The organism is Limnohabitans sp. TEGF005 (assembly GCF_055394835.1).
In genome coordinates this window covers 2,476,142-2,913,846 of sequence record NZ_AP029226.1, presented here as the reverse complement: position 1 = coordinate 2,913,846, position 437,705 = coordinate 2,476,142, and the positions used below count along the sequence as shown (strand labels likewise).

Below are 437,705 nucleotides of genomic sequence, written 5' to 3'. Positions count from 1 at the left end.
CACGGTTTGCAAGGTGGTGGTGTCAAAGCGCTTGAAGCGAAATTTGAATTCCCAGGTCAGAAAGGCCTGCACACCCTCCACCAGTTGTCCGGTGATGACGAAATGCGGCTGGTCCAGCGCCACGTACATGTGGCGAAAAATTCGCTCGATCTCGGTCAAGCCTTGTACCTCGTTGAACGGGTCTTTGAACGTGGCTTGCGCGTCATAAAGCGTGTGCAACTGCGACACGCTTTGCGGTGACAACGATTCAAAAAATGTGGCCAGATGGTGTGTGGCTTGTCGGGTGTCCATGAGAGGCTTTCAATGCAGGCTTACAGGCCCGTGAACTTGCGCACCAGCGGAAAGTACAGGCGGTAGGGCAACAAACGCAGCAGCTTGAGCCACAGCGTGAAGCGTTTGGGAAAGTGAATATCGAACTGGCCTTGTGCCCAGCCCTGGAGCATCTCGCGTGCAGCTTGCTCAGGGCTGATGAGCGCGGGCATGGTGAACTGGTTTTGCGCCGTGAGCGGCGTGGCCACAAAACCGGGGTTGACCACGCTCACGCCGATGCCTTGGTCTTGCAGGTCCAAGTAAAGCGTCTCGGCCAGGTGGGTGAGTGCTGCCTTGGTCGGGCCGTAGGCCAAGCCGTTGGGCAAGCCGCGCCAGCCCGCCACGCTGCTGAGCAAGCTGATGTGCCCGCTTTGCCGCGCCAACATGCTGGGCAGCACCGCATGGATGACCTGCAACGCACCTTGGTAGTTGACCTTGTCGTGCTGCAACAAGTTATCAATGTCCATGGCTGTGGCGCGTTGCGCTTGGTAATAACCAGCGGCATAGACCACCAGGTCAAGCGGGCCTTGAGCCAAGATAGCGCGGGCTGTGGCTTGCACTTGTAAAGGCTCACCCACATCGAGCGCATGCCACTGCACACCCGCATCTTGTGCGGCCCAGTCTTGCACGCCTTGCGCGTTGCGGGCCGACACCACCACCTGCGCCCCGGCCGCTCGCAGGGCCTGTGCACAAGCCAAGCCAATGCCGGTAGACGCCCCCACCAACCAGACCCGACGGCCTTGCCAATCGGTGATGGGCGTGTTCAATTGCAGCCAGCTGCGCACGGCGGCGGCAGGTGCGGGCTGCGGGTTGATTTTGGGCATCACCGCGGGGACAGCGGCGGCGATGCCCGCCTTGCCGGTCAGCGTGCCTGCTGTGTTTAACGTGTTGGGACTCATGCGCATCAAACCGATTGGGCCGCCAAAGGCGTGCGGCGCGTGAACGACAAAGTGACTTCGCCCAGCTTCACGCCCCACTTGCTCATGGTGGCTTTGTTCAGCATGACGCGCTCGTCCATCAGGTACATCCAGTCGTCAAAGTCGACATGCCAGACACGGCCATCGACCGGCAGCGCCAGCGTGTAGCCCCAGCGGAACGCGTTGCCGCTGACTTGGCCCCTGGCCTCGCCCACCACATCATCGGCATGGCCGGTGTACGTGCCGTTGGGCCCGGCTTTGAGCCGCCAAATGCGCCGTTGTTTCGTCCCGTCGGCGTACACAAAGGCTTCGTCCAAAACACCTTCGTCTCCTTGCCATGTGCAAGTCATGACCACCGTGAAGCGCTTGACCACCTGGCCACCGCGGTCGGTGAAAACGCCCCAAGCGTCCAGCGTGCCATTGAAGTAAGTGCGCAGGTCCAACTGTGGCTTTTCTTGCGCATAACTTTGCACCTGAGGCCCGGCACAACTGGCCAAAAAAGGTGTGGCCGCTACCGCTGGCAAAACGGCCAGGCGGGTCAAGGCGGCGCGGCGGTGGATCATGGCGTTGTTGTGGCTCATGGAGGGCTCCCGTTGTCGAATGTCAAAGCGGCTTCATGCCGAAGGGTGGGCCGTTTCAGGCCCCAAAATCAAATCCGGGCGACGCATCAAGCCCCCGTACAAAGCCAGCCCGGCCAAGAGCTTGAGCACGCAGGGCAGCAAGCCATAGGCTAAGCCCAGCGCCAGCACGGCATTGGCACCCTGCTGACCCGGTGCATAGCCCCACAAGCCCAAAAGGGGCAAGGACAAGCCTGCTGCCAGTGCCAGATTGAGTTTGGTGGCCAGATTCCACCAGCCCATGAAAGCGCCGTCCGTGCGGCCACGCTCACCGCAGCGATCAATCAACTGGTTGAGCAAGGCGCCGGGCACCGTGAGGTCTGCGCCCAAGGCCATCCCCGACACCGCGCAAACCACCAAAAAGCCTGTGGTGTCGCCTGCGCCCAGCGTGACCACGCTGACAAAGGCCAAGACAGACAAGGCCATGCCAGTGGCCCAAGTGCGCAACAGCCCAATGCGATCAATCACCTTGAGCCACAACGGAAAAGACAAGGCACCAGCGGCAAAGTACAAGCCCAAAAACAGGGGCTCCATGGCCTTGGGGGCCTGCAAGCTGTCTTGCACAAAAAACAGCACCAGGGTGGCAGGCACTGCACTGGCCAAGCCATTGAGCATGAACACCAGCAACAGACGGCGAAAGCCCGCGTGCTTCCAGGGTTGCCACAGGCTCGTGGCTTCGTGGGCACCGTGATCGTGAGCGTGGGCGTGGGCGTGGGCGACACGCCCTGCCGGGGTTGCGGCCAAACTGGCCGCCTGCTGTGCCGTGCGTTGCCAGCTGAGCAAGCCCAGCGCCAGCATGAAAACCAGCAAGGCGGTCGTCAACGTCCAACCCCAAAGGGCAGGCAAAGCCGAGGCCAGCAACACGCCGACCAAAGCAAAGCCTTCGCGCCAGGCGACCCAGCGGCTCTGCGCCACGCCACCGCCACCCTGGCGTGCGGCCCACGCTTGGTGCAAGATGCCCAAGCCGCTGTAGGCCAAGTGGCTGAGGGTGAGCGCTGCGGCCACCCAGACCAGCAAGCCTGTAGGCGACAGCGTCGCTGCAGGTGGAAAAAACAAGGCAGCAAAACCCAGTGCCACGGCCAAGGCCAACAACACCGCCGTCAGCCAAACGGCACGCCATGAATGGCGATACAAGCGGTCACCCCAACGACCCAGCCACGGGTCAACCACGGCATCAATGCTGCGGCTGAGCAGCAGCACCGCCCCCAAAGCCGCCAGCGGTACGCCGTGTTGTTGGGCATACAAATTGGGCAAATGCACATAAACCGGCAAGGCCACAAAGGCCAACGGCAAGCCCAGCAAACCGTAGGCTGCCGCGGCATGGCGCTGCGCAGCACCATGCCCGATTGCGCTTGCTGTGCTCATGGCTGCAGGCCTTGCAGCAGCTGCGCGCGCATCTTGGGCTCTGAAGTGCGTTCATCGAGCCAGATGCCAAAAAACAAGCGCGCAAAGGCGGGGTCTTTCACCGCGCCCACACGCTGGCCATTGACCCAAAATTCTGCCCCTTCGCCCGGCAAGTTCACGCCCGTGATGCGTTCCCCGGCACTCACGTTGGGGAAAAACTCGCGCATGGCCATCAACCAGTTTTGCGCCTGTGCATCGGTGAAGAGGCCCACACGCCGCATTTCATCAATCGAGCGGCTGGCGATGGCCGCGCCTTCGAGGCGGCGCAGGTATTGCAGCTCCAGAGCAAACGGAAACTGCGCGGCTTGGCTGTGCCGAAAACCCAGTGGTGTCCACAAGCGGGCGTCATAGACCTCGAACCCCCAGACGCGCAAACGCACAGGTGCTGTGGGCACGGCACCCCGCAGTGCCGCAACTTCGGGGCGGCTGTACTGGGCATTCGGGTTGCCCAAGGGGGTGGCTTGGGCCTCGGCCATGTTGGCGTTGGCATGGACGTTGGCGGGGGCTTGCGCCTGCGCAACACCTGACACCATCGCCCACACAAAGGCACACCCACAACAACGCAGCCACAGCGCTTGCCTGTGCAGCATCGCTTTAAAGGGTGTGGTTTGCGCGCGCGAGTGCATGTGCATCAGCCCGGTTTGACCAGGGTGAACTGAATCACGTCGATGTTGGCCTCATCAAAAGCGGCTTCGCAATACGCCAGATAAAACGCCCACAAGCGGATAAAACGTTCGTCAAAATTGAGCGTTCGCACCGTATCAAGCTGCGCCATGAAACCCTCGCGCCAGCGGCGCAAAGTCTCGGCGTAATCGGGGCCGAAGTTCAGCTCATCGACCACCTGCAAACCCGCGGCCTGCGCCTGCTTGCGAAACTCGCTCGGGCTGGGCAGGCAACCGCCCGGAAAAATGTACTGCTGGATGAAATCGGTGGAGTGCACATAGCGCTCAAACAGCGCGTCGTCGATGGTGATGCTCTGGATACAGGCCCGGCCACCGGGCTTGAGCAAACGAGACACCGTCTGAAAGTAGGTGGGCCAATACGCTTGCCCGACCGCCTCGATCATCTCGATCGAGCAGACCGCGTCATATGGGCCGTCGCTGATGTCGCGGTAGTCCTGCAAACGCAAGTCAGCTTGGGGCTGAACGCCATGGGCTTGCATGCGGGCTTGGGCAAAGGCCAGCTGCTCGGTCGACAAGGTCACACCGGTGATGTGCGCGCCAAACTCGGTGGTAGCCGACTCGGCCAATGCACCCCAGCCGCAGCCGATCTCCAGCACGCGGTCACCCGGCTGCGCGTTGACCATGCGCAAAGCGCGGCGCACTTTGGCCTTTTGCGCAGCGGCCATGTCTTGCGTGTGGTCACCGTCGAACCAGGCCGACGAGTAGTTCATCGTGCCGTCCAGCCACAGCTCGTAAAACGCATTGCCCAGGTCGTAATGGGCGTGGATGTTTTTACGGCTGTTGGTCCGGTTGTTGCGGTTGAGCAGGTGCTTGATGCGGTAAGCCAAGCGCCCCAGCCAATGGCCATAAATAGCGCCCTCGATTTGCGTGCGGTTGGCGATCAACAAGCGCAGCAACGCGGCCAGATCGGGCGTGTCCCAATCGCCCGCCATATAGCCTTCGGCAAAACCAATGTCGCCCGACTTGAGCACCTCGGCACACAGGTCCCAGCGGTGGATGTGCAAGGCCGCAAACGGGGCTTCGTGGGTGCCAAAGACCTGAAAGTTGCCGTCGGGCGCATGCAGGGTGAGCGTGCCGATTTTCAGGCGGGTCAGCAGGCCCAGCAAACGCGTGGCGGCTTTGGGCAAACTGGCGTGCGAAATCTGCGCAGCGGCGCTCAGGGCGCTAGGGCCGCTCAAGTCTCGTTGTGCAGTGGCGGGGTCAGCGGTCTTCATGGTGGGCATCCGGTGGGGTCCAGTGTTCATCGGGTCACAAAATCACGGGGAAGTTCGGGCTTGCGCCAGAACGGTACTTTTTTCAGCCAGAGCAACAGCGCATGCCAGTGGATGCGTGCCACCACGCCAAAAGTCAGCAGTGGAAAGCGCCACATCACGCGGCGCAAAGCGGCTGCGGTGGCGGGCTCGAGCACACCGCTCCAGCTGGTGTCTATCAAGGGGCCGTCGGCATCGGCGTGGTCCACGCGGGCCACGATGCGGTCTTGCCCAGCGTGGTGCGTGCGCATGAAGCGAAAGCGGTACTCGCCCTGTACGTCGCAAAAGGGCGAGACATGGAAAACCTTGTGGGCCAACAGCGTGTGGCCATATTGCGGATCGGGCAGCAGGTAGCAATGGCGCTCGCCAAAGGTGTTGTTCACCTCGGCCACGATGGCTGCCAAGCTGCCATCGGCGCGGTGCGCGTACCAAAAACTCACGGGCTTGAAGGCATGGCCCAGCACGCGGGGAAAGGCCTGCAGCCAGACCTCGCCTGTGGCATCGTGAATGCCTTCATGCTGCAGCAGCTCATCGAGCCAAGACAATGCACCGCCTTGTTCGACTGAACGGCCATCGCCATGGTCTGCGTCATGGAAAGCGAACCAAGCGCGGCGGTTGATGGCCAAGTCCTGGGCGCCCTGGCCTGCTTGCAAACAGCGCATCGGCAACATCAAAAATGCCGTGGGGTAAACAAAGGCGTGGTGCGCCGGGCGATGGCGCGTGTGGCGCACCTGGCCCCAGCCGATGAGCGCGGTGGCAGGCTTCATGCGGTCAACTGGTCCGGGTCAACTTGGGCTTGCTCGTGGATTTGCTTGAGCAAGGCGCACCCGACTTGCAGGCCCGACTTGAGGCCGTCTTCGTGAAAGCCATAGCCTGTCCAGGCCCCGGCGTACCAGGTGTGTTGCTGGCCTTGCAACAAAGGCAAACGCTTTTGCGCCTCGATGGCGGCCACGTCAAAAACGGGGTGCGCGTAGTCGTATTCGCCCACGATGGTGGCCGGGTCAATCGCTTGCAGCGGGTTGAGCGACACCACCACGGGCTGCGCAAACGGGATGCGCTGCAAGCGGTTGAGCAAGTAATGCAAACACACCCGTGAAGATTCGCGCTCGCTGCTGGCGGCGCGTTCGTAGTTCCATGCGGCCCAGGTCTTGGCGTTGGCGGGCAGCACGCTGGCGTCGGTGTGCAGCACAGCGCGGTTGTCCTGGTAGCGGATCGCACCCAACAAGCTGCGCTCATAGGTGCTGGGCTCGCGCAACAAACCCAGTGCCTGGTCGGTGTGGGTGGCGATGACGACTTGGTCAAAACGTTCGGCATGGCCGTCGGTGACGATGCGCACACCCTGCGCGTCGCGCTCGATCAGGCGCACGGGCGTGTTCAGGCGTTTGTCGTGCACGCCCGCCAAAATTTTCTCGACATAGTGGCGTGCACCGCCCACCACGCTGAACCACTGCGGGCGGTTCGTCACCTGAATCAGGCCGTGGTTGTGGCAAAAGCGGATCATGGTCGCCACCGGAAACTGCAACATCTGGTCGGTCGGGCAACTCCAGATGCAGCCCAGCATGGGCAAGAAATACCAATCGCGAAACGGTTCGCTGAACTTGTGGCTGCGCAAAAATTCAGACAGCGGTTGCTGCAACTGAGCTTCGCGCTGCTCTTGGGCAATGCGGGTGCACAAAGCGTTGAAGCGCATCACATCGGCCAGCATGCGCCAAAAGCGCGGGTTGATCAGGTTGCGCCGCTGGGCGAACACGCTGTTCAAGTCGGTGCCGCTCCACTCCAGATTTTTGCCATTCAATGCGCCCGGCACCTTGACCGAAAACGACATGTCCGACGGCGCCGTCTCAACGTTGAGATCGGCAAACAGTTGGATCAGGTTGGGGTAGGTGCGTTCGTTGAACACCAAAAAACCCGTGTCCACCCCATGCGTAACCATGCCCTGCGGCGTGGGCAACGTGACATCCACCGTGTGGGTGTGGCCGCCAAAATAATCGCCCGCCTCGAACACGGTGATGTCGGCGTGGTCTTTCAGGGTGTAGGCCACGGCCAGGCCTGAAATGCCCGAGCCCACAATGGCCAGTTTCATGCGTCGGCTCATGGCTTGGCTTTCAGGGCTTTGTCGATGGCCGAGAGCAGCGTTTTGCTGTCCGGGCCGGTCATGCTGCTGTACTGGTCAATGACTTTGCCGTCACGGCCGATCAGGTATTTGTGAAAATTCCAACGAGGCTTCTGACCTGTTTGTGCGGTCAATTGTTTGTACAGCGGCGCAGCACCCTCGCCCGTGACTTGGGTTTTGGTGAACATCGGAAACTTCACACCAAAGGTGCTTTCGCAAAAATCGGCAATGTCTTTGTTGCTGCCTTTTTCTTGCGCAAAGTCGTTGGACGGAAAGCCCAACACCACCAAGCCTTGGTCTTTGTATTGGGTGTTCAAAGCCTCCAAGCCTTTGTATTGCGAGGTGAAACCGCAAAAACTGGCGGTGTTGACCACCAACACCACCTTGCCAGCGTATTGGCACAGCGACTGGGGTTTTTCGTCTTGCAACCGCTCAACGGTGTGGCTGAGGATGGCAGGGCAGGCCGCTGTTTTTGTGGCTGTTTGTGTCGCTGTTTGTGGGCTGGCCTGCGCTGCGTCCAGGCCCAAGCCCAGCACAGCGGCCAAAACGGCCATCAGCAGGCTGCCGCCCCATTGTTTTACCCAAGAGTGATTCATTTGCACTTTGAAATCTATTTTGTGACTGGTTAGTTTAAACTTGTTTCTACAGCTTGTCACGCCAGCCCCGTTTTCATTGGAGAAGCGCATGCCCAAACCCTCCGGTTTTAAAGGGAACAAACAGGATTTACCGCAAAAACCCTGCGCGGTGTGTGGCCGCGCCATGAGCTGGCGCAAAAGCTGGGCCAAGAACTGGGACAGCGTGCTGTATTGCAGCGACCGCTGCCGCGCCGCCAAAGGCACGGCCCCAGCCAAGGCCTGAGGCGTCACCAGCTGAAACACGAGCGGCTCAAGCTGCCGCGCCATTCCACAAAAAGACACCGCATGACACGCCACCTGATTTTGGTGCTGGGCGACCAGCTGGGCTGGGACAACCCGGCTTTTGAAAACTTTGACCCAGCGCAAGACCGGCTTTTGATGATCGAGGCCGACAGCGAAGCGGACGAGGTCTGGAACCACCAGGCCCGCATCGCGCTGTTTTTGTCGGGCATGCGCCACTTTGCCAACGAGGCGCACCGCCGCCGCTGGCCCTGTACCTACCTGCGGCTGGACGACGACAACTTGCCCGCCGACTTCGCCGGACGGCTGATCGATGCGCTGCAAAGCCACACACCCAAGGCCCTGGTGGTGATGGAAACCGGGGCTTGGCGCATGGACAGTCTGATCGAAGCAGCGGCCGAACAAGCCCAGGTGCTGCTGCGCTGGGTGGGCGACACCCATTTCATGTGCAGCCGCGCCGAGTTTGCCCGTTGGGCCGGCGACAAAAAAGAGCTGCGCATGGAGTTCTTTTACCGCGAGATGCGCAAACGCCATGGCGTGCTGATGGAGGGCAAAGAGCCGATCGGGGGCCAATGGAATTTTGATGCCGAGAACCGAAAAGGCTTTGGCGCCAAAGGCCCCGGCACGGTGCCACCGCCGGCCCGCTTTGCCCCCGACCGCGTCACGCAAGACGTGATCGCGGTGGTGCGCCAACGCTTTGCAGGGCACCCCGGCACGCTGGACCACTTTGCCTGGCCCGTGACCCGTGAAGATGCCTTGGTGGCGCTGCAACACTTCATCGACCAACGCCTTGAAAATTTTGGGGCCTGGCAAGACGCCATGTGGACCACGCTGCCTTTTGGCTGGCACGCATTGGTGGGCAGCAGCCTGAACCTGCATTTGTTGAACCCACGCGAAGTGATCACCGCCGCCGAACAGGCTTATCACGCACGCGGCCTGCCACTGGCCAGCGTGGAAGGCTTCATTCGCCAGGTGCTGGGCTGGCGCGAGTTCATTCGCGGCGTGTACTGGCTCGACATGCCACACATGGCCGACGCCAACCACTACGGCCACACGCGCGACCTGCCGCATTGGTATTGGACGGGCGACACGCACATGGCCTGCATGCAAGCCACCATCGGCCAAACCCTGCAACACGGCTACGCGCACCACATCCAGCGGCTCATGGTCACCGGGCAATTTGCGGTGCTGGCCGGACTGTCACCGCAGCAGGTCAGCGCCTGGTACCGCGCCATGTATGTGGACGCGGTGGAATGGGTGGAAACACCCAACACGCTGGGCATGGCGCTGCACGCCAACGGCGGGCGTTTCACCAGCAAACCCTATGTGGCCAGCGGCCAGTACATCAGCCGCATGAGCAACTACTGCAAAGGCTGCCGCTACCAGCCCGATGTGCGCACCGGACCCACCGCCTGCCCCATGACCACGCTGTACTGGGATTTTTTGATCCGCCATGAAAAGGACTTTTCAGGCAACCCCCGCACCGCGCTCATGGTCAAGCATGTGGGCAAGATGAACGAAGAGAACAAGTTGCAGATTCGCGCGCAGGCCGAGGCCACGCGAGAGGGACTAGAGGCGGTTTGAAACGGGCTCGTCATTCCCGCTCATCTGTCATTCCAGCTTCTTCATTTGTCAAACCCGTTTCTTCATTTGTCATTCCCGCGAAGGCGGGAATCCATGGTCGTCGCAGGCATGGATCCCCGCGTTCGCGAGGATGACGGTCATGGAGGGCATGGATCCCCGCTTTCGCGGGGATGACGCAAGGGGTTTCGATCGTCTTTGCCAGATGACGAACAGGCCCCAGGCTCAGTGGGTACGCCATTTGCGCAACACCCGCCCGGCCCACAGCCCCAAATCATCGAGGTAAGTGAACACCACCGGGATCACCAGCAAGCTCAGCACGGTGCTGGTGAGCAGGCCGCCAATCACGGCAATCGCCATGGGCGAGCGGAAACTCACATCGGCTGCGCCCCAACCCACGGCAATGGGCAACATGCCCGCGCCCATGGCGATGGTGGTCATCACAATCGGGCGCGCACGCTTGTGGCAAGCGTCCAAGATGGCGTCCCAGCGGCTCATGCCGGGCACGGCGGGGTGGGCGTCGGTGGCGGGGCGACCACGCCGCGCTTCAATCGCGTATTCCACCAGCAAGATGGAGTTTTTGGTGGCGATGCCCATGAGCATGATCAGCCCGATGAGCGAAGGCATGGAAAAACTCTTTTGCGCGATCAGCAAGCCCACGAAGGCCCCGCCGAGCGACAGCGGCAAGGCCGCCAAAATCGTGACGGGCTGCAAAAAGCCTTTGAACAGCAAAACCAGCACGATGTAGATGCACAGCACACCGATCAGCATGGCCAGGCCAAAACTGGCAAACAGCTCGCCCATGACTTCGGCATCGCCCACTTCCACCACCTTCACGCCCGGCGGCAGGCTTTGCAGGGCGGGCAGTTTTTGCACCGCCGCGGTCACATCGCCCAACGGCATGCCCGACAGCTCGATCTCAAAGTTGATGTTGCGCTGGCGGTCGTAGCGGTCGATCACAGCGGGGCCACCGGCCACCTCTACGCTAGCGACCTGGCTGAGCATGACGGGGCCACGGCTGCCCGGCACCATCAAGCGCTCAAGCGTGCTCAGGTCTTGCCGAACCTCGTCGCCCAACTTGACGACGATGGGCAACTGGCGCTCCGACAAATTGAGTTTGGGCAGCGCCGCGTCGTAGTCGCCCAAGGTGGCCACGCGCAAGGTGTCGCTGATGGCCGCAGTGGTCACGCCCAAATCGGCCGCTTTGGCAAAGTCAGGGCGCACCGCGATCTCGGGTCGCACCAAGCTGGCCGTCGAGGCGATGGAGCCCAAGCCTTGGATGGTGCGCAAGTCGCGCTCGACCGCCATGGCGGCGGTTTGCAGGGCCTGCGGGTCATCGCCCGTGAGCACCAGCAGGTACTTCTCACCCGAGCCCCCCAAACCGACCTTGGTGCGCACACCGGGCACTGCCTGCAAAGCGGTGCGGATGTCGTTTTCAATCACTTGCTTGCGCGGGCGCGTGCCGCGCTCGGTCAGCTGGATGGTGAGTGTGGCTTTGCGCACCTCGGCTGCACCGCCACCCGCAAAGGGGTCGGTGCCCGCACTGCCGCCACCGATGGTGGTGTAGATGCTTTTCACGTCTTTGACCGTCATCAAAAGCTGGCGGGCGTGTTCGGCGCTGGCTTGCGTTTGGGCCAAATTCGAGCCGGGGGGCAACTCCACATACACCTGGGTTTGCGAGTTGTCGTCGGGCGGAATAAAGCCCTTGGGCAGCAAAGGCACCAGCATGATGGAGCCGATGAAAAACAAGGTGGCCAGCACCATGGTGACGAAGCGGTGCTTCATGCACCAAGTGGCCCAAACCATGTAGCGCTTGAGCCAAGCCGGCTCGTGCGCCGCAGTGACGATGGGCTTCAAGATGTAGGCCGCCATCATGGGCGTGAGCACCCGCGCCACCACCAGCGAGGCAAACACCGCCAGCGAAGCTGTCCAGCCAAACTGCTTGAAGAACTTGCCCGGAATGCCGCTCATGAAGGCCGTGGGCAAAAACACCGCGATCAAGGTGAAGGTGGTGGCGATCACGGCCAAGCCGATCTCGTCTGCCGCTTCCATGGCCGCTTGATAGGGCGACTTGCCCATGCGCAAATGGCGCACGATGTTTTCCACCTCGACAATCGCATCGTCCACCAACACACCAATCACCAAAGACAGCGCCAGCAAAGTCACCACGTTGATGGAAAACCCCAAATAAGCCATGCCAATGAAGGCCGGAACGACCGACAGCGGCAAAGCCACCGCCGAGACAAAGGTGGCCCGCCAGTCGCGCAAAAACAGCCACACCACCAGCACCGCCAAAATCGCGCCTTCGTACAGCAGCGTCAATGAGCCGTCGTATTCCTCTTGCACCGGGGTCACAAAGTCAAACGCCTCGGTGATCTCGATGTCTGGGTTTTGCAGGCGGTAGTCGGCCAGCGCTTGGCGCACCAAGCGGCCCACGGCCACTTCGCTCTCGCCCTTGCTGCGCACCACCTCAAAGCCCACCACGGGCTTGCCATCCAAGCTGGCCGCCGAGCGCGGATTGGCCAGCGCGTCGCTGATGCTGGCCACCTGGTCCAAGCGCACGCGTGCGCCGCGCGAAGTGGCCAGCTCAATTTGCCCCACCTCTTGCGCCGTCTTCACGGTGGCCAAGGTGCGCACCGGCTGCTCGCCCGCGCCCAAGTCCATGCGGCCACCGGCACCTTCTTGCTGCACCTGTTTGAGTTGGCGCGACACTTCAGCGGCTGTGATGCCCAGCGACTGCAAACGGTTCACATCGAGCGAGACCTGCACCTCACGCGTCACGCCGCCCACGCGGTTGACCGCCCCCACACCGCGCAGCGACAAGAGCTTGCGGGTGATCTCTTTGTCAACCAACCAAGACAGGGCTTCATCGTCCATGCGCTCAGAGCGCACGGTGTAGGCCAGCACCGGGGTGCCCGCCAAATTGATTTTTTGCACCACCGGGTCGCGCAAGTCACCGGGCAAATCGGCCCGCACCCCTTGAATGGCCGAGCGCACATCGTCCACCGCTTCTTGCGTGGGCTTTTCCATGCGGAACTCGGCGGTGATCGACACCACGCCGTCTTGCACTTTGGTGGTGATGTGCTTGAGACCTTGCAGCGGGGCCAGCGCGTTTTCGAGCTTGCGGGCCACATCGGTTTCGAGCTGCGAGGGCGCCGCGCCTGGCAAGCTGGCGGTCACGCTGATGGTGGGCACATCCAGGTCTGGAAAGTTCTGCACTTTCATAGACCCAAAGGCGATAAAACCGGCCAGCGTCAGCAGCACAAACAGCATGACGGCCGGGATCGGGTTGCGGATCGACCAAGAAGAGACGTTGAGCATGGCGTCCCTTTGTTTATTGGGCGGGTTTGGCCGCAGCATCGACCACACGCACGGTGTCACCGTGGTTCAAGAATGCACCGCCACCGGTCACCACACGGGCATCGGCCTTCAGGCCCGCCATCACCTCCACACGGTCTGCACTTTGGCGACCGGTTTGCACCTTGATCTGGCTGACTTTTTGGTCAGCACCCACGCTGTAGACGTAGCTGAAACCATCACGCACCACCACCGCGCTTTGCGGCAAAGTCAGGGCCTGGCTTTGGCCCAGCGTGATCTCGCCTTGGGCAAACATGCCGGCGCGGGCGCTGCCAGTTTGGGCGGGCAAATCGACATAGACCAAGGCGTTGCGGGTTTGCGCATCGACCGAGGGCGCCACCATGCGCACCTTGCCTTGCAGCACCTGGCCACTGGCGGCCTTGAGTTGCACCGGCGCGCCCAGCTGGATGCGGCCCAACTCGGTGGCCGTCACTTCGGCACGCCACTCGATGCGGCCTTGCCGGATCAAGCGAAAGAGTTCAGTGCCCGCGCCCACCACGCTGCCCACGGTGGCTTGCCGCGCCGAGATCACGCCCGCATCGGGCGCTCGCACCTGGGTTTGCGCCAAGCGCACGTTTTGCAACTGCACCACGGCACGGGCGGACTGCACGCGGGCGGCAGCAGACGCCTCGGCGGCCAAAGCTTGGCTCAGTTGTGCGTTGCTGAAAAAGCCTTGCTGCTGCAAGCTGCGGGCGCGCTCGGCCTGAGCCTTGGCTTCTTGTGCACTGGCGGTGGCTTCGGCCAGCGCGGCTTCGGCCTGTGCCAACTCGGCCCGCAAGGCATCGGCCTGCAAGAGCGCCAGCACATCGCCGCGCTGCACCCGGTCGCCCACATTGACACGCACTTCGGTGATGCTCAGCCCATTGGCCTGCGCCCCCACCACGGCTTCTTGCCAAGCGGCCAAAGAGCCGTTGGCCTTGATTTTTTGGGCCATGTTGACCGTTTGCGGGGTGGTCACGGTGACCGTGAGAGAGGGTTTGCTGGCCGTCGGGGCTTTGCCGTCATCGGCAGCACAAACCGCACTGGCCATACCCGCCAAAACCCAAGATCCTGCCCACACCCAAACACCGCTTTTTTTCATGACGCTTCTCTTTGCTGCACGCCTGGCTGGCGCGCAATGAGTTTAGCGGTTGACCCCGCTTAAAAAAGCCGTGTCATTGCATGACGAACTGCCACACCGCCAAAACCGCGTCACGCTCGGTGGCCAATGCCTCCATAAGCACATCGGTGGGCTCTTCGTTCAGACGGGCGCGGTGCTGAACCCGGCGCATTTCGCGGTAGGCGTTGGCGGCAGCTTGCACCATGCCCAAAGGCAACAAACCCACCTCTTCGGCGCGGATCAGCAAGGCGATGTTGCCCACGTTGTCGGCCAGCTTAGGGTGCGCAGCGGTGTGCAGCAGCACCAGGTATTGCACGGCAAACTCGGCATCGACCATCGCACCGGGGCTGTGCTTGACGTCAAAGCGATCGGCTTTGACCGGGTGGCCCTGGCGCACACGCTCGCGCATGGCCACGATTTCGGCCTTGAGGCTGGCGGCGTCTCGTGGGGCGCTGATGACGGCGCAACGCACCGCGTCAAAACGCGGGGCCAAGGCAGGCAGGCCCATCACAAAGCGGGCACGCGTCATGGCCTGGTGTTCCCAAGTCCAGGCGGTGTTGCTGCCGCGCTGTTGCTGGTAATCGGCATAGGCTTCAAAGCGGGTGACCAACAGGCCCGAGTTGCCGTTGGGGCGCAAAGCGGTGTCGATTTCGTACAAATCGCCGTCAGCGGTTTTGACGGTCATCCAATTGATCATTTTGCGCACGTAAGCCGCATAGATTTCCTGGGCGCGTTCGTCCTCGTCGTCGTAGACAAACACAATGTCCAGGTCGCTGCCGTAACCCAGCTCTTTGCCGCCCAGCTTGCCGTAGCCAATGATGGCAATCGCCGGTTCTTCGCGGTGACGGGTCTTCAGGCGGTCCCAGCACCAGCGGGCGGTCACGCGCAGCACGGCGTCGGCCAAGGCGCTCAAGTCATCTGCCACTTGCTCCACCGTGAGCACCCCCTCCACGTCCCTGGCCAGCGTGCGGAACTGCTCGGCGTGGTGGGCACGGCGCAGCAAGTTGAGCAGGCTTTCTTCGTCGTCTTCGCCGGTGCGCTGCAGGGCCTGCCGCCGAGCCTGCAACTCGGCCTCAAATTCGACGGCATCGAAACGGCTGTCAAACAAATTGCCCCCGGCCAACTCGTCGATCACACCGGGGTGTTGCAACAAATAACGTGCAGGCCATTTGGCTGCGCCCAACAAACGCAGCAGCCGTTCATGCACAGACGGGCGCTCCAGCATCAGTGCCAAATAACTCTCGCGGCGCAGCAGGGGTTCGATCCAGTCGACCATGCGCAACACGGCCTCTTCGCTCACGCGGCCGTTTTGCAACCATTGGGCGGTGCGCTGCAGCAGGCGCATCAGGCGGCCGCGTGCATCGTCGCGCAAAGCCTGCACGCGCGGGTTGGCTGGCCATTGCGCCAAGCGCTCGCCGATGCGGCCCGAGAAAATCCCGGCCATATCGTCCAGTTCGGTCGGCTCGCGTTGGCCATTTTTGCCGTTGCAGCCTTTGCATTCACGGTCACCGCCAAGCAAGGTGTCGAACTCTTGTGCCACCACTTCTCGGTGTGCGTCCAGATCGGTCAAAAATGTACAGCTGCCGGAATAACCCAAGGTCCGGGCAATCCAGGCCAAGTCGTCGTCGCGGGTGGGCAACACATGGGTTTGCTGGTCGTCGAGGTACTGGATGCGGTGCTCAACCTGGCGCAAAAACACATAGGCCGCAGCCAAAGCATCGGCTGTGGCCTGGGGCATGAGCCCTGCCTTGGCCACGCGTTGCAGCGCGTTCAGCGTGGGGCGCGTGCGCAACTCAGGAAACTGCCCACCGCGCACCACCTGCAGCAGTTGCACAGTGAATTCGATCTCGCGGATGCCACCACGCGACAACTTGACGTCATTGGCGCGTTCGGGGTGACCCGCGCTGCGTTTGGCCGCATGGTCGCGGATTTGCTGGTGCAGTGTGCGCAGCGATTCAAAAACGTTGTAGTCGAGGTAGCGGCGAAACACAAAGGGCAACACCACGCCACGCAAAGCCTGCGCCGAGCCGTTAACCACGGTGCTGCGCGGGGCCACGACCCGGCTTTTCATCCAGGCAAAGCGCTCCCACTCGCGGCCTTGCACCTGCAAATACTCTTCCAACGCATCGAGCGAGACCACGCTCGGGCCCGAGTTGCCGTTGGGCCGCAGGGCCAAATCGACCCGGAACACAAAGCCGTGCTCAGTGGTGTCACCGATCAAGGCGTACATGCGCTTGACGGCGCGGGTGAAGTAGTCCTGGCAAGAGACTTTGTTGCGGCCTTCACTGTTGCCCAAGGTTTCGCCGTCCTGGTCGTACACATAAATCAGGTCGATGTCACTGGACACGTTCAATTCACGGGCACCCAGCTTGCCCATGCCGATGATCCACATTTCAGCGCGCTGCCCATCTGCCTTGGTGGGCACGCCATGCAGCACATCCAGATCGGCCATGACCTGTTGCCAGGCGATGTCGAGGGTGACCTCAGCCAGCCAGGTCATGCCGTGGGTCACCACCTCCAGCGAGGCCTGCCGGGTGCAATCCAACTGGGCCAGGCGCTCTAGGGTGAGCTGTCGCAGCACGCGCAAGGCGGCGCTGGTGTCCAGGCCCCGGGCCTGCAAGGCGGCATAAGCGGCACTCAGGCTGTCGCGGTTGGGCTCGCCGGGCGGCAAAAGGGGCAGGACGTCGGCATAACGGCGGTGCAAACGTTGCAAGAAACGTGAATACAGGGGCCCATCGGCGGGGTTGACATCATTTGCGGCGGGTGCCTCGTCCATCGGCTGGCTGCGGGTCATAATTCCTGCTGACTTTCTGATTCAAATGTTTGTGCCCACTTTGCCCACTTTTCCCCGCCTGACCCTTGTGCTGTCCCGTTTGATGCGGGTCATGGCATGGGTCTTACTGGTGCTGGGCATTTTGTTGGGCTTGGCCTGGGGCACCTTGCATTTTTGGATTGTGCCGCGAATCGGCGATTTCCGTCCCACCCTGGAACGCTTGGCCCAGCAAACCATCGGGGTTCCAGTGCGCATTGCCCACATCTCGGCCGAGTCAACGGGTTGGGCACCTTCGTTCGAGCTGCGCGAGATTGAATTGCTCGACCCCGAAGGCCACACGGCTTTGCGACTGCCCAAGGTCTTGGTCGCCATCAGTGTGCGCTCGGTGTTGGGCCTGAAACTGGAACAGCTGGTGCTGGACGCCCCCGAACTCGACATCCGGCTCAACGCCGATGGCAGCTGGCGCGTGGCAGGGCTCGATTGGGCGCAAAGCGGTGGTGGTCACAGTGCCGCCGCCGATTGGTTGTTTGGACAACGCGAAGTCATCGTGCGGGGCGGCACGTTGCGCTGGACCCACGAGCGCGCCCTGAACGCGCCCTTGAAAGGCTTGCTGCCACCGCTGTCAGCCCAAACAGCGTCTGATTTGCCCCATGACAATCCTGAGCCGCTGACACTGGCCTTGCGTGATGTGGACCTGCTGCTGCGCAATTCTGCTCGGCACCACGATGTGCGCCTGGATGCCACGCCTCCCGATGAATGGGGACAGCGCTTCGTGACGATGGGGCGTTTTAAACGCAGCCTGTTGTCCATGCACCCCGGCGCGTGGCCCGACTGGACGGGCCAGGTTTATGCCTACTTTCCACAGGTCGATGTGGCGCAATTGAGTCAGCACATCCCTTTGGGCGTGAACATCGCCAAGGGACAAGGTGGCCTGCGTTTGTGGAACGATGTCACCAACGGGCAGTGGATCGGCGGCCTGGCCGACATCCAACTGACCGGGGTCCAAACCAGTGGGACCACGGATGCGCCCCCGCTGGCGTTCGAGCAGTTGTCAGGCCGTTTAGGGGCCAAAATCAACGCCCTCGGTTTTGAGGTTTCCACCCAACATCTGGCGTTCACCAGCGACCAGGGCTTGGCCTGGCCTGGCGGCAACCTCTCACTGGCCTACACCTACCCCCAAGGCAAAAACACGGCACGCGGCCACCTTCAGGCCGATCATCTGGACCTGTTGGCGCTGCGAGAGGTGGGTTTGCGCATGCCCTTGCCCGACGCTTTGCGCCAGCGCCTGCACGACCAAGAAGTCAGCGGGCAAGTCGAAAATTTGCAGTGGCGCTGGCAAGGCGATTGGCAATCGCCCGACAAATTCGATGCGCAGGTCACCGTGAATGGACTCACGCTGCCGCCACAAGCCAGGCCCGCTGCCGACACCCGCGCCCGCTGGCCCGGCATAAAAAGCGCGCAAACCAAACTGAACCTCAACCAGGACGGCGGCCGAATTGACGTGGACATGGGCGCTGACGGTGCCCTGTTTTTACCGGGCATTCTGGAAGATGCTGAGGTGCGTGTGCAGGCATTGCGGGCGCATGCCGTTTTCAAGCGCGAGGCCAAACAATGGCAGGTGCCCGAATGGAAGCTCAAACTGAGCAATGCAGATGTGCAGGGCGAATGGCAGGGCCAATGGCGTGCAGCAGCCAACGGGAGCGGTCCCGGCGTGCTGGATTTGCAGGGTCAAATCAAACAACTCAACGCATCGCGCGCTTACCGATACCTGCCCATAACGCTGCCTGCTGGCGTGCGTCAATATGTGCGCGATGCCGTGGCCAAAGGCGTCTATTCAGACGTGCAGGTCAAGATCAAGGGCGATCTTGCAAAAATGCCTTTTGCCGATCCCAAAGAGGGTGATTTCAGGTTCGCCGGACGGGTGCGGGATATTGAGCTGGATTACATCCCCGCTGCCTTGCTGCCATCGAAAAGCCTGCCTTGGCCACGCCTGCACAAGCTGACAGGTCAACTGGTCTTTGACCGTCTGGGCATGCAGTTGACCGATGCCTCTGCGCGGGTGGGCGATGCACGCACAGGTCTGAGCCTGACGGCGGGCCAGGTCGACATGGCAGACATGGCGCACAACCCGGTGCTGAATGTCAGCGCCGAAAACAAAGGCCCTGCCACGCAAGTGCTGACACTGGTGCAAAAGTCCCCCCTGGACGCACTGCTGTCGGGGGCTTTGCGCCAGACGCAAGCCACGGGCAGCGTGCAAACCCGGTTCAAACTGACCGTGCCACTGCTGACGCCGCAGGACACCAAAGTGCAAGGGCTTGTCGTACTGGCGGGGAACGATTTGCGCATGACGGCCGCAACCCCTTTGTTGGAAAAAGCCCAGGGCACGCTGCAATTTACAGAGTCGGGTTTCGCCTTGAACGGCATGCAAGCGCGTTTGCTGGGCGGCCCTGTTCGGATCGAAGGCGGCCTGTCTGCAGCGGCGGGCACAACAAACGGCACCAAAGCAGAGGCGGGCCTGCAATTGCGAGCCCAAGGCCAAGTCACCGCTGAAGGCCTGCGCCAAGCCAAAGAGTTGGCGCCGCTCAATGCACTGGCGCAACACGCCAGCGGTGCCACCGTTTACAGTGCGCAGCTGGGCTGGCGGCAAGGCCAACCCGAGCTGTCTGTGCAAAGCCAACTGGACGGTCTGGCATTGAAGTTGCCGACGCCATTGGGCAAGCCCGCAAGCACCAGCACCCCTTTGTCTCTTCGGATGCGCGTGCAAAACACAGGCGGCGGTTTGCGTGATCAGCTTCAGCTGGAATGGGGCAACATCGCTTCGGCCAACTATGTGCGGGATTTGGCAGGCCCGGTGCCTGTCGTTTTGCGCGGCAGCCTGACCCTGGGCTTGCCCAGCACACAGGCGCCGACTTTGCCCGCCACAGGCGTTTCGGCCTCGGTGGCGCTGGACCATTTCTCTGTGGACGAATGGCAAGCCTTGTTGCCAGCCAACGTGGTGTCGGACGCCGAAAAAGCCACCCCAGGCCAAGCCGCTTGGCAAGCCTATTTGCCCACGCGCATCGGCCTGCAGGCCAACACCATCACCGCCGATGGCCGCACTTTGCACCAAGTAGTGGCAGGTGCCGTGCGCGAAGGGGCGACGTGGCGCGTCAATGTCGATGCCCGAGAGCTCAACGGGCATGTGGTCTATCGCCAACCCGGCAGCGAGCAATTGGGTCATCTTTATGCACGGCTGTCGCGCTTGAACTTGCCACCCTCCAGCGTGGCCGAGGTCGAAGGCCTGCTCGAAGCGCCCCCGGTCAATTTGCCGTCACTGGACATCGTGGTCGAACAGCTGGAGCTGCGTGGCAAAAAACTCGGCCGCATTGAAATCGAGGCCCTCAACACAGAGCAACAAAAAACACGGCTCAAAACCTCACCTGAGTGGCAGCTGAACAAGTTCAACATCGTCTTGCCCGAAGCCACATTGCGCAGCACGGGGCGTTGGCTCACCGCAGCCGACGGCGGGCAGCAACGCAAAACCGAAATGAACTTCAAGCTGGATGTCACCGATGCCGGCGCTCTGCTCACGCGCCTGGGCACACCCGACGCCTTGCGCGGTGGCACCGGGCAACTCGAAGGATTGGTACGCTGGCAAGGCTCTCCTTTGGCACTGCACTACCCCAGTATGTCGGGGCAGTTCAGCGTCAAGATGGGGCGCGGCCAGTTTCTCAAAGCCGATGCAGGTGCCGCCAAATTGCTGGGGGTTTTGAGCCTGCAAGCCTTGCCGCGCCGTTTGTTGCTGGACTTCCGTGACGTGTTTTACGAGGGCTTTGCCTTTGACTCGGTGCTCGGTGATGTCACCATCACACAGGGCATCGCCAACACCCGCAACATGCAAATCAAGGGCGTGAATGCGCTGGTCCAACTCGATGGTTCGGCCGATATCGCTCATGAAACCCAAAAGCTGCGGGTGGTGATTTTGCCCGCACTGGACGCCGGAACAGCTTCTTTGGTCGCAGGCATCGCGCTCAACCCGGTGGTGGGTCTGACGGCGTTTTTGGCCCAGCTGTTTTTACAAAACCCTTTGGCCAAAGCCAATACGCAAGAATTCTTGATCGACGGCAGCTGGGCTGAACCACGGGTCACCAAAGTGAACAGCAGCAACGGGGACAGCAAAAAACCGTCCGGCCCTGACGCACCATGAAACGCACAGGCACATCGCATATCGCTTCGGCGTGGCACAACATCTGGTCACGTTGGCGTTCAAAACTCGATGAAGTGCTGCCCTGGGGTTCAGGACGGCGATCCTTGTGGGCCGCCCTGATCGCCTTGGTGTTAGCGGTGCTGGTCACACTGGTCTGGCTGGCTGGCCGCTATGAGACCAGCCAGGTGCAAGCCGAGCTGGAGCGCGACACCGCCGATGCCGTGGCCGACTTGCGCAACAGCCTGTCACGCCACGTCCAGGCCTTGCAGGCACTGCAATCGGGGCACTACATGCCCGCCACCTGGCAGCCCGAGGCCCAAGCTTTGTTGCGCGACAACCGAGATTGGCTGCGCCTGGAATGGCGTGACAAAAATTGGCAGCTGCTGTCTTTTTCCGACTCGCCTTTGCGTGCGCCCGCGTTTGAGCGAATCGCACGCGCCGAGGTGCTGAACGAAGCCGCCCAAGCCTGCCAGCGCGCCAAGCGCTTGAATGGCCCGGCTTACTCCAGCACCTATTTTTTGCCCCAAGCCGATGGCTTGGGTGTGGAGGTGATGGAGCTGTGTTTGCCCGTGACCCAGGCTGGCGAATTCATGGGCTATACGGTGGTGACGTACAGCCTGCAAGAGCTGCTGACGGAACGACTGGGCCCCACATTTGGCCGTCGCAACGAGCTGTCTTTTGTCGAGCCTGACGGGACACGGTTGGCCATTGCCGGCACCCAACGCCGGGAAAGGCGCGTTTTCACCACGCAACAACTGGTGGACTTGCCCGGCAACACCTTGCTGCTGCGCATGGACGGGCGGCGGGGTGAGCCCGATTTGTTCCCCAATGTGCTCACGGCCTTGGTCACGGGCATGTCGATTGCGCTGATCACGGTGATGGTTTTGCTGGCCAAAGATGCCCGAAGACGCCTCAAGGCCGAACGCGACCTGGCCGATGCCCTGGCATTTCGCAAAGCCATGGAGGACTCGCTGGTCACCGGTTTGAGAGCCCGCGATCTGCAAGGGCACATCACTTATGTGAACCCCGCGTTTTGCCAAATGGTGGGCTGGGAGGCCGAGGCGCTGATTGGTCAAAACGCCCCGATGCCTTATTGGCCACCCGAAATGGTGGACGAATACCAGCAACGCCAGGCCATTCGTCTGGCCGGCAACGCCCCGCCCCGGGAAGGTTTTGAATCGGTCTTCATGCGGCAAGACGGCACGCGCTTTCCGGTACTGATCATCGAAGCGCCGCTGATCAGCGTGCGAGGTGAACAGACGGGCTGGATGGGCGCGGTGATCGACATCAGCGAGCAGCGCCGCATCGAAGAGCTGTCACGCGCCAGCCAGGAACGCCTGCAGGCCACCGCCCGACTCGCCACCGTGGGCGAGATGGCGTCCTTGCTCAGCCACGAATTGAACCAGCCTCTGGCCGCCATTTCGAGCTATGCCAACGGCTCGCTCAACCTGCTGAAAGACCCACAGGCCGAACCGCAAACCCTGGACGATGTGCACATGGCGTTGCGGCGCATTGCCGAACAGGCCGAGCGGGCGGGGCGAGTCATCAACAGCGTGCATGACTTTGTGCGCCGCCGTGACCAAGCCCGCGAGGCGGTGGCACCGCAAGCCCTGCTCGACGCCATATCGCCACTGGTGAGTCTGCAAGCACGCAAACTGCATGTTCGGGTGCACATTCGGGTGGAGGGGCGCTTGCCCCTGGTGTGGTGCGACCGCACCATGGTCGAACAGGTTTTGCTCAACTTGGCGCGCAACGGCATGCAAGCCATGGACCTGCCGGAGTGCCGCGACCGGGTGCTGGTCTTGCACGTCAAACGCGCCGCGTCCAACCCGGAAAGCGCTTGGGTCGAATTTGCGGTGACCGATGTCGGTGCTGGCATCGCGCCCGAGATCGAAACCCAGTTGTTCAACCCCTTCTTCACCACCAAAGTCGAAGGCATGGGCTTGGGCTTGAGCCTGTGCCGCACAGTGGTCGAGCAACATGGGGGGCATCTGGCCTTCGAGCCACATGCGCCCAAAGGCACTGTTTTCCGCTTTACCCTGCCGGCCGCTGACGGCAATGCCGCCACAGGCACCGCCTAGAATCGCCCCATGCACCTTCCTTTTGACAGCATGGTCTACATCGTTGACGACGACATTGGCGTGCGCGAAGGCATGGCCTGGTTGCTGCGCACGCGGCGCTTGCTGAGCGAGCCTTACGACAGCGCAGAAGCCTTTTTGGACATGCTGCAACAAGCCGCCCAAGTGCCCCATGCCACGCCATTGCCCCAACAAGCCGGGTGCATCCTGCTCGACGTGCGCATGCCGGGCCTGAGCGGACTGGCCTTGTTCGAACAATTGCAAGCCAACGGGCTCGCGCAGGCCTGGCCTGTGATTTTTCTGACCGGGCACGCCGACGTGCCCACAGCGGTGGACAGCGTCAAGCGCGGGGCTTTTGATTTTTGCGAAAAACCGTTTTCTGACAACGCCCTGGTGGACCGCGTGGAACAGGCCTTGTTGCTGTCGCAAGAGCGCTTGGTGGCACGCACGCAGCAAAATTTTTTGCAATCGCGCCTGGGCGAACTGACCGACCGCGAACGCGACGTGATGCGCCTGGTGGTCGAAGGCCTGCCCAACAAGCTGATCGCGGACCAACTGGACATCAGCGTGCGCACGGTCGAGGTGCACCGCTCTCGCGTGTTCGACAAGATGGAAGTCAAGTCAGCCGTGGAATTGGCCAACCTGATGCGGGCCTTGACATGAGCCAAGCGCCAGGCTCGTCGGCAGGATGGGCGTGCGGCGTGCGGCACACCCTCGCGCTGGGAGGGCTGGGCTTGGCACTGGTGTTGACGGGTTGCTCATCGCCGGGCCCGCAATCGGCCACGGCGTCGCAATGGCCCAGCACAGCGCCGGCGAGCGATCCTGTCACAGGCCACACCGCCTACGACCCCAAACGCAACGACTTGGCCTTGTTTGCCTTGTCCTTGCTGGACACCCCTTACACCTGGGGCGGCAGAGGCCCTGCCACCGGTTTCGATTGTTCCGGGCTGGTCTCGCATGTTTACCGCGAAGCGGCGGGGCTGCCGGTCAAGGGCACATCAGCCGACCTGGGCCAAAAATCTCGCCCCATTGACCGCACACGCCTGCAACCCGGCGATCTGGTGTTTTTCAATACCCTGGGCGCACGTCACTCGCATGTGGGCATTTATGTCGGCGATGGCCGCTTTGTGCATGCCAGCAACCCCCGCACTGGCGTGCGCGTGGACCAGCTGAACAACCGTTACTACGCACAGCGGTTTGAAGGGGCGGGAACGCTGCTGGACTGAGAACGGCCGACGACCGGGGTCAAGGCGTTTTGTCGTCCTGCTCGGGGTTTTTGGGGGTTTCGGGGTTTGCGGGCGGCGGCAACTCGCCTTTGGATCGACCCGAAAACATGGTCCACCACACAATCAAGACGAAGACCGCCAAGGCCAGCAAGGCTTCCAGCAAAATAAGGGCCATGAGCACAATTCCGTTTCTTTTGACAACCCAGCTGCGTTCGGGCTGGGCGTTGGCTGCGATTGTAGGCAGCCTGGTCGGCTGCTCGGTCGCCCCAGTGCGCGATGAACCTGGCCAAGCCAGCCCATCGGCCACGCCACAAACACGCGAGACCGGGCCCTTGCCGCCCGCGATCATGCAAGCAAAAAGCCGATGGGTGCCGGTGCCTTGGTCGGATCTGCCCGGTCTGGACACTGACGCACTGCACGAAGCTTGGCCCGCCTGGCTGCAAAGCTGTTCGCGCCCAAGCAAACCCTGGGTCGCCCTGTGCCCACAAGTGCGGCAACTGGCCAGTGCCTCGGCACCCGTTCAGCGCAACTGGATACGGCAAAACTTGCAAGCCTACCGGGTGGAATCGCTCAGCCAACAAACCGAAGGCTTGCTGACCGCTTATTACGAACCCGTGCTGAATGCCGAGCGCCAGCCGCGACCCGGCTTCCAGGTGCCGCTGTATGCCCCCCCCGCCGACTTGAACAAGCGCAAGCCCTGGTACACCCGGCAAGAGATGGAAACCACGCCAGCGGCACGCGCGGCACTGCGGGGCAAAGAACTGGTTTATCTGGCCGACCCGGTTGACGCGATGGTGCTGCACATTCAGGGCTCGGGGCTGGTGAATGTGACCGAAGCCGATGGCCGCCAGCGCATGGTGCGTCTTGCCTTCGCAGGAACAAATGATCAGCCCTACAAAAGCATTGGTCGCTGGCTGCTCGACCAAAACCTGATCCGCGACGCCTCCTGGCCCGGCATCAAGGCCTGGATTGAGCGCAACCCGACACGCGTCAACACCTTGTTGTGGCAAAACCCGCGCGTGGTGTTTTTCAAGGAAGAAGCCTTGCCGGTCGGTGCCGTGCCGCCCGGCCCCAAAGGCGCACAAGGTGTGCCGCTGACCGCCGAACGCTCGATCGCGGTGGACCGCAGCAGCATTCCGTATGGCACACCCGTCTGGCTCAAGTCCGTCGGCACACAAACCACGCTCGACCGCCTGGTGTTGGCCCAAGACACCGGCACGGCCATCGTGGGTGCGGTGCGCGCCGACTACTACGCCGGATCCGGCCCCGCAGCGGGCGAGCTGGCTGGCCGCATGAAGCAGCCTTTGCAGCTCTGGGCGCTCTGGCCCCGATGAACTCACCCCACACCCAGACGGTGCACTGCCGCCCCGGCTGCGCAGCCTGCTGCATTGCGCCATCCATCTCATCGCCCATACCGGGCATGCCGGACGGCAAACCTGCGGGCGTGCCCTGCGTGCAGCTGGACGACCAACGGCGTTGCAAGATCTTCGGCCAGCCGGGTCGCCCGGCGGTATGCGGACAACTGCAGGCCTCTTGGGAAATGTGCGGGCCGCAGGACGACGGCGGACAATTTGCGCTCAGGTTTTTGACGCGACTGGAACTGCTGACACGGCCAGAGTGAAGGCGGTGAAATTCAAAACGCAGTCAAAGCGTGGCGCAGCAGCATCACCGACAGCGCGCACATCGTCACACCAATCAGGCCATCCAGCACCTGCCACGCGCGGGGCCTTGCAAACCAAGGGGCCAGCCAACGCGCGCCAAAACCCAACAAGCCAAACCAAAGTGCGCTGGCCACGCTGGCACCCGCCACAAATGCGCTGCGCAGACCCGGCGGTTGCTGCGCCCCAATGCTGCCCACCAGCAAAACCGTGTCCAGATAAACGTGCGGGTTGAGCAAGGTGAAGGCCGCCGCCTGCAACACAACGGCACGCAAGCTCAGGCCCTGCGTGCCCTCTGCGGCAATCAATTGCTGCGCCTGCCTGGCCCGGCGCAAGGCCTGCCAGCCGTACACAGCCAAAAAGGCGGCCCCTGCCAGCGCCAAGGCGCGGGCCAAGCCGGGGCGCTCGCCCAAGGCCTGCGCCATGCCCCAGACGCCTGCCGCGATCAGCAAAGCATCGGCCAGCGCACAAAACACCACCACCGCACCCACATGCTCGCGGCGAAGGCCTTGGCGCAGCACAAACGCGTTTTGCGCACCAATGGCAACGATGAGGCCCAGGCTCAAGGCCAGGCCCTGGGCAAAAACGGGCCAAGCGGGGGAAGAGGTGACAAACAGGTTCATAGCGCACCAGCTTGCCACCCACCACACATGAAGGCAAACTGTCTTTTCTTCATCCGCATTAGAAAAACTGATTTCATGCTCGATTACTCTGCGCTTTCCGCTCTTTATGCTGTTGTTAGGGAGGGCAGTTTTGAACGCGCGGCACGCGCATTGCATGTCACGCCCTCAGCGGTCTCTCAACGCATCCGGCTGCTGGAAGAGCGCGTGGGCGGCGCCCTGGTGGTGCGGGGCCAACCTTGCCTGGCCACCGACATGGGGCGGCGCTTGTGCCAGCACGTCGACCGGGTGCAGTTGCTGGAGCAGGCGCTTCAAGGCGCGCTGCCCGCACTGGCCCCCGATGGCACGGCCCGGGTGAACTTGCCGATTGCGGTGAATGCCGACAGTTTGGCCACCTGGTTTGCACCAGCCCTGTCGGCCTTTGCCGCTCAAGCCCCCGTGCTGATGGACGTGTCCGTGGACAACGAAGACCACACCACCGAGTGGCTGCGCAGCGGCGCGGTGCTGGCCGCCGTCACGGCCACCGCCCGCCCGGCCACAGGCTGCAACAGCCAGGCACTGGGCGCCATGCGCTACATCGCCGCGGCCAGTCCGGCGTTTTTGGCACGCCATTTTTCGGATGGCGTAACGCCTGGCAGCTTGGCCCTCGCACCCAGCTTGGTGTTCAACAACAAAGACGAGTTGCAGGCCCGCTGGGTACGGCGGCTGTGCCATCGTCATGTCGACTTGCCCCGACACACCCTGCCATCGTCCCAGGCCTTCGTTACCGCGGCCTTGGCGGGCATGGGCTGGGGCTTGCATCCACAGGCGCTGATTGCGCCGCTGCTGGCCAATGGCACGCTGGCCGAACTGGTGCCCGGCACCCCACTGGACGTGCCGCTGTACTGGCAAGAGACGCGTGTGGCTTCTGTGCTGCTCGATGGCTTGAGTCGCAGGGTGCTGCAAGCGGCGCAGGCCCAACTGCAAGCCCTTTGACGCGGGTCGACGCCATGGCACAAAGGGCGTTCACGCGCGCCACAGTCACCAAGACGTCAATCCATTGCGCGGCCTGTGGTTAAGCTGAAGCTTCCTTTTTTATGCTCCGGAGCACGTTCATGGCGTTTGAAATTCCCTCCCTGAAAGACAGCGTTCACCCCGATGAATGGCAGTTGCGCCTGGACCTCGCAGCTTGCTACCGGCTGGTGGCGCTGTATGGCTGGAGCGATCTGGTGTTCACCCACATCAGCGCCAAGCTGCCGCACTCGGTGGCAGGCGATGCGCACCAGTTTCTGATCAATCCCTATGGCCTGATGTTTGACGAGATCACCGCCTCCAGCCTGGTCAAGGTGGACATGCAGTGCAACAAATTGCATGACAGCCCCTTCCCAGTGAACCCAGCGGGCTTTGTGATCCACAGCGCAGTGCACGAGGCTAGGCCCGATGCGGGCTGCGTGCTGCACACACACACACGTGCCGGCGTGGCCGTGAGCGCGCAACAGCATGGTGTGCTGCCCATCAGTCAGCAAAGCACCTTTGTGCTGGCATCGCTGGCCTATCACGGCTATGAAGGCGTGGCGATTCGCGACGACGAAAAAACGCGGCTGCAAACCGATCTGGGCGAGGCCAATTTTTTGATGCTGCGCAACCACGGCCTGCTGACGGTGGGCAAGACCATTGCCGATGCTTTCTTGTCGATGTACACGTTTGAAAACACCTGCCGCATTCAGGTGGATGCGCTGGCGGGCCAGTCCGGCCCGGCGGACCTGACGGCCGTGGACCCGCAAATCCTGACGGGGGTGGCCCATGCCTCACGCGTGCAAACCGGCGGCCTGGGCGGTGCGTTTGTCTGGCCGTCGTTGCTGCGAAAGTTGCAACGCGAGAGCCCGGATTACGCTCACTGAAACAGGCCCTCAATGTCCTTTTTTGTTTGAACCGCACACATGACCTCTTTGTTTGAACCCTGCCAAGTCGGTGCCATGCACTTAGCCTCACGCATTGTGATGGCCCCCTTGACGCGCAACCGCGCACCCGGCGCACTGGCCAACGCACGAATGGCCACCTATTACCGCCAACGCGCCAACCCGGTCACGGGCGCGGGCCTCATCGTCACCGAGGCCACGGCCATCAGCCACCAAGGCCAAGGCTATGCCGATGTGCCCGGCATCTGGAGCGAAGCGCAAGTCGCTTCTTGGAAACAGGTCACAGACGGCGTGCACGCAGAGGGCGGCAAGATCGTGATGCAGCTGTGGCATGTGGACCGCGTGTCGCACACGAGTTTGCAGCCGGGCGGCGCCGCGCCTGTGGCGCCGTCAGCCATCACGGCAAAAACCAAAACCGTGTTGCTGGTCGATGGCCAGGCCAAGTTCATGGACACATCAACCCCTCGTGCGCTTGATGCAAGCGAATTGCCCGGCATCGTGCAGGATTACCGCCGCGCTGCGGCCAACGCCATCGCCGCCGGTTTTGACGGGGTCGAGGTGCATGCCGCCAACGGTTATCTGATCGACCAGTTTTTGCGCTCTGGCAGCAACCAGCGAACGGATGCTTACGGCGGCACGGTTGAAAACCGCGCCCGTTTTTTGAACGAAGTCATGACGGCGGTGGTTGCCGAAATTGGCGGAGACCGAACAGGCATCCGCCTGTCACCCGTCACGCCCGCCAACGACGCCTGCGATGAACAGCCTCAGCCCTTGTTTGAGCACGTGGCCGGTTTGCTGGGCCCGATGGGCCTGGCCTATGTGCATGTGATCGAAGGATCGACGGGTGGGCCTCGTGACCACCAGCAAGGGCCCCTTGCTTTTGATTACGCGGCACTGCGCCGCGCCTACGCGTCTGCAGGTGGCCAAGGCGCCTGGATGCTCAACAATGGCTACGACTTGCCGCTGGCCGAACAAGCCCTGTCGCAAGGTGCCGATTTACTGGCGTTCGGCCGACCCTTTATAGCCAACCCCGATCTGGGTCTGCGCTTGCGTCAGGGCGGGCCGTTCAACACAGCAGACCGCGCCACGTTTTACGGCGGAAGGGACGCGGGCTACACCGATTACCCGCATTTGTCACCGCCCTGACAGTTGCGCGCAGCACCTCAACCCAAACCAATCGGTGAAGGTGCGCGGGTCACGATCAAGCTGAAAAGTTTTTCGTATTCTTGAGCAGGCGGGTAATGCCCTGTAAGAGGATCGGCGTTTTCTGCAAACGCCGCATTCAGCACACGCCAATCGTCTTCTGAAAAACACCGCTCTGCCTCGGGCAGGATCACTGTTTCTTCCAGGTTCATGTGCTCCAGATAAAAGTTGACGTATTTTTCAAACGCTTCTTCAAATGCCTGGCGGCGGCCTGCCCCCAGCAGCTCCCAAGCCAGCAGCAAATGCTGCATGTCGCGAGCGGCTTTTTCACTGGCCATGTGATCGCGTTCCAGCTTGTCAATGGCCCCCATGACTTTGGGGGCCAGCTTCACGACTTTGGGAAACAACAGGTTGGATTCTTTAGGGTGATGCAAGCGCTCTGGAAATTCGTCGATGTAAAACAGCATGCCGCGCACGACGTCAAAAAAGTTACGCCGATCTTCTGCAGGACCGCGCTTGACCATCATGCGCATGGACTGGAGCATGGCCGCCAATGAGGCGTGTTCGTCTCGAATGATTTGAAGCGCACTGTGCTGTGTCATGAAAACAACCTCCGGGTTCTGAATGGATTCAGTCTGCCGGTTTGTGCACAAACGCACCATGACGAATGTCAAAAACAGGTGATCTGGCCCTGCTCACATTTGGCCGAAGGGCTTGCCTGCCGCAAACTCAACGAGCCGTCTGTGTGCATCCCATGCTCAGGGTTTCCAGCGCTTGAGCAGCAGGGCATTGGCCATCACACTCACCGAGCTCAGCGCCATGGCCCCCCCGGCAATCACCGGGTTCAGATAGCCCAGCGCCGCCAGCGGTATGCCCGCCACGTTGTAGGCAAAGGCCCAAAACAGGTTTTGCCTGATCTTGGCCACGGTGTGGGCCGAGATGTCGAGCGCGGCGCCCACCAATGCCACATCGCCGCGCATGAGGGTGATGCCCGCCGCGTGCATGGCCACGTCGGTGCCATTGCCCATGGCCATGCCCACATCAGCGGCTGCCAGCGCCGGTGCGTCGTTCACACCATCGCCGACCATGGCCACGATGCGCCCGCCCTCGCGCAGTTTTTGCACCTGCGCAGCCTTGTCGCCGGGCAACACGTCGGCCAGCACTTCGCCCTCTTCGGGGCGCAAACCCAAACGACGCGCCATGGCTTCGGCGGCGGCTTGGTTGTCGCCGGAGATCATCACCAGTTTCAAGCCGCGCCCGCGCAACGCCAGAAGGGCCTCGGCAGCCCCCACCTTGGGCTCGTCGCCGAAGGCCAGCAGCAGCAGGCCTTGCACACCCGCAGCGGTGCGTTCGGCCAATGCGGACAAAGTAGCGCCTTGCGCTTGCAAGGTGGCCACCTCGCTGGCCCACAAAGCGGTGTCCAGGCCTTCTTGCTGCAGCCACCGCAGACTGCCTAAAAGCAAGTGGTGCCCATCGACTGTGGCCTGCACACCCCGACCCGGCACAGCGGCCAAGTCGGCAGGGGTCAACAACTTCAGACCTTGTGCCTGTGTTTGAGCTTGCGCTGCCGCTAAAACGGCACGGGCCAGCGGGTGTTCGCTGCCGCTTTGCACGCAGGCAGCCCAGTGCAGGGCGATGCTTTCGTCTTGCCCCGGGGCGGGTACTTGGTGTGTCAGCCGTGGTTGCCCCACCGTGAGCGTGCCGGTTTTGTCAAAGGCCACTGTTTGCACGCGGTGGGCCATCTCGAGCGCCTGCGCGTCTTTGATCAAAATGCCGTGTTTGGCCGCCACACCCGTGCCCGCCATGATGGCCACAGGCGTGGCCAGGCCCAGCGCGCACGGGCAAGCAATCACCAGTACCGCCACTGCGTGGATCAAGGCGGTTTCAAATTGCGCGCCTTGCAGCATCCAAACACCCAAGGTGACCAGCGCCACCAACAGCACCACAGGCACAAAGATTTCAGCCACTTTGTCAACCAGCCGCTGAATCGGTGCTTTGGCGGCTTGCGCATCCTCGACCAATCGGATGATGTGTGAGAGCACCGTCTCATGGCCCACCGCCGTCACGCGCATCAACACGCGTCCGTCACCGTTGATTGATCCCCCGGTGAGCTGTGCGCCTGCGGTTTTGGACACGGGCAAAGGCTCACCTGTCAGCATGGACTCATCGACCTGCGTCTGGCCTTCAATCAGTTCGCCATCAAGTGGAAAACTCTCGCCTGGCCGCACCACGATCAGATCGCCCTTCAAAATTTCATCCACCGGCACATCGACTTCGCCGTCTTCGCTGATCCAGTGCGCCTTGTCGGGCCGCAACGCGTGCAAGGCGCGAATGGCTTCGGTGGTTTGCCGCTTGGCTCGGGCTTCGAGCCACTTGCCCAGCAACACCAAAGTGATGACCACGGCCGAGCCTTCGAAATACAAATGGGGTGTGTGACCTTCATGCGCAGTCAGCCACAGCCACACCGACAACAACCATCCCGCCGTGGTGCCCAAAGACACCAGCAAGTCCATATTGCCGGTCAAAGCCTTGAGGGCGTGCCAGCCTGCTTTGTAAAAACGCGCGCCCAAAATGAATTGCACGGGCGTGGCCAACGCAAACTGCACCCAAGCGGGCAGCATCCAGTGCTGGCCCCACAGATCGCCCAACATGGGCAGCACCAAAGGCGCGGACAACACCAAACCCAAGCCGACGGGCGCAAAACCTGTCCAAGGCGAGTTGTTGTTGGCCTGCGCCTCGGCTGCTTCCACTGAACGGGGTTCGTAACCGGCATCGCGCACCACTCGGCGCAAGCGGGCGTCGGTCAACGCCGGATCGGTTACGACAATGCGTGCTGTTTCGGTGGCCAGATTGACCGAGGCCGACGCCACGCCGGGCACTTTGTTGAGTGCTTTTTCGACCCGTGCCACACACGAGGCGCAGGTCATGCCACCAATGCCGATGTCCATCACGGTGTTGCTGGCAACGGGTTCGGTCTTGATCTGTGTCATGTTGTGCGATTTGTTTTGAACTATGCTTCAACAAACCCCTAAGGGCTTGTCTGAAAGGTACATCATGAACCAGATTTTCACCGTTGAAGGCATGACATGTGGCCACTGCGAAAAGGCCGTGACCAAGGCATTGTTGGCACTGGATGCCCAAGCCAAAGTCACGATTGACCGCACACAAAACAAAGTGCAAGTTGAATCTGACCAACCCCGCGCTGCGCTCGCCAAGGCGGTTGCCGATGAAGGCTACCGCGTCATCACCTGATTTTTTAACCCAAGGGAGAACTCACCATGAACAAAAATATCGGCAGTATCGAACGCATCATCCGCATCCTTGCAGGACTGGTTCTGATCGCATTGGCTGCCACCAGCACCGTTGGCTGGTGGGGTTGGTTGGGCTTGGTACCACTTGCCACAGGGCTGATGGGCTGGTGTCCACCTTACAGCTTGCTGGGCATTAACACTTGCAAAAACCGCAACGTCTGACTTATCCGTTCTGACTCGGCACCCTGTTTCCGAAACAGGCTCACCCCCGACTGGATCGGGGGGTTTTTTGGCCTGACAAATCAGCCCACGGCACAAAGCTTCATCTGTCTTTACAAATCACTGCATAAACCGCACTGCACAGCAACACAGGCCACGCACACTGACGACATCCCATCACTGAAAGGATGTTTTCCATGAAATCGATTCGTACCACCTTGATTGCTGCCAGTTTGTTGGCTGGCCTGAGCGGTTTGACCTTGGCGCAGACCGCCCCTGAGATCAAAACCAACAACCCCCGCGCTGAACGCATGGACAAAATGCACGCCAAAATGGGCGAACGCCATGCCAAACACTTGGCCGATTTGAAAGGCAAACTGAAACTCGAAGCCGGTCAAGCATCTGCTTGGACTGCTTTCGAACAAGCCATGCAGCCCCCCACTCAGCCCATGGCGCATCCTGACCGGGCCGCCATGGAAAAAATGACGACTCCTGAGCGCATCGACCAAATGCAAGCCCATAAAGGTCAACGCGATGCACAAATGCAAAAGCACGCCAACGCCACCAAAACCTTTTATGCCGCGTTAAGCGACACACAAAAGAAAGTGTTCGATGCAGAAACCGCACGCGGCATGAAAAAAATGGGTGAAGGCATGCGCGGTGGCAAGGAGCATGGCGGGCACCACGGCCAACATTGACAACACTGGCAAGCCCGACTTGTCATAAGCACCAGGCCGCTCCATGAGCGGCCTTTTTGTTGCATTTTTTGACTTGACCCACATCAAGGTGCAGACCGCCTTGTCTGGTTAAGCTTTGTGCATGCCTCAAAAGTTCCATTCCGATACCACGCAGACACGCTCTGGCGTTTTTTTACCGCCCATTCGGCCCATCGCAGCCGATCAGCCCATGCAATGGTTGGCCTTGGGGTTCAAGGACATGGCTCGAGCGCCTTTGCTGAGCACCATGCACGGCCTTGTGCTGGCCGGTTTCGGTGGCTTTATCGCTTTACTGGCGCACGACCAATTTTGGTTGTTGGTGGGTTATTTGTCGGGTTTCATGGTGGTGGCACCCGTGCTGGCCACCAGCCTGTATGCCATGAGTCGCGCCATGGAACGGGGGGAAAAGGTCGATTTTGATTTGCTGGTGCAAACCTGGACGCAGTGGCAAATGCGCTTGCAACACCAACCTGACAGCTACTGGAGCCTGATTCGCTTTGGCTTGTTACTGGGCCTGGCTGCCACTGGCTGGGTCATCACCTCAGCCGCCCTGATCACCCTGTTGGCACCCAGCCCCATTCACACGCCTGTCGACTTCATACGCCATGTGGTGTTGGCCAAAGAGGGCTATTTATTTGAACTTTGGATCGGCCTGGGCGGCATGATGGCCGTGCCCGTGTTTGCCTCCAGTGTGGTGTCCATGCCCTTGTTGTTGGACCGCCGAGTCACCGTGTTGCAAGCGGTACTGACAAGCTGGAAAACCGTGCTGACCCACCCTTTGCAGATGACTTTGTGGGCTTTTTTGATCATTGGCTTTTGCATGCTGGGCATTTTTTCACTCTTTTTGGGCCTCATCCTGGTCATTCCCATGCTGGGGCATGGCAGCTGGCATGCTTATCGGCACCTTGTGGATGTCTCTGATCTGGAAGAACGCATCACCGAGCAAGGTGAACGGTGATGTTGGGCTTCAACGAAGAACAATTCGCCTGGTTTGGCCTGACGATCGGTGTCGGAGCTTTCATGCTCTACATGCTGTTCATCATTGGTCAATTGGCGTGGGAATCCAAAGCCGGGAAATTTGGCACATTTGTTATTTTTCTGGGACTGGCATTTGGCATGCTGGGTTTCGTGGCCAAAGGCGTCATCCAATGGCTGCTCGAAACATGACATCCTGTTCTGGATAAGCCTGTGGATAAAAAAATAACAAACCCTAGGTTATCCACAGCTTGAAGTCCGATCTAAAAGTTGTTCATTTTGGCGAAACACCAAAAAAGCGCTGCGGTGCACACCTTCACATGCGACGCAAGTTGTTGTCATTGCTGAGAAAAAACAGCTTGTCCACACACAAGTGGCTTCCTTATCTACTACCACTATTTAAAGATATAAATCTATAGAGAAAGAACAAAGAACAACTGCGCTGTTAAGATTTGCCCCTTTCCTCCCCCTGATGGCACCATGGCGATCGTTTCAGAAGCACCTCTTTCAAACTGTTACGACATCAAAAGCGCTGATTTGTCTTTGGTCGCCTTGGTACTCAAAACCACAGACATACAGGCCATTTCGCAGTCTTTGAAGCAACAACTGGATGACAGTCCCGGGTTTTTTGACCAGGATCCTGTGATCATTGATGTCAGTTTTTTGAATTTGGAAGAAAACGACGCTTCAATTGATCTTTCCAGCTTGCTCCCCCTTTTGCGTGAACAAGCTTTGTGGCCTTTGGCCATCAAAGGCGCTCAAGGACCTCTTTTGGAGCAAGCCAAGGCCCTGGGCTTGGTCGATGCCAGTGATGCGCGCATTCGGCGTTCTGTCCAGCTTGCTGCGGTTGTGCAAGAGTCACCTAAGCCTGAACCAGTGACCACACCCACCGCACCTTCTGCCGCATTGGGCCCGATGGTGATCGACAAACCATTGCGTTCAGGTCAGCAGGTGTATGCCAAAGGGCGTGATCTGATTGTTTTGGCCATCGTGAATGCGGGCGCAGAAGTGATTGCCGATGGCAATATTCACATTTATGCTGCTTTGCGTGGCAAGGCCATCGCAGGCGCACGTGGCAACACAGAGGCACGCATCTTTGCGCAGGCCATGGAGCCTGAATTGATTTCCATCGCTGGCATTTACCGCACCAGCGAAAATGCATTGCCCAAAGACGTTTGGGGGCAAGCCGCCCAAGTTTCTCTGCAATCAGGTCCGGAGGGTGACAAGTTGTTGGTGTCGCCCCTGAAGCTCTGATCATCGAATTTATATTGATATCTTGTCAAAGAAAGAAAATCCCATGGCAAAAATCGTTGTTGTGACTTCTGGCAAAGGCGGCGTGGGCAAAACCACGACCAGCGCCAGTTTCGCCACTGGCCTGGCGCTCAAAGGCTTCAAGACCGCCGTCATCGACTTTGATGTGGGCCTGCGCAACCTGGACCTGATCATGGGCTGTGAGCGCCGTGTGGTGTATGACCTGATCAATGTGATCCAGGGCGAAGCCAACCTGAACCAGGCCTTGATCAAGGACAAACAGTGTTCCAACCTGTTTGTGTTGGCGGCATCGCAGACCCGCGACAAAGATGCTTTGTCGCAAGAAGGCGTTGAAAAAGTGCTCAAAGACCTGAACGACATGGGTTTTGAGTACATCGTCTGCGATTCACCTGCGGGCATTGAAACTGGCGCTTTGATGGCCATGCACTTTGCCGACGAGGCTTTGGTGGTGACCAACCCTGAAGTGTCTTCGGTGCGCGACTCTGACCGCATTTTGGGCATGCTGGGCAGCAAGACCAAACGCGCCATTGAAGGCCTTGAGCCCATCAAAGAGCATTTGCTGATCACGCGTTACAACCCGAACCGGGTCGAGGACGGCCAGATGCTGTCGCTGCAAGACATTCAAGATATCTTGCGCATCAAATTGCTGGGTGTGATCCCTGAAAGCGATAACGTTTTGCAAGCGTCTAACCAAGGGACACCTGCCATTCACATGGCTGAAAGCGATGTGTCCGAGGCTTACAAAGACGTGATTGACCGCTTTTTGGGTGAAGACAAACCCATGCGTTTCACTGAAGCCGTGAAGCCCGGTTTTTTCAAACGCATGTTCGGAGGCAAGTGAACCATGTCGTTTCTTTCCTTCCTCTTGGGCGAAAAGAAGAAAACCGCCAGCGTAGCCAAAGAACGCCTGCAAATCATCTTGGCGCACGAGCGCAGTGGTCGCAATGCCGCTGAGCCCGATTACCTGCCTGATTTGCAACGCGAGCTGGTCGCCGTCATCAGCAAATACATCAAGATCAATCCGGATGACATCAAGGTGAACCTGGAACGTCAGGACAACCTGGAAGTGCTGGAAGTCAAGATCGAGTTGCCCGACGCACGTTGACCTGATGTGACCTTGTCACACCCTGCTTGATCGGGTGTCTATCAATTCGCAAGAGATAGATACCCGCATGCGCGGGTATGACGGGGCGGAAATTTGTCGCGGCTCATTGGGTTCCCAATGAAGCCCACAAAGTCCGCGCTGCCTTGATGTTGCGTTCTTTGACATGGCCAAAGCCTTTGATGGTTTCTGGCACGTTGGCTACGCTGACGGCGTGGACGTGGTTTTCAGGGCTCAGGTTTTGAATCGCCTGTTCGATGTGTTGCATGTATTCACCGATCAAGGCTTGTTCTGTCCTGCGCTCTTGGGTGCGACCGAATACATCGAATGCGGTTCCACGCAAGCCTTTCAATTGGGCTAAAAGTTTGAAGACCGTGAGCACGGCGGGACCGAATTTTTGCTTGAGCAGCTCGCCTTTGTTGTTGCGTTTGGCCAAAAGGGGCGGGGCCAGGTGGTAATGCACTTTGAAGTCCCCTTCAAAGCTGTTGGCGATGCGGTCTAAAAAAGCCGATTGGGTGTGCAAACGGGCCACTTCGTACTCGTCCTTGTAGGCCATCAATTTGTACAGATGGCGTGCCACAGTGGTCGTCAAGATGGTTTTGCCCAAGGGGGCTTCAGCCTCTTGGATACGCTGCACAAACACCTGATACCGAGTTGCGTAGGCCGCGTTTTGGTAATCGGTCAAACGTGTGATGCGGTCTGCGATAAGGCTTTCGAGTGTTTCGCGTTTCTTGAACTGCATCACTTGCACGGGCTGGATCATCTGCATCAGCGCATCCAACTGGTGAGCGGCATGTCGACCCCATTCAAAAGCAGCCAGGTTGTTTTTCACCTGCACATTATTGAGCTCGATCGCCCGCACCAGCGATTCGTGCCGCAAAGGCACCCAGCCCTTTTGCCAGGCGTAACCCAAGATCATGGGATTGACGTAAATGGTGTCGCCCATCAGTTGTTTGGCCAAAGAATCAGCGTCAAAACTCCCCACGCCTTCAACACCCACTTGCGCGGTGATCTCGGCCACGCATTGTTCGGCGGGGTTTTGCCAATTGCCGTTCTTCACGAACGCGGCTGTGGGGGTGCTGTTGCTGTTCAGTGCCACACGGGTGCGGCCAGCGCGCATGCGCAGGGTGGTTTCCTTGGAGGCGCTGACGATGGGGTCGCAGCCCATGATCAGGTCAGCGGCGGCCATGCTGACGCGGGTGGTGCGGATCTCGTCTTGTGTATTGGCCACCAGGACGTGGCTCCAGGTGGCTCCGCCTTTTTGCGCCAACCCAGCCGAGTCTTGCGTGACGATGCCTTTGCCTTCCATGTGCGCGGCCATGCCCAGCAATTGGCCAATGGTGATCACGCCTGTCCCGCCGACCCCCGCCACCACCATGCCCCAAGGCTGTGTGATGACGGGCAGTTCAGGCTCCGGCAATGCGCCCAGGTTATCTGGACGCCATGCGGCGGTGCTGGACGATGACTTTTTCTTGAAGGTGCCGCCTTCGACCGTGACAAAACTGGGGCAAAAGCCTTTGAGGCAGCTGGTGTCTTTGTTGCACGTGCTTTGGTTGATGGTGCGTTTGCGACCCAGCTCGGTTTCGAGAGGTTCGACCGACAAGCAATTGGATTGCACGCCGCAGTCGCCACAGCCTTCGCACACCTCTTCGTTGATCATCACGCGCACAGCAGGGTCGACCATGGTGCCGCGCTTGCGGCGGCGGCGTTTTTCGGTGGCGCAGGTTTGGTCGTAAATGATGACCGTCGTGCCCTTGATCTCACGCATTTCGCGCTGGATGCGGTCCAGTTCGTCGCGGTGGAACACGCTCACCCCTTCGGCCAAAGCCACGCCATCGTATTTTTCGGGCTCATCGGTCACCACGTCGATGCGTTGTGCGCCTTCGGCCCGCATGCTCATGGCGATTTGCACCACGCTGTGGCCTTCAGGGCGCTCGCCCACTTGCTGGCCACCGGTCATGGCCACTGCGTCGTTGTACAAAACCTTGTAGGTGATGTTGACGCCCGCCGCAATGCTTTGGCGGATTGCCAAAATGCCGCTGTGAAAGTAGGTGCCGTCACCCAGGTTGGCAAAGACGTGCTGCTCGTGGCTGAACGGTTGTTGACCTGTCCAGGGCACGCCCTCGCCGCCCATTTGCGTGAAGCCGATGGTGCTGCGGTCCATCCAGATGCTCATGAAGTGGCAGCCAATGCCCGCCATGGCACGCGAGCCTTCAGGCACCTTGGTGGAGGTGTTGTGTGGGCAGCCCGAGCAGAACCAAGGCTGTCGGTCTGCCGCTGCCCCCAGCGTCAATGTCTGCATGGCCTTTTCCTTGCCATCGAGCACGGCCAGGTGGGCGTCGATCTGAGCGGCGGTATCTGCATCAACCCCCAGTTTCTTCAGGCGCTTGGCAATCGCCCGCGCAATGATGGCGGGCGTCAAATCGGCGTTGGCGCGCAGCAAGGTGCGCTCAGTGGGGTTGGGGATGGACCATTCACCACCCGACACATCGCCGTCGGCTTCGTCGAACTTACCTAGGATGTTGGGTCGCACATCGTCACGCCAGTTGTAGAGCTCTTCCTTGAGCTGGTATTCGATGATCTGGCGTTTTTCCTCGACCACCAAAATTTCGCGCAGACCCGTGGCAAATTCGCGCGTTGCTTGCGCTTCCAGCGGCCAGACCACCGCCACTTTGTGCAAACGGATGCCCAATTGTCGGCAACGGTTGTCATCTAGCCCTAAATCGATCAAGGCTTGGCGTGTGTCGTTGTAGGCCTTGCCGCTGGCGATCAGGCCGAATCGGTCATTCGGCCCTTCGATCACGTTGTGGTTGAGTTTGTTGGCCCGGATATAGGCCAGCGCCGCATACCATTTGTAATCGAACAAACGCGCTTCTTGTTCCAGCGCGGTGTCGGGCCAGCGGATGTGTACGCCACCAGGTGGCATCACGAATTCGGGCAAAACAATTTGCACGCGCTCGGGGTCGATGTGCGCGGTGGCGCTGGATTCGACAATCTCCTGGATGGTTTTCATGCCCGACCATATGCCGGCAAAACGGCTCATGGCGATGGCGTGCAAGCCTTGATCCAGGATGTCTTGCACATTGGCCGGAAAGAACACCGGTAGGCCACAGGCCTTGAAGATGTGGTCGCTCTGGTGCGCGGCCGTCGAGCTTTTGGCCACATGGTCGTCACCAGCCACGGCCAGCACGCCGCCCCAGGGCGTGGTGCCGGCCATGTTGGCGTGCTTGAACACATCGGAGCAGCGGTCCACGCCAGGGCCTTTGCCGTACCAGATGCCAAAAACGCCGTCAAACTTATTGGTGCCCGCGGGCGCAAAGCCCAGCTGCTGCGTGCCCCACAAGGCGGTGGCGGCCAGTTCTTCGTTGACGCCGGGCTGGAAGACGATGTTTTGTGCCTTCAGGTGGTCTTTGGCTTTCCACAAGGATTGGTCGTAGCTGCCCAATGGCGAGCCCCGGTAACCGCTGATGAAGCCCGCTGTGTTCTTGCCCTGCAGGGCATCGCGCTGGCGTTGCAGCATGGGCAGTTTGACCAAGGCTTGCACGCCGCTCATGAAGGCACGGCCCACATCGAGGCTGTATTTGTCGTCCAAGGTCACCGTTTCTAAAGCCTGGCGAATCGATTCTGGCAAGGGGGCGTTCATGGTCTGTCCTGCGGCTGAAATTGAATGCACAGTGTAGGACGGTGCAGCGGACAGGTGCTTGCTTTCGGTGACAGGATTTGCCCTATGATTTGAAAGAATATTGCTTAAAGAGGGTTGTTTTGGAAACAATGGATAAATTCGACTGGGCCATATTGAATGAACTGCAGCGCAATGGGCGATTGACCAACGCCGAGTTGGCGCAACGTGTGGGCTTGTCGGCAGCACCTTGCTGGCGGCGCGTGCGGGCCTTGGAGGACTCGGGTGTCATCAAAGGTTACCGCGCTGAAATCGACCGTCAAAAGGTGGGGCTAGACGTGTTTGCTTTTGTGCGTCTGGATGCGGAACGCAACCGGGGCGATGTGACGCGCCAGTTGGAAGAAGCGATCCTTAAGATCCCGGAAGTGATTTCTTGCCACTACATCAGCGGCACTGGCACGTTTGAGTTGCAGGTGGTGTGCCGTGACCTCAATGCTTTCAGCGTGTTTGCCCGTGATGTGCTGTTGAATTTGCCCAATGTGAAAGACCTGCACACCAGTTTTTCGCTGGGTGAGGTCAAGGCCGCAGGGGCGCTGCCTTTGCAGCCTTGAGCGAGCTTGGGCGGGGTTGGGTGTATTGGGTGAAGCCCAAACCCACCCGCGTCTGGCCGCTTCAGGGGTAGAGGCCGCGCAATTCACGCGCATGCAAAATGCGTGAGCAAGCCACAATGAACGTGGCCGTGCGCAGACTGATTTTGTGCTCGTCTGCCACTTGCCAGATGGCGGCAAAGGCCTCGCGCATGATGCGCACCAAGCGGGTGTTGATGTCGTCTTCGCTCCAGAAGAAGCTGGAGAAATCCTGCACCCACTCAAAATAACTGACCGTCACGCCCCCGGCATTGGCGATCACGTCGGGCACGACCAGAATACCCCGCTCGTGCAGGATGTCATCGGCCTCGGGCGTGGTCGGTCCATTGGCCCCTTCGATCACCATGCGGGCTTTGATTTGCTGGGCGTTGGCGGCGGTGATTTGCTGCTCCAGCGCTGCGGGAATTAGGATGTCGCAATCCACGCCCCAGAACTGCGCGTCGGGCAGGGTCTCTGCGGGCGTAAAGCCCTTGACGCTGCCGTGTTCGCTGACGTGGCGCAGCAGGGCTGGCACATCCAGTCCGGCGGCTTTGTAGACTGTGCCGCCATGGTCTTGCACCGCGACCACCGTGGCCCCAGCCTGCGCAAACAGCTTGGCTGCGATGCCGCCCACATTGCCAAAGCCTTGCACGGCGATTTTGGCTTTTGAGACGTCCATGCCAATGTGCTGCGCGGCCTCTTGGCCCACGGTGAACACGCCGCGCCCAGTGGCTTCGCGTCGGCCCAATGAACCGCCCAAGGCAATCGGTTTGCCCGTGACCACGCCCGAGGCGGTGGCGCCTTCGTTCATGGAATAAGTGTCCATCATCCAGGCCATGATTTGCTCGTTGGTGTTCACGTCAGGGGCCGGAATGTCTTTGGTTGGGCCGATGATGATGCCGATTTCGCTGGTGTAGCGGCGTGTCAGGCGTTCCAGTTCACCGCGCGAAAGTGTCTTGGGGTCGACCCTGATGCCGCCTTTGGCTCCGCCAAAAGGCAGGTTGACGGCAGCGTTTTTCACCGACATCCAGGCCGACAAGGCCATGACTTCGGACAGCGTGACGTCTTGGTGAAAACGCACACCCCCTTTGCCGGGTCCTCGGCTGGTGTTGTGTTGCACGCGGTAGCCCTCAAAGTGGGCCATGGTGCCGTTGTCCAGCTCGATCGGCACGTCGACGATCAAGGCGCGTTTGGGTCGCTTGAGCGTCTCGACCCAGCGCGACAATGAACCCAGATACGGCGTGACGCGGTCGACTTGTTGCAGGTAAATGCCCCAAGGGCCGAGATGCTCAGGGTTCAAATAGGAGGGCAAGGCATGGGCGCTTGTGGCTTGGCTGCCTGCGGGTGAATTGGACATGTTTCGTCGCCTTTCTTGAACCTGACGGGTTGTCAGTGCTGCTGATGGTAGAGCGGGCATGCGCTGCCGTCCAAGGCCGCTTGGCTCTTGGGCTATGCGTTTTTTGCATAAATTGGTGTGCGTGGTCAACGGGTGCGCTTGCTTGCTACAGCCTTGTCCGCAATAAGCACGGGGCGGACCCCCTGCCTGTAAAATAAGCAGCTTCAGCCAACCCCGTGGCAGGGCGGTTCACGGCGCAGGCAGCGCCTATTTTTGGCCTTCATTCTAGGCGGACTTTTCATGCTTTACCCTCAAGAATTCGATGTGATCGTGGTCGGCGGCGGCCATGCCGGAACAGAAGCCGCACTGGCTTCAGCACGCATGGGCTGCAAAACGCTCTTGCTCAGCCACAACATCGAAACGCTGGGGCAGATGAGCTGCAACCCCTCGATTGGTGGCATCGGCAAGGGCCATTTGGTCAAAGAGGTGGACGCATTGGGCGGTGCCATGGCGCTGGCCACCGACGAAGGCGGCATCCAGTTCCGCATCCTCAACAGTTCCAAGGGGCCGGCTGTGCGGGCCACGCGGGCGCAGGCCGACCGCATTTTGTACAAAGCCGCCATCCGCCGCATGCTGGAAAACCAGCCCAATTTGTGGTTGTTTCAGCAGGCAGTGGACGACCTGATGGTGGAGGGTGACCGGGTGGTGGGGGCGGTCACGCAGGTGGGCATCCGTTTCCGTTCGCGCACCGTGGTGCTGACCGCTGGCACCTTTTTGGACGGCAAGATTCATGTGGGTCTGCAAAACTACGCGGCGGGCAGGGCAGGTGATCCACCCGCTGTCAGCCTGTCAGCCCGGTTGAAAGAGCTCAAGTTGCCGCAAGGGCGTCTGAAGACCGGCACGCCGCCGCGCCTGGACGGCCGCACCATCGACTTCAGCCAGTGCACCGAGCAACCCGGCGACGGCATGCCCGGCGGCATGAACGAAACCGATGGCGTGCCGGTGTTCAGTTTCATGGGCCGGACCGAGATGCACCCGCAGCAAATGCCGTGCTGGATCACCCACACCAACGAGCGCACGCACGAGATCATCCGCTCCGGCTTTGACCGCAGCCCCATGTTCACCGGCAAGATCGAGGGCGTGGGCCCACGTTATTGCCCCAGCGTGGAAGACAAGATCAACCGCTTCGCCGACAAAGACAGCCACCAGATTTTTTTGGAGCCCGAAGGCCTGACGACGAACGAGTACTACCCCAACGGCATCTCGACCAGCCTGCCGTTTGACATTCAGTACGACCTGGTGCGCTCGATGAAGGGCCTTGAAAACTGCCATATCTTGCGTCCAGGCTACGCCATCGAGTACGACTATTTTGACCCGCGAGCCTTGAAAAACAGCTTTGAAACCCGCCAGATCAACGGCCTGTTTTTCGCCGGCCAGATCAATGGCACCACCGGCTACGAAGAGGCCGCCGCGCAAGGCTTGTTTGCTGGCATCAACGCCGCGCTGCAATGCCGTGGCGAAGCCTCCTGGACGCCTGCGCGTGACCAAGCCTATTTGGGCGTTTTGGTGGATGACCTGGTGACCCAGGGCGTGACCGAGCCTTACCGCATGTTCACCAGCCGGGCCGAGTTCCGCTTGCAGCTGCGCGAAGACAATGCCGACGCCCGATTGACTGAAGTGGGCCGCCAGATGGGCTTGGTCGACGATGCGCGTTGGGATGCTTTTAGCCGCAAGCGCGACGCTGTTTCACGTGAAACAGAGCGTCTCAAGTCTGTGTGGGTGAACCCGCGCAATTTGCCAGCCGAAGAATCGGTGCGTGTACTTGGCAAAGCCATTGAACACGAACACAAGCTGTTTGATTTGTTGCGCCGACCCAATGTGTCTTACCAAGCGCTGATGTCTTTGGACGAGGGGCGCATGGCCAGCCCTGATGTTTCACGTGAAACATTGGGTGAGCTGAGTGCCACGGTCATTGAGCAAGTCGAGATTGCCGCCAAGTATTCTGGCTACATCGACCGCCAAAAGGGTGAGGTCGAAAGGGCTGCGTTTTACGAACACTTGCGCTTGCCCGAAACCCTGGACTACATGCAGGTCTCGGCTTTGTCGATCGAAGCCCGGCAAAAGCTGGCCAAGCACCGACCTGAAACCCTCGGTCAGGCTTCGCGCATTTCGGGCATCACGCCCGCCAGCGTGTCCTTGCTGTTGATCCACCTGAAAAAGGGCGGGTTCAAGGGTTTCATGCAGCCGACTGAAGAAGGTCAATCCGCATGAGTGTGAATTTGGCCTCCGGCCTGAGCGCCGGCATCCAGGCCTTGGGCCTGAACTTGTCTGATGATCGGCAAAAGCTTTTGCTGGACTATGTGGCCTTGATCCAGAAATGGAACAAGGTCTACAACCTGACGGCGTTGCGCGACCCGGCAGACATGCTCTCGCACCATCTGCTGGACAGCTTGACGGCGGTGGCACCCTTGGCTCGGCATACCCAAGGTCAAGCCATTCGGGTGTTGGATGTCGGTTCGGGTGGCGGCTTGCCTGGCGTGGTGTTGGCCATTTGCATGCCTGAGCTGAATGTCACTTGCGTAGACACTGTCGCCAAGAAAGCCGCATTTGTGCAGCAGGTGGCGGTGAGCCTGAAGTTGCCCAACTTGCGTGGCATTCATGCGCGTGTCGAGTCTTTGACCGATCCATATCAGGTGATTTGCTCCCGCGCTTTTGCATCGCTGCCAGACTTTGTAAGCTGGTCACGTTCGGCTTTGGCGGAGGGCGGTGTCTGGATGGCCATGAAGGGCAAGCATCCGCAGGATGAAATCAAGGCATTGCCCTCTGATGTGAAAGTGTTTCACGTGGAACCATTGGCTGTGCCGGGGTTGGACGTTGAGCGCTGCATGGTCTGGATGAAGCCCGAGGCTGCCAGCCCGGTCTGATTCGGGGCTATGTCCTTTGGGGAGGTGTCGCCCTTTGTGTGTCGCCTGAGCACCCCGCACGCACGGCACTTTGCCACGCCTGAACAGCTGTTTCACGTGAAACACATGGTCGCCTTGGCTGCCTTGGGTGTGGCCGGTCGGGCATCACTTACACTCAGCCCATTCCCTTTAAAGAAAACCCATGTTTGGCATCTCGGATTACGGTGCATTTGCCGCAGCTTTTGTCTTGCTTTTGTTCTTGCCTGGCCCCGGTAACTTGGCCTTGATCAGTTCGGCCAGCAAAGGTGGTTTGTCGGGCGGTTTGGCCTCGGTGTTGGGCTTGCTTGTGGGTGATCAGATTTTGTTGTGGCTCACGGTGGCGGGTGTGGCTGCGGTGCTCAAAAGCTTCCCGACGTTGTTCCTGGTTTTGCAGTGGTTGGGCGCTGCGTATCTGGCCTGGTTGGGTTACAAAATGATCACGGCCAAAGCGGGTGAGGGCCCCAGCATCCAGATCACCCCCGGGCATTACTTTCGTGAAACCATGTTCATCACCTTGCTCAACCCCAAGGCGATCATGTTTTATTTCGCGTTCTTTCCGCAGTTCATTGATCCGGTGAATCACCAAGGCTGGATCACCTTTGCGGTGATGGCCCTGACGATTGCGGCACTGGGCTTTACCTATTGCTTGGGTGTGGTCGTGGTCACCCATTTCATGGCCGAGCGCATCCGGGCCAATCCCCGGTTTTCGGGTTTTTTGCAAAAGCTGGCGGGCCTGTGCCTGATCGGCTTTGGCCTCAAGATGGTGCTTGCCAAATGAGCGATCGCTTGGCCCTCCTTTTTACCCATGAAAGTTGCTGATGTTCTTTGGTATCTCTGATTACGGCTCGTTCGTGGCCGCCATTGTGTTGTTTCTGGCCATTCCCGGCCCTGGCAATTTGGCGCTCATCACCTCCACCAGCAAGGGCGGCGTGGCGGGCGGCTTGATGGCCACCTTGGGCGTGATCGTGGGTGATCAAGTGCTCATGTGGTTGGCTGTGGCTGGTGTGGCCGCGGTGCTGGCCACTTACCCGACCGCATTTGCCGCCATCCAGTGGTCGGGCGCTGTGTATTTGGCTTGGCTGGGCTGGAAGATGCTGTCGGCCAAAGCGGGTGATGCCCCGGTGATGAACATCCGGCCGCGTCAATATGGGCAGCAAGCCTTTGCCATCACCTTGCTCAACCCGAAAGCGATTGTGTTTTACATGGCGTTTTTTCCCTTGTTCGTGGACCCTCAAACCCATTTGGGTTTGCTCAGCTTTGGCGTCATGGCCGCCACCATTGCGGCCTTGACCTTGCTTTACGGCGTGGGCATGACCTTGCTCACCCACCACCTGGCCGAACGCATGCGCGCGAACCCCGTGATCGGGCGCGTGCTGGAGAAATTGGCGGGCGTGTTTCTCATCGGCTTTGGCATCAAGTTGGCCATTTCCAAATAACCTGGGCAGATCCTCATGGCCAAAATTTTCTGCGTTGCAAACCAAAAAGGCGGGGTGGGCAAAACCACCACCACCGTGAACCTGGCCGCTGGTTTGGCCAAAGTCGGGCAGCGTGTGCTGTTGGTGGACTTGGACCCGCAAGGCAACGCCACGATGGGCTCGGGCATCGACAAACGTGCTGTTGAGTTGAGTGTTTACGATGTTCTGCTGGAGTCAGCCACCATTGCTGAAGCCGTGATCAAGGCCGATAAATGCGGTTATGACGTGCTGAGCGCCAACCGTGAGCTGGCCGGGGCCGAGGTGGAGTTGGTGCAGTTGGAGCACCGCGACCAGCGCCTGAAAAACGCCTTGGCGCTGGCCGATGCCGATTACGACTTTGTGCTGATCGATTGCCCGCCTTCTTTGTCCATGCTCACGCTCAATGGCCTGTGTTCGGCCCATGGTGTGATCGTGCCCATGCAGTGCGAGTACTTTGCACTCGAAGGCCTGACCGACTTGGTCAACACCATCAAGCAGGTGCACGCCAACCTGAACAAAGACCTCAAGATCATTGGCCTGTTGCGCGTCATGTTTGATCCGCGCATCACCTTGCAAATGCAGGTCAGCGAGCAGCTCAAGGCCCATTTTGGCGACAAGGTTTTTGACACCGTGATTCCGCGCAACGTGCGTCTGGCCGAAGCGCCCAGCTATGGCTTGCCCGGCGTGGTGTTTGACGCCTCGGCCAAAGGCAGTCAGGCCTATGTCGATTTTGCGCAAGAGCTGGTGCGGCGCGCGCCCACGCTCTGAGCCGCCACAAGCCTCCACATCACAGAGATAACCGTTTTGGCCCCATCTGCGAACTTTGACGCCACATTGGCTCAGCCCGCAACGGTGTTGATCCTGCCGGGCTGGCAAGGCAGCGGCGCGGACCATTGGCAAATGCAATGGGCGCGTCTGCACGGTTATGCCGTGGTCGAGCAAAACGACTGGATGCGGCCCTTGCGTGGCGATTGGTTGGCGCGCTTGGATGACACCGTGATCGACGCCCCCGGCCCGGTGGTTTTTGCGGCGCACAGTTTGGGCTGTATTTTGGTGGCCGCTTGGGCCACCGTGTCCCGGCACACAACCCGTGTGCGCGGGGCCTTGCTGGTGGCGCCGGGTGACACCGAAGACCCCGAGCTGAACAACCGCTTGCCCGGTTGGTCGCCCATCGTGCGCCAAGCCTTGCCGTTCAAAAGCATTCTGGTGGGCAGCCAGAATGACCCTTATTGCACATTGACTCGGGCGCAAGGGTTGGCCCAAGACTGGGGTGCACGCTGGGTAGATCTGGGCGCTGCCGGGCACATCAATGCCGATTCATCGCTGGGCGATTGGCCTATGGGCCATGCGCTGTTGCAAACATTACTGAAGGATTGACCATGGTCACCAAAAAACCCAAAGGCCTTGGCCGTGGACTCGAAGCCCTGCTGGGCCCCAAAGTGCAGGACGCCCCTGCGGCCGACATGACCGCAGATACGGGCGTGTCCACCCAGCTCCCACTCGACCAAATGGTGGCCGGCATGTACCAGCCGCGCACCCGCATGGACGAGGGCGCTTTGTACGAGTTGGCCGAATCCATCAAAGCGCAAGGCATCATGCAGCCGATCCTGGTGCGCCAGCTCACGGAGGGCGACAACGCGGGCAAATACGAGATCATCGCGGGCGAGCGGCGTTTTCGGGCCAGCAAGTTGGCGGGCCTGACATCGGTTCCGGTCTTGGTTCGCGATGTGCCCAACGAGGCCGCTGCGGCGATGGCCCTCATCGAGAACATCCAACGCGAAGACCTCAACCCGCTCGAAGAAGCGCAAGGCTTGCAACGCCTGATCAAAGAGTTTGGGCTCACTCACGAAACGGCGGCCCAAGCGGTTGGCCGCTCGCGCAGCGCTGCCAGCAACCTGTTGCGTTTGTTGAATCTGGCCGACCCGGTGCAGACCATGTTGATGGCGGGCGACCTGGACATGGGCCACGCCCGCGCTTTGCTGTCGCTCGACAAAGCGGCGCAAATCACCGCAGCCAACCAAATCGCCGCCAAAAAACTGTCGGTGCGCGAGGCCGAAAGTCTGGCCAAAAAGCTCGGTGCCGAATTCAACCTGGTCACGCAAAAGCCCAAGAAAGAAAAGTCGCGCGACGTGCGCCGGGTCGAAGAGGAGTTGTCTGATCTGTTGATGGCACAAGTTGAGGTGCGTGTCAAAAAACGCGTCAAACGTCTGGGCAAGATGGAAGAGATGGGCGAACTCAGCATCCAGTTCGGCTCGCTGGACGAGCTCAACGGCCTGATCGACAAGCTGCGCGGTTGACCTGAGAGCTGCCATCATGCCGCTTTTCGTCACGGCTTCCCATCGCCCTAAGCAGAAGCGTTTTCTGGGCCTGATCCTGACCCATCGGCTGATTTTGTCCATTTACGTGGGTTTGCTGGGGCTCCTCTCGCTGTTTTATTGGCTGTTTCCAGCGGGGGCTTATGACACGCGGGTCAACCTGGTCGTGACCGCATTGGCCTGGTCCATGTGGTTGGGCTTGGGTGTTCCACGGTGGTATCCGGTGATCGTGCACACGACCACCGCCTTGGCCGTGGGCTCGGCGCTGCACATTGCGTGGCACACCGGGGGCCTGAACTCGGGTGCCATGGAGTGGTTGGGCGTGCTGTCTGTGCCGGTGTTGCTGATATTGGGGCCACGGGCGGCGTTTGCCTGGATTGGGATCAACCTGCTGTGTTTGTTGGGCATGTACGTGGCCGCCAACGCGGGCGGACCGACGCCTTTGCCGGACGATTTGAGCACCATTTTTGTACAAACGCTGGTCAACCATTTGTTGGCCTTGAGTAGTCTGATGCTGGGGGTTTTCGTGGGTGAAAATATGCACGCCAGCCAGCTGTGGGATGTGGAAAACCGCAACCGTGAATTGCGCGATATCCATGACGCCTTGATGCAGGCGCAAGCCCAAAAGGACGAGTTCACTGCGGCGGTGGGCCACGAGTTGCGCACGCCCATGAATGCCATTCTGGGTTTGAATGGCGTTTTGCGCCAAGAGTTGGCCGATCGGCCCGAGCACACCGAGGTGGTGGACCACATCCGCCATTCCACCACGCACCTGTTGCAAGTGGTCAACGACATTCTGGATTTCTCGCAATTGCAGGCGGGCCAGCTGCAGCTGGTGCCCGCAGACGTGGATTTGCGCCAACTGCTGGAAGAGGCCGTTGCCTCGCCTCGCAAGCTGGCCGCAGAAAAAGGGCTGAGTTGCGAGCTGTTGCTGCATTCGGCCATGCCCGCCCAGGTGCGTGTGGACCGTCAGCGTTTGTTGCAAATCTTGGGCAATTTGCTGGGCAATGCCATCAAGTTCACGGACAAAGGCCACGTCATTTTGCGGGTCATGCCCGCGTTACCGCGTTGGCGCTTTGAAGTCGAGGACACGGGTCGTGGCATTGCGCCCGAGCAGCAAGCCCATGTGTTTCGGCAGTTCGAACATGCCGACGTGCAAACCAACCGGGCGTTTGGCGGCACAGGGCTGGGCTTGACCATTTGCGAGCGGCTGGTGGCCCTGCAAGGGGGCGAGATTGGTGTGCGCAGCAGCTTGGGCCAAGGCTCGGTGTTCTGGTTTGAGTTGCCTCTGGAAGACGTGTTGCCTGACCGTCCTGCCACGGTACCGGTGCCAGCTTTGTTGGCCAGTGAGCCGTTGCGCATCTTGCTGGTGGATGACAACACGGTCAACCTGATGGTGGCGCGGCTGCAGTTGCAAAAAATTTGGCCCAAAGCCAGCATCACCCAGTGCACCGATGGCGCTCAGGCCTTGCGACGCCTAGAGGCCCAGGTCTTCGACGTGGCACTGATCGACATGGTCATGCCCGAGATGGATGGCATGCAGTTGACCGGCCAAATCCGGCGCCACTTTCCGACGCAGACCGCGCACATGCCGATCCTGGCCTTGACGGCCAATACCCATTCGCACGAGCGCCAGCAGTGTCTGGATGCCGGCATGAACGACGTGCTGAGCAAGCCCATGGACACCGCCAAATTAGTGGCCGCAGTGAGCACGCATGTGCGCCGAGCACGGGGGTTGCTGGCATGAACACGCCCAAGCTGTTCAGAGACCTTGCGGACCGCGTGGTGGCCTGCCTGCCCTCGCGTTTTCGACCGGGGCGCATGCCCTACGCCTTCTTTTTTGTGGCGCTGATCATTGGGGTGTTGCTTGGGTATTCCTTGTACCCGGCGCTGCCCGTGTTCCGGTGGATGTACCTGATCATGGTGGTTTTTTTGGTGGCCTTGTTGGCCGCGTTCCAGAAAGGCTTGCCATTGCCGTGGGCCGTGAACCTGGGCACATCGATCGGCACGCTTTTGCTGATCGTTTTGGTGTGGTTCACGGGCGGCATCTATTCAAGGAACATCGCATGGTTGATGATTTTGCCTTTGACGCCGCTCTACATGGTCAGTTGGCGGGCGGGTGCGGCTTGGTACGTGGTGATGTTGCTGGTCATTTCCGGCTTGGGGCTGGGCAGCTACATGCAGTGGTCGCCAGCGTACGACGTGCAGCAGTTCAGAGTCGGACAGGCTTACACCACGTACAGCATTTTGACGATGGTCATGATTGTCGTGCCCATGATCTACGACCGCATGTACGTCAATGCCTTGCGTGTCATCCGGGCCTACCAGCAAGAGCTGGAAACCAAGCGCCTTGAGCTGGAGCATGCGCTGCGCATGCGCGAGCACTTCATTGGCATCGTCAGCCACGAATTGCGCACCCCCATGAACGCCATTGTGGGCTTCAATGCTTTGCTTCTATCGCGTGTGCAAGACCGGCCCGAGGCAGTCAAGGCCTTGCAACACACCGGGCGTGCGGCCGATCACCTGATGACCGTGATCAACGACATCCTGGACTATTCGCAATTGCAGGCTGGGCAATTGATGGTGCAGCGCGAAACCTTTGTCTTGCGCGATGTGGCCTTGCATGCGTTTGAGTTGTTTTTGTCGCGCGTGCGCGGCACGTCACTGGACTACCGCATCGAGCAAGACGATGCCTTGCCGACTTGGGTGAGCACCGACCGTCACCGCCTGATGCAGGTGTTGGTGAACCTGTTGGGCAATGCCCTCAAGTTCACCCACCAGGGTTCGGTGGTTTTGCGGGTGCAATGGGAAAACCCGGGCGTGCTGTTTTCGGTGCAGGACACCGGAATCGGTATTCCCAAAGAGCAGCAAGACCGCATCTTCCGCCGCTTTGCGCAGGCCGACGCTAACATCCAGGCCCGTTATGGCGGCAATGGTTTGGGCTTGGCGATTTCGCGTCAGTTGGTCGAGTTGCTGGGCGGTGAGATGGGTTTTGAAAGTGCGCCTGGTCAGGGCTCGCGTTTCTGGTTTCGTCTGACTTTACCCGCGTGCGAATCGCCAGAGCGCTCATTGCAGGCAGAACAGACGCTGGGCCCCACGCAAACCGCGCAGGTGGCTTGGCGTTTCTTGGTGGTGGACGATCACCCGATCAACCGCTTGCTGGTCAAGCAGGTCCTGAAAAACGCCTGGCCCAAGGCGCAGGTGCTTGAAGCCGTGAATGGCCAGCAGGCCCTCGACTTGCTGGCGCAGTCCAGCGTGGACCTGGTGCTGATGGACATGGTGATGCCCGAGATGGACGGCATCGAAGCCACCCGTCGCCTGCGCCAAAACGACGCTTGGCGAACATTGCCGGTGATGGGCCTGACGGCCAATGTCAACCCGGTAGACCTGGAGACCTTTCGGCAAGCGGGGCTGAACACCGTCATGCTCAAACCGTTTGAGCCCGTCCAGCTTTGCAACCGCGTCGAGCAGTTGTTGCTGCAGCGCTTGTGAGCCTTTAGGGGCGCATCACATCGAGAAAATCTTCCCTGGGTTCATGATGTTGTGCGGGTCCAGCGCCCGCTTGATGGTGCGCATCATGTCGACCGCACCCTCGCCGGTTTCGGTGCGCAAAAAATCCATCTTGTGCAAACCAATGCCGTGTTCGCCGGTGCAGGTGCCGCCTAGGCGCAGGGCGCGGTGCACCAGCTGCTGGTTCAGCGCCTCGGCGGTTTCGCACTCTTGCGGGTTGTTCGGATCGATCAGGTAGCCAAAGTGGAAGTTGCCGTCGCCCACATGGCCCACCAAAAAGTAGGGCAGGCCGCTGGCGTCGGTTTCTGTGATGGAGTCCAGCAGGCAATCGGCCAGCTTGCTGATCGGCACGCAGGTGTCGGTGCTGATGGCGCGGCAGCCGGGCTTGCTCTGGATGGCAGCAAAGTAAGCGTTGTGCCGCGCTGTCCACAGGCGGGTGCGCTCTTCGGGCGTGACCGCCCATTCAAAGGCGTTGCCACCGAACTCGCTGGCGATCTCTTGCACGGTCTCGGCCTGCTCTTTCACGCCCGCAGGCGAGCCGTGAAACTCCATGAGCAACATGGGCTCTTCGCGCAGGCCCAGCTTGGCGTAAGCGTTGACCATGCGCACGGTGTTGTGGTCGATCAACTCCACACGGGCAATCGGCACGCCCAGCTGGATGGTCTGGATCACGGTGTGCACGGCCGCTTCGATGCTCGGGAAAGAACAGATGGCCGCTGAAATGGCCTCGGGCAAAGGGTACAAACGCACCGTGATTTCGGTGATCACGCCCAGCGTGCCTTCGCTGCCCACCATCAGGCGCGTCAGGTCGTAACCGGCGCTCGACTTCTTGGCGCGGGTGCCGGTGCGGATGACCTCACCCGCCGAGGTGACCACTTCCATGGCCAGCACGTTTTCGCGCATGGTGCCGTAGCGCACGGCGTTGGTGCCGCTGGCCCGCGTGGCGCTCATGCCGCCGATGGTCGCGTCCGCGCCCGGATCAATCGGGAAGAACAGGCCGGTGGACTTGATCTCTTCATTGAGCTGCTTGCGCGTCACGCCCGGTTGTACCGTCACCGTCAGGTCTTCGGCGTTGATCGACAACACCTGGTTCATGCGCATCAGGTCGATGCTGATGCCGCCTTGCACCGCCAACAAATGCCCTTCGAGCGAAGAGCCCACGCCAAATGGAATGACGGGCACTTTGTATTCGGCGCACAGTGCCACCGCATCGGCCACGTCTTGTGTGCATTCGGCAAACACCACGGCGGCGGGTGGCGGCACATGGGTGAAGGCCGACTCGTCACGCCCATGCTGCTCGCGCACCACCAAAGCGGTGGAACAGTTGTCTTTGAAGCGCGTTTTCAGGGCGGTCAAAAAGGCTTCGGGCACATCGCGTTGGGCGATTTCGGGAGCCAGATGGGCTGCGGGTGTGGGGGCGTTCATGGGAGTCTCCTGAGGTGGCGAGCAGACCCCGCCAAACATGCGAAAACGCAGTTTACGCCGCAAACCCGGGGCTTGTTGTCCGGTGTCAGACAAGCAAAGGGGTCTTGCTCGACAATCTGGACGCAAAATCTGCGCTGCAAAAAGGACAACACCATGGGCAACCGACTCACACAAATCGCCACCCGCACCGGCGACAACGGCACCACCGGCTTGGGCAACAACCAGCGTGTGTCCAAAAACAGCTTGCGCGTGCATGCCATGGGCGAGGTGGACGAACTGAATTCCCACATCGGCTTGTTGCTGTGCGAAGACATGGCGCAGGGCGTGCGCGATGTATTGGTGGAAGTGCAGCACCAGTTGTTCAATCTGGGGGGTGAGTTGTCCATTCCTGATTTTGAGCTGTTGAAAGCCGAGGCCGTGGCCGCGCTCGACGAGGCCTTGGCCACTTACAACGCGCAGCTGCCCAAGCTCGAAGAGTTCATCTTGCCCGCAGGCACACGCGGGGCCTCTCAAGCGCACGTTTGCCGCACCGTGGCCCGCCGCGCCGAACGCGCTTGCGTGGCCTTGGGCAACGAAGAAGCCATCAACGAAATGCCTCGGCAATACCTCAACCGCTTGTCTGACCTGATGTTTGTCTTGGCCCGCGTGCTCAACCGCATGAACGGTGGCGATGACGTGTACTGGAAAAGCCAGCGCATGAACCAGAGCGACAAACCAGACGCGTCGGTCTGAGCTGCCATGTCTTGGTGCCGACGCATTGCTGGCCTGCGGACGCTGACGGGTCTGGGGCTTGCCCTCGCAGCGCTTGGCCCGGCTTGGGCGTCACCGTCTTCGGTGGTCTTGAGCTGCGCCGTGGTGTACATGCCGCAGCGCAGCACTTGGGTGCGTGAGGTGCGCATTGACTGGGACCGCAAAGCCGTTCGCCGTTTGCGCATTGACGGAGTTGAGCCGTATGGTTTTTCGCTTTTGCCGGGCGGTGTCATGACGGCGGTAGACAACGAGCGCATCCAGATCGACTGGGTGACGCTGCAATGGCAAAGTGATTTTCGGGGACAAGCCTCGGGCCAGGGCCGCTGCGAAACGGCCCCGGGATGACGGTGGTGGATGCTGTCACCTAGGTGCATGTTTGAGGGTTGTTGCGCGTGACAGCGCAGCATGGCCGCTGCTACGCTGCACAGCATGAACACAGCGACACAACCCTCAGGCCCTGCCCCCTATCTGCCCCAAATCAGGCTGTACCAAAACTGGTTGCGTGACCAACGCGGCCTGAGTTTTGCCACCTACAACGACCTGTGGCGATGGTCTGTGACCGACCTCAATGCCTTTTGGCAGAGCATTTGGGACTACTTTGAGTTGGTGTCGCCCACCCCGCACACCGCTGTGCTGGCGAACAACGTGATGCCCGGGGCGCAGTGGTTTCCGGGTGCCAAAACCAACTATGCCCATCAGGTGCTGCGGCATGTCAAGCCAGCGCATGAGGCGGGGTTGCTGGCCGTCATCAGCCACAACGAAAAAGGCCTGCGCCGTGAGATGAGTTGGCCCGAGCTGCGCCGCCAAGTGGCCGCTTTGGCCTTGCACCTGCAAGCCCAGGGTGTGCAGCCGGGCGACAGGGTGGCCGCGTATTTGCCCAACATTCCCGAAGCCATGGTGGCTTTTTTGGCCACGGCCAGCGTGGGGGGTGTCTGGAGCATTTGTGCGCCCGACATGGGCACCCACGCCGTGCTGGACCGCTTTAAACAAATTGAGCCCAAAGTGTTGATTGCGGTGGATGGCGTGAGCTACGGCGGGCGCGACTTTGACCGCATGAGCGTGGTGCAGGAGCTCAAGGACGCGTTGCCCAGCGTGCAGCACGTCATCGTCCATGAAAACCTGGGCACGCTCGACCTGGCCAGCTGCGACGTGGCAGCCAGCGTGCAAATGTCGGCCATCACCGCGCGTGACGATGCCGAGGTGCAAGCCTTTGAGCCGCTCAGTTTGCCTTTTGATCACCCCTTGTGGATCGTCTATTCCAGCGGCACCACCGGCCTGCCCAAACCTATCGTGCATGGCCACGGCGGCACCGTGATCGTCGCCCTGGCCAACAAGATATTGCACAACGACGTGGGCTGCAGCTACCACCCCAACAGCTTTGGCGAGCGCTTTCATTGGTACAGCTCTACTGGCTGGGTCATGTGGAATGCCCAAGTGGCTGGCTTGCTCAATGGCGTGACCTGTGTGATTTATGACGGCAACCCTGGTGGCAGCAAAGACAAGCCCGACTGGGGCATTTTGTGGCGCATGGCGGCGCAAGAAAAAGTCACCTTCTTTGGCGCGGGCGCAGCTTACTTTGCCAATTGCCAAAAGGCCAATCTGGACATTGGCCGCTGCGGCGACCTGTCGCGGGTGCGTGCTTTGGGCACCACCGGCTCGCCTTTGTCGCCCGAGACCCAAAGCTGGGGTACAGCACAGTTTGAAAAAATCGGCACCGACATCTGGTGGTGCAACATTTCAGGTGGCACCGACTTTGCGGGCGCCTTTGTGGGCGGCCACCGCGAGCTGCCGCAAGAGCCCGGCGTCATGCAATGTCGCATGCTGGGCGCGGCGGTCGAGTCGTGGAACGAAGCCGGTGAGCCGGTCAAGGGCGAAGTGGGCGAGCTGGTCTGCACGCAGCCCATCCCGTCGATGCCGCTGTTCTTCTGGGGTGACAAAGAGAACGCCCGTTACCTGAGCAGTTATTTTGAGATGTACCCCGCAGGCCACGGCCGCCAGCCCGGTGGCGGCGACGGCCCGGCCAGCATGGGCGGCGTCTGGCGGCATGGCGACTGGCTGCGCATCGGCAGCGGCAATCCCGAAAAAAAAGGTGATGGCGAAGGCTGCGTGATCTTTGGCCGCAGCGACGCCACCATCAACCGTTATGGCCTGCGCATGGGCACCAGCGAGCTGTACAGCGCCGTCGAAGCCCTGCCCGAAGTCATGGACTCGATGGTCGTGGACTTGGAGTACCTGGGCAAAGAAAGCTACATGCCGCTGTTTGTGGTGTTGCGCCCCGGCACGGTGTTGGACGATGCGATTAAGGCCAAGCTCAACAACGCCATCAAAGTGGCGCTGAGCCCGCGCTTCATTCCCAACGAGATCTTTCAGGTCGACGAAATCCCGCGCACCTTGTCCGGCAAAAAGCAGGAGCTGCCGATCAAGAAACTCATGCTGGGTCAGCCCCTCGAAAAAGTGGTCAACAAGGATGCGATGGCCAACCCGGCTTGTCTGGACTGGTATGTGGAACTGGCCAAACAGCATCTGTGCAAGGCCGTGTCCGTTTGACAACAGTCAGGCAAGCAGCGGGCAGTCAACCACTGAAAACCTAAGGTCACACGTTAAAACTTCAGTGGTGATTTGTGTCGTTTAACGTTCTTACGATGAGACGCCAATGGCTTCGTCCAACAACTCCACCCAATGCCGCACCGGGAGGCCGCTGCCGCTTTGCAGGTGGGAGATGCAGCCGATGTTGGCGCTGAGCACGCCTTGGGGTTCTAGCGCGTTCAGGTGGCCCAGCTTGCGGTCACGCAGTTGTTTGGACAGCTCGGGGTTGAGCACGCTGTAGGTGCCCGCCGAGCCGCAGCACAGGTGCGATTCATTGGCGGTGACCTTGATCTGGAAACCCAGATCGCCCAAGTGCTTTTCGACACCGCCTTTGAGTTGTTGGCCGTGTTGCAGTGTGCAGGGCGGGTGGTAGGCCTGCAGGCCTGCAGCCTCCAAGGCTTCGGGCTTTAAACGAGGTTGCAGCAGGGGCACCAGTTCGGGCAGCAGCTCGCTCAGGTCTTTCGTCAAGCCGCCGATGCGGGCGGCCTTGTCGGCATAAGCCGGGTCGTCTTTCAGCACATGGCCGTAGTCTTTGACCATCACGCCGCAGCCCGAGGCATTCATGACGATGGCTTCAACCTCGCCTGATTCAAGCAGCGGCCACCACGCATCGATGTTGGCACGCATGTGGTCTTTGCCGCCGTCGTGGTCGTTCAGGTGGAACTTGACCGCGCCACAGCAACCGGCTTTCGGGGCGGTCACGGTTTGGATGCCTGCCGCATCGAGCACGCGGGCGGTGGCGGTGTTGATGTTGGGGCTCATGCTCGGCTGCACGCAACCGGCCAGCATCAGCACCTTGCGGGCATGCTGCGCGGTGGGCCATGCGCCCGCGTTTTGCGGCGCAGGCACTTTGGCCTTGAGGCTGGCGGGCAGCAGGCCACGCACCATCTGGCCCATCTTCATGGCAGGCGCGAACAGGGGCGAAGGTAAGCCTTCTTTCAGTGCCCAGCGCAGCATTTTTTCGCCTGCGGGGCGTTCCACTTTGGCGTCGACCAGCTTGCGGCCTATGTCGACCAAGTGGCCGTATTGCACGCCGCTGGGGCAAGTGCTTTCGCAGTTGCGGCAGGTCAAGCAGCGGTCCAGGTGCAGCTGGGTTTTGCGCGTGGGCGTTTCGCCTTCGAGCACCTGCTTCATCAAATAGATGCGGCCACGCGGGCCGTCCAGCTCGTCGCCCAGCAATTGGTAGGTGGGGCAGGTGGCGGTGCAAAACCCGCAGTGCACGCACTTGCGCAAGATGGCTTCGGCCTCTTGGCCTTCGGGGGTGTTTTGGTATTCGGGGGCGAGCTGGGTTTGCATGGTTTTCGTCCCGGATCAAATGGCTGACGTGTGGGGGTGCATACGACCTGTGGCGAACACACCTTTGGGGTCGAACTGCTTTTGCAGTTGCTGCTGAATGCGTTGTTGCACTGCATCGAGCGGGGTGTTGACGCCAGCGGCTTTGTCTACATCGGCATGGGCGGCACTGGCGCGAAACAAGGTGGCATGACCCCCCACCGTTTGTGCCAACTCACGCAAAGCCACTGCTGCCGAGGCCGGTGCCCACAACCAGCGCTGCGCACCTTGCCATTCAATGTAAGCGGGGTAAGGCAAATCCAGTGCGGGTGCAGTTTGTGGCACCGACAAACGCCACAGACAGGCGTCGGGGCTCGGGGCGTCAAAGAACGGCAACGTTTGCTCGCCGCTGGCGCGCCAGTCTTGCGCGGCTTCGGCGTTGTCCATCTGCTGCACTTGGGCACCCAAGGCCACCGCATCGGCGCTCATCTTGCTAATGGCCGATTGCACAGCCGCCACCGCACCGCGCAAGCGCACAAACAAATAGTCGGCCACAGGCTGGGCCGTGGTGTCGCGCACCCAGGCGCTGGCGTTCAGCGGCAGCGGTTGACCGCCCCAGCGGTGCAACAAATCCAGTGCCCCTTTTTGCGCCAAGCCCGCGACCATCAAAGTTGCTTCAGCCGGGGCCACAGGCAGCACTTTCAGGCTGACCTCGGTGATCAAGCCCAGCGTGCCCCAGCTGCCCGCCATCAGGCGGCTCACGTCGTACCCGGCTACGTTTTTCATGACCTGACCGCCAAAAGTCAGGTGTTCGCCCAAGCCGTTGATGAAGCGTGCGCCCAGCACATAGTCGCGCACAGCGCCTGCGGTGGCGCGGGCCGGGCCGCTCAGGCCCGCGGCGACCATGCCGCCGACAGTGGCCACAGTGGCCGTATCTTGGCCAAAGTGCGGCGGCTCAAACGCCAGGCATTGGCCTTTTTCTGCCAATGCGGCTTCCAGCTCGGCCAGTGGCGTGCCACCGCGCACGGTGACGACCAGTTCACTGGGCTCGTAGCTCACGATGCCCCGGTAAGCGCGGGTGTCGAGCACATCGCCTGTGAGGCTTTGGCCCCAAAAGTCTTTGGTGCCACCGCCGCGCAAGCGCAGCACGCGGCCATCTGCACCCGCCTGGCGTACGGCGTCGATCAGGGTATTGAGTTGAACTTCCATGGGAAAGGATGGTAACCCCCACCCTTTGGCGGCTGCGTGAATTTTTTGAACGGGGGGGTTGTGGGAAATTCGCGAACGGTCAACGGTAAAAGTTCACAGGCAACCCTGCTACTTCTACCCGTACCGCAAAGATGCAGCCTGACAGCGGGTACAGCCCCAGCTCTGCGGCACTGCGCCCTTGGCGCGAGCTGGTGATGAACAGGGTTTTGAGGTCTGCGCCCCCAAAACAGGGCATGGTCGGGCATTGCACAGGCGTTTCGACCACGGCCAGCACCTCGCCCGCAGGCGACAAGCGCACCAGGCGCTTGCCTTCGTATTGGGCCGACCAGTAAGCGCCTTCACTGTCCACCGTGGCGCCGTCGGGGCGTCCGCCATAGGCGGAGGCCGCCGCATCGCCCCAGACCCAGCCTGCGGGTTTGATCGGAAACTGCTGGAACACGCGCTCGTGCGACAAACTGGCCGTGGCCGGGTCAAAGTTCCAGGCGCGCACGCAGTGCGACGCGGTGTCAGACCAATAAAGTGTGTGGCCGTCGGGTGACCACGCCAGGCCATTGGCAGTGGTGGCGCCGTGGGCTTTGTCGTGCAAAGCTTGGTCTTGCAACGCATACAAAACGCCCAGCGCCTGATCGCGGGGCTCGTACATGCTGCCCGCCCAAAAGCGCCCTTGCGCATCGCATTTGCCATCGTTAAAGCGCAGTTTGCTGGTGTCGTAGGGCGCGGCTGCCAGCGCTTGCAAAGGCCCGCCCCATTCACGTGCCAGGTAGATGCCGTCGCGCAAGGCCATGACCAAACCACCGCCTTGCACAGGCGCGATGCAGCCCGGCTCTTGCGTGAGGGGCCAGTATTCAACCGCCCCTTGGGGCTGCACGCCTTGCACCCGCACGCGCCCGATGCGTCGCCCCGGAATGTCGACCCAGTACAGCCGGTTTTCTTCGGGGTGCCAAAAGGGCGATTCGCTCAGGCCGTCGGGTTCGGTGGTCAAGGCTTGCCACTCAGGGGCCAGGGTGTGGGTCATGCGGAACTCGGGCTGAAAAAGATGTCTTGGATTGTGCCCCCGCAGGTGATGTCCATGGTTCGAAATGCGCCAATTGGTAACCCGAAAGAACCCGTCGTTTTCGCTTGCATGACCCGCGCTGCGTTTTCAGGCGTTGACGGTTGGCACACAGGTGACAGATTTCAAGAAAAAGAGGGCGCGAAACCGATCACATCAGGGTTTACACGAAGCACGGAACAAGGGCCTTTCGCCGAAGGTATGCGTATCCGTTACAAACCCGCTTTGAGGAGACTTTGATGAGCGTGAATTTCCAAGTCAATGGCAAGCCTGCACAGGCCAACGCCGAAACCGATACCCCCCTGTTGTGGGTCTTGCGCGATGAACTCGGCATGACCGGCACCAAATTTGGCTGCGGCGCGGCCTTGTGCGGCGCCTGCACCGTGCACGTCAACGGTGAGGCTGTGCGCTCTTGCCAAACGCCCCTGAATGCGGTCGCCGGCAAAAAAGTGGCCACCGTTGAAGGGTTGTCCAAGAACAACACCCACCCCTTGCAAGTGGCCTGGATCAAACACGACGTGCCTCAGTGCGGCTATTGCCAGTCGGGCCAGCTCATGAGCGCTGCGGCCTTGCTGAGCAAAAATAAAAACCCGAGCGACACCGACATTGACAACGCCATGAGCGGCAACATCTGCCGTTGTGGCACCTATCCCCGTATCCGTGCGGCCATCAAAGATGCCGCCACCATGATGCGCAAAGCCTGATCCGCCGGAGAACACACATGAACGAAATCCAAACCTCCCGCCGTTCCTTCCTCAAAACCAGTGCAGCGGCTTCTGGCGGCTTGCTGATGGCGCTGCATTTGCCCGGCTCCTTGGGTCAAGCCATGGCCGCTGGCACCGTGCACACACCCAATGCATGGGTTCACATTGCCGACAACAACACCATCACCATCTTGAGCGCGCACTCCGAGATGGGCCAAGGCGTGCACACCGCCATGCCCATGCTAGTGGCCGAAGAACTCAACGTTGAACTCAGCCAAATCAGGGTCGTGGATGCACCTCCTGGCGCGGTGTATGTGAACGCCCTGTTGGGTGCTCAGATCACTGGCGGCTCGACCTCTGTTCGCGGCAGCTGGGAAAAGCTGCGCATCGCTGGTGCCCAGGTTCGTGAAATGCTGATCACCGCCGCCGCAGCTCACTGGGGCGTGGACCGCGACTTGGTTAAAGCTGAAAAAGGCATGCTGTTGGGCCCCAAAGGCCTTAAGGCTACCTACGGTGAGTTCGCAGAATCGGCATCGCGCATACCCATGCCCGAAAAGCCACCGATTAAAGACCCCAAGAATTTCCGCATCGTTGGCAAACGCACCAAGCGCGTCGACACGCCGGCCAAAACCAACGGCACTGCTGAATTCGGCATCGACGTCAAGTTGCCGGGCATGGTTTACGCCACCGTTCAGCAGTGCCCGGTGATTGGCGGCAAGGTCAAGAGCTTTGATGCCGCACAAGCCAAAGGCATGCCCGGTGTGCAGGCCGTGGTGCAGATCAGCGACGGCGTGGCCGTGGTGGCCGACTCGTGGTGGCGCGCCAAGAAGGCCAGCGAGACCGTCAAGGTGCAGTGGGACGAAGGGGCAGGTGCCGCTTTGAGCGATGCCGGCGTCATCGAGGGCACGCGCCAAGCCGCCAAGTCCGGCAAAGTGATCGAGATCATCAAACCGCAAGGCGATGTGGCCGCGGCACTCAAAGGGGCCGCCAAAGTACTCGAAGCCGAATACGTCTCGCCCATGCAGTCGCATTCACCTTTGGAGCCCATGAACTTCACCGCCCATGTGCAAGGCAACAAGGTGCTGCTGATCGGGCCAACGCAGTTTCAGCAAGGCGCTCAAGGTGCCGTGGCTGCCGCCCTGAAGGTCAAGCCCGAAGACATCACCCTGAAAACCACGTACCTCGGCGGTGGTTTTGGTCGTCGCCTGGAGTTGGATTTCATTGTGCAAGCGGCCGAAATTTCCAAAGCCGTGGGCAAACCCGTCAAGCTGTTGTGGACACGCGAAGAAGACATGATGCATGACTACTACCGTCCTGCCGGCGTCAACCAGCTCAAGGCCGGACTGGATGCCAACGGCATGCCGACCGCCCTGCACTTCAAGGTGGCTTCGCAATCGGTCACGCAACGCGCATTCGGCTTGCCCAAAGACACGCTGGACCCCTTCATGGCCGAAGCCGCCGTGATGGGCTACAACATCCCCAACACCCAACACGATCTGGTGATTCACGACACCGGCGTGCGTGTGGGTTACTGGCGCGCTGTGAGCCACAGCATGAACGCCTTCGCCAACGAAAGTTTTGTGGACGAGATGGCCAAGGCAGCAGGGCAAGACCCATACGCCTACCGCATGAAGATGCTGGCGGGCAAACCCCGTTTTGCCAATGTGCTCAAGCTCGCAGCCGACAAGGCCGGTTGGGGCAAGGCATTGCCCAAAGGCCGTGCCCATGGCATCGCGCTGATGGAGGGTTACGACAGTTACTTGGCCCAGGTGGCCGAGGTCAGTCTGAATCCTGACGGCAGCGTCAAGGTGCACAAGGTCACCGTGGCGGCAGATGTGGGCCACATGGTCAACCCTGACACTGTCGAGGCCCAGTTGCAGTCGAGCATCGTCTTCGGTGTGGGCGCTGTGCTCAAGCACCAGATCACCATGAAGAATGGCCGCGTGCAAGAGACCAACTACAACAGCTACGAGCCTGTGCGCATGCACGAGTCGCCGCAAATCGACATCGTGCTGGTCAAGAGCACCGAAAAGCCCGGCGGCATTGGCGAGCCAGGCACCGCGGTGGCCGCACCTGCGATTGCCAACGCGGTGGCGGCACTGACCGGCAAGCGCGTACGCCGTCTGCCCATCACCGCCGACGCTTTGCGCGCAGCCTGAACGCGCGGATTTTCAGATGAAAACTCTGGACATCGGCGACTTGCGTGTGACGGCTTGCGCCTTGGGCTGAGCACACATTCGCTCCCAAAGAAAAACCCCGCAGTGTTTTCACACTGCGGGGTTTTTTGTGGGTGGTGATTTTCATCACCACCCAGCGATCACATGGGATCAACCGTGGTAGGCCGACTCGCCGTGCGAGGAGATGTCCAGACCTTCGCGCTCTTCTTCTTCGGTGACACGCAGACCGATGGTCAGGTCAACGATCTTGAAGGCGACCACCGAGACCACGCCCGACCACACAATGGTCAGCAATACGGCCTTGGCCTGGGTCCACACTTGTGTTGCGATGGAGTACGCGTCAGGTGTGATCATGGTCACAGTCACCCAGTCGCCGACGGCGCTGGGGCCACCCAAGGCAGGCGAGTTGAACACGCCGGTCAACAAGGCACCGACGATACCGCCAACACCGTGCACACCGAACACATCCAGCGAGTCGTCCGCGCCGAGCATTTTCTTCAGGCCATTCACACCCCACAGGCAAGCGAAGCCGCCGATGAAGCCGATGATCAAAGCACCACCCAGACCCACGTTGCCCGCAGCTGGCGTGATGGCGACCAAGCCTGCCACAGCACCCGAAGCGGCACCCAGCATGGAAGCTTTGCCACGCATCAGCGCTTCACCCACACACCAGGCCAACACAGCACCGGCTGTCGCGATCAAGGTGTTGATGAAGGCCAGTGCAGCGAAACCGTTGGCTTCGAGTGCAGAACCGGCGTTGAAACCGAACCAACCCACCCACAGCAAGGAGGCACCCACCATGGTCAACGTCAGGCTGTGAGGGGCCATCGATTCACGGCCATAACCCACACGCTTGCCGACCATGAAAGCACCGACCAAGCCAGCCACAGCGGCGTTGATGTGCACCACGGTACCGCCAGCGAAGTCCAGCGCGCCCCACTGCCACAACAAACCGGCTTTGCTGGTCATCTCATCGGCCACTTCTTTCGAGGCGTAAGCGTCAGGACCCATCCAGAACCAGACCATGTGCGCCACAGGCAGGTAGCTGAAGGTGAACCACAGCACCATGAAGGCGAGCACGGCAGAGAACTTGATGCGCTCAGCAAAAGCACCGACGATCAGGGCGCAAGTGATGCCTGCGAACGTGGCCTGGAAGGCTGCGAACGAGATCTCAGGGATGTAAACACCCTTGCTGAAGGTGGCGGCGTTGGCAAAAGTGCCCGCGACGTTGTCCCAGATGCCCTTCATGAACAAGCGGTCAAAACCACCGATGTAGGCATTGCCTTCGGTGAACGCCAGGCTGTAGCCGTAAACGAACCACAACACAGTGATCAGCGAGAACGTGACCACGACTTGCATCAGCACCGACAGCATGTTTTTGCTGCGCACCAAACCGCCGTAGAACAAGGCCAGGCCCGGAATCACCATCAAGATGACCAAGATGGTGGACAGCATCATCCAGCCGGTGTCGGCCTTGTTGGGCACGGGCGCTGGAGCTGCTTCTGCCGCAGCAGGGGCTGCGGCCGCAGGGGCCGTAGCCGGAGCGGCTGCATCGGCTGGTTTGGCTTCGGCAGCAGGTGCCGTCACGGCGGCGGGCGCGGTTTGCGCGGTGGCGACAGAGGCCGCTCCGAACACACCCCAACCCAGACTCAGGCCCAAGGCCAAAGTAGCGAGTAGCTTTTTCATTTTTTGACTCTCTTTCTTGTCTGTCAAAGGGCTTCGCCGCCGGTTTCACCGGTGCGGATGCGAACCACTTGCTCGAGGTCGTACACAAAGATCTTGCCGTCGCCGATCTTGCCGGTGCGGGCACCGGATTCGATGGCTTCGATCACGCGCTCGACCAGGTCGTCAGACACGGCCGCTTCGATCTTCACCTTGGGCAAAAAATCGACCACGTATTCAGCGCCACGGTACAGCTCGGTGTGGCCCTTTTGACGACCAAAGCCTTTGACTTCGGTCACGGTAATGCCCTGAACGCCGATGCCCGAAAGTGCTTCACGCACTTCGTCCAGCTTGAAGGGTTTGATGATGGCGGTCACCAGTTTCATGATGGCTCCTTGTGTTGTTGTGTGGGAATCAGAAGGCGTATTTCAGGCCAACCGTCACGCCGGACTTGCCGTTGAACTTGTCTTTCAAGGTGTAGAAGCCTTTATCGGCATCGGTGCCAACTAATGCAGCCGAGGCAGACAGACCATTACCCAAATCTTTAGCGAGCGTTAGTGAGTAGTCGGTATAAGTTGCAACTGCAAGGTTCTTGAATTTTTGATAGCCGACGTGAGGCGTTAAAGAGTATCCATTGCCCAAATCAAACAAGGCACTCAGATCCAAGTAGTAGCTGTTTTTGGTATCTGCATTGCCGAATAAATCGCTGTAAGCATGTGAATACTTGGCGGTCACTGGCCCCAGGGTCAATGCCGCATAAGCTTCATTGGTGTTGGCATTTTTCGTACCGCCCGCACTGGCATCACCATAGTTGTTGCCCGAGTAAACATAACTCAACAAACCGACGTCATAAGCTACATCACCCACAGCGCCTTTGTAACCTGCATACAGATCCAATTCGGTGGTGCCTTTGGTCACGCCAGGGGTGTCCTTAATCCACTTGATCGTCGAACCCCAAGCACCCACATAAAAACCGCTCTTGTCTGCGTAATCCATGCCACCTTGCAGCGCTGGCTGCAAACGTGACTGGGACAAACCGCGGTAACGGTAATCGCTCACAGCACCTACGTTGAAAGACAGGCTGCTCTCAGGGGCTACTGCTTGGGCTTGTGCCAAACCGCTCACGGAACCCAAAGCCAGGGCGATCAGGGAAGGAACGAGGATTTTTTTCATGAGTAACTCCAATAAAGTGAAGAAAGGACAAGCCACTTAAGCAGAGAGCGTGCCAACCATGCGTTCACACCGCCTCTGCGGGCATTTACCAGTGCTTTATGACTCTGTGCATGGTTGAATGGCATTCAAACAAGTTCTGTATGGCGTGTCTGCGTGCAAGAACACCCACCATGCACCAGCATGGGGCATGGAGGAAATATGAGTCTCAGTTTGGTGCGCAGTCGCGCCTTGATTGGTCTGCAGGCGCCGCCAGTCACCGTTGAAGTGCATCTGGCCAATGGCCTGCCCAGCTTCACCTTGGTGGGGCTGGCCGATGTTGAGGTCAAGGAAGCGCGCGAACGGGTGCGTTCCGCCTTGCAAAACAGCGGCCTCGACTTTCCCCACAACAAACGCATCACCGTCAACCTGGCCCCGGCCGACTTGCCCAAAGACTCAGGCCGCTTGGATTTGCCCATTGCATTGGGCATCCTGGCGGCCAGTGGACAAATAGACGCCAGCAAACTGTCCGACTACGAGTTTGCTGGTGAATTGTCTTTGTCGGGCGAGCTGCGGCCCATTCGCGGTGCGCTGGCCATGAGCCTGGTGCTGCGCCAGCAGCAGGTGCGCACCCGTTTGGTGTTGCCGCCGGGCAGCGCCGAAGAAGCGGCTTTGGTGCCCGATGCCGAAGTTTTCCGGGCGCGGCATCTGTTGGATGTGGTGCAACAGTTTCTGCCACCGTCGAACGAGCCCCCGCTCGACCCCAGTGGCGGCTGGGCGCGAATGGCTCCCAGCACACCGTCTTCGCCACCGCTTTACGCCAATCTGGCAGATGTCAAAGGCCAAGCGGGCGTGAAACGGGTGCTCGAGATCGCGGCCGCTGGTGGGCACTCGCTCTTGATGGTCGGCCCTCCGGGTTCGGGCAAGTCGATGCTGGCCCAACGTTTTGCGGGTTTGCTGCCGCCCATGGGCATTGAAGCCGCATTGGAGTCGGCCGCCATCGCCAGCTTGGCCGGGCGCTTTGACCTTGCCCGCTGGGCGCAACGCCCCACGAGCCAGCCGCACCACTCGGCAAGCGCCGTGGCGCTGGTGGGCGGCGGCTCTCCGCCCCGGCCGGGTGAAATCTCGTTGGCGCACCACGGCGTGCTTTTTTTGGATGAGCTTCCGGAATTCCCAAGAGCCGCATTGGAGGCCCTTCGCGAACCGCTGGAAACAGGCACCATCACCATCGCCCGGGCGGCAAGGCGGGCCGAGTTTCCGGCGCGGTTTCAGCTGATCGCGGCCATGAACCCCTGTCCTTGCGGTTATTTGGGCAGCGCCACGCGCAGCTGCCGTTGCTCGCCCGATCAGGTCAGCCGATACCAGGGCAAGCTCAGCGGCCCACTGCTTGACAGGATTGATTTGCACATCGAAGTGCCCAGCCTGCCAGCACAAGACCTGCTGAATGCCCCACCCGGTGAAAGCACCGAAACCATGGCGGCCCGCTGCTTGGTCGCCCGTGAACGAGCCCTGGCTCGCCAAGGCTGTGCCAATGCCGACTTGCAAGGCCAAGCCATTGACGCCCATGCCCGATTGGACGCCAGCGCCACGGCTTTGCTGCAAAAAGCGGCGGCCAAGCTGGGCTGGAGCGGCCGCAGTGTGCACCGCAGCCTGAAGGTCGCCCGCACCATTGCCGACTTGGCCGGCAGCGACACCATCGAGGCCATGCATGTGGCCGAAGCGGTGCAATACCGGCGGGTGCTCAAAGAGCAATGACGCCACTCACAGCCGGTTACACCTGAGCGTCGTGTTGCCGAAGCATTGTCAACTTTGACGGCAAGATGGCGTTAAAGGTGGACTTTGTCCGTTATGAGGTTTTTGATGAAAAAAATGATCGGTACTTTGGTGATGGCGCTTTCGCTGGGTGCCGTGAGCACGCAGGCACTGGCTGGTGGCCCCCATGGCCATCATCAACGCCCTTCCGTCGTCTACCAACAGCGCTCGTCTGACTGGCTGGGCCCGCTGATCGTTTTGGGCATTGCAGGCGCGGCCATCAGCGCTGCTGCCAGCCAGCCCAGCTACACACCAGCGCCGCAGGTGACTTATGTGACGCCTCCCGTCACCTACTTGCCGCCACCCCAACCCGCAGGCGGCAGTTACTTTTGCAGCTCCGTCGGGCAGTTTTATCCGAACACGTCTTATTGCCCTGAAGGCTGGCAATTGGTTTATCCGGTGCGTTAAAGGTCACGGACAAAACACGGCTGTTCAACAGCCCGACTCCAAGATAAAAACGTCACCCTTCAAGTCGGTAAATGCGGCGCGCATTGCCACCTAAAACAGCGTTTTTTTCTTGTTCAGGCAAGTGGGCCAAGACGCTCAATGACAGCTCTCGCCAGGCGGCGTAGCTGCCAGCCAGCTCCAGCACAGGCCAGTCGCTGCCCCAGAGCAGTCGCTGCGGCCCCCAGATGGTCAGCAGCGCTTCGCACCAGGGGCGCACCACCTCCACCGGCTGCCCCGCCGGGGCTTCGGTCCATAAGCCCGACATTTTGCAAACCACTTTGGCCGGATCTGTCTCGCGTGCCAGCTGTGTCATTGCCTGAGCCCAGTCATCCATTGCCGCTGTATCGATCACTGGCTTGGCACCATGGTCCACCACCACGGTCAAATCCGGGTGGGCTTGGGTGAGCGCCAGGATGCGCGGGATGTGAACAGTTTTGATCAAGGCGTCGAACACCAGACCGCAGCGCGCCATGGCCGACAACAAGGGTTGGACAGCAGGCTGCAGGATCCAGTCGGGATCGCTCAGGTCTTGCAACATGGGGCGCAGGCCCTTGAGCATGGGCTGTTCAGCGCAATGCGCAAGCTGCTGTGCCGCGTCCGGGGCCAGCATGTCGATCCAGCCGACCACGCCGAGCACCGTTGGGTTGGTCCGCGCTTGTTGCAACAAAAACTGCGTTTCTTGTGCTGTGGGTGCGGCTTGCACCACGATGCCACCGCCCACGCCCCAAGCCTCGGCTTGTTGCTGCCAGTCGGCCACCGCCACATCGCGGTAAATCGGTGTCAGATCGGGCGTGAGCCAGCCGTAGTCGGCCCGCGACAATTGCCAGCAGTGAAAGTGCGCGTCAATCATGCCGCCTCTCCCGGGATCGGCGCCTCGGCGGGAATCAAGCCTTCGTGGCGCAATTGCTGCCAAAAATCGGACGGAATCACTTCACGATCGACTTGCCGGGCCGCTTGCCACTGAGCGGCACTGCGCACACCCAGCATGACGATTTGCGTTGCCGGGTGCGCCAGGGCGAACTGCAAGGCGGCAGCTGGCAAACTCACACCATGTTGGTCGCACACGGCCTGCATGCCCAAAGCCTTGTCGACCCAGGCTTTTGCGGCGGGGGCATAGTTGAAGGTCATGGGCCGATCCGCCGACACGCGCGTGGCCAGGATGCCGGAGTTGAACACCCCGCCCAGCGCCAGCGCCACTTGCCGTTTGACCAATTGCGGCATGAGCGTGGGCAAGGCCGTCTGGTCGAGCAAGGTGTAGCGGCCCGCGAGCATGAGCACATCCAGATCGGCGTGGCGCAGCACCTGCTCGACGATCTGGTGGTCATTCACACCCAGGCCGATGTGGCTGATCAAACCCGCTTGTTTGAGCCTGGTCAGCTCGGGCAAGGTTTCGTTTAACACCTGGCGCAGCACACTGGCAGCGCCGGGGCCATGCGTCGCGGCATCGATGTCATGGATGTAGACCGCATCAAGCTGGGCCAGGCCCAGGCGCTGAAGGCTGTCCTCGACACTGCGGCGAACGCCGCTGGCCGAAAAATCCCAATGCTGAATAAAGGGCAGGGTGTTCACATAGCTGTGTTGCTCGCGTGGCACCTGGGCCTGCGGCGTGAGCAAACGCCCTACCTTGCTGGACAGCCGCCAGGTGTTGCGGGGATGGCCGCGCAAGGCATCGCCCAGACGCCGCTCCGACAGGCCGTGACCGTAATGCGGTGCGGTGTCAAAGCTGCGGCAGCCGTCGGCCCAGGCGGCATCGACCACGGCGCGTGCTTGCGCATCGTCCATGGCTTCAAAAAGATTGCCCAGCGGTGCGCCGCCCAATCCCAGGCGCGCGCCGTCGGTGCAAGGCAAAAAAGCAGGTGTTTTCATAAATGGTGATCACTGGACATGGCGGCCATCGTAGAGGGCAAAGAACCCGCTGACCAGTGCTGTGGGCAAAACGCCAAAACACGGGTAATCACGGGGGCCGTTCTTTTTAATCATCGCTAACATGTTAGTCAGTCATGCTAAAAAACATCTCACCCCTCCTGACCCCAGAGCTGCTGTATGGCCTGGCCAAACTGGGCCATGGCGACGACGTGGTGCTGGTCGATGCCAACTTTCCGGCCGACCGCATTGCCGAGCAAGCCCACGCGCGGCTGGTGCAGTTACCGGGTTTGACCACCACGCAGGTTTTGCAGGCCGTGCTCAGCGTGTTGCCACTGGACAGCTTTGACAGCCCCTGCGCCTGGACCATGCAGGTGGTCGGCGATGCGCAAGCGGTGCCCACGCCGGTGGCCGAATTCAGGCAAGCCCTGCAAGAAGCGGGCGAAGCCGCACCGGGCAGCCTGGAGCGTTTTGCGTTTTACGACCAGGCGAGCGCGGCCCGCTTGGTGGTTCAAACTGGCGACTTGCGCAAATACGCCAACATCATGCTGCGCAAGGGCGTGGTCTCGACCGACTGACACCATGGCCATCTCGCCCAACCCCCAGTCTTTGCGCGCCCGCGCTTATGAAAATTTCCGCCAGCAGATCTTGCAGGCCAATGTGCAGCCGGGCCAGTTTGTCTCGCAGCGAGAGCTGATGCAATTGCTCGACATGCCGCTGGGCGCGGTACGCGAGCTGATCCCGCGCCTGGAGGCCGAAGGGCTGCTGCGCACCGTGCCGCAACGCGGCCTGCAAATTGCGCATGTGGACCTTAAGCTGATCCACAACGCCTTCCAGTTGCGCAGCATGCTGGAGCGCGAAGCCGCGCTGCATTTTGTGCAGGCGGTCAGCGACGCGGAGCTGGCCAGCATCGAACAAGCGCATCTGAGCATCGTGCAGCGTGCCGTGCAAGGACCCATTACCGATGAACTGTTGACCGAAGCCACCTCGGTGGATTGGGGCTTGCACGACCTGATGATCGACACACTGGGCAACGACCTGATTTCGCAGACCTACCGCATCAACAGCCTGCGTGTGCGATTGATTCATCTGGAGCGCTCGACCTTGTCGGCCGAAGTTTTGCTGCCGGCCATGCAGGAGCACCTGAACCTGATCGCTGCGCTGAAATTGCGTGACCCTTTGGCGGTGGCCGAGCATGTGGCCTTCCACATCCACAGTGCCCACCAGCGGGTGCTGGGTCAGGACCGCCGCGTGCTCTCAACACTTGCCCGTCTGGACAGCCCCTCGCCTTCCACATCAGTGACTTCTATCACCACCCTCACGGAGTTCTCTTGACACACTCGCTCACCAACAGCCGCAATGGTTTTCAGGGCATCTGGCCCGCGATGCTCACGCCACTCGATGCACAACTGAACATCGATCACCCCAAACTGGCCGCACACGCGCTGTCGCTGATTGGCGCAGGCTGTGGTGGCGTGACCATTTTTGGCACCACGGGCGAAGGCCCCTCGTTCTCGTTCCAAGAGCGCAAGCAAGCCGTTGAACAACTGATCGCCAACGGCGTTCCCGCCGAACGCATCATGGTCTCCACCAGCTGCGCTGCCGTGACCGAAACCCTCGAACTCACCCGCCACGCGGTGGATTTGGGCGTGCACGGCTGCCTGGTGCTGCCGCCCTTCTTTTTCAAGGGCATCAGCGACGAAGGCATCCTGAACGGCTATGTGCAGATCATCGAGGGCGTCAACAGAAAAGACTGGCGCCTGTACCTGTATCACATTCCGCAGGTCATCGGCGTGAACCTGTCGCACGGCGTGATCGCTGAATTGCTCAAGCGCTACCCCGGCATCATCGCGGGCATCAAGGACAGCAGCTGCGACCGGACGCACTCGGTTGCACTCGCCCAAGCCTTCATGCCGCCGCTCACGGTGTATGTGGGTTTTGAACCTGATTTGCCCACCATGGGACCGCTGGGCAGCACAGGCGCCATCAGCGGATTGGCCAACTTCATGCCGCGCATCGTGCACCGCATGGTGCTGGAATCCACTGCCCCCGGCACGGCACACGATGCACAGCGCGTGCAAACCATTCTTGACTTACTCAAACCTCATTCGCTGATGCCTGCCCTCAAAAGCGTCATGGCCACCTTGCACAACGACCCTAGCTGGTTGCGCGTGCGCGCACCACTGGTGGCCATGACGCCCGAGGCCCATGCGGCCTTTGCCCAACAAGTGCAGCAGTTCAGCATTGACCGCACGCGCGAATAAGCCGTTTCACACTTTTCCTTTCACCCACCACAACTCCAGGAGACAAGCATGAAAAACACATCCACCCTGCGTCGCGGCCTGTTGGCCGCCAGCGTTTCGGCTCTGGCCATTGGCAGCATGCTCGGCATGAGCACGCAAGCCTTGGCACAAGCCAAAATTCCGATGCGCATTTCTACGCCCGCAGTGCCCGACGACTGGCACGCCAAGATGTGGACGGTGTTCAAGGACGCGCTCGACAAATCCTCGCCCAACCAGTTCGACACTCAGATCAACCTGAATGCCTCCTTGTTCAAGCAAGGCACCGAACCGGCCGCCATGGCCCGTGGCAACCTGGAACTGTCGGCCATCTCAGCTTTCGACATGGCCAAACTGGTGCCCGAGTTTTCGATCTTCACCGCCGGTTATGTGGTGCGCGATCCGGCCCACCAGCAAAAGGTGTTCAACGGCCCCATTGGTGAAGGCTTGTTCAAATCCGTCTCTGAAAAAATGGACGTGACCGTGTTGTCCACCGCCTATCTGGGCACCCGCCAGGTCAACTTGCGCGAAGCGCGCAACGTCAAAACGCCTGCCGACCTCAAAGGCATCAAATTGCGCATGCCTGGCACCAAAGAATGGTTGTTCTTGGGTGAAGCCCTGGGCGCAACCGCCACACCGCTGGCTTTTGGCGAGGTGTATCTGGGCCTGAAAACCGGAACCATCGACGGTCAAGACAACCCACTGCCGACAGTGCGCGCCGCCAAGTTCTATGAAGTGACCAAGCAACTGGTGCTGACCAACCACCTGGTGGACAGCATCTTCATTGCGATCTCGAACAAAACCTGGAATGCCCTGACGCCTGCGCAAAAGCAAAACGTCAAGGCTGCTGCGCAAGCTGCTGCCCAGTTCAACAACGAGAACCGCATCAAGGAAGAAGCCCAGATCGTGGACTTCTTCAAGCAGCAAGGTTTGCAGGTGACCACGCCCGATCTGGAGGCTTTCCGCAAGTCGGTGCAGGACACCTATGCCAAGTCGGATTACGCCAAGGTCTGGCCCGCAGGCATGCTTGAGCGCATCAACAACACCCGCTGAACATGCGCTGGTTCAAAAAAGCTGCCGACACGTTCGGCGGCCTTGTTTTCCTCTGCCTGTTCCTGACCTTTTTGGTGCAGATCACGGCCCGCTTCGGCTTTAACAAGCCGCTGCCGTGGTCTGACGAGCTGGCTGTGATCCTCTACCTCTGGGCCATCTTGTGGGCTGCGGCCTTCATGGTGCCTGAGCGGGAGCAGGTGGTGTTTGATCTGCTTTGGAACAGCGCCAGTGTGGGCACCCGCCGTGTCATGCGCATCGTGGGCAACCTCATGATCGGCGGCTTGGCCTTGGTGGCCATTCCTGCCAGCTGGGACTATGTGCACTTCATGGCGCGTGAGTCATCGCCTGTGCTGGACATCTCGTTTCAGTGGGTGTTTTTACCGTTTGTACTGCTGCTGGTGGCGCTGGTGTTGCGCAGTGCCTTTGGCATCTGGCAAGCCATCAAAGGACAGGGCCTTGAAGCCCAAGGACTTCCGACATGACTTTGGCTTTGTGGGCCCTTGTGGGCGTGGTGGTGATCGGCATGCTGCTGCGCATGCCGATCGGGTTTTCAATGCTCATGGCGGGTGTGGCCTATCTGTTGGTCAAGGGGCAAGACCTGGGTCTGGTGGCCGAGCAGGTGAGCAACGGTCTGTACAACAGTTACGTGCTGTTGGCGGTGCCGCTGTTTGTGTTTGCCGCCAACATCATGAACGCGGGCACGGTGAGTGAGCGTATTTTTGACTTTTGCCGCATCCTGGTGGGCCGCATGCGCGGTGGCTTGGCGCAAGTGGATATTTTGGTCAGCGTGATTTTTTCAGGCATGAGCGGCAGTGCCATTGCCGACGCCGCAGGGCCGGGCTTGGTCACCATCAAGCAAATGCTCAAAAAGCCCGAATACACGCCCGGCTTTGCCGGTGCGGTGGTGGTCGCCAGCGCCACGCTGGGGCCGATCATTCCGCCATCCATCCCGATGGTGATTTATGCCTTGGTCTCCGGCGCTTCGGTCGGTGCCTTGTTTTTGGGCGGCGTGGTGCCTGGTGTGTGCATGACCATCTTGATGATGAGTGTGGTGCATTACATCGCGTGCAAACGCAACATGCCGCGTGAAGAACCGATTCCATTCAAGGAATGGCCTGCCATCTTGTTTCGTGGCGCTTTGCCTTTGTCCATGCCCATTGTCTTGTTGGGCGGCATTTATTCGGGGGCCTTTACCCCGACCGAAGCCGCTGCCGTGGCGGCCTTGCATGCCTTGGTGTTGGCGGCCTTCGTTTTTCGCGCTTTGAGCTGGAAGGCATTTTGGGGCGTGGTGCTCGAATCGACCCGCTCCAGTGCAGTGATCACCATCATCCTGGCAGGCTCGTTCATGTTGAACTACGCCTTCACCTCCGAAGGCGTGCCTCAGGCCATGGCCGCATGGGTCGACAACTTGCACCTGAGCCGCCTGCAGTTTTTGTTCATGGTCAACGCCTTGTTCCTGATTTTGGGTTGCTTTCTCGATGTGTCGGTGCTGCTGCTGGTGTTTGTGCCCATGCTGTTGCCTGCGGCCAAACTGCTGGGGGTGGACTTGGTGCACTTTGGCGTGTTGGTCGTGCTGAACATGATGATCGGCTTGATCCACCCGCCTTTTGGCATGCTGCTGTTTGTGACCAAGGCGCTGACCGGCATCCCGATTGGCGACATGATGCGCGAAGGTTGGATGTTCTTGGTCATGCTGCTGGGCCTGTTGGTGGCCATGACCATCTTCCCCGAAATTGTGTTGTGGTTGCCGCGCACCATGGGTTACGGCACGCCAGGAGCCACCTGATGGCCGTTGACGTCGTTTGCGTGGCCAGCTGGAATGTGGACCTGATTGCCCACATTCCTCAACCGCTTGAACGTGGCCAAACCCGCATGGCGCAGGCGTTTGATCGCCTGCCAGGCGGCAAGGGCAGTAACGCGGCAATAGCCGCTGCGCGCCAGGGCGCACAGGTGGGCCTGATCGCGCGCATTGGCGGTGACGATTTTGGGCAGATGGGCCTGGACCTTTGGGCCCGTGAAAGCATTGACAGCCAGCATGTGCTGCGCGGCGCAGGCGAAACCAACGGCACCGCACTGATCTTGGTGTACGAAGATGGTGACAACTCGATTGCCGTTTACCCCGGTGCAGGTGCTGGCCTGACCGCCACCCATGTGCAGGCGGCTACGGGCATGCTGGCCCATGCGCGGGTGGTCATGGCCTCGTGCGAAGTCCCGTTGGCGGCCACACTCGCGGCATTTGAAATCGCCCGCGCGCATGGCGTGTTGACGCTTTTAAACCCGGCACCGGCCACGCCCTTGCCCGATGCCCTGTGGCCTTTGGTCGATGTGCTCACCCCCAACGAAGGCGAGTTGCTGATGCTGGCCGATGCACCAGACATCGAGACTGCGGCACTGCGTCTGTTGCAACGCGGCGTGGGCGCGCTGGTGGTCACGCTGGGTGAACGGGGCTGTGCCCTGTTCCGCCCCGACGCCGTGCCCTTGTGGGTGCCCGGTCATGCCATGCAAGTGGTGGATACCATTGGTGCAGGCGACACCTTCACGGGTACTTTGGCTGCGCAATTGGCGCAGCAAAGCCCTTGGCCTCAGGCCTTGCGATGGGCCAATGCGGCAGCAGCGTTGTCTACACAAGCACAGGGTGCGGTGACGGCCATGCCTGCACGTTCCCAAGTTCAGGCGTGGCTGCATTCTGGCTAAAGGCGGTGCTCAAAAGGGTGCCGCGATAATGCGTTGATGCGTTTTTTTCGCCCGCCTTCTCCCAATGCCCCTGGGGCCTTCAGTTTCTGGCTGTCCCTGCCCCAGCTCATCACCTGGGGCAGTGTTTTTTATACCTTCTCGCTGCTCATGGCACCGCTGGAGGCCGAGCTGGGCATGAGCCGGGCCGAGTCGTCGCTGGCCTTCAGCTTAGCGCTGCTGGCCGAGGGCTTGATGGCTTATCTGGTGGGCCGCTGGATTGACGCAGGGCATGAGCGCTGGGTGATGAGCGTGGGCTCGGTTTGGGTGGGTTTGGGTTTGCTGGGGCACAGCTTTGTGCAATCCATTGCGGGGTTTTATGCCGCCTGGATCTGGCTGGGCTTGGGTCTGGCGGCCACGCTTTACACCCCGGCATTTGCGGTGGTCACACGCCGTTTTCCACAAGACTTTCGCCGCGCCATCATCACATTGACTTTTTTGGGCGGACTGGCCAGCACGGTGTTCATCCCGCTGTTTGCCTGGTGGATGGACTTGTGGGGCTGGCGGCATGCGCTGTGGGCTTTGGCGGTGCTGCAGTTTGCAGTGTGTTTGCCCTTGCACGCTGGGTTGTTGCGTGGCGCACCGCGCTCGCCAAGCCGCCTGAAGCACGCCCACACCTCTGCTGACCTGGTGCCTCCGGTGTCGGTGCGCGAACACCTGCGACGTGCGCCGTTTTGGCTGCTGGCCCTGTTCATGGTGCTGATGATGTCGGTGACTTCGGCCTTGCCCGCGCACATGATCGCTTTGTTGCAAGAGGCGGGTTTGTCACCGACCTGGGTGATTGCCGTGCCCGCAGCCATTGGCGTGATCCAGGTGGTCGGGCGCTTGGTGTTGTTTGTGTTTGAACGCCACTGGGACGTGCACACCGCCAACCGCTGGATTCCGGGCTTTATTCCCTTGGGTTTGCTGGCGCTGTTGCTGGGCGGCTTTCACCCTTTGGGGGCCTTGGTGTTTGTGCTGCTGTTCGGTTTGGGCAACGGCATGATCACCATCGTCAAGGGCACCGCCTTGGCGCAGTACGTGAGCCGTGACCATGTCGGTCAACTCAACGGTTTGCTGGGCATGCCGATCGCGCTGGCCCGCGCCGCCGCACCCTTGACTGTGGGTTTGCTGTGGTCACCGGCCACAGGCTACCGTGTGGCGCTGGGTTGGCTGCTGTTGGCCAGCGTGCTGAGCACGGCAGCGCTGTGGGCTGCGCAACGACAAGCCCTAGAAACGCGTGATTGAAACGTGGCATTTAAAAAGCATTGAGTCCGCGCCTGATGGCCTGTCGTCAAGCCTTTCGGCACGCAAGTTCAGGCATGCAAGTTCAGGTTGTTGCACTCTTCACACTCTTCTTGCAGCCAGCCCAGCTTGACGAAAAGCGCGTGCAGTTTGCAGCCCACGCAAAAGCCCAAAATAGCCTCCAGCCACATGAAGCCCAAGCACACCCAAACCATCAGCAAGGGCAACCAGCGCGGCAAATACTGCTCGGTGGTGGGCAGCAGCGGCAAAGTGGTCACGGTGTTGACCGCAGCGGCAAATTTTTCGGGGTGAAAAAACACCAGGCACAGCGAGATCATGCTGGCCCCGATGCCCCATGCAAAACGCTTGGGGGCCAATGGCTTCCAGACCGCAGGCGAACGCCGGGCCAGCCAGGTAGACAACCATATTGTGGGGGAAAGGTAAGAGGTCTTGACGCTCATGCCCGCCAGCATCTCGAACAGGGCATAGAACAAAAACCAGGTCTGCACCGTGTAATCGTAGGTGCGTCGCACCGCTTCCACCATGTACAGAATCCGGCCATCAAAATCGGTCTCAAACGTGTCGGTGATGACATCGCCTGTGACGTTCCAACGCCCACCAAACACCACATCGACCAAGGTAAAGGCCATGTAAATCGGAATGGCCAACATGATGCCTGCACGGATGCGCACGGCCGTTTCGTTCAAATACGGCTGCACATCATCGCGGCTGCGGAACCACACATAACGGGTGTCTGGCGGGCTGACTGCGGCGGCTGCAGAAACGGTTGCGGTATTCATGGGGCATCTCCTTGGCACTGTGCGAGGTCTGATGAATATCAGAGTGCGCTTATAAAGCGGTCATTATGCGAACAAAGCGGGCTTTTGTGGCGTTGGCACCCACCATTTTTTGGCCACACTGGCGGCGAGCGTTCGTCATTCCAGCGCACGCCCTTCGCCGGCCTCTTCCACCGTCTGCCCATCGCGGATGTGGTAAATCCGCCGAAAGGTCGGGATGATTTTTTCATCGTGGGTGACCACGATGATGGCGGTCTGTGCCTGACGGGCCATGTTGTTCAAAATGCGCATCACGCCCAATGCACGTTCACTGTCCAAGGGCGCGGTGGGCTCGTCAGCCAAGATCACCGGGGGCTTGTTGGCCAGGGCGCGGGCAATCGACACCCGCTGCTGTTCACCGCCCGACAGCTCAGACGGTTGCGCCTTGGCCCGGTGTGCCACATCCAGCGAATGCAGCAAGGTCAGCGCCTGCTGCCGTGCCTGCGCGTTGGGCACACCCGCCAGCATAGGCAGCAAGGCCACGTTGTCGGTCACGTCGAGGAACGGAATCAGGTAGGGGGCCTGAAACACAAAACCAATGCGGTCGCGGCGCAGGGCGCGCAAGTCGGGGGTTTTCCACCCGTTGTCGTAGATGATTTCCTTGCCCAAGGTCATGCGACCCGAGGTGGGCTCGATGATGGCTCCGAGGCATTTGAGCAAGGTGCTCTTGCCCGAGCCGGACGGCCCAACCAGGCCCACCACCTCGCCCGGTGCCACCTGCATATTGACATTTTTAAGGGCCTCTACGGCGGTGTCGCCATGGCCATAAACTTTGCGCAGGTTCTCGATCAGGATGCCGCCTTGAGATGTGCTCATGCCAATTCCTTGCTTAACTGATGGCCTGTGCAGGATCGACCTGCAACGCCACCCGGATGGCCAGGGTGCTGGCCAATGCGCAAATGACCAGCGTGGCCACAAAACCCAACACCGCATCTTGTGTGAGCAGCAAAACAAATTTAGGGAATACCGGTGCCCACAAGGTGGCGGCCACTTTGCCGACCACAAAACCGATCACGCCCAAGCCCAGCGCCTGCTGCAAGATCATGCTGGCGATGGTGATGTTGCGCGTGCCGATGAGCTTGAGCACCGCGATTTCTCGGATTTTGCCCAGCGTCATGGTGTAAATGATGAACGCCACAATGGCCGCGCTCACCACCGCCAGGATGACCAGGAACATGCCGATTTGGCGGGCTGAGGTGGCGATCAGTTTTTGCACCAAAATTTCTTCCATCCCGTTGCGGGTGAAGACCGTCAGATGCTTCCAGCGTCGGATGGGCTCGGCCACTTGCTCGGCACCCCAGCCTGCTTGCGTTTGGACCAGCACCGCGTTCACGTTGCGGCTGCTGGTCTGGAGGTTTTGCACCGCTTCCAGCAGGCCCGGCACGCCGGGCCGGTTAAAGCCTGGGTTGGCCGCCGTGCGAATGCGGTCGTTCACGATGGCGTCGTTGTCCTTGAGAAACTGCGCTTCTTGCGCGTCTTTCAGGGGAATAAAAACCATCGGGTCACCGCCCGAAGAAACCATGCGCTGCGTCAGGCCCACCACCTCGTAGCTGTGGCGGCGAATCTGTACCCGGTCGCCTATGGCCAAGCCGGTTTTGATGTCGGCCACCGCCTCGTAGTGGCTGCGCGTGAGGTGGCGGCCCGCCAACAGGTGCCCCGGTTGTCCCGGCAAGCCGCCCGCACCAGGCTCCACGCCCACCACCATGGCCCGCGTTTCGCGCCCGGCGGTTTGCACCTGCATGGTGAAGTATGTGATGTTGGCCGCCTGCGCCACGCCGGGCATGCCCCGGATGCTTCGCACCACATCGTCTTTGAGGCTGGACGATTCCGCGTAAGGGCCTTGGGTGTCTTTTTGTACCACCCAAAGATCGGCGCCGCTGTTGTTCAACAGCGCTTGCGCATCGTCCACCATGCCCCTGAACACACCGGCCATGGTCAAGGTCACGCCGATCAGCAAACCCAGGCCCACCCCCGTGAGGATGAATTTGGCCCAGCTGTGCTGGATGTCGCGGGCGGCCAGGCTGATCATGGCTTTGACTGACCCACCAAGGCCTCGACCACCCGGACCCGCGCACCCGGTTGCAGGGGTTTTTCGCTGTAAACGACCACCCGGTCCTGCGCCTTCAAGCCGGTAAGGGCTTGCACATGGCCGTCCAGGCTGACCGCGCCCCATTGCACGGGTGCAAATTCAACAGCGCCGCTGGCCGACAGTCGCCACACCCCTGTTTGGCCTTGGTGTTTTTGCATGCTGGCTTGTGGCACCACGGGGCCTTCGGCGCTGGCCGGCAAGTCAAGCGTCACTTCGGCCATTTCCCCCATCGACACAGCCGGTTGCACTTGCCCGGCTTCGAGGCGGAAGCCCACTTGGGCAATGCGCTCTTCGGTCACGCTGTCGGCCTGCCACTCCACCCGCTCCACCACGCCAGACCAAACTTGTTGCGGTTGAGACCGCACCACGATGCGTGCAGCCAGACCCGTTGCCAGGCCTGCCGAGCGGCCTTGGTCCACGCGCATGCGCACCCATAGGCTTTGCGGGTTGACCAGCTTGAGCACGGGCTGACCGGCCACCACGGTGCTGCCCGCTTCGGCATCGCGGCTGGTGACCACGGCGTCGGCTGGGGCCAGCATGCGAATGCTCTGGCGCTGAAATGCCACCCCCGCACTTTCGGCTTGTACCCGGGCCATGTCCTGCGCGGCGGCCTGGGCGTTGGCTTGGGCCACTTGCAGCGCCGCCTCGGCCGATCGCCAAGCTTGCTGCTGCGCTTCCAAAGCGGTGGCACTGATGAAGTTCTGGCTAGCCAGGTCTTGCTGCCGTCGCCAGCTCGACTGGGCCAGCTCGCGCCTGGCCTGTGCATCGGCCACTTGTGCCCTGGCCGCGGCTTGCACGCTGACGGCCTTGGCCATGGCGGCCTCTTGTGCTTTTTGGCGTTGCTCCAGATCGATCGGGTCCATCTCGGCCAGCCACTGGCCCGCCTTGACCTTGTCGCCCACATCCACCAGCACGCGCAAAACACGCCCCGCCGTCATCGGCCCTATCAACCAGCTTTGGCGTGCCTCGACACTGCCAATGCCAAACACGGCGGGCGTGATGCGCTCGCTCTTGACGGTTGCGACAGTGACGCGGTTGGGTGCCAAAGGCCCGATCCGAAAAGCCACCAAGCCGATGATGGCCAACACCGCCAATGCGGCCCCGCCCGTGAGCCAACGCCGTTTGTTTTGCACTGTCCAGTTCATGCTTTTGTCCTTGTCGATGAGGGCATGGGCTGCACCAGGCCCTGCTCGTAAATGTCATAAACCGTGGTCGCCTGTTCGGCGATATCGCTCAAGTGCCCGGCCATCAGGGCCTGCATGACCAAGCCCTGAATGGCCCCGACAAACAGCACCGTGGCGGCGTTCAGATCCATGTTTTTTGCCAACTGCTTGCGTGCTTGCGCCTGCAACAGCAAACCGTGCACCAATTGGCGGTAATTCACCATGAGCTGCTGCACACTGGCCTTGAGGGGTGAGGGCTGCGGGTGTTGCAGTTCCTGAAAGACCAGCCGAGGCACGCCCGGCTGAGCCTGCACAAATTGCACATGCGCCATGAACACAGCCCGCATGGCCGCCAAGGTCTGGCCTTGGTCGAGGGGTGCTTGTGCTGCGGCTTGCAGCTGCGTCATCAACTCCGCATGCACCCACTGCATCACGGCCAGCCAGATGGCCTCTTTGCTCTCAAAGTGCTTGAAAACCGCCCCTTGGGTGATGCCCACCGCCGCCGCCAACGCGCCGGTGGTGATCTGTGCCGGGCTTTTTTGGGCGGCCAGTTGCAAAGCCGCCGCCACCAAGGCCAGCTGCCGGTCTTCGGTTTTTTGCTTGGTTTGGGATGGCATGTTTATTTAATTAAGTAATTGCTTAATTACTTTAGCACACCCTGTTTACATTTCTGTTTGCGTTGGCGCAAGCTCTTGGTTTTGAGGGTTGCGCACTCAAACAAGCACACACGTTGGTGGCTGCACTAACATCTGCCGCATGTCCGAGCCACAATTTATCCAGCTGTACCAGCACAACGCCACTGCCGTGGCACAAGAACTCTTGCTGGGCCTGAGTGCCCCGCAGGCCTTTACATCCCCTAAATACCTTTACGACGCGCTGGGTTCGCGTTTGTTCGAGGCCATCACCGAACTGCCCGAATACGACCTGACCCGTACCGAAGCTCAGCTGATGCGTCTGCACAGCGCCGACATGGCAAAGCATTTGCCGTCAGGCGCTTGCTGGATCGACCTGGGTGCGGGCAATTGCGAAAAAGCCGGGCGCCTGCTGGGCCCCATGCAGGCCGGACGTTATGTGGCGGTGGACATTTCGGTGGACTTTGTACGACAAGCCTTAGACAGTCTGCAGCGTCAGCACCCCGGCCTGCGCATGGCGGGCTTGGGGACCGATTTTTCGGGCGGCCTTGAATTACCAGAGGCACTGGCGCTGGCCCCTGCTCAGCCGCGTGTGCTGTTTTACCCCGGCTCCAGCATCGGCAACTTCACGCCCGAGCAAGCCTTGGACTTTTTGCAAAGTCTGCACCGAGCTTGCGGCACGGCGACAGGCAGCGGTTTGCTGATCGGGGTGGACTTGATCAAGGACGCGGCCGAGCTGGAAGCCGCCTACGACGACATGTTGGGCGTGACGGCGGCCTTTGACCTGAACTTGCTGCTGCACATCAACCGCTTGGTGGGCAGCGACTTTTCGGTGCGCGACTGGCGGCACCTGTCACGTTTCAATGCCGACCAATCGCGTGTGGAAATGCACTTGCAGGCGCGCCAAACGGTGCGGGTGCAATGGCCGGGCGGCGAGCGCTTGTTTGCGCAGGGCGAGACCATCCACACCGAAAACGCCTGCAAATGGAGGGTGCCTGGCTTTGAGGCCTTGTTGTTGTCCGCAGGCTTTGCTTCGACCCGTGTCTGGACCGATCCGGCCCAACGATTTGCGGTGCTGTGGGCAGCCGCTTGATGGCGCTTTAGACCGCCACCGAGCGAAAGCCCGCAAAAATATCGCGCCGGTCGGGCACAAAGAAGTTGCGGTAGCGTACATCCACCACATGCACCGAGGTGGCGGCGCAGGCCCCGCGCAGCACGCGGTGGCCATGCCACCAGGGCTCTGAATAATCGCGGTAGGGGTGCACCTCAAACCCAGGGTATGGCAAGAAATTGCTGGCCGTCCATTCCCACACTTGGCCCCACGCAAAACGGGGTTGCTGCGCGGCACATTCCCATTCGGCCTCGGTCGGCAAGCGCCGGCCAGCCCATTGGCACCACGCCTGGGCGTCGAGCGCGTTCAGGTGCACCGCCGGAGCCTGCAGATCCAGGGCTTGCCATTGGCCAAACTGCCGCACTTGCCAAGTCTCTTGCTCGCCGCACGCAAACCGCACATGGGGCGGCAGTGCGTGGCCTGTGTCTTGCACAAAAGGCAGGTAACGTGCCCAGCTGACGGCCGCTGCGTCAATCTCGAACGCAGCAACCGTGACAGGGTGGGCCTGGCGTTCGTTGTCAAAGGCGAAACCCGGCCCCGAGTGGCCCAAGGTGTGAACTTGTGCAGGCACCTGGATGGACCCATTCAGCCCCATGGCGCTTTCTTGGGTGCCCGCATGAATCGCCGCACCTTCACGCCAGCAAAGCGTGTGTGGCAAAGCCAGCCCCAAGTCTTGCGCCATGTAGACCGAGGCTTCGTTGTGCATGTCTTCGTGTTGCAGCACCAAGCGCCAAAAATACAAGTCGTCATCGCTCGTGGCCCGCCCGGCGTCGTGCAAGGCCTGCAAGTGGTCCAGACTGCGCTGCAGTGTCTGCGCTAAATAAGCCTGCGTCTCGGCCAGGTCTGGCAGCGCCAGAGTCCAGCGGCTGTCATGTGCGACTTCGCTGGAGTTGAAAAGCGCATCGGCATTGGGCCAGTGCGATGCATCAAACACAGCGCCGCTAAGGGCACTGTGCGTGCCCAGGTGGCGCTGGCGGTTGCGCACCGTCCACCACTCCTGAAACCAGGCGATGTGGCCCCATTCCCACAGCGGTGGGTTCATGCTGGGCAAGGGGGGCACTGACAAATCAGGCAAGGCCATTTGCCAAGCCTGCATCAAGCCCAGGGTGCGGGTACGGCTGGTTTTCAGGGCCTGGGCCAAAGCCTCAAGTCCAGCGGTGCGCACCGCACTGTGCACAGGACCCAGGCAGCCGCCAAAAGAACGGCCCAAAGCCATGCCTGAAGGGCTCGGCCCTGCCACTGCCCCGGTACTGTCATTCATGTATAAACCGCCCATGCAAAAACTTCGTGTGGTCATTGTCAGTCCCGCTTTGGCCGACGCCAACAACGGCAACTGGCAAACCGCGCGTCGCTGGCAACAAATGTTGTCGGGGCATTTTGCCCGCATCGTGCGGCAGTGGCCCGATGCGCAAGCCGAAGACGACGATGTGATGCTGGCCTTGCATGCCCGTCGCTCGGCCGATTCGGTTGAGGCTTGGCACGCACGGCACGGCAAGCGCGGCCTGGGTGTGGTGCTCACGGGCACCGATCTTTACCGCGACATCGCGCATGACCCAATGGCCCAGCGTTCCTTGGCCCTGGCGCAGTCACTGGTGGTGCTGCAAGGGCTGGGCATCGCAAGCTTGCCGCACGCACACCAAGCCAAGGCCCGCGTGATCTTCCAGTCCACTGGCACGCGCCAGACCTTGCCCAAAACCGCACGCCATTTGCGCGTGGTGATGGTGGGGCATTTGCGTGAAGAAAAAGACCCGCTCACCCTCATGGCGGCTGCGCGCTTGTTGCCCCAAGGCAGCGGCGTGTTCATCGACCACATCGGCGCAGCGCTGGACCCTGCGTTGGGCCAGGCTGCGCAAGCCACACAAGCCCAGTGCCCGCAATACCGCTGGTTGGGCGCTTTGTCGCACGCCCAAACCCTGCAACGCATCCAGCGTGCCCACCTGCTGGTGCACACCAGCCGCATGGAAGGCGGCGCGCATGTGCTGATGGAAGCGATTTGCAGCGGCACGCCCGTGTTGGCCTCGCGCATCGACGGCAATTTGGGCTTGCTGGGCGAGGACTATGCGGGCATTTTTGAGACTGGCGACGCACAAGGCCTGGCCGATTTGTTGCTGGCTTGCCGGGATCAACAAAGCAGCGCGGGCCTGGTGGCACACTTGGGCCATCAGTGCGCCTTGCGCGCACCCTTGTTTGAACCCCAGGCCGAACGCGCCGCCTTGTACCGTTGGGTGCAAGACCTCTGGACAACTCGATGAAACCCTTAGATCAACCCGTGCTGCGCGACCTGGTGCTGGTCGGCGGCGGCCACAGCCATGTGGGCGTGCTGCGCATGTTTGCCATGAAGCCCGAACCCGGCGTGCGCATCACCGTGATCTGCACCGACATTGACACGCCTTACTCCGGCATGTTGCCGGGCTACATTTCTGGCCACTACAGCTTTGACGAGGTGCACATCGATCTGGGCCGCCTGTGTGCCTTTGCCGGGGCACGCCTGTACCACGATGCGGTGGTGAGCATCGACCGCAAAAACCAGAAAGTGATTTGCAAGAACCGACCCGCCGTGGCTTACGACCTGTTGTCGATCAACATCGGTTCGACCCCCCAGGTGCAACAGGTTGAAGGTGCGCAAACGCTGGTGGTGCCGGTCAAGCCGATTGCACAGTTCAACCAGCGCTGGCTGGCGCTGCTGGACAAAGCTCGCCAGTGGCCGATGCACCGGGGCCGCATGACGATCGCGGTGGTGGGTGGTGGCGCGGGCGGGGTGGAGCTGCTGCTGTCCATGCAATACCGTTTGCGCAACGAATTCAAGGCGCTGGGGCGCAGCCCCGAAGATTTGAAGTTTGTGCTGCTGACCTCGGGCGAGACGATCTTGCCCACGCACAACCCGGGCGTGCGCAAGCGCTTTGTCCAGGTGCTGCAAGCGCGCAACGTCGAGGTCTACAACCAGGCCGAGGTGGTGCAGATCTCGCCCGGCTGTCTGCACACACGCGATGGCCGCACTTTCGATGCCGACGAAACCATGTGGGTCACGCAGGCCGGTGGCCCCGCCTGGCTGCAAAGCACGGGCCTTGCACTCGATGACAAAGGCTTCATCCTCGTCCATCCACAGTTGCAATCCCTGAACGACCCGCTGGTGTTCGCGGCGGGAGACATCGCCTCGTTTGCAGAGCGCCCGCTGGAAAAAGCCGGTGTGTTTGCGGTGCGCATGGCCAAGCCTCTGGCCGACAATTTGCGACGCAGTCTGCGTGGTCAAAAGTGTGTGGCTTACCAACCGCAGCGCCATTGGCTGGCCTTGATTTCGACGGGCAACCGCCACGCGGTGGCATCGCGCGGCCCTCTCGGTTTTGCAGGCGATTGGGTGTGGCGCTGGAAAGACCGGATCGACCGCCAATTCATGCGCCGCTTCACCGAGTTGCCCGACATGGTGAATGCCCGCGCTGCGCTGCAACCCGGTGCCAACCTGCGCGAGGCCCTGCGGGCCATGGGCCAGTTGCTCAAAGACATCCGGGCCAAAGGCCAAGCGCCCACAACCCGCTTGACGCTGACCGCTGAAGAGTCCTTGCAAGCCATCTCGGCCATTGCCATGCGCTGCGGCGGTTGCGGCGCCAAAGTGGGTGCCAATATTTTGTCTCGCGCTTTGGGCAGCTTGCAGCCAGTCGAGCGGCCTGATGTGCTGATCGGTTTGCATTCGCCAGATGACGCGGCCGTGGTGCGCGTGCCGCCGGGCATGGCCGTGGTGCAGACGGTGGACTTTTTCCGGGCCTTCATCGACGACCCCTATCTGTTTGGCAAGGTGGCGGCCAACCATGCTTTGGGCGATATTTTTGCCATGGGTGCCGAGCCACAAACGGCCACCGCCGTGGTCACCGTGCCGCCTGGCCTGGAAAGCAAAGTCGAGGACTTGCTCACACAAATGATGGGCGGCGCGATCGAAGTGCTGAACGCCGCAGGCTGCGCCCTGGTGGGCGGCCACACGGGCGAGGGCGCAGAGCTGGCCCTGGGCTTTGCCATCAACGGCCTGATCGACGAAAACATGACGGGCGTGATGCGCAAGGGTGGCATGCAGCCTGGCGATGTGCTGCTCTTGACCAAGCCCATGGGCACCGGCACGCTGTTTGCTGCGCACGCGCGCCATGCCGCCAAGGGCCGTTGGATCGCTGCGGCACTGCAGTCGATGCAGCAGTCCAACCAAGCGGGCGCGCAGATTTTGCGCACGCATGGCGCCACCGCCTGCACCGACCTGACCGGCTTCGGCCTGCTGGGTCACCTGGTCGAGATGACCCGTCCGTCCGGCGTGGATGCCGAACTGCAACTGAGCACGCTGCCCCTGCTGGACGGCGCGGTGGATTGCGTTCAGGCGGGCATTGTCAGCTCTTTGCAGCCGGCCAATGTGCGGCTGCGCCGCGCTCTGCGCAACGCCGATGAATTCATCAACGACCCACGCTACCCCCTGCTGTTTGACCCGCAAACCGCAGGCGGTCTGTTGGCCAGCGTGCCTGCAGCGCAAGCGGCCGCCTGTGTGCAGGCCTTGCAGGCAGCGGGCTACACGCACACCGCTGTCATCGGGTGCATCACCGCACAAGGCGAAGCCATCGAGCCCGTGCTGTTGAAAACCTGAACACCATGAACACAACCCCTGTTGCAAGCACCACGCTCAACGCCGACCTGACCCAGCGCTGCGTCATTCACAGCCCCTCGCTCGATTGGGTGGATTCACCCGCTTCGGGCGTCTCGCGTCGTTTGCTTGAACGCGATGGCGGCGAAGTGGCGCGGGCCACGTCCATCGTGCGCTACGCACCGGGTTCGGCCTTTGCCGCCCACACACACGGTGGGGGCGAAGAAATTCTGGTGCTCGAAGGCACGTCTGCACGACGAGCATGGGGTGTACGGCCCCGGCACCTACATCAAGAACCCGGTGGGCACATCGCACGCGCCGTCCTCACCCGATGGTTGCACCTTGTTCGTCAAGCTGCGCCATCTGGACCCGCGTGATGACGAACGCGTGGTCATCGACACGCGCCGCAGTGCATGGCATCAAGGCATGGTGGATGGCTTGCAGGTGTTGCCGCTGGGCACCTTTGAGAGCCAAAACACCGCCTTGGTGCGTTGGGCCCCGCAGACGTTTTTCAACCCGCACCGGCATTGGGGCGGCGAAGAGATCTTGGTGGTCGAAGGCGTTTTTTCGGACGAGCACGGCGACTACCCTGCAGGCAGCTGGCTGCGCAGCCCACACATGAGCCAGCACCAGCCTTTCAGCCGCGAAGGCTGTTTGATTCTGGTGAAGACCGGGCACTTGGTGTGAACACGAAACCCCACACCCGCCACGAGCCGCTGTCTGCGGACATCACGCGTGCCTCGCTGCGTGAGCTGCTTCGTGTTGCGTTGCAGCGCCAAGATCACCGGCGCTTGTAAGCCGCTTGCACGGCACGGGTTTTTAAAATGGCGCTTTGTTGACTTGTCCATTTTGGGAACCCCATGAGCACTTCATTTGCCCCGTCTTTGTCATCTTTGGCCGCCCCTCTTGTCGCGCCTCACGGCGTTTTGCGTGTGGCCATCAACTTGGGTAACCCGGTGTTGGCCAAGCTCGACGCTACGGGCGAGCCCTCCGGTATCTCCGCTGATCTGTCACGCATATTGGCCGACCAGTTGGGTGTGGGCATTGCGTGGCGTATCTTCAAAAAAGCCGATGAATCGGTGCAGTGTGTGCGCGCAGACGAGGCCGACATCGGCTTTTTTGCCATCGACCCGGTGCGCGGCGAAGGCCTGCATTTTTCGCCACCCTATGTCGATATCGAAGGCGCCTATATGGTGCGAAGCGACTCACCGCTTCAAAGCAACGAGCAAGTCGACCAAGCAGGCAACCGCGTCACCGTGGGCGCAGGCAGCGCCTATGACCTGTTTTTGACGCGTCACCTGAAACATGCCCCCATCGTGCGCGCGCCCAGTTCGCCCGCTGTGGTCGATGTCTTCATGGCCCAGCAACTCGAAGTGGCCGCAGGCGTCAAACAACAACTGCAAGCCGATGCCCAACGCCTGCCGGGCGTGCGCTTGCTGCCCGGTCGCTTCATGGTCATCCACCAGGCCATGGGCATGCCTGCCCAACGCAGCGCGCAGGCCCGCGAACACCTGAATGCGTTTGTTGAAGACGTCAAACGCTCAGGCTGGGTGGCCGAGGCGTTTGTCCGGCACGGCATTCAGGGGGCTTCGGTGGCACCAGCAGGCTATCCTGCACACGACTGAACAAGACACGGGTCGGTGCTAAATTGCGACGGAACTTCTTTTCCGCCATCCACAACGAGACACCCCATGAGCATGCCCAAAAACGACCGTTTGCCCGAAATCCCCCGCGATCAAATGACAGACGCCCAACGGGCCGCAGTGGATGAGTTGATCAGCGGGCCACGAGGCAAACTGAGCGGCCCCTTTGTGCCGCTGATGCGAAGCCCCGAGCTGATGCGTCGCCTGCAAAAAGTGGGCGAATACCTGCGCTATGACAACACCGTGGGTTTGCAGAATTCTGAATTTGCCGTGCTGGTGGTGGCCCGCCATTGGTCTCAGCCTGTCGAGTGGCATATCCACAAACCGATTGCCATGAAAGCGGGCGTGAGCGAAGAAACCTGCAACGCGATTGCCGAAGGCCGTCGCCCGCCGCACATGACGCCGGAAGAAACCGTGGTGTACGACTTTCTGCAAGAGCTGTTGCACAACCAATCGGTCAGCGATATGACGTGGGCCGCTGCGCAAAAAATGTTTGGTGACCAGGGCGTCATCGACATGACGGCGCACTGCGGTTACTACAGCTTGCTGGCCATGGTGATGAACACCACACGCCGGGGCTTGCCCGACAATGCCGCGCCTGGCCTTGCCCCGTTTCCGCATTGAGGCCGCCGTTACGGAACTGACCCTTTCAGACCCGATACCCAGCCCACGCTGTGGCTCGCCGTGTTGTCGCTGTCGGCACCGATCAGCACCGCACGCACTTTGGGCACGGGCTCTCCAACGGGCGTTTCGTCTGCAAACACACGGGCAAAGTCGGCGGCCACATCGCGGCTCTCGGCTTGCCATTGCCCCAGCGGCGCACCCTGGCCTTGCAGCGTGATGAAGCGCACACGCCGGGTGTAGGGGTTGGCCCCTTGCAAGCCTGCGGGGTGCACGCTGTCCCACACATAGCACAGCGTGGCGGCAGGCAGGTCTTCGGCACTGACCTTTCGGGCAATGCGCAGCAAGGTGCGCTCGACAAAAGGCACGCGGTCCAGTGGGTGGTCAAACATCACACACACCTTGAGCGCGGCGTCGTCACCGGCTTTGGTCAAAATATCGGCCACCGCTTTGCCGCCTGTCAGCGGCTGGTCCAGACGCCAGCGCCATTGCAGACGCATGGCATTGACCTTGGGCAGATCGTGTACCCAAGTGCCATACGAAGCCTCGGTGCTGACCTTCAAAGCCCGCTCGCCTTGCACCTCGTCTAACTCAAAGCGCGTGGCCGGGATAGCGGCTTTGGACTTGGGGAAACCCACAAAACGCCAAGTGCTGGCCGCTGCGCCATCGGCAGGCACCAAGGGCACCAGGCCCTGCGCCAAGGCAGACGCGGTGCCACTGACCATGACCCACTCCAACAGCGCCAGCCGTGCCCAAGCGGTTTTTCCCAGCCGCTTCATCCGCGCCGCCAGTCGTGAAACTTCTCAACCCAAGCCAGCAGCTTTTGCGGCGCGTGCGCCCGCTTCCATTCGCCTGCCGCGTATTTGTTGGCCTCGGCCAGCGTGGGGTAGGTGTGGATGGTGCCCAAGATTTTGTTCAGGCCCAAGCCGTGCTTCATGGCCAGCACGTATTCGGCCAACAAGTCGCCCGCGTGCGTGCCCACGATCGTGACACCCAAAATGCGGTCTTTGCCCGGCACGGTGAGCACCTTCACAAATCCGTGGGCCTCGCTGTCGGCAATGGCCCGGTCCAGGTCGTCGATGCCGTATTTCGTCACCTCATACGCAATGCCCTGGGCTTGGGCCTCTTGTTCGTTCAGGCCCACACGCGCCACCTCGGGGTCGATGAAGGTGGCCCACGGGATCACGCGGTAGTCGACCTTGAAGGATTTGAAGTCGCCAAACAGCGGATTCACCGCCGCATACCAAGCCTGGTGCGCGGCAGTGTGTGTGAACTGGTAAGGCCCCGCCACATCGCCTGCGGCGTAGATGTTGGGATACAGCGTTTGCAGGTACTCATTGGTCTCCACCGTGCGGTGCGTGGGCACGCCAATGTCTTCAAGCCCATAGCCTTGCAAGCGGGCCACGCGGCCCACGGCGCAGACCAAGGCGTCAAACGCCAACTCAAGCTCGTGCCCTTGCGTGCCCAGCACCAGAATTTTGTCTTCTCCTCGGCGCTCGCAGCGCAAGGCCTGGTGCCCGGTGAGCACCTGCACACCGTCGGCATGCAAGGCTTCACGCGCCAGAGCCGAGACTTCTTCGTCCTCGCGCAGCATGATGCGCTCGGCCATTTCGACCTGTGTGACCTGCGCACCCAAGCGGGCAAAGCTTTGCGACAGCTCGCAGCCAATCGGCCCGCCGCCCAGCACCACGATGCGCTTCGGAATGTCATCGAGCTTGGCAAACGCGTCCCACAGCGTGTCGCTGGTCACATAGCCAACCTCGTGCAGGCCGGGCAAGGGCGGCACGATGGGCTGTGCGCCCGCCGCGATCACAATGCTTCGTGCGGTCAGCCGCTGCACTTGGCCATCGTTCATGGCCACCTCCACCGTCCACGGGTTCACCAACTTGCCGTAGCCCTGCAACACTTCGACGCCCAAGCCGGTGTAGCGTTCCACGCTGTCGTGCGGCGCGATGGCTTTGATCACATCGTGCACACGCTGCATTACCGCCTTGAAGCTGAAACTGGGCGCGGTGTCGCTCAGGCCATATCGCGCACCGTGGCGCATCTGGTGCGCCAGCTTGGCGCTTTTGATCAAAGCCTTGCTCGGCACGCAACCGTAATTCAAACAGTCGCCGCCCATTTTGTGCGCCTCGATCAAGGTCACTTTGGCTTTGACAGCCGCAGCGATGTAGGCCGACACCAAGCCCGCCGCACCACCACCGATGACGATCAAATTGCGGTCAAAGCGCTTGGGGCGCACGCTGGCCCAGCGCGCATAAACCTGCCGCTTTTGAATGGCCGCCACCCCGCGCCGCGCCAACAAGGGAAAGATGCCCAACAACACAAAACTGCCCAAGAGCGCCGGGCTCAAGATGCCCTGCACCGAATCGAGTTGCGCCAACTGCGTGCCCGCATTCACATACACCGCTGTGCCCGCCAGCATGCCGATTTGACTCACCCAGTAATACGTCCAGGTCTTCATGCGCGTCAGGCCCATGAGCAGGTTGATCAGAAAAAAAGGCACCACCGGGATCAGGCGCAAAGTGAAGAGGTAAAACGCGCCTTCTTTGTCCACACCCGCGTTGATGTCGGCCAAGCGCTGGCCAAAACGGGATTCCACCCAGTCGCGCAACACAAAGCGCGAGGCCCAAAATGCCAAGGTGGCACCGAGGGTGGACGCGAACGACACGATCAACAAGCCCCAGCCCAAACCAAACACCGCCCCACCGGCCAGCGTGATGATGACCGCGCCCGGAAACGACAGCGCCGTGGCCAGCACATAAACCCCAAAGTAAACAGCCGCCACCGTGAACGGTTGCTGTGCGTAGAGCTGGTTAAAACTGGCCTGGCTGGCCTTGAGTTGCTCAAAGCTCAAGTAGCGCCCCAAGTCCAGCACCACAAAAGCGCCGATGACCAAGGCCAACAAGAGCAACAACATGATTTGACGAAGGCGCATGAAACGGGAACTCCTGATGGGGCGATGACTTGGCGGATGGTGCGAGATGTGCGCTGCCCAAGGCCATGAACGATAACGCCGATTAACTTGCAGTTCGTTGCGGCGCGGCAGAAAGTGACAGGTGATCGTCACCACCCGAGCAAACCAACTGCCAAGCCAGGTATTCCGAGCGACGCAGCCGGTAACGGGTCACGCTGCCTTCGTGCAACTGCTGCAGCGCCTCGGCCAGCATGCGGGTGAACGCGTCCTGGTCGGCTGTGGGCACAGGCATTCGCGCCACCACAGTGGCCAGCGCGTCTGGGCTGGGCGCTTGCAGGTCCTTGACCACCGCCTGCACGGCCTGAATCAGCGCCTCGCGGTATTTGATTTTGAGGGGGTCCGGCTCGACCATGGTTTGGGTGATGGCCAGATAACGCTGGCACGAGCGTTCATACGCCCACACAAACACGTCGCGCAACAAATCGACCTCGTTGAGTTCATACACCCCCAAAGTCCCTTCGATGTAAGCCCGTTCGGGCACATCGATGAACGACAAAGGGCACAGCTTGTGCTGGATCAGCGGCATGTTGGCGGCAATGCGCGACACGCGTTTGTTCACATCTTCAAACGGCTGCAAATACGGCAGCTGCACCATGAGGAAAAACGCCTGCTCAAACGGGTCGGGAATGGCGGCAGCTTTGATCAGCAGCAGCTCAAAACAGTCCTCAATCACCTGGGGCATGGCCACGGGGTGAAACACCGTGCCAGAAATCTCTACCAAGCGCCGACGCAGACGGCCACTGGCCTGCGGGTCGCGCATCAAATCTTGCGACAACACGGCATGCAAGTTTTTGAATGTGAAGGCATCAAAGCCCACCTCGTTCGTGTCCTCGTCCGCATCCTCAATGAGCATCTCTATGGCGGCTTTGTGGTTCAGGATCATCTGCGTTTCGATGGCGTCCTTGCCCTGCGCAGCCTGACCATGCTCGATCAGGTTTTGCGTGTCCAAGCGGCTGTAGGTGTTGCCCTCCAGCCGCGATGAAGCCCACGACAAATCCACCAACAAACGGCTCAAGATGTCGCGGGCGTAGGTGCCTGCGGGTCGCTCATGGGCAGGCGTGCGGCCCATCTCGTGCAATTGGCTTCGCAAGTCGGCTGGCAAATAAAACGTGACGCCCGGCTGATACGACTCCAAAAACTCACGCCGATAACCCACCGGGCGGCGGTGCATCAGCGGCTGGCGGACCCGATCACGGATGCTGGCGCCTGCGGGCGAAACCGGCAGATCGGGCTCCGCCTGGGCCACAGGGGCCATGACGCCCCCGACACAGCTACCGCCCGCAAGCTGCGCCCAAGCCTGCGCCACCGGCTTGTAAACCAGCGCAATGCTCTGCCCCTCAGACGCGATCCGCTGCGCATCGATGAGTTTGAGCAAGCGGCGCTGCAAAGTGCGGCGGTTCAGCGCCCCGCCCTTACGCTGCGCCATGGCCAGCTCGATCTCGGCAATACCGATCCCGCCGGGGTGCGCGACCACGATGGATTCGATCATTTGCAATTCGTGAGCGGGGGTGATGCGGGGCATGGGGTGGCCTTTTCGGGCAATTTGTCGCGCTTAACGGGTAAAGTGCGGCTTAGAGCGACAGTATTGATGGTCATTATGTCGCTCAATGTGTCGCGCTTGCAAGTCATAGTGTCGTGGCAGCTGATGGGGCTATGGGGTGTGACCCAGCTGTCGGGCGTCTGAACGCATCCGAATGAATGCAGACATGCTGTTTTTATCTCGGGTCTTTTGATCTCACCAAACCATAAGCCGTGTTGCGCCCGCCACCCTCCAAGCGGCGCAATACGCCTCGCGCTAACAAATCATTGATATCGCGCAGCGCCGTGTCGGCCGAACATTTTCCGATGGCGGCCCATTTGGCGTTGGTCAACTGGCCGTCCATGCCATCGAGCACGCGGTTGAGCACCGAAATCTGGCGTGCGTTCAGGGGTGTGCCAGACCAGCGTTGCCAGAACTGGGCCTTGTCCAACACACCCGCCAGCAAGCCATCAGCACCCTGCACCGCGCGTAGCAAGCAGGCCAAAAACCACTGCAGCCATGGCGTCACGTCCATCGTGCCGCGTTGGGTGGCTTCGAGTTGTTCGTAATACTGTTTGCGCTCACGCTGAATTTGCGCACTCAGGCTGTAAAACCGTTGTGCAGAGCCTTCAGCTCGGGCCAAGGCCATGTCGCCCACGGCTCGGCTGATGCGGCCATTGCCGTCGTCAAACGGGTGCAATGTCACCAGCCACAAATGCGCCAGCCCAGCGTGCACCAGCGCATCACCCAAAGGCCCGGCATTGAACCACTCTAAAAACACAGCTGTTTGTGCGGACAGTGCGTGGGCGGGCGGTGCCTCAAAGTGCACTTTTTCGCGACCCACCGGGCCTGAGACCACTTGCATCGGCCCCGTGGCGTCGTTGCGCCAGTTGCCCACCTGAATCCGCAGACGGCCACTGAAGCCTGTGGGAAACAGCGCCGCATGCCAACCAAACAAGCGCTCGGCCGTGAGCGGTTGGGCGTGTTGCTGCGTGGCGTCCAACACCATGTCCACCACACCATCCACATGGCGGTCAGCGGGCGCGAGGGCGCCAATGTCCACCCCCAACTTACGGGCAATGGACGAGCGCACAGCCTCCAAGTTGAGCGTTTCGCCCTCAATGGCGCTGGTGGTGATGACCTCTTGCGTCAAAACCTGCAAAGTCGCCAGATCGCGCTCCGCCAAGCCCAAATGCGCCATTCGGCCGACCAACTCACCTTGCGCACGGTGCAACTGTGCCAACGGCCCTGCCAGCGCAGTCGCGTCATATCGCCACTGCGGCCAGTCGGGGCGCTGCCACAGATAAGTGCGTTTGCGGGGGGGCTTGTCGGCGAACATGCGGTGATTATGCGCTTTATTCACCGCGTATATTACGGCGAATAAGTGGCGTATTCACCGCAATCGCCCATAACCTCAACCAACTCGCAAGCAAGTGGGAGGCGCAAACAAAGAGCCTAGAAGTATTCAAGATCGCATCGAGGACCAGCAGGTCCGAGCAGCAAATTATCTCAAACATGCTATATTTCTCGCATGAAGTGGGACATCAAATATCACGATGAAAAGTTACAGGCTGATGTGCTGGCTTTACCGCCCGGCATTTTGGCAAGGTACTTTCATTGCACTGATCGAATGATGGAATTTGGCCCGGATTTGGGAATGCCCCACACGCGGGCCATGAGTTCAGGTCTTTTTGAGCTGCGATTGAAGTCCCGAGAAGGTATTGGACGCGTATTTTTCTGTACGGTGGTGAATCGCAAAATTGTCATGCTCCATCAGTTTGTGAAGAAGACCGACAGAACACCGCCCAAAGAATTGGCACTTGCGCGCAAGCGTATGAAGGAGTGGAAAGATGCTGACGCATAAACAACTGCGCACCCAGGCACTGGTCGATGCGGTTGTCAAAGCAGAATTTGACAAGCTGAGCGACGAGTTTTCTCTTTTAGATGAGTTCTTGAAGGCCCGCACATCGCAAGGCCTGACCCAAGCGCAAGTGGCCGAAAAAATCGGGACCACCCAATCTGCTGTTGCACGCATGGAGTCCGGCAGTGGCAAGCACTCGCCATCGCTGGCAACGCTGACCAAGTACGCAGATGCCTTGGGTTGCAAGCTGGAGATTCGGCTGGTTCGCAGGCCTCGGGAAACTGGTAATTTAGCTAGCCGCAGTAATCGGTTTTCGCTCAAACAAGCATAAATAAGCGATACGTAAGCTCTGTGCATCGCTTTCGCAAATCTCCAAATTCTTGACCTCGGAAATAAAATGAAACTCCTATATTTACTGGTTATCGTGCTCGCTGGCTGCGCCAGCACTGGCATCATTCCAATGGACCAAGACTCATATTTAATCGGGAAGAAAGACGGAACCCCAGGACTGGGTGTCTCGCTCAGCAACAAAGCTGCTGTTTATCAAGAGGCAAACGATTTTTGCAGGGGTAAGGGACTTCAAGTCAAAACGCTTCAAGTCACAACAACACCTGCACGGCCTGCTCAGCTAGGTTCTACTGAGTTGCATTTTCGTTGTGTCGCACCTGGTGGAGAGGCAACTCCTGCACCACGTGAGCCAGATCAGGTAATCGAAAGGCGAACTCGATAATCAGCCTAGGCGCCGATACCCCCACCCCACCCGCATCCCCGTCGTCACCGCACACAAGCCCGCAAACCCATAAGCCAACACCGCAAAGTGTTCAGGCCAGATGCACATCGCCGCAAACACCGCAATGGTCTCGGTGGCTTCGGTCAGGCCGCCCAAGAAATAAAAGCTTTTGCCCGGTAAGGCGGTGTCCGTCAGGCCGTGTTTTTCAGCCAGTGCGGCAAACGCCAAAAAGCTGCTGCCGGTGCCGATGAAGCTGGCCAGCAAGGCGGCGGCGGGCAGTGCGTTGGCGCTGGGGTTGGCCACCGCAAAGGCCAGGGGAATGACGGCATAGAACACGAAATCCAGCGCGATGTCCAAGAAGCCGCCCGCGTCGGTGGGCTGGGTCAGGCGGGCCACGCTGCCGTCCAGCCCGTCGAGCAATCGCGAGGCCAGCAGCAGCGCCAAGCCCCACCACCACGCTTGCAGCGCAATGGCCACGGCGGCGGCCATGCCGATGGCAAAGCCCAGCCAGGTCAGCGCGTCAGCACTGATGCCTGCGCGCACCAAGCCGCGTGCAGCGGCGTTCAGCACGGGGCGCAAAAGCGCTTGGGCTTGGCGGTCAAACATGTGCCACTGCGCCCATGTCGGTGCCCTTAGGGCTGAGTTGCACCACGCGCTGCGGGTCGGCCACATCCTGTTCGTCGTGCGTGACCAGCACCACCGGGATGCCGCGTTCGCGCACATGCGCAAACACCCAAGGGCGCAACTGGGCGCGCAAGGCCGCGTCGAGTTTGGAAAAAGGCTCATCGAGCAGCAGCGCTTGTGGCTCGGCCAAAAGCGCCCGCATGAGCGCCACACGCGCCCGCTGCCCACCCGAGAGTGTGGACGGATCGCGTTCACCCAAACCGCTCAAGTCGGCCTCTTTGAGGGCCTGCGTGACACGCGCTTGGCGTTCGACTTGTGGCCAATGGCCTGGCACAGCAAACAGCAAGTTGCCGGCCACGCTCAGGTGCGGAAACAGCAGCGCATCTTGAAACACCAAGCCCACCCCGCGTTGGTGCGTGGGCAGGTGCGTGAGATCACGGCCATTCAGCTGCACGCGGCCCGCCATCTGCAAGGGCTGCAGGCCTTCGGGCACGCAGGCCAAGGTGCCCGCTATGGCGGCCAGCACCGAGCTTTTGCCGCAGCCGCTGGGGCCCATCAACGTGAGGATTTCACCCGCAGGCACCGCCAAGCGAAGGCCCTGCACCAGCGTGTGGCTGGCACTGCCTAGGCGGTCGATGGTGACGTGCAAACTTGTGTTCATGGCGCGGATGTCATGTGCGATCTTTCATGGCCCCGATCTTCTCAAATTGTCGGGGCCTGCCCAAAGCTGCTGCGACCGCGAAGGCCAGCAAGGGCAAGAGCATTTGCAAAACCGCATAAGCGCTCATGAGCGTGCGCTGCCCACCGGCCGCCAATGTGACGGCTTCGGTGGTGACGGTGGCAAAGCGGCCTGCGCCCACATATTGCGTGGGCAGATACTGCGCCACACTGACCGCAAAGCCCACCGCCCAAGCCGAGGCGATGGCGCGTTTGAGCAGCGGCCATTTGATGCGCACCAGATACCGCCAGCGGCCATGACCCAAGCTGGCCACCACGGCCGCTTGGCGCGGGTCTACCGCGCGGTAAGCGGGCTCCAGTGCCAGCAGCACATAGGGCAAGACCATGACCGCGTGCGCCAAGCACAAGCCCAGCCATTGCCCCTCTTGCCGCCACTGCAGCGCCAAGCTGTACAGCCCCAGCACCCACAGCACCGAGGGCAGCACCAAGGGCAGCAACCAGGCAGGGCGCAGCCGCTGTTGCCAGCGGTGGTTGGCACATTCAAGCCAGGCCATTGACCAAACCAGACACAGGCTGGCCGACGCCACGGCCAAGCCCAAAGTGGTCCACACCGTGCGGGCGCTGGCCATCACCTGTGCCCAGGCATCGCCCGTCCAAAGCGATGGCCACACTTGGGGAAACGGCCACACCCCCGACACACTGCCCACGGCCAGCGCAAACCAAACGGCGCAATAGGCCATGCCCACGGCGCTCCAAATCCAAGACATTCGCCCGGGCCAAGGCAAGCCCACTCGCAAAACAACCACAGCACCCAGCGCCAAAACCGCCACGCTCAAAGTGAGCAAGCCCGCAGCCGCCACCCCTTTGGACAGCACCGCCAAGTCGGCATCGCCCAGCCATTGCCAAGCCAGCACCGCCAAAGTGGGCGGCGATGCCGGGCCGATGATGAGGGCCATGTCGACCACCGTCAGGCCATAGGCCAACACCGCGAGCAAGGGCCAGCGCAAGCGCGGCGCCAACTGGGGCCAGACCACTTGGGCAAAGGCTTGCATGGGCGTGTGGCCCAAGGTTTGGGCCAAGGTGTATTCGGTCTGCCAACGGCGGCGCAGGTCTTCGCGCTGCATTTGTGTGGCAGCCACCCACAGCAAAAACGGCAACTCTTTGAGCCACAGTGCCAAGATCAAACCCAAGCCCCACGGGTCTTGCGTGGTGGGCCAAGGCGGCGGCGATTCAAACCCTGTGAGGCCCGGCGAGACCCAGCGCAATGCCCAACCGCTGGGCGAGAGCCACAGCACCAAACCCACGGCCATGGCCGCGTGCGGTGTGGCCAACAAAGCGGGCACATGGCTCAAGCACTTGGCCAATTTTTGGCGGATGAAACCATGGGCCAACACACGCGCCATCGACCACCACACCAGCCATGTCGAAGCCAAGCCAGTCCAGAGCGTCATGCCCCAAGCACGCCAGGTTTGGGGGTCGGCCCACAGGGCTTGCCAGGCAGCGGCATCGGCCATTTGCACCAGTGCGGCCCACAATGCCCAGCCCATGGGCACGGCGGCGACCAGCGCCAGCAGCGCAGGCCACACAAAGCTCACGGCCTGTCGGTCGGTGGCGGGTGCCCCGACTTGCAAAGACACAGGGCAGGCATCTCACACGCCGTAGCGGCGAACCCACTCTTTTTCGAGCGCATCGACCCACGATGCATGCGGCTCCGGCAAGGCGGGCGACGACTGCACCAATTGCCCGGCACGCGGGGCCGACTGAAACATGGCCCGCTCGTGCGCGGGCAAACGCGCCACATCGAGCACCGTGGGGTCGCCCCACACGTCGATGTCGGCTTTGCGTGCTTGTGCGGCAGGTGACAGTAAAAAGTTGGCCACCACTTGCGCAGCGGCTTTGCTGGGCGCGTTGTAGGGGATGGCGACAAAGTGGGTGTTGCCGATCGTGCCCTTGGCAAACTGCCAGCTGTACACCGTGGCGGGCAGGCGCTTGGCCGCGATCTCGTTGGCCGCTTCGTTGGGGTTGAAGGTGAGGGCCAGCAACAACTCACCGTCGGCCATCATCTGGCGCACCGCCGCCGAATTTTGCGGGAACTGCTTGCCCCCACGCCACAAGTGCGGGTGCAGCGCATCTAAAAATCGCCACAGCGGTGCCGCTTGCAGCTGCAAGGCCTCGGGTGTCACCGGCTGGGCCAGCGCTTTCACATCGGGGGCATGCTCCAGCAAGGCCTGCTTCATGAAGGTCGTGCCATGGAACTCGGGCGGGCGGGGGTAGGTGATGCGCCCCGGCTGCGTGCGGGCCAGCGCCAACAACTCGGCCATGCTTTGCGGTGGCTTGGGCAAGCGCTGGCGGTCAGCCAAGAAGGTGAGCTGGGCCATGCCCCAAGGCGATTCAAGGCCCTCGGTGGGCACCGAAAAATCCACCAAGGTGGTGGGCTTGCCCACCGTGTCCACCCACTGAAAGTGGGGCAGTGTCTTGGCAAACGGTGCCGACAACAAACCCTCGCGCTTCATGGCGGCAAAGTTTTCGCCGTTGATCCAAATCAGGTCTACCGTGCCCTCGCTGTCCTGACGGCCCGCCTGCTTTTCGGTGCGCACACGCTTGACCACATCGGCCGCGTCACTGATCTTGACGTGCTGCAACTTGACACCAAAGTCACGCTGCAACTCGCCTGCCGCCCATTGCAAATAGGTGTTGATGCGCTCGCTGCCCGCCCAGGCATTGAAGTAAACGGTTTGGCCCCGCGCGGTGCGCAAGGTGTCGGCCCAGGTCGCGGGAATGGGTGTGGCGGCCTGCACAGGGCACACCGCTGTGGCAGCGAACAAACCAAAAGCGCGGCGGCGCGTGATTGAAATCAAGGATGTCATTAAAAATCCGATCGAATACTCACCTGGGCCAACAAAACTCAGACCTGACTGGCCAAGGGCAAATTGAGCAACAGGTTTTGTGGTTTGAGCTTGAGCAGGCCTTGCGCATTCATGGCCAGCCCCAAATAAACAGGCTTGCCCTGCACATCGGCACGCATGTCTTGCGGGTTTTCAAAGCGCAGCTTGAAGAGGCTGATGAGTTGCTGTTGGCGTTGGGTGTCCAGTTCGTGGCCCTGATACAGGTCGTTGAGCAAGGCCGTGGCCGTGACGTCCAGGCCCACATGCCAGCGCCAGGCCGGATCGTCCACTTTTTGAACCGGCTCGATCTGCACCGACACGCCCAGAAAGTGCTGCACCCAGCGGGCCAGCACCACCGACAAGGCTTTCAGGCCCGATCGCGCATTGACCATATTCAAAATCAAACCGTGCGGCAGTTCGTTTTGAATTTCGTGCGTCATGTCGAGTAAAAAAGCAAAACGGCCCAGGCCTTCACGCTGCGCAAAGTAGCGCTCGGCGTTGTCCTTGTGCAGCACTTTCACATCGACCGCCTTGAGCGGCGCACCCCCTTCGATCAGCAACCGGCCCATCTCGCCCAAGCCACCCGTGGCTTGCAAACTGTCCAGCGTGTCGCTGTCGCCTGACAGCACGCGGCCACCCTCGACGGTGATGCGCTGACGGCGAAACAGCAACTCGGCGGCACGCCAAACCCAGGCGTCTTGTTCATCGCGCAGCACATGGCACACGATGGCCTGCACCACCAGATCAATGAACAGCGGAGGCCATGGGTTATGGCCGCTTCGCATCCAGCCGATGTAGGCCGACTCGAGCGAACCCGCCGTTTGCACATCGTCACGAAAGCTTAAAAATAGCGCGTAGTTGGCCCGTGCATCCGCGTCTTTGACAGCTTTCAAATCACCGGGCCCGACTTGCAGCAAAGGCGCGTCCAACAAGGCCTGATGCAAACGCTTTTCGGCTTTGCACGATTCGGGCACCAGCGCCAACTCGGGGCGTTGCAACCACAGACGCCAGTAATCGGGTGTGGGGCTCAGCCAGCCGCGTTCGTTGCAGGTCAGGTGTTGGTGGCCGCACGCGGTCCAGAAGTTGTGCATGGTGTTTACAGGTTGGGGGCCAGCAAGCGCTGCAAGGCTTTGACCTCAACGCCGCTGCGTTGCGCCAAGTCTTGCACCTGGTCGTCGCCCACTTTGCCCACGTTGAAGTACTGCGCCTCTGGGTGCGCGATGTAAAAACCACTCACGCTGGCCGCAGGGGTCATGGCCAGACTTTCGGTCAGGCCCATGCCAATGTCTTCGCATTGCAACAAATCAAACATGGCTTTTTTGGCGCTGTGGTCGGGGCAAGCAGGGTAGCCGGGTGCGGGGCGGATGCCTTGGTACTTTTCAGCAATCAGATCTTCGTGGCTCAAGCCTTCTGAGGCGGCGTAGCCCCACAGGTCGGTGCGCACTTTCTTGTGCAGGCATTCGGCCAGCGCTTCGGCCAGGCGGTCTGCCAGCGACTTGAGCATGATGGCGCTGTAGTCGTCGTGCGCGGCCTCAAAAGCCTCGGCGCGTTTGTCGGCACCAATGCCTGCGGTGACGGCGAACACGCCGACGTAATCCTGGGCTGTACCTTGCGGCGCGACAAAGTCGGCCAGGCAGCGGCTGGGGCGCATCACGCCATCGATCTTGTGTTTTTCGGTTTGCTGACGCAGGCCGCGCCAGGTCATGGCGACTTGGCTGCGCGATTCGTCGGCATACAGCGCGATGTCGTCGTCATTCACTGTGTTGGCGGGGTACAGGCCCAGCACCGCGTTGGCCGTCACCCAACGGCCTTCGATGATTTTTTGCAGCATGGCCTTGCCGTCGGCCAGCACCTTGCGGGCTTGTTCACCCACGATCTCGTCATCCAGGATGGCGGGGTAAGGCCCGGCCAAATCCCAGGTCTGAAAGAACGGGCCCCAGTCGATGTACTGTGCGATTTCGGCCAAGTCGTAGTTCTTGAACACGCGGCGGCCAATGAACTTGGGCGCGGCAGGCACGCCTTGGGTCCAGTCGATTAGCGTTTTGTTGGCGCGGGCCTGCGCCAGCGTCCACATTGGGGTTTGTTTTTTGTTGGCGTGCTGCTCTCGCACCTTGGCGTAGTCGGCGTTCAGTTCGCTGATGTATTTGGCCGCCTGATCTGACAGCAAACCCTGCGCTACGCTCACGCTGCGCGAAGCGTCGGGCACATAGACCACCGGGCCGCTGTAGTTGGGCGCGATTTTCACGGCGGTGTGCACGCGGCTGCAGGTGGCACCGCCAATCAACAGCGGCATCTGGCGCTCACGGAAGTACGGGTCTTTTTCCATCTCGGCCGCCACGTACTGCATCTCTTCGAGGCTGGGTGTGATCAGGCCCGACAGGCCGATGATGTCGGCGTTTTCTTCTTTGGCTTTGGCCAAAATTTCGTGGCAAGGCACCATCACGCCCATGTTGACCACTTCGTAGTTGTTGCACTGCAAGACCACGGTGACGATGTTTTTGCCAATGTCGTGCACATCGCCCTTGACGGTGGCGATCACCATCTTGCCCTTGGCCTTCACGTCTTGGCCTGCAGCCTCTTGGGCGAGTTTTTCGGCCTCGATGTAGGGCAACAAATGCGCCACGGCCTGCTTCATCACGCGGGCGCTCTTGACCACTTGCGGCAAGAACATCTTGCCCTGGCCAAACAGGTCACCGACCACGTTCATGCCGTCCATCAGTGGGCCTTCAATCACATGCAAGGGGCGGCCACCTTGGGCCAACACGTCTTGGTAAGCGGCTTCGGTGTCTTCGTTGATGAAGTCGGTGATGCCGTGCACCAGTGCGTGACTCAAGCGCTGCGCCACGCTCACCGGCGCTTCGGGCGTGCCGCGCCAAGCCAACTTGGTGCTCTCGTCTTTGGCCGCACCTTTGGCGCTGTCGGCAATTTCGACCAAGCGCTCACCCGCATCAGGGCGGCGGTTCAGCACCACATCTTCCACGCGCTCACGCAGCACAGGCTCCAGGTCGTCGTACACCCCGACCATGCCCGCATTGACGATGCCCATGTCCATGCCCGCCTGAATGGCGTGGTACAAAAAAACGGTGTGGATGGCCTCGCGCACCGGGTCGTTGCCCCGGAAGCTGAACGAGACGTTGGACACGCCGCCCGACACCTTGGCGCCCGGCAGGTTTTGCTTGATCCAGCGCGTGGCGTTGATGAAATCCACCGCGTAGTTGTTGTGCTCTTCGATGCCGGTGGCGATGGCAAAAATGTTGGGGTCAAAAATGATGTCTTCGGGTGGGAAACCCACCTCATCAACCAGTACCCGGTAAGCGCGTTCGCAAATCTCGACCTTACGCTCGTAGGTGTCGGCCTGGCCTTTTTCATCGAAGGCCATGACCACAGCAGCCGCCCCATAGCGCTTGACCAGCTTGGCTTGGCGCTTGAATTCGCCCGCGCCCTCTTTCATGCTGATCGAGTTCACGATGCCCTTGCCCTGAATGCAGCGCAGACCGGCCTCGATCACCGACCATTTGCTCGAATCCACCATCACCGGCACACGCGCGATGTCGGGCTCACCGGCCATCAGGTTCAAAAAACGCACCATGGCCGCCTGGCTGTCGAGCATGGCTTCGTCCATGTTCACGTCGATCACCTGCGCACCGTTTTCGACCTGCTGACGCGCCACGGCCAAAGCCTGCTCGTACTCGCCGTTCAAAATCATGCGGGCAAAGGCCTTGGAGCCGGTCACGTTGGTGCGTTCGCCGACGTTGACGAACAGTGAATCGGTGCCGATCAGGACAGGCTCCAGACCGGACAATTTCATGGGGGGAACAACAATGGATTTGGACGCGACAACGGACACAGGCTCACCTTGGGCTTACAGGTGAGCGTCGTTGTGCAAAAACAATCAGAAATTGAATACCCCAAGCCTGACCTGCTGCACCTGGACGGTGGCGGGCTGCAACGCTCCTTGGGGAAGGTGGATTTTAATACTAGTAGGGTTCGTGGCCTATTACAGATTAGGCAGACCACAAGTTAAAGAGGCCTCTGATATCAGAGGCCCCAAAATAAACTGAACAATCTTTTAATGAACAGACGCTAAGAACTGCTCGGAGCGGTCTGTTGCCACAAATTTGACAATTCCACGCGTCTGCTCAGAGCAACCTTTAAGTATCAAGCGCTGCATAATTTGCGGCCCATCTCGAAGAATGAGAGCACCCAACAGCTCATCTACAAAAGACTGTGTGACCTCCACTCCTGTGAAATTAACCACCACATCTTGCCCATCCCGGAGAGCCGATTCAATGGAGTGACGGATGGGAACCGCAGATGAGCGCATACCAATCATGCGGCCCAAGGCGTGCTGCTGAAGTGCGATTTGCGTAGTCATGAGGCGTCCTCAAAAGTTAGGGGGAGCTAACGAGGTCATTGGATATCAGGGTTGAATCATACTATTACTCGTCAAACCTCAACACAACTGGTACTTTTACTTGTTTTGCCTCCCCAACCGGAGGCAACAAGTCAGAAATTTTGACAGAAGGTAATTTTGCGCCGGTGAAAGTCACCGAAATCGCAACGCCATCCCAACAACCCGGCAAAACCTTGATCTGATCACTGCGTTTTGTTGCTATCGCTAAGTTTTCAGCGAACAAGGCGTCACCGCTGACGATGTGAACCGTACCTCCGGTCTCTTTGGAAATTCGAACGGTAGTCGTCAAGCCAACGCCCTCATTCACACTCTCCCCAAATGGCCCCATGTCACGATTGCAGCTAACTTTGGGTTTGAGCGCAGTTTTGATCGCTGCGCCATGCGTATTTTCTGGCAGTTCTGCATGGTTCTTTAATGTCGCCAAAAAGCCACAACCATTGTCCACCACCGCAACCTCTACACGCCCACCAACTAGTGCATCCTTGTAAAACTGGGCAGCTACCCATACTGATGCATCATGAGCACCTTCGCGACGAGCGTGGGTCAGTGAGTTTTCGATCAACTCGGAAAGTGCATAACGCAAGGGTCGGTAATACTGGTCGTACTCCAAATCTATAGCTTGATCATTGTTTGTTTTCTCAGCGCGCCCAATGATCATGAACACAATAGCTGCAGCCAATTGATCGGCCACTGCCTCTGATGTCCCACTATCAACGATATGAGTGATTTCTAACAACTTGCTCCTCAAATCATTTCGTTGACGATTTACCGGAACATCTACTGCGTCAATGTCGTTATCGACGAAGAAATTCATGCGCTCTAGATAACTGACAGTCTTTGCGTCTAACCATGTCAATGCAACACGTCGCTTCTGAGCTTGAACCTCACTGATCGCCGCAGACAACGCTGTCATCCCAAAAGGATCAATGAAACGAACCTTAGAACAATCCAGCTCTACATTGCCTTGAGCAGCACGCGCTTCACTGAGAGCAGAAATCAATGGCGCAATATCTCTCACACCGACGACCTCCGGCAAGGTCAGACTGATGTCATCACGGTTTTTGTAAAAATTCATTTTTATATTTGAAAAATCAGCGAAACAAATCCCGGACCCTTGCAAACGCCTGCCCAGTTTCCGCCATGTATCGAGCCTTGACAGACAGCACATGGTCTAGTGGCAACTCACGCGCAAGGCAATCAGCGATATCTAGGCCATCCATACAAAGGACACGCTTGCCTCGCCCAAACGCTATAAGTCCTTCATCAGAGAAACCGCTGTCACTCACAAACAGGCCACGCGTCCATGCTGCCTTCTGCTCAAGCTTGCCGTGGAATGTGTGCAGTTCTGCAACGCCAATTTTTTGAGCGTGCCATTTGGCTTCCAGCAAGTAGGTTTGGCCTTCCAACTGAAAGCTACCGTCGATTTGTTCGCCATGCAGACTGAATGGCTCACGCGCTGACAAACCGAACGCATCAAATAGTTTTTTGAGAAAGATTTCAAATGCATAACCACGCGCATGCGGAGCCAGTGTTGCGATTTGAAGCAACTCTGCTTTGAGCAACTGAAACTTGGGTCGGTCTGTCGCGGGCGTTGGTTGATGTGACGATTGAGTACTGACCGTCTGTCCTGCCAACTTATTAATCAGACCTAAAAAACGACCTTCAGCATTAGGCACTGCTTCGCTTTGCCCGCGTCGTTGGCGAACCGCCTCGCGGTATTCCCACAGTGCTTGCAAAGTACGGATGAGCAGTGGCTTGTCTACCGTGCGAAGAAAGCAGCGCAGGCGCTTGGCTTTAGAGCGGCCATCTAAAGCATAAGCAGGGTTATCAATGTCAATATTCAGCTCTTCGGCAAAGAAGATGGCGAATGTTCGATCAGAAAAGTCCAAAACATAGCCAGCACCCATATCGAACAATTCTTCAATCAGCAGCATGTCAACGCTGCGGATATGCGAGCTCACAGGAGCAATCATTCTCAAACCTCAGCCACAAGTGATTTGGACAGGTTTGCCACCACGACACGTGCTTTGACGATCTGGCGCCGTAAATCAGCGCAAAGGCTGCGGAGTTCGTTGACTCGGGTAACGATGCGAGATTGCTCGGTCATTGGCGGCAAGCCAACAATCAACTCACCAACTTGCTTGGTCGATATGTGCGGAACGCCGTTGCTTCGCCCTGGATCAATCGTCCCAACAAACAAATCCGACTGCAGCCAAAGTTCCAAAAATTCAAGGGACATTGCAATTGGATGGGGTGTCAGACGTGCCACCCGCTGAAGCAACAAGCAAGGCAAATCAGCCTGTTGGATCACTGCGTACTTCAATCCCGTGGAGATGATTGGACGATCAAGCGATAAGACGACATCACCAACTTTAAGATCGAACTGCGAAAACTCATTTGCCGCATTGGTATCAATGCAAGCTGGTTGTGACCAATCGACATACCCATGGCTGATGTTCAAGTTTCTCAACAACCGTGTACCGGTTGGTTTAAACCATTCGCTTTTAAACGCGTAACCATTCAGCATCTCGACCAACTCACTGATGCGAGCGAAAGACCACCCCTGCGGCAACTCAAACGGTTTTTCTTCGTCGGTGATGGGTGGCAGGGGTTTGTCGCGTTTGATCTTGCCTTGGGCAATGAGGTGATCTTTTTCGGTGCGGATTTTTTGCAGGAGGACGCTGGCGGGTTCGTCGGTGGGGTCTTGGGGGACGAGGAGGCCGCGCACTGCCAGCTGGAGGATGGTTTGTTCGAGGGCGTCCACGGCTTCGGGGCGATCGAGCAGCAGGTCGAAGTGGGTGGCGATGCGTTGCCAGTTGTCGGCCAGTGCCTCGGGCGTTTCGCTTTGGGTGAGCGTGCCCAGCAGGGTGTTCACGAGTTGGGCGTGTTGCTGCGCTTCGAGCTGGCCGCTGGCTTCGAGGGCGTCGCACAACGACATCAAACGGTCTAGCTTTTCCTGCGCTTCATAGGTAATCAGCGGTACAGGCACTTCGGCAATTTTCCCAACCGTCAAGCTCACGTTCGCTGTCCCCGACATTCGTGAGACAAGCAGTTCATCTTTAAAAGTGGAAAGGTATTCGTAAAGATAGCGCGGATGAACCACCTCTGGAAACCGGGATTGGACAGTGCAAAGAATGCTGCCAACCGCATACTTGCCGTCTTGGTAATGGATGCGTTTCAGACTTGCATCGCCATGCCCCGTTGATGAGACCAATGGGATGATGACGGAAGGACCTTCGAAATCAAAATGGTCTGCCGTTAAGCGGCCTTCCGCCGTCACTACAAGCGGATACCCCCCTGGAACTGCATCCTTGATTCCAGTTTTACCTTTTTCTATGGTTGCTATCGCCCCAAGCTCAACGACAAATTCATTGCCAACGGAAAGTAGGTCTTCAGACGGATTAATTTCTGATGCGCTTTTACGCAATCGAACCTTGTTAGTTTTATTCGAAGCGGCAAGCGCATGTATTGAATTCAATGCTTCGGAAAGTTGTCGCTGCCGTTCATTTTGATCATCAAAGTCACCGCGAAGGGCTGATGCCAACACAAGTTTTCTGAGACCTGAAACTGATTCGCTGGTCCGCGCATCTAAGAGCAATTCCTGAAATGCAACTTCGTTCATCGGACAAACGCCTCAGTGAGCGTCTTTTTAATTTGATCTCGCAAGCCTTGGGCTTCAGCTCTCAACACTCGGTACTGGTCTAACAAATCGTCAGGGTCGTGGCTCACCACTTCGGCGGCGTGCGGGTTCTTTTGGTCGAGGTTGTAGTTGGCGGCTTTGATCTGGTCAATGCTCACCTTCCAAGCGCGTTCGTTTTCCACACGGGCGGCAAAGCCATCGGCCTCGGTGCCCCACCAGGCTTTTTCGGCATCGAACTCTTCGATGCGAATGGGCTTGGTTTTGTTGTAGTTCTTCACGCCCGCTGGGTAGGGGTGCTCGTAGTACCAAACGTGTTCGGTGGGCTTGCCCTTGGTGAAGAACAGCAGGTTGGTTTTAATGCCGGTGTAGGGCGCAAACACGCCGTTGGGCAGGCGCACGATGGTGTGCAGGTTGCATTCGGCCAGCAGTTGTTCTTTGATGCGGGTCTTCACGCCTTCGCCAAACAACGTGCCATCGGGCAGCACCAGCGCGGCGCGGCCATTGGTTTTGAGGATGTGCTTGATGAGCACCAAAAACAGATCCGCTGTTTCTTTGGTGCGCACATCGGCCGGAAAGCCGTGCTCGATGCCCGGCTCTTCGATGCCGCCAAAGGGCGGGTTGGTCAAGATCACGTCCACCCGGTCAGCCGGGGTGTAGTCGCGCAGCGGGCGGCTCAGGGTGTTGTCGTGGCGGACCAGGCTGGGCACCTCGATGCCGTGCAGCATGAGGTTGGTCACGCACAGCATGTGGGGCATCTGCTTTTTTTCAACGCCGAGGATGCTGTTTTGCAGCGTGGCTTCTTCTTCGGTGTTGTGCACTTGTTTGCGCAGGTGCTCGATGGCGCAGACCAAAAAACCGCCCGTGCCGGTGGCTGGGTCCATCACGCGTTCGCCCAGCTGGGGGTTGACCATGTCCACCATGAACTGCGTCACAGCGCGGGGCGTGTAGAACTCGCCCGCGTTACCGGCGCTTTGCAGGTCTTTGAGGACTTTTTCGTAGAGGTCGTTGAACTGGTGGCGCTCGGCTTGGCGGTTGAAGTCAATCGCGTTGAGCTTGTTGATGACTTGGCGCAGCAGCTGGCCGCTTTTCATGTAGTTGTAGGCGTCTTCAAACACACCGCGTACCACATAGCCACGGGGGTTGCGCTGGGCGTCGCCGCTGAGGCTTTTGAGGGTGGCAAAGAGCTGGTTGTTCACAAAGTCCAGCAGGGCATCGCCCGTGATGCCTTCGGCGTCCGTGGCCCAGTTGCGCCAGCGCATGGCTTCGGGGATGGGGCTTTTGTAGTCGTCGCGGGTCAGCTCCAGCTCTTCTTCGAGTGCGTCAAACACCTTGAGGAACAAGAGCCAAGTGAGCTGCGAGATGCGCTGTGCGTCGCCATCCACGCCAGAGTCCTGGCGCATGATGTCTTGGATGGATTTGATGACTGAGGAGAGGTTGGACATGGTTTTCTTTACTTGCTCAAAGTCATTCAACGGGCCAAGACTTTTTTCTTTTCAGCGGCGAATTCTTCTTCGGTCAAGACACCTTTGACTTTCAAATCATGCAACTTGCTGAGCTCTTCGAATTTATCGACCGATGGAACAATTTTGCTTTCCGCTTCAATGACGTTTGAAGATGTGTCGTTCGGCAAAGCAACCGGGCGTTCGGTCTTCGGGCCTTGCTTGATATTTTTGTAAACACCCAAGCCTGCCCCAACAACTGCACCAGCGATAGGCCCAACCAGGGGAATGGGTACAGCCACAGCCGCACCAATCGCGGCTCCTGCCGCCGCGTCTTTGGTCATATCGGTCTTAAGTGCATCTTTTCCAAGACGCCCGACTTCTGTTGCTGTCTTGGTTGCAGCATCCACCAGAAAGTCGGCTGCACGTTTGATGTCTCCCGCATCAGGCCCCACATCTTTTGCGGATCTCACCAAATCACCAGCTTTGGATTTGGCTTTGTTGAATAGATCTTTCATTGTCTTTGTGTACCCGTGTTCGTTATGTAGATGTGTTGTACAGCTCGCGCTCCAGCGTTTGGAGTGCGCCCAGGTATTGGGGGCGACCGCCAAAGCTTTTGATGAGTTCCACGGGGCTTCCAAAGTCGGTGAAGGGTTGGACCTTCAGGACTTCGTTGCTTTCGATGGTGGCGATGCCTTCGTCGGCGTATTTGTCGATGAGTGCATCAATCACTTTGCGGGCCACCGGGCCGTATTGGGTGAAGGCGTTGCGCTTTTTGACGCGATTGGCGCGCTCGTGGCGGGTCAGGGGCGGCATGTTGTAGGCCACATGCAATAGCAAGTCGAAGGGGTCAAGGTCTTTGCCAATTTCTTCGGCCAGTGCTTCGATCAGTACGCCTTGTTTTTCGAGTTCTTCCACCAGGGCAGCTTTGCGCTCGGCATCGTTCCAGGCTTGCAAAAATTTGTCGAGCGAGTCGTATTGCTTGGTGAGGTTGATGCGGGTGTAATCGCGCAGGCTTTCGGTGATGAGCTTGCCGTCAGCGCTCAGGTATTGCACGCGCTCACGGGCCACCGCCACGATGACCATGCCGCCGAGGACGTATTTTTTGGGTTCGCTGTTGTTATCACCGCCACCTGCGCCGGGTGCGGTGTAGCCACCGGGAGTGGCGCCAAAGGGGTCAGCCAGCGGATCGGGTTGGCCCGTCACCAGGTGGCCATCAACGCCCGATGCACCTGCCAGCTCGTCGGGCGGGGTCACAGGGTCGCCCTCATTGGGCTGGTAAATCTGCACAGGTTCACCGTCAAACTTGGGGTCGGCAAACAGTTCGGTGGCGCGTTTGAAGTCGAGGATGGTGAACCAGGTTTTGCCCAGGTCTTCGCGCAGGCGGGTGCCCCGGCCAATGATCTGCTTGAAAAGCGTCATGGACTTGATGTTTTGGTCCAGCACGATGAGCTTGCAGGTTTGCGCATCCACCCCGGTGCTCATGAGCTTGGAGGTGGTGGCGATCACGGGGTAGGGCTTTTCTGGGTCGATGAAGTTGTCAAGCTCCAGCTTGCCCTCGGCGTTGTCGCCCGTGATTTGCACCACGTATTTGGGGTGGTCTTTGCAAATGTCGGTATTGGCATTGGCCAGCGCTTGGCGCATGCGGGCGGCGTGGTCGATGTCTTCGCAAAACACGATGGTCTTGGCGTAGCGGTCGGTGGCCTTGAGGTATTCGGTGATCTTGGCGGCCACCACTTGGTCGCGCTGTTCCAGAACCAGTTTGCGGTTCATGTCGGTGGCGTTGTAGATGCGGTCTTCGATCAGGTGGCCGTGTTTGTCGGTCATGCCCTGCGTGGGCCGCCAGCCAAAGGTGTCTTTGTCCAAGTCCACCCGCACCACTTTGTAGGGCGACAAAAACCCGTCTTCAATGCCTTGCTTGAGGCTGTAGGTGTAGATGGGTTCGCCAAAGTAGTCGCTGTTGGAGGTGTCCAGCGTTTCTTTGGGTGTGGCCGTCAAGCCCACCTGCGCGGCGTTGCCGAAATACGTGAGGATTTCACGCCAAGCTGAGTCTTCGTTGGCGCTGCCACGGTGGCACTCGTCCACCACGATCAGGTCAAAGAAGTCGGGGCTGAACTGTTTGTAGATGTTGCGCTCTTCTTCGGTGCCGGTGACGGCTTGGTAGAGCGAGAGGTAAATTTCGTAGCTTTTGTCGACCAACTTGGTGGTTTTATGGACTGCGAGGTCGACGTTTTCCAATGTGACTTGACCTTGGGCGTTGACCGTCTCGATGCCCTTGGCGTTGGGACTGAGCTTGGCCATCGCGCCCTTGAAGGGCCGAAAGTCATTGACCATGGTTTGGTCGATCAAGATGTTGCGGTCGGCCAAGAACAGGATGCGTTTTTTGGCACCGCTTTTCCACAAGCGCCAGATGATCTGGAACGCGGTGTAGGTTTTGCCGGTGCCAGTGGCCATGACCAGCATGGCGCGGTTATGGCCTTGGGCAATGGCCTCGACGGTGCGGTTGATGGCGTTGATTTGGTAGTAACGCGGCGTTTTGCTGGGGGCGTAGTCAAACTCGGCCACTTGGCGCACGGCAGGCGTCCAGCCTTTCCAAGTGCAATAGCGCTCCCACAGGTCTTGCGGCGAGGGGAATTCGTCCAGAGTGAGGTTTTTCTCCAGCACGCCATCGGCCAGCGTCGCATCGCGGAACACAAAGCCATCGCCATTACTGGCAAAGCAAAAGGGCACGCCCAGCAGCTCGGCGTAGTTGATGGCTTGGGCCATGCCTGAGCCCATGGGTTTGTTGTTGTCTTTGGCCTCGACTACCGCGATGGGGATGTTGGCTTTGTAAAACAAGGCGTAGTCGGCCCGCAGCACAGTGCTTTGGTCGCGGTGGGCCTTGTTGCCGCGCACGCTGACGCGCCCTGCCCGCAAGGGAAACTCACGGTAAATCTGGTCGAGCCCGTGCCACCCGGCCTGCTCCATAGCGGGGCGGATGAACTTGTCGCAGATGTCGCTTTCGGAGAGTTTTGTCTTGTCCAAGCTGGTTGCTCACGTGGGCTGGGGGCGTGTGGTGGGGCAGTGTGTTCTATTTTTAATCAATTTGTGGCCTTTTCTTGGCCGTGACAGACATTTAGCGCCATATGGGCACAATGAAAGTCGTTGTTCTGCCCATGCTTCTCATGACATCACCCACTATCGCATCCTCCATCCTCCAAGGCGCTTCCAACTTCCGTGACATCGGCGGCTACCGCAACACCGACGGCCGTCAGGTGCGGCGTGGTCAGGTGTTCCGTTCGGACCATCTGGCGGGGCTGACGACCGATGATGTGGCACGTCTGCAGTCGCTGGGTATTGCCCACAGCCTGGACTTTCGGGGCGTGGCCGAATACACCGCAACGCCCTATGCGATTCCCGGCGTGCAACGTGTGGCGTTGACGATCGAGCCCACCGTGATTGCCCGCATGCGGACGTTGGTGGCGCAAGGCGTGGTGCCCACCACCGAAGAAACGGTGGAGTTGATGCGCGAAACTTACCGCGATTTTGTGAACCGCAATGCCGAAATTTACGGGCAGTTTTTGAAGCATTTGTTGGAACAGCCCACGCCACAGGTGTTTCACTGCACGGCGGGCAAAGACCGCACAGGCTTTGCGGCGGCGCTGCTGCTGTCTGCGCTGGGCGTAGATCGCACCACCATTGAGCACGACTACTTGTTGACCAACCAGCTCTACAAGCGCGATGCGCGCCTGGAAGGCCAGGGGCACCCGCATGTGATGAAAGTGCTGTGGCAGGTGCAGCCCGAGTTTTTGCAGGCGGCGTTTGACGAGGTCGACGCGCAGCATGGCGGCATGACCGATTACCTGCATGGCGCGATTGGCCTGAGTCCGCAAGAACTGGCCGAGCTGCAGCGGATGCTGCTGGAGAATTAAGGGCTGCTTGTCGGCGCTGAAGCCCCGACATGGCTTGAAAGCCTCAGGCCGCTTCTTTGTAGAAAAACCCGCCATGCACATTGCGCGGAGCCAGCGGGGCAACTGCCTTGCTGATCGCACCGATGTGATCGGGCGTGGTGCCGCAGCAACCGCCCACGATGTTGACCAGGCCTTCGGCCGCAAATTCGTGCAGCAAGCGGCTGGTCACGTCGGGGGTTTCGTCAAAGCCGGTGTCGCTCATGGGGTTGGGCAGACCGGCGTTGGGGTAGCAGCTGATGAAGGTGTCACCCGCGACCTTGTTCAGCTCTTGGATATAGGGGCGCATCAACGTTGCGCCCAAGGCGCAGTTCAGGCCAATCGCCAGTGGCTGTGCGTGGCGCACGCTGTGCCAGAAAGCGGTGACCGTCTGGCCACTCAAAATGCGGCCTGAGGCGTCGGTTACGGTGCCACTGATGATCAGGGGCAAGCGCTCGCCGCTGAATTCGAAGAATTCTTCGATGGCAAACAAGGCGGCTTTGGCGTTGAGGGTGTCAAAAATCGTTTCAACCAGCAACACATCTGAGCCGCCTTCGACCAAAGCTTCGACCTGTTCGTAATAGGCGGCGCGCAGTTCTTCAAACGTCACGTTGCGGGCACCGGCGTCGTTCACGTCGGGGCTGATGCTGGCGGTCTTGGGTGTGGGCCCCAGGGCGCCCACTACATAGCGGGGCTTGTCGGGGGTGGAAAACTTGTCGCAGGCGGCGCGGGCCAGTTTGGCCGATTGCAGGTTCATCTCGCGGGCCAGGTGCTGCATGTCGTAGTCGGCCTGGGCCACGGTGGTCGCGCCAAAGGTGTTGGTCTCGATCAGGTCGGCCCCGGCGGCCAGGTAGCCTTCGTGAATGTCGCGGATCACGTCGGGGCGGGTCAGGCTGAGCAACTCGTTGTTGCCCTTGACGTCTTTGGGAAAGTCCTTGAAACGCTCACCCCGGTAGTCGGCCTCGGTCAACTTGAAGCGCTGGATCATGGTGCCCATGGCCCCGTCGAGGATGGCGATGCGGGTTTTCAGGATCTCGGGCAGCGCCTGGGCGCGGGTGTAAGCAAGGGTCGTCATGGGCTGTATTGTAGAAAGAGAGCGTCATGGTTTTTGGTAACGCGCAAATCCCGATGCCCTGAGTTGGCACGCCGGGCATTGGCCGCAGCCATAGCCCCAGTCGTGGCGCTGTGTGCGGTCACCCAGATAGCAGGTGTGGGTGTGTTCTACGATCAAATCGACCAAGGCCTGGCCGCCTTGGGCCTGGTCGGCCTGTTGGCCCAGATCATGGGCCAACTGCCAGGTTTGGGCCTTGTCGATCCACATCAACGGCGTTTCGATCAGCAGTTTGCGGTCCATGCCCAGCGACAGGGCCACTTGCATGGCTTTCATGGTGTCGTCGCGGCAGTCGGGATAGCCCGAAAAATCGGTCTCGCACACGCCGGTGACGATGACCTGCAAACCCCGGCGATAAGCCAAAGCGGCCGCCAGGGTGAGGAACAGCAGGTTGCGCCCCGGCACAAAGGTGTTGGGCAGGCCAGTGCTTTCCATTTCGATGGCGGTGTCGCGGGTCAAAGACGTTTCGCTGATCTGACCCAGGATGCCTGCGTCGAGCAGATGGTCTTGGCCCATCTTGGAAGCCCAAGCCGGAAAGCGCGCCTTGATCGCCGCCAACACGTTCAGGCGGGCGGTCAGCTCCACTTTGTGTCGTTGGCCGTAGTCAAAAGCCAGGGTTTCGACACGGTCGTACTTGGCCAAAGCATGAGCCAGGCAGGTGGTGGAGTCCTGACCACCAGAAAACAGGACAAGGGCGGAGGTGTGCATGGGGTGGGATGGTAACGCTGGTGGTGATCTTCAGCCTTGCTGGCAATCACAGTTGTCCTGACTGCGGATACATGTTGGCCTTGGTGTTTTTGGCCGCGCAGCCCATGGCTTTGTGTGGGTGGGCGAGGGCGGGCTCGGGGTGACGATTTTGGCGTACCCCCGGATCGATTTGAATTTCTCGCCCGGAACTATTTGGATTTGTCACCCGGAATGATTTGAATTTGTCACCCCCGACTTGATCGGGGGTCCATGGCTTCGTTTGTCATGGATACCCGCGTTCGCGGGTATGACAGGCCAAAAGTGTCTTCATTCAACCTTCAATGATCCACGTCTCAATAGCGGACAATCACCACTTCAAAAAGCCATCCAACCACAGTGTCTCCCCACCTCCCCATCCTGCGCGAAGTTTTTGGCTACGACGCCTTTCGCGGCCCGCAGCAAGCCATCATCGACCATGTGGCGGCTGGGGGCGATGCGCTGGTGCTGATGCCCACGGGTGGAGGCAAATCGCTGTGCTACCAAATCCCGGCCATCGCACGCCAGCGCGCTGGCCTTGGCATCACCGTCGTGGTCTCGCCGCTGATCGCGCTGATGCACGACCAAGTGGGTGCACTGCACGAGGCGGGTGTGAATGCCGCCTTCCTCAACTCCACCCTCACCAGCGAAGAAGCCAGCGACATCGAGCGGCGTTTGCTGCGCGGCGAAATTACCTTGTTGTACGCGGCCCCCGAGCGCGTGACCAATGGCCGTTTTTTGGCGCAGATGGATTCGCTGCTCGAGCGCGGACTGCTCAGCCTGTTTGCGATCGACGAAGCGCATTGCGTGAGCCAGTGGGGCCACGACTTCCGGCCCGAATACCGTGGCCTTTCTGTGCTGCACGAGCGCTACCCCAGCGTGCCGCGTGTGGCACTCACGGCCACGGCCGATGCGCTGACCCGCGCCGACATCGTCGAGCGGCTGCAACTGGAAAGCGCCCAGCTGTTCATCAGCAGCTTTGACCGGCCCAACATCCGCTACACCATCATCGAGAAAAAAGACGCCAGCACCCAGCTGTTGCGTTTCATTGAACGCGAGCACCCTGAGGAAGCGGGCGTGGTGTACTGCCAGTCGCGCAAGCGCGTCGAAGAGATCGCGGCCATGTTGGTCGAGTCGGGCATTCATGCTCTGCCCTACCACGCAGGGCTGGATGCTGGCATACGCCAGCGCCACCAAAATGAATTTTTGCGCGAAGACGGTGTGGTCATGGTGGCCACCGTGGCCTTTGGCATGGGCATCGACAAGCCCGATGTGCGCTTTGTGGCGCACCTGGACATGCCCAAGAACATCGAAGGCTATTACCAAGAAACAGGCCGCGCAGGGCGCGATGGCTTGGCCTCTGACGCGTGGATGGCCTATGGCCTGCAAGACGTGGTGAACCAGCGCCGCATGATCGACGAGAGCCCGGCGGGCGAAGAATTCAAGCAGGTCATGCGCGGCAAGCTTGATGCGCTGCTGGGCTTGGCCGAAGCAACCGATTGCCGACGGGTGCGTCTGCTGGCTTATTTTGACGAGACCTACAACAGCCCATCGGCCAACCCATCCGACAGTGCGCAAGGCGTTTACATGCCGTTTTGCGGCAATTGCGACAACTGCCTGAACCCGCCTGAGGTGTGGGACGGCACCGACGCGGCCCGCAAACTGCTGTCCACGGTGTACCGCTGCCAGCAAAGCAGCGGCCACAGCTTTGGCGCGGGCCACACCATGGACATCGTGCGCGGTAAGAAAACCGAAAAAGTCGTGCAGCGCGGCCACGAGAGCATCAGCACCTTTGGCCTGGGCGCCGATTACAGCGAACAACAATTGCGCGCCGTGATGCGGCAGTTGATCGCCATTGGCGCACTGCATGTGCACACCGAAGACGGTTTCAGCACCCTGCACCTGACCGAAGCCTCACGCGCCGTGCTCAAAGGCGATGTGCCTGTGCAGCTGCGCGAAAGCACGGGCCAGCGCGCGGACAAGCGCACACGCAGTCGCAGCACGCCCAGCCCAGCTGCCGCCAATCTGGGACAAGACGCGATGGTGCGTTACATCAACCTCAAGGCCTGGCGTGCCGAGGTGGCCAAAGAACACAACCTGCCCGCGTATGTGATCTTCCACGACGCCACGTTGGCGGCGATTGCCGAAGCCGCACCGCAAAGCCTGGGTGATCTGCAAGGCATCAGCGGCCTGGGCGTGAAAAAGCTCGAAGCCTATGGCGCTCAGGTGCTGCGGGTGTGCAATGGGGCGGGTTGAAACGCATCAAACCTCTCCGTCTTGATACCCGGCTTCTCGCTGGTGGCGAATGCGCGCCACCATGACCCGGTTCACGGCATCGTCCCACGCATAGCGCGCCAAATAACCGCTGCGCCTGCGGGAAATGATCAGTTCACGCAAACCACCTTCTACCGGACGACCAATGCCGGGTTGGTGTGTCAAGACTTGCAAGGCATCCAAGATGAAATCAAGCAGATCCCCAGCCAAAGGATCTCCAGACTCATGCAAAAACGTTTCCAGCCGAATCAAATCCTGAAATGCTGCTGAGCTTAGAAATACGGTGCTCACACCTCAGCCCATTTTTTTCGGTTTTAAGGATGCAGGCTCCGCGCTGTGCCCCTGACGATGTTCTTTCAGTTGAGAAAAATAGCTTCGAACATCGTCCAATGCGTGGCCTGTTCCCGTGGACTTCATATCGACCAGAGCATCGACCGCGTCTTGTGCAAATGTTTGCCGCAAGCGCTTGCGCTGCGCCGCATCGGCCAGCGTACTCACCATGAAAGCGTGCAAGCTCATGCCCATTTGCTTGGCATCTTCCTCAAGTTGCAGCTTGAGCGCACCGGGCAATTTGAGGCTAGTGGGGATGGTGGCTGAAGTAGCGGCAGATGTAGCGGTCATGACAGATTCCGTTTCTTTGGGTAGTCATAAGTGACTACCCGGGACGATTTTACACAGCCTGGGTGATCTGCAAGGCATCAGCGGCTTGGGCGTGAAAAAGCTCGAAGCCTATGGCGCTCAGGTGCTGCGGGTGTGCAAGGGCAGTTAAGCCTCCGTTTCAGCACGGGCGTGGTAACGCCACTCTTGGGTGTGTCCACCATAGCCGTATGCCGTGGCCCGCACATCTTCCACGTGCACATAACTTTCTGAATGCAGCGCTCCCAACAGGGATTTGAAAAACTCAAACACCGCGGCGATGTACTGCGCCTTCTGCGCTTTGGTGTTGGTTTCATCGGTGATCTTGATGCCCAAGAAAAAGCTGTGCAGACCTTGTGCGGCCAATGTTTGACCTCCAACCACCCAGTCTTGAGGGGACACACAGGTGATCACCGTCGAGATCAATTCGGCTTTTTTGTGCAGCAACTGCACCGTCAACTCTGCAACACCGTCTGCGATTTGTTGTGTCAATGCGGCAGAGGCTTGTGCGCTGACTTGGATCTGAATGATGGGCATGGGGTTTCCTTTTTCAGTGATGGGGTTTTCTAACGGGCTTGAACACCTTGCCCTTCAACAGGTTCGTGGCGCAAATACATTGGTTGATGACTCGCACCAACCCGAACCACACAAGGTCAATGCACGCATTGATGGCCTTGCGGCGCAAGCGGTGAGCTTGTGCTTTGGCCAAGTCGTGCAACCGTGCCCTTTGTGCGTCGGTGAGTGATGTGTTCATGGCTGCTCCTGAATAAATCGCTGATGTTTTGCACTTTATGGATTTACAAACCCCTTGGAAACCGGCTAAATTGCAAATTCATATTTCACTTATTGCAAAACAACGCCATGGAACTGGACGATTTACGGGTCTTTGTGCGGGTCACCGAGTTGGGCACCTTGTCGGCTGTGGCACGCGAGCGGCAAGTCCCGGTCAGCCAAATCACGCGGGCCATGACCCGTTTAGAGTCGGCGCTGCAAACGCGGCTGTTGCACCGGAGCACGCACGGCTTGAGCCTGACCGACGAAGGCGATATTTGCCTGGCGCAAGCACGCAGCATGTTGGACAGCGCCGATACGCTGGAAGGTGAATTGGGACGTCACCGGCAAGGGGTCCAAGGTTGGGTGCGTGTGGGCGTCAGTGCCTTGATGGCACAGTGTGTGGTCATTCCCCATTTGCCCACGCTGTATGCGCAGCACCCTGGGCTGCACCTCGACATCCGAGCCGATGACCGCATGGTGGACATGGCACGCGATGGCATCGACATTGCCATTCGTTCGGGGCATGTGGGCCATGATGGCTTGGTCGCACGCCAAATCGGACTGGCCAGCCGTTCTTTGTATGCCGCGCCCAGTTATTTGGCGCGACACGGCACGCCAGCACACCCCGATGACTTGTCCCATCACCACCTGATTGGCCTGAGCCATGTGCCGGCCATGAACCATTGGCAGCGACTGGATGCGCCCCATTCTTTGCATGTGCAGGGTGCCAGTCGCGTGGACCATACGGCTTTGTTGCTGAGCATGGTGCAACATGGGGTGGGCATTTCGCGTTTGCTGGATGTCGCGGCCCGCCCCTTGGTGGCCAATGGTCAACTGGTGCCTTTGTTGCAAGGCTGTTTTGAGCAAGACGCCATTGCCATTTACGCCGTGATGTTGCCCGAGCGACACCGACTGCCCAAAATCCGTGCCTGCGTCGACCATTGGGCAGCCGTGTTGCAAGCCCCTTGACTCAGGGTGTGTCCACCTGAATCGCCCCACGCCGGATCTGGTCGCGCTCGAGTGATTCGAACAGCGCTTTGAAGTTGCCTTCGCCAAAACCTTCGTCGGCCTTGCGCTGGATGAACTCGAAGAACACGGGGCCGAGCAGCGTTTGGCTGAAGATTTGCAGCAGCAAACGCTTTTCGCCATTGGCGGTGGAGCCATCCATCAAAATGCCGCGTGCTTGTAACTCGGGCACGGGCTCGCCATGGCCCTTGAGGCGTTCTTCGAGCATCGCGTAATAGATGTCGTTGGGCGCGGTCATGAGGGGGATGCCGGCCATCTGCAAGGCATCGACGCTTTTCAAAATGTCGTCGGTCAAGAGCGCGATGTGCTGGATGCCTTCGCCGTTGAATTGCATCAAGAACTCTTCGATCTGGCCACCGGTCTTGCCCGACTCTTCGTTGAGCGGGATGCGGATCATGCCGTCGGGCGCGGTCATGGCGCGGCTGGTCAGGCCGGTGTGTGTGCCCTTGATGTCGAAGTAGCGGATCTCGCGGAAGTTGAAAATCTTTTCATAGAACTGGCCCCAAAACGCCATGCGGCCCTTGTACACGTTGTGCGTGAGGTGGTCGATGATCTTGAAGCCGTGGCCTTCGGGGTGGCGGTCAACGCCATCGATTAATTCAAAGTCGATGTCGTAGATGCTTTTGCCGTCTTCAAAGCGGTCGATCAAATACAAAGGCGCACCGCCAATGCCCTTGATGGCGGGCAGACGCAGCTCCATCGGGCCGGTGGGGATTTCCACCGGTTGTGCGCCCATGGCCAAAGCACGTTCATAGGCTTTGTGCGAATCCTTCACCCGAAAAGCCAAGGCGCACGCGCAAGGGCCGTGCTCGGCGGCAAAGTAGCCCGCCAGGCTTTTGGGTTCGCGGTTGACGATGAAGTTGATGTCGCCTTGGCGGTAAAGCACCACGTCTTTGGAGCGGTGTTTTGCCACCAGCGTGAAGCCCATTTTTTCAAACAAGGGCTCTAGGGTGTGGGCGATGGGGGAGGCGAACTCGACGAACTCGAAGCCGCACAGGCCCATGGGGTTGTCAAACAAATCGGTCATGTGAATCTCCAGCGGTGAACGGGACCGCACTGCACTTTGGAGCACGGCCCGAATTGAAATCGGTCAAACAAAAAGAGGGGGATGTTTAATAACCCTGCGGTGGTGCGCAGGGCTTGCCCCGCGTGCTGCGCGCGAGGTGGATACCGAAAATCAAAACCTGGATGGACATGGACCGATGGTCGCTGCCGGACTGCCAAATGTCAAGCGACTGCGCGTGACGCCCGCAGACGCTGAATTTCCAACGCGTCCATCCCCAGCTCTGTCAACAACGCATCGGTGTTTTCACCTTGAAAAGGCGGCTCAAGCCGAACCCCCAAACGCTGACCATCCATGGTGAAGGGCAACAAGGCAGCAGGTGCGCTTTGCCCTGCTTTGTGGCCATCGGTCAGGCGCACATCAGCCAAACCACCCGTGGCTTGCAAGTGCGGATCGTCAAACAATTCTTCGGGCTTGACGATGGGCGCGAAGGGCAGACCGGCCTTTTCAAAAATGGTGGTCAACTCGGCCGCGGTGAATGCCGCAAGGCGGCTGCGCAATTCGGGCAGCAACACGGCACGCAGCGAAACACGGGCGTTGTTGTCGCTGTAACGCGAATCTGCTTTCAGGTCGGAAAAGCCCAGCACATCACAAAAGGTGGCCCACTGCGCATCGCTCACAGCGGCCAAGAAAATCTGCTCACCGTTTTTGACGGTGAACACGTCGTAAACCGCCCAAGCCGAGATGCGGTTGGGCATGGGCTCGGCCGCTTGGCCGGTGATGGCGTATTGCAGCATGTGCTGGCCCACCAAAAACACGTTGTTCTCAAACAGCGCCGACTGGATCTCTTGCCCACGCCCGGTGATGCCGCGCTGGATGAGCGCACCCAGCACGCCGATGGCGCCAAACATCCCGCCCATGATGTCGTTGACGCTGGTGCCTGCACGCAGCGGATCGCCCGGGCGGCCAGTCATATAGGCCAGCCCCCCCATCATTTGCACCACTTCGTCCAAGGCCGTGCGGTGGTCGTATGGGCCGGGCAAAAAGCCTTTGAGGCTGGCGTAAATGAGTTGCGGGTGTTTGGCCGACAGGCTGGCGTAGTCCAGGCCGTACTTGGCCATGGAGCCGGGCTTGAAGTTCTCGGCCACCACGTCGGCGGTGGCGCACAGGCGGCGTGCTGTCTCGGCCCCTTCGGGGCTTTGCAGGTTGATTTGGATGCTCTTCTTGTTGCGGTTGAACATGGGGAAAAACCCCGCGCCTGAACCCAGCAAATGGCGTGTGCGATCGCCCTCGATGGGTTCGACCTTGATGACTTCGGCCCCCATGTCGGCCAGCACCATGCCGCAGGTGGGGCCCATGACCATGTGGGTGAACTCGACGACGCGCAGGCCTTCGAGCGGGAGTTTGCGTGCCGGGGCGTTCATGCGAAGACTCAGCGGTAAAACGCCTCGACTTGGCCCTTGAGTTTGATCAGCAGGGGCTGGCCTTTGCGGTCCAGCGTTTTGCCAGCGGGCACGCGCACCCAGCCTTCGCTGACGCAGTATTCCTCGACATCGTTGCGCTCTTTGCCATTGAAGCGGATGCCAATGTCATGCTCAAACACGGCCCGGATGTGGAAAGGACTGCGTGGGTCGATCGACAGGTGATCGGGCAATTCAGGGCGCGAAGTGGCAGAGGTGACGGGCTTATTGGTTTCGGTCATGGTGGTTTTGGCAGATATTTGAAACAGCTGTTGATTCTGCACGAATTGGCGCGACACACAGTGGCAGAATCCCGGGTCGTCCAATGCTAACCCTGCGTGCTTTTATATGCACTACCGGAGCCAGTGCCTCTGGTTCTGGCTCTGGCTCTGATCTCCCACTGTTATGACTTCTCTTTGCGCCGGCACGCTCGGCATCGATTTCGGCACTTCTAACTCGGCCATGGCCTGGCTCGGCCCGCAAGGCAGCGCCCGCCTGATACCGCTGGAAGGTGAGGCGCTGGCCATGCCGACAGCCGTGTTTTACAACGCCGAAGACCACAGCACCCACTTCGGGCGCGATGCCCTCAAACACTATCTGGAAGGCACCGAAGGCCGCTTGATGCGCTCGCTCAAAAGCCTGCTCGGCAGCCCGTTGTTGATGGAAACCACGCAGATCGGCCACCAGCAGATCAGCTTTCAGGACATCATCGGCACCTTTTTGGCCACCCTGCGCGAACGCGCCACCCAAAACCTGGGCACCGCCCCCCGTCGCGTGGTCATGGGTCGGCCCGTTCACTTTGTGGACGACGATGCGGCGCGCGATGCGCAAGCCGAGGCCTCGTTGCGCCAGGCGGTGCAGTCGGTGGGTTTTGACGAAGTGTCCTTCCAGCTGGAGCCGATCGCCGCTGCGCTGGATTACGAGCAACGCCTGACCCAAGAAAGCACCGTGCTGGTGGTCGACTTGGGCGGCGGCACATCGGACTTCACCGTGGTGCGCCTGGGGCCAGACCGCATGCAGTGTGCCGACCGCAGCGTCGACATTTTGGCCACAACAGGCGTGCACATTGGCGGCACCGACTACGACCGCCAACTCAATCTGGCCCAGGTCATGCCCTTGCTGGGCTACAAGCACATTGGGCCCGAGCAGCGTGAAGTGCCCAGTCGCGTGTTTTTTGACTTGGCCACTTGGCACCTGATTCACTGGCAATACCAGCCCAAGGCTATCAGCCACGCCAAAACCCTGCGCAGCAACTACAACGAGCTGCGCCTGCACGAACGCCTGATGCGCGTGTTGACCGAGCGCCACGGACACCACATGGCGCACGAGGTTGAGCAAGCCAAAATTCGCTGCTCGGTGCAAGGGGCCGATACCGGCATTGATCTGTCGGTGATCGAGCGTGATCTGCAAGCTACTTTGGGCGTGAGCGACATGCAAGCCCATCTGCACGACCTGTTGGCCCGCACGGTGGCTTGTGCGCGTGATTGTGTGCAGCGCGCAGGCTTGACCGACGCTTCGCTGGATGCCATTTACCTCACGGGCGGTTCATCGGCCTTGCGTACCTTTCAGAAAGCTTTGCAGGCCGAGTTTGTGGGCGTGAAACTGGTCGAAGGTGATTTGTTTGGTGGCGTGGCTTTGGGGCTGGCCTACAGCCGCTGAGCGGGCTGGACGCTTCCAGTAACGCACTTCAGTCAACCCGCACTGCAGTTCGTGAACGAATGCAAAAAAGCCACTCAGGCAATACCTGAGTGGCTTTGTAAGAGCGCTCGTTCAACGCAAACTCAACGGTCCATCAACCGTTGAACCGCGAGTAGATCAGGCCTTCACAGCAGCCAGCGCGGCATTGAAGGTGGCACTGGGGCGCATGATGGCGGCCAGCTTGGCTTGGTCAGGCATGTAGTAACCACCAATGTCCACAGGCTTGCCCTGCACGGCATTGAGTTCTTCCACGATCTTCTTCTCGTTGTCGGTCAGTTGCTTGGCCAAAGGCGCGAACTGGGCGGCCAGCGCGGCGTCTTCGGTTTGCGCTGCCAACTCCTGGGCCCAGTACATGGCCAAATAGAACTGGCTGCCACGGTTGTCCAACTGACCTGTCTTGGGGGACGGGTTCTTGTTGTTGTCGAGCAGTTTGCCTGTGGCGGCATCCAGTGTCTTGGACAGCACGGTCGCCTTTTTATTGCCGGTCTTCAAACCCAGGTCTTCCAGCGAAACGGCCAGCGCCAGGAATTCGCCCAGCGAGTCCCAACGCAGGTGGTTTTCTTCCACCAACTGCTGCACATGCTTGGGCGCAGAGCCGCCGGCACCGGTTTCGTACATGCCGCCACCGGCCATCAAAGGCACCACAGACAGCATCTTGGCCGAGGTGCCCAGTTCCATGATCGGGAACAGGTCGGTCAGGTAGTCGCGCAGAATGTTGCCGGTCGCGCTGATGGTGTCCAGGCCGCGCACGACGCGCTCCAGGGTGTAACGCATGGCACGCACTTGGCTCATGATCTGGATTTCCAGACCCGAGGTGTTGTGCTCGTGCAGGTACATCTTGACCTTGGTGATCAGCTGAGCCTCGTGTGGGCGGTAGGCATCGAGCCAGAACACCACGGGCATGCCGGAGTTGCGGGCACGCGTGACGGCCAGCTTGACCCAGTCACGGATGGCGGCATCCTTGACCTGGCACATGCGCCAGATGTCACCGGTTTCCACGTTTTGCGACAGCAGCACTTCACCGGTGTTGATGTCGGTGATGTTGGCCACGCCGTCTTCGGCGATCTCAAAAGTTTTGTCGTGCGAGCCGTACTCTTCGGCTTGCTGAGCCATCAGGCCGACGTTGGGCACGGTGCCCATGGTCTTGGGATCGAACGCGCCATGCCACTTGCAGAAGTTGATCATCTCCTGGTAGATACGGGCAAAAGTCGACTCGGGCATCACGGCCTTGACGTCTTTCAGTCGGCCGTCGGCACCCCACATCTTGCCGCCGTTGCGGATCATGGCAGGCATGGACGCGTCCACGATCACGTCGTTGGGCGAATGGAAGTTGGTGATGCCCTTGGCCGAGTCCACCATGGCCAGCTCAGGGCGGTGCTCATGGCAAGCGTGCAGGTCGCGCTTGATTTCGTCTTGCTTGGACTGGGGCAGCGCGGTGATCTTGTTGTACAGATCGGCCATGCCGTTGTTCACGTTCACGCCCAATTCTTCAAACAATTTGGCATGCTTGGCAAACGCCTCTTTGTAGAAGATCTTGACGCAGTGACCGAACACGATGGGGTGCGACACCTTCATCATGGTGGCCTTGACGTGCAGCGAGAACATCACGCCGGTCTTGTGTGCGTCTTCGATTTCTTGTTCGTAGAAAGCTTCCAGCGCTTTCTTGCTCATGAACATGCTGTCGATGACTTCGCGGTCGAGCAAGGCCACTTTGGGCTTCAGGACGATGGTCTTGCCGCTCTTGGTGATCAACTCCATCTTCACTTCACGGGCGCGGTCCAGGGTCATGGATTTTTCGCCATGGTAGAAGTCGCCAGCGTGCATGTGCGAGACGTGTGAACGCGAAGCCTGGCTCCATTCGGCCATGCTGTGCGGGTTCTTGCGGGCAAATTCTTTCACGGCGCGGGGCGCGCGGCGGTCTGAATTGCCTTCGCGCAGCACAGGGTTCACGGCAGAACCGGTGCACTTGGCGTAGCGTGCCTTGAGGGCTTTTTCTTCGTCGGTCTTGGCGTTCTCAGGGTAGTCAGGCAGGGCGTAGCCCTTGGACTGCAATTCCTTGATGGCCGCAGTCAACTGGCCCACCGAAGCGCTGATGTTGGGCAGCTTGATGATGTTGGCAGAGGGGTTCAGCGTCAGCTTGCCCAACTCAGCGAGGTTGTTGGGCGCGCGCTGTTCGGCAGGCAGAAAATCCGAAAACTCACCCAAAACCCGGGCGGCGACTGAAATATCGCTTTCGGCCACTTCGATGTCGGCAGGTGCCGTGAAGGTGCGGATGATGGGCAAAAACGAGGCAGTCGCCAACAAAGGGGCTTCGTCTGTGAGGGTGTAAATGATCTTGGATTTGTCTGTAGCCATGGGTACTCTCGTTTCTCGTTATCAGGATGTGTCAAAAAGAACACGGCGTTCGGCGATGTGTCGAACAGATTCGAAAAACCGCCCTTTTAAGGTGGTTTAGCCCGTGACTTTATCTCAAAAGCGCCCCTGTTTGACTGACAAAAGGGCGTGCCCAGCCTATCCCGGTCAGGCCATGAGAGGCTAGCTGCACACGGGCGATTAAACTGAGGCCCCTTCTGAGTTGCGTCAAGCCCCTGTGTTTGGCGCTTGATTGACCCGGCCCGTGCCTTGAATGCACCGGCCAAAACCTAGGAAATTCCCATGGGCGCGCAATGGAAAGCAAAAGGCAAGGCACAGGCAGCAGACGCCCGAGGCAAATTGTTTGGCCGACTGGCCAAGGACATCATGATTGCGGCGCGCAACGGCCCAGACCCGGCCGCTAACTCGCGCTTGCGCCTGGTGGTCGAGCAGGCCCGAAAAGTCTCCATGCCCAAGGAAACACTGGAGCGCGCCATCAAGAAAGGCGCTGGCCTTTTGGGCGATGCCGTCAGCTTTGAGCGTGTGATTTATGAGGGCTTTGCTCCGCACCAAGTGCCCGTGATGATCGAGGTGCTGACGGACAACGTGAACCGCAGCGCGTCCGAGATGCGTGTGCTGTTCCGAAAAGGCCAGCAAGGCTCATCGGGTTCCGTGTCGTGGGATTTTGACCATGTCGGCCTGATCGAAGCCGAACCCGCCCAGACGGGTGCTGATCCTGAATTGGCCGCCATCGAAGCTGGCGCACAAGACTTTGAGCCTGCCGACGAAGACGGCATGACCGTGTTCATCACCGAAGCCGCCGACCTGGACCTGGTCAGCCGGGCCCTGCCCGCGCACGGCTTTACGGTGGTCGCGGCCAAACTGGGCTACAAGCCTAAGAACCCGGTCGACCCGACCAATCTGAGCGCCGAGCAGTTGGAAGAGGTAGAGGCCTTTTTGGGCGCTATCGACAACAACGACGACGTGCAAAACGTGTTTGTGGGTCTGGCAGGCTAAATTCACCTACGCCTCAACAAAAAAGCCTGACAGGTCGAGACCTGTCAGGCTTTTTTAGCTTGGAGCGGCTGTCTGTGCGGCTTAAATTGGTGCACATCCACGCACCAAGCCGGGGAAGTCCAAGGCCTTAAGGAAGAGTTGCGCACACCAATGATGCGCAACTCTTGCATACAAGATGCCAAAACAAGTGGCACGGTATTCGCTAGAGATTCAAACAAAGGAATCCCTGGTTGTGAACTCCAAAGACATTGCCGATCGGATCGTGGAAGCGATCCTGGCCCAAAAGTTGATGCCCGGTGCGCGCCTGGGAGAGCAGGCTTTGTCGATGCTGTTTGACTGCAGTCGAACCCTGGTGCGCGAAGCGCTGATGCAACTGGCCGCGCGTGGCATCGTCCAGGTCAGCTCCCGCCGGGGCTGGTTTGTGGTGCAGCCCTCCAAGACCGAAGCGCGCGATGCCTTCGAAGCGCGCAAGGTGATTGAAACCGGCCTGATCCGCAGTGCCGGGACCATGGACAAGGCGACGCTCAAGCGTTTGAAGCAGCATATTCAGCAGGAAAAAACTGCGCTCAAACAAGACGACGTCGGCCGCCGCAGCTTTTTGCTCGGCGACTTTCATGTCTGCCTGGCCGAGTGCCTGGGCAACCAACTGTTGGCCGACACGCTGCGCGACTTCACGGCGCGCACTACGCTGATCGCCATGCTCTATCAGTCCAGCCATGACGCGGTGAAGTCATGCCAGGAACACATCGAGATCGTTCAAGCCTTGGAGAGTGGCGACAAGGAGACCGCCGAACGCCTCATGGCCGAGCACATCGGCCAGGTGCAATCGGCCTTGCAGATCAACGCGTCCCCCGCCGACCCGCTGGCCGAGTTGCGGCTGGCCTTGGCTCCCATGAGCGCCGTCAGAGCAGTGGCCAAAAAACAAGCCAAGAGCCCAACCGGCAGCCCCTTTTCTTCCACCGCTTTATCCACCTCACCGTCCACTTACCTAGGAGCCTTGTTATGAAAATCTCGAAACGCCTCATCCTGTCCACCGTCGTCGTCGCCAGCCTGTTGACTGTGGCCGGGGCTAGCCACGCCCAAGCTGCACTGGACAACATCCAGAAAGCCAAGCTGATCAAGATCGCCATTCCGACCGACTTTCCGCCCTATGGCTTTGTGGGCATTGACCTCAAGCCCCAGGGCTTGGACATCGACATGGCCAATTTCATTGCTGCCAAGATGGGCGTGAAAATCGAGCTGCTCTCCGTGACCAGTGCTAACCGCATTGCTTACCTGCAGACAAAGAAGGCTGATCTGGTCATCTCCACGCTGGGCAAGAATGCCGAGCGCGAGAAAGTCATCGACTTCACATCGGCTTATTCCCCTTTCTTCCAGGGCATTTATGGCCCTAAAACCATCAGCGTCAAATCGATGGGTGACTTGGCCGGCAAAACCGTGGCTGCCACGCGCGGCGCTTTGGAAGATCAAGAGTTGACCAAAGTCGCCCCTGCGGGCACTGAGATCAAACGCTTTGAAGACAACAATGCCACGGTCTCTGCATTCGTGGCGGGCCAAACCCAATTGCTGGCTACGGGTGTGTCGGTGGCGGGCGTGATGATGCAAAAAAATCCACAGCTCAATACCGAATACAAGCTGCTGCTGAAAGACAGCCCCAACTTCATTGGCGTGGGCAAGGGCGAAGACGCGCTGCGCACCAAGGTCAACGCCATCATTGCCGATGCTAAGAAGTCGGGCGACATCGACAAGATGGCGCAAAAGTGGTTGGGCCGCCCCGCTGGCCAGTTGCCTGAATAAGCGCCTGGAGGGCTGAGACCATGGCCATCGAGCTGGACTTCGCAGCGGTTTTGACCGAGTGGCCCTTGTTGGTCAAGGGGGTGGCCTGGACTCTGGGCCTCACGGCCGTGTCTGCGGTCCTGGGCGTGCTGCTGGGCGTGGGCTGCGCCTGGGTGCGCACCCAGGGGCCGGGCTGGAGTCGTCCCGGTGTGGCCGCTTATGTGGAGCTGATTCGCAATACGCCCTTCATCGTCCAGCTCTTTTTCCTCTTCTTTGGTTTACCCGCCATGGGCGTGCGGCTGAGCCCCGAATGGTCCTCAGTGATCGCCATGGTGATCAACCTGGGTGCTTATTCGGCCGAGATCGTGCGGGCGGGCATTCAGACCACGCCTGTCGGGCAGATCGAAGCGGCCATGAGCTTGGCGCTGTCGCGCATGCAGACCTTCATCTGGGTGGTGCTGCCGCCCGCCTTGCAACGCGTTTGGCCTGCGCTGGTCAGTCAGATCATCATCGTGATGCTGGGCTCGGCGGTATGCGGGCAGATCTCGACCGAAGAACTGAGCTTTGCCGCTAATCTGATCCAGAGTCGCAATTTCCGCGCCTTTGAAGCCTTCATCGTGGCCACAGCCATTTACCTTTTGCTGTCGATCGCCACACGCGCCACGCTGAATTGGTTCGGCCAGCGCTTCTTGTTCGGAGGCCGCCGTGGTTGAGTTCTCTCTCTGGGACATCGTCAGTAATCTGCTGTTGGCTGCGCGCTGGACGATCGTGTTGTCGTTGATCGCTTTTGTTGGCGGCGGCTTGGTGGGCCTGGCATTGCTGATTGCCCGCACCACGCCCATCCGCAGCCTGCAAAAGGCGGTGGCGATTTACGTTCAAATTTTCCAGGGCACACCTTTGCTAATGCAGCTGTTCTTGGCCTACTTCGGCATGGCCATGCTGGGTGTGGAAACCTCGGCCTGGGCCTCTGCCGCCGTGGCCTTGACGCTGTATAACAGCGCCTTCCTCACCGAAATCTGGCACGGCTGCGTCAAGTCCATCGCCAAGGGCCAGTGGGAGGCGGCCCAAAGCCTGGCGCTGAACTTTGGCGAGCAGTTGCGCTACGTGATTTTTCCGCAGGCCGCACGCATTGCAGTCGCGCCTACGGTGGGCTTTTTGGTCCAGGTGGTCAAGGGCACAGCGCTGGCTTCGGTGATTGGGTTCATTGAACTGACCAAAGCCGGCACCATGATTACCAACGCCACCTTCAAGCCCTTTGTGGTCTACAGCTGTGTGGCCGTTTTGTATTTTTTGATCTGTTACCCAATCAGCCTGTATGCCCGCTCTCTTGAAGGTCGATTCCATGTTCAACGCTAATTCTTCTGTTCCAGTTGCCGTCGCCATTGCAGGGCTGCGCAAGTCCTACGGCACCAACGAGGTGCTGAAAGGCATCGACTTGCAGGTGCAAACCGGCGAGGTGATCGCCATCATCGGCAAAAGCGGTTCGGGCAAAAGCACGTTGCTGCGCTGCATCAACGGGCTGGAGACATTCCAGCATGGCAGCCTGACCGTGCAGGGCCAGCCACTGGTTTACACGGACCCTGCGGCCATGCGCAACCTGCGCCAGCAAGTGGGCATGATCTTCCAGTCGTTCAATCTGTTTCCGCACCTCACGGTGGGCAAGAACATCCAGCTCGCGCCCGCGCTGGTGAAGCAGTTGCCTTCGGCTGAGACCGAAGCCACGGCGCGTCGTTTGCTGGCCCGCGTGGGCCTGGCCGAAAAGTACGAGGCCTTTCCGGATCAGTTGTCTGGCGGACAGCAACAGCGCGTGGCTATTGCCCGGGCGCTGGCCATGTCACCTGGCATCTTGCTGTGCGATGAAATCACCTCGGCGCTCGACCCCGAACTGGTGGGCGAGGTGCTGGCCGTAGTCGAGTCGCTAGTGCAAGAAGGCATGACGCTCTTGATGGTCACGCACGAGATGAACTTTGCCCGCAAGGTGAGCGACCGCGTGATCTTCATGCACCAGGGTCTTGTGCACGAGCAGGGCACCCCCGCCGAGCTGTTTGCGAATCCGAAAACGCCTGAGTTGCAGCAGTTTCTGTCTTCTTTGCACTGAGGCCTTTCTGCGCAGCACCCCTTGAGTGAATCAGCACACTGAAAACAACAGTCCGCCCGATTACGGTCGCTGCTGAACTTTCCAGGAGCGTTTTTCATGAACCTGTCCGAACTGTGCCAGCGTGACATCCTCACCCTGAGCGCCGAGGCCTCTGTCCGCAAAGCCGCCGAGATGATGCGGACCCACCATGTGGGCGCGCTTGCCCTGACCGACCCTGAAGACCCGACGTGTGTGGTGGGCGTTGTGACCGACCGGGACCTGGTCATCAACTTGCTGGCGCAAGATCGATCGCCTGAAGAGCAAAACATCGGCGCGTTCAGTACCGTTCATTTGATCCGGGTGCCTGGTACGGCCACCGTCCACGAGGCTGTGCAGGCCATGAACCAGCATGGGGTGCGGCGCTTGTTCATCACCGAGCCCAACGGTCGACTCATGGGCTTGTTGTCCATCGACGATTTGCTGGTCACGCTGGCCGATGAACTCAGCGGTTTGTCGCAGGCATTGCGCATTGGCATTGACCTGGAAAGCAGCCGCACTTCACCCATGTTCAACCCCACTGAGCTGTCTGGCGGCATGTACTTGGCGCAGCACGAGCCTTGAGCCCGCGCCTTGCGCTTTGACGGCTGGGGCATAGGACGCTTTTATGAATGTGTCTGGGCGCGGCCCCGTGGCTGGCCGCCAAGAAAACGGTTTCCCAAATGACAAGCCCGACCAGCGAACTGGTCGGGCTGATGGGTCGTCACGAGAGGATCGTCCCAAAGTTTGCCCAAAAGAAGCTTCATCGTTCTGATGGGCGGGGCGCATGAATGCGCCCCAGAGGATGCTTCGGTCAGTCGCCCAACGTCAGCGATGCCACTTTAATCCTGCCCAGCAATTTCGGTCAAGCCACTGTTACATTTTTGGCGTTGAATCAAGCCCGGCCGCGCCGCTGTTGCACCGCCAGCGCCAGCGCATCCAACAGCGGCACTGTCTGTGCAAAGCCGATGCAGGCATCGGTGATGGACACACCGTGCGCCAACGGCTGGCCTTCTTTCAGGTCTTGCCGGCCCTCGTTCAAATGGCTTTCGATCATCAGTCCCATGATGCGGCGGTCGCCTGCGGCCACTTGCGCGGCCACGTCGTGTGACACCTCGATTTGTTTGCTGTGCTGCTTGCTGCTGTTGGCGTGCGACACGTCCACCATCACTTGCGGCGCAATGCCTGAAGCTTCCAGCGCCTTGCAGGCCGCGTCGACATCGGCAGCCGAGTAGTTGGGCAACTTGCCACCGCGCAGGATGATGTGAACGTCCTGGTTGCCACGGGTCTCGAAAATCGCGGCCTGGCCCATCTTGGTCATGCCCATGAAGGCGTGCGGTGCCTTGGACGCGACCACCGCATCGGCCGCCACTTTGACGCCGCCGTCGGTGCCGTTTTTGAAGCCCACTGGGCACGACAGGCCACTGGCCAGCTGGCGGTGGCTCTGGCTTTCGGTGGTGCGCGCCCCGATCGCGCCCCAAGTCACGAGGTCGCTGATGTACTGCGGGCTGAGCAAATCCAAAAACTCGGTGGCCACGGGCAAACCCAAGTCGAGGATGTCCAGCAAGAGCTTGCGCGCCATCTCCAGCCCTTGGTTCATGGCAAAGCTGCCGTCCAGGTGCGGGTCGTTGATGTAGCCCTTCCAGCCCACCGTGGTGCGGGGCTTTTCAAAATACACACGCATCACGATCTGCAGGTCTTTGGCGTGCTGGTCCGCTTCGGCCTTGAGCAGCTTGGCATAGGCGATGGCCTGATCGTGGTCATGGATCGAGCAAGGCCCGACCACCACGACCAAGCGGTCGTCTTTGCCTTGCAGCACATTCGAAATGTCTTGCCTTGAACGTTCCACCAGCGCCAAGTGCGCTGAAGATGCGGGCAGCCGCTCTTCGAGCAAAGCCGGGGTCATGAGCGGGCGCACCGAAGCTATGCGGGTGTCGTCGATTCGGGTTTTGTCTTGGGTAGAAAGCATTTGTAAAGTCACCTGATAATTCACAACCAGTTTAAAGGGATCCTCCATGACGCTACCGCCACCGCAACTTGAACACCTGTGCGACTTGGCTGTGACCATCGCTGCACCCGTTGAAGTGGGCCAAACGCCTGCGGGCTTGCGCCGCATGATCCCGATCACGGGCGGCACTGTGAGTGGCCCTCGGGTGAATGGCAAAGTGTTGGCGGGTGGTGCTGACTTTCAGCTGATTCTGGGCGGCGGCACACAAGCGCACCTGGACGCGCGTTATGTGATCGAGCTCGACGACGGCAGCAGGGTGTTTGTGCAAAACACCGCCTTGCGCGTGGCCTCGCTGGAAAACTCGCAGCGCATCATGAACGGCCAACCGGTCAATCCCGACGACATTTACTTTCGCTGCCAACCCAAGCTCGAGGCCACAGCACCGCAGTGGGCCTGGCTGAGCGAGAGCCAGTTCATTGGCACCGGGCGGCGTGCGCCCGATGGGGTTTTCTTGAGTTTTTACCGGGTGCTGTGAGCGGTCTGACCATGACGACAAACACTGTTTCCCAAGAGACTCTGCAACAAGCCCTGTCCGACTTGTTCGCCCCCTGGGTGCAAGCGCTGAACCTACAAGTTGAGCGCTTTGACGCCGACAGCGTGACGCTGCGCCTGCCGCAAAGCGATCAGCTCGCGCGCGTGGGCGGCATGCTGTGCGGTCAGGCCATGATGGCGGCGGCCGACACGGCCATGGTGTTGGCCCTGATCAACCACTTCGGCCAGTTTCGGCCTTGCAGCACCGTGCAGTTGTCCAGCAGCTTCATGAAGCCCTTGTCGGGGCAGGATGCACTTGTCACGGCCCGCGTCTTGCGGGCGGGCAAAGCCATGGCGTTTGGAGAGATCGACCTGGCCGGAGCCAGCGACGGCAAAAGCGTTTTCAGGGCCAGCACGACCTACGCTTTAATGTGATCCAGGGCCGTCAGGCCCATGCCAGTCCAGCTTGGCTACAATACGGCCATTCTTGTTTTGAGGTTCCCCATGTCTGCTCACAACGACACACACACATCTGACGATCCCGTTGAAAACGTGGTCAAACACATTCCCGTGGTCATTCCGGCCGCTGGCGCCGTGTTGATTTTCTTGCTGGCCTTCATCGCCGTGTTCATGGCCTGAGGCGTTTTCGCAGTTTGAGTGCCTGCCTTTTGTGGCGGCACCCCGCCCTAACCCGCAACAGCCTTGGCTTTGCGGGTTTTGTTTTTTGCGCGTGGTTTTGTCTGGTCGGCACACTCGGGAGCCGCGGGACGTTGTCGGTCAGCCGACTTCGCGCACCGGCATGATGTGCAACGCGCCCGGCGCAATCAAAAGCTGGACCCAGCCTCCGGCCTTGACGTCCAAACGACCCAATAACCGCGTGGTCAGGTTCAGGGTGATGGTTTGGCTGGTCAATGCCTCTGGCGTGAGCGTGCACAAACTTATTTCACCCAATGCCAGGACTTCGACCAGTCGGCAACGCAAAAGCGTTGCGCCCGTTTCTGGCTGATTGGTCGTGCTCCCATCGGCCAGCACATCCACCTGCTTGCCGTTGAGGACCCAGGTCACGGGCGTGTCGTCGTCGATCTTGTTTTTGTCGACCACGGTCAAATCAATGGCCTCTTGGCTGGCGCCTGATTCTGTCCAGCGCAGGCGTGCCCAACCTGGCTGGTCTTTAAAGAATCGACCCGCAAAGTGGTTCTGAATGCCCACCAACGCGGCCACGCGGGCGTTGCGTGGGCTGGCAAATACCCTTGAGGGCTCGCCTGTTTGCAAGGTATGGCCTGCATCCACAATGACCACCCGGTCAGCCAGGCGACGGGCTTCAGCCAGGTCGTGCGTCACCAGGACCATGGGGACAGACACTTTTTGACGCAAAGCGGCGAGCTCGCGGTAAAGCGTTTGCCGCGTAGGGGCATCGACGGCAGAAAATGGTTCGTCGAGCAGCAAAACACCTGGCAAAGGGTTTGGGATGTCTGGCACATCGGAGGCGGATTGCGGCGTGGGCATGACGCGCACCAAAGCCCGAGCCAAGGCCACGCGCTGTTGTTGACCGCCTGAGAGCTGAACCGGTCTGCGTTGGCTGAGCGCTGCCAAACCCAATCGACTGAGCAAGTTCTGCACATCGGCAGCCGTCCAGCCGGGGCCCGCGGCCAGCGCCACATTCGCGTGTGCCGTCATGTGGGGGAACAAGGCGTAATGCTGGAACACCAGGCCCGCCCGGCGCTGCTGCGGACTGAGCTGAACGCCTGTTGCCGTATTCAGCCAGTCTTGCCCTGCCACACGGATGTGGCCTCGCACATCGGCTGGCGTCCATAACCCTGCAATGGCACGCAGCATGCTGGTTTTGCCGCTGCCCGAGGGGCCCACCAAAGCCACCAGCTCACCCGCACCACAGTCGAATTCGGCGTCCAACCGAATCGGGGTCACTGACTGCAATTGCACTTGCAAGCCCGACATCAGCGCTCCTGCAGGGCTCGGCCGCGCTGGCCCACCCGGTCAAAAGCCAGCACCAGACTCAGCGCCAGCAAGGACACGCCCACCAGTGCCAGCGCCATCACATGGGCCGACTGCAAATCCATGCCTTGCACCTTGTCGTAAAGCGACACCGACAGGGTGCGGGTCTCGCCCTCGATGTTGCCGCCCACCATGAGCACCACACCAAACTCGCCCAGCGTGTGTGCGACCGTGAGCGCCATGCCCGCCAACAGACCTGGCCATGCCAAGGGCAGTTCAATGCGCCAAAAGGTTTGCCACGGCGACAAGCCCGAGACCCAGGCGGCCTCTCGCAAACTGTGCGGCACTGCTGCAAAAGCGCGCTGAATGGGCTGAACCATGAAGGGCAGATTGACCAGCACGCTCACCAGCAAGAGGCCTTCCAGCGTGAACACCAAGCGCACACCCGAAGCCGCCAGCCAGGTTCCCAGCGGGCTGCCCTGGCCAAAAGCCACCAAAAAGTAAAACCCGATCACGGTGGGCGGCAAGAGCAAAGGCAACAACAACAAGGCCTCGATCAAAGGGCGTCCGCCCCAAGCGGTGACCGCCAGCCAGCGTGCCAGCGCCAAGCCCAGTGGCAGCAAAACCAAAGTGGTCAAAGCCGCCAAAGTCAGCGATACGGTGAATGCGGGCCAATCCATGGGGTTGTCGCTGGGTCTGCCGGTATGGGCATGTTGGAGTAAGAGGTCTCGATTATTACGGCAAGGCGTAGCCGTGCCGCACAAACACCGCCTGCGCCTGCGGGCTTAGCAAAAAACGGTGCCAGGCCATGGCGGCCGGGCTGGCCTCTTTCAACAAAACCATGCGTTGGTGCAAGGGTCCGTGCAAGTGCTCTGGCAAAGGCAATACCTGCAGGGTTTGGGCGATTTCGGGTGCCGTGGTCAATGCCAATGCGGTGATGCCCGCCTGTGCAGCCCCTGTCGCCACAAACTGTGTTGCTTGGCCAATGTTGTCACCCAGCACTTTTTGCCGTGCAGCAAGTGCGCCCACGCCCGAGCGTTGCAATGCCTCTTCGGCGGCCAATCCATAGGGAGCCAATGCGGGGTTGGCAATGGCCAGTTTGTCGCCCGGTTTCATGGCCTGCACCACCGCGGCCAGCCCTTGCGCCAACGGCAATGCTGAATTTTTAGGCACGATCAGCGCCAAGCGCCCGGTTGCATACCGTTGCCCGGCATCCCGTGTGAGGCCCGCTTTGGCCAGTTCGGCCACGCGCTCTTCGTCCGCCGAGATGAATTGCTCGACGGGAAGCCCTTGCAGGATCTGCCTGGCCAAATTACCGGAAGCCCCCAGATTCACATCCACCTGGACCCCTGTTTGTTGCTTGTACAGGCTTGTCAAGTCAGCCAGTACAAACTTCAAATTGCTGGCAGCCGCAATTTTGATGTGCACGGGTCCCTGTGCCTTGGCCGCGAAGGGGGCGATGACCAGCACGGCCAAAGTCGCCACCAACCATTTGCGGCGGCAGGCAGTCAATGTCGACAGACAAGCGTTCTGCATAACGTCATGCATTTTTTGCATATATTTAAAGAGGTTTTGGACTGAATCGACAGGCACGGGTCCGGCTGGCTCCCTAAAATCAAAGCCCTTGGTTACCAAGCGGTTACGGCCACCGATTTCAGCCCATCAAGCTTGCCAGTATCTCAGCCCATCAACCGTTTTTTCAAAGCCTCTGTTCAGGGGTTTTGAAAAAACGATTTTTAAACTTGGAGCTAGTCATGAACTCACCCGTGATGCAGGGCCTGAACCTGAACACCCCCGCGTACGTCAAGAACGCGAAACTGATCGCCTGGGTCGCCGAAATGGCCGCCCTGTGCAAGCCGGCCAACATTTACTGGTGCGACGGCTCTCAAGAAGAATACGACCGCCTGTGCGCAGAGCTGGTCGCCGCAGGCACCTTCAAAAAGCTGAACCCCGCCAAGCGTGCCAACTCATTCCTGGCCTGTTCTGACCCGTCTGATGTGGCCCGCGTGGAAGACCGCACCTACATCTGCTCGGCCCAAAAAGAAAACGCTGGCCCGACCAACAACTGGATGGAACCCGCGCAAATGCGCGCCACCCTGAACCCGCTGTTTGACGGGTGCATGGCAGGCCGCACGATGTATGTGGTGCCGTTCTCGATGGGCCCTCTGGGTTCGCACATCAGCCACATCGGCATCGAGCTGACCGACAGCGCTTACGTCGCCGTCAACCAAAAAATCATGACCCGCATGGGCAAGGCCGTGTTTGATGTGCTGGGCACTCAGGGCGAGTTCGTGCCTTGCATGCACACCGTGGGCGCACCTTTGGCTGCCGGCCAAAAGGACACGACCAGCTGGCCTTGCAACCCGACCACCAAATACATCGTGCACTTTCCTGAGACCCGTGAAATCTGGTCTTATGGTTCGGGCTACGGCGGCAACGCGCTGTTGGGCAAGAAGTGCTTTGCACTGCGCATCGCCTCCAACATGGGCAAAGAACAAGGCTGGCTGGCCGAACACATGCTCATCCTGGGCGTGACCAACCCCCAAGGCAAGAAGTACCACATCGCAGCGGCCTTCCCCAGCGCTTGCGGCAAGACCAACTTCTCGATGCTGGTGCCCCCCAAAGCCTTCGAAGGCTGGAGCGTGACCACCATCGGTGACGACATCGCCTGGGTCAAGCCCCACGACGACGGCAAGATGTACGCCATCAACCCCGAAGCCGGTTACTTTGGCGTTGCCCCCGGCACCAACATGAAGACCAACCCCAACTGCATGCTGAGCCTGCACAAGGACGTGATCTTCACCAACGTGGCCCTGACCGACGACGGCGACGTGTGGTGGGAAGGCATGGAAAAAGACACCGGCAAGCTGCCCGATCACCTGATCGACTGGCAAGGCAAAGACTGGACGCCTCAGATCGCCAAAGAAACCGGTGCCAAAGCCGCCCACCCCAACGCCCGCTTCACCGTGGCCGCTGCCAACAACCCCGCGCTCGACCCTGCATGGGACGACGCTGCCGGTGTGCCGATCGACGCCTTCATGTTTGGTGGCCGCCGCTCGACCACCGTGCCCTTGGTCACCGAAGCGCGCAGCTGGACCGAAGGCGTTTACATGGCCGCGACCATGGGGTCAGAGACCACCGCTGCCGCCTTTGGCGCGCAAGGCGTGGTGCGCCGCGACCCCTTCGCCATGCTGCCGTTTTGCGGCTACAACATGAGCGACTACTTCCAGCACTGGCTGGACACCGGTGCCAAGGCACAGGCCGCTGGCCACAAGCTGCCCGCCATGTACTGCGTCAACTGGTTCCGCAAGGGCGAGGACGGCTCGTTTGTCTGGCCCGGCTACGGCGACAACATGCGCGTGCTCAAGTGGATGATCGACCGCCTCGAAGGCAAGGCCACAGGCGAAGAAACCATGTTCGGCGTGGCCCCCACTTATGCCGAAATCACTTGGACTGGCCTTGACTTCAGCGCCGAGCAGTTCAAAGCAGTGACCAGCATCGATAAAGCCGCATGGCAAGCCGAATTCAAGCTGCACGACACGCACTTTGAGCAACTGGCTTTCCACCTGCCCAAAGCGCTGCTGGACACCAAGGCCGGACTGGAAGCACGCTTGGCTGCGTAAGTCATGGCTGCCCGATCAAGTCGGGCATGACTGACATCCCCACCGCCCCGGCCGCAAACCGGGGCGGTTTTTTTTGGCCTGCACAATGGGCACATGTCTACCCTCGCTGTTTCTGAATCCCGCGAACGTCGCGCCCTCTGGCTCCTTTGGATCACGCCCGCCCTGTGGTCCGTCAACTACATCGTGGCACGCACCGCGCCCGGCGTGGTGGAGCCCCACATGCTGGCCCTGGGGCGCTGGGCTTTGGCCGGCGTGATCTTGAGCTTCATCGCCCGCAGCGAACTGTGGCGCGAGCGCCGCAGCACCTTGCGCGCGGCTTGGCAATACCTGGCCTTGGGGGCTTTGGGCATGCTGGTCTGTGGCGCTTGGGTCTATCAAGGCGCGCAAACCACCACCGCCATGAACATCGCATTGATTTACGCGGCTTCGCCCGTGCTGATTGCGCTGGGTGCCGTGCTTTGGCTGGGCGAGCGGTTTTCGTGGCGACAAGGCTTGGGCGTCCTCGTTGCCATGTCGGGCGTGTTCCATGTGGTGGTCAAAGGGCAATGGGGGGCGCTGGGCCAGGTGCAATGGGTGGTTGGTGACGGCTGGATTGTGCTGGCCATGGTGTCTTGGGCAGGATTTGCTTTGTTGCAAAAGAAATGGCCCACACCCTTGGGCTCAACGGCGCGGCTGGCTGCCATTTGCACGGGCGGTGTGCTGGTCTTGTTGCCTTTTGCCACATGGGAATGGCTGCAGGCCGACACCCCGCCGTGGAGCGCCCAAGCCACCTGGCTCGTGCTGGGTGCGGGCTTGGTGCCGGGCATTGGCGCTTATTGGGCGTATGGTTTTTGCCAGAAAGTGCTTGGGGCCAGCCGGGTGGCAGCCAGCTTGTACCTGGGGCCTTTGTATGGCGGCTTGACCGCCTGGCTTGTGTTGGACGAGTCTTTGGGCTGGCACCACGTCATGGGCGCGTGCCTGATCTTGCCGGGCATTTACCTGGCTTCGCGCAAAACGCCTGCAACAACCTAGCCCGCAGCGGGGCACCAAAAGCAAAAGGCCTCCCGAAGGAGGCCTTGTGTTTTGGCAGGGGCCAGCGCCCCACGCACAAGCGATCAGATGTAGTACATGCGGCTTTGCAGCATGCGGGCCGTGCGGCGGGTCATCAGCGTGGCGATGTCTTTGGCAGGCTGAGTCTCGTTGCTTGCGCGGTCCATGGCCGTTTGCAGGTCGTTCATCAGACGGCTGTCGGTCTGGGCCATCGCCCAAAGACGCTCGTCGGCGCGGCGACGCGCCACATGGGCAGACCAGGCATCCAGGCCGCTCATCAGGTTTTGCGCCAGAGCACGGGTCACGCCGCGCAGCACACCAATCGCCACAGCAGCCACGGCCCACAGAGCCAGCCAAGCGGCCACAACATGAGATTCGGCCCAGCTGTCGATCATTTGATCGGTCAGCACAACCAAGGCAGCCACGCCAGCTGCCAGCATGAGTGTGGCCAAGGCTTTGGTTGAGGTCGCGGGAGCAGCCGCAACAGCTGTTTGAGTGGGCATTTGACCCAGAATCGATGTGGTAGCTGTGTTCATTGTGTGTTCCCTTGAATTGATTTTGGTTAATTTGGCAACCCAAATAATCAAAACCATGGGTGGATCATAGGGTTATTACTGATGATGTTCAACTTTATATTCATGATGTTTATCATTCACAATGGTGATACAAAAGGGATATTTGCATGCCTCACGTCATTCCAGCCGCCTTTCGCACCTTGGACCTGAACCTGCTTCGGGTCTTTGACGAAGTCATGGCCGAGCGCAGCCTGACCCGTGCTGCGCGCAACCTGTCGCTGACCCAGCCGGCCGTCAGCAACGCTTTGCGCCGCTTGCGCGATGCACTGGACGACGAACTGGTGCGTCGACACGGCCACGGCATCGAGCCCACGCCCCGCGCACTGGCGCTGTGGCCCAACGTGCGCGAGGCGCTGCGCCAGTTGCAAGAAGCCATCGTGCCCAGCACCTTTGTGCCCCACGACGCCACCAACACCTTCATCTTGGCCATGGCCGATGCCACGGCCGCCGAACTGATGGGCGGGCTGGCCCGGCAACTGCAAACCGACGCGCCGGGCATTTCGTTGCGCGTGGTGCCCCTGACCACCCGCGATCCGCGCAGCCTGCTGAGCGATGGCATGGCCGACATGGCGATGGGCTACTTTCCTGCTGTATTGACCGATTTGACCGGGCGTGCTCAAGCTGGCGAAGCGGTGTCTTTTGAACACCAGCGCCTGTATGCGGGTGAATACGTCTGTGTGATGCGCCAAGGCCACCCCTTGGCCGAGCAGCCCATGACGCTCGATACCTACTGCGCAGCCCGCCACTTGCTGGTGAGTTTTTCGGGGCGGCCTTATGGCTTTGTCGATGAGGCCCTGGCCTCCATTGGGCGGCAGCGGCGGATCGTCCTCACGGTGAACCAGTTTTTCACCGCAGGGCAGGTGGTGGTCAATTCCGACTTGCTCACCGTGTTGCCACGCCACTTTGTACCCACCACAGGCATGGGCGACCAACTCGTGCTGCGCGAACTGCCCTTGGACGTGCCGCCTGTGCACGTCGAAGCTTTGTGGCATCGGCGGCTGCAACACGACAGTGCGCACCAGTGGTTGCGCGGCCAGTTGTTGCAAGTGGCCCAAGCCGCTTTTGCCAAAGAGGACATGGCATGAAGATTCAATTGCTCTCGGACCTGCACCTAGAGGCCAACCCCGGCTTTGTGCCCACGCCCGCGCCCGGTGCCGACTTGTTGGTGCTGGCAGGCGACATCGGCTCCTACCAAGCGAACTCGGCACTGGCCGCTGCAGGCGACACCGACTTTGGCCTGAAGCGCTTTTCACCGCTGCACGGCTGGCCCACCCCGGTGCTGTTTGTGCCGGGCAACCACGAATACGACGGCCTCGACTTTGACGAAGCCCACACCCGCCTGCACGAAACCTGCACGCGGCTGGGCATCACCTGGCTGGAGCGCGAAGTGCTGCACCTGAACGGGGTGCGCTTTGTGGGCACCACGCTGTGGGCCGACTTCGATGCCATGGGGCCATTGGCGGGCAAGCCACTGCCCGAGAAAATTCCCGCCCACTTCAGCCACCCCAACAGCCAATACACACGCCAACTCAAGGCCCGCGACAAAGCCTTCCGCGCCGCCAACTATTACCTGCGCAAAACCGGCACCACCCGAGGCACACAAGCCTGGCTGGCAGAGCCCGTGCGCGAACAAGCCTTGCTGTGCCAAAGTTGGTTGAGCGCCGCGCTCGACATCCCGTTTGATGGCCCCACCGTGGTGGTGACGCACTTTGCCCCCAGCCTGCGCAGCGCCGATCCGCGCTATGGGCTGGTGCCGGGCACTGCCGGGTTTTGCAACGCCCTTGATGCTTTGCTGCCCCAAGCCCAACTGTGGCTGCACGGCCATCTGCACTGCCCGGTGGACTACACCCACAACGGCTGCCGCGTGGTGGCCAACCCGCTAGGTTATGCCCACAAAAAAGAGCAGCTCACGTTTCAGGCGCAGCAGGTGATCAGCGTGGATGGCGCTTCTGCGCGGGACTGAAGCCAACAAGCTACAGGCCGTGCTGGCACGGCAAAGCTGCAGCACCAGCACAGATCGCATGCATGCCCATCAGCGTCGGTGTTCGCTTGTCAAAAGAGCGGCGACAGCGCCCGGTAAAGCGCCTGAAAACGCGCATGGCGCAAGATCAGTGTCGCGTGCTGCGTGGCGTCTGGCTCAAAACTGCGGCTGACAGGGGGCGTGGTGCACACCGCCTCGACAGAACCACCACAGGCCAACCAAGCCAGACGCGCCGCGCCCAAAGCCGCGCCGGTTTCAGCGCCTGCGTGCAAGGTCAGGGTCAAGCCCAAGGTGTTGGCCAACAACTGCGCCCACCAAGCGTCACGTGCGCCGCCGCCCACCAAGGACAGGCTTTGCAAAGTCGACTCGGGCGAACTCAAGGTCTGCAAACCATCAAGCAGGCCCAAAGCCACACCCTCGGCCACGGCATAGGCCATGGCCTCGCGCCCATGCGCCGCCGTCAGGCCAAACCAGCAGGCGGTGGCCAGCGGCTGGTTGTGTGGGGTCCGCTCACCACTGAGATAGGGCAAAAACAAGGGGGCTGTGCGCCGCTCGGCCTCACTCAGTTTTGCAGCAGCGGCCAGCAAACTGGCCTCGTCGGCAAACGCCAGTTGTCGGGCGGCCCAAGTGAGCGCACTGGCCGCACTGAGCATGACCGACATCTGGTGCCAGCGGCCCGGCAGTGCGTGGCAAAACGCGTGCAAGCCCTGCGCCGGTTTGGGCGCAAAACGCGCACCACTGACAAACACCACCCCAGAAGTGCCCAGCGACACAAAGCCCTGCCCTGGCCGCACCAAACCCATGCCGACCGCGCTGGCTGCGTTGTCGCCTGCGCCACCGGCCACCGGCACCCGCTCGGGCAGGCCCCAGCGGCGGCACAGTTCGGGTTTCAAAAAGGCCGACACGGCGCTGCCCTCCACCAAGCGCGGCATGTGGCTGCGGTCCAAGCCACAAGCGGCCAGCAAGGTGTCTGACCAATCGCGCAAACCCGTGTCCAGCCACAGCGTGCCTGCGGCGTCCGACATCTCGCTCACGGCTTCACCCGTGAGCTGCCAGCGCAGCCAGTCTTTGGGCAACAACACGCGGCGCGTGCGGGCAAACAGTTCAGGCTCGTGCGCACGCACCCACAGCAACTTGGGCGCGGTAAAGCCCGGCATGGCCAAGTTGCCCGTGATGCTGGCCAACTCGGGCTCCTGCGCCATGAGTTGTTCGCACTGCGCACCGCTGCGCCCGTCGTTCCACAAAATGGCCGGGCGCAAGACATCGCCTTGCGCGTCCATCAAGACCGCCCCGTGCATTTGCCCTGACAAGCCCACGCCTTGCAAACGCGCCAAAGCCTCGGGCTGCGTGCCTTGCAGTTGTGCCATGACCTCCTGCAAAGCCTGCCACCAACTGGCCGGATCTTGCTCTGACCACAGTGCTTGCGAGCGTTGTACCGTCAAAGGCGAACGCGCCGTGGCCAACACCTGGTGCTGGTCATTGAGCAGCAGGGCTTTGAGTTCGGAGGTGCCCAAGTCCAGACCCAGAAACATGTCAAATGCTTTCAAAAAATGCCTGGCCAACACATGGGGCGCTGCGCACTCACGCCACCTTGAGGCGGGCAGAAAAAATCAATGCGCCCCGCTGAAACGCGTGAGCGATTGGCGACGGAAATCGGAGGGCTTCATGCCCTTGATTTCAAGGAATCGGCGGTTGAAATTGGCCACACTGTTGAAGCCAACGTCGTAACAGATGTGGGTGATTTGCTGGTCGGTGTCCATCAGCAACTGGCAAGCACGGCTGATGCGCACGCGGTTGACAAAGTCGGTGAAGGTGTTGCCCGTGGCCTTGCGGAAAAACCGGCTGAATCGGCTCTCGCTCATGCCCAACTCGGCGGCCCATGCCGCGGCTGAATGGGCTTGCCCCAACTGCTCGGTGATGCGGCTGACCACGTCGTTGATGCGGTCCAACGAATTGTCATCGTCGTCGCTTTGCAACTGGACACTGGACAGCAAACGGTAATCGTTGCACGCGGCCAGGTCGGTCAAAAATTCGCAAAAGGCGGTGAAGCGGCGCAGGCCATGGGCGCCCTTGACCTTGTGCCAGTGCGCGTGGGCCACTTCGGACATGCCAAAAAACTCGATGCCGTGGCGGGCCCGCTCCAACAAGGGCAAAAGTTCGGCCAACTCAGGTATGGTTTGGCTGGCCTGCACGAGCGGGTCGTGCGCAAACTGGATCACCAGATCGCGTTCGGCCACACCGCCTTCGGGCAAATCCATGGTGACCCAGTTGTGCGGCAAGCGCGGGCCTGTGAGCACCAGTTGCCCGGGCTGAAAGGGTCCGATCCAATCGCCCACAAAAACTTTGCCCGAGGTGGCCGTGATGAGGTGCAGCTCGTATTCGTCGTGGTAATGCCAACGCGCCAGCGGCGTGGGAAAGCCATGCGCCAAGCAGCGCACAAAACCCACATCACTGGACGCCTCGTAGCCCATATTGGGCGAGCGCACCAGTTCATGCTCCAACTCGGGCTTGATTTGACGGGGCACAGTGCGGGTTCGGACGGTCATGGTTTGGCGCAAAGGTGGACGAGTGGGGTTGTCAGTTTGGCACAGCCGTTTGCGCCCCCATGTGGGCCTGTACAAAGCGCCCAGCGCGATCGTGCGCGCGGCGCACGGCATCCAGCAATCGGGTGTCGGCTGCCAACTCGCCCCACAAAGTGGGATCGGCGCAAAAGGCGGCCACCGGGTCGGCGGCGGCACACATGGCGTGCGCCACCTCGGGCTGCATGGCTTGGTCTTGGTAGGTGTAGGGAATTTGCCCAAGATGCCAGCGCTGCAAATACGTCAAAAACAGGGCTGGCAACATGGCCACGCTGTCGATGCTCTGGCCACGCACCAGCCGTTCGCGGATGGTGGGTGCAATAAAGCCCGGCACCTTGCTGAAGCCGTCCATGGCCACGCGCTGGTTGGTGTCGCAAATCGCAGGGTTGCCAAAGCGGTCGAGCACCACGTCGCGGTAACGCGGTAAATCGAGGGGGCAGGGATTTTCGGGTGTGTCCAGCACAGGGATCACGTCGTCGGTCACGTAGTCGTAGGCCATGCCGCGGATCTGCGCGTCGTGCGTGCCTTCGTGGATGTATTGGTAACCCACCAGCGTGCCCGCCCACGCGATGCAGCTGTGTGTGGCATTGAGCAAACGGATTTTGGCTTCTTCATAGGCGTCCACCGACTGCACCATCTCCACGCCCACGCGCTCCCAAGCGGGTCGGCCAGCGATGAATCGGTCTTCAATCACCCATTGGATGAAGCTCTCGGCCATCAGGGCTGCTGCATCATGCTGGCCGGTCGCGGCCTTGACCCGCTCGGCCACGTCGGGCGTGGGCCGGGGCGTGATGCGATCGACCATGGCATTGGGGCTGGTGGTGTGGGCCTGTACCCATTGCAGCAAAGCGCTGTCGCCCAGCGCTTCGATGAATTGCAACAAGCCGCTGCGCGAACGCTCCCCGTTGTGCCGCAGGTTGTCGCAGTTCATGAGCGTGACCGGGCCGCTACCTGCGTCCATGCGTGCTCGCAAGATGCTGGCCAGTGCGCCATAAATGGTGTGCCCTGCTTGGGCCGCCTTGACCATCTGGAGGTCATTGCGCAAATCTGCAAAAGTTTCCCAGTCAAGCCGGTTGTGTGCGTCCAGGTAATAACCGGCCTCGGTCACTGTGAAACTGATGATGCGCGTGGCCGCGTCCATGCCCACGGCCACCAGGGGTGCCAAGTCGTCCTGGTAGGGGATGACGCGCTGGATCGAGGTGATGCGGGCGTAGCTTTTTTCGCCTTGCGGCGTCACGGTTTCCAGCGTGTAGGCCCCGCCTTGCGCTTGCAGGGCGGCAATGGTGTCGGGCATGTCGGGACGTAAATTGCCTGCGGTGATGCCCCAACTCGAATCGCCCAACTGCTGCAGTTGGTGCACATAGACGGCTTGGTGTGCGCGGTGAAAAGAGCCCAAGCCCAGGTGCAAGATGGTGTTCATGGTCAACAAAGGATGAATGGTTTTTGAACGCGGGTGTGCGGCCGTTTGTGCTCGAACGTGCCGGGCTCAGAGGTCGAAATTCGTGGGCATCATGACCACGTCGCGGATGGTCATGCCACGCGGGCGCGTGAGCATGAACAACACGACCTGCGCCACTTCGTCCGCTTCAAGCAAGCTGCCACTGGCCTTGGCCTCGGCCAATTTGTCTGCTGGCCAGTCGGCCAACAGCCCGGTGATGACCGGTCCTGGCGAGATCGCGCCCATGCGTATGCCGTGCTTGAACACTTGGCGGCGCGTGGTCTGCACAAAGCAGTCGATGGCCCATTTGCTGGAGGCATAGACCGGCTCCCATGGGGTGGGGAAATGCGCGGCCAGCGAGCTGGTAACGATGACGTCGCCCGCGCCTCGCGCGATCATGTGCGGCAGCACGCCACGCACATTCTTCATCACCACATTCACGTTCAGGTTGAGCATGCGGTCAATGGCCTCGTCTTTCGCGTCCACCAAGTCGCCGCCCACATACAGACCGGCATTGGCGTGGAAGATGTTCAGCTGACCGGTCAGCGCCAAGATGCGCTCGGGCATGGCGGCGCATTGCGCCGGGTCCAGCAAGTCCAGCACCAGCGGTACCGCCTGCGCTCCCAAAGTTGCGCAGGCCTTGTCCAGCGCCTGATGGTCACGGTCGACCAGCACCACCGTAGCGCCCGCATTGATCATGACCTTGGCACTGGCAAAACCGATGCCCGATGCCGCGCCAGTGACGGCGGCCACTTGGCCATTCAAAGGATGTGAGTTGTTCATGGTGTCGTGGTTTTGAATGAAACAAGGACTCAGGCTTGCGCGGCTGCGGCGTTGGTGTTGTGCGTGCGGTGCACCACACGGCCACGGGCGTCAAACCAATGGGCGTGCTCGGTCGCCACATCCAGTGTGACGCTCTGGCCTGCGACCAGCGCGGTGCGTTCGCTCAGGCGGGCCACCAGCGTGGCGCCTTCGCTGGTGCTGACATAGACCAGGGTTTCGGCACCCAGCGCCTCGACCAAGTCCACACGGCCCGACATGGCGCCTTGCCCGCCCTGGCGCAGCAAGACGTTTTCTGGGCGCAGACCCATCGCCCCCCCTGCTGCAAGGGCAGGGGCCATGTGCTGCACCACGGGAGGCAGTTGCGCCAGCGGCACCACATTCATCTGCGGTGTGCCGATGAACTGCGCCACAAATTGGTTGGCTGGGTGGTCGTACAGTTCCAGCGGCGTGCCCACCTGCTCGATCTGGCCGTCGCGTAAAACCACCACGCGGTCGGCCAAGGTCATGGCCTCTACCTGGTCGTGCGTCACATAGATAGTGGTCGCGCCCAGGTCGCGGTGCAGCTTGGCGATTTCCACACGGGTCTGGCCACGCAAGGCCGCGTCGAGGTTGGACAGCGGCTCGTCAAACAAAAACACCTTGGGCGCACGCACGATGGCGCGGCCAATGGCCACGCGCTGGCGTTGCCCACCCGACAGGTCTTTGGGCGTGCGGTTCAGGTAAGCACTCAGGTTCAAGATCGCCGCAGCACGATCGACTTTTTCCTTGATCACCTCGCTGGCCACTTTGGCCAGTTTGAGTGCAAAGCTCATGTTCTCGAACACGCTCATGTGCGGGTACAGCGCGTAGCTTTGGAACACCATGGCCAGATCACGTTGGCTGGAAGGCAAGTGCGTGATGTCGCGGCCTTCGAGACTGAGCTTGCCACCGTCGATCTGCTCTAAGCCCGCGATCAAGCGCAGCAAAGTGGATTTGCCGCAGCCCGAGGGGCCGACAAAAACAATGAACTCACCCGGCTCGATGGCCAAGTCGATGCCTTTGATGGCGCGGTGCTCGCCAAAGAATTTTTCAATGCCCTGAAGTTGAAGGTAAGCCATGGTGTGTGATCGCAATAAAGGGTTTATTTGACGGCGCCAAAGGTCAGCCCTTGCACCAGTTGTTTTTGGCTGAACCAGCCGAAGATGACGATGGGCGCAATGGCCATGAGCGAGGCGGCTGACAACTTGGCCCAAAACAAGCCCTCGGGGCTGGAGTAACTGGCAATCAAGGTGGCCAGCGTGCCGCCCTTGGCTGCCGTGAGGTTGAGTGACCAGAAGGCTTCGTTCCAGCTGAGCACCAGACACAGCAAGCCGGTGGAAGCCAAACCCCCCATGGCCAAAGGCAAGAGCACCAAGCGCAGTTCTTGCCAAAGCGTTGCGCCGTCCATGCGAGCGGCTTCCAGAATTTCGTGCGGAATGTCTTTGAAGTGCGAATACAGCATCCACACCATGATGGGCAAGTTGCTCAGCGTGAACACGATGATCAGCGCCAGCTGGGTGTCGAGCAGCTGGGCTTTTTGCGCCATCACATACACCGGCACCAAGGCGCCCACGGCGGGCATCATCTTGGTCGAGAGCATCCACATCAAGATGTCTTTGGTGTATTTGCCTTTGAAAAAGGCCATGGCGTAGGCCGCAGGCGCGGCGATCATCAAGCCCAGCAAAGTGGAGACCACGCTGGTGATGACCGAGTTTTTGGCGTACAGCAAATAGTCACTGCGTTCTTGCACTTCGTGGAAGTTTTCCAGCGTCGGTGTGAAGAAAAGCTCAGGCGGGACGGCAATGGCTTGCAGCTCTGTTTTGAATGCTGTCAGCAGCAGCCAACCCAGCGGAAAAAACAGCAGCAAGGCCACGCCCCATGCGGCCACAGTGCGCACGGCATAGGCGAGGGTCAGGGTAGAAGTTCGGGACATGGTTCAGGCCTTATCAATTGGTCTTATTTGTCGAGGTTTTTGCCGACCAGGCGGATCATGAAGATCGCTGCAATATTGGCCAGCACGACGGCAAACAAAGCACCCGCCGAGGCCACGCCCGCGTCAAAATTGAGCAGCGCTTGTTTGAAAATCAAAAAAGCCACGTTGGTGCTGGCGTCGCCCGGACCGCCCCCGGTGGTGGTGTAAATCTCGGCGAACACGCTGAGCAAAAAGATCAACTCGATCATGACGACCACAGCCACCGATCGCGCCAAATGAGGCAGGTACAAGTAGCGCAATTGCTGGCCATAGTGGGCACCATCCATGCGCGAGGCTTCGAGTTGTTCGCGGTCCATGCTTTGCAGCGCGGTCATGAAAATCAAGGTGGCAAACGGCAACCATTGCCAAGCCACCATGATGATGACGCTCAGCAGCGGTAAGTCGGTTAACCAGTCGACGGGCGTCAAACCGAAGAAGATCCAGACCTGCGCCAGCACGCCATAAATCGGGTTCATCATCATGTTTTTCCACAGCAGCGCATTGACCGTGGGCATGACAAAGAAAGGCGAAATCAGCAGCACGCGCACCAAGCCGCGTCCGGCAAATGGCTCGTTGATGAGCAAGGCAATCGCCACGCCCAGCACCACGGTGATGGCGATCACACTGCCCAAGAGCAGCAAGGTGTTGCTCACCGCCGAGCCAAAGGATGGGTCGGTGATGAAGTATTCGAAGTTTTCCAGCCCAACAAAACCACTCTGGTCAGGCTGCAGCAGGTTGAATCGGATGACGCTGAAGTAAATCGTCATCACCAAGGGCACGATCATCCACAAAAACAGCGTGGCGATGGCGGGCGTTAGCAGCAAACGGGGTAGCAGGCGATTCATAAGGGGTATCTCTCAACAGGTGCGAAGGCGGTAACTTGACGTCGGGTCTGACGGCCCCTTGCACACAAGGCTTAAGCAGTAAGGGTTTGAGGAAAAACGGGCAGGCCCACCGCTGTGGTGCCTGCCCGTGGTCCGCATCGGCCGCTTACTTGTAGTAACCAGCTTTCTTCATTTCACGATCGGCAGCCACTTGGCTGGCTTTGAGGGCTGCGTCCACGGTGGACTTGCCCGCCAAGGCCGCGCTCATTTGCTGACCCACTGCGATGCCAATGGCCTGGAACTCGGGGATGGCAGCGAACTGCACACCCACATACGGGCTCTTGGGCAAGGTGGAATCGTTCGGGTTGGCCGAGTCGATGGCGGTCTTCTCAGCCTTGGCAAAACGCGCAGCCTTCAAGAAGTCGGCGTTGGCATAAGTGCTTTTGCGGGTGCCGGTGGGCACAGCGCCCCAGCCGTTGGTCTTGCCCACCAGGTTGATGTAGTCCTTGGAGGTGGCCCAGGTCACGAACTTCTGTGCAGCGGCCACATTTTTGGAACCCGCAGGAATGGCCAGCGACCAAGCCCACAGCCAGTTGGCACCTTTGGGGGTGGCCATGGTGGGTGCTTGTGCAAACGCCATTTGGTCAGCCACTTTGGACTGCTTGGGGTCGCTCACGAACGAGGCTGCGATGGTGGCGTCGATCCACATGCCGCACTTGCCGGAGTTGGTCAGTGCCAGGATTTCGTTGAAGCTGTTGGCCGAGGAGCCGGGTGGGCCGTAGTTCTTGAGCAAATCAACGTAGAAGTTGATCGCGTCTTTCCAAGGCTTGGATTCGAGCTGCGGCTTCCAGTTCATGTCAAACCACTGACCGCCAAAGGTGTTGACGAGAGTGGACAGGAAGGCCATGTTGTCGCCCCAACCTGGCTTGCCACGCAAGCAGATGCCGTACACGCCGTTTTTGGGGTCATGCATTTTGGCAGCCAAGTCTTTGATTTGTGGCCAGGTGGGACGCTCGGGCACTTGCACACCGGCTTTGTCGGCCAGGTCTTTGCGGTACATCAGCATCGAGCTTTCGCCATAAAAGGGGGCTGCAAACAGCTTGCCGTCCACGCTCAAGCCATTGCGCATGGCGGGCAGCAAGTCGTCCACGTCATAGGCGGCGTCGGTTTTGAGTTCTTGTAACCAGCCTTTTTTGCCCCAGATCGGAGTTTCGTACATGCCGATGGTCATCACGTCGAACTGGCCGCCTTTGGTGGCGATGTCGGTGGTCACGCGTTGACGCAGCACGCCTTCTTCAAGGGTGACCCACTTGAGTTTGATGTCGGGGTTGGCGGCTTCAAAGTTTTTGCCGAGTTTTTGCATTTCGATCATGTGGCCGTTGTTGACGGTGGCAATCACGAGTTCGGTGGCCGCTTGGGCCATGCCGGCGCTGAACAGCGCGGCGCAGAGAGTGGAAGCGAGGCGGAATTTCACGGTTGTCTCCTGAATGATGAATGTTGTTGGCACACGGCTGTACTCACCGTGGGATGAATTTTGATGATGTCTTGCCTCGGCATTTATACAAATTCGCCTCAAACCTGTACTTATTTGCAAGATATGCCTAGGACTTTCCCCTGTATCTGCTTGAAAGTTTGTGAAAACCGACATTTCGCCTGCACAGTTCGCTCAGTTTTCCAAACCGCCATCGATGAGCGCTCGTCCTTCGGTGCGGCGGGCTTGTTCGTGAACTTCATGACCTAAGTCAAAAACCGTATCCAAGAGCTGACTACATTCAAAGCTTGTTTGATCTCAATAAGGAGCACCCCATGAAAATCTTATTGGCCGTTGACGGCAGCGACTACACCAAAAAAATGCTGGCTTACTTGAGCACTCACGACGAGTTGTTCAGTGCCAACAACAGCTACACCCTGGTCACGGTGCAGCCCCAATTGCCGCCCCGCGCTCGCGCCGTGGTGGGCAAAGAAATGGTCGACAGCTACCACCGCGACGAAGCAGAAAAAGTGCTCAGCCCGGTCACCAAATTCTTGCTGCGCCACGGCATTGATGCCAAAACCGTGTCCAAAGTGGGTCACGCAGGCGAAATCATCTCCAAAACCGCCGACAGCGGCAAATTTGACTTGGTGGTGATGGGTTCGCACGGCCACGGCACCCTGGGCAATCTGGTCATGGGCTCGGTGGCCACTCAAGTGCTGGCGCACTGCAAAGTGCCGGTGCTGTTGGTGCGCTGAACATCCAAACAGCTTGAGCGCTTTGGGTGGGAGGGCGTCCCTGCAAGTCAGGGTGCGCCTCAGGGTCAGCGGGCGCTCAGCCCGTCAAAACAGGTGCTCATCACCAAATCCAGGATTTGCTCATCGGTGTGCTGCTCGCCCATCTTGAGGAACTCCAGCACCGGGTCGCAGGCCCGCGCAAACAAGGTGTAGAGCACCGCCACCGCGGGCAGGGCCTGGTTGATCTGGCCTTGGGCTTGGGCTTTTTCGATCCAGCCCCCCAGCGCATCGCTGACTTCCATCAAGCCGTCCATGTAATCCTTGTTGGTCATCAAGGTGGCCCGCAAACTGGAGTTCTGGCTGGGCAAGGACGGCATCAGGCCTTCCAGCTTGAGGGTCATGGTCCAGCGGGTCACCGCCTTGAGCTGGTCGATGGCCGCTTGCTCCGCTGGCAAAGACTGGATAAACGCTTGCGCCTTGCGCATGGCGGCCACCATGGCCGCACAAGCCAGCTCTTCTTTGCTGGTGAAATGCTTGTACAGACTGGCTTTGGCAATGCCCACCTCGGCAGCCACTTCGTCCACCGTCATCGCGTCAAACCCTTTTTCGGCCAGCAGGCGGTTGACCGACTGGATGATCGCCGTCTCTCGGGCGGCCAACATCTGGATCTTGAACGACTTTTTGGGCGGGGTCTGGGCGTGAGTGGTCATGGCCAGATTCTAGTCCCGCATATCGGAAAAATGACTACTTGGTCACTCCCAAGCCTGAAGAATGCAAAAGCTGGGAGCTGCGCTTGTTTTGGCGCCTCGGGTGTCCATCAGGCTTTTTGCAGACCCGCCACGCCAGCGCGAACAAGCCATTGCGCCTGTGCCTTGAACACACCCTGGGCCTGAGCCGGGTTGGGCGTGGTCATGAACTCGGCACGCATGCCCTCGGGCTTGATGTCCAGCAAGGTGTAGCCGCGTTCGTCCGAACGGGCATGCAAGATGTCCGGGTTGCTGTCGCGGATTTGGGCCAACAACTTCTCACCCAAGCCGCGTGAGGTGACCGATGTGGTCACGATCTCGCTGGCCACCACGGGCGAGCGCTCGTCGTTGGGCTGCACCCGCAACTGGGCCGCCACGTTCATGTGCACATCACCACCCAGCACCACCACGTTTTGCAGCCCGGCTTGGGCCACGGTGTCCAGCCACCTGGCCCTGGCTTGCGGGTAGCCGTCCCAGCCATCGGTGAACGCACTTCGCCCCAAAGGCGTGTTCACCCCACTCGAACTCATTTGGGTGGACTGCGCCACCAGCTTCCAGCGCTTGGTGCTGCGCGTCAGGCCCTCGGTGAACCACTGCTCTTGCGCCGCGCCCAGCATGCTGCGCGACGGATCGGCCAAGGCGTCACAACCCACCACCACACGGCCACCGCCACGCATCGGGTCAGGGCAGGCGTGGTGGTCGCGGTATTGGCGGCAATCCAGCGTCCACAAATCAGCCAGCTGCCCCCAAGCCATGCGGTCGTGGATGCGCATCTGGCTGGGCTTGGCCGCATCAGGCCCCAAGCGCACCGGCATGTGTTCAAAGTACGCCTGATAGGCGGCAGCCCGGCGGCGCAAAAATACCTGAGGGTCGGTGAAGTTTCGGTCCACGTCGTTGGCGTAATCGTTCACCACCTCGTGGTCGTCCCAAGTCATCAGCCAGGTGTGGGCGGCGTGGCATGCCCGCAAATCGGCATCGCTCTTGTACTGGGCGTGACGGTCCCGGTATTCGTCCAGCGACTTGGGCACGCCGCCCAAGTGCTGGCGCAGCATGTACTGCGGGTTGGAGCTTTCATAAATGTAGTCACCCACAAACAGCACCAGATCCAGATCGCGCTGGGCCATCTCGCGGTGGGCCGCAAAGTAGCCCTGCTCGTAATGCTGGCACGAAGCCAAAGCGATGCGCAGGCGGTCCACCGCGTCGTTGACGCCCGGGCTGGTGCGGGCGCGGCCCACCGGGCTGCTGGCGCTGCCGCACACAAATCGGTACCAATAAGGCCGCCCCGGCTGCAAACCAGTCGCCACCACATGCACGCTGTGGGCGCGGGCTGCGTCGGTCTGCACGCGCCATTGGCGCACGGGGTGACGCAAGGCGGCATCGGCAAACACCTCGCACACCACGCTGATGGCCTGTGCCTTGAGCGGCGCGTCGGCCTCTGCCATGTGCAAGCGCGTCCACAGCACCACGCTGTCCGGCTGCGGCTGGCCACTGGCCACGCCCAGGCTAAACGGGTCGACTTGCCAACGCGGCCCTTGCGCAGCGCCCGACGCGCTGTTCAGCGTTTGCGCTTGGGTGGCAGGCGCCAGCCAAGGTGACAAAGCCAACGCCAAAGCCATGCGGTGCCAGTCGCGCCGGGTCAGCGCAGACCGAGGATCTTTGCGCGTCAAAGTTGCAAGGTGTTCAAGTGGCTTCATGGCAAGTCGGTGCGCTGCAGGGCATGCGTTGTTGGCATGTTAACTGCCGCATGCCACGGCGCACGGCGCAGTCACTGGCGACAGCTGAGCGCACTGGCGCACGGCACAATGCGGGCATGAATTTGCGCAAAGACAATCTGGACGGTTTGGCCGTGGGCATGCTGCTGGCGTGCTGCATGTTTTGGGGGCTGCAGCAGGTGCTGGTCAAGGCCATCATGTCGGAGGTGGCACCGCTGTTTCAGGCCAGCCTGCGCTGCATCGGAGCCTGTGCACTGCTGCTGATCTGGTGCCGCGTGCGCGGCGTGCGCCTGTTTGATCGGGACGGCAGCCTGTGGCCCGGTCTGCTGGCGGGCGGGCTGTTTGCCGCCGAATTTGCCTGCATCTATTTGGGCCTGCGCTACACCTCGGCATCGCGTCTGACGGTCTTTCTCTACACCTCGCCGTTTTGGGTGGCCGCGCTGGTGCCACTGTTCGTCAAGTCGGAGCGTCTGCGCCCGCTGCAATGGCTGGGCATGGCCTGCGCCTTTGTGGCGGTGGCCTTTGCCATGCGCGAAGGCTTGTGGGCTGGCAGCAACGGCAGTGGCAACAACAGCCTGAACAACAGCGCGACCCACAGTGCTTTGGGCGACCTGCTGGGCCTGGCCGCCGGGGCCTTGTGGGGCCTGACCACGGTGACCATCCGCGCCAAAAACCTGACCCGCATCGCCCCCGAAAAACTGCTCTTCTACCAAATCGCCACCACCGCAGTGGCGGTGCCCTGGATCTCGCTGGCCCTGGGCGAAAGCTGGAACCTGCAGTGGAGCGCCCTGGCCTGGGGCTCGATGTTGGCGCAAACCGTGATCGGTGCGTTTGCCAGCTACCTGGCCTGGATGTGGATGCTGGGCCGCTACCCCGCCACCAAAATCTCGGTATTCGTATTTTTGACGCCCCTGTTTGCCCTGCTGTTTGGCACCTGGCTGCTGGGCGAAGCCGCCACCCCCACACTGCTGGCCACCCTGGGGCTGGTGGCGGTGGGCATTGTGCTGGTCAACCGCAAACCCACTTAAGGAAAAACCCATGACCTACCAAGCTCTGCAAATCAACAAAGACGACAACGGTTACCACTGCACGGTGCAAACGCTGGACGACAGCCCCTTGCCCGAAGGCGATGTGACGGTGCAAGTGGACTACTCCACCGTCAACTACAAGGACGGCCTGGCCATGACAGGCAAATCGCCCGTTGTGCGCAAGTTCCCGCTCACACCCGGTATTGACCTTGCAGGCACGGTGACCGACAGCCAGCACCCGCTGTTCAAAGCGGGCGACAAAGTGGTGTTGAACGGCTGGGGCGTGGGCGAAAGCCACAGCGGCGGGCTGGCGCAAAAAGCCCGCCTGAAAGGCGACTGGCTGATCCACCTGCCCAGTGCCTTCACCCCCCGCCAAGCCATGGCCATTGGCACCGCAGGCTACACCGCCATGCTTTGCGTGATGGCGCTGCAAAAGCACGGCGTCACACCCGACAAAGGCGACATTTTGGTCACCGGCGCGGGCGGTGGCGTGGGCAGCGTGGCCATTGCCTTGCTGGCCAAGCTCGGTTATCGCGTCGTGGCCAGCACCGGCCGCCAGCATGAAGCCGACTACCTGCGCCAGTTGGGTGCGGCCGACATCATGGACCGGTCAGAGTTGAGTGCTCCGGGCAAACCGCTGGCCAAAGAGCGCTGGGCGGGCGTGGTCGACACCGTGGGCAGCCACACCCTGGCCAATGCCTGCGCCAGCACGAAATACGGCGGCGTGGTCACGGCCTGTGGCTTGGCCCAGGGCATGGACTTTCCCAGCTCAGTTGCGCCCTTTATCTTGCGTGGCGTGACGCTGGCGGGCATCGACAGTGTCATGGCACCGCGTGCCCTGCGTGAAGCCGCCTGGGCACGTCTGGCCAAAGACCTTGACCCTGCGCAACTGGAGCGCATGACCCGCGAAGTGGGTCTGGCCGATGCCCTGGCGCTGGGCAGCGAGATCCTGGCAGGGCAGGTGCGCGGGCGGGTGGTGGTGAATGTGAACGCCTGAAACGGCGGCCCGGTCAGCGCAAACGGACAAAAGGGCCAATCGCTGTTGCTGGATGAACGATGGGTCAATAAAAGAGAACTTATTAGCTTAAATAAAAGACAATGTTGAATTATTTATTCAACATGGTCTGACGTGAGCCTCTACACCCAACTGCAAACCGCCAAGAGCGAAGAGGACGTCAAGGACGCTTACATCAAGGCCCTGGGCCTCAAGCAATACACCAAAGGGCTGATCGACATCCAGACCCGCGAGATCTGGTTCGAGGCCAAAGACACCGACCGCAACTCGAGTTACGCCATGTTCACCCAGCTGCTGCACTACGTGCAGGTGGCGCTGAACAAAGGCGAGCCGGTACCGCCATTCCTGGCGGTGATCGACACCGAAAAAGCCGCGATCATGAAAAGTGCGGATGTGCTGCCCTTTTTGGACAAAAAAACCATCACTTGGGGCAAGTCGGCCAGCCAGTTCACCCAAGAGGCGCTGGACGAAATCTCGGCCTACATTGGCACTTACTTTGTGTCGTTCCGCATCAAGACGCACGAAGACGAGTTCATCAGCACCGTCAAGGCGGCCATCAAGTCGGGCGACATCATCCGCACGCAAATCACGCCGGACAACCTGAAACAGGTGTTCGACAAATGGGTGGCCATGGTGGGCCGCGAGATCGTGGGGGTGAGCGAAGAAGATTACGCGCTGCTGTTTTTTGCCGACATCATGCACGACGGCACCGTGTCCACCCACGCCAATTTGCCTGCCGAGTTGATGCACAAAAACGGCGCTCCGGTGTTCTCGCTGGGCGGCAAAAACTTTGACCTGGGCAACAAAGAAGGCTACCGCCAGTTTTGGGCCATCTACCACCGCCCGCCCAAAAGCGAATACCGCGACTACCTGCTCGAGCGCCGCGACAGCCTGATCCCGTACGACGAGCGCAGCTTCAAGGGCGCGTATTACACGCCCCTGCATGTGGTCGACAAAGCCTATGACAAGCTGACCGAAACGCTCGGGGCCAACTGGCAAAAAGACTACATCGTCTGGGACATGTGCTGCGGCGTGGGCAACCTCGAAGTCAAGCACAGCAACCCGCGCAACCTCTACATGAGCACGCTGGACCAGGCCGACATTGACGTGATGAAAGCCACCAAAACCTGCGTGTCGGCCACGCGCTTTCAGTACGACTATTTGAATGACGACATCACCGAGGACGGCAAGATTGATTACAGCCTGAGCAACAAGGTGCCGCAGGGTCTGCGCGATGCGGTTGCGGCGGGGAAGAAGATTTTGGTGTTGATCAATCCGCCTTATGCGGAGGCGGCGAATCGCGGGAATACCGAGGTCAAACTTGGTACCGAAAACAAAACCGGTGTGGCCACCACAAAAGTCGGTGAAAGCATGGCCAATTATGGTTATGCGTCTCGTGAGTTGTTTGCACAATTCCTGGCAAGAATTGGCATCGAAATGCCCACAGCGACTGTGGCCATGTTCAGCACCATGAAATACATCAACGCGCCCAACTTTGAGAAGTTTCGACAAGAGTGGAATGCCGAATACCAAGGGGGTTTTGTGTTGCACAACAAAGCATTTGATGGGTTGAACGGTAAATTCCCCATCGGCTTCTTGATTTGGAAAACAAACCAACTCAGCACCATCAAAACACCCATCACTGAAATTGCTGTGGACGTCTTAGATAAAACGGCACACCCCATTGGCGAAAAAATTTATTGCAACGTTCCCAACTCGAAGTTGTTGACCAACTGGATAGGTCGGCAAAAAGCTAACGATACGGACGCATTGCCGCTAATCAATGCCATCACGCCAACTACAAAGACAACGGGCGTTCGTCGTACCAAATGGTCAGACAACGCCATTGGACACATGCTTTGCGACAGCAATGATGTTCAACATGCAGAACAAGAGACGGCGATTTTTTCCTCGGTGCACAGCATCGGCCACGCAGGTGGATTTTTCATTACGCCAGAGAATCTGCTGCACGCGGTCACCATTTTTGCGGTTCGCAAACTTGTTCGCCCAACTTGGCTCAACGACCGCGATCAATTCCTACAACCCACTGAGCCGCTCACGGACGAATTCCAATTCGATTGCTTGATTTGGAGTTTGCTCAACCGAGGCAACCTGACCGCCAGCGCCAACGACCTCGAATGGAACGGCAAGAAGTGGTCCATCGTCAACCACTTCATTCCTTTCACCGAAGCCGAAGTCAACGCCCCCGACCGCTTTGAATCGGACTTCATGGTCCAGTACCTCGCGGGCATGACCTTATCGGCCGAAGCCACGGCGGTGCTGGATGCCGGGCGACCCCTGTGGAAAGCCTACTTTGCCCACACCGACGTGCGCACCGTGCGTGACCAATACAAGCTCAACCGCGCCGATGTGGGTTGGTACCAGATCCGCAACGCCCTGGCCGAGCGCAACAAAAGTGGCGACACCGCCCCCGTCAACTTCTCACCCTTCGAGGCGGCCTACCAAGCCCTGACCGCCAAGCTGCGCCCGCAAGTGTTTAGTTTGGGGTTTTTGCGGTGAGGCGTTGATTTTTGGTAGCTACACAAATACAATGCATATCGAGTTCGACCTGCCTAAAGACGCCGCCAATCAGATCAAACATGGTCTGTCGTTGGGAATGGCCGGTGAACTCGATTGGGAATCCGCGCTGGTATGGGTTGACGATCGGTTTGAGTACAACGAGATGCGAATGATCGCGCTTGCACCAAAAACCGACATCCTGTACTTCGTGGCATTTGTTGATCGGGCACCAGCGCGAAGAGTCATCTCTCTTCGCCGAGCCAATCGACGCGAGGTAAAGCACTATGTCGAAAATTTCTAAACGCCCAAAAGTTCGCATGCCCAGCGTCCAAGAGGACCAGGCCATCACCGCAGCAGCTCGCAGTGATCCAGATGCGCAGCCGCTTACGCCTGCGCAATTGAAGGCCATGGTGCCACTCCAAAGTTTGCGTGGCCGCCCCAAGTCCGCGAACAAAAAACTCTTGGTTTCGGTGCGCTACAGCCCCGAGGTGCTGGCTTATTTCAAGTCCACGGGCGACGGCTGGCAGTCACGCATGGACAGCGTGCTGCGCCAATATGTGGCCAATTATTCGTGACCATAAGCGCAAAAAAAGCGGCGACACCGCCCCCGTCAACTTCTCACCCTTCGAGGCGCCCTATCAAGCCCTGACCGCCAAGCTGCGCCCGCAAGTGTTCAGTTTGGGGTTTTTGCGGTAAGTGCCGCGCCGTCATGCTGTGACTTCTACACAAGCCTGGCCAGCGTTGAATGCGGCTTATTGGACTGCCAGCGTATAAACCTTGTGCTCACGTTCATTTTGGCTTCATGTCTGATGCGCTCATTGCCTAATTTTGTCGTTCTCTCTGGTGCCATACACGCAGGACCGTCACCGTATCGGCTTCCTGGTCAAAGAGATAGCGCTGGTTTTGGGTGAAGTTCAGTTTATCCAGGGACTACTTCTGGTCAAGTTTGACAACACGTATTGCGACCGGGCATGCCCGCACAGCATTTGCAGCAATGAACAAAAGCCGACTCAATGTGTCTGCGCTTTGTATGGACAGCACACGTGGGCCTGGGCACCTGATCGTCGATAATCATGCCTTCAGATTTCCCACAGCCCGTACGCACTGCGGGCCTTCTTTTGCGGAGCAACACATGAGCACTTTCCAAACCACAGGCGCACGCGCCACGGGCCTGGCCACCATCGCCGCTGACGGCACCGTGCTGGACACCTGGTTTCCTGCCCCCGAACTGGCGGGCGACGTGGCCGCCAGCGGCAGCACCCACCTGACCGAAGCCGAAGCGGTGGCCGCTCTGGGCGCTGATGTGGCCCACGCAATGACCGCCTGCGCCGTGCGCGGCACTTTCGTGGTGGCTGTGCGCACCGAGATCAAAAGTCTGGCCGACGCCCCCGCTGACACGCACGACGCTTACCTGCGCCTGCACCTGCTGAGCCACCGCCTGGTCTTGCCACACGGTGCCAACGTGACCGGTATCTTTGGCTTGCTGGCCAACGTGGCCTGGACCAACTTTGGCCCTTGCGCCGTGAGCGAAGTGCCCGCCGCCCGCCTGAAGGCCCGTGCTGCTGGCCGCATGCTTGAGGTCAAAGGCGTGGACAAGTTCCCACAAATGACCGACTACGTGATCCCGTCGGGCGTGCGCATTGCCAACGCCGACCGCGTGCGCTTGGGCGCACACCTGGCCAGTGGCACCACCGTCATGCACGAGGGCTTTTGCAACTTCAACGCGGGCACGTTGGGTGCCAGCATGGTCGAAGGCCGTATCAGCGCAGGCGTGGTTGTGGACGATGCCAGCGACATTGGTGGCGGCGCGTCCATCATGGGCACGCTGTCCGGTGGCGGCAAAGAAGTCATCAAGGTCGGCAAGCGCTGCTTGCTGGGCGCGAACGCTGGCATCGGCATCTCGCTGGGCGACGACTGCGTGGTCGAAGCGGGCTGCTACATCACCGGCGGCAGCCGCGTGCAGCTGCCCGACGGCAGCCTGATGAAGGCCAAAGAGTTGTCTGGCAAAAACGGCATTTTGTTCCGCCGCGATTCACAGTCGGGCGCCTTGCACGCCATTCCGCGCAACAAGAGCTGGGGCGAGTTGAACGCTGAGCTGCACAAGAACTGATTGCGGGTTTTCTAATAGAAACGGCGTGCCTGCGTAAGCGGGCACGCCGTTTTGTTGTTCTAAGCCAGCCCAAAGGCAAAGCCCTTCAGTTCAACGACATGGGGCGACGAGCGCCGTGTTAGGCCGAAACAAGCGGAAATGCGGATGGGTTGCGAATCGATTGCACCGATATGTCGATGTCCAAACCCGGCCAATAGAGGTGGTCGGGGGTCAGCCACTGAACTTCGGAGATCTGTTCGATTGTCCCCTTCCGAAACCATGGGAATTGATCGAAGGGCACGAGCAGCTCCTCGTCGGCAAGCAGAAGCCAAAAACCATGCTTCGAAATATGGGTCACTTCAGCGGCCAAAGTGGTAGTTCCAGGCATCTTGGATCTCCTTCAAGTGGACATTCACAACTGCTTGCGCTTGTCGAAGTTGCGAAGCAGATAGACCAGTATGGTTGGCTAAATCCACCATTGGGGTAAGCCAGAACTTCGCTTCACCGTCCACATGCGACACATGCACATGAATGCGTGTCTCTTCCCGCGAAAAAAAGAAGAGACGGAATTGACCGTCGCGAACAATGGTGGGTACCGTGACTGTAACCAACTTGTCCGCCGGCAGATCACTCCGCCAGCGCCGCTTCAATGTCTTTGGCGATTTTTTCGGGCGCATCCTGCGGCGCGTAGCGCTTGATCACGCGCCCGTCTTTGCCGACCAAGAACTTGGTGAAGTTCCATTTGATGGCTTTGCTGCCCAAAATGCCGGGGGCTTCTGCCGTGAGCCATTGGTACAGCGGGTGAGCATCGGCCCCGTTGACCTTGACCTTGCGCATCATCTGAAAGCTCACGCCGTAGTTCTTTTGGCAGAAGTTGGCGATTTGGGTGTCGTCACCCGGGTCTTGGCTGGCGAACTGGTTGCACGGAAAACCGAGCACGGCCAAGCCTTTGTCGCCGTAGGTTTGGTGCAGTTTTTCAAGCCCGGTGAACTGGGGCGTGAAGCCGCAGGCGCTGGCGGTGTTGACGATCAACATCACTTGGCCCTTGAAACGCGACAGCGCCACGGTTTGCTTGTCGATGCTCCGGGCTTCAAAGTCATAAAGGCTCATGGGGTGGCTCCAGTTCAGTCGTGTTGTGCGGGGCCGACCACCGACAGCAAAGCCGCCAGCAAGATCAAGGCACCGCCGATCAGTGTGCGGCTTTCCCAGTCGGACGCACCCAGCATGACGGAGGATACGCTGGCAAACAGCACCTCGGAAAGCATGACCAAGGCCGTGGTGTGGGCCGCCAGTCGGGCTGCGCCGTATTGCAAGGCCAGGTTGCCGAGCAAGAACGACAGGCACAGCAGGCCCACATAAGGCAGCCAGCCCCAGCTGAAGGCCTGCCCGGCATGAATGACCCCGATGGCCAGACCAATCAGGGCCGCCAAGGTGGCCATGATGGCGCCACCGCCAAACATGGCCAGGGTGCGTGATGAAGCGGGCGTGTCTTTGAGTTTGAGCAGCAGGGCGTTGGTCACGGCAAAGGTGAAGCCGCTCATGAGCGCCAGCACATCGGCCAGGCTTTCGGGCACGGGCCAGGGGGTTTCAGGGGTTTTGAGCACGATGAACAAACCCGTCAGGGCCAGCAGCAAACGCAGCAGCGCCATGCGGCTGGGTTTTTCGCCCAAAAGCCACCAGGCCACCAGCACAGACCAGGCGGGCATCAGGTAAAACAGCAGCACCACGCGCACCACATCGCCTACCGTGACGGCCCAGTTGAAGCCCACATTGGTCAGGCCCGAGGCCAGCAAAAGTACCCACAAACCAGGATGCGGCCCCCAGCCGACCAGTCGGCCCGTGCGCCAGAGCCACAAGGCGATCGACACAAATACAAAGCCATAGACCAGCGCAGTGGCCCACAAGGGGTGCAGGCCTTGGGCTTCGAGTTGTTTGAAGGGCCACCAACACACGCCCCAAACCAAAGCATTGAACAGCAGCCCGGCCACGGCCAGACTTTTGGGAGAGGTTTGGCCCATGGGTGGGCGTGTCAGGACGGGTCGCTGGGCGCGTCAGTGGCTGCTGTGCTGTGGCGTTTGCGCCACCAGCGCCAGCCCAGCCAGACCACGCCCAGGCCCAGCAGAGCAAAGATGCCGTGCTGGAATTGGCGCAGCACGGCGAACATCCAGTCCCAGTTTTGGGCACCAAAGTAACCCAGGTACACCCAGATCGGCACGCTGATCAGGGCGGCAAAGCCGTCCATCAAAAACCAGGTCGGGAAAGTCACGCGGTGGCTCATGCCCGCCGAAAAGAACACGGGGGTGCGCAGACCCGGCAGAAATCGGGCCACAAACATGACCCATTTGCCGTATTTGTGAAAAGCGTCTTGTGCGCTGGCAAAGCGCTCGGGGGTCAGGATTTTGCGGAAACCGGGCAATTGGGAGATGCGTTGGCCGTACAGACGGCCCAAGGTGAACATCAGGCCGTCACCCAGCAGCACGCCCGCCATGCCCACGGCAAACATGGTGTGCACATCGGCGTGGCCCAGCCCGGCGATCACGCCGCCAGTGACCAGGGTCACGTCTTCTGGAACGGGAATGCCAAAACCGCAGATCAAAAGCATCACGAAAACGGCCAAGTAGCCGTATTCGGTGAAGATGGGCATCAAAAACTGAAAAACTTCCATGGATTACAAGGTTCAGCCAGTGCCTGAACGGTTCAGGCGGAATGCGCGGGGTTAACAGGCAGCGGGCCAGTGTAAAGCATTTGTAAGCCCCCTTTTGGGCATGGTCAGCCGGGTATTCCCGAGGAGAGAAGTCGGCTTTTTTCGGGTGCCGGAGCGGCGTGATTTGCTGTCACACTTGCTGGGTCTTATTTTGTTTGCAGGCGTTTTATGCCCCGTCCGATCCAGGCCACCATCCACACCACCGCACTGCGTCACAACCTCGCGGTTGCTCGGCAAGCCGCGCCCGATGCCCAAGCTTGGGCCGTGGTCAAGGCCAATGCCTATGGGCACGGCATTGAGCGGGTGTTTGAGGGCCTGCGCGGGGCCGATGGCTTTGCGCTGTTGGACCTGAACGAAGCCGAGCGGGTGCGTGCGCTGGGCTGGCGCGGCCCGATCTTGTTGCTCGAGGGTGCTTTTGAGGCCCGCGATCTGGAGCTGTGCTCGCGTCTGCACCTTTGGCACACGGTGCATTGCGATGAGCAGATCGACATGCTGGCGCTGCACAAGACGCACGAGCCGCACCGGGTCTTCCTCAAGATGAACTCGGGCATGAACCGGTTGGGCTTTGCGCCGCAGCGCTACCGTTCAGCTTGGACCCGGCTGAATGCTTTGCCCCAAGTGGACGAAATCTCATTGATCACCCATTTCAGCGATGCCGATGGCCCCAAGGGCATTGCCGCGCAAATGGCCTTGTTTGAAGAAGCCACCCGCGACCTGCCTGGCGAACGCAGTGTGAGCAACAGCGCCGCCACCTTGCGCCATGCGCAGGATGCGGCTGTCAAAGCCGACTGGATTCGCCCCGGCATTGCCGTCTACGGCAGCGCGCCCGATTTTCCGGAGCACAGCGCCGCGCATTGGGGCTTGCAGCCTGCCATGAGCTTGAACGCCCAAATCATCGCCGTGCAGCAGCTGCAAGCCGGCGACAGCGTGGGCTATGGCTCCCGTTTTGTGGCCGACAAGGCGATGCGCATGGGGGTGGTGGCTTGCGGCTATGCCGATGGTTATCCCCGCGTTTGCCCCACGGGCACCCCCGTGCTGGTGGACGGTGTGCGGGGCCGCACTTTGGGGCGGGTCAGCATGGACATGCTGACGGTGGACCTGACAGACTTGCCGCAAGCCGGAATGGGCAGCCAAGTCACGCTGTGGGGGCAGTCGGCCCATGGCACCGTGCTGAGCATCGACGAGGTGGCCCAAGCCGCTGACACTGTGGGTTACGAGCTGATGTGCGCGCTGGCGCAGCGCGTGCCCGTGGTGCTGCAAGACTGAAGACTTGCTGCGAGCGTGACAAGGCCGTGGGACGTGTGAGCCCACAATCAGCCCCATGCCTTCCCGCACCCCCTTGCACCGATACGACCACCGTGCCTTGCTCGTCGCTTTGGTTTTGGTGGTCATCTGGGGAGGCAACTTCACACTGCAAAAGTACCTGTTTGGCCTGATTTCGCCGGGTGGATTTTTGTGGGCCCGCTACTTGATCATGCCGGTGTGCGCCTTGTTTTTGATGCGCTGGCGTTTTGGCCGTTGCTTGCCGCCTTTGCCGCGCAAGGACTGGATGCACATGGCCTGGTTGGGGTTCATTGGCCATTCTTTGCATGTCGGGCTGGTGACCTACGGTATCCATTGGTCGACTGCGTTTTCCAGCTCGGTCATTCTGGCTTGCGGGCCGATTTTCACCCTGCTGATCTTGCGGGTGCAGGGTCTGGAGCGACTCAGTTTGCCGCAAATGGCCGGAGTGACTTTGGCTTTTGGCGGGGTCTTGGTGTTCTTGTCAGACAAATTGCTGGGCGGCCATTGGCGGGCGGGCGGGGGCGATTTGGTCTTGTTGATCGCAGCAGGGCTGTTCTCTTATTACACCGTGGCGGTCAAACCCGTGATGCAGCGCCACGGCCCGGTACTGACCATGGGTTACGCCACGTTGCTGGGGGGCTTGCCTGTGATGCTGCTGTCGGTGCCTGCGGGGCTAGAGGCCAATTGGTCCTCGCTCGACTTTTGGGCCTGGGTGGGCTTGCTCTGGTCGGTCATGGTGTCGGCCTTCATCGGCTGGTTGGCTTGGGGCTGGATCAACAATGTGCGCGGTGTGGCCCGCACCGCTCCTTTGATGTACCTGATGCCGCCCATGGCCGGTTTGTTTGCTTGGGCCTTGTCGGGCGAGCATTACACCTGGGTCAAGATCGCCGGGGCCGGGGTGACCTTGCTGGGTGTGGCGCTGGCGCAGTTCGCCGGACAAATCAAATGGCGCTTGCGTTGACGGCGTTGGCGTGCAAGCCTGCGCGAGCAGAGGCGCGCGCCCGCAACAGGTGCATCAGGCTTTGAGCCAGGTGTCGTAGGCGGTTTTGCAGATCAGGGCCAGCACCACGAAGATGAACACATGGCGCACAAAGCCTGCGCCGTGTTTCAGGGCCAGCCGCGTGCCGATCAGGCTGCCCACGATATTGGCCAGCGCCATGGGCAGCGCCAGATGCCACCAGACATGGCCCTTGAACGTGAACAGGGCCAGCGCGGCCAGGTTGGTCGCCACGTTGATCATCTTGGCCGCAGCCGATGCGTTCAAAAAGTCGTAACCCAGCACCCGCACATAGGCAAACACCAAAAAGCTGCCGGTGCCGGGGCCAAAAAATCCGTCGTAAAAACCAATCAGCAGCCCGATGCCTGCGGCGATCCAAGCCTCTTGCGCCCCGGCAAAGCGCGGCGCATGGCTGCGGCCCAGGTCTTTTTTGATCAAGGTGTAAAGCAAAAGCACCGCCAGCAGCACGGGCAGCAATTTGCGAAACAGACTGGGGTCGACCTGCGTGACGAACCAGGCACCGGCCAGCGAACCCAACAACCCGGCACCCGCTGCAGGCAACAAAGAGCGCCAGGGCATGTTCACCTTGCGGCTGTATTGCGCGGTGGCAAAAGCCGTGCCCCAGATAGAAGCGCTTTTGTTGGTGCCAAACAAGGTGGCAGGTGCTGCGCCGGGGAAGGTGGCAAACAAGGCGGGCAGCAAGATCAGGCCACCGCCGCCCACGATCGCGTCCACCAAGCCGGCCAGCAGCGAGGCCAGCGAAACAATCAGTAATTCCATGCGGGCGATTGTGGCATTGAGGCTTTTGATGCCCAGAACACAGCGGGCAAAAAAAAGCGCCGCTTGCGCGACGCTTTGGAAAGTTACACCTCGTTCGGATGTTGGTTCATATTCGAGTTCTTAGGCTTGAATGTCTCCTCGGCCCTCGGGATGCAGATACTGCTTTGCATCGAGTGGGTGAAATGTAATGGAACAAATCACCGCTTTCTCTCAGGGATTTCCCGATTCCGGGGGAAATCCCTGCCTCGAACTGAACGTGAATTGGCAATAAAGAATGATTTGGATTGCTTGCGGTCGTTCAGGCCGCCATGCGACGCGCGGCATCTTCGCCAATCCACTGCGCCGCTTTCTCGGCAATCATCAAGGTCGGGCTGTTGGTGTTGCCGCTGGTGATGGTGGGCATCACGCCCGCATCGACCACGCGCAGGCCCGCCACGCCACGCACTTGCAAGCGCGAGTTGACCACCGCCATCGGGTCGTCATCGCGGCCCATGCGGGTGGTGCCCACGGGGTGAAAGATGGTGCTGGCAATGTCGCCAGCCAACTTGGCCAGTTCTTCATCGGTTTGGTACTGCACGCCGGGCTTGAATTCTTCGGGTGCAAAGGGCTTCATCGCGTCTTGCGCCATGATGCGGCGCGTCACGCGCAGGCTGTCGGCGGCCACCTTGCGGTCTTCGTCGGTGGCCAGGTAGTTGGGCGCAATCGCGGGGGCGACTTCAAAGCTGGGGCTGGTGATGTTGACCGTGCCCCGGCTGGTCGGGTTCAGGTTGCACACGCTGGCCGTGATGGCCGGGAAGCTGTGTAGCGGCTCGCCAAATGCATCCAAGCTGAGCGGCTGTACGTGGTATTCCAGATTGGCGTGTGGCTGCGACGGATCGCTCTTGGTGAAAGCCCCCAGCTGGCTGGGTGCCATGCTCATGGGGCCGGAGCGTTTGAGCGCGTATTCGAGGCCGATTTTGGCCTTGCCCCACCAGCTGTTGGCCAAGGTGTTGAGGGTTTTGGCCCCTTTGACTTTGTAGACCGAGCGGATTTGCAAATGGTCTTGCAAGTTGGCCCCCACGCCCGGTAAGTCGTGCAGCACGTCGACGCCTTTGTCTTGCAGCAAAGCCGCTGGACCAACGCCTGAGAGCTGCAAAATTTGCGCCGAGCCAATGCTGCCAGCGCTCAAAATCACCTCGCCTATGGCTTTGACTTCAACCATCTCTTCACCCGTCCACACCTGTGCCCCGGTGCAGCGCTTTTCGCCATTGGCTTGGGTTTCAATCGTCAGCTTGGCCACTTGGGCCTTGTTCCACAACTCGAAGTTGGGGCGTGAATAGCTGGTGGGGCGCAAAAACGCCTTGGCCGTGTTCCAGCGCCAGCCGTTTTTTTGGTTCACATCGAAATAGCTCACGCCTTCGTTGTCGCCCCGGTTGAAGTCGTCGGTGGCCGGGATGCCCGCTTGCTGCGCGGCCTGCGAAAACGCGTCCAGCACGTCCCAGCGCAGGCGCTGCTTTTCGATGCGCCATTCGCCGCCGGTGTTGCGACCACGCAGGGTGTGCAAATAGCTGCCCTTGGGCAAATCGGTCGGGGCCAGCAATTCGGACTTGGCGCCTTTGGCACCATGAAATTCGTTGGCACCGTTGTAATGGTCTTCGTGCAGCTTGAAGTAGGGCAGGGCCTGGTCCCAACGCCATTCGTCGTTGCCGGTGATCTGAGCCCACTGGTCGTAGTCACGCGACTGGCCACGCATGTAAATCATGCCGTTGATGCTGGAGCACCCGCCCAGCACCTTGCCACGCGGGTAACGCAGGCTGCGGCCATTCAGGCCTGCAGCAGGTTCGGTTTGGTAAAGCCAGTCGGTGCGCGGGTTGCCGATGCAATGCAGGTAGCCGACCGGAATGTGCACCCAGTGGTAATCGTCTTTTCTGCCCGCCTCGATCAGCAGCACGCGCTTGCTCGCGTCGGCCGACAAGCGGTTGGCCAGCAAGCAGCCCGCTGTGCCGCCGCCGACGATGATGTAGTCAAAGGTGTTTTCGTTCATGTTGTGCACTGTCTCCTGAGCAGGCGATTGTGCCTGTGGATTCTTGGCGGTCAGACCTTTAGCGTCGACATGGCTGGCTTCGGCAGCGGGCCATGTTGGGGCTGAAGCCACCGATCTGCAGTTTGAACGTCTTCGAGATTGGGTCCAGCCAGCGCAGCGAGGGTGACTGGCCGGGGCCATCGGGCCGATTTGCTGGCGCGAAGCGACTGATGAGGCCCGGTGGCCCCGGCCAGTCGACTTCGCGGAAAACGCCAACGGCGTTCTCAAAGGCCAATCACTTGGCCGTTGGCATCACAAATTCTGCACCCTTGCCGATGCTCTCAGGCCAGCGCTGCATGATGGACTTTTGCTTGGTGTAAAAACGCACGCCTTCTTCGCCATACGCGTGCATGTCGCCAAACAGCGAGCGCTTCCAGCCGCCAAAGCCGTGCCAGGCCATGGGCACCGGAATCGGCACGTTGATGCCGACCATGCCCACCTGGATGCGACGTGAAAACTCGCGGGCCACATTGCCGTCACGGGTGAAGCAGCTCACGCCGTTGCCGAACTCGTGGTCGTTGATGATCTGCACCGCGGTGCCAAAGTCGGGCACGCGCACACACGACAACACCGGACCAAAGATTTCTTCCTTGTAAATCTTCATGTCGGTGGTCACGTTGTCAAACAAGGTGCCACCCATCCAGAAGCCATTTTCACAACCGGCACCGGCTTTAGCGCCGTCAAACTCGCGGCCATCGACCAGCAGTTGTGCGCCTTCGGCCACGCCCGCATCGATGTAGCCCTTGATGCGTTGGCGTGCGGCATCGGTCACGATGGGGCCCATCTCGGCGGCCAGGTTTTCGCCATTGAGCACTTGCAGGGCTTTGGTGCGCTCGATCAGCTTGGGCAAGATTTTGTCGGCCACATCGCCCACCAACACGGCCACGCTGATCGCCATGCAGCGCTCGCCCGCCGAGCCGTAGCCTGCACCAATCAACGCGTCCACGGTTTGGTCGATGTCGGCATCGGGCATGACGACCAAGTGGTTTTTTGCGCCGCCCAGGGCTTGCACGCGCTTGCCGTGGTGCGCACCTGTTTCGTAGATGTAATTGGCAATCGGCGTAGAGCCCACAAAGCTGATGGCTTTCACATCGGGGTGTTCCAGCAACGCGTCCACGGCTTCTTTGTCGCCTTGCACGACGTTGAACACGCCGTCGGGCAGACCGGCTTTTTTGAGCAATTCGGCCATGAACAGCGCGGGTGTCGGGTCGGTCGGGCTGGGTTTGAGGATGAAGGTGTTGCCCGCCGCAATGGCGACCGGGAACATCCACATGGGCACCATCACGGGAAAGTTGAAAGGCGTGATGCCTGCGACCACGCCCAAAGGCTGGCGCATCGTCCAGTTGTCGATGCCGGTGGAGACCTGGTCGGTGAAATCGCCCTTGAGCAGCTGTGGGATGCCGGTGGCAAATTCCACGATGTCGATGCCGCGCGAGACTTCGCCCTGCGCGTCGGTGAACACTTTGCCGTGCTCGGCGGTGATCATGTGGGCCAGCTCGTCCTTGTGCTGGTTGAGCAACTCCAGGAACTTGAACATCACGCGGGCGCGGCGCAGCGGCGGGGTGTCGGCCCATGCGGGGAAGGCGGCCTGTGCAGCGGCCACGGCCTTGGCCACTTCGGCGCTGTTGGCCAGCGCGACGCTGCCCGTCACCGCGCCGGTGGCGGGGTTGGTCACGGTTTGGCTGCGGCCCGAAGCGCCTGCGGCGACTTGGCCGCCGATGTAATGACCGATGTTCGTGATGCTCATGGGGTGCTCCTTGTGGCTTGCGCCTGTTGCTCGTGAATTTGTCTTTTGTAGGAGCCCACCCTGTGGGCGATTCCCAGCTGATCAGTCGATCAAAGAATCGCCCACAGGGTGAGCTCCTACATTGCGCATTGCAGTGTAGGCACCCCCGCCACCTCCCGCAATGCCCCAAAACTGAATTGATTGTTCAAAATAGTGAACAATGCTTGCATGGAAGAGCAAAAAATCAACACCCTCTGGACCCACCTTCACTGGCTGAGCGTGCTGGCCCAGCAAGGCAGTTACACCGCCGCTGCTGCCCGGTTGGGCGTGAGCAAGGCCGCCATGAGCCAGCGCATTGCCGAGCTGGAGCGTGCGGCCAAAGTCACGCTGGTGCAGCGCACCACACGCAGCCTGCGCCTGACCGAAGCGGGGCAAAGGCTGGTGGATGACACCCGTGCCTCGTTTGAGCAGATCGAGCAAAGCTTTGCCCAAGTGCGCGATCTGGCCGAGCAGCCCAGTGGCCTGCTGCGCGTGACCGCACCCGTGGCGCTGGCGCGTCAGCAGCTGGTGCCCTTGTTCACCGATTTTTTGAAAAACTTTCCCGATGTGCGGATCGAATTGGACTTATCCGATCGCCTGAGCGCCTTAGCCACCGAAGGCTTTGACCTGGCCATCCGCCACACCGCTCGCCCGCCCGACACCCATGTGGCTTGGGCGCTGTGCGATACCGAGTCGGTGCTGGTGGCTACCCGCGCCTATTTGCGCAAACAAGGTGAGCCAAAGACACCCGCTGACCTGCAAGCCCACAACTGCCTGCATTACCCGCGCTCGCAAGACACGTCGGCCTGGACTTTTGAGCCGCGCCAGCCCTCAGAAGCGGGGGAGCGCATCACCGTGCCCGTGACCGGCAATTTTGCCGCCAACAACAGCGAAGCCCTGCGCGAAGCCGCGCTCATGGGCGCAGGCATCGCCCTCATGCCCGACTTCAGTGCCCAAGCCACCCTGCGCCAAGGCAAGTTGGTGCGCGTGCTGCCCGAGTGGAAGCCTGTCGGTGCGTTTGCTGAAACCATTTATGCCATTCGCCCGTATGCGCCACATGTGCCCCGTGCCGTAGCGGCGTTGGTGGGGCATTTGAGGGTGGGTTTGGCAGGTGGGTTTGGGGTTTGAGCCCAGCGTGTCAAACGCTGAGCTGTATCAGGCCATCAAAAAATCAGGGCTTGCATGCCTTTTGAGGGGGCGGGCTCGATGCGTTGGGTGGATGGCGATGCTGCTCAGTCCGGACCTTGGTCTTTCAGCAGCATCTGACGGGAATACGCCAGAAACTCATCCAGATGCGATTGGATGATGTTGACTGTGATGGGCAGTTGCAGGGTCTGGTATTCGTGCACGGCAATGTTTCGGAAACCGACCATGTGTTTCATGGCTTGAGCCAGTTCGGGTTCGAGCCAGTGGGCGGTGACCAGCAGGGCAAAGACATCGCGTGAGCTTTGTGGCAGACCCAGACTTTCCCTGCGGATGATGTGGTGGCCCATGTCAAGCGCTGCTTCGCAAGCCCGCTGAATGTTCAGGATGGCCGCATCTTGTCTGGTGAAGTTGGTCGCAAAGGTTTTTGGGTCGGCGGTGTACTCTTCCCGCGCGCGGGTAACGCAGCGCTCGATCGTGGCTGCTTTGTTCAGCAAAACGTCATCGGCCATACACGCTTCCTCTTTGTGACACATCACGGATCAAGCCAGCGCGGGCTTCGTTGAGCGCCATTTTTTCGCTGAGCATGGCCGCTTCAAACAAGCCAGCTTGGACATCTTTGCGCCACCAGGCAGTGCCCAGGGTCAGAATTTGGTATTGCATCACGGTGGACGCCGCACGGATGTCCAGCAGATCCACCGGGCAGCCTGCCATGTCTGCCAATGAACCTGACAGATGGAACAGTGTCACGGGGTCCCCATAGCCTTCGAGCAAAACGGCCAGATCGAGGTCGCTGTCAGCGCGCGCGGCTTGCCCTTGATTCTGAATGCGGCTGCCAAAAGCATAGACCGCCAGCAGACCGGGCAGGTTTTGCTGAAGCAGGGCGATCAACGATTCTTTACGCATGTCGGGATTGTGCCTTGACGGCTTTACACCCCTCTTGCCAGCACCGGAAACAGCTTGTGCAGTCCGTCGGCCATGACTTCCACCGCCAGCGCGGCCAAGATCAAACCCATCAGCCGGGTCATGACGTTGATGCCGGTTTTACCCAAAATGCGGGCGATGGGCGTGGCCAGTGAAAAGCACAAGGCCGTGGCCAATGCGATGACCACGCCGTAGCCGACCAAGGTGCCCAGTTGGGCGAAGTTTTTGGCTTTTTCGGCGTAAATCACCACCGTGGACATGGTTGCCGGGCCGGTGAGCAGCGGGATGGTCAGCGGGACCACGGCGATGCTGGCGCCCATGGCCGCTTTGGCTTCGGCGTCGTGCACCTCTTCGGCATTGGCGCGGGCTTCGGCGGGTTGCGCGTTCAGCATCGACAGGGCCGACGTCAGCAGCAGCATGCCACCACCGACTTGGAAGCTGGCCAGCGAGATGCCGAAAAATTCCAGAATTTGCAGGCCCAACAAGGCGCTCGCAGCGATCACCACAAAGGCCGAAAAAGACGACACCCAAATGGTGCGTTGGCGCTGGGCGCGGCTGAAGCCCTGGGTGTAGTGAATGAAGAACGGGACGATCGCCAAGGGGTTGACGATGGCCAGCAGGGTGATGAGTGGTTTGAAATCCATCGCCCGATTGTGCCCCGCCTCAGGCGGCCGGGGCGCGGCGCCTGAACATGCCCCAGCCGTCCATGTGCAGCACTTTGTCGCCGTGTTGGTTGAACATTTCCCACAGATTGCGCGTCATGCCCACGTCGGGGCGTTTGCCCATGGGTTTGGTCTCGAGCAGGGTGGATTGCAAGCGCAAGGTGTCGCCCGGGTAAACGGGTTTGAGCCATTTGATGTTTTCGAGGCCAGGCGAGCCCAGGCTGGATGTCTCGTGCAAAAAGTTCGTCACCATCAGCCGCATGGCCATCGAGCAGGTGTGCCAGCCGCTGGCCGACAGGGCACCAAACACCGAGGCTTTGGCGGCTTCGTCGTCCAGGTGAAAGGGTTGAGGGTCGAACTGGTTGGCAAAAGCGATGATCTCTTCGCGTGTGGGCGTGATGGTGCCCAGATCGCGCACTTGGCCAACGGCAAAGTCTTCCCAGTAATACGTGATGTGTTTGGGCGTGTGTGGCATCAGCGGCCTCCGGAAACGTCCAAGAAACTCATGGTGGTGTAGCTGGCGCTGTCACTCAGCAACCAGACAATCGCCTCGGCCACCTCTTCGGCCGTGCCGCCGCGTTGGGCGGGCACCAGGTGTTGCAGGTCTTTCACGCGGTTGGGCAGGCCGCCCGAAGCGTGGATGTCGGTCTCGATCAGGCCCGGGCGCACCGCATTGACGCGGATGCCCTCGCCCGCCACTTCTTTGGACAAGCCGATGGTGAAGGCGTCGATCGCGCCTTTCGCGGCGGCGTAGTCCACGTACTGGCCGGGTGAGCCCAATCGCGCCGCAGCGCTGGACACGTTGACGATGCTGCCGCCTTCGCCGCCATGGCGTGTGCTCATGCGGCGCACCGCTTCGCGGGCGCAGATCAGGCTGCCGATGACGTTGATGTCGAACATGCGTTTCCATCGGGCCACGCTCATCTCGTCCACGCGGGCAGAGGCATCGACCACGCCCGCGTTGTTGACCAGCCCGGTCAGTCGGCCCATCTTGGCGTCGATGTGCGCGAACATGCGCAGCACCTGTGCTTCGTCGGCCACATCGGCCTGCACCGACATGGCTTGCCCGCCCGATGCGCGAATTTGGCGCACCACTTCATCGGCGGCCAGCGAGTTGGCGGTGTAGTTCACGGCCACCGACCAGCCTTTTTGGGCTGCCAGCAGAGCCGTTGCGGCCCCGATACCTCTGCTGCTGCCGGTCACCAACAAGACCTTGTTCATCGTGTGTCTCCTGCAAAAATCGCGCACTGCGGTTACAACCGCTGACTCGTTCAAATATTAGACAACACACAAGGAGACAGCATGGGTCGCACAGTGGACTATTACTTCGCCCCGCAAAGCCCCTGGGCTTATTTGGGCCACCAGCGGCTGGCTGACATCGTGCAGCGCACTGGCGCCACCGTGCGCGTGATGCCGATCGATTTGGGTGGCAAGGTGTTTCCGATTTCGGGGGGCTTGCCTTTGGGCCAACGTGCGCCCCAGCGTCTGGCCTATCGCTTGGTGGAGTTGCAGCGCTTTAGCCAGCACTTGAACGTGCCATTGAACCTGAAGCCCAAATACTTTCCGGTCGGCGGCGATGACGCAGCCCGCCTGATCATCGCGGCTGACATCGCGCAAGGTGCCGCGGCGGCCATGGCGATTGCCGGGGCGATTTTGGCGGCCTGCTGGGCGCAAGAGCGCAATATGGCCGACGACAAGGTGCTGGCCGAGTTGCTCAGCGAGCAGGGTTTGCCGGCCCAGTTGATGGACGCTTCGCGCAGCCAGGCGGTGCAAGAGCGCTATGAAGCCTGCACCCAAGCGGCCATTGATGCCGGGGTGTTTGGTGCGCCCAGTTACGGGGTCGATGGCGAACTTTTCTGGGGCCAGGACAGACTCGACTTTGTCGAGCGTGCGCTGGCCCGCTGAGCCGTCAATGTATTTTTGTGCCACTTGAATTTGCAACACATGCGAAGGAAAAACCATGGGAACGATGATTGAACTCCAGGCTGCCGATGGCACGCGTGTGCCCGCCTACGAAGCCCGCCCAGCAGGTACGCCCAAAGGGGCGGTGGTGGTGATTCAGGAGATTTTTGGCGTCAACAGCCACATCCGTGCTGTGGCCGACGGCTATGCCGCCGAGGGCTATCTGGCCGTGGCGCCGGCCGCGTTTCACCGCGTCAAGCCCGGTGTGGAGCTCGGTTATGCCGAGGCCGACATGGGCGAGGGCTTTGGCTACAAAACGGTGGTAGAGGCTTTGCCCGCATCTGGCGTGATGCAAGACATCCAGGCGGCCATCGACCATGCAGCGCAGGCGTCTGCAGGCAAGGTGGGCATCGTGGGCTATTGCTGGGGCGGTTTGCTGACTTGGCGTTCAGCTTGCATGCTGACGGGCCTGAGTGCGGCCGCGCCGTATTACGGCGGTGGCATGACGACCGAATCCGAAATCGCCCGCCAGCCGAAAGTGCCGGTGCTGGCGCACTTTGCCGAAGACGACAAGTGGATTCCACTGGACACGGTCGAGGCTTTCAAGAAAGCCCATCCTGAAGTGGCCCTTCATACCTATGCGGCGCACCACGGTTTCAATTGCGATCAGCGCGGCGCATGGCACGCACCATCGGCCCAGCTGGCCCGTGAGCGGACCTTGGCGTTCTTTGCCAAACACCTGGCCTGAACCGGGCGACGCTGTGACGCCGGACGCCACAGCTTTGCGCCATCCCAGCTTCTGATGTCGCACTCGCTCCTCTTGTCATGCCCGCGCATGCGGGTATCCATTCTGGGCGAAGGCAGTAGGCATAGACCCCCGATCGGGTCGGGGGTGACAAATGTCTGTCATGCCCGCGCATGCGGGTATCCATGGTGGACGAAGGCAGAAGGCATAGACCCCCGATCAGGTCTGGGGTGACAAATGTCTGTCATGCCCGCGCATGCGGGTATCCATGGTGGACGAAGGCAGAAGGCATAGACCCCCGATCGGGTCGGGGGTGACAAATGTCTGTCATGCCCGCGCATGCGGGTATCCATGGTGGGCGAAGGCAGAAGGCATAGACCCCCGATCGGGTCGGGGGTGACAAAGGTAGTTGAAGTACGCGGCAAAAGAGCCAACTGTGCCCGGGGCGAAAAAAGCGGATCGAGCCAGGGTGATGGCCCAAGGATGCTCAGTGCTTATTCGCCGGTCCTTGCCAGGTAGCGCTTGCGCCAAAACACCAGGCCCATGACCAGCGCGATGGTGCCCATGCTGCCCAATGTCCACCAAAAGCCCGAGGCCTGGTGCAGCCAAGGCATGAACTCGAAGTTCATGCCGAAGATGCCTGCGATCAGGTTCAGGGGCAAAAAGATCGCGGTCAGCGCGGTCAGGGTGCGCATGATGTCGTTGGTCCTGTTGCTCTGCACGTTGAAGTGCATTTGCACAGCGGTCTCGGTGTTGTGCTCTAGCCGGCGCACATGTTGCACCACCCGGTCGATGTGTTCCAGCACGTCGCGGCTGCGGATCTTGAGCAGTTCATGCTCCCGTTCGGCCGCGCTGTCTTGGCTCACACCCCAGGTGTCCAGCGACTCGGTCCACGTTTGCACGGCGGTGTGTTGGTCGTCGCACAGGGCTTCGAGTTGGTGCAGTGCCAGTCGCGCTTGCAGCAGCGCGTCCCAACGGTTAAAGCGCGTGCGTGGGTTGAGCAGTTCGGCTTGCCAGTGGTCCAGTTGGCGGCTCAGTTCGCGGCGCAAGTCCAGGTAACTGTCGACCATGTGGCTGATGATGCGCAGCATCATGTCGGCCGGGCTGGCGGGTACGCCCCGTGCGCCTGCCGAGCGCAAATCGGCTGTTTCGGTGGTTTGCGCAGAGGCGTGTGTGTCGGCCAGCAAGCGGCTGGCGTAGGCTTCCCGCACGGCGCAGTCGGTGGGGTGAACGCTCAGCAGAACCCGGTCAAACACGGCAAAGCCGACAGGGCTCGTGTCGATGCGGTTCAGCACGGGTGGGCCAGGGCGTTTGCCTTGAGCGCCCATGCCCGCTGCATCGGGGCTGCGTTGAGCCAGCCGCCTGAACACCATCAGGTCGTAGTGCGAACTGTAGTCAAAACGCGAGGGCAGCTGGGGGTTCAGCAGGTCAGACACATGCAAGTCCACCAGGCCGCGCCCGGTGAGTTGTTCGAGTGTGTTTTGAATCGATGCCAACTCGGTCTGAAACCACTCGCGTGAGCAAGCGATCCAGACAAAGCCGTTTTCAGGCAAAGCTTGCGGCAGGTCGCGCCCGTCGTGAACCTGTGTACCGGAGACGCTAAAAACCCGCATGGACGGGCTCAGCCTTGGCGGATCAAACGGGCCGCGTCGCGTGCGAAGTAGGTCAGCACGCCGTCGGCGCCCGCCCGCTTGAAGGCCAGCAGGCTTTCCATCATGACCAAGTCGTGGTCCAGCCAACCGTTTTGCGCGGCCGCTTTGAGCATGGCGTATTCGCCCGACACTTGGTAGGCAAAGGTGGGCACCTTGAATTCGTCTTTCACGCGGCGCACGATGTCCAGATAAGGCATGCCGGGTTTGACCATGACCATGTCAGCACCCTCGGCCAGGTCCATGGCCACTTCGCGCAGGGCTTCGTCGCTGTTGCCCGGGTCCATTTGGTAGACCTTTTTGTTGCTCTTGCCCAAGTTGCCTGCCGAGCCCACCGCGTCGCGGAAGGGGCCATAAAAGGCGCTGGCGTACTTGGCGCTGTAGGCCATGATGCGGGTGTGGATCAGGCCGCGCGCTTCGAGCGCCTGACGGATCGCGCCGATGCGCCCGTCCATCATGTCGCTGGGCGCCACCATGTCCACGCCAGCTTCGGCTTGTGTCAGGGCTTGCTGCACCAGCACGGCGGTGGTTTCGTCGTTCAGGATGTAGCCGGTTTCGTCCAGCAAGCCGTCTTGGCCGTGGCTGGTGAAAGGGTCCAGCGCCACGTCGGTCATCACGCCCAGTTCGGGAAAGCGTTTCTTGAGCTCACGCACCACACGCGGCACCAGGCCATCCGGGTTCATGGCTTCTTGGCCTGTGGGGTCTTTGAGGTTGGCGTCGATCACCGGGAACAGCGCCATGACCGGGATGCCCAGCTTGACGCAGTCTTCGGCCACCGGCAACAGCAGGTCCAGGCTCAGGCGTTCGACGCCGGGCATGGAGCCCACGGGCTGGCGCTGGTTCTGGCCGTCCAGCACAAACACCGGGTAAATCAGGTCGTGCGGCGTGACCTGGTGTTCGCGCACCAGATTGCGGGTGAATTCGTCACGGCGCAGGCGGCGTGGGCGGCTCAAGGGGAAAGGTGCAACGGGGTTCATGTTGAAAATTGTGCCTGAAGTCCAGGCCAAGCCAAAAGAGGTCTGTTCGCCAGCGCTGGGGTCAGGGCTTACAAGCGACAAATAGCAAAAACAACATAAAAACCAAAATTGAACTTGTTAATGGTTTTGTTATTTGATAAATTAAACCTCGGACAGCTTGCTGTCTCCCGCTTTTCCTCCCTGAGCGGGGCCTTGATGCGGTAACGCGTAAGGGCTTGCCACCCTCGGCCTCTGGCCGGGGGTTTTTTTTGCTCATTGCACCCAGTTTGTGCCCTGCCGGCGCGGTCTGACTACACTTGCACCATGCTCTGGATCAAAGCCCTTCACATTGTCTTCATCGCCAGCTGGTTTGCCGGCTTGTTTTATTTGCCGCGCATCTTTGTCAATCTGGCCATGGTGGAACCTGGTTCGGTGGCTGAGCGGGCGCGCTTGCTGCTGATGGCGCGCAAGCTTTATCGCTTCATGACCATTTTGGCGATCCCGGCATTGGCGCTGGGTTTGTGGCTGTGGCTTTATTACGGTATTGGCCGAGGCCCCGGACAGGGCTGGATGCATGCCAAATTGGCCATTGTGGTGGCCTTGATGGGGTACCACCATGGCTGCGGTATTTTGTTGCGCAAGTTCGAAAACGGTCAGATGCAGCGCAGCCATGTCTGGTTTCGCTGGTTCAATGAAGCCCCTGTCCTGATGATGCTGGCGGCGGTCATTTTGGTGGTGGTCAAGCCGTTTTAAGGGTCGGCATGCGCACAACCCACTTGCGCAAAACGGCCGCCTGGCCTTTGGTTTGGATTTACGCGATCCTGATCGTCTATGCCAGCCTGTACCCTTTTGACAATTGGCGCGTTCAAGGCATCGCCCCCTGGGCTTTTCTGACCGCGCCTTTGCCGCGCTACTGGACGGGGTTTGATGTCTTGTCCAACGTGGTGGGCTATGCGCCACTCGGCTTTTTGCTGGCTTTGGCGCTGCACCGAACGCACCGCAACTGGCCCGCGATCGCATTGACCACCTTGGTCGCTGCGGCGCTGTCCTTGACGATGGAGTCTTTGCAAATGTTTTTGCCGGTGCGTGTGCCCTCCAATGTGGACGCAGCGCTGAACATTTTGGGGGCTTTGGCCGGGGCCGCTACCGCGCGTGCGTTGGAATGGGTGGGTTTGCTGGACCGCTGGAGCCGGTTTCGTGACCGTTGGTTTGTGCCCGATGCCAGCGGTGCGCTGGCTTTGCTGGCCGTGTGGCCCTTTGCGTTGTTGTTTCCGGCACCCGTGACCTTGGGTTTGGGCCAGGTGTTGGAGCGGGTGGAGGCGGCTTTGGCCCACGTGCTGGAAGACTCCACCTTGCTGGAATGGTTGCCTTTGCGTGAGGTGGAGCTGCAGCCTTTGTTGCCCATCAGCGAAATCCTGTGTGTCGCCATCGGCTTGCTGCTGCCCTGCTTGTTGGCCTTTGGGGTGCTGCGTGAATGGCGTCAACGCATCATCGCGGCGGTGCTGTTGGTGTTGGTGGGCTTCATGGCCAGCGCCTTGTCGGCTGCGCTCACTTATGGGCCAGCGCACGCCTGGGACTGGGTCAGCACCGAGGTGTTGGCGGGCTTGGTGTTGGCGACAGTAGGCATCGTGGGGATGTCTTTTAGCCCAGCGCGGGTCGGCTGGGTACTGGCACTGGCCGCCTTGGTGTGGCAGCTCAGCTTGCTCAACAACGCTTCGGCTGATGCTTACTTTGCCTTGACCTTGCAGACTTGGGAGCAAGGCCAGTTCATTCGTTTTCATGGCCTCATTCAGTGGCTGGGATGGTTGTGGCCTTATGCCTTGCTGCTGTATTTGGTCAACCGTTTATCGTCGTCCAGCCTTGCGGCCGATGCGTGATCAGGTCCCGACCTAAAATTCGGGCATGACCATTGAAAATTCCAGCCCCTACTTCAAGCAGCACATCTTTTTTTGCCTGAATGAGCGCAAAAACAACGAGGCCTGCTGTGCCCAGCAAGGCGCTCAAGCCGCCTTTGACCACTGCAAAAACCGAATCAAGGAATTGGGGCTGTCCGGGCCGGGCCAGGTGCGCGTCAACAAGGCCGGTTGCCTGGACCGTTGTTCAGGTGGCCCTGTGGCAGTGGTCTACCCAGAAGGCGTTTGGTACACCTACGTGGACAATGCCGACATCGACGAAATCGTCGAGTCGCATTTGAAGAATGGCCAGGTCGTTGAGCGGCTGCTCACGCCAGCACACCTGGGGCGCTGATGAACGCCGCCACCCAGTCCTTGACATTGCAAGGGTCGGCCGGGGTCATTGAGGCCTTGCTCGACACACCTTCTGGCGGTGTCTTCAAAGGCACGGCGGTTATTGCGCACCCGCACCCCTTGTTTGGCGGCACGATGCAAAACAAAGTGGTACAAACTTTGGCCCGGGCATTCGTGCAGTGCGGCTGGCAGGCTGTGCGGTTCAATTTTCGGGGCGTGGGTGCCAGTGCCGGCACGTACGATGAAGGCCTTGGCGAAGCCGCCGATATGCTGTCCGTGATCGAGCAAGTGGCCCCCGCTGGCTCATTGGCCTTGGCCGGTTTTTCCTTTGGTGCTTTTGTCACCAGCCATGTGGCCCAGACCGTGGCACCTGTACGCAGTCTGGACAAGCTGGTGCTGGTGGGAACGGCGGCTTCGCGTTTTGCAGTCGCTCCGGTCGCCCCCGACTTGCACGAGCAAACCTTGGTGTTGCATGGCGAGCAAGACGATACGGTGCCGCTGACCAGCGTGCTGGACTGGGCCAGGCCCCAATACCTGCCCGTCACGGTGATTCCGGGTGTCGAGCATTTCTTTCACGGCCAATTGCCACTGCTCAGAAGCTTGGTGGCGCGCCACCTTCGCACCTGATTCCAGCCCGCCCCTGAACAGAGGGCACGACGAAAAGACAGCCATGAGCGCAACATTGAAAACCCTGACCATGATCTTCTGGGGGGCCCTCGCTTTGAGTGCCCAGGCGCAAATGCCCCAGCCTCCCGAAGTGGCAGCCAAAGCCTATTTGCTGATCGATGTCACGGCCAACCAGGTGTTGGCGGCCAAAGACCCGGACATGGCGGTCGAGCCGGCATCGCTGACGAAGTTGATGACGGCTTATCTGGTGTTCGACGCCCTGAAGTCACGCAAAATTGACCTCAAACAAACGCTGCCGGTCTCGGAGAGGGCCTGGAAGATGCCGGGTTCTCGCATGTTCATCGACCCCAAAATGAGGGTGCCTGTCGAAGACCTGATCAAAGGCATGGTTGTTCAGTCGGGCAACGATGCCACAGTGGCTTTGGCCGAAGGGGTGGGCGGCAGTGTCGAGCGTTTTGTTCAGATGATGAACGACCAGGCCAGAGTTTTGGGCATGAAAAACTCCAGTTACCGCAATCCTGAGGGCTTGCCGGAGACGGGACACACCACCACAGCGCGTGACTTGGGGGTTTTGGCCGCCCGTTTGATGAGGGACTTTCCGGAGTTTGTTCCTTATTACGCCATCAAGAAGTACCGTTATGAAGGCACGCCCGCTGCCAATGACAGCAACCGCAATTTGCTGTTGTTCCGAGACCCCTCTGTCGACGGCCTGAAAACAGGGCAAACCAATTCAGCGGGTTATTGTTTGGTGGCTACCGCCAAGCGAGATTTCGCCAATATCGGCTCGCGCCGTCTTTTGTCGGTTGTTTTGGGCGCGGACAGTGAAAACGCCCGTGCCAACGAAAGCCAGAAGCTGCTGAACTGGGGTTACACCGCTTTTGACGCGGTCAAACTCTTTGAAGCCGGGCAGCCGGTGTTGAGTCCTGTGGTCTGGAAGGGCAAGACGCCCGTGTTGAAGCTGGGGTCTTTTCAGCCCTTGATTGTGTCAGTGCCTGCAGGCACCGCTGCGCAAATCAAAACCCAAGTGGCCCGTCCGGACCCCTTGGTGGCACCTTTCAGCAAAGGGCAGTCCGTGGGCTCACTGAAAGTATTGCGCGGGGACCAACCCTTGTTCGAAGTCCCCTTGGTGGCGCTTGAGGCGGTGGAACAAGCGGGCGTCTTGGGGCGGGCATGGGATGCTCTGCGCTTGTGGATCAAGTGACGGCGGGCCGCTTGGCCTGGCCGATTTACCGATAATTTGCCACCAGCCCGCCAGGCGGTTATACTGGCGGGCTTTTCCGCTTTTGGGGCGGAGAAGTTTCTTTTGTCAAATTCAAACGTTTAGGGACGTTACAAACAATGCCAACCATCAATCAATTGGTGCGTCAGGGGCGCGAGGTCGAAACGATCAAGTCCAAAAGCCCTGCGATGCAAAACTCTCCACAGCGTCGTGGTGTCTGCACCCGTGTGTACACCACAACGCCTAAAAAGCCTAACTCCGCTCTGCGTAAAGTTGCCAAAGTGCGCTTGACCAACGGTTTTGAGGTCATCTCCTACATCGGCGGTGAAGGCCACAACCTGCAAGAGCACTCTGTTGTTCTGGTGCGCGGTGGTCGTGTCAAAGACTTGCCAGGTGTGCGTTACCACATTGTTCGTGGTTCGCTCGACTTGCAAGGCGTGAAAGACCGCAAGCAGTCTCGCTCCAAGTACGGCGCGAAGAAGCCAAAGGCCAAGTAAGCCCTTTCGGGTTGAAATTTTTCGGTGCTGTTTCCCGCGTGGCGCGGTGATTCAGCGAAGTGACCCGAAGCCCGGAATTGTCCTGGTGGGTCGAGTAAGTGAGTTGTTTTGAATAACGCTCGCGGTGTCTGAAAAGACGCCAACTGAAGCAATATGAGGTGAAATATGCCACGTCGTCGCGAAGTCCCTAAACGTGAAATCCTGCCGGATCCCAAGTTCGGTAATGTCGAATTGTCCAAGTTCATGAACGTGATCATGGAAGGCGGCAAAAAAGCTGTTGCCGAGCGCATCATTTATGGTGCCCTCGAAAACATGGAAAAGAAAACAGGCAAAGACCCTGTGGAACTCTTCTCCATCGCTATCAACAACGTCAAGCCCATGGTGGAAGTGAAATCCCGCCGCGTGGGTGGTGCGAACTACCAGGTGCCTGTCGAAGTGCGCCCTGTTCGCCGCTTGGCCCTGTCGATGCGCTGGATCAAGGAAGCCGCTCGCAAGCGCGGTGAGAAGTCCATGGCTCTGCGTTTGGCCAACGAGTTGCTCGAAGCCAACGAAGGCCGTGGCGGTGCCATGAAAAAGCGTGACGAAGTTCACCGCATGGCCGAAGCCAACAAGGCGTTCTCGCACTTCCGCTTCTGATGCACAAGGGTTTCACAAAGAAGCCCGACACTGCCAGAAGCCAGCCCGCTGGCCCCATAAGGGGTGGCGGGCTTTAGTACATCATCATCGGAGAAATTTATGGCTCGCATCACCCCCATCGAGCGGTACCGCAACATTGGCATCTCGGCGCACATTGACGCCGGTAAGACCACCACGACTGAACGTATTCTTTTTTATACCGGCGTGAACCACAAAATTGGTGAAGTGCACGACGGTGCTGCCACCATGGACTGGATGGAGCAAGAGCAAGAGCGTGGCATCACGATCACTTCTGCTGCGACCACCTGTTTCTGGAAGGGCATGGACGGCTCTTTCGAAGACCACCGCATCAACATCATCGACACCCCCGGCCACGTTGACTTCACGATTGAAGTTGAGCGTTCCATGCGTGTTCTGGACGGTGCTTGCATGGTTTACTGTGCTGTGGGTGGCGTGCAGCCCCAGTCTGAAACCGTGTGGCGTCAGGCTAACAAATACAAAGTGCCACGTTTGGCCTTTGTGAACAAGATGGACCGTACCGGTGCCAACTTCTTCAAAGTCGTCGAGCAAATGAAGTTGCGCCTGAAGGCCAACCCTGTGCCAATCGTGATCCCAATCGGCGCTGAAGAAAACTTCACTGGCGTGGTTGACCTGCGCAAGATGAAAGCCATCATCTGGGACGAGGCTTCTCAGGGCATGAAGTTCACTTTTGAAGAGATCCCGGCCGACCTGGTCGAGGTGGCTAAAGAGTGGCGCGAGAAAATGGTTGAAGCTGCGGCTGAAGCCTCTGAAGAACTGATGAACAAGTACCTTGAAGAAGGCGACTTGACAGAAGAAGAAATCACGCAAGGTCTGCGCGTTCGCACCATCAACAGCGAAATCCAGCCCATGTTGTGCGGCACGGCCTTCAAGAACAAAGGCGTTCAGCGCATGCTGGATGCGGTTCTCGAGTTGATGCCTTCGCCATTGGATGTGAAAGCCATTAAAGGCTTTGACGAAGACGAAAAAGAAATCATCCGCAAAGCCGACGACAACGAAAAGTTTTCTGCGCTGGCTTTCAAGTTGATGACCGATCCGTTTGTGGGTCAATTGACTTTCGTGCGCGTGTATTCCGGCGTGCTCAAAAAAGGCGACACCGTGTTCAACTCGGTGCGCGGCAAGAAAGAGCGCATTGGCCGTATCGTTCAGATGCACGCCAACAACCGTGAAGAAGTCGATGAAATCCGTGCGGGCGACATCGCTGCTTGCGTGGGCTTGAAAGACGTGACCACAGGCGAAACCTTGTGCGATCCAAACGCAGTCATCACATTGGAACGCATGGTGTTCCCTGACTCGGTGATTCGCCAGGCTGTGGAACCAAAGACCAAAGCCGACCAGGAAAAAATGGGCATCGCTTTGTCCCGTCTGGCTGCCGAAGATCCATCTTTCCGCGTGCAAACCGACGAAGAATCGGGTCAGACCATCATTGGTGGCCAGGGCGAATTGCACCTGGAAATCATCGTGGACCGCATGAAGCGCGAATTCGGTGTGGAAGCCAACGTGGGCAAGCCTCAAGTGGCTTACCGCGAAACCATCCGCAAGACCGTCGAAGAAGCCGAAGGCAAGTTCGTGCGTCAGTCCGGTGGTAAGGGCCAGTATGGTCACGTGGTTCTGAAGGTTGAGCCTCAAGAGCCAGGTAAGGGCTTTGAATTCGTCGACGCCATCAAGGGCGGTGTGGTTCCTCGCGAATACATCCCTGCAGTGGAAAAAGGCGTGATCGAAGCTTTGGGCCAAGGCGTGTTGGCTGGCTACCCGGTCGTTGACGTCAAAGTCACACTGCACTTCGGTTCGTACCACGATGTGGACTCGAACGAAATGGCCTTTAAGATGGCCGCCATCTTTGGTTTCAAAGAAGGTTGCCGTAAAGCTCAGCCCGTGATTCTGGAGCCCATGATGGCTGTGGAAGTCGAAACACCTGAAGACTACGCTGGTAACGTGATGGGCGACTTGTCCTCACGCCGAGGCATGGTCCAGGGTATGGACGACATGGTCGGTGGCGGCAAGGCCATCAAGGCCGAAGTGCCATTGTCCGAAATGTTTGGTTACTCGACCACATTGCGCTCCATGTCGCAAGGCCGTGCAACGTACACGATGGAATTCAAGCACTACGCTGAAGCCCCACGTAACGTGGCCGAGGCCATCGTCGCTTCACGCGCAAAATAAAAACCTGTGTGTCGGACCAAATTCGCTCCAGCGAATTTGCCCGGGCACTTCTGACTGGAAACGGTCAGATCTGAAAGTTCAGAAACTGTCTGCGATCAAGTGCCACTCTGTGCCCGTGCTGAGTGATCAAGCAACCTGATGCAAACATTAAACCAACACACGGGCATTGCTCTTTTTAAGGATTTGAAAAATGGCTAAAGAAAAATTCGAACGGACCAAACCCCACGTCAACGTGGGCACCATCGGTCACGTTGACCACGGCAAAACCACACTGACAGCTGCTATCACGACCGTGTTGGCAGTCAAATTCGGTGGTTCGGCCAAGGCGTACGACCAGATCGACGCAGCACCCGAAGAAAAAGCCCGTGGTATCACGATCAACACTGCGCACGTCGAGTACGAAACCGCAAATCGTCACTACGCTCACGTTGACTGCCCAGGCCACGCTGACTATGTGAAAAACATGATCACTGGTGCTGCTCAGATGGACGGCGCTATTTTGGTTTGCTCCGCTGCTGACGGCCCAATGCCTCAGACCCGTGAGCACATCTTGTTGGCTCGTCAGGTGGGCGTGCCTTACATCATCGTGTTCCTGAACAAGTGCGACATGGTGGACGACGCTGAATTGTTGGAATTGGTCGAGATGGAAGTTCGCGAACTCCTGTCCAAGTACGATTTCCCAGGCGACGACACACCGATCATCCAGGGTTCTGCCAAGTTGGCTCTCGAAGGCGACAAAGGCCCATTGGGTGAAGAAGCCATCATGAAGTTGGCTGATGCACTGGACAACTACATCCCTACGCCTGAGCGTGCCGTGGACGGCGCCTTCTTGATGCCTGTGGAAGACGTGTTCTCCATCTCTGGTCGCGGCACTGTGGTGACTGGCCGTATCGAGCGCGGTATTGTCAAAGTTGGCGAAGAAATCGAAATCGTGGGTATCAAAGACACTGTCAAGACCACTTGCACAGGCGTTGAGATGTTCCGCAAGCTGTTGGACCAAGGTCAAGCTGGCGACAACGTCGGTATCTTGTTGCGCGGCACCAAGCGCGAAGACGTCGAGCGCGGCCAAGTGCTGTGCAAGCCAGGCTCGATCAAGCCACACACCCACTTCACGGGCGAGATCTATGTCTTGTCCAAAGACGAAGGTGGCCGTCACACGCCTTTCTTCAACAACTACCGTCCTCAGTTTTACTTCCGTACGACTGACGTGACCGGTGCGATCGAATTGCCAGAAGGCAAAGAGATGGTGATGCCTGGTGACAACGTGTCGATCACTGTGAAGTTGATCAACCCCATTGCGATGGAAGAAGGCTTGCGCTTCGCCATCCGCGAAGGTGGCCGCACAGTTGGCGCCGGCGTCGTTGCCAAGATCATCGCTTAATTCTTTTGTGGCGCAGCAGTGCAAAGGCTTGGCCTTTGCGCTGTAGCAAGCAGAAAACTCACCACAAGGAATTGACATGTCATCCAAGCAAAAAATCCGCATCCGCCTGAAGGCGTTTGACTACAAACTGATCGACCAGTCCGCTGCCGAGATCGTTGACACTGCCAAGCGCACCGGCGCGATTGTCAAGGGCCCAGTGCCTTTGCCAACACGCATGAAGCGTTTTGACATCCTGCGTTCACCGCACGTCAACAAGACCAGCCGTGACCAGTTGGAAATCCGTACACACCAGCGTTTGATGGACATCGTGGACCCTACTGATAAAACAGTCGACGCCCTGATGAAACTCGATCTGCCTGCTGGCGTGGACGTCGAAATCAAGCTGCAGTAATGCGGTTTGGGCTGGCTGAAAGGCCAGCCAAAAACTTGAAATAGTGCCCGATTTGCCAGTCATGGCAAGTCGGGCTATAATTTCAGGCTCACCTCTTTTTGGGGTGAGATTTATTAACAGTCTTTCACATACCAAACGTGGCTGCCAATTGAAGTGGCTGCGGTGGAAGTTTTGGAGAAAACAATGAGTCTGAGCAACTCCCTCGGGTTGCTGGGTCGCAAGGTGGGCATGATGCGTCTGTTCACTGATGATGGGGATTCAGTTCCTGTCACAGTGCTGGATGTGTCTAACAACCGCGTATCCCAGGTCAAAACCCAAGAGAACGATGGCTATGTCGCTTTGCAAGTGACATTTGGTGCCCGCAAGGCATCGCGCGTGACCAAGCCTATCGCTGGTCACTTGGCCAAAGCCGGTGTTGAAGCCGGTGAAATCATTCAAGAATTCCGCGTGACCTCTGACGCAGCCGCCCAGTACGCCCCAGGCGCCACTGTGCCTGTGGCAGCCGTGTTTGCTGTGGGCCAGAAAGTGGACGTGCAAGGCACATCCATCGGTAAAGGCTTCACCGGCACGATCAAGCGTCACAACTTCAAATCGCAGCGCGCTTCGCACGGTAACAGCCGTTCGCACAACGTGCCCGGTTCGATCTCCATGGCCCAAGATCCAGGCCGCGTGTTTCCAGGCAAGAAAATGTCGGGTCACCGTGGTGATGTGACTTGCACCACGCAGAATCTGGCCGTCATTCGCGTTGACGAAGTCCGTGGCCTGTTGATGGTCAAGGGTGCCATTCCTGGTTCCAAGGGTGGTTTTGTGACTGTGCGTCACGCCATCAAAGCTAAAGGAGCGATCTGATGCAGCTCGAACTCCTGAACGACCAAGGTCAAGCCGCTTCCAAAGTGGATGCGCCAGAAACCGTGTTCGGTCGTGAATACAACGAAGCCCTGATCCACCAAATCGTGGTGGCTTATCAGGCAAACGCCCGTCAAGGCACCCGCGCCCAAAAGGACCGTGAACAAGTTCACCACTCCACCAAGAAGCCTTTTAAACAAAAAGGCACTGGTCGCGCTCGTGCTGGTATGACTTCCTCGCCTTTGTGGCGTGGCGGTGGTCGGATTTTCCCGAACATGCCCGACGAAAACTTCACACAGAAGATCAACAAGAAGATGTACCGTGCTGGTATGGCTTCGATCTTCTCGCAGTTGGCCCGCGAAGGCCGTCTGGCTGTGGTGGATTCCTTCAAGGTCGAAACGCCAAAAACAAAGCAGCTCGCTGCCAAGTTCAAGGCCATGAGCCTCGATAACGTGCTGGTGATCGCTGACGAAGTCGACGAAAACCTGTACCTGGCATCGCGCAACCTGATCAACATCCTGATTGTTGAGCCGCGTTACGCTGATCCCGTGTCTTTGGTGAACTTCAAGAAAGTCCTCGTGACCAAAGGCGCCATGGACAAACTCAAGGAGATGTTTGCATGAGCGCCGTGAAGTTTGACGAAGGTCGTCTGATGTCGGTGTTGGTTGCGCCTATCGTGTCCGAAAAGGCCACCATGGTTGCTGAAAAGTCCAACGCTGTGACATTCAAAGTGCTGCAGGACGCTACCAAGCCTGAAATCAAAGCCGCTGTGGAATTGATGTTCAAGGTCGAGGTCAAAGGCGTGTCTGTGGTGAATACCAAGGGCAAGACCAAGCGTTTTGGCAAGACCATTGGCCGTCGCGACAACATTCGCAAGGCTTATGTCACGCTGCAACCAGGTCAAGAGCTGAACCTGTCCGGGGAGGCTGCGTAATCATGGCTGTCATCAAGATCAAACCGACATCCCCAGGCCGTCGTGGCGTGGTGAAGGTCACCCGTGACCACCTGCACAAAGGTGAAGGCTACGCTCCGTTGCTGGAACCCCAGCACCAGAAGTCGGGCCGTAACAACAACGGTCACATCACAACTCGCCATAAAGGCGGTGGTCACAAGCACCACTACCGCGTGGTCGATTTCAAGCGCAACAAAGATGCGATCCCGGCGAAAGTCGAGCGCATTGAGTACGATCCAAACCGTACTGCGCACATTGCTTTGCTGTGCTACGCCGATGGCGAGCGCCGTTACATCATTGCCCCACGTGGCATTGAAGCCGGTGCAACCCTGTTGTCGGGCCCAGAGGCGCCTATCCGCGCTGGCAACACTTTGCCTATCCGTAACATCCCAGTGGGCTCGACCATCCATTGCATCGAGCTCAAGCCCGGTGCTGGTGCTCAGATCGCCCGCTCGGCTGGTGCCTCGGCAACCTTGCTCGCTCGTGAAGGCATCTACGCTCAAGTGCGCATGCGCTCCGGTGAGGTTCGCAAGATCCACATCGAGTGCCGCGCAACGATTGGTGAAGTCGCCAACGAAGAACACAGCCTGCGCCAATTGGGCAAGGCCGGTGTCAAGCGCTGGATGGGTATCCGCCCAACAGTTCGTGGCGTTGCCATGAACCCGGTGGATCACCCGCACGGTGGTGGCGAAGGCCGTACCGGCGAAGGCCGTCATGCAGTAGACCCGTGGGGCAACCTCACTAAGGGCTACCGTACCCGTAACAACAAGCGCACACAGGTCATGATCGTGTCGCGTCGCAAGAAGTAAGGGTTAGACAATGACACGCTCTCTCAAAAAGGGTCCATTCGTTGACCACCATTTGTTGGCCAAGGTTGAAAAAGCCGTTGCCACCAAAGATAAAAAGCCCGTCAAGACATGGTCGCGTCGCTCCATGGTTTTGCCCGATTTCATCGGTCTGACCATCGCCGTTCACAACGGCAAGCAACACGTTCCTGTTTATGTGACCGACCAGATGGTTGGCCACAAATTGGGCGAATTCGCACTGACCCGGACATTCAAGGGTCACCCTGCGGACAAAAAAGTCCAGAAGAAATAAGGAAAGACCATGGAAACACGTGCAGTCCTCCGGGGCGTCCGTTTGTCGGTCGATAAAGGCCGCTTGGTCGCCGATTTGATTCGCGGTAAAAAAGTGGATCAAGCTCTGAACATTTTGACTTTCACGCAGAAAAAAGCTGCTGGCATTGTCAAAAAGGTTTTGGAGTCCGCCATCGCCAACGCTGAGCACAATGACGGTGCTGACATCGACGAGTTGAAGGTGAAAACCATCTACGTCGAACAAGGCACCACGCTCAAGCGTTTCACCGCCCGCGCCAAAGGCCGTGGCAACCGCATCAGCAAGCCCACATGCCATGTGTATGTGACGGTTGGCAACTAAGCAGGAAGAAACATGGGACAAAAAATCCATCCTACCGGCTTCCGTTTGGCCATCAGCCGTAACTGGGCAAGCCGCTGGTACGCAAGCAACAAAGACTTCGCCGGCATGCTGGCTGAAGACATCAAGGTGCGTGAGTACCTCAAGGCCAAGCTCAAGAACGCCGCGGTTTCCCGCGTGCTGATCGAGCGTCCAGCCAAGAGCGCCCGCATCACCATCTTCTCGGCTCGTCCAGGTGTGGTGATCGGCAAAAAAGGCGAAGACATCGAGTTGCTCAAGAAAGAACTCGCTGCTCGTTTGGGTGTGCCAGTGGCAGTGAACATCGAAGAAGTGCGCAAGCCTGAAATCGATGCGCAATTGATCGCTGACAGCATCACGCAACAGCTCGAAAAGCGGATCATGTTCCGCCGCGCCATGAAGCGCGCCATGCAAAACGCCATGCGTCTGGGTGCCCAAGGCATCAAGATCATGTCGGCTGGCCGTTTGAACGGTATCGAAATTGCGCGTACCGAGTGGTATCGCGAAGGTCGTGTGCCATTGCACACCCTGCGCGCTGACATCGACTACGCCACTTCCGAAGCCAAGACCACCTACGGCATCATTGGTGTCAAGGTCTGGGTCTACAAAGGTGACACTTTGGGTCGCAACGATGCTCCTGCACTGGCTGAGCCACGTGCCGAAGAAGAGCGCCGCCCACGTGGTCCACGTCGTGACGCCCGTCCTGGTGATCGCCCAACAGGTGATCGTCGTGGTGGCCCACGTCGCCCCGCTGGCACCAACACAGCCCCCACTGACGGTAGCGACAAGCCCGCCGGTGCAGGTGGTGATGCCAAACCCGCCGTTAAGCGCGTACGCACAGTCGCCGCGCCAGCTGCAGCAGCTGACGGTCAATAAGGAGTAACAACATGCTGCAACCTGCTCGCAGAAAGTTCCGCAAGGAACAGAAAGGCCGCAACACCGGCGTCGCTACCCGTGGTAACACGGTGGCGTTTGGTGACTTCGGCCTGAAGTCCACAGACCGTGGCCGTTTGACGGCCCGTCAGATCGAAGCCGCACGTCGTGCGATTTCCCGTCACGTCAAACGTGGTGGTCGTATCTGGATTCGTGTGTTCCCTGACAAGCCGATTTCCACCAAGCCTGCTGAAGTGCGTATGGGTAACGGTAAAGGTAACCCCGAATACTACGTGGCCGAGATCCAACCCGGAAAGGTGCTCTACGAAATCGTAGGCGTGCCAGAAGAGTTGGCCCGCGAAGCCTTCAAATTGGCCGCTGCCAAGTTGCCTCTGCGTACCACTTTTGTGGCACGTATGATCGGCCAGTAATTCAGGAGAAACAAGAAATGAAAGCTGCTGAACTGCGCCAAAAAGACGTTGCTGGTGTGAAAGACGAAATCAAAGCGCTGCAAAAAGCCCACTTTGGTCTGCGTATGCAAAAAGCCACGCAACAACTCGGCAATACCGGAACGTTGAGCGAAACCCGTCGTTCCATCGCTCGTGCCAAAACCATCCTTGCCCAAAAGCAAGCCGCCAAGTAAGGAGTGACCATGACGGAAGCTAAAACATCCCTCAAGCGCACCTTGATTGGCAAGGTGGTCAGCGACAAGCGCGCCAAGACCGTGACCGTGCTGGTTGAGCGTCGTGTTAAACACGCGCTCTACGGCAAGATCGTGGCCAAGTCGAGCAAATACCATGCGCACGACGAAACAGGTGAATTTCACTTGGGCGACACTATTGAAATCACGGAAAGCCGTCCGATTTCGAAGACCAAAAACTGGGTGGCTACTCGCCTGGTTCAGAAAGCTGCAGCCGTCTAAGCCCAAAAGCCTGACTTCTGCAAACTTTCAGAAAACGACCCACAATGGTGGGTCGTTTTTTTTTACCTCGGCGTTATTGCCTTTTCAAAAATTGGAGCACAACTTGATCAAAGTCGGAGACACCCTGCCTGCGGGCACCCTGATGGAATTCATCGAAGTAGAAGGCAACGGCTGCAGCATTGGCCCGAACCCTGTTGACGTGGCCAAAGCCAGCGCCGGGAAAACCATCGCCTTGTTCGCTTTGCCAGGTGCTTTTACGCCAACCTGCTCGGCCAAGCATGTTCCTGGCTATGTTGAAAATCATGACGCCTTGAAGGCTGCAGGCGTTGATGAAATCTGGTGTGTGAGCGTGAACGACGCATTCGTGATGGGTGCGTGGGCTCGTGATCAGAATACTGGCACCAAGGTTCGCATGCTGGGCGACGGCAGTGCCGATTTCAGCAAAGCCACTGGTTTGACGCTGGACCTGACCAGCCGTGGCATGGGCGTGCGCAGTAACCGTTACTCGATGTTGGTCAAAGATGGCAAAGTCGCCAGCTTGAACGTCGAGGGTCCTGGAAAATTCGAAGTCAGTGATGCCGCCACTTTGCTGGCGCAAGCAAAAGGCTGATCACGGGTGATCAAAATAAAAAAAGGGACCTTGGGTCCCTTTTTTATTGCATCACTGACAACATCAATCGATGTCGACTTTGAGGTAATGCGCTCCGGCATGGGGATTGTGATAGTAGGGGGGAATCTCTTCGAACCCGAGGTCTTCATACAGTGCTCTGGCCGACTCCATCTCGTCGAGTGTGTCGAGCAACACGCAGCTGTAGCCGGCCTTGCGCGCAGCATCGAGAATGGCTTCTGTTAACTGCCGACCCAAGCCCAAACCTCTAAATGCTTGGCGAACATACAAGCGTTTCATCTCGCTGGCATTGGTGTAATCCGATGCATCAAGCGGCCTTAAGGCGCAGCAACCAGCAACAGCGCCGTCAACCCAAGCCAGCAAGACTGTTCCACGTGGCTCGGCGTAATCGCCAGGCAAACCCGCAAGTTCATCCTGAAAGCCCTGAAAGCCCTGAAAGCACAGATCTACATCCAGGCTGGCCGCATATTCCTGAAAGATAGCGCGTGTTTCCATCCAGTCTTTGACACTGGATGGCGGCAGGAGTTGTGCAGTGAGTTTGTGCAATGTAAACATCAAATAAAACAGCGACAGTGTAGCTTGTGCCAAAGGCGCATCACTTGTACTTGTGTCACCCACCTAACGACACGACGGCTGCCACGGTCAATGCCGCCGAGGCCAATAAGATCAGTGCCAGCACGCGGCTCTTCCAGTTATCGGCAGAGTCAGGGACAGGTTCGGGCAGTGTTTTGTTGCCGTGCAACATGGCCGGAACGAGTGGTGGATGTTTGCGAAAACGGTACCAAACCAGCGCCAGCAAATGCATCGCAATCAATGCGATCAAAAGGAGTTTGCCAACATTTTTATGCCAACTGCTAGCCCAAGTCACCACCGTGCCAGAAACCAAAGTGGACAGTGGACCCATGTTGGAGATTTCATCGTCACTGACCAAGCCGGTCCCCACTTGGAGCAGCAAAACACAAAGGAGTGCCATCACCGACAAAGACCCCAAGGGGTTATGGCCAGCAAGATGTCGGATGTCAGAGTGCCCTTTCAGGTAGGCCCCTACATGACGTGGGCTTATGGGCAGTTGTGCCCAGCGTGACCAAAAGCCACCACAAAGGCCCCAGGCCAAGCGAAAAAACACAAGCGTTAAAACGGCATATCCAAAGCGGAAATGCCAAGCCATGGCGTCCCCACCCACATTGCCGGTGATGAGCAGGGCGACGATGCAGGCTACCAAAGCCCAGTGAAAAAGGCGAGTGGGTAAATCCCATATGCGGACGGTAAACATCATCAATGACACCTGTGCGAATAAGCAAAATTATGCGAGACTGAAACAGTTTAAAAGCATAAGGCTTTGCGCACCGTTTAAATTGATTGGAGTCACACATGAAAACGATATTGAACCTGTTGGCCGCCGCAATGGCATTGACCTTGGCTGTACCCGCCCAAGCCCAGTTTGCCAAACCCGACGATGCCATCAAATACCGAAAAGCCAGCTTTACCGTCATGGCGACGCATTTTGGTCGACTTGGTGCCATGGCCAATGGGCGCTTGCCCTACGATGCAAAAGTCGCAGCTGACAATGCCGAGCTGGTCACCACAATGTCCAAGTTGCCGTGGGCCGCATTTGGGGAAGGCACGGACAAAGGAGAAACACGCGCCAAGCCTGAAATCTGGAAAGAGTCAGCCAAATACAAAGAGGCGGCTGACAAGATGCAAGCCGAAATGGCGAAATTGAACATGGCTGCCAAGGCCGGTAATGTGGAGGCATTGAAGGCGGCTTTTGGTCCGGCAGCGGCGTCATGCAAAGCTTGTCACGATAACTTCCGCAAAGATTGAAAGTGTTTTGAGCCTGAGCCGCGAGCCGCTGTGGAGCAACCGGCTCAGGATTGTGTCAGTAACTTTTCGATCAGTTGGTGCAGCTCAACAAAGTTGGGTGCACCTACATAGCGCTTGACGATCTCGCCGCGCTTGTTCACCAAGAAGGTGGTTGGGGTGAGTTGGATATCACCCCATTCGCGCGCCACGGCTCCGGTGTTGTCAATTGCGACCTTGAACGGCAATTGGCGCGTTTGCGCGAAATTCACAACATAACTGGGCGGGTCGTAGCGCATGGCCACGGCCACTGTTTCATAGCCCTTGTCTTTGAACTTGTTGTATGTGGCCACAAGTTCGGGCATTTCGGCCACACATGTGGTGCAGCTGGTCGCCCAAAAATTCACCAAAGATACTTTTCCTTGCAATTGCTGTGACGTGACTGTGGAGCCGTCGAGCAAAACGAAGGAAGATTCGGGCGCACGTTCAGAAGAGCAGCCCCCAAGGGCCAATGACAAACCAAGGGCGCAGGCCCAATTCAACACAGACCGGCTAATTGGCTGGCGCTTCAAAGGAGTTTTCAAATGCATCTTCATCGTCGAAAGTTTAATACGTTCGTGATGTCCGCGGGTTGTTTGGTGATTGCGCCAGCACACGCCATCGGATTGGCTGACTTGTCTTCGGGCGATGCGTCTAAGGGGCTCAAGTTGGCGCTCGAGAAAGGCAGCGAGATGGCAGTGCAGTTGTTGGGTGTGCAAGATGGTTTCTGGGGCAATGACAAGGTGCGCATTGGCCTGCCAGACTCGGTGAACAAAGGTGCCAAGTTGTTGAAAACTTTGGGGATGGGTAAACAACTGGATGAACTGAACTTGCAGATGAACCGTGCGGCCGAAGCTGCGGTGCCGCTGTCTAAAAAGCTGCTGACCCAAGCCATTCAGAAAATGTCGGTCCAGGATGCCAAGGGCATTTTGCAAGGAGGCGAGAATGCAGTGACGCAATTTTTTGCCGGCAAGACGCGAACACCCTTGGCTGTGGAGTTCATGCCAACAGTCAGGCAATCGCTCGAAAAACTCGGCGTGGTGGATCAGTTCAACGCCGTGGCGGTCAAGCTGTCGGGTATCGGCTTGTTGGACAAAGACAAAGCCAAACTGGAGTCGTATGTCACAGACAAAACACTCGATGGTCTGTATTTCATGATCGGCGAAGAGGAAAAGAAAATTCGACAAAACCCAGCCCAGGCAGGCAGTGCCTTGCTGAGCAAAGTGTTTGGTGCTTTGCGCTAAACGCTCGCTGGATAAGAGGTTGGCGTGCCGCGCGACGCGGCAAATGACGCGCTGTCAAATCACCCCTTTGCCGCGCAATGGGCCTTGTTGTTCTGCGGTCCAGCCCAACACTTCGGTCAGAACTTCGGCTGTGTGCTGACCCAGCATGGGCGGCGGCAGATCTTGGCGAACGGGGGTGAGGCTCATCTTGATGGGACTGGACACCAGTTTTAAGGCCGGTTGGATCGGGTGTGACCAAGTGCTGACCATGCCGCGCTCTTGCACTTGTGGGTCGGCAAAGACTTCCCCTAATGTGTTGATGGCACCACAGGGCACTTTGGCGGCCTCCAGTGCGCCCAGCCAATTGGCCTTGGTCCGGGTTTTCATGATCGCCTCGAGCTGGGGCACCAACTCTGCGCGGTGGCGTACGCGGTCAGCGTTCAATGCATAGCGCGGGTCCTTTGCCAATTCAGGATGGCCTGCAACGGCACAAAATTTGGCAAATTGACCGTCGTTGCCCACGGCCAAAATCAGGTGGTCGCGCGTGCCTGGTGCTGTGTCGTCGGGTGCCATGACCTCAAACACTTGGTAGGGCACGATGTTCTGGTGCGCATTGCCCGCTCTGCCTGGTACTTTGCCGCTGACGAGGTAGTTGGAGCCCAAATTGGCCAGCATGGCAACCTGGGTGTCCAGCAAGGCCATGTCCACTTGCTGGCCTTCTCCGGTGCGTTCGGCGTGACGCAGTGCCGCCAAAATGGCGACTGTGGCGTACATGCCAGTGAACAAATCGGCCACGGCCACCCCCACTTTTTGGGGGCCGCCACCCAGATCATCGCGTTCTCCGGTGACGCTCATCAGGCCACCAATGCCTTGCACGGCGTAATCGTAGCCTGCGCGTTCGCGGTAAGGGCCGGTCTGGCCAAAGCCCGTCACGCTGCAATAAACCAGCTTGGGGTTGAGGGCGCTCAGGCTGGGGTAGTCTAGGCCGTAACGGGCCATGTCGCCCACCTTGAAGTTTTCAACGAACACGTGGCAATGCTTCACCAACTCGCGAATCAGCGCCTGACCTTCAGGCTGGGCGATGTCGCAGGTCACAGACCGTTTGTTGCGGTTGGCACCCAAGTAATACGCCGCCTCGGCGGTGTCCTGACCTTCGGCGTCTTTCAGAAAAGGCGGCCCCCAGGTACGGGTGTCGTCGCCGCTGCCGGGACGTTCGATTTTGATGACATCGGCCCCCAGGTCGGCCAATGTCTGGGTACACCATGGGCCCGCCAATACGCGGGAGAGGTCAAGAACGCGGATACCGTCAAGTGAATTCATGCATTCATTGTCGCGAAAAATCCAGCCTGTCGCTGATCAGGATAATCACCCCATGCAAAACCATTTCATGGCCGTCACGGCCAGCCTGATATTTAGCGTTGCTTTGAGCGCCTGCAGCCCCGACCAGAACTGGCGTGAAGTCACGTTGGACGGCAGCACGCTCAAAGCCCAGTTGCCTTGTAAACCCGACCGCACCACGCGCTCTGTGCCATTGGGGGGCGTGGCTGTGGACTTGCAAGTCGTCGGTTGCGACAGTGGCACGGCCATCGTGGCGGTCATGACCGCACCTTTGCAGGCGGGTGCCGATGCCAATGCCGTGATGTCCGGGTGGCAAAAAGCCACGCTGGACAACGCCCGGATCAAGCAGCCTTTGGCGCTTGAGCAGCTGCAGAACTGGCACCGTCCAGGGCAATTGCCACTGGCTTCGTCTGTTCGAATTCAGGCCCAAGGTCTGCGGGCCAATGGGGATGCGGTGACCATGGCCGCCGTCTGGGGTGCTGTGGCCGATGGCGACCATGTGCGGCTGATCCATGCGGTGGTGTATGACCGCCAAATTTCGCCCGAAATGGCCAATACCTTGTTTGACGGGCTGAAACCATGACCGCTGCGACTTTGGCTCAGCCCGCTCAATTGCCACGCCGGATGGCCGTGGTGGTCTTTTTGGCGTTTGCGCTGGCGTATTTTTTCTCGGCTTTGGTGCGTGCCATTACCGCCACTTTGTCGCCCACGCTCCTCACGGAGTTCAGCCTGAATGCGCAAGACCTGGGCCTGTTGGCGGGCGGGTACTTTTTGGGCTTTTCGCTGACCCAGTTGCCTTTGGGTCGCTTGCTGGACAGGCATGGCCCCAAAAAAGTGGTGCTGGCTTTTTTGTCGTTTGCCGTGTTGGGGTGCCTGGCGTTTTCGTGGGCTGACAGTTTTCATGGCCTGCTGGCAGCTCGTGTGCTGTGCGGCATGGGCGTGAGCGCCTGTCTGATGGCGCCTTTGACCGGGTATCGGCGCTGGTTTGACGCCAGTACCCAATTGCGCACCAATTCGTGGATGCTGATGACCGGTTCGCTGGGCATGTTGGCGGCGACCTTGCCTGTGCAATGGCTCATGCCCATTTGGGGTTGGCGCGCCCTGTTTGTCATGCTGGGGGTGATGATTGCTCTGGCCATGGTGCTGATCGCGTTGGTGGTGCCGCAGTGGCAAAAAGCCATGCCCATGGGTGTTGCCCATGCAATGCCCGTTTTGGATGATGACGGCAGTTACCGTCAAATTTGGCGCAGCCCTTATTTTTGGCGCATGACGCCCATCGGCTTTTTCAGTTACGGGGGCATGGTCGCCATTCAAACACTGTGGGCGGGCCCTTGGATGACACAAGTGGCCGGGTGGACGGCCAATGAAGCGGCAACAGGTTTGTTCTTCATCAACCTCAGCATGCTGGTGGCATTTTGGCTTTGGGGGATGGTCACTCCGCGTCTGGCACGCCGGGGCATTCCGGTTGAGCGCTTGATCGCCTGGGGTTTGCCCCTGACTTTCGTGGTGCTCGCTGCGCTGGTGGGCTTGGGTGCTGCCATCGGCGGCTTGGCGGCGGCAGCCCTGGCGTTGTATTGCGTATGCAGCACTTTTGTGGCCTTGGCCCAGCCTGCCGTAGGCATGGCTTTTCCGGCGCATTTGGCTGGGCGTGCCTTATCGGCTTACAACCTGGTGATCTTCGCGGGCATCTTTGTGGTGCAGTGGGGCATTGGCTTGGCGGTGGATGCCGGGCGCAGCCTGGGCTTGCCTTCGGTCATGGCCTATCAGGTGGCTTTGGCGGGTTTTGCGGTGTGTTCATGCCTGTCATGGGTGTATTTCCTCCTGAGCAAGCCGGATCAGACCTGATAATGAAGTCCTCATGATCGGTATCCTCATCATCGCCCACGCCCCGCTGGCCAATGCCTTGCGTGAATGTGCATTGCACGTGTTCCCCGATTGCGCTTCGGGTGTCTTGGCTGTCGATGTGCGGCCAAACGACGCGCCTGAAGTCACGCTGGCTGAAGCTCGTCGCGCCATGACGGCGCTGGGTACAGACCAAGTCTTGTTGCTCAGCGATGTGTTCGGCGCCACACCGTGCAACGTGGCTCAGCAGCTCAATGATGGGCAGCACACCCGACTGGTGGCAGGTGCCAACTTACCCATGCTGCTGCGCAGCGTGTGTTACCGCCATGAAAGTCTGGAGGCGCTGGCCGCCCGTGCCCACGCTGGCGGCACCCAAGGCGTCATGCCCGTGGGCAGCACTGCGCCCCAAAATCAAACAGGAAAGAGACATGCCCCAAGCCACAACGACCATCAGCAATAAACTGGGTTTGCATGCCCGCGCATCGGCCAAGCTGACCAAGCTGGCGGGTAGTTTCCCGTGCGAAGTCTGGCTCAGCAAGGGTGAGCGTCGCATCAATGCCAAAAGCATCATGGGCGTGATGATGTTGGCGGCAGGTTTGGGTAGCGAAGTGCTGGTGGAGACCCATGGTGAGCGCGATCAGGAGGCGTTGGATGCACTGCTCGCGTTGATGGCCGACAAGTTTGGCGAGGGCGAATGAGCATGTCGTGGCGTAAATCCTTGACGGGTGCTGAGGGGATGTCATGACTTTCAGCATCCACGGTTTGGCGGTCGCCCGGGGCATTGCGATTGGGCGCGCTGTGCTGGTTGCTTCCAGCCGGGTCGATGTGGCGCACTATTTCATCCAGCCTGATCAGGTGACGCTGGAAATCAAACGCCTGCGCAAGGCCCGTGATGACGTGGTGGACGAGTTGCAGCGGCTGCAAAAAGACATGCCCAAAGACGCGCCGCATGAACTCACGGCCCTGCTCGATGTGCACCTGATGCTTTTGCAAGATGAAGAGCTGACGGCGGGTGTGCGTCAATGGATTGAAGAGCGTCTGTACAACGCCGAGTGGGCGCTGACCAGTCAGCTCGAGATCATTGCCCGCCAGTTCGACGAGATGGAAGACCCCTATTTGCGGGAACGCAAAGCCGATATGGAGCAGGTGGCCGAGCGGGTGTTGCATTGCCTCAAAGGCACAGGCTCGCTGGTCACGCAAGCGCGCAGGCCCGCACGGCCCCAACAAGAGCTGCAGTTGGGCGACACCATGGATGTGCCTCTGGTGTTGGTGGCGCACGATTTGTCGCCAGCCGACATGCTGCAATTCAAGCAAAGCGTTTTTACAGGCTTTGTCACGGATGTGGGTGGCAAGACGTCTCATACCGCCATCGTCGCCCGCAGCCTGGACATTCCGGCGGTGGTGGGCGCACGCAGTGCCAGCCAGCTGGTCAAGCAAGACGATTGGGTCATCATCGACGGCGATGCCGGTGTGGTCATCGTGGACCCTTCGCCCATCATCCTGGCCGATTACGGCTTCAAGCAGCGCCAGGGCGATCTGGAGCGCCAGCGTCTGGCACGCCTGCGGCACACCCCGGCGGTCACGCTGGATGGCCAAAAAATCGAATTGCTGGCCAACATCGAGATGCCTGAAGACACCCAAGCCGCCATCACCGCAGGTGCGGTTGGCGTTGGCCTGTTTCGCAGCGAATTTTTGTTCATGGGCCGCCAAGGCAACTTGCCCGGTGAGGAGGAGCAGTACGAGGCCTACCGCCGTGCTGTGGATGGCATGAACGGATTGCCCGTCACAGTTCGCACAGTGGATGTGGGCGCAGACAAACCGCTCGATGAAGCACGGCACGATGCCGCGCATTTGAACCCGGCTTTGGGCTTGCGGGCCATCCGCTGGAGCCTCGCTGATCCTTCCATGTTTTTGACCCAGCTGCGCGCCATCTTGCGTGCTGCTGCCCACGGCAAAGTCAACTTGTTGATTCCCATGCTCGCGCATGGCAGCGAGATTCGCCAGACCTTGGCCTTGATCGAGCAAGCACGGCACGAGCTGGACCGCCGAGGTGCAGCCTATGGCCCGGTGCGCCTGGGTGCGATGATCGAAATTCCTGCGGCCGCTTTGTCGTTGCGCTTGTTCCTCAAGTACTTTGACTTTTTGTCCATTGGCACCAACGACCTGATTCAGTACACGCTGGCCATTGACCGGGCTGATGAATCGGTGGCGCACTTGTACGACCCCTTACATCCGGCCGTCTTGCGTCTGGTAGCCGACACCATTGCCGAATGCCATGCCCAAGGCAAAGGCGTTTCGGTGTGTGGAGAGATGGCGGGCGACGTGGCCATGACCCGGCTGCTGCTGGGTCTGGGTTTGCGCAGTTTTTCCATGCACCCGTCGCAGATCTTGTCCGTCAAGCAACAGGTCTTGCGATCGGATACGACCAAGTTGGCGTTGTGGGCCAGCCAAGTGCTGGATTCAGACGAGCCATCGGGTTTGATGGCGAACTGAGTCAGGATTTTTCGAGTTTGTCCTGCGTGCGGGTGTCGAAATCACCTGCGTCGTGGCGCTCATGCAGCTGCATTTCGGGCGGCCCGATGACCCGGTTGACCATGCGACCGCGTTGCACGGCAGGGCGCTTGGCCAACTCGTCGGCCCAGCGGTTGACGTGTTCGTATTCGTGCACTTGCAAAAATTCGCCTGCCTCGTACATCGTGCCCTTGGCCATGCCGCCATACCAAGGCCAGATGGCCATGTCGGCGATGGTGTAGTCATCGCCCGCAATGAAGCGGCTTTCTGCCAATCGCCGGTTCAACACATCCATCTCGCGCTTGACCTCCATGGCAAAGCGGTCAATGGCGTACTCGATCTTGATGGGGGCATAGGCATAAAAATGACCGAAGCCACCGCCCAGGTAAGGCGCGCTGCCCATTTGCCAGAACAGCCAAGACAGGCACTCGGCCCGCCGCACCGGGTCGGTGGGCACAAAGGCACCAAACTTTTCAGCCAAGTACAACAAGATGGCACCCGATTCAAACACCCGTACAGGCTCAGTGCCACTGCAGTCCAGCAAGGCAGGGATCTTGGAGTTTGGGTTAACGCCGACAAAGCCGCTGCTGAACTGTTGCCCTTCTTGGATGCGGATCAGCCAGGCGTCGTATTCAGCGCCCACATGGCCCAAGGCCAGCAGCTCTTCGAGCATCACCGTGACTTTGACGCCATTGGGCGTGGCCAGCGAATACAGTTGCAGCGGGTGCTTGCCGCGGGGCAGTTCTTGCTCGTGTGTTGGCCCTGCAATGGGGCGATTGATGTTGGCAAAGCGTCCGCCATTGGCCTTGTTCCAAGTCCAGATGGGGGGCGGCGTGTAAGGGCTGGAATCGGTCATGACGGCCTTGAGTAGGATGGGTTGAGCGGGGTCAGGGTTTGTCGGCCAGATTCAGCTGCGCCGAATGTGCCTGCTGGTCTGCGTGGTAGCTGCTGCGCACCATCGCGCCCACTGCCGCATGCGAAAAGCCCATTTCGTAGGCTTTGGCCTCGAACATCTTGAAGGTGTCGGGGTGCACATAACGGCGCACGGGCAGGTGGCTGTTGCTGGGTGCCAAGTACTGGCCAATGGTCAGCATCTCGATGTTGTGTGCCCGCATGTCGCGCATGACGTCCAGAATTTCTTCGTCTGTTTCGCCCAAGCCGACCATCAAGCCACTCTTGGTGGGCACGTTCGGAAACAGCGCTTTGAATTTCTTCAACAAGCTCAACGAGAACTGGTAGTCCGAGCCGGGACGCGCTTCTTTGTAAAGGCGCGGCACGGTTTCCATGTTGTGGTTCATCACATCGGGTGGTGCGGCTTTGAGAATTTCCAATGCGCGGTCATCGCGTCCACGGAAGTCGGGCACCAGCACTTCGATCTGGGTGGTGGGTGACAGCTCACGTGTTTTGCGGATGCACTCCACAAAATGCCCCGCACCGCCATCGCGCAGGTCGTCGCGGTCCACGCTGGTGATCACCACGTATTTCAGCTTGAGTTGTGCAATGGTCTTGGCCAGGTTGTCGGGCTCGTTCACATCCAGTGGGTCGGGTCGGCCATGGCCCACATCGCAAAACGGGCAGCGGCGGGTGCACTTGTCGCCCATGATCATGAAGGTGGCGGTGCCTTTGCCAAAGCACTCACCGATATTGGGGCAGCTGGCTTCCTCGCACACGGTTACCAGTTTGTTGGCGCGCAGCACGTCTTTGATTTCGTAAAAGCGGGTGGTGGGGGAGCCCGCTTTGACGCGGATCCACTCGGGTTTTTTGAGCACTTCACCGGCTTCGACTTTGACCGGAATGCGAGACAGCTTGGCCGCTGCTTTTTGCTTGGCCATGGGGTCGTAGTTTTCAACGCTTTGGGCTTCGCGAACCACGTTGCGTTCGGTGGGGGTGTTGCTCATCTTGTTCTTTCAGTCACTGCAGCCACATCGCGTGCGCAGGCAGGGGTTCATAAACGGGCCGCCAATTGCTGGGCCAGCACATGGGCGGCTTCGTCCCAAGTGGTTTCTACGCCGATTGTAGAAAGGTCCACGGTTTTCAGGCCGGCATAGCCACAGGGGTTGATGCGGTTAAAGGGCTCGAGGTCCATCGCCACGTTGAGTGCGGCACCGTGGTAGGTGCAATGGCGGCTGACTTTGATGCCCAGTGCGCTGATTTTGCCCAGGCCTTTGAATGGGTCACTGGCTGGCGCAGGCCCCACCAGCGCGCTGTGGCTGAAGGGGTCTTCTAGGCGCACATAAATGCCCGGTGCACCGGCCACACGGTGGCCCGTGACACCAAAATGCGCCAGCGTGCGGATGACCGATTCTTCAAGCTTGTAAACGTATTCTTTGACGAAATAACCAGCGCGTTGCAAGTTGACCAATGGGTACGCCATCACTTGGCCCGGGCCATGAAAGGTGACTTGCCCGCCCCGGTTGGTCTGCACCACCGGAATGTCGCCAGGCATCAACACATGGCCTGCTTGTCCAGCCAGGCCTTGTGTAAACACAGGCGGGTGTTCGCAAATCCAGAGTTCGTTGGGTGTCTCGGGCGTACGCTCGTGGGTGAAGACCTGCATGGCCTCGTAAGTTGGCAGGTAGTCGACCCGCCCCAGAAGCCGGATGTCCATGTTCAGAGGACGATTTTGACCATCGGGTGCGAGGTCAGCGCACGGTACAAATCGTCAAGTTGTTCGCGGCTTGTGGCGGTGATGTTGAGCGTCACGCCAAGGTAGTTGCCGCCTTTGCTGGGGCGCAGCTCGATGGTGGCTGCATCAAAGCCTGGGTCAAATTGCAGGGCCACCTGGCATAAAGCTTCAGCAAAACCATCGACCATGGCCCCCATGACTTTGATGGGGAAGATCGAGGGGTATTCGATCAGGGTTTCTTTGCGCGGATCAATGCCGGCAGGAGGTGTAATGGACGCGCTCATGAAAAAATTCCGTTGGGGTTGCAAGCTTAACGCCAGACCACGACGGCCAAAACCGCCAGCCAGCCCAGCACGAAATTGGTCACCACCAAGGGGTGAATTTGCCCAAGGGCTTTGCCTGCAGCGGGCCAGTCAGCGGCCAGCACGGCGGCCTTCAGCTTGCGAAATGGCGCGAACCAGATGTGCGCAAAAATCAGACACATCAACAGGCCAAGTCCGGACATGGCATGCCAACCTTTGGGGGCCAGTTTCATATCGGTCATGGACAGCATCCAGAAGCCAGAAGCAAGGAGCAGGGCGATCGAAATCCACACCATCACAAAAAAGCGGGACAGCACACCAGACATCAGGGCCAAGCGCTCAGGTGGCGCCATCTGTGCCACGACCATCGGGCGCAAAGCCAAAATGACCAAAGCCATGCCGCCGAGCCACACGATGCCAGCGCCAAGGTGAAAAAATTTAAACCATTCGTACATATAAAGGACCTATCAACAAGCTTTAAAACGAGTCCTCGAATGGGGACTGACCATGCAATTGTCGCTGTTGGGGCCTGGCACATAGAGCATGTGGGAATTTGTCGTCAATCAAAAGCTGAAGACGCACGGGTTTCTACGTATAATCAAAGGCTTTGCTGGATTTGACGTGTTGTACGTAACTTCGGTGTAATTTGAGATGGTCAAAATCGCCTCATCCCCAGAAACGGGCATCCCGGTCAGTGCGTCAGATGATGCAGATGAAGGTCTTGAGCTCGAATTCAAGCCCTTGACTGCTGAACAGGCCCAGGCTTGGCGCCAACAAAACCCGGTGGTTTCACCTTGGCGCGTGTTGGCTTTGCAGGTGGTCGTGGGTGCGTTGGTGGCTGTGTTGACTGGTTTGGTCAGCGGGCAGTTCCGATTGGCGGCATCGGCGGCATGGGGTTCTGTGGCGGTGGTGATTCCGGCTGTTGTATTTGTCAGGGCTTTGAGTCGGCAAATGCGACGAACCCAATCAGGCTCTGCCTTGGCGGGTTTGTTTGTTTGGGAGTTGGTCAAGATCATCTTGACCGTGGCGTTGCTTCTGGTGGCGCCTAAAGTGATTTCAGATCTGAGCTGGTTTGCCTTGGTGGCCGGTTTTGTGGTGACGATGAAGGTGTATTGGCTGGCCATGGCGCTGGGCTGGATGCAAACCAAGTCGAAGCCGAAATTTTTATGAACTGATTGGTGATTTATGTCTGCTGAAAACGCTGGCGCGCATGCCCCAACGGCTGGAGAGTACATCCAGCACCACCTGCAACACCTGCAAATGAACTTTTCATTTGAAGGCGTCAAGCAAACGAGCATCGTTGACTTCAGTCTGTTCAACTTGGACTCGGTCGTTTTCTCACTCGTTTTGGGTGTTATCGGTTGTTTGGTCATGTGGGCGGCTGCCCGCAAAGCCACTTCGGGCGTTCCTGGTCGTTTCCAGGCCGGTTTCGAGCTGCTGGCCGAGATGGTTGAAAACCAGGCCAAAGGTGTTATTCACAACGCCAAGAGCCGCAAACTCATTTCTCCTCTGGCGCTGACCGTGTTTGTCTGGATTTTCCTGATGAACGCAATGGACATGCTGCCTGTCGACCTGATCCCCGGTGCTTGGCATGCAGCCGGCCCTGCTTTGGGTTTCAAAGACTATTTGCGCGTCGTGCCAACAGCCGACTTGTCCTCCACATTGGGCCTGTCTTGCTCGGTGCTGTTCATTTGCCTGGTCTACAACATCAAGATCAAAGGCTTGGGCGGCTGGGCTCACGAACTGATTGCTGCGCCCTTTGGTGACCATTGGGCTCTGTATCCGATTAACTTCTTGATGCAGATGATTGAATATTTGGCCAAGACGGTTTCGCATGGCATGCGACTGTTTGGCAACATGTTTGCGGGTGAGTTGGTGTTCATGTTGATTGCCCTCATGGGTGGCGGCTGGGCATTGTCGGCAACCGGTGTGGGTCTGGCTATTGGCCATATCCTTGCTGGTACCGTGTGGACTTTGTTCCACATCCTGGTCATCACCTTGCAAGCCTTCATCTTTATGATGTTGACGCTGATCTACACAGGTCAAGCGCACGACGCACATTGATGACACTTTTTCTCTCGTTTCCTGTTTCTTTTTTCCACTAACTTTTAGGAGCTTCTCATGGAAAACATTCTCGGCCTGGTGGCATTGGCATGTGGTTTGATCGTTGGTCTGGGTGCTATCGGCGCTTCTATCGGCATCGCTTTGATGGGCAGTAAATTCCTCGAGTCCTCTGCTCGTCAACCTGAATTGATGAACGAACTCCAAACCAAGATGTTCATCTTGGCTGGTCTGATCGACGCTGCGTTCCTGATTGGTGTGGCCATCGCTTTGCTGTTTGCCTTCGCCAACCCCTTCGTTCTGAAGTAATCCACGTACCTCTTCCAACAGAAGAAGGACTGAACCGTGAACATTAACGCTACTCTGTTCATTCAGATGATCGTTTTTGCGATTCTGGTGTGGTTCACGATGAAATTCGTGTGGCCCCCGATCACAAAAGCGCTCGACGAACGGGCACAGAAAATCGCTGACGGCCTCGCTGCCGCAGACAAAGCCAAAGCCGAACTCTCCAGCGCCAATGCGCGTGTCGAGTCCGAGTTGGCCCAGTCGCGCAACGAGACGGCTTCGCGCTTGGCTGATGCCGAGCGCCGTGCAAATGGCATCGTTGACGAAGCCAAAGCACGTGCCACCGAAGAAGGCAACAAGATCATCGCCGCTGCAAAAGCTGAAGCTGAGCAGCAGGCTGTCAAAGTCCGCGAAACCCTGCGTGAGCAGGTCGCAGCTTTGGCCGTCAAAGGCGCCGAGCAGATTCTCCGCAAGGAAGTCAACGCCGGCGTCCACGCTGATCTGCTGAGCCGCCTCAAGACCGAGCTGTAAGAAGCTCCAGCCAGAGAAGACCATGGCAGAACTTGCTACCATCGCCCGCCCTTATGCCGATGCGCTTTTCAAAGCGCAGGCATCCGATCTCGCTGGCACGGCCGCTTGGCTGGACGAACTGGCTGTGATTGCCGACAACGCGCAATTGCAACAGTTCGCCGATAGCCCCAAAGTGTCCGACGAGCAGGCATTCGAGCTGATCTCTGGCGTGGTGCGCACAGCACTGCCCGAGGCTGGCAAGAATTTCCTGCGCCTGGTGATCGAAAACCGCCGTCTCAGTGCGCTGCCTGTCGTTGCACAGCAGTACCGGGCCCTCATGAATGCGCAAGCTGGCACCGCTGACGCGGTGGTTTACAGCGCATTTCCCATCGACGCTTCGGCTTTGGCCGATTTGTCGTCCACGCTCGAAAAACGCTTTGCGCGCAAGCTCAATGTGAGCGTCGAGCTGGATGCTGCCCTGATCGGTGGCATTCGTGTGGTGGTGGGCGACGAGGTGCTCGATACCTCTGTCAAGGCCCGACTGGAACAAATGAAATCGGCCCTCACCGCTTGATGCGGATTGAGACCGGACATATTTAAAGAAAGAAGGAAAGAGTCATGCAACTCAATCCCGCAGAAATTTCTGAACTGATCAAGAGCCGCATCGAAGGGCTGTCCGCCAGCGCCGATATCCGCAACCAAGGCACTGTGGTGTCTGTGACCGACGGTATCGTTCGCGTCCATGGCTTGTCTGATGTGATGCAGGGCGAAATGCTCGAATTCCCATCCACAGCCGATGGCACTGCCACTTTTGGTCTGGCCCTGAACCTCGAGCGTGACTCGGTTGGCGCCGTGATCTTGGGTGAGTACGAGCACATCTCCGAAGGCGACACTGTCAAGTGCACAGGCCGCATTTTGGAAGTGCCCGTGGGCCCCGAACTGATTGGCCGTGTGGTGAACGCTTTGGGTCAGCCAATTGACGGTAAAGGCCCGATCAACGCCAAGATGACCGACGTGATCGAAAAAGTCGCCCCTGGCGTGATCGCACGTAAATCGGTTGATCAGCCTATGCAAACTGGCCTGAAGTCGATCGACTCCATGGTGCCCGTGGGCCGTGGTCAGCGCGAACTGATCATTGGCGACCGTCAGACCGGCAAGACTGCCGTCGCGATCGACGCCATCATCAACCAAAAGGGTCAGAACATGACCTGCGTTTACGTCGCGATTGGCCAAAAAGCCTCGTCGATCAAGAACGTGGTGCGCGCTCTGGAACAAGCTGGCGCGATGGAATACACCATCGTCGTGGCCGCTTCTGCCTCTGAATCTGCTGCCATGCAGTACGTGTCGGCCTACTCTGGCTGCACCATGGGCGAATACTTCCGTGACCGTGGCGAAGACGCTTTGATCGTTTATGACGATCTGTCCAAGCAAGCCGTGGCTTACCGTCAGGTGTCGCTGCTGTTGCGCCGTCCACCAGGCCGCGAAGCTTACCCTGGCGACGTGTTCTATCTCCACAGCCGTTTGCTCGAACGTGCAGCCCGCGTGAACGCCGACTATGTCGAAGCCTTCACCAAAGGCGCTGTCAAAGGCAAAACAGGTTCCTTGACGGCTTTGCCCATCATCGAAACCCAAGCCGGTGACGTGTCTGCATTCGTGCCCACCAACGTGATTTCGATCACCGACGGTCAGATCTTCTTGGAAACCAGCTTGTTCAACGCCGGTATCCGTCCAGCGATCAACGCCGGTATCTCGGTGTCGCGCGTCGGTAGCTCGGCTCAAACCAAGATCATCAAAGGTCAATCCGGCGGTATCCGTACCGACTTGGCCCAGTACCGTGAATTGGCCGCTTTCGCCCAGTTCGCTTCCGATCTGGACGAGTCGACACGCAAGCAGCTGGACCGCGGTGCCCGCGTGACTGAATTGCTCAAGCAAGCCCAATACAGCCCTCTGTCGATCAGCTTGATGGGCGCCAGCCTGTTTGCGGTGAACAAAGGCTTCATGGACGACATCGACGTCAAGAAAGTCCTGGCTTTCGAACACGGTTTGCACGCTTACCTCAAAGACAAGAGCGCAGCCCTGTTGGCCAAGATGGAAAGCACGCAAGCACTGGACAAAGAAGCTGAGGCTGAATTGACCACTGCTGTCGCCGCTTTCAAGAAAAGCTTTGCTTAATTTCTACCTGATCAAAAGGAGCCGCTGATGGCATCGGGCAAGGAACTACGCACCAAGATCAAATCGGTGGAAAACACCAAGAAGATCACCAAGGCCATGGAGATGATTTCCGTCTCCAAAATGCGCAAGGCGCAGGAGCGTATGCGCACGGCCCGGCCTTACAGCGAGAAGATTCGCACCATTGCGACTCATCTCGGGCAGGCCAACCCTGAGTACGTGCACGCCTTCATGAAGCAAAACGACGGCAAGTCCGTCGGCTTCATTGTGGTGACCACGGACAAAGGTTTGTGCGGTGGCTTGAACACCAACCTGCTGCGTGCCGTGACAGGTAAATTGCGTGAAACGCAGGCTGCAGGCAAGACGCCTCTGGCCGTGGCCATTGGCGGCAAAGGTTTGGGTTTCCTGAACCGCGTCAATGCCAAAGTGGTGGCGCATGTGACCCATCTGGGCGACAAGCCTCATCTGGAAAAGCTGATTGGCCCCGTCAAGGTGCTGCTCGACGCTTATGCCGCTGGTGAGGTGAGCGCTGTGTACCTGTGCTACAACAAGTTTGTCAGCACCATGGCACAAGTGCCCACCATCGACCAGTTGCTGCCACTGTCTTCTTCCAAGATGGAAGCAGACACCAAGGCAGCAGGTGCCGTGGCCCATGGATGGGATTACATCTATGAGCCCGATGCCCAGTCGGTCATTGACGATTTGTTGATCCGTTATGCAGAAGCCCTGGCTTACCAAGCCGTGGCCGAAAACATGGCCTCAGAGCACGCTGCTCGCATGGTGGCCATGAAGGCCGCCACGGACAACGCTGGCAATGTGATTGGCGAGCTCAAACTCGTCTACAACAAGACCCGTCAAGCAGCCATCACCAAAGAACTGTCGGAAATCGTCTCTGGCGCAGCCGCGATCAGCGGCTGATCCCCAGTTCAGCAAATTCAAATTATTTGGAGCGAAAAATGCAAGCCCAAGGAAAAATTGTTCAGTGTATTGGCGCTGTGGTCGACGTGGAATTTCCACGTAACCAGATGCCCAAGGTTTATGACGCACTCAAAATGGAAGGCTCCGCGCTGACCCTGGAAGTGCAGCAGCAACTCGGCGACGGCATCGTGCGCACCATTGCGCTCGGTTCTTCTGACGGTTTGCGTCGTGGCCTGATGGTGTACAACACAGGCAAGGCGATCACCGTGCCTGTGGGCAAAGCCACACTGGGCCGCATCATGGACGTGTTGGGTGCGCCCATCGACGAACGTGGTCCTGTCAGCCAGGAACTCACTGCTTCCATTCACCGCAAAGCACCTGCTTACGACGAACTGAGCCCTTCACAAGAACTGCTGGAAACCGGCATCAAGGTGATTGACTTGGTTTGCCCGTTCGCCAAAGGCGGCAAGGTCGGCTTGTTCGGTGGTGCCGGTGTGGGCAAGACCGTGAACATGATGGAACTCATCAACAACATCGCCAAGGCGCACAGCGGCTTGTCCGTGTTCGCTGGTGTGGGTGAGCGTACCCGTGAAGGCAACGACTTCTATCACGAGATGGCCGACTCCGGCGTCGTGAACCTCGAGAACCTGCCTGAGTCCAAAGTGGCCATGGTTTACGGCCAGATGAACGAGCCACCAGGCAACCGTTTGCGCGTCGCCTTGACCGGTCTGACCATTGCTGAATCCTTCCGTGACGAAGGCAAAGACGTGTTGTTCTTCGTGGACAACATCTACCGCTACACCTTGGCCGGTACCGAAGTGTCCGCCTTGTTGGGCCGTATGCCTTCTGCTGTGGGTTACCAGCCAACCCTGGCCGAAGAAATGGGCCGTTTGCAAGAACGTATCACGTCGACCAAAGTCGGCTCGATCACATCGATTCAGGCCGTTTACGTGCCAGCCGATGACTTGACCGACCCATCGCCTGCGACCACGTTTGCTCACTTGGACTCCACCGTGGTGTTGTCTCGTGACATCGCTTCGCTCGGTATCTACCCAGCTGTGGATCCTCTGGACTCCACCAGCCGTCAGCTCGATCCTTTGGTTGTGGGCCAAGACCACTACGAAACCGCTCGCGCTGTGCAAGGTACTTTGCAGCGTTACCGCGAACTGCGCGACATCATCGCCATCATGGGCATGGACGACTTGGCGCCTGAAGACAAGTTGGCCGTGGCCCGTGCCCGCAAGATCCAGCGTTTCCTGTCGCAGCCTTTCCACGTGGCTGAAGTGTTTACCGGTTCCCCCGGCAAGTACGTCACATTGGCTGAAACCATCCGTGGCTTCAAGATGATTGTGTCCGGCGAGTGCGATCACCTGCCAGAGCAAGCTTTCTACATGGTCGGTACCATCGACGAAGCTTTCGAAAAGGCCAAAAAGGCCGCGTAAAGCAGAACCCCGGGGCGGCTATCCAGTCTCCCCGTAGTCCGCTTCAACGCACCTTTTTAAGGAGTAAACATGAACACCATCCACGTTGATGTGGTCAGTGCAGAAGAGTCCATCTATTCGGGCGAAGCCCGATTCGTGGCCTTGCCTGGCGAGTCTGGCGAACTGGGCATTTACCCACGTCACACCCCGCTGATCACCCGCATCAAAGCCGGTTCGGTTCGCATCGAGACGGCTGACGGCGGCGAGGAATTTGTTTTCGTTGCGGGTGGCATTCTGGAAGTGCAGCCCGACTGCGTGACCGTGCTGTCTGACACCGCGATCCGCGGCAAAGACCTCGACGAAGAGAAAGCCAATGCGGCCAAAGCAGCAGCAGAAGAAGCTTTGAAAAACGCCAAAAGCGAAATCGACTTGGCCCGTGCCCAGTCCGAGTTGGCTGTCTTGGCGGCTCAGTTGTCGGCCTTGCGGAAATACCGCAAAAAATAAGACGCTGAACAAGAGCAGTACCTGTACTTGTGCAGGCATTTTCAAAAAACCCGACGCAGCAATGCGGTCGGGTTTTTTGTTGCCCGGCGCACCATGGGCGCGTGTAGACTTGGTCGGATCATGAAAAGAGCCAAATTGCAAGCAGCCATCGTGGGTGGAACACCCGACGACATCGAACAAAGCTTTTACGAAGCGCTTCACAACGCTGACATTGAGCAGCTCATGGCGTGTTGGGCGGAAGAAGATGACATCGTCTGTGTACATCCTGGTGGGCCGCGCATGATCGGGCCGGGTGCCATACGTGCCACATTTGAGGGCATGTTTGCCAACGGCAGTGTGCAAGCGCACCCAGAAAGAGTCCACAAAATCGTTTCACTCGCGTGCGCGGTTCATCACCTTGTGGAGCGAGTGGAGGTGATCACACCGCAGGGCGCCAAACAGGCATTTGTGATTGCCACCAATGTGTACCAAAAAATGCCACAGGGTTGGCGCATGGTGGCCCACCATGCAAGCCCTGGCACCCCGAATGATTCGGCCGATGTGGGGGTCAAGCCCACGGTGCTGCACTGAGGCTTATGCATTATCGAGCACCCGTATGGCTGCCCGGTGGGCATGCCCAGACCATTTGGTCAGCCCTGTATGCACGCAGACGGTGGGGCCCGGCATTGCCCATACAGCGTGAGCGCTGGCTCACACCGGACGATGACTTCATCGATGTCGATCGACAAAATGCCAGTCGACATGACAGGCCCATGTTGGTGTTGTTTCACGGACTTGAGGGTTCATCAGACAGCCATTACGCGCAGTCCTTTGCCGATTGGGCGGCTGCGCACGACCTCAACTTTGCTTTGCCCCACTTTCGCGGCTGCAGCGGCGAACTCAATCGTGCACCGCGTGCCTACCATTCAGGTGATCACCAGGAAATCGACTGGGTATTGAGTCGTCTGCGCAAGCAGCATCAATCGCAGGGTGGTCAAACACTGATCGCAGCAGGCGTGTCCCTAGGCGGCAATGCCTTGATGCGGTGGGCCGCCGAACACGGCACCGCAGCCTTGCAAAGTGCAGATGCCATCGCTTCGATTTGTTCGCCGCTTGATTTGATGCAAAGTGGGCACGCCATAGGGCGTGGTTTGAACCGACAAATTTATACGCGCATGTTTTTGCGCAGCATGAAGCCAAAGGCGTTGGCCAAGTTGGCGCAGCACCCAGGCCTGTTTGATCGGCAGCGGCTCATGGCTGCGCGAGACCTGTACGAGTTTGACAATGTGTTCACGGCACCCTTGCATGGGTTCAAAAATACAGACGATTACTGGGCCAAAGCATCGGCCAAACCGTTGATGCAGAACATCCGCCTGCCGGCCTTGGCATTGAATGCCCGGAACGACCCCTTCGTACCGGCGAGCAGTTTGCCCCAAAAGAACGATGTATCGAGGTCGGTCACGCTTTGGCAGCCCGAGCACGGGGGGCATGTTGGATTCGCCCAAGGCAGTTGGCCCAGCCATGTGCGTGGCTTGCCCGATGCCGTGGGGAGCTGGCTTTTGGGTGCATCTGGGCAGCCGTTTCACGAAGGGATTACAGCCCATGGATGACATCGTTCGCCAAGCCATGACCAAGTGGCCGAATGTGCCCGACTGCTTTGGCTGGCTGGGTTTGGACAGTCGCGGGCAGTGGCACATGCGAGATGACCGGGTGCAGCACTTGGGTGCGTTTCAAAGTGGTCAAGCAGGCGCCAAAGGCTCTGTGCTGAGGCATGAAAAGTTGATTGATTTCATTCATCGCAACTACGATGCCGATGTGCAGGGGCGTTGGTTTTTTCAGAACGGACCCCAGCGGGTCTACATCGAGCTGGAAGTTGCGCCCTACATCTGGCGATTGAGCGAAAGCTTTGAGCCGACCGCGCACACAGGGCAAGCCGCGCAAGTCATCGCATGCCTGGTTGACGAAGCCGGGCGTGTTTACCTGAAGACCACAGCGGGTTTTGGCTTGGTTCACACCCTGGATGTCGCCTTGGTCGCCGAAGCCATAGAAAAAAATCTTTGGATCCCTGAAGACTGTTTGTCTCGGGAACTGCCTGAGCGCTTTGGATTTGTCATCAGCCCACAGCAAGGCTGAGGTTGACCATCAGCGAGCGGGCATAAAAAAACCGACCACGAGGGTCGGTTCATTCAAGAGGCCGCAGCCGCTTTACTTCTTCTCGCCTTCGGCAGCAGGTGCCTTGGGTTCATCAAATTTGGCACCGGCATTGTTGGCCATATAGACCACAGCGCGGGCAATTTCGGTGTCGTTGAAATCACCGCCACCTTGTGCACCCATGGCACCTTTGCCTTTGAGGGCCGAAGTCACCAAAGTCTCCAGGCCTTGCTTGATGCGCGCACCCCAAGCGCCAGCGTCGGCAAACTTGGGTGCACCGGCTGCGCCTGCAGCGTGGCAGGCAGAACACTGCGCTTTGTAAACTTCTTCACCGGCTTTCAAAGGACGATTGGCGTCGCGTACTTCAACGGTGCCGATTTTCTGAATGCGCTGGGCGACCGATCTTTCGGAGTCGCTGGCACCCGGAGCCGTCTTGTTGGCCGAAGTCACATAAAAGACCAAACCGATGATGATGAACACCGGGATGATGAAAGAAGCAAGGCTCAGCAAAAGCATTTGCTTGGGCGTTTTCACCGGGCCGGTGTGTGCTTCGTGTTGATCGTGGCTGTTGTCGCTCATGAGATCCTCTTGTTGGGCTTGGCCTTTGGGCCTGGGTGTTGACCGTAATCAACCCAAGATTATAGCGGCCCACCCTTCACCGGACTTGCAAGCCCCGGCCAGAAAGACAAGCCGTGACATAATCCGTGCAGCACCAAGTGCGGCTGTAGCTCAGTGGATAGAGTATTGGCCTCCGAAGCCAAGGGTCGTGGGTTCGATCCCCGCCAGCCGCACCAAACTCAATTTCGCCACCCTTTGCGGTGGCGTTTTTGTTTATGTAAGACAGGTTCAGCGGCTGGGGCTGTCCGGTGCTGGTGTTTCTTTGACTCGGCGGGCGCCGGTAAAACGTTTGGTCCAGTAAGCTGCCCGCAAATCATCCACGCGCACCGTTTTGCCGGTGCTGGGCGCATGGATGAATTTGCCATCGCCGAGGTAAATGCCTACGTGGCTGAACGTGCGGCGCATGGTGTTGAAGAAGACCAGGTCGCCCGGGTTGAGTTCATTGCGGTCGATTTTGTCTGTCGCCGCTGCTTGCTCATCTGCACGCCGGGGCAATAAGCGCCCAACGGATGTTTCATACATGTAACGCACGAATCCGCTGCAATCAAAGCCAGTTTCGGTAGAACTGCCGCCGCGTTTGTAGGGCACGCCCAGCAAGCCCATGGCTTTCCCAAGCATTTGGTCGGTTTTCTCGCCGACACTGCTTTTCATTTGGTCGCCCAGTTGCATCAAGCTGGCCAGTTCTGACATCCGCTTGACTTCTGCTGCCTGCTCGTCTGCAGGTGCGGCAAAAACCAAGGAGGACGCCAGCAGCAAACTGACAGCGGTGGCAAGGGGCTTAAATTTCACGATATAAGATTTTGTGGATGAGCCATCCATAATAACCGCTTCAACCGTGCGCGGGCAATGGCCTTGTTGAGTATCTTTGTTTAGTTAAACGCCGTAACGGTCACGATAAGCTTGAACTTTGGGCAGATGTTCGGCCAGCGCGTTGCCGCCCTGGTTCGACAGATAAGCCAACAAATCAGACAGTTGCGCAATCGTGCAGACCTGCATGCCCAGTGTGCCGCGCACGTACTGCACGGCGCTGTGGGGCACGTCTTGCACCGAGCCGTCGGCCTGTTTTTCGGTGGCCATTTCCTGGCGGTCCAAGGCAATGGCAATCGCGTGGGGCGTGGCGCCTGCGGCCTGAATCAGGGCAATCGACTCGCGTGCGGCGGTACCTGCGCTCATCACGTCGTCCACGATCAGCACGCGGCCCTTGAGCGGCGCACCCACCAAACTGCCGCCTTCGCCGTGGTCCTTGGCTTCTTTGCGGTTGTAGGCAAAAGGCACGTTCTTGCCCAAGCGGGCCAGTTCTACCGAGACCGCCGCGCCCAGCGGAATGCCTTTGTAGGCAGGACCAAAGATCATGTCGAATTCGATGCCGCTGGCCAGCAGGGCTTTTGCATAGAATTGCGCGAGTCGACTCAGCTTGGCGCCGTCGTCAAACAGCCCTGCGTTGAAAAAATACGGGCTCATGCGCCCGGCTTTGGTCTTGAATTCGCCAAAGCGCAGCACGCCCGAGTCGACCGCAAATTGCACAAATTCTTGAGCAAGCGCCTGCATCTCGGCGCTGCTTGCCTGTCCTGTCACCATGGGGAAATCCTTGTTCAAACTCACCAGCCTCAACCTCAACGGCATCCGTTCAGCCACGACCAAAGGGGTCGAAGCCTGGTTGGCGCAAGAAAAGCCTGATTGTATTTGCGTGCAAGAAGTCAAAGCCCAAGCGGCCGATGTCGCAGGCAAGTTTGAAGACATCGCAGGCCTGAAAGGCCACTTTCAGTTTGCCGAGAAAAAAGGCTATTCCGGCGTGGGCGTGTACACCCGGCATGAGCCCAGCGATGTGGTCGTGGGTTTTGACGGCGGCGAGTTCGATGCCGAAGGCCGCTATGTCGAGCTGCGTTTCGACACGCCCACCCGCAAACTGTCCATCATCAGCAGCTACTTTCCCAGTGGTTCATCGGGGCCTGAGCGGCAAGAGGCCAAGTTCCGATTTTTGGACAAGATGTACCCGCACCTCATGGCCCTCAAAGCCGAGCGCGACTTCGTGGTGTGCAGCGATGTGAACATCGCGCACCAACAAGCCGACCTCAAGAACTGGAAGGGCAACCTCAAAAACAGCGGCTTTTTGCCCGAAGAGCGTGCCTGGATGACACAGCTCACCACCGAGGGCGGTGTGGTTGATGTGTATCGCCGCCTCCAGCCCGACACCACAGACGCTTGCTACACCTGGTGGAGCAACCGAGGCCAGGCCTATGCCAAGAACGTGGGCTGGCGGCTGGACTACCAACTCGCCACCCCGGCCTTGGCTGAAAAAGCCCGAACCGAATCGATTTACAAAGATCAAAAGTTTTCAGACCACGCACCGATCACGGTCGAATACGACTTAGACCTCTGAGCGCAAGGCCACGGCCATGCGTCGCCCTTCGGTGGCGCTGCGCTGGCCCAGCTCAATCAGTTCCATCACCCACAGCGCTTCTTCGGCGGGCACCGGATTGGCCGCACCGCACAGCACCGCATCGCGAATGCCCGCGTAATAGCGCGTGTAATCGCCGGGCATGCCCATTTGCGTGCTTTCGCTCAGGTGTTGCTGCGCGTCTGACAGCGTCAAGCGCAGGGGCTCGGGGTCAACGCCCCAGTCGGCCAGCGGTGGGCGCTGGCCCGCCTTCAAGGCGGCCTCTTGGGTGTCCAGCCCCCACTTGACCAGCGACCCCTCGGTGCCATGCACCGTGAAGCGGGGCGCCACATGGGCGGTCAAGGCGCTGGCATGCAGCACCACCCGCATATCGCCGTAATGCAAGAGGGCATGAAACCAGTCATCGGCGCGGCTGTGGTCACGCTGGCGTGCCCAGTCGAGCGAAAGCGTTTGGGGTGGGCCAAACAATTGCAGCGCCTGGTCGAGCAAATGCGGCCCCAAGTCGTACCACAGGCCGCTGCCCGGCTCACCCGAATCGCGCCAGCGCTGTGGCACCACGGGGCGATAGCGGTCAAAGTGCGATTCAACATGCACGATGCGACCCAGGGTGACGCTGTTCAGCACCGCTTGCAGCGACAAGAAATCCCCATCCCAGCGCCGGTTATGAAAAACCGACAACAAACGCGCTTGCTGCTTGGCCAATACGATCAGGTCGCGGGCCTCTTGCACATTCAGGGTAAAGGGCTTGTCGACCACCACATGCTTGCCGGCCCGCAGCGCCAAAGCGGCCAGTGGGGCATGGGTGTTGTTGGGCGTGGCCACCACCACCAGGTCAATGTCGGGTCGTGCGATCAGGCTTTCGGGGGTGTCGCACACCGCAACGCCGGGCCAGGCGGCGTGCACGTCTTGCGCACGGCTGCTGGAGATGGCCGTCAACTGCAAACCCGGCACGGCGGCAATCAGTGGCGCATGAAAAGTGGCACTGGCGTAGCCAAAGCCCAAAAGGCCCACTTTCAGGGGAGAGGTCATCGTCGTGCTTTCGGTTTGGCCATGAAGCTTGGCCATTCAACAGGGTCGCCAGCTTAAACCAAGCCGCCCACCTAGGCCGACACAGATCCAAATCGTGACACCCAAGCCTTTGCCACCATTCGGTGCACATTCGCCCTGCACACAAATCAAGCCCGTGTACAGATCAACCCCGTGTATAGGTCAGCATGCGCCCCTTGTAGGCCAGGGCATCCGCATGGGCGGACTGGTCCAGCACCTGCTCGTGCATGGCAAAGCCTGCACGCGCCATGTGCTTGTGAAACGCCGACCTGTTGCCCCGATTCGGGTCCACCACCCAAATTTCCGAAACCCTTGCGGCATGGGTGTTGATGAAGCTCGCCAGCGTGCCCTCGTCGTCGCGCTCGTACAAGATGTCGCTGCCCACAATCAGGTCAAAAAAGCCGCTGACACCGTCATCTTGTGCCGACGTCAGCACCGGCAAGCCATCTTCGCGCAGCGCGGCAGTGCCCCATAAACCATGACGGTAAGTCATCGGGGGCAGGCCGTTCAGGCGGGCGTTTTCGTTCAGAAAGGCGTGCGTCAAAGGGTGACAATCGCTGGCCGTGACGTTGGCGCCGCGCCGGTGCGCCACCAGGCTTGACAGGCCCAAACCACAGCCGATCTCCAAAATCCGCTCAGCACTCACGGGCCTTTGGGCCATGCGCTCGGCCATGCGTTGACCCGAAGGCCACAACAAACCAAACAAGGGCCAAGTGGCCGACGAAATGCCCAAATTCAGGGCCTCATCCAAGGGGTCGTGGAACTGGTTTTTGTCGAGCAGGGAGCGAATGAGCAGGTCATCCACGCCCAAAACCGCGATGCTTTCCTGTTTGGTCAGGTAGCCGGGAAAAGAGGTGTGCAAAAGGGCAATCGGTGCAGCGCAAAGGCCGAAGATCAAAGGCGCTGGCTGGGGGCACTGTACACCCCGACCTCGAGAGACGGGCGCAATCGCATCCCTGATAATTCCCCCATGCTGCAATACCAAACCATCCCCGTCACCCCTTTCCAGCAAAATTGCTCCCTGATTTGGGACGACCAAACCCGCCAAGCGGCGGTGGTGGACCCGGGGGGCGATCTCGATTTGATTTTGGGCACGGTCAAAACACGGGGCCTTCAGCTGGAGCAGATCTGGATCACCCACGGGCATGTGGACCACGCCTCGGGTACGGCCGATTTGGCCGAGCAATTGGGGGGCTTGCCCATCATTGGGCCGCACCCGGCTGACCAGTTCTGGATCGATGGTTTGCCAGCAGCCGCAGCGGCTTATGGGTTTCCGCCCGCCCGCGTTTTCACACCGACACGTTGGCTGGCCGATGGCGACACCGTCACGCTGGGGGCGCACACCTTGCAGGTGCGCCACTGCCCAGGGCACACACCGGGCCATGTGGTGTTTTATTCACCCGAGATCCAGCGTGCTTTTGTGGGCGATGTGCTGTTTGCCGGCAGCATTGGGCGCACCGATTTTCCGCAGGGCAACCATGACGATTTGATCGCCAGCATCACCGAGCGGCTGTGGCCCATGGGCAATGACACGGTGTTCATTCCCGGGCATGGCCCCGAGAGCACTTTTGGGCGTGAACGTCAGTCAAACCCTTATGTGCGGGATGTCTGAAGGCATGGATTCCCGATCAAGTCGGGCATGACAGCCACTGGGGCTTATGCGCTTGTCAAACTCAGCCTTTGAGCGCTTGCTCGTACAGGTTTTGCACTTTGGGCAAGTTGGCTTGGAGTTCTTGAATGCGGTTGGCCCCGCTGGGGTGTGTCGACAGGAATGACGGGCTGCCATTGCCGCTGGCCGCTTGCATTTTTTGCCACAGACTGACGCTGGCCTCGGGTTTGTAGCCGCCGCGTGCGGCGATCTCCAGCCCCACCAAGTCCGACTCGGTTTCGTCGTCGCGGCTGTACTTCAGGGTGAGCAATTGGGTGCCCAGGCTGGCCGCGGCATCGCCCAAAGAGCCCAAGCCCAAGAGCTGCGACGCAATCGACAGGCCGATGCTGGTGGCCTGGCTTTTGGCCAGCCGTTCACGGGCGTGTTCACGCAGGGCGTGCGCCATTTCGTGGCCCATGATCATGGCCGCTTCGTCGTCGCTGAGTTTGAGCTGCTCCAGGATGCCGGTGTAAAAGGCGATCTTGCCGCCGGGCATGCACCAGGCATTGATTTGTTTGCTGCCAATCAGGTTGACTTGCCACTTCCAGTCACGCGATCGTGTGTTCCATTGCGCGGTGTGGGGAATTAGCTTTTGGGCAATGGCTTGCAGGCGTTGCAGTTGCGGGTGGCCATCGGGGGCCAGTGCGCCTTTGGCCCGGGCCTCGGCCAGCACTTGTGTGTATTGTTGCCGCGCTGAGGTTTCCAGCGTTTCGGCAGGGACCAGCTTGCGCAGGCCAGAGGACGAACCTACGTCCACTTGGGCCAAAGCCGATCCGGCGGCTGTGGCGCCCGCTGCCAGCATGAACGCCCGTCGGGCTTGCCAGCGAGGCGTTTTCTGATCGGGCGCATCTGGATCGGTATGGGCCGAGGGGGTTTTGAGGTCGCAAATAAAGCACATGGTTTGCAAATCATAGCGAGTTGCCAGATGCTGCGGCGGCCAAGGCCGGACGGGTGCATCCGATAATCAGGGCATGTCTGAAACCGCCACCCCCATTGAGACCCCCCCGCCCAGCACGGTACGCACCTGGCGCGAGGCCTTGCGTCTGTATTTGCAGCCTGCCAGCTTGCGCATGGTGGCGCTGGGCTTTGCGGCCGGGCTGCCCTTGCTGCTGGTGTTGGGCACGCTCAGCTTCAGGCTGCGCGAAGCGGGTATTGACCGCAGCACCATCGGTTACTTGAGTTGGGTGGGTCTGGCTTACGGCGTCAAGTGGATGTGGGCACCCTTGGTGGACAGGATGCCGATACCTTGGCTCACGCGCCAGTTGGGTCGCCGTCGCAGTTGGTTGTTGTCGTCGCAAATCGTCATTGCGGGCGGTTTGGTGGGCATGGCGCTCAATGACCCGTCGCAGCTGCTGGGGCCTTTGGTGGCCTGTGCTTTGGCGGTGGCGGTGGCATCGGCCACGCAAGACATTGCGCTCGATGCCTACCGCATCGAGTCGGCCGAGGTCAATGCCCAGGCCGCGCTGGCGGCCAGTTACCAAACCGGGTATCGCCTGGCCATGATCTGGGCCGGTGCGGGCGTGTTGTGGATTGCGGCATGGGCGCAAGGCGAGCAAACCACGGGCTATGCCCAAGCGGCTTGGCAAGTGGCGTATTTGGTGATGGCGGCCAGCATGTTGCCGGGCATGTGGATGGTGCTGGCCGCGCCCGAGCCGGTGCCTGCGCCGATGACGCCCGCCCGCAATCTGGCCGAGTGGGTGCAGGGTGCATTGATCGAACCCTTTGCCGACTTTTGGCGACGTTACCGCTGGCAGGCGCTGCAGGTGCTGGCGCTGATCGCGGTGTACCGCATCAGCGACGTGGTGATGGGCATCATGGCCAATCCGTTTTATGTGGACATGGGTTTCACCAAAACCGAAGTGGCCAGCGTGACCAAGGTGTATGGCGTGGTCATGACGCTGGTGGGCGCATTTGTGGGCGGGGTCTTGTCGGCGCGGTGGGGGGTGATGCGCATTCTGATGCTGGGCGCGGTGCTCAGTGCGGTCAGCAATTTGCTGTTTGTCTGGCTCAGCGGCGTGGGGCACGATGTGAGCGCCTTGGTCTGGGTGATCTCGGCCGACAACCTGGCCAGTGGCATCGCCTCGGCGGCCTTCATTGCCTACTTGTCTTCGCTGACCAACATCCAATATTCGGCCACGCAATACGCGCTGCTCAGTTCCATGATGCTGTTGTTGCCGAAGTTTTTGGCGGGTTTTTCGGGGGACTTTGTCGATGCCTACGGCTATGCCAGTTTCTTCACCGCCACGGCTTGGCTGGGGGTGCCGGTGCTGCTGCTGGTGGCCTTGGCTGCACGCGTCCACGCCAGACAGCCCTCGTGAATTTACCCATCTTTACCCAAGCGACACGACAAACGCCACAGCGCGGACGATGATCAGGCCATGCAAGAACTTTTGATGATCGAAGACGATGTCCGCTTGGCGGGCATGGTGTCTGACTATCTGGGGCAAAACGGTTTTGGCGTGGGCCACGCCCCTGATGCCCGGAGCGGTTTGGCCCGTTTGCAAACGGCAGGCGTCGATTTGGTCATCCTGGATTTGATGCTGCCCGACATGGACGGCCTGCAAGTGTGTCAACGCATCCGCGCTTTGCCGGGTGCCTTGGGCCAAGTGCCGGTGCTCATGCTCACCGCCAAGGGCGACCCGATGGACCGCATCATCGGGCTCGAAATGGGGGCCGACGATTACCTGCCCAAGCCCTTTGAGCCGCGTGAGTTGCTGGCCCGCATCAAGGCCATCTTGCGGCGCAAAAGTGCCCCCCCCGAAGTCAGCAGCCAGGTCATGCAGTTTGGCTCGCTCGAAATCGACCGCGATGCGCGGCGGGTGTCTGTGGCCGGGCAGGCCTGCGACCTGACGTCTTACCAATACGATGTGTTGGTGGCTTTGGCCGAACGCGCGGGCCGCGTGCTCACGCGGGACCAGATCATGGAGGCCGTGCGCGGGCGTGAGCTGGAGGCGTTTGACCGCTCAATCGACGTGCACATGGGCCGCATCCGTGCGGCCATCGAGGCCGACCCCAAAGCACCGCAACGCATCCTCACGGTGCGGGGCGTGGGCTATGTGTTTGCCCGCCAGCAGGACTGAAGCATGGCCCTGCGCACTTGGTTACGGCAATGGTCGCGTCATTTGTATTTGCGCATTTGGCTGGCTGTGGTCGTGGGGGTGGCCTTGCTCATGCTGGTGGTGGGCTGGGCCTGGCGTGCCAGTGTCGAGCACAACAACCCTCCGCCCGTGCCGCGTGAATGGGTGGTGCTCAATGCCCAGGGCGAGGTGCTGGCCACCACGACCCGGCCGCCTGGCCCCGGCGCGCCGCTTGAATTTGACGTGACCTTGCCCGATGGGCAACAACTCCAGTTGCGTGTTCAGCGCAACGGGGAGCGTGCAGACCCGCCCGACATGGGCCACCCGCGTGGTGGGCGCATGGCGTCGCCACACATGTCGCCGCAAACCTCACCGCAAAACTCACCGTACAGTTCGGCACGCATGCCACCCCATGTGCGCAACGAGCCGCCTTGGTGGGCCAAGCCGCCCTATGGCTTTTTCTGGATGCTGGGGCTGATCGGGCTGGCGGTGGCGCTGGGTTTGTACCCGGTGGTGCGGCGACTGACCCAAAGGCTTGAAGGCTTGCAGCGTGGGGTGCAGCGCTGGGGCGATGGCGATTTGTCGGTGCGTGTGCCGGTGCAAGGCGATGACGAAGTGGCCGATTTGTCGGTGCGCTTCAACGCGGCGGCTGAGCGCATTGAAGGGCTGATGGCCTCGCAAAAATCATTGCTGGCCAATGCCTCACACGAGCTGCGCTCGCCATTGGCCCGCATCCGCATGGGGCTGGAGCTGATGGATGCAGCGGCAGCCGACAGTGCCACACGCCAAGCCACGCGCACGGAAATTTTGCGCAACATGAGCGAACTGGACCAGCTGATTGATGAGATCTTGTTGGCCAGCCGTTTGGATGCCAAAGAAGCGGACATCGGCACGGTCGAGGCGGTGGATTTGGTGGGCCTGTGTGCCGAAGAATGCGCACGCGTGGGGGCCTTGCTGGAGGTGCCGCCCGGCCTGTCGGTGCTGGAGGTTCAGGGCGTGGCCAAGTTGCTGCGGCGCATGGTGCGCAATTTGTTGGAGAACGCGCGGCGCTACGGCGCCACGGGCATCGATGGTCACGCAAACCTCGGCGATGACGTGGTCTTGTCTTTGGCGCAGCAAGGCCAGCAGGTTCATGTCCGTGTGTGCGACCATGGGCCGGGGGTGCCAGAGGCTTGGCGTGAGCGGATTTTTGAGCCGTTTTTTCGGCTGCCGGGTGCCAGTGAGCGCGTGGGCGGTGTGGGTTTGGGGCTGTCGCTTGTCAAATCGATTGCCGAGCGGCACGGCGGGCGGGTACGGTGTGCAGACCGCACTGGCGGTGGTGCCTGTTTTGAGGTGAGTTTCGACCAAAGGCCCCAAAGCAAAACGGCGAACACCTGAGGGTCCGCCGTTGCATCGCTCTTGAGGAGCGCCGTGGGGTTGGCTGGCCATCGCATCGATGGCCGCGCAGGCCTTTCAGTGGTGGTGGCCGACCACTTCACCGGCTTTCAATTTGTAAGCGGTGCCGCAATACGGGCATTTGGCTTCGCCGGTTTTGGCCACGTCCAGATAGACCTTGGGGTGGCTGTTCCAGAGTTTCATGTCGGCTTTGGGGCTGGGGCAAAAAACACCGCCCTGGGGGTTCAGGTCGGTGGCCAGCAGTTCAACGGGATTGCTCATGGTTTCTTTCCTTAAACCAGCGTCAGCCAGTGTGCGTATTTCGGGTTACGGCCGTTGACGATGTCAAAGAACGCAGATTGGATTTTCTCGGTGATCGGGCCACGGCTGCCCGCGCCCAGCTCAATTCGGTCCAGTTCGCGGATCGGCGTGACTTCAGCGGCGGTGCCGGTGAAGAAGGCTTCGTCGGCAATGTAAATCTCGTCGCGTGTGATGCGCTTTTGCACAATCTCCAGACCCAGATCTTTGGCGATGTGGAACACCGTGTTGCGGGTGATGCCGTTCAAAGCACCGGCTGACAAATCGGGGGTGTAGATCACGCCGTCCTTGACCACGAAGATGTTTTCGCCAGCACCTTCCGACACAAAACCCGAGGTGTCGAGCAACAAGGCTTCGTCGTAACCTTCGTCGGTCACTTCCATATTGGCCAAGATCGAGTTGGTGTAGTTGCTCACCGCTTTGGCCTGCGTCATGGTGATGTTGACGTGGTGGCGGGTGTAGCTGCTGGTCTTGACGCGGATGCCGCGCTTCATGCCTTCTTCGCCCAAGTACGCGCCCCAGGTCCAGGCGGCGACCATCAGGTGAATGGTGTTGCCCTTGGGGCTTACGCCCAGCTTTTTGTCGCCAATCCAAGTGAGGGGGCGGATGTAGCCGCTTTCCAGTTTGTTTTCACGCACCACGGCGCGCTGGGCTTCGTTGACTTGGTCTTTGGTGAAGGGGATCGCCATGCGCAAGATTTTGGCGCTGTTGAACAAGCGGTCGGTGTGCTCTTGCAAACGAAAGATCGCCGTGCCTTGCTCGGTTTTGTAGGCACGCACGCCTTCAAAAGCGCCGCAACCGTAGTGCAGGGTGTGGCTCAAGACGTGGATCTTGGCATCGCGCCAATCGACCATCTGGCCGTCCATCCAGATTTTGCCGTCGCGGTCGGACATGGAGGGAATGACAACGCTCATGAAAGTGTCCTTTGAAGAAGGGGCAGTAAACAGTGCAAAAAAGTGATTTTAAGGTCCACCGCCACCGTCAGATGAAGCGGTTGTGGACAGCACTCAGGTGGAGAGGGCCGGGGCTGTTGCTTCAACTTGGGTGTCGGTGGTGGGGCGCTCCAGTGTCCACTCGGTCAGTTTGCCCCCCACGAAAGTGCCGGTCACCTGCGATTGGCCGGCGTCTGTCCAGCGAAAGATTTCTGGCTGGGCGTCTTTTTCGGTCAAGAGTTGACCCAAAGACCGCGTCATGGCGATCACATGCATCAAGCTCGCTCCTTTTTGGAGCTTGGCATTGAGCATCACGGCGCTGGCCACATGCCCGATAGGGCGGTTGGCCGCTTTTTTAAGGATGGTGACCATGCGCGTGAAGTGCAGCAAGATCCACATGACCACACCACCTGCAGCCAGGGCAATGCCGGCCCACTGAAAGGCGTGCCAAGCACCGACGGTAAAAACGAGGATGGCCGCAGGGGCCAGTATTTTGTTGAAATTCATGGGGGCAGATTGTGCCTTGTGTGCCGTGGACTTGCTGATGGTGTCCTCGCTTAAGCCGAGCTGCATGAGGTCGGGTCAAATCTTCTTTTAACGGCAGCTGTGTCGAAGTCAAAGGCTGTGTGGATGCCAACAAGGTCTTTCAGGTGATTCAGTTGGAAGTCAAAAATGGCGACAGCAACCGTGAGGACGGAGCCTTAATCGAGCTCGCGCACTACGCCCATCGCTTCTTCAATCCTTTCAACGGCATGCACCTGCATGCCCGGAATGGCGGTCTTGGGCGCATTGGCTTTGGGAATGATGGCGGTGGTGTAGCCCAGTTTGGCCGCTTCTTTCAGGCGGTCTTGGCCACGCGGCGCCGGGCGCACCTCACCGGCCAAGCCCACCTCGCCAAAGGCGATAAAGCCTTTCGGCAGGGCTTTGCCGCGCAAGCTGCTGGTGATGGCCAGCATCACCGCCAGGTCGGCGGCGGGTTCGCTGATGCGCACGCCGCCCACCGCGTTGACAAACACGTCTTGGTCCATGCAGGCCACACCCGCGTGCCGGTGCAGCACCGCCAGCAACATGGCCAATCGGTCGCGGTCCAGGCCCACGCTCAGTCGGCGTGGCGAAGGGCCACCGCTGTCCACCAGTGCCTGAATCTCGACCAGCAGTGGGCGTGTGCCTTCCAAGGTGACCATCACGCAGCTGCCGGGCACGGGCTCGCTGTGCTGGCTCAAAAAGATGGCGCTCGGGTTGCTCACGCCTTTGAGGCCTTTTTCGGTCATGGCAAAAACGCCAATCTCGTTGACGGCCCCAAAGCGGTTCTTGATGGCGCGGATCAGCCGGAAGTTGGAGTGGGTGTCGCCCTCAAAGTACAGCACCGTGTCCACCATGTGCTCCAGCACGCGTGGGCCAGCCAGCGCGCCTTCTTTGGTGACGTGGCCGACCAGCACGATGCTGGTGCCGGTGGCTTTGGCCGTGCGCGTCAGGTGCGCCGCGCATTCGCGCACTTGGGCCACCGAGCCGGGGGCGCTGGTCAATTGGTCCGAGTACACCGTCTGGATCGAGTCGATGATGGCGATGTTCGGTTGACGTGCTTGCAGGGTGTGCAAGATCTTTTCGAGCTGAATTTCGGGCAGCACTGGCACTTGCGAGTCCGGTAGGCCGAGGCGGCGTGAACGCATGGCCACTTGTGCACCGCTTTCTTCGCCCGTCACATACAGGGTGTTCATGCCGCTGCGCTGCAGGGCGTCCACCGCTTGCAACAGCAAGGTCGATTTGCCGATGCCGGGGTCGCCTCCGATCAGCACCACACCGCCTTCGACCATGCCACCGCCGAGCACGCGGTCCAACTCGTCGATGCCTGTGGGGTGGCGCTCAAAGTCGGCGGCTTCGATTTGTGACAACGGCAGTACTTCGGAGGTGGGGGCCAACGAGGCGTGCACCGAGCCAAATCGGTTTTTGCCTGTTGCTGCTGGCTCGCTTGAGCTCTCGATCAGCGTGTTCCAGGCGTTGCAGCTGGGGCATTTGCCCATCCAGCGGGCGCTGGTGCCGCCGCATTCGGTGCAGGTGAAAATTGTTTTGTCTTTGGCCATAGGGGGATTGTGCCTTTGACCGTGCCTTTGCCGACAGTCGACCGCAGTGGCAGGCTAACCCCAAGTTTTTAGGCCACTTTCAGCCAGGCATTGACAAAGTCATGCGTGATCTCTGCTGCGCTCAGGCTGCGTGCACCCGTCGCATTTTGCCCGGACCACAAGGGGGTGAAATCACTCGAACCCCTGGCTTCGGCCGCCGCTCGCAGGGGGGCAATGCCTGCTGTAGCAAGTGGAAATGCCGGGGCCTGTTCGCCCAAAGGCCCCAGCTCGCGCATGAGGCGGTTGACGATGCCGCGTGCCGGGCGGCCGCTGAACAGCCGGGTCAGTGCCGTGTGTTGCGCCGCAGGCGATTGAAGGGCGGTGCGGTGCAAGGCGCTGGTGGTGGCCTCGTGGCTGCACAAATAGGCGGTGCCGATCTGCACACCCGCAGCACCCAGCGCCCTGGCTGCTGCCACGCCCCCGGCGGTGGCGATGCCGCCCGCTGCGATCACCGGCACATTCACGGCGTGCACAATTTGTGGCAGCAGCGCGAAGGTGCCAAGCTGCGTGCTCAGGTCGTCGGTCAGGAACATGCCCCGATGCCCTCCAGCTTCCAGACCTTGCGCGATCACCGCATCTGCACCCTGTGCCTCGAGCCACAGCGCTTCTTGCACCGTGGTGGCGGATGACAGCACCCGGCTGCCCCAGCTTTTCACCCTGGCCAGCAAGTCAGGCGCAGGCAAACCGAAATGGAAGCTGACCACCGCTGGGCGAAACACTTCCAGCACATCGGCGCTGTCGTGGTTGAAGGGCACACGCCCTGGACCGGAGGGGATGTTGTCGCCATCCAGGCCGGCTTCGCGGTAATACGGGGCCAGCGCTTGGTGCCACCGCGCTTGGCGCTCCGTGTCGGGCGTGGGGCTGACGTGGCAAAAGAAATTGACGTTGAAAGGGGCGCTGGTGGCTGCCTGCAGCGCTTGCAGTTCGGCGTGCAGTGCTGTGGGGCTGAGCATGGCGGCCGGCAGTGAGCCCAGGCCGCCTGAATGGCAGACGGCGGCAGCCAGGCGGTGATCTTGCGCTCCGGCCATGGGGGCCTGGATGAGGGGGGCGGCAAGGCCCAAGTGGTGAAAGAAGTGAGGCATGCCCAAAATGTAACGCGAGTGGGCGCCTGGCCCTCACGTTTGGCCGTCTGGGGGCGAGTTTGGTGGCTGCAATTTTGGGCTCACCCGCCTGATTTCTGACCTTAAAGATTCCACAGCGATGGGCTTGGACACATAACCATCCATGCCGGCTTCCATGTAACGCTCCCGATCGCCCTTGAGTGCGTTGGCAGTCACCGCGATGATGGGTGTACGGGGCTTGAGGCTGGCTTGCTCCATGGCTCGGATGATCTCGGTCGCCTCGATCCCGCTCATTGCGGGCATCTGGATGTCCATCAGGATCAAATCAAATGGGCCGCTGGAAAAGGCTTCAACGGCTTCGACACCGTTGTTGGCAATGCTGATGTCATAGCCCATGCGGGAGAGCAAGATGGTCGCCAGTGTCTGGTTGATCGGCGCATCCTCGACCAGCAAAACGCGCTGCGGGCTCGAGTGCAAGTGAGCATTGGGTTGGTGTGTGGGTGCTGCCCTTGCCTCAACATTGGCCGTGCGGCAGATGAGGGTGTTGAGCATGGCCAGCATTTCGTGTGGATCAATGGGTTTGACCAGAAACCCCTGAATGCCCAAAGGGTCTAGCTGCTCTTGGCTGGTCTGCTCACTCAATGCGCCCATCATGATGATGGGCATTTGCGCCGCGGGGGTCACTTGTCGGATTTGCGCGGCCAGTGCATAGCCGTCAATGTCCGGCATGTTCACATCGATCAAGGTGCAACAGGCTTGCGCAAGCAGGGGCGAATGCAGTGCCTGCACGGCACCATCGGCGGTCACTGGGTGCAGACCGATTGCGAACAGCTGTTGCCCCAGAACGTTTCGACTGCTGGCATTGTCGTCCACGACGAGGATCGTTTTTCCGGCCAGTGGCTTGGGGATCTCGTTGTCACTGAATACGGAAGCGGCGGCAGTTTGAAGGTTCACGCAAAAACTGAAGGTGCTGCCGTGACCGGGCTGACTGCTCACCTGGATGTCACCCCCCATCATTTGGACCAGCCTGCGGCTGATGGCCAAGCCCAAGCCCGAACCACCAAACTGGCGCACAGTGCTCGAGTCAGCCTGCGTGAACACGTCGAAAATGATGTTTTGTTTGTCTGGTGAAATGCCGATGCCGGTGTCCTTGATGGCGAAGGCCAGCCAAATGCCGTCAGCACCGGCTTGGGGCGGCATGCGCTCCACACACAGCAGGATTTCACCTTGTGCGGTGAACTTGATCGCATTGCCCAACAAATTGGTGATCACCTGCTGCAAGCGAAGCGGGTCACCGATCACCTGGTCCGGCACGTTACTCTGCATGTCGCAGACCAGTTCCAGTTCTTTTTCACTGGCCCGCAAGGACAAGGTCCGTGTGGTTTGACGGATCAGGCTGTGCAAAGAAAACAGGTGCGGGTCGAGGCTGAGTTTGCGGGCTTCGATTTTGGAAAAATCCAGGATGTCGTTGATGACGGCCAGCAGCGAGTTGGCCGATGTGGACACCATGTCCAGGTAGCTGCGTTGCTCAGGGGTCATGCGGGTCTGCAGACACAACTCGGTCATGCCCAAAATGCCGTTCATCGGCGTGCGGATTTCGTGGCTCATGTTGGCCAAAAAATGGCTTTTGGATTCACTGGCCGCCTGCGCGGCATCGCGGGCTTGTGACATGTCCTTTTCGGTCTGGATGCGTGCTTCAACAAACTCGTTGAAGGCATGCACCACCGTCTTGATCTCTTTGCCGCCCAACTCGGCGATGGGTGCCGCTGCCTGACCATCGCGCATCTTGCTCGCCGTGTCGTGCATGGCACTGGCCAACAGTCCCAGAGGGCGCACCAGTCGCCCGACAAAAGTCCACAACAAGGGCATCATCACCAGCATCAGCAACAAGCTCACGCCAATCATTTTTTTGAACAAATTTTCAATCGGCGCAAATGCCTCGGCAGAGGGGACAACCGAGGCCATGACCCAGTCTGTGGTCGCCAGCTGCTTGAAGGTAAAGAGGCCCTTGAGTCCACGGGTGGTGTAGCCCTCTTGGGTGCCTTCAAAACCATTCATCGCATTTTCAAAAGGGATGTTGCCGCTGTTGGCGGGCACTTGTTTGAAAATCAGACGGGTATCCGGGTGGGCAATGCGCAAGCGGTCTTTGCTGACCAGGTAGTAATAACCGGTTTCGCCGTTTTTACGGTTCGCAATGGAGCCCAACAAATTTGGCTTGTAGAGGTTCAGCACCCCGCCCATGATGCCGATCAACTGCTTGTTTTTGTCCAGAATGGGTGCGGCCACCACCACGATGGGTTGTTGGGTGGCCTTGCCCAAAATCGGTTTGGAGATCACCGCCTTGCCTGTCTGAATCACGCCCTGAATGTAGTCGCGGGACGACATGTCCAGGTTCCGTCGGCCTGGTTTGATCGGCCAGTCCACCAGCAAAACCCCTTTGGCGTCGAAGAGATACAGGTCGTCATAAACCGTGAGCAAGGCGTGCTCGCGCTGAAGAAACTGCTCCAGCGGTGCGAGCTGGCCGGGCGCACTTGTTGGGGCATTCAACGCCACATTGGACAGCATGGTGATGCTGTTTTGCAGGTTTTCATCCAAGTGCTTGGCCAGGTCGGTCAGTTGCCGGTACTCGTGCTTTTCGATGCGCTGCACGATGTCTCCACGCATCACATAAAACTGCAGTCCGAGCTGAACCAACAACAAAAGAAAGGCCATGACGATGGCGCTCAGGGACAGTTGGAGTTTGATGCTGAGATTGTTCATCGGTCTTTTTTGCCCTTGAGGCGTTCCTTTGGACCGAAATCCTGGACGGGTGCGTGCTCGAATGCGTTGGCCCAGCCATGGCGGTTAGGCAGCGGCTGATGAATTTATTTTAATCTTTCAAATCTTTATTTGAGTACTTAGTTATTTGTTTTGGTGGGCTTTCCAGCGTCTGCTTGGGGCCATTCGCCGGCTTGATCAAGGGTAAGCCCGGGTTTTTTCTAGCTTGAATTCATTTAACATGTTAAATAAATGACAAGCACCCCATTCGTTCACCGCAATTTGCCGCGTTTGTTGCTGCAGGCGCGAGAGGCCGTCATGGCACACACCCGCCCGAGTCTGCGAGAGCATGGCTTGTCGGATCAGCAGTGGCGTGTTTTGCGGGTTTTGGGCGAACACGCGCAAGAGTTGGCCGGGGTGGAAACGGGGCGCGTGGCGAAAGAAGCGTATTTGTTGGGCCCCAGCCTGACGGGCGTACTGACCCGCATGGAGCGCGACGGCCTGATCGAGCGCAGCCGTTGCCCACAGGATGCGCGGCGCACGGTGGTGCGGGCCACCACGGCGGGTTTGGCCAAAGTCCAGGCCCTGTCCCAAACCATTGAAGCCCACTACGCCTGGATGGAAATGCAACTGGGCAAAGCGGCCTTGCAAACCCTGTACGGCCTGCTGGACCAGGTCATTGACCTGGAAGGCGACGGGCTGTCGGCCAGTGAACTGCCGCAAGGCACAGAGGAATGAAAACATGAGCCATTGGCAACCCCGAGGCACGGTGTATGGCACCTTGCTCAATTTTTGCCGCGAGTGGGACCTGTGGTCACCGCGCATGACACAAGAGCCGCACAAGGCCGCGCCCCAAGCGCCCGTGCTGTACGTCAAAACCGCCAACACCTTCAGCCCCACCGGGCAGGACTTGGTGCTGCAAGACGGTGTGACCGAAGTCGACATTGGCGCAACGCTGGGCTTGGTGATCGGTGACGATGGCCGAGTGGCGGGTGCCGTTTTGCTGAACGACTGGTCTGTGCCGCACACCAGCTATTACCGCCCGCCGGTCAAGTTCCGCTGCCGCGATGGTTTTTTGGCCTTGCCCGAGCAGATCACGCCAGGCCAGTTGCAAGACTGGGCTGCGTTGCAGCTGACGGTGCAGCGCAATGGCGAACGGGTGCAGACCGTGGACTTGCGCGAGCTGGTGCGCGACTTGCCCACCTTGCTGGCCGATGTGGGCGACTTCATGACGCTGCAAGCAGGCGATGTGTTGATGGTGGGCACCGATTGCCTGGCCGATGGCACGCGCCCGCGTGCCCAGGTCGGTGACCGGGTCGATATTTCTGCACCCGGCTTCGCGTCCGTGTCTGTGCAAGTCGGAGGTGCCGCATGAAACACGCACGCATCGCATGGGCAGGTGCTGTCCAGCAAGCGCTTGAATCTGATGGCCAGCTGCTCATCACCCAAGGTCCACACAAGGGCCATCGCGTGGGATTTGACGAGGTGGTCTGGCTGCCGCCACTTGCACCCGTACCGCAAGCCCGCACCGTGATTGCGCTGGGCCTGAACTACGCCGACCATGCCAAGGAACTGGCCTTCAAAGCGCCCGAAGAACCGCTGGCCTTCATGAAGGGCGAGGCCTCATTGATCGGGCACAAGGCGCTGACCGTGCGCCCGAACGGGGTCAAATACATGCACTACGAGTGCGAACTGGCCGTGGTGATCGGCCGCACTGCCCGGCGCGTGAAAAAAGCCGATGCCTACGACTTCGTCGCGGGCTACACCGTGGCCAACGATTACGCGATCCGCGACTACCTGGAAAACTGGTACCGACCCAACCTGCGCGTTAAAAACCGCGATACCTGCACCCCCATTGGCCCCTGGCTGGTGGATGCGGCAGATGTCATCAACCCCATGGCCTTGAAATTGCAGACCACCGTCAACGGCCAAGTCACACAAAGCGGCAGCACAGCCGACATGATTTTTGACGTGCCCACGCTGATCGAATATTTCAGCAGCTTCATGACGCTCAAGCCCGGCGACCTGATCCTGACCGGCACGCCCGACGGCATCGTTGATTGCCAGCCCGGCGACGTGATCGTCACCGAGATCGAAGGCATCGGCGCCCTGACCAACACCATCGTGGCCGCGTGAGCATGAATATGCACATGCCGCAAATGGCAACCGCAACCGCAACCGCAACCGCAACGGCAACGGCAACGGCAACGGCAACGGCAAGCCCCCGATTTGTCATCCCTGCGAACGCGGGGATCCATGGCGTAGGGACCCTGCATGCGTGCATTCCCGCATGCGCGGTCGTGCCATGAATTTAAGAAATTGACGGAGACACCCATGAAAATCGACCACCTCATCAACGGCCAACGTGTCGCGGGCAGCGACTACTTTGAAACCACCAACCCCGCCACGCAAGAGGTGTTGGCCGAAGTCGCCTCGGGCGGCCAGGCCGAGGTCAATGCCGCTGTCGCTGCCGCCAAAGCGGCTTTCCCGAAATGGGCCGCTACGCCCGCCACCGAACGCGCCAAAATCATGCGCAAGCTGGGCGACTTGATCACCCAACACGTCCCCGAGATTGCGGACACCGAGACCCGCGACTGCGGCCAGACCATCAGCCAGACCGGCAAACAACTGGTGCCGCGTGCCGCCGACAACTTCCATTACTTTGCCGAAATGTGCACCCGTGTGGACGGCCACACCTACCCCACGCCCACGCACCTGAACTACACCTTGTTCCACCCGGTGGGCGTGTGCGCACTGATCAGCCCCTGGAACGTGCCCTTCATGACCGCCACCTGGAAGGTCGCGCCGTGTCTCGCCTTTGGCAATACCGCCGTGCTCAAGATGAGCGAGTTGTCACCCCTGACCGCGGCGCGATTGGGCGAGCTGGCGCTGGAGGCTGGCGTGCCTGCGGGCGTGCTCAATGTGGTGCACGGCTTTGGCAAAGAGGCGGGCGAACCGCTGGTGTCGCACCGCGATGTGCGCGCCATCAGTTTCACCGGCTCGACGGTCACGGGCAACCGCATTGTCCAAAGTGCGGGCCTCAAAAAGTTCAGCATGGAGTTGGGCGGTAAAAGCCCGTTTGTGATTTTTGAAGACGCCGACCTGGACCGCGCCCTTGACGCGGCCATCTTCATGATCTTTTCCAACAACGGCGAGCGCTGCACCGCCGGCAGCCGCATCTTGGTGCAGCAAAGCATCTATGCCGACTTTGCAGCCCAGTTTGCCGAACGCGCCAAACGCATCACCGTGGGCGACCCGTTGGATGAAAAAACCATCGTCGGCCCCATGATCTCCAAGGCCCACTTGGCCAAGGTGCGCAGCTACATCGAAATGGGCCCGAAAGAGGGCGCAACCCTGCTGTGCGGCGGGCTGGACCAACCGGGCTACGCTGCCGACTTGCCCGCGCATGTGCAAAACGGCAACTTCGTTTGGCCCACGGTGTTTGCCGATGTCGACAACCGCATGCGCATCGCACAGGAAGAAATCTTCGGCCCCGTGGCCTGTTTGATCCCTTTCAAGGACGAGGCCGATGCCATTGCCAAAGCCAACGACATTGAATACGGCTTGAGCAGTTACGTCTGGACCGAAAACCTGGGCCGCGCCCACCGCGTGGCCGCTGCCGTGGAAGCGGGCATGTGTTTTGTCAACAGCCAGAACGTGCGCGACCTGCGCCAACCCTTTGGCGGCACCAAGGCCAGCGGCACCGGCCGCGAGGGCGGCACCTGGAGCTACGAGGTGTTTTGCGAGCCCAAAAACGTGGCGGTTTCGATGGGCAGTCACCACATTCCACATTGGGGCGTCTGATCATGCGACCACTCGATCACTTCAGGAGACTTCGCCATGGGTAAGCTCGCACTCGCCGCCAAAATCACCCACGTACCCAGCATGTACCTGAGTGAGATCCCTGGCCCGCGTTTTGGCACGCGGCAAAGCGCCATTGATGGCCACCACGAAATCAGCCGCCGCTGCCGCGCCATGGGCGTGGACACGCTGGTGGTGTTTGACACGCACTGGCTGGTCAATGCCGCCTACCACATCAACTGCGCGCCGCATTACAAGGGTGTGTACACCAGCAACGAGTTGCCGCATTTCATCAGCAACATGGCGTTTGAGTCGCCGGGCAACCCGGTTTTGGGCCAGTTGTTGGCCAAGGTCGCCAACGCGCACGGCGTGGAAACCTTGGCGCACGAAGCCACCACCTTGCAGCCCGAATACGGCACGCTGGTGCCGCTGCGCTACATGAACGCCGACCAGCATTTCAAGGTGGTTTCGGTCTCGGCCCTGTGCACCTCGCATTACCTCAATGACAGCGCCCGTTTGGGCTGGGCCATGCGCGAGGCTGTGGAGCAGCATTACGACGGCACGGTGGCGTTTTTGGCCAGCGGCAGTTTGAGCCACCGCTTTGCACAAAACGGCTTGGCCCCGGAGTTTGCGCACAAGATCTGGAGCCCTTTTTTGGAGAAACTCGACGAGCAGGTGTTGCGCATGTGGGACCAGCGCGAGTGGAAAGCCTTTTGCGAGATGCTGCCCGAGTACGCCAGCAAAGGCCACGGCGAAGGCTTCATGCACGACACGGCCATGTTGTTGGGCGCTTTGGGCTGGACGGGCTACGACGGCGCGGTGGACATCCTGACCCCTTACTTTGGCGCGTCGGGCACCGGCCAGCTCAATGCCTTGTTTGAAGTCACGCCCCAAACCGGCCAGCACATCCCGGCGGCTCAGGCCAGCAGTGCGCAGGGCTATACCGCAGTGAGCACCCGACTTTGAGCATGAAGCCTCCCTGCAGGTCGGTGGCTTTAGCCTCGACTCAGGCCTTTTCCAAATCCCCATGTCGGACCTGATGGTCCGACCTACAGACACCTCGACAAAGACAGAACCATGCCGCACCTCGTGATCCTCTACACCGGTCAGCTCGATGCCGAAGTCAACATGACCACGCTGTGTCGCCAGATGGCCGACGCCATGCTCACCGTTCAAGGCGAAAACGGCCAACCCGTTTTTCCGACAGGCGGCACGCGTGTGCTGGCTTACCCTGCGCCACATTACGCGGTGGCCGATGGCGGCGCGGCGGGGCTTGCGGCGGGCGTGTATGCGCACAACCCGCATGGCGGTGCGGGCGATTACGCGTTTGTGTACCTGAACCTGCGCATGGGCCGAGGCCGCAGCGAGGCGGTGCAGCAAGGCGCTGGACAGACCTTGATCGAAGTGGCCAAAGCCTTTTTTGCACCCACCATGGCGCAACGCCACATCGGCATCACGCTGCAAATCGACGTGGGCCCCGAGGTGTTTGACGCCAAGCACAGCAACCTCCACCCTTTGTTTCAGAAGGCCTGAGCCATGTCTGTTTTCACCGAAGACCAAATCCAGCAGCTTGCGCACGCGCTGAACCAGTCCGAAAAATCGCGCGTGCAGATCGAGCACTTTTCCAAGCGCTACCCGGGCATGACGATCGAAGACGGTTACCGCATCAACCGCGCCTGGATGCAGATCAAGTTCGCCGAAGGGCGCACCCTGATCGGCCACAAGATTGGCCTGACCAGCCGCGCCATGCAGGTCTCGAGCCAGATAGACGAGCCCGACTACGGCACGCTGCTCGACGACATGCGTTACGACTGCACGCCGGGCCAGGTCCTGGATATTCCGTTCAGCCGTTTCATTGCCCCGCGCGTGGAAGTGGAGCTGGCCTTCATCCTCAAGAAAGCGTTGCGTGGGCCCAACGTGACGGTGCAAGAGGTGCTCGATGCGACCGAGTACGTGACCCCGGCCATCGAGATCATCGATTCGCGCATCGAGCAATTCGACCGCCACACCCAGGTGATGCGCAAGGTGTTTGACACCATCAGCGACAACGCCGCCAACGCGGGCATCGTGCTGGGGGCCAAACGGGTCGATCCCTTGACGACCGACTTGCCTTGGTGCGGTGCCATCTTGCGCCAAAACGGCGTGGTCGAAGAAACCGGTCTGGCCGCTGGCGTGCAGGGCCACCCGGCGGTGGGCATTGCCTGGTTGGCCAACAAGCTGGCACCGTGGGGCGAGTATCTGCAAGCCGGTGAGATCGTGTTGGCAGGCTCGTTCACCAAACCGGCGCTGGCCAAAGTGGGCGATGTGTTCGAGGCGGACTACGGGCCATTGGGCAAGCTGGAGTTTCGGTTTGTTTGAGCGTTTTGAAGAGTCTGCAGTGGCTTCGTCTGGCGATAGCGGGAGGCTGCTGGGGCCAGGGTGGCGGCCCGGGCTCAGAGGCGCTTCGCTTTGCCACATCGCCCGAGCCGCCACCCCGACCCCAACATCCTGTGAGCCGTTTGGCCTTTAAAGAGAGTAACTGATTGATGAGCACCCCCGTGAATACATTCAAGCAAGCCCTGCAAAACAAGCAGCCTCAGATTGGCCTGTGGATGGGACTGGCCAGCGCCTACACCGCCGAAATTTGCGCTCTGGCCGGGTTTGACTGGCTGGTCATCGACGGCGAACACGCGCCCAACGACCTGCGCAGCATCCAGACGCAGCTGCAAACCTTGGCTGCGTATCCCACCAGCCACCCGGTCTGCCGCGTGCCCGTGGGCGAGACGGCGCTCATCAAGCAATACCTCGACTTGGGGGCGCAAAACATCTTGGTGCCCATGGTCGATACCGCCGAGCAGGCCGCGCAACTGGTGCAGGCCATGCGCTACCCGCAAGACGATGGCCGTGGCGGCGTGCGCGGCATGGCCGGTGCACGGGCTTCGCGCTGGGGCCATTACCCCGACTATTTCAAGCGGGCCAATGAAGAGGTCTGCCTGTTGGTGCAGGTTGAATCACGCGAGGCGCTGAAGAATTTGGGCGCGATTGCCGCCACGCCCGGTGTGGACGGTGTGTTCATCGGTCCGGCAGATTTGTCGGCCTCGATGGGCCATGTGGGCAATGCGGCGCACCCCGAGGTGCAGGCTGCCATTGCCGATGCGATCGCCCGCATCCTGCAAGCGGGCAAGGCCCCAGGCATCCTCACGCCCGACCGCGCATCGGCTGCCCAGTACCTGAAGCTGGGGGCCTTGTTTGTGGCGGTGGGTCTGGACACCCAAATCCTGATGCGCCAAACCACCGACTTGGCCGCGCACTTCAAATCAGAAGTGCGCGCCATCGCATCGGCCCCAGGCGCGACTTATTGACGCGCACCTTTAAAACAATGGGGATCTGACCCCCATTAACTTGACCCCCATGAAGGAGATCACGATGTTCCCCACCCCCCAAGCCGTGGTGCCGTCTTTGCAAGCGCGTGTCCACCCAGACGAATGGCAGACCCGTTTGCAGTTGGCGGCCTGCTACCGCGTGTTTGCCATGCTCGGCTGGACCGAGATGATCTACAACCACATCACCGTGCGACTGCCCGACAGCGTCACGGGCGGTGATAAACAGTTCTTGATCAATCCTTTTGGCCTGCATTACAGCGAGGTCACGGCCAGCAATCTGGTCAAGATCAACTTGCAGGGCGAGGTGTTGGACGGCTCACCCTATAAGGTCAATCCGGCTGGCTTTGTGGTGCATGCCACGCTGCACGGCGGCATAGACGGTGCGCACTGCGTGATGCACACCCACACCACGGCGGGTGTGGCGGTGGCTTGCCTGCAAGATGGTTTGTCGCAAAGCAACTTTTACTCAGCCCAGCTGCACGGCATGGTGGCCTACCACGACTTCGAGGGCATCACCATCCATGCTGACGAAGCGCCGCGTGTGCTCAAAAGCATTGGCAACAAGCCCGCCGTGATCCTTCGAAACCACGGCCTGTTGGCTTGGGGCGCGAGTTTGCCGCAGACCTTTGCCATTCTCTGGACCTTGCAACGCGCCTGCGAAATCCAGCTCGCCACGCAAAGCATGGGCGCACCGATTGCTGTGCCTGAGACGATTGCTGCCAAGTGCACGCGGGATGCGCTGCAGTTCAACCCGAACCACGGAGCCGGTCAGGACGTGTTCGAGGCGCTGGTGCGTCAGATGGACAAACAAGGCACAGGGTGGCGCGCATGAGCGAAACAATCAACGGCGTGTCATTCAACAAAGTCGCCATCGTCGGCGCAGGGGCCATTGGTGGCTGGCTGGGCGTGCACTTGGCGCGTGCCGGGGTGCAGGTCAGCGTGCTGGCGCGTGGCGACACACTGGGCGCCTTGCAGCAGCAGGGCCTGCAATTGCATCAAGGGAGCGATTTGCACACCGTGCCGGTTCACGCCTCGAACGAGGCTGCCGCATTGGGCGTGCAAGACCTGGTGGTGATTTCGGTCAAAGCCCCCGCGCTGGCCTCAGTCGCACAGCAGCTTGGACCACTGATCGGCCCCAACACCATGGTGTTGACCGCCATGAACGGCGTGCCTTGGTGGTTTTTGCAGGGGTTCGGTGGCCCGGTAGCAGACCGCTCTCTGGACGCCGTGGACCCGCAGGGGGCGATTGCACGCGCCTTGCCTGCCGCGCACATCATCGGCTGCGTGGTCCATGCCAGTTGCTCGGTGGATGCGCCGGGGGTGATCCGTCACCACTTTGGTGATGGCCTGATCGTGGGCGAGCCTTCGGGCCAGGCCACGCCCCGCGTGCAGGCCTTGCACGCACTGCTGCAAAAGGCTGGCTTCAACGCCAGCGTGTCGCCGCAAATCCAAAAAGACATTTGGTACAAACTTTGGGGCAACATGACGATCAACCCCATCAGTGCCATCACCGGGGCCACGACCGACCGAATTCTGGACGACCCCTTGGTGCGTCAATTCATCTCGGGTGTCATGCTCGAAGCCAAAGCCATTGGGGAACAAATCGGAATCCCCATCGACCAGCAACCCGAAGACCGCCACGCTGTCACGCGCAAATTGGGCGCATTTCGCACCTCCATGCTGCAAGACGTGGTGGCAGGTAAGCCGGTTGAACTGGATGCCTTGGTCTCGGCCGTGCGTGAGTTGGGTCAGTTGACCCATGTGCAGACGCCATTGACCGATGTTTTGCTGGGCCTCAGCCGCGTGCATGCACAAGGTCGAGGGCTTTACGGCTGCTGATTTCAATCTTCATGGTCGACATCCCTTCAATTTGACGGCGACGGGCACTTCAGGGTGCCAGTCGCTTTCTTGTCATCCCTAAGCCGAAGAGGGCGGTAAATTGGCCCCATGTCATCTCGCCCCACCTCCGCTGCTTCCTCCGCTTCCCCCGCGTCCTTTTCCCGGTTGACCCTGACCGGTTTCCTCACGCTCTTGTTGATCGCCTTGATGATGGGCGCCAACCATGTCGCGGCCCGCACCGCGTTCAACCATGGTGTGGATGTGGTGACTGCCGTCACCTTTCGCAGCAGTGTCACGGCCTTTGTGGTGGCCTTGATCCTTTGGCAGCAAAAGGTCTCGCTCCAACTGACGGGGCGGCACAAAAAGAACCTTCTGCTGATTGGCGCATTGATCGCCGTGCAAAGTGTTTGCCTCTATTCGTCGGTCGCCCGTCTGCCTGTGGCTTTGGCTTTGCTGGCGTTCAACACCTACCCTTTGCTGACGGCTTTCTGGGCGCGGGTGCTGTACGGCCACCGCCCTGAGCGTGCCGTGTTGTTGGCCATGCCCGTGATGCTGTTGGGGCTGGCTTTGGCCCTCGACGTGATGGGTGCTGCATCGGGGCTGGGTGCCGCCCAGCAGTGGGGGCAGATCGGTGTGGGTGTGGGCTTTGCCATGGCGGCATCGGTCACGTTTGGCTTGGCCTTGGTCATCACCCAGCACGAGGCTGCCGATGTGGATGGCCGCTTGCGCACCTTCACCACCATGGCCACGGTGGCTGTGTTGGCGGCGGTGGCCGCCAGCCAGAGCGGCTTGCATTTGCCCACGGCCACGGCGGGTTGGTGGGGTTTGGGGGCATTGACATTCTTGTATGGCACGGCCTTCACCATCATGTTCACGGTGTTGCCCAAGTTGGGCGTGGTGGGCAACTCGGCCATCATGAACGTGGAGCCGGTGTTTGCCTTGGTGTTGGCTTGGGGCGTGTTGGGGCAGTCGATTGCACTGATGCAGTTGGTCGGTGCCTTGGTGGTGGTGGCCACCGTCATGTGGCTGGGTTTGCGCAAGCGCTGAGGCGCTTTGCCGGGGCAGCGGCGTCAGCCGTTTTTCAGCGCCAAGGCTTTGTCGTACAGCTCGTTTTTTGACTCGCCTGTGATCTCGGCCGCCAGTTTGACCGCGGTTTTCAGTGGCAGCTCGGGCAGCAGCATTTGCAGCACGCGCACGCCTTCGCCTGCCGATGCCGCGACAGGCGCATCGTGCAGCACCAGCACAAACTCACCGCGCTGGCGGTCTGGCTTTTCGGCCAGCCAGCCTGGCAAGGCCTGTGCCGTGACGGTTTCGATTTGTTCAAATTGCTTGGTCAGCTCGCGCCCCACGGTGATGCGGCGCTCACCGAGCACCGACAGCGCTTGTGCCAAAGCCTCGATGCGGTGTGGCGCTTCCAGCAGCACCACGGCACGACTTTCTTGTGCGAGGGCCTGCACGGCGCGTTCGCGTTCGCCGGATTTGCTGGGCAAAAAGCCCGCAAACACAAAGCCGTCCTCGCCCGTCATGCCCGAGGCGCTGAGCGCGGTGGTCACGCTGCTGGCGCCTGGCAAGGGCAGTACCCGGTAACCGGCTTGCCGCACCGCCGCCACCAGCCGGGCGCCCGGATCGCTGATGGCTGGGGTGCCTGCATCGCTCACATACGCCACGCGCTCACCTTGCGCCAGACGGGCGATCACGGTTTGTGACGCTTCAGCTTCGTTGTGCTGGTGCACCGCCAGCAGTTGTGAGCCGGGACGGTCTAGGCCATAGGCCCGCAGAAGTTGCTGGGTATGGCGGGTGTCTTCGCAAGCCACGGCGTCGACCTTGGCCAGCACATGCAGCGCACGCAGGCTGATGTCGGCGAGGTTGCCAATGGGGGTGGCCACGACATACAGTGTGCTGGCCGGGTTGTTTTGCGATCCGGCAGCGTCGTGCGCGGCCTCCAGGGCTTTGGCAAACGAGGCAGACAAGGGAGACGGAGTCAATGCAATTCCTCAAAAAAGACACGGTGGGCCAGACCACCAAGGCCCGGGGTGATGCGGGCGAAGACGAGGCGCTGGCCTATTTGCAAGAGCGCGGTTTGCGCTTGCTGAAGCGCAATTATCGGACGCCTGGCCGAGGGGGTGGCGAAATCGACCTGATCATGCAATCGGCGGATGGCACGGTGGTGTTTGTCGAGGTTCGTCAACGCAGCCGAAGTGACCATGGCGGGGCTGCTGCCAGCATCGGGTATCAAAAGCAAAGGCGCATCATTTTTGCGGCGCAGCACTACCTGTTGCGCTGGCGCAGCTTGCCCCCGGCGCGCTTTGATGTGGTGACCATTGAGGCCACCGGACCCGAATGGTTGCAAGCCGCTTTTGATGTGAGCTAATGCACACAACTGAAGCCTGATGCAGGCTCGAATAACCGTGTAAATAACTGTTTTTCCGGGTGGCCGCCGTGTTGCGGGGGGTATCATTCGCACCGCATGCTAGACCTACGAATCCAACAACACTTTATCGACAGTGCCGATTTGCACTACCAAGTGGCCGAGACTTTGGCCAAACCTGTGGACGCCGCTGTCCAGGCCGTTCTGGCTTGTGTGACCGGGGGCGGCAAGGTGCTTGCTGGTGGCTTGGGCCCTTCGGCCGCATTGGCCCAATATTTGGCGAATTTGCTGGTGGGTGGTTTTGAACGCGAGCGTCCGGGTTTGGCCGCCATGGCCTTGTCATCGGACGCCTTGACGGCCAGTCGCTGGCCCGATGGCCAGGCCTTGGCGCGGCAGGTGCTGGCGCTGGGGCAGACCGGTGATGTACTGGTGCTCATCAGCGTGGATGGTGCAGAGCCTGCCTTGGTCGAAGCGGTGCAAGCGGCCCACGACCGGGAAATGAGCGTGTTGGCCCTGACCGGCCACCACGGGGGCGGTTTGGCCCGCCAGTTGCGCGAGACCGATGTGCATGTGTGTGTGCCGCATGAGCGAGCCGCCCGAATTCGTGAAGTTCAGCACTTGGTGCTGCACTGTCTGTGTGATGGCATTGACACCCAACTCTTGGGTGAACAGGAGACTCTTTAAATGAAACGCAATTTGCAATCTCTGGTTTTTTCGGGCGCTGTTTTGGCCGTTGCGCTGTCCAGTTTGTCCGCCTGCGCCCCCTTGATCGTGGGCAGCGCTGTCATGACCGGCATCGTGGCCACCGACCGCCGCACCACGGGTGCACAGGTCGAAGACGAGGGCATTGAGATCAAGGTCGCCAGCGCCGTGCGTCAGGATTTGGGTGAACGTGTGCACTTGAACGTGACCAGTTTCAACCGCAAAGTGTTGCTCAGCGGTGAGGCCCGGACCCAGGCCGACAAAGACCGCGCAGAGAAGTTGGCTCAGAGCCAGGAAAATGTCCAGTCGGTCGTGAACGATTTGGCGGTGACCATGCCCAGCAGCCTGACCCAGCGCTCCAAAGACACGGTGACCACCAGCCAGGTCAAGGCCGCATTCATCGATGCAAAAGACCTGCAGGTCAATTCAATCAAGGTGGTGACCGAGCGCGGCATTGTGTACCTGATGGGCCGTGTGACGGCCCGCGAAGCAAAACGTGCCAGCGACATCGTGCGCGGCATCAGCGGCGTGACCAAAGTGGTCCGCGTATTTGATGAAATCTCTGAAGAAGAACTCCAGCGCCTGAGCCAGTCAGCGCGTGCCAAGTGAATTGACGCACGCCCCATAAAAAGAGCGGCCTTGAGGCCGCTCTTTTTTTGTCCAAATACCTTGGACAAACCCGCGCAGGCGGGTCGTCATGGCCCTCGGCTGTGCCGTTCAGCGCAGTCGGCGGATCAGGCTGGAGGTGTCCCAGCGGCCACCGCCCATTTTTTGTACATCGGCGTAAAACTGGTCGACCAGTGCCGTCACGGGCAGGCGAGCGCCGTTGCGCTTGGCTTCGTCCAGCACCAGGCCGAGGTCTTTGCGCATCCAGTCCACCGCAAAGCCAAACTCGAACTTGTCATCGGCCATGGTTTTGCCCCGGTTGTCCAGCTGCCAGCTTTGCGCAGCGCCCTTGCCGATCACATCCAGCACTTGGTGCATGTCCAGGCCCGCCTGCTGGCCAAACGCCACGGCTTCGGACAAGCCTTGCACCAGTCCGGCGATGCAGATCTGGTTGACCATCTTGGCCAACTGGCCCGCGCCCGACTCGCCCAGCAAGGTGAAAGCCCGCGAAAACGCCATGGCGGCAGGTTTGACGTTGTCAAAAGCCACGGCATCGCCACCGCACATCACGGTGAGCATGCCGTTTTGTGCACCCGCCTGGCCACCCGAGACGGGGGCGTCGATGAATTGCAGACCGAGCTTTTGCGCTTCGGCAGACAATTCCCGTGCGATGGAGGCCGAAGCCGTGGTGTGGTCCACAAAAATGGCACCGGGCTTCATGCCGGCAAATGCGCCATCGTCGGCCCTTTGGCCGCCGCCCAGGTCTTGACCCAACACCACACTGCGCAGGTCATCGTCGTTGCCCACACAGGCGAACACGATGTCGGCACCCGCAGCCGCTTCACGCGGGGTGGGCGCGCTGGCGTTGCCGGGGCATTCGGCCACCCAAGCGGCTGCTTTGGCCGCGCTGCGGTTGTAAACGGTGACATGGTGACCGGCGCGGGCCAAGTGCCCGGCCATGGGATAGCCCATGACGCCCAAGCCCAAAAAGGCGACTTTGCGGGCGGGTGCAGGTTCGTAGGTTTTGGCAGCGATTTGGCTCATGGTTGTCTCGATTCAGGATAAACAAGCGGCTAATTTAGCAGTCTGGCCAAGAGTCGGTGCACCTTGGGTGCATTGGGCTGACCGGTGGGCGACATCTGGGTGTTGTCTGAGGGTGCGCAAGAAAGGTTAGCACCCGGAAGGCTCGCACTCGGGTTTGGTACGCTCAGGCCATGAACACTTCCATCGCCGAGAACCTGGCGCAAGTCCACGCGCACATCCAGGCCGCCTGCCAAGCGGCAGGCCGTGCGCCGGGCAGCGTGCAATTGCTGGCCGTCTCCAAGACTTGGGCGGCCGATGCCGTGCGGTCCGCCCATGCCGCTGGGCAAACCGCTTTTGGCGAAAACTACATCCAAGAAGCGGTGGACAAGATCACGGCCCTGCAGGATTTGCCCTTGCAATGGCATTGCATCGGCTCGATCCAGAGCAACAAAACCCGCTTGGTGGCCGAGCACTTTGACTGGGTGCACAGCATCGACCGCCTGAAAATCGCGCAGCGCTTGAGCGAGCAGCGCCCCGCGCATCTGCCGCCGTTGCAGGTGTGCATTCAGGTCAATGTGGATGGGGGCGAGACCAAGTCGGGTGTGGTCCCGCAGGACCTGCCTGCGCTGGCCCAGGCGGTGGCCGCCTTGCCGCGCTTGCAGCTGCGCGGCTTGATGACCATCCCCGAGCCCGCCGAAACCGATGCCCAGATGCGGGCGGTGCACCGCCAAGCCAAAGACTTGCTGGACAATTTGCGCGCACAAGGCTTGGCGCTGGACACGCTGTCGATGGGCATGAGCGCCGATCTGGCCGCCGCCATTGCCGAGGGCAGCACGATGGTGCGGGTGGGCACGGCCATTTTTGGCAAGCGCTGAAAACCGCTGCCGCGATGGCTGCGACGGCAGTTTTTAGCGCCCAGCGCCCGCTTGCAGTTGGAACACACTGCGCCGCTCGCCCACGGGCAGGCCCGCCACATTCAGCAGCTGCTGGGCACGCCAAGGGGCCAGTTGCTGGCGCTGGGCGTCGTCCAGCCAGCCCAGTTGGTCCAGGGCCTCGACCGTGGCGGCAAACAGCGCCGCTTTGTTGCCGTCCATGATCTTGACCGCCAGTGCCTGACCACGCGCACGGCTGGCCACGACCTGCACGCCGTCCGCCCCCACTTTGCTGACCCAATCGCCCCGGCCTGCACGCATGAAGTCGGCGTCGTTGCGCCCGGTGCCCGAGACCAGTTCGGGGTGTGCGCTCATGGCTTGGCCCAGCCGCTGCAAGCTCTCGCCGTAAAGTCCATCGGCTTCGGGGCAGGCCAAACGGGCATAGCTGCGGGCCAAGCGCGACAAGGGCATGGCGTAGTTGGGGGCCGAGCATCCGTCGATGCCCAGCGTCAGTTCTTCTTCGCGCAAACCGGCCAGGTGCGCCACGGCTTGGCGCACCTGTTGTTGCAATGGATGATCCACCTCGGTGTAGTCGTCGGTGGACAAACCGTGTTGCACGCAATAGGCCAAAAAGCCACTGTGCTTGCCGCTGCAGTTGTGGTGCCGTTCATCGTAGGCAAAGCCCTCGGGCATGGGGCGGTCGAAAAACGTGAAGCGGTAGGGCACATGGCAGCCGCAACGCATCTGCTGCGTGCGGGTGCCACTTTTGCGCAACATGGACGCCACCTGCTCGACGTGCATCGCCTCGCCGTTGTGGCTGGCACACATCATGGCCAACTCGGGTGGCGTGAAGCCAAAATGGGCCACGCCGCCCGACTGGATCAGCGGCAGCGCCTGCATGGCCTTGAGGGTCGATCGGGTGAAGCACAGCCAGTGCGGGTTGCCCACCTGAGCCAGCACACGACCTTCGGTGTCGGTCACGGCCAGTGCGCCCATGTGCAGGCACTCTGGCACACCGTTGCGGGTCAACTCGATCAGGGGTTCAAAGTTCATGGCTTCACCTTTGCATGTGGACAAGCCAGTGTAAGTTCTCGCCTGTCCTGAGGGCTGGCCGCTTGGGCCGCGCAGCGCCGTTGACTCAGCCTTGGGGCAATCGCGCCGGCAGCACCGTGCCCACGCATTCGCCAAAGCCAATGCGTGCCGCGCCTTCGCGCTCGCACCAGCCGCGCAGCACCACGCTGTCGCCGTCTTCGAGCCAGGTGCGCTGCTCACCGTTGGGCAAGGCGATCGGGTTCTTGCCACCCGTGGTCAGCTCGATCAGGGCGCCTGCTTGGTCCAAGGTGGGGCCGGACAGGGTGCCGCTGCCCAGCAAGTCACCCGCTTGCAAGTTGCAGCCGTTGACGGTGTGGTGGGTGACCATCTGCGCCACGGTCCAATAGGCGTGGCGGTAGCTGGTGCGGCAGATGCTGGCGTCGCTTTGACCGGCAGCACGCATGTTCGGGGTTTGCAGGCCCACTTGCAGCTGGATGTCAAAAGCACCGCCTTGGCGGTTGGCGGCTGAGTCGAGATAGGCCATGGGCTGTGGATCGCCTTCGGGCCGTGTGAAGGCCACGCGGTAGGGCGCCAGCGCTTCGAGGGTGACGACCCAGGGCGACACCGTGGAGGCAAAGTTTTTCGACAAGAAAGGCCCCAGCGGCTGGTATTCCCAGCCCTGGATGTCGCGGGCCGACCAGTCGTTGAGCAGGCAGATGCCGAACACATGGTCTTCGGCCTCGGTGATGCCCACGGCTTCGCCCAGTGCATTGCTGCGGCCCACAAAAATGCCCAGCTCCAGCTCGATGTCCAGCCGCTTGCAGGGGCCGAATGTGGGCGCGGCTGCGCCCGGCGGCATGGTTTGGCCCAGCGGGCGGCGAAATTGCTGGCCCGACACGCCAATGCTGGAGGCGCGGCCGTGGTAACCGATGGGCACCCACTTGTAGTTGGGCAGCAGGGGGTTGTCGGGGCGGAACTGTTTGCCGATGTTGGTGGCGTGGTGCACCGAGGTGTAGAAGTCGGTGTAGTCGCCAATGCGGGCGGGCACGTCGAATTCGGCCTCGGCTTGCGGCACGAGGCCGTCTTGCAAAGCGGCTTGCGCTGCCGACTCTTCGCGCAAGGCGCGTGACAGGGCCAGGCGCAAGGCGCTCCAAGCCGGGGTGCCCAGCGCCATCAAGGCGTTGAGCTTGTCTTGCGCGCCCGCTTGGGCGGCTGCAGCGGCCTCGCCGGTCAGAAGGCCTGACTTGGCCAATGCGGCCAAGTCCACGATCTGGTCGCCAATGGCCACGCCGCCACGAAAAGCCTCAGATGAGCCCTTGCGGCGGAACACCGCGAACGGCAGGTTTTGAATGGGGAAGTCGCAGCCTGCGCTGTTGGCCGAGGCGATCCAGCTTTTGAGCGCCGGGTTATGGGTGTCGTTCAGCAGGGTCATCGTGGCCCTTTCAAGCGGCCATGCTGCCGTCGTGCATCCACGCGGCGTGCTTGGGCGCGCGTTTGGTTTGGCTCCATTCTTCGAGCATGTCCCACTTCACATCGTCGAGTTTTTTCATCATCTCGGGCGTGCCGCAGTCGGCGGCCAGCTCCAGGCGGTGGCCGCTGGGGTCAAAGAAATAAATGCTTTTGAAAATGGTGTGATCGACCGGCCCGAGCACCTCGATGCCGCCTGCGACCAATTTGTCTTTGGCAGCGATCAGCGCGTCCATCGACTCGACCTTCAAAGCCAAGTGCTGCACCCAAGCCGGGGTGTTGGTGTCGCGGCCCATTTCGGGCTGGTTGGGCAGCTCAAAAAAGGCCAGGATGTTGCCGTGGCCCGCGTCCAAAAAGATGTGCATATAGGGATCGGGTGCTTTGGTCGAAGGCACTTCGTTTTCGGCAATGGCCAGCACAAATTTCATGTCGAGGTGTTTTTGGTACCACTCAACGGTTTCTTTGGCGTCTTTGCAGCGGTAAGCGACGTGGTGAACGGATTGAACGAGCATGGGGGTCTCCTTTGAAGTGAGGGGGTCAGAGGTCTTGCAATGCAGCGGTGATGTGCTGCTGGAAAAGGGTTTCGTCGGCCAGCGCGTTGGCGTTGAGCAAAGCCAGCTTGACGAGGAACAGCTGGACCTTGTCGGCCCCGGCTTGGTCGATGGCGGTGGCCAGCGCGTCGTAGACGGTTTCGAGACCGCCGATGGAAAGTGTGGGTGAATGTGACAGGGGGGTCATGGTGTTCTTCCTTATCGCGGCAAGGCGTTGTTCAGGGCCGCTTGCAGCCGCGTGGCGTCCAGTGTGAGCCAGCGGGCGCAGATGTGCTGGTCGGGGCGCAGCAAATACGCGCCGCCATGGGCTGGCACACCGTAGCGTTGGCGCAGGTGGCCATCGGCATCTGGCAGGTGCTGATCGGCCCCGGCCACGGGCTGCGCTGCGCCCACAGCGGTGACGTTCAAAGGCATGCCTTTTTGCCGTGCGGCGTTGATCACTTGTTGCAGGGCATCGGGCAAGGTGGTGTCGGTGAAATACAGCAGATCAAAGCCGCCGCCCAGGTGGTCGAGCAAAAAGTCATTGGCCCCCAGACGTACGTTTTGCGGTGGCGCACCGTGGGCTGGGCCGCTCTTGAACAAGCCGTTGTCGTCGCCCGCGCTGTTGAGCAGGGAGTGCGTGTACTCGTGCGGCCTTGAGGTGCGCCAGTGGTACAGGGGCCGCACAAATTCTTGTGTGAGCGAGAGCGACAACACCGCGTCGCGCAGCAGGCGAAAGCCCGGGCTGGGCGGGGCCATGAAGCGGGTGCTTTTGCCCGCTTCGGTGATGATCTCGCGGGCTGCGCCCACGCGCTCGGCGCTGTGGTTGGCCAGCAGCTGTGGGCCGGCAAGGCCTTTGGCCACAAAAGCCAGGTGCCAGCCCAAAGACTGCGCGTCTTGAAAGGCGGTGTTGGCCCCGCGCACGCCAAAAATCGGCAGCAGGTGCGCTGCGTCGCCCGTGAAGATGACGCTGCCGTGCACAAAGTCGGGCAGCGTGAGCGTGCGGGCCGAATAGACCGAAGACCAGTCCATCTCCCATGGCACACCGGCGTGGCCGATCATGGCCAGTTGCGCGTTGATGCGGGCTTTGAGTGACTCGGGGCGCAGCGCCTCTTCGGGCGTTTCGCCCGGTGGCAGTTGGTAGTCCACGCGCCAAATGCCGTTGGGCTCACGGTGCATCAGGATGGTGTTGCCGGGGTTCCAGTCGGGGTCAAAGTAAGCCAGGCGCTCGGTGGGCAAAGGCAGGTCAATCTTGATGTCGGCGATCACGAAAAAACCTTCGTAAGACGCGCCTTCCATTTGCAGGTTCATGGCTGTGCGGATGCCCGAGCGCCCGCCGTCAGCGGCCACTACCCAGTCGCTCTCCAGCGTGTACGGGCCTTCGGGCGTGTCGACCTCCAATTGCGCATAGCCGTCTTTTTGCACCACGGTGTTGACCTTGTTGCCCCAGCGGAAATCGATCAGCGGGCTGGCTTTGCAGGCGTCGTGCAGGTACTCCTCCATGAACTGCTGCTGCACGTTGATGATCGGGAAAAACCGGTCATCGGCATCGTGCGGCGCTTCCATGCGGAACACGCGCTGGCCCCGGTAAAACGAGTTGCCAAAGCGCCAAGGCAGACCGCCTGCGGTCATGCGGTCGGCCACCCCCACTTGCTGCAAGATTTCCATCGAACGGCGGGTAAAGCAGATGGCGCGGCTGCCTTGAGAAAACTGCAGCTCGGCGCTGAGCACCACGCTGGGCACGCCGTGGCGGGCCAACTCCAGCGCCGTCACCATGCCTGCGGGGCCGGAGCCGACGATCACCACCTTTTGCCGCGTCTGCGGGGGGTGCGCCGAAGCCAGCCAAGGTTTGAAAACCTCGTACTGGTAATAAATAGAAGGGCGGGCTTCGGTGGTGGGTGTGTGCATTTTGTCTTCCGGATGTTGGGGTTCAGCGCGGGCGAGAGTTCGAAGCAAGGACTGGACTGGAGTCCGTCGTAACGCTCGGACGAGAGTCCGTCGTAACGCCCGGACGGGCGTGGGCAATCAGGCGATCGAACATGGCGCTCAAAGTCGTTTGTTCTTTTTCTGTCAGGCAGCCGAAGATCTCTTGGTTGCGTTGGGCGACCATGTCCATGGCGCGGTCGAACACCCCGCGCCCGACAGACGTCAAGGTCAGCACCACACCCCGGCCATCGCCCGGGTGATCGGCCTTGAGCACCAAACCCTGATCGACCAGCGCCTGCGCGCCACGGCTGGCTTGGCCTTTGTTCAGGTTGGCTTTTTCGGCCAGTTCTTTCACCGACAAAGGCTCGAAGGTGCCAATCGTCGTCAAGCAGCGCCCATCGCTCATCGACAAACCCGTGTGTTCAGGGTAGGCCGATTGACTGTCCGAGTCGGTCAGCTTGTGCAGTTGGTGCAGGCGGTAGGTCAGCGTGCGGTCAAGGGGGGTGGCCATGCGTGTCGGGTGCAGTGGTTTTTGAATCTGACCGGATCTTAGGTGAATTTGGTTGCGCGCGCAACCAATAAATCATTGCGACTTTGCGTGACGGGCAATGACCCCGAAAAAAAAGCCTGAGAATTTCTCAGGCCTGTGGGGTGTTGGTGAAGCTCAGAACCGCTCCAACTCCGGGTGTTTGATCGCCCCCGCACGCACCAGCATGCGGCCATATTCAGCGCACCGGTTGAGCGTGGGGATGACTTTGCCGGGGTTCAAAAGGCTTTGTGGGTCGAAGGCGCGTTTGACGGCGAACATCTGTTCGTTTTCTTCGGCGCTGAACTGCACGCACATGCTGTTGACTTTTTCGATGCCCACGCCGTGCTCACCCGTGACGGTGCCGCCCATGGCCACGCTGGTCTCCAAAATTTCGGCGCCAAACAGCTCGCAGCGGCGCAGTTGGTCGGCGTCGTTGGCGTCGAACAAGATCAGTGGGTGCAGATTGCCGTCGCCTGCGTGGAACACGTTCAGGCAGCGCAGCGCGTATTTCGTTTCCATCTCCGAGATGGCTTGCAAGATGTCGGCCAGGCGCTTGCGCGGAATGGTCGAGTCCATGCACATGTAGTCGGGGCTGATGCGACCCGATGCCGGGAAGGCGTTTTTGCGCCCGCTCCAGAACTTCATGCGCTGGGCTTCGTCACGGCTGACGGTGATGGCGGTCGCGCCGCAGCCGCGCAGCACCTCGCTCATGTGGCCGATTTCTTCTTCGACTTCTTCGGGCGTGCCGTCGCTCTCGCACAAAAGAATAGCGGCGGCGCTCAGGTCGTAGTCGGCGTGCACAAAGTCTTCGACGGCGGCGGTCATGGGGCCGTCCATCATCTCTAGCCCTGCGGGGATGATGCCCGCTGCGATCACGGCGGCCACCGCGTCACCGGCTTTGCGCACGTCGTCAAAGCTGGCCATGATGCAGCGAGCCAGCATCGGTTTGGGCACCAGCTTGACGGTGACTTCGGTGGTCACGGCCAGCATGCCTTCGCTGCCCACCAGCACGGCCAACAGGTCGTAGCCAGCCGTGTCGAGGGCGTCGCTGCCAAATTCAATCGGATCGCCTTCGATCGTGAAGCCTTTGACTTTGAGCACGTTGTGCACCGTGAGGCCGTATTTGAGGCAGTGCACCCCGCCCGAGTTTTCGGCCACGTTGCCGCCAATCGTGCAGGCGATCTGGCTCGACGGGTCGGGTGCGTAATACAGGCCATAGGGCGCGGCCGCTTCGCTGATGGCCAGGTTGCGCACGCCGCACTGCACCACCGCCGTGCGGCTGACCGGGTCCACGGTTTTGATCTGGTTGAAGCGGGCCATCGACAAGGTGACGCCCATGCGGTGCGGCATGGCCCCGCCCGACAGGCCGGTGCCCGCACCGCGTGCCACCACGGGCACTTGCAGGGCGTGGCAGACCTTGAGCACAGCCTGCACTTGGGCTTCGGTCTCGGGCAAAGCCACCACCAAGGGCCGCTCACGGTAGGCGGTCAGGCCGTCGCACTCATAGGGCGTGGTGTCTTCGGGGGTGTAGAGGATGGCATCTTGGGGCAGCACGCGGCCCAGGGCCTGCACCACGGCACGCTGGCGTTCGGCCCGTTCGGTGGCGGTCAATTGCTGGGTTTCGATGGGGGTGTTGGCACTCATGACAGTCAAAACCTGAAGTTAAGCCATCACTGTAAGCGCAAGGCGGATCGCCGGGGCTGAAGAATCTTTGATGGGTTTGTGAATTTGGCCGCTCAGGCCAGCGCTTTTTTCAGCCAGTCGGCAAAGGCGGCGCATTCCCAGCGCTCCATGGTGCCGGTGCGCCAGCACAGGTAGTGGGCATGGGGGCTGGGCACGCTGCGTTCAAACAGGCGGACCAGTTGGCCGCTTTCCAGCCAGGGTGCGCCCAGCTTGGTGCGGATCAGGCCGATGCCCAGGCCTTGGGCGGCGGCATCGCACATGAGGCCGATGTCGTTGAACGATGACCCGTCGATGGGTTCGGGCCAATCGAGGTCGTGTGCGGCAAACCAGGTACGCCAGGGCTCTAGTGGGCTGCGCAGCAGAGGCTGGCCTTGCAGGTCTTCGGCGTTGGCAAAGGGGCCGTTTTCACGCAACCAAGCGGGCGATGCCAAGGGCGTGACCTCGTCTTTTGCCAGGCAGACGTGTTCTACGTCCGAGTAGCGGCCTGTGCCAAAGCGCACGGTCAGGTCGGCGTCTTCGGCCACCACGTCCAAAAGCGGAATGCTGACCTGCAAAGTGATGTCGATCTCGGGGTAGGCGTCCAGAAAATGTTTCAGGCGCGGCATGAGCACCGAGCGGGCAAAAGTGGGCGTGACCGCCAGGCGCAGCTTGCGCCGCCCCGGGGTGTTGCTGGCGCTGGGAAAGCGCTGCAGCGACACCAGCCCTTCGCGCACGTGCGCCAGGTATTCGATGCCTTCGGTCGTGAGCGAAAAATCGGCCCGGCCAAACAGCTTGGTGCCGATGATTTGCTCCAGCTGTTTGACGCGGTGACTGACGGCGCTGGGCGTCACGCACAGCTCTTCGGCTGCCTGTGTCACGCTGCGCAGGCGCGCCAGGGCCTCAAAGGTCAAGAGGCATTGGATCGGCGGGATGCGGGAGTTGGCGGACATTATTTAAATATGACCGTCTTGTGGCCGTTGATCAGCACGCGGTGTTCGCTGTGCCATTTGACCGCGCGGGCCAGCACTTGGCTTTCGGTGTCGCGGCCAATCGTGGTCAGGTCTTCCACGGTTTTGCTGTGGTCCACACGGGCCACGTCTTGCTCAATGATCGGGCCTTCGTCCAGGTCGGCCGTCACATAGTGGGCGGTGGCGCCAATCAGTTTCACACCCCGGTCGTGCGCTTGGTAGTAAGGCTTGGCGCCCTTGAAGCTGGGCAAGAACGAGTGGTGGATGTTGATGGCACGGCCGGCCAGTTTGCGGCACAGGTCATCGCTCAGAATTTGCATGTAGCGGGCCAGCACCACCAGCTCGGCACCTTCGGCCTGGATGATTTCGTACTGCTTGGCTTCGGCCTGTTCTTTGGTGGCGGCGGTCACCGGAATGTGGTGAAACGGCACGTTGTAGCTGGCCGCCAGCTGGTAGAACTCGCGGTGGTTGCTCACGATGGCGCGGATGTCCAAAGGCAGCAGGCCGCTCTTCCAGCGGAACAGCAGGTCATTCAGGCAATGGCCTTCCTTGCTGACCATGAGCACGGTGCGCATGGGCTGGGTGGTGGCGTGCAAGTCCCACTTCATCTGAAAGGTCTGTGCAAACTCGCCCCATTGCGCGTTGAGTGCTGCGCCGTCCTCTTGGCCGCACGCAAACTGCACGCGCATGAAAAACAGGCCAGTGTCGTGGTCGTTGTATTGCGCCGCTTCTTCGATGTTGCCGCCTCGCTCCAACAAAAAACCCGACACGGCATGCACGATGCCGGTGCGGTCAGGGCAAGAAAGCGTCAGGATGTAAGTCGTGGTCATGGGGCAAAGCGGTTGGGTGGATGCGCCCTTTAAAAGGTGGGGCGCTTCGGTTCAGGACGGCTTATTGTAGAGACACCCTCCGGGGTCCTCAGGCACAGGCGCGGCATGTCGCCCCGGTGGCGGGGCCAGGCCCTTGCGGGCTTTAAACTGGCTGGCTGAATGGATTTCAAGGAGTTTTTGCCGTGACCCACACCGATCTGAACATGGACAACCAGTGGTTGCCCTTCACGCCCAACCGCACTTTCCGCCAAGACCCCCGAGTGTTCGTGGGTGCCGAGGGCATGCACTTCACCACCCACGATGGCAAAAAAGTCATCGACGGCATCTCTAGCCTGTGGTGTGTGGGCGCGGGCCACAACCGCAAGCCGATCAACGAAGCCATCAAAAAGCAGCTCGACACGCTGGACTACGCCACGGCGTTCCAGGCCAGCAACGACAAGGCCTTCAAAGCGGCGCAGATGATTGCCGACATGGCCCCGGGGGACTTGAACAAGGTGTTGTTTTGCAATTCGGGCTCTGAGGCCGCCGACACCGCCTTGAAAGTGGCGCTGGCTTACCACCGCGCCCGGGGCGAAGGCCACCGCACGGTGTTCATCGGCCGCGAAAAGGGTTACCACGGCGTCAACTTTGGCGGCATGAGCGTGGGCGGCCTGCCGGCCAACCGCAAGGCGTTTGGGGCGCAGTTGTTGCCGCGTGTCGACCACATGCGTTTCATCCACGACCCGGTCAACCATGCCTACATCCACCACGAAGAACCGGTGTGGGCCGAAGACCCCTTGCTGGAGCTGGAAAACCGCATCTTGGTGCTGCACGACCCGAGCAATGTGGCGGCGGTCATCGTCGAGCCGATTGCGGGCAGCGCGGGTTGGTACATCCCGCCACAGGGCTATGTGAAGCGCCTGCGCGAGATTTGCGATAAGCACGGCATCTTGCTGATTTTTGACGAGGTCATCACCGGCTTTGGCCGTTTGGGCGTGAACTTTGGCGCCGACTATTACGGCGTGGTGCCCGACATGCTGAACTTTGCCAAAGCGGTGACCAATGGCGTGATCCCGCTGGGCGGCGTGATCTGCCGCGACTTCATCTACGACGCGATGATGAACGCCAACTCGCCGCAGCATGCCATCGAGTTTTTCCATGGCTATACCTATTCCGGCCACCCCGTGGCCTGCGCTGCGGCCATTGCCACGCTCGATTTAATGGCAGAAGAAAACCTGTTTGCCCGTGCGGGCCAGCAAGGCCGCGTGTTGGGCGATGCGATGCACAGTGCCCTGAAAGGCTTGCCCAACGTGATCGGCATCCGCACCTTGGGCCTGGCCGGGGCGGTCGAGCTGGCCAGCATCGCGGGCTCGCCCGGAAAGCGGGCCTATGACATTTTTATGGACTGCTTTCACAAAGGCGTGTGGGTGCGCCCGGCGGGCGAAAACATCGTCATTTGCCCGCCTTACATCGTGGAAGACGCGCACATCGACCAGATCGTGCAGACGGTGGCCGACAGCATCCGCAGGCATGCCTGAGCGGGTTCCCGTCGACCGATGGGGCCGAGCATGATGTTTTGGGGGCGAACGGCGTTGACCTTGCTGGTGGCGCTGGCTGCTGCCCAGGTGTGTGTCTGGTTGCACACACCGATTCCATGGATGCTGGGGCCGTTGCTGGCGACGGCGGTGGCCTCGGTGCTGGGCGCGCCCACGCGCAGTGCGGCCTTGTTGCGCAACGCTGGGCAGTGGGTGATTGGTGCCGCTTTGGGCCTGTATTTCACACCGCAGGTGAGTGAACTGGTGGTCAGTCTGTGGTGGGCGATTGCGCTGGCAGTGCTTTGGGCGCTGGGCTTGGGGGCTTTGTTTGGTGCGTGGCTGCAACGCCAGCATGCGGCCGATTTTTCACACCTGCCGCCGGGGGCTTGGCGGGCCACCAGTTACTTTGCCAGCGCGATTGGTGGCGCGTCAGAGATGACCTTGTTGGCCGAACGCCATGGTGCCCGCACCGACTTGGTGGCGGCAGCGCACAGCGTGCGGTTGGTGATCGTGGTGGTGTCGGTGCCCTTTGCCATGCAATGGGCGCAAAACCATTGGGGCTTGCAGGTCGATGCCCGCCTGCTGCCGGGGCCGCGTGTGGCGCAGTGGCCGGGCTTGCTGTGGCTGGCGCTGGCCACGGCGGGCGGGGCGTTGTTCATGACTTGGCTCAAACGCACCAATCCGTGGTTCATGGGCGCTTTGCTGGTGTCGATGGGGCTGACGCTTTCGGGGGCGTATTGGTCGGCGGTGCCCACGGCTTTGTCGAACGCGGCGCAGCTGGTCATTGGCGTGAGTCTGGGGGTGCGCTTTCAGCGTGAATTTGTGCACACCGCGCCGCGTTGGCTGGCGTCGGCCGCCATGGGCACGGTGGTCATGATGGTGCTGTCTGTGGGTTTTGGCTTGGCGCTGGCGTGGGCCACGGGGCTGCACCCTGCGACTTTGATTTTGGGCACCTCACCGGGCGGCATTGCCGAGATGGCGATCACCGCCAAAGTCTTGCAGTTGGGCGTGCCGGTGGTCACGGCTTTTCAGGTTTGCCGTTTGGTAGCCGTGCTGATTTTGGTGGGCCCGATTTTTCAGTGGCTCGGCGGTCACAAAAAAGCCGTCTGACCAGTAGGCGGTGAGAGGTGAGAGGTGAGAGGTGAGAGGTGAGAGGTAAGAGGCCAGAGGTAACCAATATGTCATGCCCGCGAATGCGGGTATCCACGATTTGAACCACATGGATACCCGATCAAGTCGGGTATGACAAAACCCAGTCGTTCATGACGACAAAAGACAAAAGACAAAAGACAAAAGACAAAAGACAAAAGACAAAGTCACAGACACCGGCAAGCGGCTTCAGTGCACCACCACCGGTTGTTGGGCCAGGCCGGTATAGCCCTCGAGGGTGTCTTCGACTTCTTCTTGGGTGGGGGTGTGTTGTTGCCAGGCCTGGATTTGCTGCTGGAACATTTCGGCCCATGAGCCGTCCAGATAGACCTCTTTGCCAGAACGTTTGTCCACAATTTCGAAACCATGGCGTTCCAGCATGGGCTTGCTGGTCACGGGGGCCGGCTCGGCAGGCGCGTTGGCCAGCACATGCATCACGGCAAAGGTTTCAGATTCGTACAACAGGTTCATGCATTCATTCTCTCTCAACTTGTGCTGAACACTTGGGGCTTTTGGGATGAACTTCAAGATGGTGTGGTTTTCCCGGCAGGCAGCTCAGTAACAGGCAAAGGCGGCAGGGGCTCTTGACCACTCAGCGTCAGGTCGATGAAGTCACCGCTGATCTGGGTGATGCGGATGCGCACGGGCATCCAGGCGTATTTTTCGGCCACCCAAAACTCCACCTTTGCGTCAAAACGGTTGCGCGGCTGGCACACCCATTTGGCCGTCAGGAGGGTTTGGTCGGCCAATGTCAGGGTTTCAGCAGGTGCCATGGTCAGCAACCAGGGCAAGGCGTCGCGCGTGGTGGCGGTTTGAATTTGCAGCCGTGTCCCTGGCTGAAAGCGCTGCGGCTCGCCCGCCATGGCGGCGGCCAGTTGCACATACAGGCTGATCTGGTCTTGCGCGCCCGGCTCCAGCGGGGCCACGGGCGCGTTGCTGCTGAAAACCAGTCGCTTGTTTTCACGGTCAAAGTGGGTGGCGCGTTCGTTGCGCCAGCTGTCTGAAAAGCGAGTGGGGGCCAGACCCGAGGCGTTGATGACGCCCACGCTGCGCCAGTGCCGTGAGCCAAGCAAAAAAGCCCTGACCGACAAACTCATGGCGTAGGCGCTCTCGTTGGCTTGCCAGCGCAGCTCGCCCGTGGCGTGGTAGGTGAGGCCCTTGGCCAAACCCGTCAATCGGTAGCTCAGCAAAGTCGAGGGTGGCAAGGCCCCCAGCGGAATGAGGGGCATGGCGGCCGTGGCCGTTGCTGCACCCGCATCACTGGCTGGCGTGGCCATGGGTGTTGCTGTTGCTTGCGGTGTCACCGATTCTGTTTGCGTGTTGGGTGCCGCTTCAAGGGGTGTCGCAAGTGCGCTCTCGGTAGGACTCTCGGCGGGGGGGGCCGGGTCGGGCTCGGTGGCCTTGCTCGCTTCGGGGGGCAACTCTGCCGCTTCCGGCTCAGGTGTGGGCTCGGTGGCCACGCGGGTGCGCGGTGCGGCGATCTTTTGGACAGGGGGCGTTGGTGCCGTGCTGGCGGGCGGGGGCAGCCAGCGCGTTTGCATCGGCCCGGCGCGCACGGCGTCGTCGGCAGGCAGGCGCAGATCCAGTGAACCGGACACACTCAACAGCGCCACAGCGTGCGCCACCAGCACGACCAGCACCAGGGCCAGCAAAGTCCGGCGTGAGGGTGGCCCTGACAAAGCGGGTTTGTCGCCGGTGTGTGGGCGGCCCAGCTTGGCAGGCATCAAGCACGCCAGCCCAAGTCAGCCGACAGTTGCCGGGCAAACTGTCGCAGGCTTAGGGCAATCGGCCCGTCCCATGCCGTGTCAAGGGTGGCCGATGAACCCAGTGCCACCACGCCCAGCACCAAGTGTCCGTCAGCGTCAAAAACCGGGGCGCAAAACCCTGAAATGCCAGGCAACAAGACATTGACCACGCGGCCCAGGCCTTGTTGGCGCGTTTCTTTCAGCATGGCCTGTACTTGCGCGGGCGTGCTGGGCAAGTCGCTGCGGCCCACTTTGCGGGCCAAGGCCAATTCTTCTTCGATCATGGGGCGGGCTTTTTCGGCGGCACCGCCATGGCTGTTGAAGGCCGCAAAGCACCGGCCCGTGGCCGAAGACAAGAGCGGCATCACATCGCCCAAGCGCAAGCTGACCGGCATGGCCAGCGGGGTTTCTTGCCAATGCACCAAGGTCGGACCCCGGTTGCCCCAAACGGCCAGCGCCATGGTGTGGCCCGTGGCCTCGATCAAGGCGGGCAAGCGTGAGCGCGCCATCTTGACGGCGTCCAGCCGCGACAAGGTGGCCAAGCCCAGCCGCAAGGTGGCAGGGCCCAATTCGTATCGGGTGCTGGTGCTGTCTTGCACCACCAGGCCCAGGCGCTGGAAGCTGACCAAATAACGGTGGGCTTTGGCCGCGCTCATGTGGGCGGCGGCGGCCAGGTCGCGCAGCATCAAGGGGGCGGGCGCTTGGGCCAAGACATCCAGCAAGGCAAACCCGACCTCGACCGATTGAATCCCTGCGCGTTCCTTGTCACCGTCTTGCGGGCTGGAAGCGGTGCTGTCTGTGTCCATATCGCCTAGAATCTGGTTTCGTTTAGTTAAATGAGTTTAACAATGCGTAATTTCTCGCTGGTGCACACTGTAGCGCATCGCGACCAGAACGGACACATTCAACATGAAATTGGCGACCTACAAAGACGGCTCACGCGACGGACAACTGGTGGTGGTTTCACGTGACCTGAGCACCGCACATTATGCGACCGGCATCGCCAGCAAATTGCAACAGGTGCTCGACGACTGGAACTTCTTGGCCCCCCAATTGGAAGACCTGTACACCACGCTGAACCAGGGCAAGTCACGCCACGCTTTCCCTTTTGATTCCGAGCGCTGCATGGCCCCATTGCCCCGCGCCTACCAGTGGGCTGACGGCTCAGCCTACCTCAACCATGTGGAGTTGGTCCGTGCGGCCCGCAACTCTGAAGTGCCGTCCAGCTTTTACACCGACCCGCTGATGTACCAAGGCGGCAGCGATGATTTCATCGGCCCGTGTGATCCTGTGGTGTGCGCCAGCGAAGCGTTTGGCATCGACTTTGAAGCTGAGATCGCCGTCATCACCGGCGATGTGCCCATGCAGACCAGCGCGGACGATGCGATCGAGGCTGTGCGCTTGGTCATGCTGGCTAACGACGTGAGCCTGCGCAACCTGATTCCCAACGAGTTGGCCAAAGGCTTTGGCTTCTTCCAGAGCAAACCCGCCACCGCCTTCAGCCCCGTGGCCGTGACGCCCGACGAGCTGGGTGAGGCCTGGCAAGGCGGGCGCGTGCACCTGACGCTGCAGTCCACCTGGAATGGCCGCAAAGTGGGCATGTGCGAGGCCGGCCCCGAGATGACCTTCCACTTTGGGCAACTGATCGCCCACATCTGCAAAACCCGCAACGTGCGGGCCGGCTCCATCGTGGGCAGCGGCACCGTGAGCAACAAAAGCGTGGAAGTGAAGGGCAAACCCGAGTGGCCCAAAGGCTACAGCTGCATCGCCGAAAAACGCGCCATCGAAACCATCTTGGACGGCAAGCCGGGCACCGAATTCATGAAGTTTGGCGACACCATCCGCATTGAGATGAAGGGCTTGAACGGCGAGAGTTTGTTTGGGGCAATTGAGCAAGAAGTGGTGCCCTTGAATCAGGTGTGACTTTCTTTGACGCAGCGTCTTGATCGTTTGTCACTCTTCACGTGACAGGGTGTCACCCTCGGCTTGATCGGGGGGGCCACCCCGGATACTCTGAAATGAAGCGTAAAAAAGCTGTTTACGCTTCACATTTGAAGCGTAAATCCGTAGAATACGCTTCATGTACCTCTGGCAATCCCCTTGCTGGCCTGAATTTCAGGTCGATCTGGCCGCGCTGCAACCGGCGTTGGCCGCTGCACGCTATGCGCAGGGGCGAGCCATGGGGCTCGCCAGCCATCTGCAACTGATGGACTTGGGCGCATTGGAACTGCAAGGCTGGGCCGACGAAGCCGTGGCCACGGCGCAGATCGAGGGTGAAACGCTGCAAGTCAATTCAGTGCGGGCCTCTGCCGCCCGGCGGCTGGGCTTGGCCGACGCCAAAGCGCTGGAGCGCGACGCACGAACCGAAGCCACGCTTGATGTGCTGCAAGCGGCCATTGAGCAAAGGCATCAGCCGTTGACTCACGACATCCTGCATGGCTGGCAAGCCGCCTTGTTCCCGACCGGGCGCAGTGGCATTCAGAAAATCCGCACAGGCGCTTACCGCAACCATGCCGAACCGATGCAGATCGTCACGCCCCGCATGGGCAAGCCCCACATCGTGCACTACCAGGCCCCCGACTCGGCTGATGTGTATCCGCAGATGGCGCGTCTGGTGGAATGGTTCAATAGCAGCCATGGGAAAACCGACGGCCTGGTGCGTGCGGCGCTGGCCCATCTGTGGCTCGAGGCCATTCACCCCTTTGAGGACGGTAATGGCCGCGTGGGTCGGGCCTTGGTTGAAATGGCCCTGGCACAAGACCTGAAAACCGACAAGCGTTTGTGGAGCCTGTCGCAGCAAATGTGGCTGGACCGGGCGGGCTACTACGCCCAGCTGCAAGCGGCCACCGGACAGGCCAACATGGATGTAACGCCTTGGGTGCAATGGTTTGTGGGCTGCGTGCACAAAGCCGCCGATGCCACATGGGGACACATGCAAGCAGCCATGCGCAAAACCCGCTTCTGGACCGAACTGCGCGAGCAACACCCGCAGCTCACGCCCACGCAAACCAAGGCGATCAATAAACTCTATGACGTAGGGCCAGAAGGATTTGCCAACGGCATCAGCACCGAGAAATACGTGAACCTCTGCCGCGTGTCACGCGCCACGGCCTATCGCGAACTCACGGCGCTGTGCGATATGGGGGTGTTGGTGCAGACGGGGGTGGGGCGCGGGACACGGTACAAGCTGGACGATTTGTTGTCAGGCATCACCGATGACAACGCCCATGCTTAAGTGGACTTTGACAGACCAGTTGGCTGAGAAGTGCTTGGATTTTTCAGTGCCCCGAGGAGGTGAGCCGCTTCACAGATCAAACACCGGAATTTCTGGCGCAGCACCCCAGCGCAACGGCAGGATAGATGTGCCCAAACCCTTCGAAACATACAAGCGACAACCCGGTACATCGTAGAACCCAGCCACGAAACGTCCGCTGCCCACAGGCCTGAATGGCGCCCAACCGCCAATGGTCACTTGACCGCCATGAGTGTGTCCCGACAAGCACAAGGAAAGCCGTTGCTGATCCATTCGGCGGTTGACCTTGGGTAAATCAAAGAAACCAGGTGAGTGCTGAACAAGAACAGTCACATCGTCTGACGGGGCCGTTAACAGCAGCTGTGCATCAGGTTGTCCGGCAGTAAAGTCGTCCAGTCCGATCAAATGGATTTTTCTTTCCGCAGATGTGAATGACACCCGCTCATTGAGCAGGAACCGGCCATTGGGCTGGTCTGCAAAAAGCGTAACCAAAGCAGGGAAATCCGCACCGCTCCAGTGCTCCCAGTTGCCCGGCACGGCCACGACGGGAATGGTGCCCAAGGCCGCCAAAAAATCCTTCAACACAGGCAGTGCATCGGCACGGTCGATGGCATCGCCAGTGAGCACCACCAAATCAGGCTTCAGCGTCTGCACCTGGGCCACGATGGCCTTCTCTGCCTCGCCAAAGCGCTGCATGTGAAGGTCGGACAGTTGCACCACACGGAAGCTGGTTGCTTGGGATGGTCCGCGCATGTCGTGATGCGTGACCTCAAGGTCAGACTCGCTGCGCCAGAACAGGCCGAGGGCAATGAACAGGCCTGTAGCTAAAACCAGAGAAACAAGCCAGATGAAGCGGGCAGACATGCGTGGGTAAACCGTAACTGTCAGGCTGCGTGGTCATACAGCCACCGATCCAGCAGCGGTCCCACATAGGCTTCGCCCAAGTCATGTCCGCCATTCGGGACAACCGTCACGGGAATGCCCGTCAACCGGCCAAAGGCCTGCACGTTGGCCGGGATGCTCTGCCAGTCTTCTTCCCCAACATGAATTTCACAGTGGGCCGGTGCATTGAATTGCCCTGTCTCGGCCAGCGTTTTCAGCCGTTCTGGCCGTGGTGGCGAAAAGCTGGTTCTGGCTTGTTCGTTCGTGAACTCGCCAACGATGGGTGACAGCAACAGCACCCGGCCCACGAAAGATGGCATTTGGGTTTGAGCTTGCAGGAACAGATATGAACCGAAGGAATTGCAGATCACCAGTGCCTGTTCATGCCAGAAATGGCTTTGCAGGTCATCCACGATGGTCTGCACCTGTGCATCAAAAGGCAGTGCTCGGAAGTCGCCACGCGTTTCGCGGCCGGCGACATCGAAACCCCGATCCATCAGGCCTTGACCCAGACCGGTGGCTAACTGGCCTCCGTGGCCCGGAAGGTAGTAAATGGCGCGATTGGAAAATGCAGGCATATGCTGATTGTGGCTTACAGGTTCACTCTTCAGTTCGGGTTGTTTGTCCTTGAAAGTGCGTGGCATTGGTCTATAGTTGCTGATGATTTTTAAAACAGTGCCTCATGAAACCACTGCCCATCGAATTTGAACCAAACGCGTCCTTCTGCTATCGGATGGCGCGTTATCACCTGCTGAACGAAATCGCCAGTGAACCCGAGGCCAAGACCGGGGAGCCTTTCAGGCTTCATCCAGTTGCCAATCGTGTGATTGGACGTTATCTGAGCGACGAGCAGCAAGCCATGACCTACCCGGCCCGTGACACGGACGGGAAGTTGCAGCAAGTGGGTTCGGCTTTAAAGTTCTTTGTCTCACTTCGAGCCAAACGAGGTTCTGAATCGCCATTCGTCTGGCTTGGTAAGTCGGGTATGTATCGGCTTAAATCGGATACAGAGGTCATTGAAGAGGCCGACGAAGACACCGACGAAAACGTAGAAGACCAACCCACCGTTGAATTCAATGGATGGATTTATGCCTTTACATTTCCCGCCATCAAGCGGGTTGATCAGCCTTTCCCTATCAAAGTTGGACTGACGACAGCGGCGGATGTGGAAACCCGTGTCTATGGTCAGTGCAAAGGCTCAGGCTTCTTTGAGCGTCCCGAAATCCTCGGACGCTGGCAGGTCCAACGTGTGGCGCAGATTGAAGATGCCATTCACGCAGTTCTCAAGGCTCGTGGACGCTGGAAAGAAGATGCTCCGGGTGATGAATGGTTCATCACAACGATCGAGGAAGTCAGCGCTGTTCTGGAATTTATCAACCAATAATTCAATAATGAGCTTCCACAAAAAAGCACTGATCACCTTCGTGATCTTTCACCTCGTCTTCACTTTGGGCGGCGTGCTTGCTGAAAAACTTCAAACGCATCCGGAGCCAACCAACGACCAAGACATGATTGTTCAAGGCGTCGTGCTTTATGTGTGGGTATTGTTCACTGTAGTGATGTCGTTGATCGGACTTGGTGTCGCCTATTTAGTCCGGGGCATCGCGAAATTGATTGGCCGTCTGCGTAAGACTAAACAGGCTTGAATGATGTCCATGACTTTCTGAAACTTAAGAGACAAAAATACATGACTTACCTGAACATCATTGCAACACTACTCCTGATTGTGCTGATTGGCATATCGTTTCAAATGGTCAGCTGCATAGACCTAATGCGTGCCCTACTTCGTCAAATCAAGCCGAGCGATGAAGTCATACTGGATGTGGATGCGAAGTGGGGATCAACAACGCTAGCCGACACGCTGCTAAGAAAAATTCGCGACCTTGAGCGCCAGCAGCTCACCTTGGATGTAATCTCCGAAAAATTAGAAGAGTTGAATGATTTCAATCAGCTTTCGCCCGAGCAAAAGGAGCGAATTTTTGAATTGAAAAACCTAGCTGAAATGCTAAAGACTGCTAAGCCTTCCAATTAAAAAGCATACCAGCCATTCTTTTGGACAACTCGGAATAATTCTTACCGGAGCTTCTTCATCAACAGCGCATTAACCTGCCCCGGATTGGCCTTGCCCTTGCTGGCTTTCATGATCGGGCCGACCAGGCCGTTCAGGGCTTTGGTGTTGCCGGCTTTGAACTCTTCCACGTTCTTGGGGTTGGCGGCCAGCACGTCGTCGATGATCTTTTCCAGCTCGCCGGTGTCGTTCATCTGCTTGAGGCCTTTGGCTTCGATGATGGCGTCGACACGCGCTGCGCAAGCGGCGCCCTCCGCATCCGCACCTTCGGTCCACAACGCTTCAAACACCTGACGCGCTGCGTTGTTGCTGATGGTGTTGTCGCTGATGCGGCCAATCAGGGCGGCCAGTTGGGCGGCGCTCACCGGGGCTTGTTCGATCGCCATCTCGCTGGCGTTCAGGCGGCGTGACACTTCGCCCATGATCCAGTTGCTGGCCAGTTTGGCTTGGCCGCAGGCCTTGGCCGTGGCTTCAAAGTAGGCGGCAACCGCCTTGCTTTGCGTTAGCTGGGTGGCGTCGTATTCGGGCAGCGCGTAATCTTTGACGAAGCGCTCGGCCATCACGCGGGGCAGCTCGGCCATCTCGCCTTTGACGCGCTCCACCCAATCGCGGCCAATCACCAGCGGCGGCAGGTCGGGGTCAGGAAAGTAGCGGTAGTCGGCGGCGTCTTCCTTGGTGCGCATGGCGCGGGTCTCGCCGGTGTCGGGGTCGAACAGCACGGTGGCTTGCTGGATGGCGTGGCCGTCTTCGATTTGGTCGATCTGCCAGCGCACTTCGTAGTCAATGGCTTGCTGCATGAACTTGAAGCTGTTCAAGTTTTTGATCTCGCGGCGGGTGCCCAAAGGGCCACCGGGCTTGCGCACCGACACGTTGGCGTCGCAGCGGAAGCTGCCTTCTTGCATGTTGCCGTCACAAATGCCGACCCAGGTCACGATCTTGTGCAGCTCTTTGGCGTAGGCCACGGCCTCATCACTGCTCCGCATGTCAGGCTGGGTCACGATCTCCAGCAGGGGTGTGCCGGCGCGGTTCAGGTCGATGCCACTTTGACCAATGAAATCCTCGTGCAGCGATTTGCCCGCGTCTTCTTCCAGGTGGGCACGCTCCAGACGCACGGTTTTGCGCACCGTTTCTTTGCCTTCTTCGAGGAAGAACGACACCTCGCCGCCCTGCACCACCGGGATCTCGAACTGGCTGATCTGGTAGCCCTTGGGCAGGTCGGGGTAGAAGTAGTTTTTGCGCGCAAAAATGCTGCGCTCGGCGATGTGCGCGTTGACGGCCAGACCGAATTCGATGGCGCGCTCGACCGCGCCCATGTTCATCACGGGCAGTGTGCCGGGCAGGGCCATGTCCACCGCGCAGGCTTGCGTGTTGGGCTCGGCACCAAACGCCACCGAGGCGCGGCTGAAAATCTTGCTCTGGGTCGAGAGTTGGGTGTGCGTTTCAAAGCCGATGACGACTTCGTAGCCTTGAACTAATTTAGCGGTCATATCAAATGCCCTCCGGCTTGCGAAGGTGGAAATCGGTGGCTTGTTGCAGTCGGTGCGCAGCGTTCAGCAACTTGGCTTCTTGGAAGTAGTTGCCGATCAACTGCAGGCCCACAGGCATGTTGCCCGCACCAAAGCCTGCGGGCAGGCTCATGCCGGGCAAGCCAGCCAGTGAGGCGGGCAAGGTGAAGATGTCGGCCAAATAGTCGGCCACCGGGTCGTTGGCGTTTTCGCCAAATTTCCAGGCCACGGATGGGGCTACGGGGCCCGCGATCACGTCACATTGCTTGAACGCGTTTTGGAAATCGTCGGCGATCATGCGGCGGATTTTTTGCGCTTGCAGGTAATAGGCGTCGTAATAGCCGTGGCTCAGCACATAAGCGCCCGTCATGATGCGGCGCTTGACTTCGCTGCCAAAGCCTTCGGCGCGGGTCTTTTTGTACATGTCGACCAAGTCCACATAGTCCTTGGCGCGGTGACCGAACTTCACACCGTCAAAGCGACTCAGGTTGGAGCTGGCTTCGGCCGGGGCAATGATGTAGTAAACCGGGATGGACAGCTCGGTGCGCGGCAGGCTGATGGGCACCAACTTGGCGCCCAGCTTTTCGTACTCGTGCAAAGCGCCGTCGACGGCGGCGCGCACATCGGCAGTCAGGCCTTCGCCAAAGAATTCCTTAGGCACGCCAATGCGCAGGCCTTCGATGGAGGCGTTCAATGAGGCGGTGAAGTCTTCGGCGGGCACGTCGAGCGAGGTCGAGTCGCGGTCCAGATCGGGGCCGCACATGGCGCTCAGCAACAAAGCGCAGTCTTCGGCGTTGCGGGCCATGGGGCCGCCCTGGTCCAGGCTAGAGGCGAAGGCGATCATGCCGTAACGGCTGGCGCGACCATAGGTGGGCTTGATGCCGGTGATGCCGCAAAAGCTGGCAGGCTGGCGGATCGAGCCGCCGGTGTCGGTGCCAGTCGCAGCGGGGGTCAGGCGTGCGGCCACCGCCGCAGCGCTGCCGCCAGATGAGCCGCCGGGCACGCGGGCCGTGTCCCAGGGGTTGGTGACTTTGCCGAAAGCCGAGTTTTCGTTGGCCGAACCCATGGCGAATTCGTCGCAGTTGAGCTTGCCCAATGTGACCATGCCTGCGCCGCCGAATTCAGATGCGCCGAGCTTTTGCACCAGCGTCGCGTCAAAAGGCGAGCGGTAGCCGGTGAGTATTTTGGAGCCTGCGGTGGTGACAAAGTCACGCGTCACAAACACGTCTTTGTGCGCCACGGGTACGCCTTCGAGCAGGCCGCCCGTGCCTGCTGCCAGGCGGACGTCGCTGGCTTGGGCTTGCGCCAAGGTCACTTCGCTGTCGATGTCGAGGAAGGCGTTATGCGGGTTGCCACCGGTTTGGGCCAAAAAGCGGGTCGCTACTTCGACGGCGCTCACTTGTTTGGATTTCAGGGCTTGGGCCAGTTCGGCCACGGTCATGTCGTGCAGGTTGGATGTCGTCATGGTGCGGCTCACTCGATCACCTTGGGCACCAGAAACAGGCCGCGCTCGACGGCGGGGGCACTGCGCTGGTTCAGGTCGCGTTGGTTGGGTTCACTGACCACGTCGGGTCGCAGGCGCAATGTGATGTCCTGAATGGCAGCCACGGGGTGGGCCATGGGCTCGATTCCGGTCGTGTCCACCGCCTGCATGGCCTCGACGATGCCAAAAAAGCCGTTGATCTGAGTCAGCATGCGCTCACTTTCGTCGGGCTGCAATTCCAGGCGGGCGAGGTTGGCGATGCGGGCAATATCCTGCGGGGTCAGGGACATGGTTTGAAACGAGTTGTAAATGACGGGTTTTCCGGCTGGAACGGCACATGAATGCGTCTGTTTTACCGGGGGATCGGGTATTATCCTGTGTTTGGCGCCGTTCACAGCAAAGCCTCTGAGCCAGCCCTAAAGACACACCAAATTTGACCGCCGCGCTACCCCAAACAGTCCCCTCTGCGGGCCTTGGGGCTGAGCGTCAAAGGACTCCCCAATGTTTTCCTCTTTCCGCCGTTATTTTTCCAGCGATCTGGCCATTGACTTGGGCACCGCCAACACCCTGATTTTTGTGCGCGACAAGGGCATCGTGCTCGACGAGCCTTCGGTCGTTGCCATCCGCCACGAAGGGGGACCCCAGGGCAAGAAAACCCTGCAAGCCGTGGGCCACGAAGCCAAGGCCATGCTGGGCAAGGTGCCCGGCAACATCGAAGCCATTCGCCCCATGAAAGACGGCGTGATCGCCGACTTCACCGTGACTGAGCAAATGCTCAAGCAGTTCATCCGCATGGTGCACCCCCGCAGCACCTTCCGCCCCAGCCCCCGCATCATCATTTGTGTGCCTTGCGGCTCTACCCAGGTCGAGCGCCGGGCGATTCGCGAATCGGCTTTGGGCGCAGGCGCGTCTGAGGTGTATTTGATCGAAGAACCCATGGCCGCAGCCATCGGCGCAGGTTTGCCGGTGTCGGCAGCTTCGGGCTCCATGGTGGTCGACATCGGTGGCGGCACCACCGAAGTGGGCGTGATCTCGCTGGGCGGCATGGTCTACAAAGGCAGCGTGCGCGTGGGTGGTGACAAGTTTGACGAAGCCATCATCAGCTACATCCGCCGCAACTACGGCATGCTGATTGGCGAGCCCACCGCCGAATCGATCAAGAAAAACATTGGCTCGGCCTTTCCTGGCAGTGAAGTCAAGGAGATGGAAGTCAAGGGCCGCAACCTGTCCGAAGGCGTGCCACGCAGCTTCACCATCAGCTCCAACGAAATCCTGGAAGCCCTGACCGACCCGCTCAATCAGATCGTGTCCGCCGTCAAAACCGCGCTGGAACACACGCCACCCGAATTGGGCGCTGACATTGCCGAGCGCGGCATGATGCTCACGGGCGGCGGCGCATTGCTGCGCGACCTGGACCGTCTGCTGGCCGAAGAAACCGGTTTGCCTGTTTTGGTGGCCGAAGACCCGCTGACCTGTGTGGCGCGGGGTTGCGGCATGGCGCTGGACCGCATGGACCAGTTGGGTAGCATTTTCACCAGCGAATAAGGCACGCTCGTTGGCTGTTTTCCGGCAGTCACAGATCAAGCCTTTTCAAACCTGAATCCGGCGCAACACCTCCATGGCTCTGGATACCCTTGAACGCAGTTCCCCGCCGATTTTTCGGCAGGGCCTGTCTGTCACCTCCAAACTGGTGCTCTTGGCGCTGCTGTCGATTTTGTTGATGGCATCAGACCACCGTTTCCAGATCTCCCAGCCGCTGCGTGCGGGCATTGCCATTGTGCTGTCCCCCTTGCAATGGCTGTCGCTGCAGCCTGCGCGCGCGGTCAGAGGCATGGGTCAATACTTTCACAACCTGGAAGAGGCGCAAGATGCCGCACAAAACTTCCAGACGCGCACCATCGCGCAGGCCCAGCGTTTGCAGCAAGTTGAACAATTGAAACTGGAAAACACCCAATTGCGGGAGTTGCTGGATTTGCGTGCACAAATTGCAGGGCCAGCCAAGGCGGTTGAAGTGCTTTACGAAACGGCCGACCCTTACACCGATCGCATCGTGGTGGACCGAGGACAAGTCGGGGGCATCGTGCTAGGTTCTGCGGTCATTGACGCGGGCGGCGTGGTGGGGCAAGTCACACGCGTGTATGCCTTGGTCAGCGAAGTGACGCTGCTCACAGACCGGGCCCAAAGCATTCCTGTGGTGAATGCCCGAACGGGCAGCCGCCATGTCGCTGTTGGCGATCCGACCCTGTCTGCTGGGGCACTCGAGTTGAAATTTGTGCCGGCCAGCACGGATGTCAAACAAGGTGACTTGCTCACCACCAGCGGCATTGACGGTGTTTATCCGCCGGGCTTGCATGTGGGCACGGTCAGCCAGATTGACCGCCGCGTTGATTCGTCGTTTGCCCGGGTTCACGCGATTCCGGCGGCCAAGCCGAGGGGGCGGCATTTGCTGGTGCTGATGCCAACGAAAGACTGGCCCACTGTACCCACGCCCCCACCTGAGCCCAAACGTGTGAGCAAAGGCCGGACAGCTGCGGCCTCATCAGCAGGAGTCAAACCATGATCATGCCCGCAGGGCGTCCCTTGCTGTTGCCCGCCAACCCCCGGTTCATTGCCATGACCGTGGTTGTGGGCCTGTTGCTGAACATGTTGCTCGGCTTGGTGGGGTGGCATTGGTTACCCGATGTGCTGGCCATCGTGGTGGTGTTCTGGAATGTTTATCAACCCAGGCGTGTGGGTGTGGTGCTGGCTTTTGTGCTGGGCTTGGCGCTGGATGTGCACGAGTCGGCCTTGCTGGGGCAAAACGCTTTGTCTTATGTGGTGCTGAGCGGCATGGCGCTGGCTGTGCAACGGCGGCTGTTGTGGTTTCCGTTGCGTGAGCAAGCCCTGCAGATCGTTCCGCTGTTTGTGATTGCTGCATTGCTGGAGTGGCTCACGCGCTTGATCGTGCACGATGCCTGGCCTCACTGGAGTCAACTCTTTGCGCCGTTGCTGCAGGCAGCCCTGTGGCCACTGATCGGGGCCTTGTTGCTGGCACCGCAGCGGCGTGCTTTTGACCCCGACAACATCCGGCCCCTTTGACCATGTCATTCTGGCTGCCTTCACTTGCCGAGTTGCGCGATAGCCAAGCCGAACTTCAGCGGTTTCGCGCTCGGGTGGCCGTGGTGCAAGTGCTGGTGCTGGTTTGCTTTCTTTTGTTGGGCGTCCGCTTGTCCTATTTGCAAATCGTGCGACACGAGGACTTGCTGGAACAGGCCGAAAACAACCGCACGGCGGTGATCCCGACGGTGCCCCCACGCGGCACCATTCTGGACCGCAATGGGGTTGTGCTGGCCAGCAATTACTCGGCCTATACCCTCGAAATCACGCCCTCCCAAGTGGCCGACCTCGAGGCCACGATCGACGCATTGGCCGAGGTGGTGGAAATCCAAGGCAAAGACCGCCGCAGGTTTAAGCGTTTGCGGGAAGATTCGCGCAGCTTTGACTCCTTGCCAATTCGCACCCGGCTGAATGACGAAGAGGTGGCGCGTTTCAGCGCACAGCGTTACCGTTTTCCGGGCGTTGAAATCAAGGCCCGCCTGTTCAGACAATACCCTTACGGTGAATTGGCCAGCCATGTGGTGGGCTACATCGGGCGCATCAATGCCAAGGAAAAAGAACGCATCGAAGAAGACGACGATGTCGGCAATTACCGGGGCACCGAATACATCGGCAAATTGGGTGTGGAGCAACGCTACGAGCGCGAGCTGCACGGCATCACAGGGGTGAACCGGGTTGAAACCTCGGCTGGCGGTCGAGCCACCCGAAGCCTGTCCAGCCACTTGGCCACGCCGGGGCAGAACGTGGTTTTGTCGATCGACATCCAGTTGCAAAAAATGGTGGAGGACCTGTTTGGTACCCGTCGCGGCGCTTTGGTGGCGCTGGACCCCAACACGGGCGAGGTGCTGGCGTTTGTCAGCAAGCCCACGTTTGACCCCAATTTGTTCGTCGATGGCATTGATGTCGATAACTGGAAAATCCTCAACGAGTCGATCGACAAGCCACTGCTCAACCGGGCTTTGCGGGGCACCTACCCGCCGGGCTCGACCTATAAGCCCTTCATGGCCATGGCCGCGTTGACCACTGGCAAACGCAGTGCCAGCACCATCATCAACGATGCCGGTTCGTGGAGCTATGGTGGCCACACCTTTCGCAGCCACGGCGACTCAGGGCTTGGGCCTGTGGACATGGTCCGCTCCATCGTGCTGTCGAGCAACGTCTATTACTACTCGCTGGCCAACGAGATGGGGGTGGACGCCATCCACGACTTCATGAAGCCGCTGGGTTTTGGTCAGATCACGGGCATTGACCTGCCTGGTGAGGTGCGCGGCATTTTGCCCAGCACCGAATGGAAGCGCAATTACTACAAAAAGCCCGAACAAAAGAAGTGGTATGGCGGTGAGACCATTTCGCTGGGTATTGGCCAGGGTTACAACACCTTCACCATGCTGCAACTGGCTTCGGCCACGGCCACACTGGCCAGTGGGGGTATGCAGTTCAAGCCCCATGTCGTCACGGCCACACAAGACGCGCTGACCCATGTGCCCACCCAAGTCAACTCACCTGAGCCGCTCAACCTGGGCTTCAAACCTGAGCACATGAGCGTGGTACGCAACGGCTTGGTGGGCGTGGTGACTTCAGGCACTTCTGCGCGCGTGTTTGCGGGTGCCGGGTATTCCAGTGCGGGTAAAACAGGGACAGCCCAAGCGGTGACCATTGGCCAAAAGGACAAGTACAACGCCGCGAATTTGTCCGAATACCAACGCGACCACGCCTTGTACATGGCGTATGCACCTGCAGAGGCCCCCAAGATCGCGGTGGCGGTGGTGGTCGAAAATGCCGGTTTCGGTGCGGCCTCTGCCGCCCCGATTGCCCGGCGTGTTTTTGACTATTGGTTGTTGGGGCAATACCCCAGCGAAGAAGACATGGCCGCGACCCAAAAAGGCCAGACGGCCAGCCCGATCGGCAAACCACGCACCAAGCAGGACGTGCCATTGGAAGCCCGCCGACTCAACTGAGCAGGGGCCTCAGTGTGGCCAGCTTTGCGCCAGAGACTTCAGGCCCCGGATCAGCATCTCCACCGAGATGGACACCAAAATCAGGCCCATCAAGCGCTCAAAGGCCGAGACCACGCGCAAACCAACCACCCGTTGCAAGCGCTCGGCCAGCAACAAAACCACCGCACAAACCAGCATGGTCACCGTGAGGGCGGCGACCCACTCCAGCCGACGCTCGGGCGCCTGGCTGACCAGCAGCAGCACAGTGGCCATGGCCGAAGGGCCCGCCAAGGCCGGAATGGCCAAGGGCACGATCAGTGGTTCGGCGGCAGGCACGGGCGAATCTTGCGGCGGGGGTGGAAAGATCATGCGCAACGCGATCAAAAACAGCACCACCGCACCGCCAATTTGCAAAGACACATCCGACAGGCTCATCGCCTTCAGGAACGATTGCCCGACAAACATGAAGGCCAGCAGCAGGCCAAAGGCGATCAGCACTTCGCGCACGATGACGCGGGCACGTCGTTCGGGCGGCACGGCCCGCAAGGTGTTCACAAAAATCGGGATGTTGCCTAGCGGGTCGGTGATCAGCAGCAGCAAGATGGTGGCCGAAGCAAATGTGTGTTCCATGCCCATCAGCTCGCGTAAACCGTGTTCAGACTGGCAAAGCCTTTCACTTCAATCGGGTTGCCGAAGGGGTCCATGAAGAACATGGTCCATTGCTCGCCCGGCTGACCTGCAAAACGCAGGTGCGGCGCGACCACAAAGGCCATGCCAGCGGCCTGCAGGCGTTCGGCCAGGCGTTGCCAATCGTCCTTTTGCAAGACCAAGCCAAAGTGCGGCATGGGCACCAAGTGATCGCCCACATGACCTGTCAAGCTGGTCTTGAACGGCTCACCCAGATGCAGGGAGATTTGGTGCGAGAAAAAGTCAAAGTCCACCCAGGTGTCGGTGGAGCGACCTTCCTGGCAACCGAGTGTGCCGCCATAAAAACGGCGGGCCTCGTCGAGGTCGGTGACGTGAAAAGCGAAGTGAAACAAGCTGTGCATGCCCGAAAGCATAGCAGCCAGTCACCACAGGGCCAGCAGGAAGAACCCGCAGCCTCAAGTCTCGGCAAGGCTGAATCCCAAGCGGTCAGGCCTGCGTCGGGTCGGCTGCCATCGCGTCAAATTTTTTGAAGTATTGCTTCGCCAATGAGACCAACTGGGCGTCCGACGGGTGATCTGTTGCGATGCTGTCGACGATGGCCGTGGCGGTGGTTTTTTGGTGCGCCAGGCACCAGTCCCGGAATTCGTTGCGGGCGATGCCTGGCCCGGTTAAAAGCACTTCGTGTGTGCCTTTCAGGGCGTGGGCCACGTCGGTAAAAAAGGCAGCAATGTCGCCGGCTTTGCCTTGGTGTTTGTGGTGGCTGCGCGATTTGATGCGCTGGGCTTCGACATGCTCTCGGTCAAACATGACGACATGTGCTTCTTGGTGGTCCATCCAGACAACGGCGTGAAAAGTGCTCATGGTGCTCTTTGTGTAAAAAATTAACGGTGTTGTTCGGCCAACGACTGGCAATTGATGCAGCGCTTGGCGGTGGGGTAGGCCTGCAGCCGGGCGGGCGGAATGACGACGCCGCAGTCTGTGCACTGGCCGTAGGTGCCTGCTTGGATGCGTTTCAGGGCGGCTTCGATGTCGCCCAACTCGGCCGTTTCGTGTTCGTTCATGGCGAACTCGGTTTGCCGTTCAGTTTGGATCTGGGCGCGCGACTGGAAGCTGTTGTCAAAGTGGTCGGCGGCCATGTCTGCGCGCGACACAAGGCCGCCGCGCTCGTACGCCATGCGTTCCAGCAGTTGCGTGCGGGCCTGGATCAGCAGGGCCTGAAAGACATCTGGAGAGGAGGGTGGTGTGGTGCTCATGTGTTCATCATGAAACAGCCACATCGCGTTGACATTGATGCAGGTCAACCAACAGGGTGCAGCCGTGCGCTGACCCACAGGGCACTGGTCACATCTGCTTTGGGAGGCAAGGGCGTTGCCTCCCTTTGCGCTCAAACTTTGGCTTTGGCTCGGGAAAGCATCAACTCGGTGTTGGTTTTGCGATCGGCGTTGACCTGTTGCAGGCTGGGGCGCTCGCCCATGCGTTTGAGGTAGTCGCGCACCGGCAGGTCGGCCAGAAAGTCGCGCCCGTAAACGAGTTTGGTGGCAGCCGACACCAAGGGCAAATGCACCACCGCCGCGCAGTCGGCCAAGCTCAGTTTGTTGCCCAGCATGAAGGGGTTGAACTGGGCCAGTTGGGCCAATGCCGCCACGTTTTTCTCAAGTTGGGCACCTGTCTTTTCCTTGGCGCTGTCGCTGATCTGCCCGCCAAAGAATGCCTGTGGGTACAAGTTGCGGGCCACCAGCTCGAGGTGCAGCTCCAGAAAAGTCACCAGCTCGCGGACCTTTGCTGCGGCAAAAGGGTCTGCGGGCAGCAAGGGGTTTTGGGGGTATTGGTGCTCTATGTACTCCATGATCACGCCCGACTCGCACAGCGAACCTTGGGGGGTTTTGATGTAAGGCACTTTGCCCAGCGGGCTGCATGCCGAATCGGTCTGGCCTACCCAGGCCAGCTCTTCGGTGAAGGGCACACCTTTTTCGAGCAGGGCGAATTTGACTTTGTTGTAGTAATTGCTGGCTGCAAAGCCGCAGAGTGTGAGCATGGATGAATCTCCGTGAAGGGGTTTGCTAGCGTAGTGCGAGCGCAAGCAGACTTCGGTCGCGCAGATGACCTTGCTTATTGAAGTTTGCGGTAAAGCGTCTGACGGCTGATGCCCAATTGGCGTGCTGCTGCTGAAACATTGCCTCGGGCATTTTCAAGTGCTTGCTGGATGGCCTTGATCGACAGTTCGTGCAGATTTTGTGCTGGCCCATCGGGGGTCTGTTGCTGGGTCTGATTTTGAATGTCTCGAATCAAATCGTCCGGCAAGTGAATCCAGCTGATCTGTGATTCATGAGGGTCCATCAAGGCGACGGCAGTGCGCAAGACATGGCTGAGTTGGCGCAGGTTGCCAGGCCAGTTGAACGACGCCATGGTCGTCATCACGTCGGGCGTGATGCTCAATCCTGCATCGGGTGCCAAATCTTGCAGGATGCGTTGCGTCAATGTTGCAAAGTCATTGCGTTCACGCAGGGCAGGCAGCTGCACCTGCAGTCCGTTGATGCGGTAGTACAGGTCGCTGCGGAACTGGCCCTTTTCAACAGCTTCACGCAAATTTTGATGCGTAGCGCAAATCAGATTGAAATCGACCGCAACGGGTGTGCCACAACCGAGTGGTGTGACCATCCGCTCTTGCAGCACCCGCAGCAAGCGCGTTTGCAGCGCGATGGGCATGTCCCCAATCTCATCCAGAAACAAGGTGCCGCCATGGGCCTCGCGCAGACGACCCGGAGCGCCTTGCCGAGAAGCTCCGGTGAACGCGCCACCCACATAACCAAACAACTCTGACTCGATCAGGTGTTCAGGTAGGGCCGCGCAATTCACGGCGACGAATGCTTTGTCCTTGCGGGCAGAACATTGGTGCACCGCTTGCGCAAACAGTTCTTTGCCGACCCCCGACTCGCCAAAGACCAGCAAAGGAATGTCTTTGTCGATGACCCGGCGGGCCTTGTCTGCAGACTGACGCCACAAGGGGTCTCCGCTGTCCAAGCGGTTCAGTGCGTCGCGTGCGGGTGCCGCACTGATGGTGATCTTTTGTTGCACCTGACTTTGGCTGTGCAGTTGGGCATGGATCGCGATGCCCTGTCGTGTGTGCAACAGACTTGGGCGACCACCGCTGCGGTGCTGCAAACCGAGCAGTCGCTCGAAGTCTTCGTCGAACAAGTGAGGCCAGCTGGTCGCACCCATGTCGGTGTGCTGAATTCCCAGCAAGTCCAGTGCTTTGCGGTTGGCCCCGACCAGCCAGCCATCCTCCGAAAAAGCCAGCATGCCTTGTGCGACAGTGCCTATGCCTTCTGCCCGTGTGTGCAGTTGAACCATGATTTGCTGGCGGCAGGCAGACAGGACCAAGCTGTTTTCGATCATGCGTGCAGCGGTTGACACGAGACTCAAGGTGTGGGGGTGGCGGCTGCGGTGATCGCCAGAAATGTCGAGGATGCCCATGAGCCTGCCTTGTGCCGACAAAATGGGCGCAGCCGCGCAGGTCAGAAAGCCATTGCGGTCCAGATAGTGTTCTGCGCCATTGATTTCCACTTCGTGTGTTTCGGCCAAAGCCGTGCCGATGGCGTTGGTGCCACGTTGGTTTTCGGCCCAAGAGGCACCGCATCGCAGAGCCACCCGATCGGCCTTGTTCAAAAAATCCAGATCGCCCAGTGTGTGCATCAAGACGCCTTGTGCGTCGGCCAGGATCACCATGCTGTGGCTTTGGCGCACTTGCTCGAACAGGTACTCCATCACCGGCTCTGAATGGCTGATCAGGTCATGGTTGAGCGTGCGGGCGCGTTGCAGGCTGCTGCCCGCCAAGTTGTCGTGACAGTCCAAACGGCCGATGGGCGACAGCCCTGCCGTCAGACTGCGGCTCCATGACCTGGCCACCAGTGCGCCAATCGCCGATGTAGGCGCTATGCCTTGCTCGACCAGTTGAAGTCGGGCCTGCCTGAGCTGCGGGGTGGGCAAGATCGCGTGAGGGCGCATGGTTTGTCTCCGGTGGCGAGTGGTCTCGCTTGTATTTGATCAGTCTAGGGTCTGGAACGTGTGCTGCAAGCCTTGTCCCCAACAGATGGCGTCAAGTGTCTCAATTTGTGACATGTGTTGCTGACGGCGGGCGTACGGCGGACAGTTGTTGGCGCTGTTTCCTGTCGGGATAACCCTTGAGTTGCTGCGGCCGATGGCCTGAGCAGGCCAGGAACTTGGTGGATACCCTCGGTTTATGAGTTTTGGCACTCGTCTTGCAAAGAAGTGCAGCGTGTGCCGGGTGCTTGCCCTGCACCGATGGTTCCCCACAAATCTCAAACTGGAGACACACATGATCTACGCAGCCCCCGGCGCCGCAGGCGCCAAAGTCCAATACAAAGCCCGCTATGACAACTTCATCGGTGGCAAATTTGTGGCCCCGGTCAAAGGCCAGTACTTTGACGTGATCACCCCCATCAGCGGCAAGGTCTATACCCAAGCCGCCCGTTCAGATGCCGCCGACATCGAGCTGGCGCTGGACGCCGCCCACGCTGCGGCAGACGCTTGGGGCAAGACCGATGCCGCCACCCGTGCCAACTTGCTGCTGAAAATTGCCGACCGCATTGAAGCCAATCTGGAAGTGTTGGCTTACGCCGAAACCGTGGACAACGGCAAAGCGATTCGCGAAACGCTCAACGCCGACATTCCACTGACGGTGGACCACTTCCGCTACTTCGCTGGCTGCCTGCGTGCGCAAGAAGGCGCACTGTCCAACATCGACGAAAACACCGTGGCCTATCACTTCCAGGAACCCCTGGGTGTGGTCGGTCAGATCATTCCTTGGAACTTCCCCATCTTGATGGCAGCCTGGAAATTGGCCCCCGCCATTGGTGCGGGCAACTGCGTGGTGCTCAAGCCCGCCGAGTCCACCCCCATCTCCATCATGATCATGGCGGAGCTGATCGCCGACTTGTTGCCCCCTGGTGTGCTCAACATCGTCAACGGTTTTGGCCGCGAAGCCGGCATGCCACTGGCCACCAGCAAGCGCATTGCCAAGATCGCCTTCACAGGTTCGACCTCCACAGGCCGTGTGATCGCCCAAGCCGCTGCCAACAACCTGATCCCCGCTACGTTGGAACTCGGCGGCAAGTCGCCCAACATCTTCTTTGCCGACATCATGGACAAGGACGATGGTTTCCTCGACAAAGCCATCGAAGGCTTGGTGTTGTTTGCCTTCAACCAAGGCGAGGTGTGCACCTGCCCATCGCGTGCCCTGATCCAAGAAAGCATCTATGACAAGTTCATGGAACGTGTCTTGAAGCGTGTGGCCGCCATCAAGCACCAAAACCCACTCGACACCGACAGCATGATGGGTGCGCAAGCTTCCAAAGAGCAGCTGACCAAAATCTTGTCTTACCTGGATCTGGGCAAGCAAGAAGGCGCTGAAGTGTTGGCTGGTGGCAACCAAGCCCATCTGGGTGGCGACCTCGAAGGTGGCTACTACGTGCAGCCCACCTTGTTCAAGGGCCACAACAAAATGCGCATCTTCCAAGAAGAAATCTTCGGCCCCGTGTTGGCCGTGACCACCTTCAAAGACGAAGCCGAAGCCTTGGCCATCGCCAACGACACGCTGTACGGTCTGGGCGCTGGCGTCTGGAGCCGCAATGGCAACGTCGCCTACCGCATGGGCCGCGCCATCAAGGCCGGTCGTGTGTGGACCAACTGCTACCACGCCTACCCCGCACACGCGGCATTCGGCGGCTACAAAGAGTCCGGCATTGGCCGCGAAACCCACAAAGTCATGCTCGACCACTACCAGCAGACCAAGAACCTCTTGGTCAGCTACAGCGAGAGCAAGCTGGGCTTTTTCTGATCGATTGAATCGGTCATCCTCACAGGGGCGGCGCAATCCGCCCCTTTTTGTCTTTGCTTGTCAGGAGATGAACATGGTTGAACGTGTGGTGGCCACGCCCGAAGCGCTGGCCCTGATCGCCGAACTCCAAGCCCAATATGGCGAGTTGATGTTTCACCAGTCGGGGGGCTGCTGTGACAACAGCGCCGCCAACTGTTATCTGCCCACCGACCTGACGATTGGCCCTTATGACGTGCAACTGGGCCATGTGGGCGGCGTGCCGTTTTACATCAGCAAATCCCAGTACGAGTACTGGAAACACACCCAGCTCATCCTGGATGTGATCGAAGGCTCGGGCGGCACCTTTTCACTCGAAGGCAACACCGGCAAGGCGTTTCACAGCCGATCACGCCTGTTCACCGACGAAGAGTGGGCCGAAATCGAGCCTCAGGTCTTGCGCGATCTGGCCTGACGGCGTCGCCGTGCAAATGCGTCAGATGCATGGCGCATCCATGGCGGACGTGCCTTGTAAGCCTGACATCAAGTCAAGTGGCCACAATGTGCGCCATCATTTGGGGTCAAAAATGTTGGAGCGTCTTGTTTACCGTTCAAAAGCCACCCACAAATTGGGCAGCTTGCATTTGTTCAATTTGCTGGTGCAGTGCCGCAAACGCAACCTGAGCTTGGGCATTACGGGGCATTTGCTCCACACCGAGGAAATCTTTGTTCAGTGCATCGAAGGCCCTTCTGGCTAGCTCGATGCTTTGTGGAAAAGCCTCCAGCGCGATGAGCGGCACCACAACGTAGAACTGTTGGCGCGAGGCCCCATCACCGATCGGGAGTTTTCAGATTGGGCCATGGCCTTTTCCTCCTATGCGCACTTCGATAAATACGATATTCCGGGTTTCTTCCCGGTGGATGCTCAAGGAATGTCCCGTGCGGCTGATCGTTGCGCACAGTGGGCAACTGACCAATTTTCAGATGAAAAGCTGAAACAACCATCTGAATAGACAAGTCCATTGACCGTGTGTGCCCATAGGCCTCAGCCTTCGATGCCATAATTCCCAAGATGTTTAGTTTGCAGTCCCTGCGCAACGCCCACCACCTCACCCGCTTCATGCTGGTCTGGTTTGCGTTGTTCATTGGGGTGGCAGCGGCCTCGCCGCTGGTTAACCCAGAGGGGGTGCAACTGGTGTGCACCACAGCGGGCAGCGTCAAGTTGGTTCAGGCCGCAGCCGACGGCCAAGATGGCACGGACAACACCCACGGCATGCATTGCCCTTTGTGCTTGCCGGTGGCTGCACCTCCAGTCGCAGCCACCCCAGTCACGGTGCATGCCGGGCTGTCTTTCGCGCTTCAATCCACAGAGCAGGCCCGCTTGGCCGCGCTCATTGGGCTGCCTTGGCAGGCCCGGGCGCCCCCCGTCATTTTCTGAATACGGCCCAAGGCTGATCGCTTGACACGGCTTGCCCGTACAGGCCATCCGCATGTTGGCTTGCTGCGGTGCCTGAGACGGTGCTGCCAAACCTTTCCCCCTGTCTGTTTTATTCACTGGAGTTCGCCATGAAACGCGTTTTTGTCTCTGCTGCCGTCCTGTTGTCGGCCCTGTTCGCTCAATCCCATGTTCAAGCCCAAGTCACTGTCAAAGACGCCTGGGTGCGTGCCACCGTGGCCCAGCAAAAAGCCACAGGTGCTTTCATGCAACTGCAGTCGGCGCAAGACGCCAAACTGATCTCGGCCCAGTCACCTGTAGCGGGTGTGGTCGAGGTGCACGAGATGGCCATGGACGGCGGCGTCATGAAAATGCGTGCGGTGCCCAGCTTGGCATTGCCCGCTGGCAAAGCCGTTGACCTCAAGCCCGGTGGTTATCACGTCATGCTGATGGACCTCAAGGGTCAAGTCAAAGACGGTGACACCGTGCCCGTGACCCTGGTGGTCGAGGGCAAGGATGGCAAGCGCCAGAACATCGAAATCAAGGCCTCTGCCCGCACCGCTGCCGCGCCCGCCATGAAGCAGGGCGACGGCCACATGCACAAGCATTGATCTCTTAACTTTTTCCTGACCCCTCCATGACCTGGACTTCTGCCCAACTGCGCAGGCTCAGCCTGTGGCTGCTGTGCGCGATGCTGCTGGCGGCTTTGGCCCCCACGGTCTCGCGTGCGCGGGCCTGGAGCCAGGGCAGCGCGGTGCCTTGGATGGCAGTGTGCACCACCGAGGGCGCACAGCAGACGGCGCTCAATCAGCAAGGCGATACACCGCGCGATGAACGTTCTGTGCCGGGCGCCGCCATGCTCGACCATTGCGCCTTGTGCGTGCTGGCCAGCGACCGTATGGCACCGCCGCCCAAGCCCTTGTCGTGGCAGGCATTGCCACAAGCGCCGCCCCTGTTGGCGCAGCTTCATCAACACATCCCTCAAGCCGTCCCGCACTGGACGGTCCACTCACGCGCTCCGCCTGCCCACGCCTGATGTCAGCCGTGGCAGGTCGGGCCCATGCCCGCCTGCTGTTTGCCAGGAGCCTGCTTTTCAGCGGGTGCTCTGGCCTATTCAGTCAGGAGCAGAGTGTGCAATTTTTAAATCAAATTCCGGTGGGTGAAGCCATCCATGTGAGCCGTGGCCAAAGCTTGTTGGCCGCTGGCGGTGTTGGTCCCGTATGGCGCGTGACCCAAGGTGTTTTCAAGCTGGAGCGCCAGGGCCAAGACGGCCAAATTCTGGTGCAACTGGCCCAAGCCGGTGACCTGATCGGCGTGGAGTCGCTGTGCGCCGAACCCTATGCCTTTACCGCGGTGGCCTTGGTGGCCGCGCAAACGCTGCCCCATGCGGTCAGCCAAGACTTGGACCGCTACACCACCATGACGCAGGGCTTCATGCAGCAGCAACGCCAGACCTGCGACATGCACCGTTTGCGAACGGGTTCCATCGTGCAGCGCCTGGCCTATTTGTTGACCGTGTTGGGCAAGCAGGCCGATGGCCGTGTGTTGGCTGTGCAGCGCAAAGAACTGCCCACGCTCAAAGAGATGGCCCGCGTGGTCGACTCCACCTTCGCGACCGTGTGCCGCGAACTCAACACCTTGCTGCCCGAGCGCAAACAGCCGCGAACACGCACGGCCAGTGTCTGGGCCACAGGGCCAGCTTTTGCCATGGCACTCTGAAAGACAACGATGCAGATGATGATGTTCAAGATCTGGCAGAGCGCCAGAAAATCCGGCTTTGGCCTGGGCTTCATGTGGGGTGGTTTGTTCATGGGCTGGGTGGCACTGACGTTGTTGGGCGCGGGCACGGCCCAGGCTCACGACTTTCGCCATGGTGAGCTGGTGATTGACCACCCCTACGCCACGCCCAGCCTGGCTGGCACCACCACGGGCGCGGTCTATTTCAAAGCCATTCGCAACCAAGGCCAAACGCCCGACCGCTTGCTGTCGGCCCGCACCGCTGTGGCCACTCGGGTCGAAATCCACCAAATGCAAATGGACGGCAACGTCATGCGCATGCGCCAGGTGCCAGCACTGGAGCTGCCCGCGCAAACCGAAGTGTCTTTGCGACACGGCGGCGCAGGCACGCACCACCTGATGCTGCTGGACATGGCCAAACCCCTCAAAGACGGTGACCGCTTCGATCTGGAGCTGGTCTTTGAAAAAGCGGGTGCCAAGCGCTTGAGCGTTGGGGTGCAAACGCCCCGTGCGGCACGCACTGAACACCCACACTGACATTCAGCGGCGCACCCCATCATCGATAGGCCCTTTTGGGGTGGTGATTTTTTCCACACGGTCGGCCAAACCGATCCCTTGATCAATCTTCGAATCATGAAAACAAAATTGACTATTTCTGGCCTTGCTTTGGCCATCATCGGCTTGCTCTCGAGCGCAGCCCCACTCCAAGCGGCCACCGACCGCAGCCAGGCTGTGGCCACCCCTGCCAAAGAGGCGCAGGGCATCGTGCAGGCCATGAAACTCCAATTTGACAAACCCCAATCACCGCTCAAAGTAGCCCCCGTGGTGGTAGAGGGTGACTGGGCCTTGGCGGGCTGGTTGCAAGACGCTCGCGGTGGCCGGGCACTGCTGCAAAAGCGCCACGGCCATTGGGTGATTGTGGTTTGTGGCGGCGATGGTTTGCGGCAGGCCGATGCACTGTTGCACACCGGCATGACCGCCGACATGGCCACTGCACTGGCGAAAAAGCTGAATGTGGCCGAAAGCCGACTGCCAGCAGACACCTTGAAGCAGTTTGCTTCTTTCGAGGGCATGTTGCGCGTGGACGGCGATGCGGGTCATGGCGCGGGCCATGGGGGGCAAGGTGCGCAAGGTGCGCAAGGTGCGCACCCCAAGCGTTGATTCAGCACCACTGAGTTCTAATCTTTATAGACAAGGACTGTAGGGGGCGACTGCTGCCATCGGTCAAAGACGTCGTCATTTAGATGAATTCCTTATTAAGAAATAGAAAAACAGTAGTTCGTGTTTTAACGGCTCACTCGCAGAATCCAATGCATCAACTTTTTGATGTGCATTTTTGGAGTGACCCTTATGAAAAACAAACAACGATTCGTTCACTTGGCGGCCTTATTGACGCTGGCGATCTCGGCCTTGTCGGCCCAAGCGCAGGCCCCCGTGAGTTTGCTCAATGTCTCGTATGACCCCACCCGTGAGCTGTACGTTGAATTCAACAAGGCTTTTGCCGCCCACTGGAAAGCCAAAACAGGGCAAGACCTGACCGTCAAGCAGTCGCACGGCGGCTCGGGCAAACAAGCCCGCTCCATCATCGATGGGCTCGATGCCGACATCGCCACATTGGCTTTGGCAGGCGATACCGATGCCTTGCACAAAAACGGCAACCTGATCCCCAAAGACTGGCAAAAACGCCTGCCGCACAACAGCTCGCCTTACACCTCGACCATCGTGCTGGTGGTGCGTGCGGGCAACCCCAAAGGCATCAAGGACTGGGACGACCTGGTCAAACCCGGCATCAGCGTGATCACGCCCAACCCCAAAACATCGGGCGGTGCGCGTTGGAATTACCTGGCCGCTTGGGAATTTGCCAAGCGCCAATACGGCAGCGAGGCCAAAGCCAAAGACTTTGTGGCCGCACTCTACAAAAACGTGCCCGTGCTTGACACTGGAGCGCGTGGCTCGTCCATCACCTTTGCCCAGCGTGCCCAAGGTGATGTGTTCATCAGTTGGGAAAACGAAGCCAACTTGCTGGAAAAAGAATTTGGCAACAAGATCGATGTGGTCTACCCCTCCATCAGCATCTTGGCCGAACCCGCTGTGACCGTGGTCGACAAAAACGTGGACCGCAAAGGGACACGCGCTGTGGCCCAGGCCTATCTGGAATACCTCTACACCGACGAAGGCCAAGACATTGCGGGCAAAAACTTCTACCGCCCGATCTCGCCCAAGGCCCAGGCCAAATACGCCAAACAGTTTCCCAAATTGAACCTGTTCACCATCGACCAGGCCTTTGGGGGTTGGGAAAAAGCCGACAAAGCTCACTTTGCAGACGGCGGCAGCTTCGATCAGATTTACACGAAGAAATAACGTCTTCTGTTCGTCTTAAGAGCTGTTTGCGTATAAGCAAAGCACTAAAGAATAGTTTGAGTTTTGTGAATGCGTCCGCAGAATCGCAGCTCGCGCAATGGATGGCCATGCTGCCAAAGAAGCTGCGCTGTAAATTTTGGAAACACTCCCATGAAAAAACTGACACACATCGCTTTGGCCGCCGTATGGGCTTTGTCTGCTGGGTCGGCCAGCGCCCAAACCTTGCTCAACGCCTCGTACGACGTGGCCCGCGAGTTCTACAAGGACTACAACGCGGCCTTTGTCGCGCATTACAAAAAGACCACGGGCAAAGACGTGAAGATCGACCAAGCGCACGGCGGCTCCAGTGCACAAGCGCGTGCTGTCAATGACGGTTTGGACGCTGATGTGGTCACCATGAATACCACCACCGATGTGGACTTTTTGGCCAGCACCGGTGTGGTGGCCAAGGACTGGAATAAGCGTTTCGCGAACAATGCGTCGCCAACCACTTCGACCATGCTGTTCCTCACCCGCAACGGCAACCCCAAAGGCATCAAGGATTGGGATGATTTGGTCAAGCCCGGCATCAAGGTGATCGTGGTCAACCCCAAAACTGGTGGCAATGGCCGCATGGCTTATTTGGCGGCTTGGGGCTATGTCAAGAAGAAGGGCGGCTCGGATGCCGATGCGGCCGAATTTGTGAGCAAGCTGTACAAAAACGTGCCCGTGTTGGCCAAGGGTGGGCGCGACGCGACCACCATCTTCTTGCAACGCAATATTGGCGATGTGCTGGTGACCTTCGAGTCTGAAGTGGTCTCGGTGGACAACGAATTTGGCGCGGGCAAGGTCGATGCGATTCACCCGTCCATCAGCATCGTGGCCGAAAACCCTGTGGCCGTGGTGGAGCGCACGGTGACCAAGAAAGGCACCGCTGATCTGGCCAAGGCGTACTTGAATTACCTGTATTCAGACGAAGCGCAAGAAATCGCGGCCAAGCACGCTTTGCGCCCACGCAACCCGGCCATCTTGAAAAAGTACGCCAACACCTTCAAGCCGATCCAGCTGTTCACTGTGCAGGAATTGTTTGGCTCTTTGTCCGAAGCGCAAAAAATCCATTTCAACGATGGCGGCCAGTTCGACAAGATCTACACCGTCAAATAAGTTTTCCCCATGACCGCATTGCCCATTGCGGCACCTGCCACCCGGCGGGCGCCAGCCAAAGTGTTGCCCGGGTTCAACCTGACCTTGGGGTTCACGATTTTTTACCTGAGCCTGATCGTGTTGATTCCCCTGTCGGCGCTCGTCTTCAAAACCTTCACCTTGAGCTGGGAGCAGTTTTGGGCTGCGGTGACCGGCCCTCGTGTGCTGGCGTCTTACCGCTTGACGTTTGGGGCGTCTTTGATCGCGGCGCTGGTCAATGTGGTGTTTGGTTTGTTGGTGGCTTGGGTGCTGGTGCGCTATGACTTCTTTGGCAAAAAGATCGTCGATGCCTTGGTCGATTTGCCCTTTGCCCTGCCCACTGCGGTCGCAGGCATCTCGCTCACGGCCTTGCTGGCAGGCAATGGCTGGGTGGGCCAATACTTGGAGCCCCTGGGCATTCAGTTGGCCTTTAACCCCAATGGCGTGGTGATCGCGCTGATCTTCATTGGTTTGCCTTTTGTGGTGCGCACGGTGCAGCCGGTGCTGGAAGACACCGAGAAAGAACTCGAAGAGGCCGCAACGTGTTTGGGCGCCACACGCTGGCAGACGTTCAGCAAGGTGATTTTTCCGTCGATTGCGCCCGCATTGCTCACCGGTTTTGCCATGGCGTTTGCGCGGGCCATTGGTGAATACGGCTCGGTCATTTTCATCGCGGGCAACATGCCCATGGTCTCTGAGATCACGCCGCTGATCATCATCGGCAAGCTGGAGCAATACGACTACGCCGGTGCAACCGCCGTGGCTTTGGTCATGTTGGGTTTTTCGTTTGTTTTGTTGTTGATCATCAATGCGCTGCAAACCTGGCAGCGTCGCCGCTCAGGAGCCACGTCATGAACCCAGCGGGCACTTCGCAAAAAGTCCAAGCGGGCACCACCGAGTCGCGCTGGATTCGCTACAGCCTGATCGGGCTGGCACTGACCTTCATGTTTTTGTTCTTGGTCTTGCCCTTGGCAGCGGTCTTTACCGAAGCCTTGCGCAAGGGTTTGGACGCCTACCTGGAGGCGCTCCAAGAGCCCGACGCTTGGTCGGCCATTGAGTTGACCTTGATCACCGCAGCCGTGGCGGTGCCGCTGAATCTGGTGTTTGGCGTGGCGGCGGCTTGGGCCATTGCCAAATACGAGTTCAAGGGCAAGTCGCTTTTGACCACCTTGGTCGATCTGCCATTTTCTGTGTCGCCCGTGGTGGCCGGTTTGATCTATGTCTTGATGTTTGGTGCACAGGGCTGGTTTGGCCCTTGGCTTCAGGCACATGACATAAAGATCATTTTTGCCGTGCCCGGCATCATCTTGGCCACGGTGTTTGTGACCTTTCCATTCATCGCCCGCGAGCTGATTCCGCTCATGCAAGCGCAAGGCAGTGACGAAGAGCAAGCCGCCATCGTCTTGGGGGCGAGCGGATGGCAAACGTTTTGGCACGTCACCTTGCCCAACATCAAATGGGGCCTGATCTACGGCGTGATTTTGTGCAACGCCCGCGCCATGGGTGAATTTGGCGCGGTGTCGGTGGTGTCTGGGCACATTCGGGGCCAGACCAACACCATGCCTTTGCATGTGGAAATTTTGTACAACGAATACCAGTCGGTGGCTGCGTTTGCCGTGGCGTCCTTACTGGCTTTGCTGGCCTTGGTCACGTTGGCCATCAAGTCGGTGATTGAGTGGCGGCACGAGCAAGAGCGCAAAGCGGCCGCTGACACGCCACCCGAACGCCCTTTGGCACAGACCCCTGACGTCCTAGTCTGAATTCGACGGAAAGCATTTGAACCATGAGCATCGAAATCCGCAACGTCCATAAACAATTTGGCGACTTCACGGCGCTGAACAACGTCAGCCTCGACATTGAATCGGGCGAACTTGTCGCGCTGCTGGGTCCTTCCGGCTGCGGCAAAACCACATTGCTGCGCATCATTGCCGGACTGGAAACGGCTGACAGCGGCACGATTGGCTTCAGTGGCGCCGACACGACTCACGTGCATGTGCGTGAACGACAAGTGGGCTTTGTGTTTCAGCACTACGCTTTGTTCCGCCACATGACTGTTTTTGAAAACGTGGCCTTTGGCCTGCGTGTCAAGCCGCGCAAAGAGCGCCCGAGTGAATCCGAAATCCAACGCAAAGTGCACGAGCTCTTGGGCTTGGTGCAACTCGACTGGCTGGCAGACCGTTACCCTTCGCAGTTGTCGGGCGGTCAACGGCAACGCATTGCGCTGGCCCGTGCGCTGGCAGTCGAACCCAAGGTGCTGCTGCTGGACGAGCCTTTTGGTGCACTGGACGCCAAGGTACGCAAAGAGCTGCGCCGCTGGCTGCGCCGCCTGCATGACGAGCTGCATGTGACCAGTATTTTTGTGACACACGACCAAGAAGAAGCGTTGGAAGTGGCCGACCGTGTGGTGCTCATGAACAAAGGCAATATCGAGCAAATCGGTTCGCCGCAAGACGTATGGGACCACCCGGCCAGCCCCTTTGTCTATGGCTTTTTGGGCGATGTGAACCTGTTCCATGGCCGGGCACACGAAGGTGAAATGCTCATTGGTGCAGACCAGCACGCGATCCGCCTGGACAGCCCAGAACACGGGCAAGTGCAAGACGCCAAAGCGTTTGCCTATGTGCGCCCACACGATCTGGATGTGACGCGGTACAAGACGGGCGAGGCCCACACCGGCATTGTGGCCAAGCTGACCCGTGCCATTGTGGTGGGGCCGGTAGCCCGCCTGGAGCTGGAGCCGGCAGAGGCCGGTATGTTTGGCAAGGACGCCATCATCGAGGCGCAGTTATCGGCTTCGCAGTTCCGACAGCAAGACTTCAAAGAAGGCGAGACATTGGTGCTGACGCCTCGCAAAGCGCGGGTGTTTGTAGAAGGGTGAATGCGGTGCCGATGCAGAACTATTCCGATGCCGAATTGACACGCTTGCTCCAAGATGCGGCCCAGCTGTTTGGCCTGCTGGCTGCCCCCATGCGCCTGCACATCATCAGCACACTATGTCACGGTGAAAAAAATGTAGGTCAGTTGCTGGATGCGGTCAAAACGACACAGCCGAACATGTCGCAACACTTGAATATGTTGTATCGCAAAGGCATATTGAACAAGCGACGCGATGGCGTTCAAATTTATTACGCCATTGCAGACTCGCAAATTGTCCAGATCTGCCAAGCCATGTGTGAGCGCTTGGAACCCCGGCTTTGAACGGTGCCAATTGGTGCAAAGTATTGGAAGCGTCTTGGGGTAAGCTTTGCAGACCACTTTTCAAGGAATTGCCATGAGCGACCCTTCCGCCTTCGGCTTTGGCCAATTTGTGCCGGGCTTTGATTTTTTGCAAAACCTCTCCAAAACCGCATCTCAGGCCCAGCCTGCTGCTGCGGGCGGTATACCGGGCATGGCCAGTTGGGTGGCGCCCACACTGAGCATCGAAGAAATCGACAAGCGGATTCAAGAGCTCAAGTCGGTGCTGTTTTGGTTGGAGCAAAACACCACGGCGCTCAAGGCCACCATCCAGGCCATGGAGGTGCAAAAAATGACCTTGACCACCTTGCAAAGCATGAATGTGAACATGGCTGATTTGGCCAAGGCGTTCACGGCCAAGCCTCCGGCAGCCGAGCCTGCACAGCCTTCACCCTCTAGTGCGACAGCCAACAATGCAGCGGCTGTCAAGTCTTCGCTTTTCACACCCAAAACAACCCCAGACGCGGTGGTCGAACCTGCGGCCGAAACACAGGCCGAACCGCAAGCGCCAGCAGATGCTTCGGCTGCCGAGCCTGCCAGCGATGCGGCCAAACCCGCTGTAGATCCGATGCAGTGGTGGGGTGCTTTGACACAGCAGTTTCAGGGCATTGCCGCTGCGGCCTTGAAAGACGTGGCGGGCGAGGCCATGAAAGCCGGAATGGCTGCCAAGGCCGCTAAACCGGCGAAAGCCCCGGCTGGCCGCAAAGCAGCGGTAAAAACCGCCAAAGCCCCGGCTGCTCCGTCGCGGGCCAAGCCGCAAAGCAAAGCTGTTGCTGGCGCAGCCCAGCCCGCTGCCGCACGCAAGAGCGCCAGCGCAGTGCCGGCCAAAACCGTGCGCCCAAAGGCCAAGCCCACGCCGCGCCAATCCGCTGCGAAGTAAGGCGGCCATGAAGCTGTTTCCCTACGGCCACGCCACCCATCCGCAGTGGCGGATGGCCGCAGGCTTGGTGCTGGCCCAATTGCGCGCCCAAATGGGTTTGTCCGATTCCGCGAGCGGACCCCGCTTGGCGTTGCTGTACATCACCGACCACTATGCCGCTCAGGCGCAGGCCATTCTTGACCATTTGCGCCAAGAGTTACCCGCCGTGACCGATTGGGTTGGCACTGTTGGCGTGGGGCTGGTGGTCAACAACGCAGAGTATTTTGATGAGCCGGCCCTCGCGGTCATGCTGTGTGATGTGCCGCCTGAGCACTACCGCGTGTTCTCGGGCCTGTCGCCGCTGCCTGCCAGTGGGTTTGCCGATGTGGCCTTGGTGCATGCCGATCCCGCTACACCCGAACTCCCTGAGCTGATTCAGGAGATGTCAGGGCGCACCCTGCAGGGTTATTTGTTTGGCGGCTTGACCTCCAGCCGCACCCGCAGCGTGCAGTTTGCCGTCAATGCGGGGCAGAGCCTGGCCGATGGTGGCGTGCTGGAGGGCGGCCTGAGCGGTGTGGCTTTTGCGCCTGAGGTGGGTTTGCTGTCCCGTGTGACCCAAGGTTGCCAGCCCGTTTCGCTGGAGCGTGAGATCACCGAGTCCGATCGGCATTTGGTGCTCAAGCTCAATGGCGAACCGGCGCTGGATGTGATGTTGGCCGATCTGGGCATTTCCATGGGCGATCCGCAAAAGGCCATTCCGGTGGTGCGGTCCACCCTGGTGGGTTTGAGCCCCAGTGGTCAAAGTGGCGTGGGCCGCACAGGCCATTTGGGCAGCGATGTTCGGGTGCGTCACATTGTGGGCCTTGACCCGTCGCGACAGGGTGTTGCGGTGGCCGAAAACCTGGAGCCTGGCATGCGCTTGGCCTTTTGCCGCCGCGATGTGCAGGCCGCCCGGGCTGATCTGGTGCGCGTGTGCGCCGAAATTCGTGAAGCGCTGGAGCCCGACATGCTGTCCATCGAAGCCATCAACGCTTTGAGCGATGACCCTGTGGCGAGCTTGCCTCAAAAGGGCCGGCGCATGGCGGGCGCGCTGTACGTCAGCTGCACCGGCCGTGGGGGGCCCCACTTTGGCGGCCCCAGCGCCGAGATGCAAATCATTCGCCATGCATTGGGCGATGTGCCCTTGGTGGGGTTTTTTGCCGCTGGCGAGATCGCCCGCAACCAGTTGTACGGCTACACCGGCGTGTTGACGGTGTTCACGACCGATTGAGTGCCAGTTTTTCGCACAGGCCATGCAATGAAATGGCCTGGATGTCTGCGCCAAGCGGGTAGGTTTCTTGTCCCGGATAGACCACCCATTTCTGGCTGGGTTTCAGGTCATCGCAGGCGCTGTGAAAACCACGCTCCACTTTGGGGGCGCTGCTGCGTTTGATCTCGATGGCCCAGAGCTCACCATCTGGCCAGGCCAGCAGCAAATCAATTTCGGCACCGCCACTGGTTCGGTAAAAGTAGCCGGTTACGCCAGCGGGCACGCAGGCCAAAAGGGTTTCAATGCAATACCCTTCCCAACTGGCCCCGACCACCATGTGCGAGAGCAGGCTTTCTCTGGATTCGATGTTCAGCAGCGCATGCACCAGACCGCTGTCACGCACATAGACCTTGGGGGCCTTGACCAAGCGCTTGCCGGTGTTGGTGTGCCAGGGGGCCAGCCTGCGCACCAGCAGCAAGTCACACAAGAGGTCGATGTAGCTTTGTGCGGTTTTGACATCCACGCCCAAATTGCGTGCCAGTTGGGCTACGTTGAGCATGCCGCCCTGGTGGTGGGCCAGCATGGTCCAGAAGCGTCGCAGTGTCTCTGCGGCGATGCGGGGGCCAAATTGCGGAATGTCCCGCTCCAGATAGGTGCGGATGAAGTTTTCACGCCAGCGCAGGCTGCGGGCATCGGTGGGTGCGTTCAGGCTTTGCGGAAAACCACCTCTGAGCCACAACGCATCCTCACTGCTTTGCCCTGTTTCCAGAACGTTCAAGGGACCCAGTTCCAGATAGGCGATGCGACCCGCCAGCGTTTCGCCAGATTGATGCAGCACATCCAGACTGGCGGACCCCAGCAACAAATATTGCCCGGACGCATGCCCCAAGCGCCTGGCTTGGTCAATCAGGCCGCGCAGGACGAGAAACAAACCCGGTGCCCGGTGGACTTCGTCCAAGATGACCAGTTTGTCCAGGTGGCTTTCCAGATACAACTCGGCCTGGGCCAGCTTGCCGCGATCCCGGTCTGATTCCAGGTCGAGATAGACATGCGGGATGTTGCGCGCCACTTCCAGTGCCAGCGTGGTTTTGCCCACCTGCCGTGGGCCAAGCAAGGCCACGGCCGGTGAAAACTGGAGTTCTTCTCCCAGTAAAGATTGCAAATGGCGTTTAAACATCCTTGCAATTATGGATGCTCATTCCATGATTTGCAAGGATAAATGTCTTATACCCCGCGCGCCCGATCTGTCTTGAACTGCGCCCGGAACGCGCTGAACTTGCCCGCGTCCAGTGACTCGCGCACTTCGCGCATCAGATTCAGGTAGTAGTGCAGGTTGTGGATGGTGGTCAGCATGGGGCCGAGCATTTCGCCGCAGCGGTCCAGATGGTGCAGATACGCGCGGCTAAAACCATCGCGGCCGCCTTGGTCCCACGACACGCCGCCACTGCCGGAGTGTGATCCTGTAGGGCTGCCCGCGCAGGCATAGCAGGTGCAAGTCGTGTCCAACGGTTGTGGGTCTGTTTTGTGGCGGGCGTTGCGCAGTTTCAGATCGCCAAAGCGGGTGAACACCGTGCCATTGCGAGCGTTGCGGGTGGGCATCACACAGTCGAACATGTCCACGCCATCGGCCACGCCTTGCACCAAATCCTCGGGCGTGCCCACGCCCATCAGGTAGCGTGGTTTGTTGGCGGGCAGGCGGTGGGGTGTGTGCGCCATGATTTGCAGCATCAGGTCTTTGGGCTCGCCCACGCTCACGCCGCCCACGGCATAACCGGGGAAGTCCATCTCGACCAGCGCGTCCAGTGATTCCTGACGCAGGTTTTCAAACATGCCGCCTTGCACGATGCCAAACAACGCGTTGGGGTTTTCCAGCCGCGCAAATTCGTCTTGGCTGCGCACAGCCCATCGGCGGCTCATCTCCATCGACTTGCGGGCTTCGGCTTCGGTGGTCAGGTGCCCCTTGGTCTCGTAAGGCGTGCACTCGTCGAGTTGCATCACGATGTCTGAATTCAAGGTGGTCTGAATCTGCATGCTGACCTCGGGCGACATGAACAGCTTGTCGCCGTTCACAGGCGATGCAAAGGTCACGCCTTCTTCGGTGATCTTGCGCATGTCGCCCAGCGACCACACCTGAAAACCACCCGAGTCGGTCAGGATGGGTTTGTTCCATTTTTCAAATTTGTGCAGTCCGCCAAAGCTTTCCATGATGTCCCGTCCGGGGCGCATCCACAGGTGAAAGGTGTTGCCCAGAATGATCTGTGCGCCCATTTCTTCCAGGCTGCGTGGCATCACGCCTTTGACCGTGCCGTAGGTTCCCACTGGCATGAAGATGGGCGTTTGCACCACGCCATGGTTCAGGGTCAGCGTGCCGCGGCGGGCGTGGCTGGAAGGGTCGGTTTTGAGCAGGTCGAATTTGAGCATGGCAGGGATTGTAGGAGGGCAGCTTGGACTTCAGCGCGGTGGAGTGCGCGTCAGCAGCATCGCATCGCCATAGCTGAAGAAGCGGTATTGGTGCGCGATCGCGTGTCGGTACAAACCCATGATGTGTTCGTACCCCGCAAAGGCGCTGACCAGCATCATCAGTGTGCTTTTGGGCAGGTGGAAGTTGGTCACCAGCCGGTCCACCACTTTGAAATCAAACCCCGGCGTGATGAAAATCTGCGTGTCGCCGCTGGCTTGGCCAAATTTCGCCCAGGATTCGAGGGTGCGCACGGTGGTCGTGCCCACGGCCACTACTTGGCCGCCCCGTGCTTTGCAAGCGGCAATGGCTTGTTGCGTCGCTGCGGGCACCTCGTACCACTCGCGGTGCATGGTGTGGTCGGCGATGTTCTCGGTTTTGACGGGTTGGAATGTGCCCGCACCCACATGCAAGGTCACGCTGGCGCGTTGCACGCCGCGTACCTCCAGCTGGGCCAACAGGGCCTCGTCAAAATGCAAGGCAGCCGTAGGCGCGGCCACCGCACCGGGTGCTCGCGCAAATACGGTTTGGTAACGCTGGGCGTCTTCTTCTGAATCGGTGTGGGTGCTCGCGCCCGAAGGGCGCTCAATATAGGGCGGCAGTGGCACCACGCCGTGCTTTTCCATCAGGGCATGCGGTTCGTCGCTCAGCTGCAGGTGAAACAGCTGGCCGTTTTCATCAGGCCAGCGGCCCAGCAGCACGGCATCAAAGCCGCCGTTGCGGGCACCGCCCATCATGAACATCTTGCCGCCCGGCAGCGGCTTTTTGCTGACCTTCATGTGCGCCACCACTTGGTTGCCTGGCAGTACGCGTTCGATCAGCAGCTCCAGTTTGCCACCCGAGGCCTTCTCGCCAAAAATGCGCGCCTTGATCACCTTGGTGTCGTTGAAGACCAGCAGGTCGCCCGCGTTCAGCAGGCTGGGCAGTTCATGAAAAATGCGGTCCACCACCGTGGGCAAAGAACCATCGAGCAACCGCGAACCGCTGCGCTCGGCGGCGGGGTGTTGGGCAATCAGTTCGGGGGGAAGCTCAAAGTCGAAATCGCTGAGCGTGAAGGGGCGGGGAGCTGGGGTGACTGAGGAAGAGGACATGGCGCAGGGCTGGACAGGCCCGAACAAATGGAAAGGCAGGATTTTGCCCGAAGGATAAGTTTGCTTTGAAGGCTACTGGCCAGGGACTCTCACGGCACAATCAGCAGATGCCCTCCGCGCCTACTCACACGCCCGCCAAAACGCTCAGCGCTCCCCAAAAGGCGCTGATCAAGCTTGGGCTCAAGCGCGATATCGACTTGGCGCTGCACTTGCCGCTGCGCTACGAGGACGAGACCCGCATCGTCAAATTGCGCGATGCGCGCGAGGGTGATACCGCGCAGATCGAGGCCACGGTCACGGCTTGCGAGATCACGATGCGCCCGCGCCGCCAGTTGCTGGTGACGGTGGACGATGGTTCGGACACCTGTGTGATGCGGTTTTTCAGTTTTTACCCTTCGCACCAGAAAGCGCTGGCGGTGGGCAACCGCATCCGGGCGCGGGGCGAGGTCAAGGGCGGTTTCATGGGTCTGACCATGATGCACCCCACGTTCAAGGCGGCGGGCGGTAACTTGGCCGAAGCGCTGACGCCGGTGTATTCCACCGTCGCCGGGCTGGCCCAGGCCTATTTGCGCCGGGCGGTCATCACGGGCCTGAACCATGCCGATCTGAGCGAAACCTTGCCCCAAGGCATTCCATGGCCAGACCCGCGTGGGGCCTGGTCTCTGCGCGATGCGCTGCGGTTTTTGCACCACCCCACGCCCGATGTGTCGCTGGCCGCGCTGGAAGACCGCAGCCACCCGGCCTGGATTCGCCTCAAATGCGAGGAGTTGCTGGCGCAGCAGTTGTCGCAATTGACGGCTAAGCGCGAGCGCGATTTGTTGCGGGCCCCGGCATTGAGGCTGAAACCCGATGGCCTGTACGGCCAGTTGCTCAAGGCCTTGCCGTTTGGCCTGACGAATGCCCAGCAGCGTGTGGGCCAGGAGATTGCGCAAAATTTGGCCCGCCATGTGCCGATGCACCGCTTGCTACAAGGCGATGTGGGCGCGGGCAAAACCGTGGTGGCGGCCTTGGCGGCCATGGTGGCGGTGGATGCGGGCTGGCAATGCGCCCTGATGGCACCCACCGAAATTCTGGCGACCCAGCACTTCGCCAAGCTGGTCGGCTGGTTGGAGCCATTGGGCGTGAAAGTGGCTTGGTTGATTGGCAGCCAAAAAAAGAAAGAACGTGCCGCCATGCTGGCGCTGATCGAGTCGGGCGAGGCCGCACTGGTGGTGGGCACGCACGCGGTGATTCAGGACCACGTCAAGTTCAAAAATCTGGCACTGGCCGTGATCGATGAGCAGCACCGGTTTGGGGTGGCGCAGCGCCTGGCTCTGCGCGGCAAGATGCAGGCCGATGGCATGGAGCCGCACATGCTGATGATGACGGCCACGCCGATTCCGCGCACGCTGGCCATGAGCTATTACGCCGATCTGGACGTGTCGGTGATCGATGAGTTGCCCCCTGGACGCACCCCCATCGTGACCCGCGTGGTGTCAGACCACCGCCGCCACGAGGTGGTTGAGCGCATTGGTGCGCAGTTACACGAAGGGCGGCAGGTGTATTGGGTCTGCCCTTTGATCGAAGAAAGCGAAGCGCTGGACTTGACCAATGCCACACAAACCCACGCTGATTTGACTGAGGCCTTGCCGGGCGTGATGGTGGGCTTGCTGCATTCGCGCATGCCCGTGGCCGAAAAGAAGGCGGTGATGGATTTGTTTACCGCAGGCCAGATGGGCGTGCTGGTCAGCACCACGGTGATCGAGGTGGGGGTGGACGTGCCCAATGCCTCGCTGATGGTGATCGAGCATGCCGAGCGCTTTGGCCTAAGCCAATTGCACCAACTGCGTGGCCGGGTGGGCCGGGGTGCGGCGGCCTCGGCCTGTGTGCTCTTGTATGGCACACCCGAGGGCGGGCGTTTGAGCGAAACCGCACGCGAGCGGCTGCGTGCCATGGTCGAGACGAACGACGGGTTTGAAATTGCGCGGCGCGATCTGGAGATTCGCGGGCCGGGCGAGTTCTTGGGGGCACGCCAGTCGGGTGCGCCCTTGCTGCGTTTTGCCGATCTGGAGACCGATGGGCATTTGCTGGACTGGGCGCGTGCGTTGGCTCCGCAGATGCTGGACCGGCACCCGCATTTAGCCGAGCGGCACATTGGCCGTTGGTTGGGCGGAAAATCCGAGTATCTAAAGGCTTGATGTTCAAATACCCTTCATGACCCTGACCGAACTCAAATACATCGTGGCCGTGGCTCGAGAAAAGCATTTTGGCAAGGCCGCCGAGGCCTGCTTTGTGTCGCAGCCGACCTTGTCACTGGCCATCAAGAAGTTGGAAGAAGAGCTGGAGGTCAAGCTGTTCGAACGCAGCGCCAGCGAGGTGTCCGTGACCCCGCTGGGCGAAGAAATCGTGCGCCAGGCCCAAAGCGTGTTGGAGCAAGCCGCTGAAATCAAGGAAATCGCCAAGCGCGGCAAAGACCCTTTGGCCGGCACCATGCGCTTGGGGGTGATTTACACCATCGGGCCTTATTTGCTGCCCGATCTGGTGCGCCAGATCATCACCGACATGCCGCAAATGCCCTTGATGCTGCAAGAAAACTTCACTGTGCGTTTGCTGGAAATGCTGCGCACCGGCGAGCTCGATTGCGCAATTTTGGCCGAGCCGTTTCCCGAGTCGGGTCTGGCGGTCGCCCCCTTGTACGACGAGACCTTCATGGCGGCTTTGCCGCTCAACCATCCCTTGGCCGCAGAAGCCTTTATCACGCCCGAGCAGCTGAAAAACGAGACCATGCTGTTGCTGGGTGCGGGGCATTGCTTTCGCGACCATGTGCTGGAGGTGTGCCCCGAATTCGCGCGTTATGCGAGCCAGACCGACGGCATCCGCAAGACCTTTGAGGGCTCGTCGCTGGAAACCATCAAGCACATGGTGGCTGCCGGCATGGGCGTGACTTTGGTGCCGCGCCTGTCGGTGCCCGAGCTCAAGCCGGTGCACAAGCGTTCGGGCGGATGGCACGATTCGCCTGTGCGCTACCTGCCCATCGTGGACCCTGCGGGCGGCAAGCCACCCACGCGCCGCGTGGTGTTGGCATGGCGTCGCAGCTACACCCGCTACGAGGCGATAGCCGCCGTGCGCAACGCCATCTATGCTTGCCCATTGCCGGGTGTGACGCGCTTGTCTTGAGGCCCCGCATGACCGACAAACTCAAGCTTTATCTGGACTTGATCCGCTGGAACCGTCCTGCGGGTTGGCTGCTCTTGCTGTGGCCTTCCTTGGCCGCGTTGTGGGTGGCCGCAGGCGGCTTTCCGGGCTGGCATCTGATCGCGGTGTTTACTTTGGGCACGATCCTCATGCGCAGCGCGGGCTGCTGCCTGAACGACGTGGCCGACCGTGACTTTGACAAACACGTCAAACGCACCGCCAACCGCCCGGTGACGAGCGGGCGCATCGGCACGAAAGAGGCCTTGTGGGTGGGGGCCGTGCTGGCGCTGTGTGCGTTTGGTTTGGTGCTGACGACGAACACGGCTGCCATCCAGTGGTCGTTTGCCGCTTTGGCGGTGACGCTGATTTACCCCTACGCCAAGCGTTATGTGTCCATGCCGCAAGCGGTGTTGGGCGTGGCGTTCAGCTTCGGCATTCCGATGGCGTTTGCCGCAGTGCAGAGCGATGTGCCTTTGCTGGCTTGGGGTTTGTTGCTGGGCAACTTGTTTTGGGTGCTGGCCTATGACACGGAATACGCCATGGTCGATCGTGATGACGACCTCAAAATCGGCATGAAAACCTCAGCCATCACCCTGGGTGACCGCGATGTGCCCGCCATCATGGGCTTTTATGGGGCGTATTTGTTGATCTGGGCGTGGCTGCTGAACGCCCCGCAGCAAGGCGCGTGGTTCTGGCTGGCTTGGGTTGCTTCTGCCGCACAGGTGGTTTGGCACTATTTCTTGATCCGCCACCGTGAACGTGAGGGCTGTTTCAAGGCCTTTCGACAGAACCACTGGCTCGGGTTCAGCGTGTTTGTGGGCGTGGTGCTTTCTTATGGCGTTGCCTGACGGCCTTTGGCGGGCATCAGGCGCTAGGTCAAGTTCAGACTGAAGGCTTGCCGCTTCAGGCTTTGCCGAATTCGTCGCCCAGCTCGCGTGCGCGTTGCTCGGCGGCCTGCATGGCATTCACAAAAGAGGCCTTGATGCCGGCGGCCTCCATGGCGGTGATGGCCGCGTAGGTCGTACCGCCTTTGGATGTGACGCGCTGGCGCAGCACTTCGGGTGATTCTGTCGATGCCGCAGCTAAAGAGGCGGCACCCGAGAAAGTGGCCACGGCCAGTTGATAAGCCTGCTCGGCGCTCAGCCCCATGCCCGCACCTGCTTCGGTCATGGCTTCGAGGAAATAAAACACATAGGCCGGTCCGGAGCCCGACAGGGCGGTCACCGCATCCAGATGCGATTCTTCTTGCACCCAAAGGTATTGGCCGGTGGTGCCAATGACCTGCTCCACCAGCGCTTTGTCGGCGGGCGTGACGGATGGGCAGGGGAAAAGCCCCGTGATGCCCTGGCCCACCAAGGCGGGGGTGTTGGGCATGCAGCGCACCACGCGATCGGTGCCTACCCAGCGGCAGATGCTGTCGGTTCGGATGCCTGCGGCCACAGACAGGTGCAAGGCACCGCGGGTGTGCGGCATGACGGGCACGGCGGCTTCGTTGAACATTTGAGGTTTGACCGCCCAGACCACCAGTTGCGCTTGTGCCAGGTCCGGGCCCGCCGCGGGCAGGGCGGTGATGCCGAAGTCCAGCTGTAGTTTTGCTGCGGTCTCTGCAAAGGGCTCGACCACGGTGATCTGCTCAGGCTTCATGCCTTGACGGATCAGCCCGCCGATGATGGCGCTGGCCATGTTGCCGCCGCCGATGAATGCGATGTGCTGTGAGCTTGAGGTCATTGGGGTGCGTGCCTTGTGTGTCTGATACCGATGGAATGTCCGGGAATTGTCGCTTTTTGTTGTCGCGACTTTGGTTTGGCCCTGCAAAAATGGACAGCATTCTGGATGCTTGACCATGAGGCCACCAACTCGCGTGCTGTGGTTTCAGCCCAAGCCGGCAAAGCTTTGGCTAAAGCGCAGCGTGAATTTGCCCAATATTTTGCTCAGCTGGCGGGGACGGAGCACGAAGCCCGATAAATTTGTCATGGCCAACACGCTGTCAGCCTTTGGGTGCGCAGTGCAAGTGAACCGTAAAGGCTGGAAAAACGGGCTTGTAGCTGGCTGTCTCTTATTACGGGCAAATTAGAGTGACTCCCAGACTGTGTGCCAAGGCGTCCGTGCCCGCGTCGAGGGTGGCCACATGGCCTTTGGCACAAGCGACAGCCAGCCGTCAGCCGCTATGGCAACACACCGACGGCAGTTTGCACGCCATCGACTCCAGCAAGGCGTCGCACATCTGGCGGTTCCATTTAAAGCAGGGGCTTCAAACCCTTTGGCTGGGCTAAATAGGTGACTCACGGGTCCATGATTGCTTGTTAATTGCAAATAATTTGGACAACTTGTTGCGCAGGGCTGTTTTTTCAGACATAATAGAGGACTTCGCTTTGCAAAAAGCGTAGGTATCTGCCCAAACTGAAGTGCTGCGAGTGGTTCGCAGCGTGAATGACGGGTCCAAGACTGATTTCTGTTTGTTGGCTGCAAGGCTGGCGGGCAAGAAATACAAGTTGGGAATAAAGAAATGATCCAGACAGAATCTCGGTTGGATGTGGCCGACAACACCGGCGCAAAGTCCGTGCTGTGCATTAAGGTGCTCGGCGGGTCTAAGCGTCGCTATGCAAGTGTTGGCGACATCATCAAAGTGAGCATCAAAGAAGCCGCCCCACGTGGTCGCGTCAAAAAAGGCGAGATCTACAGTGCTGTGGTGGTTCGTACTGCCAAAGGCATTCGCCGCGGCGATGGCTCCCTCATTAAATTCGATGGCAACGCAGCCGTGTTGCTGAATGCCAAGTTGGAGCCTATTGGCACCCGCATCTTCGGCCCGGTCACGCGTGAACTGCGTACCGAGAAGTTCATGAAGATCGTGTCCCTGGCTCCTGAAGTACTGTAAGGACGCGCCATGAACAAGATTCGCAAGGGCGACGAAATCATCGTCATCACAGGTCGTGACAAAGGCAAGCGCGGCACAGTGTCGCTGCGCGCCAGTGACTCGCACCTGTTGATCGAGGGTGTAAACCTCGTCAAAAAGCATGCCAAGCCAAACCCAATGAAGGGTACAACTGGCGGCATTATCGAAAAGGCCATGCCGATTCACCAATCCAATGTGGCGATTTTCAACGCTGCAACTGGCAAGGCTGATCGTGTGGGCGTCAAGCTGCAGGCTGATGGAAAACGCGTCCGCGTTTACAAGTCAAGCGGCGAAGAAATCAAGGTGGCATGAGCATGGCACGTTTGCAACAACTCTTCCGCGAGAAAATCTCTGCTGACTTGATTGCCAAATTTGGCTACAAGTCGCCAATGCAGGTTCCTCGCATCACCAAGATCACCTTGAACATGGGTGTGTCTGAGGCGGTGGCTGATAAAAAAGTCATGGACCACGCTGTGAGCGACTTGACCAAAATCGCAGGCCAAAAGCCTGTGGTGACCAAGGCCAAGAAAGCGATTGCCGGCTTCAAGATCCGTGAGCAACAGCCTATTGGCTGCATGGTGACACTGCGTGGCGTTCAGATGTATGAATTCCTGGACCGTTTCGTGACCGTGGCTTTGCCTCGTGTTCGTGACTTCCGTGGTATTTCTGGTCGTGCGTTCGATGGTCGTGGTAACTACAACATCGGCGTTAAAGAGCAGATCATTTTCCCTGAGATTGAGTATGACAAGGTTGATGCCTTGCGTGGTCTCAATATCAGCATCACCACAACGGCTAAGTCTGACGAAGAGTGCAAAGCACTTTTGGCAGCTTTCCGCTTCCCCTTCAAGAACTGAGGTGTCACGTGGCTAAAGTAGCTTTGATCGAGCGCGAGCTCAAGCGTGAAAAACTGGCAGCTAAATTCGCGAAAAAATACGCTGAATTTAAAGCCATCGCCAACGATGCCAAGCGCAGCGATGAAGAGCGTGCAGCCGCCCGTCTGGGTCTGCAAAAGCTTCCGCGCAACGCCAACCCGACCCGTCAACGCAACCGCTGTGCAATCACCGGTCGCCCACGCGGTACGTTCCGTCAATTTGGTCTGGGTCGCGCCAAGATCCGTGAATTAGCCTTTGCAGGCAACATTCCGGGCGTGACCAAGGCCAGCTGGTAATCGGCAGGAGATAACAACATGAGCATGAGTGATCCTATTGCCGATCTGTTGACCCGCATCCGTAACGCACAAATGGTGTCAAAAGCCATCGTGTTGGTTCCATCTTCCAAAGTGAAGGTTGCCATCGCCCAAGTGCTGAAAGATGAAGGCTACATTGATGGCTTCCAAGTCAAAACCGAAGACGGCAAGTCCGTTCTCGAAATTGCCCTGAAGTACTACGCTGGCCGTCCGGTCATCGAGCGTATCGAGCGCGTGAGCCGTCCAGGCCTGCGTGTGTACAAAGGCCGTGATGCTATTCCTCAAGTCCAAAACGGCTTGGGCGTGGCCATCGTCACCACACCCCAGGGCGTGATGACTGATCGCAAAGCGCGTGCAGCCGGTGTCGGCGGCGAAGTGCTGTGCTACGTCGCTTAAAGGGAGAAAAAGAATGTCCCGCGTAGGAAAAATGCCTGTGACCATCCCCGCTGGTGTGGATGTGTCGATCAAACAAGATCAAATCAGTGTGAAGGGCGCTGGTGGTCAATTGGCCATCGCATCCAACATGCTGGTGACCGTGAGCAACGAAGGTGGCAAGCTGAGCTTTGCCCCCGCCAATGATTCACGTGAAGCCAATGCCATGAGCGGCACCTTGCGTCAGCTGGTGAACAACATGGTGACTGGCGTGACCAAAGGCTTCGAGAAGAAGTTGAACCTGGTCGGTGTGGGTTACAAGGCGGCTGCCTCTGGCGCCAAATTGAACCTGGCTGTTGGTTATTCACATCCTGTCAACATCGATATGCCTGCTGGCATTACGGTGGCCACTCCGACCGCGACCGAAATCGTGATCAAGGGTGCCGACCGTCAACGTGTTGGCCAAATTGCTGCTGAGATCCGTGCTGTTCGTCCTCCTGAGCCTTACAAAGGCAAGGGCATCCGTTATTCGGATGAGAAGATCACGATCAAAGAGACTAAGAAGAAATAAGGAGCTGCATCATGTTGACCAAGAAAGAGCAGCGTCTCCGTCGTGCACGTCAAACACGCATCCGCATTGCACAGCAAGGCGTGGCACGTTTGACCGTGAACCGCACCAACCTGCACATCTACGCCAGCGTTATCTCTGGCTGTGGTACCAAAGTGTTGGCCAGTGCCTCAACAGCCGAAGCCGAAGTGCGCACGGCTCTGGGCGCTACAGGCAAAGGTGGCAATGCCGCTGCTGCCGCAGTCATTGGCAAGCGCATTGCTGAAAAAGCAAAAGCTGCTGGCGTTGAGAAGGTCGCCTTCGACCGCGCAGGTTTCGCTTACCACGGTCGTGTCAAGGCTTTGGCCGAAGCAGCCCGTGAAGCAGGTCTGCAGTTCTAAACGGATCGGAGTTACAAATGGCTAAATTTACAGCAAAACCGCAGAGCGACGGTCCTGAAGACGGTCTGCGCGAAAAGATGATCGCGGTCAACCGCGTGACCAAGGTGGTCAAGGGTGGCCGTATCTTGGGTTTCGCAGCGTTGACCGTGGTCGGTGACGGCGATGGCAAAGTGGGCATGGGCAAGGGCAAATCGAAAGAAGTGCCAGCAGCCGTGCAAAAAGCGATGGAAGAAGCCCGTCGCAACCTGGCCAAAGTCCACCTCAAAAATGGCACGATTCACCATGCAGTTCACGGTCACCACGGCGCAGCCCGCGTCATGATGGCTCCAGCCCCTAAGGGTACCGGCATCATTGCTGGTGGTCCTATGCGCGCAGTGTTCGAAGTGGTAGGTATCACCGACATCGTGGCCAAGAGCCATGGTTCGTCCAACCCTTACAACATGGTTCGTGCCACTCTGGACGCATTGTCCAATTGCACAACAGCTTCCAACGTGGCTGCCAAACGTGGCAAGTCCGTTGAAGAGTTGTTCGGCTGAACCGGAGATCGAACATGACGACACAATCAACCGTGAAAGTCCAACTGGTTCGCAGCCCGATTGGCACCAAAGTTTCGCACCGCGCCACAGTCCGTGGTTTGGGTCTGCGCAAGCTCAACTCCGTGAGTGAGCTGCAGGACACACCCGCAGTGCGCGGCATGATCAACAAGATCAGCTATCTGGTCAAAGTTCTCTGAGAGGCCGATGATGGAACTCAATAGCATCAAGCCCGCAGAAGGCTCCAAGCACGCAGCGCGTCGCGTTGGCCGTGGTATCGGTTCGGGTCTGGGTAAAACCGCCGGCCGTGGTCACAAAGGTCAAAAATCCCGTTCGGGTGGCTACCACAAGGTGGGCTTCGAAGGCGGTCAAATGCCTTTGCAGCGTCGTCTGCCCAAGCGCGGCTTTAAGTCACATTTGCTCAAGTACAACGCAGAAATCACATTGACAACCTTGTCCCGTTTGGACTTGGCTGAAGTGGATGTGTTGACACTGAAGCAGGCTGGCTTGGTTTCACAGATGGCCAAAGTGGTCAAGGTGATCAATACTGGCGAACTCGCTAAGGCCGTCAAATTGACAGGCATTGGTGCGACAGCTGGTGCCAAAGCTGCGATCGAAGCCGTTGGTGGCTCCGTAGCCTGAATGTTGATAGGCGAGACACATCGTGGCAACCAGCGCTAATCAGACAGCCAAAGGGGACAAGTTCGGCGACCTGCGTCGTCGGCTGGTATTCTTGCTGCTCGCGCTGGTGGTCTACCGTGCGGGCGCACACATTCCAGTTCCTGGCATTGATCCTGAGCAGCTGAAGCAGCTGTTCAATGGTCAGCAAGGCGGCATCTTGAGCTTGTTCAACATGTTCTCGGGTGGTGCTTTGTCACGGTTTACCGTGTTCGCGCTGGGCATCATGCCGTACATTTCTGCATCCATTGTGATGCAGTTGTTGACTTACGTTCTTCCTGCCTTCGAGCAGATGAAGAAAGAAGGTGAGGCAGGACGTCGCAAAATCACTCAGTACACACGATTTGGTGCATTGGGCTTGGCGGTGTTTCAATCACTGGGCATTGCGGTGGCATTAGAAGCTTCGGCAGGATTGGTGATCAATCCAGGCTTTGGCTTCCGGATGACGGCAGTGGTCAGTTTGACTGCTGGCACCATGTTTTTGATGTGGCTGGGTGAGCAGATCACTGAGCGTGGATTGGGCAATGGTATTTCCATTCTGATCTTCGCTGGTATTGCGGCCGGCTTGCCAAGTGCTTTGGGTGGTTTGTTTGAGCTTGTTCGCACAGGCGCCATGAATCCTCTGGTATCCATGTTGATCATTGCTGTAGTGGTCCTCGTGACTTACTTCGTGGTGTTCGTTGAACGTGGACAGCGGAAAATATTGGTGAATTACGCTCGACGTCAGGTCGGCAATAAGGTGTACGGTGGTCAATCGTCGCACTTACCGCTCAAGCTAAACATGGCGGGTGTGATTCCTCCGATTTTTGCCTCATCGATCATCTTGTTGCCTGCAACCGTCATCAACTGGTTCAGTTCCGGTGAAACAGACAGTGTTGTGGTTCGCTTCTTCAAGGATGTTTCGAGCAGCTTGACACCAGGTCAACCGATCTATGTCATGTTGTACGCTGCAGCCATTGTGTTTTTCTGTTTTTTCTACACGGCCTTGGTTTTCAACAGCCGCGAAACAGCAGACAACCTCAAAAAGAGTGGTGCTTTCATTCCGGGCATTCGCCCAGGTGATCAAACAGCACGTTACATCGACAAGATTTTGTTGCGTTTGACAATGGCTGGGGCTGCATACATCACATTTGTGTGTCTGTTGCCCGAGTTCCTGATTCTGAAATATAATGTTCCGTTTTACTTTGGTGGCACATCGTTGCTGATCATTGTGGTCGTGACCATGGATTTCATGGCTCAGGTGCAAAATTATTTGATGTCTCAACAATACGATTCGCTTTTGAAGAAAGCCAGTTTCAAATCCTGATCAGTGAACAAGATGTGCGCATTTTGTGACTGCGAAGATTCGAATGATCATTTGTTGAGATCAAGCACCGAACAGAATTTCTAAATTCTGGAGCAGGTGGATAGGTTTCGGTAAAAAACCCCTGTGCTTTTGTGCAGGGCCACAAAATTTCACCTGGTCTGAGAAGGTCTGGGTAACGATGAGTTTTAGGAGAAAACCATGAGAGTTTCGGCTTCGGTGAAAAAAATTTGCCGCAACTGCAAAATCATTCGCCGTAAAGGCGTTGTTCGTGTGATCTGTACAGATCCACGTCACAAGCAGCGTCAAGGCTGATTGAATTAGTTTTAGAGGACGAAAATGGCACGTATCGCTGGCATCAACATTCCGCCGCACAAACATGCTGAAATTGGCTTGACAGCCATCTTCGGTATTGGTCGCACCCGCGCTCGACAAATTTGCGAAGCTTCTGGCATCGCTTATTCCAAAAAGATCAAAGATCTGACGGACGCTGATCTCGAAAAAATTCGCGATCAAATCGCAGTTTTCACCATCGAAGGTGATCTGCGTCGCGAAACCACCATGAACATCAAGCGTTTGATGGACATTGGTTGCTATCGTGGTTTCCGCCATCGCCGTGGCTTGCCTATGCGCGGTCAGCGTACACGCACCAATGCACGTACTCGCAAGGGTCCGCGCAAAGGCGCAGCGGCTCTGAAGAAATAAGCAGGATTGAGAGACCACTATGGCTAAAGCACAATCAAACAGCGCATCTCAACGTGTTCGCAAAAAAGTTCGCAAGAATATTGCTGACGGCATTGCACACGTTCACGCGTCGTTCAACAACACCATCATCACGATCACTGATCGCCAAGGCAATGCCTTGTCGTGGGCTTCTTCGGGTGGCCAGGGCTTCAAGGGTTCGCGCAAGTCGACACCTTTTGCTGCTCAGGTTGCTTCTGAAGTTGCAGGTCGTGCAGCTCAAGAACAAGGCATCAAAAACTTGGACGTCGAAATCAAGGGCCCAGGCCCTGGTCGCGAGTCTTCGGTTCGTGCCCTGGGTGCATTGGGTATCCGCATCACGTCAATTGCTGACGTGACACCGGTCCCGCACAACGGCTGCCGCCCTCAAAAGCGTCGTCGTATCTAATTTCAAACCAAGCCCACCGCCAGGCCATGCTTGCATCGCCTGGCTCCCGCATTTTTTGATGCGGTAGATGCATAAAAGGATTTCAAGTGGCACGTTACCTCGGCCCCAAGGCCAAACTCTCACGCCGTGAAGGCACGGACCTGTTCCTGAAGAGCGCACGTCGCTCGATCGCTGACAAGTCCAAATTTGATACCAAGCCAGGCCAGCACGGTCGCACTTCGGGTCAGCGCACTTCGGACTACGGTCTGCAATTGCGTGAAAAGCAAAAAGTCAAACGCATGTATGGCGTGCTCGAAAAGCAGTTCCGTCGTTACTTTGCTGAAGCTGATCGCCGCAAAGGCAATACAGGCTCTAACCTGTTGGGCCTGTTGGAGTGCCGCTTGGACAACGTGGTTTACCGTATGGGCTTCGGCTCCACTCGCGCTGAAGCGCGTCAGATGGTGTCCCACAAGGCTATTACAGTGAACGGTCAGTCCGTGAACATCCCCTCATATTTGGTCAAGGCCGGCGACGTGATCGCTGTTCGTGAAAAATCCAAAAAGCAAAACCGCGTGGTTGAAGCTTTGCAGTTGGCCTTGCAAGTGGGCATGCCAGCTTGGGTTGAAGTCAATGCCGACAAGGCCGAAGGCACCTTCAAGAAGGTCCCTGATCGCGATGAATTCGCAGCTGACATCAACGAATCGTTGATCGTCGAACTGTATTCACGTTAATTCGTTGTTTCAATCGTTCCCGGCGCACAAGGCATTGTGGGCCGGGTGCTTCATCAGCCTTACCGGTGTAACGAACCGGGGGTATTGAGAGGAAGTCTGAATGCAAACCAATCTGTTGAAACCCAAAGCCATCCAAGTCGAACAATTGGCCGCCAACCGTGCCAAAGTCACGTTGGAACCATTCGAGCGTGGTTACGGTCACACCCTCGGCAACGCATTGCGTCGTGTTTTGTTGTCTTCCATGGTCGGTTACTCCGCCACAGAAGTCACCATCGCTGGTGTTGTGCATGAGTACTCTTCTATTGATGGCGTTCAAGAAGATGTCGTCAACATCCTGTTGAACCTCAAAGGTGTGGTTTTTAAACTGCACAACCGCGACGAAGTGACTCTGAGTCTGCGCAAAGACGGCGAAGGTGCTGTCACAGCTGCTGACATCCAGACTCCTCACGATGTTGAAATCATCAATCCTGAGCACGTCATTGCCAATTTGTCCCACGGCGGCAAGCTGGACATGCAGATCAAGGTTGAAAAAGGTCGTGGCTATGTGCCCGGCAGCATGCGCCGTTTTGCTGACGAGCCTACCAAAGCTTTGGGCCGCATTGTTCTTGATGCATCGTTCTCTCCGGTCAAGCGCGTGAGCTACACCGTTGAAAGCGCTCGCGTTGAACAGCGCACTGATTTGGACAAGTTGGTCATCGAGATCGAAACCAACGGCGCCATCACCGCTGAAGACGCTGTGCGTTCTTCTGCCAAGATCCTCGTCGAGCAATTGGCTGTGTTTGCACAACTTGAAGGCAGCGAATTGTCTGCATTCAATGAGCCCGCTCAACGCGGTGGTGCAGGCAGCTTCGATCCGATTTTGTTGCGCCCTGTGGACGAACTCGAACTCACTGTCCGTTCGGCCAACTGCCTCAAAGCAGAAAACATTTACTACATCGGCGACCTCATCCAGCGCACTGAGAATGAATTGCTTAAGACCCCTAATCTGGGTCGCAAATCGCTCAATGAAATCAAGGAAGTTTTGGCTTCCCGTGGTCTGACTTTGGGCATGAAGCTCGAAGCTTGGCCTCCAGCTGGTTTGGAAAAGCGATAATACAAAGTTCCCGGAATAATTCCGGGGTGTGCACGGGCAGTACCTGATACGGCTGCTTGTTTAATAAAGAAAGGAAAGCACCATGCGTCACGGACACGGCCTCCGTAAATTGAACCGCACCAGCGAGCACCGCCTCGCCATGCTGCGTAACATGATGAACTCGCTCATTGAGCACGAAGTCATCAAGACAACACTCCCTAAAGCCAAAGAGCTGCGTCGCGTGATTGAGCCGATGATCACTTTGGCCAAAGAAGACAGCTTGCCCAACAAGCGCTTGGCATTCAACCGCCTGCGCGACCGTGACAGCGTCGTCAAATTGTTTGCCGATCTGGGCCCTCGTTTTGCCAAGCGTCCTGGTGGTTACACACGCATCCTGAAAATGGGTTACCGCGTGGGTGACAATGCACCGATGGCTTTGGTTGAATTGGTTGATCGTGCTGATTCTTCTGCTGAAACAGCAGCAGAGTAAGGTATAATTCAAAGATACCGCGGGGTGGAGCAGTCTGGTAGCTCGTTGGGCTCATAACCCAAAGGTCGTTGGTTCAAATCCGGCCCCCGCAACCAAATTTCAACTTCGGTTGAATATCAAAAAACCCTCTTCGGAGGGTTTTTTCGTTTTGGCAGTCTTTTCGCCTGATTACTCATGCAGTCGCATGATCAGACCCAGAAGCGCATGCTTCACCGTGGCTTGCCTGACCTGATTGCGGTTGCCGTCAAAGTGCTTGATTTCAGCTGAAACAATACCGTTGATGCACCATGCCAGCCAGACTGTGCCGACTGGTTTTTCAGGACTGCCGCCGCTGGGGCCCGCTACGCCAGTGACGGCAATAGAGGCCTGTGCTCCAGACCAATAAACGGCACCCAACGCCATCGCGAGTGCAACGGGCTCGCTGACCGCTCCATGAACCGCAATGAGTTCGTTTGGAACACCCAGCATTTGTGCCTTGGCTTCGTTGGAGTAAGTGATAAATCCTCGGTCAAACCAAGCGCTGGACCCTGCCAAGTCGGTGCAATGGGCTGCAATCATGCCGCCCGTGCAGCTTTCTGCTGTTGACAGCATCCATTTCAAACGGGTTAAGCGCTCAGCCACCCGCAGGGCCATGTCAGGCATGAAACCACCTCCACAAAGCGAGGGTCAGCAGTGTGCAAAATGCCGCAACGATATCGTCCCACATAATGCCAAACCCACCACGCCAGCCAAATCCTTTGAACAGTTGATCCGCCCACGCGACAGGACCGGGTTTGGCCGCATCAAAAAACCGGAACAAGACGAATGCCGCAAGTTGCCCGCCAAAGTTGGATGGCATGACCAGATAAAAAATCAGCCATATGGCGATGATCTCGTCCCACACGATGGATCCTGGATCACTGATGCCCATATTGCGCGCCGTGACGGTGCATGCCCACCAGCCTAAAAGGAGTCCAAAGACAATCAATGTAATTTGTGCCGACAGGGACAGGTAGTTCTGGAGCACTAGCCAAGATAACCAACCCCAAAGACTCCCGACCGTGCCCGGCGCTTTAGGGGCCAAACCAGAGCCAAAACCCAGCGCAATGACATGTGCCGGATGCAAAAGCATGAACGCTGCATTGGGCTTATGCTGTTGAATGGTAGCTTCAGAGGCTGTGGCTTGAGTCATGTTCATGCGAAATGATCGAACGATCGAAATGGGTTGTGTACGCTTTGGCCCAATTCATTCAGTAAAACCAGGTTTTGAGATTCGGTGATTCGTCCAATGCGGGTGACACGCGTTCCAGAGGCCTGTGCGGCTGCGTTGACTTGAGCCGATGCAGAGGCTGGTGCGCAGAACACCAGCTCGTAATCATCGCCACCTGACAAGGTGCAAGTCATGGACAGATCGGCGGGACAGTCCCAAATGTCGGTGGTTTGCATCAGTGTTTGCGTCAAAGGCAATTCAATTTCAGCGCCCACACGGCTGGCTTTGAGGATATGTCCCAAGTCACCAAGCAGGCCATCACTGATGTCGGCCATGGCGTTGGCGATGCCGCGAAGGGCCTGCCCGAGTGCAACGCGGGGTGTGGGCAACTCCATCCGCAACCTGGCTGCATCAAAGACAGTTTGTGGCAAGCTGATGGCGCCGCGAAAGGCTTCAAGTGCCAAGCGAGCATCTCCCAAGTGACCACTGACATACAAATCGTCGCCAATCTGAGCACCGTTTCGCAAGATAGATTGCCCTTGCGGCAAATCGCCCATCACGGTGATCGCTATGTTCAAAGGCCCTTGCGTGGTGTCGCCGCCAATCAGTTCACATCCATGTGCGTCGGCCAATTGATGCAGGCCTTGGCAAAAACCAGATAGCCAGATTTCATCTGCGCGTGGCAAAGACAAGGACAAGAGAAAAGCTCGCGGGCTTGCGCCGCAAGCCGCCAGATCACTCAGATTTACAGCCAGTGCTTTATGGCCAAGACGGGAGGGGTCAACGGTCGATAGAAAATGACGCCCCTCGACCAACATGTCGGCTGAAAAAGCCAGTTGATGTCCTGCGCGTGGTGACCATATGGCGCAGTCATCGCCAATGCCGATATCCGCCTGTCGTGGCGGGCGTTTAAAAAAGCGTTCAATCAGGTCAAATTCACCCATGACTATGAGCTTAACCGCAAGTCACTCAACAGGGTTCAGTGGAGTGTGCGCCCTGCGAGGGCAGAATCCGAGGATTCGAGCACAAATGTGGCAATGGACACATCAAAGCGATGTCCATCTTCGGCCACAAAAAAGAAACTGCCGTGCATCGTTCCGCTAGGGGCACGCAGGCGGCAACCGCTGCTGTATTGAAAAGACTCGCCGGGACGCAGTAAGGGCTGCTGACCCACGACACCCAAGCCTTTGACTTCTTCTGTATGCCCACGTTCATCCTGAATAACCCAGTGACGTGAGATCAACTGGACAGGCACCGTGCCCGTGTTGGTCACTGTGATGGTGTAGGCAAAAGCAAAAATATCTTGAAGGGGGTTGCTTTGATCTGCCTCGTATTGGGGCAGCGCATCAATTTGAACGGTGTGAGCAGACATTTGGACATGTTAACTGCGACAATTCAGAGATGACGACGACCTACCGAATTGCCCCTTCCATCCTCTCGGCCGATTTCGCACGCTTGGGCGAAGAAGTCAAAAGCGTCATCGACGCAGGTGCTGACTGGATTCACTTTGACGTGATGGACAACCATTACGTGCCCAACCTCACATTTGGCCCGATGATTTGTCAGGCTTTGAAGCCGCATGCCAAAACGGCAGCGGGTGTGGCTGTACCGATTGATGTGCACTTGATGATTTCCCCTGTGGATGCCTTGGCTGCATCGTTTGCGGAAGCCGGTGCCGACCTCATCAGCTTTCATCCAGATGCCAGTGGGCATGTGCACCGCAGTGTGCAGGCGATCAAAAGCAAGGGCGTCAAAGCGGGCTTGGTGTTTAACCCGGCAGAGCCGTTGGACGTGCTCGAGTGGACCATTGACGAGATTGATTTGATCCTCATCATGAGTGTCAACCCCGGTTTTGGGGGGCAGAGTTTCATTGATTCCGCCCTGCGCAAAATTGAACAAGCACGCAAACTCATTGACGCCAGCGGCCGCGACATTCGCCTTGAAGTTGATGGCGGCATCAAGGTTGACAACATTCGCCGTGTTGCCGATGCAGGTGCCGACACTTTTGTGGCGGGCAGTGCCATTTTTGGAAAGCCCGATTACAAAGCCGTGATCGAACAAATGCGCGTGGCCTTGGGCTGATGCGATGGTCAGCCCTTTACAGGATCTGACGCAGATCGAAGCGGTCATTTTTGACCTGGACGGCACCATGGTTCACACCTTGGGCGATTTTCAGGTGGCCCTGCACCGCACCATGGCTGATCTGGACTTGCCTCCGGTCTCCAACGCCCTGATCGAGCAGACCATTGGCAAAGGCTCGGAGCACCTGATCCGCACGTTGCTGGCTTACCAGATCACACGATCCGAGGTCAAGGGGGGCGGTCAGGCCTGTCCGGCCCTGTCGGTGGATGCCTTGTTTGATCGGGCCTGGCAGCGTTACCAGCACCATTACCTTCAGATCAATGGCCAGTTTGCTGATGTATATCCTGGCGTGCTGGAGGCTTTGCAGGTGTTCGCCGAGCAAGGCTTGCCAATGGCTTGCCTGACCAACAAGCCACTGTCGTTTGCCTTGGCGCTTTTGAAAGAGAAATCGCTGGACCATTTCTTTGGCCATGTGTTTGGCGGTGACAGTTTTGAACGCAAAAAACCGGACCCTTTACCCATCCTCAAAACATGTGAGGCCTTGGGCACACCAATGGCCAGAACCTTGATGGTGGGTGACTCCAGTAACGATGCCCAAGCTGCCCATGCTGCTGGGTGCCCCGTGGTGTTGGTGACTTATGGCTATAACCATGGCCAACGGGTACAAGATACCCCTGCCGCCGCATGGCTGGATTCACTGGCTGCTTTGCCTGCTCACTTGAGTGCCGTCTAGTTGGTGGGCACTTTGCCAGGGCGAAAATCGGCCTCACAGCTTTGCTACACTAAGACCATCATGTTCATCATCTACAGCCACTCCTGCGCAGCCAGCCTGCCGAGCCATTCCCATGTGGAAGGCCAGGGAGCCTGGCCCTGGCGTCAGCCAGCCTGACCCCATTGACTGTGCGGCCTTGCCCGCCACCCGCGCCCGGCACCGGCTGGGCACCTGGATGAATGAAAAGCACCTCGACTGAGGTCGCTGAGCGCTTTGGAGGCTCTTGCCGTGATCACCGAACTTGAATTCAAAAGCCTGGCCAGTCAAGGCTACAACCGCATTCCTCTTATGCTGGAAGCCTTTGCGGATCTGGAAACCCCACTGTCGCTTTACCTGAAGCTGGCACACACCAAAGACAACGGCAAGTACAGTTTCTTGCTGGAGTCGGTGGTGGGCGGTGAGCGTTTCGGCCGCTACAGCTTCATTGGCCTGCCTGCACGCAGCCTGTTGCGTGCCAGTGGTTTTGGTGCAGAGGCCAAGACCGAGGTGGTGCGCGATGGCGTGGTGATCGAGACCGCAGAGGGAAACCCGCTGGATTTTATTGAGCAGTACCAAAAACGTTTCAAGGTGGCCTTGCGTCCGGGCTTGCCGCGTTTTTGTGGCGGTCTGGCGGGCTACTTTGGCTACGATGCGGTGCGCTACATTGAGAAAAAACTCGAGAAATCCTGTCCGCCCGACACCTTGGGCACGCCCGATATCTTGCTTTTGCAATGCGAAGAGCTGGCAGTCATCGACAACCTGTCGGGCAAGCTTTACCTGATCGTCTATGCCGACCCGGCCATGCCCGAGGCCTACGTGGGCGCTAAAAAACGCTTACGCGACCTGAAAGAGCAACTCAAATACTCGGTCAGCGCGCCGGTGGTCAAAGCCAGTCAGTCTTATCCGGCCGAGCGTGACTTTGCCAAGGCCGACTACATCGCCGCCGTGGAAAAAGCCAAGGATCTCATTGCCGGGGGTGACTTCATGCAGGTTCAAGTGGGCCAGCGCATCAAGAAGCGCTACACCGAAAGCCCGCTGTCCTTGTACCGGGCGCTGCGGTCGCTCAACCCTAGCCCGTACATGTACTTCTACAACTTCGGCGACTTTCATGTGGTCGGGGCCAGTCCTGAGATCTTGGTGCGACAAGAGCAAACCGAAGAGGGCGCCAAAGTCATCATTCGCCCACTGGCCGGCACGCGCCCCCGTGGTGCAACACCCGAAAAAGACAAGGCCGCCGAGCATGAGCTGATCAACGACCCCAAAGAGCGGGCCGAGCATGTGATGCTGATCGATTTGGCCCGCAACGACATTGGGCGCATTGCCCAGATCGGTTCCGTCAAGGTGACTGAGGCCTTTGTCGTGGAGCGCTACAGCCATGTGATGCACATCGTGAGCAACGTCGAGGGGATGCTCAATGAGGGCATGAGCAACATGGATGTGCTCAAAGCCACTTTCCCTGCCGGCACCCTGACGGGTGCCCCCAAGGTGCACGCCATGGAGCTGATCGACCAGTTTGAGCCCGTCAAGCGCGGCATTTACGGCGGCGCTTGTGGCTACATCAGCTATGCGGGCGATATGGATGTGGCCATTGCCATCCGCACCGCCGTCATCAAGGACCAGACTTTGTATGTGCAGGCGGCAGCGGGCGTGGTGGCCGATTCGGTGCCCGAGATGGAATGGCGCGAAACCGAACACAAGGCGCGCGCCTTGTTGCGGGCGAGTGAGTTGGTAGAAGAAGGGCTGGAGTGATCATGGCGAAAAAAATCAAACTCCTGATGGTCGACAACTACGACTCGTTCACCTTCAACATCGTGCAGTATTTTGGTGAGCTGGGCGCGGAGGTGGAGGTGTTTCGTAACGACGAAATCACCCTAGAGGGGATTGCCGCGCGGCAACCTGATCGCTTGGTGATTTCACCTGGCCCTTGTTCGCCTGCCGAGGCGGGCATTTCGGTGGCGGCGATTCAACATTTCGCGGGCAAGTTGCCCATTTTGGGCGTGTGTCTGGGGCACCAGAGCATTGGCGCAGCGTTTGGCGGCAAGATTGTTCGTGCGCAAAAGCTGATGCACGGCAAAACCAGTGTCATCACGACCACCCAAGAAGGTGTTTTTGCAGACTTGCCGCAGCAATTCACCGTCAACCGATACCACTCGCTGGCGATTGAGCGGGCCACCTGTCCGCCCTGCCTGAAGGTGACGGCATGGACCGAAGATGGCGAAATCATGGGCGTGCGTCACACCGAACTCGACATTGAGGGGGTGCAATTCCATCCCGAATCCATCTTGACCGAACACGGTCACGCGATGCTCAAGAACTTTCTGGAACGGCCATGATCGATTTGCGCAGCGACACCGTCACCCAGCCCACTGCGGCGATGCGGGAAGCCATGCTCACAGCCCCTCTGGGTGACGATGTGTTTGGTGATGACCCCACGGTCAATGCCTTGCAAGAACGCATCGCGCAGATCACCGGCAAAGAGGCCGCCTTGTTCATGCCCTCTGGGACGCAAAGCAATCTGTGCGCCTTGATGGCGCATTGCGAACGAGGCGACGAGTACATCGTGGGACAAAACGCCCACACCTACCGCTATGAAGGTGGTGGGGCGGCTGTTTTGGGCAGCATCCAGCCGCAGCCGCTCGTACAAAACGCGCAAGGCGAAATGGCGCTGACCGACATCGCGGCAGCCATCAAACCGATCGACTGTCACTTTGCGCGCACGCGCTTGCTGGCGTTGGAGAACACTTGGAACGGGCACGTCATGCCGCAAGACTACCTGGCGCAAGCCACACAGCTGGCCAGGCAGCACGGTTTGACCACACATCTGGATGGTGCCCGATTGTTCAATGCGGCGGTTGCCGACGCCCAAGGCGGTGCGGTGATGGACAGCGTTCGCCGCATCGTGGACCATTTCGACAGCGTGTCGGTGTGCTTCAGCAAAGGCTTGGGCGCGCCGGTGGGCTCGGCCCTGTGTGGCTCGCGTGAACTGATCGCCAAAGCGCTTCGTTGGCGCAAGGTGCTGGGCGGTGGTTTGCGGCAGTCGGGTGTGTTGGCGGCAGCGGCTTTGCACGCGCTGGATCACCATGTCGATCGATTGGCCGACGACCATGCTTTGGCACAGCGTCTGGCGCAAGGCCTGCAGGGCATAGAGGGTTTGCACGTGCGCTCGGCCCAGACCAACATCGTGTTTGTGGAGGTGGCCGATGGCCGAGGCCCGGCGCTACTGGAAGCCTTGAAAGCCCAGGGCGTTCTGGCCACGGGGCTGATCGGTTTGCGCTTTGTCACGCATCTGAATGTAGACCTAGCAGGCATTGACCATGCGTTGGACTGTATTCGTCAATTCATGCGCAAACAAACCCGCGAAGCGGCGCAAGGTCTTGTGCGCTCAGGCGTTTACTGAGCCGCATCAACCATGCCGGACGCACAGCAACTCTGGATGTTCATGGTGGCGGGCGTGCTGCTCAATCTCACGCCAGGACCTGATGTGCTTTTCATCGTCAGCCAGTCTTTGCGTGGCGGTGTGCGTGCAGGCTTGGTGGCAGCATGTGGCATCACGGCCGGGTGTTTTGTGCATGTGGCGGCAGCGGCTTTGGGCGTGGGAGCCTTGCTGGCCACTTCTGCCGCAGCTTTTAACGCGATCAAATGGTTGGGGGCGGCTTACCTGATGTGGATCGGCGTGCGTTTGCTGTGGACCACTGTCAAGCTGGTCAACGTGTCCTGGGATGCAGGTGGTATCTTGCCGGCCCAGGGTGCGCGCACGAAGACGCCCGAAGCCGCTGCTTTGCGTTGGGTTTTCCTCAAGGCGTTTACCACCAATGTCTTGAACCCCAAAGTGGCCTTGTTTTTTTTGGCCCTCGTGCCGCAATTCATTCCGACCAATACGCCTGATCCCGCATGGACCTTTGTGTTGCTCGGGTGTTTGTTCAATTTCAATGGCTTGCTGATTTGCATGGCCTGGGCGCTGGCAGCCTCTTGGTTGTCCCAACGTGCTCGCTTGTTGCAGCGTGGATTGCAACACCTTGACCGCTTGACGGGCTTCATGTTTGTGGGCTTCGGTCTCAAGCTGGCCTTGACGGAAGCGCCCACGCATTGACGCGTTCAACCTCTTCGATTCATCGCAAGGAAACCCTATGCCCATCACCCCCCAGGAAGCGTTGCAACGCACCATCGAGCACCGCGAGATTTTTCATGACGAGATGCTCAAAATCATGCGCATGATCATGAATGGCGAGTTGTCGCCCGTCATGACTGCCGCATTGTTGACGGGTTTGCGCGTTAAAAAAGAAACCATTGGCGAGATCACTGCCGCAGCCCAGGTCATGCGCGAGTTCTCGACCAAAGTGCATGTGGCCGATGCCACGCACTTGGTCGACATCGTTGGAACGGGAGGTGACGGCGCTCACACTTTCAACATCTCGACCTGCGCCATGTTTGTGGCCGCTGCTGCTGGGGCTAAAACCGCCAAACATGGTGGGCGCAGCGTCAGCAGCAAATCGGGCAGCGCCGATGTGGTTGAGGCCCTGGGTGGCAACATCAATCTGTCGCCTGAGCAAATCGCACGCTCCATCGAAAAGGTCGGCATTGGCTTCATGTTTGCGCCTAACCACCATCCGGCCATGAAAAACGTGGCTCCGGTGCGCAAAGAGCTGGGTGTGCGCACCATTTTTAACATCCTCGGGCCGCTGACCAATCCGGCCAGTGCTCCCAACATTCTGATGGGCGTGTTCCATTCAGATTTGGTGGGCATCCAGGTGCGTGCCTTGCAACGTCTGGGTGCCCAGCATGCGGTGGTGGTTTATGGCCGTGATGGCATGGACGAAATCAGCTTGGGTGCAGCCACTTTGGTGGGCGAGCTTAAAAACGGCCAGATCACAGAATACGAAATTCACCCCGAAGATTTTGGTTTGACCATGGCCAGCAACCGGGCCTTGAAAGTGGACACGCCTGAGCAGTCGATGGCGATGTTGCGCGGCGTGCTGGACAATCAGCCCGGTGCAGCAAGGGACATCGTCATGATCAATGCCGGTGCTGCTTTGTATGCGGCCAATGTGGCTGACAGCATTGCCGACGGCTTGGCGCGCGCCCGTGTGGCCATTGAGTCCGGGGCAGCCAAAGCCAAGCTGGCGCAATTTGTGGCCTTTGGCCAATCGGCGGTTTGACCCATGTGGCAAGGTGAAGGTGTGTGGATCGCCTTGGGCGTCTCTGCTTTGTTTGTGGTGGTCGGGTTGGTGATGCACCGCATTTTTGTTCGAATTTTGAAAAACGGTGCCACCGAGCCCGTACAGGAAAAAAACCATGACTGACATCCTTGACCAAATCATCGCAGTCAAGCGTGAGGAAGTTGCCGCGGCACAAAAGCAGAAACCCATGGCCGTGGTGCGGGCTGATGCTGAGAGCCGTGTACTGACCCGAGACTTTGAGGGGGCCATGCGCGCCAAAATTGCCGCAGGACAAGCTGCTGTGATCGCCGAAATCAAAAAAGCCAGTCCATCCAAGGGCGTGCTGCGCGCTGAGTTCATTCCTGCTGACATTGCGCAAAGCTATGCCGAGCATGGAGCGGCTTGTTTGTCTGTCTTGACAGACAAACAGTTCTTTCAGGGCAGTGTGGACTTTCTGAAACAAGCCCGAGCCAGTTGCGACTTGCCCGTGTTGCGCAAGGATTTCATGATCGATGCCTACCAGGTGTATGAAGCCCGGGCGATGGGGGCTGACGCCATTTTGCTGATCGCTGCCTGCTTGGACGATGCGCAAATGGCTGACATGGAGGCCGTGGCCCGCAGCTTGGACATGGCTGTGCTGGTGGAGGTGCACGACCGCGCTGAGCTTGACCGCGCGCTGAAGCTGAAAACCCGCTTGGTCGGGATCAACAACCGCAATCTGAAAACCTTCGAAGTCTCCCTGCAGAGCACCCTTGACTTGTTGCCCTGTGTGCCCGCCGACCGTTTGTTGGTGACCGAAAGCGGTATTCAGACGGTCGAAGACGTCAAGCGCATGCGCGAAGCCAAGGTGCATGCCTTTTTGGTGGGCGAGGCATTTATGCGTGCAGCCGAGCCCGGTGAGGCCTTGGCCAAGCTATTTGGCTGATGTCCAGCGTGTCGGCTCAACAAAGCTTGGGTTTTGAAGACGCGCCTATGGCCGCTGGGCGTCTGTTGCAGTGGCCGCCCGATTTGCTGGCGCTCAATGCCGATTGGGCTTTGTTGGTTCGGGCTTTCCTGGCTTCGCCAGATGGACTGTCCTTGTCAGCGCATTTGGTCGATGCGCTGGCGGCTGGAAAGATGGTTTATCCGCCAGAGCCATTCAGGGCGCTGACCTTGACTCCATTGAGTCAGGTGCGGGTGGTGATTCTGGGGCAAGACCCTTACCACGGCCCAGGCCAGGCAGAGGGCTTGGCATTTTCGGTGTCTCATGGCGTACGCCTACCCCCCAGCTTGCGGAATATTTTCAAAGAGTTGCAGCGAAGCCTTGGTCTTCCTGCTCCTGTCCATGGATCTTTGGAGCGGTGGGCCCGGCAAGGTGTGTTGTTGCTGAACACCTGTTTAACTGTAGAGGCCGGGCAGGCGGCCAGTCACGCCCGTTGGGGTTGGGCGAGTTTGACCGATGCGCTGGTCTCTTCCGTGGCAAAAAGCCAGCACCCGGTCGTGTTCATGCTGTGGGGCGCTCATGCACAGGCTAAAAAGCAGTTGATCGATGCCGTAGACCCGCAGGGGCGGCATTTGATTTTGCAAGCCAATCACCCGTCACCGTTATCGGCCATGCGGCCGCCTGTGCCTTTCATAGGTTGCGGTCACTTCTTGCAAGCGAACGCATTTTGGGCGCGAATCGGAGAAAAACCTGTCGAATGGTGAAAAAGTTGTGATCGAACTTGCGGCGGATCAAAAAAGGATGGCATAATCTGAGACTCGCTTCTGGAGGGGTGCCCGAGTGGCTAAAGGGGGCAGACTGTAAATCTGTTGGCTTACGCCTACACTGGTTCGAATCCAGTCTCCTCCACCAGCAAACTGGCTTATGTCGGTTGATTTGAGTAATTGGAAATGGTTCCAAGCATTGGCGTCGCATCCACTCGTGCGGCGCAATCAGTGCGGGAGTAGTTTAATGGTAGAACCTTAGCCTTCCAAGCTAATGACACGGGTTCGATTCCCGTTTCCCGCTCCAGTCATCCGGTTGAGTTTGTAAGAAGATTTTGCCCTTGTGGCTCAGTGGTAGAGCACTCCCTTGGTAAGGGAGAGGTCGCGGGTCCGATTCCCGCCAAGGGCACCAGTTTTGGGGCGCGCAATGCAGGTTGTGCGCCCTCTGTCTTGGTTGTTGACCACTACTTTCGGAGTCGAAGATATGGCAAAAGAGAAATTCGAACGGACCAAACCCCACGTCAACGTGGGCACCATCGGTCACGTTGACCACGGCAAAACCACACTGACAGCTGCTATCACGACCGTGTTGGCAGTCAAATTTGGTGGTTCGGCCAAGGCGTACGACCAGATCGACGCAGCACCCGAAGAAAAAGCCCGTGGTATCACGATCAACACTGCGCACGTGGAGTACGAAACCGCAAATCGTCACTACGCTCACGTTGACTGCCCAGGCCACGCTGACTATGTGAAAAACATGATCACTGGTGCTGCTCAGATGGACGGCGCTATTTTGGTTTGCTCCGCTGCTGACGGCCCAATGCCTCAGACCCGTGAGCACATCTTGTTGGCTCGTCAGGTGGGCGTGCCTTACATCATCGTGTTCCTGAACAAGTGCGACATGGTGGACGACGCTGAATTGTTGGAATTGGTCGAGATGGAAGTTCGCGAACTCCTGTCCAAGTACGATTTCCCAGGCGACGACACACCGATCATCCAGGGTTCTGCCAAGTTGGCTCTCGAAGGCGACAAAGGCCCATTGGGTGAAGAAGCCATCATGAAGTTGGCTGATGCACTGGACAACTACATCCCTACGCCTGAGCGTGCCGTGGACGGCGCCTTCTTGATGCCTGTGGAAGACGTGTTCTCCATCTCTGGTCGCGGCACTGTGGTGACTGGCCGTATCGAGCGCGGTATTGTCAAAGTTGGCGAAGAAATCGAAATCGTGGGTATCAAAGACACTGTCAAGACCACTTGCACAGGCGTTGAGATGTTCCGCAAGCTGCTGGACCAAGGTCAAGCTGGCGACAACGTCGGTATCTTGTTGCGCGGCACCAAGCGCGAAGACGTCGAGCGCGGCCAAGTGCTGTGCAAGCCAGGCTCGATCAAGCCACACACCCACTTCACGGGCGAGATCTATGTCTTGTCCAAAGACGAAGGTGGCCGTCACACGCCTTTCTTCAACAACTACCGTCCGCAGTTTTACTTCCGTACGACTGACGTGACCGGTGCGATCGAATTGCCAGAAGGTAAAGAGATGGTGATGCCTGGTGACAACGTGTCGATCACTGTGAAGTTGATCAACCCCATTGCGATGGAAGAAGGCTTGCGCTTCGCCATCCGCGAAGGTGGCCGCACGGTTGGTGCTGGCGTCGTTGCCAAGATCATCGCTTAAAGGTTTCATGTAGGGGTATAGCTCAATTGGCAGAGCGTCGGTCTCCAAAACCGAAGGTTGTAGGTTCGATTCCTACTGCCCCTGCCACCTGAAAAGGTGGATTTTCAAGCCCGCTAGACTCTAGCGGGCTTCCTTGTCTGATAAGAGTCCTCTTGAAAGAGGGCTCAACAAAGGTTTTAAGCCGTATGGCAACGTCCGAAGTTCAAACCGTGAGTGCTACCGGTGACAAGATGCGTCTGGCATTGGCTGGCGCACTGGTCATTGCTGCATTGGTGGCTTATTACATGTTGGCCGGCAAAGGCAGCTTGGCCCAATGGGGTGGCCTGTTGTTGGGCTTGGTGGCAGCGATTGTGGTTTTCTTCACGTCTGAATCGGGCCGTCAACTGATCGCTTTTGGCCGTGATGCCGTGCGTGAAGTCAAGAAAGTGGTCTGGCCTGAGCGCAAAGAAGCCATGCAGATCACGGCTTATGTCTTTGCCTTTGTGGTGGTGATGGCCCTGTTTCTGTGGCTCACCGACAAAACTCTGGAATGGGTTTTTTACGATCTGATTCTCGGGTGGAAAAAATAATGAACGATGCAGTAGTCAACGCGCCGATGGCGGGCTCCTCTACCAACCCAGACCTGAAGTGGTATGTGGTTCATGCCTATTCCGGCATGGAAAAAGCGGTTGAGCGCAACATCATTGAGCGGATCGCACGCTCGGGCATGGAGACCAAGTTTGGTCGCATTTTGGTTCCAACCGAAGAGGTTGTGGAAGTCAAAAATGGCCAAAAGCGGACGACCGAACGCAAATTTTTCCCTGGTTACGTGCTGGTGGAAATGGTGATGGACGATGAAACTTGGCATTTGGTCAAGCACACCAACAAGGTCACTGGGTTTGTGGGGGGCGCCAAAAACCGTCCAGCGCCAATTTCTGAAGCAGACGTTCAGAAAATTGTGAGTCAGATGCAAGAGGGCACTGATAAGCCGCGCCACAAAGTCGAATTTGAGGTGGGTGAGTACATCCGCGTCAAAGAAGGTCCATTCACGGATTTCAACGGAACGGTTGAAGAAGTCAATTACGAGCGCAACAAGATGCGTGTTTCTGTCACCATTTTTGGTCGCGCTACACCGGTTGAGCTCGAGTTCGGTCAAGTCGAAAAAACGTAAATTTTTGCTCAGAACCTGACTGGTTTATTTGTTTTCTGTTTGGTGCTTCCCGACTCGGCACCCAACAATATTTCTGAGTCGTTAACCCCGGGGAGCTCCAGACCGACAGGTCTTGGGCGTTAAAACCCGCAAGGAGAAAAGCATGGCGAAAAAAATCGTCGGCTTCATCAAGCTGCAAGTGCCAGCTGGTAAAGCCAATCCATCGCCACCAATTGGCCCAGCATTGGGTCAACGTGGTTTGAACATCATGGAATTCTGCAAGGCGTTCAACGCCCAGACCCAAGGCGTTGAGCCGGGCCTGCCATTGCCAGTGGTCATCACTGCGTTTGCAGACAAGTCCTTCACCTTCATCATCAAGACGCCGCCTGCAGCTACCTTGATCAAGAAGTCCATCAAGATCGACAAGGCTTCGACCAAGCCAGGTCTGGAAAAGGTTGGCAAGATCACCCGCGCTCAGCTGGAAGAAATCGCCAAAACCAAGATGAAAGATCTGACTGCCGCCGACATGGACGCAGCCGTTCGCACCATCGCTGGTACTGCCCGCTCCATGGGCGTGAATGTGGAGGGCGTGTAAATGTCCAAACTCACTAAAAAGCAAAAAGCCTTTGTTGGCAAAGTGGACAGCAACAAGCTGTACCCATTGGCCGACGCTTTGGTCATCGTCAAAGAGTGCGCCAATGCCAAATTCGATGAGTCCATCGACGTGGCTGTGCAACTCGGCATCGATGCCAAGAAGTCTGACCAAGTGGTTCGCGGCGCTGTCGTGTTGCCTAACGGCACTGGTAAAACTGCCCGCGTGGCTGTGTTCGCACAAGGTGCAAAGGCTGACGAAGCCCGCGCCGCTGGTGCTGACATCGTCGGCATGGACGATTTGGCCGCGATGGTCAAAGCGGGTGACATGCCATTCGACGTGGTGATTGCTGCTCCTGACGCGATGCGCGTTGTGGGTACTTTGGGTCAGATTTTGGGCCCACGTGGCTTGATGCCTAACCCCAAAGTCGGCACCGTCACGCCTGACGTCGCTACCGCTGTGCGCAATGCCAAAGCTGGTCAAGTCCAGTTCCGCGTTGACAAAGCCGGTATCGTGCACGGCACCATTGGCCGTCGTTCATTCGACTCCGACAAGTTGCAAGGCAACTTGGCTGCATTGATCGAAGCCTTGGTGAAAGCCAAGCCTGCGACCAGCAAAGGTGTTTACCTGCGCAAAGTGGCCGTGTCTTCGACCATGGGTGTGGGCGTTCGCGTCGACACACAATCCATCGCAGCTTGATTGCGTGAAATTTGAGTCAACCGTCAGGTTGGCTCGATGTGGTGGGCTGCAGTCTTTGTCAAAAAAGGCGGCAGGCCATCCAAGACCGTTGGTGCACACATCGCTGTGCTTAATCAACAAACTTTCGGCTTTAGTTGAGGGTTTGGGCCAACGCAGATGGCGATCCCGCTGCAGATGGATGAATATCCAAAACAGTTGGTCGCTGCAAATAGGCGTGTTTCAGGGGTGACCCGAAAAACACATATAAAGGAGTAGACCTTGAGTCTGAATCGCAGTGAGAAAGAAGCGGTCATTTCCGAAGTGACCGACCTCGCCGCTAAAGCTCAAACGCTGGTGATGGCGGAATACCGTGGTATCACGGTCGCTGACATGACAAACTTGCGCGTCAAAGCTCGCAGCCTCGGCGTTTCGCTGACGGTGTTGAAAAACACTTTGGCTCGCCGTGCTGTGACAGGTACGCAGTTTGAAATTGTTGCCGATCAGATGACCGGCCCGCTGATCTATGGCTTCTCTGAAGATGCAGTAGCTGCCGCCAAAGTGGTAGCTGACTTTGCGAAAACCAACGACAAGTTGGTGATTCGTGCAGGTGCATTTGCAGGTAAAGCTCTGGACGTCAATGGCGTTAAGCAATTGGCAAGCATCCCTTCGAAAGAAGTGTTGTTGGCTCAGTTGTGTGGCTTGCTGATGTCGCCAATGTCCCGCACCGCAGTGGTGTTGGGTGCTCTGGCGGCCAAAAAAGGCGAAGGCGAAGCTGTTGCCGCTTAAGGCCAGCGTTCGTGTTTTAACCAATTGTTAGGAAATAAAAATGGCATTCGATAAAGACGCATTTTTGACCGCGCTGGACAGCATGACGGTCATGGAACTCAACGACCTGGTGAAAGCCATCGAAGAGAAGTTTGGCGTGAGCGCTGCCGCTATGGCCGCTCCTGCTGCTGCTGGTGGCGGTGCCGCTGCTGCTGCAGAAGAGAAGACAGAATTCAACGTGGTGTTGTTGGAAGCTGGCGCGAACAAAGTGTCCGTGATTAAAGCTGTGCGCGAAATCACAGGCTTGGGCTTGAAAGAAGCCAAAGACCTGGTGGACGGCGCTCCTAAGGCGGTCAAAGAAGCCCTGCCAAAAGCTGACGCTGAAGCCGCTAAGAAAAAGCTGGAAGAAGCTGGCGCCAAGGCCGAACTGAAGTAATTCAGTCTTGTTCCAAGGCTGGAGTGTCCGCAAGGGCCTCCAGCCTTTGGTGCTTGAAGAGCACACTGAAAAACAGCGCGGAAAGAGCTGTTTTTCAGTGTTTTCTGACCCGACTGCAGAAAACCCTTGGTTCGGGTTGCGTGCAATGCGCAATCGTCCGCCAACGCTGGTAGAGGCCAGCCGCCAAGCCCGTTGAATGAGCTTAAAACTCGTTCAACACACAGTTCTGAAAGATCAAGCCCGGAGATCTCATGGCCTATTCATACACCGAACGCAAGCGAATCCGCAAAAGTTTCGGCAGCCGCGAAAGCGTGCTCGAAGTTCCTTACCTGCTGCAAATGCAAAAAGACGCTTACACGTCCTTCTTGCAAGCGGGTGTTGTTTCATCCAAACGCACACACGAAGGCCTGCAAGCCGCATTTGAGTCGGCCTTCCCGATCGTGTCCCACAATGGTTTTGTGGAGATGAAGTTTGTCGAATACAACCTGGCCAAGCCAGCGTTTGACGTTCGTGAATGCCAGACTCGTGGCCTGACTTTCTCTTCAGCTGTACGCGCACGTGTTCAGCTCATCATTTACGACCGCGATTCTTCGACATCACAGTCCAAAGTGGTCAAGGAAGTCAAAGAGCAAGAGGTCTACATGGGCGAAGTGCCTTTGATGACCGACAAAGGCTCTTTCATCATCAACGGTACAGAGCGCGTGATCGTGTCTCAGTTGCACCGTTCGCCAGGCGTGTTCTTTGAACACGACAAGGGCAAAACACACAGCTCGGGCAAGTTGCTTTTCTCGGCACGCATCATCCCTTACCGTGGTTCGTGGCTCGACTTTGAATTCGACCCGAAAGACATCCTGTATTTCCGTGTTGACCGTCGCCGCAAGATGCCCGTTTCGATTTTGTTGAAGGCCATTGGCCTGAACCAAGAGTCGATCCTCGCCAACTTCTTCGTCAACGATAACTTCCGTCTGATGGACAGTGGCGCACAAATGGAATTTGTCGCCGAGCGTCTGCGCGGCGAAGTGGCCCGTTTTGACATCACCGACAAGTCCGGCAAAGTGGTGGTGGCCAAAGACAAGCGGATCACCGTGCGTCACACCCGTGAACTCGAGCAATCGGGTACCACACACATCAGCGTGCCAGAAGACTACTTGCTCGGCCGCGTTGTGGCTCGCAGCATTGTCGAAGCGGACACGGGCGAAATCATTGCCAAGGCCAACGAAGAGTTGACTGAAGCGCTTCTGAAAAAGCTGCGCACATCGGGCATTCAAGACCTGCCCTGCATTTACACGAACGAACTCGATCAGGGCGCGTACATCTCGCAAACCCTGCGCATTGACGAAACCGTTGATGAGTTCGCTGCACGCGTGGCCATCTACCGCATGATGCGTCCTGGCGAGCCGCCAACTGAAGACGCTGTGCAAGCCTTGTTCCAGCGCTTGTTCTACAACCCCGACACTTACGACTTGTCGCGTGTCGGCCGCATGAAGTTCAACGCCCGTGTGGGTCGTCCAGACTCCACAGGTCCGATGGTGCTGACCAACGAAGACATCTTGGCTGTGGTCAAGATTTTGGTGGACTTGCGCAACGGCAATGGCGAAGTCGATGACATCGACCACTTGGGCAACCGCCGCGTTCGTTGCGTGGGCGAATTGGCCGAAAACCAATACCGCACAGGTTTGGCTCGTATCGAAAAGGCCGTGAAAGAGCGTTTGGGTCAAGCTGAGCAAGAGCCGTTGATGCCACACGACTTGATCAACTCCAAGCCGATTTCTGCTGCCCTGAAAGAGTTCTTCGGTGCATCACAGTTGTCGCAGTTCATGGACCAGACCAACCCGTTGGCTGAGATCACCCACAAGCGCCGTGTTTCGGCCCTTGGCCCAGGTGGTTTGACCCGCGAACGTGCAGGCTTTGAAGTGCGTGATGTGCACGTGACCCACTACGGTCGCGTTTGCCCTATTGAAACGCCTGAAGGTCCAAACATTGGTTTGATCAACTCGCTGGCTTTGTACGCCCGCTTGAACGAGTACGGTTTCATCGAGACGCCATACCGCCAAGTGATCGATGGCAAAGTCACGATGAACATCGACTACCTGTCGGCCATCGAAGAAGGCAAATACGTCATCGCCCAGGCCAATGCGGCTTTGGACAAAGACGGCAAGCTGACCGGTGACTTGGTTTCTGCCCGTGAAAAAGGCGAATCCATCCTGTGTGGTGCCGAGCGCATTCAGTACATGGACGTGTCGCCTGCCCAGATCGTGTCCGTTGCGGCATCGCTGGTGCCTTTCTTGGAGCACGATGACGCCAACCGCGCTTTGATGGGTGCCAACATGTCGCGCCAGGCCGTGCCTGTGCTGCGCCCTGAAAAGCCCATGGTCGGCACCGGTATCGAGCGCGTTGCAGCGGTCGACTCCGGTACCGTTGTGACGGCTACACGTGGCGGTATCGTGGACTACGTTGACGCCACCCGCATCGTGATTCGGGTGAACGACGCCGAAGCATTGGCCGGTGAAGTGGGTGTGGATATCTACAACCTGATCAAGTACCAGCGTTCCAACCAGAACACCAACATCCACCAGCGTCCTATCGTCAAACGTGGCGACAAGCTGGCCAAAGGTGACGTGATTGCCGACGGTGCATCGACCGACCTGGGCGAAATCGCCATTGGTCAGAACATGCTGATCGCTTTCATGCCTTGGAACGGCTACAACTTCGAAGATTCGATCCTGATCTCGGAACGTGTCGTGTCGGAAGACCGCTACACCTCGATCCACATCGAAGAACTCGTGGTCATGGCACGTGACACCAAGTTGGGCGCCGAAGAAATTTCGCGCGACATTCCCAACCTGTCCGAGCAACAACTGGGACGTCTGGACGACTCCGGCATCATCTATGTGGGTGCAGAAGTGCAACCCGGCGATGTGCTGGTCGGCAAGGTCACGCCAAAAGGCGAGACCACACTGACGCCAGAAGAGAAATTGTTGCGCGCCATCTTCGGCGAAAAAGCCAGTGACGTGAAAGACACATCACTGCGCGTGGATCAAGGCTCGCAAGGCACTGTGATTGACGTGCAGGTCTTCACCCGTGAAGGCATCGTGCGCGACAAGCGCGCACAGCAGATCATCGACGACGAACTCAAGCGTTTCCGTCTGGACCTGAACGACCAGTTGCGCATTGTGGAAGCCGATGCATTTGACCGTATCGAGAAATTGCTGGTGGGCCGAGTGGCCAACGGTGGTCCTCAGAAACTGGCCAAAGGCACGAAGCTCGACAAGGCCTACATGGAGTCGGTCGAGAAGTTCCACTGGTTCGACATTCGTCCAGCAGAAGACGACGTGGCGATGCAACTCGAGTCCATCAAGAACTCGTTGGAGCAAACCCGTCACAGCTTTGACTTGTCTTTTGAAGAAAAGCGCAAGAAGCTCACACAAGGCGACGAGTTGCCTGCAGGCGTGCTGAAAATGGTCAAGGTCTATTTGGCCGTCAAGCGTCGCTTGCAGCCTGGTGACAAGATGGCCGGCCGTCACGGTAACAAAGGTGTGGTCTCCAAGATCGTTCCGGTCGAAGACATGCCTTACATGGCCGACGGCACACCTGCCGACATCGTGTTGAACCCCTTGGGTGTTCCTTCACGTATGAACGTGGGTCAGGTGCTCGAAGTTCACTTGGGTTGGGCCGGCAAAGGCATTGGCCACCGCATTGGCAACATGCTGCAAGCTGAAACGCAGCGTCTGGAAAAGATTGCCGAATTGCGCAAGCTGTTCGAGCAGTTGTACAACAGCATGGGCCGCAAGGAAGATTTGTCGCAACTGAGCGATGACGAAGTCCTGGCAATGGCCGACAACCTCAAAGAAGGTTTCCCATTCGCGACGCCCGTTTTCGACGGCGCTGCAGAAGAAGAAATCCGCGCGATGTTGCATCTGGCGTATCCAGAAGACCTGGCCAAGGCCAAGGGTCTGACCGCTACTCGCACACAAGCCAACTTGTTTGACGGCCGCACAGGCGATGCCTTTGACCGTCCAACCACCATTGGTTACATGCACTTCTTGAAACTGCACCATTTGGTGGACGACAAGATGCACGCGCGTTCGACCGGTCCTTACAGCTTGGTCACACAGCAGCCGCTGGGTGGTAAAGCGCAGTTCGGTGGTCAGCGTTTCGGTGAGATGGAGGTGTGGGCTTTGGAAGCGTACGGCGCCTCTTACGTTCTGCAAGAGATGCTCACCGTGAAGTCGGACGACGTGCAAGGCCGTACCAAGGTGTACGAAAGCATCGTCAAAGGCGAACACTCCATCGAAGCGGGCATGCCCGAATCGTTCAACGTGCTGGTCAAGGAAATCCGTTCGCTGGGCCTTGACATCGAGCTCGAGCGTTCTTAATTCACAGGCAAAGGATTTAAACCATGAAATCACTACTCGACCTGTTCAAGCAGTTCACGCCCGATGACCACTTCGATGCGATTCGCATCGGCCTGGCATCGCCCGAGAAGATCCGTTCGTGGTCTTTCGGCGAAGTGAAAAAACCGGAAACCATCAACTACCGTACTTTCAAGCCCGAGCGCGATGGTCTGTTTTGCGCCAAGATTTTTGGCCCTATCAAAGACTACGAATGCTTGTGCGGCAAGTACAAGCGACTCAAGCACCGTGGCGTGATTTGCGAGAAGTGCGGCGTTGAAGTCACACAGACCAAAGTGCGTCGCGAGCGCATGGGCCATATCGATCTGGCCGCCCCTTGCGCCCACATCTGGTTCCTGAAATCGCTGCCATCGCGTTTGGGCCTGGTGCTCGACATGACATTGCGCGACATCGAACGCGTGTTGTACTTTGAAGCGTATGTCGTGACCGATCCTGGCATGACCCCGCTGAAGAAGTTCGGCATCATGTCCGAAGACGACTACGACGCCAAAGTCAAAGAGTACGGTGATGAATTCACGGCCAAGATGGGCGCTGAAGGCATTCGCGAGTTGCTCGAAGGCATCGACATCGAAAGCGAAATCGAGCGCCTGCGTGGCGACTTGACCGGCTCTGAGCTCAAGGTCAAGAAGAACTCCAAGCGCCTGAAAGTGCTGGAAGCGTTCAAGAAGTCGGGCATCAAGCCCGGCTGGATGGTGCTTGAAGTGCTGCCCGTGTTGCCACCGGACTTGCGTCCATTGGTGCCGCTGGATGGCGGTCGCTTTGCGACTTCCGACCTGAACGATTTGTACCGCCGCGTCATCAACCGCAACAGCCGCCTGCGCCGTTTGCTGGAGTTGAAGGCCCCCGAGATCATCGCGCGCAACGAAAAGCGCATGTTGCAAGAAGCCGTGGACAGCTTGCTGGACAACGGCCGTCGCGGCAAGGCCATGACCGGTGCCAACAAGCGCGCCCTGAAGTCTTTGGCCGACATGATCAAAGGCAAGAGTGGTCGTTTCCGCCAGAACTTGCTGGGCAAGCGCGTCGACTACTCTGGTCGTTCCGTCATCACCGTGGGCCCAACCCTCAAGCTGCACCAGTGCGGTTTGCCCAAGTTGATGGCCATCGAGCTGTTCAAGCCCTTCATCTTTGCGCGTCTCGAAGCCATGGGCATCGCCACCACCATCAAGGCCGCCAAGAAAGAAGTCGAAGCCGGCACCCCCGTGGTGTGGGACATCTTGGAAGAGGTCATCAAAGAGCACCCCGTGATGCTCAACCGTGCGCCTACGCTGCACCGTTTGGGCATTCAGGCTTTTGAGCCCTTGCTGATCGAAGGCAAAGCCATTCAGTTGCACCCCCTCGTTTGCGCGGCCTTCAACGCCGACTTCGACGGTGACCAGATGGCCGTTCACGTGCCTTTGTCGGTCGAAGCCCAGATGGAAGCCCGCACTTTGATGCTGGCCTCGAACAACATCTTGTTCCCCGCTTCTGGCGAGCCCTCCATCGTGCCGTCGCAAGACGTGGTGCTGGGTCTTTACTACGCCACGCGTGACCGTATCAACGCCAGGGGCGAAGGCCTGATCTTTGCCGACATCGGCGAAGTGCAGCGCGCGCTGGATGCGGATGCTGTCGAGTTGAGTGCCAAGATCAACGTGCGCATGACCGAGTGGACCAAAGACAAAGTCACGGGTGAATTCACTTCATCGGTGTCGATGGTTGAAACCACAGTCGGTCGTGCATTGCTGTCGGAAATTTTGCCTAAGGGCTTGCCCTTCTCGAACCTGAACAAGGCCCTCAAGAAGAAAGAAATTTCCAAGCTGATCAACACATCATTCCGCAAGTGCGGTTTGAAAGAGACCGTGGTGTTCGCCGACAAGCTGTTGCAAAACGGTTTCCGCCTGGCCACACGCGCCGGTATCTCGATTGGTATCGACGACATGTTGGTGCCGCCAGAGAAGCCAGCCATCATTGAGGCCGCCGAGAAAGAAGTCAAAGACATCGAGCAGCAATACGTCTCCGGTCTGGTGACTGCTGGCGAGCGCTACAACAAAGTGGTCGATATCTGGGGCAAAGCCGGTGACGTCGTGTCCAAGGTGATGATGGATCAGCTGCGCAAAGAGCGGACCATTGACCGCCATGGCAACGAAGTCGATCAGGAATCGTTCAACTCGATTTACATGATGGCCGACTCCGGTGCTCGCGGTTCTGCAGCGCAGATTCGTCAGCTGGCTGGCATGCGTGGTCTGATGGCCAAGCCTGATGGCTCGATCATTGAGACGCCCATCACGGCGAACTTCCGTGAAGGTCTGAACGTGTTGCAGTACTTCATCTCGACACACGGCGCCCGTAAAGGTCTGGCCGATACGGCTTTGAAGACCGCCAACTCGGGTTACCTGACCCGTCGTCTGGTCGACGTCACACAAGATCTTGTTGTGACCGAGCTGGATTGCGGTACCTCTGACGGTTCGCTGATGCGCGCCATCGTCGAAGGTGGTGAAGTCATTGAGTCGCTGCGTGACCGTATCTTGGGTCGCACCGTGGCCGATGATGTCTTGCACCCTGAAAACCGTTCTGTTTTGGCTGCAGCGGGCGTCATGCTCGATGAAGACCTGATCGACGAACTGGAAGCCGTTGGTGTTGACGAAGTCAAGGTGCGTACAGCGCTGACTTGTGCCACACGTTTTGGCCTGTGCGCCAAGTGCTATGGCCGTGATTTGGGCCGTGGTGGCTTGGTCAACAACGGTGAAGCTGTGGGTGTGATTGCTGCTCAGTCCATCGGTGAACCCGGTACCCAGCTGACCATGCGTACCTTCCACATCGGTGGTGCAGCTTCGCGTGCCGCAGTGGCCTCCAGTGTAGAAGCCAAGTCCAACGGCATCATCGGCTTCAATGCCACGATGCGTTATGTGACCAACACCAAAGGTGAGCTGGTGGTGATTTCCCGTTCTGGTGAAATCGTGATCAGCGAACACGGCCGTGAGCGCGAGCGTCACAAAGTGCCTTACGGTGCGATCCTGGCCATCAAGGCAGACCAGACCATCAAGGCTGGCACCATCTTGGCCAACTGGGATCCATTGACCCGCCCGATCATCACCGAATTCGCCGGTCAGGTGAAGTTCGAGAACGTCGAAGAGGGCATGACCGTTGCCAAGCAGCTCGACGAAGTGACCGGCCTGTCCACTTTGGTGGTCATCGACCCCAAGCGCCGTGGTGCAGCCAAGGTCATCCGTCCTCAGGTCAAACTGATCGACGCGCAAGGTAAAGAAGTCAAGATCCCCGGCACCGATCACTCGGTGACGATTGGCTTCCAGATCGGCTCCTTGATTCAGGTGCGCGACGGCATGGATGTGGGCCCAGGCGAGGTGCTGGCCCGTATTCCGGTCGAAGGTCAGAAGACCCGAGACATTACCGGCGGTTTGCCCCGTGTGGCCGAACTGTTCGAAGCCCGTACGCCCAAAGACAAAGGCATGTTGGCCGAGATCACGGGTACCGTGTCCTTTGGTAAGGAAACCAAAGGCAAGGTCCGCTTGCAGATCACCGATCCAGAAGGCAAGGTCTGGGATGAACTGATCCCCAAAGAGAAGAACATCCTGGTGCACGAAGGCCAAGTGGTCAACAAAGGCGAGAGCATTGTGGACGGCCCAGCCGACCCACAAGACATCTTGCGCCTGTTGGGCATCGAAGAGCTGGCACGCTACATCGTCGACGAAGTGCAGGACGTTTACCGCTTGCAAGGCGTGAAGATCAACGACAAGCACATCGAAGTGATTGTTCGTCAGATGTTGCGCCGTGTGGTGGTCGAGAACATCGGTGATTCGACCTACATCTCTGGTGAGCAGGTCGAGCGTTCCGAGATGCTCAACACCAATGACGCGCTGCAAAGTGAAGGCAAAATTCCTGCGACATTCAGCAACTTGTTGCTGGGTATCACCAAGGCATCTTTGTCGACAGACTCGTTCATCTCGGCCGCTTCCTTCCAGGAAACGACCCGTGTGTTGACCGAAGCGGCCATCATGGGCAAGCGCGACGAGTTGCGTGGTCTGAAGGAAAACGTGATCGTGGGTCGCTTGATTCCTGCAGGTACTGGCTTGGCTTATCACAAAGCCCGTGCGGTCAAGGATGCGATGGACGACGCAGAGCGCCGTGCCATTGCCGACGCTGAAGCGGCGGACTTGGCGGGCCAGTCGACCGAAGACGCCGTCACAGACGCAGGCGAAGCTGCCTGAGTAACGCGTTCACCTTTTACAAGGTGAGCAACGTGAACAGCCCCTGCACCGTTTGGCGGTCAGGGGCTGTTTTTATGTGACGGTTCAACGGAGGTGAAACCATGGGTGCATTGATCTTTGGCTTGTTGCTCGCAATCGCCTTGTTTTGGGCGGTGGGTGCGCACAACCGCTTGGTTCGGCTGCGTGCTGAGGTTGTTCGGCAATGGAGCAGTGTGGATGCGGTTTGGTTGCGTTTGCTGGTTCGCATGCAAGGCGGTATTGCAGCTCGGCAGTCGCTTGCTATTGGCGCAGGGACAGACGATCTGCAAGCGCTGCAACTGGCGTGCGATGAATTGTTGGAGGCGCTGTCGCAGGCCCGCTTACAGCCATTGGACAATGAAAGCCAGAAGCAAGTGGCGATACAGCATCAAAAAGTGCTGACCGAGATCCGCCTGATTCTGCAAACCGCGAGCGAGGCAGTCAAGCCTGATCTGGACATTGCCTTGAACCGGATGCGGCAAACGCTGCCCGCTGCGCTCATCCCGTACCATGTGGCGGTGGCGGCATACAACGATGCGCTGGCCATGCGACCTGCGTCGTGGCTGGCCAGACGTTTGAACCTCAAACCCGCCACGCGAATGGATCTGTCCATGGGCACTGCCTGAGTGCCGCTAGAAACCAACCATGACACAAGCGCCATCTCACGTACAGACATTTCCTGGGCAGTCCCCACCTTTGCGGCGTTTGCTGCAAGCCACTGCGTCCGCGGTACAGGCGACACGTCAGGGGCGCTCCCTGACCGCGCAACTGGAAAGTGTTCCGCACGAGTTGCGGCCAGGGGTTCAGGCTTTGAGTTTTCAGGCGTTGAGGCAACTTGGCCGTGCGACCGCCTTGCGTGAACTGCTGGCAGCCAAAACACCCCCGCCTGCGGTAGACGCCTTGTTGTGCACGGCATTGGCCTTGTGCTGGAACGATGCGGATGCGCCGTACCCAATTCACACCTTGGTCAATCAGGCCGTAGAGGCTGCACGCAAACAGAGGCAAACCCAAGCCCAGAGCGGTTTCATCAATGCCTGTCTTCGGCGCTTTATGCGTGAGCACGACACCTTGGTGCGGCAGACCGACACCGATCCACAGTCGCAATGGAATCACCCGCGCTGGTGGGTTGAGCGCTTGCAGACAGATCATCCGCAGCATTGGCAGCAACTGTTGACGCTGGCACAAAAGCCCGCACCCATGACGCTGAGGGTCAATACCCGGTTTCATACCGTTGGCGCGTACCAACAGCAGTTGGTCGCCATGGGTGTGGCCGCCCAAGCCGTTGGATCGCAGGGCTTACAACTGACCAAGGCATTGCCCGTGCACCTTTTGCCTGGATTTTCAGAAGGGCATGTTTCTGTGCAAGATGCAGCAGCCCAAGTGGCAGCCCCCTTGCTCATGCAGGGGATGGACGCCACGAAATCTTGGAAAATTCTGGATGCCTGCGCCGCACCGGGCGGTAAAACCGGACATTTGTTGGAGTTGTATCCCCAAGCCCATGTGCTGGCGCTGGATGTGGATGAGTCTCGCTGCGAACGGATTCACCAGAATTTACAGCGTTTGGCCCTGTCCGCCGAGGTTCGTGCGGCCGATGCGGGGCACCCTGCGCAATGGTGGGACGGCAATCCGTTTGACGCTATCTTGCTCGATGCGCCTTGCACGGCATCGGGCATCGTGCGCCGGCATCCCGATGTGCGGTGGCTGCGCAGGCCCACAGACAGTGGGCAATTGGCTAAAACGCAAGCAGCACTGCTCAAGGCCCTTTGGCCTTTGCTGGTGCCAGGTGGTCGGCTTCTTTACTGCACCTGCTCGGTCTTCAAGGCCGAGGGGGATGAAACCGTGCAAGCGTTTCTTCAGCGCAACACTGATGCGCTGTTGCACCTCTCTCCGGGGCATTTGATACCGGGGCAGGCACCAATTGGCCTGCCAGTCGAGCACAATCCATTGGGTGAACATGATGGGTTTTATTACGCACTGCTGGAAAAGCGTCAGGGCTGAGCTCTGGCGCATGGCTTGCTGGGTCCTGGGGGCCTGGCTGCTTGTCGCGTCATCCGCTTGGGCGCAAAACTCGGTGGCAGAGTTGACGGAGCTGCGTGCAGAACGGCGCGAAGCGGCACTGTATTTGACAGCCCAGCTCAAGCTGGAGTTAGCGGCGGCCGTCGAAGACGCACTCATGAAAGGGTTTGCCGTGCATTTTGTTGCCGAAGCCGAGGTCATGCGTGACCGCTGGTATTGGTACGACCGCAAAATTGGCACCGCAACACGTTATTACAGACTGGCTTTTCAGCCACTGACTCGTCGTTGGCGTCTGAATGTCTCACACGAGCCGATTTCAGGTGCGGGCTTGGCGGGCAGCATTTCTCAGAACTTCGAAACGTTGCCTGAAGCCCTGAATGTGATCCGTCGTCAATCCGGCTGGAAAGTGGCCGACATGGCAGACCTGGACCTCGAGGCTCGGCAATACATTGCGTACCGTTTCAGACTGGACATTTCTCAGCTGCCCCGTCCTTTCCAAATCGCCGCAGGCAGCCAAGCCGAGTGGACCTTGGTGGTGGCCAAGCAAATACGCCTGACAACAGACATGGTGCGTTGAGATGGGGATCTCTTTCGGTCGATTACAAAAGAAATCGCAACAAGCCTCGCGAATCAGCCGATGGTTGTTGGGCTTGGGTGCTTTGTCAATGGTCGTGATCGGTTTGGGCTTGCTCGTGTTGATGACCCAAGCCACAGGCAACCGTGAAAGGTACAACCAGAATTACGAATGGCTGGCGCTGATCAATGTCGTTGTGGCCAGTGGTTTGTTGATCACCATCCTGTGGGGGTCTGTTCGGCTGTTGCTGCGCCTAAAGCGTGGCCAATTCGGGTCACGTTTGTTGGTCAAGTTGGCGGGCATCTTTGCGTTGGTTGGCGTGATCCCCGGCGTGCTGATTTATGTAGTGTCCTATCAGTTCGTCTCGCGCTCGATTGAAAGCTGGTTCGATGTCAAAGTGGAAGCTGCGCTGGTTGCGGGCCTGAATCTGGGGCGCGCCACTCTGGACACCTTGAGCAATGACCTGACCAAACAAGCGCGTGTTGCCGCCACCCAATTGAGTGATGTCTCCGACGTGAGCGCGGGCATCGCGTTGGAAAAAATGCGCGAACAACTGGGTGTCAGTGATGCCGTGTTGTGGACCGCCACTGGACGCATGGTCGCGAGTGCGGGGCAATCGAGATTCCAAATTCGACCCGAACGCCCCCCAGCCCAGCAGATCAGGGATGCGCGCCAAAAAGGCAGCGTTGAGTGGGTCGAGGGGTTTGACGAAGCCATTCCAGGAAGCGACAAAGGGCGCATCAAAGTGTTGGTCTTGTTGCCCCAATCCGGCCTTTCCTTTGATGCTGAGCGGCGCTTGTTGCAAGTGACGCAAGAAGTGCCCCCGACCCTGGTCAACAACGCGTTGGAAGTGCAGTCGGCTTATCGCGAATACCAGGAGCGTGCTTTGGCTCGTGAAGGCCTGCGACGCATGTACATCGGCACGCTGACCCTCAGTTTGTTTTTGGCCGTTCTTGGTGCCATCTTGTTGGCCGTGGTGTTGGGCAATCAATTGGCTCGCCCTCTGTTGTTGTTGGCTCATGGCATGCGCCAAGTGGCGGCGGGTGATTTGACGCCCAAACTCGCGTTGCAAGGCAAAGATGAACTCGGGGGGTTGACCCGGTCATTCGCAGACATGACACAACAGCTTTCAGATGCCCGAACCAACGTGCAGCGCAGTCTGCTTCAGCTGGATACGGCGCGTGGCAATTTGCAAACCATTTTGGATAACTTGACCGCAGGCGTCATGGTGATTGATGCCCAAGGGGTGATCCAGTCTGCCAATCCTGGAGCCACTCGAATTTTGCGGGTGCCTGTGGCAACTCATCAAGGGCTGCCGCTCGTCAGCTTGCCTGCTTTGCAAGGGTTTGCGCAAGGGGTGTCAGAACAGTTTGCCATGCTCCGATTAGACAAAGATGCCCATGAGTTGGACCATTGGCAGAAGTCGTTCGAAATTCATGCGACAGGTCAGGGGTTGACGGAGACTGCGGTGACCTTGTTGGCGCGTGGTGCGGTGCTGCCAGACGGCATGCGCCTGTTGGTGTTTGATGACATTTCTGAAATCGTCTCGGCGGAACGTGCACAAGCCTGGGGCGAAGTGGCCAGGCGCTTGGCGCATGAAATCAAAAATCCCTTGACGCCGATACAGTTGTCGGCCGAACGGCTTCAGCGAAAGCTGATGGGCAAGCTCGATGCGCAAGACGATGCTGTGCTCACCAAGTCGGTCAAGACCATCGTCGACCAGGTCGACGCCATGAAAAGACTGGTCAATGAGTTCCGTGACTACGCCCGTTTGCCATCGGCCGATCTGAAACCCGTGCAGATGAATGACTTGATTGCTGACTTGATGGTGTTGTACGCCAATGAGCCATCTGACCAAATCCATCGGGCTCCAGTCGTCACTGAGCTGGACCCCGCTTGCCCAGTCATTTTGGGTGACGAACAGCAGTTGCGCCAGGTGATACACAACCTGCTTCAAAATGCACAGGATGCATGTGAGTTAAAGGGCGAAGTACTGAAAGACGCTCGCGTTGGCGTGCGCACAGAGTGGAACGCGCTGCGCAGTCGGGTTCGTTTGATCGTGACCGACACAGGGCCAGGTTTTGAGCAGAATATTCTCAAGCGCGCCTTTGAGCCTTATGTGACGACCAAAGCCAAGGGCACAGGTTTGGGCTTGGCCGTTGTCAAGAAAATCGCAGATGAGCATGGCGCCAAAATTGAGCTGAGCAACGTGTTGCAAGACGGCGAAATCAAAGGGGCGCAAGTCTCGCTATCATTCGCACTTGCGACAACAATGGGTGGATTGAATCCGCCCGCTTATTGAACAGAGACACGCAGACAATATGGCAAATATTTTGGTGGTTGACGACGAGTTGGGCATACGTGACCTGCTCTCAGAAATTCTGTTTGATGAAGGCCATCAAGTTGAACTTGCCGAAAATGCAGCCAAGGCCCGAGAGGCACGCTTGCGCATGCGCCCTGATCTCGTGTTGCTTGATATCTGGATGCCTGATACCGATGGCGTGAGCCTCTTGAAAGAGTGGGCTGCTGCGGGACTGCTCAATATGCCCGTGATCATGATGAGCGGGCACGCCACCATCGATACGGCCGTGGATGCCGTCAAAATTGGTGCGCAAGCGTTTCTCGAAAAACCCATCACCTTGCAAAAATTGCTCAACGCCGTGGAGCAAGGTTTGGCCAGAGACCAAGTCAAACAAGCGGTGAGTTCGGCCGCGGCAGCACAGGCGAGCACAGTCTTGGCGATGGGCCTGGGCAACGACGCTGTTGTCAGCGCTGTGCTGCAAGTTCAACAAAGCTTTGATCTTGACCGGCCTTTGCGCGAGGTGCGCGATGCTTTTGAAAAAGCTTATTTCGAATTCCACTTGGCTCATGAAGCCGGCTCGATGACCAAGGTGGCGGAGAAAACCGGTCTGGAGCGAACGCATCTGTACCGCAAGCTCAAGCAGTTGGGCGTAGATTTGTCGCGCAGCAAACGCAACAGCTGATTTGTCTTCGATCCACCGGGATCGATCTGATTCCTCTGCTATAATTTTGCTTGCGGCCCGGTAGCTCAGTTGGTAGAGCAGCGGATTGAAAAAGTCCGTCCGGCGCTAGAACTTCAGCATTAATGGCGCCTGCAAATTGGGTGCAAAACGGTGCGGCACACTCTGTGCTGACAGTGCCAAATCCCCCCTTCTAAAGTTAATTCAAAGTAGTTCAAAACTGCTGTGCTGGCAGCTGCTTGGCTGTGTGTTGGCGTGGCGCTTCAGCTAGCGCAGCCCCCAGCTTTTTCCAACGCTCTGCAACGCTTTTACAAGCCCTACAGGATGCTTTTTGCCCAGCGGGTAGGCATTGGGCGTAGGGGTGTGAAACCGGTGGTTGTAGAGATTTCTTTGGTGACGCAGTCAAACGAGCGTAATTAAAATTGACGCTTGACTATCTATCTCCGATTCCAATTGAACTCAACCGTACCCTTACGAACGACTTGCTACCTCTCGGGTTATGGAAGTTGTTGCCGCCGACCGAAAACTGACCATCTAAACCTAGGAGTGCCGACTCAAAATTGACCAGGGTGTTCAACTGGCCTGCTGAAATATTCAGCAGGAGAGATAGAAGGTGATCACCATGGAAATGATAGGTAAGGTCAGGCGCATGAAGTTGCGCGAGCAACTCTCCAACAGCGAGATTGCCAAGCGCACGGGACTGTCGCGCAACACGGTCAAAAAATGGCTCAAAGCCCCTGGCGACCAGGCTCCCAAGTACAAAAGGCAAAGCGGATTCACCAAGCTCAGCGCGTTTGAGGCGACGTTGGTGCAGGCACTCAAAGCCGATTCCCATCGACCCAAACATGCCCGGCGCAGTGCGCGGGCGCTGTTGGCGCAGTTGCAGGCGCAGGGCTATCGGGGCGGCTACAGCCGATTGACGGATTTCATTCGGGGTTGGCGCGAGCAAGAGGGCAAGGCGGCATCCAAGGCGTATGTGCCTTTGAGTTTCGAGCTGGGCGAGGCGTTTCAGTTTGACTGGAGCGAGGAAGGGTTGCTCATTGGCGGGGTGTACCACCACATGCAGGTCTCACATCTCAAGCTGTGCGCCAGCCGGGCGTTCTGGGTGGTGGCTTACCCCAGCCAGGGACACGAGATGTTGTTTGACGCGCACACCCGCAGTTTTGCGGCGCTGGGCGGTGTGGCGCGCCGGGGCATTTACGACAACATGAAGACGGCGGTGGACAAGGTCAAGAAAGGCAAAGGTCGCATCGTCAATGCCCGCTTCAATGCGCTGTGCAGCCACTACCTGTTCGAGCCGGACTTTTGCAACGTGGCCTCGGGTTGGGAGAAAGGGGTGGTGGAGAAGAACGTGCAGGACAGCCGCAGGCGTATCTGGATAGAGGCTGGCACCAAGCGGTTTGGCTCGTTTGCTGAGCTCAATGCTTGGTTGGCTGAGCGCTGCCGCTCGATCTGGGCCGAAACACCGCACCCTGAGCAAAAGCAGTTCACGCTGGCCGAGATGCTGGATTTGGAGCATGAGCACTTGATGAGCATGCCCGAGCCGTTTGATGGGTATGTGGAGAATCCGGCCCGGGTGAGCAGCACCTGTTTGGTCAATGTGGCGCGCAACAAATATTCGGTGCCGTGCGAGTGGGCTGGGCAGATGGTCAGTACAAGGCTGTATCCGGGCCGAGTCGATGTGGTGGCCCAAGACGCCATCGTGGCCAGTCACGCAAGGCTGACCAACCGGGCGCAAATCAGCTACGACTGGCAGCATTACATCGACCTGGTGCAACGCAAGCCGGGGGCGCTGAGGAATGGCACACCGTTTCTGGACTTGCCGCCTGCGCTGTTGAAGCTGCGGCAATCGCTGATGCGCCATGCTGGAGGTGACCGGGTGATGGCCCAGGTGCTGGCCGTGGTGCCGCAAGCGGGGCTGGACGCTGTATTGGTGGCGGTGGAGGTTTTGCTGGAAGGCGCCACCCCCAACGGTGGCATCAGCGTGGAGCATGTGCGCAACGTGTTGGCGCGCTTGAGCAGTCCACCGATGCCGCAGCAAGCCGAAACATCGCTGCAGCTCAGTGAGGTGCCGATGGCCAACACGGCGCGCTACGACGGCCTGCGGTCCAGCGTGGAGGTGACGCATGACTGAGTACAAGCCAACACAGCGGGACATCCAGGCCGAACTTAAAGGGCTCAGACTGAGCGGCATGGCCATGGCATGGGCGGATCTGGTGGAGCAAGGTGGCAATGCCGAGCTGCAGGCATCTCGCTGGCTGATCGAGCACTTGCTGCAAGCCGAAGCAGTCAACCGCCATATGCGATCGATTGCGCATCAAACCAAGGCCGCGCGGTTCCCGGTGCACCGGGATTTGGCGGGCTTCAACTTTGAGGCGTCACAAGTGGACCGGGCATTGGTGCACAAACTGGCCGATCTGTCGTTCACGCAGGATGCGCAAAACGTGGTGCTCATAGGGGGGCCGGGGACGGGCAAAACGCACCTGGCCACGGCGCTGGGCATCTCGGGGCTGACGCAACACGGCAAAAAGGTCAGGTTCTACTCGACGGTGGACCTGGTCAACGCGCTGGAACAAGAGAAGGCTCAAGGCAAGGCAGGTCGGCTTGCGTTGAGTTTGTCGCGCATGGACTTGGTGGTACTCGATGAGTTGGGGTATTTGCCGTTCAGCCAAGCCGGAGGGGCACTGCTGTTTCACTTGCTGTCCAAGCTGTATGAACGGGTGAGCGTGCTGATCACGACGAACCTGACGTTTGCCGAATGGTCTAGCGTGTTTGGGGATGCCAAGATGACGACGGCGCTGCTGGACCGGTTGACGCACCACTGCCACATTGTGGAAACGGGCAATGAGTCCTACCGATTCAGGCACAGCTCCAATGAGGCGAGGGGCCGAATTAAAGCCAGGGAGCAGGCAAGAAAAGCGGAGAGAAAGGGGATGCGGGACGACAATTAAACTTATAGTTATCCACAGCCAGCGGAGATAAAAGCTGGCTCAAGCCCCTGGTCAAAATTCAATCGGCACAGGTGGTCAATATTGGATCGGCGTCAACACCACTTCTGATCAAAGAGTTTGAACCTGACCTGCCACACGGTGCTCTGGGTCCGCTTGTACAAAACCACGCAGCCATCTCGCATGTGATGCAGGCGGTCACTGTCGCTGCTTCGCCCCCCAATAAGTTTGAGGTGGAAGATGTTGTTCTTGGGTGCAGGGGATTGGTCGGGCTGGTTGAAGGTAATCTGCTGCTCAAGGGGCTGGGAATTTTTGCTGGATTTCACGCTGGCACGCTCCAAAAAGTGCAGCGTAACTTCAGTCCCTCAGCCCGAGCAATCGAACGGACATTCCCTCTTACGATATCTCTTCTATCAGCCTGATCGTGCAACTAGCTGAAGATTTCTTCGCTTAAAAATCTCTTGCCCGTGTTTTTTCTGGATTCTTAAAATTTCACGCTTTCAGCTCTCAGTACATCAACCAGTGATGCAGACCTGATGCCCAAAGCGGTGCAAACATTTGGGATCTTCGGAGCGACATCCTTTTTAGCCATAGTTTCGTATGTGACTACAGGCACACCAAAAATTTCTGCGGTGGCGACGACAAAAGGATCTGCTCCAGATTTTGTGGAGTTGACTTTTAAAAATCCAGGGTAATCGTTCACGATCCTAGCGTAGGCTTCTATCGTTGCTCGATCAGGATTAACGAAGAAATTACTCAGTGATGATACCCAAGCGCACAACCCATCGCTTTGACGTTCTATTTCGATCTTCACATCAACGGGAGCACCAATTACGCCTGCCTCAGCAAGAGTCGTTAAGGCATCCCATAGACCTGGAAACAGGTCGGGGGGGTAGTGGCGCACCCACGGTTCAATCAGTGCGCTTGTGTCAAAGCACCATTTCAAACCGCAGTCCTTTCATGCATGATTTCTGCAATCTTCGGAAGATGATCGAGCTTAGTGCCAAGAAATCGCGACAGTTCAGATCCGGTGATGGCGCTGGCTGCATATGCATCCAATGCAAGTCGTGTCAATAAACGACCATTACCGAGAACGACCATTCGTGGATGTGGGACAAAGCCATCCTTTTTATTCTTTCGCATTGACTCATACTCAGCTTCGAATGCTGCTCGTTTTTCCCTGTAGTGAGCTTGGGATGTGCGGCCTAGTAAGAGCAGTCGTCGAAGCACAACTTCGCGACTTGCCCAGAAAACCCGTCTAAGACTTGATAGTTCGTGATCAGCCCAAGTTGAATTGGAATCTGTGCCTTGAACAAGGGGGTGCTGAAGTAGCGATGCGCGCGGTACTAGCAATGCGCCAGCGACATGGTTACAAAAGACCTCGACCTGCTGGAGGCGTTCAGCCCTAGGTGCATCTTCTATGCCGTCGCAAATGGCACTTTCAACTCGAGCCAAGTGAGTAAGCTCATGCAGCAGAGAAAAAAGGCGCCCAAGAGGACTGTCTGAACCATTCAGAAAAATTATCGGCAGGCTTTCGAAAGAAATAGCTGCGCCGCGCATTTCATTCAGCGATACACCGCTGACCTGAATCACTATGACGCCTAGTCTCTCGATCGCAGAACGCCACCCCGACAGTGCAGCATGTTCATTGGGCCATGAGCGCCGTGTCTCATCTGATATGCCTAACCGAACTCCTATTGACTGAGCTGCTTGTTCTGGGGAGGCATTTACTGCAATACGGAGATCAAAGGAAGGCGGGACCTCTTCAAGCTCCTTAAAGATGTCAAGGGCTTCTTCACGTTTACCGTGAGCTTCACGAATACTCACAGCCAATTTTGGACTCATGAACTGCTGCATGCTCAGCTCAAATCGCCTGTAGTCAATGGGGAGTGATGTACCTTCGCGAGGGATTTCTTTTAAGAAAAAGACCCCTATGGACCGCTTGTACGCATCAGCTAATTTACGAAGCTGGGCGAGGGTTGGTATCTGGTTACCTGATTCCCAGTCTGTAAGACGTTCGGCTGTTGTTCCTGCACGTTTGGCTGCTGTATCTATGTCTAGGCGAGACATCTTACGCGCCCAGACGATTAATCGTGGGTTTACAAGTCCTTGAAGGTCGGGGCCAGCCATAGCCTCCAAGCATACAGAGAATTTGCCAATCAAGCACTACGCTGAGTGTGACTAAATTGGCTTTAATAATCTCGGCATTTAACAGCAGGAGGAGCCCATTACCCAGCCGCCCCCCGCCAGAGTAAGCGTCAATTTTCTTTACGCTTGCCCACCCCGGTCAACCTCAAGCCGGTGGCGCATCCCCACCCCGCACGGTGCTCAAAAAGTGTGCAATGCCTGTGCTAAGACGCTGGCACAGCAAAACGACAGCCAAGATTTGGACCATCCGGTGGCGAACTTTTTTGTGTTCAGCAGGCATCCCCACGGAAAAGTCCTGCTAAAATAGAACGCTTCCAAGGCCCGGTAGCTCAGTTGGTAGAGCAGCGGATTGAAAATCCGCGTGTCACTGGTTCGATTCCAGTCCAGGCCACCAATTAGAACCGCCGTTTTACTCTGTAGAACGGCGGTTTTTCTCATTCTGGCTAGCGATTTCAAACGGCAATTGCGTTCACGCCACTCTGCTGCCACGCTACGGGACTTGTTTGAATGAATGAGTCCACACCCCTTCAAATTCCTGGCGCTGGCCTGCGCAGGCTGTTCTCTAGCCTTGCCAGCACACAGCCACAAACCCTTTATTTGCGCGATGGTGATTTGGTGCTGTACAAGCGAAGCCGCAGCCTGCTGTACCAATGCCGCTATCGACTCGCAGATGGAACCTGGCATCGCCGAACAACTGGCAAAGCCAGTCTTGAACACGCCATTGCGGCGGCGTGTGACCTGTATGACGAAGCCAGATACCGACAACGCTTAGGCCTTGCACACCAAGCACACTCGTTTGCACAGATTGCGGCTATTTGCCTGGATGAACTCAGGCACCTGATTGATCTAAAAAAGACCAAGTCCAGTTTGAATGACTACGCCAGCATCATCGAGCGGTATTTCATCCCTTACTTTGGCGAGCGCCAACTTGAGACATTGACGCACAGTGATGTTCGTGGGTTTGAGCAGTGGCGTGACAGAAGGCTGGCGCGGGCACCCAAGACAAGCACCTTGAACAATTTTGCAAGTGCTTGGAGTCGCGTGATTGGTACGGCGGTAGATCGTGGCTTTATCAGTGAGCGTGTGCCCGTACCCAGACTCACAAGCAAGGGCGAGAAAAGCAAGACACGCCCCGCATTCAGTGAACAAGAAATCACACAACTGATGGTATTTATGGAGCCGTGGAGTCAGCAGGGCAGGATGAGTGTGGAGCGCGAGATTCGCCCTTTGCTCCGTGACTACGTGGAAATGCTTTTGCTGACTGGGATGCGGCACGGCACTGAAGCAATGGGCATTCGCTGGCGCGACATCGAATGGCACACCGACAAGGGCATCAGGTACTTGCGCATATGGGTTGATGGCAAAACCGGTGGGCGCTGGCTCATTGCCAAACACAGGGCCGTAGATGTCTTGCAACGACTGCACGCACGGCAAAAGGATGTATGCGATGTGCCGTTTGAAACGACACTGTCAACGCGGGTGCCAAAACTGTTGTTCAGATTCAGCGATGGGCACCAACCCCACAGTCTTGTGGGCACGTTCAGGCGGTTGATGCGCGATAGTGGGCTGGCGCTGGATGCCAACGGGGACAACCGGACTTTGTATTCATTGCGGCACACCTACGCCACGATGGAGATGCTTCGTGGTGAGGTCGATATACACACCCTGTCAAAGCAGATGGGCAATTCGGCCGCAATGATTGAGCGGCACTACAGCAAGTTGACGGCGACGATGGCGGCAGATCGGCTGGCTTGAATGTAATCAGCATAAAAAATCTAATTCATTTAGACTTGTGCGTCATCAAGCCTCATTTAAGTGACGTGAAAAAATGAAAAAAAATCAATCTTACATAGGGATGCTTGCAGCTGTTGGAGTTGCTTTGTCTTTAAGTACAAATAGCATCTCAGCTTTAGCGCAAAGCATTCCTGTTCACGCGCAAGGTTTAAAAGAGGAGTTAATTACTGTTGACTTGTCAGGCACCAAAAAACAGGCTGGTATTTTTTCGACCAAAATTGGATCAGATAAGCCAATTAAACTTGCCGTCCTGCTTCCCGGATATCCATCTGTAGTAAGGCCTGTTATGGAAAACGGCGTAATGACGGCATCTAAATTGACAGGTAATTTTTTAATTCGTGCAAGAAGGTTTTTGGCGGATGATTCTGTTGCGACATTGATTGTTGATTGTCAAAGCGAAAGCGGTGATTACTGCTCCTCTGGTTATCAAGCCTCTAAGGAAAGACAAGAAGACGTTGATAAACTAATTGCAGAAGTCAAAAAACGTACGCCATCAATTGGTGATGTTTGGCTTGTAGGTACTAGTATGGGGACGATTTCATCATCGTTTATGCCCTTGCACAATCCAACTGCTTACTCGGGTGCAATTCACACCGCGGCAATCACAGAGCCTTACGCAAGAAATTCATACAAAGAGCTTGGAGGTTTTGACTATAAAAAACCGTCGCCAATTCATTTCTTTATTCATCACGTTAATGACCCCTGCAGCTTGACGCCATATGCAAGCGCAAAGGCTATTGCAGAGAAATTTAACGTTCCATTAGTCACTATTTCCGGCGGTGGTGGCTTTCAGGGTGGTGTCTGCGAAGCGCTTACCCAGCACGGGTTTAGAGGTAAGGAAAAGGAAGTGATGACGGAAATTGCAGCAATCATTAAAACTGGCAAGGCAAGCCAGTTGGAAATAAATTAATTTACCGCTGGGTGATTTTGTACACCACAACAGCGTTGAAAACGCCCTACAGCCGCGTCGTAAAAACCTGTTTAACCGTATCGCAAATGGAATTTGAAACAACAGCTTTTAGAGCATATTGGTATTTTTAAATCTCATAGGCTAAGTCGCCAGCAAATTTTTGGCGCGAGTCCTATGCGCCCTAATGCCAAGATCAATGATGGCATCTGTGATTAAGGGACAACTGCAGAAACAAAAAAAGCCCGCACGTGGCGGGCTTGAGGTGCACAGTGCAAGGTGGCACTGCAATATGTTGGCGTGTTCCATTTAGAACAACTTATGCAGCCACTTTGCGGTTGATGTTGTTGGCTGCTGTGCCATAGTCCCACTTGCTAGGGTTCAGTGCGGTGCCGGGGGCCTCTTGCTTGAGCTTTTCGAAGCGCTGGCTGCGTCGCTTTTCGAAATACTCAGTTGCCTCCTTTTTGATCACCAGCTTGACGGGCAAACGAGATGCAACCTCGTCGAACGCTTTTTGCAGCAGACGGAAATCGGCGTCATCCACTTGTTTGGTGAAGAACACCGTGGCAATACTGAAAGCCATCTCCTTCTTCGATTGCTTGAAAGGGGAGACGGTGTTGTTCACTACTCGCGTCTTCTTGACCAATTCGTCAACTTCTCCACCCGTCAAGTTGCACAACAGATAGCCTGACTTGATGCAGTTTTCGAAATCGTCGGCTGGCATTTGCGTCAACGAATAGATGCTGGTCCAGGCCGCAGGCAATTGGTCCGCATATTCGATCATCCGAGGATAGACCTTACCGATCGCGAGAAATTTGCGAACCGTGCTGCTGTCGTGTTTGTAGCCGATGCTCTTGCAGAACTCGTCAAAGTCGTGCTCGGCCAAGGTCTTGAAAGCTTCATACACAACACGGCACATATCCAAAGCGGCCAAAGCCGTGCGACGTTGGTGAGCCTTGAACAAAAAGACATACTCGCTGCGGCCTCGTGGTTCAATAGCCGAGTCGTCAACTTCCCAGCTGTTCTCCACTTTGACCGGTGAAACATACAGTTGGCTGCTGTTAACTTGAGTACGGGCCAGACGCGCTGCTTCCGCTTTTGTTTCAGCAACATCCTGAGCTATGGTGTCGACGACACACTTTTCCTTGATGTCCTTTGCAGCTTCCAATTTGTCTTCTTGATCCATTTCTGTAGAAGTCTCCGTAAACACACGACTAGCTTCGAGGATTCGAGCATCCAGATTCCTCGAGATTGAGCCGACATTGACGGTCACGGTCGGCTTAACTGCGCCGGCAGTAGGGTTGATGGAGGCGGTAGTTTGAGTGATGGTATTTTGCATTTTGATTCCTTATAAGTGAATGCAATTGAACTAAAAGAACTTTGCGCTTTCGGCGCTAAGGCCTACTTAAAAGCGTTATTGCGTTTAAGTGCTTTCATTGTATAAAATTATGATTTATTTGACAAAATATCAAAACAGTACAAATATTCGTGCTAGTAGTTATCGATTTATATGATCTTGTATGAGTTTTGTGTGATGTACAAATAAAGAAAAATGCAAAAATAAATATTGATTCGTGTATATTTGTTCCAAATGGAACAAGACGACGACCTTTTGCAGCACAAAGAGCTGGGTATCCGCCACAACCGGCCACGCCTCGGCGGTTCTGGCAACTCGGAATTGCAGCAAGAACTGACCAAAGCGAAAAACAGCTGGTACAACTTGTGGTTTCGCACACTTCAAAACAGTGGCCGCTATATGGACTGCTGTGAAGCGGAAGGGGTGCACTCGCTTCGGCACCTGTACGAAGACTTTGGGGATGTCAGGACTTCATTCCCGACTTGGTGGATGACTACGGGGCGCAAACTGTTTGCAGAGCGCCGGCCAGTACCCAAGGTCGAGATGCATTGCAAGTTAAATGAGCTGTCTCATATCCAGAATATGAAAGACAGGGTCGTGCTGGAGGTGCCGTTGACATTGCGGCGTAGCACTGTGATCCGGCAGATCAACAAACTCTTGGATGAGGCCTATGAAGAGCGTGAGCCGGTAGTGCCTCGTAAGGTCAGCACGGCCATTCGCAAGTTGAACTCGTCCAAGATGCAAATGGACACGGTGCGCCGGATGTTGGCGGTCTATGAATGCAGAGTGAAATTTCCAAACTTTTCGCTGTATCGCATTGCGCTCAAAACGGAATTGGACATTGAGTTCCAACTGCGAAGTAAAACTGGCAAGCCTATGACCGATGAACAAAAACGGGTTCGCTATGGCATAGAGGTCAGTCGCTTGCTGCGTCAGTCACGGTTATTGATAGAGAATGCAGAAGCTGGCATCTTTCCCTGTATCAAACCACCTGGACAGGAAGAGGTCGACACGGATGCGATTGATTGATTGATTGATTGCCGCCGCAGCGGTCAGGCTTGACGCTTAAACCAGTTCCACGGCATTTCGTTTCATATCGTCGTTTACGTCTATGTAGCATTGGGTCACTGCAATGCTGCGGTGGCCTGCGAGACTAGCCAACACGCGCACGCCAATGCCTTTGCTGGCAAGCGTTGTGATGAATGTTCTGCGGCCACTGTGGCTGCTGGCACCGTCAACACCTGCCTTCCTGTACAGCCAGAAAAAGTGCTGCGTCATTACATTGGCGGAGAAGGGCTTGCCGCCAGCTGTAAGAAAGAACGACTGTTTGCGGTCCTTCACGGCCCGAATGTCGCAGTAGACCTGCAACTCATCGCGCAACTTTTGCGACAGAAACACGGTGCGAGCGTGCTTGCCCTTTGTCTGTTCTGCTGCAAGTTTGATTTCGGCTTTGACCTTACCACCGGCATCAACCACATCGGCCACGCGCAAGCTGGCAATTTCTCCCACGCGCATTCCAGACCAAAAACTAAATAATAAAATCATCCGATTGCGCATAGCAAAAGAGTGGTCTGCAGTGTAGTCCAGCACTTGCTGTAATTCATTAGCAGTTAATGTTTTCGCTTGGGTCATTTGTGCAGTTCTTTCAAGTAAATAAAAATTGATGCACAATTTTGTTTTCTTTTGTGAGAAAGAGCAACCGAAATAGGAGGCGCAATTTCTTCAATGAAATCAATGGCGATAAAGAATATAGTTATATTCTTTGGCGTGTCGCATTAGGCGGCAGCTTTAAATGCCCTATACGCCCCTTTTCTCAAGACCTGCTACTTTGACGTTCGATGCCACTAAAAAATGTACATATGAAGCTAATAAACTGACTGCGGCATAAATAGTTTATACAAACAAGATTTAAGGTTGCACGCCGATTGAATTGTGCTGCTAAATCCGTTCTGATGTGTGACGGTAAAGAAAGCGTAGCTTGTTGCGCTGGGGTATTGCACTAACCTGCTGATGGCAGGATGCATTAAACGACTTTAGAAATGAAATAACGTTTGCAATAACTTGGTTTCGTAGGAATGAGCTGAAAAAAGCTCAATAGTTAAAGTGAGTGGGAAAACCACGCTGCAATGCACCTTGCATTGTAAGTAACCCACAAAGCAAAGAGACTGCTGCTACATAGGCACTCTTTGTTTGCGTTATGGACGCACGTAAAAGGCAATAGCAAAACCGACCTTTCTTGTAATAAAGTTGTGTATATGTAGGTCAAGAATACCTCAGTGAATATTCGATCCACGCGCCGTAGCAGGCGTGGAATCTGCGCTTCCTAGTGAATCAGCTCTACATTAAATAAATTAAAAAATGTAATTAAGGTCTTTCTAGATTTAAATCAGATTAAAAATTGCAATAAGTTTTTCGATAGAAAAACGTAATTGCGCTTGCACTAGCAAGCAGAAGTATAAAAATACAAAGGGGATACTATGACTTCAACAAAATATATATATGAGCTAACTCAAAAAGCCATTCCAGATATGACAGTACGTCGATTCAGTAGGTACTGCGGAAAAAGTGAAGGTTATTACGGCAGCATAATTGCGCAAAACCTTGACCTATCAACAAATGCACTCATACACCTAGCTGAGGTGCTGACATGTTGCCGCCGACCGAAAACTGACCATCTAAACCTAGGAGTGCCGACTCAAAATTGACCAGGGTGTTCAACTGGCCTGCTGAAATATTCAGCAGGAGAGATAGAAGGTGATCACCATGGAAATGATAGGTAAGGTCAGGCGCATGAAGTTGCGCGAGCAACTCTCCAACAGCGAGATTGCCAAGCGCACGGGACTGTCGCGCAACACGGTCAAAAAATGGCTCAAAGCCCCTGGCGACCAGGCTCCCAAGTACAAAAGGCAAAGCGGATTCACCAAGCTCAGCGCGTTTGAGGCGACGTTGGTGCAGGCACTCAAAGCCGATTCCCATCGACCCAAACATGCCCGGCGCAGTGCGCGGGCGCTGTTGGCGCAGTTGCAGGCGCAGGGCTATCGGGGCGGCTACAGCCGATTGACGGATTTCATTCGGGGTTGGCGCGAGCAAGAGGGCAAGGCGGCATCCAAGGCGTATGTGCCTTTGAGTTTCGAGCTGGGCGAGGCGTTTCAGTTTGACTGGAGCGAGGAAGGGTTGCTCATTGGCGGGGTGTACCACCACATGCAGGTCTCACATCTCAAGCTGTGCGCCAGCCGGGCGTTCTGGGTGGTGGCTTACCCCAGCCAGGGACACGAGATGTTGTTTGACGCGCACACCCGCAGTTTTGCGGCGCTGGGCGGTGTGGCGCGCCGGGGCATTTACGACAACATGAAGACGGCGGTGGACAAGGTCAAGAAAGGCAAAGGTCGCATCGTCAATGCCCGCTTCAATGCGCTGTGCAGCCACTACCTGTTCGAGCCGGACTTTTGCAACGTGGCCTCGGGTTGGGAGAAAGGGGTGGTGGAGAAGAACGTGCAGGACAGCCGCAGGCGTATCTGGATAGAGGCTGGCACCAAGCGGTTTGGCTCGTTTGCTGAGCTCAATGCTTGGTTGGCTGAGCGCTGCCGCTCGATCTGGGCCGAAACACCGCACCCTGAGCAAAAGCAGTTCACGCTGGCCGAGATGCTGGATTTGGAGCATGAGCACTTGATGAGCATGCCCGAGCCGTTTGATGGGTATGTGGAGAATCCGGCCCGGGTGAGCAGCACCTGTTTGGTCAATGTGGCGCGCAACAAATATTCGGTGCCGTGCGAGTGGGCTGGGCAGATGGTCAGTACAAGGCTGTATCCGGGCCGAGTCGATGTGGTGGCCCAAGACGCCATCGTGGCCAGTCACGCAAGGCTGACCAACCGGGCGCAAATCAGCTACGACTGGCAGCATTACATCGACCTGGTGCAACGCAAGCCGGGGGCGCTGAGGAATGGCACACCGTTTCTGGACTTGCCGCCTGCGCTGTTGAAGCTGCGGCAATCGCTGATGCGCCATGCTGGAGGTGACCGGGTGATGGCCCAGGTGCTGGCCGTGGTGCCGCAAGCGGGGCTGGACGCTGTATTGGTGGCGGTGGAGGTTTTGCTGGAAGGCGCCACCCCCAACGGTGGCATCAGCGTGGAGCATGTGCGCAACGTGTTGGCGCGCTTGAGCAGTCCACCGATGCCGCAGCAAGCCGAAACATCGCTGCAGCTCAGTGAGGTGCCGATGGCCAACACGGCGCGCTACGACGGCCTGCGGTCCAGCGTGGAGGTGACGCATGACTGAGTACAAGCCAACACAGCGGGACATCCAGGCCGAACTTAAAGGGCTCAGACTGAGCGGCATGGCCATGGCATGGGCGGATCTGGTGGAGCAAGGTGGCAATGCCGAGCTGCAGGCATCTCGCTGGCTGATCGAGCACTTGCTGCAAGCCGAAGCAGTCAACCGCCATATGCGATCGATTGCGCATCAAACCAAGGCCGCGCGGTTCCCGGTGCACCGGGATTTGGCGGGCTTCAACTTTGAGGCGTCACAAGTGGACCGGGCATTGGTGCACAAACTGGCCGATCTGTCGTTCACGCAGGATGCGCAAAACGTGGTGCTCATAGGGGGGCCGGGGACGGGCAAAACGCACCTGGCCACGGCGCTGGGCATCTCGGGGCTGACGCAACACGGCAAAAAGGTCAGGTTCTACTCGACGGTGGACCTGGTCAACGCGCTGGAACAAGAGAAGGCTCAAGGCAAGGCAGGTCGGCTTGCGTTGAGTTTGTCGCGCATGGACTTGGTGGTACTCGATGAGTTGGGGTATTTGCCGTTCAGCCAAGCCGGAGGGGCACTGCTGTTTCACTTGCTGTCCAAGCTGTATGAACGGGTGAGCGTGCTGATCACGACGAACCTGACGTTTGCCGAATGGTCTAGCGTGTTTGGGGATGCCAAGATGACGACGGCGCTGCTGGACCGGTTGACGCACCACTGCCACATTGTGGAAACGGGCAATGAGTCCTACCGATTCAGGCACAGCTCCAATGAGGCGAGGGGCCGAATTAAAGCCAGGGAGCAGGCAAGAAAAGCGGAGAGAAAGGGGATGCGGGACGACAATTAAACTTATAGTTATCCACAGCCAGCGGAGATAAAAGCTGGCTCAAGCCCCTGGTCAAAATTCAATCGGCACAGGTGGTCAATATTGGATCGGCGTCAACAACACAGCGTCAAACAAGCTGCGTGCAGGCTTTGCACGGTGATGCGTCGTGTTAAACGACACTCAAGTGGCAGCTAAATGTGGGCAAGTGAGTGCAACTTTGTGGAACGGTACTCACTTTGTTCTAGCGTTCGATACCGCACAAAACGCGCACACCACTTTGGCCTGGCCGCTTTTGAACTTTGAAAAATATATATCTTTAGTTTTCAAAAAAGCGTTGAAAATCCGCGTGTCGTTGGTTCGATTCCGACCCAGGCCACCAATTTAAAGCCCAACCCTCATCGGTTGGGCTTTTTCACATCTGCAGTTTCCACGCGCCACGCCGCGAAACTTGTTGTTCTGCGTGTGCCAGCAAAGCGTACCTTGAGCCACGAACAGCCCAAGTTCGATTTTCTCTCGGACTTCTTTCTCTAAAAAAGGCCATCAACTTCTTCCGAATGGCACACGCACATCTGCATTAAAAGCAACAAGTTATGCGTGTGTTTCACTTGAAGGGTTCGCCTTGTGTTTTGGATGAGCACTTCCTGAGTGGGTAATGCCGGGTACATCAGCGGACTGATTTCGGTGATTTGTTCTTTGTTGACTTATTTAGCATGTCACGAACGGTCAACGGCGAAGTCTCTCCTTGTATGTGAGCGCGAATCAGCGCAACAAAGCCTTCGATCTTCAGACGTACGGTGATGTCACTTGGATGAACGATGACCTGCCCTAAGACTTGCTTGACGATCCGGTACTTGAAGTAAGGAAAAAGCACATCCCAGACCTCGGCAATGGTGGTGAGCACCGACGCAAATTTCTGTTCGTCGTACTCCGGATGCGCACGCATCCAATCGGGCAATTGCGCCAGCACCCCAGCGGGTGACTGCAACTGCTCATGAACGTGCTGGATCATCATCTGCTCCACCGTGAAAGCATTGAGCCGAGGCAGGCCCGAGGTCCCACCGCCCAGGGCAATGTCTTTTTGCGGGACGTAGTAGCGGTACAAGCGGTTTCGCCGCAGGCTTGATGTCCACGGGGAGTAGGCGCGACCATCTTCACCAAAAATCAGCCCCCGCAGCAAAAAGCTATCGTCATCAGCGGTACCCGTTGAGGGTAGGCGCTTGCGTGGGCGGCGACGCTCGCCGAGCAGCGCCTGAGCCTGCTGCCACAGCTCATCGCTGATGATCGGCGCATGGGCTGCCGGTTGCCAGACGTCGTCGATCTCCAGTTGACCAATCAGCAAGCGGTTGTTCAAGAGCTTGTAGACGTAGGTCTTGTCAATCGGTTGCCCACCCCGCGCTTTGCCGGTGCGCGTGACCCATGCTTTGGTGGTCGCGCCCTGGGCGGTGAGCTCTTGCACCAAGGCCACCATCGAGCCCAAGGCCACGAACCGCTCAAAAATCTGCCGCACCTGCTTGGCCTCCAGGGGCTCGACCACCAACCGCTGTCCCTGTCGGACATAGCCCAGCGGCGGGACGCTTCCGACCCACAAGCCTTTGCGACGCGTGGCTGCTAACTTGTCGCGCCTGCGCTCACTGATCAGGTCGTGCTCAAATTCGGCAAAGCTCATCAAGGTATTGATCGCCAAGCGGCCCATCGAATCCTGACTGTTCAAGTGCTGGGTCACAGAAACCAGATCCACCTGATGCTGATCAAAAAACGCCATCAGCTGCGTGAAATCTTTCACACTGCGGGAGAGCCGGTCGAGCTTGTGCACCACCACCTTGGCCACCTTGCCCGCTTCGATGTCCGTCATCAAACGCTGCAGGCCTGGTCGCTGCAAAACAGTTCCGGAAATGTCCGTGTCGGCATAGTGGTGCTCTATGGCTTGCCACCCGAGGCCCCGCTGACTGGTGATGTACGCCAGGCACGCCTGCGTCTGGGCTTCGATGGAGCCGAACGACTGGCCAGGATCGTCATTGCTGGACAGGCGCGCGTACACCGCACAGCGTAGGGGTGGGTGCTGGTGCTGGTGCTGGGTAGAAGCGGGGGCTGGCGCAGGCATGAGCGACATGCCCCAATGATCTCAGGCAATGGTGTGATCAGCTACCCTGGCCGAAGATGCGGGAAGCCAGATACTTGACATGGTAAGGAAATATCCTTACCATAAACACCTATCCAGGAGAAAAGCCATGCCCGCCATCCATGAAGTTGCCACCATCACCTCCAAGGGGCAGATCACCTTACCCAAGCCCATCCGTCAGGCCCTGGGCGTGGACTACGGCGGCAAAGTCGCGTTTGACTTGCGGGGCTCGCAGGTCATCGTCACGCGCGCTGATGAGACGGCGCATGAGGACCCGGCCATTGGCTCATTTCTGGCCTTGCTGGAAAAAGACATCCGCACCGGTCAGCACCTGTGCGCTTTGCCAGACAGCTTGGTACAGGCCATGCTGGCCACATTGACCCAGCCGGTTGACCTGGACGCCGAGATCGAAGGCGATGTGGCGCTGTGATCCAGCGTCACGGGTGGAATCTGCTCTTTCACGAATGTTTATCCGAGCAGCTGCAAAAACTGCAGGCCGCAGCTGAGCGGGCGCAGCAACAAGACCCGCAAGGCTTTGAGTCCAACGCCAACGTGCGGCTGTTTGCAGCCTTGTCAAAACTGATCTTTGATGCGGTGCCCAGCGACCCGAACCGCGAGGAGTACCGGCAAGGCAACACGATGGGGGCGGCGTTTCGGCATTGGCGGCGCGCCAAAATCGGGCGGCGTTTTAGATTGTTTTTCCGGTTCGACTCCAAGACCCGGATCATCATTTTTGCGTGGGTCAATGATGAAAACACCTTGCGCTCGTCGGGCAGCAAGAGCGATCCGTACAACGTGTTCCAGCGCATGCTCGAGCGGGGTCACCCGCCAGATGACTGGGCTGCGCTGGTGGCGGCGAGTCGGGCTGATTGGCGATAGCTGTCCCGATTTCTACCCCATTGACCCTCTGATCTGAGCGGATTCAGGAGGGTTTGCTACGGAACTGTTCACATTCCGCTTTGCCACCAATCCAAGACGCCCAACTGTTCTCAGTTGGGCGTTTTCATTTGGGGCATCCCCAGAGCACGCGGGGTGCGGCGTAATTCTACGTGTGCCAACCCCCTCCGGTACTTGGGGCGGTATTGACCCCCAAATCTCATATTCCGCCTTCTCTTCTCACGAAACTTCTGCAAACCCTCACGCTGTGGCACACGCAGAACGCCTTTCACGGCAACAACTTACGCGTGTGTCGGATACGAAGGTTTTGCTATCGACTTGCTGAGGCAGGTCATAAAAGTTGATGCTTTGTCAGGCACCTGTATCTGGCTTGATGAAGGAAACCAGTTCTGTGATTTGCCCTTCTATGGCTTGTTGTGCTTTTAACTCCACATCACGATAGAGCTTCAAAATGTGCTCGCCCAGCTCCGTAAGTTTGGTTCCGCCACCGGCTACACCACCCCGTTGCGTGCTCACAAGTGGGGAGATGAAATCTCGATTCATTGCGTTGACTAGAGACCAAATGGTCTGATAGCTCATTCCCATACGGCGACCAGCCTCCGCAATAGAGCCAGTATCCGCGATGCATTGCAAAACATCGGCCTTGCCCGGTCCAATGGCCACCGCATGCTTGATTTGGATGCGAAAGCGCGTCTTTTGCTCCAAGGGCGATGCCAATAGGGTGGTCTTCATACAGAGGGCAGGATGTACCGTTTCGATATCTCTATGATACGATATCCATAAACAAAGATATTGCCCCTGCCATGCCACTTGAGACCATACGCAGAAGACTCTGGCTGAAGTCCGCTTTAGGCTTTTGGGGGCTAGGCGCCTTTGGCGTGGCTGTTGCCCAGCCAGTGCCCACCGTTGCTGCCGCTGCAGACCTGAAATTTGCCCTCGAAGAGGTCGTCGCCCAGTTCGAAAAGGACACTGGGCACAAACTCAAGCTGGTATTCGGCTCGTCGGGCAATTTCTACTCCCAGTTGCTGCAAGGCGCACCGTTTCACTTGTTCATGTCGGCGGATGAAGGCTTCGTCTTCAAACTGGCCGAAGCTGGAAAGACCGAAGGACGAGGCAAACTTTATGCGTATGGCCGCATTGGCATCAAGGTGCCATCAGGTTCATCGCTGAAAGCCGATGGCCAACTCAAAGACCTGAGTGCCGCGCTCAAGGACGGTCGGCTCAAACGCTTTGCCATCGCCAACCCCGAACATGCCCCCTACGGCATGCGCGCAGAGGAAGCTCTACGGCGAGTTGGACTGTGGGAACAGATTTCTTCGAAGCTGGTGTACGGCGAGAACGTCTCCCAAACCGCCCAGTTCGCCCTCTCCGGATCAACGCAGGGGGGCATCATTGCCTACTCGCTGGCATTGGCTCCGCAGATCAAGGCGCAGGGAGACTTTGCCTTGATTCCAGAAGAGTGGCACCAGCCTTTGGCGCAACGCATGGTGCTCATGAAAAATGCTCCCGCTGCTGCCAAAGCTTTCTATGAGCATCTTTCAACGCCTGCCGCGCAGGCGGTGATGGTGCGTTACGGCTTTGCCATGCCCAAGCAGTAAACCATGGACTGGCAGGCGCTCACCCTCTCATTGAAATTGGCAGCGGTCACCTTGGTGGTGTTATTGCCTGTTGGCCTGTGGCTCGGACGCTGGCTGGCCTACCAACGGTTCAAGGGCAAAGCACTCGTGGAAGCGCTCGTTGTATTGCCTTTGGTGCTACCGCCAACGGTGCTGGGTTACTACCTGCTGGTTTCACTGGGCGGGGCATCTTCCCTGGGGCGTTGGACTTCCGAAGTCTTCGGGGTGCAATTGACTTTCAATTTCTTGGGCTTGGTCATCGCGTCGGTGGTGTTCAACATTCCATTCATGGTCCAGCCCATCCAGAGGGCCTTTGAAGTCATTCCGGCCAACCTGTCGGAAGCTGCGGCGGTCAGCGGGCTCAATGCTTGGCAGACCTTCGTGCGTGTGGAATTGCCGTTGGCATGGCCCGGTATTCTGTCTGCGGCGGTTCTGACTTTTGTCCACACGCTCGGCGAGTTCGGTGTCGTGCTTATGATGGGAGGCAGCATTCCGGGAGAGACCAAAACCATCGCCATCGCCATTTATGACCGGGTGCAAGCCTTTGACCTTCGGGGGGCTGACCAGATGGCGTTGCTCTTACTGGTGTTTTCTCTCAGCGCGGTGGCAGCCTCTTACTTCGCTACGGCCCGCTTGCTAAACCGCAGGTGACTGCCATGCAAAGCACAGCCCTGAGCGTCAAAGTCGAACAAGACCGCCCAATGCGTCTGTCGGGCGAGTTCACTTGTGAAGCGGGACAACTCGTCGCCTTGGTGGGCCCCTCCGGGGCTGGTAAAACCAGCATGCTACGTGTTTTGGCGGGGTTGATGCCGCCCGCGAAGGCCCATGTGCAGGTCGGTGAGGAAGTCTGGTGCGACACGAAAGTGGAGTTGTTTGTACCAACGCCTCAGCGGCACGTGGGCATGGTGTTTCAGAACTACGCGCTGATGCCGCACCTCAACGCGATTGACAATGTGGCGCTGGCTTTGCTTGAGCAGCCCACAAAGATGCGGCGCACCATGGCGCAAAGCTGTCTTCAAAAGGTGGGGTTGCAACCAGAGCAGCAGTTGCGCAAGCCAGCGCAGCTGTCTGGCGGTCAACAGCAGAGGGTTGCCTTGGCGCGAGCGCTGGTGCGAAAACCCAAGGTCTTGCTCTTGGATGAGCCGTTTTCTGCAGTGGACCAGCTGACACGGCAGGGCTTGTACGCCCTGCTGGCTGAATTACGGCAAGAGCTGCATATTCCCATCGTGCTGGTGACCCACGACTTGAGTGAAGCACGCCAACTGGCCGACAAACTGGTGGTCATGGACGCAGGGACGGTGCTGCAGCAAGGCACGCCCGATGCTATTCACCTGTCTCCTCGCAATGCCCGGGTGGCGGAACTGGTGGGGATTGCCAATCACTTTCAGGGGTTCTGGATCGGCGCCTCTGAAACTGCTGGCAAGGCCCACATGCGGTGGGTAATCGACGGTCTCGCATCTAAGGAATGCCCCGTCTTTGAAGTCAAAGACAAAGGCAAGCTACCTCAAGGGCAGAACCTCACATGGGTGATTCCAAGTGATGGACTGACGCTGGCAGCACACCCTGATCATCGTCCGAACTGGTTTGCAGTGTCGGTCAAGGATGCCCGGTACTTGGGTGACATGTCCTTGGTGACGTTGGCGTGCACAACGCTTAATAGATTGGAGGTCAAACTGACTTTGTCAGGGCCTAATCGAAGTTTGCTCACTACTAGGCAGCAGTTAAACCTTCACGTCAATCCAGAATTTGTGCATGTAATGCCACTTCGGGTTTGATAAGTCTGCCCTATTGACTTGAAGCGCACGGCATCGAATAAAGCCCTTGCCGCTGCACAGTGACCACCAACTGTCGGTACGCCATCAACGGACGATCGGCTCCCGGTTTTCCTTTGTAACGGGACTTCACCTTGAACACATCGATGGGCTTGTCGCTGTCCAAACCTGCACGCTCCATGATTCGTTCGGCACGCATGGGCTCACCCTTGAAAGACCAAAGCGACTGGAACACGGATGCCTGCGCCTCGGTGAGGTTGATGTGGCCATGCTCTGGCAGCAGCACCGTGCGGAAGTCGTCCGCGAAGGGGCCGTAAACCGGTTTAACGGCCTCACGTGGCGTTTCTTCCGGGCGGTTGCCCTGTGGGGCGATAAAGGAGATGCCGTCGCCGTAAAAGGCGAACCGCTCCTGAAGTGGCAGCCACTCGATGTCGGCAGCGAACGGGTGGGCAGTCTGGTCGATGGGTTTGGGTGTGATGACCCGCAGGCTCGCACCCTTGACTCGGAAACCATCCAAGATCCCAGGCGCGCGCACAAGGGTAGAAAGGCTGCGGGCCAGAATGACCGGCCCCTGCCTGGCATCTCCCAGTCGCCAAATGTCTGGGCCAACCTGATCGATGCCGTCGCGGCTGTTGATCTCTAAGGCCAAGCGCAACTTCTGGCGCAGCCAATCCTCGTTGAGCACGAACGCTGCCAGATCCTGTGGCTCGATTTGGATTGGGCCGCATTCGGGGCATTGGCAAAGCCTGCCGCCCTTGCCATCACCGACGACTTGCCCACGGTGCAGGTTGCAATGTGGGCAAAGTACGTATTGCTGATTGACGGGCGCAGGCTTTATGGCGGAGCCGAGCAAGGTGCATGCAGCCAACTCGTGAGGGGACAACGCCCAGCGATGGACGTGCGTTCCCTCAGCGAACAAGCGACACACCAACGACCAAGCATGATGTGAGTTCACGCTTACTCCTGGTACGCAGGTTCGGACTGGAAGGCGTCTTCACCGGGCTGCTGCTCATTGGCGTTCAGCGTTTGGTTGGCTCCCAGAATGCCGAGGGAAACCAAGTAGCCTTCGAGCTGGGCTTGCATCTTGGCGTCGAACTTGTGAAGGTTCAGTCGGCCTTTGCGGGTGATCTCGATGGTGATGACCTTCGATCGCATCTTTCCGGGCTCGGGTGGGTAGTACAGGTTGATGTGCGCCGAGTTGATCTGCCAGTTGCGCTTGAGCGGGTTTTCGTTGGGGAAGGATTCGGCAATCAACTCAGTCACGCACTGCTGGTCGCTTGATGCGGTTGCTGTGCATTCGACCTTGAGGTCGCCGTGGGGGCTGAGCAGCGTGAGGGTTTTGACTTGCAGCGCCATGAACCCGTCGGTGGTCAGCGCCTGTGGCACATCGAAACCCAGCCGCAATGCAGACAGGTCAAGTGTGGGTGGCTTGATGCGGTGTGCATCGACCTTCGTGCCCAGCAGATGCTCTGCGAATGCCTCCAGCAGCATGGTGTGGTACTTGACACCTCCCTTGACCAGGGTGCGCGCCACACCGGTCTTGGCCGAATACTCCAGCACCATGTGAATGTTGGGATTGCCGACGCGTCGGGTCAGGTTCGAGCCTTCGAATTCCAGACGCAGCATCGCCAGATCCTTGACGTGGACCGTCAGCAGATAGACATCGGGGGAACGCTCCAGCACGTATGCCACGCTCCCGTCGCCACACTGCAGCTCCTTCTGATAGAACGCCGAGATGGCTTGACGCATGCCGAGCATGGCGGCATCGGAGGTGTTGGGCTTGCGCTTGACGCCCAGATCGTTTTGCTGAGCCTGTGTGCCGTGGCGTTCAAAGAAGTCAACATCCCCGGCCAGATCAAAGAGCTCAGGGTGGTTCACGTACAGCCAAAACGAGCGATGAATGTCACTTTGGTTGGCAACGAGCCCCATCAAGGCTGCACCGTTTTGCCTGGCCACCTGAAACATTGCTTGTTTGCCCGCCGCATCCCCGAGACCAACGCTTGCCATGAGTTTGGCAATGAGTTGGTCGCGGGCGATCTCATCGGTCCATGACCGGATGGCCTCGATCACGGTCTGGGTGACCTCTTGGCCATCAGACCAGGAGAGGTCATCGGGCAAAGGCAAGCCATTGGCCGCCAAAAAGGTCTGCAAAGTGGTGTCTACGGGCAGCTCAAGCAGCACATCGACAAAGGTTTTTTTCATTTTCTTGGTCCTTGTGAAATGTCGGTGTTCTGCGTGCAGGGGATGCTGGCGCTGGCCGACGGGTGGTAAACAAATATCCCATCAAAGTAAAGTGGCGAGATACAGCGTAATTGTGTCCCGCTTATTTCCGCTTGTCAAACCACGTAGAACATCTGGGCGAATGGAGTATCTTGGTGCTATACTTTTAGGCTGACTTGATTCAGATAGGAGCTTTGCCATGGCATCGACCTTAGGAGCGCGTTTACGGCGTTTACGAGAGGCCAAGAAGCTGACATTGCAGCAAGTAGCCGATGCGGTTGGCTGCACCAAGGCATACATCTGGGAACTGGAAATGAAGGAGGGCCAACGCCCTTCTGCCGAGCGGATTCACCTGCTGGCCAAGGTTCTGGGGGTCACGATGGAGGACCTCATGAACGAATCAAACGAGCAAGTACCTCAGGCCTCCGTTGAAGACGTGGCGTTTTTTCGCCATTACGCTGGCATGACGGAAGAAGAAAAGCAGCGTTACCAGCAAGCCCTCAAACTGATGTTCCCAACAGCGGGGCAAGAGGAAACCAAGAGTTGAGTGACAGCGCTCAACTGACCCCGAGCAAAGCGGCCAACACAATCCTGCGATGGATTCGTGTGGCCAGCGGAGAGACGGCTGCCTTCACCGATCTCGACATGGTTCGAGAGGGGCTGCCTGGAACGCCTTACGGCGAAGGTGTGAAGATCATCAAGCCGCCTATGGCATCCCCAATCAAAAGCTCTGAGGGGATGCTAGTTTGCAACCCAGACGATCCAACTGAGTGGGGCATCTTCGTCAATGAAGATTCAAGCCCGGAGCGTCGGCGATTTACGATCGCGCATGAGCTCGGACACTTCGTGCTGCACCGAGCTAAGCGGCGCACCTTCAACTGCGACAAGGCCGCTGTGCATCTCAGCTTGGAAAGCGCAGGTGTCATCGAGCGTGAGGCAGATGAATTTGCCAGCAATCTATTGATGCCTGGCGATGTCCTGCGTGATCGCATCACCAGTCAAGACGTTGACCTTTACTTGCTCAGTGGCTTGGCCAAAACATTCGGCGTGTCGTTCGAGGCCTTATGCATCCGCTTCATCAAGTTCACGGAGAAGCGTGCGATCTTGCTGCACTGGGACAACGGCTTTCTCAAGTACGAATGGCGTAGCCGCAGTGCTGTGCTGAGCAACACCCGCATTCGAAGGTTGAGTGATCCTGCAGAGCCTCTGCGCGATACCGTTGCAGCAGACGAGTCCATCACGCAGGAGTGGAACGGGATCGATATGTCCGCCGCAGTTTGGTGCGTCGGTGAACAGCCCTACATGAAGCTGCAGGAATTCAAACACAGCTACGGCGGGCGAGATCGCGTGCTGACGTTGTTGATCCTTGAAGATGCTGAACCGCGCAGGTGGGATAACTCCTGGCAGGATCAGGAGAGCTTCGACAGCTTCGATCAGTTCACATCCAGCGGTCAGATGCCTATTAGAAAATAGGCATATCATGATTTCGGTGGTGTCTCATGCAGCGGCCCCAAATACCTCTGCGCCAGTGACTAGCCCAGCGATGGGTCGAATGGCTATATAGGGTAAAGGCCGACTGTGCCGTGGCTACATACTTCGCAACGGTGTGACACCACCACCCTAACTTTTATTGATTACGCGTTTCAGTGATGCAGAAACCTACCCCCGAATTGGTCAAGCAACTGAGGCGTCAACTGGACTTCATCCGAAACTCTGCCTCTGCATACGATGCAGGTCACTCCGAGGAAGCATTGCGCATCGGCGTAGCTATCCGTGTCTTGCTCCACGACACGAAATTCAGCAATTCTTTGCTGAATCAAATGGGTCGGAAAGAATCTTTAAAGCTGATCACCACGGCCAAAGAAATTCCAGAGGATCTGCTTGCTGAACTTGATTTTGGAGAGTGCCTGGCGGGCATGGTGATCGGCAGTTCCATTGAGTACTCTCCCGTGCCAGACGGGATGCCAACGCTCAGTTGCATCGAATGGTGGGCACAGCCCGTCTTTATTCGCGACAAAGTCACGTACACCCGGAAAGATGTCGTTCTGTCAGCTGCCAACAAAGACGGTGGCGCTCATGTGGATGAGCCTGACGAAAAGCTGCAAGCCCTTCAAACAGCCTTCTGGACGAAGACGCAAACTAACGCGGATGGCAAGACCACAACCATACCGATGGAAGACAATCATTTTCGAATGCTGCGCAGGTTCGCCGACGAATTGCTGTTGAGTCCAGAGTTACTTGTGTTGGCGGCTTGAGTTCTGAACAGGGTGTGTCCTGGTGACCTTGGCAGTAAGCGACTGCGACAGTCATCTTTGCTCATCTACGAGCATGCTGGTCTAAACACGTTACGCGAAGTGACTTAGACCCATAGCATGACAAGCGTTTTCTACTGGAACGCTGACCATGCACAACAACGAACAAATCTCCAATCTAAGGGCTGGCGCTGGCCCTCGACACCCGCAACAAGAAGTCGTCGATCTAATCGCAGTGGCCCTGCTACGACTGCGCGAAGCTGAATCATCTGCGCAGAAACCTTCACCTATTCGCGACAGTAGGAAGGTTTCACTTGGCTTCGCTGGCCAGAAGAGCGTGAATGCAAACACCGATCACTAAGAAGGAGTTTGCACATGACGACACACGCACAACAATCAAAAACGGTATCCATCGCGGCGCAAGTCGCGCAGCTACCGCACCTGCCCATGCAGAACATATGGGCCATGTGGGACGCGCATTTTGATGAACGACCACAGCACCACCATCGCACCTGGCTGGAGTCCCGACTGGCCTACAGGATTCAGGAAAAGGCCTTCGGTTCTCTCAAGCCGACGACGCGTAGGAAGCTTGAGGAAATCGGCGAAACAGGGGTGCTTCCCAAGCGCTTGCAAGGTGATGCGGATCGCCTGCTGCCCGGCACCATGCTCAGCCGTTTCTTTGATGATCAAGAGCACAAGGTGGTCGTGCGCGGCATGCGCGACTTTGAGTACCGTGGCCAGCGGTTCAAGAGTTTGTCGGCGATCGCGCGGTTGATCGCTGGTTGCCCATGGTCGGGACCTGCCTTTTTTGGGTTGAAGTCCACCAAGAAGGAGGTCGCATGAGAACCTCCCGCACATCAGTGGCAAGCACGCCCTCGTTCATTCCCAAAAAGCGATGTGCGATCTACACGCGCAAGTCGACCGATGAAGGCTTGGATCAGGAGTACAACAGCCTGGAAGCACAACGCGATGCTGGTCTCGCATTTGTGAGCAGCCAACGCCATGAAGGTTGGCTGGCGCTGGATGACACCTACGACGACGGCGGATTCTCCGGCGGCAATATTGATCGTCCTGGACTCAAGCGCCTGATGGCAGACATCGAGGCCAGAAAAATTGATGTGGTGGTGGTCTACAAGATCGACCGTCTCACGCGCAGCCTGCCTGACTTTGCCAAGCTGGTGGAGGTTTTCGATCGCAACAACGTCTCGTTTGTCTCGGTCACCCAGCAGTTCAACACGACCACATCGATGGGGCGGCTGACGCTCAACATCTTGCTGTCCTTTGCACAGTTTGAACGTGAAGTCACGGGCGAGCGCATTCGGGACAAGATCGCGGCCAGCAAGGCTAAAGGGATGTGGATGGGCGGTACGCCCCCACTGGGTTACGACGTGGTCGATCGAAAACTGATAGTCAACGAGCGAGAGGCGAGCTTGGTTCAGGACATCTTCCGTCGGTACGCAGAGCACGGATCCGCAGCTCGCCTGGTACGTGAGTTGGATATCGAAGGTCACAGCACAAAATCTTGGGTCACTCAATCCGGCCAGCACCGTGCGGGCCGACCCATTGATCAGCACTACCTATTTTTCCTGCTACGCAATCGCCTGTACCTTGGTGAGATCAATCACAAGGGCGAGTATTTCCCGGCGCAGCACACCAGCATCATTTCGCAGGAGTTGTGGGATGGCGTGCAAGCGTTCGTCAACAAGCGAAAGCAAGGCCCCAGAGAGCGCAGGGACGAGTACCCAGCGCTGTTGGGCGGCTTGTTGTTTGCACCCGATGGGCAGCGCATGATCCATCACTACACCAAGAAAAAGAATGGCCGCATGTATCGGTACTACGTGCCGTACTTAGAGAAACGACGCAGCGCAGGTGCAACGCAGGATGGAAACGGGAAAAGCATCGGTGCGCTCCCGGCAGCTGAAATCGAGGCTGCGGTATTGAATGAAATCGAGCTGGCGCTGATGGAGCCGGAGGCATTGATTGGTGTGTGGCGCTCATGCCTGCAGCACAGTGCCGGAGCCGATCTTAAAGAAGACCAGGTAGTGGTGTCTATGAGGCGAATTGCTGATGTCTGGAAGCAGTTGTTCCCTGCGGAGCAACAGCGCATTGCACAGTTGCTCATTGAGCGCGTGGACTTCAAGGATGGCAGTCTAGACATCCATTGGCGCGAGGACGGTTGGATCGGACTTGACCCAAGCATCGTAGCGCACCCCTATGTGGAAGAGGCCAAAGAGTATGCAGAGGAGGTGAATGCATGACTAACGAGGCATATCAGGGCAACCCAAGGTTGCGCAATGTGCGAATCGAAGTGGGTGGGGCTGCGCGGCAAATCATGGACGGCACGCAACGTGTGACGATGGTTCCGCTCACGATCCGTCGCAAACAAAACCGCAAGCTCTTGACCCCACCGTCGGGCTCCAGTTCGAACGTCATGTCGGGCGGCATGGACATTCCGATGATCAAAACGCTGGGCAAGGCGTTTTATTGGCAACGCTTGCTTGATGAGGGCAAGTACGCCACGGCGACAGATCTGGCTCGTGCTTTCAAGCTGGAGCCCGGTTGGGTTGCGGAGGTCCTGCGCATGGCGCATCTGGCACCCGACATCATTGAGGCCATTCTGGACGGGTCCCAACCAAGGCACCTGAACCTGCAGACCATCCGTGGGCGTCATGAGCCCTTGCCACGCGACTGGGAGGAGCAAAAAAAGATGCTTGCCTTTGTGTGATTTGCTCAGCTTGATTTGACTGCAAACGGCCAAAAGCTGCCGTCAGCAGAACTTTGATCAACGGCCGCTCAGAGTCCAATCGCAATCCTCGGCTGCGATCAGCGTCCAGATCGTCGGCGTCCCAGGGGGCGATATTGCGGATGAAGTCGACGCGTGGCTCTTCCTCGAACCAGCAGCGTGCCTTCACAGCAGCCCATTGCCTGCGCGTGTGCAAGTATCTCCGTCCTCAATCGCCCTGCGGCTTACCGCCGAATTTCAAGACGAAGCTGCCGGCCACCACGGTCAGTGCCAACAGGCAACCGAGATAGGGCATCACGCTTTGCAGAGGGGCTCCCATTTGATTCAGGCGCAATGCAGCCTGCACTCCAGACGTTGTCGGTATCAACCACCGCAGATACTGCAACGGGAGCGGCAACGCTTCTGGCGGCCAGGAAAATCCGGCAAGAAACACCATCGGCAATGTCGAAAAAAGCAGGACTTGAAGGACCCGTTCGCGATCTCTACACCACAGGCCCACAAGTGACCCCAGCGTCACGATGGCCGACACGTACAGGACCAGGAAAACCAGGGAGCCAGCCACGTTGTTAGCGCGAGGGTAACCGTAGAGCCAAAAGACCCATCCGAAATAGAACAGGCCAGACACCAATCCCGGCAACAGGAATGCCAGCCAGCGCCCGATCCAGGCCATTGGACTGGCATAAGCCGCGCCTCGTTCGACCCAGGTCGCCACCAGCATACCCACGCCCATCAGGAGGGTCTGGTGCATGATGAACAAGGCAACGGCAGGAACAATGAAGCTGCTATAGCCTTCTGTAGGGTTGAACAGCGCCATGGCCCGGAAATCCACGGGAGTGCGGCTCTCGCCGGCTTGGCGGGGACTCTGTCCTTTGGCCTCTCGCTGCCTGATCTCAACACCTGCCGAGGCTGCGCCCACGGCCTCAGAAAAGCCGTACTGAACTGCCTTGCTGATGAGGGGATAGGCCCCGTTCGAGACCACGGTCACCATAGCGGGCATTCCCCTGGCAACATGGGCTTTCAGGTCGTCGGGCAGGACCAGATAGCCATCAATCTCACCACGACTCATGGCGGCTTGCGCGGCTCGCTCATCCGCCCCCACTGCCTTGACCTCGATGCGAGGATTGGCAAGTGCCAGACGATGAATCGAGCGTGAAAGCGCCGAGTGATCCTGGTCGACAACCGCCACCGGGATCCGGGTCACGACCTCCGGGCCAAAGAACCAGGGGTAGAAGAAAGCATAGAACAGGGGCGCAGCCACAAAGATCATCAATGCGCCCTTGTCGCGCAAGACGTCCCTCAGCGTTGCGACGAACCCTGACCTCAGCGAAGTGGGATGGTGCGAGGTCATGTCAACGCGCTCCCCAGGTCGATGGCTTGTCGCGAGCCTGGACCAAGCCCAAGGCCGCCAGCCCGAGCAACCCGAGGGTGGCCAGCAGGAATACAGCAGGTGTGGCGGCACTCGCGCCGAAGGTTAAGCCCATCAGCAATTGCTCGGTCTGCAATCGGATGTAGTGGGTGAACGGCATGGAGGTCGCCCACATCCGAGCACTGTCAGGCATCGCACTCAGCGGGAAACTCATACCGCTGAACGCGAATGCCGGCGCGGTCAAAAGCCCCGTGACGGACAACGCAGTGCGCAAGGACTTGGTCAGAGTGGCCGCCGCTGCACCCGCGGCCAGCGATAGCGCCATCAGTAAGGTCATGGCCAAGAAGATCCAGAGAAGGCTCCCAGGGATGTCCCAGCCACGCCCGGTCGTGATGTACCAGAGCGCCGCGGCGCCCACGCTGGTCAGGGTCACCCAGGGAATCGCCAGCTTGCCCAGCAAGGCTGCTCCGACGGCCCGCGGCCCCCCGTGCTGCAGCCACTGCCCCAGCGTCCTGTCCCTGAATTCACGGCCGACCGCCCAAGCCCCAGCCGTCATCGCGAGGATGTGAAGGATGGCGGGGATCGCGGCGGCAGTCAGGTACTTTTCGTAGTTGCCAGACCCGTTGAACAGTGCGATCGATTGGATTTGGATCGGGTTAAAACTGACCTTGGCCTGTTGGGCCGATTCACCTCGCTTGTTCCGTGCAGACATTTCGATGCCGGCGGCCAGGGTCCCAACCACCGTGCGTACATCCCGCTGCAGCAGACTCGAATGCGTGGCGAACTGAGCGTTGTGACGCAGAATGACCTCCGCCTTTATCCCACGCTTGATGTCTCTCTCGAAGTCCCGGGGGATGTTGATCATCCCGTAGACCCGCACCTCTCTTAGGGCAAGTTGGACCGAGGACTCGCTGTCGAATTCGTCCACCACTTGCATGCCAGGCGAGGCGTTGAGCATGCGGACCAGTTGTCGCGATAGCGCGGAATGGTCTTCATCCATCACGCCAACAGGCAGATTCCTGGGGATGGCGCTTGAGAATATCCAAACGATCAACACCACGGCCAATACAGGCACCCACGTCACCATCGCCAAGTCCCAGGGACTTTGACCAAGGCGATGGACCTCCCGCCTGGTGCTGTTGAAGAAGTGGCGCATGGTCAATTCACTCGACCAGCACGGACATGCCAGGGCGAACGCCCTCAATCATTTGGGACGGGCGGGCACGCACCTCGAAGGTCTTGATGTCAAAGCCCTGATCGGACCTGGTGGCACGCCACGTGGCGAAATCAGGCAGGACTGCTGCCCGGTAGACCTTGAAGTGAACCTTACGGCCTTTCAGGGCAGGCAAGGTGGCATCGAATTCTTTGCCGACGGCGAACTTGTCGAGTTTGTCTTCGCGCACGTTGAGCACCACCCACTGATCTGCCATGTTGGCAACCGTGACCACGGGGACGCCTTGGGGCGAAATTTCACCCACGCGCCCCAGCACCTTGACGACTTCGCCGGCCACTGGACTCTTGAGTTCCGTCTCGGCCTTGGCCGCCTGGACTTCAGCTACGACTCCAGCCAATTGACGCGCCTGAGCGGCAGCAGCTTGCTTGTCTTCGGCACGTGCCCCGTCGCGAGCCATCTCGAATTGGGCCTGTGCAGCGAGGGCTTGATCGCGGGCTGCCTTGAAATTGGCTTCGGCCTCGTCGCGCTTTTGCGCAGCGATCAAGCCTTCCTTGGCCAATCCATCTATCCGCTTGAACGATGTCTGCGCCAGGTCCGCTGCAGCCACTGCGCGCTGCCAGTTCAGACGGGCGATTTCCACCTCCTGGGGGCGGGCGCCATTTTGTGCCTTGGCCGCGGTGGCCTGCGCAGCCTCCTGGGCCGCAGTGGCCTGCGCCAGTTTTGCGCTCACCTCAGGACTGTCCAGGCGAATCAGCGGCGAGCCGACCGTGATGACATCCCCTTCCTTGACCAAGATGTCCGCGATCCGGGCACTGACCTTGGAAGCGACGTCTACTTCCTGAACCTCCATTTGCCCCTGGAACGCCTCGGCGCCAGGCTGTTTGGCCTTCCATAGGCCCACGCTGAGAAGTGTGACTGCGCCGACGATGGCCAGAGTGGTGGTTGATTTCTTGTTCATTTCATTGCACTTTCAGATCGGCACGAGCCATGTAACTGCCGAATTGATCGGACAGGCCAGACACTTCAAGGAGATCGGCGAGCGCCTTGACATAGTCGTAAGCCGCTTGCGCCTGTTCCGTTTTGGTTTTGGCCAGGTTCACTTCGGCGTCGATCAGTTCCAGCGTGGAGTTGGTACCCGCCTTCTGGCCCTTGGTCTTGAGTTGGAGGACTGCATTGGCCAACTCCAGACTCGGGGTCAGCGCAAGGAACTGGCGGCGTGTTTGCTCGACGGCCATCCAGCGTTTCTCGACCAGCAAGGCAATGTCATTTCGGGCTTGCTTGTCCTGGCTGTCCGCCATCTCGATGAGCCGGTGAGAGGCTTCGCTCATCAAGGAACGGTCCACGCCACCCCACAACCTCCAGCTGACCCCGACGCCCACAACCCAGTTGGCCTGGTCAGAGGAGCGCAGTTGGCGTTGACCGAAGGCGAATACCGCAGGCTTCTTCTGCGACTCTTCCAGCGCATGAATTTGCTCGGCTTCATGCTTCTTGGCAGACACCTTGCCCAATCCCGGGTGACGTTCCAGGGCAGCGTCAGTGAAGTAGCCGAGCGGCTCGATCGGCGAACTGATCACGAACAGCGGGCTCATCGGTTGAATCCGCTCAGCGTTGCGAAGGGTTCTGGCCAACGCCGTCGACGCCAACTCAGCGTCATCCCGGGCCTTCAGGGCGTTACGCTTGGCATCCTCCATCGCTGCGCGAGCCTGGAGTCGCTCGACCTGTGCGACAAGGCCTGCTTCCAGCATTCGCTGCGTGGCGGCGTCATGCTCCAGGACGGTCCGGTAGGCCACTTCACGCAATCCGGCGGCGCGTTCAGCCAGTTGGGCGCCGAAGTAGCGCTGCACGAACTCATTGAACACTTCCTGTTGTACCTGGCGGCCGTCTGCCCGGGCCTCTTCGGTTTTGGCTTGCAAGGCCTGTTTGATTGCCGTGGTGGCGCCACCGGTGTAGATCGGCAATATGGCCGAGACGGATGAGGTATTGCCACTGCGCTGCGTGCTCAGATCGAGGCTGTTCGGAAGTGGCGGCAAGTGTGCCAAACCGGTAGCCAGCGGCGCCGGCAACGCTGCAATCGACGAACCGATCGTGTGCGTCAGGGGGGTCAGATCAATGCCCTGTACGGCGCCCTGGAAGCGGAAAGCCGCAGCTCCTGCGGTCACCACGGGACCACCCAGATGCCGAGTGGCCTGCTCTTTTAATTGTGCGCTCTCAACAGAAAAGCGAGTCATTGCCAGGCGATCTGAATTGGCTTGCAGTCGATGGGCGGCTTCTTCGAAGTTGAGAGCTTCGGCATGTGTCAGCGTGGGAAGGCAAGCTGCCACCCCCATCAAGGCACTGAGTGTCAGCCTGGCAAGCAATCGATTTTGTTGATTCAACATGGCATTCTCTAGTTCGGTACCAATCGGTACCATAATCAAAATTCTACACCGATTTTCGGTACTGTCAAGTACCGAGCATGAGATACTCGAACCATGAGCCGACCACAGATCCCTGACGATGAACACCGCACCCGGTTGCTGGAGGGAATGGCACGCGCGGTCACTGCTCACGGGTACGCGCAACTCACGACTTCAGACATCGTTCGCGAGGCGAATGTGTCCAAGAGGACCTTCTACCAATACTTCAAGGACAAGACCGACTGCCTGATCGCGCTGTTCAACCACTCTGCGCAAAAGATCGAGGCCACGCTGCGTGCCAGCATCGATCCCAAGCGAGATTGGAGTTCGCAGATTGATCTGACCATCAGGCTCTATCTGGAGACCTTGGCCGCCAATCCCCTGCTACTGCGCGCGTTGTTTGTGGAGATCCTTGCGCTTGGACCTGCAGGGCTGGTCGCCAGGCGCTTGGCAATGGAAAGACTAGCGGGGGTACTTCTGGCGGCCGCCGCCAACCATCGCTCAACTCCGATCCCGCAATGGCTGGCCACTGGGCTGATTGGTGGAATCAACGAAATGGTGCTGCAGCACATCGAGCAAGACCAGATTGCCCATTTGCCCCGATTGAGCAACCAAGCCGCCGCATTCATGAAAAACGCACTCCAAACCCGTGTGATGGAACCGACCTAGCGCGTCGATGGTCAGTCTGCAGGCGTCCATCGACACGCTTTCTCCATTTGAAGGCATCTGAAAATTTCAGGCTGAACCGCGGCCCGCGTGCGTCGGTGGCTCAACCAACGGAAACCGCTTTCGTTGAAGTGAATGCCTTCAAGGCCTTGTCGGTCTGAAGCTTTGTTTGCTCGATCAGATACTCCAGAAAAACCCGTGTCCGGTCGGGAATGAACTTACGGCTCGGCAATGCCGCATACAAGGCCAGCCGCCCTGTGATCCAGGGCGAGAGCACCCGAACCAAAGTGCCTTGTGAGAGGTAAGGTGCCGCGATATCCAAGGGCAAAGACATGATGCCGGCGCCATCGAGCGCAGCGCGCAACAGCGTGTCCATATGGTTGGACAACAAAACAGGCTGAACTTCCACATCCTGCCATTGTTCTTCTCGTTGAGGACTCCACAAACGCCAAATGCGTGGTCGGGTTTGGGGCGATTTCGATCTCAGGCAATCATGGTGCGCCAGCTCCTCTGGCCTGCGTGGCTCCCCCCGGCGCTGCAGGTAAGCCGGCGAAGCGACCAGGAAAGCTTCTGACTCGATGACCTTGCGCGCCACGATGTCAGCGTCGAAGTTGTCATCGGTGCCGAGCAAGGTGATGTCGAAGTCCTCAATGGCTGGCTCGGTCACGGGCGACACATGCAGCTCGATCCGCACCGCAGGGTACTGGCTGCGAAAGCGGCCCAGCAAAGGCGCGACAACATAGGTGGCCAGCAGGGGCGGCGCTTGGATTCGCAGCACGCCGGCCATCTCGGTGGTGTGCGAACTCGCCATCGCATCGGCATCATCGATGTCCTGCAGGATGTGGCGTATGCGGCTGAGGTATTGCTGGCCAGCCTCGGTGAGTGAGAGGCGCCGAGTGGAGCGCTGCAACAGCCTCGTGCCCAAGTGTTCTTCCAGGTCGGCTACGAGCCGGGTGACCACGGGGGCCGACATGTCCAGCGCCCGCGCTGCAGCGGCAAAGCCGCCCTCGTCCACCACGCTCTCAAAAACACGCATCGACTGCAGTCGGTCCATCCAGCGCTCCTTACAGGCTCTTCAAGAGCTTGCATTATTTCTCTTTTGGAAATGACCCAATGTTTTATTGGCTGTTTTTCCCTCGAATCAGAAATTTTAAAGTTCATCCCATCGATGCAGTGCTTTCCACACGAAGGTCCATCGACCCGGCCAGAAGCTCTGTCATGTTGACAGATCGGCCGTTTCTTGAAACCGAAAGGAAACCGATCATGAACCGCTATACCCTCTCCGCCCTGACCCTTGCCGTGGCAGCCCTGTCCGCTGGCCATGCCCTGGCCTTTGATGCTTCGGCCCCCAAAACCCGCGAACAGGTCAAGGCTGAATTGGCCGAAGCCATCCGCACCGGCGACATCGTGGTCGACCAAGAGAGCGGCAAGAAAGCCAATGAACTTTTCCCTGGCCGCTACGCGGCCAAACCGGTCGTCGAAGGTAAGACCCGCGAGCAAGTCAAAGCCGAGCTGGCCGAAGCCATCCGCACCGGCGACATCGTGATCGACCAAGAGAGCGGCAAGAAAGCCAATGAACTTTTCCCCGGCCGCTACCCGGCCAAACCGGTGGCACAGGGCAAGACCCGCGAGCAGGTCAAAGCCGAACTGGCCGAAGCCATCCGCACCGGCCAAATGCCGGTCATCACCTACTGAACTGACCACTGCCATCGGGCAGCATGACTTCGGTGTGAATGCACGCAGTCCACGCCGGGGTCATTGAAATCAGTGAATTCGGCGCTCAGCGCCGCGTTCACTGGAGCCGGGCAAGCCGCATAGATGGTTCGGGATGATGCTAGATCGCTGAGATGCAGCCACATGGCCATGTCGTGCTGGGCGCGCCGATGCACGAGTTCGGCCTGCCTGCATACCTGCTTTGGCATCTCCGGGGAAATCTAGGACTTTTGCAGGTCCGCTGATTTGCGGCCGAACGCCTGTTCTGAACTTCGCTATTAACCAGGAGCGGAAGTTCATTGTGGGTTCGTCGACGACCGCATCGGGTCGGACTGAGACACTCACCTAACAGTGCCCGTAAAGGACATCTGGACTACAAAAATTTAGTACCTGAACATCAGGCAAATTCACCACCGGCGAGCCAAGTGCTCGCCTTTTTTATTTGCGGCGGGGCATTGGCGAACCAGAAGTTTTCGAGTGGTTCGCCAATCGGTCCCTCGTATGTTCGCCACCCGAAATCTCCAATGACACCTGTTCCTCAACAACGTCAAAGGAGTAATCCATGCCAGCAACGGCAACCTCACTTACCCGATCGACTCAAGAAGCGATCAACACCCTGTCACCCGGAGATCGCCGGGTGCTCAACGAGAACGAACTGGCCCAGCGCTGGGGCATCAGCCCCAAAACACTTCAGCGTTGGCGCTGCGAAGGTCGTGGTCCCAAGTATCTGAAATTGTCCAAGCGCGTGAGCTATGCGCTCGAGATGATTTTGGATTTCGAGAAAAACGCTCTGCACGTTTCGACGTCCGAGCGCGTGACGGCCTGACGGGAGGACAGAGATGAACGACTTGTCCATTTTCCCCGCCGACATCGCAGAGATGTCCGTCTCGCAACTGGCCAACCTGCCTGCGCAGCAATTGGTTGAAGTTGACACCAACCTTGACCAGGCAATTGCCTGGCTCAAAGCAGCCCGGACCAAATTGGATGCCGCTTTCGACCAGCGCTTTGGCGTGCAAGGCCGCGAGAGCCTCCACGCCTCTGGCCGTGACTTCGGAACCTCTCACATCAAAGCCGACGGTCTGCATGTGAAGTTCGATCTGCCCAAGAAGGTGTCTTGGGACCAGAAGAAGCTCAAGACCATCGCCGAACGCATCGTGGCATCCGGTGAGGCAGTTGAGAGTTACCTCGACATCAAGTTGACAGTGTCTGAGACCCGGTACACGAACTGGCCTCCCGCATTGCAGCAGCAATTCGCCGACGCACGGACCGTCGAGGCAGGTAAGCCCTCTTTCCACATTTCCCCTGACTCGGAGGTCTGTTCATGAAACAGCAACTTGTCCCATTTGATTTTGAGGGCAGCCAGGTCCGTGTGGTCACCGACGCACAAGGCGAACCATGGTTCGTGGCAGCTGATGTGCTGTCGACTATCAGCCTTGATCGCAAGGCGCTCGAGCGTCTGGACGACGACGAAAAGGGTGTGAATTCAATTCACACCCCTGGTGGAACCCAAGAAATGACCACGGTGAACGAGCCCGGGCTGTATGCCTTGGTGCTCGGCAGCCGTAAGGCCGAAGCCAAACGCTTCAAGCGTTGGGTCACCCACGAGGTGCTCCCTGCCATCCGCAAGACCGGCTCCTATGCCGTGTCGGCCATGGCCGCATTGCCCGCACCTACTCAGGACCGTGTCACTTCACTGCTCCTGATTGGTGAAGCTGTGGCCAAGGTGCCTGGCGTCAAGGTGGGTATCGCCATGGCTGCGACGCTGACCTGCATTCATGAAAACACCGGCCTGGCCATCGAGACCTTGCGTCGCGCGCTGCCCGCAGCCAACGAGCCGATCTGCTCTCTCAATGCCACGCAACTGGGCAAGCTGGTCGGCCTCTCGGCCAAGACCACCAACCTGCGCCTGGCCAACCTGGGTCTGCAGGTGCGCAACGAGCGTGATGAGTGGGAGCTGACCGAACCGGGTGAGGCATGGGCGGAAGCTCTGCCGTACTCGCGCAATGGTCACAGCGGTTACCAGATCCTCTGGAATCCGAGCGTCGCTCAAGAACTGCGTGAGGTGGCGTGATGGGACTTCCAATCATTACCGCTGATCAGCGCCTGCGCGAGAAAAAAGGGGTGAAGTTGGTTCTGCTCGGCAAGAGCGGCATCGGCAAAACCACCCAACTCAAGACCCTGCCTGAAGACAAGACCTTGTTCGTCGACCTCGAGGCCGGGGACCTGGCTGTCAAAGACTGGCGCGGTGACTGCGTGCGCCCAACCACCTGGCCTGAATTCCGTGACCTGGTTGTGTTCTTGGCTGGTCCCAACCCTGCGCTGCCACCTGAGGCTCCGTATTCGCAGGCGCACTACGCGCATGTCTGTGAGCAGTATGGAGACCCCGCTCAGTTGGCCAAGTACGACTGCTACTTCGTGGACAGCATAACTGTGCTGGCGCGACTGGCATTGATCTGGGCAAAGACACAACCCCAGGCTGTTTCCGACCGCACAGGCAAACCTGACACCCGTGGTGCTTATGGCTTGCTGGGCTCGGAAATGTTGGGTGCGCTCATGCACCTGCAACACGCACGCGGCAAGCACGTCGTGTTCGTGGCCATCTTGGACGAGCGCCTGGATGACTTCAACCGCAAGGTGTTCGTCCCGCAGATCGAAGGCTCCAAGACGGCAGCCGAACTGCCCGGCATCGTCGATGAGGTCGTGACGCTCGCAGAGATCAAGAGCGATGACGGTGAGCCGTATCGCGCCTTCGTGACCCACACGCTCAACCCCTATGGCTTCCCAGCCAAAGACCGTTCGGGCCAGCTCGAAATGCTCGAACCCCCAAACCTGCTTGCACTCATCGAAAAGTGCGCAGCCGCAACCCAACCCCAAAACATCAAGGAGTAAACCATGTCCGCCTGGAACGATTTCAACGACGCTGAACAACAACAATCTTTTGACCTGATCCCCAAGGGAACGGTGGCACCGGTGCGCATGACGATCAAGCCCGGTGGCCATGACGATGCAGCACAAGGCTGGACCGGTGGCTATGCAACCCAGAGCTTTGAGACTGGCAGCATCTTCTTGGCCTGTGAGTTCGTGATCCTGGACGGTGAATATGCCCGACGCAAGATGTGGTCGAACATCGGACTGCACAGCTCCAAGGGTCCCGCTTGGGGAAACATGGGTCGCACCTTCATCCGTGCGGTGCTCAACTCCTCGCGCAACATCCAACCGCAGGACAACTCCCCGCAAGCCGCTGCCGCGCGTCGCATCCAAGGCTTCAATGAGCTCGATGGCATTGAGTTCGTGGCGCGCATCGATGTGGAAAAGGATGGTCGCGGTGAGATGCGCAACGTCGTGAAGATGGCGGTGGAGCCGGATCAGACGGATTACCCCCGTGGGGCGACATCGGCTGCGCCACGTCCTGCCGCAACCTACCAAGCACCTCCTGCCAGCAGCGCTCCCGCTCAGGCGCAACGTGCACCTGTCTCGGGCAAACCGAGCTGGGCTCAGTAAGGAGGGTGAATGAAATGCTGGGTCTGCAACAGACAGGCCCGGGGTTTCGGTCACACCGACAACCGTCACGGTGTGGGCAATCCCCGGCGCTACCCAATCGACTGGGTTTTCTGCTCGAAAAAATGTCAGGACGTGTTCCATGCGATGTACGGGAACTGGCAGCGCGTGCTCGATGGGCGGATCGATATCAAGGAGGTCACCATGATCGATCCCTCTGATATTGAACTGGCCTCAATGAAGAAATGCCTCAAGGCATTCGGTGAGTCAGCTGGTGAGATTGGTTTTGCCAAACCTCTGGGCGATTACTCGGAAGCAGAGGCACTGCGCGTCATCGATGCCATCGTGACGTGCTGGACCGACGCCATGCTGACGCATCACGAGCAGACGAAGTTTCCGCCTGTGCGTGGAATGCAACCGACGCCCGATCCTCTGGCACACCCGTTTGCCGACTTGGAGGATGACTTGCCCTGGGTGGTGGAAGGAGAGAAGAAATGATGGACTTCAATTCATCCTCCAGCATCTCGGGCCAGGTTAGCGCGTTGATCGATGCGGGATTGCAAAAGCGTCAAGCTGAGCAACGCCCAAGGACTTACCTCGGTGCGTCCCGTTTGGGCGTTTCCTGTGAACGGGCATTGCAATACGAATTTGCAAAGGCCCCCGTAGATCCTGGTCGTGAGCATCCTGGCCGACTGCTTCGCATCTTCGAGCGTGGCCATCTATCTGAAGACAGCATGATCAAGTGGCTTCGCGACGCAGGTTTTGATCTGCGAACGACGAAGGCCAATGGTGAGCAATTTGGCTTTGCTGCGCTGGACGGTCGACTGGCTGGACACATCGATGGCGTGATCGTAGGCGGTCCCGATGGCTTCAAGTACCCCGCTTTGTGGGAGAACAAGTGCCTCGGTTCCAAGTCGTGGCGCGACCTCGAAAAAAACAAGCTGGCCATCTCCAAACCAATCTATCACGCTCAGGTGGTGCTTTACCAAGCCTATCTGGAGCTGCACGAAAACCCTGCGGTTTTCACGGCGGTCAACGCCGACACCATGGACATCTACACCGAGCTGGTGCCCTTTGACGCGGCGCTCGCGCAGCGCATGTCTGACCGTGCGCTCAAGGTGATCTCTGCAACCGAGGCGGGCGAGCTTCTCGTTCGCGCCTATCAAGACCCTACTCATTTTGAATGCCGGATGTGCGCATGGCAGGACCGGTGCTGGAGACAAAGCAATGACGGACGCTAATCAAATCCTCACCGAAAGACTGGTAGATGCACGCGAGGCGGCCTACTGCCTGAAAGTGCCCATCTACCTGCTCACCCACCCGAAAGAGCGCCAGCGTCTTGGCCTGCCGCATTACCGCGTAGGCAAGATGGTCCGCTTCAAGGTCAGTGAGTTGATGGCTTGGATGCAAGCGAAAGCAGAAGCAGAAGCGAAAGGAGAGTCGTCGGATGCTTGATTTCAATGACAACGACTCAACTGCACACAAAGACACAGACGCTACTCGGGAGCAGTTGCGTGCGTCGCTGATCGATCGCCTGGAATCGGTGCTGAGCACTCTGTTTCCCGCTGGCAAGAAGCGCCGTGGCAAGTTCCTGATGGGCGACGTCTTGGGCAGTCCTGGCGACAGCCTGGAGGTCGTCCTTGATGGAGAGAAGGCTGGACTGTGGACCGATCGCGCCACGGGCGACGGTGGAGATGTCTTTGGTTTGATTGCTGCTTACCTTGGGGCAGACGTTCAATCCGACTTTCCTCGGGTGTTGGACTACGCGGCGGATCTGGTTGGCCAGGCAGTACCGACCCAATCACGTAAAGCCAAGAAAGAAGCTCCGGTCGACGAGTTGGGACCAGCCACGGCCAAGTGGGATTACTTTGACCCCGCCGGTCATCTAATCGCTGTGGTCTATCGCTATGACCCGCCTGGGGGCAAGAAGGAGTTCCGTCCATGGGACGCGAAGCGTCGCAAGATGGCCCCACCCGATCCTCGCCCCCTGTTCAACCAACCGGGGATGGTCAGTGCCGATCGGGTGATCTTGGTTGAGGGTGAGAAGTGTGCCCAGGCATTGATCGCCGCTGGAATCACAGCCACTACTGCCATGCACGGGGCCAATGCCCCTGTGGACAAAACCGACTGGTCACCGCTCACAGGCAAGGCCGTTTTGATTTGGCCCGACCGAGACAAGCCAGGCTGGGAGTACGCCATGGCGGCGGCGCAAGCTGTCCTGGATGCAGGCGCGCATTCCTGCGATGTGCTCTTGCCGCCCGATGACAAGGCTGATGGCTGGGACGCTGCCGATGCACTGCTCGAGGGCTTTGATGTGACCACGTTCATTGCCTCTGGGCCGCGTATGTGCGTGAAGACCACCAAGGCCATGACGTCTCAGGACGCCACAGTTTGGGCAACCGATGATGCGCTGACGCTGGCATTCACATCTCGCTATGCCGACGAGTGGCGCTATTGCGCGGCGTGGGGAAAGTGGCTGGTGTGGACAGGTTGCCGCTGGCAACCCGATGAGACCTTGATGTCCCATCACCTCATTCGCGCCATCTGCCGTGAGGCCGCACTCAAGGTGGACTCCCACCGCCTCGCAGCCAAGTTGCTCGCTAGTAGCACAGTAGGTGGTGTCGATCGCATGGCTAGATCGGATCGCCGTCATGCATCCACCACTGAGGAGTGGGACGCAGACCTGTTCTTGCTCAACACCCCTGGTGGCGTAGTGAACCTCAAGGTGGGTGTCACGCGTCCGCATGACCGTGCAGACCGCATGACCAAGATTGCGACGGCCACACCAAAGGGTGACTGTCCACAGTGGAAAGCGTTCTTGAACGATGTGACCGGCGGCGACCTGCTTTTGCAGGAGTACTTGCAACGCATGGCGGGGTACTGCCTGACCGGGGCAACCAGCGCCCATGCATTGTTCTTTTTGTACGGGACAGGCGCGAACGGCAAGTCGGTGTTCGTGAATACCTTGGCCAGCATCTTGGGCGACTACGCCACGAGCGCACCCATGGACACCTTCATGGATGCCCGAGGTGATCGACACCCAACTGATCTGGCCGGATTGCGCGGTGCACGCTTTGTCGCGTCAGTGGAAACCGAGCAAGGCAGGCGCTGGAACGAGTCCAAGGTCAAGGCCATCACGGGTGGTGACAAGGTGTCTGCTCGCTTCATGCGACAGGACTTCTTCGAATACATCCCGCAGTTCAAGTTGTTGATCGCAGGCAACCACAAGCCCTCGATCCGCAACGTGGACGAAGCTATGAAGCGGCGTCTGCACCTGATCCCGTTCACGGTGACGATCCCGCCCGAGAGGCGTGACGGCAAGCTGACCGAGAAACTGTACGCGGAGCGTGACGGTATTTTGGCCTGGGCGGTCGAAGGGTGTCTCGCCTGGCAACGCGATGGCCTGCGTCCACCCGAGTGCGTGGTCTCGGCAACTGAGGAGTATTTCGAAGCGGAAGACGCATTGGGCCAATGGATCGAAGAACGCTGCATTTTGAGCAAGACCCATCGCGAAGGCGTGTCGGATCTGTTCACTGATTGGCGCGAATGGGCTGAGCGTGCTGGCGAGTACGTGGGCTCGATCAAGCGATTCTCAGAGCTGATGTCGACCCGCAAGTTCGAGAAATGCCGACTGCATGGCGGTGCACGCGCAATCGCGGGCATCAGTCTACGACCTAAGCCTCATACCGGTGGCGGCTACCCATACCGAGACGATTGAACCAAACCATGGTGACGGATTTGACAGTCTTACTGATTAACCCCTCACGCGTGCGCGCACACACACGATAGAGGAATAACCGTGAAACCTGTCCAACCCGTCACCCGAACAAATTCTGGAGACGAAATGAATATGACGATTCTTGCCCTGGACTTGGGCACAACGACTGGCTGGGCCTTGATGGGTTCAGACGGTCAGATCATAAGCGGCAGCCAATCCTTCAAGCTCCAACGCTTTGAAGGTGGTGGCATGCGGTTCCTGAAATTCAAACGCTGGCTCACAGACGTCAAGCAATGCACCACAGGCATTGACCTGGTCGTGTTTGAAGAAGTACGCAGGCATGTGGGTGTGGATGCTGCCCATGCATACGGTGGCTTCATGGGACAACTGACCGCCTGGTGTGAGCACCATCAGATCCCCTACGAAGGCATCCCTGTGGGCACGATCAAAAAGCACGCGACCGGCAAAGGCAACGCAGGCAAGGACGAGATGATCGCAAGCGTTCAAACGCGTGGACATCAACCTGCAGACGACAACGAAGCAGACGCAATTGCACTGGCCTATCTGGCCCGCGATCGTCAGACGACACAGGAGGTGTGAGATGAAAGTCCCAGCACAACCGTATCGCTGCGCTCTTGGAAAAGTGCAGCCTGTCGTGACAGATCTGGATGCCGTCAAGCGTTCAGGCTGGCGTGAGCAACACATCCTGGTCGTGTCAGATCAAGACGAGCGACTGGACTTCCTCGAGCGTGAGTTCATCCGACGCATTGGTGAACGCCTCTATGGCCCAGGAGGCAAGCATGGCTAAGACGATCACCATCTGGACTGTTGACGATGTGGCCGCACGTTTTAGCGATGCAGCTCACACGTCATATCGCCTTCCACCCGTTCGGGTTCAGGGGTATGCCAGCCCTTGGATGAGCTTGGCCATGCAAGTGCCCAATCGCTATCCAGACCCCGAGCGTGTCTACCGTCCCATGCCACCCGGTCCTGAGGCTGTGGAACGCATGCTCGAGACCATGCGCTGGGTTCAGTGGTTGGAGGAAGAGCAACGCCATCTGGTGTGGATGCGCGCCAAGCGTTACGAGTGGCATCAAATCGGCAGACGCTTTGCTTGCGATCGCAACACGGCTGCCAGGCGTTGGAAGAAGGCAATGCAACTGGTGGCCGACAGGCTCAACGGGTCATTCAACTCATGCGCGGAAATTGGCGTGAATTGATTGGAATGGTGGCGTGTGTGGGTGCATCTGAGGCAATGAGCGACTTTACCCAGTGAAGCATTTGGGGCCATTTGAGCGTACATTTTCAGCTATGGTGTGGAAAGGAGTGCAGGCCACTCCCTCCATACAAATTTCTGGGTCCTTCCTTGCCAAATCCCTATGCGGGGGGCAAAGGCCCGAGATTTCGATAGCGACAGATTCAAAAACCGGGTTTGCAGTTCGCACCGGGTTTGCACCTCCCCAACACCCCCCAAGGAATTTATGACTCCCGAGATCAGAATGATCGCGGTGGATGCGCTCATCCCTTATGCGCGCAACGCCCGTACACACAGCGACGGCCAGGTGGCCCAGATCGCAGCATCCATTGCCGAGTTTGGTTTCACCAACCCGATCCTGTCGGATGGTGAGCGCGGCGTGATTGCTGGGCATGGCCGCTTGATGGCTGCCCGCAAGTTGGGGCTCACAGAAGTGCCCGTGATCGAGTTGGCCCACCTGACGCCCACCCAGAAGAAGGCCTACATCCTGGCCGACAACCGTATTGCCGAGAACGCAGGCTGGGATGAAGAGCTTCTGAAGTTGGAGCTGGCTGAGTTGCAGGCCGCCGAGTACGACCTCGACCTGATGGGTTTCAGCGATGAGGAAATCGACAAGCTGCTCAACGGCGATGAACAAAGCGATGGTCTGACCGACGAAGACGCAGTACCGGAAACCCCAGTAGAACCGACCTCAAAGCCGGGCGACCTGTGGATCCTCGGCAACCATCGCTTGCTTTGCGGCGACTCCACGGTCCTGACAGATGTGGAGCGCCTGATGGATGGCCAACTGGCAGACATGGCATTCACCGATCCACCCTACAACGTGGACTACGGCAACAGCGCCAAGGACAAGATGCGCGGCAAAGACCGACGCATCCTCAACGACGCCTTGGGCGACGGCTTCTACCAATTTCTCTATGACGCCTGCGTCAACCTGCTGGTGGTCACCAAGGGCGCGTGCTACGTCTGCATGAGTTCATCGGAGCTGCATACCTTGCAAAAGGCATGGCTCGATGCAGGCGGTAAGTGGTCGACCTTTGTGATCTGGGCAAAGAACACCTTCACGCTGGGTCGGGCTGATTACCAGCGTCAGTACGAGCCGATCTTGTACGGCTGGAAGCAGGGAACCGATCATTTCTGGTGTGGTGACCGAGACCAGGCGGATGTTTGGTTTTACAACAAGCCACGCGTCAACGATCTGCACCCGACCATGAAACCGGTCGAACTGGTTGAGCGGGCCATTCGCAATTCATCCAAGAGCCGCGATGTCGTTCTGGATCTGTTTGGCGGCTCCGGCACCACCTTGATTGCGTGTGAGAAGACGGGGCGTCAAGCTCGCTTGATTGAACTGGATCCGAAGTTCGTCGACGTAATCGTCAAACGCTGGGAGGATTACACCGGCAAGAAAGCCGTTCGAGAAAGCGGCGGCTCAGAGCTGGGGCAAGCGCCGCTGGCCTATGAGCAAGAAGCTGTGGATCAGGCGCAGTCCTGATCTATCCCGCTCTGAATTACAAATCCGGTTAGGTATGGCAGTCCCTTTGGGATGCCATGGCTGCGCTGGGTAGTGCGTCCTATCGTCCAGCTCATCCACTTCTCGATGGCCTTTGCAACGGCCTGGTGCATGTCAGGGTTGCTCAAAAGACCGTTTTGAACCGCATCGGCAAAGTGACGGCCATGGCGGCTGTCCAGAAATACACGGACGGATTCAAGCGGCTCACCGGTGGCCTTGGAGATTTCCGTCATCGCTATTGGCCATGCGATGCTGGCGTAGCCGCCCATCGTTCCCCAAAAGCCCCAGGACTCGTTTTCGGAGGCAGGAATTTTGAGCGGGTCTTTTCCTTGTGGTGTTTGCATGGCTCACCCCAATCGGGCAACGTAACGCGGGTAGTCCCCGCCAGATGGATCGATGAACAGATAGGGTCGACCGGGCGCGTGAACTTGGATGCAAAGGCGTCCTTGCCCTAGATAGCCGCCCTTGCCCTTGAGCCAGTCGCGCGACTTAAAGAGATTCATCGCGAATCCGTCGAACTCTTCGGGTTCCATCTCGCGGACCTCGGTGACGTAGACGATGTAATCGCCGCTGCCTGCGATGTCGTTGATGTCGCTGGGTTTGCGTCCGAAGGGTAAGCGGATGCTCAGCTCTTGAACCTCAATCTCCTGGCCGTCGAAATCCACGGTCAAGGGTTTGCATTCGATGTTGAGGGTGATGTTTTTCATGTGAACCTCAGGCAATGCGATAGGTGCGTTGTTGGCCATCGGTTTTCTCGGAAACGATGCTCAAACCGAGCTTCTTTTTCAGGGCTCCGGCCATGCAGCCCCTGACCGTGTGCTGTTGCCATCCGGTGGCCTGGACCATCTGCTCGAGCGTTGCCCCCTCCGGACGCTGGAGCAATTCGATCAGGGTGGCCTGCTTGGTGCCCTCTCGTTTGGAGGGTGTTGCCTTGGCTTCGATCGCAATGCCAAGGGCGCTGCGCCCTGTGTCTGTGATTGCAAATCGCGTGGTGCCGTCCTCGGCTTGGCTGTGGGCGGCAATGAGATTGGCGTTGGCCAGGGATGTCAAAACCTTAAGCCGCGCACCCCCTTTGAGATTGGCCGGAAAGTCGGCCAGCAAGTGCTCTGGATGCTGGGCCGCTGCGGTGAGCAGATTGGTTTGGGTCTCGGAGAGTTTCATGGTTTTTCCTTTAAAAAATGGTGATGTGATGAACGCTTCATTTCGCTCGCTTATCAAGCGATTTCTGAATCTTTTTTATTCCCCTGTTGCTTCTTCGTCTGTGCCTGCAGGCCAGCTTGATAAGCCGCTTGCAGAGCTGCCTCAATCCCCCAAACCGACACGTCGTGAAAGTCCAGCCGGTCCGAGTTCTGCGTCTGCAGCGTCTGGACAAAAAGGTGCTCGCGTGCGATCTGCTCCAAAAGGCAAGAAGGCGCGTTGATGGCGTTGGTGGTTTTCTTGTGGTTCATGCGGCGCTCCAAAAAACGTTGATTGATGACCGTATGAACGCTTCATTTCCGAACAACATCAAGTCAATTTCTTAGCCAGACTCTTTCACTTGGGTATGACCGATCGACTCTCAATTCGGGCCTATGCGCGCCACCGAGGGGTGTCCGATACGGCGGTGCGCAAGGCCATTGAGGCCGGGCGGATCACCCCCAACGCAGACGGCACGATCAATGCGGCGCAGGCCGACGCTCAATGGAGCAAAAACACAGACGCCGCGCAGCAGCGGGGCAAACACAAGCCCGTCTCCAATGAGGCGATTGCGGGAATACGGGAAACGCTGGGTGAATCAGCGGGTGCGTTTGAACCCAAAGGCGGTGGCACCACCTTGCTGCAGGCCAAGACCGCCAATGAGGTGCTCAAGGCGCAGACCAACAGGGTGCGACTGGCCCGCCTCAAGGGGGAACTTGTCAATCGTGATCAGGCCGTCGCACACGTTTTCAAGATGGCGCGCGCCGAGCGCGATGCCTGGTTGAACTGGCCTGCGCGGGTGGCTGCGCAGATGGCCGCTGACCTCAACGCCGATGGGCATACCTTGCATGTGCTGCTGGAAAAAGCCGTGCGCAATCACTTGATCGAACTGGGCGATTTGGCCGTTCGATTGGACTGAGCCCTGATTGGGGCTTGAGGCTTTACGGAATGCAGGAATGTGTTGGAACACTATGACGGATTTGATGCCATTGCTGAGGCGTGGCGCGAGGGGCTCACCCCCGACCCACTGCTGACCGTGTCTGAATGGGCTGATCAGTACCGAGTGCTTTCAGGAAAGTCGGCCTCGGAGCCGGGCAAGTGGCGAACCAATCGCACGCCCTATCTCAAAGAGATCATGGACTGTCTCTCACCGACGTCACCCGTCGAGCGGGTGGTGTTCATGAAAGGCGCGCAGGTCGGCGGCACGGAGTGCGGCAACAACTGGATTGGCTATGTGATCCATTTGGCCCCTGGTCCCATGATGGCTGTTGCGCCGACGGTCGAGATGGCCAAGCGCAACTCCAAGCAGCGGATTGATCCACTCATTGAAGAGAGCCCGACGCTCTCTAGCTTGATCGCCCCCGCAAGGGCGCGCGATTCAGGCAACACCATCCTGGGCAAAGAGTTCCGTGGTGGCGTTCTGGTGATGACGGGCGCAAACAGTGCCGTGGGTCTGCGCTCAATGCCAGTGCGCTATTTGTTTCTGGACGAAGTTGATGGCTACCCGGGTGACGTTGAAGGAGAAGGTGATGCGATTGCACTGGCTGAGGCTCGAACCCGAACCTTTGCACGCAGAAAAATTTTCATTGTCTCGACGCCAACAATTTCTGGATCGTCACGCATCGAGCGCGAGTACGAACAAACAGACCAGCGACAGTTCATGGTCCCGTGCCCGCACTGCGAGTACGAACAAGTCCTGACCTTCGAACAACTGATTTGGGAAAAAGGACTGCCCGAGACAGCGCACTACAAATGTGAGTCGTGCGAGCAGCCCATCTACGAATACCAAAAGACCGAGATGCTCGAACGGGGACGGTGGCAGTCATCGTTTCCGGACTACGTGGGCAAAACGGTGGGGTTTCACTTGTCCAGTCTGTACAGCCCGGTGGGTTGGCGCAGTTGGGCCGACATCGCCGCAGCCTGGGAAGCGGCGCAAGGATCTGCAACTGCCTTGAAAGCATTCAAAAACACAGAGCTGGGCGAGACCTGGGTCGAGCAAGGTGAAACCCCTGAATGGGAGCGTTTGCTCGAGCGCCGTGAGGACTATCGGATCGGCACCGTCCCACTGGGGGCGGCTTTGCTATGCGCCGGGGTGGACGTTCAGAAGGACCGCATTGAGGTTTCTGTCTGGGCATTCGGTCGGGGCAAAGAAGCCTGGTTGGTGGAGCACCGTGTGCTGGCAGGCGACACCTCCCGCGAGACGGTCTGGCAGCGACTGCGCGAAATGCTCGATGAGTCGTGGACGCATGCGTCTGGGGTGCAGTTGCGCCTCTCGCGCATCGGTTTGGACACTGGTTTTGCCACGCAAGAGGCCTATGCCTTCGTGCGCAAGTTGCGTGACTCCAGGTTGCTGCCCATGAAGGGCGTGGCCCGGGGCGCTGCTTTGGTCGGATTGCCGACGGCGGTGGACATGACCGTAGGTGGCAAGAAGCTGCGCCGGGGTGTTCGGGTCTATTCGGTGGTGGGTGGCATTGCCAAGCTGGAGTTCTACAACCACCTGCGCAAGACCCTGGAGGTGACTGAAGATGGCGAGATTCTGTATCCCGCTGGGTACATCCATTTGCCCAAGGTCGATGCCGAGTTTGTGCAGCAGTTGTGCTCAGAGCAGTTGGTCACGCGCCGGGACCGTAATGGTTATCCGGTGCGTGAGTGGCAAAAAATCCGCGAACGCAACGAAGCACTTGATTGCTACGTCTACGCACGGGCCGCCGCGAGCCTCGCTGGCCTGGACCGATATGAGGAGCGTCATTGGCGCGAATTGGAAAAGCCGCTGGGCATGGCAGGACCACCCGAAGAAGCCCAATCAACCAAGCAAGAAGCCACCCCCAGCGGTGGCTTCGTTGTTTCTAAAGGACCACAACGCGGCAGGCGCTTGATTCGCAGCCGGTGGATGAACTGATGACGACCTATACCCTTGAACATGCCCAAGCGCTGCGAGAAGCCATTGCCAGTGGCGAGCATCGGGTGACTTACGACGGCAAGACCATCGAGTACCGCACGGTCTCCGATCTCAAACTGGCCTTGGCCGAAGTGGAGGCAGCGCTGGCATCCGACAGTGGCAAAACCAAGACCCGGCAAATCCGTGTCACCACGACCAAAGGGTTCTGAGATGGCCTTTTGGAAAAAACTCACGGCCTATGTGGGCTGGAATTCCGTTCATGAGGCAGCTGGCTCAGGTCGCAGGTCTCGTGTCTGGAATCCTGGTGATCCAGGAGCTGTCTCGGCGATGCTGGCCACGGGCAACCAACTGCGGGTCAAGTCTCGGGACCTGGTGCGCAGAAACGCCTGGGCGGCCAACGCGGTCGACAGCTTTGTCTCCAATGCCATCGGCACGGGGATCAAGCCGCAATCCTTGGTGGATGACCCTAAGTTCCGGGAGAATGTTCATGCGCTGTGGTGGCAGTGGGTGGAGGAAGCAGACAGCAACAACCTCACCGATTTCTACGGCCTGCAGTCACTTGCTTGCCGGGCGATGGTCGAAGGCGGCGAATGCCTGATCCGCATCCGCAATCGGCGGCTAGAGGATGGCCTGAGTGTGCCGATCCAGTTGCAGATTCTGGAGCCTGAGCACCTGCCTTTGAGCCTGAACACGATCAGTGCATCGGGCAACCCGATCCGCAGCGGCATCGAGTTTGATGCACTTGGCCGTCGGGTGGCCTATCACCTGTACCGCGAGCATCCGGGTGACCCGAGCTTGACGGTCAATGGCAACGACCTGGTGCCCATCCCCGCTGAGGAGATCGTCCACCTGTTTCGCCCCCTGCGACCTGGACAGATTCGCGGCGAGCCCTGGCTGTCGCGGGCCTTGGTCAAGCTCAATGAGCTCGACCAGTACGACGACGCAGAGCTGGTTCGCAAAAAGACGGCGGCCATGTTCGCTGGCTTCATCACGCGCCAGTCGCCTGAAGACCAATTGCTGGGAGAGGGCGAAGCTGACGAGTTTGGCGTGGCCATGACGGGGTTGGAGCCGGGCACCTTGCAAGTCCTGGAGCCTGGTGAGGATGTGAAGTTCTCCGATCCGGCGGATGTTGGTGGCTCGTATGCGGAATTTCTACGAGTGCAGTTTCGTGCAGTCGCGGTGGCCATGGGCATCACCTACGAACAGTTGACGGGCGATCTGTCGGGCGTGAACTACTCGTCGATCCGTGCCGGTCTCCTGGAGTTCCGTCGCCGATGTGAAGCCATCCAGCATGGCGTGATCGTGCATCAGATGTGCCGCCCGATCTGGCGTGCATGGATGGATGCGGCAGTGCTCAGTGGCGCACTGACTGCGCAGGGGTATGCCAAGAGCCGTCAGTCCGCCAGAGCATGGCAGGCGGCGAAATGGATACCGCAAGGCTGGCAGTGGGTGGATCCCGAGAAGGAATTCAAAGCCCTCCAGCTGGCCATTCGCTCCGGTTTGATGAGCCGGTCTGAGGCCATCTCTTCCTTTGGCTACGACGCGGAAACGATCGACAAAGAGATCGCGGCAGATAACGCACGAGCTGATGCTCTGGGGCTCGTTTTGGATACGGACCCCAGACAAGTGGCCCGCAATGGTGCGACCAACTCGGCTGCTCCCTCGCTCCCACCTGACTCACCAAGCGCGCCCTTGGTGGATCAGCAAACCTGAAACCAGAGGACTTATGAACCACATCTCGTCGATGCCACATTTGGCATCGCGAATCTTTGGCACGCCCCTGCTGATTCACCCCAGAAAACTGGATGTGATTCTCTCGGTGCTTGGCCCCCGTTTGGGAGTGGCCATGTCAGACGATTCGCAACAACTCATCAAGCACTTGGCTGCGCAGGCCCCGCCTGCCAATCCAACCTCGTTGACATCGAACATCGCAGTCATCAGCGTGTCCGGCACCTTGGTGCGGCGAGCGGCAGCGGTCGATGCGGCTTCGGGTCTGACCAGTTACGCGGCCATCAGCGCGCAGCTTGCGCAGGCGGTTCGGGATCCTGCAGTCAATGCGATCTTGCTGGACATTGACTCACCAGGCGGTGAAGCTGGCGGTGCGTTTGATCTGGCAGACCAGATCGTGGCGGCTCGGCAGATCAAACCCATCTGGGCCGTTGCCAACGACGACGCGTTCTCCGCAGCGTATGCCATCGCCAGCGCAGCCACCCGGGTCTATGTCACCCGAACCGGTGGTGTGGGCTCTGTTGGCGTGATCGCACTGCATGTGGATCAGTCCCAGCGGGACGCCATGAACGGACTTCGCTACACGGCGGTGTATGCCGGGGACCGCAAGAACGACATGTCGCCCCATGCACCTTTGTCCACCGATGCGGCGCAAGCCCTGCAGGCCGAAGTGGACCGGCTGTATGGCCTGTTTGTGTCGACGGTCGCAGTCAACCGAAACCTTTCAGCGCAAGACGTTCAAGACACCGAAGCCGGGCTGTATTTCGCACAAGACGCGATTGATGCCGGTCTGGCCGATGTGGTCGGGACGCTTGACGACGCACTGATCGCTCTGAGTGAAGAGCTCCAAATGAAAACGACATCCATCGCGCGAATTCAAGGTTCGGGCCGCGAGATGGGGATCTCCACGCCCGGGCCGTCCATGAAAAGGAGCGTTTGCATGCAAAACGATGCAACCCAAACTGCCGATGGGCAGACCAACCAAGAAGAGCAACACCAACCAGCCGACCAGACAGGTACTGGGCCTGCAAAAGATGGCGATGCCGCGCAAAGCACGGGTGATCAACCCGGCGCTCAGGTGCAAGCCAGTGCCGCAGCTCAAGGCCACGACATCAAGGCGGCCAGTGCCCAGGTGCTGGCCATTGCCGAGATGTGTCTTCTGGCGGGCAAGTCCGAGATGACGGCGGCCCTGATCGAGCGTGGTGTCTCAGTTGACCAAGCACGCAAGGAGCTGTTGGCGGCCAAGGCCTCTGGCTCTCCCGAAATCTCCAGCCGCATCTTGCCCGAGGCAGGAACCCAAACCCAAGCCAAGCCCGAAGACAGCCCCGTCGTTCGTGCGGCGCAGCAGCGCGCTCAAAAGCAGCGTGACGCAGCGCACGTCACCCACCGTTAATAGGAGAACCTGATGACTGCCATTACCAATGACCTCACCTTGGGCGACCTGCTCAAGTACGAAGAGGAAAACCTGTATTCCCGTGACCAGGTCACGGTGCTTTCTGGACAAAACCTCAAGCTCGGTGCCGTGATTGGCCGAGTCAGTGCGACCCAAAAGGTCAAAGCACTCGACCCTTCTGCAACCGACGGTTCCGAGGTCGCGGCTGGCGTGGTGCTGCAAAGCATCGATGCCAGTGCCGCAGAAAAAACCAATGGCCTGATTGTTTCGCGTCAAGCCATCGTGGCCGATCACGCGCTCATCTGGCCTGCTGCCATCACCACGGAAGAAAAAACCGCAGCCATCGCTCAGCTCGAAGCGATCGGCGTCCTCGTTCGCCAAGGAGTCTAAGCAATGAACAATCCTTTCCAGTCCCCTGCGTTTTCGATGACGGCGCTCACCGCTGCCATCAACATCCTGCCCAACCAGTTCGGCAAGCTCGATCAGATCAACCTGATGCCTGCTCGCCCTGTGCGCTTTCGCCAGATCGCTGTGGAAGAGCGCAACGGCGTTCTGAATTTGCTGCCCACGCTTCCTGTCGGTGCCCCTGGCACGGTGGGCAAGCGCGGTCGCCGCACGCTGCGCTCGTTCATCATCCCGCACATTCCGCACGACGATGTGGTGCTGCCCGAAGAGGTGCAAGGCCTGCGTGCCTTTGGTTCTGAAACCGACACCGAAACCATCGCGAATGTGATGGCCGAGCATCTGCAGTCGATGCGCAACAAGCACGCCATCACGCTGGAGCATTTGCGCATGGGCGCACTTAAGGGCGTGATCCTGGATGCGGACGGTTCGGTCCTCTACAACCTCTTCGATGAGTTCGGCATTGAGCCCAAGGAGTTCAACTTCGCGCTCAACAACGAAAAAACGGACGTGAAAAAGAAGTGCCTGGATCTCAAGCGCTACCTTGAGCTCAACCTCAAGGGCGAATACATGACGGGTGTTCGCGTGCTGGTCTCTCCGGAGTTCTTCGATCTTCTGACAGCTCACCCCAATGTGGTCAAGGCATATCAGTGGTACCAGGAGAGTCTGGCGCTGCGTGCAGACCAACGCACTGGTTTCACCTTTGCGGGCGTCACCTTCGAGGAGTATCTGGGCCAAGCATCCGATGTGGATGGCAATGTGCGCAAGTTCATCGCTTCTGGCGAAGGCCATGCTTTCCCCGAAGGCACGGTGGACACCTTTGCCACGTACTTCGCACCGGCTGACTTCAATGAGACGGTCAATACGCTGGGCCAGCCCCTGTACGCCAAGCAAGAGCCTCGTGAATTTGGTCGCGGCACGGATCTGCACACGCAGAGCAATCCGCTGCCGATGTGCCATCGCCCTGGGCTCTTGGTCAAGCTCCTGGCCAGCTGATGCCACGCGATCCGTTTGCCTTGGGTGTCAAACGGCTGTTCGCAAGTTTGGGCTCCCCGGCGCAGTACTGCACTGTGGCTGGGGAGACCATCGAACTCAAGGTCATCAGCAAGGCACCGGATTCGGTACAGGAATTCGGCCAGTCACATCTGGCGGTGACCTCGTACCGGTTTGACTTGCAAGCGGCCGATGTCGCCCAGCCTCAAGAGGGCGATCGCCTGACGTGGCGGGGTGTCATCTACGTCATTCAAGGCGATGCGCTGGTCGACCGTGATCGTTTGATCTGGACGGTGAGCGCCTACCCCTTGCATGACTATCCAGCGACAGCGAGGTCAGCATGAGCGTGCGACTACTGGCTGCCCTGCAGGGCGATCTCTCCAAAATGATGGCGCAGGAACTTAACTCGGCGCGGGTGGCAGTGACCATTGGCGTGCGAGAGGCGACGCAAGGACTCAAGAGTGAATTGCGCTCGCAAATCGAAGGCTCTGGTCTGGGCGCGCGTCTGGCCAATACCTGGCGTGACGAGGTGTACCCGAAGGGACGCCCCAGCTTGGGCTCGGCGGGTCTTGTGTACAGCCGCGCACCTGTTGTCGTTGCGGCGCACGACCAAGGTGCGTTGATCCGTTCGAAGAACGGGTTTTGGCTCGCTATCCCGCTCCCTGCAGCAGGCACTGGACCACGTGGCAAACGCATGACGCCCGGTCTGTGGGAGCGCATGCGCGGTCAACGACTGCGCTTTGTGTATCGCTCGGGCAAGCCGTCGCTGCTGGTGGCAGACAACTTGCGGGCCAAAACAGGCAAGCGCGGTGGCTTCGCGGCGGCATCGGCTTCCGCTCAGAAATCAGGACGGGGGCTGACCACAGTCCCTATTTTCTTGCTGGTACCGCAAGCCCAACTCAAGAAGAAATTTGATATCGCCAGTGCCGCCCAGCGGTGGCAAGACAGGCTGATGGTGTTGGTCACGCAGTCGTGGCCAGAAGAAAGTTCGGACACATGAAATGACGATCAAAACCAGCCAACGAGAAGCGGCGCTGGGGGCTTTGTTCACGCTGTTGGACGGGCTGCCCTTGCAGCCCAATGCCATACGGAGAAATTCATCCCTGCCAGAGCGGCTCAGCGAGCACGCCATGGTGTTCCTTCGCGATGGAGACATGACCCAGGTCGATGTCACCTTGTCACCTGTGACCTATTTGTGGGAGCACGCGGCAAGCATCGAAATCTATGTCGCGCACCCCGAGGCATCTGCCAGAGACGCGCGCATGGATGAGTTGCTTCAGGCGCTGGGCACCCTGATCTTGGCCGATCCGACCTTGGCAGGGCAGATCGACCACGCCGAAGTGATGCCACCCAAATTTGAAGACGTCACACCCGAAGGGTCTGTGGGCATCAAGGCCTGCACGCTCGACGTGGTGATGCATTACGCGAGCAGCCATCCCTTGGCCTGATCGCCTTACAAACTTTAACAACCTGGAGATTCACCATGGCTCGTGCATATGGCGCGAACGCCAGCCTATTGGCTGCGTTTGAACCCACCTATGGCAACACACCGACCGGAGACTTTGGAAAGATTCCATTTGTTTCCACCACCTTGGGCTCAGAGCAAGGCCTGATTGCTAACGATCTGATTGGCCTGGGTCGAGACCCGAGTGCGCCCATCCGTGACGTGATCAAAGTCGAGGGTGACATCGTCATTCCCATCGACCTGCGCAACATCGGCATGTGGCTTAAAGCGCTGCTGGGCAGTCCAATGAGCCTGGGAGACAACGCGCACACCCACACCTTCGTTTCTGGCAACTCAGGTCTGCCTAGCCTATCACTGGAGACGGGACTGCCGGACATTCCAGCGTACTTCTTGGCATCGGGTGTGATGGCCAACTCATTGCAGGTGAAGTTCGCGCGCTCTGGCGCAGCGGATGCCACCTTGGGCCTGATTGCCCAAGGCGAAGTCAAGCGAACCGCCAGCGCAGACGCGACGCCCACGACCTTGCCGATCACTCGCTTTAATCAGTTCCAGGGTTCGATCAAAAAGAATGGCCAGGCCCTGGGCAACGTGGTCGCGGCGCAGTTGACCTATTCGAACAATCTGGCGCGCATCGAAACGATTCGCTCCGACGGAAAAATCGAAGGAGCCGACCCCACAGTGGCCAGCCTGACGGGCAATTTGGAGGTGCGGTTTGCGGATACGGAATTGATCGACGCCGCGACCAACAACACCCCGCTGGAGTTGACCTTCAGCTATGTCATTGACGCCACCAAGAGCCTGACCTTCATCGCGCATGAGGTCTATTTGCCCAAGCCCAAGCTCTCGATCTCTGGCCCCGGTGGCATTCAGGCCACCTTTGACTGGCAGGCTGCCAAGAACACCGCAGCCGGTCACATGCTGACCGTGCAACTCGTCAATGACGTGGTTGCGTACTGAACCTAAGAGGCAAACATGCTCAAACTCAATCTCAAACGTGAGCCTTATTGGCTCGACCTGGTCCAAGGCGTGCGCATCAAAGTCAAGCCTGCGACCACTGCGTTGGTCATGGCAGCTCGCCATGCTGCAGCTCTGATCGATGGCAAAGACCACGCGGCAGCCGGAGCGCGCACCGCCACCCTGATCACCGAGTTGGCCAAGGCTGCCATCTTGGCTTGGGAGGGTGTGGGTGACGACAAAGGCAAAGCCGCAGCCGTCACGCCGGACGGCATTTCTGCGCTCATGGAGCTGTGGCCTGTGGCCGATGCCTTCGAGCGTGAATACCTGGCTGCACTCTATCTTTTGGATGCCGAAAAAAACGGCTGAAGGCCCGCACCGAATGGCACTTCGGTGGCGGGGCCACGTACTGCGGCGCGTGCGAGTCGACCTGTCCTGAGTGTCCGTACCAGGTGAATTCACCTCGGACCGAAGAGGGCTGGCAGGCACTCGCGGTGCTCGATGTCTGCTCATCCCAAGTGCGTGCAGTTCAAGGCGCAGTGCTGGGCATGGACTTCAACGCGTGGGTGTCTGCCAGCCAGGCATTGGATGCAGATCCCACTGCCATGACCCATTTATTCCCTGCCGTCGAGGCGGGCCTGACGCAAGCATTGAACAAACCATCTCCGGACAACCCAAATGGCTGAACGTAACCTATCGATTCGACTGGCTGTCATTGACGGCGGCAAAGTCAAAGCCGAACTGGCAGACGTGGGCGAAGCCGGAGAGCGATCGCTCAAAAAAATCGAGTCGGCATCGCAGCCTGCCTCTGCCGGTCTGAACCTGTTGTCCAAGGCGGCCAACGACGCTTTCGTGCGCATGGAAGACGCCACTTCCCGACTTGGGATGCTCGGCAGTGTTCTCGGTCGGCTTGGCCCAGCCGGTTTGATCGTGGGGGCATCCGTTGCTGCGCTCGGTTATGGCATGCACCAGTTAGTCGTGCCTGTTGCTGAAGTGGGTGAAGAGCTCAACAAGCTTTCTCAGAAAACCGCTGTCTCGGTCGAGGCCTTGTCGGCGCTGCTGTATGCCTCCGAACTGTCGGACGTGAGTGCGGAGAGCTTGACCAAGGCGCTCAAATTCCTCTCGACCGCCATGTTCGATGCCAAGGTCAAGGGTGGCGAAGGCAGTGCGGCGCTCAAGGCGTTCGGGGTCTCGGCGTTAGATGCGCAAGGGCAGATTCGTCCCACTGAGCAGGTGCTTTTGGACCTGGCGGAGAAATTCGCAGCCATGCCCGACAGCGCAGAAAAGGCGGCGCTGGCCGTCAAGCTGTTCGGTAAGAACGGTCTGGACATGATCCCCATGCTCAACCAGGGGCGTGATGGGCTGACCGAAATGATGGAAGAGGCCAAGCGCCTCGGGCTGGTCATGTCTGCCGATGCAGCACGAGCTGCAGAGGAGTTCAACGACAACATGAAGCGCTTGCACGCGGTCAACGAAGGCGTGCAGCGCCAAATCGGATCCGCGCTGCTGCCGATCCTGGCTGACCTGACGGAGCAGATGTTCCTGGCCAAAACCGAGGCCGGGGGTTTCACAAGTGAGTTGCAGGCCATCACGCACAACCGGCAACAGGTTCTGTCCTTTCTTGAGGAAGTCGCAACCGGGCTCGGTTTCATTGCCGAATCGGCGGTGCTTGCCAAGCGCGTGATCAGCCAGCCGTTTGACAGTCTGCAGGTGGTCGCCAAGGACGTCGAGACCTGGATCAAGACCGACATGCTGCGTTCCATGAAGTCCATGGGCTATGACGAGACGCAGATCAATGCCGAAATTGCCAAGTTGCAAGCGGCGCGCGATCGGTTCGTCGAGGCTGCAAACGATCGTTTGACGCATCTGACGGACAACCCTGGCTACGTCAACAAGATCGAAAAATTCTTCGATGAGCAACGCCGCACGGTGCGTGTCATGGGGCAGAAATTTGTCCTTGAAACCGCAGAACAAGCTGCGCAGGTTCAGAAGATTTATGACGAATTCCTGCCCAAGATGCCCCGCAAGCGACCCAGTGGCCTGGATCTGTCGGGCTTTGAGAAGAACAACGAGGGCTTGCAGTTCTTGAAGCAGTTGGAGCAGCGTGCGCTGCGCGTGACCCAAGGTGAAGGCGCTGAATTGCGCGCACGGGCCTTGGAGCTCGAGCGCAAAGGCTACGCAGGCATCGTCAAGGAAGCAGAGAAATACATCGATGCCATAGAGCGGATCGAAAAACAGAAGGAAGCCGACAAGAAGTTCGAGGAGTACGAGAAGGAGCTGCAAAAGGTCCATCAGATCACCGAGAACTACATCGGCAACAACCGCCTCAAGCAGGAAGAGTTGCAGTTGAAGCGCCAGCTTCTGGACGTGGGTGAGGTTGAACGCGCTGCTTTGCAGACGCGTTTTGACATGGAAAAAGCCGCTGTCATGGCATTGCGGCAGGCCGAGCAAATCAACGACCCTGGCCTCAAAGCCGAGGCGATTGCCGCGATCAACGATGCCTTGGCGCGGCAGTTGCCGATTGTTGAAGAGCTGGCACGCGCCAACGTGGAATACCAACGCAGCTTTGACTATGGCCTTCGCAGTTCCCTGCGCACCTACATTGAGGACGCTACCAATGCGGCCAAGCAGGCTGAACGTGCCGTAACCGGTGCCTTCAAGTCCATGGAGGACGCAATGGTTCAGTTTGTGACGACAGGCAAGGTGGACTTCAACAGCTTGGCCAACTCGATCATTGCAGATCTGGTGCGCATCCAGATCCAAAAAATGATCACCTTGCCTTTGGCCGGGTGGATGAGCGGACTGAACCTATTTGGTGGTTCAGGCGGCAACGGGTTGGGCGGTGCATTCCCAGCTGGAGCTACGGATCTGATGTCGGGCGGCACGATGGTGGCGCACACCGGTGGCCTGATTGGCAGCGATGTGCTGGCTACACGCTCTGTCGGGCTGCAGCACTTCGATGGCGCTCAGCGGTTTCATACCGGTGGCTTGGTGGCGGGTGAGGTGCCCATCATCGCGCAGCCGGGCGAGGCTGTTTTCACGCAGGGGCAGTTGCGTGCACTCGGTGGCGCTTTGGCAAAAAACAATCCGTCGCCGGTCAAGGTGCTGGTGAATGTGACCAACCATGCCCCGGGCGTGGATGCGAGAGTTCAAACCACCCAGCAACCCGACGGTAGCACTCGGCTGGATGTGATCGTCGAGCAGATCGAGGCGCGCATGAGTCGTTCCATCAACCAGGGCGTGGGCATTGCCCCCACGCTTGAGCGTCGCTATGGGCTTAACCCAGCGGTAGGAGCTTTGCGATGAGTGATGTGACCTTGCCTGTTGGCATCCCTATTTGGCCGGACACCTTGCCGCTGCCACGTATCGAGGGCTATGGGCTGGCCCCGCAATCGAATGGGGTGCGAACGGACATCGATGCCGGGGCGGCTCGGATGCGCTTGCGCTCCACGAGCACGCTTTATCGGGTGCGCGCGGAGTGGCGTTTCTCACAAGAGGCGTTTGCCGTGTTTGATGCCTGGTGGGTGCATGCCCTCAACCAAGGCGTTCTCTGGTTTGCGATGCCATTGGCGGGGGGCTTGGGTGTTCAGTCGGTGCAGTCCCGGTTCATTGCGCCGTGGGACACCGAGCTGTTGACCGGAAACCGATGGCAAGTCAAAGCGCAATTGGAGGTGCAGGAATTTCCACGGCTCACTGCCGACGAGATCCAAGTTGCTGCGGTGCTGGGGCCGGATGCCATTGCGCTGGGAGAGCGCCTGCACACCTGGCTCAACCAATCCATGGCGGCTGCTGATTACTGGTAGATCAATTTAAGGAACCCAATCATGACCCTCAAGACCCGGCTGGATGAAGCTGTGGGAACGATCGAGGGGGATGCTCAACTGCTCCATGAGATCGTCCACGGGAATGATCAGACGACCGTGACCACGGAAGGTGGCCAGGTCAGGAGCGTGGCCAACGTCATTCATGGAGTTCAAACCCAACTTGATGCGTCCCGCCAAGATCTGACCAATCAGGTGGCTACGGCCACCCAACAAGCGAGTAATGCTGCTCAATCGGCTAGCAATGCATCGACATCGGCCACAACAGCCAGTACCAAGGCAAGTGCGGCCAGTGATTCTGCAACCAGTGCGGCAAGTTCTGCGACGGCTGCGGCGACTTCGGCAACCACTGCCAGTACTAAAGCCAGTGATGCCAGCAGCAGTAAAACGGCAGCGGCCACTTCGGCGACCAATGCCGCAACCAGTGCCACCAATGCAGCGAGCTCGGCAACAGCGGCGGCAGCCTCGGCTACCACCGCGACGCAAAAGGCCAGCGATGCAGCTACCAATGCCAGTTCGGCGGCAGCCTCCGCCACCACGGCCAGTAGCAAGGCAACCGTTGCCCAGACCGCATTGACAGCTGCGCAATCGCAGGCCTCATTGGCTTCAGACTGGGCGCAAAAAACCGTTGCAACGGTCGACGGCACCGGGTATTCGGCGAAGTATTGGGCGGACCGGGCGGCCAATTCGGCGGCAGTGGTCACCACCAATACGGTGATTCCGGCAGATGTGTTTGCAGGGGATGGCGTCAAGACGGATTTCATCCTCAGCCATCCCGTGGCCTATCCGGGTGCTGTGTTGGTGACGGTCGCCGGAGTCCCACAGGCACCATTGGACGCGTACTCTGTTCCCGCCAGCACGACCCTGCGATTTGTGTCCGCCCCGGTGACGGGTGTGGCTATCAGCGTTCGGTATCTCGACAAAGAGGCTCAATCTGGCGCAGCGTCTGCACAGGAGTGGGCTACCAAAACCGGCGGTGTGGTCTCCGGCTCGACGGAATATTCGGCCAAGTACCACGCCCAGGCAGCTGCTGCGAGTGCCACTTCGGCGTCTTCGTCTGCGACGGCGGCATCTGGCAGTGCGATATCGGCTGCAGGATCTGCAACCACGGCCACGACCAAGGCTGCCGATGCAGGGACGTCGGCCACCAATGCGGCGACTTCAGCCACCACTGCCAGTACCAAGGCCAGCGACGCTGCGACATCGGCGACCAATGCTGCGAACAGTGCCAGCGGTGCATCTGCCTCTGCAACAACGGCAACGGCTAAGGCCACCGATGCAAACAACAGCGCAACAGCTGCAGCAAGTTCGGCCAGCAGTGCATCTGGCAGTGCCAGTCTGGCTCAGGATTGGGCGACAAAAACGACAGCCCCCGTCAGCGGCAGTGACTATTCGGCCAAGTACTACGCGCAGTCGATTTCAGCTTCTGCGGCAACCGCCACGCAAAAGGCAACGGACGCGGCGGCCAGTGCAACGGCTGCGGCTGGTTCAGCAAGTACCGCCTCGACCAAAGCATCTGATGCCGCAACGTCGGCGACCAATGCAGCGGCTTCTGCCAGTACCGCCAGTACGCAGGCGTCTGCAGCAGCAACCTCAGCCACGAATGCGGCAAGCTCCGCTACTGCAGCGGCAGGTTCTGCCACCACCGCAAGTGGCAAAGCGACGGACGCGGCCAACAGTGCCACGGCGGCGGCAACCTCGGCCAGCAACGCCAGCACGAGTGCCACCAATGCGGCAACTTCGGCCACGTCGGCAGCTGGGTCAGCCACAACGGCAACGACTAAAGCTGGGGATGCAACGGCGAGTGCTACTGCAGCGGCCAATTCGGCGACTGCGGCGGCAGGCAGTGCCACAAGCGCAGCAGGGTCGTTGACGGCATCGCAGGCGCAAGCCGCTCTGGCTTCTGATTGGGCGCAAAAGACCACCGGTACGGTCGACGGCAGTGGTTACTCAGCCAAATACTGGGCAGGGCAAGCGGCAGGATCGGCAGCGGCGGTGACGGCCAATACGGTCATTCCCGCCGATGTGTTCACCGGTGATGGCGTGAAGACGGATTTCACAATCAGTCGGCCCGTTGGATATCCCGGCGCACTGATGGTGACGGTTGCCGGGGTTCCTCAAGCCCCCTTGGATGCCTACACCATACCAGCCACGACAACGCTCAGATTTAGTTCGGCTCCTGCCAGTGGCGTGGTGATCAGCGTGCGCTACTTGGACAAGGAAGCGCAGTCAGGCGCAGCCGCAGCCGAGGAATGGGCTAACAAGACATCGGGGCCTGTTTCTGGCTCGACCGAGTATTCGGCCAAGTACTACGCACAGTCCATCGCTTCAAGTGCGGCGACGGCCAGTCAGCAAGCAAACAGTGCCGCGAATTCGGCTGCGGCGGCGTCGGGCTCGGCAAGTACTGCCACGACCAAAGCATCGGATGCTGCGACGTCGGCGACCAATGCAGCGGTATCGGCCACCACAGCCAGTACGCAAGCTACTGCGGCAAGCACCTCTGCCACAAGTGCGGCGAGCTCTGCAACTGCAGCAGCGGGTTCTGCCAGCACCGCGAGCAGTAAGGCCACGGATGCTGCAAACAGTGCTACTGCGGCGGCAACCTCGGCCAGCAATGCCAGCACAAGTGCCACCAATGCAGCCATTTCAGCCACGTCGGCATCTGGGTCAGCCACAACGGCGACGAGCAAAGCTGGGGATGCGACGGTGAGCGCCACTGCAGCAGCGAATTCTGCGACGGCTTCTGCAACCTCAGCTACACAAGCTCAGACCTACATGAACCAGGCGCAAGGGTATGCCGCTGCAGCGGGCGGCTCCAACGTCGCCCCACAGGTTTTTACTGGCAATGGTTCGGCTACGGACTTCAGTCTGAGCACAGCAGCGTCCAGCGTCCACAAATTGATCGTGACGGTCAATTACGTGGTGCAGGACTCACTCGACGCCTACGTCCTGGTCAATTCCGGGGCGACTTTGCGATTCACATCGGCACCAGCCGCCAGCGCGCGGATTGTGGTGCGTTACATCTAAATAGGAGAAATCATGGCGATTACGCGCATCCCCAAGGCGGGGCTGGATGATGCCTTGCAGACTGAAATCAACGGCAAGTTGGACAAGGCCGGTGGGACCATGACCGGAACCCTCACCATGTCCAACGGGGCGCTCTTCAAAAGCAGCGTGACGAGTGACGATGCTCGCAACACGGGCTACAAAATGGGAGACGGCCAAGACATAGGAGAGATGGGGCGCTCGAGCCAGTACTACGACGATCGGGCCAGCAACTGCAATGGCTATCTGCCCAATGGTAATTGCGCAAGCAACGCCAACTGGGTTCCCCCCAATGTGAACTGGTGGACATGGGGCCTGGGGTTCAACTATTGCGCCAACAGCGGTCAGTACGACGGAGTCGGTGGAACGAGTTATGCCAACTACGCCGTCCCTTCCGTTGGTCTGAACTATGACGGCTACTACTTGGCGCAAGACGAAATCGGTGGCGCGGAGTACCACCGCTGGTACCGAGCCTGCAATTGCAACTGTAACTGCGGAAGCTACTCCAACTGCAACTGTGGCTCCACTGCCTTCAATTGCCGAACCAATTGCAATTGCAACTGCAATTGCAACTGCAGCACCGATTGCTGAGGGGTTGAAAGATGGCAAATTCAACTACCGTTGGCGGTCGCCTGTTTAATATTCCGTCTCCAGCCGAATCGTTCGGTGCTTTCCCTGTCAGTTACCGCGTCGAGCGGGACGTACAAGCTCAGACGATCACGGTGACGCCTTGGCGCATCAACCCGGAGACGAATGAGAAGGAATATGGCTCACGCCCCTTCGTGTTTGATCCGGCGGCCATCAAGCAGCACATTGACCTTGGCAAGCATTGGGGCATCCATACCAACTGGGCATTGGAGGCCCGCTTTGGCTGGGAGGACCTGGGGCATTTGCATTCCGTTTTCCCGCAGACGAATCTGCATAAAAACCCGTTCTTACTTGGGCGTCCCCTGCATCCACGCACGGTGTTGTTCTTCGTCCCCTTTGAGGACAGCCCGATCGAGGAGGTGGCGGTCCTGGTTTACGCGCCGCAAACCATGGCACCCGAAGGCTTTGCCGAGTTTCTCGAAGTTCGGTCGCGTGTGTCGCTCTACAACGCCGTGCTGCCCTCGCTGGAGTTGGACGTCCCGAATTCCTGTGCCGCAGGTGAAACTATCACTTGCACGGTCAGGCTCATTCAGCCCGTCTATGAAACTGAAGGCATGCCTGCAATCGAAACGCGCAGTGGTGTTCTGTACCTGGAGTGCGAGGCCGGTTTTCTTCCAAAGACCAAGGTGCCTATCGTTGGTGGTGTCGCAAGCTTCAAATGGATGGCTTTGGGACTGGAGTCACAGGACCAGGCGCTGATCAAGGTGGGCTTCAAGTATTTCAGCCACAAGATCGGTGCTGCTGTGGAGGTGGTTTGATGTGGGCGGTGCATGCGGACAGCATTCCAAGCCACATGACGGTTGCCACCTACCTGCGGCGCGCGACAGATTTCGAGGAAGCCATCAAGGCTGTTTCAAATCCGGAGCTTGAGCATCTCGTAGCGATCAGGGACGTGCCTGGTGTGACGGTGCCATCCAATCTGGACCATGCATTCGCCGCAGCATTTGATCGTTTCGATTCGCTGATCTGGGAGTCCCAAGTCAGTGCAGCCAGTCCGGGCCTGTTTCGCAACCTGTCGTTGGCCCACACGGGGCATCCCGTTGAGGCGATGGACCCTTATTTGTGCCAGGACCCATGTCGGTACAGCGGTGCCGACCATTTGGCGTTTACGCATCGCTCGGAGGCGGGGCGATACCTGGCCATCGGGACGATGCTCGATCAGTTCACCCTGACCATTGGGTCGGGGCGGCTGACAGTGTTGGTCCCGCCCAATCCTCGGGGTGTTCCTCTGGTGCATCCACACCGAGACACCTCGATTTTTGAGGAGCTCAGGTTGGACATTTGCCTAGCTGTGTCACCGGGTGTGGTTCTGTCTATTGATGGGCAGGATAACCTGAGCTTCAACCCGGGTGAGTGCCTGTGGATGAACTGTTCGGGCTACGAGCACACCTTGGTCAATCGGCATTCTTGGTTGGGAAGTCGTTGCAGCGTGCATTTCAGCGTCTGGCCATGGATCGAGTTCGACCATCCAACAAGGACGTATAGACCGAACCGCTTTTACGGCCGTAAGCACCCGATTCAGATGATTTTTGATGGAGATTTGACCCGATGACGCCAAGCAATTCATGTCAGCTGCTGAGCCTCTGGCCCAGTCATGTGCTGATCGATCAACTCTCAGAGTTGGATGACGTGCGGGAGACTCTGGCGCAGGAGGCTGCAACCTTCTACGAGCGCCACACCCAAACGTCAGCCAAGATGGCGCATCGAGCCGACACCGTGTCCATGATGCGTGAGCAACCCAGCCAGACGCTGTTGCGTTTGCTGGACGCCATCGAACTGAGGGTGGCCGCCTATGTGCGGCAAGCGTACCCATCGCTCGATCCTTGCGAGTTGTCCATCACCTACAACACGTTCGTGAATCGCCAGCGTGGACTGGGCAAGTGGGCCATCCCGCACCGGCATGTTGGCAATCAACTGGTGGCCACCTATTACCCCCGAGTCCATCTCGGGGCCAACGAAGGGCGAGATGCCGTTGGCTTGCCCGGGGCACTGTGTTTTCACGATCCCAGACCGGTGCAGGCCAACTGGATGCTCCGACATGAAAACAAGCTCTTCGCACAAACGCCCCTCCAAGGGGCGTTGTTCATTTTTCCGGGCTATCTGGAGCACTCCACGTTTCCGCTGTTCGACCCGCAGAGTGACAAGGTCGCCATCGTCACCAATGTGCGCTTCACGCACCGTGATGACCGGGGTGGTGACCAGACCTGGTCAGCCGAACAAATCCGTGCGCACGCCAAAGCCCAGATCCAGTACCCGCACCCAAACAATCCCATGGAGCCCATTCAATGAGTCTCGATCTTTCAGTCCGTCAGGGCTATGCCGTCGAAGTGGTCCAGGTCGATGAATCGAACCTGGTGATGACCGTCCTGGTCGCCAATCCCGACGGCAAGGCTTCTGGCCGTCACATCTTCAACCTCAAGACGCTACCCGGTGCCGATTTGGCCAAGGTGTGTCGCGAGGCCTATCCCATCGCGTTTGAGGACCTCATTCCATGAAATTCACCCTCACCCTCAATGGCCAGCATGGCTTTGTGCGACAGGCGCTCTACGACCCGGAGGATTCCAGTTTGGTCTGGGCTGACAACGAAGAGCGTTTGCCGCTGCCGCAGGCATTTCCAAAGCAAGAGGACATGCAGTGGCCACCGTTTTGGCATCTGCATCACCCCAGCAACCCGGCTGGCAAATCCAAAGCCATCAGGCACCTCAAGCTGCAATTGGGGCTCAAGTGCAACTACGCCTGCCAGTATTGCTCTCAGGCGCACCAGCCTCATGACATTGATGGACACCCGGACGACGTCGCCCCATTCATGCAGCAACTCGAAGGCTGGTTTGCTGGTGGCGACGATGGCCAGGGTGCTGGCGTCAAGATTGAATTTTGGGGCGGTGAGCCCTTTGTGTATTGGAAGCTCCTCAAACCGCTGGGCGAAGCGGTCAAGGCGCGCTACCCGAATGCGCAGTTGTCCATCGTCACCAATGGCTCCCTCTTTGATGACGAAAAGCTCGCCTGGGTCGAGGCGCTCGATGTGGGCATCGGTCTGTCGCATGACGGTCCTGCACAGTCTTACCGTGGTCCTGATCCACTAAACCACCTCGAGGGCCTGGCCCAGATTAAACGCTGGGTGTCTCGGCGCATGTCGATTGACCGCATGAGTTTCAACACGGTCTTGCATCGTCACAACCAATCGCTCAAGGCGGTGCGCCTGTACTTTGCTGAAAAGCTGGATCTTCCCGTGCAGGCCGTGGTGCTTGCGACTGAGGAAGTTATGCTTCCCTACGACCAGAGCGGACTGTCATTGGCGCTCCATGGGAATGATCACGCCCGCTATTTGCACCAGATGTTCTGGGAGCTGGTCACGGGCTCAGGGATGGCCGTTGGAACCATGCGCGACAAAGTGGATGAATTCATGCGCTCCCAAGCGCAGTCACGTCCATTGGCAGCATTGGGTCAAAAGTGCGGAATGGATCGCGATGACTCGATCGCAGTGGACATGAAAGGCAATGTGATGACTTGCCAGAACATGAGTGCCTCCACGAACCACAAGATCGGTCACGTCGATCAGTTTGAAGACATCAGCCTCAATACGGCTTACCACTTCAGCACGCGAAGTGAATGTCCGCGTTGCCCCGTGGCGCAGCTTTGCAAAGGCGCATGCCTGTTCCTGGAGGATGGTTACTGGGAGGCAGCGTGCGACAACTCTTTTAGTCACAACCTGGCTGTTCTGGCGGCGGCACTCTACTACCAGACACAGGGATTGATCCTCACGCGCATAGAAGGTGACGCCATCCGCCGTGACGCTGTCACTGTGATGGATGTCATTCATCTCGGCTTTGTGGAAAGCCATGGTGACATGAGCACGGTTGCACCGTCAGAGCGATCCATCAAACCATTTCCTGTTCGGGTGACGCATGCCTGATGCAGCACTTTCTGAGGCACTTCGGGAAGCCTATGCAAGCGCTCCGAGCAATGTGGTCATCCTGCATACCCTGGAGATCCGGCACCAGGACTTCAGAGATGAAGCAGGCAACACGACGGCGATCCGTGTGGTGCGTGATCAGCAAGACTTGCTGGCAAGGCTTGAGGCGTCAGCGCCAATCAATGCGGGGCAGCAGGTCCAGTTCGTGGCCATGGGCTTTGAGCTGGATTTGCCACCGGTGGATATCGCGCCGGTTCCCGAAATTGCGATCACCCTGGACAACGTCACCAGGGAGATCGTGAAGCACTTGGACGAGGCATCGGTTTCGGAGTCACCCATTGAGGTGACCTATCGCCCGTACCTCTCCAACGATTTGAGTGGTCCGCAGATGGATCCACCGATCACGCTCATCATCACCGAAGTGGAGGCTGACGTGCAGCGGGTCACGGCCAAGGCGAGGATGGCGGACATTGGCAACAAGACCTTTCCGTCACGCCTGTACACCGCAACCGAGTTTCCAGGGTTAGCCCGATGACAGATGAAGATTCACCGAGTTGGGCGATCCAGTACATCGGTCGCCCGTGGATTGCAGGAGAGAGAGGCCCCGAGTCATTTGACTGCTGGGGCCTTTTTCTTTGGGTCCAGAAGACCCACTTCGGTCGTGACTTGCCGGTGATCCCGGTGGACGCGCTGAATCTGCGAACGGTCCTTCATACGTTCAAAAACCACCCGGAAAGAAAGCGTTGGGCGGCGGTCGATTTGCCCAAGCAGGGCGATGCGGTGTTGATGCGTCAGTCACGACACCCCGTGCATGTTGGCGTTTGGGTTGATGCGGACGGCGGTGGAGTGTTGCACTGCGCCCAACAGATCGGGGTGGTGTTTCAGCAATTGAGCTCTCTGGCCAGTCACGGCTGGCAGGTGGAGGGGTATTACCGATGGAAGGAATTGCCATGACAAGCGCTTGCATGTCAGGCCTGCCCAGTCCTGGACTGGTTATCTGGATGCGAAATCCATTCGAGCCCAGTGACCGGCAGGTGAGCCATGTGTTTGGCTCGCCCACGATCGCACAGTGGATGAATCGTGATGGCATTGAGTTCGAGCAGCCTACCCTGATCCTGAAAAATGGTCAGCCGGTGCTGATGGCGCACAGGGCAGTGACACCGATCGATGCGGGTGATGTTGTGGCGTTGGTCACTCTGCCGCAAGGAGGTGGAGGTGGCGGCAAGAACCCGCTGCGAACCGTGCTCATGATCGCCGTTCTGGTCGTCGCCAATGCATATGGCGGCGCACTGGCTGCCTCAATGGGGTATTCGGGAACTCTGGCCACAGCAGTGGCATCCACTGCGATCGCAGTCACGGGCTCGGTGCTCGTGAATGCGCTGGTGCCATTGCCCAATCAGTCTTTGCCCTCGGCATCGGCTAACACGACATCCCCCAGCCCGACCTACTCCTTGCAGGCGCGCGGCAACTATGGACGTCTGTCGCAACCAGTCCCCGTGATTTATGGCCATCATTTGGTGTACCCGGATCTGGCCACCATGCCCTATACCGAGTACGAAAACAACGAGGAATATCTGCATCAGTTGCACGTCATTGGCGTGGGTCAGTTTCAGTTTGAGGAGCTGTCGATTGATGACAGCCCGATCAGCTCGTTTGCCGAGGTGCAGGCGCAGGTTATTGAGCCTGGCGGACAGAACACCTTGTTCAACCCCGATGTGGTCACGGCCCCAGAGGTGTCCGGTCAGGAATTGATTGCTGTCAGCGACTCCGGTGCCATCGTTGGTCCCTTCGCCCTGAATCCCGTGGGTACACAGATCAATCAGATCGGTGTCGATGTAGTGATGCTGCGCGGACTGTATTACGCCAATGACAGCGGTGCATTGGAGAGCCGGTCGGTGCAATGGCGCGTAGAAGTGCGAAGCATTAATGACGATGGCGATGCCACCTCAGGCTGGCTCCATGTGGCTGACGAAACCTACTCAGCCGCCACGAATACCGCGCAACGCTTGTCGTTCAAGTATTCGGTGTCGCCTGGGCGTTATGAGATTCGCCTGCAGCGCCTGGATGCGCGGGACACCAGCAACCGAGCTGGTCACGAGCTGCGTTGGGGTCAGGCCAAGGGCTATTTGGCGGGATCGAGTCTGCCCACGGACCTGACCTACTTGGCACTCAGGATGCGCGCGACCGACAACTTGTCGCAGCGCTCATCCCGACTGGTCAACTGTCTGGTGACGCGCAAGCTCTCCATCTGGAATCCGAACACTGGATGGTCTGCACTGCAACCCACTCGCTCGATTGCGTGGGCCTTCGCGGATGCGGTCAAGGCCAGCTATGGAGCAGGGTTGCCGGATCGGCAATTAGACCTGGCAGCCTTGGCACAGTTGGATGCGGTGTGGTCGGCGCGCGGGGATACCTTCAATGCCGTGTTCGATCAGAACCAGACGGTGTGGGACGCCTTGGGACAGATTGCGCGGACGGGGCGTGCTGTGCCGTTCTTGCAGGGTGGGATTGTTCGCATCGTTCGCGATGAACCCAAGACCATCCCGGTGGCGCTCTTTTCTGCAAGAAACATCGTGCGCAACAGCTTGAAGATCCAGTACCTGATGCCAGGCGATGCCACGGCGGATGCAGTCACGATCGAATACGTCAATCCCAAGAGTTGGAAGCCAGATGAGTTCACGGTGTCCTTGCCTGGATCCCAAGCTGCCAAGCCTGCTCGTGTGAGGTTGTTTGGCTGCACTGATAAGGCGCAGGGCATTCGTGAGGGGAAATACATCGCAGCGGCCAATCGGTATCGCCGACGAATCGTCACCTTTCGCACTGAGCTGGAAGGTTTGATCCCGACCTATGGTGACCTGATTGCCCTGAGTCATGACATTCCCCGTTGGGGTGTGAGTGGCGAGGTCTTGAGCTGGGATAGCCGGTCGAGAACCGTGCGGTGCTCTGAGCCGCTGGGTTGGCAGTCAGGAGCCGTTCACTACCTCGTTCTACGAAAGCCAGATGGATCGGTCTCCGATGCCGTCGAGGTCATGCCGGGCGCAACTGCCACCCACGCCATCCTGAAAACTCTACCCGGCTTTGAGCCACAGGTCGGTGCTGACCGAGAGCGAACGCACTTTGCTTTTGGTGTGGGCCAGTCCTGGTCCCAGCTGGCGCGCGTCATGAGCGTCAAGCCTAGGACTGAGCAGGTCGAGCTGACTTGCGTGGCCGAGAACGCGTTGGTGCATACCGCCGATCAATCCTGATTTGAATCTGATTTTTGTAACCACCCGCCGAGGAGCAATCCCGGCGGGTTTCTTTTTGGAGAAATGAATGCCAGAACCGACAAGTAGTGGGGTCGCCGGAGCAGCAGTTGCGTACAAGGCGCTGGGAGGAACAGCAGCCGCTGTTGCGAGCGGGGCAACGCTGGCTGCCGTGGTGGTCATGTTGATGACTCCGCCACGAAACAAGAGGGAGTGGGCCGTCGGCTTGATCAGCACGGTGGTGTCCAGCATCGGTGGCGGTGCATTCACCGTCGAACACTTCGATCTGCATCACTGGGCGTTTTCAACCATGGGACTGTGTGCCATGGGTGGATTGATCTTTGCCTGTGGTTTGCCGGGGTGGGCGATGGTGCGCTGGACGTTTGCTTTCATCGACAAGCGCCGGGATGCATCGCTTGATGCGGTGGCCAAGGATGTGAAGGAGCTGCTATGAAACCGATTGAATTTATCGCGCTGATCGGATCTTCTGCGCAAGCCACTGCCAAGCGCACGGGTGTATTCGCCAGCATCACGATTGCTCAGGCGGCATTGGAGTCCGGCTGGGGTGAGTCGGGTCTGGCCAAGGTGGGCAAGAACCTCTTTGGCATCAAAGCCGACAGCCGCTGGCGGGGCGAGACCTTGATCTTGCAGACCAAGGAATTCATCCGTGGACAGTGGGTTGTGGTGCCTGCCAAGTGGCGCAAGTACGCCAGCTGGCAAGAAAGCATTGATGACCACGCCGCATTCCTCAAACAAAACCCACGTTATCAGCCGTGCTTCCAATGCCTCAAGGCAGAGGCGTTTGCACAAGCACTGGCCAAAGCCGGGTATGCCACTGATCCAGGCTATGCCGACAAGGTGATCAGTCTCATGAACCAGCACAAGCTGCAAGCTCTGGACGGAGGTACGCCATGAACTGGTTCACGCGCTTACTGCTGGGCCACTGGAGTTCCATCTTGGGCGGGTTCTTGCTGCTCGTGGCGCTGATTTTTGGCATCCAGATTGGCCAATCCCGTGTGCAACGCGCCTGGGATGCCGAAAAGCTGCAGGCGGCATTGACTCAGGCCAAACAAGAACAACACGTTGTCGACACCCTTCACGCGCAGCGAACCATCAATCAGGAGATATCGAATGAATTCCGGACAAAAAAGGGCTTGTTGGCTGGCTTGCGGCCTGTTTTGCGTGGCTGTGATGTCGGGCTGCGCATCCAGCCCAACCATGAGTCCATCACCATGCTCGCCGTTTCCAGCATTGCCACAGGAGTTGCGGCAGCCCCCACCGACGCTGTACCTAATTCCACAGGCTCTGCGGCCAGCATCCAATGTGAGCAATTAGCCCGCGATGCGGCTGAAACTACCCTCATGGTTCTTGAGCTCCAGAAATGGTATTCTAAACAGGCGGCTGCAGCGAATACAGACGAGCCATAATTTCAGATCGTCGGCGTCTGGTGCGCCATGGCTAGCGACAGCAGGCTAGCAATTTCTTCAAGAAGAGGGCGCAATTTCGCATGGTCGGATTGAGCAGTTGCCATTTCAATCCGTGACGACCAGTGTCCTCGCCTATACAGGTTCGCGACACGCTCCAAGACGTCTCTGGCAGTTCGATCGCGGATTTCCTGCTCCGGAGCAGACTTGGCGGTTAATCTGGATACGACTGCGGTTCTGAGTAGTGATCCGCGTGATGACGAAGTCACGAAACTCCTGTGATTTACGGTCAAAGCCGCGAACGTGCCAGCGCAGACCGTTGTCGATCAGCGCGAAGGGGACGATCTCTCGCTCAGTACAGCCGCTTGAAATCGAGTGGTACTCAAGGGCCAGTGGACACTCCTGCTGGATGGCACGCGTAACGGCAGCCAGTACATCCAGATCTGGGTGAGTCAGCCGTGTCGGCACATCACTGACGATCCAGGTGCGATGGAGCATCGGCTCGCCATCACCGAATCCCTGGGTGAGCCAGGACATCACGCGTTCAGACGGAAAGTCGAATAGCGGACGGAATTGGTCGGTCAGCACATAGGACTTGGCCTTGGAGTCGTAGTCGATGTTCCCGGACGACAGATCCTTGTAAACGGCGAGGTCTCGTGTCGCGGCTGCAGATTGGATGCCAAACCGCGACACCAGGTCTTGGCGTCGGATCTCGCCGATGAAGCGCACACGCAACTCCACGAACGCGAGCCGATCGCGTTGCGGTTGGGTCAGTTCAGCAAGTCGTTCTGTTGGCATCCTGTGTGGCTCGCGCGGTTTTGGTAGCACTTGTGCGGATTGTTGCAGAAAGTATATTGGATGCTCTAGTATGTGTCGACAGAATCATAATCAATTGTTTGTGTGTCGCATAAAGATTTGGTGAATCCGATTCGGGAACGAGGAAAGGAACCATCATGACGGCTCAGATTGCAGAACGACTGCACTACCAAGGAGAGGACGTTGCCATGTGCACAAACCCCCTGAGCGACTATTTTGGTCTATGCAACCGCGCTTCACCCGGCTGCCGTTGCTTGACGCCGAAAGCCGATGTCTTGGTTTTGTCATATATTTCGACGATAATAGAAACATGGAAGAAAAAGACGTCGTCAAAGCCTTAGCCGCCATGGCCCAGCCCAACCGCCTGCAGGTGTTCCGCTCCCTCGTGGTTGCGGGAAAACAAGGTGCGACGCCAGGGCAGTTGGGCGAACTGCTCGGGGTGCCTAACGCCACGCTCTCGTTTCATCTCAAAGAGCTGATGGGCGCGGGCCTGATCAGCCAGGAGCGCAGTGGGCGCAACCTGATTTACCGCGTCGAGTTCGACCAGATGAATGGTCTGCTTGCCTACCTCACTGAGAACTGCTGTCAGGGTGCCGAGGCCTGCCTCGACGCCTCGTCCACCAACTGCCAATGCTGAAAGTACCCAACATGAAACGGTTCCACGTACACCTCCATGTCCAAGACCTGCAAGCGAGCATCGCGTTTTACTCACGCCTGTTCTCTGCCCAACCTGCGCGGATCGAAACTGACTACGCCAAGTGGATGCTTGAAGACCCTCGGGTGAACTTCGCCATCTCAACGCGAGGCAGCAAGCCTGGCCTCGACCACCTGGGCTTCCAAGTCGATAGTGCCGAGGAGTTGGTTGAGATGAAGGCGGCTGCTCAAAACGCCGACATGGCCATGCTCGACGAGGGCGAGACGACCTGCTGCTATGCCCGCAGCGACAAGCACTGGATCACTGACCCGCAGGGCGTCGCCTGGGAGCAGTTCCACACGCTTGGTGACATCCCCGTTTTCAACGAAGCCTCGCAACCCGCTTCTGGCGCGGCATGTTGCGCGCCCACAAAGCCAACTGCTGCGGCTTGCTGCGCTCCGAACACGGTTGCAACAGCCAGCTGCTGTGGCCCCGCTACTTCCTCCAAATCCTCTTGCTGCTGAAAGAACAACATGACCTCTGAATCCAAACCCTTGAATGTCCTTTTCCTATGCACGCACAACTCTGCTCGCAGTATCTTGGCCGAAGCACTGTTGAACCACCTCGGCCAGGGGCGCTTCAAAGCTTATTCGGCTGGTAGTAGCCCACGTGAGAACCAGCGGCCTAATCCGCTAGCACTTGAAACACTGACCAAAGCGGGCCTGCCGGTGGAGGGTCTCTATAGCAAGAGCTGGGACGAATTCGCAAAGCCCGACGCCCCCAAAATGGACCTCGTGATCACCGTCTGCGACAACGCGGCCGGTGAAGTGTGTCCTTTCTGGCCAGGCCAACCTGCGACGGCACACTGGGGTTATGCCGATCCGTCCGAGGTTGACGGCGACGACGACAAAAAGCGAGAGGCGTTCATGCAGACCCTGCACATGATGCGCAAGCGCCTGGACATTTTTGTGAATCTGCCCCAGAGCAGCTTGACCAAGATGTCCATCGAGAAATCCGCCCGCGATCTGGCCAAGAGTTGACCATGAGCGTTCAATGTGAAGTCACAGCAAAGGTTGCGGCCCAGGCTCCCATGAGCCTCTTCGAGCGTTACCTGACGCTGTGGGTGTTCCTGTGCATCTTGCTGGGTATTGCGCTTGGGCAGTTTTTTCCCGGCGTGTTCCAGGCCGTCGGAGCTATGGAAGTCGCCCAGGTCAACTTGCCCGTAGGTCTGTTGATCTGGGTGATGGTCATCCCGATGCTTGTGAAGGTGGACTTCGGTGCGCTGGGTGAGGTGCGCCAGCACGTGCGCGGCATTGGAGTGACCCTGTTCGTCAACTGGCTAGTGAAGCCGTTTTCAATGGCGTTTCTGGGCTGGCTCTTCATCCGCCATTGGTTTGCACCGCTTTTGCCCGCAGACCAGCTCGACAGCTACATCGCTGGCCTGATCCTGCTGGCGGCAGCCCCCTGTACGGCGATGGTGTTTGTCTGGAGCCGTCTTACGAATGGTGATCCGCTGTTCACGCTATCGCAGGTCGCGCTCAACGACACGATCATGGTGTTTGCGTTCGCGCCGCTGGTAGGGTTCCTTTTGGGCATCTCCGCGATCACCGTCCCGTGGGCCACTTTGGTGACCTCGGTCGTGCTCTACATCGTCATCCCCGTGCTGCTTGCTCAGTGGTGGCGCAAGGCATTGTTGGCCAAGGGGCAGGAAGTATTTGATGCGATGATGGCCAAGATCGGACCCTGGTCGATCACGGCGCTGCTGGCAACGCTGGTGCTGCTCTTTGCTTTCCAAGGCGAGGCCATTCTCAAGCAGCCGCTGGTCATAGCCTTGCTGGCCGTGCCCATCCTGATCCAGGTGTTCTTCAACTCGGCGCTGGCTTATTGGCTCAACCGCCAGCTTGGAGAGAAGCATTCCGTGGCTTGCCCCTCGGCCCTGATCGGTGCGTCCAACTTCTTCGAGCTGGCCGTCGCGGCAGCGATCAGCCTGTTTGGCTTTCATTCCGGGGCGGCGCTAGCCACCGTGGTCGGCGTGCTGATCGAGGTGCCGGTGATGCTGCTGGTCGTGCGCGTGGTGAATGCCTCCAAACCCTGGTACGAGGCCCGATAAAGATGGCAGAAAGCAACGCTTTTGAGTGCGTCTTGCGTGCCTGGGAAATGCACGAACGAGCGTTGCTTGCCTTCTTGATTCTTCGCGCCCCAAACCGTCATGCCGCCGAAGACCTGCTGCAAGAGGTTTTCCTCAAAGCCATGCGTCAAGGCAAAGACTTCTGTTCACTGGAGAACCCGAAGGCGTGGTTGTTCCAGGTGGCGCGCAATGCATTGATCGATGCAGCCCGCCTGGCAAAGCCCCATACCGAACTGTCGGATGAATTGGCCGAAACCTTGGCCGATGCCCCTGCTTCAGAGCGGGTGCCAGTCGATGAACTCGATGCGTGTGTGGAACGCAACCTTCCAGCGCTGGATGTCGAAGACCGACACATCATCGAGGCCTGTGACCTTCAAGGGCAGACCGTGCGGGCTTATGCAGAAGCCAACCAGCTCACCCTGGCCGCCGCAAAGTCCCGCCTGCTGCGCGCCAGAAAGCGGCTCCGGGATACCCTGGTGGTGAACTGCCAGGTCAGATTCGACGACACCGGGCAGGTGTGCTGCCACACGCCTCGCCCTTCTGCCTGAATCCTTTTGCCGATTCATTCGTCTTCTTTGTAGATCGTTCAGCACAGGCCGACGCCTCGCTGAAGAACGCAACGGAGAAGACCAATGACTGCCCTCGCCATGCGCTGGACTCAGCGCAACCCGACCTTGTTCCTGATTGTGGCCGCCCTGCTGTGGTGGGGCCTGTACCAATCGCTGATACCCGCCTCTGAAGCGCTGGTGGCTGCGTTGCCGGTCGCGCGCGACAGCCATTTGGGCGGTGCGCTGCAATTTTTCTTCTACGACACCCCCAAGGTCTTGCTGTTGCTGACCGGCGTGGTGTTCGTCATGGGCATGGTCAACAGCTACTTCACGCCCGAGCGTACGCGCGCGCTGTTGGCAGGGCGCACCGAAGGCGTGGCCAACGTGATGGCCGCCACGCTGGGTATCGTCACCCCGTTCTGTTCCTGCTCGGCCGTGCCGCTGTTCATCGGCTTCGTGCAGGCCGGTGTGCCCCTGGGCGTGACCTTCTCGTTCTTGATCTCCGCGCCCATGGTCAATGAGGTGGCATTGGCACTGTTGTTCGGGATGTTTGGCTGGAAGATTGCCGCGCTGTACTTGGGGTTGGGCCTGACGGTGGCTATCGTGGCGGGCTGGATCATCGGCCGCCTGAAGATGGAAGCGTACCTGGAAGACTGGGTGCGCGACATGCCAAAGATGTCGGCAGGATTTGAAGCCGCTGAGATGACCTTGGCTGACCGGGTGCAGGCAGGCTTTGCCTCGGTGCGCGAGATCGTAGGCAAGGTTTGGCCCTACATCCTGGCCGGTATCGCCATCGGCGCCGGTATCCACGGCTGGGTGCCCGAGGACTTCATGGCCAGCTTCATGGGCAAGGATGCCTGGTGGTCGGTGCCGCTGGCGGTGCTGATCGGCGTGCCCATGTACACCAATGCGGCTGGGGTGATTCCCATCGTGCAGGCTCTGCTGGCAAAGGGCGCAGCGCTGGGCACGGTGCTGGCGTTCATGATGAGCGTGATCGCACTGTCGCTGCCCGAAATGGTGATCCTGCGCAAGGTGCTGAAAATCCGGCTGATCGCCACCTTCGTCGGTGTGGTTGCCAGCGGCATCCTGATCGTGGGCTTTGTTTTCAACGCTGTGCTTTAAGTCGGGAGATTCCTCAATGCAAGCTCAAAAGAAGTTCCATCTGGTGTTCTCTCTGTTGATGGGAGCCATGATGATTTTTCTGATGACTTTCGTCATAACAGAGGTCAATGTTGGCTGGTGTGCTGATTTTTTCCAGGTCTGGGGAAAGGCTTTTGCCATTGCCTATGTGGTCGGCGTTCCGGTGATTTTCTTCCTGGCTCCTGTCGCCCGAAAACTCACTGGACGGCTGCTCGGGATGCCTGTTTGAACGGGCTCGCTCGTGCTTTTTCATCAACCATTGAGGAGAAAGAAATACATGATGAGTCGGACCTCGTTGCGCGGGTTGCTGGCCACGCTTGCGATCACGCTCTCGTTTTCCGCCCAGGCGGTCGAGATCGTCTTCCAGCCCGTGACGCCCAATGTCTACGCCTACGTTGGCGACACCGAAGGCCGCACCTATGAAAACGAAGCCCTCAACGCCAACATAGGCTTGGTGGTCACACCCACTGGGGCGCTCTTGATCGACAGTGGTGCAAGTTTCCAGGGCGCGAGGCAGATCGCGGAGGCCGTTAGGAAGGTGACGCCGCAGCCGATCAAATGGGTCATCAACACTGGCGGTCAAGACCACCGCTGGATGGGCAATGGCTACTTCAAGGCACGGGGCGCTGAGATCATGGCGCATGTCAACGCCGAGGCCGACATGAAGGCTCGCGGCCCCGAGCACCTGAAGGCCAATGCGCCGGTGCTCAAGGACAAACTGGATGGCACCGAGATCGTGCTGCCTACCCGCTGGCTCAAAGACGCGGACACGAAGCTGGACCTGGGCGGCGTCGCCGTGCAGGTGGTGCACCGTCAAGGGGGCCACACGCCGGGCGACAGTATGGTCTGGCTACCGCAAAGCGATGTGGTATTCACCGGCGACGTCGTCTACGTGGACCGCATCCTGGGCCTGCACCCGGTGAGCAAGACCAAAACATGGGTCGAATCGTTCAAGGCGCTGGAGGCAATCAACCCCAAGATAGTGGTGCCCGGTCATGGCCGCGTGACCACTCTCGCACAAGCCCAGAAAGACACCGGCGATCTGCTCAAGGCCCTGCGCGCCCATATGGGCAAAGCTGTGGAGGATGGGGTTGATCTGTCCACTGCAGTCAAAAGCTTCGATGCCGCCCCATACAAACACCTCAAGCACGTGGACGTCTGGCTGCCCCAGCTGGCCAACCGCACCTATCTCGAAATGGAACAGGAGTAAATCATGGACATCAAGGTACTCGGCACCGGTTGTGCCAACTGCAAGAACACCATCGCTCTGATTGACCAAGTTGCGAAGGCCAAAGGAGTTGATGTCAAGCTGGAGAAAGTGGAAGAGCTGCGGGACATCATGGGCTACGGCGTCATGAGCACGCCGGGCGTGGTAATCAACGGCAAGGTGGTACATGCCGGTGGAGTACCCAGCCGCGACAAGATCGAACAGTGGCTGACGGCCTGAAGGAGCGAGTAATGAACGACCACACCACGCTGGAAGAAGCCAAGCAAGTCTGCCCGACGACAACGCGTCGTTTGGTGAGCGAGGGCGCTTTGCTGCTCGATGTGCGCGAACGCACCGAAGTGGCAAGTCTCGCCTTCGATGTACCCGCCATCGTGAACATTCCGCTGTTAGAACTGGAGCAGCGCTGGAGCGAACTACCCAAGGACCGCGAGATCGTGCTGGTCTGCGAGAGTGGCGAGCGCAGCCTCAAGGCCACGTATTACCTGCAGTTCCAGGGATTCACTCGCGTAAGCAACATGGAGGGCGGTCTGCTCAAGTGGATGCGCAAAGGGTTCCCGGTCATTGGCAAACGCCACGAGGCACCTGCCGCTGCCGCCACGTCTTCGTGCTGTGGTGGCCCCGCGCCGGTGGCATCGTCAGCAGGCTGCTGCGCACCATCTTCGACGAAGGAGTAGCGGCATGAGCGACACCCCGGTCAAGATGCGATTTCATGTCGAAGCGCGCCGCATCGATGCCCACGGCAGCGAGGCCACATGCAAATTGGCGCGCATCACGCTAGACACCGACCTGGGAGGCAATCCCCAGGCCTTCAACCCGGCCGAGCTGCTGCTGGCCGCGCTGTCGGCCTGCATGATCAAGGGCATCGAGCGTGTGGTGCCCATCCTCAAGTTCGAGCTGCGCGGTGTGCAGGTGATTGTGGAGGGTGTGCGCCAGGATGTGCCGCCCAAGATGGAAAGCATCCGCTACGAAATCATTGTGGACACCGATGAGCTTGAGCGCCGCATTGAACTGCTGCACGACAACGTCAAGAAGTACGGCACGGTGTTCATTACCGTCGCACCGGGTACCGATCTCTCGGGCGTCATGCGTCGTTTGTGAGGAGTTGAGAATGGAATCCGCTATCCACCGTTTTCATGACCTGTTCGCCCAGTTGGGACTTCCCAACCAGCCACTGGAAATTCACCAGTTCCTCACGAATCACAGGCCGGTGGCTCCAGGCATCGAGCTACCCGATGCGCCGTTCTGGACGCTTGCACAGGCCAGCTTTTTGCGCGAAGCCTTGGAGCAGGATTCGAACTGGTCTGAGCTAGTAGATCAATTGAGCGAAGCGTTGCGCGTCCCGCAAGAGGATCACTGAATGGGAGCCGGACACGACCACAGCCATGCCCCTGCCAGTTGCGACAATGCCTTCGCCGTCGGCATTGCGCTGAACCTGTCCTTTGTCGGCATCGAAGCCTTCTATGGATGGAAGATCGACTCGTTGGCTCTGCTGGCAGATGCCGGGCACAACCTCAGCGATGTTGCCGGATTGGTATTGGCATGGGGTGGCGCTTTAGCTGGAAACCTGAAACCCAACTTGCGCCATACCTATGGTTGGAAGAAGGGCAGCATTCTTGCAGCGTTTGCCAATGCCTTATTGCTGCTGGTGGCCATGGGTGCATTGGGCTGGGAAGCGGCAGGCCGCTTGTTGTCACCCGAGTCAAAGGTGGTCAACGAGGGGGTGACCATCATGGTGGTGGCAGGCATTGGCATTGTGGTCAATACGGCGACGGCCCTGCTGTTCATGAGGGGACGCGAACACGACCTGAACATCCGAGGAGCGTTCCTGCACATGGCTGCCGACGCCCTGGTTTCAGCGGGTGTGGTGGTGGCCGGAGCGCTCACCCTGTGGATGGGCTGGGTTTGGCTTGACCCAGTGGTCAGCTTGATGATTGCGACGGTGATTGTCTGGGGTACTTGGAGCCTGTTCAGGCAGTCGTTGCACCTCCTCTTTGATGGGGTGCCCGACGGTATCGATCCCCAGGCTGTACACGACTATCTGTCAGGTTTGCCTGGTGTACTGTCAGTGCCTGACTTGCACATTTGGGCGCTGGACACCAAACAGGCTGCCATGACGGCACACTTGGTCATGCCCGATGGGAATGCAAATGACGCATTTCTTCAAGACATAGCCGAAACCTTGCACGAACGCTTCGAGATCACGCATTCCACTGTGCAGGTCGTTCGGCAACCCTCATCGACTGCTTGTGCGTCTTGGGAAAAGCGTTTGGACGGTATCACCCCGCAGTCGACGGCTGCAACGCGATAAGACTCATACCGACCAACGCGATACTGGCCCCAGCGACATCCCACCGGGTCAGGGCCACACCATCGACGAAGTGCAACCAGGCCAGCGCCACAGCGATATACATCCCGCCGTAGGCTGCGTATGTACGTCCTGCCGCAGTCGGGTGCAACGTCAACAGCCAGGCAAACAAGCCCAGCGACGCGGCAGCCGGCATCAACAGCCAAACGGGCTTGTCCTGCTTGATAACGAGCCAGGGCAAATAGCAGCCGACTATTTCGGCAACCGCCGTGACGGCAAACAGAATGGCAACTTTCATCAGTTCCATCGTCATGCCTCTTGTAGCGCTTGGATCATCGGGCAGCGCACCTCGCCTTGCGCGGCGCAGCAGCGCTGCACCAGATCTTGCAGCACGCCTTCGATGCGGCGCAGATCCGCCAAGCGGGCGCGCACATCGGCCAACTTGCGCTCGACCTGCGCGCGGGCCTCGGTGCAGTGCGACCCGTCCTCGAGTTTCAGCAAGTCCGCGACCTCGTCCAGGCTGAACCCGAGCCGCTGTGCCGACTTAATGAAATGCACGCGCGCCAGATCCGGCTCGCCATAGCGACGGATGCTCGCCAAAGGCCGATCGGGTTCCTGCATCAAGCCCTTGCGCTAATAGAAGCGGATCGTCTCGACGTTGACCCCGGCGGCCTCGGCCAGAACCCCGATGGTCATTGTTTCTACTAGTTTACTCATGATACTTGACTCCGTACTTAAGTACGGATGTAAGCTGAAACCATGAAACCAGACTCCTCAACCGATTTCCGGAATGGCGGCGGACGCGGTGCGCTGTTGACAGGTGGCTTGGCCGCCATATTGGCCTCCACCTGCTGCCTCGGCCCTCTGGTGCTGATCACGCTCGGCGTTCCCGGCGCGTGGATCAGCAATCTGACGCTGCTCGAACCCTACCAACCCCTGTTCATCGGCGCGGCAGTAGTGGCGCTTTTCTTTGCGTACCGCCGCATCTGGCGACCCGCCGCCGATTGCACACCAGATCAGGTCTGCGCGCGGCCATCGGTCAACCGCAGTTACAAAGTGGTGTTCTGGATCGTGGTGGCACTGGTCATCCTCGCGCTCGGGTTTCCGCTGACCGCACCTTGGTTCTACTGAAAGGAAAACGCGATGAAGAAACTCGTTGCGCTGGCCACGCTGGCAGCCTTCGCCTCACCCCTATGGGCGGCGACCCAGACCGTCACTCTGTCAGTGCCCGGCATGAATTGCTCCACTTGTCCGATCACGGTCAAGAAGGCGCTGACCCAGGTGTCCGGCGTCAGCAAGACCGAGGTGAGCCTGGACAGACGCGAGGCCAAGGTGACTTTCGATGACGCGAAAACCAGCGTCGAAGCGCTGACGCGCGTCACCAGGGATGCCGGTTATCCCTCGGCCGTGGTGGGTGCGGCCAAGTGAACGCCGTGATCCTAGAGTCGAGACTGACCTGTCCCGAATGCGGTCACGCTAAGACCGAGACCATGCCCACCGACGCCTGCCAGTGGTTCTACGAGTGCGAGCAGTGTCACGCAGTCCTCAAGCCCAAGCCCGGTGACTGCTGCGTCTATTGCTCTTATGGGACGATGCCGTGCCCGCCGATCCAGGAGCGTGGTAAAGGCAGTTGCTGCGTTGAAGCAACGCGGCCGATACGCTAAAATCATTCCTCAACCAAATCAGCAAACCTCCCATCGGAGTTTCTACCCGTGTAAGTCTCTTTCTCGCTGCGAGCCAGCTTCAACCACACACCACGCTCGCACGAGGCTGCACGTCCGATTTACTGCGTCTTGCTGGCCCCGGATCACTCGGGGTTCGTTCTCTATTCCGCTGGCCGGGAAGACGCGCTTGCGTCCGCCCCAACCGCCAGCACTGGCTGGCAACCACAACAGAATAGAAGAATGATCAAATCCATACGCCAGGACTGGCTATCCAATGTCCGAAACGACTTACTAGCGGGCATCGTCGTCGCGCTGGCGCTCATCCCCGAGGCGATTGCCTTTTCGATCATTGCGGGTGTCGATCCCAAGGTCGGCCTGTACGCCTCCTTCAGCATCGCCACGATCATCGCCTTCGCAGGCGGTCGCCCCGGAATGATATCTGCGGCAACAGGCGCAATGGCCTTGGTCATGGTCACGCTGGTCAAAGACCACGGGTTGCAATACCTGCTGGCCGCTACCGTGCTGACTGGCGTACTCCAGATCATCGCGGGCTGGCTCAAGCTCGGTGCCTTGATGCGCTTCGTCTCGCGCTCGGTCATCACCGGCTTCGTAAATGCGCTGGCCATCCTGATCTTCATGGCGCAGTTGCCTGAGCTAACCAACGTAACGTGGCACGTCTATGCCATGACAGCGGCGGGCCTTGGTATCATCTACGGCTTCCCCTACCTCACCAAGGCCGTGCCGTCACCGCTGGTTGCAATCGTTGTGCTGACCGGCGTGTCGATTTTTCTCGGCCTCGACATCCGTACCGTGGGCGACATGGGAAAGCTGCCAGACAGCCTGCCGGTGTTCTTGCTGCCCGAAGTACCGCTGAATCTCGAAACCCTCAAGATCATCTTCCCGGTGTCGGCCACCTTAGCTGTCGTCGGCTTGCTGGAATCCATGATGACGGCCTCCATCGTCGATGACCTGACCGACTCCAACATCAACAAGAACCGCGAATGTGTGGGGCAAGGGGTTGCGAACATTGCCACCGGCTTCCTCGGTGGCATGGCCGGTTGCGCCATGATCGGCCAGTCGGTAATCAATGTGAAATCCGGTGGCCGTGGTCGACTCTCCACCCTGACGGCGGGCGTAATGCTGCTGATTCTGGTCGTCTTCCTGGGCGATTGGGTCAGCCGCATCCCGATGGCTGCGCTAGTTGCAGTGATGATCATGGTGTCCATTGGCACCTTCAACTGGGCCTCGATCCGCAACCTGCGCGAGCACCCCAAGAGCTCCAGCGTGGTGATGCTGGCTACCGTTGTGGTCACGGTCGGTACCCACGACCTGGCCAAGGGCGTGCTGATCGGCGTGTTGCTGTCAGGTTTCTTTTTCGCGCACAAGGTGGGGCAGATTCTTCGCGTCGCCTCACGTACCGAGGACGAAGGCCGCGTGCGTACCTACACCATCACCGGCCAGGTGTTCTTCGCTTCGGCAGATCGTTTCATCAATGCCTTCGACTACAAGGAAGTCATCGAAAAGGTGCGCATCGACGTGAGCCGTGCCCATTTCTGGGACATCACTGCTGTCAGCGCGCTGGACAAGGTGGTCATCAAGTTCCGCCGTGAAGCCACCGAGGTGGAGGTCATTGGCCTGAACGAAGCCAGCACCACGATGGTGGACAAGTTCGCCGTGCATGACAAAGACGGCGCCGACGACGTGCTGATGGGCCATTGAGAGGAAACAAAATCATGAAGAACGAAAACAAGGTGCTGGCCTGCGTGGATCAATCCCACTTCGCCGATTACGTGGCCGACTACGCTGCATGGGCCGCTCGCCGCATGGACGCGCCGCTGGAGTTCCTGCACGTCATCGACCGGCATCCCGAGTTGGGATCTGGCGAAGATCACAGCGGGGCTATCGGTATCGATGCCCAAGAAAATCTGCTTACCAAGCTCTCCGCCGAGGACGAGGCCCGCACCAAGGATGCCCGCGATCGGGGTCGCATCTTCCTCAACCGGCTGCGTGAGCGGGCCACCGCATCCGGGGTCGAACGGGTCGATGTTCGCCAGCGGCACGGAGAACTGGAGGAAACGCTTGCACAGCAGGCGGAGGGCGTGCGCCTGCTGGTCTTGGGTCGCCGTGGCAAAGCAGCCGAAACAACCCAACGCGACCTCGGCCGGAACGTCGAGCGCGTGGTGCGTGCTCTACAAAAGCCCATCCTGACTGTTACGGAAGGCTTCAAGGAGCCGCAGCGCGTGATGATCGCTTTCGACGGCGGCAATGTGACCCGGCGTGGCGTCGAGATGGTCGCTCGCAGCCCGCTGTTCCGTGGCCTGCCGATCTATTTGCTAATGTCCGGAAAGGAGAGTCAGGACGCCCCCAAGCAGCTTGATTGGGCCAAGACTACCTTGGAAGCAGATGGCTTCAATGTCACCGCATCGCTGAGCCCCGGCGATGCGGAAAGCGTCATCGCCAAGACAGTAAAAGAGCAGTCCATCGACTTACTGATCATGGGTGCTTTCGGCCACTCACCGCTGCGCAGTCTGCTGTTTGGCAGCAAGACCGCTGCTCTGTTGCGATCTTCCAGCGTGCCCACTTTGTTGCTGCGTTGAGTGGAGGCGGGAGAAATCAGCGTAGCGCGTTCAGCACTTTTTCGGCTTCCGGCCAAGGCAGCCGTCTCTTGCCCGACTTCATTCGATCAAGTGCCCGGAAGGCATCGTCGAGTGTCAGCAGTTCGTTCTCGATCATGGCGAACAGCAGCCCGATGGTGCCCATGACGTTGACCTGCTCCTTGTTGGCAACAATCCGCAAATTGGCGTCGCCGGTCAGCAAAGTGCAAGTCTCTTGCTTCGCAAGCGCCAGTGCCAAGTAGTCGTTGTGACTGGGCTTGGGACCGTTTTTCGCGGGAAGCAGATGGTTGTGCTGGCCTGGCAACTGCTCGGCATACGCCACGAAGTCGCCGCTGACCTCCATAACCTTCAAGCCCAGGTCTTCCAGGCCAGGGCTGCCCGGTTCAATTTCTTCGTAGTACAGCAGATCAGGGATGCCGAACTGCATCGGAAGCTGGAAGAGCGTCACCATCAACGCTCCCGCTTCCATATCGATCAAGATGTTTGCATCACTGATGAGCAACCGCATCCGATGACTCCAGCTGACGTTCTTTGTGGAAGCGCATCATCGGGATGCCCAGCAGTTCCGCTGCTTTGGCTTCAGAGATGTATTGCTCTGCCAGAGCGCGGTATACCAACTGATCGAAGAGTCGGGGGTGTTTCTGCGCTAATGGATTTCCGGGTTCGTTCTTGCGCCAGCCCTTGGCCGAAAAGCGTTTGAACATCATGAGATGTGCAGCATCGGTGATCACGCCACACTGCTTGGCTCGTTGCAGCCATCCAGACATCGATAGGCCGAACTCATGCTTGAGCACATAGAGCTCCTGCCACTCCAGCGCGTGGCGCTGCTGCCCAAGCAATTGATGCACGGCCACGCGTGGTGCCAAGAAGGCCCCCGCGAACCGGTCGCAGGCCTTTTCCTCATCAAGGCCAACAGCCAGCCGTCCCTCAAGCAGCAAATGCCCCAGTTCGTGAGCCAGAGTAAACCGCTGCCGATCGCCTGGCCACTGGTTTGAGACGGCCACGATCGGGAATTCCCGGCCATCGTCGGTGCGAGCTTTGGCGGTCAGGCCAGAGAATCCGGGGTGCTCTTCATCGACAACGATGACCAGCAGACCAAGACCTTCAAGGGTGTCTGTGAGGTCCCCAATGGGATTCATGCCCAACTGCCAAGCGTTGCGGGCCTGATCAGCAAGTGCTTCGATCTCATCCAGCGTCTGGATGTGTTCAGGGAGTCCGACCGGAGGGGCGAACACCAATAGAGGCAATTCTGGAAAAGCCCCAAGAAGCTCCACACGCTTCTCCACCAGCTCCACGACCTTGATCTTTAGTGCATCCTGTGCCGTCTTGCCAAAGGCCGCCGTTTTACGGAACTCTGGCTCAAGCAGTTCGACGGAGTGGGTGCGAAAGAAATACTCGGTGCGGATGTCGCAGGCACGCGCCAGCTTGAGGAGTTGAGATGACGAGGGAGTCAGTAACCCCTTCTCGTACTTCTGGATCGCTGTGTGCGAGACACCGACTTTTTCACCCAAAGCACCCAGGGTCAGACCAGCAGCCAATCGTGCTTGCCGAATGCGATCTGCGATCATGATGCCCCCTCGGGTTTGGTTTAAAAGATATGGCAGTCTAACAAATTTTTAAACCATTGGGTAGTCCTGGCATTGGCGCTGCATCTGTTGATGGTGCTATATAATTCCCAGAATGTTGGCCACCGAGTGGCCGACAGGCGCAGGGCAGGATTTTTCCTAACCAGCGAGGACGTTAGCGCAGATCCTGCGATACCCCCCGAACTCCTCTTCAGGGGCTGTTTTCAGGACAGCAAGCCTCACACCTTCGGGATGAGTGTTTGTGGCGGTGCTATACTCCACCACCAAATTTAAAGCCCAACCCTTATCGGTTGGGCTTTTTTACATCTGGCTTTGCCCAAGCCACGCGCGCTCCGAGGGTGTTTTGCGTGTGCTACCGCTATCAGACAGCCGACCTAAAAAGTGCCGAGTTGGATTCTCTGTCGGCCTTTTTTCTCTAAAAAATATCGCCAATTTCTTCGAGTTAGCACACGCAGATCCCCAATTGTGACAACACGTTGGCCGTGCGCTTGACCAACGATGTTCGCTGGACAGTTTGCAGCAGCAAACTTTTTCGTCACAACTTTTTGGCGCACTTCATCCAGTAAATCCCTTCGCGTTGCTTGGTACTCACGAGTGCTATGTAGGCGGCATGCGGACCATTTGCTTCAGGGCTTTTTGACCGTGCTTTGAACAAATCGCTTGGCTTGGCGCTGCTGCTTTCTGCGCGCGTCATGATCCGTTCACCGAGCAAGGGTTCGCCATTGCACTCCCAAAGCACTCGCATGACCGCAGCTTGCCCTTTGCTCAAGCGAATCGGACCATGTGGCCAACCTGGGATCGTGACTTGGCGGAAGTCCGACGAGAAGGGGCCGTAAACCGGTTTGGCGGGCTCACGTGGCGTTTCTTCCGGGCGGTGGCCCTGTGGGGCGATAAAGGAGATGCCGTCGCCGTAAAAGGCGAACCGCTCCTGAAGTGGCAGCCACTCGATGTCGGCAGTGAATGGGTGCGCAGTCTGGTCCATCGGCTTGGGTGTGATGACCCGCAGGCTCGCACCCTTGACTCGGAAACCATCCAAGATCGCAGGCGCGCGCACAAGGGTAGAAAGGCTGCGAGCCAGAATGACCGGCCCCTGCCTGGCATCTCCCAGCCGCCAAATGCCCGGGCCAACCTGATCAATGCCGTCGCGGCTGTTGATCTCCAGTGCCAAGCGCAACTTCTGGCGTAGCCAATCCTCGTTGAGCACGACCGCTGCCAGATCCTGTGGCTCGATTTGGACGGGGCCGCATTCGGGGCATTGGCAAAGCCTGCCGCCCTTGCCATCACCGACGACTTGCCCACGATGCAGGTTGCAATGTGGGCAAAGTACGTATTGCTGATTGACGGGCGCAGCCTTTATGGCGGAGCCGAGCAAGGAGCATGCAGCCAGCTCGTGCGGGGACAACGCCCAGCGATGGACGTGCGTCCCTTCAGCGAACAAGCGGCAGACCAATGACCAAGCATGATGTGAGTTCACGCTCACTCCTGGTACGCAGGTTCGGACTGGAAGGCGTCTTCACCGGGCTGCTGCTCATTGGCGTTCAGCGTTTGGTCGGCACCCAGAATGCCGAGGGCAACCAGGTAGCCTTCGAGCTGGGCTTGCATCTTGGCGTCGAACTTGTGAAGGTTCAGTCGGCCTTTGCGGGTGATCTCAATGGTGATGACCTTCGATCGCATCTTGCCTGGCTCGGGTGGGTAGTAGAGGTTGATGTGCGCCGAGTTGATCTGCCAGTTACGCTTGAGCGGGTTTTCGTTGGGGAAGGACTCGGCGATCAACTCAGTCACGCACTGCTGGTCGCTTGACGCGGTTGCTGTGCATTCGACCTTGAGGTCGCCGTGGGGACTCAGCAGCGTGAGGGTTTTGACTTGCAGCGCCATGAACCCGTCGGTGGTCAGTGCCTGGGGCACATCGAAACCCAGCCGCAACACCGACAAGTCAAGAGTGGGTGGTTTGATGCGGTGGGCATCGACCTTGGTGCCCAGCAGATGCTCTGCGAATGCCTCCAGCAGCATGGTGTGGTACTTGACCCCGCCCTTGACCAGGGTGCGGGCGACGCCGGTCTTGGCTGAATACTCCAGCACCATGTGAATGTTGGGATTGCCGACGCGACGGGTCAGGGTCGAGCCTTCAAACTCCAAGCGCAGCATCGCCAGGTCTTTGACGTGGACCGTCAGCAGATAGACATCGGGGGAGCGCTCGAGCACGTATGCCACGCTGCCGTCGCCACACTGCAGCTCCTTCTGATAGAACGCCGAGATGGCTTGACGCATGCCGAGCATGGCGGCATCGGAGGTGTTGGGCTTGCGCTTGACGCCCAGATCGTTTTGCTGAGCCTGTGTGCCATGGCGCTCAAAGAAGTCCACATCCCCGGCCAGATCAAAGAGCTCGGGGTGGTTCACGTACAGCCAGAACGAGCGATGGATGTCACTTTGGTTGGCAACGAGCCCCATCAAGGCTGCACCGTTTTGCCTGGCCACCTGAAACATTGCTTGTTTGCCCGCAGCATCCCCGAGTCCAACGCTTGCCATGAGTTTGGCAATGAGTTGGTCGCGGGCGATCTCATCGGTCCATGACCGGATGGCCTCGATCACTGTCTGGGTGACCTCTTGACCATCAGACCAGGAGAGGTCATCGGGCAAAGGCAAGCCATTAGCCGCCAAAAAGGTCTGCAAGGTGGTGTCTACGGGCAGCTCAAGCAGCACATCGACAAAGGTTTTTTTCATTTTCTTGGTCCTTGTGAAATGTCGGTGTTCTGCGTGCAGGGGATGCTGGCGCTGGCCGACGGGTGGTAAACAAATATCCCATCAAAGTAAAGTGGCGAGATACAGCGTAATTGTGTCCCGCTTATTTCCGCTTGTCAAACCACGTAGAACATCTGGGCGGATGGTGTATCTTGGTGCTATACTTTTAGGCTGACTTGATTCAGATAGGAGCTTTGCCATGGCATCGACCTTAGGAGCGCGTTTACGGCGTTTACGAGAGGCCAAGAAGCTGACATTGCAGCAAGTAGCCGATGCGGTTGGCTGCACCAAGGCATACATCTGGGAACTGGAAATGAAGGAGGGCCAACGTCCTTCTGCCGAGCGGATTCACCTGCTGGCCAAGGTTCTGGGGGTCACGATGGAGGACCTCATGAACGAGACCAACGAACAGGTCCCCGAGGCCACGGTTGAAGATGTGGCTTTCTTCCGCCAGTACGCCACCATGTCGGACGATGAGAAAAATCGCGTTCAAGACATGATGAAGCTGATGTTCCCCGGCACGGCACAAGAGGAACCCAAGCGTTGAGTGGCAGCTTAGACCTGACCCCAAGCAAAGCGGCGAACATGATCCTGCGTTGGATGCGTGTCGCCGATGAGGAGAAGGCTGCGTACATTAATCTCGACAGAGTTCGGGAGGGGCTGCCAGATACGCCCTACGGTGAAGGGGTAAAAATCATCAAGCCCCCTATGGCATCAACCGCGCGCAGTGTTGAAGGGATGCTGGTTTGCAATCCCAATGATCCTGCCGAGTGGGGGATCTTCTACAACCCAGAGGCCAGCCCTGAGCGGCAACGATTCACCATCGCACATGAGCTGGGCCACTTCGTTTTGCACAGGGCAAAGCGACGCACCTTCAACTGCGACAAGGCCGCAGTTCATTTCAGCCAAGACACAGCAGCCAACATTGAACGCGAAGCGGATGAATTCGCCAGCAATCTGTTGATGCCTGGCGATGTCCTGCGTGATCGCATCACCAGTCAGGACGTTGACCTTCACTTGCTCAGTGGGTTGGCCAAAACATTCGGCGTGTCGTTCGAGGCCCTATGCATCCGCTTCATCAAGTTCACGGAGAAGCGTGCGATCTTGCTGCACTGGGACAACGGCTTTCTCAAGTACGAATGGCGAAGCCGCAGTGCTGTGTTGAGCAACACTCGCATTCGAAGGTTGAGTGATCCTGCGGAGCCTCTGCGCGATACCGTTGCAGCCGATGAATCCATTCCGCAGGAATGGAATGGGATCGATATGTCCGCCGCTGTGTGGTGCGTCGGTGAGCAGCCATACATGAAGCTGCAGGAATTCAAGCACAGCTACGGCAGTCGTGATCGCGTGCTGACGTTGTTGATCCTTGAAGATGCTGAACCGCGCAGGTGGGACAATTTCTGGAAGGATCAAGAGGGCTTCGATCAGTTCACTTCAAACGGGCAATTACTAAATCGTTGAATCTCGGCAGCCACACATCATGAATGTGAGCACCGTCGTCACTGACATACCCGCGCACTTCCGCTAAAACGCGTTACGCGAAGCGACCCCGACCCATAGCATGAGAAGCGTTTTCTACTGGAACGCTGACCATGCACAACAACGAACAAATCTCTAATCACAGGGCTGGCCAAGCCCCTCGGCACGCGCATCAAGAAATCGCTGACTTGATGGCAGCAGCATTGCTCCGACTACGGGAGCGATCCACCGGCTGTCTTGAACATTCACCTATTTCCAACGAAAGCGACGTTGGACTTGGCTTCTGGGGCCAGAAGAGCGTGAATGCAAACCCTGATCACCAATAGGAGTTTGCAGACATGACACACGCACATCAATCAATCGCGGCGCGAATTGCTCAGCTACCCGAACTGTCAATGGACAGTCTCTGGGCGTTGTGGGATGAGCATTTTGACGAACGTCCCAATCACCACCATCGAACCTGGATTGAGTCCCGGTTAGCTTACAAAATCCAAGAAGAGGCGTTTGGCGGCTTAAAACGCACAACGCGTAAAAAGTTGGAACAAATCGGAGAAACGGGACTCTTGCCAAAGAGCCTGCAAAGCGAGGCCAGCCGAATGTTGCCGGGCACAGTGCTGACGCGTGACTTTGACGATGTCGAACACAAAGTCATCGTGCTGGGGCCGAAGGATTTTGAATATCGAGGACAGCGATTCAAGAGCTTGTCGGCGGTCGCCAAAAGAATCACGGGCTGCCAGTGGTCTGGACCGGCCTTTTTTGGCTTGAAGACAAACGCCAAGGAGACCGCATGAGAGTCAATCATTCACAAGCCATGGCCATGTCACCTGTTGTGACCAAGAAGCGCTGTGCGATCTACACCCGCAAATCGACCGATGAGGGGCTGGATCAGGAATACAACAGCCTTGAAGCACAGCGTGATGCCGGATTGGCTTATGTCGCAAGTCAACGCCACGAAGGATGGATAGCCGTCGACGACAGTTATGACGATGGCGGTTTCTCCGGGGGCAATATCGAGCGTCCCGCGCTAAGGCGACTGTTGGCTGACATCGAGGCCCAACGAATCGACGTTATTGTCGTTTACAAAATTGACCGCCTGACGCGCAGCCTGCCGGATTTCGCAAAACTGGTCGAGGTGTTTGATCGCAATGGCGTGTCATTTGTGTCGGTGACGCAGCAATTCAATACGACCACCTCCATGGGCCGATTGATGCTCAACGTGTTGCTGTCCTTCGCGCAGTTTGAGCGTGAGGTCACCGGTGAGCGGATTCGTGACAAGATCGCGGCCAGCAAGGCCAAGGGCATGTGGATGGGCGGCATGCCTCCGCTGGGATATGACGTTATTGAGCGCAAACTGGTGGTCAATCAACGCGAAGCAGATTTGGTTCGAGACATTTTCCGGCGATATGGTGAGCATGGCTCTGCCGCCAAGTTGGTACGGGAGCTTGCGATTGAAGGCCAAACCACGAAGGCCTGGACGACCCAGGGCGGACAATTTCGTGCGGGCCGTCCGCTTGATCAGCAATATTTGTTCGCGTTGTTGCGCAACCGGATCTACCTCGGCGAGATTTCACATAAAGGCGTGAGCTATCGAGGGCAGCACGAAGGCATC

470 protein-coding genes, 7 tRNA genes, 3 pseudogenes and 1 riboswitch (2 of these 481 running past the window's edge) are annotated in these 437,705 nt (G+C 58.9%); of the genes and pseudogenes, 307 read left to right on the top strand and 173 right to left on the bottom strand.

Annotated features, from left to right (window positions below; translation table 11 throughout):
- The 9 genes from ACZ5RG_RS14465 to ACZ5RG_RS14425 form a co-directional block, all read right to left on the bottom strand.
- On the bottom strand, window positions 1-291 hold the 5' portion of the coding sequence (locus ACZ5RG_RS14465; protein WP_298599912.1) for a nuclear transport factor 2 family protein. The gene continues 144 nt to the left of window position 1, outside the view; 291 of the gene's 435 nt are visible here — the first part of the coding sequence; its start codon is at window positions 289-291; the stop codon falls past the left edge of the window.
- A 20-nt stretch (window positions 292-311) separates the two neighbouring features.
- On the bottom strand, window positions 312-1,082 hold the full coding sequence (locus ACZ5RG_RS14460; protein WP_298599923.1) for an SDR family NAD(P)-dependent oxidoreductase: 771 nt from the start codon (window positions 1,080-1,082) through the stop codon (window positions 312-314).
- A 131-nt stretch (window positions 1,083-1,213) separates the two neighbouring features.
- Entirely contained in the window at window positions 1,214-1,807 is a 594-nt protein-coding gene (locus ACZ5RG_RS14455; protein ID WP_464447427.1) for a DUF3833 domain-containing protein, read from the bottom strand.
- 33 nt (window positions 1,808-1,840) lie between these two features.
- On the bottom strand, window positions 1,841-3,208 hold the full coding sequence (locus tag ACZ5RG_RS14450; RefSeq protein WP_464447426.1) for an MFS transporter: 1,368 nt from the start codon (window positions 3,206-3,208) through the stop codon (window positions 1,841-1,843).
- On the bottom strand, window positions 3,205-3,780 hold the full coding sequence (locus ACZ5RG_RS14445) for a chalcone isomerase family protein (RefSeq protein ID WP_464447425.1): 576 nt from the start codon (window positions 3,778-3,780) through the stop codon (window positions 3,205-3,207). Before ACZ5RG_RS14445 ends, ACZ5RG_RS14450 begins: the two co-directional genes overlap by 4 nt.
- 98 nt (window positions 3,781-3,878) lie before the next feature.
- Window positions 3,879-5,153, bottom strand: coding sequence for an SAM-dependent methyltransferase (locus tag ACZ5RG_RS14440; RefSeq protein WP_298599899.1), 1,275 nt, complete (start codon window positions 5,151-5,153; stop codon window positions 3,879-3,881).
- Between the two features lie 17 nt (window positions 5,154-5,170).
- The gene (locus ACZ5RG_RS14435; RefSeq protein WP_464447424.1) at window positions 5,171-5,947 is read right to left on the bottom strand and encodes a DUF1365 domain-containing protein; all 777 of its coding nucleotides are present in this window, start codon (window positions 5,945-5,947) and stop codon (window positions 5,171-5,173) included.
- Window positions 5,944-7,263 carry an NAD(P)/FAD-dependent oxidoreductase gene (locus ACZ5RG_RS14430; protein ID WP_464448216.1) on the bottom strand — a complete coding sequence of 440 codons (1,320 nt, stop codon included), beginning with the start codon at window positions 7,261-7,263 and terminating at the stop codon, window positions 5,944-5,946. Before ACZ5RG_RS14430 ends, ACZ5RG_RS14435 begins: the two co-directional genes overlap by 4 nt.
- Before the next feature lie 8 nt (window positions 7,264-7,271).
- Window positions 7,272-7,889, bottom strand: coding sequence for a glutathione peroxidase (locus ACZ5RG_RS14425; RefSeq protein WP_464447423.1), 618 nt, complete (start codon window positions 7,887-7,889; stop codon window positions 7,272-7,274).
- Window positions 7,890-7,977: 88 nt separating this feature from the next.
- Between ACZ5RG_RS14425 and ACZ5RG_RS14420 the strand changes: the two genes are divergently transcribed.
- A complete protein-coding gene (locus tag ACZ5RG_RS14420) occupies window positions 7,978-8,151 on the top strand; it encodes a DUF2256 domain-containing protein (RefSeq protein WP_298599890.1) in 174 nt (57 codons plus the stop codon).
- 62 nt (window positions 8,152-8,213) lie between these two features.
- Window positions 8,214-9,752: a cryptochrome/photolyase family protein gene (locus tag ACZ5RG_RS14415; RefSeq protein ID WP_464447422.1), complete on the top strand. Its 1,539-nt coding sequence runs from the start codon at window positions 8,214-8,216 to the stop codon at window positions 9,750-9,752.
- Between the two features lie 222 nt (window positions 9,753-9,974).
- Here ACZ5RG_RS14415 and ACZ5RG_RS14410 read toward each other — a convergent pair whose 3' ends face one another.
- The 3 genes from ACZ5RG_RS14410 to glnE all read right to left on the bottom strand — a co-directional run bounded on the left by ACZ5RG_RS14410 (window position 9,975) and on the right by glnE (window position 16,999).
- Window positions 9,975-13,070: an efflux RND transporter permease subunit gene (locus ACZ5RG_RS14410; RefSeq protein ID WP_464447421.1), complete on the bottom strand. Its 3,096-nt coding sequence runs from the start codon at window positions 13,068-13,070 to the stop codon at window positions 9,975-9,977.
- Window positions 13,071-13,083: 13 nt separating this feature from the next.
- Window positions 13,084-14,187: an efflux RND transporter periplasmic adaptor subunit gene (locus ACZ5RG_RS14405; protein ID WP_464447420.1), complete on the bottom strand. Its 1,104-nt coding sequence runs from the start codon at window positions 14,185-14,187 to the stop codon at window positions 13,084-13,086.
- Window positions 14,188-14,260: 73 nt separating this feature from the next.
- Window positions 14,261-16,999 (bottom strand): bifunctional [glutamate--ammonia ligase]-adenylyl-L-tyrosine phosphorylase/[glutamate--ammonia-ligase] adenylyltransferase, encoded by a 2,739-nt coding sequence (glnE, locus tag ACZ5RG_RS14400; protein WP_464447419.1) that lies wholly within the window; start codon window positions 16,997-16,999, stop codon window positions 14,261-14,263.
- Window positions 17,000-17,024: 25 nt separating this feature from the next.
- Here glnE and ACZ5RG_RS14395 point away from each other — a divergent pair, with 25 nt between their 5' ends.
- From ACZ5RG_RS14395 to ACZ5RG_RS14380, 4 genes are read left to right on the top strand one after another with little or no spacing between them, the layout of a single operon-like run.
- The gene (locus ACZ5RG_RS14395) at window positions 17,025-21,164 is read left to right on the top strand and encodes a YhdP family protein (protein WP_464447418.1); all 4,140 of its coding nucleotides are present in this window, start codon (window positions 17,025-17,027) and stop codon (window positions 21,162-21,164) included.
- Complete coding sequence (locus ACZ5RG_RS14390) at window positions 21,161-23,245, top strand: sensor histidine kinase (RefSeq protein WP_312259743.1); 2,085 nt, start codon at window positions 21,161-21,163, stop codon at window positions 23,243-23,245. The genes ACZ5RG_RS14395 and ACZ5RG_RS14390 overlap by 4 nt, the downstream gene beginning before the upstream one ends.
- 9 nt (window positions 23,246-23,254) lie before the next feature.
- Complete coding sequence (locus ACZ5RG_RS14385) at window positions 23,255-23,905, top strand: response regulator transcription factor (protein ID WP_026036645.1); 651 nt, start codon at window positions 23,255-23,257, stop codon at window positions 23,903-23,905.
- Entirely contained in the window at window positions 23,902-24,468 is a 567-nt protein-coding gene (locus ACZ5RG_RS14380; protein ID WP_464447417.1) for a C40 family peptidase, read from the top strand. Before ACZ5RG_RS14385 ends, ACZ5RG_RS14380 begins: the two co-directional genes overlap by 4 nt.
- Before the next feature lie 19 nt (window positions 24,469-24,487).
- Here the strand turns inward: ACZ5RG_RS14380 and ACZ5RG_RS14375 are convergent, their stop codons facing one another.
- The gene (locus tag ACZ5RG_RS14375; RefSeq protein WP_019429973.1) at window positions 24,488-24,643 is read right to left on the bottom strand and encodes a hypothetical protein; all 156 of its coding nucleotides are present in this window, start codon (window positions 24,641-24,643) and stop codon (window positions 24,488-24,490) included.
- On the opposite strand from ACZ5RG_RS14375, the gene mltA reads away from it, so the two are divergent.
- Both mltA and ACZ5RG_RS14365 read left to right on the top strand, forming a co-directional pair.
- Complete coding sequence (gene mltA, locus ACZ5RG_RS14370) at window positions 24,576-25,802, top strand: murein transglycosylase A (protein WP_464447416.1); 1,227 nt, start codon at window positions 24,576-24,578, stop codon at window positions 25,800-25,802. The two genes, ACZ5RG_RS14375 and mltA, sit on opposite strands and share 68 nt — an antisense overlap.
- Complete coding sequence (locus tag ACZ5RG_RS14365) at window positions 25,799-26,089, top strand: YkgJ family cysteine cluster protein (protein WP_464447415.1); 291 nt, start codon at window positions 25,799-25,801, stop codon at window positions 26,087-26,089. The genes mltA and ACZ5RG_RS14365 overlap by 4 nt, the downstream gene beginning before the upstream one ends.
- A 12-nt stretch (window positions 26,090-26,101) precedes the next feature.
- On the opposite strand, the gene ACZ5RG_RS14360 is transcribed toward ACZ5RG_RS14365, so the two are convergent.
- A complete protein-coding gene (locus ACZ5RG_RS14360) occupies window positions 26,102-26,749 on the bottom strand; it encodes a LysE/ArgO family amino acid transporter (RefSeq protein ID WP_464447414.1) in 648 nt (215 codons plus the stop codon).
- Between the two features lie 75 nt (window positions 26,750-26,824).
- Between ACZ5RG_RS14360 and ACZ5RG_RS14355 the strand changes: the two genes are divergently transcribed.
- The 3 genes from ACZ5RG_RS14355 (at window position 26,825) to ACZ5RG_RS14345 (ending at window position 29,790) form a co-directional block, all read left to right on the top strand.
- Entirely contained in the window at window positions 26,825-27,721 is an 897-nt protein-coding gene (locus ACZ5RG_RS14355) for a LysR family transcriptional regulator ArgP (protein ID WP_464447413.1), read from the top strand.
- Window positions 27,722-27,840: 119 nt separating this feature from the next.
- A complete protein-coding gene (locus ACZ5RG_RS14350; RefSeq protein ID WP_019429976.1) occupies window positions 27,841-28,626 on the top strand; it encodes a class II aldolase/adducin family protein in 786 nt (261 codons plus the stop codon).
- 39 nt (window positions 28,627-28,665) lie between these two features.
- Complete coding sequence (locus tag ACZ5RG_RS14345) at window positions 28,666-29,790, top strand: alkene reductase (protein ID WP_464447412.1); 1,125 nt, start codon at window positions 28,666-28,668, stop codon at window positions 29,788-29,790.
- A gap of 17 nt (window positions 29,791-29,807) precedes the next feature.
- On the opposite strand, the gene ACZ5RG_RS14340 is transcribed toward ACZ5RG_RS14345, so the two are convergent.
- Window positions 29,808-30,389 (bottom strand): hemerythrin domain-containing protein, encoded by a 582-nt coding sequence (locus tag ACZ5RG_RS14340; RefSeq protein ID WP_298599856.1) that lies wholly within the window; start codon window positions 30,387-30,389, stop codon window positions 29,808-29,810.
- Window positions 30,390-30,545: 156 nt separating this feature from the next.
- Window positions 30,546-32,777, bottom strand: coding sequence for a heavy metal translocating P-type ATPase (locus tag ACZ5RG_RS14335; RefSeq protein ID WP_464447411.1), 2,232 nt, complete (start codon window positions 32,775-32,777; stop codon window positions 30,546-30,548).
- 64 nt (window positions 32,778-32,841) lie between these two features.
- On the opposite strand from ACZ5RG_RS14335, the gene ACZ5RG_RS14330 reads away from it, so the two are divergent.
- From ACZ5RG_RS14330 to minE, 8 genes are all read left to right on the top strand, one after another.
- Window positions 32,842-33,039 (top strand): heavy-metal-associated domain-containing protein, encoded by a 198-nt coding sequence (locus tag ACZ5RG_RS14330; protein ID WP_026036650.1) that lies wholly within the window; start codon window positions 32,842-32,844, stop codon window positions 33,037-33,039.
- Window positions 33,040-33,065: 26 nt separating this feature from the next.
- Entirely contained in the window at window positions 33,066-33,260 is a 195-nt protein-coding gene (locus ACZ5RG_RS14325; protein ID WP_298599848.1) for a YgaP family membrane protein, read from the top strand.
- Between the two features lie 194 nt (window positions 33,261-33,454).
- Complete coding sequence (locus tag ACZ5RG_RS14320; RefSeq protein WP_019429982.1) at window positions 33,455-33,955, top strand: Spy/CpxP family protein refolding chaperone; 501 nt, start codon at window positions 33,455-33,457, stop codon at window positions 33,953-33,955.
- Between the two features lie 121 nt (window positions 33,956-34,076).
- A complete protein-coding gene (locus tag ACZ5RG_RS14315; RefSeq protein WP_464447410.1) occupies window positions 34,077-34,931 on the top strand; it encodes a DUF2189 domain-containing protein in 855 nt (284 codons plus the stop codon).
- A complete protein-coding gene (locus tag ACZ5RG_RS14310; protein WP_019429984.1) occupies window positions 34,931-35,140 on the top strand; it encodes a DUF2788 domain-containing protein in 210 nt (69 codons plus the stop codon). The genes ACZ5RG_RS14315 and ACZ5RG_RS14310 overlap by 1 nt, the downstream gene beginning before the upstream one ends.
- Before the next feature lie 288 nt (window positions 35,141-35,428).
- Window positions 35,429-36,202: a septum site-determining protein MinC gene (minC, locus tag ACZ5RG_RS14305; RefSeq protein WP_315136958.1), complete on the top strand. Its 774-nt coding sequence runs from the start codon at window positions 35,429-35,431 to the stop codon at window positions 36,200-36,202.
- Window positions 36,203-36,245: 43 nt separating this feature from the next.
- Window positions 36,246-37,061, top strand: coding sequence for a septum site-determining protein MinD (gene minD, locus ACZ5RG_RS14300; RefSeq protein ID WP_019429986.1), 816 nt, complete (start codon window positions 36,246-36,248; stop codon window positions 37,059-37,061).
- Between the two features lie 3 nt (window positions 37,062-37,064).
- The gene (gene minE, locus ACZ5RG_RS14295; RefSeq protein WP_019429987.1) at window positions 37,065-37,325 is read left to right on the top strand and encodes a cell division topological specificity factor MinE; all 261 of its coding nucleotides are present in this window, start codon (window positions 37,065-37,067) and stop codon (window positions 37,323-37,325) included.
- A 103-nt stretch (window positions 37,326-37,428) separates the two neighbouring features.
- Here minE and ACZ5RG_RS14290 read toward each other — a convergent pair whose 3' ends face one another.
- Complete coding sequence (locus ACZ5RG_RS14290) at window positions 37,429-40,965, bottom strand: indolepyruvate ferredoxin oxidoreductase family protein (RefSeq protein ID WP_464447409.1); 3,537 nt, start codon at window positions 40,963-40,965, stop codon at window positions 37,429-37,431.
- Window positions 40,966-41,084: 119 nt separating this feature from the next.
- Between ACZ5RG_RS14290 and ACZ5RG_RS14285 the strand changes: the two genes are divergently transcribed.
- Window positions 41,085-41,552, top strand: a complete 468-nt coding sequence (locus ACZ5RG_RS14285) for an Lrp/AsnC family transcriptional regulator (RefSeq protein ID WP_312259732.1) — start codon at window positions 41,085-41,087, stop codon at window positions 41,550-41,552.
- 61 nt (window positions 41,553-41,613) lie between these two features.
- Here ACZ5RG_RS14285 and ACZ5RG_RS14280 read toward each other — a convergent pair whose 3' ends face one another.
- On the bottom strand, window positions 41,614-42,924 hold the full coding sequence (locus ACZ5RG_RS14280; RefSeq protein ID WP_312259731.1) for a Glu/Leu/Phe/Val family dehydrogenase: 1,311 nt from the start codon (window positions 42,922-42,924) through the stop codon (window positions 41,614-41,616).
- 279 nt (window positions 42,925-43,203) lie between these two features.
- Here ACZ5RG_RS14280 and mnmG point away from each other — a divergent pair, with 279 nt between their 5' ends.
- The 9 genes from mnmG to ACZ5RG_RS14235 all read left to right on the top strand — a co-directional run bounded on the left by mnmG (window position 43,204) and on the right by ACZ5RG_RS14235 (window position 53,106).
- A complete protein-coding gene (gene mnmG / locus ACZ5RG_RS14275) occupies window positions 43,204-45,174 on the top strand; it encodes a tRNA uridine-5-carboxymethylaminomethyl(34) synthesis enzyme MnmG (RefSeq protein ID WP_315236070.1) in 1,971 nt (656 codons plus the stop codon).
- Entirely contained in the window at window positions 45,171-45,827 is a 657-nt protein-coding gene (gene rsmG, locus ACZ5RG_RS14270) for a 16S rRNA (guanine(527)-N(7))-methyltransferase RsmG (RefSeq protein ID WP_298596559.1), read from the top strand. The genes mnmG and rsmG overlap by 4 nt, the downstream gene beginning before the upstream one ends.
- A gap of 181 nt (window positions 45,828-46,008) precedes the next feature.
- Window positions 46,009-46,623: a LysE family transporter gene (locus ACZ5RG_RS14265; protein WP_464447408.1), complete on the top strand. Its 615-nt coding sequence runs from the start codon at window positions 46,009-46,011 to the stop codon at window positions 46,621-46,623.
- A gap of 40 nt (window positions 46,624-46,663) precedes the next feature.
- Window positions 46,664-47,281: a LysE family translocator gene (locus ACZ5RG_RS14260; RefSeq protein ID WP_464447407.1), complete on the top strand. Its 618-nt coding sequence runs from the start codon at window positions 46,664-46,666 to the stop codon at window positions 47,279-47,281.
- A 15-nt stretch (window positions 47,282-47,296) separates the two neighbouring features.
- Window positions 47,297-48,067 carry a ParA family protein gene (locus ACZ5RG_RS14255; RefSeq protein ID WP_464447406.1) on the top strand — a complete coding sequence of 257 codons (771 nt, stop codon included), beginning with the start codon at window positions 47,297-47,299 and terminating at the stop codon, window positions 48,065-48,067.
- Between the two features lie 27 nt (window positions 48,068-48,094).
- Window positions 48,095-48,676 (top strand): RBBP9/YdeN family alpha/beta hydrolase, encoded by a 582-nt coding sequence (locus ACZ5RG_RS14250; protein ID WP_298596564.1) that lies wholly within the window; start codon window positions 48,095-48,097, stop codon window positions 48,674-48,676.
- 2 nt (window positions 48,677-48,678) lie between these two features.
- On the top strand, window positions 48,679-49,596 hold the full coding sequence (locus tag ACZ5RG_RS14245; RefSeq protein ID WP_298596546.1) for a ParB/RepB/Spo0J family partition protein: 918 nt from the start codon (window positions 48,679-48,681) through the stop codon (window positions 49,594-49,596).
- Between the two features lie 16 nt (window positions 49,597-49,612).
- Window positions 49,613-51,361, top strand: coding sequence for an ATP-binding protein (locus tag ACZ5RG_RS14240; protein WP_298596543.1), 1,749 nt, complete (start codon window positions 49,613-49,615; stop codon window positions 51,359-51,361).
- The gene (locus tag ACZ5RG_RS14235; protein WP_464447405.1) at window positions 51,358-53,106 is read left to right on the top strand and encodes an ATP-binding protein; all 1,749 of its coding nucleotides are present in this window, start codon (window positions 51,358-51,360) and stop codon (window positions 53,104-53,106) included. The genes ACZ5RG_RS14240 and ACZ5RG_RS14235 overlap by 4 nt, the downstream gene beginning before the upstream one ends.
- A gap of 15 nt (window positions 53,107-53,121) precedes the next feature.
- Here the strand turns inward: ACZ5RG_RS14235 and ACZ5RG_RS14230 are convergent, their stop codons facing one another.
- Window positions 53,122-54,549: an FAD-binding oxidoreductase gene (locus tag ACZ5RG_RS14230; RefSeq protein ID WP_298596537.1), complete on the bottom strand. Its 1,428-nt coding sequence runs from the start codon at window positions 54,547-54,549 to the stop codon at window positions 53,122-53,124.
- Window positions 54,550-54,702: 153 nt separating this feature from the next.
- Here ACZ5RG_RS14230 and ACZ5RG_RS14225 point away from each other — a divergent pair, with 153 nt between their 5' ends.
- The 3 genes from ACZ5RG_RS14225 to ACZ5RG_RS14215 all read left to right on the top strand — a co-directional run bounded on the left by ACZ5RG_RS14225 (window position 54,703) and on the right by ACZ5RG_RS14215 (window position 57,846).
- Window positions 54,703-55,281, top strand: a complete 579-nt coding sequence (locus ACZ5RG_RS14225) for a cob(I)yrinic acid a,c-diamide adenosyltransferase (protein ID WP_464447404.1) — start codon at window positions 54,703-54,705, stop codon at window positions 55,279-55,281.
- Window positions 55,282-55,287: 6 nt separating this feature from the next.
- Window positions 55,288-55,644, top strand: coding sequence for a hypothetical protein (locus ACZ5RG_RS14220; protein ID WP_298596532.1), 357 nt, complete (start codon window positions 55,288-55,290; stop codon window positions 55,642-55,644).
- An 84-nt stretch (window positions 55,645-55,728) separates the two neighbouring features.
- Window positions 55,729-57,846 (top strand): acetoacetate--CoA ligase, encoded by a 2,118-nt coding sequence (locus ACZ5RG_RS14215; protein ID WP_464447403.1) that lies wholly within the window; start codon window positions 55,729-55,731, stop codon window positions 57,844-57,846.
- A 90-nt stretch (window positions 57,847-57,936) separates the two neighbouring features.
- Here the strand turns inward: ACZ5RG_RS14215 and glcF are convergent, their stop codons facing one another.
- The 3 genes from glcF to ACZ5RG_RS14200 all read right to left on the bottom strand — a co-directional run bounded on the left by glcF (window position 57,937) and on the right by ACZ5RG_RS14200 (window position 61,381).
- A complete protein-coding gene (gene glcF, locus ACZ5RG_RS14210) occupies window positions 57,937-59,181 on the bottom strand; it encodes a glycolate oxidase subunit GlcF (protein WP_464447402.1) in 1,245 nt (414 codons plus the stop codon).
- Between the two features lie 15 nt (window positions 59,182-59,196).
- A complete protein-coding gene (gene glcE, locus ACZ5RG_RS14205) occupies window positions 59,197-60,366 on the bottom strand; it encodes a glycolate oxidase subunit GlcE (RefSeq protein WP_464447401.1) in 1,170 nt (389 codons plus the stop codon).
- A gap of 79 nt (window positions 60,367-60,445) precedes the next feature.
- On the bottom strand, window positions 60,446-61,381 hold the full coding sequence (locus ACZ5RG_RS14200; protein ID WP_464447400.1) for an SMP-30/gluconolactonase/LRE family protein: 936 nt from the start codon (window positions 61,379-61,381) through the stop codon (window positions 60,446-60,448).
- Window positions 61,382-61,656: 275 nt separating this feature from the next.
- Here ACZ5RG_RS14200 and ACZ5RG_RS14195 point away from each other — a divergent pair, with 275 nt between their 5' ends.
- Together ACZ5RG_RS14195 and ACZ5RG_RS14190 are read left to right on the top strand one after the other, a co-directional pair.
- Window positions 61,657-62,121 carry a (2Fe-2S)-binding protein gene (locus ACZ5RG_RS14195; RefSeq protein ID WP_298596505.1) on the top strand — a complete coding sequence of 155 codons (465 nt, stop codon included), beginning with the start codon at window positions 61,657-61,659 and terminating at the stop codon, window positions 62,119-62,121.
- A 17-nt stretch (window positions 62,122-62,138) separates the two neighbouring features.
- Entirely contained in the window at window positions 62,139-64,280 is a 2,142-nt protein-coding gene (locus ACZ5RG_RS14190) for a xanthine dehydrogenase family protein molybdopterin-binding subunit (protein WP_464447399.1), read from the top strand.
- A gap of 168 nt (window positions 64,281-64,448) precedes the next feature.
- Here ACZ5RG_RS14190 and ACZ5RG_RS14185 read toward each other — a convergent pair whose 3' ends face one another.
- Genes ACZ5RG_RS14185 through ACZ5RG_RS14175 form a run of 3 tightly spaced genes read right to left on the bottom strand, consistent with a single transcriptional unit; the run spans window position 64,449 to window position 67,133 of the window.
- A complete protein-coding gene (locus tag ACZ5RG_RS14185; protein WP_298596499.1) occupies window positions 64,449-65,984 on the bottom strand; it encodes an ammonium transporter in 1,536 nt (511 codons plus the stop codon).
- Between the two features lie 23 nt (window positions 65,985-66,007).
- Window positions 66,008-66,346 carry a P-II family nitrogen regulator gene (glnK, locus tag ACZ5RG_RS14180; RefSeq protein WP_019430014.1) on the bottom strand — a complete coding sequence of 113 codons (339 nt, stop codon included), beginning with the start codon at window positions 66,344-66,346 and terminating at the stop codon, window positions 66,008-66,010.
- 28 nt (window positions 66,347-66,374) lie between these two features.
- Window positions 66,375-67,133, bottom strand: coding sequence for a TorF family putative porin (locus tag ACZ5RG_RS14175; protein WP_464447398.1), 759 nt, complete (start codon window positions 67,131-67,133; stop codon window positions 66,375-66,377).
- 198 nt (window positions 67,134-67,331) lie between these two features.
- Between ACZ5RG_RS14175 and ACZ5RG_RS14170 the strand changes: the two genes are divergently transcribed.
- Both ACZ5RG_RS14170 and ACZ5RG_RS14165 read left to right on the top strand, forming a co-directional pair.
- On the top strand, window positions 67,332-68,864 hold the full coding sequence (locus ACZ5RG_RS14170; protein ID WP_464447397.1) for a YifB family Mg chelatase-like AAA ATPase: 1,533 nt from the start codon (window positions 67,332-67,334) through the stop codon (window positions 68,862-68,864).
- A gap of 105 nt (window positions 68,865-68,969) precedes the next feature.
- A complete protein-coding gene (locus tag ACZ5RG_RS14165; RefSeq protein WP_298596427.1) occupies window positions 68,970-69,329 on the top strand; it encodes a hypothetical protein in 360 nt (119 codons plus the stop codon).
- Window positions 69,330-69,381: 52 nt separating this feature from the next.
- Here ACZ5RG_RS14165 and ACZ5RG_RS14160 read toward each other — a convergent pair whose 3' ends face one another.
- Entirely contained in the window at window positions 69,382-70,218 is an 837-nt protein-coding gene (locus tag ACZ5RG_RS14160; RefSeq protein WP_464447396.1) for an amidohydrolase family protein, read from the bottom strand.
- Window positions 70,215-71,234 (bottom strand): aldo/keto reductase, encoded by a 1,020-nt coding sequence (locus tag ACZ5RG_RS14155; RefSeq protein WP_464447395.1) that lies wholly within the window; start codon window positions 71,232-71,234, stop codon window positions 70,215-70,217. Before ACZ5RG_RS14155 ends, ACZ5RG_RS14160 begins: the two co-directional genes overlap by 4 nt.
- Window positions 71,235-71,368: 134 nt before the next feature.
- Between ACZ5RG_RS14155 and ACZ5RG_RS14150 the strand changes: the two genes are divergently transcribed.
- The 8 genes from ACZ5RG_RS14150 to ACZ5RG_RS14115 are packed head-to-tail and all read left to right on the top strand — an operon-like array spanning window position 71,369 to window position 78,520.
- On the top strand, window positions 71,369-71,809 hold the full coding sequence (locus ACZ5RG_RS14150; protein ID WP_019430021.1) for an RbsD/FucU family protein: 441 nt from the start codon (window positions 71,369-71,371) through the stop codon (window positions 71,807-71,809).
- Between the two features lie 4 nt (window positions 71,810-71,813).
- Window positions 71,814-72,566 (top strand): GntR family transcriptional regulator, encoded by a 753-nt coding sequence (locus ACZ5RG_RS14145; protein WP_315236104.1) that lies wholly within the window; start codon window positions 71,814-71,816, stop codon window positions 72,564-72,566.
- On the top strand, window positions 72,563-73,495 hold the full coding sequence (locus tag ACZ5RG_RS14140; protein WP_298596418.1) for a dihydrodipicolinate synthase family protein: 933 nt from the start codon (window positions 72,563-72,565) through the stop codon (window positions 73,493-73,495). Before ACZ5RG_RS14145 ends, ACZ5RG_RS14140 begins: the two co-directional genes overlap by 4 nt.
- Before the next feature lie 48 nt (window positions 73,496-73,543).
- A complete protein-coding gene (locus tag ACZ5RG_RS14135) occupies window positions 73,544-74,563 on the top strand; it encodes a sialic acid TRAP transporter substrate-binding protein SiaP (protein ID WP_298596416.1) in 1,020 nt (339 codons plus the stop codon).
- A gap of 2 nt (window positions 74,564-74,565) precedes the next feature.
- Window positions 74,566-75,045 (top strand): TRAP transporter small permease, encoded by a 480-nt coding sequence (locus ACZ5RG_RS14130; protein ID WP_298596414.1) that lies wholly within the window; start codon window positions 74,566-74,568, stop codon window positions 75,043-75,045.
- Entirely contained in the window at window positions 75,042-76,349 is a 1,308-nt protein-coding gene (locus tag ACZ5RG_RS14125; protein ID WP_464447394.1) for a TRAP transporter large permease, read from the top strand. Before ACZ5RG_RS14130 ends, ACZ5RG_RS14125 begins: the two co-directional genes overlap by 4 nt.
- Window positions 76,349-77,257 carry a ribokinase gene (locus ACZ5RG_RS14120; protein ID WP_464447393.1) on the top strand — a complete coding sequence of 303 codons (909 nt, stop codon included), beginning with the start codon at window positions 76,349-76,351 and terminating at the stop codon, window positions 77,255-77,257. Before ACZ5RG_RS14125 ends, ACZ5RG_RS14120 begins: the two co-directional genes overlap by 1 nt.
- A 36-nt stretch (window positions 77,258-77,293) precedes the next feature.
- On the top strand, window positions 77,294-78,520 hold the full coding sequence (locus tag ACZ5RG_RS14115; protein ID WP_315236112.1) for an MFS transporter: 1,227 nt from the start codon (window positions 77,294-77,296) through the stop codon (window positions 78,518-78,520).
- A 68-nt stretch (window positions 78,521-78,588) separates the two neighbouring features.
- Here the strand turns inward: ACZ5RG_RS14115 and ACZ5RG_RS14110 are convergent, their stop codons facing one another.
- From ACZ5RG_RS14110 to ACZ5RG_RS14090, 5 genes are all read right to left on the bottom strand, one after another.
- Window positions 78,589-79,317 (bottom strand): DUF4395 family protein, encoded by a 729-nt coding sequence (locus ACZ5RG_RS14110; protein ID WP_464447392.1) that lies wholly within the window; start codon window positions 79,315-79,317, stop codon window positions 78,589-78,591.
- A gap of 135 nt (window positions 79,318-79,452) precedes the next feature.
- Complete coding sequence (locus tag ACZ5RG_RS14105) at window positions 79,453-80,169, bottom strand: ABC transporter ATP-binding protein (RefSeq protein WP_464447391.1); 717 nt, start codon at window positions 80,167-80,169, stop codon at window positions 79,453-79,455.
- A gap of 13 nt (window positions 80,170-80,182) precedes the next feature.
- Entirely contained in the window at window positions 80,183-81,382 is a 1,200-nt protein-coding gene (locus tag ACZ5RG_RS14100; RefSeq protein ID WP_298599726.1) for an ABC transporter permease, read from the bottom strand.
- Complete coding sequence (locus ACZ5RG_RS14095) at window positions 81,379-82,587, bottom strand: efflux RND transporter periplasmic adaptor subunit (RefSeq protein ID WP_464447390.1); 1,209 nt, start codon at window positions 82,585-82,587, stop codon at window positions 81,379-81,381. Before ACZ5RG_RS14095 ends, ACZ5RG_RS14100 begins: the two co-directional genes overlap by 4 nt.
- Window positions 82,584-83,222, bottom strand: a complete 639-nt coding sequence (locus tag ACZ5RG_RS14090; protein WP_464447389.1) for a TetR/AcrR family transcriptional regulator — start codon at window positions 83,220-83,222, stop codon at window positions 82,584-82,586. The genes ACZ5RG_RS14095 and ACZ5RG_RS14090 overlap by 4 nt, the downstream gene beginning before the upstream one ends.
- Window positions 83,223-83,361: 139 nt before the next feature.
- Between ACZ5RG_RS14090 and egtD the strand changes: the two genes are divergently transcribed.
- Window positions 83,362-84,330 carry an L-histidine N(alpha)-methyltransferase gene (egtD, locus tag ACZ5RG_RS14085; protein WP_464447388.1) on the top strand — a complete coding sequence of 323 codons (969 nt, stop codon included), beginning with the start codon at window positions 83,362-83,364 and terminating at the stop codon, window positions 84,328-84,330.
- A 7-nt stretch (window positions 84,331-84,337) separates the two neighbouring features.
- Here the strand turns inward: egtD and senA are convergent, their stop codons facing one another.
- Window positions 84,338-85,609, bottom strand: coding sequence for a selenoneine synthase SenA (gene senA / locus ACZ5RG_RS14080; protein WP_464447387.1), 1,272 nt, complete (start codon window positions 85,607-85,609; stop codon window positions 84,338-84,340).
- A 13-nt stretch (window positions 85,610-85,622) separates the two neighbouring features.
- On the opposite strand from senA, the gene senB reads away from it, so the two are divergent.
- From senB to ACZ5RG_RS14050, 6 genes are all read left to right on the top strand, one after another.
- The gene (gene senB, locus ACZ5RG_RS14075) at window positions 85,623-86,600 is read left to right on the top strand and encodes a selenoneine biosynthesis selenosugar synthase SenB (RefSeq protein ID WP_298599740.1); all 978 of its coding nucleotides are present in this window, start codon (window positions 85,623-85,625) and stop codon (window positions 86,598-86,600) included.
- Window positions 86,597-88,963 carry a selenide, water dikinase SelD gene (gene selD / locus ACZ5RG_RS14070; RefSeq protein ID WP_464447386.1) on the top strand — a complete coding sequence of 789 codons (2,367 nt, stop codon included), beginning with the start codon at window positions 86,597-86,599 and terminating at the stop codon, window positions 88,961-88,963. Before senB ends, selD begins: the two co-directional genes overlap by 4 nt.
- A 5-nt stretch (window positions 88,964-88,968) precedes the next feature.
- Window positions 88,969-89,337, top strand: a complete 369-nt coding sequence (locus tag ACZ5RG_RS14065) for a cupin domain-containing protein (protein WP_464447385.1) — start codon at window positions 88,969-88,971, stop codon at window positions 89,335-89,337.
- The gene (locus ACZ5RG_RS14060) at window positions 89,228-89,647 is read left to right on the top strand and encodes a cupin domain-containing protein (RefSeq protein WP_464448215.1); all 420 of its coding nucleotides are present in this window, start codon (window positions 89,228-89,230) and stop codon (window positions 89,645-89,647) included. The genes ACZ5RG_RS14065 and ACZ5RG_RS14060 overlap by 110 nt, the downstream gene beginning before the upstream one ends.
- A 173-nt stretch (window positions 89,648-89,820) precedes the next feature.
- Window positions 89,821-90,585, top strand: coding sequence for an ABC transporter substrate-binding protein (locus ACZ5RG_RS14055; RefSeq protein WP_464447384.1), 765 nt, complete (start codon window positions 89,821-89,823; stop codon window positions 90,583-90,585).
- Between the two features lie 66 nt (window positions 90,586-90,651).
- Complete coding sequence (locus ACZ5RG_RS14050) at window positions 90,652-91,227, top strand: carboxymuconolactone decarboxylase family protein (RefSeq protein WP_464447383.1); 576 nt, start codon at window positions 90,652-90,654, stop codon at window positions 91,225-91,227.
- Window positions 91,228-91,235: 8 nt separating this feature from the next.
- Here the strand turns inward: ACZ5RG_RS14050 and ACZ5RG_RS14045 are convergent, their stop codons facing one another.
- The 4 genes from ACZ5RG_RS14045 to ACZ5RG_RS14030 form a co-directional block, all read right to left on the bottom strand.
- Window positions 91,236-92,003, bottom strand: coding sequence for a DUF3047 domain-containing protein (locus ACZ5RG_RS14045; RefSeq protein ID WP_464447382.1), 768 nt, complete (start codon window positions 92,001-92,003; stop codon window positions 91,236-91,238).
- Window positions 92,000-94,162, bottom strand: coding sequence for an FAD-dependent oxidoreductase (locus tag ACZ5RG_RS14040; RefSeq protein ID WP_464447381.1), 2,163 nt, complete (start codon window positions 94,160-94,162; stop codon window positions 92,000-92,002). The genes ACZ5RG_RS14045 and ACZ5RG_RS14040 overlap by 4 nt, the downstream gene beginning before the upstream one ends.
- 82 nt (window positions 94,163-94,244) lie before the next feature.
- Window positions 94,245-95,723 (bottom strand): Fic family protein, encoded by a 1,479-nt coding sequence (locus ACZ5RG_RS14035; protein WP_464447380.1) that lies wholly within the window; start codon window positions 95,721-95,723, stop codon window positions 94,245-94,247.
- A 193-nt stretch (window positions 95,724-95,916) separates the two neighbouring features.
- Window positions 95,917-97,059 (bottom strand): Fic family protein, encoded by a 1,143-nt coding sequence (locus ACZ5RG_RS14030; protein ID WP_464447379.1) that lies wholly within the window; start codon window positions 97,057-97,059, stop codon window positions 95,917-95,919.
- A gap of 192 nt (window positions 97,060-97,251) precedes the next feature.
- Between ACZ5RG_RS14030 and ACZ5RG_RS14025 the strand changes: the two genes are divergently transcribed.
- The gene (locus ACZ5RG_RS14025) at window positions 97,252-97,584 is read left to right on the top strand and encodes a type II toxin-antitoxin system RelE/ParE family toxin (RefSeq protein ID WP_464447378.1); all 333 of its coding nucleotides are present in this window, start codon (window positions 97,252-97,254) and stop codon (window positions 97,582-97,584) included.
- Window positions 97,571-97,912: a helix-turn-helix domain-containing protein gene (locus tag ACZ5RG_RS14020; protein ID WP_464447377.1), complete on the top strand. Its 342-nt coding sequence runs from the start codon at window positions 97,571-97,573 to the stop codon at window positions 97,910-97,912. The genes ACZ5RG_RS14025 and ACZ5RG_RS14020 overlap by 14 nt, the downstream gene beginning before the upstream one ends.
- Before the next feature lie 399 nt (window positions 97,913-98,311).
- On the opposite strand, the gene ACZ5RG_RS14015 is transcribed toward ACZ5RG_RS14020, so the two are convergent.
- From ACZ5RG_RS14015 to hsdR, 13 genes are all read right to left on the bottom strand, one after another.
- Window positions 98,312-98,917 carry a CDP-alcohol phosphatidyltransferase family protein gene (locus tag ACZ5RG_RS14015; protein WP_464447376.1) on the bottom strand — a complete coding sequence of 202 codons (606 nt, stop codon included), beginning with the start codon at window positions 98,915-98,917 and terminating at the stop codon, window positions 98,312-98,314.
- A complete protein-coding gene (locus tag ACZ5RG_RS14010) occupies window positions 98,910-99,596 on the bottom strand; it encodes an ATP-binding cassette domain-containing protein (RefSeq protein WP_464447375.1) in 687 nt (228 codons plus the stop codon). The genes ACZ5RG_RS14015 and ACZ5RG_RS14010 overlap by 8 nt, the downstream gene beginning before the upstream one ends.
- 10 nt (window positions 99,597-99,606) lie before the next feature.
- Entirely contained in the window at window positions 99,607-101,250 is a 1,644-nt protein-coding gene (locus ACZ5RG_RS14005; RefSeq protein ID WP_464447374.1) for an ABC transporter permease, read from the bottom strand.
- Between the two features lie 12 nt (window positions 101,251-101,262).
- A complete protein-coding gene (locus tag ACZ5RG_RS14000; RefSeq protein ID WP_464447373.1) occupies window positions 101,263-102,480 on the bottom strand; it encodes an ABC transporter substrate-binding protein in 1,218 nt (405 codons plus the stop codon).
- A 38-nt stretch (window positions 102,481-102,518) separates the two neighbouring features.
- Window positions 102,519-103,589 carry a DUF6352 family protein gene (locus ACZ5RG_RS13995; protein WP_464447372.1) on the bottom strand — a complete coding sequence of 357 codons (1,071 nt, stop codon included), beginning with the start codon at window positions 103,587-103,589 and terminating at the stop codon, window positions 102,519-102,521.
- A gap of 5 nt (window positions 103,590-103,594) precedes the next feature.
- On the bottom strand, window positions 103,595-106,306 hold the full coding sequence (gene metH, locus ACZ5RG_RS13990) for a methionine synthase (RefSeq protein ID WP_464447371.1): 2,712 nt from the start codon (window positions 106,304-106,306) through the stop codon (window positions 103,595-103,597).
- A 55-nt stretch (window positions 106,307-106,361) separates the two neighbouring features.
- Window positions 106,362-106,461: riboswitch (S-adenosyl-L-homocysteine riboswitch) on the bottom strand.
- A gap of 106 nt (window positions 106,462-106,567) precedes the next feature.
- A complete protein-coding gene (locus ACZ5RG_RS13985; RefSeq protein ID WP_464447370.1) occupies window positions 106,568-106,873 on the bottom strand; it encodes an STAS-like domain-containing protein in 306 nt (101 codons plus the stop codon).
- Window positions 106,874-106,937: 64 nt separating this feature from the next.
- Window positions 106,938-107,987 carry an ATP-binding protein gene (locus ACZ5RG_RS13980; RefSeq protein WP_464447369.1) on the bottom strand — a complete coding sequence of 350 codons (1,050 nt, stop codon included), beginning with the start codon at window positions 107,985-107,987 and terminating at the stop codon, window positions 106,938-106,940.
- Between the two features lie 16 nt (window positions 107,988-108,003).
- Complete coding sequence (locus tag ACZ5RG_RS13975; protein WP_464447368.1) at window positions 108,004-108,885, bottom strand: restriction endonuclease; 882 nt, start codon at window positions 108,883-108,885, stop codon at window positions 108,004-108,006.
- A gap of 2 nt (window positions 108,886-108,887) precedes the next feature.
- Window positions 108,888-110,534 carry a restriction endonuclease subunit S gene (locus ACZ5RG_RS13970; RefSeq protein WP_464447367.1) on the bottom strand — a complete coding sequence of 549 codons (1,647 nt, stop codon included), beginning with the start codon at window positions 110,532-110,534 and terminating at the stop codon, window positions 108,888-108,890.
- Window positions 110,531-111,994 (bottom strand): type I restriction-modification system subunit M, encoded by a 1,464-nt coding sequence (locus ACZ5RG_RS13965; RefSeq protein WP_464447366.1) that lies wholly within the window; start codon window positions 111,992-111,994, stop codon window positions 110,531-110,533. Before ACZ5RG_RS13965 ends, ACZ5RG_RS13970 begins: the two co-directional genes overlap by 4 nt.
- Window positions 111,995-112,020: 26 nt before the next feature.
- On the bottom strand, window positions 112,021-112,509 hold the full coding sequence (locus tag ACZ5RG_RS13960) for an SHOCT domain-containing protein (protein ID WP_464447365.1): 489 nt from the start codon (window positions 112,507-112,509) through the stop codon (window positions 112,021-112,023).
- Window positions 112,510-112,531: 22 nt separating this feature from the next.
- Window positions 112,532-115,015: an EcoAI/FtnUII family type I restriction enzme subunit R gene (hsdR, locus tag ACZ5RG_RS13955; protein ID WP_464447364.1), complete on the bottom strand. Its 2,484-nt coding sequence runs from the start codon at window positions 115,013-115,015 to the stop codon at window positions 112,532-112,534.
- Between the two features lie 140 nt (window positions 115,016-115,155).
- Between hsdR and ACZ5RG_RS13950 the strand changes: the two genes are divergently transcribed.
- Entirely contained in the window at window positions 115,156-115,902 is a 747-nt protein-coding gene (locus ACZ5RG_RS13950) for a tyrosine-protein phosphatase (RefSeq protein ID WP_464447363.1), read from the top strand.
- Between the two features lie 43 nt (window positions 115,903-115,945).
- On the opposite strand, the gene ACZ5RG_RS13945 is transcribed toward ACZ5RG_RS13950, so the two are convergent.
- Complete coding sequence (locus ACZ5RG_RS13945; protein ID WP_464447362.1) at window positions 115,946-116,992, bottom strand: homocysteine S-methyltransferase family protein; 1,047 nt, start codon at window positions 116,990-116,992, stop codon at window positions 115,946-115,948.
- Window positions 116,993-117,016: 24 nt separating this feature from the next.
- Complete coding sequence (gene queC, locus ACZ5RG_RS13940; RefSeq protein WP_464447361.1) at window positions 117,017-117,736, bottom strand: 7-cyano-7-deazaguanine synthase QueC; 720 nt, start codon at window positions 117,734-117,736, stop codon at window positions 117,017-117,019.
- 375 nt (window positions 117,737-118,111) lie between these two features.
- Here queC and recQ point away from each other — a divergent pair, with 375 nt between their 5' ends.
- On the top strand, window positions 118,112-120,007 hold the full coding sequence (gene recQ / locus ACZ5RG_RS13935) for a DNA helicase RecQ (RefSeq protein WP_464447360.1): 1,896 nt from the start codon (window positions 118,112-118,114) through the stop codon (window positions 120,005-120,007).
- Between the two features lie 6 nt (window positions 120,008-120,013).
- Here recQ and ACZ5RG_RS13930 read toward each other — a convergent pair whose 3' ends face one another.
- The 4 genes from ACZ5RG_RS13930 to ACZ5RG_RS13915 all read right to left on the bottom strand — a co-directional run bounded on the left by ACZ5RG_RS13930 (window position 120,014) and on the right by ACZ5RG_RS13915 (window position 121,415).
- Window positions 120,014-120,316 carry a type II toxin-antitoxin system RelE/ParE family toxin gene (locus ACZ5RG_RS13930; RefSeq protein ID WP_315236161.1) on the bottom strand — a complete coding sequence of 101 codons (303 nt, stop codon included), beginning with the start codon at window positions 120,314-120,316 and terminating at the stop codon, window positions 120,014-120,016.
- Between the two features lie 3 nt (window positions 120,317-120,319).
- A complete protein-coding gene (locus tag ACZ5RG_RS13925; protein WP_464447359.1) occupies window positions 120,320-120,646 on the bottom strand; it encodes a hypothetical protein in 327 nt (108 codons plus the stop codon).
- A 144-nt stretch (window positions 120,647-120,790) separates the two neighbouring features.
- Window positions 120,791-121,198: a tautomerase family protein gene (locus ACZ5RG_RS13920; protein ID WP_464447358.1), complete on the bottom strand. Its 408-nt coding sequence runs from the start codon at window positions 121,196-121,198 to the stop codon at window positions 120,791-120,793.
- A gap of 13 nt (window positions 121,199-121,211) precedes the next feature.
- A complete protein-coding gene (locus tag ACZ5RG_RS13915; RefSeq protein WP_315236164.1) occupies window positions 121,212-121,415 on the bottom strand; it encodes a hypothetical protein in 204 nt (67 codons plus the stop codon).
- 107 nt (window positions 121,416-121,522) lie between these two features.
- Here ACZ5RG_RS13915 and ACZ5RG_RS13910 point away from each other — a divergent pair, with 107 nt between their 5' ends.
- Complete coding sequence (locus ACZ5RG_RS13910; RefSeq protein WP_464447357.1) at window positions 121,523-122,404, top strand: LysR family transcriptional regulator; 882 nt, start codon at window positions 121,523-121,525, stop codon at window positions 122,402-122,404.
- Between the two features lies 1 nt (window position 122,405).
- On the opposite strand, the gene hppD is transcribed toward ACZ5RG_RS13910, so the two are convergent.
- The 3 genes from hppD to ACZ5RG_RS13895 form a co-directional block, all read right to left on the bottom strand.
- A complete protein-coding gene (gene hppD / locus ACZ5RG_RS13905; protein ID WP_464447356.1) occupies window positions 122,406-123,488 on the bottom strand; it encodes a 4-hydroxyphenylpyruvate dioxygenase in 1,083 nt (360 codons plus the stop codon).
- 200 nt (window positions 123,489-123,688) lie between these two features.
- Window positions 123,689-124,888, bottom strand: a complete 1,200-nt coding sequence (locus ACZ5RG_RS13900) for a CaiB/BaiF CoA transferase family protein (protein WP_298603199.1) — start codon at window positions 124,886-124,888, stop codon at window positions 123,689-123,691.
- Window positions 124,889-124,896: 8 nt separating this feature from the next.
- Window positions 124,897-125,166 (bottom strand): DUF3297 family protein, encoded by a 270-nt coding sequence (locus ACZ5RG_RS13895; RefSeq protein WP_464447355.1) that lies wholly within the window; start codon window positions 125,164-125,166, stop codon window positions 124,897-124,899.
- Between the two features lie 163 nt (window positions 125,167-125,329).
- Between ACZ5RG_RS13895 and ACZ5RG_RS13890 the strand changes: the two genes are divergently transcribed.
- On the top strand, window positions 125,330-126,583 hold the full coding sequence (locus ACZ5RG_RS13890) for an Hsp70 family protein (protein ID WP_464447354.1): 1,254 nt from the start codon (window positions 125,330-125,332) through the stop codon (window positions 126,581-126,583).
- Window positions 126,584-126,739: 156 nt separating this feature from the next.
- On the opposite strand, the gene ACZ5RG_RS13885 is transcribed toward ACZ5RG_RS13890, so the two are convergent.
- Window positions 126,740-128,977: an NADP-dependent isocitrate dehydrogenase gene (locus ACZ5RG_RS13885; RefSeq protein ID WP_464447353.1), complete on the bottom strand. Its 2,238-nt coding sequence runs from the start codon at window positions 128,975-128,977 to the stop codon at window positions 126,740-126,742.
- Between the two features lie 300 nt (window positions 128,978-129,277).
- Here ACZ5RG_RS13885 and ACZ5RG_RS13880 point away from each other — a divergent pair, with 300 nt between their 5' ends.
- From ACZ5RG_RS13880 to ACZ5RG_RS13850, 7 genes are all read left to right on the top strand, one after another.
- The gene (locus tag ACZ5RG_RS13880; RefSeq protein ID WP_464447352.1) at window positions 129,278-129,991 is read left to right on the top strand and encodes a YebC/PmpR family DNA-binding transcriptional regulator; all 714 of its coding nucleotides are present in this window, start codon (window positions 129,278-129,280) and stop codon (window positions 129,989-129,991) included.
- A gap of 289 nt (window positions 129,992-130,280) precedes the next feature.
- On the top strand, window positions 130,281-130,997 hold the full coding sequence (locus ACZ5RG_RS13875) for a GntR family transcriptional regulator (protein WP_464448214.1): 717 nt from the start codon (window positions 130,281-130,283) through the stop codon (window positions 130,995-130,997).
- Entirely contained in the window at window positions 130,994-131,788 is a 795-nt protein-coding gene (locus ACZ5RG_RS13870; RefSeq protein WP_464447351.1) for a transporter substrate-binding domain-containing protein, read from the top strand. Before ACZ5RG_RS13875 ends, ACZ5RG_RS13870 begins: the two co-directional genes overlap by 4 nt.
- Window positions 131,789-131,808: 20 nt before the next feature.
- On the top strand, window positions 131,809-132,480 hold the full coding sequence (locus ACZ5RG_RS13865; RefSeq protein ID WP_464447350.1) for an amino acid ABC transporter permease: 672 nt from the start codon (window positions 131,809-131,811) through the stop codon (window positions 132,478-132,480).
- On the top strand, window positions 132,473-133,123 hold the full coding sequence (locus ACZ5RG_RS13860) for an amino acid ABC transporter permease (protein ID WP_464447349.1): 651 nt from the start codon (window positions 132,473-132,475) through the stop codon (window positions 133,121-133,123). Before ACZ5RG_RS13865 ends, ACZ5RG_RS13860 begins: the two co-directional genes overlap by 8 nt.
- Window positions 133,110-133,865 (top strand): amino acid ABC transporter ATP-binding protein, encoded by a 756-nt coding sequence (locus ACZ5RG_RS13855; protein WP_464448213.1) that lies wholly within the window; start codon window positions 133,110-133,112, stop codon window positions 133,863-133,865. Before ACZ5RG_RS13860 ends, ACZ5RG_RS13855 begins: the two co-directional genes overlap by 14 nt.
- A 96-nt stretch (window positions 133,866-133,961) precedes the next feature.
- Window positions 133,962-134,465: a CBS domain-containing protein gene (locus ACZ5RG_RS13850; protein WP_312259911.1), complete on the top strand. Its 504-nt coding sequence runs from the start codon at window positions 133,962-133,964 to the stop codon at window positions 134,463-134,465.
- Window positions 134,466-134,775: 310 nt separating this feature from the next.
- Here the strand turns inward: ACZ5RG_RS13850 and ACZ5RG_RS13845 are convergent, their stop codons facing one another.
- The gene (locus ACZ5RG_RS13845) at window positions 134,776-135,849 is read right to left on the bottom strand and encodes a 3-deoxy-7-phosphoheptulonate synthase (protein ID WP_298601260.1); all 1,074 of its coding nucleotides are present in this window, start codon (window positions 135,847-135,849) and stop codon (window positions 134,776-134,778) included.
- A gap of 46 nt (window positions 135,850-135,895) precedes the next feature.
- Here ACZ5RG_RS13845 and ACZ5RG_RS13840 point away from each other — a divergent pair, with 46 nt between their 5' ends.
- The 3 genes from ACZ5RG_RS13840 to ACZ5RG_RS13830 all read left to right on the top strand — a co-directional run bounded on the left by ACZ5RG_RS13840 (window position 135,896) and on the right by ACZ5RG_RS13830 (window position 136,998).
- Window positions 135,896-136,363 carry a DUF3237 domain-containing protein gene (locus ACZ5RG_RS13840; protein WP_019430917.1) on the top strand — a complete coding sequence of 156 codons (468 nt, stop codon included), beginning with the start codon at window positions 135,896-135,898 and terminating at the stop codon, window positions 136,361-136,363.
- 11 nt (window positions 136,364-136,374) lie between these two features.
- A complete protein-coding gene (locus ACZ5RG_RS13835; RefSeq protein WP_464447348.1) occupies window positions 136,375-136,794 on the top strand; it encodes a PaaI family thioesterase in 420 nt (139 codons plus the stop codon).
- 69 nt (window positions 136,795-136,863) lie between these two features.
- On the top strand, window positions 136,864-136,998 hold the full coding sequence (locus tag ACZ5RG_RS13830; RefSeq protein ID WP_255417455.1) for a hypothetical protein: 135 nt from the start codon (window positions 136,864-136,866) through the stop codon (window positions 136,996-136,998).
- Between the two features lie 138 nt (window positions 136,999-137,136).
- Here ACZ5RG_RS13830 and ACZ5RG_RS13825 read toward each other — a convergent pair whose 3' ends face one another.
- The 3 genes from ACZ5RG_RS13825 to modA (ACZ5RG_RS13815) are packed head-to-tail and all read right to left on the bottom strand — an operon-like array spanning window position 137,137 to window position 139,848.
- Window positions 137,137-138,315, bottom strand: coding sequence for an ABC transporter ATP-binding protein (locus tag ACZ5RG_RS13825; protein ID WP_464447347.1), 1,179 nt, complete (start codon window positions 138,313-138,315; stop codon window positions 137,137-137,139).
- Complete coding sequence (modB, locus tag ACZ5RG_RS13820) at window positions 138,315-138,992, bottom strand: molybdate ABC transporter permease subunit (protein ID WP_298601275.1); 678 nt, start codon at window positions 138,990-138,992, stop codon at window positions 138,315-138,317. The genes ACZ5RG_RS13825 and modB (ACZ5RG_RS13820) overlap by 1 nt, the downstream gene beginning before the upstream one ends.
- A gap of 55 nt (window positions 138,993-139,047) precedes the next feature.
- A complete protein-coding gene (gene modA, locus ACZ5RG_RS13815) occupies window positions 139,048-139,848 on the bottom strand; it encodes a molybdate ABC transporter substrate-binding protein (protein WP_464447346.1) in 801 nt (266 codons plus the stop codon).
- Window positions 139,849-140,066: 218 nt separating this feature from the next.
- Between modA (ACZ5RG_RS13815) and ACZ5RG_RS13810 the strand changes: the two genes are divergently transcribed.
- Complete coding sequence (locus tag ACZ5RG_RS13810; protein ID WP_315136787.1) at window positions 140,067-141,935, top strand: phosphoenolpyruvate carboxykinase (GTP); 1,869 nt, start codon at window positions 140,067-140,069, stop codon at window positions 141,933-141,935.
- A gap of 93 nt (window positions 141,936-142,028) precedes the next feature.
- Window positions 142,029-142,946, top strand: a complete 918-nt coding sequence (locus ACZ5RG_RS13805) for a DMT family transporter (RefSeq protein ID WP_464447345.1) — start codon at window positions 142,029-142,031, stop codon at window positions 142,944-142,946.
- 83 nt (window positions 142,947-143,029) lie between these two features.
- Here the strand turns inward: ACZ5RG_RS13805 and ACZ5RG_RS13800 are convergent, their stop codons facing one another.
- A complete protein-coding gene (locus ACZ5RG_RS13800; RefSeq protein ID WP_315236184.1) occupies window positions 143,030-143,500 on the bottom strand; it encodes a hypothetical protein in 471 nt (156 codons plus the stop codon).
- 146 nt (window positions 143,501-143,646) lie between these two features.
- Between ACZ5RG_RS13800 and ACZ5RG_RS13795 the strand changes: the two genes are divergently transcribed.
- Entirely contained in the window at window positions 143,647-144,624 is a 978-nt protein-coding gene (locus ACZ5RG_RS13795) for a LysR family transcriptional regulator (RefSeq protein WP_298600588.1), read from the top strand.
- Window positions 144,621-145,502 carry a metallophosphoesterase gene (locus ACZ5RG_RS13790; protein WP_298600585.1) on the top strand — a complete coding sequence of 294 codons (882 nt, stop codon included), beginning with the start codon at window positions 144,621-144,623 and terminating at the stop codon, window positions 145,500-145,502. Before ACZ5RG_RS13795 ends, ACZ5RG_RS13790 begins: the two co-directional genes overlap by 4 nt.
- A gap of 89 nt (window positions 145,503-145,591) precedes the next feature.
- Here the strand turns inward: ACZ5RG_RS13790 and xylB are convergent, their stop codons facing one another.
- The 8 genes from xylB to ACZ5RG_RS13750 form a co-directional block, all read right to left on the bottom strand.
- Window positions 145,592-147,052: a xylulokinase gene (xylB, locus tag ACZ5RG_RS13785; RefSeq protein ID WP_464447344.1), complete on the bottom strand. Its 1,461-nt coding sequence runs from the start codon at window positions 147,050-147,052 to the stop codon at window positions 145,592-145,594.
- A gap of 78 nt (window positions 147,053-147,130) precedes the next feature.
- Window positions 147,131-148,066, bottom strand: coding sequence for an AraC family transcriptional regulator (locus ACZ5RG_RS13780; protein WP_019430906.1), 936 nt, complete (start codon window positions 148,064-148,066; stop codon window positions 147,131-147,133).
- A gap of 31 nt (window positions 148,067-148,097) precedes the next feature.
- Window positions 148,098-149,519, bottom strand: a complete 1,422-nt coding sequence (gene dalD / locus ACZ5RG_RS13775) for a D-arabinitol 4-dehydrogenase (protein WP_464447343.1) — start codon at window positions 149,517-149,519, stop codon at window positions 148,098-148,100.
- A 66-nt stretch (window positions 149,520-149,585) separates the two neighbouring features.
- The gene (locus ACZ5RG_RS13770) at window positions 149,586-150,320 is read right to left on the bottom strand and encodes an SDR family oxidoreductase (protein WP_298600574.1); all 735 of its coding nucleotides are present in this window, start codon (window positions 150,318-150,320) and stop codon (window positions 149,586-149,588) included.
- Window positions 150,321-150,349: 29 nt separating this feature from the next.
- Window positions 150,350-151,417 carry an ABC transporter ATP-binding protein gene (locus ACZ5RG_RS13765; protein ID WP_298600571.1) on the bottom strand — a complete coding sequence of 356 codons (1,068 nt, stop codon included), beginning with the start codon at window positions 151,415-151,417 and terminating at the stop codon, window positions 150,350-150,352.
- Window positions 151,418-151,440: 23 nt separating this feature from the next.
- Complete coding sequence (locus ACZ5RG_RS13760) at window positions 151,441-152,271, bottom strand: carbohydrate ABC transporter permease (RefSeq protein WP_298600568.1); 831 nt, start codon at window positions 152,269-152,271, stop codon at window positions 151,441-151,443.
- Between the two features lie 23 nt (window positions 152,272-152,294).
- Window positions 152,295-153,155, bottom strand: a complete 861-nt coding sequence (locus ACZ5RG_RS13755; protein ID WP_298600565.1) for a carbohydrate ABC transporter permease — start codon at window positions 153,153-153,155, stop codon at window positions 152,295-152,297.
- 145 nt (window positions 153,156-153,300) lie between these two features.
- A complete protein-coding gene (locus ACZ5RG_RS13750) occupies window positions 153,301-154,557 on the bottom strand; it encodes an ABC transporter substrate-binding protein (RefSeq protein ID WP_298600597.1) in 1,257 nt (418 codons plus the stop codon).
- 383 nt (window positions 154,558-154,940) lie between these two features.
- On the opposite strand from ACZ5RG_RS13750, the gene ACZ5RG_RS13745 reads away from it, so the two are divergent.
- On the top strand, window positions 154,941-155,363 hold the full coding sequence (locus ACZ5RG_RS13745) for a universal stress protein (RefSeq protein WP_298600561.1): 423 nt from the start codon (window positions 154,941-154,943) through the stop codon (window positions 155,361-155,363).
- 65 nt (window positions 155,364-155,428) lie between these two features.
- On the opposite strand, the gene ACZ5RG_RS13740 is transcribed toward ACZ5RG_RS13745, so the two are convergent.
- Together ACZ5RG_RS13740 and ACZ5RG_RS13735 are read right to left on the bottom strand one after the other, a co-directional pair.
- Window positions 155,429-156,052: a TetR/AcrR family transcriptional regulator gene (locus ACZ5RG_RS13740; RefSeq protein ID WP_298600558.1), complete on the bottom strand. Its 624-nt coding sequence runs from the start codon at window positions 156,050-156,052 to the stop codon at window positions 155,429-155,431.
- Between the two features lie 107 nt (window positions 156,053-156,159).
- Window positions 156,160-157,782 carry an alkaline phosphatase D family protein gene (locus ACZ5RG_RS13735; RefSeq protein WP_464447342.1) on the bottom strand — a complete coding sequence of 541 codons (1,623 nt, stop codon included), beginning with the start codon at window positions 157,780-157,782 and terminating at the stop codon, window positions 156,160-156,162.
- A 116-nt stretch (window positions 157,783-157,898) separates the two neighbouring features.
- Here ACZ5RG_RS13735 and ACZ5RG_RS13730 point away from each other — a divergent pair, with 116 nt between their 5' ends.
- The 6 genes from ACZ5RG_RS13730 (at window position 157,899) to dapD (ending at window position 164,473) form a co-directional block, all read left to right on the top strand.
- Complete coding sequence (locus ACZ5RG_RS13730; protein WP_464447341.1) at window positions 157,899-158,828, top strand: DMT family transporter; 930 nt, start codon at window positions 157,899-157,901, stop codon at window positions 158,826-158,828.
- A 10-nt stretch (window positions 158,829-158,838) separates the two neighbouring features.
- Window positions 158,839-159,825, top strand: coding sequence for an acrylyl-CoA reductase (NADPH) (gene acuI / locus ACZ5RG_RS13725; protein ID WP_464447340.1), 987 nt, complete (start codon window positions 158,839-158,841; stop codon window positions 159,823-159,825).
- 132 nt (window positions 159,826-159,957) lie between these two features.
- Window positions 159,958-162,363: a hypothetical protein gene (locus ACZ5RG_RS13720; protein ID WP_464447339.1), complete on the top strand. Its 2,406-nt coding sequence runs from the start codon at window positions 159,958-159,960 to the stop codon at window positions 162,361-162,363.
- 31 nt (window positions 162,364-162,394) lie between these two features.
- On the top strand, window positions 162,395-162,664 hold the full coding sequence (locus ACZ5RG_RS13715; RefSeq protein ID WP_298600544.1) for a BrnT family toxin: 270 nt from the start codon (window positions 162,395-162,397) through the stop codon (window positions 162,662-162,664).
- A gap of 16 nt (window positions 162,665-162,680) precedes the next feature.
- A complete protein-coding gene (locus tag ACZ5RG_RS13710; protein ID WP_298600541.1) occupies window positions 162,681-162,938 on the top strand; it encodes a BrnA antitoxin family protein in 258 nt (85 codons plus the stop codon).
- Window positions 162,939-163,495: 557 nt separating this feature from the next.
- On the top strand, window positions 163,496-164,473 hold the full coding sequence (gene dapD, locus ACZ5RG_RS13705) for a 2,3,4,5-tetrahydropyridine-2,6-dicarboxylate N-succinyltransferase (RefSeq protein ID WP_298600538.1): 978 nt from the start codon (window positions 163,496-163,498) through the stop codon (window positions 164,471-164,473).
- A 118-nt stretch (window positions 164,474-164,591) separates the two neighbouring features.
- Here dapD and ACZ5RG_RS13700 read toward each other — a convergent pair whose 3' ends face one another.
- The 5 genes from ACZ5RG_RS13700 to ACZ5RG_RS13680 are packed head-to-tail and all read right to left on the bottom strand — an operon-like array spanning window position 164,592 to window position 167,117.
- Complete coding sequence (locus tag ACZ5RG_RS13700) at window positions 164,592-164,840, bottom strand: DUF2442 domain-containing protein (RefSeq protein WP_298600535.1); 249 nt, start codon at window positions 164,838-164,840, stop codon at window positions 164,592-164,594.
- Window positions 164,812-165,129: a DUF4160 domain-containing protein gene (locus ACZ5RG_RS13695; protein ID WP_464447338.1), complete on the bottom strand. Its 318-nt coding sequence runs from the start codon at window positions 165,127-165,129 to the stop codon at window positions 164,812-164,814. Before ACZ5RG_RS13695 ends, ACZ5RG_RS13700 begins: the two co-directional genes overlap by 29 nt.
- On the bottom strand, window positions 165,080-165,562 hold the full coding sequence (locus ACZ5RG_RS13690) for a glutathione peroxidase (RefSeq protein WP_464447337.1): 483 nt from the start codon (window positions 165,560-165,562) through the stop codon (window positions 165,080-165,082). Before ACZ5RG_RS13690 ends, ACZ5RG_RS13695 begins: the two co-directional genes overlap by 50 nt.
- Before the next feature lie 14 nt (window positions 165,563-165,576).
- On the bottom strand, window positions 165,577-166,470 hold the full coding sequence (locus tag ACZ5RG_RS13685; protein ID WP_464447336.1) for an EamA family transporter: 894 nt from the start codon (window positions 166,468-166,470) through the stop codon (window positions 165,577-165,579).
- 11 nt (window positions 166,471-166,481) lie between these two features.
- The gene (locus ACZ5RG_RS13680) at window positions 166,482-167,117 is read right to left on the bottom strand and encodes a DedA family protein (protein WP_298600523.1); all 636 of its coding nucleotides are present in this window, start codon (window positions 167,115-167,117) and stop codon (window positions 166,482-166,484) included.
- A 207-nt stretch (window positions 167,118-167,324) separates the two neighbouring features.
- On the opposite strand from ACZ5RG_RS13680, the gene alr reads away from it, so the two are divergent.
- Together alr and ACZ5RG_RS13670 are read left to right on the top strand one after the other, a co-directional pair.
- Window positions 167,325-168,422 (top strand): alanine racemase, encoded by a 1,098-nt coding sequence (gene alr, locus ACZ5RG_RS13675; protein ID WP_464447335.1) that lies wholly within the window; start codon window positions 167,325-167,327, stop codon window positions 168,420-168,422.
- A 55-nt stretch (window positions 168,423-168,477) separates the two neighbouring features.
- Window positions 168,478-169,401: a DMT family transporter gene (locus ACZ5RG_RS13670; RefSeq protein WP_298602784.1), complete on the top strand. Its 924-nt coding sequence runs from the start codon at window positions 168,478-168,480 to the stop codon at window positions 169,399-169,401.
- Window positions 169,402-169,455: 54 nt separating this feature from the next.
- Here the strand turns inward: ACZ5RG_RS13670 and ACZ5RG_RS13665 are convergent, their stop codons facing one another.
- The 3 genes from ACZ5RG_RS13665 to ACZ5RG_RS13655 form a co-directional block, all read right to left on the bottom strand.
- A complete protein-coding gene (locus ACZ5RG_RS13665) occupies window positions 169,456-170,217 on the bottom strand; it encodes a sulfite exporter TauE/SafE family protein (protein WP_298602787.1) in 762 nt (253 codons plus the stop codon).
- Window positions 170,218-170,515: 298 nt separating this feature from the next.
- Complete coding sequence (locus ACZ5RG_RS13660) at window positions 170,516-172,240, bottom strand: GMC family oxidoreductase (protein ID WP_312259894.1); 1,725 nt, start codon at window positions 172,238-172,240, stop codon at window positions 170,516-170,518.
- Window positions 172,241-172,514: 274 nt separating this feature from the next.
- Window positions 172,515-174,026, bottom strand: a complete 1,512-nt coding sequence (locus ACZ5RG_RS13655) for a CoA-acylating methylmalonate-semialdehyde dehydrogenase (protein WP_464447334.1) — start codon at window positions 174,024-174,026, stop codon at window positions 172,515-172,517.
- A 207-nt stretch (window positions 174,027-174,233) separates the two neighbouring features.
- Between ACZ5RG_RS13655 and ACZ5RG_RS13650 the strand changes: the two genes are divergently transcribed.
- Complete coding sequence (locus ACZ5RG_RS13650; protein ID WP_464447333.1) at window positions 174,234-175,172, top strand: LysR family transcriptional regulator; 939 nt, start codon at window positions 174,234-174,236, stop codon at window positions 175,170-175,172.
- A gap of 104 nt (window positions 175,173-175,276) precedes the next feature.
- Here the strand turns inward: ACZ5RG_RS13650 and hepT are convergent, their stop codons facing one another.
- From hepT to ACZ5RG_RS13625, 5 genes are read right to left on the bottom strand one after another with little or no spacing between them, the layout of a single operon-like run.
- On the bottom strand, window positions 175,277-175,699 hold the full coding sequence (gene hepT / locus ACZ5RG_RS13645; protein WP_464447332.1) for a type VII toxin-antitoxin system HepT family RNase toxin: 423 nt from the start codon (window positions 175,697-175,699) through the stop codon (window positions 175,277-175,279).
- Window positions 175,689-176,093, bottom strand: a complete 405-nt coding sequence (mntA, locus tag ACZ5RG_RS13640; RefSeq protein WP_298602802.1) for a type VII toxin-antitoxin system MntA family adenylyltransferase antitoxin — start codon at window positions 176,091-176,093, stop codon at window positions 175,689-175,691. Before mntA ends, hepT begins: the two co-directional genes overlap by 11 nt.
- A 23-nt stretch (window positions 176,094-176,116) precedes the next feature.
- Window positions 176,117-176,755 carry a MarC family protein gene (locus tag ACZ5RG_RS13635; RefSeq protein ID WP_298602805.1) on the bottom strand — a complete coding sequence of 213 codons (639 nt, stop codon included), beginning with the start codon at window positions 176,753-176,755 and terminating at the stop codon, window positions 176,117-176,119.
- A gap of 19 nt (window positions 176,756-176,774) precedes the next feature.
- Window positions 176,775-177,248, bottom strand: a complete 474-nt coding sequence (locus tag ACZ5RG_RS13630; RefSeq protein WP_298602808.1) for a MaoC family dehydratase — start codon at window positions 177,246-177,248, stop codon at window positions 176,775-176,777.
- Window positions 177,248-177,994 (bottom strand): SDR family oxidoreductase, encoded by a 747-nt coding sequence (locus tag ACZ5RG_RS13625; protein WP_464447331.1) that lies wholly within the window; start codon window positions 177,992-177,994, stop codon window positions 177,248-177,250. The genes ACZ5RG_RS13630 and ACZ5RG_RS13625 overlap by 1 nt, the downstream gene beginning before the upstream one ends.
- A gap of 81 nt (window positions 177,995-178,075) precedes the next feature.
- Between ACZ5RG_RS13625 and ACZ5RG_RS13620 the strand changes: the two genes are divergently transcribed.
- Together ACZ5RG_RS13620 and ACZ5RG_RS13615 are read left to right on the top strand one after the other, a co-directional pair.
- Window positions 178,076-178,678 (top strand): 2-hydroxychromene-2-carboxylate isomerase, encoded by a 603-nt coding sequence (locus ACZ5RG_RS13620; RefSeq protein ID WP_312259891.1) that lies wholly within the window; start codon window positions 178,076-178,078, stop codon window positions 178,676-178,678.
- 55 nt (window positions 178,679-178,733) lie between these two features.
- On the top strand, window positions 178,734-179,423 hold the full coding sequence (locus tag ACZ5RG_RS13615) for a dienelactone hydrolase family protein (protein WP_464447330.1): 690 nt from the start codon (window positions 178,734-178,736) through the stop codon (window positions 179,421-179,423).
- Window positions 179,424-179,914: 491 nt separating this feature from the next.
- Here the strand turns inward: ACZ5RG_RS13615 and ACZ5RG_RS13610 are convergent, their stop codons facing one another.
- Both ACZ5RG_RS13610 and hemB read right to left on the bottom strand, forming a co-directional pair.
- The gene (locus ACZ5RG_RS13610; protein ID WP_464447329.1) at window positions 179,915-181,033 is read right to left on the bottom strand and encodes a magnesium transporter CorA family protein; all 1,119 of its coding nucleotides are present in this window, start codon (window positions 181,031-181,033) and stop codon (window positions 179,915-179,917) included.
- 8 nt (window positions 181,034-181,041) lie between these two features.
- Window positions 181,042-182,046 (bottom strand): porphobilinogen synthase, encoded by a 1,005-nt coding sequence (gene hemB, locus ACZ5RG_RS13605; protein WP_464447328.1) that lies wholly within the window; start codon window positions 182,044-182,046, stop codon window positions 181,042-181,044.
- A 303-nt stretch (window positions 182,047-182,349) separates the two neighbouring features.
- Here hemB and ACZ5RG_RS13600 point away from each other — a divergent pair, with 303 nt between their 5' ends.
- From ACZ5RG_RS13600 to ACZ5RG_RS13500, 21 genes are all read left to right on the top strand, one after another.
- Entirely contained in the window at window positions 182,350-182,778 is a 429-nt protein-coding gene (locus tag ACZ5RG_RS13600; RefSeq protein ID WP_026036811.1) for a CopD family protein, read from the top strand.
- Window positions 182,779-182,786: 8 nt separating this feature from the next.
- Window positions 182,787-183,902: a VanZ family protein gene (locus tag ACZ5RG_RS13595; RefSeq protein WP_464447327.1), complete on the top strand. Its 1,116-nt coding sequence runs from the start codon at window positions 182,787-182,789 to the stop codon at window positions 183,900-183,902.
- A gap of 25 nt (window positions 183,903-183,927) precedes the next feature.
- Entirely contained in the window at window positions 183,928-184,272 is a 345-nt protein-coding gene (locus tag ACZ5RG_RS13590; protein ID WP_298602831.1) for a (2Fe-2S) ferredoxin domain-containing protein, read from the top strand.
- Window positions 184,272-184,898: an alpha/beta hydrolase gene (locus ACZ5RG_RS13585; RefSeq protein WP_464447326.1), complete on the top strand. Its 627-nt coding sequence runs from the start codon at window positions 184,272-184,274 to the stop codon at window positions 184,896-184,898. Before ACZ5RG_RS13590 ends, ACZ5RG_RS13585 begins: the two co-directional genes overlap by 1 nt.
- Before the next feature lie 43 nt (window positions 184,899-184,941).
- Window positions 184,942-186,099: a D-alanyl-D-alanine carboxypeptidase family protein gene (locus ACZ5RG_RS13580; protein ID WP_315236221.1), complete on the top strand. Its 1,158-nt coding sequence runs from the start codon at window positions 184,942-184,944 to the stop codon at window positions 186,097-186,099.
- 137 nt (window positions 186,100-186,236) lie between these two features.
- Window positions 186,237-186,614: a 30S ribosomal protein S12 gene (rpsL, locus tag ACZ5RG_RS13575; RefSeq protein ID WP_011466063.1), complete on the top strand. Its 378-nt coding sequence runs from the start codon at window positions 186,237-186,239 to the stop codon at window positions 186,612-186,614.
- A gap of 165 nt (window positions 186,615-186,779) precedes the next feature.
- Window positions 186,780-187,250 carry a 30S ribosomal protein S7 gene (gene rpsG / locus ACZ5RG_RS13570; RefSeq protein ID WP_019426275.1) on the top strand — a complete coding sequence of 157 codons (471 nt, stop codon included), beginning with the start codon at window positions 186,780-186,782 and terminating at the stop codon, window positions 187,248-187,250.
- Between the two features lie 99 nt (window positions 187,251-187,349).
- The gene (gene fusA / locus ACZ5RG_RS13565; RefSeq protein ID WP_019430865.1) at window positions 187,350-189,452 is read left to right on the top strand and encodes an elongation factor G; all 2,103 of its coding nucleotides are present in this window, start codon (window positions 187,350-187,352) and stop codon (window positions 189,450-189,452) included.
- A 190-nt stretch (window positions 189,453-189,642) separates the two neighbouring features.
- Window positions 189,643-190,833, top strand: a complete 1,191-nt coding sequence (gene tuf / locus ACZ5RG_RS13560) for an elongation factor Tu (RefSeq protein WP_298602839.1) — start codon at window positions 189,643-189,645, stop codon at window positions 190,831-190,833.
- Window positions 190,834-190,909: 76 nt separating this feature from the next.
- Entirely contained in the window at window positions 190,910-191,224 is a 315-nt protein-coding gene (rpsJ, locus tag ACZ5RG_RS13555; RefSeq protein WP_019426908.1) for a 30S ribosomal protein S10, read from the top strand.
- A 183-nt stretch (window positions 191,225-191,407) separates the two neighbouring features.
- The gene (gene rplC / locus ACZ5RG_RS13550; protein WP_298602842.1) at window positions 191,408-192,073 is read left to right on the top strand and encodes a 50S ribosomal protein L3; all 666 of its coding nucleotides are present in this window, start codon (window positions 191,408-191,410) and stop codon (window positions 192,071-192,073) included.
- On the top strand, window positions 192,073-192,693 hold the full coding sequence (rplD, locus tag ACZ5RG_RS13545) for a 50S ribosomal protein L4 (RefSeq protein WP_019426906.1): 621 nt from the start codon (window positions 192,073-192,075) through the stop codon (window positions 192,691-192,693). Before rplC ends, rplD begins: the two co-directional genes overlap by 1 nt.
- On the top strand, window positions 192,690-193,004 hold the full coding sequence (rplW, locus tag ACZ5RG_RS13540; RefSeq protein ID WP_019429300.1) for a 50S ribosomal protein L23: 315 nt from the start codon (window positions 192,690-192,692) through the stop codon (window positions 193,002-193,004). Before rplD ends, rplW begins: the two co-directional genes overlap by 4 nt.
- Window positions 193,005-193,006: 2 nt before the next feature.
- A complete protein-coding gene (gene rplB, locus ACZ5RG_RS13535) occupies window positions 193,007-193,831 on the top strand; it encodes a 50S ribosomal protein L2 (protein WP_019429301.1) in 825 nt (274 codons plus the stop codon).
- A gap of 10 nt (window positions 193,832-193,841) precedes the next feature.
- Window positions 193,842-194,120 carry a 30S ribosomal protein S19 gene (rpsS, locus tag ACZ5RG_RS13530; RefSeq protein ID WP_007847809.1) on the top strand — a complete coding sequence of 93 codons (279 nt, stop codon included), beginning with the start codon at window positions 193,842-193,844 and terminating at the stop codon, window positions 194,118-194,120.
- A 9-nt stretch (window positions 194,121-194,129) separates the two neighbouring features.
- On the top strand, window positions 194,130-194,459 hold the full coding sequence (gene rplV, locus ACZ5RG_RS13525; protein WP_019426902.1) for a 50S ribosomal protein L22: 330 nt from the start codon (window positions 194,130-194,132) through the stop codon (window positions 194,457-194,459).
- A gap of 12 nt (window positions 194,460-194,471) precedes the next feature.
- The gene (gene rpsC, locus ACZ5RG_RS13520; RefSeq protein WP_019429302.1) at window positions 194,472-195,350 is read left to right on the top strand and encodes a 30S ribosomal protein S3; all 879 of its coding nucleotides are present in this window, start codon (window positions 194,472-194,474) and stop codon (window positions 195,348-195,350) included.
- Between the two features lie 11 nt (window positions 195,351-195,361).
- Window positions 195,362-195,778 (top strand): 50S ribosomal protein L16, encoded by a 417-nt coding sequence (gene rplP / locus ACZ5RG_RS13515; RefSeq protein ID WP_019426900.1) that lies wholly within the window; start codon window positions 195,362-195,364, stop codon window positions 195,776-195,778.
- Window positions 195,779-195,795: 17 nt separating this feature from the next.
- Window positions 195,796-195,990: a 50S ribosomal protein L29 gene (gene rpmC, locus ACZ5RG_RS13510; protein ID WP_019429303.1), complete on the top strand. Its 195-nt coding sequence runs from the start codon at window positions 195,796-195,798 to the stop codon at window positions 195,988-195,990.
- Between the two features lie 9 nt (window positions 195,991-195,999).
- The gene (gene rpsQ, locus ACZ5RG_RS13505) at window positions 196,000-196,269 is read left to right on the top strand and encodes a 30S ribosomal protein S17 (protein WP_019426898.1); all 270 of its coding nucleotides are present in this window, start codon (window positions 196,000-196,002) and stop codon (window positions 196,267-196,269) included.
- A gap of 103 nt (window positions 196,270-196,372) precedes the next feature.
- Window positions 196,373-196,879, top strand: coding sequence for a peroxiredoxin (locus tag ACZ5RG_RS13500; RefSeq protein WP_298602856.1), 507 nt, complete (start codon window positions 196,373-196,375; stop codon window positions 196,877-196,879).
- 63 nt (window positions 196,880-196,942) lie between these two features.
- Here the strand turns inward: ACZ5RG_RS13500 and ACZ5RG_RS13495 are convergent, their stop codons facing one another.
- Together ACZ5RG_RS13495 and ACZ5RG_RS13490 are read right to left on the bottom strand one after the other, a co-directional pair.
- Window positions 196,943-197,392 (bottom strand): GNAT family N-acetyltransferase, encoded by a 450-nt coding sequence (locus tag ACZ5RG_RS13495; RefSeq protein WP_464448212.1) that lies wholly within the window; start codon window positions 197,390-197,392, stop codon window positions 196,943-196,945.
- 115 nt (window positions 197,393-197,507) lie between these two features.
- Window positions 197,508-198,173 carry a cytochrome b/b6 domain-containing protein gene (locus ACZ5RG_RS13490; protein WP_464447325.1) on the bottom strand — a complete coding sequence of 222 codons (666 nt, stop codon included), beginning with the start codon at window positions 198,171-198,173 and terminating at the stop codon, window positions 197,508-197,510.
- 95 nt (window positions 198,174-198,268) lie between these two features.
- On the opposite strand from ACZ5RG_RS13490, the gene ACZ5RG_RS13485 reads away from it, so the two are divergent.
- Window positions 198,269-198,721 (top strand): c-type cytochrome, encoded by a 453-nt coding sequence (locus tag ACZ5RG_RS13485; RefSeq protein ID WP_298602859.1) that lies wholly within the window; start codon window positions 198,269-198,271, stop codon window positions 198,719-198,721.
- Window positions 198,722-198,765: 44 nt separating this feature from the next.
- Here ACZ5RG_RS13485 and ACZ5RG_RS13480 read toward each other — a convergent pair whose 3' ends face one another.
- A complete protein-coding gene (locus tag ACZ5RG_RS13480; protein WP_409418260.1) occupies window positions 198,766-199,287 on the bottom strand; it encodes a TlpA disulfide reductase family protein in 522 nt (173 codons plus the stop codon).
- A gap of 30 nt (window positions 199,288-199,317) precedes the next feature.
- Here ACZ5RG_RS13480 and ACZ5RG_RS13475 point away from each other — a divergent pair, with 30 nt between their 5' ends.
- Window positions 199,318-199,980 (top strand): DUF4197 domain-containing protein, encoded by a 663-nt coding sequence (locus ACZ5RG_RS13475; protein ID WP_464447324.1) that lies wholly within the window; start codon window positions 199,318-199,320, stop codon window positions 199,978-199,980.
- Window positions 199,981-200,034: 54 nt separating this feature from the next.
- On the opposite strand, the gene ACZ5RG_RS13470 is transcribed toward ACZ5RG_RS13475, so the two are convergent.
- The gene (locus ACZ5RG_RS13470; protein WP_315236849.1) at window positions 200,035-201,279 is read right to left on the bottom strand and encodes a CaiB/BaiF CoA transferase family protein; all 1,245 of its coding nucleotides are present in this window, start codon (window positions 201,277-201,279) and stop codon (window positions 200,035-200,037) included.
- A 52-nt stretch (window positions 201,280-201,331) separates the two neighbouring features.
- On the opposite strand from ACZ5RG_RS13470, the gene ACZ5RG_RS13465 reads away from it, so the two are divergent.
- Genes ACZ5RG_RS13465 through ptsP form a run of 5 tightly spaced genes read left to right on the top strand, consistent with a single transcriptional unit; the run spans window position 201,332 to window position 205,632 of the window.
- Window positions 201,332-201,880, top strand: coding sequence for a hypothetical protein (locus ACZ5RG_RS13465; RefSeq protein ID WP_298602868.1), 549 nt, complete (start codon window positions 201,332-201,334; stop codon window positions 201,878-201,880).
- The gene (locus ACZ5RG_RS13460) at window positions 201,877-203,142 is read left to right on the top strand and encodes an MFS transporter (RefSeq protein WP_315236851.1); all 1,266 of its coding nucleotides are present in this window, start codon (window positions 201,877-201,879) and stop codon (window positions 203,140-203,142) included. The genes ACZ5RG_RS13465 and ACZ5RG_RS13460 overlap by 4 nt, the downstream gene beginning before the upstream one ends.
- A 13-nt stretch (window positions 203,143-203,155) precedes the next feature.
- Window positions 203,156-203,599, top strand: coding sequence for a PTS sugar transporter subunit IIA (locus tag ACZ5RG_RS13455; RefSeq protein WP_312260811.1), 444 nt, complete (start codon window positions 203,156-203,158; stop codon window positions 203,597-203,599).
- Window positions 203,568-203,837: an HPr family phosphocarrier protein gene (locus tag ACZ5RG_RS13450; protein WP_298602876.1), complete on the top strand. Its 270-nt coding sequence runs from the start codon at window positions 203,568-203,570 to the stop codon at window positions 203,835-203,837. Before ACZ5RG_RS13455 ends, ACZ5RG_RS13450 begins: the two co-directional genes overlap by 32 nt.
- A 43-nt stretch (window positions 203,838-203,880) precedes the next feature.
- Window positions 203,881-205,632 (top strand): phosphoenolpyruvate--protein phosphotransferase, encoded by a 1,752-nt coding sequence (gene ptsP, locus ACZ5RG_RS13445; protein ID WP_312260809.1) that lies wholly within the window; start codon window positions 203,881-203,883, stop codon window positions 205,630-205,632.
- A 1-nt stretch (window position 205,633) separates the two neighbouring features.
- Here ptsP and yghU read toward each other — a convergent pair whose 3' ends face one another.
- From yghU to ACZ5RG_RS13420, 5 genes are read right to left on the bottom strand one after another with little or no spacing between them, the layout of a single operon-like run.
- On the bottom strand, window positions 205,634-206,506 hold the full coding sequence (yghU, locus tag ACZ5RG_RS13440; RefSeq protein WP_315236854.1) for a glutathione-dependent disulfide-bond oxidoreductase: 873 nt from the start codon (window positions 206,504-206,506) through the stop codon (window positions 205,634-205,636).
- A 31-nt stretch (window positions 206,507-206,537) separates the two neighbouring features.
- Window positions 206,538-207,548, bottom strand: coding sequence for a lipoyl synthase (lipA, locus tag ACZ5RG_RS13435; RefSeq protein ID WP_019429169.1), 1,011 nt, complete (start codon window positions 207,546-207,548; stop codon window positions 206,538-206,540).
- A gap of 47 nt (window positions 207,549-207,595) precedes the next feature.
- Window positions 207,596-208,258, bottom strand: a complete 663-nt coding sequence (lipB, locus tag ACZ5RG_RS13430) for a lipoyl(octanoyl) transferase LipB (protein ID WP_298602887.1) — start codon at window positions 208,256-208,258, stop codon at window positions 207,596-207,598.
- 2 nt (window positions 208,259-208,260) lie between these two features.
- Window positions 208,261-208,560, bottom strand: coding sequence for a DUF493 family protein (locus ACZ5RG_RS13425; protein ID WP_019429171.1), 300 nt, complete (start codon window positions 208,558-208,560; stop codon window positions 208,261-208,263).
- A 26-nt stretch (window positions 208,561-208,586) separates the two neighbouring features.
- Window positions 208,587-209,033, bottom strand: coding sequence for a CopD family protein (locus tag ACZ5RG_RS13420; RefSeq protein ID WP_298602892.1), 447 nt, complete (start codon window positions 209,031-209,033; stop codon window positions 208,587-208,589).
- Window positions 209,034-209,229: 196 nt separating this feature from the next.
- Here ACZ5RG_RS13420 and ACZ5RG_RS13415 point away from each other — a divergent pair, with 196 nt between their 5' ends.
- The 12 genes from ACZ5RG_RS13415 to ACZ5RG_RS13360 all read left to right on the top strand — a co-directional run bounded on the left by ACZ5RG_RS13415 (window position 209,230) and on the right by ACZ5RG_RS13360 (window position 218,558).
- A complete protein-coding gene (locus tag ACZ5RG_RS13415; RefSeq protein ID WP_464447323.1) occupies window positions 209,230-209,748 on the top strand; it encodes an ATP synthase subunit I in 519 nt (172 codons plus the stop codon).
- Window positions 209,749-209,763: 15 nt separating this feature from the next.
- Window positions 209,764-210,642: a F0F1 ATP synthase subunit A gene (gene atpB / locus ACZ5RG_RS13410; RefSeq protein WP_298602898.1), complete on the top strand. Its 879-nt coding sequence runs from the start codon at window positions 209,764-209,766 to the stop codon at window positions 210,640-210,642.
- A 57-nt stretch (window positions 210,643-210,699) separates the two neighbouring features.
- Window positions 210,700-210,948 carry a F0F1 ATP synthase subunit C gene (gene atpE, locus ACZ5RG_RS13405; protein ID WP_464447322.1) on the top strand — a complete coding sequence of 83 codons (249 nt, stop codon included), beginning with the start codon at window positions 210,700-210,702 and terminating at the stop codon, window positions 210,946-210,948.
- A 36-nt stretch (window positions 210,949-210,984) separates the two neighbouring features.
- Complete coding sequence (locus ACZ5RG_RS13400; RefSeq protein ID WP_026036503.1) at window positions 210,985-211,455, top strand: F0F1 ATP synthase subunit B; 471 nt, start codon at window positions 210,985-210,987, stop codon at window positions 211,453-211,455.
- 22 nt (window positions 211,456-211,477) lie between these two features.
- On the top strand, window positions 211,478-212,008 hold the full coding sequence (locus tag ACZ5RG_RS13395) for a F0F1 ATP synthase subunit delta (RefSeq protein ID WP_298602903.1): 531 nt from the start codon (window positions 211,478-211,480) through the stop codon (window positions 212,006-212,008).
- 44 nt (window positions 212,009-212,052) lie between these two features.
- A complete protein-coding gene (gene atpA / locus ACZ5RG_RS13390) occupies window positions 212,053-213,606 on the top strand; it encodes a F0F1 ATP synthase subunit alpha (protein ID WP_019429178.1) in 1,554 nt (517 codons plus the stop codon).
- 27 nt (window positions 213,607-213,633) lie between these two features.
- Window positions 213,634-214,521: a F0F1 ATP synthase subunit gamma gene (atpG, locus tag ACZ5RG_RS13385; RefSeq protein WP_298602906.1), complete on the top strand. Its 888-nt coding sequence runs from the start codon at window positions 213,634-213,636 to the stop codon at window positions 214,519-214,521.
- A gap of 38 nt (window positions 214,522-214,559) precedes the next feature.
- On the top strand, window positions 214,560-215,963 hold the full coding sequence (gene atpD, locus ACZ5RG_RS13380; protein ID WP_464447321.1) for a F0F1 ATP synthase subunit beta: 1,404 nt from the start codon (window positions 214,560-214,562) through the stop codon (window positions 215,961-215,963).
- A gap of 69 nt (window positions 215,964-216,032) precedes the next feature.
- Complete coding sequence (locus ACZ5RG_RS13375) at window positions 216,033-216,446, top strand: F0F1 ATP synthase subunit epsilon (protein ID WP_019429181.1); 414 nt, start codon at window positions 216,033-216,035, stop codon at window positions 216,444-216,446.
- A 120-nt stretch (window positions 216,447-216,566) separates the two neighbouring features.
- Window positions 216,567-217,016 (top strand): YybH family protein, encoded by a 450-nt coding sequence (locus ACZ5RG_RS13370; protein WP_312260779.1) that lies wholly within the window; start codon window positions 216,567-216,569, stop codon window positions 217,014-217,016.
- Window positions 217,017-217,021: 5 nt separating this feature from the next.
- Complete coding sequence (locus ACZ5RG_RS13365) at window positions 217,022-218,035, top strand: YheT family hydrolase (protein WP_315236857.1); 1,014 nt, start codon at window positions 217,022-217,024, stop codon at window positions 218,033-218,035.
- A complete protein-coding gene (locus tag ACZ5RG_RS13360) occupies window positions 218,028-218,558 on the top strand; it encodes a DUF2946 family protein (RefSeq protein WP_464447320.1) in 531 nt (176 codons plus the stop codon). Before ACZ5RG_RS13365 ends, ACZ5RG_RS13360 begins: the two co-directional genes overlap by 8 nt.
- Window positions 218,559-218,630: 72 nt before the next feature.
- On the opposite strand, the gene ACZ5RG_RS13355 is transcribed toward ACZ5RG_RS13360, so the two are convergent.
- Entirely contained in the window at window positions 218,631-219,155 is a 525-nt protein-coding gene (locus ACZ5RG_RS13355) for a c-type cytochrome (RefSeq protein WP_298602924.1), read from the bottom strand.
- Between the two features lie 139 nt (window positions 219,156-219,294).
- On the opposite strand from ACZ5RG_RS13355, the gene ACZ5RG_RS13350 reads away from it, so the two are divergent.
- Window positions 219,295-219,370: transfer RNA gene (locus ACZ5RG_RS13350), tRNA-Arg, on the top strand.
- Window positions 219,371-219,422: 52 nt separating this feature from the next.
- On the opposite strand, the gene ACZ5RG_RS13345 is transcribed toward ACZ5RG_RS13350, so the two are convergent.
- Window positions 219,423-220,013 (bottom strand): C40 family peptidase, encoded by a 591-nt coding sequence (locus ACZ5RG_RS13345; RefSeq protein ID WP_298602927.1) that lies wholly within the window; start codon window positions 220,011-220,013, stop codon window positions 219,423-219,425.
- A gap of 54 nt (window positions 220,014-220,067) precedes the next feature.
- Complete coding sequence (gene pyrE, locus ACZ5RG_RS13340; RefSeq protein WP_019429187.1) at window positions 220,068-220,772, bottom strand: orotate phosphoribosyltransferase; 705 nt, start codon at window positions 220,770-220,772, stop codon at window positions 220,068-220,070.
- Here pyrE and ACZ5RG_RS13335 point away from each other — a divergent pair.
- Window positions 220,771-221,574: an exodeoxyribonuclease III gene (locus ACZ5RG_RS13335; protein WP_298602934.1), complete on the top strand. Its 804-nt coding sequence runs from the start codon at window positions 220,771-220,773 to the stop codon at window positions 221,572-221,574. The two genes, pyrE and ACZ5RG_RS13335, sit on opposite strands and share 2 nt — an antisense overlap.
- Here ACZ5RG_RS13335 and ACZ5RG_RS13330 read toward each other — a convergent pair.
- A complete protein-coding gene (locus ACZ5RG_RS13330; RefSeq protein ID WP_464447319.1) occupies window positions 221,563-222,621 on the bottom strand; it encodes an oxidoreductase in 1,059 nt (352 codons plus the stop codon). The genes ACZ5RG_RS13335 and ACZ5RG_RS13330 overlap by 12 nt on opposite strands.
- A gap of 163 nt (window positions 222,622-222,784) precedes the next feature.
- Window positions 222,785-223,501 carry a class I SAM-dependent methyltransferase gene (locus tag ACZ5RG_RS13325; RefSeq protein ID WP_464447318.1) on the bottom strand — a complete coding sequence of 239 codons (717 nt, stop codon included), beginning with the start codon at window positions 223,499-223,501 and terminating at the stop codon, window positions 222,785-222,787.
- 108 nt (window positions 223,502-223,609) lie between these two features.
- Between ACZ5RG_RS13325 and ACZ5RG_RS13320 the strand changes: the two genes are divergently transcribed.
- Window positions 223,610-224,251: an MBL fold metallo-hydrolase gene (locus ACZ5RG_RS13320; protein ID WP_464447317.1), complete on the top strand. Its 642-nt coding sequence runs from the start codon at window positions 223,610-223,612 to the stop codon at window positions 224,249-224,251.
- A gap of 61 nt (window positions 224,252-224,312) precedes the next feature.
- Here the strand turns inward: ACZ5RG_RS13320 and ACZ5RG_RS13315 are convergent, their stop codons facing one another.
- A complete protein-coding gene (locus ACZ5RG_RS13315) occupies window positions 224,313-225,185 on the bottom strand; it encodes a M48 family metallopeptidase (protein ID WP_464447316.1) in 873 nt (290 codons plus the stop codon).
- Between the two features lie 73 nt (window positions 225,186-225,258).
- Here ACZ5RG_RS13315 and ACZ5RG_RS13310 point away from each other — a divergent pair, with 73 nt between their 5' ends.
- From ACZ5RG_RS13310 to ACZ5RG_RS13300, 3 genes are read left to right on the top strand one after another with little or no spacing between them, the layout of a single operon-like run.
- Window positions 225,259-226,605: an AmpG family muropeptide MFS transporter gene (locus ACZ5RG_RS13310; RefSeq protein WP_464447315.1), complete on the top strand. Its 1,347-nt coding sequence runs from the start codon at window positions 225,259-225,261 to the stop codon at window positions 226,603-226,605.
- Between the two features lie 60 nt (window positions 226,606-226,665).
- A complete protein-coding gene (locus ACZ5RG_RS13305; protein ID WP_298602951.1) occupies window positions 226,666-227,367 on the top strand; it encodes a response regulator in 702 nt (233 codons plus the stop codon).
- 3 nt (window positions 227,368-227,370) lie between these two features.
- Window positions 227,371-228,741: a sensor histidine kinase gene (locus ACZ5RG_RS13300; protein ID WP_464447314.1), complete on the top strand. Its 1,371-nt coding sequence runs from the start codon at window positions 227,371-227,373 to the stop codon at window positions 228,739-228,741.
- A 75-nt stretch (window positions 228,742-228,816) separates the two neighbouring features.
- On the opposite strand, the gene ACZ5RG_RS13295 is transcribed toward ACZ5RG_RS13300, so the two are convergent.
- The 6 genes from ACZ5RG_RS13295 to ACZ5RG_RS13270 all read right to left on the bottom strand — a co-directional run bounded on the left by ACZ5RG_RS13295 (window position 228,817) and on the right by ACZ5RG_RS13270 (window position 235,929).
- Window positions 228,817-229,020, bottom strand: a complete 204-nt coding sequence (locus ACZ5RG_RS13295) for a zinc-finger domain-containing protein (protein WP_298602957.1) — start codon at window positions 229,018-229,020, stop codon at window positions 228,817-228,819.
- 11 nt (window positions 229,021-229,031) lie between these two features.
- Window positions 229,032-229,970: a branched-chain amino acid transaminase gene (locus tag ACZ5RG_RS13290; protein ID WP_298602960.1), complete on the bottom strand. Its 939-nt coding sequence runs from the start codon at window positions 229,968-229,970 to the stop codon at window positions 229,032-229,034.
- 93 nt (window positions 229,971-230,063) lie between these two features.
- Window positions 230,064-230,495, bottom strand: a complete 432-nt coding sequence (locus ACZ5RG_RS13285; RefSeq protein WP_298602963.1) for a glycerate kinase — start codon at window positions 230,493-230,495, stop codon at window positions 230,064-230,066.
- 194 nt (window positions 230,496-230,689) lie between these two features.
- On the bottom strand, window positions 230,690-232,069 hold the full coding sequence (gene radA / locus ACZ5RG_RS13280; protein ID WP_315138151.1) for a DNA repair protein RadA: 1,380 nt from the start codon (window positions 232,067-232,069) through the stop codon (window positions 230,690-230,692).
- 68 nt (window positions 232,070-232,137) lie between these two features.
- The gene (locus ACZ5RG_RS13275; protein ID WP_464447313.1) at window positions 232,138-233,190 is read right to left on the bottom strand and encodes an NAD(P)H-dependent flavin oxidoreductase; all 1,053 of its coding nucleotides are present in this window, start codon (window positions 233,188-233,190) and stop codon (window positions 232,138-232,140) included.
- Window positions 233,191-233,223: 33 nt separating this feature from the next.
- Window positions 233,224-235,929, bottom strand: coding sequence for a response regulator (locus tag ACZ5RG_RS13270; protein WP_464447312.1), 2,706 nt, complete (start codon window positions 235,927-235,929; stop codon window positions 233,224-233,226).
- 249 nt (window positions 235,930-236,178) lie between these two features.
- On the opposite strand from ACZ5RG_RS13270, the gene hpaR reads away from it, so the two are divergent.
- The 11 genes from hpaR to ACZ5RG_RS13215 all read left to right on the top strand — a co-directional run bounded on the left by hpaR (window position 236,179) and on the right by ACZ5RG_RS13215 (window position 245,975).
- The gene (gene hpaR / locus ACZ5RG_RS13265) at window positions 236,179-236,664 is read left to right on the top strand and encodes a homoprotocatechuate degradation operon regulator HpaR (protein WP_298597752.1); all 486 of its coding nucleotides are present in this window, start codon (window positions 236,179-236,181) and stop codon (window positions 236,662-236,664) included.
- A gap of 4 nt (window positions 236,665-236,668) precedes the next feature.
- Window positions 236,669-237,301 carry a fumarylacetoacetate hydrolase family protein gene (locus ACZ5RG_RS13260; RefSeq protein ID WP_464447311.1) on the top strand — a complete coding sequence of 211 codons (633 nt, stop codon included), beginning with the start codon at window positions 236,669-236,671 and terminating at the stop codon, window positions 237,299-237,301.
- On the top strand, window positions 237,298-238,062 hold the full coding sequence (locus tag ACZ5RG_RS13255; protein WP_464447310.1) for a fumarylacetoacetate hydrolase family protein: 765 nt from the start codon (window positions 237,298-237,300) through the stop codon (window positions 238,060-238,062). The genes ACZ5RG_RS13260 and ACZ5RG_RS13255 overlap by 4 nt, the downstream gene beginning before the upstream one ends.
- Window positions 238,063-238,260: 198 nt before the next feature.
- Window positions 238,261-239,730, top strand: a complete 1,470-nt coding sequence (gene hpaE / locus ACZ5RG_RS13250) for a 5-carboxymethyl-2-hydroxymuconate semialdehyde dehydrogenase (RefSeq protein WP_464447309.1) — start codon at window positions 238,261-238,263, stop codon at window positions 239,728-239,730.
- Window positions 239,731-239,766: 36 nt separating this feature from the next.
- The gene (gene hpaD / locus ACZ5RG_RS13245; RefSeq protein WP_464447308.1) at window positions 239,767-240,693 is read left to right on the top strand and encodes a 3,4-dihydroxyphenylacetate 2,3-dioxygenase; all 927 of its coding nucleotides are present in this window, start codon (window positions 239,767-239,769) and stop codon (window positions 240,691-240,693) included.
- Between the two features lie 111 nt (window positions 240,694-240,804).
- Window positions 240,805-241,260, top strand: a complete 456-nt coding sequence (locus ACZ5RG_RS13240) for a 5-carboxymethyl-2-hydroxymuconate isomerase (protein ID WP_464447307.1) — start codon at window positions 240,805-240,807, stop codon at window positions 241,258-241,260.
- 3 nt (window positions 241,261-241,263) lie between these two features.
- The gene (gene hpaH, locus ACZ5RG_RS13235; protein ID WP_464447306.1) at window positions 241,264-242,085 is read left to right on the top strand and encodes a 2-oxo-hept-4-ene-1,7-dioate hydratase; all 822 of its coding nucleotides are present in this window, start codon (window positions 241,264-241,266) and stop codon (window positions 242,083-242,085) included.
- 167 nt (window positions 242,086-242,252) lie between these two features.
- On the top strand, window positions 242,253-243,068 hold the full coding sequence (locus ACZ5RG_RS13230) for an aldolase/citrate lyase family protein (protein WP_464447305.1): 816 nt from the start codon (window positions 242,253-242,255) through the stop codon (window positions 243,066-243,068).
- A 64-nt stretch (window positions 243,069-243,132) separates the two neighbouring features.
- Window positions 243,133-243,921, top strand: a complete 789-nt coding sequence (locus ACZ5RG_RS13225; protein WP_298598107.1) for a class II aldolase/adducin family protein — start codon at window positions 243,133-243,135, stop codon at window positions 243,919-243,921.
- Window positions 243,918-244,928, top strand: coding sequence for a 2-dehydropantoate 2-reductase (locus tag ACZ5RG_RS13220; protein ID WP_464447304.1), 1,011 nt, complete (start codon window positions 243,918-243,920; stop codon window positions 244,926-244,928). The genes ACZ5RG_RS13225 and ACZ5RG_RS13220 overlap by 4 nt, the downstream gene beginning before the upstream one ends.
- 165 nt (window positions 244,929-245,093) lie before the next feature.
- Entirely contained in the window at window positions 245,094-245,975 is an 882-nt protein-coding gene (locus tag ACZ5RG_RS13215; protein ID WP_464447303.1) for a DMT family transporter, read from the top strand.
- A gap of 23 nt (window positions 245,976-245,998) precedes the next feature.
- Here ACZ5RG_RS13215 and rsmI read toward each other — a convergent pair whose 3' ends face one another.
- Window positions 245,999-246,898, bottom strand: coding sequence for a 16S rRNA (cytidine(1402)-2'-O)-methyltransferase (gene rsmI, locus ACZ5RG_RS13210; protein WP_315236918.1), 900 nt, complete (start codon window positions 246,896-246,898; stop codon window positions 245,999-246,001).
- A gap of 14 nt (window positions 246,899-246,912) precedes the next feature.
- On the opposite strand from rsmI, the gene ACZ5RG_RS13205 reads away from it, so the two are divergent.
- The 3 genes from ACZ5RG_RS13205 to ACZ5RG_RS13195 all read left to right on the top strand — a co-directional run bounded on the left by ACZ5RG_RS13205 (window position 246,913) and on the right by ACZ5RG_RS13195 (window position 248,607).
- Window positions 246,913-247,299 (top strand): YraN family protein, encoded by a 387-nt coding sequence (locus ACZ5RG_RS13205; RefSeq protein ID WP_312260659.1) that lies wholly within the window; start codon window positions 246,913-246,915, stop codon window positions 247,297-247,299.
- Window positions 247,300-247,395: 96 nt separating this feature from the next.
- Window positions 247,396-247,980: an SIS domain-containing protein gene (locus tag ACZ5RG_RS13200; RefSeq protein ID WP_026036510.1), complete on the top strand. Its 585-nt coding sequence runs from the start codon at window positions 247,396-247,398 to the stop codon at window positions 247,978-247,980.
- Window positions 247,981-248,607: a BON domain-containing protein gene (locus tag ACZ5RG_RS13195; protein ID WP_298598120.1), complete on the top strand. Its 627-nt coding sequence runs from the start codon at window positions 247,981-247,983 to the stop codon at window positions 248,605-248,607.
- Window positions 248,608-248,715: 108 nt separating this feature from the next.
- On the opposite strand, the gene ACZ5RG_RS13190 is transcribed toward ACZ5RG_RS13195, so the two are convergent.
- The gene (locus ACZ5RG_RS13190) at window positions 248,716-249,648 is read right to left on the bottom strand and encodes an NAD(P)-dependent oxidoreductase (RefSeq protein ID WP_298598123.1); all 933 of its coding nucleotides are present in this window, start codon (window positions 249,646-249,648) and stop codon (window positions 248,716-248,718) included.
- 170 nt (window positions 249,649-249,818) lie between these two features.
- Here ACZ5RG_RS13190 and ACZ5RG_RS13185 point away from each other — a divergent pair, with 170 nt between their 5' ends.
- Complete coding sequence (locus ACZ5RG_RS13185) at window positions 249,819-250,502, top strand: YggS family pyridoxal phosphate-dependent enzyme (RefSeq protein WP_464447302.1); 684 nt, start codon at window positions 249,819-249,821, stop codon at window positions 250,500-250,502.
- A gap of 33 nt (window positions 250,503-250,535) precedes the next feature.
- Here the strand turns inward: ACZ5RG_RS13185 and ACZ5RG_RS13180 are convergent, their stop codons facing one another.
- The 9 genes from ACZ5RG_RS13180 to purU form a co-directional block, all read right to left on the bottom strand.
- The gene (locus tag ACZ5RG_RS13180; protein WP_464447301.1) at window positions 250,536-251,552 is read right to left on the bottom strand and encodes an asparaginase; all 1,017 of its coding nucleotides are present in this window, start codon (window positions 251,550-251,552) and stop codon (window positions 250,536-250,538) included.
- Window positions 251,553-251,637: 85 nt separating this feature from the next.
- Window positions 251,638-252,963: a fumarylacetoacetase gene (gene fahA, locus ACZ5RG_RS13175; protein WP_464447300.1), complete on the bottom strand. Its 1,326-nt coding sequence runs from the start codon at window positions 252,961-252,963 to the stop codon at window positions 251,638-251,640.
- A 10-nt stretch (window positions 252,964-252,973) separates the two neighbouring features.
- Entirely contained in the window at window positions 252,974-253,510 is a 537-nt protein-coding gene (locus ACZ5RG_RS13170; RefSeq protein ID WP_464447299.1) for a VOC family protein, read from the bottom strand.
- Between the two features lie 25 nt (window positions 253,511-253,535).
- Complete coding sequence (locus ACZ5RG_RS13165) at window positions 253,536-253,736, bottom strand: DUF2783 domain-containing protein (RefSeq protein WP_464447298.1); 201 nt, start codon at window positions 253,734-253,736, stop codon at window positions 253,536-253,538.
- A gap of 11 nt (window positions 253,737-253,747) precedes the next feature.
- On the bottom strand, window positions 253,748-255,436 hold the full coding sequence (locus ACZ5RG_RS13160; RefSeq protein WP_464447297.1) for an FAD-dependent monooxygenase: 1,689 nt from the start codon (window positions 255,434-255,436) through the stop codon (window positions 253,748-253,750).
- 22 nt (window positions 255,437-255,458) lie between these two features.
- Window positions 255,459-255,965, bottom strand: coding sequence for a MarR family winged helix-turn-helix transcriptional regulator (locus tag ACZ5RG_RS13155; RefSeq protein WP_298599012.1), 507 nt, complete (start codon window positions 255,963-255,965; stop codon window positions 255,459-255,461).
- A gap of 153 nt (window positions 255,966-256,118) precedes the next feature.
- Window positions 256,119-257,627 carry an FAD-linked oxidase C-terminal domain-containing protein gene (locus ACZ5RG_RS13150; protein ID WP_464447296.1) on the bottom strand — a complete coding sequence of 503 codons (1,509 nt, stop codon included), beginning with the start codon at window positions 257,625-257,627 and terminating at the stop codon, window positions 256,119-256,121.
- Between the two features lie 92 nt (window positions 257,628-257,719).
- Window positions 257,720-258,595, bottom strand: coding sequence for a LysR substrate-binding domain-containing protein (locus ACZ5RG_RS13145; RefSeq protein WP_019429227.1), 876 nt, complete (start codon window positions 258,593-258,595; stop codon window positions 257,720-257,722).
- Entirely contained in the window at window positions 258,595-259,443 is an 849-nt protein-coding gene (gene purU / locus ACZ5RG_RS13140) for a formyltetrahydrofolate deformylase (RefSeq protein ID WP_315236897.1), read from the bottom strand. Before purU ends, ACZ5RG_RS13145 begins: the two co-directional genes overlap by 1 nt.
- A gap of 203 nt (window positions 259,444-259,646) precedes the next feature.
- Between purU and aptA the strand changes: the two genes are divergently transcribed.
- On the top strand, window positions 259,647-260,960 hold the full coding sequence (gene aptA / locus ACZ5RG_RS13135; protein WP_464448211.1) for an omega-aminotransferase AptA: 1,314 nt from the start codon (window positions 259,647-259,649) through the stop codon (window positions 260,958-260,960).
- Window positions 260,961-260,990: 30 nt separating this feature from the next.
- On the top strand, window positions 260,991-262,067 hold the full coding sequence (locus ACZ5RG_RS13130) for an AbrB family transcriptional regulator (protein ID WP_315236901.1): 1,077 nt from the start codon (window positions 260,991-260,993) through the stop codon (window positions 262,065-262,067).
- A gap of 228 nt (window positions 262,068-262,295) precedes the next feature.
- On the opposite strand, the gene ACZ5RG_RS13125 is transcribed toward ACZ5RG_RS13130, so the two are convergent.
- The 3 genes from ACZ5RG_RS13125 to ACZ5RG_RS13115 are packed head-to-tail and all read right to left on the bottom strand — an operon-like array spanning window position 262,296 to window position 264,657.
- Window positions 262,296-262,577, bottom strand: coding sequence for a BTH_I0359 family protein (locus ACZ5RG_RS13125; protein WP_019429232.1), 282 nt, complete (start codon window positions 262,575-262,577; stop codon window positions 262,296-262,298).
- Between the two features lie 53 nt (window positions 262,578-262,630).
- Window positions 262,631-263,830, bottom strand: a complete 1,200-nt coding sequence (locus tag ACZ5RG_RS13120) for a DUF3108 domain-containing protein (protein WP_315236903.1) — start codon at window positions 263,828-263,830, stop codon at window positions 262,631-262,633.
- Window positions 263,830-264,657: an IclR family transcriptional regulator gene (locus ACZ5RG_RS13115; RefSeq protein WP_464447295.1), complete on the bottom strand. Its 828-nt coding sequence runs from the start codon at window positions 264,655-264,657 to the stop codon at window positions 263,830-263,832. Before ACZ5RG_RS13115 ends, ACZ5RG_RS13120 begins: the two co-directional genes overlap by 1 nt.
- Before the next feature lie 103 nt (window positions 264,658-264,760).
- Here ACZ5RG_RS13115 and ACZ5RG_RS13110 point away from each other — a divergent pair, with 103 nt between their 5' ends.
- Both ACZ5RG_RS13110 and ACZ5RG_RS13105 read left to right on the top strand, forming a co-directional pair.
- A complete protein-coding gene (locus ACZ5RG_RS13110; protein ID WP_464447294.1) occupies window positions 264,761-265,774 on the top strand; it encodes a fumarylacetoacetate hydrolase family protein in 1,014 nt (337 codons plus the stop codon).
- Window positions 265,775-265,931: 157 nt separating this feature from the next.
- Window positions 265,932-267,086 carry a DUF4172 domain-containing protein gene (locus ACZ5RG_RS13105; RefSeq protein ID WP_464447293.1) on the top strand — a complete coding sequence of 385 codons (1,155 nt, stop codon included), beginning with the start codon at window positions 265,932-265,934 and terminating at the stop codon, window positions 267,084-267,086.
- 69 nt (window positions 267,087-267,155) lie between these two features.
- Here the strand turns inward: ACZ5RG_RS13105 and ACZ5RG_RS13100 are convergent, their stop codons facing one another.
- Entirely contained in the window at window positions 267,156-267,968 is an 813-nt protein-coding gene (locus tag ACZ5RG_RS13100) for a metallophosphoesterase (RefSeq protein WP_464447292.1), read from the bottom strand.
- A gap of 20 nt (window positions 267,969-267,988) precedes the next feature.
- A complete protein-coding gene (locus ACZ5RG_RS13095) occupies window positions 267,989-268,630 on the bottom strand; it encodes an alpha/beta fold hydrolase (RefSeq protein ID WP_464447291.1) in 642 nt (213 codons plus the stop codon).
- A gap of 38 nt (window positions 268,631-268,668) precedes the next feature.
- Here ACZ5RG_RS13095 and ACZ5RG_RS13090 point away from each other — a divergent pair, with 38 nt between their 5' ends.
- The 3 genes from ACZ5RG_RS13090 to ACZ5RG_RS13080 are packed head-to-tail and all read left to right on the top strand — an operon-like array spanning window position 268,669 to window position 270,018.
- Entirely contained in the window at window positions 268,669-269,370 is a 702-nt protein-coding gene (locus tag ACZ5RG_RS13090) for a GIY-YIG nuclease family protein (protein WP_464447290.1), read from the top strand.
- Between the two features lie 7 nt (window positions 269,371-269,377).
- Entirely contained in the window at window positions 269,378-269,632 is a 255-nt protein-coding gene (locus tag ACZ5RG_RS13085) for a hypothetical protein (RefSeq protein WP_464447289.1), read from the top strand.
- Window positions 269,633-269,673: 41 nt separating this feature from the next.
- Window positions 269,674-270,018 (top strand): hypothetical protein, encoded by a 345-nt coding sequence (locus ACZ5RG_RS13080; RefSeq protein ID WP_464447288.1) that lies wholly within the window; start codon window positions 269,674-269,676, stop codon window positions 270,016-270,018.
- 41 nt (window positions 270,019-270,059) lie between these two features.
- Here ACZ5RG_RS13080 and gatB read toward each other — a convergent pair whose 3' ends face one another.
- Genes gatB through gatC form a run of 3 tightly spaced genes read right to left on the bottom strand, consistent with a single transcriptional unit; the run spans window position 270,060 to window position 273,332 of the window.
- On the bottom strand, window positions 270,060-271,541 hold the full coding sequence (gene gatB, locus ACZ5RG_RS13075) for an Asp-tRNA(Asn)/Glu-tRNA(Gln) amidotransferase subunit GatB (protein ID WP_464447287.1): 1,482 nt from the start codon (window positions 271,539-271,541) through the stop codon (window positions 270,060-270,062).
- Between the two features lies 1 nt (window position 271,542).
- A complete protein-coding gene (gene gatA / locus ACZ5RG_RS13070; protein ID WP_464447286.1) occupies window positions 271,543-273,024 on the bottom strand; it encodes an Asp-tRNA(Asn)/Glu-tRNA(Gln) amidotransferase subunit GatA in 1,482 nt (493 codons plus the stop codon).
- 8 nt (window positions 273,025-273,032) lie between these two features.
- On the bottom strand, window positions 273,033-273,332 hold the full coding sequence (gene gatC / locus ACZ5RG_RS13065; protein WP_019429241.1) for an Asp-tRNA(Asn)/Glu-tRNA(Gln) amidotransferase subunit GatC: 300 nt from the start codon (window positions 273,330-273,332) through the stop codon (window positions 273,033-273,035).
- Window positions 273,333-273,543: 211 nt separating this feature from the next.
- Here gatC and ACZ5RG_RS13060 point away from each other — a divergent pair, with 211 nt between their 5' ends.
- The 4 genes from ACZ5RG_RS13060 to mrdA all read left to right on the top strand — a co-directional run bounded on the left by ACZ5RG_RS13060 (window position 273,544) and on the right by mrdA (window position 278,096).
- A complete protein-coding gene (locus ACZ5RG_RS13060; RefSeq protein WP_312260677.1) occupies window positions 273,544-274,587 on the top strand; it encodes a rod shape-determining protein in 1,044 nt (347 codons plus the stop codon).
- Between the two features lie 73 nt (window positions 274,588-274,660).
- Window positions 274,661-275,602: a rod shape-determining protein MreC gene (gene mreC, locus ACZ5RG_RS13055; RefSeq protein ID WP_464447285.1), complete on the top strand. Its 942-nt coding sequence runs from the start codon at window positions 274,661-274,663 to the stop codon at window positions 275,600-275,602.
- Window positions 275,599-276,120: a rod shape-determining protein MreD gene (gene mreD / locus ACZ5RG_RS13050; protein WP_019429244.1), complete on the top strand. Its 522-nt coding sequence runs from the start codon at window positions 275,599-275,601 to the stop codon at window positions 276,118-276,120. The genes mreC and mreD overlap by 4 nt, the downstream gene beginning before the upstream one ends.
- A 2-nt stretch (window positions 276,121-276,122) precedes the next feature.
- A complete protein-coding gene (mrdA, locus tag ACZ5RG_RS13045; protein WP_298596326.1) occupies window positions 276,123-278,096 on the top strand; it encodes a penicillin-binding protein 2 in 1,974 nt (657 codons plus the stop codon).
- A 9-nt stretch (window positions 278,097-278,105) separates the two neighbouring features.
- Here the strand turns inward: mrdA and ACZ5RG_RS13040 are convergent, their stop codons facing one another.
- From ACZ5RG_RS13040 to ACZ5RG_RS13015, 6 genes are all read right to left on the bottom strand, one after another.
- Window positions 278,106-278,705 (bottom strand): MarC family protein, encoded by a 600-nt coding sequence (locus ACZ5RG_RS13040; protein ID WP_298596328.1) that lies wholly within the window; start codon window positions 278,703-278,705, stop codon window positions 278,106-278,108.
- Window positions 278,706-278,710: 5 nt separating this feature from the next.
- Window positions 278,711-279,124, bottom strand: a complete 414-nt coding sequence (locus ACZ5RG_RS13035) for a VOC family protein (protein ID WP_298596331.1) — start codon at window positions 279,122-279,124, stop codon at window positions 278,711-278,713.
- Window positions 279,125-279,209: 85 nt separating this feature from the next.
- On the bottom strand, window positions 279,210-279,584 hold the full coding sequence (locus ACZ5RG_RS13030; protein WP_464447284.1) for a hypothetical protein: 375 nt from the start codon (window positions 279,582-279,584) through the stop codon (window positions 279,210-279,212).
- A gap of 20 nt (window positions 279,585-279,604) precedes the next feature.
- Entirely contained in the window at window positions 279,605-279,976 is a 372-nt protein-coding gene (locus ACZ5RG_RS13025; RefSeq protein WP_315237418.1) for a TraR/DksA family transcriptional regulator, read from the bottom strand.
- Window positions 279,977-280,107: 131 nt separating this feature from the next.
- A complete protein-coding gene (locus ACZ5RG_RS13020; RefSeq protein ID WP_464447283.1) occupies window positions 280,108-280,758 on the bottom strand; it encodes a glutathione S-transferase in 651 nt (216 codons plus the stop codon).
- A gap of 74 nt (window positions 280,759-280,832) precedes the next feature.
- Window positions 280,833-282,728 carry a sigma-54-dependent Fis family transcriptional regulator gene (locus ACZ5RG_RS13015; RefSeq protein WP_464447282.1) on the bottom strand — a complete coding sequence of 632 codons (1,896 nt, stop codon included), beginning with the start codon at window positions 282,726-282,728 and terminating at the stop codon, window positions 280,833-280,835.
- Window positions 282,729-283,059: 331 nt separating this feature from the next.
- Between ACZ5RG_RS13015 and adh the strand changes: the two genes are divergently transcribed.
- The 18 genes and pseudogenes from adh (at window position 283,060) to ACZ5RG_RS12925 (ending at window position 296,613) form a co-directional block, all read left to right on the top strand.
- A complete protein-coding gene (adh, locus tag ACZ5RG_RS13010; RefSeq protein WP_464447281.1) occupies window positions 283,060-284,580 on the top strand; it encodes an aldehyde dehydrogenase in 1,521 nt (506 codons plus the stop codon).
- A gap of 73 nt (window positions 284,581-284,653) precedes the next feature.
- Window positions 284,654-285,031, top strand: a complete 378-nt coding sequence (locus tag ACZ5RG_RS13005; RefSeq protein ID WP_026036514.1) for a DUF779 domain-containing protein — start codon at window positions 284,654-284,656, stop codon at window positions 285,029-285,031.
- 16 nt (window positions 285,032-285,047) lie between these two features.
- Window positions 285,048-285,410, top strand: a pseudogene (locus ACZ5RG_RS13000) (BLUF domain-containing protein); the annotation flags it as partial.
- A 6-nt stretch (window positions 285,411-285,416) separates the two neighbouring features.
- Window positions 285,417-285,569 (top strand): hypothetical protein, encoded by a 153-nt coding sequence (locus ACZ5RG_RS12995; protein ID WP_464448225.1) that lies wholly within the window; start codon window positions 285,417-285,419, stop codon window positions 285,567-285,569.
- 59 nt (window positions 285,570-285,628) lie between these two features.
- A complete protein-coding gene (locus ACZ5RG_RS12990; protein WP_464447280.1) occupies window positions 285,629-285,994 on the top strand; it encodes a DUF2946 family protein in 366 nt (121 codons plus the stop codon).
- Between the two features lie 128 nt (window positions 285,995-286,122).
- Window positions 286,123-286,602: a copper chaperone PCu(A)C gene (locus ACZ5RG_RS12985; protein ID WP_298598807.1), complete on the top strand. Its 480-nt coding sequence runs from the start codon at window positions 286,123-286,125 to the stop codon at window positions 286,600-286,602.
- Between the two features lie 26 nt (window positions 286,603-286,628).
- Entirely contained in the window at window positions 286,629-287,027 is a 399-nt protein-coding gene (locus ACZ5RG_RS12980; RefSeq protein ID WP_464447279.1) for a DUF2946 family protein, read from the top strand.
- 95 nt (window positions 287,028-287,122) lie between these two features.
- Window positions 287,123-287,710 carry a Crp/Fnr family transcriptional regulator gene (locus ACZ5RG_RS12975; RefSeq protein WP_464447278.1) on the top strand — a complete coding sequence of 196 codons (588 nt, stop codon included), beginning with the start codon at window positions 287,123-287,125 and terminating at the stop codon, window positions 287,708-287,710.
- Window positions 287,711-287,719: 9 nt separating this feature from the next.
- On the top strand, window positions 287,720-288,265 hold the full coding sequence (locus ACZ5RG_RS12970; protein ID WP_464447277.1) for a copper chaperone PCu(A)C: 546 nt from the start codon (window positions 287,720-287,722) through the stop codon (window positions 288,263-288,265).
- A gap of 96 nt (window positions 288,266-288,361) precedes the next feature.
- A complete protein-coding gene (locus tag ACZ5RG_RS12965) occupies window positions 288,362-288,889 on the top strand; it encodes a copper uptake system-associated protein (RefSeq protein ID WP_464447276.1) in 528 nt (175 codons plus the stop codon).
- A 189-nt stretch (window positions 288,890-289,078) separates the two neighbouring features.
- Window positions 289,079-290,089: a sulfate ABC transporter substrate-binding protein gene (locus ACZ5RG_RS12960; protein ID WP_464447275.1), complete on the top strand. Its 1,011-nt coding sequence runs from the start codon at window positions 289,079-289,081 to the stop codon at window positions 290,087-290,089.
- Between the two features lie 150 nt (window positions 290,090-290,239).
- Window positions 290,240-291,232 (top strand): sulfate ABC transporter substrate-binding protein, encoded by a 993-nt coding sequence (locus ACZ5RG_RS12955; protein WP_464447274.1) that lies wholly within the window; start codon window positions 290,240-290,242, stop codon window positions 291,230-291,232.
- Between the two features lie 9 nt (window positions 291,233-291,241).
- On the top strand, window positions 291,242-292,105 hold the full coding sequence (gene cysT / locus ACZ5RG_RS12950) for a sulfate ABC transporter permease subunit CysT (protein ID WP_464447273.1): 864 nt from the start codon (window positions 291,242-291,244) through the stop codon (window positions 292,103-292,105).
- Complete coding sequence (cysW, locus tag ACZ5RG_RS12945) at window positions 292,102-293,010, top strand: sulfate ABC transporter permease subunit CysW (protein ID WP_464447272.1); 909 nt, start codon at window positions 292,102-292,104, stop codon at window positions 293,008-293,010. Before cysT ends, cysW begins: the two co-directional genes overlap by 4 nt.
- Window positions 293,011-293,033: 23 nt before the next feature.
- Window positions 293,034-294,128 carry a sulfate/molybdate ABC transporter ATP-binding protein gene (locus ACZ5RG_RS12940; protein ID WP_464447271.1) on the top strand — a complete coding sequence of 365 codons (1,095 nt, stop codon included), beginning with the start codon at window positions 293,034-293,036 and terminating at the stop codon, window positions 294,126-294,128.
- Window positions 294,129-294,139: 11 nt separating this feature from the next.
- Window positions 294,140-294,448, top strand: a complete 309-nt coding sequence (locus ACZ5RG_RS12935; protein WP_464447270.1) for an ArsR/SmtB family transcription factor — start codon at window positions 294,140-294,142, stop codon at window positions 294,446-294,448.
- A gap of 73 nt (window positions 294,449-294,521) precedes the next feature.
- Entirely contained in the window at window positions 294,522-295,364 is an 843-nt protein-coding gene (locus ACZ5RG_RS12930; protein ID WP_464447269.1) for a PhaM family polyhydroxyalkanoate granule multifunctional regulatory protein, read from the top strand.
- 7 nt (window positions 295,365-295,371) lie between these two features.
- The gene (locus tag ACZ5RG_RS12925) at window positions 295,372-296,613 is read left to right on the top strand and encodes an FIST signal transduction protein (RefSeq protein WP_464447268.1); all 1,242 of its coding nucleotides are present in this window, start codon (window positions 295,372-295,374) and stop codon (window positions 296,611-296,613) included.
- Here ACZ5RG_RS12925 and ACZ5RG_RS12920 read toward each other — a convergent pair.
- Genes ACZ5RG_RS12920 through queA form a run of 3 tightly spaced genes read right to left on the bottom strand, consistent with a single transcriptional unit; the run spans window position 296,600 to window position 300,141 of the window.
- Window positions 296,600-297,769 (bottom strand): ATP-binding protein, encoded by a 1,170-nt coding sequence (locus ACZ5RG_RS12920; RefSeq protein WP_298598787.1) that lies wholly within the window; start codon window positions 297,767-297,769, stop codon window positions 296,600-296,602. The two genes, ACZ5RG_RS12925 and ACZ5RG_RS12920, sit on opposite strands and share 14 nt — an antisense overlap.
- Before the next feature lie 47 nt (window positions 297,770-297,816).
- On the bottom strand, window positions 297,817-299,013 hold the full coding sequence (gene tgt, locus ACZ5RG_RS12915; RefSeq protein WP_464447267.1) for a tRNA guanosine(34) transglycosylase Tgt: 1,197 nt from the start codon (window positions 299,011-299,013) through the stop codon (window positions 297,817-297,819).
- Window positions 299,014-299,043: 30 nt separating this feature from the next.
- On the bottom strand, window positions 299,044-300,141 hold the full coding sequence (queA, locus tag ACZ5RG_RS12910; RefSeq protein WP_464447266.1) for a tRNA preQ1(34) S-adenosylmethionine ribosyltransferase-isomerase QueA: 1,098 nt from the start codon (window positions 300,139-300,141) through the stop codon (window positions 299,044-299,046).
- Between the two features lie 107 nt (window positions 300,142-300,248).
- On the opposite strand from queA, the gene recG reads away from it, so the two are divergent.
- The 3 genes from recG to ubiA are packed head-to-tail and all read left to right on the top strand — an operon-like array spanning window position 300,249 to window position 304,163.
- Window positions 300,249-302,318, top strand: a complete 2,070-nt coding sequence (gene recG / locus ACZ5RG_RS12905) for an ATP-dependent DNA helicase RecG (protein ID WP_298597667.1) — start codon at window positions 300,249-300,251, stop codon at window positions 302,316-302,318.
- Between the two features lie 16 nt (window positions 302,319-302,334).
- The gene (locus tag ACZ5RG_RS12900; protein WP_315237392.1) at window positions 302,335-303,297 is read left to right on the top strand and encodes a LysR substrate-binding domain-containing protein; all 963 of its coding nucleotides are present in this window, start codon (window positions 302,335-302,337) and stop codon (window positions 303,295-303,297) included.
- 8 nt (window positions 303,298-303,305) lie between these two features.
- Entirely contained in the window at window positions 303,306-304,163 is an 858-nt protein-coding gene (gene ubiA / locus ACZ5RG_RS12895) for a 4-hydroxybenzoate octaprenyltransferase (RefSeq protein ID WP_298597673.1), read from the top strand.
- A 55-nt stretch (window positions 304,164-304,218) separates the two neighbouring features.
- Here ubiA and proC read toward each other — a convergent pair whose 3' ends face one another.
- Entirely contained in the window at window positions 304,219-305,043 is an 825-nt protein-coding gene (gene proC / locus ACZ5RG_RS12890; RefSeq protein WP_298597675.1) for a pyrroline-5-carboxylate reductase, read from the bottom strand.
- A 778-nt stretch (window positions 305,044-305,821) separates the two neighbouring features.
- Between proC and rplN the strand changes: the two genes are divergently transcribed.
- The 18 genes from rplN to ACZ5RG_RS12800 all read left to right on the top strand — a co-directional run bounded on the left by rplN (window position 305,822) and on the right by ACZ5RG_RS12800 (window position 314,724).
- Window positions 305,822-306,190, top strand: a complete 369-nt coding sequence (gene rplN, locus ACZ5RG_RS12885; protein ID WP_019427444.1) for a 50S ribosomal protein L14 — start codon at window positions 305,822-305,824, stop codon at window positions 306,188-306,190.
- A gap of 9 nt (window positions 306,191-306,199) precedes the next feature.
- On the top strand, window positions 306,200-306,520 hold the full coding sequence (gene rplX / locus ACZ5RG_RS12880) for a 50S ribosomal protein L24 (protein WP_019429268.1): 321 nt from the start codon (window positions 306,200-306,202) through the stop codon (window positions 306,518-306,520).
- A gap of 2 nt (window positions 306,521-306,522) precedes the next feature.
- On the top strand, window positions 306,523-307,062 hold the full coding sequence (gene rplE / locus ACZ5RG_RS12875; protein ID WP_298597736.1) for a 50S ribosomal protein L5: 540 nt from the start codon (window positions 306,523-306,525) through the stop codon (window positions 307,060-307,062).
- 8 nt (window positions 307,063-307,070) lie between these two features.
- Window positions 307,071-307,376 carry a 30S ribosomal protein S14 gene (gene rpsN, locus ACZ5RG_RS12870; protein WP_026036519.1) on the top strand — a complete coding sequence of 102 codons (306 nt, stop codon included), beginning with the start codon at window positions 307,071-307,073 and terminating at the stop codon, window positions 307,374-307,376.
- A gap of 18 nt (window positions 307,377-307,394) precedes the next feature.
- Window positions 307,395-307,790, top strand: coding sequence for a 30S ribosomal protein S8 (gene rpsH, locus ACZ5RG_RS12865; RefSeq protein ID WP_019429271.1), 396 nt, complete (start codon window positions 307,395-307,397; stop codon window positions 307,788-307,790).
- Between the two features lie 13 nt (window positions 307,791-307,803).
- Window positions 307,804-308,337, top strand: coding sequence for a 50S ribosomal protein L6 (gene rplF / locus ACZ5RG_RS12860; protein ID WP_026036520.1), 534 nt, complete (start codon window positions 307,804-307,806; stop codon window positions 308,335-308,337).
- Between the two features lie 11 nt (window positions 308,338-308,348).
- A complete protein-coding gene (rplR, locus tag ACZ5RG_RS12855) occupies window positions 308,349-308,714 on the top strand; it encodes a 50S ribosomal protein L18 (protein ID WP_019429273.1) in 366 nt (121 codons plus the stop codon).
- Window positions 308,715-308,731: 17 nt separating this feature from the next.
- Window positions 308,732-309,250: a 30S ribosomal protein S5 gene (rpsE, locus tag ACZ5RG_RS12850; protein WP_019429274.1), complete on the top strand. Its 519-nt coding sequence runs from the start codon at window positions 308,732-308,734 to the stop codon at window positions 309,248-309,250.
- A gap of 14 nt (window positions 309,251-309,264) precedes the next feature.
- Complete coding sequence (rpmD, locus tag ACZ5RG_RS12845) at window positions 309,265-309,447, top strand: 50S ribosomal protein L30 (protein ID WP_019429275.1); 183 nt, start codon at window positions 309,265-309,267, stop codon at window positions 309,445-309,447.
- A gap of 10 nt (window positions 309,448-309,457) precedes the next feature.
- Complete coding sequence (gene rplO / locus ACZ5RG_RS12840) at window positions 309,458-309,889, top strand: 50S ribosomal protein L15 (protein WP_026036521.1); 432 nt, start codon at window positions 309,458-309,460, stop codon at window positions 309,887-309,889.
- A 22-nt stretch (window positions 309,890-309,911) separates the two neighbouring features.
- Complete coding sequence (gene secY, locus ACZ5RG_RS12835; RefSeq protein ID WP_298597690.1) at window positions 309,912-311,231, top strand: preprotein translocase subunit SecY; 1,320 nt, start codon at window positions 309,912-309,914, stop codon at window positions 311,229-311,231.
- 198 nt (window positions 311,232-311,429) lie between these two features.
- Window positions 311,430-311,543, top strand: a complete 114-nt coding sequence (gene rpmJ, locus ACZ5RG_RS12830; protein ID WP_011481465.1) for a 50S ribosomal protein L36 — start codon at window positions 311,430-311,432, stop codon at window positions 311,541-311,543.
- A 24-nt stretch (window positions 311,544-311,567) separates the two neighbouring features.
- Window positions 311,568-311,933 carry a 30S ribosomal protein S13 gene (gene rpsM, locus ACZ5RG_RS12825; protein WP_019429278.1) on the top strand — a complete coding sequence of 122 codons (366 nt, stop codon included), beginning with the start codon at window positions 311,568-311,570 and terminating at the stop codon, window positions 311,931-311,933.
- A 19-nt stretch (window positions 311,934-311,952) separates the two neighbouring features.
- Window positions 311,953-312,357: a 30S ribosomal protein S11 gene (gene rpsK / locus ACZ5RG_RS12820; protein WP_019429279.1), complete on the top strand. Its 405-nt coding sequence runs from the start codon at window positions 311,953-311,955 to the stop codon at window positions 312,355-312,357.
- Window positions 312,358-312,443: 86 nt separating this feature from the next.
- Entirely contained in the window at window positions 312,444-313,067 is a 624-nt protein-coding gene (gene rpsD / locus ACZ5RG_RS12815) for a 30S ribosomal protein S4 (RefSeq protein ID WP_019429280.1), read from the top strand.
- Between the two features lie 100 nt (window positions 313,068-313,167).
- Window positions 313,168-314,160, top strand: a complete 993-nt coding sequence (locus ACZ5RG_RS12810) for a DNA-directed RNA polymerase subunit alpha (protein ID WP_108285862.1) — start codon at window positions 313,168-313,170, stop codon at window positions 314,158-314,160.
- Window positions 314,161-314,242: 82 nt separating this feature from the next.
- Window positions 314,243-314,629: a 50S ribosomal protein L17 gene (rplQ, locus tag ACZ5RG_RS12805; protein WP_464447265.1), complete on the top strand. Its 387-nt coding sequence runs from the start codon at window positions 314,243-314,245 to the stop codon at window positions 314,627-314,629.
- Between the two features lie 18 nt (window positions 314,630-314,647).
- Window positions 314,648-314,724: transfer RNA gene (locus tag ACZ5RG_RS12800), tRNA-Met, on the top strand.
- Window positions 314,725-314,797: 73 nt separating this feature from the next.
- Here the strand turns inward: ACZ5RG_RS12800 and ACZ5RG_RS12795 are convergent.
- From ACZ5RG_RS12795 to apaG, 4 genes are read right to left on the bottom strand one after another with little or no spacing between them, the layout of a single operon-like run.
- Window positions 314,798-315,271, bottom strand: coding sequence for a CinA family protein (locus ACZ5RG_RS12795; protein WP_464447264.1), 474 nt, complete (start codon window positions 315,269-315,271; stop codon window positions 314,798-314,800).
- Complete coding sequence (locus tag ACZ5RG_RS12790; RefSeq protein WP_464447263.1) at window positions 315,264-315,806, bottom strand: phosphatidylglycerophosphatase A family protein; 543 nt, start codon at window positions 315,804-315,806, stop codon at window positions 315,264-315,266. The genes ACZ5RG_RS12795 and ACZ5RG_RS12790 overlap by 8 nt, the downstream gene beginning before the upstream one ends.
- Entirely contained in the window at window positions 315,803-316,762 is a 960-nt protein-coding gene (gene thiL / locus ACZ5RG_RS12785) for a thiamine-phosphate kinase (RefSeq protein ID WP_464447262.1), read from the bottom strand. Before thiL ends, ACZ5RG_RS12790 begins: the two co-directional genes overlap by 4 nt.
- 35 nt (window positions 316,763-316,797) lie before the next feature.
- Window positions 316,798-317,190 carry a Co2+/Mg2+ efflux protein ApaG gene (apaG, locus tag ACZ5RG_RS12780; protein ID WP_298597704.1) on the bottom strand — a complete coding sequence of 131 codons (393 nt, stop codon included), beginning with the start codon at window positions 317,188-317,190 and terminating at the stop codon, window positions 316,798-316,800.
- A gap of 29 nt (window positions 317,191-317,219) precedes the next feature.
- Here apaG and rpe point away from each other — a divergent pair, with 29 nt between their 5' ends.
- The 31 genes from rpe to istB (ACZ5RG_RS12625) all read left to right on the top strand — a co-directional run bounded on the left by rpe (window position 317,220) and on the right by istB (ACZ5RG_RS12625) (window position 347,922).
- Window positions 317,220-317,900 carry a ribulose-phosphate 3-epimerase gene (gene rpe, locus ACZ5RG_RS12775; protein WP_298597707.1) on the top strand — a complete coding sequence of 227 codons (681 nt, stop codon included), beginning with the start codon at window positions 317,220-317,222 and terminating at the stop codon, window positions 317,898-317,900.
- Between the two features lie 4 nt (window positions 317,901-317,904).
- Complete coding sequence (locus ACZ5RG_RS12770; protein WP_464447261.1) at window positions 317,905-318,633, top strand: HAD-IA family hydrolase; 729 nt, start codon at window positions 317,905-317,907, stop codon at window positions 318,631-318,633.
- A gap of 112 nt (window positions 318,634-318,745) precedes the next feature.
- Window positions 318,746-318,871, top strand: coding sequence for a hypothetical protein (locus ACZ5RG_RS12765; protein WP_312262139.1), 126 nt, complete (start codon window positions 318,746-318,748; stop codon window positions 318,869-318,871).
- A 29-nt stretch (window positions 318,872-318,900) separates the two neighbouring features.
- A complete protein-coding gene (gene trpE / locus ACZ5RG_RS12760) occupies window positions 318,901-320,400 on the top strand; it encodes an anthranilate synthase component I (protein WP_312262138.1) in 1,500 nt (499 codons plus the stop codon).
- Between the two features lie 2 nt (window positions 320,401-320,402).
- The gene (locus ACZ5RG_RS12755; protein ID WP_464447260.1) at window positions 320,403-320,984 is read left to right on the top strand and encodes an anthranilate synthase component II; all 582 of its coding nucleotides are present in this window, start codon (window positions 320,403-320,405) and stop codon (window positions 320,982-320,984) included.
- Window positions 320,981-322,048, top strand: coding sequence for a low-specificity L-threonine aldolase (gene ltaE / locus ACZ5RG_RS12750; protein ID WP_464447259.1), 1,068 nt, complete (start codon window positions 320,981-320,983; stop codon window positions 322,046-322,048). The genes ACZ5RG_RS12755 and ltaE overlap by 4 nt, the downstream gene beginning before the upstream one ends.
- A 12-nt stretch (window positions 322,049-322,060) precedes the next feature.
- Entirely contained in the window at window positions 322,061-322,741 is a 681-nt protein-coding gene (locus tag ACZ5RG_RS12745; protein WP_464447258.1) for a LysE family translocator, read from the top strand.
- A gap of 37 nt (window positions 322,742-322,778) precedes the next feature.
- Entirely contained in the window at window positions 322,779-323,807 is a 1,029-nt protein-coding gene (trpD, locus tag ACZ5RG_RS12740; RefSeq protein WP_298597725.1) for an anthranilate phosphoribosyltransferase, read from the top strand.
- A 3-nt stretch (window positions 323,808-323,810) separates the two neighbouring features.
- Window positions 323,811-323,951, top strand: a complete 141-nt coding sequence (locus ACZ5RG_RS12735; protein WP_298597728.1) for a hypothetical protein — start codon at window positions 323,811-323,813, stop codon at window positions 323,949-323,951.
- A complete protein-coding gene (gene trpC, locus ACZ5RG_RS12730) occupies window positions 323,944-324,732 on the top strand; it encodes an indole-3-glycerol phosphate synthase TrpC (RefSeq protein WP_298597731.1) in 789 nt (262 codons plus the stop codon). The genes ACZ5RG_RS12735 and trpC overlap by 8 nt, the downstream gene beginning before the upstream one ends.
- A complete protein-coding gene (locus ACZ5RG_RS12725; protein ID WP_409418289.1) occupies window positions 324,732-325,493 on the top strand; it encodes a uracil-DNA glycosylase in 762 nt (253 codons plus the stop codon). Before trpC ends, ACZ5RG_RS12725 begins: the two co-directional genes overlap by 1 nt.
- Before the next feature lie 62 nt (window positions 325,494-325,555).
- A tRNA-Tyr gene (locus tag ACZ5RG_RS12720) sits at window positions 325,556-325,641 on the top strand.
- Window positions 325,642-325,726: 85 nt separating this feature from the next.
- Window positions 325,727-325,800 (top strand) — tRNA-Gly (locus tag ACZ5RG_RS12715).
- 30 nt (window positions 325,801-325,830) lie between these two features.
- Window positions 325,831-325,905 (top strand) — tRNA-Thr (locus ACZ5RG_RS12710).
- 72 nt (window positions 325,906-325,977) lie between these two features.
- Window positions 325,978-327,168 (top strand): elongation factor Tu, encoded by a 1,191-nt coding sequence (gene tuf, locus ACZ5RG_RS12705; RefSeq protein WP_298602839.1) that lies wholly within the window; start codon window positions 325,978-325,980, stop codon window positions 327,166-327,168.
- A gap of 11 nt (window positions 327,169-327,179) precedes the next feature.
- A tRNA-Trp gene (locus ACZ5RG_RS12700) sits at window positions 327,180-327,255 on the top strand.
- Between the two features lie 98 nt (window positions 327,256-327,353).
- Window positions 327,354-327,737, top strand: a complete 384-nt coding sequence (secE, locus tag ACZ5RG_RS12695) for a preprotein translocase subunit SecE (protein WP_315135151.1) — start codon at window positions 327,354-327,356, stop codon at window positions 327,735-327,737.
- Window positions 327,737-328,318 carry a transcription termination/antitermination protein NusG gene (gene nusG, locus ACZ5RG_RS12690; protein WP_019430861.1) on the top strand — a complete coding sequence of 194 codons (582 nt, stop codon included), beginning with the start codon at window positions 327,737-327,739 and terminating at the stop codon, window positions 328,316-328,318. Before secE ends, nusG begins: the two co-directional genes overlap by 1 nt.
- 142 nt (window positions 328,319-328,460) lie before the next feature.
- The gene (gene rplK, locus ACZ5RG_RS12685) at window positions 328,461-328,892 is read left to right on the top strand and encodes a 50S ribosomal protein L11 (RefSeq protein WP_019430860.1); all 432 of its coding nucleotides are present in this window, start codon (window positions 328,461-328,463) and stop codon (window positions 328,890-328,892) included.
- Window positions 328,893-329,588 carry a 50S ribosomal protein L1 gene (rplA, locus tag ACZ5RG_RS12680; protein WP_019430859.1) on the top strand — a complete coding sequence of 232 codons (696 nt, stop codon included), beginning with the start codon at window positions 328,893-328,895 and terminating at the stop codon, window positions 329,586-329,588.
- Between the two features lie 258 nt (window positions 329,589-329,846).
- On the top strand, window positions 329,847-330,353 hold the full coding sequence (gene rplJ / locus ACZ5RG_RS12675) for a 50S ribosomal protein L10 (protein ID WP_026036809.1): 507 nt from the start codon (window positions 329,847-329,849) through the stop codon (window positions 330,351-330,353).
- Between the two features lie 40 nt (window positions 330,354-330,393).
- Complete coding sequence (gene rplL / locus ACZ5RG_RS12670; RefSeq protein WP_315135155.1) at window positions 330,394-330,768, top strand: 50S ribosomal protein L7/L12; 375 nt, start codon at window positions 330,394-330,396, stop codon at window positions 330,766-330,768.
- 251 nt (window positions 330,769-331,019) lie between these two features.
- Complete coding sequence (gene rpoB, locus ACZ5RG_RS12665) at window positions 331,020-335,144, top strand: DNA-directed RNA polymerase subunit beta (protein WP_315135157.1); 4,125 nt, start codon at window positions 331,020-331,022, stop codon at window positions 335,142-335,144.
- 23 nt (window positions 335,145-335,167) lie between these two features.
- Window positions 335,168-339,382, top strand: a complete 4,215-nt coding sequence (gene rpoC / locus ACZ5RG_RS12660; protein WP_298601363.1) for a DNA-directed RNA polymerase subunit beta' — start codon at window positions 335,168-335,170, stop codon at window positions 339,380-339,382.
- A gap of 101 nt (window positions 339,383-339,483) precedes the next feature.
- Window positions 339,484-340,026 carry a LemA family protein gene (locus ACZ5RG_RS12655; RefSeq protein ID WP_298601366.1) on the top strand — a complete coding sequence of 181 codons (543 nt, stop codon included), beginning with the start codon at window positions 339,484-339,486 and terminating at the stop codon, window positions 340,024-340,026.
- Between the two features lie 19 nt (window positions 340,027-340,045).
- Window positions 340,046-341,398: a 16S rRNA (cytosine(967)-C(5))-methyltransferase RsmB gene (rsmB, locus tag ACZ5RG_RS12650; protein ID WP_464447257.1), complete on the top strand. Its 1,353-nt coding sequence runs from the start codon at window positions 340,046-340,048 to the stop codon at window positions 341,396-341,398.
- 10 nt (window positions 341,399-341,408) lie between these two features.
- Window positions 341,409-341,993, top strand: a complete 585-nt coding sequence (locus ACZ5RG_RS12645) for a DUF4390 domain-containing protein (protein WP_298601372.1) — start codon at window positions 341,409-341,411, stop codon at window positions 341,991-341,993.
- A 1-nt stretch (window position 341,994) separates the two neighbouring features.
- Window positions 341,995-344,292 carry a sensor histidine kinase gene (locus ACZ5RG_RS12640; protein ID WP_464447256.1) on the top strand — a complete coding sequence of 766 codons (2,298 nt, stop codon included), beginning with the start codon at window positions 341,995-341,997 and terminating at the stop codon, window positions 344,290-344,292.
- 19 nt (window positions 344,293-344,311) lie between these two features.
- Window positions 344,312-344,974 carry a response regulator gene (locus tag ACZ5RG_RS12635; RefSeq protein WP_298601378.1) on the top strand — a complete coding sequence of 221 codons (663 nt, stop codon included), beginning with the start codon at window positions 344,312-344,314 and terminating at the stop codon, window positions 344,972-344,974.
- Window positions 344,975-345,593: 619 nt separating this feature from the next.
- Window positions 345,594-347,105, top strand: coding sequence for an IS21 family transposase (gene istA / locus ACZ5RG_RS12630; RefSeq protein WP_298596769.1), 1,512 nt, complete (start codon window positions 345,594-345,596; stop codon window positions 347,103-347,105).
- Window positions 347,098-347,922, top strand: a complete 825-nt coding sequence (istB, locus tag ACZ5RG_RS12625; protein WP_464446705.1) for an IS21-like element helper ATPase IstB — start codon at window positions 347,098-347,100, stop codon at window positions 347,920-347,922. Before istA (ACZ5RG_RS12630) ends, istB (ACZ5RG_RS12625) begins: the two co-directional genes overlap by 8 nt.
- Before the next feature lie 481 nt (window positions 347,923-348,403).
- Here istB (ACZ5RG_RS12625) and ACZ5RG_RS12620 read toward each other — a convergent pair whose 3' ends face one another.
- Together ACZ5RG_RS12620 and ACZ5RG_RS12615 are read right to left on the bottom strand one after the other, a co-directional pair.
- Complete coding sequence (locus ACZ5RG_RS12620) at window positions 348,404-348,865, bottom strand: DUF4411 family protein (protein ID WP_464447255.1); 462 nt, start codon at window positions 348,863-348,865, stop codon at window positions 348,404-348,406.
- Window positions 348,862-350,049 (bottom strand): ImmA/IrrE family metallo-endopeptidase, encoded by a 1,188-nt coding sequence (locus tag ACZ5RG_RS12615; RefSeq protein WP_464447254.1) that lies wholly within the window; start codon window positions 350,047-350,049, stop codon window positions 348,862-348,864. The genes ACZ5RG_RS12620 and ACZ5RG_RS12615 overlap by 4 nt, the downstream gene beginning before the upstream one ends.
- 336 nt (window positions 350,050-350,385) lie before the next feature.
- On the opposite strand from ACZ5RG_RS12615, the gene ACZ5RG_RS12610 reads away from it, so the two are divergent.
- From ACZ5RG_RS12610 to ACZ5RG_RS12600, 3 genes are all read left to right on the top strand, one after another.
- A tRNA-Phe gene (locus ACZ5RG_RS12610) sits at window positions 350,386-350,461 on the top strand.
- A gap of 203 nt (window positions 350,462-350,664) precedes the next feature.
- Window positions 350,665-351,822, top strand: coding sequence for a site-specific integrase (locus ACZ5RG_RS12605; RefSeq protein ID WP_464447253.1), 1,158 nt, complete (start codon window positions 350,665-350,667; stop codon window positions 351,820-351,822).
- Window positions 351,823-351,895: 73 nt separating this feature from the next.
- Window positions 351,896-352,771 carry an alpha/beta fold hydrolase gene (locus tag ACZ5RG_RS12600; protein ID WP_464447252.1) on the top strand — a complete coding sequence of 292 codons (876 nt, stop codon included), beginning with the start codon at window positions 351,896-351,898 and terminating at the stop codon, window positions 352,769-352,771.
- 316 nt (window positions 352,772-353,087) lie between these two features.
- On the opposite strand, the gene ACZ5RG_RS12595 is transcribed toward ACZ5RG_RS12600, so the two are convergent.
- Complete coding sequence (locus tag ACZ5RG_RS12595) at window positions 353,088-354,107, bottom strand: hypothetical protein (RefSeq protein WP_464447251.1); 1,020 nt, start codon at window positions 354,105-354,107, stop codon at window positions 353,088-353,090.
- 252 nt (window positions 354,108-354,359) lie between these two features.
- Here ACZ5RG_RS12595 and ACZ5RG_RS12590 point away from each other — a divergent pair, with 252 nt between their 5' ends.
- Entirely contained in the window at window positions 354,360-355,154 is a 795-nt protein-coding gene (locus ACZ5RG_RS12590; RefSeq protein WP_464447250.1) for a hypothetical protein, read from the top strand.
- Window positions 355,155-355,190: 36 nt separating this feature from the next.
- On the opposite strand, the gene ACZ5RG_RS12585 is transcribed toward ACZ5RG_RS12590, so the two are convergent.
- Window positions 355,191-355,757 carry a tyrosine-type recombinase/integrase gene (locus ACZ5RG_RS12585; protein ID WP_464447249.1) on the bottom strand — a complete coding sequence of 189 codons (567 nt, stop codon included), beginning with the start codon at window positions 355,755-355,757 and terminating at the stop codon, window positions 355,191-355,193.
- 1,131 nt (window positions 355,758-356,888) lie between these two features.
- Here ACZ5RG_RS12585 and istA (ACZ5RG_RS12580) point away from each other — a divergent pair.
- Together istA (ACZ5RG_RS12580) and istB (ACZ5RG_RS12575) are read left to right on the top strand one after the other, a co-directional pair.
- Complete coding sequence (istA, locus tag ACZ5RG_RS12580) at window positions 356,889-358,400, top strand: IS21 family transposase (RefSeq protein ID WP_298596769.1); 1,512 nt, start codon at window positions 356,889-356,891, stop codon at window positions 358,398-358,400.
- The gene (istB, locus tag ACZ5RG_RS12575) at window positions 358,393-359,217 is read left to right on the top strand and encodes an IS21-like element helper ATPase IstB (protein ID WP_464446705.1); all 825 of its coding nucleotides are present in this window, start codon (window positions 358,393-358,395) and stop codon (window positions 359,215-359,217) included. The genes istA (ACZ5RG_RS12580) and istB (ACZ5RG_RS12575) overlap by 8 nt, the downstream gene beginning before the upstream one ends.
- A gap of 643 nt (window positions 359,218-359,860) precedes the next feature.
- Here istB (ACZ5RG_RS12575) and ACZ5RG_RS12570 read toward each other — a convergent pair.
- Complete coding sequence (locus tag ACZ5RG_RS12570; RefSeq protein ID WP_464448210.1) at window positions 359,861-361,297, bottom strand: recombinase family protein; 1,437 nt, start codon at window positions 361,295-361,297, stop codon at window positions 359,861-359,863.
- 127 nt (window positions 361,298-361,424) lie between these two features.
- Here ACZ5RG_RS12570 and ACZ5RG_RS12565 point away from each other — a divergent pair, with 127 nt between their 5' ends.
- Together ACZ5RG_RS12565 and ACZ5RG_RS12560 are read left to right on the top strand one after the other, a co-directional pair.
- The gene (locus ACZ5RG_RS12565; protein WP_464447248.1) at window positions 361,425-361,745 is read left to right on the top strand and encodes a type II toxin-antitoxin system PrlF family antitoxin; all 321 of its coding nucleotides are present in this window, start codon (window positions 361,425-361,427) and stop codon (window positions 361,743-361,745) included.
- Entirely contained in the window at window positions 361,745-362,194 is a 450-nt protein-coding gene (locus tag ACZ5RG_RS12560; protein WP_464448209.1) for a type II toxin-antitoxin system YhaV family toxin, read from the top strand. Before ACZ5RG_RS12565 ends, ACZ5RG_RS12560 begins: the two co-directional genes overlap by 1 nt.
- 369 nt (window positions 362,195-362,563) lie before the next feature.
- On the opposite strand, the gene ACZ5RG_RS12555 is transcribed toward ACZ5RG_RS12560, so the two are convergent.
- The gene (locus ACZ5RG_RS12555; RefSeq protein WP_464447247.1) at window positions 362,564-362,944 is read right to left on the bottom strand and encodes a winged helix-turn-helix domain-containing protein; all 381 of its coding nucleotides are present in this window, start codon (window positions 362,942-362,944) and stop codon (window positions 362,564-362,566) included.
- A gap of 71 nt (window positions 362,945-363,015) precedes the next feature.
- Between ACZ5RG_RS12555 and modA (ACZ5RG_RS12550) the strand changes: the two genes are divergently transcribed.
- Genes modA (ACZ5RG_RS12550) through ACZ5RG_RS12540 form a run of 3 tightly spaced genes read left to right on the top strand, consistent with a single transcriptional unit; the run spans window position 363,016 to window position 365,603 of the window.
- Complete coding sequence (modA, locus tag ACZ5RG_RS12550; protein ID WP_464447246.1) at window positions 363,016-363,810, top strand: molybdate ABC transporter substrate-binding protein; 795 nt, start codon at window positions 363,016-363,018, stop codon at window positions 363,808-363,810.
- A 3-nt stretch (window positions 363,811-363,813) separates the two neighbouring features.
- Window positions 363,814-364,479 (top strand): molybdate ABC transporter permease subunit, encoded by a 666-nt coding sequence (gene modB / locus ACZ5RG_RS12545; RefSeq protein ID WP_464447245.1) that lies wholly within the window; start codon window positions 363,814-363,816, stop codon window positions 364,477-364,479.
- 5 nt (window positions 364,480-364,484) lie between these two features.
- A complete protein-coding gene (locus ACZ5RG_RS12540) occupies window positions 364,485-365,603 on the top strand; it encodes an ABC transporter ATP-binding protein (protein ID WP_464447244.1) in 1,119 nt (372 codons plus the stop codon).
- A 10-nt stretch (window positions 365,604-365,613) separates the two neighbouring features.
- Here the strand turns inward: ACZ5RG_RS12540 and ACZ5RG_RS12535 are convergent, their stop codons facing one another.
- Together ACZ5RG_RS12535 and ACZ5RG_RS12530 are read right to left on the bottom strand one after the other, a co-directional pair.
- Window positions 365,614-366,453 carry a hypothetical protein gene (locus ACZ5RG_RS12535; RefSeq protein ID WP_464447243.1) on the bottom strand — a complete coding sequence of 280 codons (840 nt, stop codon included), beginning with the start codon at window positions 366,451-366,453 and terminating at the stop codon, window positions 365,614-365,616.
- 104 nt (window positions 366,454-366,557) lie between these two features.
- A complete protein-coding gene (locus ACZ5RG_RS12530; protein WP_464447242.1) occupies window positions 366,558-367,802 on the bottom strand; it encodes a hypothetical protein in 1,245 nt (414 codons plus the stop codon).
- A gap of 217 nt (window positions 367,803-368,019) precedes the next feature.
- On the opposite strand from ACZ5RG_RS12530, the gene ACZ5RG_RS12525 reads away from it, so the two are divergent.
- The 6 genes from ACZ5RG_RS12525 (at window position 368,020) to ACZ5RG_RS12500 (ending at window position 372,797) form a co-directional block, all read left to right on the top strand.
- Window positions 368,020-368,367 (top strand): helix-turn-helix domain-containing protein, encoded by a 348-nt coding sequence (locus ACZ5RG_RS12525; RefSeq protein ID WP_108401970.1) that lies wholly within the window; start codon window positions 368,020-368,022, stop codon window positions 368,365-368,367.
- Complete coding sequence (locus tag ACZ5RG_RS12520; protein ID WP_245912771.1) at window positions 368,364-369,293, top strand: ImmA/IrrE family metallo-endopeptidase; 930 nt, start codon at window positions 368,364-368,366, stop codon at window positions 369,291-369,293. Before ACZ5RG_RS12525 ends, ACZ5RG_RS12520 begins: the two co-directional genes overlap by 4 nt.
- A gap of 176 nt (window positions 369,294-369,469) precedes the next feature.
- Window positions 369,470-370,075: a hypothetical protein gene (locus tag ACZ5RG_RS12515; protein ID WP_464447241.1), complete on the top strand. Its 606-nt coding sequence runs from the start codon at window positions 369,470-369,472 to the stop codon at window positions 370,073-370,075.
- A 372-nt stretch (window positions 370,076-370,447) separates the two neighbouring features.
- Window positions 370,448-370,915: a DUF2924 domain-containing protein gene (locus ACZ5RG_RS12510; RefSeq protein ID WP_464447240.1), complete on the top strand. Its 468-nt coding sequence runs from the start codon at window positions 370,448-370,450 to the stop codon at window positions 370,913-370,915.
- A complete protein-coding gene (locus ACZ5RG_RS12505; protein WP_464447239.1) occupies window positions 370,912-372,330 on the top strand; it encodes a recombinase family protein in 1,419 nt (472 codons plus the stop codon). The genes ACZ5RG_RS12510 and ACZ5RG_RS12505 overlap by 4 nt, the downstream gene beginning before the upstream one ends.
- On the top strand, window positions 372,327-372,797 hold the full coding sequence (locus ACZ5RG_RS12500) for a hypothetical protein (RefSeq protein WP_464447238.1): 471 nt from the start codon (window positions 372,327-372,329) through the stop codon (window positions 372,795-372,797). The genes ACZ5RG_RS12505 and ACZ5RG_RS12500 overlap by 4 nt, the downstream gene beginning before the upstream one ends.
- Window positions 372,798-373,023: 226 nt before the next feature.
- Here ACZ5RG_RS12500 and ACZ5RG_RS12495 read toward each other — a convergent pair whose 3' ends face one another.
- From ACZ5RG_RS12495 to ACZ5RG_RS12480, 4 genes are read right to left on the bottom strand one after another with little or no spacing between them, the layout of a single operon-like run.
- Window positions 373,024-374,163: an ABC transporter permease gene (locus ACZ5RG_RS12495; protein ID WP_464447237.1), complete on the bottom strand. Its 1,140-nt coding sequence runs from the start codon at window positions 374,161-374,163 to the stop codon at window positions 373,024-373,026.
- A 1-nt stretch (window position 374,164) separates the two neighbouring features.
- On the bottom strand, window positions 374,165-375,337 hold the full coding sequence (locus tag ACZ5RG_RS12490; RefSeq protein WP_464447236.1) for an ABC transporter permease: 1,173 nt from the start codon (window positions 375,335-375,337) through the stop codon (window positions 374,165-374,167).
- A gap of 7 nt (window positions 375,338-375,344) precedes the next feature.
- Window positions 375,345-376,313: an HlyD family secretion protein gene (locus tag ACZ5RG_RS12485; protein ID WP_464447235.1), complete on the bottom strand. Its 969-nt coding sequence runs from the start codon at window positions 376,311-376,313 to the stop codon at window positions 375,345-375,347.
- Between the two features lies 1 nt (window position 376,314).
- Complete coding sequence (locus ACZ5RG_RS12480) at window positions 376,315-377,733, bottom strand: TolC family protein (protein ID WP_464447234.1); 1,419 nt, start codon at window positions 377,731-377,733, stop codon at window positions 376,315-376,317.
- A 93-nt stretch (window positions 377,734-377,826) separates the two neighbouring features.
- Here ACZ5RG_RS12480 and ACZ5RG_RS12475 point away from each other — a divergent pair, with 93 nt between their 5' ends.
- Window positions 377,827-378,420, top strand: a complete 594-nt coding sequence (locus ACZ5RG_RS12475; RefSeq protein WP_066692010.1) for a TetR/AcrR family transcriptional regulator — start codon at window positions 377,827-377,829, stop codon at window positions 378,418-378,420.
- A gap of 100 nt (window positions 378,421-378,520) precedes the next feature.
- Here the strand turns inward: ACZ5RG_RS12475 and ACZ5RG_RS12470 are convergent, their stop codons facing one another.
- On the bottom strand, window positions 378,521-379,471 hold the full coding sequence (locus tag ACZ5RG_RS12470) for a LysR family transcriptional regulator (RefSeq protein ID WP_464447233.1): 951 nt from the start codon (window positions 379,469-379,471) through the stop codon (window positions 378,521-378,523).
- A 209-nt stretch (window positions 379,472-379,680) separates the two neighbouring features.
- On the opposite strand from ACZ5RG_RS12470, the gene ACZ5RG_RS12465 reads away from it, so the two are divergent.
- The 14 genes from ACZ5RG_RS12465 (at window position 379,681) to ACZ5RG_RS12400 (ending at window position 390,093) form a co-directional block, all read left to right on the top strand.
- Entirely contained in the window at window positions 379,681-380,112 is a 432-nt protein-coding gene (locus ACZ5RG_RS12465) for a DUF4148 domain-containing protein (protein ID WP_464447232.1), read from the top strand.
- Window positions 380,113-380,692: 580 nt separating this feature from the next.
- Window positions 380,693-380,956: a helix-turn-helix transcriptional regulator gene (locus ACZ5RG_RS12460; RefSeq protein WP_424380591.1), complete on the top strand. Its 264-nt coding sequence runs from the start codon at window positions 380,693-380,695 to the stop codon at window positions 380,954-380,956.
- A 13-nt stretch (window positions 380,957-380,969) separates the two neighbouring features.
- Complete coding sequence (locus ACZ5RG_RS12455) at window positions 380,970-381,455, top strand: hypothetical protein (RefSeq protein ID WP_464447231.1); 486 nt, start codon at window positions 380,970-380,972, stop codon at window positions 381,453-381,455.
- Window positions 381,452-382,201: a BRO-N domain-containing protein gene (locus ACZ5RG_RS12450; RefSeq protein WP_464447230.1), complete on the top strand. Its 750-nt coding sequence runs from the start codon at window positions 381,452-381,454 to the stop codon at window positions 382,199-382,201. Before ACZ5RG_RS12455 ends, ACZ5RG_RS12450 begins: the two co-directional genes overlap by 4 nt.
- A complete protein-coding gene (locus ACZ5RG_RS12445) occupies window positions 382,201-383,019 on the top strand; it encodes an ATP-binding protein (RefSeq protein WP_211308689.1) in 819 nt (272 codons plus the stop codon). The genes ACZ5RG_RS12450 and ACZ5RG_RS12445 overlap by 1 nt, the downstream gene beginning before the upstream one ends.
- 3 nt (window positions 383,020-383,022) lie before the next feature.
- Window positions 383,023-383,631, top strand: coding sequence for a hypothetical protein (locus ACZ5RG_RS12440; RefSeq protein ID WP_464447229.1), 609 nt, complete (start codon window positions 383,023-383,025; stop codon window positions 383,629-383,631).
- Between the two features lie 9 nt (window positions 383,632-383,640).
- Complete coding sequence (locus tag ACZ5RG_RS12435) at window positions 383,641-384,126, top strand: DUF6511 domain-containing protein (protein WP_464447228.1); 486 nt, start codon at window positions 383,641-383,643, stop codon at window positions 384,124-384,126.
- Window positions 384,123-384,869, top strand: a complete 747-nt coding sequence (locus ACZ5RG_RS12430) for a hypothetical protein (protein WP_464447227.1) — start codon at window positions 384,123-384,125, stop codon at window positions 384,867-384,869. Before ACZ5RG_RS12435 ends, ACZ5RG_RS12430 begins: the two co-directional genes overlap by 4 nt.
- Window positions 384,856-385,083: a MerR family transcriptional regulator gene (locus ACZ5RG_RS12425; protein WP_108401956.1), complete on the top strand. Its 228-nt coding sequence runs from the start codon at window positions 384,856-384,858 to the stop codon at window positions 385,081-385,083. The genes ACZ5RG_RS12430 and ACZ5RG_RS12425 overlap by 14 nt, the downstream gene beginning before the upstream one ends.
- The gene (locus tag ACZ5RG_RS12420) at window positions 385,076-387,346 is read left to right on the top strand and encodes a phage/plasmid primase, P4 family (protein WP_464447226.1); all 2,271 of its coding nucleotides are present in this window, start codon (window positions 385,076-385,078) and stop codon (window positions 387,344-387,346) included. Before ACZ5RG_RS12425 ends, ACZ5RG_RS12420 begins: the two co-directional genes overlap by 8 nt.
- A 126-nt stretch (window positions 387,347-387,472) precedes the next feature.
- Window positions 387,473-387,946 carry a crossover junction endodeoxyribonuclease RuvC gene (locus ACZ5RG_RS12415; protein WP_464447225.1) on the top strand — a complete coding sequence of 158 codons (474 nt, stop codon included), beginning with the start codon at window positions 387,473-387,475 and terminating at the stop codon, window positions 387,944-387,946.
- 1 nt (window position 387,947) lies between these two features.
- Window positions 387,948-388,154: a hypothetical protein gene (locus tag ACZ5RG_RS12410; protein WP_108418337.1), complete on the top strand. Its 207-nt coding sequence runs from the start codon at window positions 387,948-387,950 to the stop codon at window positions 388,152-388,154.
- Window positions 388,147-388,566 carry a DUF6362 family protein gene (locus ACZ5RG_RS12405; RefSeq protein ID WP_313881901.1) on the top strand — a complete coding sequence of 140 codons (420 nt, stop codon included), beginning with the start codon at window positions 388,147-388,149 and terminating at the stop codon, window positions 388,564-388,566. The genes ACZ5RG_RS12410 and ACZ5RG_RS12405 overlap by 8 nt, the downstream gene beginning before the upstream one ends.
- A 261-nt stretch (window positions 388,567-388,827) precedes the next feature.
- A complete protein-coding gene (locus ACZ5RG_RS12400; RefSeq protein WP_464447224.1) occupies window positions 388,828-390,093 on the top strand; it encodes a site-specific DNA-methyltransferase in 1,266 nt (421 codons plus the stop codon).
- Here the strand turns inward: ACZ5RG_RS12400 and ACZ5RG_RS12395 are convergent.
- Genes ACZ5RG_RS12395 through ACZ5RG_RS12380 form a run of 4 tightly spaced genes read right to left on the bottom strand, consistent with a single transcriptional unit; the run spans window position 390,078 to window position 391,559 of the window.
- The gene (locus tag ACZ5RG_RS12395) at window positions 390,078-390,455 is read right to left on the bottom strand and encodes a hypothetical protein (protein ID WP_464447223.1); all 378 of its coding nucleotides are present in this window, start codon (window positions 390,453-390,455) and stop codon (window positions 390,078-390,080) included. The genes ACZ5RG_RS12400 and ACZ5RG_RS12395 overlap by 16 nt on opposite strands.
- A 3-nt stretch (window positions 390,456-390,458) precedes the next feature.
- Complete coding sequence (locus tag ACZ5RG_RS12390) at window positions 390,459-390,818, bottom strand: hypothetical protein (protein ID WP_422169423.1); 360 nt, start codon at window positions 390,816-390,818, stop codon at window positions 390,459-390,461.
- Window positions 390,819-390,825: 7 nt separating this feature from the next.
- Window positions 390,826-391,272, bottom strand: a complete 447-nt coding sequence (locus tag ACZ5RG_RS12385) for a DUF3489 domain-containing protein (protein WP_464447222.1) — start codon at window positions 391,270-391,272, stop codon at window positions 390,826-390,828.
- A 53-nt stretch (window positions 391,273-391,325) separates the two neighbouring features.
- Complete coding sequence (locus tag ACZ5RG_RS12380; protein WP_464447221.1) at window positions 391,326-391,559, bottom strand: DUF6900 domain-containing protein; 234 nt, start codon at window positions 391,557-391,559, stop codon at window positions 391,326-391,328.
- A gap of 95 nt (window positions 391,560-391,654) precedes the next feature.
- On the opposite strand from ACZ5RG_RS12380, the gene ACZ5RG_RS12375 reads away from it, so the two are divergent.
- The 15 genes from ACZ5RG_RS12375 to ACZ5RG_RS12305 all read left to right on the top strand — a co-directional run bounded on the left by ACZ5RG_RS12375 (window position 391,655) and on the right by ACZ5RG_RS12305 (window position 404,924).
- Window positions 391,655-392,206, top strand: coding sequence for an elements of external origin (locus ACZ5RG_RS12375; RefSeq protein WP_108401946.1), 552 nt, complete (start codon window positions 391,655-391,657; stop codon window positions 392,204-392,206).
- Between the two features lie 42 nt (window positions 392,207-392,248).
- Window positions 392,249-394,186 (top strand): phage terminase large subunit family protein, encoded by a 1,938-nt coding sequence (locus ACZ5RG_RS12370; RefSeq protein WP_464448208.1) that lies wholly within the window; start codon window positions 392,249-392,251, stop codon window positions 394,184-394,186.
- Window positions 394,186-394,395 (top strand): phage head-tail joining protein, encoded by a 210-nt coding sequence (locus tag ACZ5RG_RS12365; RefSeq protein ID WP_464447220.1) that lies wholly within the window; start codon window positions 394,186-394,188, stop codon window positions 394,393-394,395. The genes ACZ5RG_RS12370 and ACZ5RG_RS12365 overlap by 1 nt, the downstream gene beginning before the upstream one ends.
- Before the next feature lies 1 nt (window position 394,396).
- Window positions 394,397-395,899, top strand: a complete 1,503-nt coding sequence (locus ACZ5RG_RS12360) for a phage portal protein (protein ID WP_464447219.1) — start codon at window positions 394,397-394,399, stop codon at window positions 395,897-395,899.
- A gap of 31 nt (window positions 395,900-395,930) precedes the next feature.
- Window positions 395,931-397,307 (top strand): S49 family peptidase, encoded by a 1,377-nt coding sequence (locus tag ACZ5RG_RS12355; RefSeq protein WP_464448207.1) that lies wholly within the window; start codon window positions 395,931-395,933, stop codon window positions 397,305-397,307.
- 12 nt (window positions 397,308-397,319) lie between these two features.
- Window positions 397,320-397,697 (top strand): head decoration protein, encoded by a 378-nt coding sequence (locus tag ACZ5RG_RS12350; RefSeq protein WP_464447218.1) that lies wholly within the window; start codon window positions 397,320-397,322, stop codon window positions 397,695-397,697.
- 3 nt (window positions 397,698-397,700) lie between these two features.
- On the top strand, window positions 397,701-398,705 hold the full coding sequence (locus ACZ5RG_RS12345; RefSeq protein ID WP_108401942.1) for a major capsid protein: 1,005 nt from the start codon (window positions 397,701-397,703) through the stop codon (window positions 398,703-398,705).
- Window positions 398,705-399,046: a head-tail joining protein gene (locus ACZ5RG_RS12340; protein ID WP_464447217.1), complete on the top strand. Its 342-nt coding sequence runs from the start codon at window positions 398,705-398,707 to the stop codon at window positions 399,044-399,046. Before ACZ5RG_RS12345 ends, ACZ5RG_RS12340 begins: the two co-directional genes overlap by 1 nt.
- The gene (locus ACZ5RG_RS12335; protein WP_464447216.1) at window positions 399,043-399,702 is read left to right on the top strand and encodes a DUF6441 family protein; all 660 of its coding nucleotides are present in this window, start codon (window positions 399,043-399,045) and stop codon (window positions 399,700-399,702) included. The genes ACZ5RG_RS12340 and ACZ5RG_RS12335 overlap by 4 nt, the downstream gene beginning before the upstream one ends.
- A 1-nt stretch (window position 399,703) precedes the next feature.
- Window positions 399,704-400,150, top strand: a complete 447-nt coding sequence (locus tag ACZ5RG_RS12330; RefSeq protein ID WP_464447215.1) for a hypothetical protein — start codon at window positions 399,704-399,706, stop codon at window positions 400,148-400,150.
- A 35-nt stretch (window positions 400,151-400,185) separates the two neighbouring features.
- Window positions 400,186-401,124, top strand: a complete 939-nt coding sequence (locus ACZ5RG_RS12325; protein ID WP_464447214.1) for a phage tail tube protein — start codon at window positions 400,186-400,188, stop codon at window positions 401,122-401,124.
- A 15-nt stretch (window positions 401,125-401,139) separates the two neighbouring features.
- Window positions 401,140-401,490 (top strand): hypothetical protein, encoded by a 351-nt coding sequence (locus ACZ5RG_RS12320; RefSeq protein ID WP_215347841.1) that lies wholly within the window; start codon window positions 401,140-401,142, stop codon window positions 401,488-401,490.
- An 83-nt stretch (window positions 401,491-401,573) separates the two neighbouring features.
- On the top strand, window positions 401,574-401,807 hold the full coding sequence (locus ACZ5RG_RS12315; protein WP_464447213.1) for a DUF7697 family protein: 234 nt from the start codon (window positions 401,574-401,576) through the stop codon (window positions 401,805-401,807).
- Window positions 401,800-404,427 (top strand): phage tail tape measure C-terminal domain-containing protein, encoded by a 2,628-nt coding sequence (locus ACZ5RG_RS12310; RefSeq protein WP_464447212.1) that lies wholly within the window; start codon window positions 401,800-401,802, stop codon window positions 404,425-404,427. The genes ACZ5RG_RS12315 and ACZ5RG_RS12310 overlap by 8 nt, the downstream gene beginning before the upstream one ends.
- Window positions 404,424-404,924, top strand: a complete 501-nt coding sequence (locus ACZ5RG_RS12305; protein WP_464447211.1) for a hypothetical protein — start codon at window positions 404,424-404,426, stop codon at window positions 404,922-404,924. The genes ACZ5RG_RS12310 and ACZ5RG_RS12305 overlap by 4 nt, the downstream gene beginning before the upstream one ends.
- A 6-nt stretch (window positions 404,925-404,930) precedes the next feature.
- Here the strand turns inward: ACZ5RG_RS12305 and ACZ5RG_RS12300 are convergent, their stop codons facing one another.
- The 5 genes from ACZ5RG_RS12300 to ACZ5RG_RS12280 form a co-directional block, all read right to left on the bottom strand.
- Window positions 404,931-405,176: a hypothetical protein gene (locus ACZ5RG_RS12300; protein WP_464447210.1), complete on the bottom strand. Its 246-nt coding sequence runs from the start codon at window positions 405,174-405,176 to the stop codon at window positions 404,931-404,933.
- Window positions 405,173-405,706, bottom strand: a complete 534-nt coding sequence (locus ACZ5RG_RS12295; protein ID WP_464447209.1) for a hypothetical protein — start codon at window positions 405,704-405,706, stop codon at window positions 405,173-405,175. Before ACZ5RG_RS12295 ends, ACZ5RG_RS12300 begins: the two co-directional genes overlap by 4 nt.
- Before the next feature lie 165 nt (window positions 405,707-405,871).
- On the bottom strand, window positions 405,872-406,216 hold the full coding sequence (locus ACZ5RG_RS12290) for a hypothetical protein (protein WP_464447208.1): 345 nt from the start codon (window positions 406,214-406,216) through the stop codon (window positions 405,872-405,874).
- Window positions 406,217-406,345: 129 nt separating this feature from the next.
- Window positions 406,346-406,795, bottom strand: a complete 450-nt coding sequence (locus ACZ5RG_RS12285; RefSeq protein ID WP_464447207.1) for a hypothetical protein — start codon at window positions 406,793-406,795, stop codon at window positions 406,346-406,348.
- 495 nt (window positions 406,796-407,290) lie between these two features.
- The gene (locus ACZ5RG_RS12280; RefSeq protein ID WP_464447206.1) at window positions 407,291-407,659 is read right to left on the bottom strand and encodes a hypothetical protein; all 369 of its coding nucleotides are present in this window, start codon (window positions 407,657-407,659) and stop codon (window positions 407,291-407,293) included.
- Between the two features lie 58 nt (window positions 407,660-407,717).
- Between ACZ5RG_RS12280 and ACZ5RG_RS12275 the strand changes: the two genes are divergently transcribed.
- From ACZ5RG_RS12275 to ACZ5RG_RS12215, 13 genes are all read left to right on the top strand, one after another.
- The gene (locus tag ACZ5RG_RS12275) at window positions 407,718-407,969 is read left to right on the top strand and encodes a hypothetical protein (protein ID WP_464447205.1); all 252 of its coding nucleotides are present in this window, start codon (window positions 407,718-407,720) and stop codon (window positions 407,967-407,969) included.
- Window positions 407,970-407,981: 12 nt separating this feature from the next.
- The gene (locus tag ACZ5RG_RS12270; protein WP_313881876.1) at window positions 407,982-408,578 is read left to right on the top strand and encodes a hypothetical protein; all 597 of its coding nucleotides are present in this window, start codon (window positions 407,982-407,984) and stop codon (window positions 408,576-408,578) included.
- An 11-nt stretch (window positions 408,579-408,589) separates the two neighbouring features.
- Window positions 408,590-409,393, top strand: a complete 804-nt coding sequence (locus ACZ5RG_RS12265; protein ID WP_313881875.1) for a hypothetical protein — start codon at window positions 408,590-408,592, stop codon at window positions 409,391-409,393.
- A gap of 35 nt (window positions 409,394-409,428) precedes the next feature.
- Window positions 409,429-410,187, top strand: coding sequence for a hypothetical protein (locus ACZ5RG_RS12260; RefSeq protein ID WP_464447204.1), 759 nt, complete (start codon window positions 409,429-409,431; stop codon window positions 410,185-410,187).
- Window positions 410,184-410,924 (top strand): 2OG-Fe(II) oxygenase family protein, encoded by a 741-nt coding sequence (locus tag ACZ5RG_RS12255; RefSeq protein WP_313881873.1) that lies wholly within the window; start codon window positions 410,184-410,186, stop codon window positions 410,922-410,924. The genes ACZ5RG_RS12260 and ACZ5RG_RS12255 overlap by 4 nt, the downstream gene beginning before the upstream one ends.
- The gene (locus ACZ5RG_RS12250) at window positions 410,921-411,130 is read left to right on the top strand and encodes a hypothetical protein (protein WP_313881872.1); all 210 of its coding nucleotides are present in this window, start codon (window positions 410,921-410,923) and stop codon (window positions 411,128-411,130) included. Before ACZ5RG_RS12255 ends, ACZ5RG_RS12250 begins: the two co-directional genes overlap by 4 nt.
- Window positions 411,127-412,548 carry an SPASM domain-containing protein gene (locus ACZ5RG_RS12245; RefSeq protein WP_464447203.1) on the top strand — a complete coding sequence of 474 codons (1,422 nt, stop codon included), beginning with the start codon at window positions 411,127-411,129 and terminating at the stop codon, window positions 412,546-412,548. The genes ACZ5RG_RS12250 and ACZ5RG_RS12245 overlap by 4 nt, the downstream gene beginning before the upstream one ends.
- On the top strand, window positions 412,541-413,083 hold the full coding sequence (locus ACZ5RG_RS12240; RefSeq protein ID WP_313881870.1) for a DUF1833 family protein: 543 nt from the start codon (window positions 412,541-412,543) through the stop codon (window positions 413,081-413,083). The genes ACZ5RG_RS12245 and ACZ5RG_RS12240 overlap by 8 nt, the downstream gene beginning before the upstream one ends.
- Window positions 413,080-413,502, top strand: a complete 423-nt coding sequence (locus ACZ5RG_RS12235; protein ID WP_313881869.1) for an NlpC/P60 family protein — start codon at window positions 413,080-413,082, stop codon at window positions 413,500-413,502. Before ACZ5RG_RS12240 ends, ACZ5RG_RS12235 begins: the two co-directional genes overlap by 4 nt.
- 47 nt (window positions 413,503-413,549) lie before the next feature.
- Window positions 413,550-415,793 carry a host specificity factor TipJ family phage tail protein gene (locus ACZ5RG_RS12230; protein WP_464447202.1) on the top strand — a complete coding sequence of 748 codons (2,244 nt, stop codon included), beginning with the start codon at window positions 413,550-413,552 and terminating at the stop codon, window positions 415,791-415,793.
- A gap of 67 nt (window positions 415,794-415,860) precedes the next feature.
- The gene (locus ACZ5RG_RS12225; protein ID WP_464447201.1) at window positions 415,861-416,244 is read left to right on the top strand and encodes a hypothetical protein; all 384 of its coding nucleotides are present in this window, start codon (window positions 415,861-415,863) and stop codon (window positions 416,242-416,244) included.
- Window positions 416,241-416,705 (top strand): glycoside hydrolase family 73 protein, encoded by a 465-nt coding sequence (locus tag ACZ5RG_RS12220; protein WP_464447200.1) that lies wholly within the window; start codon window positions 416,241-416,243, stop codon window positions 416,703-416,705. Before ACZ5RG_RS12225 ends, ACZ5RG_RS12220 begins: the two co-directional genes overlap by 4 nt.
- Complete coding sequence (locus ACZ5RG_RS12215) at window positions 416,702-417,217, top strand: hypothetical protein (RefSeq protein ID WP_464447199.1); 516 nt, start codon at window positions 416,702-416,704, stop codon at window positions 417,215-417,217. Before ACZ5RG_RS12220 ends, ACZ5RG_RS12215 begins: the two co-directional genes overlap by 4 nt.
- Before the next feature lie 243 nt (window positions 417,218-417,460).
- Here the strand turns inward: ACZ5RG_RS12215 and ACZ5RG_RS12210 are convergent.
- Window positions 417,461-418,012, bottom strand: a pseudogene (locus ACZ5RG_RS12210) (WYL domain-containing protein); the annotation flags it as partial.
- 328 nt (window positions 418,013-418,340) lie between these two features.
- Between ACZ5RG_RS12210 and ACZ5RG_RS12205 the strand changes: the two are divergent.
- The 13 genes from ACZ5RG_RS12205 (at window position 418,341) to ACZ5RG_RS12145 (ending at window position 426,016) form a co-directional block, all read left to right on the top strand.
- A complete protein-coding gene (locus tag ACZ5RG_RS12205; protein WP_104801505.1) occupies window positions 418,341-418,667 on the top strand; it encodes an ArsR/SmtB family transcription factor in 327 nt (108 codons plus the stop codon).
- Between the two features lie 11 nt (window positions 418,668-418,678).
- On the top strand, window positions 418,679-419,188 hold the full coding sequence (locus ACZ5RG_RS12200; protein WP_464447198.1) for an ArsI/CadI family heavy metal resistance metalloenzyme: 510 nt from the start codon (window positions 418,679-418,681) through the stop codon (window positions 419,186-419,188).
- A gap of 9 nt (window positions 419,189-419,197) precedes the next feature.
- Window positions 419,198-419,704, top strand: a complete 507-nt coding sequence (locus ACZ5RG_RS12195; RefSeq protein ID WP_464447197.1) for an arsenate reductase ArsC — start codon at window positions 419,198-419,200, stop codon at window positions 419,702-419,704.
- 2 nt (window positions 419,705-419,706) lie between these two features.
- Entirely contained in the window at window positions 419,707-420,774 is a 1,068-nt protein-coding gene (arsB, locus tag ACZ5RG_RS12190; protein WP_464447196.1) for an ACR3 family arsenite efflux transporter, read from the top strand.
- 2 nt (window positions 420,775-420,776) lie between these two features.
- On the top strand, window positions 420,777-421,340 hold the full coding sequence (locus tag ACZ5RG_RS12185; RefSeq protein ID WP_464447195.1) for a sigma-70 family RNA polymerase sigma factor: 564 nt from the start codon (window positions 420,777-420,779) through the stop codon (window positions 421,338-421,340).
- Between the two features lie 84 nt (window positions 421,341-421,424).
- Entirely contained in the window at window positions 421,425-422,462 is a 1,038-nt protein-coding gene (locus ACZ5RG_RS12180; RefSeq protein WP_464447194.1) for a permease, read from the top strand.
- Window positions 422,463-422,478: 16 nt separating this feature from the next.
- A complete protein-coding gene (locus tag ACZ5RG_RS12175; protein WP_464447193.1) occupies window positions 422,479-422,709 on the top strand; it encodes a DUF2798 domain-containing protein in 231 nt (76 codons plus the stop codon).
- 51 nt (window positions 422,710-422,760) lie between these two features.
- The gene (locus ACZ5RG_RS12170) at window positions 422,761-423,690 is read left to right on the top strand and encodes an MBL fold metallo-hydrolase (protein ID WP_464447192.1); all 930 of its coding nucleotides are present in this window, start codon (window positions 422,761-422,763) and stop codon (window positions 423,688-423,690) included.
- Between the two features lie 3 nt (window positions 423,691-423,693).
- Window positions 423,694-423,927, top strand: a complete 234-nt coding sequence (locus ACZ5RG_RS12165) for a thioredoxin family protein (protein ID WP_464447191.1) — start codon at window positions 423,694-423,696, stop codon at window positions 423,925-423,927.
- An 11-nt stretch (window positions 423,928-423,938) separates the two neighbouring features.
- Window positions 423,939-424,382: a rhodanese-like domain-containing protein gene (locus ACZ5RG_RS12160; RefSeq protein ID WP_464447190.1), complete on the top strand. Its 444-nt coding sequence runs from the start codon at window positions 423,939-423,941 to the stop codon at window positions 424,380-424,382.
- Window positions 424,383-424,386: 4 nt separating this feature from the next.
- Window positions 424,387-424,806, top strand: coding sequence for an OsmC family protein (locus tag ACZ5RG_RS12155; RefSeq protein WP_464447189.1), 420 nt, complete (start codon window positions 424,387-424,389; stop codon window positions 424,804-424,806).
- Between the two features lie 10 nt (window positions 424,807-424,816).
- Window positions 424,817-425,065, top strand: a complete 249-nt coding sequence (locus ACZ5RG_RS12150; RefSeq protein WP_464447188.1) for a DUF2789 domain-containing protein — start codon at window positions 424,817-424,819, stop codon at window positions 425,063-425,065.
- Window positions 425,066-426,016, top strand: a complete 951-nt coding sequence (locus ACZ5RG_RS12145; RefSeq protein ID WP_464447187.1) for a cation diffusion facilitator family transporter — start codon at window positions 425,066-425,068, stop codon at window positions 426,014-426,016.
- Here ACZ5RG_RS12145 and ACZ5RG_RS12140 read toward each other — a convergent pair.
- Together ACZ5RG_RS12140 and merR are read right to left on the bottom strand one after the other, a co-directional pair.
- The gene (locus tag ACZ5RG_RS12140) at window positions 425,985-426,320 is read right to left on the bottom strand and encodes a YnfA family protein (RefSeq protein WP_464447186.1); all 336 of its coding nucleotides are present in this window, start codon (window positions 426,318-426,320) and stop codon (window positions 425,985-425,987) included. The genes ACZ5RG_RS12145 and ACZ5RG_RS12140 overlap by 32 nt on opposite strands.
- A 2-nt stretch (window positions 426,321-426,322) precedes the next feature.
- Window positions 426,323-426,730, bottom strand: a pseudogene (gene merR, locus ACZ5RG_RS12135) (Hg(II)-responsive transcriptional regulator).
- 42 nt (window positions 426,731-426,772) lie between these two features.
- Between merR and merT the strand changes: the two are divergent.
- The 5 genes from merT to ACZ5RG_RS12110 all read left to right on the top strand — a co-directional run bounded on the left by merT (window position 426,773) and on the right by ACZ5RG_RS12110 (window position 430,274).
- Window positions 426,773-427,144 (top strand): mercuric ion transporter MerT, encoded by a 372-nt coding sequence (gene merT, locus ACZ5RG_RS12130; protein WP_464447185.1) that lies wholly within the window; start codon window positions 426,773-426,775, stop codon window positions 427,142-427,144.
- Window positions 427,145-427,156: 12 nt separating this feature from the next.
- A complete protein-coding gene (gene merP / locus ACZ5RG_RS12125; protein WP_464447184.1) occupies window positions 427,157-427,441 on the top strand; it encodes a mercury resistance system periplasmic binding protein MerP in 285 nt (94 codons plus the stop codon).
- The gene (locus tag ACZ5RG_RS12120) at window positions 427,438-427,677 is read left to right on the top strand and encodes a GDCCVxC domain-containing (seleno)protein (protein ID WP_464447183.1); all 240 of its coding nucleotides are present in this window, start codon (window positions 427,438-427,440) and stop codon (window positions 427,675-427,677) included. The genes merP and ACZ5RG_RS12120 overlap by 4 nt, the downstream gene beginning before the upstream one ends.
- 240 nt (window positions 427,678-427,917) lie before the next feature.
- Window positions 427,918-429,396, top strand: a complete 1,479-nt coding sequence (locus tag ACZ5RG_RS12115) for a SulP family inorganic anion transporter (protein ID WP_464447182.1) — start codon at window positions 427,918-427,920, stop codon at window positions 429,394-429,396.
- Window positions 429,397-429,410: 14 nt separating this feature from the next.
- The gene (locus ACZ5RG_RS12110) at window positions 429,411-430,274 is read left to right on the top strand and encodes a universal stress protein (protein WP_464447181.1); all 864 of its coding nucleotides are present in this window, start codon (window positions 429,411-429,413) and stop codon (window positions 430,272-430,274) included.
- Between the two features lie 16 nt (window positions 430,275-430,290).
- Here the strand turns inward: ACZ5RG_RS12110 and ACZ5RG_RS12105 are convergent, their stop codons facing one another.
- The 4 genes from ACZ5RG_RS12105 to ACZ5RG_RS12090 form a co-directional block, all read right to left on the bottom strand.
- Window positions 430,291-430,800 carry a PIN domain-containing protein gene (locus tag ACZ5RG_RS12105; RefSeq protein ID WP_464447180.1) on the bottom strand — a complete coding sequence of 170 codons (510 nt, stop codon included), beginning with the start codon at window positions 430,798-430,800 and terminating at the stop codon, window positions 430,291-430,293.
- A complete protein-coding gene (locus ACZ5RG_RS12100) occupies window positions 430,781-431,860 on the bottom strand; it encodes a helix-turn-helix domain-containing protein (protein ID WP_464447179.1) in 1,080 nt (359 codons plus the stop codon). The genes ACZ5RG_RS12105 and ACZ5RG_RS12100 overlap by 20 nt, the downstream gene beginning before the upstream one ends.
- Window positions 431,861-432,413: 553 nt before the next feature.
- Window positions 432,414-433,250, bottom strand: coding sequence for a hypothetical protein (locus ACZ5RG_RS12095; protein ID WP_464447178.1), 837 nt, complete (start codon window positions 433,248-433,250; stop codon window positions 432,414-432,416).
- Between the two features lie 104 nt (window positions 433,251-433,354).
- Entirely contained in the window at window positions 433,355-434,599 is a 1,245-nt protein-coding gene (locus ACZ5RG_RS12090; RefSeq protein WP_464447177.1) for a hypothetical protein, read from the bottom strand.
- 217 nt (window positions 434,600-434,816) lie between these two features.
- On the opposite strand from ACZ5RG_RS12090, the gene ACZ5RG_RS12085 reads away from it, so the two are divergent.
- The 4 genes from ACZ5RG_RS12085 to ACZ5RG_RS12070 all read left to right on the top strand — a co-directional run.
- Window positions 434,817-435,164 carry a helix-turn-helix domain-containing protein gene (locus ACZ5RG_RS12085; RefSeq protein ID WP_464447176.1) on the top strand — a complete coding sequence of 116 codons (348 nt, stop codon included), beginning with the start codon at window positions 434,817-434,819 and terminating at the stop codon, window positions 435,162-435,164.
- A 38-nt stretch (window positions 435,165-435,202) separates the two neighbouring features.
- Window positions 435,203-436,078 (top strand): ImmA/IrrE family metallo-endopeptidase, encoded by an 876-nt coding sequence (locus tag ACZ5RG_RS12080; RefSeq protein ID WP_464447175.1) that lies wholly within the window; start codon window positions 435,203-435,205, stop codon window positions 436,076-436,078.
- Window positions 436,079-436,434: 356 nt separating this feature from the next.
- Window positions 436,435-436,887 (top strand): DUF2924 domain-containing protein, encoded by a 453-nt coding sequence (locus ACZ5RG_RS12075; RefSeq protein ID WP_464447174.1) that lies wholly within the window; start codon window positions 436,435-436,437, stop codon window positions 436,885-436,887.
- A protein-coding gene (locus ACZ5RG_RS12070) for a recombinase family protein (RefSeq protein WP_464447173.1) crosses the window boundary here: on the top strand, window positions 436,884-437,705 show its 5' portion. 609 nt of this gene lie beyond the right edge of the window; the window shows 822 of its 1,431 coding nt (coding positions 1-822); it begins with the start codon at window positions 436,884-436,886; its stop codon lies beyond the right edge, outside the window. Before ACZ5RG_RS12075 ends, ACZ5RG_RS12070 begins: the two co-directional genes overlap by 4 nt.

What these genes read in the sequence shown, in the direction of transcription:
- ACZ5RG_RS14455 (WP_464447427.1), bottom strand. Translation starts at nt 1,807, where the DNA reads ATGAGCCACAACAACGCCATGATCCACCGCCGCGCCGCCTTGACCCGC.
- ACZ5RG_RS14450 (WP_464447426.1), bottom strand. Translation starts at nt 3,208, where the DNA reads ATGAGCACAGCAAGCGCAATCGGGCATGGTGCTGCGCAGCGCCATGCC.
- ACZ5RG_RS14445 (WP_464447425.1), bottom strand. Translation starts at nt 3,780, where the DNA reads ATGGTGTCAGGTGTTGCGCAGGCGCAAGCCCCCGCCAACGTCCATGCC.
- ACZ5RG_RS14440 (WP_298599899.1), bottom strand. Translation starts at nt 5,153, where the DNA reads ATGCCCACCATGAAGACCGCTGACCCCGCCACTGCACAACGAGACTTG.
- ACZ5RG_RS14435 (WP_464447424.1), bottom strand. Translation starts at nt 5,947, where the DNA reads ATGAAGCCTGCCACCGCGCTCATCGGCTGGGGCCAGGTGCGCCACACG.
- ACZ5RG_RS14430 (WP_464448216.1), bottom strand. Translation starts at nt 7,263, where the DNA reads ATGAAACTGGCCATTGTGGGCTCGGGCATTTCAGGCCTGGCCGTGGCC.
- ACZ5RG_RS14425 (WP_464447423.1), bottom strand. Translation starts at nt 7,889, where the DNA reads ATGAATCACTCTTGGGTAAAACAATGGGGCGGCAGCCTGCTGATGGCC.
- ACZ5RG_RS14420 (WP_298599890.1), top strand. Translation starts at nt 7,978, where the DNA reads ATGCCCAAACCCTCCGGTTTTAAAGGGAACAAACAGGATTTACCGCAA.
- ACZ5RG_RS14415 (WP_464447422.1), top strand. Translation starts at nt 8,214, where the DNA reads ATGACACGCCACCTGATTTTGGTGCTGGGCGACCAGCTGGGCTGGGAC.
- ACZ5RG_RS14410 (WP_464447421.1), bottom strand. Translation starts at nt 13,070, where the DNA reads ATGCTCAACGTCTCTTCTTGGTCGATCCGCAACCCGATCCCGGCCGTC.
- ACZ5RG_RS14405 (WP_464447420.1), bottom strand. Translation starts at nt 14,187, where the DNA reads ATGAAAAAAAGCGGTGTTTGGGTGTGGGCAGGATCTTGGGTTTTGGCG.
- glnE (WP_464447419.1), bottom strand. Translation starts at nt 16,999, where the DNA reads ATGACCCGCAGCCAGCCGATGGACGAGGCACCCGCCGCAAATGATGTC.
- ACZ5RG_RS14395 (WP_464447418.1), top strand. Translation starts at nt 17,025, where the DNA reads ATGTTTGTGCCCACTTTGCCCACTTTTCCCCGCCTGACCCTTGTGCTG.
- ACZ5RG_RS14390 (WP_312259743.1), top strand. Translation starts at nt 21,161, where the DNA reads ATGAAACGCACAGGCACATCGCATATCGCTTCGGCGTGGCACAACATC.
- ACZ5RG_RS14385 (WP_026036645.1), top strand. Translation starts at nt 23,255, where the DNA reads ATGCACCTTCCTTTTGACAGCATGGTCTACATCGTTGACGACGACATT.
- ACZ5RG_RS14380 (WP_464447417.1), top strand. Translation starts at nt 23,902, where the DNA reads ATGAGCCAAGCGCCAGGCTCGTCGGCAGGATGGGCGTGCGGCGTGCGG.
- mltA (WP_464447416.1), top strand. Translation starts at nt 24,576, where the DNA reads ATGGTCCACCACACAATCAAGACGAAGACCGCCAAGGCCAGCAAGGCT.
- ACZ5RG_RS14375 (WP_019429973.1), bottom strand. Translation starts at nt 24,643, where the DNA reads ATGGCCCTTATTTTGCTGGAAGCCTTGCTGGCCTTGGCGGTCTTCGTC.
- ACZ5RG_RS14365 (WP_464447415.1), top strand. Translation starts at nt 25,799, where the DNA reads ATGAACTCACCCCACACCCAGACGGTGCACTGCCGCCCCGGCTGCGCA.
- ACZ5RG_RS14360 (WP_464447414.1), bottom strand. Translation starts at nt 26,749, where the DNA reads ATGAACCTGTTTGTCACCTCTTCCCCCGCTTGGCCCGTTTTTGCCCAG.
- ACZ5RG_RS14355 (WP_464447413.1), top strand. Translation starts at nt 26,825, where the DNA reads ATGCTCGATTACTCTGCGCTTTCCGCTCTTTATGCTGTTGTTAGGGAG.
- ACZ5RG_RS14350 (WP_019429976.1), top strand. Translation starts at nt 27,841, where the DNA reads ATGGCGTTTGAAATTCCCTCCCTGAAAGACAGCGTTCACCCCGATGAA.
- ACZ5RG_RS14345 (WP_464447412.1), top strand. Translation starts at nt 28,666, where the DNA reads ATGACCTCTTTGTTTGAACCCTGCCAAGTCGGTGCCATGCACTTAGCC.
- ACZ5RG_RS14340 (WP_298599856.1), bottom strand. Translation starts at nt 30,389, where the DNA reads ATGACACAGCACAGTGCGCTTCAAATCATTCGAGACGAACACGCCTCA.
- ACZ5RG_RS14335 (WP_464447411.1), bottom strand. Translation starts at nt 32,777, where the DNA reads ATGACACAGATCAAGACCGAACCCGTTGCCAGCAACACCGTGATGGAC.
- ACZ5RG_RS14330 (WP_026036650.1), top strand. Translation starts at nt 32,842, where the DNA reads ATGAACCAGATTTTCACCGTTGAAGGCATGACATGTGGCCACTGCGAA.
- ACZ5RG_RS14325 (WP_298599848.1), top strand. Translation starts at nt 33,066, where the DNA reads ATGAACAAAAATATCGGCAGTATCGAACGCATCATCCGCATCCTTGCA.
- ACZ5RG_RS14320 (WP_019429982.1), top strand. Translation starts at nt 33,455, where the DNA reads ATGAAATCGATTCGTACCACCTTGATTGCTGCCAGTTTGTTGGCTGGC.
- ACZ5RG_RS14315 (WP_464447410.1), top strand. Translation starts at nt 34,077, where the DNA reads ATGCCTCAAAAGTTCCATTCCGATACCACGCAGACACGCTCTGGCGTT.
- ACZ5RG_RS14310 (WP_019429984.1), top strand. Translation starts at nt 34,931, where the DNA reads ATGTTGGGCTTCAACGAAGAACAATTCGCCTGGTTTGGCCTGACGATC.
- minC (WP_315136958.1), top strand. Translation starts at nt 35,429, where the DNA reads ATGGCGATCGTTTCAGAAGCACCTCTTTCAAACTGTTACGACATCAAA.
- minD (WP_019429986.1), top strand. Translation starts at nt 36,246, where the DNA reads ATGGCAAAAATCGTTGTTGTGACTTCTGGCAAAGGCGGCGTGGGCAAA.
- minE (WP_019429987.1), top strand. Translation starts at nt 37,065, where the DNA reads ATGTCGTTTCTTTCCTTCCTCTTGGGCGAAAAGAAGAAAACCGCCAGC.
- ACZ5RG_RS14290 (WP_464447409.1), bottom strand. Translation starts at nt 40,965, where the DNA reads ATGAACGCCCCCTTGCCAGAATCGATTCGCCAGGCTTTAGAAACGGTG.
- ACZ5RG_RS14280 (WP_312259731.1), bottom strand. Translation starts at nt 42,924, where the DNA reads ATGTCCAATTCACCCGCAGGCAGCCAAGCCACAAGCGCCCATGCCTTG.
- mnmG (WP_315236070.1), top strand. Translation starts at nt 43,204, where the DNA reads ATGCTTTACCCTCAAGAATTCGATGTGATCGTGGTCGGCGGCGGCCAT.
- rsmG (WP_298596559.1), top strand. Translation starts at nt 45,171, where the DNA reads ATGAGTGTGAATTTGGCCTCCGGCCTGAGCGCCGGCATCCAGGCCTTG.
- ACZ5RG_RS14265 (WP_464447408.1), top strand. Translation starts at nt 46,009, where the DNA reads ATGTTTGGCATCTCGGATTACGGTGCATTTGCCGCAGCTTTTGTCTTG.
- ACZ5RG_RS14260 (WP_464447407.1), top strand. Translation starts at nt 46,664, where the DNA reads ATGTTCTTTGGTATCTCTGATTACGGCTCGTTCGTGGCCGCCATTGTG.
- ACZ5RG_RS14255 (WP_464447406.1), top strand. Translation starts at nt 47,297, where the DNA reads ATGGCCAAAATTTTCTGCGTTGCAAACCAAAAAGGCGGGGTGGGCAAA.
- ACZ5RG_RS14245 (WP_298596546.1), top strand. Translation starts at nt 48,679, where the DNA reads ATGGTCACCAAAAAACCCAAAGGCCTTGGCCGTGGACTCGAAGCCCTG.
- ACZ5RG_RS14240 (WP_298596543.1), top strand. Translation starts at nt 49,613, where the DNA reads ATGCCGCTTTTCGTCACGGCTTCCCATCGCCCTAAGCAGAAGCGTTTT.
- ACZ5RG_RS14235 (WP_464447405.1), top strand. Translation starts at nt 51,358, where the DNA reads ATGAACACGCCCAAGCTGTTCAGAGACCTTGCGGACCGCGTGGTGGCC.
- ACZ5RG_RS14230 (WP_298596537.1), bottom strand. Translation starts at nt 54,549, where the DNA reads ATGAACGCCCCCACACCCGCAGCCCATCTGGCTCCCGAAATCGCCCAA.
- ACZ5RG_RS14225 (WP_464447404.1), top strand. Translation starts at nt 54,703, where the DNA reads ATGGGCAACCGACTCACACAAATCGCCACCCGCACCGGCGACAACGGC.
- ACZ5RG_RS14220 (WP_298596532.1), top strand. Translation starts at nt 55,288, where the DNA reads ATGTCTTGGTGCCGACGCATTGCTGGCCTGCGGACGCTGACGGGTCTG.
- ACZ5RG_RS14215 (WP_464447403.1), top strand. Translation starts at nt 55,729, where the DNA reads ATGAACACAGCGACACAACCCTCAGGCCCTGCCCCCTATCTGCCCCAA.
- glcF (WP_464447402.1), bottom strand. Translation starts at nt 59,181, where the DNA reads ATGCAAACCCAGCTCGCCCCCGAATACCAAAACACCCCCGAAGGCCAA.
- glcE (WP_464447401.1), bottom strand. Translation starts at nt 60,366, where the DNA reads ATGGAAGTTCAACTCAATACCCTGATCGACGCCGTACGCCAGGCGGGT.
- ACZ5RG_RS14200 (WP_464447400.1), bottom strand. Translation starts at nt 61,381, where the DNA reads ATGACCCACACCCTGGCCCCTGAGTGGCAAGCCTTGACCACCGAACCC.
- ACZ5RG_RS14195 (WP_298596505.1), top strand. Translation starts at nt 61,657, where the DNA reads ATGAGCGTGAATTTCCAAGTCAATGGCAAGCCTGCACAGGCCAACGCC.
- ACZ5RG_RS14190 (WP_464447399.1), top strand. Translation starts at nt 62,139, where the DNA reads ATGAACGAAATCCAAACCTCCCGCCGTTCCTTCCTCAAAACCAGTGCA.
- ACZ5RG_RS14185 (WP_298596499.1), bottom strand. Translation starts at nt 65,984, where the DNA reads ATGAAAAAGCTACTCGCTACTTTGGCCTTGGGCCTGAGTCTGGGTTGG.
- glnK (WP_019430014.1), bottom strand. Translation starts at nt 66,346, where the DNA reads ATGAAACTGGTGACCGCCATCATCAAACCCTTCAAGCTGGACGAAGTG.
- ACZ5RG_RS14175 (WP_464447398.1), bottom strand. Translation starts at nt 67,133, where the DNA reads ATGAAAAAAATCCTCGTTCCTTCCCTGATCGCCCTGGCTTTGGGTTCC.
- ACZ5RG_RS14170 (WP_464447397.1), top strand. Translation starts at nt 67,332, where the DNA reads ATGAGTCTCAGTTTGGTGCGCAGTCGCGCCTTGATTGGTCTGCAGGCG.
- ACZ5RG_RS14165 (WP_298596427.1), top strand. Translation starts at nt 68,970, where the DNA reads ATGAAAAAAATGATCGGTACTTTGGTGATGGCGCTTTCGCTGGGTGCC.
- ACZ5RG_RS14160 (WP_464447396.1), bottom strand. Translation starts at nt 70,218, where the DNA reads ATGATTGACGCGCACTTTCACTGCTGGCAATTGTCGCGGGCCGACTAC.
- ACZ5RG_RS14155 (WP_464447395.1), bottom strand. Translation starts at nt 71,234, where the DNA reads ATGAAAACACCTGCTTTTTTGCCTTGCACCGACGGCGCGCGCCTGGGA.
- ACZ5RG_RS14150 (WP_019430021.1), top strand. Translation starts at nt 71,369, where the DNA reads ATGCTAAAAAACATCTCACCCCTCCTGACCCCAGAGCTGCTGTATGGC.
- ACZ5RG_RS14145 (WP_315236104.1), top strand. Translation starts at nt 71,814, where the DNA reads ATGGCCATCTCGCCCAACCCCCAGTCTTTGCGCGCCCGCGCTTATGAA.
- ACZ5RG_RS14135 (WP_298596416.1), top strand. Translation starts at nt 73,544, where the DNA reads ATGAAAAACACATCCACCCTGCGTCGCGGCCTGTTGGCCGCCAGCGTT.
- ACZ5RG_RS14130 (WP_298596414.1), top strand. Translation starts at nt 74,566, where the DNA reads ATGCGCTGGTTCAAAAAAGCTGCCGACACGTTCGGCGGCCTTGTTTTC.
- ACZ5RG_RS14125 (WP_464447394.1), top strand. Translation starts at nt 75,042, where the DNA reads ATGACTTTGGCTTTGTGGGCCCTTGTGGGCGTGGTGGTGATCGGCATG.
- ACZ5RG_RS14120 (WP_464447393.1), top strand. Translation starts at nt 76,349, where the DNA reads ATGGCCGTTGACGTCGTTTGCGTGGCCAGCTGGAATGTGGACCTGATT.
- ACZ5RG_RS14115 (WP_315236112.1), top strand. Translation starts at nt 77,294, where the DNA reads ATGCGTTTTTTTCGCCCGCCTTCTCCCAATGCCCCTGGGGCCTTCAGT.
- ACZ5RG_RS14110 (WP_464447392.1), bottom strand. Translation starts at nt 79,317, where the DNA reads ATGAATACCGCAACCGTTTCTGCAGCCGCCGCAGTCAGCCCGCCAGAC.
- ACZ5RG_RS14105 (WP_464447391.1), bottom strand. Translation starts at nt 80,169, where the DNA reads ATGAGCACATCTCAAGGCGGCATCCTGATCGAGAACCTGCGCAAAGTT.
- ACZ5RG_RS14100 (WP_298599726.1), bottom strand. Translation starts at nt 81,382, where the DNA reads ATGATCAGCCTGGCCGCCCGCGACATCCAGCACAGCTGGGCCAAATTC.
- ACZ5RG_RS14095 (WP_464447390.1), bottom strand. Translation starts at nt 82,587, where the DNA reads ATGAACTGGACAGTGCAAAACAAACGGCGTTGGCTCACGGGCGGGGCC.
- ACZ5RG_RS14090 (WP_464447389.1), bottom strand. Translation starts at nt 83,222, where the DNA reads ATGCCATCCCAAACCAAGCAAAAAACCGAAGACCGGCAGCTGGCCTTG.
- egtD (WP_464447388.1), top strand. Translation starts at nt 83,362, where the DNA reads ATGTCCGAGCCACAATTTATCCAGCTGTACCAGCACAACGCCACTGCC.
- senA (WP_464447387.1), bottom strand. Translation starts at nt 85,609, where the DNA reads ATGAATGACAGTACCGGGGCAGTGGCAGGGCCGAGCCCTTCAGGCATG.
- senB (WP_298599740.1), top strand. Translation starts at nt 85,623, where the DNA reads ATGCAAAAACTTCGTGTGGTCATTGTCAGTCCCGCTTTGGCCGACGCC.
- selD (WP_464447386.1), top strand. Translation starts at nt 86,597, where the DNA reads ATGAAACCCTTAGATCAACCCGTGCTGCGCGACCTGGTGCTGGTCGGC.
- ACZ5RG_RS14065 (WP_464447385.1), top strand. Translation starts at nt 88,969, where the DNA reads ATGAACACAACCCCTGTTGCAAGCACCACGCTCAACGCCGACCTGACC.
- ACZ5RG_RS14055 (WP_464447384.1), top strand. Translation starts at nt 89,821, where the DNA reads ATGAGCACTTCATTTGCCCCGTCTTTGTCATCTTTGGCCGCCCCTCTT.
- ACZ5RG_RS14050 (WP_464447383.1), top strand. Translation starts at nt 90,652, where the DNA reads ATGAGCATGCCCAAAAACGACCGTTTGCCCGAAATCCCCCGCGATCAA.
- ACZ5RG_RS14045 (WP_464447382.1), bottom strand. Translation starts at nt 92,003, where the DNA reads ATGAAGCGGCTGGGAAAAACCGCTTGGGCACGGCTGGCGCTGTTGGAG.
- ACZ5RG_RS14040 (WP_464447381.1), bottom strand. Translation starts at nt 94,162, where the DNA reads ATGCGCCTTCGTCAAATCATGTTGTTGCTCTTGTTGGCCTTGGTCATC.
- ACZ5RG_RS14035 (WP_464447380.1), bottom strand. Translation starts at nt 95,723, where the DNA reads ATGCCCCGCATCACCCCCGCTCACGAATTGCAAATGATCGAATCCATC.
- ACZ5RG_RS14030 (WP_464447379.1), bottom strand. Translation starts at nt 97,059, where the DNA reads ATGTTCGCCGACAAGCCCCCCCGCAAACGCACTTATCTGTGGCAGCGC.
- ACZ5RG_RS14025 (WP_464447378.1), top strand. Translation starts at nt 97,252, where the DNA reads ATGAAGTGGGACATCAAATATCACGATGAAAAGTTACAGGCTGATGTG.
- ACZ5RG_RS14020 (WP_464447377.1), top strand. Translation starts at nt 97,571, where the DNA reads ATGCTGACGCATAAACAACTGCGCACCCAGGCACTGGTCGATGCGGTT.
- ACZ5RG_RS14015 (WP_464447376.1), bottom strand. Translation starts at nt 98,917, where the DNA reads ATGTTTGACCGCCAAGCCCAAGCGCTTTTGCGCCCCGTGCTGAACGCC.
- ACZ5RG_RS14010 (WP_464447375.1), bottom strand. Translation starts at nt 99,596, where the DNA reads ATGAACACAAGTTTGCACGTCACCATCGACCGCCTAGGCAGTGCCAGC.
- ACZ5RG_RS14000 (WP_464447373.1), bottom strand. Translation starts at nt 102,480, where the DNA reads ATGACATCCTTGATTTCAATCACGCGCCGCCGCGCTTTTGGTTTGTTC.
- ACZ5RG_RS13995 (WP_464447372.1), bottom strand. Translation starts at nt 103,589, where the DNA reads ATGCACAACTTCTGGACCGCGTGCGGCCACCAACACCTGACCTGCAAC.
- metH (WP_464447371.1), bottom strand. Translation starts at nt 106,306, where the DNA reads ATGAAATTGTCCGGTCTGGAGCCTGTCCTGATCGGCACCGATTCACTG.
- ACZ5RG_RS13985 (WP_464447370.1), bottom strand. Translation starts at nt 106,873, where the DNA reads ATGACTACGCAAATCGCACTTCAGCAGCACGCCTTGGGCCGCATGATT.
- ACZ5RG_RS13980 (WP_464447369.1), bottom strand. Translation starts at nt 107,987, where the DNA reads ATGAATTTTTACAAAAACCGTGATGACATCAGTCTGACCTTGCCGGAG.
- ACZ5RG_RS13975 (WP_464447368.1), bottom strand. Translation starts at nt 108,885, where the DNA reads ATGATTGCTCCTGTGAGCTCGCATATCCGCAGCGTTGACATGCTGCTG.
- ACZ5RG_RS13970 (WP_464447367.1), bottom strand. Translation starts at nt 110,534, where the DNA reads ATGAACGAAGTTGCATTTCAGGAATTGCTCTTAGATGCGCGGACCAGC.
- ACZ5RG_RS13965 (WP_464447366.1), bottom strand. Translation starts at nt 111,994, where the DNA reads ATGTCCAACCTCTCCTCAGTCATCAAATCCATCCAAGACATCATGCGC.
- ACZ5RG_RS13960 (WP_464447365.1), bottom strand. Translation starts at nt 112,509, where the DNA reads ATGAAAGATCTATTCAACAAAGCCAAATCCAAAGCTGGTGATTTGGTG.
- ACZ5RG_RS13950 (WP_464447363.1), top strand. Translation starts at nt 115,156, where the DNA reads ATGACATCACCCACTATCGCATCCTCCATCCTCCAAGGCGCTTCCAAC.
- ACZ5RG_RS13945 (WP_464447362.1), bottom strand. Translation starts at nt 116,992, where the DNA reads ATGACGACCCTTGCTTACACCCGCGCCCAGGCGCTGCCCGAGATCCTG.
- queC (WP_464447361.1), bottom strand. Translation starts at nt 117,736, where the DNA reads ATGCACACCTCCGCCCTTGTCCTGTTTTCTGGTGGTCAGGACTCCACC.
- ACZ5RG_RS13925 (WP_464447359.1), bottom strand. Translation starts at nt 120,646, where the DNA reads ATGACCGCTACATCTGCCGCTACTTCAGCCACCATCCCCACTAGCCTC.
- ACZ5RG_RS13920 (WP_464447358.1), bottom strand. Translation starts at nt 121,198, where the DNA reads ATGCCCATCATTCAGATCCAAGTCAGCGCACAAGCCTCTGCCGCATTG.
- ACZ5RG_RS13915 (WP_315236164.1), bottom strand. Translation starts at nt 121,415, where the DNA reads ATGAACACATCACTCACCGACGCACAAAGGGCACGGTTGCACGACTTG.
- ACZ5RG_RS13910 (WP_464447357.1), top strand. Translation starts at nt 121,523, where the DNA reads ATGGAACTGGACGATTTACGGGTCTTTGTGCGGGTCACCGAGTTGGGC.
- hppD (WP_464447356.1), bottom strand. Translation starts at nt 123,488, where the DNA reads ATGACCGATTTGTTTGACAACCCCATGGGCCTGTGCGGCTTCGAGTTC.
- ACZ5RG_RS13900 (WP_298603199.1), bottom strand. Translation starts at nt 124,888, where the DNA reads ATGAACGCCCCGGCACGCAAACTCCCGCTCGAAGGCCTGCGCGTCGTC.
- ACZ5RG_RS13895 (WP_464447355.1), bottom strand. Translation starts at nt 125,166, where the DNA reads ATGACCGAAACCAATAAGCCCGTCACCTCTGCCACTTCGCGCCCTGAA.
- ACZ5RG_RS13890 (WP_464447354.1), top strand. Translation starts at nt 125,330, where the DNA reads ATGACTTCTCTTTGCGCCGGCACGCTCGGCATCGATTTCGGCACTTCT.
- ACZ5RG_RS13885 (WP_464447353.1), bottom strand. Translation starts at nt 128,977, where the DNA reads ATGGCTACAGACAAATCCAAGATCATTTACACCCTCACAGACGAAGCC.
- ACZ5RG_RS13880 (WP_464447352.1), top strand. Translation starts at nt 129,278, where the DNA reads ATGGGCGCGCAATGGAAAGCAAAAGGCAAGGCACAGGCAGCAGACGCC.
- ACZ5RG_RS13875 (WP_464448214.1), top strand. Translation starts at nt 130,281, where the DNA reads ATGCCCGGTGCGCGCCTGGGAGAGCAGGCTTTGTCGATGCTGTTTGAC.
- ACZ5RG_RS13870 (WP_464447351.1), top strand. Translation starts at nt 130,994, where the DNA reads ATGAAAATCTCGAAACGCCTCATCCTGTCCACCGTCGTCGTCGCCAGC.
- ACZ5RG_RS13865 (WP_464447350.1), top strand. Translation starts at nt 131,809, where the DNA reads ATGGCCATCGAGCTGGACTTCGCAGCGGTTTTGACCGAGTGGCCCTTG.
- ACZ5RG_RS13855 (WP_464448213.1), top strand. Translation starts at nt 133,110, where the DNA reads ATGTTCAACGCTAATTCTTCTGTTCCAGTTGCCGTCGCCATTGCAGGG.
- ACZ5RG_RS13850 (WP_312259911.1), top strand. Translation starts at nt 133,962, where the DNA reads ATGAACCTGTCCGAACTGTGCCAGCGTGACATCCTCACCCTGAGCGCC.
- ACZ5RG_RS13845 (WP_298601260.1), bottom strand. Translation starts at nt 135,849, where the DNA reads ATGCTTTCTACCCAAGACAAAACCCGAATCGACGACACCCGCATAGCT.
- ACZ5RG_RS13840 (WP_019430917.1), top strand. Translation starts at nt 135,896, where the DNA reads ATGACGCTACCGCCACCGCAACTTGAACACCTGTGCGACTTGGCTGTG.
- ACZ5RG_RS13835 (WP_464447348.1), top strand. Translation starts at nt 136,375, where the DNA reads ATGACGACAAACACTGTTTCCCAAGAGACTCTGCAACAAGCCCTGTCC.
- ACZ5RG_RS13830 (WP_255417455.1), top strand. Translation starts at nt 136,864, where the DNA reads ATGTCTGCTCACAACGACACACACACATCTGACGATCCCGTTGAAAAC.
- ACZ5RG_RS13825 (WP_464447347.1), bottom strand. Translation starts at nt 138,315, where the DNA reads ATGTCGGGCTTGCAAGTGCAATTGCAGTCAGTGACCCCGATTCGGTTG.
- modB (WP_298601275.1), bottom strand. Translation starts at nt 138,992, where the DNA reads ATGGATTGGCCCGCATTCACCGTATCGCTGACTTTGGCGGCTTTGACC.
- modA (WP_464447346.1), bottom strand. Translation starts at nt 139,848, where the DNA reads ATGCAGAACGCTTGTCTGTCGACATTGACTGCCTGCCGCCGCAAATGG.
- ACZ5RG_RS13810 (WP_315136787.1), top strand. Translation starts at nt 140,067, where the DNA reads ATGAACTCACCCGTGATGCAGGGCCTGAACCTGAACACCCCCGCGTAC.
- ACZ5RG_RS13805 (WP_464447345.1), top strand. Translation starts at nt 142,029, where the DNA reads ATGTCTACCCTCGCTGTTTCTGAATCCCGCGAACGTCGCGCCCTCTGG.
- ACZ5RG_RS13800 (WP_315236184.1), bottom strand. Translation starts at nt 143,500, where the DNA reads ATGAACACAGCTACCACATCGATTCTGGGTCAAATGCCCACTCAAACA.
- ACZ5RG_RS13795 (WP_298600588.1), top strand. Translation starts at nt 143,647, where the DNA reads ATGCCTCACGTCATTCCAGCCGCCTTTCGCACCTTGGACCTGAACCTG.
- ACZ5RG_RS13790 (WP_298600585.1), top strand. Translation starts at nt 144,621, where the DNA reads ATGAAGATTCAATTGCTCTCGGACCTGCACCTAGAGGCCAACCCCGGC.
- xylB (WP_464447344.1), bottom strand. Translation starts at nt 147,052, where the DNA reads ATGTTTCTGGGTCTGGACTTGGGCACCTCCGAACTCAAAGCCCTGCTG.
- ACZ5RG_RS13780 (WP_019430906.1), bottom strand. Translation starts at nt 148,066, where the DNA reads ATGACCGTCCGAACCCGCACTGTGCCCCGTCAAATCAAGCCCGAGTTG.
- dalD (WP_464447343.1), bottom strand. Translation starts at nt 149,519, where the DNA reads ATGAACACCATCTTGCACCTGGGCTTGGGCTCTTTTCACCGCGCACAC.
- ACZ5RG_RS13770 (WP_298600574.1), bottom strand. Translation starts at nt 150,320, where the DNA reads ATGAACAACTCACATCCTTTGAATGGCCAAGTGGCCGCCGTCACTGGC.
- ACZ5RG_RS13765 (WP_298600571.1), bottom strand. Translation starts at nt 151,417, where the DNA reads ATGGCTTACCTTCAACTTCAGGGCATTGAAAAATTCTTTGGCGAGCAC.
- ACZ5RG_RS13760 (WP_298600568.1), bottom strand. Translation starts at nt 152,271, where the DNA reads ATGTCCCGAACTTCTACCCTGACCCTCGCCTATGCCGTGCGCACTGTG.
- ACZ5RG_RS13755 (WP_298600565.1), bottom strand. Translation starts at nt 153,155, where the DNA reads ATGAATCGCCTGCTACCCCGTTTGCTGCTAACGCCCGCCATCGCCACG.
- ACZ5RG_RS13750 (WP_298600597.1), bottom strand. Translation starts at nt 154,557, where the DNA reads ATGGCCCAAGCGGCCACCGAACTCGTGATTGCCACCGTCAACAACGGC.
- ACZ5RG_RS13745 (WP_298600561.1), top strand. Translation starts at nt 154,941, where the DNA reads ATGAAAATCTTATTGGCCGTTGACGGCAGCGACTACACCAAAAAAATG.
- ACZ5RG_RS13740 (WP_298600558.1), bottom strand. Translation starts at nt 156,052, where the DNA reads ATGACCACTCACGCCCAGACCCCGCCCAAAAAGTCGTTCAAGATCCAG.
- ACZ5RG_RS13735 (WP_464447342.1), bottom strand. Translation starts at nt 157,782, where the DNA reads ATGAAGCCACTTGAACACCTTGCAACTTTGACGCGCAAAGATCCTCGG.
- ACZ5RG_RS13730 (WP_464447341.1), top strand. Translation starts at nt 157,899, where the DNA reads ATGAATTTGCGCAAAGACAATCTGGACGGTTTGGCCGTGGGCATGCTG.
- acuI (WP_464447340.1), top strand. Translation starts at nt 158,839, where the DNA reads ATGACCTACCAAGCTCTGCAAATCAACAAAGACGACAACGGTTACCAC.
- ACZ5RG_RS13715 (WP_298600544.1), top strand. Translation starts at nt 162,395, where the DNA reads ATGCATATCGAGTTCGACCTGCCTAAAGACGCCGCCAATCAGATCAAA.
- ACZ5RG_RS13710 (WP_298600541.1), top strand. Translation starts at nt 162,681, where the DNA reads ATGCCCAGCGTCCAAGAGGACCAGGCCATCACCGCAGCAGCTCGCAGT.
- dapD (WP_298600538.1), top strand. Translation starts at nt 163,496, where the DNA reads ATGAGCACTTTCCAAACCACAGGCGCACGCGCCACGGGCCTGGCCACC.
- ACZ5RG_RS13700 (WP_298600535.1), bottom strand. Translation starts at nt 164,840, where the DNA reads ATGCCTGGAACTACCACTTTGGCCGCTGAAGTGACCCATATTTCGAAG.
- ACZ5RG_RS13695 (WP_464447338.1), bottom strand. Translation starts at nt 165,129, where the DNA reads ATGCGCCCGAAAAAATCGCCAAAGACATTGAAGCGGCGCTGGCGGAGT.
- ACZ5RG_RS13690 (WP_464447337.1), bottom strand. Translation starts at nt 165,562, where the DNA reads ATGAGCCTTTATGACTTTGAAGCCCGGAGCATCGACAAGCAAACCGTG.
- ACZ5RG_RS13685 (WP_464447336.1), bottom strand. Translation starts at nt 166,470, where the DNA reads ATGGGCCAAACCTCTCCCAAAAGTCTGGCCGTGGCCGGGCTGCTGTTC.
- ACZ5RG_RS13680 (WP_298600523.1), bottom strand. Translation starts at nt 167,117, where the DNA reads ATGGAAGTTTTTCAGTTTTTGATGCCCATCTTCACCGAATACGGCTAC.
- alr (WP_464447335.1), top strand. Translation starts at nt 167,325, where the DNA reads ATGCCCCGTCCGATCCAGGCCACCATCCACACCACCGCACTGCGTCAC.
- ACZ5RG_RS13670 (WP_298602784.1), top strand. Translation starts at nt 168,478, where the DNA reads ATGCCTTCCCGCACCCCCTTGCACCGATACGACCACCGTGCCTTGCTC.
- ACZ5RG_RS13665 (WP_298602787.1), bottom strand. Translation starts at nt 170,217, where the DNA reads ATGGAATTACTGATTGTTTCGCTGGCCTCGCTGCTGGCCGGCTTGGTG.
- ACZ5RG_RS13660 (WP_312259894.1), bottom strand. Translation starts at nt 172,240, where the DNA reads ATGAACGAAAACACCTTTGACTACATCATCGTCGGCGGCGGCACAGCG.
- ACZ5RG_RS13655 (WP_464447334.1), bottom strand. Translation starts at nt 174,026, where the DNA reads ATGAGCATCACGAACATCGGTCATTACATCGGCGGCCAAGTCGCCGCA.
- ACZ5RG_RS13650 (WP_464447333.1), top strand. Translation starts at nt 174,234, where the DNA reads ATGGAAGAGCAAAAAATCAACACCCTCTGGACCCACCTTCACTGGCTG.
- hepT (WP_464447332.1), bottom strand. Translation starts at nt 175,699, where the DNA reads ATGGCCGATGACGTTTTGCTGAACAAAGCAGCCACGATCGAGCGCTGC.
- mntA (WP_298602802.1), bottom strand. Translation starts at nt 176,093, where the DNA reads ATGCGTAAAGAATCGTTGATCGCCCTGCTTCAGCAAAACCTGCCCGGT.
- ACZ5RG_RS13635 (WP_298602805.1), bottom strand. Translation starts at nt 176,755, where the DNA reads ATGGATTTCAAACCACTCATCACCCTGCTGGCCATCGTCAACCCCTTG.
- ACZ5RG_RS13630 (WP_298602808.1), bottom strand. Translation starts at nt 177,248, where the DNA reads ATGCCACACACGCCCAAACACATCACGTATTACTGGGAAGACTTTGCC.
- ACZ5RG_RS13625 (WP_464447331.1), bottom strand. Translation starts at nt 177,994, where the DNA reads ATGAACAAGGTCTTGTTGGTGACCGGCAGCAGCAGAGGTATCGGGGCC.
- ACZ5RG_RS13620 (WP_312259891.1), top strand. Translation starts at nt 178,076, where the DNA reads ATGGGTCGCACAGTGGACTATTACTTCGCCCCGCAAAGCCCCTGGGCT.
- ACZ5RG_RS13615 (WP_464447330.1), top strand. Translation starts at nt 178,734, where the DNA reads ATGGGAACGATGATTGAACTCCAGGCTGCCGATGGCACGCGTGTGCCC.
- ACZ5RG_RS13610 (WP_464447329.1), bottom strand. Translation starts at nt 181,033, where the DNA reads ATGCGGGTTTTTAGCGTCTCCGGTACACAGGTTCACGACGGGCGCGAC.
- hemB (WP_464447328.1), bottom strand. Translation starts at nt 182,046, where the DNA reads ATGAACCCCGTTGCACCTTTCCCCTTGAGCCGCCCACGCCGCCTGCGC.
- ACZ5RG_RS13600 (WP_026036811.1), top strand. Translation starts at nt 182,350, where the DNA reads ATGCTCTGGATCAAAGCCCTTCACATTGTCTTCATCGCCAGCTGGTTT.
- ACZ5RG_RS13595 (WP_464447327.1), top strand. Translation starts at nt 182,787, where the DNA reads ATGCGCACAACCCACTTGCGCAAAACGGCCGCCTGGCCTTTGGTTTGG.
- ACZ5RG_RS13590 (WP_298602831.1), top strand. Translation starts at nt 183,928, where the DNA reads ATGACCATTGAAAATTCCAGCCCCTACTTCAAGCAGCACATCTTTTTT.
- ACZ5RG_RS13585 (WP_464447326.1), top strand. Translation starts at nt 184,272, where the DNA reads ATGAACGCCGCCACCCAGTCCTTGACATTGCAAGGGTCGGCCGGGGTC.
- ACZ5RG_RS13580 (WP_315236221.1), top strand. Translation starts at nt 184,942, where the DNA reads ATGAGCGCAACATTGAAAACCCTGACCATGATCTTCTGGGGGGCCCTC.
- rpsL (WP_011466063.1), top strand. Translation starts at nt 186,237, where the DNA reads ATGCCAACCATCAATCAATTGGTGCGTCAGGGGCGCGAGGTCGAAACG.
- rpsG (WP_019426275.1), top strand. Translation starts at nt 186,780, where the DNA reads ATGCCACGTCGTCGCGAAGTCCCTAAACGTGAAATCCTGCCGGATCCC.
- fusA (WP_019430865.1), top strand. Translation starts at nt 187,350, where the DNA reads ATGGCTCGCATCACCCCCATCGAGCGGTACCGCAACATTGGCATCTCG.
- tuf (WP_298602839.1), top strand. Translation starts at nt 189,643, where the DNA reads ATGGCTAAAGAAAAATTCGAACGGACCAAACCCCACGTCAACGTGGGC.
- rpsJ (WP_019426908.1), top strand. Translation starts at nt 190,910, where the DNA reads ATGTCATCCAAGCAAAAAATCCGCATCCGCCTGAAGGCGTTTGACTAC.
- rplC (WP_298602842.1), top strand. Translation starts at nt 191,408, where the DNA reads ATGAGTCTGAGCAACTCCCTCGGGTTGCTGGGTCGCAAGGTGGGCATG.
- rplD (WP_019426906.1), top strand. Translation starts at nt 192,073, where the DNA reads ATGCAGCTCGAACTCCTGAACGACCAAGGTCAAGCCGCTTCCAAAGTG.
- rplW (WP_019429300.1), top strand. Translation starts at nt 192,690, where the DNA reads ATGAGCGCCGTGAAGTTTGACGAAGGTCGTCTGATGTCGGTGTTGGTT.
- rplB (WP_019429301.1), top strand. Translation starts at nt 193,007, where the DNA reads ATGGCTGTCATCAAGATCAAACCGACATCCCCAGGCCGTCGTGGCGTG.
- rpsS (WP_007847809.1), top strand. Translation starts at nt 193,842, where the DNA reads ATGACACGCTCTCTCAAAAAGGGTCCATTCGTTGACCACCATTTGTTG.
- rplV (WP_019426902.1), top strand. Translation starts at nt 194,130, where the DNA reads ATGGAAACACGTGCAGTCCTCCGGGGCGTCCGTTTGTCGGTCGATAAA.
- rpsC (WP_019429302.1), top strand. Translation starts at nt 194,472, where the DNA reads ATGGGACAAAAAATCCATCCTACCGGCTTCCGTTTGGCCATCAGCCGT.
- rplP (WP_019426900.1), top strand. Translation starts at nt 195,362, where the DNA reads ATGCTGCAACCTGCTCGCAGAAAGTTCCGCAAGGAACAGAAAGGCCGC.
- rpmC (WP_019429303.1), top strand. Translation starts at nt 195,796, where the DNA reads ATGAAAGCTGCTGAACTGCGCCAAAAAGACGTTGCTGGTGTGAAAGAC.
- rpsQ (WP_019426898.1), top strand. Translation starts at nt 196,000, where the DNA reads ATGACGGAAGCTAAAACATCCCTCAAGCGCACCTTGATTGGCAAGGTG.
- ACZ5RG_RS13495 (WP_464448212.1), bottom strand. Translation starts at nt 197,392, where the DNA reads ATGGAAACACGCGCTATCTTTCAGGAATATGCGGCCAGCCTGGATGTA.
- ACZ5RG_RS13490 (WP_464447325.1), bottom strand. Translation starts at nt 198,173, where the DNA reads ATGATGTTTACCGTCCGCATATGGGATTTACCCACTCGCCTTTTTCAC.
- ACZ5RG_RS13485 (WP_298602859.1), top strand. Translation starts at nt 198,269, where the DNA reads ATGAAAACGATATTGAACCTGTTGGCCGCCGCAATGGCATTGACCTTG.
- ACZ5RG_RS13480 (WP_409418260.1), bottom strand. Translation starts at nt 199,287, where the DNA reads ATGCATTTGAAAACTCCTTTGAAGCGCCAGCCAATTAGCCGGTCTGTG.
- ACZ5RG_RS13475 (WP_464447324.1), top strand. Translation starts at nt 199,318, where the DNA reads ATGTCCGCGGGTTGTTTGGTGATTGCGCCAGCACACGCCATCGGATTG.
- ACZ5RG_RS13470 (WP_315236849.1), bottom strand. Translation starts at nt 201,279, where the DNA reads ATGAATTCACTTGACGGTATCCGCGTTCTTGACCTCTCCCGCGTATTG.
- ACZ5RG_RS13465 (WP_298602868.1), top strand. Translation starts at nt 201,332, where the DNA reads ATGCAAAACCATTTCATGGCCGTCACGGCCAGCCTGATATTTAGCGTT.
- ACZ5RG_RS13460 (WP_315236851.1), top strand. Translation starts at nt 201,877, where the DNA reads ATGACCGCTGCGACTTTGGCTCAGCCCGCTCAATTGCCACGCCGGATG.
- ACZ5RG_RS13455 (WP_312260811.1), top strand. Translation starts at nt 203,156, where the DNA reads ATGATCGGTATCCTCATCATCGCCCACGCCCCGCTGGCCAATGCCTTG.
- ACZ5RG_RS13450 (WP_298602876.1), top strand. Translation starts at nt 203,568, where the DNA reads ATGCCCCAAGCCACAACGACCATCAGCAATAAACTGGGTTTGCATGCC.
- ptsP (WP_312260809.1), top strand. Translation starts at nt 203,881, where the DNA reads ATGACTTTCAGCATCCACGGTTTGGCGGTCGCCCGGGGCATTGCGATT.
- yghU (WP_315236854.1), bottom strand. Translation starts at nt 206,506, where the DNA reads ATGACCGATTCCAGCCCTTACACGCCGCCCCCCATCTGGACTTGGAAC.
- lipA (WP_019429169.1), bottom strand. Translation starts at nt 207,548, where the DNA reads ATGAGCAACACCCCCACCGAACGCAACGTGGTTCGCGAAGCCCAAAGC.
- lipB (WP_298602887.1), bottom strand. Translation starts at nt 208,258, where the DNA reads ATGGACATCCGGCTTCTGGGGCGGGTCGACTACCTGCCAACTTACGAG.
- ACZ5RG_RS13425 (WP_019429171.1), bottom strand. Translation starts at nt 208,560, where the DNA reads ATGAGCGCGTCCATTACACCTCCTGCCGGCATTGATCCGCGCAAAGAA.
- ACZ5RG_RS13420 (WP_298602892.1), bottom strand. Translation starts at nt 209,033, where the DNA reads ATGTACGAATGGTTTAAATTTTTTCACCTTGGCGCTGGCATCGTGTGG.
- ACZ5RG_RS13415 (WP_464447323.1), top strand. Translation starts at nt 209,230, where the DNA reads ATGGTCAAAATCGCCTCATCCCCAGAAACGGGCATCCCGGTCAGTGCG.
- atpB (WP_298602898.1), top strand. Translation starts at nt 209,764, where the DNA reads ATGTCTGCTGAAAACGCTGGCGCGCATGCCCCAACGGCTGGAGAGTAC.
- atpE (WP_464447322.1), top strand. Translation starts at nt 210,700, where the DNA reads ATGGAAAACATTCTCGGCCTGGTGGCATTGGCATGTGGTTTGATCGTT.
- ACZ5RG_RS13395 (WP_298602903.1), top strand. Translation starts at nt 211,478, where the DNA reads ATGGCAGAACTTGCTACCATCGCCCGCCCTTATGCCGATGCGCTTTTC.
- atpA (WP_019429178.1), top strand. Translation starts at nt 212,053, where the DNA reads ATGCAACTCAATCCCGCAGAAATTTCTGAACTGATCAAGAGCCGCATC.
- atpG (WP_298602906.1), top strand. Translation starts at nt 213,634, where the DNA reads ATGGCATCGGGCAAGGAACTACGCACCAAGATCAAATCGGTGGAAAAC.
- atpD (WP_464447321.1), top strand. Translation starts at nt 214,560, where the DNA reads ATGCAAGCCCAAGGAAAAATTGTTCAGTGTATTGGCGCTGTGGTCGAC.
- ACZ5RG_RS13375 (WP_019429181.1), top strand. Translation starts at nt 216,033, where the DNA reads ATGAACACCATCCACGTTGATGTGGTCAGTGCAGAAGAGTCCATCTAT.
- ACZ5RG_RS13370 (WP_312260779.1), top strand. Translation starts at nt 216,567, where the DNA reads ATGAAAAGAGCCAAATTGCAAGCAGCCATCGTGGGTGGAACACCCGAC.
- ACZ5RG_RS13365 (WP_315236857.1), top strand. Translation starts at nt 217,022, where the DNA reads ATGCATTATCGAGCACCCGTATGGCTGCCCGGTGGGCATGCCCAGACC.
- ACZ5RG_RS13360 (WP_464447320.1), top strand. Translation starts at nt 218,028, where the DNA reads ATGGATGACATCGTTCGCCAAGCCATGACCAAGTGGCCGAATGTGCCC.
- ACZ5RG_RS13355 (WP_298602924.1), bottom strand. Translation starts at nt 219,155, where the DNA reads ATGAGCGACAACAGCCACGATCAACACGAAGCACACACCGGCCCGGTG.
- ACZ5RG_RS13345 (WP_298602927.1), bottom strand. Translation starts at nt 220,013, where the DNA reads ATGGATGGCTCATCCACAAAATCTTATATCGTGAAATTTAAGCCCCTT.
- ACZ5RG_RS13335 (WP_298602934.1), top strand. Translation starts at nt 220,771, where the DNA reads ATGGGGAAATCCTTGTTCAAACTCACCAGCCTCAACCTCAACGGCATC.
- pyrE (WP_019429187.1), bottom strand. Translation starts at nt 220,772, where the DNA reads ATGGTGACAGGACAGGCAAGCAGCGCCGAGATGCAGGCGCTTGCTCAA.
- ACZ5RG_RS13330 (WP_464447319.1), bottom strand. Translation starts at nt 222,621, where the DNA reads ATGACCTCTCCCCTGAAAGTGGGCCTTTTGGGCTTTGGCTACGCCAGT.
- ACZ5RG_RS13320 (WP_464447317.1), top strand. Translation starts at nt 223,610, where the DNA reads ATGCTGCAATACCAAACCATCCCCGTCACCCCTTTCCAGCAAAATTGC.
- ACZ5RG_RS13315 (WP_464447316.1), bottom strand. Translation starts at nt 225,185, where the DNA reads ATGTGCTTTATTTGCGACCTCAAAACCCCCTCGGCCCATACCGATCCA.
- ACZ5RG_RS13310 (WP_464447315.1), top strand. Translation starts at nt 225,259, where the DNA reads ATGTCTGAAACCGCCACCCCCATTGAGACCCCCCCGCCCAGCACGGTA.
- ACZ5RG_RS13305 (WP_298602951.1), top strand. Translation starts at nt 226,666, where the DNA reads ATGCAAGAACTTTTGATGATCGAAGACGATGTCCGCTTGGCGGGCATG.
- ACZ5RG_RS13300 (WP_464447314.1), top strand. Translation starts at nt 227,371, where the DNA reads ATGGCCCTGCGCACTTGGTTACGGCAATGGTCGCGTCATTTGTATTTG.
- ACZ5RG_RS13295 (WP_298602957.1), bottom strand. Translation starts at nt 229,020, where the DNA reads ATGAGCAATCCCGTTGAACTGCTGGCCACCGACCTGAACCCCCAGGGC.
- ACZ5RG_RS13290 (WP_298602960.1), bottom strand. Translation starts at nt 229,970, where the DNA reads ATGAGCGTTGTCATTCCCTCCATGTCCGACCGCGACGGCAAAATCTGG.
- ACZ5RG_RS13285 (WP_298602963.1), bottom strand. Translation starts at nt 230,495, where the DNA reads ATGAATTTCAACAAAATACTGGCCCCTGCGGCCATCCTCGTTTTTACC.
- radA (WP_315138151.1), bottom strand. Translation starts at nt 232,069, where the DNA reads ATGGCCAAAGACAAAACAATTTTCACCTGCACCGAATGCGGCGGCACC.
- ACZ5RG_RS13275 (WP_464447313.1), bottom strand. Translation starts at nt 233,190, where the DNA reads ATGCCTCACTTCTTTCACCACTTGGGCCTTGCCGCCCCCCTCATCCAG.
- ACZ5RG_RS13270 (WP_464447312.1), bottom strand. Translation starts at nt 235,929, where the DNA reads ATGAACAATCTCAGCATCAAACTCCAACTGTCCCTGAGCGCCATCGTC.
- hpaR (WP_298597752.1), top strand. Translation starts at nt 236,179, where the DNA reads ATGACAAGCACCCCATTCGTTCACCGCAATTTGCCGCGTTTGTTGCTG.
- ACZ5RG_RS13260 (WP_464447311.1), top strand. Translation starts at nt 236,669, where the DNA reads ATGAGCCATTGGCAACCCCGAGGCACGGTGTATGGCACCTTGCTCAAT.
- ACZ5RG_RS13255 (WP_464447310.1), top strand. Translation starts at nt 237,298, where the DNA reads ATGAAACACGCACGCATCGCATGGGCAGGTGCTGTCCAGCAAGCGCTT.
- hpaE (WP_464447309.1), top strand. Translation starts at nt 238,261, where the DNA reads ATGAAAATCGACCACCTCATCAACGGCCAACGTGTCGCGGGCAGCGAC.
- hpaD (WP_464447308.1), top strand. Translation starts at nt 239,767, where the DNA reads ATGGGTAAGCTCGCACTCGCCGCCAAAATCACCCACGTACCCAGCATG.
- ACZ5RG_RS13240 (WP_464447307.1), top strand. Translation starts at nt 240,805, where the DNA reads ATGCCGCACCTCGTGATCCTCTACACCGGTCAGCTCGATGCCGAAGTC.
- hpaH (WP_464447306.1), top strand. Translation starts at nt 241,264, where the DNA reads ATGTCTGTTTTCACCGAAGACCAAATCCAGCAGCTTGCGCACGCGCTG.
- ACZ5RG_RS13230 (WP_464447305.1), top strand. Translation starts at nt 242,253, where the DNA reads ATGAGCACCCCCGTGAATACATTCAAGCAAGCCCTGCAAAACAAGCAG.
- ACZ5RG_RS13225 (WP_298598107.1), top strand. Translation starts at nt 243,133, where the DNA reads ATGTTCCCCACCCCCCAAGCCGTGGTGCCGTCTTTGCAAGCGCGTGTC.
- ACZ5RG_RS13220 (WP_464447304.1), top strand. Translation starts at nt 243,918, where the DNA reads ATGAGCGAAACAATCAACGGCGTGTCATTCAACAAAGTCGCCATCGTC.
- ACZ5RG_RS13205 (WP_312260659.1), top strand. Translation starts at nt 246,913, where the DNA reads ATGCAATTCCTCAAAAAAGACACGGTGGGCCAGACCACCAAGGCCCGG.
- ACZ5RG_RS13200 (WP_026036510.1), top strand. Translation starts at nt 247,396, where the DNA reads ATGCTAGACCTACGAATCCAACAACACTTTATCGACAGTGCCGATTTG.
- ACZ5RG_RS13195 (WP_298598120.1), top strand. Translation starts at nt 247,981, where the DNA reads ATGAAACGCAATTTGCAATCTCTGGTTTTTTCGGGCGCTGTTTTGGCC.
- ACZ5RG_RS13190 (WP_298598123.1), bottom strand. Translation starts at nt 249,648, where the DNA reads ATGAGCCAAATCGCTGCCAAAACCTACGAACCTGCACCCGCCCGCAAA.
- ACZ5RG_RS13185 (WP_464447302.1), top strand. Translation starts at nt 249,819, where the DNA reads ATGAACACTTCCATCGCCGAGAACCTGGCGCAAGTCCACGCGCACATC.
- ACZ5RG_RS13180 (WP_464447301.1), bottom strand. Translation starts at nt 251,552, where the DNA reads ATGAACTTTGAACCCCTGATCGAGTTGACCCGCAACGGTGTGCCAGAG.
- fahA (WP_464447300.1), bottom strand. Translation starts at nt 252,963, where the DNA reads ATGACCCTGCTGAACGACACCCATAACCCGGCGCTCAAAAGCTGGATC.
- ACZ5RG_RS13170 (WP_464447299.1), bottom strand. Translation starts at nt 253,510, where the DNA reads ATGCTCGTTCAATCCGTTCACCACGTCGCTTACCGCTGCAAAGACGCC.
- ACZ5RG_RS13165 (WP_464447298.1), bottom strand. Translation starts at nt 253,736, where the DNA reads ATGACCCCCCTGTCACATTCACCCACACTTTCCATCGGCGGTCTCGAA.
- ACZ5RG_RS13160 (WP_464447297.1), bottom strand. Translation starts at nt 255,436, where the DNA reads ATGCACACACCCACCACCGAAGCCCGCCCTTCTATTTATTACCAGTAC.
- ACZ5RG_RS13155 (WP_298599012.1), bottom strand. Translation starts at nt 255,965, where the DNA reads ATGGCCACCCCCCTTGACCGCACGCTGACCTACCGCCTGCACCAACTG.
- ACZ5RG_RS13150 (WP_464447296.1), bottom strand. Translation starts at nt 257,627, where the DNA reads ATGAGTGCCAACACCCCCATCGAAACCCAGCAATTGACCGCCACCGAA.
- ACZ5RG_RS13145 (WP_019429227.1), bottom strand. Translation starts at nt 258,595, where the DNA reads ATGTCCGCCAACTCCCGCATCCCGCCGATCCAATGCCTCTTGACCTTT.
- purU (WP_315236897.1), bottom strand. Translation starts at nt 259,443, where the DNA reads ATGACCACGACTTACATCCTGACGCTTTCTTGCCCTGACCGCACCGGC.
- aptA (WP_464448211.1), top strand. Translation starts at nt 259,647, where the DNA reads ATGGACAACCAGTGGTTGCCCTTCACGCCCAACCGCACTTTCCGCCAA.
- ACZ5RG_RS13130 (WP_315236901.1), top strand. Translation starts at nt 260,991, where the DNA reads ATGATGTTTTGGGGGCGAACGGCGTTGACCTTGCTGGTGGCGCTGGCT.
- ACZ5RG_RS13125 (WP_019429232.1), bottom strand. Translation starts at nt 262,577, where the DNA reads ATGAACCTGTTGTACGAATCTGAAACCTTTGCCGTGATGCATGTGCTG.
- ACZ5RG_RS13120 (WP_315236903.1), bottom strand. Translation starts at nt 263,830, where the DNA reads ATGCCTGCCAAGCTGGGCCGCCCACACACCGGCGACAAACCCGCTTTG.
- ACZ5RG_RS13115 (WP_464447295.1), bottom strand. Translation starts at nt 264,657, where the DNA reads ATGGACACAGACAGCACCGCTTCCAGCCCGCAAGACGGTGACAAGGAA.
- ACZ5RG_RS13110 (WP_464447294.1), top strand. Translation starts at nt 264,761, where the DNA reads ATGAAATTGGCGACCTACAAAGACGGCTCACGCGACGGACAACTGGTG.
- ACZ5RG_RS13105 (WP_464447293.1), top strand. Translation starts at nt 265,932, where the DNA reads ATGTACCTCTGGCAATCCCCTTGCTGGCCTGAATTTCAGGTCGATCTG.
- ACZ5RG_RS13100 (WP_464447292.1), bottom strand. Translation starts at nt 267,968, where the DNA reads ATGTCTGCCCGCTTCATCTGGCTTGTTTCTCTGGTTTTAGCTACAGGC.
- ACZ5RG_RS13095 (WP_464447291.1), bottom strand. Translation starts at nt 268,630, where the DNA reads ATGCCACGCACTTTCAAGGACAAACAACCCGAACTGAAGAGTGAACCT.
- ACZ5RG_RS13090 (WP_464447290.1), top strand. Translation starts at nt 268,669, where the DNA reads ATGAAACCACTGCCCATCGAATTTGAACCAAACGCGTCCTTCTGCTAT.
- ACZ5RG_RS13085 (WP_464447289.1), top strand. Translation starts at nt 269,378, where the DNA reads ATGAGCTTCCACAAAAAAGCACTGATCACCTTCGTGATCTTTCACCTC.
- ACZ5RG_RS13080 (WP_464447288.1), top strand. Translation starts at nt 269,674, where the DNA reads ATGACTTACCTGAACATCATTGCAACACTACTCCTGATTGTGCTGATT.
- gatB (WP_464447287.1), bottom strand. Translation starts at nt 271,541, where the DNA reads ATGACCGCTAAATTAGTTCAAGGCTACGAAGTCGTCATCGGCTTTGAA.
- gatA (WP_464447286.1), bottom strand. Translation starts at nt 273,024, where the DNA reads ATGACGACATCCAACCTGCACGACATGACCGTGGCCGAACTGGCCCAA.
- gatC (WP_019429241.1), bottom strand. Translation starts at nt 273,332, where the DNA reads ATGTCCCTGACCCCGCAGGATATTGCCCGCATCGCCAACCTCGCCCGC.
- ACZ5RG_RS13060 (WP_312260677.1), top strand. Translation starts at nt 273,544, where the DNA reads ATGTTTTCCTCTTTCCGCCGTTATTTTTCCAGCGATCTGGCCATTGAC.
- mreC (WP_464447285.1), top strand. Translation starts at nt 274,661, where the DNA reads ATGGCTCTGGATACCCTTGAACGCAGTTCCCCGCCGATTTTTCGGCAG.
- mreD (WP_019429244.1), top strand. Translation starts at nt 275,599, where the DNA reads ATGATCATGCCCGCAGGGCGTCCCTTGCTGTTGCCCGCCAACCCCCGG.
- mrdA (WP_298596326.1), top strand. Translation starts at nt 276,123, where the DNA reads ATGTCATTCTGGCTGCCTTCACTTGCCGAGTTGCGCGATAGCCAAGCC.
- ACZ5RG_RS13040 (WP_298596328.1), bottom strand. Translation starts at nt 278,705, where the DNA reads ATGGAACACACATTTGCTTCGGCCACCATCTTGCTGCTGCTGATCACC.
- ACZ5RG_RS13035 (WP_298596331.1), bottom strand. Translation starts at nt 279,124, where the DNA reads ATGCACAGCTTGTTTCACTTCGCTTTTCACGTCACCGACCTCGACGAG.
- ACZ5RG_RS13030 (WP_464447284.1), bottom strand. Translation starts at nt 279,584, where the DNA reads ATGAGCACTTTTCACGCCGTTGTCTGGATGGACCACCAAGAAGCACAT.
- ACZ5RG_RS13025 (WP_315237418.1), bottom strand. Translation starts at nt 279,976, where the DNA reads ATGAGCACCACACCACCCTCCTCTCCAGATGTCTTTCAGGCCCTGCTG.
- ACZ5RG_RS13020 (WP_464447283.1), bottom strand. Translation starts at nt 280,758, where the DNA reads ATGCTCACACTCTGCGGCTTTGCAGCCAGCAATTACTACAACAAAGTC.
- ACZ5RG_RS13015 (WP_464447282.1), bottom strand. Translation starts at nt 282,728, where the DNA reads ATGCGCCCTCACGCGATCTTGCCCACCCCGCAGCTCAGGCAGGCCCGA.
- adh (WP_464447281.1), top strand. Translation starts at nt 283,060, where the DNA reads ATGATCTACGCAGCCCCCGGCGCCGCAGGCGCCAAAGTCCAATACAAA.
- ACZ5RG_RS13005 (WP_026036514.1), top strand. Translation starts at nt 284,654, where the DNA reads ATGGTTGAACGTGTGGTGGCCACGCCCGAAGCGCTGGCCCTGATCGCC.
- ACZ5RG_RS12995 (WP_464448225.1), top strand. Translation starts at nt 285,417, where the DNA reads ATGGCCTTTTCCTCCTATGCGCACTTCGATAAATACGATATTCCGGGT.
- ACZ5RG_RS12990 (WP_464447280.1), top strand. Translation starts at nt 285,629, where the DNA reads ATGTTTAGTTTGCAGTCCCTGCGCAACGCCCACCACCTCACCCGCTTC.
- ACZ5RG_RS12985 (WP_298598807.1), top strand. Translation starts at nt 286,123, where the DNA reads ATGAAACGCGTTTTTGTCTCTGCTGCCGTCCTGTTGTCGGCCCTGTTC.
- ACZ5RG_RS12980 (WP_464447279.1), top strand. Translation starts at nt 286,629, where the DNA reads ATGACCTGGACTTCTGCCCAACTGCGCAGGCTCAGCCTGTGGCTGCTG.
- ACZ5RG_RS12970 (WP_464447277.1), top strand. Translation starts at nt 287,720, where the DNA reads ATGCAGATGATGATGTTCAAGATCTGGCAGAGCGCCAGAAAATCCGGC.
- ACZ5RG_RS12965 (WP_464447276.1), top strand. Translation starts at nt 288,362, where the DNA reads ATGAAAACAAAATTGACTATTTCTGGCCTTGCTTTGGCCATCATCGGC.
- ACZ5RG_RS12960 (WP_464447275.1), top strand. Translation starts at nt 289,079, where the DNA reads ATGAAAAACAAACAACGATTCGTTCACTTGGCGGCCTTATTGACGCTG.
- ACZ5RG_RS12955 (WP_464447274.1), top strand. Translation starts at nt 290,240, where the DNA reads ATGAAAAAACTGACACACATCGCTTTGGCCGCCGTATGGGCTTTGTCT.
- cysT (WP_464447273.1), top strand. Translation starts at nt 291,242, where the DNA reads ATGACCGCATTGCCCATTGCGGCACCTGCCACCCGGCGGGCGCCAGCC.
- cysW (WP_464447272.1), top strand. Translation starts at nt 292,102, where the DNA reads ATGAACCCAGCGGGCACTTCGCAAAAAGTCCAAGCGGGCACCACCGAG.
- ACZ5RG_RS12940 (WP_464447271.1), top strand. Translation starts at nt 293,034, where the DNA reads ATGAGCATCGAAATCCGCAACGTCCATAAACAATTTGGCGACTTCACG.
- ACZ5RG_RS12935 (WP_464447270.1), top strand. Translation starts at nt 294,140, where the DNA reads ATGCAGAACTATTCCGATGCCGAATTGACACGCTTGCTCCAAGATGCG.
- ACZ5RG_RS12930 (WP_464447269.1), top strand. Translation starts at nt 294,522, where the DNA reads ATGAGCGACCCTTCCGCCTTCGGCTTTGGCCAATTTGTGCCGGGCTTT.
- ACZ5RG_RS12925 (WP_464447268.1), top strand. Translation starts at nt 295,372, where the DNA reads ATGAAGCTGTTTCCCTACGGCCACGCCACCCATCCGCAGTGGCGGATG.
- ACZ5RG_RS12920 (WP_298598787.1), bottom strand. Translation starts at nt 297,769, where the DNA reads ATGTTTAAACGCCATTTGCAATCTTTACTGGGAGAAGAACTCCAGTTT.
- tgt (WP_464447267.1), bottom strand. Translation starts at nt 299,013, where the DNA reads ATGCTCAAATTCGACCTGCTCAAAACCGACCCTTCCAGCCACGCCCGC.
- queA (WP_464447266.1), bottom strand. Translation starts at nt 300,141, where the DNA reads ATGTCCTCTTCCTCAGTCACCCCAGCTCCCCGCCCCTTCACGCTCAGC.
- recG (WP_298597667.1), top strand. Translation starts at nt 300,249, where the DNA reads ATGCCCTCCGCGCCTACTCACACGCCCGCCAAAACGCTCAGCGCTCCC.
- ACZ5RG_RS12900 (WP_315237392.1), top strand. Translation starts at nt 302,335, where the DNA reads ATGACCCTGACCGAACTCAAATACATCGTGGCCGTGGCTCGAGAAAAG.
- ubiA (WP_298597673.1), top strand. Translation starts at nt 303,306, where the DNA reads ATGACCGACAAACTCAAGCTTTATCTGGACTTGATCCGCTGGAACCGT.
- proC (WP_298597675.1), bottom strand. Translation starts at nt 305,043, where the DNA reads ATGACCTCAAGCTCACAGCACATCGCATTCATCGGCGGCGGCAACATG.
- rplN (WP_019427444.1), top strand. Translation starts at nt 305,822, where the DNA reads ATGATCCAGACAGAATCTCGGTTGGATGTGGCCGACAACACCGGCGCA.
- rplX (WP_019429268.1), top strand. Translation starts at nt 306,200, where the DNA reads ATGAACAAGATTCGCAAGGGCGACGAAATCATCGTCATCACAGGTCGT.
- rplE (WP_298597736.1), top strand. Translation starts at nt 306,523, where the DNA reads ATGGCACGTTTGCAACAACTCTTCCGCGAGAAAATCTCTGCTGACTTG.
- rpsH (WP_019429271.1), top strand. Translation starts at nt 307,395, where the DNA reads ATGAGCATGAGTGATCCTATTGCCGATCTGTTGACCCGCATCCGTAAC.
- rplF (WP_026036520.1), top strand. Translation starts at nt 307,804, where the DNA reads ATGTCCCGCGTAGGAAAAATGCCTGTGACCATCCCCGCTGGTGTGGAT.
- rplR (WP_019429273.1), top strand. Translation starts at nt 308,349, where the DNA reads ATGTTGACCAAGAAAGAGCAGCGTCTCCGTCGTGCACGTCAAACACGC.
- rpsE (WP_019429274.1), top strand. Translation starts at nt 308,732, where the DNA reads ATGGCTAAATTTACAGCAAAACCGCAGAGCGACGGTCCTGAAGACGGT.
- rpmD (WP_019429275.1), top strand. Translation starts at nt 309,265, where the DNA reads ATGACGACACAATCAACCGTGAAAGTCCAACTGGTTCGCAGCCCGATT.
- rplO (WP_026036521.1), top strand. Translation starts at nt 309,458, where the DNA reads ATGGAACTCAATAGCATCAAGCCCGCAGAAGGCTCCAAGCACGCAGCG.
- rpmJ (WP_011481465.1), top strand. Translation starts at nt 311,430, where the DNA reads ATGAGAGTTTCGGCTTCGGTGAAAAAAATTTGCCGCAACTGCAAAATC.
- rpsM (WP_019429278.1), top strand. Translation starts at nt 311,568, where the DNA reads ATGGCACGTATCGCTGGCATCAACATTCCGCCGCACAAACATGCTGAA.
- rpsK (WP_019429279.1), top strand. Translation starts at nt 311,953, where the DNA reads ATGGCTAAAGCACAATCAAACAGCGCATCTCAACGTGTTCGCAAAAAA.
- ACZ5RG_RS12810 (WP_108285862.1), top strand. Translation starts at nt 313,168, where the DNA reads ATGCAAACCAATCTGTTGAAACCCAAAGCCATCCAAGTCGAACAATTG.
- rplQ (WP_464447265.1), top strand. Translation starts at nt 314,243, where the DNA reads ATGCGTCACGGACACGGCCTCCGTAAATTGAACCGCACCAGCGAGCAC.
- ACZ5RG_RS12795 (WP_464447264.1), bottom strand. Translation starts at nt 315,271, where the DNA reads ATGCCTGACATGGCCCTGCGGGTGGCTGAGCGCTTAACCCGTTTGAAA.
- ACZ5RG_RS12790 (WP_464447263.1), bottom strand. Translation starts at nt 315,806, where the DNA reads ATGAACATGACTCAAGCCACAGCCTCTGAAGCTACCATTCAACAGCAT.
- thiL (WP_464447262.1), bottom strand. Translation starts at nt 316,762, where the DNA reads ATGGGTGAATTTGACCTGATTGAACGCTTTTTTAAACGCCCGCCACGA.
- apaG (WP_298597704.1), bottom strand. Translation starts at nt 317,190, where the DNA reads ATGTCTGCTCACACCGTTCAAATTGATGCGCTGCCCCAATACGAGGCA.
- rpe (WP_298597707.1), top strand. Translation starts at nt 317,220, where the DNA reads ATGACGACGACCTACCGAATTGCCCCTTCCATCCTCTCGGCCGATTTC.
- ACZ5RG_RS12770 (WP_464447261.1), top strand. Translation starts at nt 317,905, where the DNA reads ATGGTCAGCCCTTTACAGGATCTGACGCAGATCGAAGCGGTCATTTTT.
- ACZ5RG_RS12765 (WP_312262139.1), top strand. Translation starts at nt 318,746, where the DNA reads ATGTGGAAGGCCAGGGAGCCTGGCCCTGGCGTCAGCCAGCCTGACCCC.
- ACZ5RG_RS12755 (WP_464447260.1), top strand. Translation starts at nt 320,403, where the DNA reads ATGGCGAAAAAAATCAAACTCCTGATGGTCGACAACTACGACTCGTTC.
- ltaE (WP_464447259.1), top strand. Translation starts at nt 320,981, where the DNA reads ATGATCGATTTGCGCAGCGACACCGTCACCCAGCCCACTGCGGCGATG.
- ACZ5RG_RS12745 (WP_464447258.1), top strand. Translation starts at nt 322,061, where the DNA reads ATGCCGGACGCACAGCAACTCTGGATGTTCATGGTGGCGGGCGTGCTG.
- trpD (WP_298597725.1), top strand. Translation starts at nt 322,779, where the DNA reads ATGCCCATCACCCCCCAGGAAGCGTTGCAACGCACCATCGAGCACCGC.
- ACZ5RG_RS12735 (WP_298597728.1), top strand. Translation starts at nt 323,811, where the DNA reads ATGTGGCAAGGTGAAGGTGTGTGGATCGCCTTGGGCGTCTCTGCTTTG.
- trpC (WP_298597731.1), top strand. Translation starts at nt 323,944, where the DNA reads ATGACTGACATCCTTGACCAAATCATCGCAGTCAAGCGTGAGGAAGTT.
- ACZ5RG_RS12725 (WP_409418289.1), top strand. Translation starts at nt 324,732, where the DNA reads ATGTCCAGCGTGTCGGCTCAACAAAGCTTGGGTTTTGAAGACGCGCCT.
- tuf (WP_298602839.1), top strand. Translation starts at nt 325,978, where the DNA reads ATGGCAAAAGAGAAATTCGAACGGACCAAACCCCACGTCAACGTGGGC.
- secE (WP_315135151.1), top strand. Translation starts at nt 327,354, where the DNA reads ATGGCAACGTCCGAAGTTCAAACCGTGAGTGCTACCGGTGACAAGATG.
- nusG (WP_019430861.1), top strand. Translation starts at nt 327,737, where the DNA reads ATGAACGATGCAGTAGTCAACGCGCCGATGGCGGGCTCCTCTACCAAC.
- rplK (WP_019430860.1), top strand. Translation starts at nt 328,461, where the DNA reads ATGGCGAAAAAAATCGTCGGCTTCATCAAGCTGCAAGTGCCAGCTGGT.
- rplA (WP_019430859.1), top strand. Translation starts at nt 328,893, where the DNA reads ATGTCCAAACTCACTAAAAAGCAAAAAGCCTTTGTTGGCAAAGTGGAC.
- rplL (WP_315135155.1), top strand. Translation starts at nt 330,394, where the DNA reads ATGGCATTCGATAAAGACGCATTTTTGACCGCGCTGGACAGCATGACG.
- rpoB (WP_315135157.1), top strand. Translation starts at nt 331,020, where the DNA reads ATGGCCTATTCATACACCGAACGCAAGCGAATCCGCAAAAGTTTCGGC.
- rpoC (WP_298601363.1), top strand. Translation starts at nt 335,168, where the DNA reads ATGAAATCACTACTCGACCTGTTCAAGCAGTTCACGCCCGATGACCAC.
- ACZ5RG_RS12655 (WP_298601366.1), top strand. Translation starts at nt 339,484, where the DNA reads ATGGGTGCATTGATCTTTGGCTTGTTGCTCGCAATCGCCTTGTTTTGG.
- rsmB (WP_464447257.1), top strand. Translation starts at nt 340,046, where the DNA reads ATGACACAAGCGCCATCTCACGTACAGACATTTCCTGGGCAGTCCCCA.
- ACZ5RG_RS12645 (WP_298601372.1), top strand. Translation starts at nt 341,409, where the DNA reads ATGGCTTGCTGGGTCCTGGGGGCCTGGCTGCTTGTCGCGTCATCCGCT.
- ACZ5RG_RS12640 (WP_464447256.1), top strand. Translation starts at nt 341,995, where the DNA reads ATGGGGATCTCTTTCGGTCGATTACAAAAGAAATCGCAACAAGCCTCG.
- ACZ5RG_RS12635 (WP_298601378.1), top strand. Translation starts at nt 344,312, where the DNA reads ATGGCAAATATTTTGGTGGTTGACGACGAGTTGGGCATACGTGACCTG.
- istA (WP_298596769.1), top strand. Translation starts at nt 345,594, where the DNA reads ATGGAAATGATAGGTAAGGTCAGGCGCATGAAGTTGCGCGAGCAACTC.
- istB (WP_464446705.1), top strand. Translation starts at nt 347,098, where the DNA reads ATGACTGAGTACAAGCCAACACAGCGGGACATCCAGGCCGAACTTAAA.
- ACZ5RG_RS12615 (WP_464447254.1), bottom strand. Translation starts at nt 350,049, where the DNA reads ATGGCTGGCCCCGACCTTCAAGGACTTGTAAACCCACGATTAATCGTC.
- ACZ5RG_RS12600 (WP_464447252.1), top strand. Translation starts at nt 351,896, where the DNA reads ATGAAAAAAAATCAATCTTACATAGGGATGCTTGCAGCTGTTGGAGTT.
- ACZ5RG_RS12595 (WP_464447251.1), bottom strand. Translation starts at nt 354,107, where the DNA reads ATGCAAAATACCATCACTCAAACTACCGCCTCCATCAACCCTACTGCC.
- ACZ5RG_RS12590 (WP_464447250.1), top strand. Translation starts at nt 354,360, where the DNA reads ATGGAACAAGACGACGACCTTTTGCAGCACAAAGAGCTGGGTATCCGC.
- ACZ5RG_RS12585 (WP_464447249.1), bottom strand. Translation starts at nt 355,757, where the DNA reads ATGACCCAAGCGAAAACATTAACTGCTAATGAATTACAGCAAGTGCTG.
- istA (WP_298596769.1), top strand. Translation starts at nt 356,889, where the DNA reads ATGGAAATGATAGGTAAGGTCAGGCGCATGAAGTTGCGCGAGCAACTC.
- istB (WP_464446705.1), top strand. Translation starts at nt 358,393, where the DNA reads ATGACTGAGTACAAGCCAACACAGCGGGACATCCAGGCCGAACTTAAA.
- ACZ5RG_RS12570 (WP_464448210.1), bottom strand. Translation starts at nt 361,297, where the DNA reads ATGCCTGCGCCAGCCCCCGCTTCTACCCAGCACCAGCACCAGCACCCA.
- ACZ5RG_RS12565 (WP_464447248.1), top strand. Translation starts at nt 361,425, where the DNA reads ATGCCCGCCATCCATGAAGTTGCCACCATCACCTCCAAGGGGCAGATC.
- ACZ5RG_RS12555 (WP_464447247.1), bottom strand. Translation starts at nt 362,944, where the DNA reads ATGAAGACCACCCTATTGGCATCGCCCTTGGAGCAAAAGACGCGCTTT.
- modA (WP_464447246.1), top strand. Translation starts at nt 363,016, where the DNA reads ATGCCACTTGAGACCATACGCAGAAGACTCTGGCTGAAGTCCGCTTTA.
- modB (WP_464447245.1), top strand. Translation starts at nt 363,814, where the DNA reads ATGGACTGGCAGGCGCTCACCCTCTCATTGAAATTGGCAGCGGTCACC.
- ACZ5RG_RS12540 (WP_464447244.1), top strand. Translation starts at nt 364,485, where the DNA reads ATGCAAAGCACAGCCCTGAGCGTCAAAGTCGAACAAGACCGCCCAATG.
- ACZ5RG_RS12530 (WP_464447242.1), bottom strand. Translation starts at nt 367,802, where the DNA reads ATGAAAAAAACCTTTGTCGATGTGCTGCTTGAGCTGCCCGTAGACACC.
- ACZ5RG_RS12525 (WP_108401970.1), top strand. Translation starts at nt 368,020, where the DNA reads ATGGCATCGACCTTAGGAGCGCGTTTACGGCGTTTACGAGAGGCCAAG.
- ACZ5RG_RS12515 (WP_464447241.1), top strand. Translation starts at nt 369,470, where the DNA reads ATGCAGAAACCTACCCCCGAATTGGTCAAGCAACTGAGGCGTCAACTG.
- ACZ5RG_RS12510 (WP_464447240.1), top strand. Translation starts at nt 370,448, where the DNA reads ATGACGACACACGCACAACAATCAAAAACGGTATCCATCGCGGCGCAA.
- ACZ5RG_RS12505 (WP_464447239.1), top strand. Translation starts at nt 370,912, where the DNA reads ATGAGAACCTCCCGCACATCAGTGGCAAGCACGCCCTCGTTCATTCCC.
- ACZ5RG_RS12500 (WP_464447238.1), top strand. Translation starts at nt 372,327, where the DNA reads ATGACTAACGAGGCATATCAGGGCAACCCAAGGTTGCGCAATGTGCGA.
- ACZ5RG_RS12495 (WP_464447237.1), bottom strand. Translation starts at nt 374,163, where the DNA reads ATGACCTCGCACCATCCCACTTCGCTGAGGTCAGGGTTCGTCGCAACG.
- ACZ5RG_RS12490 (WP_464447236.1), bottom strand. Translation starts at nt 375,337, where the DNA reads ATGCGCCACTTCTTCAACAGCACCAGGCGGGAGGTCCATCGCCTTGGT.
- ACZ5RG_RS12485 (WP_464447235.1), bottom strand. Translation starts at nt 376,313, where the DNA reads ATGAACAAGAAATCAACCACCACTCTGGCCATCGTCGGCGCAGTCACA.
- ACZ5RG_RS12480 (WP_464447234.1), bottom strand. Translation starts at nt 377,733, where the DNA reads ATGTTGAATCAACAAAATCGATTGCTTGCCAGGCTGACACTCAGTGCC.
- ACZ5RG_RS12475 (WP_066692010.1), top strand. Translation starts at nt 377,827, where the DNA reads ATGAGCCGACCACAGATCCCTGACGATGAACACCGCACCCGGTTGCTG.
- ACZ5RG_RS12470 (WP_464447233.1), bottom strand. Translation starts at nt 379,471, where the DNA reads ATGGACCGACTGCAGTCGATGCGTGTTTTTGAGAGCGTGGTGGACGAG.
- ACZ5RG_RS12465 (WP_464447232.1), top strand. Translation starts at nt 379,681, where the DNA reads ATGAACCGCTATACCCTCTCCGCCCTGACCCTTGCCGTGGCAGCCCTG.
- ACZ5RG_RS12460 (WP_424380591.1), top strand. Translation starts at nt 380,693, where the DNA reads ATGCCAGCAACGGCAACCTCACTTACCCGATCGACTCAAGAAGCGATC.
- ACZ5RG_RS12455 (WP_464447231.1), top strand. Translation starts at nt 380,970, where the DNA reads ATGAACGACTTGTCCATTTTCCCCGCCGACATCGCAGAGATGTCCGTC.
- ACZ5RG_RS12450 (WP_464447230.1), top strand. Translation starts at nt 381,452, where the DNA reads ATGAAACAGCAACTTGTCCCATTTGATTTTGAGGGCAGCCAGGTCCGT.
- ACZ5RG_RS12445 (WP_211308689.1), top strand. Translation starts at nt 382,201, where the DNA reads ATGGGACTTCCAATCATTACCGCTGATCAGCGCCTGCGCGAGAAAAAA.
- ACZ5RG_RS12440 (WP_464447229.1), top strand. Translation starts at nt 383,023, where the DNA reads ATGTCCGCCTGGAACGATTTCAACGACGCTGAACAACAACAATCTTTT.
- ACZ5RG_RS12435 (WP_464447228.1), top strand. Translation starts at nt 383,641, where the DNA reads ATGAAATGCTGGGTCTGCAACAGACAGGCCCGGGGTTTCGGTCACACC.
- ACZ5RG_RS12430 (WP_464447227.1), top strand. Translation starts at nt 384,123, where the DNA reads ATGATGGACTTCAATTCATCCTCCAGCATCTCGGGCCAGGTTAGCGCG.
- ACZ5RG_RS12425 (WP_108401956.1), top strand. Translation starts at nt 384,856, where the DNA reads ATGACGGACGCTAATCAAATCCTCACCGAAAGACTGGTAGATGCACGC.
- ACZ5RG_RS12420 (WP_464447226.1), top strand. Translation starts at nt 385,076, where the DNA reads ATGCTTGATTTCAATGACAACGACTCAACTGCACACAAAGACACAGAC.
- ACZ5RG_RS12415 (WP_464447225.1), top strand. Translation starts at nt 387,473, where the DNA reads ATGAATATGACGATTCTTGCCCTGGACTTGGGCACAACGACTGGCTGG.
- ACZ5RG_RS12410 (WP_108418337.1), top strand. Translation starts at nt 387,948, where the DNA reads ATGAAAGTCCCAGCACAACCGTATCGCTGCGCTCTTGGAAAAGTGCAG.
- ACZ5RG_RS12405 (WP_313881901.1), top strand. Translation starts at nt 388,147, where the DNA reads ATGGCTAAGACGATCACCATCTGGACTGTTGACGATGTGGCCGCACGT.
- ACZ5RG_RS12400 (WP_464447224.1), top strand. Translation starts at nt 388,828, where the DNA reads ATGACTCCCGAGATCAGAATGATCGCGGTGGATGCGCTCATCCCTTAT.
- ACZ5RG_RS12395 (WP_464447223.1), bottom strand. Translation starts at nt 390,455, where the DNA reads ATGCAAACACCACAAGGAAAAGACCCGCTCAAAATTCCTGCCTCCGAA.
- ACZ5RG_RS12390 (WP_422169423.1), bottom strand. Translation starts at nt 390,818, where the DNA reads ATGAAAAACATCACCCTCAACATCGAATGCAAACCCTTGACCGTGGAT.
- ACZ5RG_RS12385 (WP_464447222.1), bottom strand. Translation starts at nt 391,272, where the DNA reads ATGAAACTCTCCGAGACCCAAACCAATCTGCTCACCGCAGCGGCCCAG.
- ACZ5RG_RS12380 (WP_464447221.1), bottom strand. Translation starts at nt 391,559, where the DNA reads ATGAACCACAAGAAAACCACCAACGCCATCAACGCGCCTTCTTGCCTT.
- ACZ5RG_RS12375 (WP_108401946.1), top strand. Translation starts at nt 391,655, where the DNA reads ATGACCGATCGACTCTCAATTCGGGCCTATGCGCGCCACCGAGGGGTG.
- ACZ5RG_RS12365 (WP_464447220.1), top strand. Translation starts at nt 394,186, where the DNA reads ATGACGACCTATACCCTTGAACATGCCCAAGCGCTGCGAGAAGCCATT.
- ACZ5RG_RS12360 (WP_464447219.1), top strand. Translation starts at nt 394,397, where the DNA reads ATGGCCTTTTGGAAAAAACTCACGGCCTATGTGGGCTGGAATTCCGTT.
- ACZ5RG_RS12355 (WP_464448207.1), top strand. Translation starts at nt 395,931, where the DNA reads ATGCCACATTTGGCATCGCGAATCTTTGGCACGCCCCTGCTGATTCAC.
- ACZ5RG_RS12350 (WP_464447218.1), top strand. Translation starts at nt 397,320, where the DNA reads ATGACTGCCATTACCAATGACCTCACCTTGGGCGACCTGCTCAAGTAC.
- ACZ5RG_RS12345 (WP_108401942.1), top strand. Translation starts at nt 397,701, where the DNA reads ATGAACAATCCTTTCCAGTCCCCTGCGTTTTCGATGACGGCGCTCACC.
- ACZ5RG_RS12340 (WP_464447217.1), top strand. Translation starts at nt 398,705, where the DNA reads ATGCCACGCGATCCGTTTGCCTTGGGTGTCAAACGGCTGTTCGCAAGT.
- ACZ5RG_RS12335 (WP_464447216.1), top strand. Translation starts at nt 399,043, where the DNA reads ATGAGCGTGCGACTACTGGCTGCCCTGCAGGGCGATCTCTCCAAAATG.
- ACZ5RG_RS12330 (WP_464447215.1), top strand. Translation starts at nt 399,704, where the DNA reads ATGACGATCAAAACCAGCCAACGAGAAGCGGCGCTGGGGGCTTTGTTC.
- ACZ5RG_RS12325 (WP_464447214.1), top strand. Translation starts at nt 400,186, where the DNA reads ATGGCTCGTGCATATGGCGCGAACGCCAGCCTATTGGCTGCGTTTGAA.
- ACZ5RG_RS12320 (WP_215347841.1), top strand. Translation starts at nt 401,140, where the DNA reads ATGCTCAAACTCAATCTCAAACGTGAGCCTTATTGGCTCGACCTGGTC.
- ACZ5RG_RS12310 (WP_464447212.1), top strand. Translation starts at nt 401,800, where the DNA reads ATGGCTGAACGTAACCTATCGATTCGACTGGCTGTCATTGACGGCGGC.
- ACZ5RG_RS12305 (WP_464447211.1), top strand. Translation starts at nt 404,424, where the DNA reads ATGAGTGATGTGACCTTGCCTGTTGGCATCCCTATTTGGCCGGACACC.
- ACZ5RG_RS12295 (WP_464447209.1), bottom strand. Translation starts at nt 405,706, where the DNA reads ATGAAATCCGTCTTGACGCCATCCCCTGCAAACACATCTGCCGGAATC.
- ACZ5RG_RS12275 (WP_464447205.1), top strand. Translation starts at nt 407,718, where the DNA reads ATGAACCAGGCGCAAGGGTATGCCGCTGCAGCGGGCGGCTCCAACGTC.
- ACZ5RG_RS12270 (WP_313881876.1), top strand. Translation starts at nt 407,982, where the DNA reads ATGGCGATTACGCGCATCCCCAAGGCGGGGCTGGATGATGCCTTGCAG.
- ACZ5RG_RS12265 (WP_313881875.1), top strand. Translation starts at nt 408,590, where the DNA reads ATGGCAAATTCAACTACCGTTGGCGGTCGCCTGTTTAATATTCCGTCT.
- ACZ5RG_RS12260 (WP_464447204.1), top strand. Translation starts at nt 409,429, where the DNA reads ATGACGGTTGCCACCTACCTGCGGCGCGCGACAGATTTCGAGGAAGCC.
- ACZ5RG_RS12255 (WP_313881873.1), top strand. Translation starts at nt 410,184, where the DNA reads ATGACGCCAAGCAATTCATGTCAGCTGCTGAGCCTCTGGCCCAGTCAT.
- ACZ5RG_RS12250 (WP_313881872.1), top strand. Translation starts at nt 410,921, where the DNA reads ATGAGTCTCGATCTTTCAGTCCGTCAGGGCTATGCCGTCGAAGTGGTC.
- ACZ5RG_RS12245 (WP_464447203.1), top strand. Translation starts at nt 411,127, where the DNA reads ATGAAATTCACCCTCACCCTCAATGGCCAGCATGGCTTTGTGCGACAG.
- ACZ5RG_RS12240 (WP_313881870.1), top strand. Translation starts at nt 412,541, where the DNA reads ATGCCTGATGCAGCACTTTCTGAGGCACTTCGGGAAGCCTATGCAAGC.
- ACZ5RG_RS12235 (WP_313881869.1), top strand. Translation starts at nt 413,080, where the DNA reads ATGACAGATGAAGATTCACCGAGTTGGGCGATCCAGTACATCGGTCGC.
- ACZ5RG_RS12230 (WP_464447202.1), top strand. Translation starts at nt 413,550, where the DNA reads ATGCGAAATCCATTCGAGCCCAGTGACCGGCAGGTGAGCCATGTGTTT.
- ACZ5RG_RS12225 (WP_464447201.1), top strand. Translation starts at nt 415,861, where the DNA reads ATGCCAGAACCGACAAGTAGTGGGGTCGCCGGAGCAGCAGTTGCGTAC.
- ACZ5RG_RS12220 (WP_464447200.1), top strand. Translation starts at nt 416,241, where the DNA reads ATGAAACCGATTGAATTTATCGCGCTGATCGGATCTTCTGCGCAAGCC.
- ACZ5RG_RS12215 (WP_464447199.1), top strand. Translation starts at nt 416,702, where the DNA reads ATGAACTGGTTCACGCGCTTACTGCTGGGCCACTGGAGTTCCATCTTG.
- ACZ5RG_RS12205 (WP_104801505.1), top strand. Translation starts at nt 418,341, where the DNA reads ATGGAAGAAAAAGACGTCGTCAAAGCCTTAGCCGCCATGGCCCAGCCC.
- ACZ5RG_RS12200 (WP_464447198.1), top strand. Translation starts at nt 418,679, where the DNA reads ATGAAACGGTTCCACGTACACCTCCATGTCCAAGACCTGCAAGCGAGC.
- ACZ5RG_RS12195 (WP_464447197.1), top strand. Translation starts at nt 419,198, where the DNA reads ATGACCTCTGAATCCAAACCCTTGAATGTCCTTTTCCTATGCACGCAC.
- arsB (WP_464447196.1), top strand. Translation starts at nt 419,707, where the DNA reads ATGAGCGTTCAATGTGAAGTCACAGCAAAGGTTGCGGCCCAGGCTCCC.
- ACZ5RG_RS12185 (WP_464447195.1), top strand. Translation starts at nt 420,777, where the DNA reads ATGGCAGAAAGCAACGCTTTTGAGTGCGTCTTGCGTGCCTGGGAAATG.
- ACZ5RG_RS12180 (WP_464447194.1), top strand. Translation starts at nt 421,425, where the DNA reads ATGACTGCCCTCGCCATGCGCTGGACTCAGCGCAACCCGACCTTGTTC.
- ACZ5RG_RS12175 (WP_464447193.1), top strand. Translation starts at nt 422,479, where the DNA reads ATGCAAGCTCAAAAGAAGTTCCATCTGGTGTTCTCTCTGTTGATGGGA.
- ACZ5RG_RS12170 (WP_464447192.1), top strand. Translation starts at nt 422,761, where the DNA reads ATGAGTCGGACCTCGTTGCGCGGGTTGCTGGCCACGCTTGCGATCACG.
- ACZ5RG_RS12165 (WP_464447191.1), top strand. Translation starts at nt 423,694, where the DNA reads ATGGACATCAAGGTACTCGGCACCGGTTGTGCCAACTGCAAGAACACC.
- ACZ5RG_RS12160 (WP_464447190.1), top strand. Translation starts at nt 423,939, where the DNA reads ATGAACGACCACACCACGCTGGAAGAAGCCAAGCAAGTCTGCCCGACG.
- ACZ5RG_RS12155 (WP_464447189.1), top strand. Translation starts at nt 424,387, where the DNA reads ATGAGCGACACCCCGGTCAAGATGCGATTTCATGTCGAAGCGCGCCGC.
- ACZ5RG_RS12150 (WP_464447188.1), top strand. Translation starts at nt 424,817, where the DNA reads ATGGAATCCGCTATCCACCGTTTTCATGACCTGTTCGCCCAGTTGGGA.
- ACZ5RG_RS12145 (WP_464447187.1), top strand. Translation starts at nt 425,066, where the DNA reads ATGGGAGCCGGACACGACCACAGCCATGCCCCTGCCAGTTGCGACAAT.
- ACZ5RG_RS12140 (WP_464447186.1), bottom strand. Translation starts at nt 426,320, where the DNA reads ATGGAACTGATGAAAGTTGCCATTCTGTTTGCCGTCACGGCGGTTGCC.
- merT (WP_464447185.1), top strand. Translation starts at nt 426,773, where the DNA reads ATGAAACCAGACTCCTCAACCGATTTCCGGAATGGCGGCGGACGCGGT.
- merP (WP_464447184.1), top strand. Translation starts at nt 427,157, where the DNA reads ATGAAGAAACTCGTTGCGCTGGCCACGCTGGCAGCCTTCGCCTCACCC.
- ACZ5RG_RS12115 (WP_464447182.1), top strand. Translation starts at nt 427,918, where the DNA reads ATGATCAAATCCATACGCCAGGACTGGCTATCCAATGTCCGAAACGAC.
- ACZ5RG_RS12110 (WP_464447181.1), top strand. Translation starts at nt 429,411, where the DNA reads ATGAAGAACGAAAACAAGGTGCTGGCCTGCGTGGATCAATCCCACTTC.
- ACZ5RG_RS12105 (WP_464447180.1), bottom strand. Translation starts at nt 430,800, where the DNA reads ATGCGGTTGCTCATCAGTGATGCAAACATCTTGATCGATATGGAAGCG.
- ACZ5RG_RS12100 (WP_464447179.1), bottom strand. Translation starts at nt 431,860, where the DNA reads ATGATCGCAGATCGCATTCGGCAAGCACGATTGGCTGCTGGTCTGACC.
- ACZ5RG_RS12090 (WP_464447177.1), bottom strand. Translation starts at nt 434,599, where the DNA reads ATGAAAAAAACCTTTGTCGATGTGCTGCTTGAGCTGCCCGTAGACACC.
- ACZ5RG_RS12085 (WP_464447176.1), top strand. Translation starts at nt 434,817, where the DNA reads ATGGCATCGACCTTAGGAGCGCGTTTACGGCGTTTACGAGAGGCCAAG.
- ACZ5RG_RS12080 (WP_464447175.1), top strand. Translation starts at nt 435,203, where the DNA reads ATGATCCTGCGTTGGATGCGTGTCGCCGATGAGGAGAAGGCTGCGTAC.
- ACZ5RG_RS12075 (WP_464447174.1), top strand. Translation starts at nt 436,435, where the DNA reads ATGACACACGCACATCAATCAATCGCGGCGCGAATTGCTCAGCTACCC.